The organism is Homoserinibacter sp. YIM 151385 (genome assembly GCF_027912415.1).
Classification (GTDB): domain Bacteria; phylum Actinomycetota; class Actinomycetes; order Actinomycetales; family Microbacteriaceae; genus Schumannella.
This window is the reverse complement of record NZ_CP115175.1, coordinates 447,994-905,198: the sequence shown is the minus strand read 5'-3', so window position 1 is coordinate 905,198 and position 457,205 is coordinate 447,994. Positions and strand designations below refer to the sequence as shown.

Sequence of the window (457,205 nt, the reverse complement as noted above, 5' to 3'; positions counted from 1 at the left end):
GTCGCCAACGGTGGTAGATCGGCCCACACAAACGCCCCGGGACATGCCGCGCTTGTCCAGACCCAATGCCGGTCGTCAAGGGGAGCGGCTGACGCCGCAGTTCGGTGAGCTGAGCGCAGCGTTCGATGCCGAGCGGGCGCGTCTTTCCGCTGACACACCCGACGAGGTCGACCCAGCGCTGGTGGTCGTCTTCGACCTCGCCGGCAGCATCAAGGACTTCCGCAACGCGATCGACCAGATCGACGGACTGGAGTTCCTGTCCGAGCTGATCGGAGACCAGTCCGACCCAGACGACGACTTCCACATGACCGAGTCCGAGAGCGGCCGCACGGACAAGCCCGTCCAGCATTCCCTGTACTTGATGATGTCGAACGCCAAAGCGATTGACGAACTCCTGCGCCTGTTCACCGCCTGGCAAGCAGACCCGTCAGCATCGTTCGCCTACGGCTTGGGCAAGTTCAAGACCGCGTTCCAGCAGCTCACCGCGATCCGACGGTGGGGACCAGAGGATCGCATCCGAGAGACCGGCCTGCGCGAGCAGTGGCAGGAGAACCTCGACGTGGTCGGCCAGTCCGTCAGCACCGTGATGGTTGAAGTCGAGCTGTGGTACCGCCGCGACGCCACACAGCGCGCCACAGCACAGGCGCACGTCGAGCAGGTCATCTCCGACAGTGGCGGCCGTGTGCTTGACCGCTCCCAGATCGGCGAGATCAGCTACCACGCCCTGCTCGCGGAGCTGCCGATCCAACAGGTTCACTCGTTGCTGGCCGACGGGGCCGCGTCGATCCGGCTACTGACCACCGACGAAGTCATGTTCGTCAACCCGTTCACTCCCATGAGCGTCGCACCGCCGACCACAGAACCGGTCAGCGAGGTCCGCCTGCCTCCCGGAGAACGCACCGACGGCCTGCCCAGGGTCGCCCTGCTGGACGGGCTGCCGTTTCCCAACCACGACGCCCTTGCCGGCCGGCTGGTGGTCGACGATCCCGATGGGCTCGGCGAGAACTACCCGCTGGCCGCGCGCCACCACGGCACCGCGATGGCCTCGCTGATCATCCACGGTGACCTCTCGGCCGACGGCGAACCGCTCGACCGGCCACTGTATGTCCGGCCCATCATGCGACCCCATGAGTTCATGGCAGGACACGAGCAGATCCTCCCGGACCGGTTGCTTACGGATCTGCTGCACCGCGCGGTCAAACGAATCGTCGAAGGAGAAGCTGGTCGGGGTCCGGTCGCGCCGAGCGTGCGCATCATCAACCTCTCCATCGGTGCGCAAGCCCGAGCGCTCGTGCGCCGGATGAGCCCTGTCGGACGGCTACTCGACTGGCTCGCCCATTCCTACAACCTGCTGTTCATCGTCAGCGCCGGCAACCATCTTGGCCCGCTCACGATCCCAGCCGATGCCACCAATAACGCCGACTCGGCACGATCTGCTACGCTTCGGTCCGTCTACGACGCCGCGCTACTGCGAGGCATCCTCCCTCCAGGCGACGCCCTCAACGCGTTGACCATCGGGGCCACCCACGGCGATGGGCTCGGCGACATTGAGGTGCCGGACACCGCCTGGGACATCACCCACCAGGACGGCCCAGCCCACTACGGCGCGACCGGCCCCGGCGTCGACCGCTCCGTCAAGCCCGACCTGCATCACATCGGAGGCAGGGCGCTCTACGCCCGCCCTGTCACACCTTCCGGTGGGCAGGAATCCGTCGCGGTGGAACTGGCTTCGACCGCAGCGACCGGGCCAGGCCTGCAAGTGGCCGCGCCCGGGCGAGCGGGCGCAACGAACAACACCGTCTTCACCATCGGCACGAGCAACGCAACCGCGTTGGTGGCCCGTGAAGCCAGCCGCCTGTACGACATCCTCGAAGCCGGCTCCGACGATCCCGATGACGCGCCGCTCCCGGACCCGCAGTACCACCCGCTGCTCGTGAGAGCCCTCCTCGCCCACGCCAGTAGTTGGGGCGAATGGGAGGCGCGACTGCGCCGCGAACTCGGCCTCACCAACCAGCGAGCCCGCCGCCACTTGACTGCGCTCCTGGGGTACGGCCGGCTCGACACCGACCGGCTCGGAACCGCAGCCACGAACAGAGCGGTGCTGGTCGGCGGGGGACTGATCGCACGCGACCAACGCCACACCTACGAGTTGCCGCTGCCGCTTTCGCTTCGTGCGCGTGCAGAGTGGCACCGCTTCACCATCACCCTCGCCTACATGGTCCCCACCGTCGGCCAGCTCAACCGCTACCGGGGCGCCAAGGTCTACTTCGCCACGCCAGACATGCAACTCGCCGGCGGGGAGCGGATCGATGCCGAGCATAACTCGGTCAGACGGGGAAGCCTCCAGCACGAGATTGTGCAGGGTACCCGCACGATGGTGTTCGGCGACGATGGCACCTTCCCGATCCACGTCGAGTGCATGGACGACGCTCAACGGCTACGCGCCGGCAAGACCGTGCGATACGCGCTCGTGGTGTCCGTGGAGACTGCGGAGCAGACATCGACCACCATCCATGACGAGGTACGGGCGAGACTGCGCCAGCAGGTTCGCGATCGCGCACGCGGCCGGGTGCAGAGCTGATGCCCACGACGACAGGCCGCTCAACGCCCGCACCACGCAGAATCGAGGCCGTATGAGCGCGAACGAAGACCAGGCCGCCGCCATCGACCTCACTCGGGCGCCGCGCGGCGAGCTGGCTGCCGCCCAGCTCGTTGCTGCCGTCGCAGACACCGGCGATCTCGCAGAACGTCACTACCTCGAACTGAAGGGGCCGCCCGACCTCGCGACGAAAGTGGACAAGGCCAAGGTGGCGAAGTTCATCCTCGGCGCCGCGAACCGGTTGCCCGATCGCGCCGCTGAGGCCTTCGAGGGCTACGGCGTGATGATCGTCGGCATTGCCAAGCAGGGCATCGAAGGCATACCGCCGATCGAGATGCTCGCACTGTCCCAGGTGATTCAGCCGTTCCTCGGCGCGGCCGGCCCTCACTGGGACGTCGTGCGCGTCCCGGTGGAAGGCTCGACGAACCAGGTCTTGGTCATCCTTGTCGACCCACCGCAGGTAGGTCAGCCACCGTTCATCTGCCGATCCAACGGCGAAGGACTCCAAAGCGGGCGCATCTACTACCGGGGCGACGGTGAGACCCGCGAGGCAAACGCCGATGAACTCGATCTGCTGATGGCACGCGGAGCCTCACGCCCGCCAGCCCCCGTCGAACTCGATGTCGCGGTCGTTGGCACCGTCGTTCCCCTCATCATCGACGAGCAGACCGTCGACGACCTCATCACCAACGCGCGCCAACGCCTCCTCGCTGCGCTCCCGAAACCGGAACCCAAGCAGTCGCCAGCCACAGGATTCGCGATGGGGTCATCCGACGGCTTTCGCGCGGCCATGGGAGCCTCGTCAGCTCTCTCGCGCCTCCTCGCCGACCAGACGTCGGCCGCGAGCCGCTTTGCTGCCTTCACCGCCACGGAAGAGCCGGAGAAGCGCTCGGAGGATGAGTACCGCGCCGAGATCGATGCCTGGGAGGAACAGTTCCGCGCCGCATGGGCAGAAGCTGTCGAACTGTTCGCCGTCCACGCCCTGCCCGCGAACGAGGTAACCGTCGTCAACAAGACCCAGACGTTCCTGCACGACGTAGAAGTGAAGCTGCACCTCGACGGCGCCGTTGAAGCCGAAGAACGCCAAGGCTACGGAGACGGACCCGACTGGCAAGACCTCAAGTTGCCCCCTCCACCTCGCAAATGGGGGCCTTGGAAACGAGACCTCGGTCTCCACGCCGGCTATTCCGCCAGCCTCGCGACGTCGATCGCATCCCAGCCCTACGCGCCCCGTCCATACGTGCCACCCGACGCTTCCTGGAAGACGACCGGCTCGGTCGATGTTGAAGTTGTCGTCGGAGACCTCCGCCCGGAGGCAACCTTCCAAACAGAGGACGGTGAGGCGGTTCTTCTCATCCGCGGTGAGGCGCCCGAGCAGATACAAGGCACCTGGACAGCGACCGCCCGAGGCTACAACCAACTGTTCACCGGCGCCGTCCAGGTGACGATCGCCGAGCCGACTCATCTTACGAACCTGATCCGCGACTTCTTCAATCTCGACTGAGACGACCCATTCCCGCACCTTGGGTCGTGGTTCGCTCTGCCGCCGCAGTCATGATGTCGGTGCCCGCGGCTAGCCTCATCACAAGCCTGGAGTCGGGCCCGACGAACTCCGGCGGAGAGGCAGCACATGTACCAGTCTGAGGGGCTTCCAGCCCGTGGTGTGGTGTTCTGGCCGGTTGGGACCGGCGACAGCACGACTGTAGTCATCGACGATCTTGTCGTGCTGCAGGTCGATCTGCACGACATGGCGAAGGCAAATGACGAGGCCACGCCGGAGGTTGCGGTGGTTGACCGGCTCGTTGACGCGTTGCCGGTGGTGGACGGTCTGCCGTACTTGGCGACCTTCGCGCTGACGCACGTTGATAAAGACCATTGCCTGGGCTTCGCGGACTTGCTGGAGCGCGTCAGGATCGGCGAGTTGTGGTCGACCCCTCGGCTGTGGCGTGAGTACAACGATCCGGACGCGCCGGAACTGTGCAACGACGCGATTGCGTTCCGGGAGGAGTCAGAGCGGCGCATCGCGGCAACGATGGATGCCGTGAACGCTGGAGGTGTCCCTGCAAGTGGTGATCATATCCGTGTTATCGGCTACGACGACGAACACAGCTCCCACGCCTATGACGAGCTGCCGGATGCGTACCTGGCGTGGCCGGGCCAGTCGTTGACCGTGCTTGACGGGCACGAGCGTGCGGGCGTGTTTGAGGCATTCATCCATGCGCCGTTCAAGGACGATGCGGCGGCGGCGCGGAACGAGACATCCTTGTCCATGCAGGTCACCTTGACGGACGAGACGGGTATTGACGGCAAAGTGCTGCTGTTCGGCGACTTGGCTCACGACACGATCATGAAGATCTTCAACTACAGCGAGTACTACAACCGTGAGCAGTATCTTTCTTGGGATCTGCTTCTGGCACCTCACCACTGCTCCAAGCGCGTGATGTACAAGAAGGATCTTGACGGCAACGAACAGCTCCAGATGGATGTGCTCAACGCGTTCGAGCGCAACGCCCGCCCGAACGGAGCCGTCGTCTGCAGCAGCGCCGTGTTTCCCGACGTGGACGTGGACGGACACAACCCGCCGCATAGGATGGCGGCAGACCGGTACGCAGAGATCGCGGACGAGGTCATCTGCACTATGTCGTGGGTCGATGAGGCAGCGCCGTCTCCGGTCGTGTTCGGTGTCGACGCGGCTGGCGCACGGGTCATTCGGGGCGACCTCGTCAGCCGCGCGGCGACCGAGGCCAAGGTCGAGCTCGCAGCTTCTGCGACTGGTCGCAGGTTCGCTGCCATCACAGCAGCCGCTGTCGCTGTCGGGAACGCAATTCCAGCCGCTACAGCCAGCGCTGCGCCTTCGGGTGCCGGCCCGGAGCGTGTTGACGCGGCGGTTGCTGCCGACCGAGGTGGCAACAGCGCCCCGGAGACGCCGGTCGGGTTCGGTCGTTGAGCGAGCTGGCCCACCGGCAACTTTCCGACCTCGCCGAAGTCAGCGGTGGTGCGATTCAGTTACTGGAGGTCGAGAATGATGAGAAGGGCCTAACCACCTTCACTATCTCGCTCGATACGTCCGGGATCGTGACGAGTGAGCCGGGCATCCGCGTGCGCGCCCGCGAACGATTCGAGATCGTGGTCGGCTCGTCCTTTCCGTATCTGCACCCGGACGTCTATGTCACGCACCGCCGCTGGGCGGGGACGCCACATGTGCAGTGGGGGCGCGTCCTGTGTCTGTATGCGGCTCCTTCCGTCGAGTGGAATCCTGCGGACGGGATGCGCGGTCTGATCGCGCGACTCAACCTGTGGCTGCAGCGTGCCGCGGCCGGCGAACTCGATCCGGCCGGCCAGCCGCTGCATCCGCCGGTCGCGTACAGCTCGTACAAGAACGGCTGGGTAGTCGTTCGCCCCGACTTGGGCGACCTGGTTCCTTGGGCGGAAGCGGAACCCGACTCTGCGCGAGTGCGCCTTCTGTACGCCTGGTGCGCACAGTACGGCGAACGGATCGATGTCCTGGAGTGGCTGACTGGCCAGCAAATATACGAACGGTTCGTGGCTGACGAACTGCCAGCGCGCGACGACCGCGGCACTGCGCTCTTCGTCGCTCCGCTGGTCTTGATTAGCGACACCCTCGACATGGAGTACCCCGGCACAGCGGAAGCCCTCGCCGCGGCTCTCGACACTTACGGGTACAGCCGCGATGAACTGCTCAGGGCCCTCGTGAGCGCTCGCACCATCAACAAAGCAGTTGGTGTCGCACTCGACGGAGACGGCGCCGCACCCGCCATGATGTTGCTCGGCACTCCCGCGCGCAGGCTCGAACCCGGGCAGCCACTGGCCCACATCACGGCCTGGCACCTGGACGACCTTGGTGAGCAGATCACCGATCTGCTCCAAGACGTCAGCCCGGAACACGTCGAACTCACCCAACGGGTGCGAGACCTGGCAGACACCTGGCTAGGTCTCGCCAAGATTCAGTGGATGGTCATTCACGAGGCCCGATCGGAGGTGACACGTCGCCGCGACTCCGGATCGCCCGCCCAGTGGCTCGCTGGGCGCAAGGTGTTGATCTTGGGCTGCGGAGCACTCGGGGCACCGATCGCTGAACACTGCGTACGCGCCGGAGCGGCGCAACTGCACGTCGTCGACAAGGGCGTTGTCACACCCGGAATCCTGGTCAGGCAGCCGTACGACGACGCGGACATCGGCTACAACAAGGCCGAACGATTGGCGCAGAGGCTGGCTCGTATCCGCCGGGACCTCTCGGTCACGAGCGCGCGGGACAATATCGTGACTGGCACGCTCTCGACCCCTGAAACTCTGCTCCAGTACGATCTCATCATCGACGCGACGGCCGACGTGGGAGTGCGGGTCGGGATCGAACGAGCACGTGCAGCTACACGCGGACAATGGCCACCGACGATCAGCGCGCTGTTCGGACACACCGCGCAGCGCGGCGTCGCCACGGTATCGATGCCGGGCGCCACCGGAAGTGGCCACGACATTCTGCGGCGCGTTGCCATCGACACCGTCACTAACCCGCCCGCGGGCTGGAGCGCCATCGCAGAAGACCTGTTCCCGAACCCGCCGCGCACTGATCGGTTCTTCCCAGAGCCAGGCTGCTCAGCACCAACCTTCACCGGCGCAGCAAGCGAAGTCACGTCGCTTGCATCCGCGCTGTTCTCCGCCGCCCTCGCCGCCGTTGCCGACGCGAACACAGCACCGATGTCCGCGATCGGCTCTGATCTTGCACCCACAGCATCAGGCATCTGCCCCGTGCCGCTGATCTGGCAGAACGACATCACACTCACGGACCACACCGGCGATTATGAAGTCCGCATCAGCGAACGGGCGCTTGCCGAGATGCGCACCGAGGCACGGCGAGGACTACGAGTACGAGGGACGCGAGTCGAGACCGGTGGGATGATCCTGGGCAGCCTCGACGAAGCCACCCAGACCGTCTACATCGATGCCGCTACCGGCCCATCGCCCGACAGCCACCTTTCAGCCGCGTACTTCGACCACGGCATCGAGGGCACCCAGGACATCGTCACGAGCATCCGCACCGCGACCGTCGATCGGATCGGATTCGTCGGGATGTGGCACACCCATCCGCACGGACTCGCCGCCCCGAGCCCCACCGACGAGGACGGTATGGCCGACATCGTGTCGCCCGACGGCACTGGGCGCAGAGCCGTCATGCTGATTCTTGGTGGCAGGGGAAGCACCTGGCGGAGCTGGTTGGAGACAGGAACACCGCCGGATCTCTACGTGCGCGTGGTGAGCCGCGCGACCACAACCCGACCTGAGACGCCGACGGCACTTCATCTCATCTCGCCGGGTGCGTGGTTCCCCGGCGGCTACGCCTACCCGAGCCAGAGAACTTCTGACGAAGAGGAGCAAGAAGCTCCAGGTGGTGACCGATGACTACGAAGATCGGTCTTGCCCTCTCCGGGGGAGGGTTCCGCGCCACAGCATTCGGCCTCGGTGCTCTCCGAGCCCTCCATGACCGCGACGTGCTCGACAAGGTCAATGTCGTGTCAGGCATCAGCGGCGGCAGCCTCCTGACCGCAATGTGGGCGTACGGACCTCAGCGATTCGATGAGTTCGACGACACCGTCACCGCTCTGCTCCGAAGGGGCCTACAAGCCGAACTGGCGCGCCGCGCTTTTACTCCACGCGCCGCCTGTCGAGCAACACTGAGCACAATGCGTGCTCTCGGCACTCGGCAAGGTCGCTCGTACTCCCGTACGGACGCGCTGGTTGAGGCACTGGCCTCGCGCCCCTTCGGCGCCCAGAAGATGACCGAGGTCAGGCACGCCGGCCTGGACACTGTCATCTCTGCGACCGACATGAGAACCGGTAACGCCGTCAGGTTCGGCAGCGCCCTCAGCGCCTCTTCCCCCTACGGGCGGATCGTTGATGAGGTGCCCGTGGCCGATGCCGTCGCAGCCTCAGCAGCCTTCCCCGTCCTGCTACCCGTCTTGCATCGGCGATACGTGTTTCAACGAACCGATGGCACGCGCCACCACGAAGAGCTGGCGATGACCGACGGCGGTGTTTACGACAACCTGGGCCTCGCGCCCCTGCTGCCCGGTCGGTCTACCCGCTACAGCCCTCATGTCTACGACCTCGACTACATCATCGCAGTCGATGCTGGTCGAGGTCGCGGTGAACAAACCCCAGCTCGCTTCCTTACTGGACGACTCGCGCAGAGCTTCGACATCACTCACACGAAGTCGCAGGACGCTGCGCGAAGCCGAATTCACTCGATTGGAGAGGCAGCGGAGATCAAGGGATTTCTTCATGTCTACCTCGGCATGCATGACGACCGGCTCCCAACCCCTATGGCCGACCTGATCCCACGAGGCACGGTGCACGCTTATCCCACGAACTTCGCGGCGATGACCAAGAGCGATCTGGATGCGATCGTCATTCGCGGTGAGCAACTGACACGCTCACTGATCAACGCCTACACACCCGCCCTCGGCGCATGATGCACGTGCAGACTCCTCGCGGTGGCGATCCCGCCAGAAGCGGAATGGAGGGTGACTGGCCGAAGTGGACCAATCAAGTGACCAACAGCCTGCAAACGCTGCAAAACGAGATGCCGAGAGCAACCGGATGAAGCACAAAACCCGAGGTCAGAGGCGGTAGAGCCGTCGATTCCGGCACCTGGGGGTCAAGGGGGCGCAGGTTCAAGTCCTGTCAGCCCGACGGAAACGTCCTGATGAGATGCTGTCTCCCGTCCGGCGCTCGTGATAGCGATCAGCGGTGCGGTGAGGGCCAGCTCGCGCCGGAGATCCGCGATCGAATCGGCAGCTGCCGAGCACGCGAACGAGCGGTGCGATGGTCTTCTCGCTCGTCGAGGCCGAGCGCCACGTACGTCCACCGATCTCCGATGGTGACCGAGTCGTCCGCGAGGGTGATGCGGCGGTCGAGGCCGATGTTCAGTAGGTCGCTGCAGCGCCTCGACGGCTCCCTGCGCCGGCTAAGACGAGCCCGCGCGCCGGTCGATCCGCGGGTCGATCCAGCATGCTCGTGCCCTGATTCCGGAGTGACGGCGATTCGCGGCTGGGGCGTGTTGCGGAACTCATTGGCAGGTCGACCGGGGGTCCTGGCATTCGGGCTGTCCCTCACACGGATCGTTTGCGAGTACGAGGTGTCTTCGATCTGGCATCCGCGACACGCTCGTCCTGCGACGGACTGCCGCGATCCGAAGGCGAGAGCCGAGGCGGGACGGCACACGGATCCTCCGTAGGATGAGTCCTGAGCATCAGACAGGAAAGCCAAGGGAGCGTCGATGAGTCACGGCCGCACACGGATTCTCACCGCGGTCGGCGGGCGTCGAGGGGTTCGTGCCCTCCTGACGGCGACGGTGGCCACGGCCCTGGTGGTCGCGCCGTCGCTCGCGCACGCCGAGCCGTCCCTGGGCTCGGACGACGACGAGCTGTGGTACTTCGAGGACACGGGCATCTCCGAGCTCCACGAGACGGCCACCGGCGAGGGCGTGAGCATCGCGCTGCTCGACTCGGGTGTGAACCCGGACGCTCCTGCGCTGCGCGGCGCCGACATCGTGGGGACCGAGTTCTCCTGCCCGGACGGCGAGGGGACGGTGAGCGGTCTGCACGACGACGTGGAGGCGACGCATGGGACCCAGCTGGCCGCGGTGCTGGTGGGCAACGGCGAACCGGTCGACGGTCAGCCCGGTGTGCCCGGGATCGTTCCGGACGCGACGATCGTCTCCTACGACGTGGCGTCGGAGGACCCGATGACCCCCACGGTCGAAGAGGACTTCACGTGCGAGAAGAGCACCGAGCTGCTCCGGGACTCGATCCTCGACGCCATCGATCGTGACGTCGACCTCATCGTCACCGGCATCTCACGCTCCTACGGTTCGCAGGCCGTGACGGCCCTGATCCAGGCGATGAACTCGGGCATCGTCGTGGTGGCGGGGAACAGCAACATCAGCGAGCTGGCGCTCGAATCGAGTTCCAGCAGTATCCGGATCGATCAGTTCAACGGTGTCGTCTCGGTCGAGAACGCGACACAGGACGGTCAGCGTGACGATCCCGTCATCGCTCCGTGGATCACGGTGATCGCTCCGGGAACCGGCTACGTCACGTATGAGCGGGGCACCGGAGCGTGGAGCGAGCGATTCTACTGGGCGGCCTCCAACTCGCCTGCGACGGCCTACACCGGCGGCCTGCTCGCGCTGCTCAAATCGGCCTACCCCGAGGCGACCGGCGACCAGCTGATCCAGGCGCTCGTGCGGGGAGCAGACGGCGGCAACCCTGATCTCGTCCGGACGGATGAGAACGGGTACGGATTCGTCAGCCCCCGCACCATGATGGCGACCGATCCGACGACCTTCGTCGACGAGAACCCGCTGCTGCGCGACGAACCGGGGACCTGGCCGCTCCTGCAGGACTTCGAGGACGGCATCTTCACCGACGGCACCTGGGACTATCCCCTCGACGGCGACGGATCGGCCCAGGCGACGCAGGAGGGGGCGGGCGAGGAGAGCCCCCTCCCGGCGGGCATCTTCGTGATCCTCGGCCTGCTCGCGGCAGCGGCCGTCCTCGGGGTGGTCGTCGTCGTCATCCTCCTGGCACGGCGTCGCCGGAGGTAGCGCGAGGCCTCCCACCTCGAACACCGGCCGGGCGACGCGTCCTGACGCTCCTGCTCGGATCGTCGCAGGCCCCCACTCGGGCAGCTGCGCGGGAGCGCGCGCTCGTCACGGGGTAGCGTGGAGGCATAACCACGTGACACGGGGTGCCCCGCGGGGCTGAGATCACACCCGTCGAACCTGATCTAGTTCGTACTAGCGAAGGGATGTCGCGCATGACGCGCACGCCAGAAGACCTGCTCGATTTCACCTGCTCCGCACTGGACGGGGTGCGCGCCGGCGCGCCACTCGTCCAATGCATCACCAACAGCGTGGTGGTGAACGTCACCGCCAACGCGCTCCTCGCCCTCGGCGCATCGGCCGCGATGGTCGACATCCCGGCGGAGGCCGGCCCGTTCGCCCGGGTCGCGTCCGGTCTCCTCCTGAACCTCGGGACGCCGACGGCGGAGCAGCGGGAGGCGATGCTCGAGGCGGTGGCGGCCGCGAACGACGCGGGAACGCCGTGGGTGCTCGACCCGGTCGCGGTCGGCTCCCTCCCGGTGCGGACGCCGCTGGGTCATACCCTGCGGGATCTGCGCCCGACCGTCGTGCGAGGGAACGCGTCGGAGATCATCGCCGTGGCCGGCTCCGGCGCCGGGGGACGCGGCGTGGACGCCTCCGACGGCGTGGACGCCGCCGTACCGGCCGCGCGGTCGCTGGCCGAGCGCACCGGGGGAGTCGTCGCGGTCTCCGGCCCGGTGGATGTCGTCACCGACGGACGGGATCTGGTCAGGATCGCCAACGGCGACGCGCTGCTGACGCGGATCACCGGAGGCGGGTGCGCGCTCGGCGCGGTGATGGCCGCGTTCGCCGCGGTGGACGCCGACCGGTTCGCCACGACGGTCGCCGCGATCACCGTCTACACGGTCGCGGCGGAGCTCGCCGCCGAGCGCGCCTCCGGGCCGGGGAGCTTCCAGGCGGCGTTCCTCGACGCGCTCGCCGCCGTCGACGCCGGCACCGTGCGCAGCAGGGCGGCGCTGTCGTGAGCATCGATCTGTCGCTGTACCTCGTGACGGACTCGCGCCGTGCGGCTGCGGCCGGCCACGATCTGCTCGGTCTCGTCCGCGAGGCGGCGGAGGGCGGCGTGACGGTCGTGCAGCTGCGGGAGAAGGACGCCCCAGCGTGTGTGTTCCTGGAGACGGTGCTGCGCATCGCCGACGCCCTCCCGTCGGAGGTCGCACTGCTGGTGAACGACCGGGTGGACGTGTTCCTCGCCGCGCGCGCCGCCGGGGCCCGGGTCGCGGGCGTTCACGTCGGCCAGTCCGATCTGCCGGTCGAGGCGGTGCGCGAGCTGGTCGGCCCGCATGCGGTCCTCGGGCTGAGCGCGTCGACGCCGGAGCAGCTCCGTCTCGCCGCAGCGAGCCCCGCCCGGGTCGATTACGTCGGCATCGGGGCCGTGCACGCCACGACGACGAAGGAGGATGCGCCCGAGCCGCTCGGCCTCGACCGGTTCGCCCGGCGGGTGGCGGCGAGCGCGCTGCCCGCGGTCGGGATCGGGGGCGTCACGAGGGCCGATCTGCCGGCGATGCGCGCGGCCGGCGCGGCCGGTGCCGCGGTCGTCTCCGCGATCTGCTCCGCCCCCGATCCACGGGGCGCCGCGCGCGGCCTGCGCGAGGCCTGGGAGACGGCATCGTGACCGTGGCTCGGCAGGTGCCGCGCGTGCTGAGCATCGCGGGCACCGACCCGACGGGCGGCGCCGGCATCCAGGCGGATCTGAAGAGCATCGCCGCGAACGGCGGCTACGGCATGGCGGTGATCACGGCCCTGGTCGCGCAGAACACGCACGGCGTCCGCTCCGTGCACGTGCCGCCGGTCGAGTTCCTGACCGAGCAGCTCGATGCGGTCTCGGATGACGTGGAGATCGACGCGGTCAAGATCGGCATGCTCGCCACCGTCGGCGTGATCGACGCTGTGGGGGACTGGCTCGACCGTGTCCGCCCGCCGGTGGTCGTGCTCGATCCGGTGATGGTCGCGACCAGCCGCGACCGCCTCCTTGATCGGGATGCGGAACAGGCGCTGCGCGAGCTGGTCTCCCGCACCGACCTGCTCACCCCGAACATCCCGGAACTGGGCATCCTCGCGGGCGAGCCCACCGCGACCGACTGGGCGGCGGTCGTGGCGCAGGCGGGACGGGTCTCCGCACGGTACGAGGTGCGCGTCCTCGCGAAAGGCGGCCACCTCGACGGGACGGCGCTGCCCGACGCCCTCGTCGACGCGCGCGGCGACACCGTCGAGATCATCGAGTTCCCCGGTGTCCGCATCGACACGAGCAGCACGCACGGCACCGGGTGCTCGCTGTCCTCCGCCCTCGCCACCCGCTTCGCACGCACGGCCGACTGGGCCGGCGCGGTGGTGGAGTCCAAGCGGTGGCTCACGGAGAGCATCCGCCACGGCGCGGACCTGCAGGTCGGTTCAGGCCACGGGCCGATCAGTCACTTCGCGGGGCTGTGGGAACGTGGCGGCACCGAGACCCGCCCCACGCCCGCAGAGGTCGAAGCCGAATGGTGGGAGCACATCCGCGAGATCCGGGACGGGATCGACGAGCTGCCGTTCGTGACGGGGCTGGGCGACGGCACCCTCGACCGGGACTCGTTCCTCTGGTATCTCGCGCAGGACGCGCTCTACCTCCGCGACTACTCGCGCGTGCTCGCCGAGGCCAGCCGTCTCGCGCCCACGACCGACGAGCAGGCGTTCTGGGCCGGATCCGCGCAGGGCGCCATCGCGGCCGAGCTGCAGCTGCACGAGAGCTGGCTCGCCGCCGACGCGATCGAGGCGGCGCGGCCGAGCGAGACCACGACCGCCTACCTGAACCATCTGCTCGCGTGCGCCGCCCGCGGCGACTACCCGGTGCTGATCGCCGCGGTGCTGCCGTGCTTCTGGCTCTACCAGGACGTCGGAACCCGCCTCCACCCGCGCGCTCACTCCCGGCATCCCTACCGGTCCTGGCTCGACACCTACGCCGACCCGGCATTCGAGGCCTCCACTCGGCGCGCGGTCGACGTCGTCGCGCGTCTCGCCGCGACCGTGGACGAGGCGAGACGAGCCGAGATGCGCGAGGCGTTCCGCGCCTCGGCCGCTCACGAGCACGCCTTCTTCGCCGTCCCGACCTCCCCGCGACCCGCGCCGAGCGAGGAAGGACCGATGTCGCCGTAGGCGGTGCTCGCGAGGTGCTCGAGGAGACGGGCATCGTCGTGTGCGCTGGCGAGCGATCGTGGTCGCTCGCCTGATCTCGCTGCTGGTCGCCGACGGAAACCCGGTCGTCGGCGTGACGAGGCGATCTGCTCGGACCGCGGGCGCCGGACCATGGATCACACTGCGGGTCGGTCAGATCGCGCCGCGCGCCCAGGCCCTGGCCGTGGAGTCTGCGAGGTCGGCGATCTGCGTGTCGGGGAGCATGTGCTGCACATTGCCGCCGATGGCCAGGGCGGCGATGCCGTGTGCGAGCGACCAGAGCTCGGCGGCGCGTCGCGTCGTCTCCGCCGATGGCAGGTGCGCGCTCAACGCGGCCTCGAACTGCTCCTGCACTCGGAGGGTCTGTTGCAGGAGATCCTGATGCCGGGTCTTCTCGATCCCGTGGGCGAACATCACCTCGAACCGCGCGGGGTCCTCACGGGCGAAACCGAGATACTCCGTGGCGATCAGCGAGGCCGCGTCGGCGAACGTCGGAGGCATGGCGAGGCTGCCGAAGCGGTCCTCCAGTTGTCTGAACGCGGTCAGTGCGGCCGCAGCGAGCATGGCGTCACGGTCGGCGAAGTGCCGATAGGGGGCGGAGGTCGATACGCCGACGCGTCGGGCGGCCTCCGACACGCTGAATCCGCGGGCCCCGCGCTCGCGCACGAGCTCCGCGGTCGCCGCAAGCAGGGCGTTGCGCAGATCGCCATGGTGGTAACCACGCTCAGACATGGGTGAGGTGCCTCCTTCAGCGCCCGATGTTGCAGTCTCTCACATCGGCCGTCTACGCTCATGTGTGAACCTCTCACATGAGGGGCGTGCGGCTGTCTGTCGATGGCCGCCCTGACGAGTGAGGGGACGGGATGCGGTACGAGGCGACGACGGCGCTGGTGACAGGGGCGAGCTCGGGGATCGGCGCGGAGTTCGCCGGGCGTCTCGCTCGGCGCGGGGCGGATATCGTCGCCGTGGCCCGCAGGCTCGAGGAGCTGGACTCACTCGCGGAGCGCATCAGAGCGGAGACCGGGCGGCGGGTGCACGTCGTCCCCTTCGACCTGTCCCAGGAGCGTGCCGGCTACCGGCTGGCCGAACAGCTTGCCGGGGTGGGGTTGCGGGTCGACACAGTGGTCAACTGCGCGGGCGTCGGCGTGACGCGCGTCTTCGGCGATTCCACCGAGGAGCAGCTCCGGCGGCAGCTGCGGGTCAACATCGATGCGACCGTCGAGATCTCGCACGCGTTCCTTCCCCAGCTCATCGCATCCGGTGTGGGCGCGCTGATCAACGTGGGGAGCATGACGGGATACATGCCGGTTCCGGGCATGGCGGTCTATGCGGCCGCGAAATCATTCGTCGTGCACTTCACCGAAGCGCTGGCCCACGAGGTTCGTGCCTCGGGTGTGACCGTCATGGCCGTTTCCCCGGGGCCGACGGCCACAGCGTTCTACAGCACCTCGGGGACCACAGAGAAGGGGGTGCGGTTCCAGACGCCGGATCAGGTCGTCACCACCGCGCTGGATGCGCTCCAGCGCAAGAATCCGCCGGTCAGCGTCATCTCCGGCACTCGGAACCGCTGGACGAAGCGACTGGTCGGTGTGCTGCCCGTGCGCACGGTGCTGCGTGCTGCGGAGATCCGACCCGCCGATTCCTGAGCCCGCGGTCGGCGGATGCCGCCGCAGATCCGCGAGGCGTTCGGTCGTGATCTCGAGGGCCGGTGCGAAGTCGGCGATTCTCCGCCGCTCTATCTGACGATTCGTCGCGGCAGCGCACTCGTGCTCGCGGTGACGACGTCGTGCGGCGACGTACGGGCGACGGCGCTCATGTCGAGGCCATGCCGGCGATGGAACTCGGTCGCCACGACCCCGGGCCCGACCGTGCGCACGTCGCGCGCTCTCTTGCGTGTCCTTCGCGTAGGCTGGCGCGCGGCGCGTCGGGAAGTCTGGTCGACATCGACGCCGGCCTGCCTGGTCGGCGAGACGATCAGAGGAGTCTCGATGCGTGATCTCACGGCCGGCACACGATCGAGCCAGAAGATCGCGGCTGTCGGCGGGGCGATCGATGGCTGACGGCTCGGCGTCCCCTCGGCGGGTCCTGCTGGCGACGGCGGGAAGCCGCGGCGACGTGGAGCCGTTCCTGTCGCTGGCGGCTGCGCTCCGTGACGCGGGGCATGCCGTCCTCGTCGCGGCACCGGACGATCAGGACGACGCCGGCGACGACGTCGACGTCGTGACCCTGGGGGTCAGCTTCGCCGGCCTTGCGGAGGCCCTTGCCGGCGGGGGGATGCGGGCGTTCCGCGAGCACATCCGACCGGCGATGAGCACGGTCCTCGCGCGCGTCGTGGACGAGGCGATGCGGTGGCAGCCGGACGTGATCGTCGCGCATCCCAAGCTGCTGACGGTTCCGGTCGTGGCGGAGCATCTCGGCATCCCGTACCTGTCGGTCGAGCTCACTCCGGTAGTCACGCCGACGGGCGAGTTCCCTGCCGCGGGAGTAGTGAATCGCTCGCTCGGTCCCTGGGTCAATCGGCTCACCTATCGCGCGGCGGATCTGGGCGCGCGCATGTTCGCATCCGACATTCGAGCCGCGCGGCGACGCCTGGGACGCTCCGGCGAGGGGCACCTGCCCTCACCGTCCGGCTCGCTGGTCGCGGTGAGTCCGACGCTGTTGCCGCGACCGGCGGACTGGCCGTCGACCACCCATCTCACCGGTGACTGGCCGCGCCGTCCTCGACCTGACGCGGGGACGGACGGCGCCATCCGCGAGTTCCTCGCCGACGACGCTCCCTTCGTGTATGCGGGATTCGGGTCGATGAGGGGCGGGGATGCCGCCGGCCGGGCTGAGGCGATCATCGAAGGCGTCCGACGGGCGGGTCTGAGAACTCTCGTGGCGACCGGCTGGGGCGGCCTGCAACCTCCGGACCGGTGTCTGGGGACGGACGTGCTGGTCGTCACCTCCGTGCCGCACGCCACCGTCCTCCCGCACGCGGCAGCCGCGATCCACCACGGGGGAGCGGGGACCGTCCATGCCGCCGCGCGCGCGGGAACCCCGTCGGTGCTGGTCCCGTTTCTCGCGGACCAGCCGTTCTGGGCACGACTCCTGCGCCGGTCCGGGCTCGCCGGGCCGGCACTGCACCGCGACCGTTTGTCCGTGGACGGTGTTCACGCGGCGATCTCCGATGCGCTCGACCGCGCACCGGCCGTCCATCATGTCGCGGGTGAGATACGCGCGGAGGACGGGCCGGCCGCGGCATCCGCCATCGTCGCCGCAGTCGCCGCCGGCGAGAGCGCGTCGTGATCGGGAGCCCGCTGAAGGTTCCGGTCACGTCTGACCCGTGCTGACGCAGGTCGTGGCCTGGGTCAGTCCGCGAGCCCGCGGGCGATCATGCTGCGGCCGGCGGCGACGATCGCCTCGCGCGCGGGACGCGGGGTGATGCCGAGGACGCTGCGCGTCTTGGCGTCGGAGACCCGCTTGATGTAGCCGAGGTCCGCGGCGACGGACTTGTACTCGTCCCGGAACAGCGCGGTCAGCCGGACGACGAGGTTCGGGATCGACCGGGACGGGACCTTCGACGCCCTCGCGCCGAGCTCGTGCTTGAGGATCGCGCCGATCTCCTTCATCGCGATCGCCGGCTCCCCGGTGCCGACCAGGAACCGCTGTCCTGCCGCGCCGGGGGCGGTCATCGCCGCGACGTGGGCCGCCGCGACGTCGCGGACGTCGACGATGGGGACGAACATGTTCGGGACGCCGGGCATCTCACCCCGGAGCATGTTCTGGACGATGTGGTTGGCACCGGAGACGTCGGCGCCCATCACCGGTCCCATGACGGCGACGGGCAGGATCGTGGTCAGCTCGAGGCTCGAGCCGGGCTGGTCGACGAGATCCCATGCCGCCTTCTCCGCGAGGATCTTGCTGCGCCCGTACGCGTCCACGCCGGGCCCGTCGAGCGGCGACCAGTCGTCCTCGGTGAAGACGTGGTCGATGTGACCGTGGCCGAACCCGACGGCGTGGAACGCGGAGGTGAGCACCACGCGTCCGACTCCGGCGTCGCGGGCGGCGCGGAGGACGCGGAGCGCGCCATCGCGGGCGGGGGCGATGACGTCGTCCTCGTTCTCGACCTTGCCGGTGTGGATCGGGGAGGCGAGGTGGATGACGTGGTCAACGCCGGCGACCGCGTCCGCCCAGCCGGCGTCCTGCATCAGGTCCGCTTCGACGAAGGTCAGCGCCTCGTCGCGAGTGACCCCGGCGTCGCGGAGCACCATCCGGACGGCGGCCTCCTTGTGCAGCGAGCGGATGGTGGAGCGGACGGTGTGGCCCTGCTCCAGGAGCTGGACGATGACGTGTCCGGCGATGAAGCCGGACCCGCCGGTGACGAGAACGTGGGACATGAGTGGCCTTTCGGGGGCGTGAACGTCGAGCGATGACCCGATCCTCGGCGCCGGCGAGGCCGCGACCCAGACCCCTGCTGACACTGGGAGTGACAGGGAGTACCTTCCGTCCTTCGCCGGTCGATAGCGTGAGGCGCATGAGCGATGAGCCGAACACGCTGGGGGAGTACCTCCGAGCCCGGCGCGAGCTCGTCACCCCCGAGCAGGTCGGGATCCCGGTGCTCGGTGTGCGTCGTGTTCCCGGTCTGCGTCGAGAGGAGGTCGCGATGCTGTCCGGTATCAGCGCCGAGTACTATCTCCGCCTCGAGCAGGGGCGCGACCGCCGTCCCTCCGCCCAGGTCCTCCAGGCGATCGCGCGCGTCCTCCAGCTCGACGACGACGCGTATCTGCTCAGCCTCGCCGCCGAACGTCCTCGCGGCAGACGGCCCAGGCCCCGCCGCGAGGTGCTCCCCGCCAGCACCGCCCGCCTCATCGACGAGCTCCCGTTTCCGGCCTTCGCCGAGGGCCGCCATCTCGATGTCCTCGCGGCGAATCCGTTGGCTGCAGCCGTCTCTCCGCGACTGACCGCCGGCGGCAACCGGCTTCGAGACGTGTTCCTGGATGCGGCCGAGCAGAGTCTCTTCGAGGACTGGGAACGCGCTGCTGCGGCGCTGCTCGCCGGGTTCCGCAGGACCGTCGGCCAGAGCATCGACGACCCTCGCGTGGTCGAGCTGGTCGGCGAGCTGTCCTTGGCCAGCCCCGAGTTCCGACGGCTGTGGGCCCGCCACGACGTCGCCGAGCGCGCGGGTGCCCAGGTCACCTTCGACCATCCGGCCGTCGGGCGACTCCGCCTCGACCGCGAGAAGCTCGCCGTCGCCGGCACCGACGGCATCATGCTCGTGGTCTACCACGCCGAACCCGGCAGCGAGTCGGCGGAGCGTCTCGGCCTCCTCGGCTCGATGGCAGCCCCCGACGCTCCTGGCACCCGGACGGCACCGACACGTCTGTCCGAGCGGTAGGGCCCCCGCAGCATGGAATCGTCCCTCGTCGCCTTCTCGCTCGTCGCGGTCGTCCTCGTCCTCACGCCGGGGCCCGACTTCGCCGTCGTCGTCCCGAACGCCATGCGCGGGCGGGGAATCGCCACCACCCTCGGCACCGTCTCGGGCCTCACCGTTCACGCGGCGATCGCGGCCGCGGGTCTGTCGGTCGTCATCCTCGCCTCCGACGTCGCGTTCTCTGTCGTGAAGTATCTGGGAGCCGCGTTCCTCCTCTTCCTCGGACTGCGCACGCTGTGGCAGTCGCGCGGAGCGAAGGCCGATCGACCCCGGGTCGCTCCGCGAGGGAGCGAAGCGCTGCCCAGATGGCGAGCATTCCGTCAGGGATTGCTCGTGAACGTGCTGAACCCCAAAGCGCCGCTGATCTACCTCAGCGTGATGCCGCAGTTCCTCGCGCCGGGTGTCCCCGCGCAACCGCAGCTCGTCGCCATGAGCGTCCTGCTGGTGGCCATCGCCGCGGCCTGGTACCTCACCCTCACCGCACTCGTGCACCGGCTGCGGCCGATCCTCCGCCGGTTCAGCACCTGGATCGACCGCGCGACCGGCGCGGTCCTCGTCCTCCTCGGCGTCGGGACCGCGCTGCAGGTCCGATCGCCGTGACGAGCCCGCGTCGAGGGCTCTACGGCGTGACGTCCTCCTGGCGCGGCCGTGGCTCCAGCACTGCGCTCTCGATCTCGCGGAGCACGTCACATCGGAGCAGGTCCGCGTTTCGCCGAAGGTGAGCGCTGAGCGGCAGTGAGCCGTCGTTCCGCCAGTCCTCCAGGGACATGCGGAGCGTCCCCGCGGCCATCATCGCCGCGAAGCGGATCTCGATGAGGCGCGACTCGGCAGGCCAGAGCTCGGTCATCGCGGCGGCCAGATCGCGTTCGATGCCGAGCTCGACGGCGTCCTTGCGGGCGCGAAGCGTGGGAGAGCTCTGCATGAGCGCGTCCACCGCGCGGGATTGCTCGGTCTCGTACTGCGATGCGAGTTCCGTCAGGCAGTCCAGGGCCGTCGCGAGGGGGGAGGCGTCCGCGCGTCGGCCGTGCAGCGCGGCGGTGATGCGGGTCGACACGGCGCCCGCGCCGTGCCACGCCAAGAGCGCGTCATCCTTCGACGAGAAGTAGTAGAAGAAGGTTCGCCGCGAGATGCCGGAGGCCGCGGCGATGCCGTCGATGGTGGTCGCCTCGTAGCCGAGCTCGAGGAACAGCTCCAGCCCCGCCGCCGCGATCCGCTCGCGCGTCGCCACGCGCTTGCGCTCTCGCGCTCCCGGCATCCTGGCCTCCTCTGCCCGCTTGCCCGAATGTCGCACTGAGTGTAACATCCGGAGAGTTTCGCACTGAGTGCAATATTTCGTCGAGAGGGAAGTCGTGGCATCGAAGATCTGGTTCATCACCGGCGCGTCCAGCGGTCTGGGGCGCATCTGGGCAGAGGCCGCACTCGAACGGGGTGACTCGGTGGTCGCGACCGCCCGCGACGTCGGCGCCCTGTCCGGGTTGACCGAGAGGTTCGGGGCGCGTGTCCTCGTGCGATCTCTGGACGTGACGGATCGCGAGGCCGTGTTCGCGGTCGTCAGGGAAGCGCACGGGCGCTTCGGGCGACTCGACGTCGTCGTCGGCAACGCCGGCTACAGCTACACCGGCGCGGTCGAAGAGCTGGACATCGATGAGGCGAAGGCGAACTTCGACACCAACGTGTTCGGCACGCTGTCGCTGATCCAGGCCGTGCTGCCGATCCTGCGTGCGCAGGGTGGCGGCCACATCCTCACCGTCTCGAGCATCGGCGGCATCGCCAGCTTCCCCACCGGGGGTGCGTACGTGGCATCCAAGTTCGCGGTCGAGGCCATGAGCGAGGCCCTCGCCGTCGAGGTCGCCGCGCAGCGCATCAAGGTCACCATCGTCGAGCCCGGCAGCTACAGCACCGGATTCCGCTCCGCGACCCGATCGGCTCCCGCCATGGAGGTCTACAACCCGATTCGCGAGGCGATCCGCGGGTCCTTCGACCCGGCCAGGACCGGCGATGCGGCGGCGACGGCGCCGGCGATCCTCTCCGTCGTCGACGCCGAGAACCCGCCCCTGCGACTCCTGCTCGGCGACTGGCTCCTCGACCAGATGACCGACGTCTACGCCGCGCGCATCACGACCTGGAAGGACTGGGCCGAGGTCTCGAACGCCGCGCAGCGATGAGGCCGCGAGACGATATCGCGCCGACCCGGCGCGGCGCGTGATGCGTGTCGATCCGGGGCGCTGCCGTTCCGGTCAGCATCGGCCGGCGGAGGCCTGCACCTCGTCGAGCGCGTGTCGTGCGACGGGGCCGAACTCGACGTCCGCGTCGGATCGGATCCAGCGCTCGAGTGCGATGGTCGACGCGAGTGCGCCGAGCTCGGCCGCCACGCGCGCGGTGAGTTCGGGGAATCCTCGTCGTCTGAGCGCGTCGACCAGGGAGGCGGTCAGTCGAAGGCTCTTGAGCGCGTCGCGTTCCTGGAGCTCGGGGTTGGCGGCGATCACGGCCTGTCGTCGCACGATGAACGGCCGACGCGAAGGGGTGAAGACCGCGGCGCCCGCCGCGTCGAGTGCGCGTGCGATGGCGTCGAGCGGGGTGCTCCCCTCCGGCGCTTCGGCGATCGGGTCGACGAGCCAGTCATCGGTCTCGCCTCCGTGGAACAGCACCTCCCGCTTGTCCTGGAAGTGCCGGAAGAAGGTGGTCTTGCCCAAGCCGGCTCGTTGCGCGATGTCGATCACACTCGTCTGCTCGTAGCCTCGCTCGGCGAAGAGCTCGAGGGCGGCCTGAGACAGGCGTTCCGCAGCGTTCGGTTCCCAACGGGCCATGACGCAACTCTACGGGACTCGGTCCCGTCACGTGGTAGCGTGACGGAACCAAGTACCGTCACTGGCGTCGGCGCGGTCGGATGACGAGGCCGCGAGCGGCGCGTCGAACCAAGGAGAGTCGGATATGAAGCGCATCCAGTACAGCGAGTACGGGGGCCCGGACGTGATGACGCTCGAGCAGTTCGAGCCGGCACCCCTCCGAGCCGCCGAGGTGCTGGTCCGAGTCCGTGCCGCCGCGGCCAACCCGATGGACTTCGGGATCCGATCCGGGGCCATGAAGATGGTGACCGGGCGTCGGTTCCCTCGTGCGATGGGCTACGACTTCGCCGGCGTCGTCGAGGCGATCGGCGGCGGCGTCACCCGGTTCCGCGTCGGCGACGAGGTCTTCGGCGGCACGCCGATCGCGTCGGCAGGCGCATTCGCCGACGTGGTCGTCGCCCAGGAGCGGGGCATCGTCCACAAGCCTGCTGAGCTCTCCTTCGAGGACGCTTCTGCCCTCCCGACACCCGCCATCACCGCGCTGCAAGCGCTGTGCAAGGCGGGAAGGATGCGAGCCGGGGACCGCGTCTTCGTGCATGGCTGCCTCGGCGCGGTCGGCCGTGCCGCCGTGCAGCTCGCCGCGGCGCGCGGCGCCACGGTCGCAGGAAGCTGTCGCGCCGGTTCCGGGGACGAGGCTCGCGAGCTGGGCGTCGACCCGATCGTCGCGTTCGACGTCGACCCTGCTCCGCTGCGCAGGAGGTTCGACATCGTGTTCGACACGGCAGGCACGCTTCCTCACCATGCCGCGCGAGCCATGCTCAGACGAGGCGGCCGCATCGTCAGCACGCAGCCCACTCCGGCCAACCTGATCAAGAGCCTTCTGCCCGGTCCGTACCGCGCCGTCATCGCTCAGCCCGTCACGGCCGACCTCGAGCAGATCGCACAGGACGCACGGTCGGGAATGCTCAGGCTTCCCGTCGCCCGCACCGTCGTGCTCTCGGAGGCGATCCCCGCCCTGATCGATCTCGAACAGGGCAGGCTGGGCAAGCGCGGCAAGCTCGTCATCCTCCCGGACTGAGCAGGCGATCGCCGCAGCCGGTCAGCGCGGCGCACATCGGTTATCGGACAGACCCGTGCGCTGCCGCGGGGCGGTTCGCGACGAGGGTGCCGAGCAGATGGAGTGCGTCCTCGGAACCCGGCCGGGCAGTGATGACGATCATCGAGGCGTCGGCGGTGCGGGGGACGGGGTAGGCATCCCGTTCGATGTCGATCTCGCCGATCCGCGGGTGGCGGAGGGTCTTGCCGCCGTTGATGCGGTCGCGGACGTCGTGGCGAGCCCAGATCTTGCGGAACTCTGCGCTGCGCACGCTCAAGGCTCCGACGACGGTGATGGCGCGGGGGTGCTCGGGATCGCGCGAGATGGCCGTGCGGAGCATTCCGACGTAGTCCCTCGCCATGGCCTCGCACGACGGGTAGCGCAGTCCGGCGTCCTCGTGGAACAGCATCATCAGCACGTTTCGCTCCTCGGCCGGAATGCGGGTCGGATCGCCCAGCAGTTCCGCGGCGAGCGGGTTCCAGGCGAGGACGTCCAGATGCTGGCTGACGATGAACGCCGGGAGGTCGGTCGCCTCGAGCAGGATCCGCGAGCCCCGGGGGAGCTTGTCGGAGGTTCGCCGGGGCCGCGGGGCGGGTCGCCTCGCGGTGCGGGCGAGGCGACCGATGTGCTCTCGTTCGGTCGCGTCCAGATCGAGGGCGTCGCTGATGGAGTCGAGCGCCGCATCAGAGGGTCGAGCGCTGCGGCCCTGCTCGAGACGCTGGTAGTAGTCGGTGCTGAGGCCGGCGAGCACCGCCACCTCCTCTCGCCGCAGTCCGTCCACGCGCCTGCGAGTGCCGGGTTCGAGGCCGAGGTCCTCAGGACGGGTCTGCTCCCGGCGAGCTCGGAGGAAGGCCCCGAGCTCGCGCGCCGCCGCCACGGTCCCCTTCTCCACACCGGTCATTCTGCCCGGTGCGCGTCGACCAGAGGTGGTCCTCGCAGACCGGGGATACGGAGCACTCCCGAGGTCCCGGCCGTCCTGCGTAGCGTCACGGGAATGGCTCCATGGACTGCTTCTGATATCCCCGACCTCTCCGGCAGAACCGCGATCGTGACCGGTGCGAATGCCGGCCTGGGGTTCGTGACCGCCTCCGAGCTCGCTGCGCACGGCGCGGAGGTGATCCTCGCCGTCCGCAGTCTGACCAACGGCGATGCCGCCGCTGAGCGCATCCGCTCCGCCCATCCGGGCGCGAAGCTGTCTGTCCAGGTGGTGGACGTCGCATCCCAGGCCTCGGTGCGGCACTTCGCGGCCACCGTGACCGGTGAGCGGGACCGGCTGGATCTCTTGGTGAACAACGCCGGAGCGGAGAATCTCGGTGCCCGCCGCACGACGGTCGATGGATTCGAGTTCCATCTCGGCACCAACACCCTCGGCCACGTCACCCTCACCGGCCTGCTGCTCCCGGTGCTCGAGAAGGGCATCGATGCCCGGGTGGTCTCGCTGAGCTCCATCACCCACAAGAACGCGCATCTGGACTTCGACGACCTGCAGTCCGAGCGGCGCTTCGATCCGAACCGGGCATACGGGATGGCCAAGCTGGCCACCACCGTGTTCGGGCTCGAGCTGGACCGTCGGCTCCGACGCGCGGGATCGCCGGTGATCAGCGTGCTGGCTCACCCCGGCCTGTCTCGGTCCGACTTCATCGACAGCGCGTGGCGGGATCGGGGCGCGCTCGGTCGAGCTGCAGGCCGCCTCTTCTCGGCGATCGCGACGCAGCCCACCGAGCAGGGGGCGCTCCCGCAGCTGCATGCGGCCGCCTCACCCGGCGTGCGGGGTGGCAGCTTCTTCGGCCCGGACGGCCGGGGTGAACGTCGGGGCGAGGTCGCGTCCGTCCGTCCGTCCGCCGAGGCGGCCGACCCCGCGACGGGGACGCGGTTCTGGAACGCCGCGCAGGAGCTCACCGGCTGCGAATACCTCTGACTCGGTTGCGTTTTGATAGCTACCTTGCAATACTTGTCAGGTGCCAAACAAACAAGCGGATCCGAATCACGAGTCAGCCGGCGCCTGGGCGAAGAAGTACCACCTCGCCACCCGTCAGGTCATGGAGTCGGTGCTCCGACCTCATGACCTCGGTCCGACGCAGTGGTATGTCCTCTACCAGCTCGCCCTCGTCGGCGCGACCCCGCAGCGAGAGCTCGTGCGGATCCTCGAGGTGGAGCGGGCGACGCTGTCCGGTGTCGTCGCCGCGCTGACCAGAAAGGGACTCGTCGAGCAGCGGCCCGACCCATCCGACGCACGGCAGAGAGTCCTCCACCTCACGTCGCAGGGGCGCGTCCTGTGGGGGGAGCTGCCGGACCCGATCGAGCTGATCCTCCGGACGGCGTTCGCGGAGGTCTCCGACGCCGACCTCGCGACGACGACCCGAGTGCTGCGAACCGGAACGGCACGACTCCACGAGCTCCTCACGAAGGGAACACCTGCATGACCATCCTCGTCACCGGAGCCACCGGGCTCGTCGGCACCCGTCTCATCCCGCGTCTCGTCGACGCCGGCCACGACGTGCGCGCCCTCGTCCGCGCCGGGAAGACGGTATCGGGCGTCGACACCGTCGAGGGGGACCTGCTCGACCCGACCACGCTGCCCGGGGCCGTCGACGGCGTCGATCAGGTCGTTCATCTCGCCGCGGTGCTCCGCACCTCGGACCCCGCGGACGTGACCCGTGCGAACGTCGACGGCACGAGCAATCTGATCGCGGCCGTCGCCGAGCACGCACCGGCCGCCCGGACGATCATGGCCAGCACCGGACTCGTGTACGCAGCCGACCTGCCTCGTCCGGCCCGGGAGGGTGACCCCACGACGGCGCCGATGCCGTATCCGGCGAGCAAGGTCGTCGCCGAGCAGGCGCTTCGCGACAGCGGCCTGACGTGGAGCATCCTCCGATTCGGATTCGTCTACGGCGACGGCGACGGTCACCTGCAAGCGGCCCCGGGATTGCTCGGTTCCTGGGGCTGGCACCCGGCTGCGACCCTCAGCCTGGTCCATCACCGCGACATCGCGACCGCGATGCTGCTCGCGCTCGACGGTGGACTCGACTGCGAGACCGTCAACGTGGCCGACGACGCCCCCGCCACCGTCGCCGACATCGCCCGCCTGGTCGGCGCGGCGTATCCCGAGTCCAACGCCCCGCTGGAGAACCCGTTCAACGGGCACGTCGACAGCACCCGCCTCCGCGAGCTCGGCTTCACCCCGGCCGTGCGGAGCATGTATCAGGCTGCCGCAGAGCGATCGCTCTGACGTCGCCCGGGGCGACGTGAGAACGGGCCGGCTCCTCTTCGTCCCTGGTCGCCGTCGTCTCGGCAGGGAGGTACAGGTCGAGCGAGCGCATCATCGTGGTGAGCAGCTCGCGGAGTGTCTCCTGCTGCTCCGGGGTGAGGCCGGCGTCGTAGCGGTCGCTGTCGCGCGTGGTCTGCTGCACCTGTCGAAGGATGTCGGCACCGGCGGCGGTGATCCGGCACTCCATGATCCTGCCGTGCACCGGGTGCGGGGAGCGGGCGATGAGGCCCCGTTCCGCGAGACCGGCGAGGGCGGTGGACATCGACTGCGGTGTCACGCCCGACCGTGCGCTGAGCGTCGCACCGGACAGGCCGTCAGGGTGCGCGACGTCCAGGATCGCCAGGGCCGAGAGTTGCGACGGCGTGAGTCGGAACTCGCGCAGATCCTCGTCCAGGCGCTGGGACAGCGCGCCGTTCACCCGTCGAAGGAGGTAGGGCAGGCGCTGCCCGAAGTCCTCGGCCATCGTTCCTCCCTGCACTCGGAGCTCTGATAATATCAGTTGCCTTACATTATCTCTCGCCACGATTCCACTCCGTGGCCGAACGATCGGATCCCCATGAAGCTCGCGTCCGTACGCCTCATCACCAGCCGCCTCGACGAACTCGTCGAGTTCTACGAACTCGTCACCGGCGCATCGTTCGAGCGCCCCGCCCCGGTCTTCGCAGAACTCGTCACCGACGGCGGAACCCTCGCCATCGGCAGCGACGCGACCCTGCCGCTCTTCGCCGGCACGGGGATCACGACCGCATCGAATGCGAGCGCGATCCTCGAGTTCCAGGTCGACGACGTCGACCGGGAACGTCGGCGACTCGGCGACCGCGTGCAGGTTCTGCAGGAGCCGACCACCATGCCGTGGGGAAACCGCGCCATGATGCTCGCCGACCCTGACGGCAACCGCGTCAACCTCTACACGCCGCAGACCGATGACGCGAAGGCGCGCTTCGCCGGACGCTGAGACCCGCGCTCCCGGGAGCCGATCGCGACATCGCGGATACCCGACGAGATGACCCGTCGCCGGAGCATCGCGGTGAGACCGCTCATGGGCGGGCCCGCGGCGCGACTCCCCAGGCGGCGATGATCCCGCGCAGGGCCCGCGGCAGAGGATCCTCTCCGGAAGCCGGGGGTGCGGTGGTGGCCGTGGCGAGCTGGGGGAAGGCGCGGGCGATGGCGAGGACATCGTCCATGGACTGGCCGCCCGCCGAGGGGGCGGCCTCGGCGAGCGCTCGGCCGATGGTGAGCGCGGCGAGGGTGTTGATGAGCTGGAGCGCGTCGGCGGGCGAGAGCGAGCTCGTCCGGCTCAGCAGCTCGAGCCCTCGTTCAGCGAGCGCGAGCGCCTGCGGCGTCGCGACCGAGCGGGTGGCGACGAGAGGGAGCAGGTTGGGGTGCGCGACGAGCTGCGTGTAGACGCTGCAGAAGGCCTCGACGAGCTGCTCGGTCGCGTCGCCGTCGACGTCGATCCCGTCGATGGCGACCGTCGACCACGCTCGTTCCACGAGTCCGTCGAAGAGCGCCGCCTTGTTGGGCACGTAGTGATAGGGAGCCATCGGGTCGACGCCGAGGGTGGTCGCGAGCGTCCGCATGGTGAGCTTCTCGTGCCCGTGCTCGTCGACGAGGGCGAGGGCGGCGTCCAGCACCCGGTCACGCGTGAGCTGTCCCGTGCCCCTGGGCGGTCCCGAGTCGCGCATCGGCGCCATCAGTACCCCTTCTCACGCAGCCAATCCCGGACCGTGTTCTCCCGTGACGACGCCTCGCCCTCGGTCCATCTCCCGAGGGTCAGGGTATCGGTGAGCGTGCCGTCCGCGATGTAGAGGATGCGGTCCGCGCGCGTGGCGAGCGCCGGTGAGTGCGTCACCATCACGATGGTCGTTCCGGCGCGGTGCGCCTCGGTGAGCGCGCTCATCACCTCGAGGCTCATGCTGTGGTTGAGCGCGCCGGTCGGCTCATCGGCGAAGAGCACGCTCGGCCGGGTCGCGAGGGCGCGGCACAGGGCCGCCCGCTGCAGCTGGCCCCCCGAGACGGCGCTGATGGCATGCGCGCCCGTGGCGGTGATGCCGAAGCGCTCCATCAGGGCGTCGACGCGCTCGGCGACGTCGCGTTCCTCCGCTCGCGACGGTGCGGCTTTGAGCGCCGGGAGGAGGATGTTGTCGCGGATGCTCAGGCTGTCGAGGAAGTACGGCTGCTGGAAGACGAAGCCCATCCGTGTGAGCCGCAGTCGCGCCATGCTCTCGTCGTCCAGGGACGTGAGCAGCGTGCCCTCGAGGGCGACGGCGCCCTCGGTGGGCCTGTCGAGTCCGCTCAGGCAGTACAGCAGCGTCGACTTCCCCGACCCGCTCGGCCCCATGACGGTGAGGAACTCGCCGGGGGCGACGTCGACGTCGATGCCGTGCAGCACCGTCGTCGCCGAGGTCCCCGTCGCGTACGTCTTCGTGAGACCGGATGCCCGCAGCAGACCCGCTGCCGCAGTCCTCGTCGATGGTCGCGGGTTCGAGGCGTCGTTCATCGGAGTGCCCGTCCTTTCGTGGTGATCGTGGGCGGGGATCAGCGCAGCCATGACGCCCCGGTGATGCCGGGCAGCCGTCGTGTCGCCGCGATTGTGCTGAGCGCCCCGGCCGTCCCCAGGGCCAGGGGGTACGCCACCCACGCCAGCCAGGGGTCGGGCGTGAGCGTGAGGTGCGCGATCCCGAGTCCGAGGCCGGAGAGCACGGTGGTGATCGCGGTGTCGCCGAGTGCGGCGGAGACGGCCATGCCGACGAGCACCCCGACCCCGATCACGACGGCCGTCTTGCCCCGGATTCCGCGCGTGATCTCGGCGGTCGAGAACCCCAGGGTATGGAGGATGCCGAGGGGCTTCCGCTCGCGAGCGAGGAACAGCGTCAGGAACAGCGCGGTGATGAGCGCGACCACCACGGTGCCGAAACCGAAGGCGACGACGGATGCTCCGCGCAGCGACGTGGTCGCGAACGAGAGGGTCTGCTGCACGTATTCGCGCATCGGCACGGTGGTGGCCTCCGGAAGTCGCCGGTTGTAGTCGGCGGCGAGGGCGACCGGATCCGCGTCCCCGGTCACATCCGCGTAGACGACGAACGCGCTCGCGCCCGACGCCGCCGCGAGCGCGTGTCCGGGATCGTGGAGCTTCGCGGTGCGCCCGCCGCTCGTCACGTCCTGATAGATGCCGCTGACCTCCACCGTGCGCCGTTCGGTGCCGCTCGTCGAGACGCGACGCAGGTCGAGACGGTCTCCCGTGCTGACGCCGTGCTCGTCTGCCGCCAGGGCTGAGAGCGCGATCTGGCCCTGGTCGGGGCGCGTGCCGGTGAGGAACTCGAGTGGCGTGTCGGCGTAATCGCCGACCTCGACGGGCAGCGATCGCCATGCCTCCACGTCCGCGGTCGCGCCCGCGACCCGCACGTCGGCCAGGATGCGGGTGAAGGAGCGGACCGCGGTGAGCCGGGAGTCGTCCTCCATCGTCGAGATCAGCTGCCGGTGGGCGGTGTCGAGGTCGTCTCCGAACTGCAGGTCCGATCGCAGGTCGCTGTCGGGCGCACCCATGTAGGTGACGAATCGGGGATCCTCCAGCGTGGTCAGCAGGTTCGTCGGCACGGTGACGAGCACGGTGGCGAGGGCGAACACGAAGGGGAGCAGCGCCCAGCGGCGCCATTCGGCGCGAAGCTCGCGCAGCGACAGCCGGGTCGTGACCGGCAGCGCGCCGGAATCGAGTCGCGACCTGCGCGCACGCCGAGCCTCGCGTCGGGCTCGGCGCGCGACGCCTCGCTCCGTCAGGGTGCTCCCGTGCACGAGAGCGCGCACGGTGTCGATGCGACCGATCCGGCGCAGGATGCCGTGGCAGAGCGCCGTGATCACCAGGTAGACGAGGCCCAGGGCCGCGAGCGGGACGATCACCGACGCGAGCCCAGCGGGTGAGGACCCGTAGTTGGCCTGGATCCCGGAGAGGAGCAGCTCTGCGGTGAAGGGGGCGACCGCGCCGCCGATGAGGCAGGAGACGACGGCGATGAGGCGGTACTTCGCGAGATAGAGGCCGGCGATGCTCCGGCGACTCAGCCCGATCGCCTTGAGCGTCCCGATCTCGCGCACCTCGTCCTCGAGGGCGCCGCGGATCACGAAGCGGAGATTGACGAACGCGATCACCATGATGAGCAGACTCGCGAACACGAGCGCGACCGCCACCAGCCCGTCGCTGATCGCGTTCAGCATCCGGATCACGGCGAACGTGACCGCCTGGCCGTTGCGGGGAAGCTCCGGCGTCGCCTCGTACCGCGCTTGGAAGGCCGTCGCGGTGTCGGGATCCTCGAGCCGGTACTCGATGATCGCCTCGGGCTCGCCCCCCAGCCCCTCCAGCCGTGCGAAGTCGCCGGCGGACACCAGGAAGCGCGAGGACGAGGCGAACGACGACGCCATCTGCGCGTCTCGGACGAACCCGGTCACGCGAAGGGGGAGCGCGCTGTCGCCGATGCCGATGTGCAGTTCGTCTCCCCGCTGCAGGTCGTAGCGCTGCTGCTCGCTAACCGGCACATACACCTCGCCCGACGACGGACGGGGAGCGGCGCCGGTCTCGTCGAGGAGGAGGTCGAATTCGCGGTTCTGCGTGACGAACAGATGATCGACCAGGCTGTCGGCGAGGTTCCCCGCCGGGGGCGTGGTGTCCGTCTCCGGCGATGCCCGCCGCCACTCGATCGCCCCGCCGTCGAACCCGAGCATGCGCTCGACGAGCCAGGCGTCGATCTCGGGATGCTCCGCGGCGAACCGTGTGAGCGCGTCGACATCGACCGGTCCGCGATGCATCTGCAGGAAGTGCGGAGGCTTCGCCTCGTCGAACAGGCGGTCGACGGAGCCGAGGAGACGTTCCACGACGATGCCGCCCGACGCCATCAGCAGAGCGCTGATGACCAGCAGGACGGTCAGTGCCGCGGTCGCCGCGGGTCGTCGCCGGAGGTCTCGGGCGAGGAACCGTCGACGCACGTGCCGGATCACCTCAGGCCCGCCTTGCGCTGTGCTGGTCGGAAGCGCAGCGCGGCCACGAGGGCGAAGGCCGTCGTGAATCCGGCGAGGGCGCCGAGGGCCGGGGCCACGTCGGCCAGCCCGGCGGGCTCGAGGCTCAGCGTCCGCATGGCATCCAGGGCCCAATAGGCGGGGGAGGCGTGCGCCACGGCCTGCGCCCACCCGGGGAACGACGACACGGGCGCCAGCGCACCGCCGACGCCCGCCATGACCATTCCGCCCAGGCTGGCCGCGACGAGCGCATGCTCGGACGACGGGAAGACGGCGACCAGCATGACGCCGAACGCGACGAGCATCACGGCGAGGGCGAGCAGCACGAGTGCGATGGCGGCCGGCGAGCCCTGGGGGCGATAGCCGAAGACGAGTGCGCCGACGGCGATCACGAAGGTCAGCTGCGCGAGCTGCACGAGCAGGCACGCCGTGCTCCGACCGAGGACGAGGGCTCCCGCCGACACCGGTGCGGCGCGCAGCCTCTCCCAGGTGCCCCACTGATGCTCCCGGCCGAAGCCGGTCACGATCTGCTGCACCGCGAGGAACCCGAACAGCGCCGCGAAGCCCGGCACGACCTGTTCGGCCCCCGTCGCGGAGGGATACCCGGAGGCCTGCAGCTGGGCCTGTGCGCCGGGAAGCAGGAACGGCGTGAGGATGAGCGGGAGCGCCGCCATCACGACGGGTGTGGCCAGGTCGCCGCGCTGGATCCGCAGACTGACGCGGAGCATCGTCGCGAACCCGGTCATGCGTGTGCCCCTGCGCTGGTCGTGGCCGAGCCCGCCGCCGGGTCGGCGGACGCTCCGTCTGCAGACGTGGTCCATCCGATCCCCGTGAGGGAGCGGAACACGTCATCGAGGTCGGGTCGACGCAGCGACACATCGACGAGATCGTCCACGCTCCCCGGCTGCGCCGCGAGCGCGCCGATCGCGTCCGTCAGGTCTGCTCCCGGCGAGGCGCCGCCGGAGCGGACCAGCGCCGACCGATCGAGGCGGCGCCAGCCCCGGAGCGTCGGCGCGTCGTGTCGGAACCGCAGCTCGACGCTCGTCTCGGCGTGATCGCGCACGAGCTGCGGGATGGAACCCCGCGCCGAGATCCGACCGCCGTGCAGCACGGCGATCTCGGCGCGGAGCTCCTCGAACTCGCTCAGGACATGGCTGGTGTAGAGCACGGCGGTGCCGTCGTCGGCGAGGGAGCGGACCGCACGAAGGATGCGCCGTCGGGATTCGACATCGGCCCCGACGGTGGGCTCGTCCAAGAACAGCAGCCGGGGTCGGGACACCAGGGCCATCCCGGTGTGCACGCGGCGCTGCTGGCCCCCGCTCAGCTCGCCGACGACGAGCTCGGACTGCGCGTCCAGGTCGAGCGTCGCGAGCACCTCGTCGACCCGACGGCGCGCGGCCCGTCCGCGCAGACGTGCCAGCTCGGCGAAGATCATCAGGTTCTGCCGGGCCGACAGGGTGGGGTACACCCCCAGTCGCTGCGGCGCGAGCCCGATGCGGCTGGCGGCTGACAATCGCTTCCGCGAGATGTCGAGTCCCTCGACGAGCACGTGTCCGCTGTGCGGCTGCAGCAGGCCCGCGGCGACCGAGATGAGGGTGGACTTCCCGGCGCCGTTGAGGCCCAGGAGGCCCAGCACTGTGCCCCGGTGGATGGTCAGGTCGAGGTGGTCCAGCACGCGACGGGAGCCGTAGCTCACCGACACTCCGGTCATCTCCAGGGTGGGTCGGGAGGTCATACACTGATTCTACAACGTAGAATCTCATCGACACCTCCCTCATGGCGCGGGAAGATCGCAGCGTCGGCGAGACGTCCGCGACGTTCGGCGCCTCCAGCGCGGTCGTCTCCGGCGCTGTCGCCGCCCGGTGCTAGCGTCGCCAGGGACCCGAGGAGACGCGAGTGCACGAGATCAGCTGCCCGCATTGCGGCAAGGCCTTCACGATCGACGAGGCCGGCTACGCCGACATCGTGAAGCAGGTGCGCGACCGCGAGTTCGACGCGGCGCTGCACGAGCGGCTCGAGCAGGCGGCGCGCGAGCGCGAGAGCGCGGTCGAGCTCGCCGAGTCGCGGTTGCGGGAGTCGCTCGCGGCCGACGCCGCGAAGCAGCAGGCCGAGATCGAGCGGCTCAAGAGCTCGCTCGAGTCGACCGAGCTGGCGCAGCGGCTCGCGATCCAGGAGGCCGTCCAGGCCGTCGAGCAGGAGCGCGACGCCGAGACGGCGCGGCTCGAGCGGGAGGCCGCCGAGCGCGCCGAGGAGCTCGCCCGGCTGCGTGCCGAGGCGAAGGCGGCGGGCGTCGAGCAGCAGCTCGCCGTGCAGAGGGCCGTGGATGCGGTCGAGCGCGAGCGGGACGGCCTGAAGGGCGAGCTCGAGAAGGCCGAGCTCGCGCGGCAGATCGAGGAGACCGCGCTCAAGGAGCGCTACGAGGTCCAGCTCCGCGACCGCGACGACTCGATCGAGCGGCTCCGCGACATGAAGGCGAAGCTCTCGACGAAGATGGTCGGCGAGACGCTCGAGCAGCACTGCGAGATCGAGTTCGAGCGGCTGCGGGCGACCGCGTTCCCGCTCGCCGAGTTCGGTAAGGACAACGACGCCTCGACCGGCAGCAAGGGCGACTACGTCTACCGCGACCGCGACGCCGCGGGCACCGAGTACGTCTCGATCATGTTCGAGATGAAGAACGAGGCCGACCAGACCGCGACGAAGAAGCGCAACGAGGACTTCTACCGCGAGCTCGACAAGGACCGCACCGAGAAGGGCTGCGAGTACGCCGTGCTCGTCTCACTCCTCGAGCCCGAGAGCGAGCTCTTCAACGCCGGCATCGTCGACGTCTCGCACCGCTACCCGAAGATGTACGTCGTCCGACCGCAGTTCTTCATCCCCATCATCACGCTGCTCCGCAACGCCGCCCAGAGCACCGTCCAGGTGCGCACCGAGCTCGCCCGCATCCGCGAGCAGAACCTCGACATCACCGACTTCGAGACGAAGCTCAACGCCTTCAAGGACGGCTTCGCCCGCAACTACGGGCTCGCGTCGAACCAGTTCGGCGAGGCGATCAAGCGGATCGACGAGGCGATCAAGGATCTCGAGAAGACGAAGGAGATGCTCCTCAAGTCCGACAACAACCTCCGGCTCGCGAACGACAAGGCCGACCGGCTCACGATCAAGGCGCTCACCCGCGGCAACCCCACGATGGCCGCGAAGTTCGCCGAGCTCGAGCGCGCCGAGGACGGCGGCGGAGCCGAGTAGCCGGGGCGGCGGCGCTCAGCGCCGCCGCACCAGCACGATCCCGTCGAGGATCGTGCCCGCCTGCCCGTCCGGGCCCGTGAGCTCGCGCTCGCGGCGCTCCACGAGCTCCACCTCCCATGCCGACCGGTCGAGTTCGAGCGCCGCGAGGTCCTCCTCCGGCGACGCGAACGGGTGATCCGCCACCGTCTCGGGATCGACCCACGACGGCGGCGCGACGTGCGCCGTCACGAGCAGCCCCCCGCCGGCCGCGACGAAGCCGGTCGCGCGACGGAGGATCGCCGCACGCGGGATCTCGACCGGCCATGACTGCAGGAAGGATGCCGTGACGAGGTCCGCCGCCGAGACCGGCATCCAGTCCGCGAGGTCCGCCGCGATGAGCTCCAGCCGACCCGGCGGGATGCCGGCGGCGTCGGCGGCCGCGCGGCCGCGCGCGATCGCCGTGGGGGAGAGGTCGACGCCGGTCGTCTGCCAGCCCTGCGCGGCCAGCCAGACGGCGTCGCCGCCCTCGCCGCAGCCGAGGTCGATCGCGGTGCCCGGGTCCAGGCGCCCCGCCTCCGCCTCGAGGACGCGGTTGACGCGTCCGGACCAGGCGTGCTCCGTGCCGGCGTAGCGCGCCTCCCAGAACTCGGCGGCGCTCGTGCGGTCGTCCATGCCGGGATCCTCGCGCCCGCGGTGGCATCCCGGCAAGCCGTCGTGCCGAAATGGCAAGACGGCCCGGCGCGGCCGGCCACGCCGCGGCTAGGCTCGCGCTCGCGGGCGCGACCTCGGCGCCCGGCACCACCGGAAGGATCCCGTGACCCCTGACGCTCCGCGCGCGCCGCGCCCGCCCCGCCCCCAGATCACGCTCGAGGTGCTCCGCCGCGAGCAGCTCGCACCGCACCTCGTGCGCGTCCACCTGGGCGGCGAGGAGCTCGCGGGCTTCGCCGACAACGGCTTCGCCGACCGCTACGTGAAGCTCTGGTTCGCGAAGCCCGGGCTCGGACTCGAGCCGCCCTACGACCCGGTCGCGCTCCGCGAGCGCCTCGCGCCGGAGGACCTGCCGGTGACGCGCACCTACACGGTGCGCGAGCTCGACCTCGACGCCGGCCGCCTCGCGATCGACTTCGTCGTGCACGGCGACGAGGGGCTCGCGGGCCCATGGGCGGACCGCGCCGCACCCGGGCAGCGGCTCACGATGTCGGGACCGGGCGGCGCCTACTCGCCCGATCCGGAGGCCGACTGGCACCTCCTCGCCGGCGACGAGTCGGCGCTCCCCGCGATCGCGGCCGCCCTCGAGGCGATGGACCCGGCGGCCCGGGGGCTCGCCTTCGTCGAGGTCGACGGCGCGGCCGACGAGATCCCGCTGCGGCGCCCGGAGGGCGTCGAGCTCCGCTGGCTGCATCGTGCGCCGGAGCGGCCCGGCGCGTCGGCCGTGCTCGTGGATGCCGTGGCCGACGCCGACTGGCTCGAGGGGCGCGTCCACGCCTTCGTCCACGGCGAGCGGGAGACCATGAAGCGGCTGCGCGACGTGCTCTTCGCGCAGCGCGGGCTCGAGCGCACGCAGGTGTCGCTCTCGGGCTACTGGGCGATGGGCCGCACCGAGGATCGCTTCCAGGCGGAGAAGCGCGAGCCGATCGGCCGGATCCTCAGCTGATCGGGGTGCCGGGCTCGCGGCTCGCGAGGCCGGCGACGAGCAGCTCGACGCCGAAGCCGAGCTCGGCCTCGGCGTCCTTCGCGGGCGCGGGCGCGCCGGCGACGATCCCGAGGCGGTCGTACTGCTGCCGCTGCTGCTCGCGCCCCACCTGGCCGAGCACGAAGTGGAGCACGGCGCGGGCCGCGCGCCGCCGCGTCGCCTCGTCGTGGCCGCTGCCGGCGAGCGCGGCCTCGAGATGCTCGAGCGGCGCGGTGGCGCCGAGGTCGAGCGCGAGGGTGCTCTGCACGACCTCGGCCCCGTCGCGCGACGCGAGGAGCGCCCGGCGGAGGGATGCCGCGACGGCGTGGGTGCGGCCGCGCCAGTCCGCCGCGTCGCGCCGGTCCGTCCCGTGCGCCGCGCCGGCCGAGCCGACCCCGGCATCCAGTCGCGCGACGATCCGGTCGGCGACGGCCGCGAGCAGCGCCTGCTTGCTCTCGACGTGCCAGTAGAGCGCGCTCGGCTGCACCTCGAGCGCGGTCGCGAGCCGGCGCATGGTGAGCTCGGCGAGGCCGTGCTCGTCGAGGATGCCGAGGGCCGCGTCGACGACGTCGTCTCGGGTGCGGCGTCGCCCCGCGTCGCTCGTGCCGGCCATGTGGCGAGTATAGTGAACGGCGTTCAGGTGAACACCGTTCAGGAAACGTCCCACTCCGCGCACCCAGGAGGCAGCATGGCCCGCTCCACCCGTCTCGAGGTCGGCGACCTCGCCCGCATCGCCGTCATGGCGGCCGTGATCGGCCTGCTCGGCCTCCCCGGCAGCATCGGCGTCATCCCGGGCGTCCCGATCACGGCGCAGACGCTCGGCGTCATGCTCGCGGGGGCCATCCTCGGGCCCTGGCTCGGCGCGCTCTCCGTCACGGTGCTCCTCGCGGTCGTCGCGATCGGCGTGCCGCTGCTCGCGGGCGGTCGCGGCGGGGTCGGCGTCTTCGCCGCCCCCAGCACGGGCTACCTCCTCGGCTGGCTGCTCGGCGCGATCGTCGTCGGCCTCATCGCGCGCGCCGGCGGCCGCATCGTCTGGTGGCGCACGGCCCTCGCGATGCTCCTCGGCGGCATCGGCGCGATCTACCTCGTCGGCATCCCCGTGCAGAGCGCCGTCACCCGGCTCCCGCTCGCCGAGACCGCCCTCCAGAGCCTCGTGTTCGTGCCGGGCGACCTCGTCAAGGCGGTGCTCGCGACCGCGATCGTCGTCTCGCTCGCCCGGGCGTACCCCCGTGCGCTCCGTCTCGCGCCGCGTGCGGCCTCGGCGCGGGGCGCCGCGCGGGAGCCCGCGGCCGCCGGATCGTGAGCGTGCGGGTGAGCGCGAGCGCGCCTGCTCGCTCCGGCGCGCACCGCATCGCACCCGTCGAGCTCGCGGACCCGCTCGCGGCGCTGCCCGAGCTCCGGCGGCTCCGTGCCACGGGGGCGGTGCCGCTCGTGCTCGACCCGCGGCTGGCACCCCCGCATCGCGCCGAGGTCGTGGCCGCGGCGCGCGCCGCCGTGCCCGGCCCGGACGTCGCGTGGGCGGCCCTCACCTCCGGGTCGAGCGGGCGCATCCGCCTCGTGCTCCGCAGCGAGGCGAGCTGGTCGGCCTCCTTCCCGACCATCGAGGCGCTCCTCGGCGCGCGCCCGGGCGACGGCATCCACCTGCCGCTGCCGCCGGCCTCCTCGCTCACGCTCTTCTCGCTCGCCCACGCCCTCGCCGGCGGGCCGCAGCCCGCACCGGCCGGCGATGCCCGCCTCCTCCACGGCACGCCGGAGTCGCTGCGGGCCGTGCTCGAGGACGGCCGCATGCCGCGGCTCGAGGCGGCGCTCGTCGGCGGATCCCGCCTCGATCCGGAGCTGCGCCGCCGGGCCGAGGCACGAGGCATCCGCGTCGTGCACTACTACGGCGCCGCCGAGCTCTCCTTCGTCGCCGCCGATGAGGGCGGGGGGATGCGGGCCCTCCCCGGCGTGGAGCTCGCGGTCCGCGACGGCGTGCTCCGCGTGCGCTCCGCGACGATCGCGGAGTCCGTGCTCGGCCGCGGCGGCGCGCTCCGCATCGAGGACGACTGGGCGGACGTCGGCGACCGCGCCGAGCTGCACGACGGCGTCCTCCGACTGCTCGGGAGGGCGGACGAGGCGCTGCAGAGCGCGTCGGCGACCGTGATCCCCGAGGAGGTCGAGGCGGTGCTGCGCACCCTGCCCGGTGTCCGCGACGCGGCGCTCGTCGGCATCCCGCACCCGCGGCTCGGCGATCACCTCGCGGCGGTCCTCGAGCTCGAGGCGGGCGCCGTGCCGCCCGCCGCCTCGGCGCTCCGCGAGGCCGTGCGCGGCCGGCTCTCCCGGAGCCACCTGCCGCGACGCTGGCATCACGGCGAGATCCCGCGGACGCTCGCCGGCAAGCCCGCGCGCGCCGAGCTCGTGCGCCGCATCGTCGCGGGGGAGGTGGCCCGCTGTGCATGAGGCGGTCGTCGTCGCCGCGCGGCGCACCCCGATCGCGACGCGGGGGCGCGCCCTCGCGTCCGTCTCCGTCGAGCAGCTCGCGGCGGCGGCCGCCCGCGCGGCGCTCGACGATGCGCGCGCGGCCGGGACCGTGCGCGAGCCGATCGCCGATCTCGTGCTCGGCAACTGCATGGGCCCGGGCGGCAACCCGGCCCGCCTCGCCGCGCTCGCGGCAGGGCTCGGCGTCGAGGTCCCGGGCGCCACGGTCGATCGGCAATGCGGCAGCGGGCTCGCGGCCATCATCGACGCCGCGACCGCGATCCGGGCGGGCGATGCGCGGCCCCGGATCGCGGGCGGCGCGGAGAGCGCCTCGACGGCGCCTGTGCGCTCGCGCGACGGCGAGGCCTACGAGCGCGCCCCCTTCGCGCCCGAGGGCTTCCCGGATCCCGAGATGACCCGCGCCGCCGAGGACCTGGCCGCGCACGACGGCATCCCGCGCGGGCGCCAGGACGCCCACGCCCGCCGCAGTCACGAGCGTGCCCGCGACGCGCGCGACGCCGGACGGCACCGCGCGGAGATCGTGGAGCTCGCGGGCGCCCGCGAGGACGACGCGATCGGCGCGGGGGAGCGCACGATCGGCCGGATGCCGGCGCTCTTCCCCGGCGGCACGCTCACGGCCGCGACCTCGACCCGCATCTCGGATGGCGCCGCCGCGGTCGTGCTCGTGCCGCGGACGCCGGGCGTCGAGGGGCTCGCGGTGCGGGCGCACGCCGTCGTGGGCTGCGATCCGGCGCTCCCGGGCATCGGGGCCGCGCTCGCGATCGGCGCGCTGCTCGCGCGCGAGGGGCTCTGGCCCGGGGACCTCGCCGCCCTCGAGATCGTCGAGGCCTTCGCCGCGCAGCACCTCGCGGTCCTCGACCGACTCGGCATCGAGGAGGACGACCCGCGCGTCGGCGCCGACGGCGGTGCCCTCGCGTTCGGCCACCCCTGGGGTGCGAGCGGGGCGATCGCGGTCGTACGGCTCCACAGCCGCCTGATCCGGGCAGGGGCGCCGACGGGCGCGCTCGGCGTGGCCGCGGCCTCCGTCGGCGGCGGCCTCGGGATCGCGTGCCTCCTCGAGGTGGTCCGGTGAGCGCGATCGAGCTGGATGCGGCCGAGGTGCACCTCGGCGAGGTCGTCGCACTCCACGCGACGGATCTGCACCTCGACGCCGAGCGCACCGCCGTGATCGGCGCCAACGGCTCGGGGAAGTCGAGCCTCGCGCGGCTCGTCGGCGGGCTCGTGCCGGCGTCGGGCGGCGCGACGCGCGTGCTCGGCCTCGACCCCCGGCGGGATGCGAGGGAGCTGCGCCACCGGGTCGCGTTCGTCTTCTCGAACCCGGACGCGCAGATCATCATGCCGACGGTCGCGGAGGATGTCGCCTTCTCGCTCCGCACCGAGCGACTCCCGAACGGGGAGCGGGACGCGCGAGTCGCCGCCGCGCTCGAGCGCTTCGGCCTCGCCGAGCTCGCGACGCGCGCCGCGCACGAGCTCTCGGGCGGCCAGAAGCAGCTCCTCGCGCTCGCGGGCGCCTTCGTCCGCGAGCCGGAGCTCGTCATCGCCGACGAGCCGACGGCATTTCTCGACGCGCGCAACGCCCGCCTCGTCGCGGAGCATCTGCTGCGCCCGAGCGGCCACCGCCTCCTCCTGCTCACGCACGACCTGGAGCTCGCCGCCCGCTGCGAGGAGGCCGTGCTCGTGGATGCGGGCCGCGTCGTCGCCGTCGGCCCGTCGAGCGAGGTGGTCGGCCGCTACCGCGACGCCCTCGAGGAGCCCGCATGCTGAGCCTCTTCCGCCCCGGCACCGGGCCGCTGCACCGGGCGCCGGCCGGGGTGAAGCTGCTCCTCACGGCGCTCGTCGTGCTCGCGCTGTCGCTGCTCCCCGCGACATGGTGGGCGATCGCCGTGTGCGCCGCGGCGGTGCTCCTCGCCTTCGGCCTCGGGCGCCTCGGCTGGCGGACGCTCGGTGAGCGGCTGTGGTCGACCCGCTGGGTCGCGGCCATCACCGCGGTCGGACAGCTCGTGTTCCTCGGCCCCGCGCCTGCCGCCGCGAACACGGCGCGTGTCGTCGCGATCCTCGTGCTCGCCTCCCTGCTCGCGCTCACGACGCCCGCGCAGGAGCTGCTCGCGACGCTCGAGCGCGGGCTCGCGCCGCTGCGACGGCTCGGCGCGGACCCCGCGCGGGCCTCGCTCCTCGTCATGACGACGATCCACACGGTGGCCGTCCTCGGGCGCCTCGCAGCCTCGGTCCGCGAGGCGCAGCGGGCGCGCGGCGCGCGGGCCGGCATCCGCACCTTCGCGGTGCCGTTCCTCGTCCTCGCCTTCCGGCACGCGGACGAGCTCGGCGACGCCCTCGCGGCGCGCGGCGTCGACTAGGCGCGCGGCCACCACGCGGGGAGGAAGGCGTCCGAGAGCTCGAGGAGCCGCTCGCGGTCGCGGGGGGCGGGCGTCTGCAGCCAGGCGTCGATCGCGCCCACCCATCCGTCGGCGAGGAAGCGGGCCACGACATCCCGCTCGCCCTCGGGGACGGGCGGCACGACCGCGCCGTGCTCGAAGAGCTGGAGGGTCGACTCGCGGAAGTGGGCGCTGAGCATCGCGTGGAGCGCGGCCTCGTCGTGCGAGCCGAGCGCTCGACGGTAGACCTCGTCGTGCCGCTCGACGTGCTCGAGCACCGCGAGGGTGACCCCGCGGATCGCGGCCGCGGCGCCCGAGGGCTCGATCTCCGCCAGGTGGGTGCGGCGCGCCTCGTCGAGCTCGCCGCGCAGGACGAGGCGGAGCAGGCCGGCGGGGGACTCCGCGTGCTCGTAGACGGTGGAGCGGTGGACGCCGGCCTCGCGGGCGAGCTCGGCGACCGGGATGCGGCCGACCTCCCGGGTGGGCGCGAGGCGCAGGATGGCCTCGGCCAGTCGATCGCGGCTGCGCTGCATGCGTGCATCCATGGCTGCGATTGTAGGAGCCGCTAGCGTGTCGGAGATGGTTGTCCACAGCCCCTGCCCGTGCGGTTCCGGCGACCCCTCGGCGTCCTGCTGCGGCCCGATCCTCGAGGGCGCGCCCGCGCCGACGGCGGAGCGGCTCATGCGCTCGCGCTTCACGGCCTTCGCGCTCGGCGACCGGGCGCATCTGCTGCGCTCCTGGCATCCCGCGACGCGTCCCGCGGAGCTCGAGCTCGACGCGGCGACGCGGTGGCGCCGGCTCCAGATCGTCGACGCCGTCGGTGGCGGCGAGGGGGATGCCGAGGGGGTCGTCGAGTTCCGCGCCTCCTATCGCGACGGGGAGGGCGCGGGTCTCCTCCACGAGCGCAGCCGCTTCGCCCGCCACGAGGGGCGCTGGGTGTATCTCGACGGGGAGCAGCCCGGCTGAGCCGCGCCCCGCAGACGGGGAAGGGCCCCGGCCGCCACCAGGTGGCGGGCGGGGCCCTCCGTCATCGCGGCCGACACGGGATCAGCGCGGCGGCGCGATCAGCAGCCACTCGCGTGCGGCGTGCCGCTCGCGCGCCTCGCGGAGCACGAGCTGCTCATGGCGCCGGATCCGGCGCTCGCGCGAGGGGTGGTCGCGCAGCGTCCTGCGGCCGTACGCGATGAGCGCGAGACCGAGGTGCAGGGCGATGCGGTCGAGCAGCGGCACGGTGCGCGGCGCGTGGGGCGCCGTTCTCGCGCTCGCGGCGTGGGGCGGATGCTGGGTCGGGCGGGTGTCGACCGACAGGCGGGTGCTCATGATGGGTTCCTCGTGGGATCGTGGCGACGGCGCGCGGGCGCGCGGCGTCGGACGCCGCGGGAGGCGGCGCGGCGCGGCCACGCATCGGCTCAGGCCGATGGGGTCGCGGACGGGACGATCGATCCGCTGCGCGGCGGCGCCGGCGCTCGGGTCGTGAGCGCGCGGCGGTGCCGGTGGATCGGGGCTGCTCCAGCTGTCGTCACCGCATCGGGCGACGGCGAGTCGGCCCGATCAGGCGGTGAGGACGCCGGAGAAGCCGGCGCGGGACGGGAAGCCTGCTGCTCCCGTGATTCGGATGCTCATTGCCATGTCGCCAACTCCTCTCTCTGCTCGGCGTCCGCTCAGGCTAGCGGGACGGGTCGCGCGCGCACAAGGGCGACACGCCCGGGATTCACGATCGCTCGGACGCGTCGCCGTCGACGATCGAGATGCCGCGACCGCGGATGCGGCGGCGCTCCTCGGCGAGCGCGGTCAGGAGGCGGTCACGGGTGCCGCGGATGTGCGCGGCGGCGAGCGCCTCGGCAGCCGCGCCGTCACGGCGGCGGAGCGCCGCGACGAGCTCGCGGTGCTCGTCGCGGGCGTGGGCGCGGGATGCCGCGCTCCGCACCTCGAGCCAGCGGGTCCGCATGAGGCGGGTGAGGTCGCCGGCCACGCCGTCGACGAGGAAGCGGTTGCCCGAGAGCCCTGCGAGCGCGAGGTGGAAGTCGGCGCCGTCGCGGAGGTCCAGCTCCTCCTCGTCGCGGTCGCGATGCGCGTCGGCGATGGCCTCGAGCGCGTCGAGCGCGGCGTCCTCGGCCCGCTCGGCCGCGAGGCGGGCGGTGGCCCGCTCGAGCGCCTCGCGGTGCTCGAGCACGGCTCGCAGCTCGGCGAGGTCGATGGGCGTGACCTCCCAGCTGCGTCCGGCCCGGCGCGTGAGGCCCTCGCCCTCGAGGCGCATGAGGGCGGCGCGGATGGGGGTGCGCGAGGCGCCGAGCCGCGTCTCGAGGCCCCGTTCGCTGAGGCGCTCGCCCGGAGCGAGCTCGAGCCCGAGGATCGCGCGCCGCAGCGTCTCGGTCGCACCCTGTTCCGCCGGCACCGGCATCCCGACCTCCCTCGAGTCTGGTATACCAGCATGGTACGCCACGAGAGGAGCACGGGATGTCGACACACCGGGAGCAGGAACGTGAGCGCACGGCGGCCCCGCCCGCCGCCTGGCGGATGCTCGCGCTCGGCGTCGCCGCCCAGGCGATCGGCACGCTCCTCGTCTCGACCCCCGCCTACCTCATCCCGCACCTGCACCTCGAGCGCGGCATGCCGCTCGCGGAGGCCGGTCTCCTCGCCGCCGCACCCACCTTCGGCATGGTGCTGACGCTCGTCGCCTGGGGCGCCCTCGCGGACCGGGTGGGGGAGCGCTGGGTCATCGCCGGCGGGCTCGCGCTCACGGGGCTCTTCGCGCTCGCCGCCGCGCCCGCGGGCGAGCTCGGCGTCCTCGCCGTCCTGCTCGGGCTCGGCGGCGCGGCCTCCGCGAGCGCGAACGCCGCGAGCGGACGCGTCGTGGTCGGCTGGTTCCCGCGCGAGCGGCGCGGCCTCGCCATGGGCATCCGGCAGATGAGCCAGCCGCTCGGCGTGGCGCTCGCGGCGCTCGTCGTGCCGCCGCTCGCGGACGCCGCCGGCACCGCGGGGCCGCTGCTCCTGGCGGCCGTGCTCGCCCTCCTCGTCGCGGTCGCCTGCGCGATCGGGATCCAGGATCCGCCGCGCCCCGCGCCGCGGGAGTCCGCGGCGCCGTCGCCGACCCCGCGCCGTCTCGGCCCGTACCGCCGCGATGCCTTCCTCCTGCGCATCCACCTCGTGTCCGCGCTGCTCGTCGTCCCGCAGTTCACGCTCGCGACCTTCGGCCTCGTCTGGCTCATCGCCGAGCTCGGCTGGCATCCGGCGGCCGCGGGCGTCGTCGTCGCGCTCTCGCAGTTCGTCGGCGCCCTCGGGCGGATCGGGGTCGGGTGGCTGAGCGATCGGGTCGGCTCCCGGATCCGGGTGCTCCGCTGGGTCGCGCTCGCCGGGATCGCGGCGATGCTCGCCCTCGCGGCGGCCGGGGCGCTCGCGTGGAGCGCGGCCGCCGCGATCCTGCTCGTCGCCGCCGTCACGGTGAGCGTCGCCGACAACGGCCTCGCCTTCACCTCCGTCGCGGAGGCGGCGGGCCGGGACTGGTCGGGCCGGGCGCTCGGCGTGCAGAACACGGGGCAGTTCCTCGCCGCGTCCGCCGTCGGCCCGGGGATGGGCGCCGCGATCGCGGTGCTCGGCTACCCGCTCGCCTTCGCGCTCGTCGCGCTCGCGCCGCTCCTCGCGCTGCCGCTCATCCCCGCGGCCGACCGGCACGCCGACTGAGCGCCGCCGCGGGACCGGGATGCCGCGGCCACCCCGCCAGCGGCACGACGCGCGTGCGGCGCAATAGGCTGGTGGCGACCATCCCTCGACCGACGAAGGCGGAAGCCATGGCCCGAATCCACGACTCCATCACCGGCACCTTCGGCGGCACGCCGCTCGTGCGACTCAACCGCGTGACCGACGGCGCCGGCGCGACCGTGCTCGCGAAGCTCGAGTTCTTCAACCCGAGCTCGAGCGTCAAGGACCGCCTCGGCATCGCCGTCGTCGACGCCGCCGAGAAGTCGGGGCAGCTGCAGCCGGGCGGCACGATCGTCGAGGGCACGAGCGGCAACACCGGCATCGCGCTCGCGATGGTCGGCGCGGCGCGCGGCTACAAGGTGATCCTCACGATGCCGGAGTCGATGAGCCTCGAGCGCCGCAAGCTGCTCCGCGCCTACGGCGCCGAGCTCGTGCTCACGCCCGCGAGCGAGGGCATGAAGGGCGCCGTCTCGAAGGCGGCCGAGATCGCCGAGACGACCGGCGCCGTCCTCGCGCGCCAGTTCGAGAACGAGGCGAACCCCGCCATCCACCACGCCACCACGGGCCCCGAGATCTGGAGCGACACCGACGGCGCCGTCGACATCTTCGTCTCCGGCGTCGGCACCGGCGGCACCGTGACGGGCGCCGGCCGCTACCTCAAGGAGCAGAAGGCCGGACTCCAGGTCGTCGCCGTCGAGCCCGAGGAGTCGGCGATCCTCAACGGCGGTGCGCCCGGCCCCCACAAGATCCAGGGCATCGGCGCGAACTTCGTCCCCGAGGTGCTCGACCGCGAGGTCTACGACGAGGTGCTCGATGTGAACATCGAGCAGGCGGTCGCGATGGCCCGCCGCCTCGGCGCCGAGGAGGGCATCCTCGGCGGCATCTCCTCCGGCGCGACCGTGCACGCGGCCGTCGAGCTCGCGAAGCGCCCCGAGAACGCGGGGAAGACGATCGTCGTCATCGTCGCGAGCTACGGGGAGCGCTACCTCTCGACGGTGCTCTACGAGCACCTCGAGGGCTGACCCGCCCGCGATGGGGGTCCGGGAGGACATCCGCGCCGCGCAGGCGCAGGATCCTGCCGCGCGCGGCGCGTTCGAGGTGTGGCTGACCTACTCGGGGCTGCACGCCGTGTGGGCGCACCGGGTCGCGAGCCGGCTCTGGCGCGCGCGCCTGCGGCTGCTCGCGCGCGTCGTCTCGCAGGCGACCCGCTCGGTCACGGGGGTCGAGATCCATCCGGCGGCGGTCATCGGCCGACGGCTGTTCATCGACCACGGCATGGGGGTCGTGATCGGGGAGACGGCCGTGGTCGGGGACGACGTGCACCTGTACCACGGCGTCACGCTCGGCGGCACCTCCACCGAGCACGTGAAGCGCCACCCGACGATCGGCGACCGCGTCGTGATCGGGGCGGGTGCGACGCTCCTCGGCCCCATCGAGATCGGCGAGGACTCGGCGGTCGGCGCCGGCGCCGTCGTGCTCGTCTCGGCGCCGCCGCGCTCGCTGCTCGTCGGCGTCCCCGCCACGCCCCGCCCGCGGCGCTGAGGCGGCATCCCGGGCCGTGCGGGCGGGCGGGATGCGAGGATGGCGGCATGGACGCAGACCTCCACATCACGGGCGACGACGACGCCGACCGGCTGCTCTCGACCGACCCGCTCGCGCTGCTCGTCGGGATGCTGCTCGACCAGCAGGTCGCGATGGAGACGGCCTTCGCAGGGCCCGCGAAGATCCGCGACCGGCTCGGCGCCTTCGACGCGGCCGCCCTCGCCGGGCACGACCCCGAGGCGCTCGAGGCGGTCTTCCGGCAGACGCCGGCGGTGCACCGCTACCCGGGCTCGATGGCCGGGCGCGTGCAGACGCTCGCGCGGACGATCGTCGACGAGTACGCGGGGGATGCCGCCGCGATCTGGGAGCGCGATGCGCCCGACGGCGGCGAGGTGCTGAGGCGGCTGAAGGCCCTGCCCGGCTTCGGCGAGCAGAAGGCGCGCATCTTCCTCGCGCTCCTCGGCAAGCAGACGGGCTTCGACGGCGCCGGATGGCGGGATGCGGCGGGCGCCTACGGCGAGGCCGGCAGCTTCCGCTCGGTCGCCGACATCGTGGATGCCGAATCGCTCGGGAAGGTCCGCGCGACGAAGCAGGCGGCGAAGGCGGCCGCGAAGGCGAAGGGTTGACGGGGGCCGCACGCCTCCTCGTCCTCCTCGCTCAGTCGGGCAGCTCGAGCCCCGGTGCGACGCCCTCGAGCGCGGGACCGAGACCGATGTCGACGAGCACGAGCTCGCCCGCGAGGCGCGGCCCCTCGCCGAGCAGCAGTCCGGTCTTGAGCGCACCGAAGACCGCCGTCGCATCCGCGGGGAGGACGTTGCCGTCGGGCGCCTCGCCGGTGTCGGGGTGCAGGCCGCTCGGGAGGTCGACCGCGATCACGAGCGGCCGGTCCGGCTCCTCGAGCAGCGAGCGGAGCGTGCCGATCGCGGAGGCGGCCGGATCCCGCAGCGCGGGGGAGGGCGTGCTCCCGGTGCCGAGGACGCCGTCGACGAGCGCGCCCGCCTCGAGCGCCTCGTCGAGGAGCGCGCGCAGCTCCAGCTGCCGTGCGCCGGCGGCGACCGCCGCCGAGCGCGCCGCCTCGTGGATGCGGCCTCCCAGCGCGACGAAGGCGACGGGCCGCCCCGCCGCGGCGAGCTCGGCGCCGGCGTAGAGCGCATCCGCCCCGTTGTCGCCGGAGCCCGCGAGCACGAGCACCAGCCGGTCGGCCGGCACCCGCTCGCGCAGCAGCGCGGCGAGCCCCGCCGCGGCACGGGCCATGAGCGGCACGCCGGCCTCGACGAGCGGCCGCTCGGCCGCGCGGATCTCCGCCGCCGACCAGGCCCGCCGCATCCTCAGGACCCCGCGAGGAGGCCCGCGCGCTCCGGGTGCCGATCGAACCACTCCGCGACGAACCAGCACGTCGGGGTGATGCGGCCGTCACGCGAGGCGACGTCGTCGACCGCGTGCTCGACGAGCTTCGCCGCGAAGCCGCGCCCGCGATGGCGCGGCACGGTCACCGTGTGGTGCATCACGACGCTCGCGCCGTGGTCGCGGTACTCGAGCACGCTCACGAGCTCGCCCCCGACGTGCATGGAGTAGCGCTTCAGCTCGGGATCGTGGCGGAACTCGGTGCTCATGCCGCCACGCTACGCCCGACCGCCGTCGTCACGCCGGGCGATCGCCGCGCTCACGGCATCCGCCGCCTTCACGAGGGCGAGATGCGAGAGCGCCTGCGGGGTGTTGCCCATCGCGCGGCCGGTCGCCGGATCCAGCTCCTCCGCGAGGAGGCCGACGTCGTTCGCGGACGCGACGAGCCGGTCGAGGAGCGCCGAGGCGTCCCCGACGCGATCCGATTCGGCGTACTGCCGCACGAGCCAGAAGGAGCAGGCGAGGAAGGGGTGCTCGTCGCCCTCGAGCCCGTCCACGCCGGACTCGGTGCGGTAGCGGCGCACGAGGCCGTCCCGCATGAGCTCGGACTCGATCCGCTCGACGGTCCGCCGCATCCGCTCGTCGCCCGCCTCGACGAAGCCCGTCTGGGGGATCGCGAGCAGGGCGGCATCCACCTCGTCCGCGTCGTAGTGCTGGCGGAAGGCTCCCGTCGCCGGGTCGACGCCGCGTGTCTCGATCTCCTCGCGGAGCCGAGCGCGCACATCGCGCCACCGCTCGAGCGGGCCGCGCAGCCCGAGCTCCTCGATGGCGCGGACGCCGCAGTCGAAGGCCGCCCAGATCATCACGCGCGAGTGGGTGAACCAGCGCTCCGGCCCGCGGATCTCCCAGATGCCGTGATCGGGGCGGTCGAGCACGGTCTCGAGGTACTCCAGCAGCGCCACCTGGAGCGACCAGGAGAAGCGGTCCTCCGCGACCCCGATCCGCCGGGCGCGCTCGAGCGCGAGCATGACCTCGCCGAAGATGTCGCCCTGGAACTGCTCCGCCGCCTGGTTGCCGATGCGGACGGGGGCCGCGCCGCGGTGACCCGGGAGGTGCGCGAGGACCTCCTCGGGGAGCCGGCGCTCGCCGCCGACGCCGTACATGATCTGCAGGTCCGCGGGGTCGCCCGCGATCGCGCGGAGCAGCCAGGCGCGCCACTCGCTCGCCTCCTCGGCGTAGCCGTGGAGCATGAGAGCCTCGAGCGTGAGGGAGGCGTCGCGGAGCCACACGAAGCGGTAGTCCCAGTTCCGTTCCCCGCCGTCCTCCTCGGGGAGGCTCGTCGTCGCGGCGGCGACGACGCCGCCCGTCTCCTCGAGGGTCAGCGCGCGGAGCACGAGGAGGGATCGTCGCACCGCCTCCGGGTGGACGGCCGGCGCATCGCAGCTCGCGATCCAGTCGGACCACCAGGCCCGCGTCGCCTCGATCGCCGCGTCGACGTCGACGGGCGGCGGCGGCGCATCCCAGGAGCGGTGCCAGCCGAGCACCGTGTCGACGACCTCGCCTTCCGCCACCTCGAGCTCGGCGCGGTGCTCGTGATCCAGCGCCCGGAAGCGCGGCCCGCGGATCAGCGCCGCATCGGGTCCTGCGACCGCGAGGAGGGCGTGCTCGCCCGATCCCGCATGCTCGGGCATCTGCCGCATCCACGGCACGGCCCCGGCGTAGTCGAAGCGGATGCGGAGCGACTGCGTCATGCGCACCCGGCCGCGGACGCCTCGGATGCGCCGGATGACGACCGCGCGGTGCGCGCCGCGCGGCATGAGGTCGAGCACCTCGACCTCGCCGGACCCCGAGGTCTCGTCGTCGACGATCCAGCGCGTGCTGAGCACGAAGTCCTCGCCCTCGTAGCGGCGGGAGGTCGCCGGCTCCTCCGGGCCCGCGCCCGCGGGGGCGATGCGCCAGCGGCCCTGCTCCTCGTCGCCGAGGATCGCGGCGAACATGCTGGGGGAGTCGAAGCGCGGCGCGCAGAACCAGTCCAGGCTGCCGTCCCGGCCGACCAGCGCGGCCGTGTGGAGGTCGCCGATGAGCGCGTAGTCGCCGATGTCGCCGGGCATGCCGCCATCCTCGCGCACCCGCCTCCCAGCATGCCGGACGCGGGCGGGCCTAGGCTTCCGGCATGAGCCTCCGCGACATCCCCCTCACGACCATCGACGGCGAGGAGACCACGCTCGCGGCCTACGCGGACCGCGCGGTCATCGTCGTGAACGTCGCCTCGAAGTGCGGGCTCACGCCCCAGTACGAGAAGCTCGAGCGGCTGCAGCGCGAGTACGGCGAGCGCGGTCTCACGGTGCTCGGGTTCCCCTGCAACCAGTTCCTCGGACAGGAGCCCGGCTCCGCCGAGCAGATCCAGGAGTTCTGCTCCACCACCTACGGCGTGACCTTCCCCATGTTCGAGAAGACGAAGGTCAACGGCCGCCACCAGCACCCGCTCTACGCGGAGCTCACGCAGGTGCGGGATGCGGACGGCAAGGCCGGCAAGGTGAAGTGGAACTTCGAGAAGTTCGTGATCGCGCCGGATGACACCGTGACGCGCTTCCGTCCGGCGACCGAGCCGGATGCGCCCGAGGTCATCGCGGCCGTCGAGGCGGCGCTGCCCGCCGCCTGAGGTCAGCGACCCGGCCGGTGCTCCCGGGTCCGGTCAGCGCCCCTGCAGCCGGTCGAGCTCGCGCCGGTCGCGCTTCGTCGGCCGGCCCGCCCCGCGCTCGCGCACGCCGACGAGCACGCGCTCCTCGCGCGGCGGGGGCGGCGGCGTCCGATCCTCGAGGCACTCGGCCGCGATCGCGGCGCCCACCCGCTTGTGGATGAGGCGGCGCGCCACGACGATGCGGGTGCCGCCCTCCGTGAGGGCGCGCACCTCGGCGCCGAGGCGGACCGCCTGCGAGGGCTTCGCGCGCTCGCCGTCGATGCGGACGTGGCCCGCCTTGCATGCGGCGGTCGCCGCGCTCCGCGTCTTGTAGAGGCGTACCGCCCAGACCCAGGCGTCGACGCGCACGGCGGCCGGCTCAGCCACGGCCGCCCTCCGCTCGCACGCGCTCGACGAGCTCCCGCCAGGGGCCTTCGAGCTCGGGCTCCGGCACGCTCGCGCGGTGCTCGACGGTCGTCGTCCGGGCGACGATCGCCCAGACGAAGCGGTCGACGACGACGCGTGCGGCTCCACTCGACTCGGCGGGCGCCGCATCCCACGGACAGGCCTCGACGAGACTCGCCCAGGCGCTCCGCTCGGCGGGCTCGGGGTCGACCGCCCAGCGACGGGTCAGACCCGCGACGCCGCCCGCGCGCGCGACCTCGATCCGGAGGACCTCGTCACCCGGCGCTGCCGTCATCGATCTCGACTCCCACCCCGGCCCAGCCCGCGCGCACCGCGGCGGTCTCGGCCGATGCCTCACCGTATCGCGCGGTCGCGGCGGCCGCCGTCGCGGCCGCGAAGCCGGCGAAGTCGGTGGTCGGCGAGAGGCCGCCGGCCGTGAGGGCGTCGTACCAGATGCGCCCCGCGCGCTCCCAGGCCTCGCCGCCCAGCTCGACCGCCGCGAGATGGAAGGCGCGGTTCGGGATGCCCGAGTTGAGGTGGACCCCGCCGTCGTCCTCGCTCGTCTCGATGTAGTCGTCCATGTGGCCCGGCTGCGGGTCCTTGCCGAGCACGTCGTCGTCGTACGCGGTGCCCGGCGCCTTCATCGAGCGCAGCGCCGAGCCCTCCACCTCGGGTGTGAACAGCCCCTCGCCGATCAGCCAGCTCGCCTCGTCCGCCGTCTGCCCCGCGACCCGCTGCTCGACGAGGGCGCCGAACACATCCGACACGGACTCGTTGAGCGCGCCCGACTGCCCCCGGTAGACGAGCCCCGCCGTGTGCTCGGTGACGCCGTGGGCGAGCTCGTGCCCGATGACCGAGAGGGATGCCGTGAAGCGCCCGAAGACCTCGCCGTCGCCGTCGCCGAAGACCATGCGCTCGCCGTTCCAGAAGGCGTTGTCGTAGTCCTCGCCGTAGTGCACGCTCGCCTCGAGCGGCATGCCGTCGCCGTCGATCGAGTTGCGGCCGTAGACCTCGGAGAAGAGGGCGAAGGTGGCGCCGAGACCCTCGTAGGCCTCGTCGGCCGCGGCATCGCCCGTCGCGGGCTCGCCCTCGCGCCGCACGACGCGACCCGGCAGCGTCTCGGCCCCGCCGGCATCCGCCACCGTCCGGTTCGGCGCGTCGCTGAGCTCGGCGACGAGGCGGCCGCCCTCGTCGATGCTCAGCGTGATGCGCGCCGCGCGGAGCGGCTCGTCGGCGAGGAGGGTGCGGCGGGCCGCGACCGCCGCGCGCTCGAAGCGGGCGTCGCCCGCCTCGGCGAGCCGGGCGAGGAGGTACGGGGGGACGATTCCGGGGGTCATGACAGGAAGCCTAGGAGGGGCTCCCGACATGGTGGAGCGCCCGGTCCACCCGGACGCCTCGCGTCTAGGCTGTGGACATGTCCCGAGCGAGCCACGACCCGAGCGCGCGGCGCCCGCTGGGCTCGGGGGACGAATGGGTCGAGGGTGCGCGGGGCCGCTTCTGGGGCCGCTACGGCGCGGCCGGCCTGCTGATCCTCGAGGACGGCGACGCGCTCCTGCAGCTCCGCGTGGGCTGGAGCCATTTCGGCGGCACCTGGGGGCTCCCGGGCGGGGCGCGGAAGTCGGGGGAGTCCGCCGCCTCGGCCGCGATCCGCGAGGCGGACGAGGAGGCCGGCGTGCCGCCCGAGCTCGTCGAGGTGCTCGGCGAGCACGTCCTCGATCTCGGCTACTGGTCGTACACGACCGTCATCGCGCGGGCGCGCGAGCGCTTCGAGCCCTTCCTCGGCGATGCCGAGTCGGTCGCCCTCGAGTGGGTGCCGTGCGCTCAGGTGCCCGCGCGCGAGCTGCACCCGGGGCTCGCGGCGGCGTGGCCGGAGCTCGAGCTACGCGCGGGCGAGCTCGGCGGTCTCGGCCTCGGCCTCGGCGGCGAGTGACGCCTTCCAGGCGACGAGGCTCCGCACGACCCGGCTGTCGTCTCCGGCCAGCTCGTCCATGACGTCCGCGGGGACGAAGTAGTTCACCGCGACCCAGCCGCGGACCGCATCCGACTCGTCGTGCGCGAGGTCGCGGAGGAGATCGCAGGGCGTCGCCTCGTTGCGGGCGACGCAGGCGCGCACGCCCTGGTCGGCATCCTTCGCGAGCGTCGCGAAGAGGTCCGCGGGGGTGTGGGAGCTCGAGGCCACCGACTCCCGGATCTTGGGGTTCGCGTGCGTCGCGAGGAGGCGGAGGCGGCGGATCTTGCTCGCGGTCACGGGCGGCGCGGGGTGCAGCCGGGCGGCCTCCTCGGCGCTCAGCATCGCGGGGGCGGCGGCGCGCATCTGCGCGCGCTGCGCGGGGGTGTTGAAGCGGATGCACGACATGCGCACCAGGCTACGTCCGGCTCGCGCCCTCGCGCCGGGCAACACGCGGCGGCCGGGGGAGCAGCATGGGCGTCCGCCGGGCGTAGTCCGCGTAGCCGGGATGCCGCGACCGAGAGATCGACTCCGTGAACCGGGTCGATGCGTGGACGAGGAGCGTGAGCAGCAGCGCCCCGAGCGCCGTCCACTGGAGGAGGGTGCCGCTCGCGGCGGCCCCCAGCACGAAGAAGGCCCACCACTGCAACTGCTCGAAGAGGTGGTTGGGATGCCGCGACCAGGCCCACAGGCCCGTCGTCGGGAATCCCGGCCCCATCGCCCGGCCCTGCGCGACGGCCTCCCGCCGCGCCGCACGGAAGTCCCACTGCTGCTGATCGGCGATCGTCTCACCGGCGAGCGCGAGGAGGAAGAGGGCGGACGCGGCCGCATCGAGCGCGCCGAAGCGCTCGCCGCGGTGCTGGTACGCGGTGAGCGCCGGGAGGGCGATGAGGACGAGGATCGCGTGCCGGCCCAGCTGGATGACGAGCGCGTCGAAGGCGATCCACCGCCGCCGAGACATCCGCGCGCGCAGGATCGCCCAGCGATGGTCCTCGACGCCGCGGTAGCCGCCGCGCCGGGCGAGGTTCACGGTGAGCCGGGCGCCCCAGAGCGCCGCGAGGAGCGCCATGATGTCGAGCCGGGGATCGAGGAACCCGGCGAAGGCCGCGAAGACGGCGACGTAGACGGGCGGCGCGAGCGACCAGATCCGGTCGACCCACGAGGCGTCGCCCGTGACGCGGCCCGCGGTCCAGGTGCCGAGCGCGAGCGTCGCGGCGATCGCGAGCACGACGGCGAGCGGCTCCATGCGCGGATTCTAGCGAGCCCGCACTCTAGACTCGACAGCGGAGGTCGGTGGATGACGATGGTCAGCTCGAGGGTCGTGACGATCCCCAATCTGCTGAGCCTGCTCCGGCTCCTCCTGATCCCGGTCTTCATCGTGCTCATGGTGACCGAGCAGTACGGCTACGCGGTCCTCACCCTCGCCGTCTCGAGCATCACCGACTTCGCCGACGGCTACATCGCGCGCCGCTTCGGCCAGGTCACGCGCCTCGGCCAGCTGCTGGATCCCGCCGCCGACCGGCTCTACATCCTCACGACCCTGCTCGGCATCACGATCGCCGGCATCGTGCCGTGGTGGTTCCCGCTCGTCATCATCGCCCGCGAGGCCCTGCTGATCGGCCTCGGCCTCGTGCTCGCACGGCACGGCTACGGACCCCTCCCGGTGCACAGCCTCGGCAAGATGGGCACCTTCTGCCTCCTCCTCGGGTTCCCGGTCGTCCTGCTCGCGGCGGCCTTCCCGGCGGCGGCGCCGATCGCGGCGCCGATCGGCTGGGCCGCCCTCATCTGGGGCGCGTACCTGTACTGGTGGGCGGGCTTCGCCTACGCGCGGGAGACCGTCCGGGTGGTGCGTCTCGCGAGGGTTCCGCAGGAGGCGGGATCGGATACGCTGGACAGCTGAAGGAGGTCACGATGGTCGACCACGAAGCTTCCGGTCAGGGTGGACAGCACCCGCAGCCGGCATCCAGCCCCAGCGCCGACACGACGGCCCACTTCACCGACGAGTTCGTCCAGCAGCTCGCGGCGATGGAGGCCGGCGTCTCCATGGAGGAGCAGGAGGCCATCGGCGCCCTGCCCTCGGCCTCGGCGCTCCTCGTGGTGCGGCGCGGCCCGAACGTCGGTGCGCGGTTCCTCCTCGACGCCGACGTCACGACGGTGGGCCGCCACCCCGACGCCGAGATCTTCCTCGACGACGTGACCGTCTCGCGGCGCCACGCGGAGTTCATCCGCATGGGCACGGCGTTCCAGGTCCGCGACCTCGGCTCCCTCAACGGCACCTACTTCGACGGCGTCCGGATCGAGTCCGCGCTGCTCACGGACGGCGCCGAGGTCCAGGTCGGCAAGTTCCGCCTGACCTTCTACGCCTCCCGCCTGGATCTCGCGGCCGCGGCGGGCCGGTAGTGCCGGCCGGCGCCTCCCAGGCCAGGGTGCCCGGGGCCCCGTCGAGCCAGCTCCTCAGCATCGGGCAGGTGCTCGCGCGGCTGAACCCGGAGTTCCCGGATCTCACGCCGTCGAAGCTGCGCTTCCTCGAGGAGCGCCAGCTCATCTCGCCCGCGCGCACGGAGTCCGGGTACCGCAAGTTCTCCGGCGCCGATCTCGAGCGGCTTCGGCTCATCCTCTCGATGCAGCGCGACCACTACCTCCCGCTCAAGGTCATCCGCGGCTACCTCGACGACCTGGATGCCGGGCGCGAGCCGGTCCTGCCGGGCGGCCGGCAGGTCGCCTCGCCGTCGATGCTGCCGAGCGAGCGGCGGCTGTCGCGCGAGGAGCTGGTCCGGGAGGCGGGCGCGAACGCGATGCTCCTCTCGGATGCCGTGTCGGCCTCCCTCATCGTCCCCGCCGACCACTACGGCGAGGAGGCGCTCTCGGTGCTGAGAGCGCTCGTGGAGCTGCAGCGCTCGGGCATCGAGCCGCGCCACCTGCGCGGCTTCCGCGCGGCGGCGGAGCGCGAGCTGGGGCTCATCGAGAGCGCGCTCATCCCGGTCGCGCGTCGCAAGGACGCGTCGAGCCGGGCGAAGGCCGCCGAGATGGCGCGCGAGATCGCGGGCCAGCTCGAGGTCGTGCGCTCGAGCCTCATCCGCTCGGCGCTGAGCCGGCTCTAGGTGCGGGCCGGATCGATTTCGCGCGACACGCCGCGAGTTCGCACGGATGTCGTTGCCCGGGGGCGGTCGCGTGGGTAGCGTGAGGGACCACGGGAGCTTGCACCTCAAGCTCAAGTTGAGGGTTAGGAATCGTCATGAGTGAAGCGGGCCGGAGCGACGACTCCCGCTACGACCTCGGTCTGCTGTTCACCGACGGCCTCCCGGATCTGGACGCCGACGCGGGCTACCGCGGCGCCGTGGCGGCGCGGGCGGCCGGCATCTCCTACCGTCAGCTCGACTACTGGGCACGCACCCAGCTCGTCGAGCCGACCGTGCGCGGCGCGGCCGGCTCCGGGTCGCAGCGCCTCTACGGCTTCCGCGACATCCTCGTGCTCAAGCTCGTGAAGCGGCTCCTCGACACCGGCATCTCGCTCCAGCAGATCCGCACCGCGATCGGCCAGCTCCGTGAGTCCGGCGTCGACGACCTCGCGCAGACGACCCTCATGTCGGACGGCGCGAGCGTCTACCTCTGCACCTCCGACGACGAGGTCATCGACCTCGTCCGCCAGGGGCAGGGCGTCTTCGGCATCGCCGTGGGCAAGGTCCTCCGCGAGGTCGAGTCGAGCCTCGTCGAGCTCGACGCGCCCGAGCCCGCCGAGGACCCGGCGGACGAGCTCGCGGCTCGCCGTCAGCGCAAGGCCGAGGCCTCCTAGGCCTCCTCGCCGCGTCGACCGCTCCGCTGCTCTGCCGCCGCGGCGGCCGGTCGACTGCTCCGCCTCGCGTCAGCCCTGCGGCGGCGCCGCGGCGGCGCCCGCGGGGATCCCGATCCGCGCCGTGCGCAGCACCCGGTCGAGCAACACGTCGAAGTGGTGCGCCATCTCCTGCGCGCTCTCGCCGGGCCAGACGTGGAGCGGCTTCGCGGCGCCCTGCGCCTGCTGCAGCGAGGTGCGCTCCGGCAGCTGCGGCGAGAGCACGAGCGGGCCGAACATGTCGCGCAGCTCCTTGATGCGGAACTGGTGCTCGAGCGACTGCACCCGCGCGCGGTTCACGATGATGCCGAGCGGCTGGAGGCGGGGGGAGAGACCGCGGCGGATCTCCTCGATCGCGCGGAGCGCGCGGTCGGCGGCGGCGACCGAGAAGAGGCCCGGCTCCGTCACGACGGCGACGCGGTCGCTCGCGGCCCAGGCGGTGCGGGTGAGCGCGTTGAGCGAGGGCGCGCAGTCGATGAGGACCAGCTCGTACTCGCTCTCGACGTGCGCGAGCGCCTCCTCGAGCTTCCAGATGTCGCGGATCGAGGGGTGCGGCCCGTCGAAGTTGATGGCGGAGGGGGAGCCGATGAGGACGTCGATCGTCCCGCTGCGACCACGGGTCCAGCCGCTCGGGGCGATCGCCGAGCGGACGATCTTCTCCTTCGGCGAGGCGAGGACGTCGGCGACGTTGAGGTGGCCGGCGACCGCGATGTCCATGCCGGTCGAGACATCCGACTGCGGGTCCAGATCCACGACGAGCGTCTTGAGGCCCTTCGCGAAGGCCGCCGAGGCGAGCCCGAGCGTCACGGTGGTCTTTCCCACGCCCCCCTTCAGGGAGCTGACGCTGAGTACGTGCACGAAGAAAGACACTACCGCGGCCTGCCTGAAAGAACACAAGTTGATAACGACGGGGGATGGCGTGGAGACCCGGTCGCGCGCCCCTAGGCTTGGGGGGTCGAGAGGAATCGATGTTCGAGAAGATCCTGGTTGCCAATCGCGGTGAGATCGCGATCCGCGCCTTCCGCGCCGCCTATGAGCTCGGGGCCAAGACGGTCGCCGTCTATCCGTACGAGGACCGCAACTCGATGCACCGCCTGAAGGCGGACGAGGCGTACCTCATCGGGGAGAAGGGCCACCCCGTCCGCGCCTACCTCGACGTCTCGGAGATCATCCGGGTCGCGAGGGAGTCGGGTGCCGACGCCATCTACCCCGGCTACGGCTTCCTCTCCGAGAATCCGGACCTCGCCCACGCGGCGGCCGAGGCGGGCATCACCTTCATCGGCCCGCCCGAGCACGTGCTCGAGATGGCGGGCAACAAGGTCACCGCGAAGCAGCACGCGATCGACGCGGGCGTGCCGGTGCTCGACTCGAGCCCCGCGACGACCGATATCGAGCTTCTCCTCAGCGAGGCGGACCGCATCGGCTTCCCCGTCTTCGCGAAGGCGGTCGCGGGCGGCGGCGGGCGCGGCATGCGCCGTGTCGAGCGCCGCGAGGACCTCCGCGAGGCGCTCGAGGCCGCCATGCGCGAGGCCGACAGCGCCTTCGGCGACGCGACCATGTTCCTCGAGCAGGCGGTCATCCGCCCCCGGCACATCGAGGTCCAGATCCTCGCCGACGCCTCGGGGCACACGATGCACCTCTTCGAGCGCGACTGCTCGGTGCAGCGCCGCAACCAGAAGGTCATCGAGATCGCGCCCGCGCCGAACCTCGACCAGGCGACCCGCGACGCGCTGTACCGCGACGCGATCGCCTTCGCCGAGTCGATCGGCTACGTCAACGCGGGCACCGTCGAGTTCCTGCTCGACACGGCGGGCGATCGCAAGGGCGAGCACGTCTTCATCGAGATGAACCCGCGCATCCAGGTCGAGCACACCGTGACCGAGGAGGTCACGGACGTCGACCTCGTGCAGTCGCAGATGCGCATCGCCGCGGGCGCGACGCTCGCCGAGCTCGGGCTCGGCCCCGAGACCGTGCACCTGCGCGGGGCGGCGATCCAGGCCCGCATCACGACGGAGGACCCGGCCGACGGCTTCCGTCCCGACACCGGCAAGATCACGACCTACCGCTCGCCGGGCGGCGCCGGCATCCGCCTCGACGGCGGCACGGTGCAGACGGGCGCCCAGATCAGCCCGCACTTCGACTCCATGCTCGCGAAGATGACGGTGCGCGGCCGCGACTTCCCGGCCGCCGTCGCGCGCGCTCGGCGCGGTCTCGACGAGTTCCGCATCCGCGGCGTCTCCACGAACATCCCCTTCGTGCGGGCCGTGCTCGACGACCCGGCCTTCATCCGCGGCGACCTCTCGACGCTCTTCATCGAGGAGCGTCCCGAGCTCCTCCGCGGTCGCGAGTCGCGCGACCGCGGCACGAAGGTGCTCAACTGGCTGGCCGACGTCACGGTCAACCAGCCGAACGGCGCCCTCGGCCACGCGATCGACCCCGCGCTCAAGCTCCCCGCGCTCGATCTCGAGCAGCCGGCGCCGGCGGGATCCCGCCAGCGCCTCCAGGAGCTCGGTCCCGCCGGCTTCGCCGCGGCGCTCCGCCAGCAGACCGCCCTCGCCGTCACCGACACGACCTTCCGCGACGCGCACCAGTCGCTCCTCGCGACGCGCGTGCGCACCCGCGACCTCGTCGCGGTGATGCCGCACGTCGCGCGGATGACCCCGCAGCTGCTCTCGGTCGAGGCCTGGGGCGGCGCGACCTACGACGTCGCCCTCCGCTTCCTCGGCGAGGACCCCTGGGAGCGGCTCGGCGCCATGCGCGAGGCGCTCCCGAACGTCGCGATCCAGATGCTGCTGCGCGGCCGCAACACGGTCGGCTACACCCCGTACCCGACCGAGGTGACCTCCTCCTTCGTGCGCGAGGCGACCGCGACGGGCGTCGACGTCTTCCGCATCTTCGACGCCCTCAACGACGTCGACCAGATGCGCCCCGCGATCGACGCCGTGCTCGAGACGGGCACGAGCGTCGCCGAGGTCGCGCTCTGCTACACGGGCGACCTGCTCGACCCGGCCGAGGACCTCTACACGCTCGACTACTACCTCCGCCTCGCGGAGCAGATCGTCGATGCGGGCGCCCACGTCCTCGCGATCAAGGACATGGCGGGTCTGCTGCGCGCCGGCGCCGCCGAGCAGCTCGTCACGGCCCTCCGCGACCGGTTCGAGCTGCCCGTGCACCTGCACACCCACGACACGGCGGGCGGCCAGCTCGCGACGCTCCTCGCGGCCAGCCGGGTCGGCGTGGACGCGGTGGATGTCGCGAGCGCGCCGATGGCCGGCACGACGAGCCAGCCCTCGGCCTCCGCGCTCATCGCCGCGACCGCGCACACCGAGCGCGACACCGGCATCCCGCTGCAGGCCGTGAGCGACCTCGAGCCCTACTGGGAGGCCGTGCGCGGCGCCTACAAGCCCTTCGAGTCCGGGCTCCCGGGCCCGACCGGCCGGGTCTACAAGCACGAGATCCCGGGCGGGCAGCTCTCGAACCTGCGCCAGCAGGCGATCGCGCTCGGCCTGGCCGACCACTTCGAGAAGATCGAGGACTACTACGCGGCGGCCTCCGAGATGCTCGGCCGCCCGCCGAAGGTGACGCCGTCCTCCAAGGTCGTCGGCGACCTCGCCCTCGCGCTCGTCGCGGCGGACGCGGACCCGGCCGACTTCGAGCGGAACCCGCAGAAGTACGACATCCCCGACTCGGTGATCGGCTTCATGGCCGGCGAGCTCGGCGACCTGCCCGGCGGCTGGCCGGAGCCCTTCCGCTCGAAGGTGCTCGAGGGGCGCGACGTGAAGGCCGGCGTCGAGGCGGTCTCCGAGACCGACCTCGCCGCCCTCGCGGGGGAGCCGGCGGAGCGCCGCACGACGCTCAACCGCCTCCTCTTCGCCGAGCCGACGAAGCAGTTCGAGCAGATGCGGGAGCTCTTCGGGGACCTCTCGGTCGTCGACACCCTCGACTACCTCTACGGGCTGCGCCCGGGGGTCGAGCACGTCGTCGAGATCTCGCGCGGCGTCCAGCTCTTCGTCGGGCTCGAGGCGATCGGCGAGGCGGACGAGAAGGGCATGCGGACCGTCATGACGACGCTCAACGGCCAGCTCCGCCCCGTCTTCGTCCGCGACCGCTCGATCGAGGTCGAGGTCACGAGCGCCGAGAAGGCCGACGCCTCGAAGCCCGGGCAGGTGGCGGCCCCGTTCTCGGGCGTCGTGACCCTCAAGGTCGCCGAGGGGGATGTCGTGGAGGCCGGAGCGCCGGTCGCCTCGATCGAGGCCATGAAGATGGAGGCCGCGATCACGAGCCCGGTCGGCGGCACCGTCCGCCGGCTCGCGATCCCGACCACCCAGCAGGTCGACGCGGGAGACCTGCTCGTCGTCGTCGAGTGAGCCCCGGGCCGCGCGGGCGGCCGGGTCTAGACTGGGTCGGCTCCGCAGGAGGTGAGGTCGACCGTGTCCGATGACCGTCCGCCGCGCCCCGGCGCGGACTCCGACGGAGACCTCGCGGAGCCCTCGGGCGACGCGGGCATCTCGATCGCGATCCCCGAGAGCCTCACGATCGCCGTCGAGCTGCCCGCGGAGGTCCATGAGACGCCGGAGGACGAGCGCCATCTCGTGATCGCCGACGTGGCCGTGACCCCGAGCGCTCCCGCACCCGGCGGCACGAGCTCGATCACGATCCCGCCGCCGCGTCCCCGGAGCGAGGCGCCCGCGCCCGCGCCCTCCCGCATCCCGCCGCTTCCGGACGATGTGCGGCCGGACCGCGACGCGGCGCCGCGCACCCGCGCGCGCAGGCCCGCCGCGCCGACGAGGCCAGGCCGGCCTCCCGCGCCCGAGGGCTTCTGGCGGCACCTGGTCTACGCAGCCACGCTGCGCCTCGTGAACCTCGGCGACTCGGCGCCCGTCCGCGCCCGCAAGGCGCTCGACGCGCGCATCGCGAAGCCCTTCGCCGACGGCACCCGCTACGTGCCGATCCTGACGCGCAAGGGCGGCGTCGGCAAGACGACCATCACGACGCTGCTCGGGATGGCGCTCTCCGACGTGCGCGAGGACCGGGTCATCGCGATCGACGCGAACCCCGACCGCGGCACGCTCGCGGAGCGCGTCGCGCGACAGACGCGATCGACCGTGCGGCAGCTCATCGAGCTCGCCCCGAGCCTCACGAGCCCCGAGGCCCTCTCCGCGCACGTCTCGCGCGACGAGACCGGGCTCGAGGTCGTGGCGAGCGACGCCGATCCGCTGCTCGGCGAGGCCTTCGACGAGGACGGCTACAACGTCGTCGCGGATGTCGCCGCGCGTGTCGCGGGCGTCGTGCTCACCGACTGCGGCACCGGCATCGTGCACTCGGTCATGCGGCCGACCCTGCAGCGCGCGGACGCGATCGTCGTGGTCTCGGGCGGCAGCATCGACGAGGCGCGTCTCGCCTCCGAGACGCTCACCTGGCTCGAGGCCAACGGCGCGGGGCAGCTCGTCCGCGGCGCGGTCGTCGCGCTCAACACCGCCACCCCCGGCACGAAGCTCGCCCGGCTCGACGAGATCGAGGCCCACTTCCGCTCCCGCGTGCGCGAGGTCGTCCGCATCCCCTACGACCCCGAGCTCGCCGCGGGCTCCGTGATCCGGTATCACCTGCTCCGCCCGTTCACCCGCGAGTCGGCGAGGCACCTCGCCGCCGTCGTGATGGACGGGATCCCGACCGAGAGAGACTGACCCTCCACATGGCCGTGCGCCCCATCCGCCTCTTCGGCGACCCCGTCCTCCGCTCCGTCACCGACCCGGTGCGCATCGGCGCACCCGGCAACGCGGGACTCGTCGAGGATCTCGTCGACAGCGTCGCCCTCGAGGGCCGCGCGGGCGTCGCGGCGAATCAGATCGGCGTGGGGCTCCGCGCCTTCACGGTCAACGTCGACGGCCGCATCGACTACGTGCTCAACCCCGAGATCGTCGAGCTCGGCGGCGAGCCGGCGCTCGTCGACGAGGGCTGCCTCTCGGTGCCGGGCTTCTACTTCCCGCGGATGCGCCACCCCTACGCGAAGGTGCGCGGGCTCGATCTCGCGGGCGAGGAGATCGTCCTCGAGGGGGCGGGGCTCATGGCTCAGGCGCTCCAGCACGAGACCGACCACCTCGACGGGAAGCTCTACATCGAGGGTCTCGAGCCGGAGACGAAGCGGGAGGCGATGCGCGCCGTCCGTCAGGCGGAGTGGTTCGGGCGCTCCGTCGAGTAGCGGCCGGAACGGCGGGCGGGCGCCCTGCGCCCCGCCTCGGCGGGAGCGCACGACGCCGTCGCGACGGCGGGGCCGAGCCGCCTAGTGCACGAGCGACTGACCGCGGGTCTCCGCGTCGTTCGCGTACATCGACTCGATGACCGGCGCGAAGTCCTTGAGGATGACGCCCCGCTTGATGCTCATCTTGGGCGTCAGGTGACCGCTCGCCTCGGTGAACTCGGTCGGGAGGATCACGAACTTGCGGATCGACTCCGCCCGCGAGACGCGCCCGTTCGCGACGTCGACCGCCTTCTGGACCTCGGCGATCACCTTCGGATGCGTCGCCGCCTCCTCGAGCGCCATGTCGGCCGCCTCGCCGTTGTTGTTGAGCCAGACCGGCAGCATCTCGGGGTCGAGGGTCACGAGCGCCGAGATGAAGGGCTTCTGGTCGCCCACCGCGACGACCTGGCCGATGAGCGGGTTCGCGCGGATCGGGTCCTCGAGCCCGGCGGGGGCGACGTTCTTGCCGCCCGCCGTGACGATGATCTCCTTCTTGCGGCCGGTGATGGTGAGGTAGCCGTCCTCATCGAGCGCACCCAGGTCGCCCGTCTTGAACCAGTCGCCGTCGAAGACCTCGGCCGTCGCCTCCGCGTTGTTCCAGTAGCCGCCGAAGACGTTGATGCCCTTGACGAGCACCTCGCCGTCCTCCGCGATCCTGAGGCCGACGCCCGGGAGCGCCGGGCCGACGGTGCCGATCTTGAACCGCTCGACGAGGTTGACCGTCGCGGGGGCCGTCGTCTCGGTGAGGCCGTAGCCCTCGAGCACGCGGATGCCCATGCTGCGGAAGAAGTGGCCGAGGCGGGTGCCGAGCGGCGCCGAGCCCGAGACGGCGTAGACCACCCGACCGCCCATCGCCGCCTTGAGCTTCGAGTACACGAGCTTGTCGAAGAGCGCGAACCGCAGGCGCAGTCCCAGCGGGACGGCACCGGCGTCGAGCGCCTTGGAGTGCGCGATCGCGGTCTCGGCCGCGGCGTGGAAGATCCTCCCCTTCCCGCCGGCCTCGGCCTTCTGCTCGGAGGAGTTGTAGACCTTCTCGAAGACGCGCGGGACCGCGAGCAGGAAGCTCGGCTTGAAGCTGCCGAGCGCGGGCAGCAGCTGCTTCGTGTCGGCCTGGTGGCCGACCTTGACGCCGCCGTAGACGCAGAGCACGGAGATGAATCGCGCGAAGACGTGCGCGGTCGTGATGAAGAGCAGGGTCGAGGAGCCCGGCGCGAGGATCTCCTTCATCGCGACCTCGGCGTTGCGCGTCAGCTCGACGAAGTTCGCGTGGGTGATGATGCAGCCCTTCGGGCGGCCCGTGGAGCCGGAGGTGTAGATGAGCGTCGCGAGGTCGGAGCCGACGGCGGCCGAGCGGCGCTGCTCGACCTCCTCGTCGGCGATGCCGGCGCCGCCCGCGCGGAGCTTGTCGAGATCCCCGAGCTCGACCTGCCACACCTTGGCCACCTCGGGGAGCTCTGCGCGCACCTCGTCGAAGCGCGTGAAGTGCTCCGCCGTCTCGAGGATGAGCGCGGTGGCGCCGGAGTCGGCGAGGTTGAACTGGATCTGCGCGGGGGAGGAGGTCTCGTAGACGGGGACGAGCACGGCCCCCGCGAACCAGGTCGCGAAGTCGACGAGCGTCCACTCGTACCGCGTGCGGCACATGAAGCCGATCTTCTCGCCGGGCTGGATGCCGGCGGCGATGAGTCCCTTCGCGAGCTCGACCACCTGGTCGTGGAACTCGCGCACGCTGACGTCGCTCCAGCCGCCCTCGGCGGTCGGGAGCGAGAAGAGCGCGCTGTCGGGGCTCGCCCGGAGACGGTCGAGCAGGAGATCGGTCGCGTTCGCCTCGGGATCGGGCTGGACGAGGGCGGTGGTCTCGGATTCGTGCACGGCAGCTCCTTCGGTACCGGACGGCGTTCGGATGCTCCATCGTACCGGGGAGGTCGCATCCGGGCCCGCGCGCCCTAGACTCGTGATCCGTGCACGCAATCGGAATCGACATCGGCGGGACGAAGATCGCCGGAGCCGTCGTCACGGAGCTCGGCGAGATCCTCGCGGAGGACCGCCGGCCGACGCCCGCGGGGGACCCCGACGCGATCGTGGATGCCGTCGTCGACATGATCCGCGGCCTCGAGGCGCGGCATCCCGTGCGGGCGGCCGGCGTCGCGGCGCCCGGCTTCATCGACGCCGCGCAGTCGACCGTGTACTACACCCCCAACATCGCGTGGCGGAACGAGCCCGTGCAGCGCCGTCTCGCGGCGCTGCTCCCGCACCTCGACATCACGATCGACAACGACGCCAACGCGGCCGGCTGGGCGGAGTTCCGCTTCGGGGCCGGGCGCATGTCGAGCGACATGACGATGCTCACGATCGGCACGGGCGTCGGCGGCGCGGTCGTCGTCGGCGACCGGCTGCTGCGCGGCGGCTTCGGCTCGGCGGGCGAGATCGGCCACCTCCGGGTCGTCCCGAACGGCCTCCCGTGCGGGTGCGGCGCGCGCGGCTGCATCGAGCAGTACGGCTCGGGCCGGGCTCTGCTGCGCATGGCGGGCGAGATCGCGGATGCGGGCGGCATCGGGCAGGCGCTGGCCGCGGCCCGCGAGGAGCGGGGCGGGCGGCTCGACGGGGATGCCGTCGGCGGCCTCATCGTGCAGGAGGACCCCGGCGCGCTCGCGGCGCTGCGCGAGCTCGGCGGCTGGCTCGGACAGGCCTGCGCCTCGCTGAGCGCCGTCCTCGACCCGCAGATCTTCGTCTTCGGCGGCGGCGTCGCGGCGGCGGGGGAGCGGCTCCTCCACCCGGTGCGGGAGTCCTATCTCGCGCACCTCCCGGCCCGCGGCTACCATCCGGAGCCGGTCTTCCTGGTCGCGGAGCTCGTCAACGACGCGGGCGTCGTCGGCGCGGCCGATCTCGCGCGCATCCACTCGGGCGACCGGTAGGGAGAGCGATGTTCTACTGGCTGCTCAAGAACCTCATCGTGGGGCCCTTCGCGCTCACGGTGTTCCGTCCCCGCCTCCGCGGCGTCGAGAACGTCCCGCGATCGGGCGCCGTCATCTACGCCTCGAACCACCTCTCCTTCATCGACTCCGTGTTCCTGCCGCTCGTCGTGGACCGCCCGATCCGCTTCCTCGCGAAGAGCGAGTACTTCACGGGCCGCGGCCTCAAGGGCTGGCTCGTGAAGCAGTTCTTCCTCGGCATCGGCCAGCTACCGATCGACCGCTCGGGCGGCAAGGCGAGCGAGGCCTCCCTCAGCACGGGGCTCGAGGTGCTCTCGGCGGGCGGGCAGCTCGGCATCTACCCCGAGGGCACCCGCAGCCCCGACGGCCGGCTCTACCGCGGGCGCACGGGCGTCGCGCGCATGATCCTCGAGTCGGGCGCGCAGGTGGTGCCGGTCGCGATGATCGACACCGAGAAGGCGATGCCGACCGGCACGAAGCTGCCGAAGGTGCGCCGCATCGGGATCGTCTTCGGCGAGCCGCTCGACTTCTCCCGCTTCGAGGGGCTCGAGGGCGACCGCTTCGTGCTCCGCTCGATCACCGACGAGATCATGTACGAGCTCTCGCGCATCTCCGGGCAGGAGTACGCCGACGTGTATGCGACGAGCGTCAAGGCGCGTCGGCCCGCCAAGCGCCGCTGAGGGAGGCGGGTGCCGCGAGGGCGCGTCAGCGGGGCCCTGCCCGCTCCACTAGGCTCGGTCTCCTGGCGCCCGCGCCCGCATCCCGCATCACCCGCCCCTCCGGAGGACCCCCGTGTCAGACCCGTCCGAGCCCGTCGTCGTCGCCGATCCCGCGATCGTCGAGGGGCTCGACTACTGGCGCGGTCTCCCGATCAAGCAGCAGCCCGCGTGGCCCGATCGGGCCGCCGCGGCGGCCGTCTCCGCCGAGCTCGCGACGCTGCCGCCGCTCGTGTTCGCCGGCGAGGTCGACCTGCTCCGCGACCGCCTCGCGAAGGCGGCCCGCGGCGAGGCCTTCCTGCTGCAGGGCGGCGACTGCGCCGAGACCTTCGCGGGCGCGACCGCCGAGCAGATCCGCAACCGCGTGAAGACCCTGCTCCAGATGGCCGTCGTGCTGACCTACGGCGCCTCCATGCCGGTCGTGAAGATGGGCCGCATGGCGGGGCAGTTCGCGAAGCCGCGCTCGAGCGACAGCGAGACCCGGGGCGAGCTGACGCTGCCCGCCTACCGCGGCGACATCGTCAACGGCTACGACTTCACGCCGGAGAGCCGCGCGGCGGACCCGCAGCGGCTGCTGCAGGGGTACCACATGGCCGCCTCCACGCTGAATCTCATCCGCGCCTTCACGCAGGGCGGCTTCGCCGACCTGCGCCAGGTCCACAGCTGGAACCGGGGCTTCGCCGCGAACCCCGCGAACCAGCGCTACGAGGGCCTCGCGCGCGAGATCGACCGCGCGGTGAAGTTCATGGAGGCCGCCGGCGCCGACTTCGACGAGCTCAAGCGCGTCGAGTTCTACACCGGCCACGAGGGGCTGCTCATGGACTACGAGCGCCCCATGACCCGCATCGACTCCCGCAACGGGACCCCCGTCAACACGAGCGCGCACTTCCTCTGGATCGGGGAGCGCACGCGCGAGCTCGACGGCGCGCACGTCGACTACTTCAGCCGCATCCGCAATCCCATCGGCGTGAAGCTCGGGCCCTCGACGACGCCCGAGGTGATGGAGCAGCTGATCGACAAGCTCGATCCCGAGCGCGAGCCGGGTCGACTCACCTTCATCACGCGGATGGGCGCCGGCAAGGTGCGCGACGCGCTCCCACCGCTCCTCGAGGCGATCACGCGCATGGATGCGACCCCGCTCTGGGTGACGGATCCGATGCACGGCAACGGGCTCACGACCCCGAACGGCTACAAGACGCGCAACTTCGACGACGTCGTGGACGAGGTCCAGGGCTTCTTCGCGGCGCACCGCGCGGCGGGGACGCACCCGGGCGGCATCCACGTCGAGCTCACGGGCGACGACGTGACGGAGTGCCTGGGCGGCTCGGAGCACATCGACGAGGCGACCCTCGCGACCCGCTACGAGTCGCTGTGCGACCCGCGTCTGAACCACATGCAGTCGCTCGAGCTCGCCTTCCTCGTCGCCGAGGAGCTCGGGCGGAGCGCGGGCCGGTAGCCGCCGCGGGCGCGTCCGGAGACGCCTAGAAGTTCGCGCGGATCGTGATGGTCGCCCCGCGCTCGGCGCGCTCGTCCTGACTCGGCACGACCTCCTGCACGGTCGCGATGCCCCACAGCCCCTCGGGCGCGTTGGTCTCGATCTGCACCTCGAAGTCGGCCTCGCGGAGCGCGGCGGCGGCATCGTTGATCGAGCTGCCGACGACATCGGGGATGTCGACGAGGTCGGGTCCGCGCGAGATGACGAGCGTGATCCGGTCGCCCTCGCGGAACACGATCTGGGTGCCGCCCGTCGTCGTGACGATCGCCGAGACCTGCCCCTCCTCGTAGTCGCTCGAGAAGCGGCGCTCGCCCTCGACCGCCGTGAGACCGGCCTGCCGGAGCCGCTGGGCGGCCTCCTCGAAGCTGAGCCCGCGCACGTCCGGCACCGGTCCGAGCGAGACGACGAGCTGCACCGGGAGCCCCTCGCCGTACTCCTCCGTCTCGAGGAGGCTGTCGCCCTCGCCGTCGAGCACGTCGATGACCTGGCCCTCGGGCACCTTGTTCGCGAAGCGCCGATCCGGCTCCTCGGCCGTCCAGTTCGCCTCGTCGACGATCGCCTGCGCCTCGGGCTCCGGCATCCCGCGCTCGATCGTCATCGCCTTCGGCTCGGGCCCCTTGGAGAGGTGGAGCACGATCGGCGCGTCCTTCGCGGCGGGGATGCCGAAGCTCGGGTCGGACTGCGCGACGAGCTCGGGCTCGATCTCGATGTCGAAGACGGCGTCGCCGGGCTCCTCCTGGACCGTGAGGCCGCGCTGCTCGAGCTCGGCCTTCGCGTCCTCGAAGGTCATCCCGCGGATCTCCTGCGGCACGACGACGAGCGCGCCGGGCCCCGCGCTGAACCACCAGCCGGCGACGCCGCCCGCGATCGCGAGCAGCAGCACGATGAGGATGATGATCGGCCCGCGGCGGCGGCGCTTGCGCGACTGCACCGCCAGCGCCGAGGTGCTGTCGCCGATCTCGTCGGTGCGGTGCTGCTGCGGCACGAGCGCGCCGGCGCCCCCGAGCACCTGGGTGGCCTGATCGGAGGGCGCGGGCATCGCGGGCGCGGAGGGCAGGACCATGGTGCGCTGCACCTGGGTCGCGCTCGTGGGGAGCGCCGTCTGGAGGAGCGACTCGGTCTCGTGCAGCTGCTCGAGCAGTGCGCGGGCGTCGACGGGGCGCTCCTCCGGGTCGCGGGCGGTCGCCCAGAGCACGAGCTCGTCGAGCTCCGCGGGGACCTTCGGGTTGCGGCGGCTGGGCGGGGGCACGGAGTCGTTCGCGTGCTGGTAGGCGATCTGCATCGGCTGCTCGCCCTTGAAGGGCTGCTCGCCCGTGAGCATCTCGAACAGCATGATCCCGACGGCGTAGATGTCGCTGCGGGTGTCGGCGACGCCGCGGGTGACGAGCTCGGGGGAGAGGTAGGCGATCGTGCCGAGCAGGGCCTGGCCGGTCGCGGTGTTCGCGCTCGCGGCGCGCGCGAGGCCGAAGTCGCCGATCTTGATGCGGCCGTCGTCGGCGAGGAGCACGTTCTCGGGCTTGAGGTCGCGGTGGACGATGCCGGCCTTGTGCGCCGCGGAGAGGCCCGACAGCACGGCCTCGGCGATGTCGATCGCCTGCTCGGAGGTGAGCGCGCCGTAGTCGTGGAGGAGCTCGCGGAGGGTGATGCCCGGCAGGTACTCCATGACGAGGTAGGCGGAGTCGTGGTCCTGACCCTGGTCGAAGACGTTGACGACGTTGGGGTGCGCGAGCCGGGCGGCCGAGCGCGCCTCCTGGATGAACCGCTGCTTGAACTGCGTGTCGTCGGCCAGATGGCCGTGCATGATCTTGATCGCGACGCGCCGCTCGAGGCGGAGGTCGGTCGCGAGGTAGACGGTCGCCATCCCGCCGCGCGCGATGCGGGAGCGCACCTGATACCGGCCGTCGATGAGACGGCCGATCATCGGGTCGGAGGTGTTGACGCTCACGGGGTCGAGTCTAGGCGCGGAGCCTGGCGAGTCCTCGGGGCGACACGGGGCGCGCCGGTGCGGCGCGGACGGCTCAGCCGAGCTGGGCGAGCCAGGCGGCGGCGCTCTTCTCCCACTTGGCGTACGCGGTCGGGTGCGCCGAGATCTGGACGGCCTGCGCGGCCTTCGTGAGCGACATCGACTCCCAGCCGCGGATGTCGAGCAGGCCGCGCGTCTTGCCCTTGTTCGGGTTCGACGGGCCGCCGTAGAACAGGCGGGCCGCGTGGGCGGGGTTGAGGAGCTGCGACCTCGTGCCCCATCCGGTGCTCGGGCGCTGCTGGAAGAGGCCGAGCGAGTCGCGGTCGCCGTGGTCGATGTTGCGCAGGCTGGACTCCTGCATCGCGGCCGCGAGCGCGATGACGATCCCGCGGTCGCTCACGCCGAGCTGGCGGCCGACCGCGACGATGACGCGGGCGTTCGAGGCCATCTCGGCGGAGAGCGGCGTGACGGTGCTGCCGACGTCCGTGCCGCTGGTCGTCCCGGTCGTCGTGGTGCCGCCCTTGGCGGGGATGCGGAGGGTGCGGCCCGCGTAGATGATGCTCGAGGACTTCAGCCCGTTGGCGGCGAGGAGCGCCTCGACGCGCACGCCGAAGCGCTTCGCGATGGAGGTCACGGTGTCGCCCGAGCGGATCGTGTAGCTCGTGGCCGAGGTGCCGGTCGAGCCGCTGCCGCCCGTCGCACCGGTGGTGGCGGTCGCGCCGCCGCTCGCGGGGATGCGGATCCGCTGGCCGGGGTAGATGATGCTCGTCGCCTTGAGGCCGTTCGCGTCGAGCACGGCCTTCGTCGTGGTGCCGAAGCGCGCGGCGATCCTCGACACGGTGTCGCCGGAGCGGATCGTGTAGCTGCCGCCGGCCGTCGTGACGGCGGCGGTCGCCGGCTTGGTCGCGGCGGTGCCCGACCCGGCGCCCGCGGCCTGGCCGCCGAGCTTGAGCACCTGGCCGGGGAAGATGAGCGACTTCCAGCCGAGGCCGTTCATGGCGAGGACGGAGGCGGTCGAGAGGCCGTAGCGGCCCGCGATGCTCGAGACGGTGTCGCCGGCGGTGACGCGGTGGCTCGCGGGCAGCGCGGGACGGGCGGCCTCGCGGACCTCGCTCGGCGCGACCGCCGGCGCGGGGGCCGCGGCGGGGCGGATCTGGCCGCGCGGGCGCTCGGGCTTCTTCGGGGATGCGGCGGCGGGCTCGAGCGGGCCGGTGAGGCCCGTGACGGTCATGGCCCCGGCGATGACGAGCGGCATGGTGGTCATGAGGCCGCGGTTCCAGCGGCTGCGCGCGAAGGCGGCGGAGCCGCTCGTCGTCGCGATCTCGTCGGTGTTGCGCATGTCTGCCCCTCGCTCCCCGCCCCCGGGACGTCGATCGTCGATTCAGCCCCCAACGCTGTCACAGTTGTTTAACAGTGTCAATCCACGTGATTTGCGTGATTGATGTTACTGACGTGACTGATGTGACCTCGTCAGTCGCCCCCCGCGCCCCGAGCGCGTCGCCGCGTGGCAGGCTGGTCGCGTGACCACCCTCGAACCCAGCGCCTGGCTCGGCATGGCCGAGCTCGTCGAGCTCCTCGGCATCTCCCCGGGCCGCGTGCACCGGCTCATCGAGGAGCGCCGCCTCGTCGCGACGCGCGTCGACGGCGCGCTCCGCGTCCCCGCCGCCTTCCTCCGGGATGGCGAGCCGCTCCCCGAGCTCCGCGGCACCGTCCTGGTCCTCGGGGATGCGGGCTTCGACGACGACGAGATCGTCCGCTGGCTCACCTCGCCCGAGGGCAGCCTCGGCGACGTGCCGCCCATCGAGGCGCTGCTCGCCGGCCGCAAGGCCGAGGTGCGCCGGGTCGCGCAGGCGCTCGGCTTCTGAGCCGCACCCGCCTCAGCTCGAGCGGCGGGTCACCGCGTCGGCGAGCCGTGAGAGCTCCTCGCGAGCGGCGCGGCTGAGCGGCGCCTGGCCGAGCGCCGCGCGTGCCGTGCGCACCGAGTGGCCGATGATGCGGTCCACCTTGGCGACGGCGCCCGAGTCGCGGACGGTCGACTGCAGCATGGAGATCTGACCGGCATCCAGCTCCGGGTCCCCGAGCAGCTCGTCGAGCAGGCGGGCCGCCGAGGGCGGCAGGGCCTGCCGTGCGAGGGCGATGAGCACGGTCCGCTTGCCCTCGCGGAGATCGTCGCCCGCGGGCTTCCCCGTCTCGGCCGGATCGCCGTAGACCCCGAGCAGGTCGTCCTGCAGCTGGAAGGCGACGCCGACGGGGAGGCCGTAGGCCCGCAGCGCCTCGAGCTGCGGGAGCGAGGCCCCCGCGAGCGAGGCGCCGATCGCGAGCGGAGCCTCGACGCTGTACTTGGCGGCCTTGAAGAGGATGACGCGGTGCGCCCGGCGGATGAGGTCCTCGTCGTCGCGACCCCGCCAGGAGCCCTCCTCGAGGATGTCGAGGTGCTGCCCGAGCGTGACCTCCGTGCGCATGCGCGTGAACTCCAGGCGCGCCGCGATCCTGGCCCCGTCGTCGAGCCGGCGCAGCCCCTCGTCGAGGAGCTCGTCGCTCCAGCCGAGGAGGAGGTCGCCGAGCAGGAGGGCGCCGTTGCGCCCGAAGGCCGCCCGGTCGCCCGCGAGTCCGAGCTCGTGCGCGATCGCCTCGAAGCGCCGGTGCGCGGAGGGGCGCCCGCGTCGCAGGTCGGAGTTGTCCATGATGTCGTCGTGCACGAGGGCGGCCGCGTGGAAGATCTCGAGCGCGGCGGCGACCTCGACGACGGCGGGGAGGTGCTCGGCGGAGCGGCCGCTGTCGAGCGGGCCCTCCTCGTCCTCGAGCCCCGCGACGGCCTGCCACCCCCAGTAGCAGAACAGTGCGCGGAAGCGCTTGCCGCCCTGGAGAAGGTCGCCCGCGATGCGGGTGATGTCGGCGAGCTCCGGAGCGATCTCGGCCAGGTGCGATGCGTGCGCCTCGAGCGCCCGGTCGATGCGCTCCTGCACGAGATCGGTGAAGCGCAAACTCTCAGCCACGTGCCTAGCCTACTCAGGCGGGGAAGCCTAGAATGGTGGCCCGAACACGCCGCCACGATCGGAGCCCGAGATGCCACTGTCGGAGCAGGAGCAGCGTCTCCTCGATGAGATGGAGCGCAGCCTCTACCACAACGACGCGGACTACGTCGCGACGGTGGGCGCGAAGGGCCGGGCGAACTACACGGCGATCGCGATCGGCATCCTCATCGGCCTGGCTGGGGTCGTGACGCTCCTGGTGGGCGTCGGGCTCAAGCTCCCGGTCGTCGGCATCCTCGGCTTCGTGCTCATGTTCGGCGGCGCTCTCTTCGCGATCGCCCCGCCGCGCCGCATCCGCCGCGCGGCCGAGGCGCGTGACGCCCGCCGTCAGGCGAGCGGCTTCGCGGACTCCTTCGAGCGGGGCGGCCGCGAGGGCTAGCCCCCTCCGACCCCCACCGGGCTCGCGCGGCGCGAGCTCGAATTCGGCAGCCGGCCTTCGGGCCGGCTTTTTTCGTGCCCGGAATCTTCCACGGTACGGAATTCTCCTCCACCTTCCTCCACCGCCAACTCGCCTGCATTTGCAGGCGAGTTCTCGCGACACGGCCCCAGTTCGGGGCGTCTGCACTGTTTTTGTGGTTGAGAGTGGAGTAAAGTGGAGCAGACCTGGGTTCTGGCCGGAGGAGAGGGGGCCCGCATGCTGCTCGGCACGTTCGCGCCCAAGCTCGACGACAAGGGCCGCATCGTCCTCCCCGCCAAGTTCTGGGACGAGTTCTCGGGCGGTCTCGTCATGACCCGCGGCCAGGAGCACTGCGTCTACCTCTTCAGCCAGCGCGAGTTCGAGAACGTCCACGACCGCATCCGGCAGGCCTCCCTCACGAGCAAGGCGAGCCGCAACTTCCTGCGCCTGTTCCTCTCCGGGGCGACGCAGGAGATCCCCGACAAGCAGCGGCGCGTCACGGTGCCGACGATGCTCCGCGACTACGCGGGCCTCGACCGGGAGCTCACGGTCATCGGCACGGGCACGCGCGCCGAGATCTGGGACACCGCCGCCTGGAACGCCTACTACGCCGAGACCGAGGCGGAGTTCGCTGACACCGACGAGGAGGTGATCGCGGGCCTCTTCTGACCCTGGGATGCGACCTCCAGCCGCTCGCCCTGACGCACCTTCCCCGGTGTCAGGCCGAGAGGATGGGGATCGGATCCGAGGGCCGGCACCGCAGGACATGACCGAGCCCCGCCACATCCCCGTCGCCCTCGAGCGCAGCATCGAGCTGCTCTCGCCCGCCATCGAGCGACCCGGGGCCGTCCTCGTCGACGCGACCCTCGGCCTCGGCGGGCACGCCGAGGCGCTCCTCGAGCGCTTCCCCGAGCTCGTGCTCGTCGGCCTCGACCGCGACCCGCACGCCCAGCGCCTCGCGGGGGAGCGGCTCGAGCGCTTCGGCGACCGCGTCCACCTCGTCCACACGGTGTACGACCAGCTGCCGGAGGCGCTCGAGAGGCTCGGCATCCCCGCGATCTCTGGCATCCTCTTCGACCTCGGCGTCTCGTCGATGCAGCTCGACGAGGTCGAGCGCGGCTTCTCCTACTCGCAGGACGCCCCGCTCGACATGCGCATGGACGCCTCGAGCGCGCTCACCGCGGAGCGGGTCCTCGCGGAGTACGACGAGGCCGAGCTCCGTCGGATCATGCACGTCTACGGCGAGGAGAAGCTCGCCGGGCGCTTCGCGAAGAAGATCGTCGAGCGACGGAGGACGGCGCCCTTCGTGCGCTCGGGCGACCTCGTCGACGTCATCGCCGCCGCGACGCCCGCCGCCGTCCGACGCGCGGGCCACCCTGCGAAGCGCGTCTTCCAGGCGCTGCGCATCGAGGTCAACCAGGAGCTCTCGGTGCTCGAGCGCGCCATCCCCGCCGCGGTCGACTCGCTCGAGCTCGGCGGTCGGATCGTCGTGCTCGCGTACCACTCGCTCGAGGACCGCATCGTGAAGCGCGAGCTCCAGCGCCGCTCGACCTCGACGGCGCCCCGGGGGCTCCCCGTGGAGCTGCCGGAGCACCGGCCCGAGCTGAAGCTCCTCGTCCGCGGCTCCGAGCAGGCGGGCGAGACCGAGCGAGCCGACAACCCCCGCGCGGCATCCGTCCGCATCCGCGCGGCCGAGCGGATCCGGGAGGCCGCATGAGCACGAACCTCGCCCACGCGCTGCCCGCGCCGGCACCCGAGCGCGAGCTCGAGCCGCGCCGGCATCTCGAGGTCGCCCCGAGCCGCGCCCAGCGGCGCGCGCGACCCCGCATCGTCTACGCCCTCGTCACGGTCGGCGGCATCGGCGTCATCCTGCTCGCGCAGCTGCTCCTCAGCATCGTCGCCGCGGAGGGCGCCTACGAGATCTCGGCGCTCCAGGCTGAGCAGCGCGACCTCGTGCGCACGCAGCAGGACCTCGCCGAGTCGGCCGAGACGTGGAGCTCGACGCAGAACCTCATCCGGAACGCCGAGAAGCTCGGCATGGTCGCAAGCGGGAACCCCGTGTTCCTCGACCTCGCGACCGGCAAGGTCTCCGGCACGCCGACACCCGCGGGCGGGAGCCTCACCGACGGCCGCAACCGCATCGGCAACAGCCTCATCGACGCGAGCATGGTCGTCGACCCGAAGGCGCTCGAGCGCGCCGAGTCGCGCGAGTCGGGCGCCTCGACGAGCGAGGGCGAGTCGGCGCGCTCCGAGCAGCGCGAGAACGTATCGTCGGGATCGAGCCGGGAGGGCGGCGACACCACGCTCCCGTCCCCGACCACCCGATAGCACCGAGAAGGGGAGCCCAGCACCCGTGAGCCACGCCCGGAGCACCCGCCGCCGTCTCGCCGCCTCCGTCATCGCCGTCTTCGCGATCGTCGCGCTGTTCTCGGTCCGCCTCGCCGAACTCCAGTTCGTGCGGGCGGAGGACCTCAACGAGGCCTCCGACCAGAAGCGCGTGTTCTCGCTCGTCGACTACGGCATCCGCGGCGACATCGTCGACACGAACGGCGTCGTGCTCGCCGACAGCGTCGAGCGCTACAACATCACGGCGAGCCCGAAGAACATCGACGCCGAGGGCTACGACTACTTCCGCGACGGCGAGAAGGTCCACGTCCCGCTCGAGCAGTGGCTCGCGGAGCTCGGGGAGATCACGGGGCAGAAGCCGCAGCAGATCTACGACATCATCGCCGCGGCGCTCGCGAAGGACCCGGAGTCCGACTTCGTCTACATCAAGAAGAACGTGAAGCTCGGTGTGCTCAAGGCGGTCCGCGAGCTGAAGCTGCCCGGCATCTACGACGAGTACGTGCCCTCTCGCACCTACCCCAACGGCCAGGTCGCCGGCAACCTCGTCGGCTTCATCGGGACCGACGGGCCGCAGGCGGGACTCGAGATCGCGCAGGACGACTGCCTGCGCTCGCGCAACGGCACGTCGACGGTCGAGCTCAGCGCGGACTCCGTGCAGCTCCCCGGCACCGAGGTCGTCACGCGCAAGGCGCGCGACGGCGGCGACATCCGCCTCACGATCGACTCCAACCTCGAGTGGTACGCGCAGCAGGCGCTCGCGGAGCAGGGCGAGTCGCTCGGCGCCGAATGGGGGACCGCGATGGTCGTCGAGGTGAAGACGGGCAAGATCCGCGCGGCCGCCGACTGGCCGACGGTCGACCCCAACGACCCCGGCGGCGCCGACCGCTCGGCGCTCGGCGCGCGGCTGTTCTCCTCGCCCTACGAGCCCGGATCGACCGTCAAGGCCGCGACGATCGCCTCCTACATCGACGCGGGCGTCATCACCCCGACGACGAAGGTCACGGCCGTCGGCCGCTACACGAAGGGGCTGCCGGCCGGCAGCTACATCTCGGACGCCTGGGCGCACGACGACCTCCACTACACGACCGCGGGCGTCCTCATGAACTCCTCGAACACGGGCATCGCCGCGCTCACCGAGAAGCTCCCCTCGAAGACGGCGCGCCACGACTACCTCAAGGCCTTCGGCATGGGCGAGCCCACCGGCGTCGACTTCTACGGCGAGTCGAGCGGCTCGCTCATCCCGGCCGATCAGCTCGACTCGATCACGAACATCACCCAGCAGTTCGGGCAGGGCATGACCGCGACCTCGGCGCAGGTCGCCGGCATCTTCCAGACCCTCGGCAACGGCGGCGTCAAGATCCCGCTGTCGCTCGTGGAGGGATGCGAGAACGCCGACGGGACGACGACGCAGGTCCCGAGCGGGAAGGGCACGCGCGTCGTCTCCGAGTACGCGGCCGACTCGACCGTGCAGATGATGGAGACGGTCGTCAGCACGGGCTTCCTCGGCCCGATCCTCCAGGTGCCGGGCTACCGCATCGGCGCGAAGACGGGGACCGCGGAGGTCGCCGAGAACGGGCGCTACGGCGCCGAGCGCATCGTCTCGGTCGCGGGCCTGGTCCCGGCCGAGGACCCCGAGTACGCGATTGTCGTGACCTTCGCGAAGCCCGATACCATCAAGACGTCCGCCGCGGCGGCGCCCACCTTCAACCAGATCATGAAGCAGGTCATCAAGACCTTCCGGATCACCCCCTCCACGAAGCCGGCGCCGGATCTCCAGCTGGAGTGGTGAGCGGACCGCGGACCGGGTCGCCCCGGATCGCGGCAGGCTGTCAATGAACCGCTCGTCGAGCAGAAGCGAGGAAGCGTGGGCTCTCGGATCCCGCCCGTACTGCGACCGGAGCACCCCTCTCCGCGATCGCTGGCCCGACTCGTCCAGGAGTTCGAGCTCGAGCATCGCGGCGCCGTCGACGGCATCGAGATCTCGGGCATCACGCTGAGCACGGGCGATCTGCACCCCGGCGACCTCTACGTGGGGGTCCAGGGCGCGAACAGCCACGGCGCGAGCTACGCGACGGCCGCCGCGGAGGGCGGCGCGGTCGCGATCGCGACGGATGCCGCGGGCGCCGAGCTCGCCGCCGGAAGCGGGCTCCCCATCCTCCTCGTCGAGGAGCCGCGCGAGGCGCTCGGCGAGCTCGCCGCCTGGGTCTACCGCACGCGCGAGGACGCCCCGCTCCTCTTCGGCACGACCGGGACGAACGGCAAGACGTCCACCTCCTATCTCCTCGAGGGGATCCTCCGGCAGCTCGGCCTCGTGACGGGCCTCAGCTCCACCTCCGAGCGCCACATCGGCGACCTCACGGTCGTGAGCCGCCTCACGACACCCGAGGCGAGCGAGATGCACGCCCTCCTCGCCCGGATGCGGGAGGCCGGCGTCCGCGCCGTCGCGATCGAGGTGAGCGCGCAGGCGCTCTCGCGCAACCGCGTCGACGGGATCTGCTTCGACGTCGTCGGCTTCACGAACCTCAGCCACGACCACCTCGACGACTACGCCGACATGGAGGAGTACTTCCAGGCGAAGCTGCCGCTCTTCACGCCTGAGTTCGGGCGCCGCGGCGTCGTCTCCCTCGACACCGCGTACGGGCGGCGCGTCGTCGAGGCCTCGCACATCCCCGTGACGACGATCTCGGCGACACCGGGCGTCGAGGCGGAGTGGACCCTCGAGCTCCTCGAGGAGCAGCCGGCCTTCAGTGAGTTCCGGCTCACGGGCCCCGACGGGCGCGCGCTCACGACGCGGGTCCCGCTCATCGGCTGGCACATGGCGGCGAATGCGGGACTCGCGATCGTCATGCTCGTCGAGGCGGGCTTCGAGCTCGAGGCGATCGGCCAGGCGCTCGACGCCGACGGCGGCATCCGCGCCTACCTGCCCGGGCGCACCGAGCGGGTCTCGGGCGACCGCGGGCCGAGCGTCTTCGTCGACTTCGGCCACAGCCCCGACGCCTTCGAGAACACGCTCGGCGCGGTCCGCGCCTTCACCCCCGGCCGCACGATCATGGTCTTCGGCGCGGACGGCGACCGGGATGCCACGAAGCGCCACGAGATGGGGCGCGTCGCGGCCGAGGGCTGCGACATCCTCGTCATCACCGACCACCACCCGCGCTTCGAGGACCCGGCCTCCATCCGCCGCACCCTCCTCGAGGGCGCCGCGCTCGCGGAGCATCAGCCGGAGCGGACCCTCGAGGTGAGCCCGCCGGAGGCCGCCATCCGCGCCGCCGTCGAGCTCGCGCGCGAAGGCGACTCGATCCTCTGGGCGGGCCCCGGGCACCAGGACTACCGCGACATCCGCGGCGTCCGCACGCCGTACTCGGCGCGCGACGAGGCCCGCGCGGCGCTGCGAGAGGCGGGCTGGGCGTGATCGCGCTGCGCCTGGGCGAGCTCGCGCGCGTCGTCGGCGGCGAGCTCTCCGCCGGGGCCGACCCCGAGCTCCTCGTGGACGGCTCCGTCGAGACGGACTCGCGGGAGGTCGGGCCGGGCTCCATCTTCGTCGCCTACCGCGGCGAGGCCCTCGACGGCGCCGACTACGCGGCGGAGGCCGCCCGGGCGGGCGCCGCGCTCGTCGTGGCGGAGCGTCCGCTCGAGCTGCCCGTGCCGGTCGTCGTCGTCGACTCGGGCGTCGCGGCGCTCCAGGCGCTCGCGCGCCACGTCGTCGCCGAGGTGCGCGCGCTCGGCGGGCTGCGGGTCGTCGGCATCACGGGCTCGAACGGCAAGACGACGACGAAGAACCTGCTCCGCGAGATCCTCGGGGCCGAAGGCCCCACCATCGCCCCGCGCGGCTCCTTCAACAACCACGTCGGCGCCCCGATCTCGATGCTGCGGATCGACCGCGAGACGCGCTTCCTCGTCGTCGAGATGGGCGCGAGCTCCGAGGGCGACATCGCCCGGCTCGTCGACATCGCGACGCCCGACGTGTCGGTCGTGCTCAAGGTCGGACTCGCCCACGCGGGCGAGTTCGGCGGCATCGAGGTCACCCAGCGGGCGAAGTCGGAGATCGTGCGGACCCTCCCGGCGGCCGCCGCCGCGATCCTCAACCTCGACGACCCGCGGGTCGCCGCGATGCGCGAGCTCACCGCCGCGCGCGTCATCGGCTTCGGACTCGGCCCGGACGCGGAGGTGCGCGCGGAGGACGTGCGCGCGAGCGCCGAGGGCACGGCCTTCTGCCTCCGCATCGGCGAGGCGTCGCACGAGGTCCGCCTGCGCATCCTCGGCGAGCACCACGTCTACAACGCCCTCGCGGCCCTCGCGGTCGCCCGCGAGCTCGGGGTGCCGCTGGCGCGCGCCATCCCGGCGCTCGAGGGCGTCGCGCGTGCCGAGCGGTGGCGCATGGAGGTCCTCGAGCGCGCGGACGGCGTCACGATCATCAACGACGCCTACAACGCGAGCCCGGATTCGACGGCCGCGGCCGTCAAGGCGCTCGCGCAGGTCGCGGGGGAGCGGCGCACGGTCGCCGTCCTCGGCGAGATGACGGAGCTCGGGGAGGTCGCGGATGAGGAGCACGATCGGATCGGCCGGCTCGCGGTGCGGCTCGACATCCGCCAGCTCGTCGTCGTCGGGCACGGCGCCCGCCACATCCACAACGCCGCGGGCCTCGAGGGCTCGTGGGACGGGGAGTCGATCCTCGTCGAGGACGCGGATGCCGCCTACGATGTCCTGCGTGGTCTGCTCCGCTCCGGTGATGTCGTGCTCGTGAAGTCCTCCAACTCCGCGGGCCTGCGCTTCCTCGGCGACCGCCTCGGGGAGGCCTCCGCATGATCGCGCTCCTCATCGCCGGCGCCTTCGCCCTGTTCTTCACGCTGTTCATGACGCCCGTCTTCATCCGGGTCTTCAACCGGATCGGCTGGGGCCAGTTCATCCGCGACGACGGGCCGCAGACCCACCACGCGAAGAAGGGCACGCCCACCATGGGCGGCATCGTCTTCATCCTGGGCGCCTGCCTCGGCTACGTCGTCGGGCACCTCGTCGCGGACGAGCCGATGACGCGTGTCGGGGTGCTCGTCCTGGGCCTCATGGTGGGCCTCGGGATCGTGGGCTTCGTCGACGACTTCCTCAAGACGCGCAAGCAGCGCAGCCTCGGCCTCGGCGGCTGGGCGAAGATCGCCGGGCAGGTGATCGTCGGCACCGTGTTCGCCGTCCTCGCCCTCACGGCGCCGGACGAGAACGACCTGACCGCCGCCGGCTACGGGCCGGACCACCCGAACGGCTTCACGGTCTTCCTCTCGGCCGTGCGCGAGATCGAGTGGCTCAACCTCGCGATCTTCGGCACCGCGGGGATGGTCATCGTCTTCGTGCTCTGGACGAACATCATCGTGGTGAGCGCCTCGAACGGCGTCAACGTCGCGGACGGCCTCGACGGCCTCGCCTCGGGCGCCTCGATCTTCGCGATCTCGGCCTACATCTTCATCGGCTTCTGGCAGTTCAACCAGGCGTGCGGCGGTGTGAACCTGCTGCCCGAGAACGTCGAGAACTGCTACGTCGTGCGCGATCCGCTCGACCTCGCGGTCGCGGCGGCGGCGATCGCCGGCAGCCTCATCGGGTTCCTCTGGTGGAACACGAGCCCCGCGCAGATCTTCATGGGCGACACCGGCTCCCTCGGGCTCGGCGGCGCCCTCGCGGCGCTCGCGATCCTCAGCCGGACCGAGCTCCTCCTCGTCCTCATCGGCGGCCTGTTCCTCATCGTGACGGGCTCGGTCATCGTGCAGCGCGCCTACTTCAAGATCACGAGGGGGAAGCGCATCTTCCTGATGAGCCCGCTGCACCACCACTTCGAGCTCAAGGGCTGGGCGGAGGTGACGGTCGTCGTCCGCTTCTGGCTCATCGCCGGCCTCTTCGTCGCCTCGGGCGTCGGCCTGTTCTATCTCGAGTGGATCAGCGGCTGAGCATGCGGGATCTCTCCGCCCTGACGAGCTGGCACGCGGACTGGCGCGGGCTCCGCGTCGTCGTCCTCGGCCTGGGCGTCTCCGGCTTCGCCGCCGCCGACACCCTCGTGGAGCTCGGTGCCGAGGTGCTCGTGACGGCGCACCGCTCGCGCGGGCAGCACCGCGAGCTGCTCGAGGTCATCGGCGCGCGGTTCGCCGAGCAGCCCGACGAGGCCCTCGTCCCCGCCGAGCTCGACGCTTTCGAGCCGGAGCTCGTCATCGTGTCGCCCGGCTACCCGCCGAGCCACGCCCTCCCGAGCTGGGCCGCCTCCCGGGGTCTGCCCGTCTGGGGCGATGTCGAGCTCGCCTGGCGCCTGCGCGACAAGGTGGGCGCGCCCGCCGACTGGATCTGCGTGACCGGCACGAACGGCAAGACGACGACGACGCAGCTCACCGCGAGCATGCTCGTCGCGGGCGGGCTGCGCGCGGCCCCCGCCGGCAACATCGGCATCCCCGTCCTCGACGCGATCCGCGACCCGCAGGGCTTCGACGCCCTCGTCGTCGAGCTCTCGAGCCACCAGCTGCACTGGATCAACCGCCCCGGCGCCGCGGCGGACGGCGGGGCGGTGCGCGCGCTCGCGAGCGTCGTCCTCAACATCGACGACGACCACCTCGCCTGGCACGGGGGCCGCGAGGCCTACCGCGCCGCGAAGGGCCGCGTCTACGAGCACACCCGCGTCGCCTGCGTCTACAACCGCGCGGACGAGGCGACCATGCATCTCGTCGAGGAGGCGGAGGTCGAGGAGGGCTGCCGCGCGATCGGCTTCGGGCTCGACATCCCCGGCCCGAGCGATCTCGGGCTCGTCGAGGACCTGCTCGCCGACCGCGCCTTCCTCGACGCGCGCCGCACGAGCGCCCTCGAGCTGGCGACGCTCGACGACCTCCGCGAGTCGGGCCTCGGCGCGCCGCACTCGGTGCAGAACGTGCTCGCCGCCGCCGCGCTCGCGCGCGCCGCGGGCGTCGAGCCGGCCGCGATCCGGGCGGCGATCCGCGCCTTCCGCATGGACGGCCACCGGACCGAGACGATCGCGGAGGTCGGCGGCGTCCGCTGGGTCGACGACTCGAAGGCGACGAACCCGCACGCCGCCCACGCCGCCCTGCAGTCCTACGAGCGCGTCGTCTGGATCGTCGGCGGCCTGCTCAAGGGCGTCGACGTCGCGCCGCTCGTCGGCCGGCACGCGGAGCGCCTGCGCGGCGCCGTCGTGATCGGCGCCGATCGCACCGCGGTGCTCGCCGCGTTCGCGCGACACGCGCCCGGCGTGACGGTCGTGGAGGTGGATGCGACGGAGACTGAGCAGGTGATGCCCGCGGTCGTGCGGGCGGCAGCCGAGATGGCCCGCGAGGGGGATGTCGTGCTGCTCGCGCCCTCGGCGGCATCCATGGACCAGTTCGAGGACTACGCAGACCGCGGCCGGCGCTTCGCCGAGGCCGTCCGGGCGCAGGCGGGAGGAGCATCGCATGACGACGACGCGACCCCCCAGGACGGCGGATCGGCCGGCTGAGCCGCCGCGCGGCCGCGGCGCGGTCGTCGTCGTCAAGCGCCTCTTCGGGGCCGAGACCCCCGAGTACTTCTGGCTCCTCGGCACGACGCTGTTCCTCGTCGCCTTCGGCCTCGTCATGGTGCTCTCCTCCTCCTCGGTGACCTCGAGCCTCAACAACGAGGGCGACTTCTTCGGCGACTTCGCCCGACAGGCGCTCTTCGCCGCGATCGGCATCCCGATCATGCTCATCGCGGCGCGGATGCCCGCGACCTTCTGGCGGCGCTGGGGCTGGCGGCTCCTCATCGGCGCGGTCGGCCTCCAGCTCCTCGTCTTCGTCCCGGGCATCGGGTGGGGCACGGGCGGCAACAACAACTGGATCCGCATCGCGGGCTTCTCGCTGCAGCCCTCCGAGTTCGTGAAGCTCGCGCTCGTGATCTGGATGGCGGCCGTCATCACCTCGAAGAGCGCGCTGCTGCACCAGTGGAAGCACGTGCTCATCCCGATCGGCCCCGTCGCGGGTGCCGCGATCGGCTTCGTCCTCGTCGGCGGCGACCTCGGCACCGCCTCGATCATGCTGCTCATGGTGCTCGGCGCGCTCTTCTTCGGCGCGGTCCGCCTCCGCATCATCGCCGCGGGCACGGCGATCATCGGCGTCGTCGGCTTCCTCTTCGTCGCGGTCAGCGAGGGCAACCGGCGCGAGCGCATCGAGGCCTGGCTCTCCGGCTGCGTGAACGACGCCGACTACGACCGCTACTGCTGGCAGACGCTCCACGGCTGGTGGGCGCTCGCCTCGGGCGGCCCCTTCGGCGTCGGCCTCGGCAACTCGACCTCGAAGTGGTCGTGGCTGCCCGCCGCCGACAACGACTTCATCTTCGCCGTCATCGGCGAGGAGCTCGGCTTCGTGGGGGCCGTCGTCGTGCTCGTGCTCTTCGGCATCATGGCGGTCTCCTTCGTCCGCATCGCGCGGATGTCGCACGACCGCTTCGCGAAGATCGCGACCGGCACGGCCATGGTCTGGATCGTCGGGCAGGCCTTCGTGAACATCGCGGTGGTGCTCGGCCTCCTCCCCGTGCTCGGCGTCCCGCTCCCGCTCATCTCCTCGGGCGGCTCGGCGCTCGTGACGACCCTCGCGGCCGTCGGCGTCGTCCTCTCCTTCGCCCGACGCCGCACCGACCCGGAGCCCGCCGCCTCGTGACGACCTACCTCTTCGCCGGCGGCGGCACCGCCGGTCACGTGAACCCGCTCCTCGCGACGGCCGACCGCCTCCGCGAGCGCGAGCGCGACGCCCGCGTGCTCGTGCTCGGCACCGCCGAGGGTCTCGAGGCCCGCCTCGTCCCGGCGCGCGGCTACGAGCTGCTCACGATCCCGCGGCTGCCCTTCCCGCGGCGTCCCGGTGCCGCGGCCCTGCGCTTCCCGGGCGCCATCCGCGCCTCGATCGACCGCACGGCCTCCCTCATGGAGGAGCACGCGGTGGATGCCGTGGTGGGCTTCGGCGGCTACGCCTCGGCCCCGGCGTACCTTGCCGCGCGCCGCCTCGGCACGCCGATCGCGATCCATGAGCAGAACGCGAGGCCGGGGCTCGCGAACCGCCTCGGCGCGCGCCTGACGGACCATGTCGGCGTCGCCTTCGCGGGCACCCGCCTCCGCGGCGCGCGGGTCGTGGGGATGCCGCTGCGGCGTGAGATCGAGCGCCTCGACCTCGCGGCGGCCCGCGCCGCGGCCTTCGACATCTTCGAGCTCGACCCGCTCAAGCCGACCCTGCTCGTCACGGGTGGCTCGACGGGCGCGCGCAGCATCAACCGCACGCTCGCGGCCGCGATCCCCGCGCTCCTCGGCACGGGCTGGCAGGTGCTCCACATCGCCGGGGAGCGGGACGCGCTCGCCGATCCCGGACTCGCCGGCTACCGCCTCCTCGCGTACTGCGACCGCATGGAGCTCGCCCTCTCGATCGCCGACCTCGCGGTCTCGCGCGCGGGGGCGACGACCGCGAGCGAGCTCGCGGCGCTCGGCATCCCCGCCGTCTACATCCCGTACCCGGTCGGCAACGGCGAGCAGCGCGTGAACGCCCGGGAGGCGGTCCACGCGGGCGGCGCCATCCTCGTCTCCGACGCGGAGTTCACGCCGGAGTGGGCGCAGACCTCCCTCGTGGCCCTGCTCGAGGACCGCGCCTCGGTCGCGGAGATGGCCGCGCGCATGGTCGGCGTCGGCCGCCGCGACGGCGCCGACCGCATGGTCGACCTGCTCCTCGAGGCGGTCGGCGGCGCGGGCGCCGGGACCGTAGGGTAGGGGCGATGATCAAGCCGGACCTCTCGCTCCAGCTCCCCGAGGAGCTCGGCCGCCTCCACTTCGTCGGCATCGGCGGCTCCGGCATGAGCGGCATCGCGCGCCAGTTCCTGGAGTCCGGCCACACGGTCACGGGCTCCGATCTCCGCGAGACGGACGCCGTCCGCGAGCTGCGCGCGCTCGGCGCCCGGATCGCGATCGGCCACGCGGCCGAGAACGTCGGCGTCGCCGACACGCTCGTCGTGACCGGCGCCCTCTGGCAGGACAACCCCGAGTACCAGCTCGCGCTCGAGCGCGGCCTCCCGGTCCTCCACCGCTCGCAGGCGCTCGCCTGGCTCATCTCCCGGCGCCGGCTCGTCTCGGTCGCGGGCGCGCACGGCAAGTCGACCTCGACGGGGATGCTCGTGACGGCGCTGCGCGCGCTCGACGCGGACCCGAGCTTCGTCAACGGCGGCGTCATCCAGAACCTGGGCGTCTCGAGCGCCCACGGTGCGGGCGAGCTGTTCGTCGTCGAGGCGGACGAGTCGGACGGCAGCTTCCTCCTCTACGACACCGCGGTGGCGCTCGTGACGAACGTCGACGCCGACCACCTCGACCACTACGGCTCGCGCGAGGCCTTCCAGCAGGCCTTCATCGACTTCGCGGGCCGCGCCTCCGAGCTCGTCGCGATCTCGGCCGACGACCCGGGCGCCGCCGCCGTCGCCGACGCGCTCACGGGCCCCCGGATCATCCGCTTCGGCCGCGCCGAGCACGCCGAGCTCCGCATCCTCGCGATCGAGGCCGGCGACACGATCCGGCTGACCCTCGGCTGGCAGGGCGAGGAGCACCGCACCGTGCTCGGCGTCCCGGGCGAGCACAACGGCGTCAACGCGACGGGCGTCGTCGCGGTGCTCCTGGGCCTCGGCTACGGGCTCGCGGAGTCGATGGATGCGCTCGCCGGCTTCGGCGGGACGGGGCGCCGCTTCGAGCTCCACGACGCCGTGCGCGGGGTCCGCGTCTACGACGACTACGCCCACCACCCCACCGAGGTGGAGGCGGCGCTCCGCACGGCGCGCTCGGTGGTCGGCGCGGGCCGCGTCATCGCGGTGCACCAGCCGCACCTGTACAGCCGCACCCGCGACATGGCGGGCGAGTTCGCCGCCGTCTACGAGGAGCTCGCCGACCACACGGTCGTGCTCGACGTCTTCGGCGCGCGTGAGGACCCCATCGAGGGCGTCACGGGCGCGCTCGTCGTCGAGCGCTTCGCGGACGCCGACCGCGTCTCCTACCGGCCGGACTGGCAGGAGGCGGCCGATCGCGTCGCCGAGCTGGCGCGCGAGGGCGACCTCGTCATGACGCTGAGCTGCGGCGACGTGTACCGGATCATCCCGCAGATCCTGGACGCCCTGGGCGACGAGCCGCGGGGCTGAGCGTGAAGCGGCCCGAGGGGTTCGACCGGCCGGCGCCGGCACCGCCCGAGAAGCCGGCGCGGCCCGCGCTGGGACGGGGGAGCGGGCTCCGCGAGCAGGCGGAGCGCGTCTGGCGCTCCCGCTCGCAGCGGGATCGGGATGCGGGCGCGGCGGAGGCGGCCGGGAGCGCGGAGGCCGGGGAGCCGACGACGGAGCCGATCGCGATCGTCGGACCCGGGACCGCGGGGCCGTCGGACCAGGCGGGGTCGTCGGACGAGGCGGGTCCGTCCGCGACGGCCGGGGCGACTCCGGCGCGGGAGTCCGCGGAGCCCGCGACACGGTCGGCCCCGGCTTCCGCCCGCGAGGCGCGCGCCGAGCTCCGTCGAGCCGTGCGCGCCCGACGCCGCGCCGAGCGCTCCGAGCTGCGCCGCTTCACCCGGCGGGCGCGGACGAGGCGGATCGCCTGGATCACGGCGGCCGGGATCCTCGTGGTCTTCGGCGGGCTGATCGCGGTCGCCGTCTTCTCGCCGCTGCTGGCGCTGCGCACGATCACGGTCGAGGGCGCCTCGCGGCTGGATGCCGGCGAGCTCGAGCGCGCCGTCTCCGATCAGCTCGGCACGCCGCTGGCGCTGCTCGACGAGAGCCGCATCCGCGCGGCGCTGGGCGAGTACCGGCTGATCGAGAGCTACGCGACGGAGCTCGTGCCGCCGGGGACGATGATCATCCACGTCGTCGAGCGGACGCCCATCGGCGCGGTGCGGATCGACGGCGGCGTCGAGCTCATCGACCCGGCGGGTGTCGTGGTCGACACGCTCGAGCGCCGGCCCGCCGGCATCCCGGTCGTCCGGGTGCCGGACGACGGGACCGACTCGCCCGCGTTCCGGGCGATCGCCGAGGTGCTCCTCGCGATGCCGCCCGAGCGGCGCGAGAACGTGCGGACCGTGACGGCGACGACGCCGGACGACGTGAGCTTCACGATGACGGGCGGTCGCACCGTCGTGTGGGGGAGTGCGGAGCGCTCCTCGCACAAGTCGGAGGTGCTCGTGCGCCTCATCCGCGCGAACGCCTCGCGCCCCGGCGAGTACGACGTCTCGGCGCCCGGGAGCGCGGTCTTCCGGGCTCGGCGCTGAGCTGACGGATCGTTATTTCCCGCGACACGCGGGCTCGGTCCGGGGGGCGCCCGACCGCGCGACGTACCGTGAAGCCACATTCAGAGTATTGAGGAAAACTTCAAACCTCAAGTAGAGGTTGAAGGTTGAACTCGAAGGGGCCGGACGTGACTTCGAACCAGAACTACCTCGCCGTGATCAAGGTCGTCGGCGTGGGCGGCGGCGGCGTCAACGCCGTCAACCGCATGATCGAGCTCGGCCTCCGCGGTGTCGAGTTCATCGCGATCAACACCGACGCCCAGGCGCTGCTCATGAGCGACGCCGACGTCAAGCTCGACGTCGGCCGCGAGCTGACCCGCGGCCTCGGCGCCGGCGCCGACCCCGAGGTCGGCCGACGCGCCGCCGAGGACCACGCCGAGGAGATCGAGGAGGCGCTCGCGGGCGCCGACATGGTCTTCGTCACGGCGGGCGAGGGCGGCGGCACCGGCACGGGCGGCGCGCCCGTCGTCGCGCGCGTCGCGAAGTCCATCGGCGCCCTCACGATCGGCGTCGTCACGAAGCCCTTCGGCTTCGAGGGCAAGCGCCGCCAGCAGCAGGCCGAGCAGGGCGTCGCCGCGCTCAAGGACGAGGTCGACACCCTCATCGTCGTCCCCAACGACCGCCTCCTCGAGATCAGCGACCGCGGCATCTCCATGATCGAGGCCTTCGAGACGGCCGACCAGGTGCTCCTCGCGGGCGTCCAGGGCATCACCGACCTCATCACGACCCCCGGCCTCATCAACCTCGACTTCGCGGACGTCAAGTCCGTCATGCAGGGCGCGGGCTCCGCGCTCATGGGCATCGGCTCGAGCCGCGGCGCCGACCGGGCCATCAAGGCCGCCGAGCTCGCCGTCGCGAGCCCGCTGCTCGAGGCCTCCATCGACGGCGCGCACGGCGTGCTCCTCTCGATCCAGGGCGGCTCCAACCTCGGCATCTTCGAGATCAACGACGCCGCGCGCCTCGTGCAGGAGGCCGTCCACCCCGAGGCGAACATCATCTTCGGCGCGGTCATCGACGACACCCTCGGCGACGAGGTCCGGGTGACGGTCATCGCGGCCGGCTTCGACGGCGGCGAGCCGATCGCGAAGCCCGCGGCCGTGCAGGAGCGCCGCGCGAGCTACGTCGACGCGGGCGTCCCCGCGGCGGTCGGCGCGGGCGGCCTCGCCGCGGGCGCCGGCCTGCCCGGCAGCGTCGGCTCGGCCCCCTCGCCCGTCGACGCCGCGCCCGCCGCCTGGAACGCCCCCGCCTCGGAGGCCCCGGCCGCGGCGCCCATCGACCGCGAGTTCGATGACGACGACGACCTCGACATCCCCGACTTCCTGAAGTGAGCGAGCCGGGTCTCGCCGAGCGCCTGGCCTCGGTGGATGCCGGGATCGCGGAGGCCGCGCGCCTCGCCGGGCGGGACCCCGCGGAGGTCACCCGCATCGTCGTGACGAAGTTCCACCCCGCCTCGCTCGTCCGCGAGCTCGCCGCCCTCGGCGTGCACGAGGTGGGGGAGAACCGGCATCAGGAGGCGCAGGCGAAGGCGCGCGAGCTCGAGGACCTCGACCTCGAGTGGCATTTCGTCGGCCAGCTCCAGAGCAAGAAGGCGCGGCAGGTGCGCGAGTACGCGGCCGTGCTCCACTCGCTCGACCGCGACTCGGTCGTCGATGCGCTCGCCGGGGGCGAGCCGATCGTCGACGGCTTCGTGCAGCTCAACCTGACGGACGATCCGGGGCGCGGCGGCACCGGCGATGCCGACGCGCTGCTGCGCATCGCGGAGCGCGTCCTCACGGGGGGCGGCATCCGCCTCCTCGGCGTCATGGCGGTCGCGCCCCTCGACGTCGAGCCCGCCCGCGCCTTCGCCGAGGTGCGCCGCCAGTCCGAGCGCCTGCGCGAGCTCGCACCCGAGGCCGACCGGATCTCCGCGGGGATGTCGCACGACTACCGCGAGGCGGTCGCCGCGGGCGCGACACACCTTCGCATCGGGACGGCAATCACGGGAAAGCGCCCCGAGCGCGGTTAATCTCGACAGCGAACCGACGACGGAGGACGAAGATGGCGAACCCGCTGCGCAAGACCATGGTGTATCTCGGTCTGGCCGACGAGGAGTACGACGAGCCCCAGGACGCGCGCGAGGAGCGGCCCCGCGCGACCCAGCTCGCCGCGGCCCCGGCGCCGAAGGCCGCCGACCGCGCCCCGGTCACCCCGCTCCGCCGCCCCGCCCCCGTGCGCGTCACGGCCCCCGGGGACATGAACGAGATCCTCACGGTCCACCCGCGCCACTACAAGGACGCGCAGTCGATCGCGGAGAGCTTCCGCGAGGGGATCCCGGTCATCATCAACCTCTCGCAGATGTCGGAGCCCGACGCGCGCCGGCTCATCGACTTCGCGAGCGGTCTCTCGCAGGGCCTCTACGGCAAGATCGAGCGGGTCACGAGCAAGGTCTTCCTGCTCTCCCCGCAGCACGTCGCGGTGAGCGGGGACCAGGCCGAGCCGGACTCCGACGTCGACGCGCAGTTCTTCGCCCAGTAGGCCGCGCGCCGACGCCTCGCTCCCGGTCCTTGTCCGTGTCGTGGATGTGACTGGAGTGGTTGGTGTTGCTCAGGGCCGGGGCTGTAGGGTAGACGAGTCCGCCGCCCACGGCGTCGGACTCCTGACGTCGCGTCGTCCATGACGCGGAGCATCGAGATCGAGAGGTGATGACCATGGCGCTGACGCCGGAGGACGTGGTCAACAAGCGGTTCAACCCGACGAAGTTCCGCGAGGGCTACGACCAGGACGAGGTCGACGACTTCCTCGACGAGGTCGTCGTCGAGCTGCGTCGACTGACGCAGGAGAACGAGGAGCTGCGCCAGCGCCTCGTCCAGAGCGAGTCGCGCATCAACGAGCTGCAGCGCGGCGGCGGCGACGCGGCACCCGCGCCGGCGGCCGCCGAGCCCGTGCCCGCCGTGGTCCCGGAGCCGGTCGCGGCGCCCGTCCCCGCAGCGGCCCCCGTGGCCGACGACTCGGCCGGCGTCACGGAGAGCACGAACAACCTCCTCCAGCTCGCGCGCCGCCTCCACGAGGAGCACGTCCGCGAGGGCATCGAGAAGCGCGACGCGCTCATCGCCGAGGGGCACGCGACCGCCGCCCGCCTCGTCAGCGAGGCCGAGACCAGCTCGCGCGAGCAGGTCGAGCGCCTCGAGACCACCAAGGCCCGCCTCGAGGGCTCGATCTCCGAGCTCCAGAGCTTCGAGTCCGAGTACCGCGGCAAGCTCAAGGGCTACATCGAGGACCAGCTCCGCGAGCTCGAGCAGAGCGCGAGCTTCGGCGAGGGCGCGCCCGAGGTCGCGACCGCGCCGCAGGCTCCCGCCTCGCCCGCCGCCGCCTCGATCGCGCCGCCGCCCAGCAGCGCCGCGGCGGCGCCCTCGGCCGGATTCCCGGGCTCCGCCCCGGCCCCGGTGCAGGCGGCGCCCGGCTCGGCGTCCGCGCCGGCCTCGGCCGCCGCGCCCGGCTCGGCGTCCGCGCCCGCCTCCGCCGCCGTGCCGCCGTCGGCTCCGGCCCCGGTGCAGAGCTTCGGCTCGGCCCCGGCGCCGCAGTTCCCGACGCCGTCCTCGCCGTTCGGGACGCCGCTGCAGCCCTCGAGCGCCCAGCAGGCGCCGTCGGCACCCGACCAGTCCGGTCTTGGCGGCCGCTGAGCCCACGACACCCGCTGCCCCGTCCTCGCGGACGGGGCAGTGGAGTGTCCGGGTGCTGATCCTCCTCGCGCTCGTCGCGGTCGTCGTCTACGGCCTCGACCAGCTCGTGAAGGCGTGGGTCGTCGCCGAGATGGAGCTGTACGAGACCATCCCGCTCCTCGGCGAGGTCCTCCAGCTCCACTACGTCACGAACCCGGGCGCCGCCTTCTCGCTCGCGAGCGGCTTCACCTGGATCCTCTCCGCCATCGCCCTCGGCGTCGTCGCGTTCGTCGTCTGGTTCTCGCGCCGGATCCGCTCCATCGGGTGGGGCGTCATGTTCGGCCTCGTGCTCGGCGGCGCGCTCGGCAACCTCACCGATCGGCTCACGCGCCCCCCGGGCTTCCCCGAGGGGCATGTCGTCGACTACATCCAGGTCATCTACTTCCCCGCGATCTTCAACATCGCCGACATCGCGATCGTGTCGAGCATGGGGCTCTTCATCCTGCTCACGATCCGCGGGGTCCGGCTCGACGGGACCCGGCTCGGCCGGGACCCCGAGCCCGCCGGCGGCGGCGCCGCGGCCGAGGCGCCGGAGCCCGGCGCGGACGAGCGCTGACCGTGGAGCGCCGCAGCCTCCCGGTGCCCGACGGCCTCGCGGGCGAGCGCGCGGACGCCGCCATCGCGAAGCTCCTCGGCTTCTCGCGGACCGCCGCCGCCGAGATCCTCGAGGCGGGCGGGGCGAGTCTCGACGGCGCGGTCCTCGCCAAGTCCGACCGCCTCCACGCGGACGGCTGGCTCGAGGTCGAATGGCAGCCGAAGCAGGATCCCATCGTCGTGCCGGTGCTCGTGCCCGGCTTCGAGATCGTGCACGACGACGACGACCTCGTCGTGATCGACAAGCCCGTGGGCGTCGCCGCCCACCCGGCGGTCGGCTGGGACGGACCGACCGTGCTCGGCGCGCTCGCGGGCGCCGGGTTCCGCATCAGCACCTCGGGTGCGGCGGAGCGCGCGGGGATCGTGCACCGGCTCGACGTCGGCACGAGCGGCCTCATGGTCGTCGCGAAGAGCGAGCGCGCCTACACGGAGCTCAAGCGGCAGTTCCACGACCGCGAGGTCGACAAGATCTACCACGCGGTCGTGCAGGGCCATCCCGACCCCTTCTCGGGCACGATCGACGCGCCCATCGGCCGGCATCCCGGCTCCAGCTGGAAGTTCGCGGTCACGGCGGGCGGCAAGCCGAGCGTCACGCACTACGACACGCTCGAGGCGATGCGCTCCGCGACCCTCCTCGAGATCCACCTCGAGACGGGACGCACCCACCAGATCCGCGTCCACATGGCGGCGCAGCGGCATCCCTGCGCCGGCGACCTGCTCTACGGCGCCGACCCCTCGCTCGCCGCCCGCCTCGGACTCGAGCGGCAGTGGCTGCACGCCATGCGCCTCGGCTTCCGGCATCCGGGCAGCGGCGAGCGCGTCGAGTTCTCGACGCGGTACCCGGAGGACCTCGCGCACGCACTCGATGTCCTCCGCGCGGATTAGGCTGGAGGGGTACCACCCCCCCCTCGACCTTGACCGGAGCGAGCGTGCCCTCGAGCGATTCCTTCGTGCACCTGCACGTCCACACCGAGTACTCGATGCTGGACGGCGCCGCCCGGGTCGGCGAGCTCGTGACGACGGCCGCCGGGCAGGGCATGCCGGCGATCGCGATGACCGATCACGGCAACGTGTTCGGCGCCTACGACTTCTGGAAGAAGGCGACCGACGCGGGCATCAAGCCGATCATCGGCACGGAGGCGTACCTCACGCCCGGCACGCACCGCAGCGACAAGACGCGGGTGCGCTGGGGCAACGGCGGCGGCGACGACGTCTCGGGTGCCGGCGCGTACACGCACATGACGCTGCTCGCCGAGAACACGACCGGCATGCACAACCTCTTCCGCATGTCCTCGCTCGCCTCGCTCGAGGGCTACTATTTCAAGCCGCGCATGGACCGCGAGCTCCTCTCCACCTACGCGGAGGGGCTCATCGCGACCACGGGCTGCCCCTCGGGTGAGATCCAGACCCGCCTCCGCCTCGGCCAGTACGAGGCCGCGAAGCAGGCGGCGAGCGACTACCGCGACATCTTCGGCAAGGAGAACTTCTACGCCGAGATCATGGATCACGGGCTCGGCATCGAGCGCCGGATCATGTCGGACCTGCTCCGCCTCGCGAAGGAGCTCGACCTCCCGCTCGTCGGCACCAACGACCTCCACTACACGCACGCGCACGACGCGAAGGCGCACGAGGTGCTCCTGTGCGTGCAGTCGGGCTCGACCCTCGACGACCCGAACCGCTTCAAGTTCGACTCGCAGGACTTCTACCTCAAGTCGGCGGCCGAGATGCGCCAGCTCTTCAAGGACCACCCCGAGGCCTGCGACAACACGCTCGCGATCGCCGAGCGCTGCGAGGTGCAGTTCGACACCACGGCGAACTACATGCCGCGCTACCCCGTCCCGGAGGGCGAGAACGAGGAGAGCTGGTTCATCAAGGAGGTCGAGACGGGCCTCCACCGCCGCTACCCCGAGGGCATCCCGGACGAGGTCCGCAAGCAGGCCGAGTACGAGACCCGGGTCATCACGCAGATGGGCTTCCCGGGCTACTTCCTCGTCGTCGCCGACTTCATCAACTGGTCCAAGGACAACGGCATCCGCGTCGGCCCCGGCCGCGGCTCCGGCGCGGGCTCCATGGCCGCCTACGCCATGAACATCACCGACCTCGACCCGCTGCGCCACGGCCTCATCTTCGAGCGCTTCCTCAACCCCGACCGCGTCTCGATGCCCGACTTCGACGTCGACTTCGACGAGCGCCGGCGCGGCGAGGTCATCCGCTACGTGACCGAGAAGTACGGCTCGGAGCGCGTCGCGCAGATCGTCACCTACGGCACCATCAAGTCGAAGCAGGCGCTCAAGGACTCGAGCCGCGTGCTCGGCTTCCCCTTCGGCATGGGCGAGAAGCTCACGAAGGCGATGCCCGCGCCGATCATGGCGAAGGACATCCCGCTCGCCGGGATCGTCGACCCCACGCACGAGCGCTACAAGGAGGCGGGCGACTTCCGCGGGGTGCTCGAGGCCGACCCGGATGCCAAGCGCGTCTTCGAGACCGCGCTCGGCCTCGAGGGCCTCAAGCGCCAGTGGGGCGTCCACGCGGCGGGCGTCATCATGTCGAGCGAGCCCCTCATCGACATCATCCCGATCATGCGCCGCGAGCAGGACGGCCAGATCGTCACGCAGTTCGACTACCCGACCTGCGAGTCCCTCGGGCTCATCAAGATGGACTTCCTGGGGCTGCGCAACCTCACGATCATCGACGACGCGCTCGACAACATCGAGTCGAACCGCGGCCACCGCCCCGTGCTCGAGGATCTCGACTACGACGACCGGCAGGCCTACGAGCTGCTGGCGCGCGGCGACTCGCTCGGCGTGTTCCAGCTCGACGGCGGGCCCATGCGAAGCCTCATGCGCCTCATGAAGCCCGACAACTTCGAGGACATCTCCGCGCTCATCGCCCTCTACCGCCCCGGCCCCATGGGCGCGAACTCGCACATCAACTACGCGCTCCGCAAGAACGGCCAGCAGGAGATCACGCCCATCCACCCCGAGTTCGCGGAGTCGCTCAAGGACATCCTCGACACCAGCTACGGCCTGATCATCTATCAGGAGCAGGTCATGGCGATCGCGCAGAAGGTGGCGGGCTTCTCGCTCGGCGAGGCCGACATCCTGCGCCGCGCGATGGGCAAGAAGAAGAAGGCGGAGCTCGACAAGCAGTACGCGGGCTTCAAGCAGGGCATGAACGACAACGGCTACTCGGATGCCGCCGTCGAGAAGCTCTGGGAGATCCTGCTGCCCTTCTCCGACTACGCCTTCAACAAGGCGCACTCGGCGGCCTACGGCGTGCTGAGCTACTGGACCGCCTACCTCAAGGCGCACTACCCGGCCGAGTACATGGCGGCGCTGCTCACGAGCGTCGGCGACTCGCGGGACAAGCTCGCGCTGTACCTCAACGAGTGCCGCCGCATGGGCATCACCGTGCTCGCACCCGACGTCAACGAGTCGATCGGATTCTTCTCCGCGGTCGGCGAGGACATCCGCTTCGGCCTGGGTGCGGTCCGCAACGTCGGCTTCAACGTCGTCGAGCAGATCCGGCAGGCCCGCGAGGCGCAGGGCGCGTTCACGTCCTTCCACGACTACCTCGCGAAGGTGCCGATCGTCGCCGTCAACAAGCGCACGGTCGAGTCGCTCATCAAGGCGGGCGCGTTCGACACCATGGGGCCGACGCGCCGGGCGATGATCGAGATCCACGAGAGCGCGGTCGAGTCGGCCGTGAAGATCAAGCGCGACGAGGCGAACGGCAACGTCGGCTTCGACTTCGACAGCCTCTTCGACGAGCCGCAGCTCTCGAGCGCGCACGTGCCGGAGCGACCGGAGTGGGGCAAGCGCGAGAAGCTCGCCTTCGAGCGCGACATGCTCGGGCTCTACGTCTCGGACCACCCGCTCGCGGGGCTCGAGCTCCAGCTCGCGAAGCTCGCCAGCCACTCCATCGCGGATCTGCTCGCGAGCGAGTCGATCCAGGATGGCGACATCGTCACGGTCGCGGGACTCATGACGAGCGTGCAGCACCGCACCGCCCGCAACTCGGGCAACCAGTACGGCATCGTCGAGGTCGAGGACTTCGGCGGCACCGTCTCGGTCATGTTCCTCGGCAAGACGTACCAGGAGTTCTCGCCCGCGCTGACGGCGGACGCGATCGCGGTCGTCCGCGGCCGCGTGAGCATGCGCGACGACGGGCTGAACCTGCACGCCCAGAGCATGTTCACGCCCGACACCGGGCAGAGCCTCGGCGCCGGCCCGCTCGTCATCCAGCTCCAGGAGCAGCGGGCGACGACCGATGTCGTCTCCCGCCTCAGCGACGTGCTCATCCGCCATTCGGGCGACAACGAGGTCCGGCTCCGGCTCGTGCGCGGCGACACCGCCCGCATGTTCGAGATCCCGTACCCCGTGACCGTCACGGCCGACCTCTACGGCGAGCTCAAGAGCCTCCTCGGCCCGAACTGCGTGGTCTGAGCGCGACCAGCGCGCCGGCTCCGCGCAACCAGCTCGCCGCCGAGGCATCCGCGGCGCGTCGCCGCCTCAGCGGTCACCGTCGACCTGGCGCCCCGCATCCCGGCTCAGACCGCGGTCCTCGGCGTCCAGCGCCGCGGATCCGCGCCTGAGCCGGTCGGCCGCACGCGCGTCACGCGGACAGACGGGTCATCAGCTCGGCTGCGTCGCGGATCGCCCCCTCGGCCTCCGACAGAGAACGGCCTCCGCCGGATCCGGACATCTCGAGCTGATCCGCGAGCTCCGCGACGTCGACGGGGAGGAAGTCGGTGGCCCGCTCATGTCCGATCCGGTCGTGCCACCGCGAGGCGAGATCCGCGGCGCTCATCGATCCCGCGAGAAAGGGCTCGGCGAGCAGCGCCGCCGCCGCGAGCCAGGCGTCCGCCTCGCCTGCCCGGTCGAGGCCCAGCGCCACCAGCGACCGCTCCACGAGGGCGTCGACCTGGAACGCGTTCGCGGGACGTCGGAGAGAACCGAGCTCGACGATGGCCGGCTCGTCGATGCCGATCGCCAGGAGCGCGACGGCGGCATCGATCACCTGCTGCTCATCCGCCCGCCGCACGCTCCGGGCGTGCGCGACGCGCCGAAATCGGCGCACCGCGTCCATCAGACGAGCGTGCCCTGGTGGTACTCCGCGACCCAGCCGCCGCCCTCGCGGCGCCAGATCGTCGACCGGCGGGAGAGACGGCCCGCATCTTGCTCCAGGGCGTAGGTCGCGAGCCAGAGCCCGGGCGAGAGCTCGCGGGCGGCGAAGTCGGAGACCGTCCAGCCCGCGTCCTGCGGGGTGTCGCCGCGGTGCGCGAGGGCGTCGAGGACGTGCTCGCGGGCGTAGACCGCGCCCGAGGCGCCGACCTCCCAGAAGGCGGGCGAGACGAGCTCGCCGACGCGGCTCGGCTCGAGGTCCTCGGGGAGGCGGTGCAGCAGCGGCTCGAGGGCCTCCAGCTCGGCGGCGTGCGCGACGTGCGCGGCGTGGTCGGTCATCCGGTCCTCCAGGGTCCTCGGGCGGCTCAGTCGAGCATCAGCGGCCGGTGGTAGCCGCGCTCATGGTAGACGAGGGCCTCGTCGGGCTCGCCGAGGCCGCCGTCCTCGATCTGGACGACGACGACGGCGTTGTCGGCGATGTGCACGCGCTCGACGATGCGGCCGAGCATCCAGCTGGGGACGTCGCGCAGCAGCGGGAGACCGTGGGGGCCGGGCGCCCAGTGGTCGCCGTCGAAGCGGTGGTCGTGGTCGCCCGCCATGATCGCGGCGACGTCGCGGTTGCGGGCGCCGAGCAGGTGGATCACGACCCGCTCGCCCTGCTCGATCGCCGGCCACGCGGTCGACACGCGCGCCATGTTGAAGGTGGCGAGCGGCGGGACGGCGGCGAGCGAGGCGACGGAGGTCGCGGTGAAGCCGCGCGGGGTCCCGTGCGCGTCGAGGGCGGTCACGACGGCGACGCCCGCCGCGAGGCGGCGGAACGCGAGCTTGAAGGCGGAGAGGTCGTCGACGATGCGGGGCTCGTCGGGCGCGGTGCGGGTGTCGTCCATGGTCGACTCCAATCCTGCCCCTCCGGACGCCCGGTCCGCTGGCCGCCGATACGATTGCCCCGATGATCTCGACGCTCGACCTCCGCGGCCGCCCCCTCACGCGGGCTGAGCTGATCGGCATCCTGCCCCGACCCGAGCAGGATGCGACGCGCGCCGCCGACGGCGCCCGCGCCCTCGTGGAGGAGGTGCGGCACGGCGGCGGGGCGGCCCTGCTCGATCAGGCGGAGCGCTTCGACGGCGTGCGCCCCGAGCAGGTGCGCGTGCCCGCCGAGGAGCTCGCGGCGGCGCTGGAGGCGCTCGACCCGGCCGTGCGCGCGGCGCTCGAGCGCGCCATCGAGCGGGTCCGGCTCGCGAGCGCCGCACAGGTGCCGCCGCCGGCCGTCACCGAGATCGGGCCGGGCGCCCGCATCCGCCAGCGCTGGCAGCCGATCGGGCGCGTCGGCCTCTACGTCCCCGGCGGCAAGGCCGTCTACCCCTCGAGCGTCGTCATGAACGTGGTGCCCGCGCAGGTCGCCGGCGTCGCCTCCATCGCCCTCGCCTCCCCGCCGCAGCGCGAGCACGGCGGCCGGGTGCACCCGGTGATCCTGGGCGCCGCGGCGCTCCTCGGCGTCGAGGAAGTCTACGCGATGGGCGGCGCGGGGGCGATCGGCGCCTTCGCCTACGGCGCCGCCGACCTCGGCCTCGAGCCCGTCGATCTCGTCACGGGTCCGGGCAACGTGTGGGTCGCGGCCGCGAAGCGCGTCGTGCAGGGCGTCGTCGGCATCGACTCCGAGGCGGGACCGACCGAGATCCTCGTGATCGCCGACGACTCGGCCGACCCGGCCTATGTCGCGGCCGACCTCGTGAGCCAGGCGGAGCACGACGAGCTCGCCTCCGCCGTCCTCGTCACCGACTCTGCCGAGCTCGGGGATGCCGTGCGCGCCGAGCTGGAGCGTCAGGTCGCGGCGACCTCGGCCCAGGCCCGCGTGCGCGCGTCCCTCGGCGCCGTGCAGTCGGCGATCGTGCTCGTCGACGACCTCGACGCGGCCGTGCGCGTCAGCAACGCCTACGGGCCGGAGCACCTCGAGGTCCAGACGCGCGACCCCGAGGCGACGCTCGCCGGCATCGTCGACGCGGGCGCGATCTTCCTCGGCGCCCACGCGCCCGTGAGCCTGGGCGACTACCTCGCCGGCAGCAACCACGTCCTCCCCACGGGCGGCGTCGCCCGCTTCGCCTCGGGGCTGGGGGCCGCGACCTTCCTCCGCTCGCAGCAGGTCGTCGACTACGACCGCCCGGGCCTCGAGGCCGTCGCGGCGGACGTCCGCGCGCTGAGCGACGCCGAGGCGCTGCCCGCGCACGGCGATGCGGTGGCGATCCGCCTCGCCGCCCCCGGGGCGCGCCCCGCGGCCGAACCCGGCGACGCCGTCTAGCCTGTTCGCACCATGTACTGCCCCTTCTGCCGCCACCCCGACAGCCGCGTCATCGATTCGCGCACGAGCGATGACGGCACCGCGATCCGCCGCCGACGCCAGTGCCCCGAGTGCGGGCGCCGCTTCTCGACGACCGAGACCGCGAGCCTCACGGTCATCAAGCGCAACGGCGTGGTCGAGCCCTTCAGCCGCGAGAAGATCGTCTCCGGCGTCCGCAAGGCGTGCCAGGGACGGCCCGTGACCGACACCGATCTGGCGCTCCTCGCGCAGCGCGTCGAGGAGTCGATCCGGGCGACGGGCGCCTCGCAGATCGAGGCGAACGACATCGGCCTCGCGATCCTGCCGCCGCTGCGCGAGCTCGACGAGGTCGCCTACCTCCGCTTCGCGAGCGTCTACCAGGCCTTCGAGTCCCTGGACGACTTCGAGTCGGCGATCGGGCAGCTCCGCACCGAGCACGCCGACGGGGATGCCGGCGCCGCCGACCAGGCGGGGGAGCGCGGCCGGTCCTGAGCCCCGTCCGGCGCTCGCTATCCTGAGGCGGACATGTACCCGCTGCTGTTCCGCCTCATCCTCACCCGCATCGATCCGGAGCAGGCGCACCACCTCGCCTTCGCGGTGATCCGGGCACTCGGCCTGCCGGTCCTCTCGGCGCTCGCCCGCGTGGCCACGCGTCCGGCTCCCGGACTCGGCGTCGAGGCCCTCGGCCTCCGCTTCGACTCGCCCTTCGGGGTCGCGGCGGGCTTCGACAAGGAGGCGCGCGGGGTGGCCGGGCTCGGGGCGCTCGGCTTCGGGCACGTCGAGATCGGCACCATCACGGCGCACGCGCAGCCGGGCAACGAGCGCCCGCGCCTCTTCCGCCTCGTGCCGGACCGCGCCGTCGTGAACCGGATGGGCTTCAACAACGCGGGAGCCGAGGCCGTCGCGCCGCGGCTCGAGCGCATCCGGCGCCGCCGGAACCGCCCCGTCCTGGGCGTCAACATCGGCAAGAGCCGGGTCGTCGACGTCGCGGACGCGACCGAGGACTACCTCCGCAGCACCCGCCTCCTCGCGCCGCTCGCCGACTACCTCGTCGTCAATGTGAGCTCGCCGAACACGCCGGGGCTCCGCGGCCTCCAGGAGCTCGAGCTGCTCGCGCCCCTCCTCGAGGCGGTGCGGGATGCGGCCGGCGCCACGCCCGTCCTGGTCAAGATCGCCCCCGACGTCACCGACGAGCAGGCGGTGCGGATCGCGGGGCTCGTGACCGAGCTCGGCCTGCCCGGCATCGTCGCGACGAACACGACGCTCTCCCGCGAGGGGCTCCACACGGCCGGCGCCGTCGTCGAGGCGGCGGGCGCCGGCGGCCTCTCGGGGGCGCCGCTGCGGTCGCGCTCACTCGAGCTGCTCCGCATCCTGCGCGAGGCGCTGCCGGACGGCGTCTGCATCGTGTCGGTCGGCGGCGTCGAGACGGCCGCCGACGTCCAGGAGCGGCTGGAGGCGGGCGCGACGCTCGTGCAGGGCTACACGGGATTCCTCTACCGCGGCCCGCTCTGGGCGCGGCAGATCAACCGGGGGCTCGCGCGCCTCGCGCGCCGCTGAGCCGTCGCGCCCGGGACGGGGTCGCGCCGCCGCTACAGCGTCGGGTGCTGCCCGCGCTTGACCTGCGGCTTCGGCAGGCGGAGCGGCCGCAGCTGCAGCGCGCGCATCGCGGCGTACCAGCGGACCTTCTCGGCCTTGTCGCCGTACTTGTCGCGCAGCTGCTTCGTGAGCCGCTGCCCGAGGATCACGCAGTCGAGCACCGCGAGCAGGATGAACGCCCACACGCCGAGCAGGGCGTAGGTCGCGACGCGCTGGTCGGGCAGGAAGGTCGCGAAGATCACGAGGAACATGAGCGGCAGCAGGATCTCGCCGATCGAGAAGCGTGCGTCGACCGTGTCGCGCACGAAGCGCTTCTGCGGCCCCTTGTCGCGCGGCGGGAGGTAGCGCTCCTCGCCGTTCGCCATGCCGACGCGCTGGCGGTCGCGCTCGGCGTTCATCCGCGAGCGCGCCTCCTTGCGGTCGTTCGCGACGAGCGGCCGCCGGTTCGCGGCCTCCCGCTCGGCGCGGGTCGGCGTCGGGCGCCCCTTGCGCGCGCCGGCGTCGTCGCCGGTCTCGGCAGGGGCAGGGGTCTCGTTCTTGGGCTTCGCCACGTCAGGTCCTCGTCGTCTCGCTCTCCCTAAGATTACCCGCATGGCCGACACCGCCCCCACGCCCGCGAGTCCGAACGCCGAGCAGATCGCGGAGGCCGTCCACGCGGCCCTCCCGGCATCCATCGCGGAGCTCTCCCGACTGGTCCGCATCCCCTCCGTCTCCTGGGACGGCTTCGACCCGGCGCACGTGCGCGAGAGCGCCGAGGCGATCGCCCAGCTCGTGCGCGAGCTCGAGCTCTTCGACTCGGTCGAGATCGCGCAGTCGCGCATCGGCGACGGCGAGCAGCTCGGTCAGCCGGCGGTGCTCGCGACCCGAGCCGCGCGCAACGGCGCGCCCACCGTGCTGCTCTACGCCCACCACGACGTCCAGCCTCCCGGCAGGGACGAGGACTGGGCATCGGCGCCCTTCGAGCCGGCCCTGCGCGGCCAGCGCCTCTACGGGCGCGGCGCGGCCGACGACAAGGCGGGCGTGGTCGCGCATCTCGCCGCCATCCGCGCGCTCGTCGCGGCGCGCGGGGCCGACCTCGACCTCGGCATCGTGCTCTTCTTCGAGGGCGAGGAGGAGTTCGGCTCGCGCTCCTTCGCCAACTTCCTCGCCGATCACGAGGCGCAGCTCCGCGCCGACGCGATCGTCGTCGCCGACTCGGGCAACTGGTCGACGAGCGTGCCCGCCCTCACCGTCGGCCTCCGCGGCAACGTGACCTTCCGCCTCACGGTCTCGACGCTCGAGCACGCCTCGCACTCCGGCATGTTCGGCGGCGCCGTCCCCGACGCGATGCTCGCCGCGATCCGCCTCCTCGACACCTTCTGGGATGCGGACGGCTCGGTCGCGGTCGAGGGGATGACGGTGCGGGAGGCCGAGACCCCGGAGTACGACGAGGCGCAGCTCCGCGCCGAGACGGGCCTGCTCGAGGGCGTCTCGCCGATCGGCGACGGCACCATCCTCAGCCGGCTCTGGAACAAGCCGACCGTGACCGTCACGGGCATCGACGCGCCGAGCGTCGTGAACGCCTCGAACACGCTCATCCCCTCCGTCACGGTCAAGGTGAGCGCGCGCGTCGCGCCCGGGCAGCGCTCGGCCGACGCCCACGCGGCGCTCGAGCGCCACATCCGCGCGCACACGCCCTTCGGCGCGCACGTCGAGATCGGCGATGGCGACCAGGGCGACGCCTTCCTCGTCGACACGAGCGGCTGGGCCGTGGGGGAGACCCTCGCGGCGCTCGAGGAGGCCTGGGGAACGGCCCCGGTCGAGATGGGCGTCGGCGGCAGCATCCCGTTCATCTCGGACCTCGTCGCGCGCTTCCCCGAGGCGCAGATCCTCGTGACCGGCGTCGAGGACCCGGACTCCCGCGCGCACAGCCCCAACGAGTCCCTCGACCTCGGGAGCTTCCACCGATCGATCCTCGCGGAGGCGCTGCTGCTCAGCCGCCTCGACGCGCGCCGGCCGTGACCCGGCGTCCCGCGCCCGGGCGAGGTAGAATCGCGCCATGACCGACGCGACCATCGACACCGCGACGCACGGCGTGACCCTCACCGAGGCGGCGAGCACCAAGGTGCGCACGCTCCTCGACCAGGAGGGGCGCGACGACCTGCGACTCCGCATCGCCGTGCAGCCCGGCGGCTGCTCCGGCCTCATCTACCAGCTCTACTTCGACGAGCGCTCGCTCGACGGGGATGTCGTGAAGGACTTCGAGGGCGTCGAGCTCGTCGTCGACCAGATGAGCGTCCCGTACCTCGACGGCGCCTCGATCGACTTCGAGGACACCATCCAGAAGCAGGGCTTCTCGATCGACAACCCCAACGCGCAGGGCAGCTGCGCCTGCGGCGACTCCTTCCACTGAGTCCCGCACCGCGTCCGACGGGCGCCCGGCCATCACGGCCGGGCGCCCGTCCGCGTCTGCGGGGGCGCGCCCGGCGAGTCGACAGCCGTGGCGCGCCGGATTCGGGGCGTCGTCGGAGGCGCGTCTCAGGGTTATAGACTCGGGGGGTACAGCAACCCCCGCATGAGAGGTCTCTGGTGCGTCCGAAACACCGCAGTCGTCTGGCCCGCTGGGCCGTGATCCCGATCGGCGTCGCCGCCGCGATCGCCCTGGCGGGGTGCACCGAGGCGCAGTTGCGCGGGTACCTCCCCGGCGAGCCCGGCGTCACCGACCACACGGACGGCATCACCGCCCTCTGGGTCAACTCCTGGATCGTCCTCCTCGTGGTCGGTCTGGTCACCTGGGGCCTCGTCATCTGGGCCGCGATCGCGTACCGCCGTCGCAAGGGCCAGTCGGGCCTCCCGGTGCAGCTGCGCTACAACATGCCGATCGAGATCTTCTACACGATCGTGCCGCTCATCCTCGTGATCGGCTTCTTCGCCTTCACGGCGCGCGAGCAGACGAAGATCGAGGCCGACAACGACCCCGAAGTCCAGATCGAGGTCTACGGCAAGCGCTGGGCCTGGGACTTCAACTACGTCACCGACGACGTGTACTTCCAGGGCATCCAGGCGCAGACCGACGGCGAGGACGGCCGCGGCGACATCGTCGACGAGACCATCCCCACGCTCTACCTCCCCGTGAACAAGCGCGTCGAGATCAAGATCGAGTCTCGCGACGTCATCCACTCCTTCTGGATCATCGACTTCCTCTACAAGAAGGACATGATCCCGGCGAAGTCCAACTACATGTACTTCGAGCCGCTCAAGGAGGGCACCTACCAGGGCAAGTGCGCCGAGCTCTGCGGCGAGTACCACTCGCTCATGCTGTTCCAGGTGGAGGTCGTCTCGCAGGCCGAGTACGACGCCTACATCGAGGAGCGCCGCGCGGACGGCTTCGAGGGTCAGGTCCCGGCCGAGTACAACACGAACACCAACCTCCCCGGCAACGGCGCGAGCACGACCGAGATCGACTCGCCGCAGCAGACCGGAAGTCAGGACTGAGCATGAGCACGGCAGCCATCACGCCGGCGCGCGAGCGCAAGGGCAACATCATCGTCAAGTGGCTCACCACCACCGACCACAAGACGATCGCATACCTGTACCTGATCACCTCCTTCATCTACTTCTGCATCGGCGGCGTCATGGCGCTCGTCATCCGCGCCGAGCTGTTCACGCCCGGTCTCGACCTCCTCCAGACCCGCGAGCAGTACAACCAGCTCTTCACGATGCACGGCACGATCATGCTGCTCATGTTCGCGACGCCGCTCTTCGCGGGCTTCGCGAACGCGCTCATGCCGCTGCAGATCGGCGCGCCCGATGTCGCCTTCCCGCGGCTCAACGCCTTCGCGTACTGGCTCTACAGCTTCGGATCCCTCATCGCGGTCGCCGGCTTCTTCACGCCGCAGGGCGCCGCGTCCTTCGGCTGGTTCGCCTACGCGCCGCTGTCGAACCAGACCTTCTCGCCCGGACTCGGCGGCAACCTCTGGGTCTTCGGTCTCGCGCTCTCGGGCTTCGGCACGATCCTCGGCGCGGTCAACTTCATCACGACGATCATCACGATGCGCGCGCCCGGCATGACGATGTTCCGCATGCCGATCTTCACGTGGAACATCCTCGTGACCTCGATCCTCGTGCTCCTCGCCTTCCCCGTGCTCGCCGCGGGCCTCTTCGCGCTCGGCGCGGATCGGGTGTTCGGCGCACATCTGCTCGATCCAGCCAACGGCGGCACCATCCTGTGGCAGCACCTGTTCTGGTTCTTCGGGCATCCCGAGGTGTACATCATCGCCCTGCCGTTCTTCGGCATCATCTCCGAGGTGCTCCCGGTCTTCAGCCGGAAGCCGATCTTCGGCTACAAGACCCTCATCTACGCGACGATCGCGATCGCGGCGCTCTCGGTCACGGTGTGGGCGCACCACATGTACGTCACGGGCTCCGTCCTGCTGCCGTTCTTCGCGCTCATGACGATGCTCATCGCGGTCCCGACGGGTGTGAAGATCTTCAACTGGATCGGCACCATGTGGCGAGGATCGGTGACCTTCGAGACGCCGATGCTCTGGGCGATCGGCTTCCTCATCACCTTCACCTTCGGCGGGCTCACGGGCGTCATCCTCGCCTCGCCGCCCCTCGACTTCCACGTCTCCGACACCTACTTCGTCGTCGCGCACTTCCACTACGTGGTCTTCGGCACCGTCGTCTTCGCCATGTTCTCGGGCTTCTACTTCTGGTGGCCCAAGTGGACCGGCAAGATGCTCGATGAGCGTCTCGGGAAGATCCACTTCTGGACGCTGTTCATCGGCTTCCACACGACCTTCCTCGTGCAGCACTGGCTGGGCGTCATCGGGATGCCGCGCCGCTACGCGCAGTACCGCATCGGCGACGACTTCACCTGGATGAACGAGCTCTCGACGGTCGGCGCCATGATCCTCGGGGTCTCGCTGCTGCCCTTCTTCTACAACGTGTGGATCACCGCGCGCCGCGGCGAGAAGGTCACCGTCAACGATCCGTGGGGCTACTCCCGCTCGCTCGAGTGGGCGACCAGCTGCCCGCCGCCGCGCCACAACTTCACGTCGATCCCGCGCATCCGCTCGGAGTCGCCGGCGTTCGACCTCAACCACCCCGAGGCCGGGCCGCAGGTCGGGATCGGACCCGCGAAGGATGCGCCCGAACGACCTGTGCGCGATCTCGAGACCGGAGAGGTGAAGTAGTCCGATGCGCGTCAACATCAACCTCTTCTGGCTCCTCGCGGTGTTCTTCGCGCTCGCGGACGTCGCGTACATCGTCTGGTCGCTCATCGACCACGGCAGCGTCGAGTGGGTCGGCGCGGTGGCCATCGGCCTCTCGGCCGTCCTCTCGGTGTTCCTCGCCTTCTATCTGCGTCTGGTCCGCCGCTCGCAGGGCGGCGAGCTCCCCGAGGACCGCGTCGACGCCGACATCGACGACGGCGACCCCGAGCTCGGGCACTTCAGCCCCTGGAGCTGGTGGCCGATGGTGCTCGCGGGCGCGCTCGCGCTCGTGTTCCTCGGCATGGCCGTCGGCGTGTGGATCGCCCTCATCGGCGCCCCGCTCGTGCTGATCGGCATCGTCGGCTGGAACTACGAGTACTACCGCCGGAACTTCGTCCGCTGATGATCCGCCAGGCGACTGCGGCCGACGCCGACCAGCTCTTCGCACTCGTCGAGCAGCTCGGTCATGCGCTGGAGCCCGATCGCACCGGCTTCGAGCGGGTGCTCGCAGGCTATCTGGCGGGCGAGGAGCCGAGTGTCGTGCTGCTCGTCGCGGAGGAGGGCGATCGCGTCGTCGGCTACGCCATCGTGACGATCGCACCGCTGCTGTCCACGAGCGGCCCCGCGGCGCAGCTGCAGGAGATCGTGGTCGACCGCGGCATCCGCGGCTCCGATCTCGGCACCCAGCTCGTGCGCGCGGTCGAGGAGGAGTGCGTCCGTCGCGGCGTCCGCCAGCTCACCGTCGCCAGCCGGCGCGCCGGCGGGTTCTACGACCGGCTCGGCTATCACGAGAACGCCGAGTACATGCGGCGCTTCTTCGACTGACACGGCACCGCTTGCTGGTGCCGTCGTTCGCGACGACCTGGCGCCCGGCACCTGCACGCCGGGGCTTGCGGCGCGCATCGTGCGTCGACGTCTGGCGGTGTGCGCGTGCACCCCGGATCCGATCGACACCGTCGGGTCCCGCCGGCTGACGCCGATCCGCGTGCCGACCGTGCCTCGAACGCATCGACCGAGGCGCAACCTACGCCTCGGTCGACGCGACGCCGCCTCGGTCGATGCGGACGGCGGGCTGTGCATCGCCGGCTATGTGGCCGAGTGTGCCTGAACAGTCCCGACCGCGAGGGAACGAGCAGGCACGCTCGACGCTGTTCGCGCACGCTCGACCTTGTCGCGGCCGCTCTCGATGTGTGGCACCGCTCGAAGCTGTCTCATGCACACTCGAGGCTCCGGACGCACGCACGCACGCACGCACGCACGCACGCCAGCTCGCGGTGCCGCGGGGGATCGGCGTGTGCTGGTCCGCGACGACGTCCGGCATAGACGACGAGGCCGCCGCGCTCCTAGGGAGTGCGGCGGCCTCGTCGGTCGTGCTGCGGGCTTCGGCCTAGTGGTGGCCGTGCTCGTGCGCCTGCTCGATCTCCGCCTTCGTGACGGGAGCGATGCGGTCCTCGAAGAACCAGCCCGAGAGCGAGGCGCGGAGCCGCTGGCGCACCGTGATGCGACCGCGGGCATCGGGCCGCAGCATGAGCGGCTCGTAGTCGCTGTAGCTCACGAGCTTCCAGCGCTCGTACTCGTCGAGCTCCTTGTGCACCTCGACGAACTCGCCGCCGGGGAGCCGCACAATGCGGCCCGACTCGAAGCCGTGGAGGGCGATCTCGCGATCCTTCTTCTGGAGCGCGATGCAGATGCGCTTCGTCACGATGAAGGCGATGATCGGCCCCACGATGAGGATCGCCTGGATGAGGTGCGTGACCGCCTCGATCGACATCTTGAAGTGGGTCGCGATGAGGTCGGAGCTCGCCGCCGCCCAGAGCGCCGCGTAGAAGGTGACGCCGGCGGCGCCGATGCCCGTGCGAGTCGGGGCGTTGCGCGGACGGTCGGCGATGTGGTGCTCGCGCTTGTCGCCGGTGATCCACGCCTCGATGAAGGGGTAGACGGCGACGGCGCCGAGGAGGCCGATGAGGACCACCATCGGGACGAGCACGTTCATCGACCACACGTAGCCGAAGGTCTCGAACTCCCAGCCCGGCGGCACGAGGCGCAGCGCGCCGTCGGCGAAGCCGATGTACCAGTCGGGCTGTGTTCCCGCGGAGACGGGGGAGGGGTCGTAGGGGCCGTAGTTCCAGATCGGGTTGATCGTGACGGTCGCGGCGATCACCATGATGACGCCGAAGACGATGAAGAAGAACCCGCCGGCCTTCGCGGCGAACACCGGCATGATCGGCGAGCCGACCACGTTGTCGTTCGTGCGGCCGGGGCCGGCGAACTGGGTGTGCTTGTTGACGATGAGCAGCACCATGTGGATGCCGATCATCGCGATGACGATCGCCGGCAGCAGCATGATGTGGAGCACGTAGAGGCGGCCGACGATGTCGACGCCGGGGAACTCGCCGCCGAAGAGGAGGTAGGAGATCCAGGCGCCGATCACGGGCACGCCCTTGATCATGCCGTCGATGATGCGGAGGCCGTTGCCCGAGAGCAGGTCGTCGGGGAGCGAGTAGCCCGTGAAGCCCTCGGCCATCGCGAGGACGAAGAGCACGAAGCCGATCACCCAGTTGATCTCGCGCGGCTTGCGGAAGGCGCCCGTGAAGAACACGCGCAGCATGTGCAGGCCGATGGAGGCGACGAAGAGCAGCGCCGCCCAGTGGTGGACCTGGCGCATCAGCAGGCCGCCGCGGATGTCGAAGCTGATGTCGAGCGTCGACGCCATCGCCGCCGACATCTCGATGCCGCGCAGCGGCGCGTAGGAGCCCTCGTACTCGACCTCGACCATGGAGGCCTGGAAGAAGAAGGTCAGGAAAGTGCCCGAGAGCAGGATGACGACGAAGCTGTAGAGCGCCACCTCGCCGAGCATGAACGACCAGTGGTCGGGGAAGATCTTCCGGCCGAGCTCCTTGACGGCGCCCGAGATGCTCGTGCGCTCATCGATGTAGTTCGCCGCCCAGTTCGTGAAGCGGGTGCCGTTGGAGGCCTGCTGCGGCGCGCTCGCGGGGCCGGCGGCGGCAGGGGCGGCGGCGGGTGCCGCCTTCGTGGTGGTCTGGCCGCTCACTTGTTGCGCTCCCAGAAGCTCGGGCCGACGGGCTCGTGGAAGTCGCTGGTGGCGACCAGGTAGCCCTCCTCGTCGACGGTGATGGGCAGCTGCGGCAGCGGGCGCTTCGCCGGGCCGAAGATGACGGCGGCCTCGCGCTTGATGTCGAACTGCGACTGGTGGCAGGGGCACAGCAGGTGGTGCGTCTGCTGCTCGTAGAGGGCGACCGGGCAGCCGACGTGCGTGCAGATCTTCGAGTACGCGACGATGCCCTGGTAGTTCCAGTCCTCGCGGCCCGCGGAGACCTCGAGGTCCTCGGGCTTGAGGCGCATGAGGAGCACGGCCGCCTTGGCCTTGTCCTCGAGCGGGTGGTGCGACTCCTCGAGGTTCTCGGGGATCACGTGGTAGACCGAGCCGAGCATGACCTCGGAGGCCTTGATGGGCGTCGCGTCGGGGTCGCGGGCGAGGCGCGTGCCCTTCTCCCACATGGTGTGGCGGAGGAGGACGTGCGGGTCGGTCGCGGGGGCGAGGTCGCGGAAGATGACGATGCCGGGCAGCGGGAAGAGCGCGAGCGCGCCGATCAGCGTGTTGCGGATCATCTTCCGGCGCGAGAAGCCGGACTCCTCGTTGCCGAGCTTGAAGATCTCGACCGCGCGGGCGCGCGTCTCCTCGGAGCCGCGGGTGCCGTGGCGCATCTCAACGAGGTCGTGGCCGTCCATGAGGGACTTCGCCCAGTGGACGGCGCCGAAGCCGATGCCGAGGAGGCCGAGCGCGATCCCGAGGCCGAGGAGCAGCGTCATGTTGCGGACCGTCGACGGGTCCTCGCCGTCGAAGGGGATGACGACGTACGCGACGATCGCGGCGACGCTGCCGAGCATCGAGACCCAGAACCAGGCCACGATGCGGCGGCTCGCCGAGCGGTCGTTCTTCGGGTCGAGCTCGGTGACGCGCGGACGGTGCGGCGGGAACCCGGGGTTCTCGATCCGGTCGGAGGCGACGACGGCGGTGCCGGGGGACGCCTCGGGAGGCGTGCTCGTCTCGACGGCGGTGCCGGTGTCGGCGCTGCCCTTGTTCGCCATGCTGTGGTTCCCTCCGTGGGTGTTTCTGCTCGAGCCCTGGGGCCTAGTTCGACTTCGCGGTCAGCCACACGGTGATCGCCACGATGGCGCCGAGGGCGAAGATCCAGACGAAGAGGCCCTCCGACACCGGACCGAGACCGCCGAGGTCCAGACCGCCCGGCGAGGGGTTCGCGTCGAGGTACTTGAGGTACGAGATGATGTCGGCCTTGTTCTCCGGCGTGATGTTCAGGTCGTTGAACACCGGCATGTTCTGGGGGCCGGTCGCCATCGCCTCGTAGATGTGGGCGGGGTCGATGTCCTTGAGGTCCGGGGCGTACTTGCCCTCGGTGAGCGCGCCGCCGGCGCCGGCGACGTTGTGGCACATGGCGCAGTTGATGCGGAACAGCTCGGCGCCGTTCGCGACGTCGCCCTCGCCCGTGAGGTACTCGTCGGCGGGGATCTCCGGGCCGGGGCCGAGCTCGGCGACCCATGCGGCCATGGCGGCCGTCTGCTCCTCGGTGAACTGCACGGGCTTGACCTCGGCCTGCGGGCCCTGGAAGGCCATGGGCATGCGGCCGGTGCCGACCTGGAAGTCGACGGAGGCGGCGCCGACGCCGATGAGGCTGGGGGCGGCGCCCGTGCCCTCGCCCTCGAGGCCGTGGCAGCTGGCGCAGTTCGCGGCGAAGAGCTTGCCGCCCTCGTCGACGAGCTCGGCGGAGGCCGCGCTCGTCTCGGCCGACGCGCTCGCGGTGAAGGTCGCGTACGCGCCGCCGGTGGCGAGCAGCCCGATCACGAGGAGTGCGACGGAGGCCAGCGGCGAGCGGCGCCCTCGGGCGCGGCGCTTCTTGGGGGTCTCGGCGTTCTTCATGCGGTGCGGGTCGATCCGATCTGTGCGGTGCGGTCTGCGGCGGTCGGCGTGGGGCTACTTGAGCACGTAGATGACGAGGAAGAGGCCGATCCAGACCACGTCGACGAAGTGCCAGTAGTAGGAGACGACGATCGCGGTGGTCGCCTCCTTGTGCGTGAAGTGCTTGACGGCGTAGATGCGGCCGATGACGAGCAGGAAGGCGATGAGGCCGCCGGTCACGTGGAGGCCGTGGAAGCCGGTCGTGAGGTAGAAGGCCGAGGCGTAGGCGTCGGACTGCAGGCCGACGTGCTCGGTGACGAGGAGGGCGTACTCGTAGATCTGGCCGGTGACGAAGATCGCGCCCATCGCGAAGGTGAGGTAGAACCACTCGACGGTGCCCCACCGCCAGAACTGGAGCGGACCGCCGGTGCGGCGCGGACGCATCTTCTCGGCGGCGAAGACGCCCATCTGGCAGGTGACCGACGACAGCACCAGGATCGTGGTGTTGGCGAAGGAGTACCAGAAGTTGAGCTTGCCGGTCTGCTCCGCCCACAGCTCGGGGCTCACGGAGCGGAGCGTGAAGTAGATCGCGAACAGCCCCGCGAAGAACATCACCTCGCTGCCGAGCCAGACGATCGTGCCGACGGAGACGGTGTTCGGTCGGTTGATCACGACGTTGCGGGAGGTCACGGCGGCGGTGGTCACCATCCCATTATGCCCCCTGTGAAACGGCCCCCAGTTCCATTCGGCGGGTGTCATGGCTCGACGTCGATACGATTTCGGGCATGGCGACCGATCCGACCTGGCCCGCACTGCTCACCCGGCTCCTGGAGGGCGAGGATCTCGCGATCTCGGAGGCGTCCTGGGCGATGGAGCAGGTCATGCGCGGCGAGGCCTCGGCCGCGCAGCTGGGCGCGTTCCTCGTGGCGCTGCGGGCGAAGGGCGAGACGGTCGACGAGATCGTGGGCTTCCGCGACGCGATCCTCGCGCATGCGCGGCCGCTCGCCGTCGACCCGATGGCGGTCGACATCGTGGGGACGGGCGGCGACCGCTTCGGCACCGTCAACGTCTCGACGATGGCGTCGATCGTGGTGGCCGCGACGGGCGTGCCGGTCGTGAAGCACGGCAACCGGGCCGCATCCAGCTCTTCAGGCTCCTCCGACGTGCTCGGCGCGCTGGGGCTCGACCTGTCGATGGAGCCGGGTCGCGTCGCGGAGGTGCTCCGCGAGGTGGGCATCACCTTCGCGTTCGCCTCGGCCTTCCACCCCGGGTTCCAGCACGCCGGGGCGGTGCGCCGGGAGCTCGGCATCCCCACGGTCTTCAACTTCCTCGGGCCCCTCTGCAACCCGGCGCGTCCGGAGGCGAGCGCGGTGGGCGTCGCCTCGCTCGAGAAGGTGCCGCTCATCGTCGGCGTGTTCCAGACGCGCGGCGCGACCGCGCTCGTCTTCCGCGGCGACGACGGGCTCGACGAGCTCACGACGACGGGTCACAGCCACGTCTGGGAGGTCTCGCGCGGCTCGGTGACGGAGCACGACCTCGACCCGGCGGATCTCGGCATCCCGCGCGCCCGCATCGAGGAGCTGCGCGGCGGCGACGCGGCGCACAACGCGGAGATCGTGCACCGCGTGCTCGCGGGGGAGCCCGGCCCGGTGCGCGACATCGTGCTGCTCAACGCGGCGGCGGGGCTCGTCGCCTACCGGCTCGCCGAGGACCACGAGACGGGCGAGCAGGACATCCGCGCGCGGTTCCGGGCGGGGATCGCGGACGCGGCGCGCGCGATCGACTCGGGGGAGGCGGCGGCGAAGCTCGCGACCTGGGTCGGCGCGACGGGCGCCTGAGCCCGCCCGCATCCCCGCCCACCGGTGCCCCGGCCCTCGGCGCCCCGCACATGGCACGGCGCCCCGGACATGTCCGGGGCGCCGTGTCCGGCGCTGGAGCGCCGGGGTGATGCGAGCTACTGCACGTCGTCGTCGACCCAGTCGAAGGTCTTCGTGACGGCCTTCTTCCAGAGGCGCAGCTGGCGGTCGCGCTCGTCCGCGTCGAGCTCGGGCTTCCAGCGCTTGTCCTCCTGCCAGTTCTTCGCCAGGTCCTCGAGCCCGGACCAGAAGCCGACCGCGAGGCCGGCCGCGTAGGCCGCGCCGAGCGCCGTCGTCTCCGCGACGACGGGGCGCACGACCTCGACCCCCAGGATGTCGGCCTGGAACTGCATGAGCGCGTCGTTCGCGACCATGCCGCCGTCGACCTTGAGCTCCGCGAGCTCGACCCCGGAGTCCGCGTTGACGGCCTCCACGATCTCGGCCGTCTGGAATGCGGTCGCCTCGAGCGCGGCACGGGCGATGTGCCCCTTGTTCACGAAGCGCGTGAGGCCCACGATGGCGCCGCGCGCATCCGCCCGCCAGTAGGGCGCGAAGAGCCCGGAGAACGCGGGCACGATGTAGACCCCGCCGTTGTCCTCGACCGTCTCGGCGAGCTTCTCGACCTCCGGGGCGGAGGAGATGAGGCCGATGTTGTCGCGCAGCCACTGGATGAGGGAGCCCGTGACCGCGATGGAGCCCTCGAGCGCGTAGTGCGTCGGCTGGTCGCCGAGCTTGTAGCCCACGGTGGTCAGGAGGCCGTTCTTCGAGTGGACGATCTCGGTGTCCGTGTTGAAGATGAGGAAGTTGCCGGTGCCGTAGGTGTTCTTCGACTCGCCCTGCTCGAAGGCGGCCTGGCCGAAGGTCGCCGCCTGCTGGTCGCCGAGGATGCCGGCCACGGGGACCTCGCGCAGCAGCGAGGAGGCCTCCACGGTGCCGTAGACCTCGGAGGAGGAGCGGATCTCGGGCATCATCGACCGCGGCACCCCGAAGTCGGCGAGGATGTCGTCCCGCCATTCGAGGCTCTCGAGGTCCATGAAGAGGGTGCGCGAGGCGTTCGTGACGTCGGTCGCGTGGACGCCGCCGTCGGTGCCGCCCGTCAGGTTCCAGAGCACCCAGCAGTCGGTGGTGCCGAAGAGCAGGTCGCCCGCCTCGGCCTTCTCGCGTGCGCCGTCGACGTTGTCGAGGATCCACTTGATCTTCGTGCCCGAGAAGTAGGTCGCGAGCGGGAGGCCCACGATCTTCTTGTACTTCTCGACGTCGCCGCCCGCGAGCTCGTCGACGATCGACTGCGTGCGGGTGTCCTGCCAGACGATCGCGTTGTAGACGGGCTCGCCGGTCGTCTTGTCCCAGACGACCGCGGTCTCGCGCTGGTTCGTGATGCCGACGGCCTTCACGTCGTGGCGCGTGATGTCGGCCTTCGAGAGGGCCTGGCCGATGACCTCCCGCGTGTTGTCCCAGATCTGCTTCGGGTCGTGCTCGACCCAGCCCGGCTTCGGGAAGATCTGGTCGTGCTCGAGCTGGCCGGTCGAGATGATCGACCCGCTGTGGTCGAAGACGATCGCGCGGGTGCTCGTGGTGCCCTGGTCGATCGCGACGATGTACTCAGCCATGTCGGCTTCGCTCCTTTGCGTGGTGGGGGTGGGGGTGGGGATGCCGGGCGGCGTCCCGCTCAGAGGCCGGTCGGCAGGAGGAGCCCGACGTCGGCGGTGCCGGCGAGGAGGCCGGCGATGACGCCGCCGATGATGGGGCCGACGACGGGGATCCAGCTGTAGCCCCAGTCGCTCGAGCCCTTGCCCTTGATGGGGAGGATCGCGTGGGCGATGCGGGGTCCGAGGTCGCGCGCGGGGTTGATGGCGTAGCCCGTCGGGCCGCCGAGGGACGCGCCGATGCCGACGACGAGGAGGGCGACGGGCAGCGCGCCGAGCGCGGCGAGGCCGGCGGGGGACCCGCCCTCGGCGATGTTGAGCTGGCGGCCGAATCCGATGACGACGAAGACGAGCACGAAGGTCGCGATGATCTCGGTCACGAGGTTCCAGCCGGAGGAGCGGATGCCGGGGCCGGTCGAGAAGACGCCGAGCTTCGCGGCGGGCTCGGGCTCGTCGTCGAAGTGCTGCTTGTAGGCGAGCCAGCAGAGGACGGCGCCGATGATCGCGCCGAGCAGCTGGGCGAGGATGTAGACGAGGACGCCGCCGATGCCGCCCGAGATGGCGGCGCCGCTGGCGAGGAGGCCGAGGGTGACCGCCGGGTTGAGGTGCGCGCCCGAGGCGTACGAGACGGTGACGCCCGCGAAGACCGCGAGGCCCCAGCCGAAGTTGACGAGCAGGAACCCGCCCCCGTTGCCCTTCGTCTTCGCGAGGGCGACGTTCGCGACGACGCCGCAGCCGAGCAGCACGAGCATCGCGGTCCCCACGAGCTCCGAGAGGAAGATCACTCCCAGGTTGACGTCCACACTGACCTCCTGTGCGAGGGGGCGTCCTGACGAGGGTCGGGATCCTCGCCCGCTCTTCCTCACACCATAGACCGGACCTCCGCCCAGGGGACAGAGCCGATCGCGCCGCCGGACGGACGCCGGAGCCGGGCCCGGGCCGCACCTTCCCCAGGGCGCTCCGGCGGGGCTAGGTTGATTCCGAGAGCGGTTCCGGATCAGCGCGGATCGACCCTCCAGCGCACCCCCGCCGCGGAGAGGACAGCAGTGAAGAAGCTCATCAACGACCCGAAGGACGTCGTCGCCGAGGCCCTCCATGGCATCGCGCTCGCGCATCCCGACCTCCTCTCGGTCGTCCACGATCCGGCGTTCATCCACCGCGCGGACGCCCCGGTGCGGGGCAAGGTCGGCATCGTCTCCGGCGGCGGCAGCGGCCACGAGCCGCTCCACGGCGGCTTCGTCGGCCACGGCATGCTCGACGCGGCGGTCCCGGGCCCCGTCTTCACCTCGCCCACGCCCGATCCGATCGTCGCGGCGACGAAGGCCGTCGACGGCGGGAAGGGCGTCCTCCACATCGTGAAGAACTACACGGGCGACGTGCTCAACTTCGAGACCGCCGCCGATCTCGCCGCCGCTGACGGCGTCGAGGTGCGCAGCGTCGTCATCGACGACGACGTCGCCGTGAAGGACTCGCTCTACACGGCGGGCCGGCGCGGTGTCGCGGGCACCGTGCTCGTCGAGAAGATCGCGGGGGCGGCCGCGGAGCGCGGCGACGAGCTGGACGCCGTCGCCGGCATCGCCGAGAAGGTCAACGCGGGCGTGCGGACGATGGGCATGGCGCTCGCGCCCTGCACCGTCCCGCACGCGGGGGAGCCGAGCTTCACGCTCGCCGAGGACGAGATCGAGATCGGCATCGGCATCCACGGCGAGCCCGGGCGCGAGCGGATCAGGCTCGAGCCGGCCGACGCGATCGTGGACCGCCTGCTGGGGCCGATCCTCGAGGACCTGTCCTTCGCATCCGGCGACCGCGTCCTGCTCTTCGTGAACGGGATGGGCGGCACGCCGCTCGTCGAGCTCTACATCGCGTTCCGCCGCGCCGCCGAGGTGCTCGCGGAGCGCGGGATGCAGGTGGAGCGCTCGCTCGTCGGCAGCTACACGACCAGCCTCGAGATGCAGGGCTTCTCGATCTCGGTGCTCCGGCTCGACGACGAGCTCGTGGAGCTGTGGGATGCGCCGGTCGAGACGGCGGCGCTGCGCTGGGGTCGCTGAACGGATTCGATGACGGGCGGCCAGACCGCCCGGGAGGGAGCACGGCATGGGACTGGCACGCGACTGGGCGGTCGACTGGATCCGACGGAGTGCGGCGGTCGTCGCCGAGCACCGCGGCGAGCTGGTGACGCTCGACCGCGAGATCGGCGACGGCGACCACGGCGAGAACATGGACCGCGGCTTCCAGGCCGTCGTGCAGAAGCTCGAGACGACAGAGGACGCGGGCACCCCCGGCGAGGTCCTCAAGCTCGCCGCGACGACGCTCATCTCGACGGTCGGCGGCGCCTCGGGGCCGCTCTACGGCACCGCCTTCCTCAAGGGCGCGGGCGCGGTCGGCGATGTCGAGGAGCTCGACGCCTCGGCGCTCGCCGCGATGCTCGAGGCCGCACGCGACGGGATCGTGCTCCGCGGGAAGGCGGAGGTCGGCGACAAGACGATGGTCGACGCCTGGACGCCGGCCGTGGATGCGGCGGCGGCGGCCGCCTCGAGCGGACTCGCCCCGGCGGCGGTGCTGCGCGCCGCGGCCGACGCCGCGCAGACCGGCTCCGAGTCGACCGACCCGCTCGTGGCGCGCAAGGGCCGGGCGAGCTACCTCGGCGAGCGGGCCGTCGGGCACCGCGACCCGGGCTCGGTGTCGACGGCGCTCATCCTGGCGGCGGCGGCGGACGCGGCCGAGGCGCTCGCGTGAGCGTCGGCCTCCTCGTCGTCTCGCACAGCGCCGCGATCGCCGCGGGCGTCGTCGAGCTCGCCGGGCAGATGGCGGAGGGCGTGGTGATCGCGGCGGCCGGGGGCACGGACGAGGGCGGGATCGGCACGAGCTTCGATCTCGTCTCGGCGGGGCTCGCGGCGGCGGACTCGGGCGAGGGGGTCGTCGTCCTCTGCGATCTCGGCTCCGCGGTCCTCACGGCGGAGACCGCGCTCGACTTCCTCGACGAGGAGGCGCGCGAGCGCGTCCGGATCGCGGACGCGCCGATCGTCGAGGGCGCGGTCGCGGCGGCGGTCGCGTCGCGCACGGGCGCGGGGCTCGAGGGCGTCCTCGCGGCGGCCGAGTCGGCGCGGGCGGTCGAGGTGGACGGCCCTCCGGCGGCGTCGGCTGCGGGTTCCGCGCCCGGGCCTGCGGAGGTCCTCGAGCGGCGCGCGACGCTCGTCAACCGCTCCGGCCTCCACGCGCGTCCGGCCGCCGAGTTCGTCAAGACGGCGGCGTCGTTCGATGCGCGCATCACGGTGCAGGGGGTGGATGCGACGAGCCTGCTCCGCATCATGTCGCTCGGCCTGGGCGCGGGCACCGAGCTCGAGCTCACGGCCCAGGGCTCCGATGCGGCGCCGGCGCTCGACGCGCTCGTGGCGCTCGTCGACTCCGGCTTCGGCGAGGACTGACCCACCCCGAGGTGGGTTTCTCCGCATCCGCCGCGAGGATCCTCGCGGCGGATGCGGAGAAACCCACCTCGGGGAGGTCAGGGGCGCTCCGCGCCGCCCTCGACGTGGATGCGACGGCCCTCGTGGTCGAAGATGCTGAGCAGCTCGACGGGCTCGGGACCGGCGCTGCCGAGCCAGTGCGGCGTCGCGGTGTCGAACTCGGCGGCCTCCCCGGGCCCGAGCTCCGTCGACTCGCCCGCGAGGTGCAGCTCGAGGCGCCCCGAGATGACGTAGCACCACTCCCAGCCGCGGTGGGTGCGCGGCCGGACGCGCTCGTCGGCGCGCCGCGGCGGGATCACGACCTTGCAGGCCTCGACGCCGAGGCTGCGGCCCCCGAGCGGCAGGTAGATGCGCCCACCGCGGCGGACCGGGCGAGGGTGGATGCGGGGGTCGCCCGAGCCGGGCGCCCCGACGAGCTCGTCGAGCGGCACCCGGTAGAGCCGGGCGAGGGGGAGCAGCAGCTCGAGGCTCGCGCGCCGACCCCCGGATTCCAGCCGGGACAGCGTCGAGGAGGAGATGCCGGTCGCGGCGGAGACCTCGGCGAGGGTGAGTCCGCGGCGTCCCCGGATCTCGCGCAGCCTCGGGCCGACATGATCCAGGGCGGTCTCGAGCTCGGCGTCCACGGCGTCCTCCTCGTTTGCGGTTCCGGCAAGCAAGCTTGCCACGGCGGCGAGGCGGCTCGCAGGCTGGAGCCATGGAGAATCTGTTCGACGTCATCGTGATCGGCGGCGGCAGCGCCGGCCTCAGCGCGGCCCTCGGTCTGGGCCGCGCCCGCCGACGGGTGCTCGTCCTCGACGGCGGCTCGCCCCGCAACGGGGTCGCCGCCCACATGCACAACGTGCTCGGCCACGACGGACGCCCGCCCGCCGAGCTGCTGGAGTCGGGCCGCGCCGAGCTCGCGCGCTACGGCATCGAGGTGCGTCGGGCGGAGGTCGACGCCGTCGAGCCGATCCCCGCGGAGGAGCCCCGCTTCGCGGTCCTCGCCGCGGGGACCCGCCTCGAGGCGCGCCGCCTCGTCGTCGCCACCGGCATCCGCGATCGTCTTCCGGAGACGCCGGGCCTCGCGGAGGCCTGGGGTCGCGGCGTGGTCGTCTGCCCGTACTGCGACGGCTGGGAGGTGCGCGACCAGCCGATCGCGGTGCTCGCCTCCTCGCCGCAGAGCGCCCACCAGATCCAGATGCTCCGGCAGTGGTCGGCCGACCTCGTCTACCTGCTCGACGGGCAGCCGGAGCCGGACGCGGAGCTCGCCCGAGCGCTCGCGGCGCGCGGCGTCAGGGTCGAGCGTGAGCGGATCGCTCAGGTCGATGGGGACGACTGGAGCGACGACGCGCCCGCGATCTCGGCGCACCTCGCCGACGGGCGCGTGCTCGAGCTCGCGCGCATCTTCACCATGCCGGCGTCCGAGCCGCGCGACGCCATCCTCCGGGGCCTCGGGGCGGAGCCCGGCGAGGACTTCGGTCCCGCCTTCGTCCGGGTCGATGCCACCGGCCGCACCAGCGTGCCCGGCGTCTGGGCGGCGGGGAACGTCATCAACCCGGGTGCGAGCGTCGCGATCGCGATCGGCCAGGGAGCGATGGCGGGCGGCATGGTGAACGCCGACCTCATCGCCGAGGACACGCGGGCGGCGCTCGCGGCGACTGAGGCCGGCTGAGCGGCGCGGGCTCGTCGCCCATCGCCGCGCATGCGCGGCTCAGCCGATCGACGACACGCGCTCAGAGCGACGGCACCGCCTGCCCCGCGAGGAGCAGCGTCGGCACGAGCAGCAGCCCGGCGGCGAGGGCGCCGACCGCGATCCGGGCCGCGAGGGGGAGCGGGGCGGCGCCGATCCGCTCGATGCGGATGCGGGCGGTGGCCGCCGATTCGCGGCCGGGCGCGGCGACGAGCGCGATCGCGCGGCGGAGGGCGCCGGCGGAGGCGGTCCGGAGCGCCCGGTCGTCGGCGAGGAGCTCGACGAGGAGGGCGACCTCCCGGCGGGCGACCGAGGCGATCGGGAACCAGGGCAGCGAGAGCGACCAGGCCTGGAAGGAGGTCGTGAGCAGGTGGTGCCGCTGCTCGAGGTGCGCGCGCTCGTGGGCGATGACGGCCTCGAGCTCGCCCTCGTCGAGGAGGTCGACGAGCCCGGCCGAGACGACCGTGAGGGAGTCGGCCCCGTCGCCCGGGACGCAGTACGCGACGGGCGCGGGGTCGTCGATGACACGGGCGTCCGCCCGCAGCGGCGAGCTGAGGAGCTGCGCGAGCGCGCGGTGTCGGGCCCGCTCCCGGTACCCGGCGGCGGTCGTCAGCACGAGGGTGAGGAGGAGGTGCGCGAGCAGGAGGGCCGCGGAGCCGAGCGCGACGGTCGGCACGACGGCCGCGCCGGAGCCGGACCGGACCGCCTCGGCGAGGCCGGCCGCGGCATCCAGCAGGTCGTCGCCGAAGGGGGAGAGGCCGAGCACGGCGAGCGAGCCGATCATGGAGAGCCCGCCGGAGAGGGCGATGGCCTGCCAGAGCAGGGTCGCGCTGGCGGGCGCGCGGCGCGTCCAGGCGGCGCGCGAGAGCGCCACCGGCACGGGCACGGCGAGCGCGATCGCGAGGGCGGCGAGCGCGGCGGCGGCGAGGATCACGTCAGGTGCGCGGGGCGCCGAGTGCCCGGCGGAGCTGCTCGGCCTCGTCGGCGGGGATGGAGCCGATGAAGCGGGCGAGGGCGGCGACGCGGTCGGGTGCGGCGTCGAGGACCTCGTTCATGAGCTCGGCGACGTGCGCCTCGCGCGCGGCGACCGCCGTGTAGCGGTGCGGCCTCGCCGTGCGCTCGCGGACGACGAGCCCCTTCTTCTCGAGCCGCGAGAGCACCGTGAGGATGGTCGTCGGGGCGAGCTGCCGGCTCTCGCCGCCGGGGAGGCGCTCGAGCAGCTCGTACGCGGAGAGCGCCGCGCCGCTGTCCCAGAGCTGGTCCATGAGGGCGCGCTCGAGGTCTCCGAGGACTGCCATGCCGATGATCCTACGCGATCGAGGCAGTTCTTCTACACCGTGTAGAAGTTGCGCTACATTGGCCGCGATGGAGTTCTACGCAGCGTAGAAATCACGCGGCGCGACTCCCCGAGAGAACGGAATCCGGATGGACCCGCTCGAGATCGCACGGTGGCAGTTCGGCATCACGACCGTCTACCACTTCCTCATGGTGCCGCTCACGCTCGGCCTCGGCATCCTCGTCGCCACCATGCAGACGCGCTGGGTGCGCACCGGCGACGAGCGCTGGCTCCGGATGACCCGGTTCTGGGGGAAGCTCTACCTCATCAACTTCATCCTCGGCGTCGCCACCGGCCTCGTCCAGGAGTTCCAGTTCGGCATGGCGTGGAGCGAGTACTCCCGCTTCGTCGGCGACGTCTTCGGCGCCCCGCTCGCGATGGAGGGGCTGCTCGCCTTCTTCTTCGAGTCCGTGTTCCTCGGGCTCTGGATCTTCGGCTGGGACCGCCTCTCCAAGCGGCTCCACCTGGCGACCCTCTGGATCGCCGTCGTCGGCAGCGTCCTCTCCGCCTTCTTCATCATCGTCGCGAACTCGTGGATGCAGCATCCCGTCGGCGTCGAGTTCGTCGACGGCCGCCCCGTCATGACCGACATCTGGGCGGTGCTGACGAACAACACGGCGATCGCCGCCTACACGCACACCCTCTTCGGCGCGATCGCGGTCGGGGGCGGCTTCCTGCTCGGCATCGGCTGGTATCACCTGTGGCGTCGCCGGAAGGACGGCATCGACACCGTGGATGCGACGGGCCGCGTCGTCGTCGGCGAGGCCCCCGAGATCCCCGGCCGCGACCGCGCCGACCACGGGGTCTGGATCCGCTCGCTGCGCCTCGGAGCCGCCGTCGCGATCATCGGCTTCCTGGGCGTCTCGCTCACCGGCGACCTCCAGGCGAAGCTCATGTTCGACCAGCAGCCCATGAAGATGGCCGCCGCCGAGGCGGCCTGCGAGAACGGGACGAGCTTCTCCATCCTCGCGATCGGGGACTTCGCCGGCGACTGCGACGACGTCGTGGGCATCATCGAGGTCCCGGGCGTCCTCTCCTTCCTCGCCCACGGCGACTTCGACACCGAGATCCAGGGGGTCCGCGAGCTCGAGCCGCAGTACCAGGAGCAGTACGGCACGCACCTCCCCGACGACCCGATCTACGGGGAGCGCGCCGGGCAGGAGATCGACTACGTGCCGCTCATGGAGGTCACCTACTGGGGCTTCCGCCTCATGATCGGCTTCGGGGCGCTCGCCGCCTTCGCCGCCGCGGTCGCGCTCTGGCTGACCCGGAAGGGCACCGTGCCGCGCTCCGTCTGGATCATGCGGCTCGCGATCCTCGGCATCCTGGCCCCCTTCGCGGCGAACGTCGCCGGCTGGGTCTTCACGGAGATGGGCCGCCAGCCCTTCGTGGTCGTGCCGAACCCGAACCCGAGCGGCGTCGACGGCGTCTTCATGTTCACGGCCGCGGCCGTCTCGCCCGGGGTCACCTTCGGCGAGATCGTCTTCTCGCTCGTGAGCCTCGGCCTCGTCTACGGCGTGCTGCTCGTCGTCGAGGTGACGCTGCTCGCGAAGTACATCCGCGGCGGGGTCGCCTCCGCGATGCCCGAGCTCGACCCCCGGCACGACGACGACGCCGACGACGAGCACGACCGCCGCGACGACGTCCTCGCCTTCGCGTACTGAGAGGAATCGAGATCATGGACGTCCTCCCCACCGTCTGGTTCGCCGCCGTCGCGTTCCTCTGGATCGGCTACCTCCTCCTCGAGGGCTTCGACCTGGGCGTCGGCATGCACATGGTGCTCAGCGCGCGCACCGAGCGCCGCCGCCGGCTCATGCTCAACACCATCGGACCCGTCTGGGACGGCAACGAGGTGTGGCTCATCACGGCGGGCGCCGCGACCTTCGCGGCCTTCCCGCTCTGGTACGCGAGCCTGTTCTCGACCCTCTACGTGCCGCTCACGGTCGTCGTGCTCGCGCTCATCTTCCGCGCCGTCGGCATCGAGTACCGCGGCAAGGGGAAGACGGGGCGCTGGACGAGGGCCTGGGACCGGGCCATCGCGGGCGGCTCGCTCGTCGCCGCCTTCGGCGTCGGGGCCCTCCTCGCGCTGACGACCCTCGGCCTCCCCATCGACGGGAACGGGGATCGCGTCGGCGGCCCCCTCGCCTGGCTCGGCTGGGAGGCGGTGCTCGGCGGCCTCGCCGTCGTCGGCTACTGCCTCGTGCACGGCGCCGTCTTCCTCGCGCTGAAGACCGAGGGCGAGGTGCGCGAGCGCGCCGGGCGCTTCACGGCGCGCTGGCTCCCGCTCGCGCTGCTCCCGATGGCGCTCTGGGCGGCGATCCTCGCGTTCCAGGCGGGGCGCGTCGCGGGCTGGGTGCTCATCGCGGTCGCGGCGGCGGGGGCCGTCTGGGCCTGGGATTCCGCGCGGCGCGGGCGGGAGGGGCGCGCCTTCCTCGGCATGGCCGCCTTCGCGATCGCCGGGGCCGCGGCCGTCTTCAGCTCGGCGTACCCGGTCGTCATCCCCTCGACCATCGACCCCGCCTTCGACCTCACCGTCTCGAACGCCTCGAGCGGCGACTACACGCTCGGCGTCATGACCTGGGTCGCGGCCTTCGGGCTGCCGGTCATCCTCGTGTACCAGACCTGGACCTACTGGGTGTTCCGGCGCCGCCTCGCCGAGCACCACATCCCGGAGCCGCACCTCGCGGCGCCCGCCGTCCGCCGATGAGGCGCGGCGGGATCCCGCTCGGGCCGACCGCCCGGCGCACTGTCGCGGGCACGGCCGTCGTGTCGCTGCTGCGCGCCGTCGCGATCGTCGCCTTCGCGGACGCGCTCGCGCGGCTCGTCGTCGGGGCGGTCGAGGGGCGGCTCGACGAGAACGCGCTCGCCTGGGCCGCGGGGGCGCTCGTCGCGCGCGCGCTCGGCGAGTGGCTGGTGCGCGTCGTCGCGGCGCGCGGCGCCCTCGAGCTCGCGGGCGAGCTGCGGCTCGGGGTCGTGCGGGCCGCGATCGCGCGCGGCGACGACGCGGCCGCCACCGCGCTCCTCGCGGGGCGCCGCGTCGACGAGGTGCGCGAGCTGTTCTCGGGCGTCCTCCCGGCGCTCACGGCGACGGCGGTCGTCCCGCTCGTGGTGGGCCTGCGCATCCTCTCCCTCGATCTCGTGAGCGCGGTCGTCGTCGCGCTGACGCTGCCGCTCGTGCCGATCTTCATGATCCTCGTCGGGCGGCACACGCAGGATCGCGTCGACCGCGCCTCGGGCGCCCTCGACCGGCTCGCCGAGCATCTCGTCGAGCTCGCGCGCGGCCTCCCGGTGCTCGTCGGGCTCGGCCGTCTCGAGGATCAGATCCGGGCGCTCGACGGCGTCGGCCGAGCGCACCGGCGCGCGACCATGGGGGCGCTGCGCACCGCTTTCCTCTCGGCGCTCGTCCTCGAGCTCATCGCGACCATCTCGGTCGCGGTCGTCGCCGTCTTCATCGGGGTGCGGCTCGTCGCGGGGGAGCTGCCGCTCGAGGTGGGGCTGCTGGTGCTGATCCTCGCGCCCGAGTGCTACACGCCGCTCCGCGAGGTCGGCGCCGCCTTCCACGCCTCCCGCGCGGGGCAGGGCGCGCTGCGGGATGCGGAGGCGGCGATCGCGCGCCCCCGCGCGGCCGGCGTCGTGCGGCGGGGGCGGCCGTCGGGTCTCCGCGTCCGCGACCTCGTCGTCCGCTACGAGGGGCGCGCGCGTCCCGCCCTCGCGCTCGAGCGGCTGGATGCGCGGCAGGGCGAGCTGCTCGCGATCGCCGCGCCCTCGGGCGGCGGGAAGTCGACGCTGCTCGCCGCGATCCTCGATCGGCTCCCCGCCTCGGCCGAGGCGCGCGGCCGCGTCGAGCGGCCGGAGCGGCTCGCCTGGGCGCCGCAGTCGCCGACCTTCTCGCGCGATCGCGTCGACGCCGAGCTCCGGCTCCACGGCGGGCCCGGCGAGGAGCTCGCGGACGCCGAGCTCGAGGCGGTCCTCCGCTCGGCGGCGCTCGGCCGGCTCGCGCTCGATGCCGATCCGGCGCTGCTGAGCCCGGGGGAGCGGCGGCGGCTCGCGATCGCGCGGGTGCTGCTCCGCGTCCGCCGGGGCGCCGCGCTCGTCGTCCTCGACGAGCCCACCGCGCACCTCGACGACGAGGCCGCGGAGGCGGTCATCGACGAGCTGTGGCTGCTCCGCGGCACGGCGACCGTCGTCGTCGCGACCCACGACCCCCGGCTGCTCGCGCTCGCCGACCGGGTCGTCCGGCTGCCGGAGCCCGCCCGGGCGGACGGGCTCGCCGACGCGGCGGCGGATGCGACGCAGCCGGATGCGGCGGCGCCGCGGACCGCCGCGGCGATCGAGCCGACAGCACCCGAGGTCGCGCGCCCCGCGAGCATCGCGACGGAGACCGCCGCCCGCCCGCTCGGCCTCCGCGACATCCTGCGCCCCGTGCGCTGGCGGCTCGCCCTCGGCATGCTCCTCGCGGCCGGGTCGAGCGCCGCGGCGGCCGCGCTCACGGCCCTCTCGGGCTGGCTCATCGTGACCGCCGCCGAGCAGCCGCCGATCCTCACGCTCATGGTCGCGATCGTCGGCGTCCGCTTCTTCGGCATCGCGCGCTCGGCGCTGCGCTACGCCGAGCGGCTCGCGGTGCACGATGCCGTCCTCCGGCTCGCGGAGCGCCTGCGCCTGCGTCTCTGGCGGGTGCTCGCGGCGGCCGGCCCCGCGCACCGGCGGCTCCTCCGCGGCGGGACGGTCGTGGGCTCGCTCGTCGTCGCGCCCGACGAGGTGCGGGATCTCGCGCCGCGCGTGCTCGTGCCGCCCGCCGCGGCCCTCATGACCGTCGCGGGCGGCATCGCGGCGATCGCGATCCTCGCCCCGGCCGCCCTGCTCGCCCCCGCGATCGTGCTCGCGGCGACACTGCTCGCGGCGCCGGCGGCGGCGCTCCTCGCCGACCGGCGGGCCGCCGCGGGCGAGCTCGCCGCCTCGCGCCGCAGCGCGGGCGAGGTCGTCGAGCTGCTCGCCGCGGCGGCGGAGCTCGGGGCGCACGACGTCCTCGACGCCCCGCTCGCGGAGCTCGCCGCGCGCGACGCGCGCCGCACCGCGCTCGCGCGCCGCGCGGCGCTCGCCCGCGGCCTCGCGGCGGGGATCGCGACCGCGGGAGCGCTCCTCGCCTCCCTCGTGCTCGCGGCCGCGCTGCCGCCGCTCGTCGCGGCCGGTGCCCTCGCCCCCGCCGGCATGGCGGCGCTCGTCCTGCTCCCGCTCGGCCTGGTCGAGCCGATCCTGCTCGCCGCCGACGCCGTGCGCTCGCGGCCCGCGCTCCGCGAGGCCGTCTCGCGCCTGCTGCGCCCGGCGCCCGCGGCGGACGTCTCCGCATCCGGTCTCCCCGATCGCGCGGGGGATGCCGCCCTCGCGCTCGAGGAGGTCGACGCGCGCTGGCCGGGCGCTCGCCCCGTGCTCGAGGAGCTCTCGCTCCGGCTCGAGCCGGGCGAGGGGCTCCTCGTGCAGGGCCCGTCGGGCTCGGGCAAGTCGACGCTGCTCGCCGTCCTCCTCGGGCACCTCGCGCCCGAGCGCGGCCGCATCGCGGTCGCCGGTCGCGCGCCCGCGGAGGCCGCACGAGACCGCCGCGTCGCCTGGACGCCGCAGGAGTCGCTCGTCTTCGCAGCGTCGCTCCGCGCCAACCTCCGCCTCGCCCGCCCCTCGGGCGCCGAGCCCTCGGACGCGGAGCTCGAGGCCGCGCTAGAGGCGGTCGGGCTCGCCCCGCTCCTCGCCGCCATGCCCGAGGGCCTCGACACGCCCGTCGGCCGCGGCGGGGCGGCGCTCTCGGGCGGCGAGCGTCAGCGGCTCGCCGTCGCGCGCGCCCTCCTCAGCCGCGCCGAGGTCCTGCTCCTCGACGAGCCGACCGCCCACCTCGACGAGCCGACCGCCGAGGCGCTGCGCCGCGACCTGCCCGCCGCGGTCGGCGGTCGCACGCTCGTGGTCGTGTCGCACCTCGCCGCGGATGCCGCCCTCGCAGATCACGTGGTCGAGCTCGGACGTGATCCCCAGGGCCTGGACGGCGACTCCACCGCTCCCCGAAACACGATGTTTACCTCCGAGCGGCCCGCGTAACCGGCTCGAAACACGGCGACAGCGCCCGCGAAACCTCATCTCGCGACACTGGGCGGCGTACCCGAGCAGTCCCTCTCCGCGAGATCCAGCGACGGTGCGATCCCTGCCACAGTCAGAGAGGTTTGACATGGACCAAGGCAACACCGCCTTCCTGCTGTTCGCCGCGGCGCTCGTGCTGCTCATGACCCCGGGTCTGGCGTTCTTCTACGGAGGACTCGTCAAGGCGAAGAGCGTCATCAGCATGATGATGATGAGCTTCGGCGCGATCGGGCTCATCGGCGTCCTCTGGGTGCTGTACGGCTACGCCATCGCCTTCGCCTCGGCAGACGGCGTCGGCGCCCCCTTCGGCATCGACACCGCCGCGCTCGGGCTCAACAGCCTCCTCGAGGTCCCCGAGGACGCCGCATTCCCGCCGATCGCCTTCGCCGCCTTCCAGGCGACCTTCGCGATCATCACCGTCGCCCTCGTCTCCGGCGCCATCGCCGACCGCGCCAAGTTCGGCGCGTGGATGATCTTCGCCGGCATCTGGGCGACCGTCGTCTACTTCCCGGTCGCCTCGTGGGTCTTCAACTTCGGCCTCGCGGAGGACGGCAGCTTCTCCTACGGCGGCTGGATCACCTACGGCATGCAGGAGGCCTTCGGGGTCGGCGCGATCGACTTCGCAGGCGGCACCGCCGTCCACATCAACGCAGGCGCCGCGGCGCTCGCGCTGGCGATCGTCCTCGGCAAGCGCGTCGGCTTCGCCAAGGGCGCCCACGTGCCCCACAACCCGCCCTTCGTGCTCCTCGGCGCCGGCCTGCTCTGGTTCGGCTGGTTCGGCTTCAACGCGGGCTCCGAGCTCGCCGCCGACGGCACCGCCGCGCTCGCCTTCATCAACACGATCGCCGCCCCGGCCGCCGCGCTCCTCGCATGGCTCATCGTGGAGAAGATCAAGGACGGCAAGGCCACCTCCGTCGGCGCCGCCTCGGGCGCCGTCGCGGGCCTGGTCGCGATCACCCCGGCCTGCGCCTCGCTGCACCCGATCTGGGCGATCCTGCTCGGCGTCATCGCCGGTGCCGTCTGCGCCCTCGCGATCGACCTGAAGTTCAAGTTCGGCTTCGACGACTCGCTCGACGTCGTGGGCATCCACCTCGTCGGCGGCCTCATCGGCACGCTGTACCTGGGCTTCTTCGCCAACGGCACCGGCCTCTTCACCGGCGGCGACGGAACGCAGCTGCTCGTGCAGGCGATCGCCGCGATCGCGGTCCTCGTCTACTCCTTCGTGCTCGCGCTCGTCATCGGCTTCGCGATCGAGAAGACGATCGGCTTCCGCGTGAAGAACGAGGACGAGGTCGCCGGCATCGACTCGATCGTGCACGGCGAGGAGGGCTACGTCCTCACCGAGGTCAAGTAGTCCCGACATCCGACGCCGACGGGGTGCCGCTCCTCACCGGGACGGCACCCCGTAGCGTTGTGCGGGGCGCCCCCGGCGCCGGAAAGCGAGGGATGCGGTGGCGCTGATCCCGATCTCGCTCGCCGCGGCCGCGCTCATGGCCGTCGCGGTCGTCCTCGGCTCGCGCCCGTCGATCGAGCCGCCGCGCGTCTGGCAGCTGCTCCTCGGCGCGGGCGGATCGGTGCTCGCGACCCTCGCGCTCTCGCTCGCGGCGGGTGTCGGCCAGCTGCCGTTCCTGCTGGGCGCCGCGGCGGCCTCCGCGGCCGTCCTCGTGCCGCTGCTCGGCATCCTCTCGGCCTCGGGGCTCGGAGTGCGCGCCGCGACCGCCGCGGGCGCGCTGTGGAGCGTCGTCGTGCTCCCCGCCGCGCTCGTCGTGCCGCTCGCGCTCGAGGAGACGCAGCCGGAGGCGGGGCGGATCGCCGACTTCGGCGGCGCGCTCGGGCTCGTGATCTCGGCGGGCGCGTTCGCGCTCGCGATCCCGGCACCTGCCGCCGAAGGCCCCGTCGACGCGCCGCACGTGACCCGCCGCGTCCGCATCGCCGCCGCCGGCCTCCTCGCGATCGGCTTCACGGTCTGGCTCGCGAGCCTCGAGGGCGCCCTCGACGAGTACGTGTCCGGCGTCCTCCTCGCGGCGCTGCTCGCGCCGCCCGCGGGCGCACTCGGCTGGCTGCTCGTCGACCGCCTGACCGGCGCGCGCGCCCCGATCCGCCGCTCGATCCGCATGGGCCTCGCGGCGGGCGGCGCGGCCGTCATGTCGTGCGCGGTCGCCGTGCCGCTGCCGCTCGCCGTGCTCGCGGGCGGCGTGGCGGGGGCCGCGGCGGCCGGCATGCACGAATCGCGCCGGGGCCGTCGCATGAGCGTCGCGCGGCGCACGGGCCTCAGCGCCCTCACGGCCGGCGCCGTGGGGCTGCTCGCGAGCGGCATCGTGGGGGAGCGCTCGAGCTTCGCCGCGGATGCCGATCTCAGCACGCTCGGCGCACAGCTCGCCGCGATGCTCGCGGTCGCGGCGTGGGGCGCCGGCGTCGGCGCGCTCGGGCTGGCGCTGATCCGGCGCGCGAGCCGGGACCGGAGGGGGAGACGGTGGGCGATACCGGACTCGAACCGATGACCTCTTCCGTGTGAAGGAAGCGCGCTACCAACTGCGCCAATCGCCCGTCGGGGACATCATCCCACAGATCGGGGCGCCGCCAGGACACCCGCCGGACCCCCGGCCGACACGCTGGCGTCACCGGTTTTGACCTCGCCCGCCGATCGGGTACAGTCGAATCCGCACCCGGAAACGGGCGCGACATGCGGATGTGGCGCAGTGGTAGCGCATCACCTTGCCAAGGTGAGGGTCGCGAGTTCGAATCTCGTCATCCGCTCGAGTGGAGTCTTCTGGGTCTTCGGGCCCAGGGCCGCACACGTGGTGGCGTGGCCGAGAGGCGAGGCACCGGCCTGCAAAGCCGTTTACACGGGTTCGAATCCCGTCGCCACCTCACTCGCAAGTGAAGAAGTGCCTGTACTTCAGCACCACCGAACAGGCGCGATTGGCGCAGCGGTAGCGCGCTTCCCTGACACGGAAGAGGTCACTGGTTCGATCCCAGTATCGCGCACAGCAAGAGCCCCGGATCTCCGGGGCTCTTCGTGTCTCCGGGCCGGCGTCGACGTGCGGCGCCCGGGCCCCGCGCGAGGCCCCCGCCCGCCGCGACTACAGTTGACCGGGTGAGTGACCAGACCGGATTCGACCTCTTCTCCGACCGCTCCGTCGTCGCCATGCGCGTCGACGGCGAGCTCAAGGATCTGGCCGCGACGACGACCGCGGGCCAGCAGGTCGAGCCGGTGACGATCGATTCCGCCGACGGCCTCGCGATCCTCCGCCACTCCGCTGCGCACGTGCTCGCGCAGGCCGTGCAGAAGGTGAACCCCGACGCGAAGCTCGGCATCGGGCCGCCCGTGCAGGACGGCTTCTACTACGACTTCGACGTCGCCGAGGCCTTCACCCCCGAGGACCTCAAGGCGCTCGAGAAGGAGATGGACCGCATCGTCCGCGCCGGCCAGCGGTTCATGCGCCGCGTCGTCACGGAGGACGAGGCGCGCGCCGAGCTCGCCGGCGAGCCCTTCAAGCTCGAGCTCATCGGCCTCAAGGGCTCGGCCTCCTCCGGCAAGGACGGGGAGTCGGTCGAGGTCGGGGCGGGCGAGCTCACGATCTACGACAACGTCGACCCGAAGACCGGCGACGTGATCTGGAAGGACCTCTGCCGCGGCCCGCACCTGCCGTCGACCCGCATGATCGGCAACGGCGCGAAGCTCATGCGCGTCGCCGCCGCCTACTGGCGGGGGAGCGAGAAGAACCCGCAGCTGCAGCGCATCTACGGCACCGCCTGGCCGACGAAGGACGAGCTGCGCGCCTATCTCGGCCGCCTCGAGGAGGCCGCGAAGCGCGACCACCGCAAGCTCGGCAAGGAGCTCGACCTCTTCTCCTTCCCCGACGAGATCGGCTCCGGGCTCTCCGTCTGGCATCCGAAGGGCGGCATCGTCCGCCAGACGATGGAGCAGCACGCGCTCAAGCGCCACCGCGAGGCCGGCTACACCTACGTCTACACGCCGCACATCGCGAAGTCCGACCTCTTCCTCCAGTCGAACCACCTGGTGACGTACCGGGAGGGCATGTTCCCGCCGATCCGGATGGACGAGGAGGTGGATGCCGACGGCCACGTCACAAAGCAGGGCGCGGACTACTACCTCAAGCCCATGAACTGCCCCATGCACATCCTCATCTACAAGGAGCGCGGGCGCAGCTACCGTGAGCTCCCGCTCCGCTTCGCCGAGAACGGCACCGTCTACCGCAACGAGCTCTCGGGCGCGCTGCACGGCCTCACGCGCGTGCGCGGCTTCACCCAGGACGACTCGCACCTCTTCGTCACCCCCGAGCAGCTCGAGGGCGAGGTCGCGAAGGTCCTCGAGTTCGTGATCTCGATGCTCCGCGACTTCGGGCTCGACGACTTCGAGCTCGAGCTCTCGATGCGCGACGACGAGAAGGCGAAGTGGATCGGCTCGGACGAGTTCTGGGAGACCTCGACGCAGGCGCTCCGCAACGTCGCCGTCGCGTCCGGCCTGAAGCTCACCGAGGTGCCGGGGGAGGCCGCGTTCTACGGCCCCAAGATCGACCTCAAGACCCGGGATGCGATCGGCCGCGTCTGGCAGCTCTCGACTGTCCAGGTCGACCCCAACCTGCCGGAGCGCTTCGATCTCGAGTACACCGCGAGCGACGGCACCAAGCAGCGCCCGATCATGATCCACCGCGCGCTCTTCGGCTCCATCGAGCGCTTCTTCGCGATCCTGCTCGAGCACTACGCGGGCGCCTTCCCGGCGTGGCTCGCGCCCGTGCAGGTCGTCGGCATCCCGATCTCGGACGAGCACGTCGACTATCTGGGCGATGTCGTCGACCGGCTCCGGGCGGCGGGCATCCGCGCCGAGCTCGACGCCTCCGACGACCGCATGCAGAAGAAGATCCGCACGCACACGCAGCTCAAGGTCCCGTTCCAGCTCATCGCGGGGGCGACGGATCGCGACGCGGGCACCGTGAGCTTCCGCTTCCGCGACGGCACCCAGGACAACGGGGTGCCTGTCGAGGACGCGGTCCGCCGGATCGTCGAGGCCGTCGAGTCGCACGCGCAGGTCTGAGCATGCGGGACTACGACGGCACGGAGTACGAGTCGGTCGAGTCCTCGGCCGGGCTCGCGGGCGTGCCGGACGGTTTCCAGCGGCTCTGGAATCCGCACCGCATCGCCTACATCGAGCAGGGCGCGGCCTCGCCCGGCGACGCGTGCGTGTTCTGCACCGCACCCTCGCTGCCGGACGAGCAGGCGCTCATCGTGCACCGGGGCGAGCGCGCCTTCGTGCTCCTCAACCTGTTCCCGTACAACAGCGGGCATCTGCTGGTCTGCCCGTATCGGCACATCGCGACCTACGATCAGGCGGATGCGGAGGAGGTCGCCGAGATCGGCGCGCTCTCGCAGACCGCGATGCGCGTGATCCGGCAGACCAGCCGCGCGGATGGCTTCAACCTGGGCATGAACCAGGGCGCGATCGCGGGGGCCGGGATCGCGGCGCACCTGCACCAGCACGTCGTCCCGCGGTGGGCCTCGGATGCGAACTTCTTCCCGATCATCGCGCAGACGAAATCGCTGCCGAGACTGCTCGGCGAGGTCCGCGAGGAGCTCGCGGCGGCATGGCCGAGCGCGGACTGAGCGCCCTGCCGGGAGGGGATGGGGAGCACTCCCCATTTCGCCTCCGGACGCCCCCGAGTACCGGAAGATTCCTTAGTATGGAGGGCGGCACCGCGATCCGTGGCGGCGCCGCGGAGAGAGAGGCGTGACCGTGGCCGCAGAGTTCAGCATCGACCCGGATCTGGTCGAGCAGCAGGTGCTCGACCTGAAGAAGCTGGGCGAGCAGATGACGACGGCGCAGTCGCAGCTCGATCAGATCGCGGGCCGCCAGGACGCGAGCGCGTGGAGCGCCGGCGGAGGTCCCGGCTCCTTCGCGAAGGAGCTCACGGCGCAGACGACCGCGATCTCGCAGAACATCGGCAGCGTCGCGCTCTTCGCGGAGCAGCTCGCGGCCAATCTCCGCCTCGTCCTCGACGAGGTCGACACCATGGACTCGGAGCGACGCACCGCGCTCCTCAGCCTCGTCGCCGAGACCGAGGGCGTGATCGCGGGCGCGAAGGCGGGCGCGGCGGCCGGTGCCGCGGCAGGCGCCGGCAAGGAGAAGTCCGACGGCTCCGTCTTCGGCGGCGCGACCGCCTCGGGCTCCGCCTCGACCTCCGACTCCTCGGACAGCCCGTGGTGAGCCGTCTCGTCCGCATCCCGCTCGTCGCACTCACGGCGGGCGCGCTGCTCGCGCCCGGCCTCGCGGTGTCCGCGGCGGCCGACTCCGACGAGCTGTGGTGGGTCGAGGCCTCCGGGCTGCGAGCGGCGCAGGAGGTCGCGCGTGGCGAGGGCGTCACGGTCGCGGTGCTCGACTTCCCGATGGATCCGTCCGCTCCGGGCCTCGAGGATGCCGACATCCAGCCCGGGCTCGACACCTGCCCGAACGGCGATCCGCGCACGCTCGTCTCGAACTCGGCGAAGGCCGAGCACGGCACCATGATCGCAAGCTACATCCTCGGCAACGGCGAGCCGGTCGACGGCAATCCCGGCGTTCCCGGCATCGCGCCAGACGCGACGATCATCAACTACGGCGGCTGGGTCGGGGACTGCGATGACACCGAGGGCGAGTACGTCGCGGAGGCGATCGCGGATGCGCATGAGCGCGGCGCCGACATCTTCATCACCGCGTCGTCACTGGCCCTCTCGCCGGACCGTCCGGGCGGCGTCGCGATGCTCGACGCGATGCGAGACGGCATGATCGTCGTCGCCGCCGTCGCGAACGATCCGAACGAGTACGACACCGGGCGCACAGACGGCATCGAGCAGTTCAACGGCGTGGTGGCGGTCGAGAACGCCGACTCGGAGGGCGGACGCGACACCCCCGTCGAGGAGGACTTCGTCGCGATCGTGGCGCCCGGCGACGACATGCTCGTGTACCTCTGGAACCACGACGAGACCGACGGCGCGATGGACCTGCCGACGCTGCAGCTGCACTCGAACTCGCTCGCCGCGGCCTTCACGGCCGGGACGCTGGCGCTCGCGAAGTCGGCGCATCCCGACGCCACCGGCAACCAGATCCTGCAGTCGATGGTCCGCAACACGGGCGGCCAGGAGCACGAGCCGGAGCGGACGCCGGAGGCGGGCTTCGGCTTCCTCAACCTCGAGCGGCTCGTCTCGGTCGACCCGACGGGGTATCCGGACGAGAACCCCCTGCTGCGCGACGACGCGCTGCCGGCTCCCGCCGCGTTCTCCGCGCCCGCCGGCGAGTCGCCGGGCGCTCCCGGGGCCCCGGTCGGGATCCCCGGGTGGCTGATGGCGGTCGTCGTCGTCCTCGGGCTGCTGCTGCTCGCCGCGATCGTCGTCATCATCATCGTCGTCTCGCGGCGCGGCCGAACCGCCGCACCGCCACACCACCCCACGTCGCCGACCGAGCCGAGGAGCTGAGCATGGGCGCGAACATCGAACGACTCGAGCAAATCATCGCCACCGTCGAAAGCGGGGCGAACGGGCGCGCGAGTGTCGTCGGCGGCAGCAGCACGCTCGCCGAGACGCTGCGTGACATGGCCGATCTGCTCGTCAAGATCCGTCGCGACAGCGGCATCGAGGGCGAGACCGACAAGGCCTATGCGCAGAGCGTCGGCAAGGCGATCACGGCGCTCGACACCCAGGCGAGCCACCTCGACACGATCGGCAAGCGGTCGTCCGAGATGGAGTCCCACCTCGCGAAGGCGGCGGCGCGCTCGGCAGAGCTCCCGGGCTTCGATCTCAGCCCCGAGCAGCAGTCGATCATCGAGGGGGCCGCCGAGACCGGCGGCACCATCGTCGGCGGGCCGCTCGCGGGCTGGGCGGCCGGGAAGGCCGCTGACTTCTTCCTCGGCCTCAACGAGGACGAGCGCGAGAAGAAGGCCGGCGAGATCCTCGCGGACCTCGATTCGCAGAGCCTCGACGAGCGCGACGGCATTCCCAGGGTCGCCCGCTTCGACGAGCAGCTCCAGGAGACGGCGCCGCCGGAGTCGCCGACGGAGTCCACGCCCGGCACGGTCGGCGGCAGCACGCTCATCAGCAGCTCGGCCGGCAGCTCGGCCGGCGACTCCGGCTCGAAGTCCGGCGTCGGGAAGCAGCAGAACTCCGGTGAGTTCGTGGGACGGCCCCCGCAGATCGTCATCGACGACGGGGGGACCGAGCAGCCCGTGCGCCCGACGCGTCCGGAGGAGCCGATCACGGGGGGCCCCGGCCCCCGCCCGATCAACATCGACGGCGACGTGGGCGGCAACACCGGCGGCAACGGCGGACCCGGCGGCATCGGCGGCGGCATCGGCGGTGGCGGTGGGGCCGGCGGGATCGGCGGCAGCGCCGGCATGGCCGGCGCGGGCGTCGGCGCGGGTGCCCTCGGCGCATTCGCGGCGAGCCGTCTCGGCGGCGGCGCGGCGGGCGGCCTCGGTGCCGGCGGTCTCGGTGCCGGCCGTCTCGGCGGCGTCTCGGCCGGCGGGGGCGCCGGAGGCGTCCCCGGTGCCGCGGGTGTCGCCGGCCAGGGCGGCGCGGCCGGCGGAGCCGGTGGTGCGCGCGGCGGCATGATGGGCGGCGGTGCCGCGGGTGCCGGCGGCGGGTCCCAGGGCAAGAAGAAGCGCCGCAACGGCCAGGACCTCCTCGCGATGCAGCTCGACGACGAGGCGGCGGCGCCCGAGCTCGGCGCCGCCGGGCGCGCGGGAGGCCGGGGCGGCTCGGCCGATGTGGACGACTCGCCCGACTGGTAGGCCCACACGACACGAGGACGGGCCCGGTGCAGCGATGCACCGGGCCCGTCCTCGTGTCCGGCCGGCGCGGACCGCGACCGTCGTCCAGCGCGGCGACGGATTGCCGGGAGCGGGGCGCTCCCCGCTTCGGACCCGGACCCGGCGCTTCGGGCTGTCGGGTCCCGAGCCGATCGCGGAGCGGCGCCCTCGTCCTGAGCGCGCGCCGCGCATCCCGCTCCGCCCGCGAACGCGGAACGGGCCCGATCGCAGATGCGATCGGGCCCGTCCGAGGGTGCTCAGAACGAGGAGCCGGGACCGGGAGGCCAGTTGCCTCCGACGAAGGCCGCGCCGTTCGTGATGCTCGCGGTGACCTCGGACATCATCGCCGCCGCCGCGTTGTTCGCGTCGATGAAGGGGGTGATCATGTCGATGACCGCGGTGATGAATCCGATGATCGCCATGACGACCTCGAGGACGCCGGGAGGGGAGGTGTAGATGCCGGCGATCATCGCGATGCCCGCGATGATCTCGCCGATGAGCGCGAGCGCCGCGATCGCGAACGCGATCCAGAAGGCCTCGATCGCCGCCGCGAAGGTGTTGAGCTGGTTCTCGATCATCACCGTGCGCGCGTGGACCTCCTGCGCGGCCGGCTGCTGGGGGGCGGCCTTCGCGACGTAGGCGTCGTAGGGGTCGCCGCGCCAGGCGCCCGCGGTCGGCATGTTCTCGAGCTTGATGCCGGTCGTCGCATCGAGCGACGGCTCGCCGACGCCCGTGACCCAGAAGAGGCCCATCTCGCGGAGCCCCGAGGGGTCCCCGACGAAGGCGAAGACCTCCGCGACCTTGTCGGCCATCTTCTGCGCCTGCGCGAACATCTCCTGCACGCGCTCGCGGATCAGGTCGACGATGCCGCCGAGACCGGGGAACCACGAGATGACGTCGAGGATGCCGTTGATGATGTTCACGACGTTGTCGACGTGGTTGGGGACCTCGCTCGTGCAGCGGCGGCCGGTCTCGACGTCGCGCTGGAACGCGCCGCCGTCGCTCAGTCCGCCGGTGCCGGCCGGGTGACGGCCGGGGCCGTCGGTGTCGCCGCGGTTCGGGCTCGGGCTGGGGCTGGGGCTGGGGGTGGGGCGGGGTCGACCGCCGCCGGGGATTCTCGCCATGATCTGACCTCTCTCAGTTCCCGGTCCTGAACCGGCTCAGCAGTGATTCGCGTCGCTCGCCGTTCTGCGCGGCGGCACCGCCCGCGACCGCGGCGCCCTGTCCGCCGTCGGCGGGCTGCGCCTCGCCGTTCGCGTCGAGCTCGGGCACGAGCGTGTCCTCGAGGTCCCAGTAGCCGTCCTCGGTCGTGCCCTCGACGGTCGCCGGGTCGACGGCGTCGGCCGCCGGGGCGTCCGCGCCGGCTCCGGCGGATCCGCCGGCGCTTCCGCCCGGCGCGCCCGTCCCGCCCGCACCCGTCTCGGCGCCGGGGGTCTGCCCGCCGGTCTCGCCGTCGGCGACGGGGGCGTCACCGCCGTCGGTCGCGGGCGTGTCGTCCGTCGCGGGAGTCTCCGTCGCCGGGGTCTCCTCGGCCACGGGGGCATCGGGCTCCGGCGCGGGCTCAGGCTCGGGCTCGCCGACGAACTCGCCGTCGTCGCGCGGATCGCGCACGACGCCGGCCTCCTCGCCGCCCTCGGCGTTCGCCTCCTGCTCGACGAGCTCGGCGGCGCGGGCGCGCAGCTCGGCGGCCTCGGCACGGTGGTTCGCGGCCTCGGCACGCGCGTCGGCGGCGTCGGAGCGCACCGTCGCGGCCTGCCCGCGGACGTCGGCGGCCTGCTGGCGGAGCTCCTGCGCGTCGGCGCGGAGATCGGCAGCCTGCGTGCGCGAGGCGGCGGCGTCGGCGCGAGCCGCAGCCGCGCCGTCCACGTCGCCCGAGGCCTGCAGCTCGGCGGCGCGGCGCTCGGACGCGACGGCCTCCTGCTCCGCGGCGTCAGCCTGCGCCTCGAGCTCCTCCGCCTCGGCTTCGAGCGCATCGGCACGCTCATCGAGCTGGGCCGCCTCGTCGTCGAGCGCCGCGGCACGGGCATCCGCCGCCGCCGCGCGGTCGTCGAGCTCGTCGGCGTCGGCCTCGAGCTCCTCGGGGGTGCGGTCCTCGAGCTGGGGGTCCTCTCCGACCACGCCGCCGCCGCCCTGCACCTCGCCGTCGACGTTGACGTCGGCGTCCTGCTGGAGGTCGCCGCTCGGCGCGACCGAGCCGCCTCCGCCGCCTCCGCCGCTGCCCTGGCCGCTCGACTGCCCGCCGTCAGCGGTCCCCGGGCCGTTGCCGCCGGGGACGTCCGTGCCCTCGTGGGCCTCGCGAGAGGCCTGGTCGACGGCATCGATCTCGTCGGCGGTGGCGCGGAGCGCGGTCGCGAAGGCGTCGTGCTGCCCCTGCGCACCCGAGAGGAGGCCCGTCATCGCCAGCTGGAACTGCAGATAGGCGTTGTACGCCTCGCCGCCGACGAAGGAGAAGGCGGAGGCCGGGAGGGTCAGGCCCTCGGCCGTGCTCGCGATCGTCGAGTAGGACTCGCCGGCCGCCGTCCACCGGTCCGCGTCGCCGCGGATGAGGCCGGTGTCCTCGATATAGGTCTCAGCACCCATGATCTGCTCCTATCGGATGACGCCGAGGCGGCGCATGAGGTCTTCGGGATTGTGGGCGAGCTCGCGCACGGCGGCGAGCTCGGGGAAGCCGGACCAGGCCTGCTCCCTCGCATCCGCGGGGTTCCGCTCGGGGGAGGCGCTGCGCAGCGCGTCCGCGATGGTCCGCTCGATGAGGCCGTCGGAGGCGTTCTCCGCCCAGCGGCGATCGATCTCGACCTTCGACACGATGTTCGCGCTGATGACGACGCGCACCGAGCGATCGGGGGAGGAGCCGGCCGTCTCGGTGTTCTGGGCCGCCTTGATCGCGGCGGCGAATCCCTCCAGCTGCGACTCGGCGGTCGCGGCGAGCTCTCGCAGCTGATCGAGCGAGGCGCGCGCCTCGGTCGAGGTGGGGTCGCCGAGTCGGAAGCTCATGGGCGCGGGCTGCGGCGCCGCATCCTCGCCCTCGGGGCGCTCGATGCTCTCGTCCGACCACTGCTGCATGCGCGCGGTCGCGGCCTGCTGGCTCGCCTGGGCCACGGCCGGTCCGAGCCCGTCGACGCCGACGTCCTCGCGCCAGTCCTCGCCGAGCGAGACCCGGTCGAAGCCGCCCTCCGCGTCGAGGTGCACCGTGACGGCGCCCTCGGGGTCCTGTCCGCTCGCCGGCTGCATCGCCGCGGCGCGTCGGCGCAGCTCGCCGGCGAGACCGCTGAGCTCGCGCTGCGTCTCCGCCAGATCCGCCGCGATCCCCTGCAGGGATTCCGCTCCACCCGTGTTCATGCACCCTCCTCATCAGACGGGCTCCGGCGTCGCCGTGAGCCCCACTCACCATCGAAGTCTAGGGGCGGTGTCCGCTCAGGCGGATGGGGAGGAGTCCCCAATGCCCGCGCGCCCCCGTCGGCCCCGGCGGGCGCCGAGCCGGCCGAGCAGGAGCGCGATCGCGGAGATCGCCACGCCCGCCATGAGCGTGCCGAGCACGACCGCCCGCGTCGTCGCCATGGGGTCCGCGTCGCCGCCGATCGCGATGGGCGCGACGGGCGCCGCGCTGCGCTCCGGCGCCTCGTGGACGGGGGAGGCGGGGCCGGGCGCCGTGCCGTCGTCGATGAAGGCGATCGCCTCGGCGGGCCGGACCTCGCCCCAGCCGGTCTCGTCCGTGCGCGACCACGGATCGGCCCGCAGGGCCGTCGCCTGGAGCCGGTACGCCCAGTCGTCCGGGGTCTCCTCCGGATGCGCCGCGGCCACGAGCGCGGCGGCACCCGAGACGTAGCCGGTCGCCCAGCTCGAGGAGGGCGAGTCGCCGAGGATGCAGTCGCCGGCGGAGAGGTAGGCCGTCTGCACCTGGGAGCCGGGCGCGACGACATCCACCCAGTCGCCGGCGAAGGAGGCGTCCGCCTGCCAGATCCCCTCGATGTCGACCGCGGCGACGCCGAGCACGCCCGGGTACTCGGCGGGGAAGAATCGCGTCGGCGGGTCGTCCTGGTCGGCCGTGTTGCGGTTGCCGGCGCTCGCCACGACGAGCGCGCCGGCCGCCTGCGCCTTCTGGACGGCGCCGCGGAGGCGGGCGTCGTCGGCGCCGACCGAGAGCGAGACGTTGATGACGTCGGCCCCGTGCTCGGCCGCCCAGGAGATGCCCGCGGCGATCCGCTCGATGGAGGGCGCGATCCGCTCGTCGTTCGAGCCCTCCAGCACCTCGAAGGCCCGCACCGCGAGCAGCTCGGCGTCGGGCGCGACGCCGACGACGCCGGATCCCTCGACCTCGCGCGCCGCGATGATGCCGCCGATGGCCGTGCCGTGTCCGACGAGGTCGTTCTCGGGGGAGCCGGAGGCGCCGGTCGAGACGCCGTCCGCGACCGCGCCCCGCAGGTGCGCATTGCGGGTGTCGACGCCGGAGTCGACGATGGCGACTCGGACCCCCTCGCCCGTCGACTGCTGCCACGCGGTGCGCGCGCCGAGCCGCTGGAGGCCCGGCGGCTCGCCGGCGATGCTCGTCGGCCGGTCCGCGGAGCAGGAGGTGTCCTCCGCGGCGACGGCAGGCGCGGCGCCCAGGGTGCTGGCGGAGGCCGTGCCGAGCAGCAGCGCGAGCGCCGTGCCGAGGGCGGCCGCGCGGCGTCGGGCGATCACGGGCTCTCCATTGCCGCTTCCCGGCTGAGCTGCGGGCCCTCGCCGAGCAGGGCGGCCCAGGCCGACGGCACGTCGACCGCGTCCCGGGCCGTGTAGCCGAGGAGCGCGAGGTCGTCGGCGGTCGGGATCGGGTAGAGCGAGCCGTCCTCGCCCACGAAGCCGTAGGCGCGACCGCTGCCCGCGCCGCCGAATGCCGCGATGACGCCGCGCCCGGGCTCGACCTCGACACCCTCCGGCGTCTCCTCGGGCGCGCTGCTCAGCGACAGCCGGGTGCCGTCGGCGGTCGACTCGACGCGGACGCAGGGCTCGCCGTCGACCGCGGGTGCGACCGCGGACGGCCAGTCCTCGGGGGCGATCTCGCGCTCGTCGTCGACGAGGGCGCCCGCATCGGCGGCGCCCAGCGTCGCCGGGTCGGAGATGAGCGTGCGGTCCTCGAGGTAGGCCTGGTAGATCTCGAGCGCGAAGTCGTCGACCGGGACGAGCCGGGAGCGCTCCGAGACGAGGTACTGGCCGGTGACCCGCTGACTCGAGTCGACCGTGCGCACGAGCTGCCCGATGCGGAGGTCGAGCGTGCCGGCGGCGCCCGAGGCGTCCTCGCCCGCGCCCTCGATCTCGAGCGGCGCGAGCTCGGAGCCGGGGGAGAGCAGGTTGAGCCAGCGCCCGTCGACCCGGATCGGATCGGCCGGATGCTGGACCGCGACCGACATCGCCGGCACGTCGATGCGGGCGAGCTCGTGGCGTCGGGCGCCCGAGACGTAGTACGTCCGGCCGTCCTCGGTCTCGACCACGGCCGCGAGCTCGGCGGCGGGCGGCACGCCCTCCGAGCGGATCCGCGTCGAGATGCCGCCCTCCTCGCGGACGCACGCCGTCCAGGGGCCGTCGAGCAGACGCTCGGCGCGCGGCAGCGAGTCGGGCGCGCCGGGGATGCCGCGGAGCGTCCCGTCGCGGGGGACACCGTCGAGCTGGTCGGCATCCACCTCGAGCACCTCCGAGGTGCCCGTGATGAGGCGCGCGCTGGCGAGGTTCGCGACCGGGTAGAGCGTGCCCTCGACGGCGACGTAGCGGGTGCCCTCGCCCTTGACGACGACGATCGAGCCCTGCTCCCAGTCGGCGGGGAGGGTGCCGGTGAAGCTGCCCGCGATGAGCCCGCCGACGGCCACGAGCACGGCGATGATGATGCCGACCACGACGCCGCGGAAGGGGCGCGCGGGCTCGAGCTCGCGTCCGCCCGGCGCGCCGCTGACGAAGGCGGTCAGCAGACGCCCTCGGTTGAAGCGGTGGGCGTGGATGAGCTCCTTCTTGGAGGCCATGGCTCAGGCGAGCCCGCCCGCGAGGAGGGCGAGCGGCAGCAGCAGTGCGACCGCGACGATCTCGGCGGGGTCGGCGAGGCGGTTGAGGCCGAGCCGGTGGCGGGGCGCGACGAGCGCGAGGCCGATGACGAGCGCAGCCGCGGCGGCGAGGCCGATGATGATGCCGGCGCCCCAGGAGGGGTGCGCGAGGACCGCGGCGACGACCGCGATGACGATGCCGCCGAGGCTCGTCGAGGCGACCACGACGATGTCGACGCGCGCGTGGATCTGCCGGATGCCGAGGAGCATGCCGAGGTAGGTCGCGAGCGCGAGGCCGAGGCCGAAGCCGCCCGAGGCCGCGACCGGGACCGTCACGATGAGCGCGACCGCGCCGACGACGATGCGCAGCGCGACCTGCATGCGCAGCCCCCTCGCGTAGCGCTCGGCGACGAGCTCGCGCGAGATCGGCTCGGGCGCGGCGAGGATCTCGCTGTCGTCGCGCGCCTCCGGGATGCGGAGCGGCACGGCGGCGAGCGCGAGCCACGGCACGCCCAGCCCGGCGATGCCCGCGAGGGCGAGCGCCATCGCGAGGACCGAGGGGAGGGGGAGTCCCGCGACGCCGATGAGGCCGCCCGCGATCGCGAACACGAGCCCCGCGACGAGCGGGATGAGCGCGTACTCGCGGCCTCGGCGGACCAGCCCGAGGGAGACGGCGCCGACGACGGCCGCGGCGAGGCCCGCGAGCGCGGCCGGCACGCCCCAGCCCGCGGGCTGCCCGGTCGCGGTGAAGCCGGCGACGGCGGCGTGGATGGCGGCGACCTGGACGATCGCGACGGGCGCCTGCGCGGGCACCCCCAGGCGGTCGAGGACGGCGGCGGCGGTGAGGAGCACGATCGCGGAGAGCCCCCCGCCGATCGGGGCGAGCGGGCCCGGGGCGTCGAGCCCGGACAGGACGACGGGGATCGCGGCGAGCACGAGGAGCAGGGAGGCCGCCACGGTCGCGGTCGTCACGGTGTCGTCGGGCCGCCACGGCGCGGCCGCGTCGTCCACGACATCCGCCACCGCCTCGACGATGTCGTCGTAGGTCTTCTCGCCGCGCTCGGCGGCGCCCGCCTGCACGACGAGGAGGTCGCCGTCGCCGACACCCTGCGCGAGCAGCGAGCGGTCGAGGTCGAGCACGGAGCCGTCGGGCCGGTGGAGGCCGTAGCCGGCGTGCGCCTCGGCCGCGTCGAGGAGGCGGAGCCGGCGCATGAGCGAGGGCAGCACCTCCGCGAGGGGGACGGCGCCCGGGATCCCGATGTCGGTCCGGCGCTCGCCGGCCCGCACGGAGACCCGCAGGAGCGGTCCGGCGGCGACCGCCGCCTCGGTCCGCTCGACCATGTGCCTCCCCCGATCGGTTTCTGAGCCGTCAGCCAGTATATGGATGCGAGCGTTCGTCATCCGACGCGCCTCGGCGCAACACGCGGGCGATCGTGGCGGCTCCGGGCCCGCCGCCGCGCCGCGAGAAGGGCTCGGGGAGGCCCAGGGGAGCAGATGGGGAGTTCTCCCCCTTGGTCCTCGCAGGCAGACCTCTTAGAGTGAGTTTGCCTCCGGAAAGCCGGGGGCCGGGAACGGCACCAGCCGTCCCGCCCACGGGGCGCGAACGAGCCCATTACTCCAGGAGGTGACCGTGGCGAACGAAGTCTCCGCTGCGGATGGTGCTATCGAGCGCGGCGCGAAGATCGTCGCAGAGTCGAAGCAGACGCTGAAGAGCGAGATCTCGGCCCTCGAGGGCAAGCTCGCATCGATCGGATCGTCGTGGACGGGTGGGTCGGCGACGGCCTTCACCTCGCTCATGACGAACTGGAAGGCCCAGGCCAACAAGATCACGGACAACCTCGACGCGTTCGAGCAGAACCTCCGTGCATCGCAGTCCAACTACAGCTCGGCCGACGACTCGTCGTCGTCTGCCATGAACCGGCTCCAGGGCCGTCTCGGCTGATCGGAAAGGGAGACACGATGACGTTCAAGGCGAACTTCGGCGGGATCGCGGCGGCTTCGGCCGACATCGCGGGCGGCGCCTCGAAGATCGAGACCGCGCTCAACGACATGGACCGCCAGCTGGCGCCGCTCCAGTCCGACTGGACGGGTGCCGCGGCCGAGTCCTACCAGGCCGCCAAGGCCCAGTGGACCCAGGCGCTCAGCGACATGAAGATCCTCCTCCAGGAGATCGGCCAGCAGGTCGGTCGCGACGGCGAGGACTTCCAGGCGGCGGACAACCGCAACGCCCAGCGCTTCAGCTGATCCGCTGACGCAGGCAGAAGGCCCCGGACCTCAGGTCCGGGGCCTTCTCGCGTCTCCGGGCGCCGTCGCCGGGCGAGGAGCGGATGGCTCAGGAGCGGATGCCTCAGGCGCGGATGATGCGGATCTCGAGCTCCGCGAGCAGCACGCCGGCGCCCTCGGGGATCGCGATCCGCTGCTCCGGCGTGAGACGCCAGTTGCGACCGTCCTGGCGGCGCAGCGAGGTGCCGTTGCCGGAGCCCAGATCCTCGACCCACAGCGTCTCGCCCGCGAGCCCGAAGCGGGCGTGGGTGCGCGAGAGCTGCCGCTGCGGGTCGGCGAGCGTCACGAGCCGTGCGCCCGGATCCTGCGGCGCGGTCGGGGCTCGGCCCAGGTAGACGTCCGCGTCCACGGGCACGACCTGGCCGTCGGGCAGCACGAGCCGGACCGCGGGGCCGACGACGGGCGCGACGGGCGCCCCCGGCTGCGGCGCGGCGGGCGCGGCCGCGGCGGGCTGCGCGAGCGCGGGGCGCGCGGGCGCAGCGGCGACGGGCTGCGGGGCGGGGGCAGCGGGAGCCGGCGCCGGCGCGACGGGGGTCGCGGTGTATGCGGCCGCCGGCCGCGGTGCCGGGGGAGGCGGCGGCACGGCGAGTCGGCGGCGGACGTCGAGCACCTGCACGTCCGCGATGAGGTCGTGCGGCGCGCGGCGTCGGCCGCGGCGGTCGCGGCTGCCGGCGGCCGAGAGGATCACGGGCGCGATCACGACGAGGTGCGCCGCGCCCATCACGAGCGCCCGGAGCACCGCCCGGCCGAGCGCGGGCGACTCGTCGGTGCCCACCCGCACGGTGCGCAGCCGCATGGCGCGCTGCCCGACGGTCGCGCCCGTGCGCGCCTCGAGGGCGACCTGGACGACGAGCAGCTCCGCGACGGCGACGCCCCCGAGGAGCGGCGAGCCGCTGAGCAGCGTCCCGCCCGCCCCGATCGCGCCCGTGAGCGCGAGGTCGAGCAGATAGGCGACGAGGCGGCGGCCCCCCGAGGCGTCGGGGAACCCGGCCTCGTGCACGGGGGCGGCGCCCGGGGCGGGCGCGGCGGCGACGGCGGTCATGCGGTGAGCCTCCCGATGGCGTCGATGAGTCCCGAGCCGAGCAGCATGAGCCCGGGCGCGAAGACGAGGCAGAGCCCCTCGAGGATGTCGCCCGCGCGCGACCATCCGAGCGAGCGCCAGCCGCGCGCGATCGGGCCGATCGCGGCGATCGCGAGCACCCCGGAGCCGGCGAGCGCGAGCGCGCCCCAGGCCGGGTCCACGGGGAGCGCGGGGATGCCGAGCAGTGCGAGCGCGGCGAGCATGACCCCGGCGGCGGCGCGGGGCATGACCTTGGCGAGCCCGTGGTGGGCGCTCCGCGAGGAGAGCACGAGGCCCAGCGCGACGAGGCCGATCCCGGCGAGCGAGGCCCAGCTCGCGAGGGTGCCCTCCGGCGTCCCCGCGAGGACGACGAACGCCGCGACGGCCCCGGTCGCGCAGACCATGACGGCGCCGGCGTCGGTTCGCCGCGTGCCCGAGCGGATCGCGTCGCGCACCCGGTCCCGGTCGACGCGGCGGGGCGGGGGCGGGGTCGCATCCCGGACGGAGGGCGCCTCGCGGATGAGGTGCGGCAGGTCGAGCAGGTCGGTCTCGGGGATGTCGATCGCGGTCGCGGGGATGATGCGGAGCAGGAGCGGCACGGCGCCGACGAGCAGGGCGGCCGCGGTCGTCCCGGGGGTGCCGAGCATGAGGGACCCGACCGCGACGACCGAGGCGAGCGCCCACAGCAGGGCGGAGATGCCGGTCAGCGGCCGCAGCGGCTCGATCCGCCGCAGCGCGATCCCGTGGCGCACGCTGGCGACGGTCGCGCCGACGACGATGCCCGCGACGATCGCGCCGACCCGCTCGACGCCGACCGGCATCGCGGCGGCCGCGGCGCCGAGCGCGAGGGGCGGCGCGAGGAGCGAGAGGACCGCGGAGCGGCGGGAGGCGGGATGCGCGAGGAGCGCGACGGCCGCGGCCGCGAGCGGGACGGCGGCGATCGCCGTCCACCAGGCGCCCTCGCCCAGGAGGCTCGCGACGAGGAGGGCGCCGACGAGGACGAGGACGAGGACGACGGCGAGGGGCGCCGGCTCCACGCGGGCGCCGGCGGCGGCCCGCGCCGCGATCTCCTCCCGGCTGCGTCGCGGGTGCGCGCCGGCGTGCACGCTGAGGAGGAACCCGTCGCGCGCGTCCTCGCCGAGGACGGCATCCGGCTCGACGAGCTCGCCCGAGGAGCCGACGACCTCGACGGCGTCGGCGTCGATCCCGGAGGCGGCGAGCAGCTCGCGGAGGGTCACGCCGACCGGCACGGCGAGGTCGGCTCGGCCGTCGGCGCCCGCGAGGACGACGCGAACCGTCGCTGTCGCCATGCTCGTCCCGTCCTGCCGGTGCTGCTCCGGATCCGCTGTCCGCCGTGGTCGTCATACTATGACAGCACCTCGCCTATCGAGACTGGAGACGTCCGAGCCGCATGAGCCTTGACCAGCTGAACCGCCTGGCACCGCAGCACCCGCCGACCGGGCAGCTCGTCCTCCAGCAGCCCCCCGAGCTGCCGAAGCCCGAGGGCGCGACGAACACGATCATGATGGCCGTGCCCATGCTCGGCAGCATGGGCTCGATCGCGGTGATCGCCCTCGCGGGCGAGCCGACCGTGCGCACCTACCTCATGGGCGGCATGTTCCTCTTCATCGCGCTCGCGATGGTCGGCGGCAACATGTGGCGCCAGCGCTCCACGCACGAGACCGCCGTGCGCGAGACGCGCCGCGAGTACCTCGCCTACCTCTCGGAGACCCGCGAGACCGTCCGCGAGACGGCCCGTCGGCAGCGCGCTCACGGCGAGTGGATCATGCCCGCGCCGGAGTCCCTGCCGTTCATCGCGGAGGAGGGCACGCGCGTCTGGGAGCGCCGCGGCGACCAGGCGGACCGCCTCATCGCGCGGGTCGGCACCTCGACGCAGCCGCTCGCGCTCGAGCTCGAGGAGGCGCCGACCCCGGCCCTCGCCCAGCTCGACCCGGTCAGCGTCTCCGCCGCGCACCGCTTCGTGCTCACGCACGAGCTCCAGCCGGGCATGCCGCACGGCATCGACCTGGGATCCATCGCGCGCCTCGAGATCGCCGGGCCCGCGAACGCCGCCCGCGGCCTCGCCCGCTCCATCGCGACGCAGCTCGCGACCTTCGCCTCGCCGGATCTCGTGCAGATCGCGGTCCTCGCATCCCCCGAGTCCATCGCCCGCTGGGAGTGGGTGAAGTGGCTGCCGCACGCGCACTCGACGCGATCGAGGGATGCGGTCGGCTCGGCCCGCATGGTGGGGGAGACCTGGGCGGACATCGAGGGGCTCGCGGCGCCCGACATCGCCTCGCGCGCGCGCTTCCAGCTCGGCGCCCCCGCCTCCGGCCCGCACCTCGTGCTCATCGTCGACGGCGGCCGCATCCCGGCCGGCCACCCGCTGTCGGGCGGCGAGGGCGTGCAGGGCGTCACCGTGATCGACCTCCCCGCCACGTGGGACGAGCTCCAGGATCGCGACACGATCCGGCTGCTCCTCGGCGAGGGCGACGCGATGCACATCGTCCGTCGCGGCCTCGCGCCGCACCCGGCGCGCGCCGACCGGCTCGGCGTGCCCGTCGCGGAGGCGACCGCGCGCCGGCTCATGCCGCGCCTCGAGGACGCCGAGAGCGAGGAGTCGGGCGGCCCCGCGCGGGCGATCTCGGCCGAGCTCACCGACCTCCTCGGGCTCCCCAACGTCACCGAGTTCGATCCCGCCGTCGCCTGGCGCCCGCGGCTGCCGCGCGACCGGCTCCGGGTCCCGATCGGGCTCACGGCGACCGGCCAGCCGATGATCCTCGACATCAAGGAGTCCGCGCAGCAGGGCATGGGGCCGCACGGCCTCCTCATCGGCGCGACCGGCTCGGGCAAGTCGGAGGTGCTCCGCACGCTCGTGCTCTCGCTGGCCCTGACGCACTCCTCCGAGGACCTCAACTTCGTCCTCGTCGACTTCAAGGGCGGCGCGACCTTCGCCGGCATGGCCGACATGCCGCACGTCTCGGCGATCATCACCAACCTCGGCGACGACCTGACGCTCGTGGACCGCATGCAGGATGCGATCACGGGCGAGATGGTCCGCCGTCAGGAGCTGCTGCGCGACGCCGGCAACTTCGCGAACGTCGCCGACTACGAGACGGCCCGCAAGGGCGGCCGCGACGATCTCGATCCGCTGCCGGCGCTCTTCATCGTCGCCGACGAGTTCTCCGAGCTGCTCTCCGCGAAGCCCGAGTTCGCCGACCTCTTCGTCGCGATCGGCCGACTCGGCCGCTCGCTCCAGATGCACCTGCTCCTCTCGACGCAGCGCCTGGAGGAGGGCAAGCTCCGCGGGCTCGAGTCGCACCTGTCGTACCGGGTCGGCCTCAAGACCTTCTCGGCCTCCGACTCGCGCACCGTCATCGGCGTGCCCGACGCCTTCTCGCTGCCGGGCGGCGGCGGGCACGGCATCCTCAAGTCGGACTCGGGCGCGCTCACGCAGTTCCGGGCCGCCTACGTCTCGGCGCCGCCGAAGGCCACCCGGCGCAAGGCGCAGGCCGGCGCGCCGGTGCGCGAGGTCCGCGTCGAGCACTTCTCGGCCGCGCCCGTCATCTCGCGGACACCCGCCATCGAGCGCCCCGAGCCCGAGGTGCAGGCGGAGCCGACCGACAAGCGGGCGACCTTCGACATCGCGGTGAGCCGCATGGCCGGCAAGGGCCGCCCCGCGCACCAGGTCTGGCTGCCGCCGTTCGACCTCCCGCCGACCATGGACGAGCTGATGCCCGATCTCGCGGTCGACCCCTCGCTCGGACTGCTCTCGCCCGCGTGGCGCAGCTCGGGGACGCTCCGGCTCCCGATCGGCATGGTCGACCGGCCGCTCGAGCAGCGGCGCGACACCTTCGAGCTCGACCTCGGCGGCGCGGGCGGCCACCTCGCGATCGTCGGCGGCGCGCGCAGCGGCAAGAGCACGCTCGCCCGCACCGTCGTCGCCGGCCTCGCCCTCACGAACACGCCCGCCGAGGTGCAGGTCTACGTCATGGACTTCGGCGGCGGCGCCTTCACGCCCATGCAGCGCCTCGAGCACGTCGCGGGCGTCGCGACCCGCACCGAGCCGGATGTGCTCCGCCGGATGTACGCCGAGATCCTCGGCATCGTGAACACCCGCGAGGAGTACTTCCGCCACCACGGCATCGACTCCATCGAGACCTACCGTCGGATGCGGCGCGAGGGCACGGCGGACGACGGCTACGGCGACCTGTTCCTCGTCGTCGACGGCTGGCCGACGCTCCGCGCCGAGTTCGACCAGATGGAGATCGACCTCCAGACGCTCGCCGGCCGGGGACTCACCTTCGGGCTCCACCTCATCGCGACGACGAGCCGCTGGATGGACTTCCGCACCGCGATCCGCGACGTCTTCGGCTCGAAGATCGAGCTCCGACTCGGCGACCCGATGGACTCCGAGATCGACCGCAAGATCGCGAAGGGGGTGCCCGTCGAGCGGCCGGGCCGCGGCCTCACCATGTCGGGGCACCACTTCCTCGCCGCGCTCCCGCGGATCGACGGCGACCCCGAGGACGACACCCTCACGCAGGGCGTCGACGACCTGATGCAGCGGATCAGCCAGTCGTGGACGGGGCCGTCGGGGCCGAAGCTCCGCCTGCTGCCCGACCAGCTGCCGCTCGCGGCCCTCCGCTCCCAGGTGCAGGGCTCGAAGATGTCCGAGCGGATCCTGCTCGGCATCGACGAGGCGGCGTTCGCGCCGGTCGGGCTCGACCCGCGCCGCGACTCGCACCTGTACCTGCTCGGCGACATCGGCTCCGGCAAGTCCTCGTTCCTGCGCGGCATCTCGCGCGAGATCCAGCGGCTCGCGACGCCGAAGGAGGCGCAGATCTTCGTCGTCGACTACCGGCGTGCGCTGCTCTCCGAGATCTCCGAGGAGTACCTGGCGGGCTACTTCACGACCGCCGAGCAGGCGACGGGGGAGCTGCGGGACATCGCGGCCTACCTCCAGACGCGCCTCCCCGGGCCGGATGTGACGCCGAAGCAGCTGCGCGAGCGCTCGTGGTGGACGGGCGCCGACGTGTACGTCCTCGTCGATGACTACGACCTCGTCGCGAGCGCCTCCGGCAACCCGATCTCGGCACTCCAGCCGCTGCTCGCGCAGGCGGGCGACGTCGGCCTGCACCTCATCATGACGCGCCGGTCCGGCGGCGCCTCGCGTGCGCTCTACGAGCCCGTGCTGCAGTCCCTGCGCGACCTCGCGGTGCCGGGCATCCTGCTCTCGGGCAGCCCGGACGAGGGGCCGCTGCTCGGCTCGGTGAAGCCGCGGCCCGCGGTGCCGGGGCGCGCGCAGCTCGTCACCCGCGAGCGGGGGCTGCAGACGCTGCAGCTCGCCTACGCGCCGCCGAGCGTGTAGCGCGGCCCGGCGCGCCGGGCGACGAGGGCGCCGGGCGGGTCTAGCGCAGCTGCTCGACCTGGAACTGCATCCGCGGGTGCGCGTAGGCCTCCTGCGACTCGACGAGCTGCAGCTCGCGCTCGCCCGAGCGGTGGGTCGCCTCGAGGAGGTCGAAGACGCTCGACGTCGCGCGCGCCAGCGCGAGCGCGGGGTCGCCCGTGCTGCGGTAGTGGGCCGTGAAGAGCGCGGCCGTGACGTCCCCCGAGCCGTTCGCCTTGAACGGCAGCAGCGGCGTCCGCACGATCCACGCGCCCGCGTCGTCGACGACGAGCATCTCGATGGTGCCCTCGGGGCGGTCCGGGCGCTCGACGCTCGTGACGAGCACCGTGCGGGGCCCCATGGCCCTGGCGGCGTCCGCCGAGGCGAGGGTCGACTCGATCGTGTCCGGCTCGGTGCCGGTGAGGAAGCCGAGCTCGAACTGGTTCGGGGTGATGATGTCGGCGACCGGGACGACCCGCTCGCGGAGCAGCACCGGGATGGCGGGGGCGACGAAGCATCCCGACTTCGCGTTCCCCATGACGGGGTCGCACGCGTAGACCGCCGAGGGGTTCGCGGCCTTGACCCGCGCGGCGGCGTCGATCACGACGTCCGCGATGCCCTCGCCGCCCTGGTAGCCGGAGAGCACGACGTCGACGCCGGCGAGCGCGCCGCGCTCCTCGATGCCGGTGATGACCTCGCGCACGTCCTCGGGCGAGATGAGGGGCCCGCGCCAGGCGCCGTAGCCGGTGTGGTTCGAGAAGTTGACCGTGTAGACGGGCATCACCTCGACCCCGATGCGCTGGAGCGGGAACACGGCGGCCGAGTTGCCGACGTGCCCGTAGGCGACGGCGGACTGGATCGAGAGGACCTTCACCCGCACGATCATGCCACTCAGGCGTCTTTGGCACGGGCTCGAGCGGGGTGCGCGGGCGCGCGGCTCCCTACACTCGGCGATCATGAGCGAGCAGAGCACCCCCGAGATCGCCGGCACCCGCGTGAAGCGCGGGCTCGCCGAGATGCTCAAGGGCGGGGTCATCATGGACGTCGTCACGGCCGAGCAGGCGCGGATCGCGGAGGAGGCGGGCGCGACCGCCGTCATGGCCCTCGAGCGCGTGCCCGCCGACATCCGCGCGCAGGGCGGCGTCGCCCGCATGTCGGACCCCGACCTCATCGACGAGATCATCGCGAGCGTCTCGATCCCCGTCATGGCGAAGGCCCGCATCGGGCACTTCGTCGAGGCGCAGGTCCTGCAGGCGCTCGGCGTCGACTACATCGACGAGTCCGAGGTGCTGAGCCCGGCCGACTACGTCAACCACATCGACAAGTGGGACTTCACGACCCCCTTCGTCTGCGGCGCGACGAACCTGGGGGAGGCGCTGCGCCGCATCACCGAGGGCGCGGCGATGATCCGCTCGAAGGGCGAAGCCGGCACGGGCGACGTCTCGGAGGCGACGAAGCACATCCGCACGATCCGCGGCGAGATCGCCGCGCTCCACGGCCGCTCGAGGGACGAGCTCTATGTCGCGGCGAAGGAGCTCCAGGCGCCCTACGAGCTCGTCGCCGAGGTGGCGGAGGCCGGCCGCCTCCCGGTCGTGCTCTTCACCGCGGGCGGCGTCGCGACGCCCGCGGACGCCGCGCTCATGATGCAGCTCGGGGCGGACGGCGTGTTCGTCGGCTCCGGCATCTTCAAGTCGGGGAACCCGGCGGCGCGCGCCGCCGCGATCGTGAAGGCGACGACGTTCCACGACGACCCGGCGATCGTCGCGGACGCCTCGCGAGGGCTGGGGGAGGCGATGGTCGGCATCAACGTCGGCGACCTGCCCGCGCCGCACCGTCTCGCCGAGCGCGGCTGGTGACGGCGCTCCGCGTCGGCGTCCTCGCCCTCCAGGGCGGCGTGCGCGAGCATCTCGCGGCGCTGGGGTCGCTCGGCGCGGAGGCGGTGCCGGTCCGGCGCCCGGAGGAGCTCGCCGAGGTGGCGGGCCTCGTGATCCCGGGCGGCGAGTCGAGCGTCATGGACAAGCTGTGCCGCGCCTTCGGGATGCGGGAGCCGCTCCGCGCGCGGATCGCCGCCGGGATGCCGGTGTACGGCACCTGCGCCGGGCTCATCCTGCTGGCCGAGCGGCTCGAGGACGGGATCGCGGGCCAGCAGACCCTCGGCGGACTCGACGCGACGGTGCGGCGCAACGCCTTCGGGAACCAGAACGACTCCTTCGAGGCCGACCTCGACATCCCGGAGCTCGGCGCGCCGCCCGTGCGCGCGGTCTTCATCCGCGCGCCCGCCGTCGAGCGGACGGGCGAGGGCGTGCACGTGCTCGCGTCGCTCCCGGACGGCCGGGCGGTCGCCGTGGAGCAGGGGGCGATCCTGGCGACGGCCTTCCACCCGGAGGTCTCGGGCGAGCTGCGCTTCCACGCGCGCTTCCTCGACCGGGTGCGCGCCGTCATGCTGGAGGCATGAAGCTCTACGCCGAGATCCCCGCCCGCCGTGCCGCGCAGATCGCGGCGGACGTCGTCGCCCTCCTCGCGATCGGCCTCGCCGTGTGGCTCGGCGTCGCGGTGCACGGCCTCGTGGTCGCGCTCGCGGATCTGGGCCGCCAGCTGGAGGAGGCCGGGAGCGGCTTCCGCGGGACGATGACGGAGATCGGGGACGCGCTCGGCGGCGTCCCGCTCATCGGGGGCGGCATCCGCGCCCCCTTCGACGCCGCGAGCGGCGCCGGCTCGACCCTCGCGGACGCGGGCCGGACCCAGCAGGAGGTCGTCGAGACCGCGGCGGTGCTGCTCGGCATCGGGATCGCGGTGACGCCGATCGCCCTCGTGCTGCTCGTCTGGCTGCTCCCGCGCCTGCGCTTCGCGCGGCGCGCCGCGGAGGCGACGGCGATGCGCGCCCTGCCGGAGGGCACGGAGCTGCTCGCGCTGCGCGCGCTCGGCCGCGCGAGCGCGAGGGAGCTGCGAGCGGTGGGACCGGCGCCCCTCGCGAGCTGGCGACAGGGCGACCGCCAGGTGCAGCGCCGGCTCGCGCAGCTGGAGCTGACGCGCGCCGGACTGCGACTCGGCTGAGCCCGGTCCGCGGCGCAGGTAGGATCGTCGGGTCCCCCCACCCGACGAAGGAGCGCAGTGAGCGGCCATTCCAAGTGGGCGACGACGAAGCACAAGAAGGCGGTCATCGACCAGCGCCGTGCGAAGTCGTTCGCGAAGCTGATCAAGAACATCGAGGTCGCCGCCAAGATCGGCGGCGCCGACCTCAGCGGCAACCCGACCCTCGTCGACGCGGTGCAGAAGGCGAAGAAGACCTCCGTCCCGAACGACAACATCGACCGGGCGATCAAGCGCGGCGCGGGGCTCACGGGCGAGTCGATCGACTACGCGACGATCATGTACGAGGGCTACGGCCCCAACGGCGTCGCCCTCTACATCGAGTGCCTCACGGACAACAAGAACCGCGCCGCCGCGGAGGTCCGCACCGCGATGTCGCGCAACGGCGGCACGCTCGCCGACCCGGGCAGCGTCGCCTACAACTTCCACCGCAAGGGCGTCATCTCGATCACGAAGGCCGAGGGCGTCACCGAGGACGGCATCCTCGAGGCGGTCCTGGATGCCGGGGCCGAGGAGGTCAAGGACCAGGGCGGCGGCTTCGAGGTCGTGACCGATCCCTCGCAGCTCGTGGCCGCGCGCACGGCGCTCCAGGAGGCGGGCATCGACTACGACTCCGCCGAGGCCGAGTTCGTGCCGACCCTGCAGGTCGAGGTGGATGCGGACACGGCCCGCAAGGTCTTCCGGCTCATCGACGCCCTCGAGGACAGCGACGACGTGCAGAACGTCTTCTCGAACTTCGAGGTGCCGGACGAGGTGCAGGCGCAGCTCGACGCCGAGGACTGACATCCCCGCCGTCGCGAGGCGACGCGCCGCGCGGCTCGAACATGTGTACGAACCGTTCGGCTAGCCTTGCCGCATGCGCGTGCTCGGCATCGATCCCGGTCTCACCCGCTGCGGGTTCGGCCTCGTCGACGTCCGCCGCGACCGCCGCGCGAGCCTCGTCGCGGTCGGCGTGATCCGCACGGCGCCCGAGGCGCCCCTCGAGCGGCGACTCGCCGAGGTCTCGCGGGGGATCCGCGAGCTCATCGGCGAGCACGCCCCCGGAGCGATGGCCGTCGAGCGGGTGTTCGCCCAGCACAACCTCAGCACCGTGATGGGCACGGCGCAGGCGAGCGGCATCGCCCTCCTCGCGGCGGCCGAGCACGGCGTCCCGGTCGCGCTCCACACGCCGAGCGAGGTGAAGGCGGCCGTCACGGGCTCGGGGACCGCGGGGAAGCGGCAGGTCGCGACGATGGTCGCCCGCATCCTCGGCCTCGCCGAGCTGCCGCAGCCCGCCGACGCCTCGGACGCGCTCGCACTCGCCATATGCCACGCCTGGCGCGGCGGCGCATCGCCCGCGTCGGCGGGCGACGGACTCGGCGACGGCGCGGATGCGGCGGCCTCCCTCACGCCCGCCCAGCGCGCGTGGCGCGATGCGGAGCGCGGCTCGCGCGCCCGTAGGGTGGCGACGTGATCTCGAGCGTCCGCGGCACCGTCCTCTCCTCGCTCGGGTCCTCGGTGGTCGTGGAGGTCGGCGGGGTCGGGCTCCGGATCGCGGTCACGCCGCAGCACGCCCTCGGGCTCCGTCAGGGCGCCGAGGCGGTCCTGCACACGGCGCTCATCGTCCGCGAGGACGACCTCTCGCTCTTCGGCTTCGCGACCCCCGAGGAGCTCGCGGTCTTCGACCTCCTGCGCGGCGTCACGGGCGTCGGCCCGAAGTCGGCGCTCGGGGTCCTGGCCGAGCTCAGTCCGGAGGCCGTCGCGGCCGCCGTCGCGGGCGAGGACGACGCGGCGTTCCGCCGGGTCTCCGGCATCGGCCCGAAGACCGCCAAGCTCATCACCGTCTCGCTCGCCGGCAAGCTCGTCGTCAGCCGGTCCGCCGCGGCCGCGGGCGGCGCGGGCGCCGCACCGGTCGCCGACGAGGCCGTCGTCGAGGCGCTCATCGGGCTCGGCTGGGCGGAGAAGCCCGCGCGCGCGGCCGTCGGCGAGGTCGTCGAGCGCGCCGGGGACGCCGACCGGGTGAGCGTCCCCGCCCTCCTCCGACTCGCGCTCGCCGAGCTCGGCCCCGCCCCCCGGAGCGCGCGATGACGGGCATCGAGCCGGGGGAGCGCGAGGCGCCCGAGTCGGAGGCGGAGCTCGCCTTCGAGGGGGCGCTGCGGCCGCGGAGCCTGGCCGAGTTCGTCGGCCAGTCGAAGGTGCGCGGCCAGCTGCAGCTGCTCCTCCGCGCCGCGGCGATGCAGCAGCGCACGCCCGACCACATCCTGCTCGCCGGACCGCCCGGGCTCGGCAAGACGACGCTCGCGATGATCGTCGCCCACGAGAGCGGCCGGCCGCTGCGCATGTCGAGCGGCCCCGCCATCCAGCACGCCGGCGACCTCGCCGCCCTGCTCTCGAGCCTCGTGCCGGGGGAGGTCCTGTTCATCGACGAGATCCACCGCATGGCGCGGTCGGCCGAGGAGATGCTCTACCTCGCGATGGAGGACTTCCGGATCGACATCATGGTCGGGAAGGGCGCCGGCGCGACGAGCATCCCGCTCGACCTCGCGCCCTTCACCCTGGTCGGCGCGACGACCCGCTCGGGGCTGCTCCCCAACCCGCTCCGGGACCGCTTCGGCTTCACGGCGCACCTCGAGTTCTACGACGACGCCGAGCTCCACGAGGTCATCGCGCGCGCCGCGGTCAAGCTCGGCCTCGAGGTGCCGGACACCGCCCTCCGCGAGATCGCGGGGCGCAGCCGGGGCACCCCCCGCATCGCGAACCGGCTGCTGCGCCGGGTGCGCGACTACGCGCTCGTGCACGGCGGCGAGGCCGACCTCGCCTCGGTGCACGCCGCCCTCGAGCTCTACGACGTCGACGAGCTCGGCCTCGACCGGCTCGACCGCGCCGTGCTCGACGCGGTGCTCCGCCGCTTCGAGGGCGGTCCCGTCGGCCTCGGCACCCTCTCCGTCTCGGTGGGGGAGGAGGCCGACACGATCGAGAGCGTCGTCGAGCCCTTCCTCGTGCGGATCGGCCTGCTCACCCGCACCCCGCGCGGCCGGGTCGCGACGGCGGCCGCCTGGCGCCATCTCGGCGTCGAGCGCGCACCGAGCGGGGCGCTCTTCGACGATGACGTATGATTCAGCAGTGCCCTGAGGGTCGCGCAGTCCGCGCGCCCGGGGCGAGACCGCAGACCCCCGGAAGGCGTCGAGCTCCATGCCCATTGACCCGTTGACCATCGGCCTGTTCGCCGTCCTCGCGATCATGATCTTCTTCATGTTCCGCAACTCGAAGAAGCGGCAGCGCGAGGCGGAGGATCTGCGCACCCGCATGGTCCCGGGCGTCGAGGTCATGACGCAGCACGGCATCTACGGCACGCTGGTCTCGCTCGACGCGGAGACCAACGAGGCGATCGTCGAGACCACTCCCGGCACCCTGATCCGCCTCCACAGCCAGACGCTCGCGAAGGTCGTCGAGGAGGAGGCCCCCCTCGAGGACGAGGCGGACGACGCCCTCGGCGCCGACGCCGCGCTGGACGGGGACCCGGCGCTCCGCCGCGACGAGCCGGAGTTCGGCGAGCGGACCGACGACCCGACGCGCGCCCCCAAGAAGGACTCCGAGTAATCCGCCTGAGCCGGTGAGTCCGGCCCGGATCCCGGGCCGGCGGCGCCTCGCCTGCGATCCCGCGGGCCGGTCGAGAGAAAGCAGAACGACGTCGTGGCAACGAGAACGACCCCGGTCCGGAAGGCCTGGCGCGCACTGACCTGGCTCCTGGTCATCATCGTGGCCCTCACGGGTCTCCAGACCGCCGGCGTCCTGTTCTGGAAGTGGGACTGGACCCCCAAGCTCGCGCTCGACCTCGAGGGCGGCACCCAGATCATCCTCGCCCCGCAGCTGGAGTCCGGGCAGCAGGTCACGCAGGACCAGCTCACCCAGGCCGTCGCCATCATCCGCGATCGCGTGGACGCCGCGGGCGTCTCCGAGTCCGAGATCAGCACGCAGGGCAACGAGAACATCGTCGTCGCGATGCCCGGCACGATCGACGACGCGACGCGCGACCGCATCCAGGCCTCCGCCAAGCTCGAGTTCCGGCCCGTGCTCCTCGCGGACGTCCCCTCGGGCGACTCCATGGCGGATCCGAGCGCCTCGCCCTCGCCGAGCGGCGACGCCGAGGAGGCCGACCCCGCGCCGAGCGCGTCGCTCGAGTCGACGCCGTCCGTGAGCCCCACCGACGGCAGCGACACGAACTGGATCACGCCGGCGCTCCAGCAGCAGTTCGACGACTTCGACTGCGCCGACGTCGAGGACTCCGGCGCGAACGTCGCGCCCGCGGCCGAGCCGCTCGTCACCTGCGAGGCCGACGGCTCGGTCAAGTACCTCCTCGGGCCGACCGAGGTCGCCGGCTCCACGATCTCGGACGCCACGAACGGCATCCGCACGAACCAGCAGGGCGTCTCGACCGGGCAGTGGGCGGTCAACATCGTGTTCGACGACGAGGGCACGAAGCAGTTCGCGGACGTCACGACCCGTCTCAACGCGCTCGAGGGCGTGCGGAACCAGTTCGCGATCGTGCTCGACGGCGCCGTCATCTCGGCCCCCACGACGAACGCGGTCATCACGAACGGCAAGCCGGAGATCTCCGGCAACTTCACGCAGGAGTCGTCGAAGGTGCTCGCCGACCAGCTGAAGTTCGGCGCCCTGCCGATCGGCTTCCAGGTGCAGAGCGAGGACACGATCTCGGCGACGCTCGGCACGAGCCAGCTCCAGTCGGGCCTCATCGCCGGGCTCATCGGCATGATCCTGGTCATCATCTACTCGCTGTTCCAGTACCGGATGCTCGGCCTCGTGACGGTCGCCTCGCTCCTCGTGGCGGGCATCATCACCTACCTCGTCATCTCGATCCTGTCCTGGCGCGAGGGCTACCGCCTCTCGCTCGCGGGCGTCGCCGGCCTCATCGTCGCGATCGGGTTCACGGCGGACTCGTTCATCGTCTACTTCGAGCGGATCCGCGACGAGCTCCGCGACGGCCGCGGGCTCGTCGGCGCGGTCGAGGCGGGCTGGAAGCGCGCGCTGCGCACGATCTACGCGGCGAAGGGCGTCAACATGCTCTCCGCGATCGTGCTCTTCATCGTCGCGGTCGGCTCCGTCCGCGGCTTCGCGCTGACGCTCGGCATCACGGTCATCATCGACATCATCATCGTCGTGCTCTTCACGCACCCGGTGCTGCAGCTGCTCGCGACGACGCGCTTCTTCTCGAGCGGGCATCCGGCGTCCGGCCTCGATCCGAACGCGCTCGGCGCCGTCTACCGCGGCCGCGCGCAGTTCCGCACCTCGGTCGAGGAGCGCCGCCAGGGCGCCAGCCGCGAGGCGCAGCGCCGCCAGACGATCGCCGAGCGCAAGGCCGCGGGCACGAGCCCGCAGGGCGACGCCGACGATGCCGGCACCGGACGGAAGGACAGCTGATGGCCGGCGCATTCGCCAAGCTCGGCAACGACCTCTACACCGGCGCGCGCTCGGTGCCCTTCGTGGGCGCCCGCCGCATCTGGTACTCGATCGCGATCGCGCTCATGCTCCTCGCGGTCGCGACGCCCTTCATCCGCGGCGGCGGCGACTTCGGCGCCGGCTTCAACTTCGGCATCGAGTTCCGCGGCGGCTCGCAGTTCCAGGTGCTCGAGATCGACACGCAGGGCGCCGACTCGACCGAGCTCCAGGACCGCGCCGAGGAGGCCGTGCAGTCGGTCGTCCCGAACGCGGTCGTGCGCTCCTCGACGCTCGGCGACGACGCGGTCCGCGCGCAGACCGACCAGCTCGAGGAGGCGGAGCAGCGCGAGGTGCGCCAGGCCCTCGCCGACGAGTTCTCGGTCGACATCGACGACGTCTCGGCCTCGTTCATCGGCGCGACCTGGGGGGCCGACGTCACCGGCCAGGCGCTGTGGGGCCTCGCGATCTTCCTCGGCCTCGCCGCGATCGTCCTCGGGATCTACTTCCGCACCTGGAAGATGTCGCTCGCGGCGCTCATCGCGCTCGCACACGATCTCGTCATCACGGTCGGCGTCTACGCGGCGACCGGCTTCGAGATCACGCCGGCCGCGGTCATCGGCTTCCTCACGATCCTCGGCTTCTCGCTGTACGACACGGTCGTCGTGTTCGACAAGATCCGCGAGAACACGAGCGAGATGGGCTCGGAGTCGACGCGCACCTTCGGCGAGACGGTGAACTGGGCGGCGAACCAGACCCTCGTCCGCTCGATCAACACGGGCGTCGTGGCGGCGCTGCCGGTCGCGGCGATCCTCTTCATCGGCTCCTTCCTGCTCGGCGCCGACACGCTCCGCGACATCTCACTCGCGCTGCTCGTCGGGACGATCATCGGCACCTACTCGACGCCGTTCATCGCGGCGCCGCTCTACGCCGACCTCCGCCACGGCGAGGAGGAGATCAAGCGCGGCGACAAGCGCACGCTGGCGCTCCGCGAGAAGGCCGTCGCGGCCTGACGCCGCGTCCGGTGAGACCGCCCGCCCGCGCCTAGAATCCATGCAGGGAGGCGCCGCATGACCGAGACCCAGGCGAACGCGAGCAGCACCGCGACGCTGCGCACGATCCTGCCGCGCCTGTTCTCCAGGGCGCAGCCGACGGGCGCGGTCGACCGGCTCCTCCGGACCGTCCGCTCGCACCACCCGAAAGCGGACCTCGCGCTCATCGAGCGCGCCTACGCCGCGGCGGAGCGCGCGCACGACGGGCAGCAGCGCAAGAGCGGCGAGCCGTACATCACCCACCCGATCGCGGTCGCGCAGATCCTCGCGGATCTCGGCATCGGCGCGCGCACGATCGCGGCGGCCCTCCTCCACGACACCGTCGAGGACACCGAGTACACGCTCGACATGGTCCGCGCCGACTTCGGCGACGAGATCGCGATGCTCGTCGACGGGGTCACGAAGCTCGACAAGCTCAAGTACGGCGACAGCGCGCAGGCCGAGACGGTCCGCAAGATGGTCGTCGCGATGTCGAAGGACATCCGCGTCCTCATCATCAAGCTCGCCGACCGCCTCCACAACGCGCGCACCTGGGGCTTCGTGCCCGCCGCCTCCGCGAGCCGGAAGGCGCAGGAGACCCTCGAGATCTACGCGCCGCTCGCGCACCGGCTCGGCATCCAGGCGATCAAGTGGGAGCTCGAGGACCTCTCCTTCGCGGTGCTCTACCCGAAGCTCTACGTCGAGATCGAGAGCCTCGTGCGCGATCGCACGCCGCAGCGCGAGGAGTTCGTGCAGCAGGTGATCGAGGCCGTGCGCGACGACATGAAGACCTCGCGCATCAAGGGCCAGGTCGTCGGGCGCCCGAAGCAGTACTACTCGATCTACCAGAAGATGGTCGTCCGCGGTCGCGAGTTCGACGAGATCTACGACCTCGTCGGCCTCCGCGTGCTCGTCAACAACATCCGCGACTGCTACGCCGTGCTCGGCTCGATCCACGCGCGGTGGAACCCGATCCCGGGCCGCTTCAAGGACTACATCGCGACGCCGAAGTTCAACCTCTACCAGTCGCTGCACACGACCGTCATCGGGCCGAAGGGCCGGCCGGTCGAGATCCAGATCCGCACGCACGAGATGCACCAGCGCGCGGAGTTCGGCGTCGCGGCGCACTGGAAGTACAAGGAGCGCATGGCCTCCGGCGGCGTCGGGCCCGATCGCGGGCAGTCCGACACGGAGATGGCGTGGCTTGCGCACATCAGCGACTGGCAGGCCGAGACGGCCGACCCGGGCGAGTTCCTCGACAACCTCCGCTTCGAGATCGGGGCGAAGGAAGTCTACGTCTTCACGCCGCAGGGCAAGGTCATCGGCCTGCCCGCGAGCGCGACACCCGTCGACTTCGCCTACGCCGTCCACACCGAGGTCGGCCACCGCACGATGGGCGCGAAGGTCAACGGCCGGCTCGTCCCGCTCGAGAGCGCGCTCAACTCGGGCGACGTCGTCGAGGTCTTCACCTCGAAGAACCCCGACGCGGGCCCCAGCCAGGACTGGCTCGCCTTCGTCCGCAGCCCCCGCGCACGCAACAAGATCCGCGGCTGGTTCACGAAGGAGCGCCGTGAGGAGGCCGTCGAGCAGGGCAAGGACGCGATCGCCCGGGCGATGCGCAAGCAGAACCTGCCGCTCCAGCGCCTCCTCAGCCAGGATGCGCTGACCGAGGTCGCGACGCAGCTGAAGTACGAGGGCGTCGAGGCGCTCTACGCGGCGGTCGGCGAGGGGCACGTCTCGACGCAGTCGGTCATCGAGAAGGTCGTCGCGTTCATCCACCAGGAGGACGCGGAGGACACGGAGTTCTCCTTCACGCCGAAGCGCTCGAAGCCGCTGCGGACGAGCGACTCCGGCATCCTCGTGCGCGGTGCGCCCGACATCCTCGTGAAGCTCGCGAAGTGCTGCACGCCCGTCCCCGGCGACGAGATCGTCGGCTTCGTGACGCGCGGCGCCGGCGTCTCCGTCCACCGCGGCAGCTGCGTCAACGTGAAGTCGCTCCTCGAGGAGCCCGACCGCATGATCGACGTGGAGTGGGCCCCGACCTCGGCGAGCGTCTTCCTCGTGCAGATCCAGGTGGAGGCGCTCGACCGTTCGGGCCTCCTCTCGGATGTGACGCGGGTCCTCTCGGAGAATCACGTCAACATCCTCTCGGCGTCCGTGTCGACCTCGAACGACCGCCTCGCGATCAGCCGGTTCCTCTTCGAGATGGGTGACAAGGTCCACCTCGACCGCCTCCTCAACGCGGTCCGCCGCATCGACGCCGTCTACGACGTCTACCGCGTCAGCGCCTCCTGAGCCGCGATCTCGCGCAATCGGGAGGCGGCCCGGCGCCGATGCGGGCTGGGGAGCGAGTCGAGGATCTCGAGCACGCCCTCGGCGCCGCCCGCCGCATCGGCGAGCAGGAGCGCGATCGCGCGGCGGTCGACGTCGGCGAGCACCGCCCGGTCGCGGGCGAGGTCGATCGCGGTGAGCGCGCGACCCGTCACGCGGACGCCGTCGAGCTCGCGCACCTGCGCGGCCGGCAGGGTGCGCTCGCGCAGCCGGATCGCGCCGTCGAGCGGGCGCACGACCCGGCTCCGCAGCTCGACGCAGAGCTCGGGCGGCTCGGGCGGCGCGTCGCGTGCGCCCCAGATCCAGGCGGCCGTGCCGAGCTCGGCGACGAGGCGCGCATCCCGACGGGGGAGTGCGACGCCGGCCCGGAGCGCGGGCGAGTCGATCGCGTCCAACGGCACGTCGCCGAGCGCGAGCCGGGCGATCTCGCCGTCGAGGCGCATGGCGCTCCGCTCCGCCTCGGGGATGCCGTCGAGCAGCTGGGCGGGCGTGAATCGCATCGCATCATCCTGGCAGGAGGCCTCGGCGGCGCGGGCCGCCGAGGCGGCATCTGTGGAGAAGCGGTGCGGGATCAGCCGAGCGCGTCGAGCCAGACGCGGCGAGCCGCGAGCGCCTCCTCGGCGTCCTTGATCTTCCGCGTGTCGCCCGAGGCCCTCGCGGCCTCCAGCTCCGCCTCGAGCTTCGCGATGGCGCTCGTGAGCTGGCTCGCGAGGCCGGTCGAGCGGGCCTGCTTCTCCGGGTCGCTCTTCTCCCAGTGCTCCTGGTCGAGCCGGCGGACGTGGTCCTCGACCTTGCGCAGCCGGTCCTCGACGCCGCGGATCGCGTTCCGCGGGACCTTGCCGACGGCATCCCAGCGGCGCTGGATCCCGATGAGCTGGTCCTTGGCCTTCTGGCGGTCCTTCACGCCGAGCAGCTGCTCGGCCTCGACGAGGAGCGCCTCCTTCTCGACGAGATTCCCGCGGAACTCCTCGTCGTCGCGCGCGTCGACCTCGGCCTTCGCCTGGTAGAGCGCGTCGCCCGCGGCCTTGAACCGCGCCCAGAGCGCGTCGTCGACCTTCTTGCCGGCGCGGCCCGCGCGCTTCCAATCGTCGAGGAGGCGGCGGTAGTCGGGGATGCCGTCGGTGCCCTTGGGGATGAGGGCCTCGGCGCGCTCGGCGAGCGCCTGCTTGCGGGCGCGCGCCTCCTTGTGGGTGGCGTCGAGCTCGGCGAAGAAGGCCTTGCGGTGGCCGTCGAGGCTCGAGCGTGCGGCGCGGAACCGCTTCCAGAGCTCGTTGCCCTCGTGCTTGGGCAGACGCGGGCCGTCCTGCTGGTGGGCCTGCCAGCGTGCGAACAGCGCATCGAGCGCGGCGGTCGTCTGCTTCCACTGGATCGAGCCCGGGTCCTGGGCGGCGAGGCGCTCGGCCTCGACGACGATGGCCTCGCGCTCGGCGACCGCGGCCTCGAGGGCCGCGCGGCTCTCGGCGCTCTGCTTCTCGGTCAGCTCGCCGAGCGAGCCGCTGAGCTTCTCGAGCCGCTCGCGGAGCGAGGCGAGGTCGCCGACGGCGTTCGCGCTCTCGACGGCCGAGCGCAGGTGGGCGGCGGCCTTCGCGACGTCCGCCGCGGGCGCGCCCTTGATGATCCGCTGCTCGAGGAGGTGGACCTGGCCCTCGAGCTCGACGTACTTGCGCTCGTAGTAGGCGAGCGCCTCCTCCGGGGTCGCGTCGGGGTACTGCCCGACCGCCCGCTCGGCGTCGCCGTCGCGGACGTAGACCGTCCCGTCATCGTCGACACGGCCCCACGGGGTCTTGTCGTCTGTCGCCACTGGATCCACCTCGAGCTCGTCGCACGCGGCGCTCCGCCGCGTCGGTCCAGCCTATTGCACGCGCGGCGCCGCGAGACGAACGGCTATTCGACGGCCGCCGCGGTGAGGGTCGTCTCGACGACGGGGGCGCCGTCGCTCGACTCGGCGCCGTCCTCGCCGGGCTGGATGCCGGCATCGGCGATCCCGGAGACGAGCGCGTCGAGGCCGCTCGTGACGGTGCCGAAGACCGTGTAGCCGCCGGCCTCGTCCGCGGGGAGGGTGGTGTCCTCGAAGACGATGAAGAACTGCCGGCCGTTGCCGTAGGCGTCGCCGCCCGTGCGGGCCATGGCGATCGTCCCGGCGGGGTAGACGCCGTCCTCGGGCGCGTTCTCGATGGGACCGAAGGCGAACCCGGGGTCGCTCGCGGTCGTGCCGTCGGTCGAGCCGCACTGGAGGAGGCCGGCGCTCTCGGAGCGGACCATGCGCGCGCAGGTCGTGCCGACGAGGAACTCGGTCTCGATCTCGTCGAGGAACACGGCCGTCGCCTGGGGCGCCGCCTGCCCGTCGAGCTCGATCCCGAGCTCGATGTCGTCGTTGAAGGCGAGCGTGCCCGTCCAGCTGCGGTCCTCGGCGATCGAGGGATCGGGCACCTCGCCGACGTTCTCGCCCGCGGGCGCGGACGGCGAGGCGGAGGGCTCGGGGGCCGGGGCGCCGGGGCCCGCCGTGAAGAACCCGACCTGCGCCGTCGTGGCGAGGCCGACGACCACGACGAGGGCGACCACGCCGATGACGCTGTCGCGCACGCGGCGACGGCGCTGCTGCGCGTGGATCTCCTGTCGCGCGCTGTAGGCGCGGTAGCGGTCGCGCGCGAGGCGCGCCTCGCGGTCCTGTCTCCTCGATGCCACGGTGCTCCGGATCGGGTCGGGGCGCGACGAGTGCGCCGGATCAGCTGCCGGGGTGAACTCTAGCCAGCGCGCCCGGGCCGCGGCAAAGGCGTGTCGCCGGTGCGACCTACGATGGCAGGGTGAACGGCCAGCAGGGACTCCGCACGGGGTCGACGCCCCTCGCGGTGCGGATGCGCCCCACCTCGCTCGACGAGGTCGCGGGCCAGCGTCACCTGCTGCGCCCGGGCTCGCCGCTCGTGAACCTCGCGGCCGACCGCACGGGGGAGTCGGGCTCGGTGTCCGTCATCCTCTGGGGGCCGCCCGGCACGGGCAAGACGACGCTCGCGCAGGCGATCGCGCACTCCTCGGGCCGCCGCTTCGTCGAGCTCTCCGCGGTGACGGCGGGCGTCAAGGACGTCCGGCAGGTCATGGAGGAGGCGCAGACGCAGCGCGATCTCTACGGCACCGCGACCGTGCTCTTCCTGGACGAGATCCACCGCTTCACGAAGGCGCAGCAGGATGCGCTCCTGCCCGGCGTCGAGAACGGCTGGGTCATCCTCGTCGCCGCGACGACCGAGAACCCGTCCTTCTCGGTCGTGGCGCCGCTGCTCTCGCGCTCGCTCCTCCTCACCCTCGAGCAGCTCGGCGACGAGGACCTCGAGCTCCTGCTCGACCGCGCCGTCGCCGACCCGCGCGGGCTCCAGGGCGCCGTCGAGCTCGCGGAGGACGCGCGGGCGATGATCGTCCGGCTCGCCTCGGGCGACGCCCGTCGCGCCCTCACCGCGCTCGAGGCGAGCGCGATCGCGGCCGCCGCGGCCCACGACGAGGACGCCGCGGGCCCGCCCGTCGTCACGGCCGAGCTCGTCGCGGAGTCCGTCGACCGCGCGCTCCTGCGCTACGACCGCCAGGGCGACGAGCACTACGACGTCATCAGCGCCTTCATCAAGTCGGTGCGCGGCTCGGATGTCGACGCGGCCCTCCACTACCTCGCCCGCATGATCGAGGCGGGAGAGGACCCGCGCTTCATCGCACGGCGCATCATCATCTCGGCCTCGGAGGACATCGGGATGGCCGACCCGCAGGCGCTGCCGATCGCGGTCGCGGCGGCGCAGGCGGTCCAGCTCATCGGCATGCCGGAGGGCCGCATCCCCCTCGCGGAGGCGACGGTCTACCTCGCGACGGCGCCGAAGTCGAACGCCGCCTACGCCGCGATCGGCGAGGCGATCGGGGATGTCAAGGCCGGCCGCATGGGCCGGGTCCCCAAGCCGCTCCGCGACGCCCACTACCCGGGCGCGAAGCGCCTCGGCCACGGCACGGGCTATCGCTACGCGCACGACGCCCCCTTCGGCGTGGCCGAGCAGCAGCACCTCCCGGACGAGCTCCGCGGGCGCGAGTACTACCGCCCGAGCGGCAACGGGCTCGAGCGCGAGATCGGCCCGCGACTCGAGCGGCTCCGTGCGATCCTGCGCGGCGAGCCGATGCCGAAGCGGGAGGCCGCCGGCGGCCCCGACGCCGAGTCCGCCGAGGCGGGCGACGCGGACTGACCCGTCTGCTAGCATCTCCAGTGGCCTGAAACCGGTCTGCTCGCGTGCGGCTGCGTCGAGCGATCGGGGAAGGCGCCAGGATCTGTAGCCGATCCGGTGCCGCGGCCGACATCCCTCTCACCTGCACGGGAATCATCGTCGTGCGCTCCCGCGGGAGCGCGGTCGCCCGTGATCCGTTCGTCCAGACCAGCAGAAGGAAGCCAGACACCCGTGTCGACCACCTCGCGCACCCGCGCCAAGACCCGCCTCTCCCGCGCTCTCGGCGTCGCCCTCACCCCGAAGGCGGCCCGGATCATGGAGAAGCGCCCCTACGCCCCCGGCCAGCACGGCCGCACCAAGCGCCGCCAGGACAGCGACTACGCCGTCCGCCTCCGCGAGAAGCAGCGCCTGCGCGCCCAGTACGGCATCCGCGAGGCGCAGCTCAAGATCGTCTTCGCCGAGGCCCGCAAGTCGAAGGGCCTGACGGGTGAGAACCTCGTCGAGCTCCTCGAGATGCGCCTCGACGCGCTCGTGCTCCGCGCCGGCTTCGCCCGCACCACGGCGCAGGCCCGCCAGGCCGTCGTGCACCGCCACATCCTCGTCGACGGCAAGCTCGTCGACCGCCCCTCCTTCCGCGTGAAGCCGGGCCAGGTCATCCACGTCAAGGAGCGCTCCGAGTCGATGGAGCCCTTCCAGGTGGCGGCCGCCGGCGGCCACGCCGAGGTCCTCCCGCCCGTCCCGGGCTACCTCGAGGTCGAGCTCGACAAGCTGCAGGCGCGCCTCGTGCGCCGCCCGAAGCGCGCCGAGGTCCCCGTGACCGCCGAGGTCCAGCTCGTCGTCGAGTACTACGCGGCGCGCTGACGCACGTCGTCCACGACGGCCCCCGGCATCGCGCCGGGGGCCGTCGTCGTCTCCGCGGTGGCGAGGGCGGGCCGCGGCGACGGGGGGCGGCCTCGAGCCGCCCGACCCCGTAGTGTTGGAGCCTCGGGGCAACGGCCCCGGAACTCCTGAGGAGAGGGAAGCAGCATGTCGAGAGCGCTCTGGCTCATCGCCGGCGTCGTCGTCGGATTCGTCGCCGCCCACCAGGTCTCGCGCAGCCCCGAGGGGCGCGCATTCCTCGACGAGGTCGACCACAAGGCCCGGGAGTTCGGGGAGTCGGTCGTCGACGGCTACAAGGCTCGCGAGGCCGAGCTCCGCGCGGCGGTCGAGACCGCCGAGCAGAAGATCGCCGACCTCTCCAAGTAGCGCCGCGCGGCGCCGCGCCGCACCGCCCCCGCACCGACAGGAACCGCAGGACCCGTGCAGACCGCCGACATCCAGCGCCGCTGGCTCGCCTACTTCGGCGACCGCGGCCACACCGTCGTCCCCTCCGCCTCGCTCGTGAGCGACGACCCCTCGCTGCTGTTCACGGTGGCGGGGATGGTGCCGTTCATCCCGTACCTGACCGGCGTCGTGCCGGCTCCGTACGACCGCGCCACGAGCGTGCAGAAGTGCATCCGGACGAACGACATCGAGGAGGTCGGCAAGACCCCCCGTCACGGCACGTTCTTCCAGATGAACGGCAACTTCTCCTTCGGCGACTACTTCAAGGAGGGGGCGATCTCCTACGCGTGGGAGCTGCTCACCTCCTCGGAGGCGGACGGCGGCCTCGGCTTCCAGGAGAAGGACCTCTGGGTCACGGTCTACGAGGAGGACGAGGAGGCGCGCGCGCTCTGGAAGAAGATCGCCGGGCTCCCCGACGAGCGGATCCAGAACCTCGGCAAGGACTCGAACTACTGGTCGACCGGGCAGCCCGGCCCCGCGGGCCCCTGCTCGGAGATCTTCTTCGACCGCGGTCCCGCCTACGGTGCCGACGGCGGCCCCGCGACCGACGACGACCGCTACGTCGAGATCTGGAATCTCGTCTTCATGCAGTACGCGATCGAGAACGTCCGCTCGAAGATCGACTTCGACATCATCGGCGAGCTGCCGCGCAAGAACATCGACACCGGCATGGGCATGGAGCGCGTCGCCTTCCTCAAGCAGGGCGTCGACAACATGTACGAGATCGACCAGGTCCGCCCCGTGCTCGACCGCGCCGCGGAGCTCGCGGGGCGCCGCTACGGCGCCGACCACGAGGACGACGTGCGGATGCGCGTCATCGCCGATCACGTGCGCTCCTCGCTCATGCTCATGACGGACGGCGTCGCGCCGTCGAACGAGGGCCGCGGCTACATCCTGCGCCGCCTGCTGCGCCGCTCGATCCGCGCCATGCGCCTCCTCGGCGTCGACGCGCCGAGCTTCCACGAGCTCTTCACGGCGAGCCGGGACGCGATGGCGCCCGCCTACTCGGACGTGCTCGAGCAGTGGGACCGCACCTCGCGCCTCGCCCTCGCGGAGGAGGAGACCTTCCTGCGCACCCTCGCGAGCGGCACGACGATCCTCGACACGGCGGTGGCCAGGACGAAGTCCTCGGGCGCCGCCTCGCTCCCCGGTGCGACGGCCTTCCAGCTGCACGACACATTCGGGTTCCCGATCGACCTCACCCTCGAGATGGCGGAGGAGGCCGGGCTCTCGGTGGACCGCGTCGCCTTCGACGAGCTCATGACCGAGCAGCGCACGCGCGCGAAGGCCGACGCGAAGTCGAAGAAGGGCCGCATCGCGGATCTCGCCGCCTACTCGCCGTTCCGCGCACAGGGCGAGACCGTCTTCACCGGCTACGAGGAGCTCACGACGCCCTCCACGGTGCTCGGCATCCTCGTCGACGGCGTCTCGGCCCCCGTCATCTCGACGGGCGACATCGCGGAGGTCATCCTCGCGGAGACCTCGCTCTACCCGGAGTCCGGCGGGCAGTCGGCCGACGCGGGCAGCATCGTGGGCAACGGCTTCGACCTCGAGGTGCTCGACGTGCAGCGCCCGGTGAAGGGGCTCATCAGCCACACCGTGCAGGTCCGCTCCGGCGAGGTCGCGGCGGGGGATGCGGCGACCGCGGTCGTCGACCCGGTCGCCCGCCACGCGGCGGCGCAGGCGCACTCCGCGACGCACCTCGTCCACGCGGCCCTCCGCCAGACGCTCGGCCAGGACGCGCACCAGTCCGGCTCCTTCAACAAGGCCGGCTACATGCGCCTCGACTTCAGCTGGAGCCAGGCGCTCTCGCCCGACACCCGCAGCGAGATCGAGGAGGTCGCGAACGCGGCCGTGCGCGACAACCTCGAGGTCGTGACGCGCGTCATGCCGATCGACGAGGCCAAGGCGGCGGGCGCGATGGCGCTCTTCGGCGAGAAGTACGGCGACACGGTCCGCATGGTCGACATCGGCGGCCCCTGGTCGCGCGAGCTCTGCGCGGGCACGCACGTCGGCCGATCGGCCGAGGTCGGCGTCGTGAGCCTCGTCAGCGAGGCCTCCGTCGGATCGTCGAACCGCCGCGTCGAGGCGCTCGTGGGGCTCGACGCCTTCCGCGAGCTCGCGGCGGAGCGCGCCATCGTGCAGACGCTGACCTCCTCGCTCAAGACGCCGCGCGAGCAGCTGCCGCAGCGCATCGAGGAGCTCGTGCAGAGCCTCCGGGCGGCCGAGAAGAAGATCCAGGCCTTCGAGTCGAGCCAGCTGTCCGGGCGCGTCCCGGCGCTCGCCGGCACCGCGGGCCGCGCGGGCTCCGTCGTGCTGGTCGCGGAGGACCTCGGCGAGCTCGGCTCCGCCGACGACCTCCGCCGGCTCGCCCAGGGCGTGCGCGAACGGCTCGGCTCCGAGCCGTCCGTCGTCGCGCTCGCGGCGCGGATCGGCGAGAAGCCGGCCGTCGTCGTCGCGACGAGCGAGGCGGCGCGCGGGGTCGGCGCACGCGCGGGCGCGCTCGCGAAGCTCGCGGCCGGCGTGCTCGGCGGCGGCGGCGGCGGCAAGGACGACCTCGCGCAGGGCGGCGGCACGGACGCGGGCCGCATCGGCGACGCGCTGACGGCCATCCGCGCCGAGCTGGAAGGCTGATGCGGCCGGGAGTCCGGCTGGGGATCGACGTCGGCCGCGCCCGCGTCGGCGTCGCGAGCTGCGACCGCGACGGCCTCCTCGCGACCCCCGTCGAGACGGTCGCGCGCGGCGAGCACGAGCGGCGCATCCCCGAGCTCCTCGCCGAGTACGCGCCGATCGAGCTCGTCGTCGGGCTGCCGGTCTCCCTCCGCGGCGGCGACACGCCCTCGACCGAGGACGCGCGGGCCTTCGCCGAGTGGCTGGCCGGCCTCGGCATCCCCGTCCGCCTCGTCGACGAGCGGATGAGCACGAACGTCGCCCAGCGGGCGCTGCGGGCCTCGGGCCGCTCGGCGAAGCGCTCGCGCTCCGTCGTCGATCAGGTCGCCGCCGTTATCATCTTGCAGGATGCGCTCGACGCCGAACGGTCGTCGGGGCGCGAGCCCGGGATCCGGGTGGAATCGGGAGGACGGGCAGAGCGTGGCGACTGAGCCGAGCTGGGACGACATCTTCCAGGCGCAGCCGGAGGAGCCGCGGGCCCGCCGCTCCGAGGCGGGCCGGCCGGCCCCGGGGCCGGTGACGGGCGTCGCGGCGGCCGCCGCCGCCGCGAGCGCCTCGAGGCCGCTCCCGAGCCGCCGCGCGGCGCGCGAGGAGCAGGACGCCCGCGCGGCGACCCGCCCGCCGAAGCCGCCGCGGAAGCGCCGCTGGGGCTGGATCGTCGTGCTCGTCCTCGTCCTCGGCGCCCTCGGCGGCGCCGGGGTCGCCGCCTGGTCGCTGTTCGAGCCGCAGATCCGCGAGGTGCTCGGCATCCAGCTCCCGAACGACTACGAGGGATCGGGCAACGGCGAGGAGGTCGACGTCACGATCGTCGACGGCGACATCGGCGGCACGATCGCGCAGACCCTCGTCGACCTCGACGTCACGATGACCTACCAGGCCTTCTACGACCTCCTCCTCGAGAAGGAGGCCGCGGGCGAGGCCCCGAACTTCATCCCCGGCACGTACACCCTCCAGCGGGAGATGAGCGCCGAGTCCGCGCTCGCGGCGCTGCTCGACGAGTCGAACCGCAGGACCGCGACGGTGCAGATCCCCGAGGGCGTCGTGCTCGCGCGCGAGCTGGAGCTCATCAGCGCCGGCACCGGCCTCCCGCTCGAGGAGCTGCAGGCCGCGGCCGAGGACCCCGCCGACTACGGTGTCGACAACCCCGCCGGCACGCTCGAGGGCTACCTCTTCCCGGCGACCTGGACCTTCGACCCCGGGGTCACGCCCGAGCAGGTCATCCAGCAGCTCGTCGACCGCACCGTCCAGGAGCTCGACGAGGCCGGGGTGCCGGAGAAGGAGCGCCACCGCGTCCTCACGATCGCGTCGCTCGTGCAGCGCGAGGCGCGTCTGCCGGACGACTTCTACAAGGTCTCCCGCGTCATCCAGAATCGCCTGAAGGCGGACATGATGCTCCAGTTCGACTCGACCTCGCACTACGGGGCCGACTCGACCTCGGGCTCGGTCTTCACGACCGACGAGGAGCGCGCCGCGAAGAACGACTACAACACGTACCAGATGACGGGGCTGCCGATCGGCCCGATCGCGGCGCCCGGCGCGACCGCGATCGACGCGGCGATGAACCCGGTGGACGGCTCGTGGCTGTACTTCGTCGCGGTGAACCTGGAATCCGGCGAGACGGAGTTCACGAACACCATCGCGGAGCACGAGCAGGCCGTCGCGAAGCTGCACGCCTGGTGCCGGAGCAACCCCGACTACTGTGGCTGAGCGCCGCCTCGCGGTCCTCGGCTCGCCGATCGCGCACTCGCGGTCGCCGCAGCTCCATCTCGCCGCGTACCGCGTGCTCGGCCTCGACTGGTCGTACGAGCGGATCGAGGTCGCCTCGGGCGGGCTCGCCGCCTTCCTCGACGGCCTCGACGACCGCTGGCGCGGGCTCTCGCTCACGATGCCGCTCAAGCGCGAGGTCGTGCCGATGCTCGCGGAGCGCGAGGCGCTCGTCGAGACGGCGGGCGGCGCGAACACGGTCCTGCTGGACGGCGGCCGGCTCTCCGGCTTCAACACGGATGTCGACGGCCTCGTCGCCGCCTATGCGGAGCACGGCATCCGGCGGGTCGACCGCGCGCTCGTGCTCGGCGGCGGCGCGACGGCCGCATCCGTGCTCGTCGCCCTCCGGCGCCTCGACGCCGAGGAGGCCGTCATCGCGGTCCGGGAGCCCGCTCGCGCCGCGGAGCTCGCGTCGCTCGCCGAGGGGATCGGGCTCCGCCTCGAGCTCCGCCGGCTCGACGAGGCGCTGCCGCAGGATGTCGACGCCGTCGTGCGCTCGCTCCCGGGCGATGCGCGCGTCGATCCGGCGCGCCTGCTCGCGGCGCGGGATGCGGGCGCGAGCCTCCTCGACGTCGCCTACGAGCCGTGGCCGGGGGAGCTCGGGGAAGCCTGGCTCGCGGCGGGCCTCCCCGTGGTCCGCGGTCTCGAGATGCTCCTGCACCAGGCGCTCCTCCAGGTGAGGATCTTCGCCGGGGGCGCGCCCGGCGCCGCGCTCGAGCGGGAGGCCGAGGTGCTCGCGGCCATGCGCGACGCGGTCGGCCTGGGGTCGGCCGGCATGGGAGGATGATGCCCATGCTTCGCTGGTTGACCGCGGGTGAGTCCCATGGCCCCGAGCTCGTCGCGATCCTCGAGGGGCTGCCGGCGGGCGTCCCCGTCTCGCCCGAGCAGATCCAGGCCGACCTCCAGCGCCGCAAGCTCGGCTACGGGCGCGGCGCCCGCATGAAGTTCGAGCAGGACGAGCTCTCGATCTCGGGCGGCATCCGCTTCGGGGCGACCATGGGCTCGCCCGTGGCGCTGCGCATCGGCAACACCGAGTGGCCGCGCTGGGTCGACGTCATGAGCGCGACCCCGGTCGACCCCGAGACCCTGCCGAAGGGCCGCGGGGCGGCGCTCACGCGCCCCCGCCCCGGCCACGCCGACCTCGTCGGCATGCAGAAGTACGACTTCCCGGAGGCGCGCAACGTGCTCGAGCGGGCCTCCGCGCGCGAGACCGCGGCACGCGTGGCCCTCGGCGCCGTCGCGCGTGCCTTCCTCGGCGAGCTCGGCATCCGCCTCGTCGCGCACACGCTCTCGATCGAGACGGTGCGCGTGCCCGAGGGCTCGCCGCTGCCCGGCCCCGAGGACGTCGCGCGCCTCGACGGCGACCCGCTGCGCTGCTTCGACCAGGCGACGAGCGAGGCGATGGTCGCGCGCATCGACCGCGCGCACGACGAGGGCGACACGCTCGGCGGCGTCGTCGAGGTGCTCGCCTACGGGGTCCCGCCGGGGCTCGGCAGCTACACCCACTGGGACCGCCGGCTCGACGCGAGGCTCGCGGCCGCGCTCATGGGGATCCAGGCGATCAAGGGCGTCGAGGTCGGCGACGGCTTCGAGACGACCCGCCGCCCGGGCTCCCGCGCGCACGACGAGATCGTGCCGGGCGAGAGCCGGATCGAGCGGCTCAGCGACAGGGCGGGCGGCACCGAGGGCGGCATGTCGACCGGCACCGTGCTCCGCGTGCGCGCCGGCATGAAGCCCATCGCGACCGTGCCGCACGCGCTGCGCACCGTGGACGTCGCGACGGGCGAGGAGGCACAGGCCCACCACCAGCGCAGCGACGTCTGCGCGGTCCCCGCCGCGGGCGTCGTCGCGGAGGCGATGGTCGCGCTCGTGCTCGCGGAGGCGGTGCTCGACAAGTTCGGCGGCGACTCCGTCGGCGAGACGCGCCGCAACCTCGAGGGCTACCTCGCGGCGATCCCCGAGGCGCTCCGCACCGCGGGCGCCGAGGGATGACGCGGCAGGCCGAGCTCGTCCTCATCGGTCCCATGGGCTCCGGCAAGACGAAGCTGGGGCGCCGGCTCGGGCGGCTCCTCGACCTCCCCTTCGCCGACTCGGACAAGCTCGTCGTCGCGGGGCACGGGCCGATCGCCGACATCTTCGCGGAGCACGGCGAGTCCCGCTTCCGCGAGCTCGAGCGCGAGGCCGTGACGCGCGCGCTCGCCGGCGGCGGCGTCGTCTCCCTCGGGGGCGGGGCCGTGCTCGCGCCGGAGACGCGGGAGCTCCTCGCCGAGGAGCGCGTCGTGCTGCTCACCGTGACCCCCGAGGCGGTCGAGCCCCGCCTGGCGGGCGGCAAGCGACCCCTCGTGGCCGAGGGCGGCATCGCGGCGTGGATCCGCATCGCCGAGGCCCGGCGCCCGCTGTACGAGTCCCTCGCGGACACCGTCGTCGACACCTCGACGAGACCCTACGACCAGCTCGCGACGGAGATCGCCGACTGGGTGAGGAGCGCACCGTGACCGACCGCACCGCCATCCGCGTCGAGGGCGAGCCCGGCTACGACGTCGTCGTCGGCCGCGGGCTCGACGACGCGATCGCCGAGGCCCTCGGGCCGCGCGCCGCGAAGGTCCTCGTCGTGCACGCCCCGACGCTCGGCGCCCGCGCCGCCGCCCTCCGCGACGCGCTGCAGGGCCGCCTCGAGGTGCTCCTCGCGGAGGTCCCGGACGCCGAGGCCGCGAAGCGCGTCGAGGTCGCCGCCTTCTGCTGGCAGATCATGGGGCAGACGGACTTCACCCGCACCGACGCCGTCATCGGCCTCGGCGGCGGGGCGACCACCGATCTCGCGGGCTTCGTCGCCGCGACCTGGCTCCGGGGCGTGCGGCTCGTGCAGGTGCCGACGACCGTCCTCGGGATGGTGGATGCGGCCGTCGGCGGCAAGACCGGCATCAACACGGCGGAGGGCAAGAACCTCGTCGGCGCGTTCCACGCGCCCGCCGCCGTCGTCTGCGACCTCGACCACCTCGATGCGCTCCCGCGCAACGAGATCCTCGCGGGCTCCGCCGAGATCGTGAAGGCGGGCTTCATCGCGGAGCCGGAGATCCTCGACGTCATCGAAGCGGACCCGGAGCGCGCGATGGACCCGGCGACGCCGGAGTTCCGGCGCATCGTCGAGCTCGCGATCCGGGTCAAGGCGCGGGTCGTGGGGGAGGACTTCACCGAGCAGGGGCTCCGCGAGATCCTCAACTACGGGCACACCCTCGGGCATGCGATCGAGCACGCCGAGCGCTACCAGTGGCGTCACGGCGCGGCCGTCGCGATCGGGATGGTCTTCGCCGCGGAGCTCTCGCGGCTCACCCGCTCGCTGAGCGACGAGGCCGTCGACCGCCACCGCCGCATCCTCGACGCGCTGAGCCTGCCGACGACCTACCCGCTCGGCCGCTGGAAGACCCTCCTCGCGACCATGCAGCGTGACAAGAAGGCGCGCGCGGGGATGCTGCGCTTCATCGTGCTCGACGAGGTCGGCCGGCCGACCGTGCTCAACGGCGCCGACGAGTCGCTGCTCTTCGCCGCCTACCAGGAGATCGCCGACTGAGGCCGGGCGGCCGGATGCACCCGCGGCGCTAGGCTCGGGGCATGACCCGCGTGCTCGTCCTCAACGGCCCGAACCTCGGCCGGCTCGGCAGTCGCGAGCCCGACGTCTACGGCTCCCAGGACCCGGGCGCGCTGCGCGACCTGCTCGCCGCCGAGGCCGCGGACGGCACCGAGATCGACCTGCGGCAGACCGACGACGAGGGCGAGCTCATCGGCTGGCTCCACGAGGCGGTCGACGCCGGGATCCCCGTGATCCTCAACCCCGCCGCCTTCACCCACTACAGCTACGGGCTGCGCGACGCGGCCGCGCTGGTGACGAAGGCCGGCCTCCCGCTCGTCGAGGTCCACATCTCGAACCCGCACGCGCGCGAGGCCTTCCGCCACCGCAGCGTCATCTCGGGCATCGCGACGGGCGTCATCGCGGGCTTCGGCTTCGACTCCTACGCGCTCGCCCTGCGGGCCGTCGGCGCGGGCCGATAGCGCGCTCGACTAGACTCGACCGGGCTCCGGCCGCCAGACGGCGCGCGGGCCGCAGACGACCAGGCAACGGAGACCCCACTTGGCCACCACCAACGACATCAAGAACGGCAGCGTGCTCTCGATCGACGGGCAGCTGTGGAACGTCATCGAGTTCCAGCACGTGAAGCCCGGCAAGGGCGGCGCGTTCGTCCGCACGAAGCTCAAGAACGTGCTCAGCGGCAAGACCGTCGACCGCACCTTCAACGCGGGCACGAAGATCGACTTCGCGACGGTCGACCGCCGCGACTTCCAGTACCTGTACAAGGACGGCGAGGACTTCGTGTTCATGAACACGAGCGACTACGACCAGGTCACGATCCCGGCCGCGATCGTCGGGGACGCCGCGAACTTCATGCTCGAGCAGCAGGTCGCGACGATCGCGACGCACGAGGGCGACCCGCTCTACGTCGAGCTCCCCGCCTCCGTGATCCTCGAGGTCACCTACACGGAGCCCGGGCTCCAGGGCGACCGCTCGAGCGCCGGCACGAAGCCCGCGACCGTCGAGACGGGCTACGAGATCCAGGTGCCGCTGTTCCTGGAGACCGGCACGAAGGTCAAGGTGGACACCCGCACGGGCGCCTACCTCGGCCGCATCAACGACTAGGGGCCGGCGTTGAGCGCACGCACGAAGGCGCGCAAGCGCGCCCTCGACCTGCTCTACGGCGCGGACGTCCGCGGCGTCCCGGCCGCCGAGCTCCTCGTCGAGGAGGGCCGCCGGGCCGCCGGCGAGCCCGCTCGCGAGTCGTCCTGGCGCTACGCGCGCGAGATCGTCCAGGGCGTCATCGACCACCGGGACGAGCTCGACCGGGCGATCCTCGACCACGCCCACGGCTGGTCGCTCTCGCGGATGCCCCACATCGACCGCGCGATCATCCGCATCGGCGCCTGGGAGATCCTCCACAACGAGGAGGTCCCGGATGCGGTCGCCATCGCGGAGGCGGTCGAGTCGGCGACGGTCCTCTCGACCGACGACTCCGCGGGCTTCGTGAACGGCGTGCTCGCGGCGATCGCGCGCGAGCACGGCACCCCCGCCTCCTGAGGCGCGGAGGCCGCGAAGGTTTCCGAATGTGACAGCCGGTTTCGCCGGATGTCGCGGGCTTCCGTAGATTCGCGGACGTGAACCTCGCCGCCCCCGCGCCCTCGAGCGCCGCCGCGCTCCAGGTGAGCCTGCGCGGCGTCGGCCGTCGCTTCGCGGCGCCGGGCGGCGGGACGCGCACGGTCCTCGCGGGCGTCGACCTCGACATCCGCGAGGGCGAGATCGTCGCCCTCCTCGGCCCCTCCGGCTGCGGCAAGTCGACGCTGCTGCGCCTCGTCGGCGGGCTCGACGCCCCCGACGAGGGCTCCGTGGCGCTCGGGCGGCGTCCCGTCGCGGCCGTGGACCAGCGCTGCGCGGTCGCCTTCCAGGAGCCGCGCCTGCTGCCCTGGCGCACGATCGAGCGCAACGTGCGCCTCGGCCTCCCGCACGGGACCGAGCGCGAGGCGGGTCGTGCGCGCGTGGCGGAGCTGCTCCGTCTCGTGCAGCTCGACGCGGCGGCGGGCCTCCGCCCCCGCCAGGTCTCCGGGGGCATGGCGCAGCGCGCCTCGCTCGCCCGGGCGCTCGCGCGGAATCCCGGCGTCCTCCTCCTCGACGAGCCCTTCGGCGCCCTCGACGCGCTGACGCGCCTCACGATGCAGGACCTCCTCCTCGACATCCACCGCGCGGAGCCGGCGACCGTGCTCCTCGTGACCCACGACGTCGACGAGGCGCTCGCGCTCGCCGACCGCGTCGTGCTCCTCGGCGCCGACCCCGCGCGCCCGGATGCCGGGGCCGGCATCCGCGCCCTCGTCGAGATCCCGGGCGAGCGCCCCCGCGACCGCGCCGACAGCCGACTCGCCGACCTCCGCGCCGAGCTCCTCGAGGGGCTCGGCGTGCCCTCCCACCACCGCGTCGCCGTCTGAGCGCGCACCACCCGTAAGGAACGTCCACGACATGAGCCGCACCCGCATCGCGACCGCCGTCGCCCTCGTCACCGCGAGCGCCCTCGCCCTGACCGGCTGCGTCGCCGGCGAGGGCCAGCCGCAGGCCGACGCCTCGGGGGAGTGGAGCGCCTCGACGCTCACCCTCGACTACGCGACCTACAACCCGCTCAGCCTCGTCATCAAGGAGGAGGGCTGGATCGAGGCCGCCCTCGGCGACGACGTGACGGTCGAGTGGGTGCAGTCCGCCGGCTCGAACAAGGCGAACGAGGCGCTCCGCGCGGGCGCGATCGACGTCGGCTCGACGGCGGGCTCCGCCGCGCTCCTCGCCCGCTCGAACGGCTCGCCGATCAAGACGATCGACGTGTACAGCCAGCCGAACTGGGCGGCGCTCCTGGTCCCCGCCGGCTCCGACATCCAGTCGGTCGAGGACCTCCGCGGCAAGAACGTCGCCGCGACGAAGGGCACCGACCCGTACTTCTTCCTCCTGCAGGCCCTCGAGCAGGCGGGGGTGGGCATCGACGAGCTGTCGATCCAGAACCTCCAGCACGCGGACGGCAAGACGGCCCTCGAGTCGGGCGCCGTCGACGCGTGGTCGGGTCTCGACCCCCTGCTCTCGACGAGCGTCGCGGAGGCCGGCAGCGAGATCATCTTCGACGACATCGACCTCAACAGCTACGGCTTCCTCAACGCGACCGAGGAGTTCCTGGAGCAGAGCCCGGACCTCGCGCAGGTCGTCGTGGACGCCTACGAGAAGGCGCGCGCCTGGGCGCAGGACAACCCCGAGGACACCGCCGCGATCCTCGCGGAGGTCGCCGGCATCGACGGCGAGATCGCGACCGCCGTGCTCGTCGACCGCACGGAGCTCGACATCGACCCGGCCCCGGGCGAGGCGCAGCGCGCCGTGCTCGAGGTCATCGGGCCGATCTTCGTCGACTCGGGCGACGTCGCGTCCCAGGACCAGATCGACGAGGCGCTCGACACGCTCTTCGAACCGGCCTATGCCGACGAGGCCGACCCGGACTCGCTCTGATCGAGGGAACGGGATGACGGACCGGCTGACGACGGAGCTCGAGGCGCGACGCGCCGTGGGCGACGGGGCCACGCGCCCGCTGCGCTCTGCCGCGCCGCGTCGCTGGTGGACGATCCTCGGCGGCCTGCTCGTCCCGATCCTCATCCTCGCGGTGTGGTGGACGGCGTCCGCGACCGGGCTCGTCCCGGCGCACCGGCTGCCCTCGCCGCCGTCGGTCGTCGAGGCCGCGATCGACCTCGCGCAGCGCGGGCTCCTGTTCCGCGACATCGCGATCTCGACCCAGCGCGTGCTCCTCGGCTTCGCGATCGGCTCGGCCGTCGGCCTCGTGCTCGGCGCGCTCGTGGGGCTCTCGCGGACCGCGAGCGTCCTGCTCGCGCCGACGATCGGGGCGCTGCGGGCCGTGCCGTCGCTCGCCTGGGTGCCGCTGCTCGTGCTCTACCTCGGCATCTACGAGCCGCAGAAGGTCGTGCTCATCGCCATCGGCGCCGCGTTCCCGGTCTTCACGACGCTCGCGAGCGCGCTGCGGCACGTCGACCCGCTCCTCGTCGAGGCCGGGCGCGCCTACGGGCTCCGCGGGCTGCCGCTCCTCGCGACCGTGCAGCTGCCGGCCGTCATCCCCGCGATCGTGAGCGGCCTCCGCCTCGCGCTCGCGCAGTCCTGGCTGTTCCTCGTCGCGGCGGAGCTCCTCAACTCCTCGATGGGCCTCGGCTTCCTCCTCATCGACTCCGGCAACAACGGCCGCGTCGACCGGATCTTCCTCGCGATCATCCTGCTCGCGGTGCTCGGCAAGACGACGGATGCGCTCATCGGCGTGCTCGAGCGCCGGCTCCTCAAGCGCTGGGGGTGAGCCGGTCCGCCGTGGGCTAGACTGATCGGCGGTACACCGACCACCTTTAAATCCGTCCCGAGAGGCGGGGAAGGAGGTCAGACATGGCAGCGCGAACCGTGCTCCAGCAGGCTGACATCGCACGCGCGCTCACGCGCATCTCGCACGAGATCCTCGAGTCGAACCACGGTCCCTCGGATCTCGTCCTCCTCGGCATCCCCACCCGCGGCGCTCGTCTCGCGGAGCGGCTCGGCGGCATCCTCGCCCGCCTCGAGCCGGGCTTCGACGCCTCGCGCGTCGGCACGCTCGACGTGACGATGTACCGCGACGACCTCGACCGCCAGCCGACGCGCACGCCCGCGCCGACGCGCATGCCCGCGGCGGGCGTCGACGGGCAGACGGTCGTCCTCGTCGACGACGTGCTCTACTCGGGCCGCACCATCCGCGCCGCGCTCGACGCGATCGGCGATCTCGGCCGGCCGCGCGCGGTGCGGCTCGCGGTGCTCGTCGACCGCGGCCACCGCGAGCTCCCCATCCGCGCCGACTTCGTCGGCAAGAACCTCCCCAGCTCCGTCCACGAGCGCATCAACGTGCGCCTCGAGGAGACGGACGGCGAGGACCTCGTGGAGATCTCCGAATGAGGCACCTGCTCTCCGTGCGCGACCTCTCACGCGAGGAGGCGGTCGGCATCCTCGACATCGCGGAGGACATGGCCGAGGTCGCGACCCGCGCCGTCCCGAAGCTGCCCACGCTCCGCGGCCGCACGGTCGCGAACCTCTTCTTCGAGGACTCGACGCGCACCCGACTCAGCTTCGAGGCCGCGGCGAAGCGCCTGAGCGCCGACGTCATCACCTTCAGCGCGAAGGGCTCGAGCGTCTCGAAGGGCGAGAGCCTCAAGGACACGGCGCAGACGATCGCCGCGATGGGCGTGGATGCGGTGGTGCTCCGGCACGGCGCGTCCGGCGCCGCCGCGACCCTCGCGACGAGCGGCTGGATCGACGCCGCCGTCGTCAACGCGGGAGACGGGACCCACGAGCACCCGACGCAGGCCCTGCTCGACGCCTTCTCGATCCGGAGGCGCCTCCACGGCGGGGCATCCCGGGGGCGCGACCTCGACGGCATCCGCGTCGCGATCGTCGGCGACATCCTGCACTCGCGCGTCGCCCGCTCGAACGTCTGGCTGCTGCGCGCGCTCGGCGCCGAGGTCCAGCTCGTGGCGCCCGCGACGCTCCTGCCGGTCGGCGTCGGCTCGTGGCCGGCGAGCGTCGAGCACGAGCTCGACCGCGCGATCGCGGCCCGCCCCGACGCCCTCATGATGCTCCGCGTCCAGTCCGAGCGGATGCGGGCGGCCTACTTCCCGAACGAGCGCGAGTACGCGCGCTGGTGGGGCCTCGACGATGCGCGGCTCGCCGCCCTCCCGGCGGATACGATGGTCCTGCACCCCGGCCCCATGAACCGCGGCTTCGAGATCTCCGCGGCGGCCGCCGACTCCGCGCGCTCCGTCGTGCTCGAGCAGGTGGCGAACGGGGTCTCGATACGGATGGCGGTGCTCTACCTGGTGCTCTCGGGAACGACGGAGGCCTCCGCATGACGATCCTCATCCAGCACGCGACCCTCCCGGACGGGAGCCGCGCCGACCTCCTCGTCCGCGACGGCGTCGTGGCGGAGCGCGGCTCGGGCCTCTCGGCCGCGGGCGCCCGCGTGATCGACGCCGACGGCCTGCAGGCGCTGCCGGGGCTCGTCGACCTCCACACGCACCTCCGCGAGCCCGGCTTCGAGGCCTCCGAGACGGTGCTCACGGGCACGCGCGCGGCGGCGGCGGGCGGCTTCACGGCGGTCTTCGCGATGGCGAACACCTCGCCCGTGCAGGACACCGCGGGCGTCGTCGAGCAGGTCGCCTCGCTCGGCGAGCAGCACGGCTACGCGACGGTGCGGCCCATCGGCGCCGTCACGGTCGGCCTCGCGGGGGAGCGGCTCAGCGAGATCGGCGCGATGGCGCACTCGCGCGCCGGGGTCCGGGTGTTCAGCGACGACGGGAAGTGCGTCCACGATGCCCTGCTCATGCGCCGCGCGCTCGAGTACGTCCGGACCTTCGACGGCGTCATCGCGCAGCATGCGCAGGAGCCCCGGCTGACCGAGGGCGCCCAGATGAACGAGGGCGAGCTCTCGGGCGAGCTGGGCCTCGCCGGCTGGCCGGCCGTCGCGGAGGAGTCGATCATCGCCCGCGACGTGCTCCTCGCGCAGCACGTCGGCGCCCGGCTCCACATCTGCCATCTCTCCACGGCCGGGTCGGTCGAGGTCGTGCGCTGGGCGAAGGCGCGCGGCATCCGGGTGACCGCCGAGGTCACGCCGCACCACCTGCTCCTCACGGAGCAGCTCGTCGCGCGCGCGGAGCCGCCCTACGCGCCCGGCTACGACCCGCGCTTCAAGGTGAACCCGCCGCTGCGCCGCGACGAGGACGTGCAGGCGCTGCGCGCCGCGCTGGCGGACGGCACGATCGACATCGTCGCGACCGACCACGCCCCGCACCCCGTCGAGTCGAAGGAGTGCGCCTGGCAGGAGGCCTCCTTCGGCATGGTGGGCCTCGAGTCGGCGCTGTCGGTCGTGCAGGCCTCGGTCGTCGAGACCGGCCAGCTCGACTGGGCGGATGTCGCGCGCGTCCTCTCGCGGACGCCCGCCGAGATCGGGCGGCTCGACGGCTACGCGGCGCCCTTCGAGCCCGGCTCGCCCGCGCACCTGACGCTCGTCGACCCGGCGGCCCGCCGCGGCTTCGGCACCGCGCAGCTCGTCGGCAAGGGCGTCAACACGCCTTACCTCGGCCGCGAGCTGCCGGGCCGCGTCGTGGCGACCCTCCACGGCGGCACGCCGACCGTCCTCGACGGCCGCGTCCTCGACCCGGCGGAGCTCGGCGCATGAGCCGCGAGGTGGCGGCCGTGATCGTCATCGCGGTCATCGCGCTCGCGCTCGGCCTCATGGCGCTCGGCTGGCGGCGGCGGCGCGCCCGCCAGGCCGACCTCCCCGAGCTCGCCGCGGCGCCCGCGGACGCCGAGCTCGGCGACGTGCACTTCGCCGCCTCCGCGCTGCACGTCGCGACGACCCGCTCGGGCGACGCCTACGACCGCATCGCGGTGCGCGGGCTGGGCTTCCGCTCGGCGGCGGACCTCACGGTCGCGGATGCCGGGCTCGTCCTCGCCCTGACCGGCCAGCCGGTCCGCCTGATCCCCGTCGCGGCGCTCGAGGGCGTCGCGCGCGCCACCTGGACGATCGACCGCGCCGTCGAGCGCGACGGGCTCGTCCGCGTCACCTGGCGTCTCGGCGACGCCCGGCTCGACTCCGACTTCCGAACCGAGGACCCGGCCGCGCTCGTCCGCGCGCTGGGCCGCATCCTCCCCGCCACCGAAAGCGAGGCCGCATGACCGCCCCCGCCCCCGCCGTGCTCGTCCTCGAGGACGGCACCCGCTACACCGGCCGCGCCTACGGCGCCGAGGGCCGCGCGCTCGGCGAGGCCGTCTTCGCGACCGGCATGACCGGCTACCAGGAGACCCTCACCGACCCGAGCTACGCGGGCCAGATCGTCGTGCAGACCGCGCCGCACATCGGCAACACCGGCATGAACGACGAGGACATGGAGTCCCGCCGCGTCTGGGTCGCCGGCTACGTCGTGCGCGATCCCAGCCGCGTGGTCTCGAGCTTCCGCTCACTCCGCAGCCTCGACGACGAGCTCGCGCAGGACGGGATCGTCGGGATCTCCGGCATCGACACCCGCGCGCTCACCCGCCGGCTCCGCTCGGCCGGCTCCATGCGCTCGGGCATCTTCTCGGGCGCGGAGGCCGCGCTCCCGGATGAGGAGCAGCTCGCCGCCGTGCGCGCGGGCCGCGACATGCGCGGGCTCAACCTCTCCGCCGAGGTCTCGGTGCTGGAGACGCGCGTCGTCCCCGCCGCCGAGGGCTCGGAGCCGCTCGGCCGCCTCGCGGTGCTCGACCTCGGCGTCAAGGAGTCGACCATCCGGAAGCTCGCCCTCCGCGGCTTCGAGGTGCACGTCGTGCCCCAGACGATCACCGTCGAGCAGCTGCGCGAGCTCGGGCCCGCCGCGGTCTTCTACTCGAACGGCCCCGGCGATCCCGCCGCGAGCGACGCCCATGTCGAGCTGCTGCAGGGGGTGCTCCGCGACGGGCTGCCCTTCTTCGGCATCTGCTTCGGCAACCAGCTCCTCGGGCGCGCCCTCGGCTTCGGCACCTACAAGCTCGCCTTCGGCCACCGCGGCATCAACCAGCCGGTGCTCGACAAGGCGACCGGCCGCATCGAGATCACGGCGCACAACCACGGCTTCGCGGTCGACGCGCCCATCGAGGGCGAGATCGAGAGCCCCGCCGGCTTCGGGCGCGTCGAGGTCAGCCACGTCGGCCTCAACGACCGGGTCGTCGAGGGCCTCCGCGCGCTCGACATCCCCGCGTTCAGCGTCCAGTACCACCCGGAGGCGGCCGCCGGCCCGCACGACTCCGACTACCTCTTCGACCGCTTCCGCGACCTCGTCGCCGAGCACCGGTCCACCAAGGGAGCCGCCCAGTAATGCCCAAGCGCGACGACATCCAGTCCGTCCTCGTCATCGGCTCCGGCCCGATCGTCATCGGCCAGGCGGCCGAGTTCGACTACTCGGGCACGCAGGCCTGCCGCGTCCTCCGCGCCGAGGGGGTGCGCGTCATCCTCGTCAACCCGAACCCGGCGACGATCATGACCGACCCCGACTTCGCGGACGCGACCTACATCGAGCCGATCACGACCGAGGCGCTCGAGGCGATCATCGTGCAGGAGCGCCCCGACGCGGTCCTGCCGACGCTCGGCGGGCAGACCGCGCTCAACGCGGCGATCGCGCTCGACGAGGCCGGCATCCTCGCCAAGCACGGCGTCGAGCTCATCGGCGCGAAGGTCGAGGCGATCAAGAAGGGCGAGGACCGCCAGCTCTTCAAGGAGCTCGTGCTCGAGGCGGGCGCGGATGTCGCGCGCAGCCGCATCGTGCACACGGTCGACGAGGCGATCGCCGGCGCGGACGACCTCGGCTACCCGCTCGTCGTCCGCCCCTCCTTCACGATGGGCGGCCTCGGCTCGGGCTTCGCGTACGACGAGCCCGAGCTCGTGCGCATGGTGACCGACGGCCTCCACCAGTCGCCGACGACCGAGGTGCTCCTCGAGGAGTCGATCCTCGGCTGGAAGGAGTACGAGCTCGAGCTCATGCGCGACACGGCCGACAACACGGTCGTCGTCTGCTCGATCGAGAACGTCGACCCGGTCGGCGTCCACACGGGCGACTCGATCACGGTCGCGCCGGCGCTCACGCTCACCGACCGCGAGTACCAGAACCTCCGCGACATCGGCATCGAGATCATCCGGCGCGTCGGGGTCGACACGGGCGGCTGCAACATCCAGTTCGCGATCGACCCGGTCGACGGCCGCGTCATCGTCATCGAGATGAACCCGCGCGTCTCGCGCTCCTCGGCGCTCGCCTCGAAGGCGACCGGCTTCCCGATCGCGAAGATCGCGGCGAAGCTCGCGATCGGCTACCGCCTCGACGAGATCCCGAACGACATCACGAAGGTGACCCCGGCCTCCTTCGAGCCGACGCTCGACTACATCGTCGTCAAGGTGCCGCGCTTCGCCTTCGAGAAGTTCCCCTCGGCGGATGCGACCCTCACGACCACCATGAAGAGCGTCGGCGAGGCGATGGCGATCGGCCGCAACTACTCGACGGCGCTGCAGAAGGCGCTCCGCAGCCTCGAGAAGCGCGGCTCGAGCTTCCACTGGCGCGGTGAGCCCGGTTCGAAGGCGCAGCTGCTCGAGACCTCCCGCATCCCCACGGACGGCCGCATCATCACGGTGCAGCAGGCGCTCCGCGCGGGCGCGAGCGTCGAGGAGGTCTTCGAGGCCACCGCGATCGACCCCTGGTTCATCGACCAGATCGTGCTCATCAACGAGGTCGCCGACGAGCTCGCCGGCGCGGGGGAGCTCGACCGGGCGGCCTTCGAGCTCGCCAAGGACCACGGCTTCTCCGACGCGCAGATCGCGGAGCTCCGCGGGCTCGAGGAGGCGGAGGTGCGCGAGGCCCGCTGGCAGCTCGGCGTGCGCCCCGTCTTCAAGACGGTCGACACCTGCGCCGGCGAGTTCCCGGCGCTCACGCCGTACCACTACTCGAGCTACGACCTCGAGACGGAGGTCGCCCCGAGCGACGCGCGCAAGGTCGTCATCCTCGGCTCCGGCCCGAACCGCATCGGCCAGGGCGTCGAGTTCGACTACTCCTGCGTCCACGCCTCCTTCGCCCTCCACGACGCGGGCTTCGAGACGATCATGATCAACTGCAACCCCGAGACGGTCTCGACCGACTACGACACGAGCGACCGGCTCTACTTCGAGCCGCTCACCCTCGAGGACGTGCTCGAGGTCATCCACGCGGAGTCCGCCTCCGGCGAGCTCGTCGGCGTCGTCGTGCAGCTCGGCGGCCAGACCGCCCTCGGCCTCGCGAAGGGGCTGGAGGCCGCGGGCGTCCCGATCCTCGGCACGAGCCCCGCCGCGATCGACCTCGCGGAGGAGCGCGGCCTCTTCGCCGGCATCCTCCACGACGCGGGACTCGTCGCGCCCCGCAACGGGACCGCGACGGACGCCGTGAGCGCCGTGCGGGTCGCGGAGGAGATCGGCTACCCGGTCCTCGTCCGCCCCAGCTACGTGCTCGGCGGCCGGGGCATGGAGATCGTCTACGACACCCCGGCGCTCGTCGACTACTTCGAGCGGGTCGCCGACCAGGCGATCATCGGCCCTGGCCAGCCGCTGCTCGTGGACCGCTTCCTCGACGACGCGGTGGAGATCGACGTCGACGCCCTCTACGACGGCCAGCGGCTCTACGTCGGCGGCATCATGGAGCACATCGAGGAGGCGGGCGTGCACTCGGGCGACTCCGCCTGCACGCTCCCGCCCGTGACGCTGGGCCGCGACGTCATCGACCGCGTGGCCGAGGCGACCCGCCTCATCGCGGAGGGCATCGGCGTGCGCGGCCTCCTCAACGTCCAGTTCGCGATCGGCGCGGGGGTGCTCTACGTCCTCGAGGCGAACCCGCGCGCCTCGCGCACGGTGCCCTTCGTCTCGAAGGCGCTCGGCATCCCGCTCGCGAAGGCGGCGTCCCTCGTCATGACGGGCTCCACGATCGACGAGCTCGTCGCCTCGGGGATGCTGCCGGTGCGCGATGGCGCGGACGTCCCGCTCGACTCGCCCGTGTCGGTCAAGGAGGCCGTGCTGCCCTTCAAGCGCTTCCGGACGCACGAGGGCCACGTCGTCGACTCCGTGCTCGGCCCGGAGATGCGCTCGACGGGCGAGGTCATGGGCATCGACGTCGACTTCCCGCGCGCGTTCTCGAAGAGCCAGGATGCCGCCTACGGCGGACTGCCCGACACGGGCACCGTCTTCGTCTCGGTCGCCGACCGCGACAAGCGGGCCATCATCCTGCCGGTGCTGCGCCTCGAGCAGCTCGGCTTCGAGATCGTCGCGACGGCGGGCACGGCGGAGATCCTCGCCCGCAACGGCATCCAGGCGACGACCGTGCGGAAGTACTTCATGGGCCAGGAGGCGGTGGCGGGGGAGCCCTCGATCGTCGAGCTCATCAACGCCGGCCGCATCGACGTCGTCATCAACACGCCCTCGGGCCGCAGCGCCCGCGCGGACGGCTTCGAGATCCGCACGGCGACGGTCGCCGCCGACAAGCCGCTGTTCACGACGATCGCGCAGCTCTCCGCGGCGGTCGCGGCCTTCGACGAGGCGCACACGCCGATCCGGGTCCGCAGCCTCCAGGACTACGCGCGGGACCGCGCCGCATCGCTCGCGTGATGGGCTTCGGCGAGCGGCTGCGCACCGCCCTCGACGAGCGGGGGCAGGTGTGCGTGGGGATCGACCCCCACGCGCACCTGCTCGCCGCCTGGGGGCTGGAGGACTCGGCGGCGGGCGCGCGCGAGCTCGCGCTCCGCGTGATCGACGCGGCGGCCGACGGGGCGGGCGTCGTGAAGCCGCAGGTCGCGTTCTTCGAGCGCCACGCGGCGGCGGGCTTCGCGGTCCTGGAGGAGGTGCTCCGCACCGCGCGGGAGGCCGGCCTCCTCGTGATCGCGGACGTCAAGCGCGGCGAGATCGGCACCTCCATGGAGGGCTACGCCGACGCCTGGCTGCGCCCCGGCTCCCCGCTCGAGGCCGATGCCATGACCCTCAACCCCTACCTCGGCACGGGCTCGCTCGCCGCGACCCTCGGCCGCGCGGAGGACGCCGGCAAGGGCGCCTTCGTGCTCGCCGCGACCTCGAACCCGGAGGCCGCCGGGCTGCAGCGCGCGGTCGCGGCGGGGGAGTCGGTCGCCGCCTCGGTCGTGCGGGAGATCGCGGCGCGGAACGCCGGGGCGGCGCTCGGCGCGACCCGCCTCGGCGCGGCGGGCGTCGTGATCGGCGCGACCGTCGCGATGCCGGATTCGGGGATCGACCCGGCGGCCCTCGCCGCCACCCCGATCCTCGCCCCCGGATTCGGCGCGCAGGGCGCCCGCGGTGCGGACCTGGTCCGGCTGTTCGGCCGGGTGTCGCAGAATGTCCTGGTGAGCGCATCCAGGAGTCTCGTCGAGGGGGGCGCGTCGGAGGTCCGCTCGCGCATCGCCGCGCTCGACCGCGAGATCCGGAGCGCCTCGTGAAGCCCCCCGAGGTCGACCGCCGGGCCGCCGCGCTCGCGGCCGTCGCCGCCCGCCGTGCCCGTGCCGCCGTGAAGCGCGAGGTCGCGGAGCGCCGTCGCACCGCCCTCTCGGTCGCCGAGGAGTCCTGGCGCGGGGGCGACGCGACCGCCCCGGAGAGCTCGATGCGCGTGCGCGAGCTGCTCACGAGCATCCCGAGCATGGGCCCGACCCGCGCCGATCGCGTCATGGAGCGCCTCGGCATCGCGAGCTCGAAGAAGGTCGGCGGTCTGGGCGTCCGTCAGCGGACGAAGCTGCGCGAGTACCTCCAGCAGCGCGAGCGCGTGCCGCGCGCGAGCCGCCTCGTCGTGCTCGCCGGCCCGACGGCGGTCGGCAAGGGCACCGTGTCGCAGCACATCCGCGACCACCACCCCGACGTGCTCCTCAGCGTGTCGGCGACGACCCGGCCGCCGCGCCCCGGCGAGGTCGACGGGAAGCACTACTACTTCGTCTCCGACGAGGAGTTCGACCGCATGATCCGGGACGGCGAGTTCCTCGAGTGGGCGACCGTCCACAACTCGTCCCGCTACGGCACGCCGCGCCCGCCCATCGACGAGGCGATCGCGGCCGGCCGGAGCGTCCTCCTCGAGATCGACCTCCAGGGCGCGCGCTCGGTGCGCGAGGCGATGCCGGAGGCGCTGCTGCTCTTCCTGCTCCCGCCGAGCTGGGGGGAGCTGGTGCGCCGGCTGATCGGCCGCGGCACCGAGTCGAGCGAGGAGCAGGCCCGCCGGCTCGAGACGGCGAAGGTCGAGCTGAGCGCCCAGGACGAGTTCGACGTCAAGATCGTGAACCGGGATGTCGGTCAAGCGGCCGCCGAGGTCGTAGAATTGCTCGATGTGCCCGGCGCCTGACGCCGACCATCCGACTTCCGCGGGCCCGACCGGCCCGCGATCCGTCCCCGAATCGAGGAGCTGACATGGCCGACAAGAACGCCGGGATCATCGACCCGCCCATCGACGAGCTGCTGTCGAAGGTCGAGTCGAAGTACCAGCTCGTGATCTTCGCCTCGAAGCGCGCGCGCCAGATCAACGACTACTACGCCGACCTCCACGAGGGCTCGCTCTTCGACAACGTCGGCCCGCTCGTCGACTCGACGATCGACGACAAGCCCCTCTCGGTCGCGCTCCACGAGATCAACGAGGACAAGCTCAAGCTCACGCAGATCGCGGAGTAGTCGGCACCCGCCGCATCCGCGCATGAACGTCGTCGTCGGCATCACGGGCGGCATCGCCGCCTACAAGGCCGTCGGGGTCGTCCGCGGCCTCGTGCTCGCGGGCCACGACGTCCACGTCGTCGCGACGGAGGCGGCGCTCCGCTTCGTCGGCCGCCCGACGCTCGAGGCGATCAGCCGCAATCCGGTCCACACCGAGCTCTACGAGGGCGTCGCCGAGGTGCGGCATGTCGCGCTCGGCCAGCGGGCCGACCTCGTCGTGATCGCCCCCGCGACCGCGAACACGGTGGCGAAGCTCGCGGCGGGCATCGCCGACGACCTCCTCGGCAACACGGTGCTCGCGAGCCGGGCGCCGCTGCTCATCGCCCCCGCGATGCACACGGAGATGTGGGAGCACCCCGCGACCCGCGCGAACACGGCGCTGCTGCGCGAGCGCGGCGTGCATCTCGTGGGCCCCGTCGCCGGCCAGCTCACCGGGCAGGACTCGGGTGTCGGCCGCATGGCGGAACCGGACGCGATCGTCGCCGCGGCGACCGGGCTGCTGGCGCCCCGCGACCTCGAGGGGCGGCGCCTGCTCGTGACGGCGGGCGGGACCCGGGAGCCGATCGACCCGGTCCGCTTCGTCGGCAACCGGTCGAGCGGGCGCCAGGGCGCGGCGATCGCGCTCCGGGCGGCCGCGCGCGGCGCCGAGGTCGTGCTCGTCGCCGCGAACCTCGACATCGACCCGCCGCAGGGCGTCGAGCTCGTCCAGGTCGGCACGGCCGCCGAGCTCGAGCGGGCGGCGCGGGAGGCCGCCGGTCGCGCGGACGCGATCGTCATGGCCGCCGCGGTCGCGGACTACCGCCCCGTCGAGGTCGCGGAGGACAAGATCAAAAAGGACGAGACGGGCGACGAGCTCGAGCTGCGGCTCGTGCGCAACCCCGACATCCTCCGCGGTCTCGCGGATGCGCGCGCCGAGGGGCAGATCGTCGTCGGCTTCGCGGCCGAGACGGAGCGGGATCGTGAGCGCCAGCTCGAGCTCGGCCGCGCGAAGGCGGCGCGCAAGGGCGTCGACCTGCTCGTCCTCAACAGGGTCGGATGGCACGAGGGCTTCGCAACGGAGCGCAACGCGATCACGGTCCTGTCCGGGGTCGGCACTATCATGGCGGAGGCCGAGGGCACCAAGGCGGAGGTCGCCGATCGCATCCTCGATCTCGTGGCGGCCGCGCTCCCGCCCTCGGCGTCCCGCGGCTGACGACGGCCGCATCCACGCCCTCGCCGGCCCCGCGCCGGCGCCGATCCAGCCCCGGAGCCTGCATCCCGTGAGCACCCTGCGCCTCTTCACCTCCGAGTCCGTCACCGAGGGCCACCCCGACAAGATCTGCGATCAGATCAGCGACTCGATCCTGGACGCCCTGCTCCAGGTCGATCCCGCCGCCCGGGTCGCGGTCGAGACCCTCGTCACGACGGGCCTCGTGCACGTCGCCGGCGAGGTCACGACGAGCGGCTACGTCGACATCCCCGGCATCGTGCGCAAGCGCATCACCGACATCGGCTACACGAGCTCGGACGTCTGGTTCGACGGCCGCTCGTGCGGCGTCTCGGTCTCGATCGGCGAGCAGTCGCCCGACATCGCGGCGGGGGTCGACCACGCCGTCGAGTCGCGCGAGGGCTCCAGCGCCGATGCGCTCGACCGCCAGGGCGCGGGCGACCAGGGCATCATGTTCGGCTTCGCGACGCGCGAGACCCCGCAGCTCATGCCGCTCCCGATCTGGCTCGCGCACCGGCTCTCCGAGCGCCTCGCGGCCGTCCGCCACGAGGGGCTCGTCGACTGGCTGCGGCCCGACGGCAAGACGCAGGTGACGATCGGCTACGAGGGCCTCTCGCCGAAGAGCGTCGAGACGGTCGTGCTCTCGACGCAGCACGCCCCGAGCATCCGCCTCGACGAGCTCCGCGAGGAGATCTGGCGGCTCGTCGTCGCGCCCGTGCTCGACACGGTCGAGCTCGACACGGGCGACGTGACGCGCCTCATCAACCCGACCGGCGTGTTCGAGATCGGCGGCCCGCAGGGCGATGCCGGTCTCACGGGCCGCAAGATCATCGTCGACACCTACGGCGGCGCGGCTCGCCACGGCGGCGGCGCCTTCAGCGGCAAGGACCCCTCGAAGGTCGACCGCTCGGCGGCGTACGCGATGCGCTGGGTCGCGAAGAACGCGGTCGCGGCGGGGCTCGCCGACCGGCTCGAGGTGCAGGTCGCCTACGCGATCGGCGCGGCCGCCCCGGTCGGCCTCTACGTGGAGACCTTCGGCACCGCCCACCTGCCCGAGGAGCGGATCACCCGGGCGATCCGCGAGGTCTTCGACCTCCGCCCCGCCGCGATCATCCGCGACCTCCAGCTCCTGCGCCCCATCTATGCGCAGACGGCCGCCTACGGTCATTTCGGCCGCGAGCTGCCCGACTTCACCTGGGAGCGGCTCGACCGCGTCGACGCGCTCCGCGAGGCCGCGGGCCTCTGAGCGCCGACGACGCGGCGGGCGACATGGCGGGCGTGACGGCGGCGACGATCGCGAGGGTGCTCGTCGTCTCGCCCCTGCCGCAGCTCGATCGGCTCTTCGACTACCGCGTCCCGGAGGCGATGGGGGATGTCGCGCCGGGTGTCCGGGTGAAGGTCCCGCTGCGCTCGGCGGGGCGCATCGCGGACGGCTACGTCGTCGAGCTCGCCCACCAGGTCGACTACCCGGGGCCGCTGAGCGACGTCGAGGAGCTCGTCTCGCCCGTCCCGGTGCTGCGGCCGGAGGTCTGGGCGCTCGCGCGCGCCGTGTCGACCCGCGCGGCGGGCTCGGCGAGCGACATCCTCCGCCTCGCGATCCCGCCGCGGCAGGTGCGCGTCGAGAAGTCGCATCTCGCGGCCTCGGCCGCGCCCGTCGACTCGGCGCGCGAGACGACGCCGGTGCCGCCCGCGAGCGAGGATCTGCCGCCGGGGGCGCTCGAGGCGCTGCTGGAAGCTCGCGGGCGCGCCGCGCTGCAGCCGCGGCCGGGGGTCGTGGAGCTCGCGGCCGGCCCCGAGGCGGGGCGCTGGGTCGGGCGCTGGGCGAGGCTCCTCGCGACGGCGGCCGCCGCCTCCCTCGCGCGAGGCGGCTCGGCGATCCTCGTCGTCCCGGACTACCGGGATCAGGAGCAGCTCGTGCACGCGCTCTCGGATCTCGTCGACCCCGGGGATGTGGTGCGCTGGGATGCCCGGCAGCCGAACCCGGACCGCGCCCGCGGGCTCCTCCGGGCGGCGGGGGAGCGGCCCGCGGTCGTCGTCGGCACCCGCTCCGCGATCTACGCGCCCGCCGCCTCCCTCGGGCTCATCGCCGTCTGGGACGACGGCGACCCGCTCCACCAGGAGCCGCTCGCGCCCTACGTGCACGCGCGGGACGCCGCCCTCGTCCGGCAGGAGCAGCAGGGCGCCGCCCTCCTCCTCGCCTCGCACACCCGCTCCACCGAGACGCAGCGGCTCGTGGAGCTGGGCTGGCTCGAGGAGCTGCGTCCCGCCCGCGCGCCGCACCCGCGGGTCATCCCGACCGCCGACGTGCTCGGGCGCGAGCGCCTCGCGGAGCAGGCTCGCATCCCCTCGACGGCCTGGCGGCACGCCGCCGAGGCGGTCGCGAGGGGGCCCGTGCTCGTGCAGGTCGGCCGGCCGGGGTTCGCGCCGGGCCTCGTCTGCGGCGACTGCTCGGCGCCGGCGCGCTGCCGGCGCTGCGGCGGTCCGCTCCGGCTGCCGAGGCGGAACGCGCCGCCGACCTGCCTGTGGTGCGGCGTCGCCGACCCGAACTGGCGCTGCGCCGAGTGCCGGGGCGGTCGCCTCCGATCACGCGGCAGCGGCTCGCAGCGCACCGCCGAGGAGCTGGGCCGCGCCTTCCCGCGCGCCCGGGTCATCGTCGCGGACGGCGAGCGGACGGTGACCGAGGTGCCCGACAAGCCGGCGCTCGTCATCGCGACCCGCGGCGCCGAGCCGATCGCGGCGGGCGGCTACCGCGCCGTGCTCCTGCTCGACGGCGAGCGGATGGTCGCGCGCGAGAGCCTCCGCGTCGCGGAGGACTGCCTGCGCTGGTGGTCCTCGGCCGCGGCCCTCGCGGCCGACGGCGCCCCGATCGTGCTGGTCGGGGTCGGCGGCGGGCTCGCACAGGCCCTCGCGACCTGGACGCAGCCGGCCTTCGCGCGTGCCGAGCTCGAGGACCGCCGGGTGCTGCGCTTCCCGCCCGCCGTCCGCGTCGCGACGCTCACCGGGCACCAGGCGGCGGTCGAGTCGGCACTCGCGCGCGTCGCGGGCGAGGGCGTCGACGTCCTCGGCCCGACGGGCGAGGGCGAGGAGGTGCGCGCGATCGTGCGCTTCGACTATGCGGCGGGGGCCCGTGTCGCGGGCGAGCTCCGCGCCGAGGTCGTGCGCCTCGCGGGAGCGCGCCGCAAGCCGCCGCCGGGCGGCGCGCGCCGCGGCCGGCAGCCGGTGCCGCTTCGCGTCCGCATCGACGACCCCGAGCCGTTCGAGGAGTAGCGGGCGTCACCGCGTGCCACCGGGTGCGGCAGAATCGTCGGGTGCCTCCGCTCCGCCTGATCTTCGCCGGCAGCCCTGCCGCGGCCGTCCCGAGCCTCCGCCGGCTCGCCGCCTCCGAGCACGAGGTGGCCGCGGTCGTGACCCGCGCCGACACCCCGCAGGGACGCAAGCGCGTCCTCACGGCGACGCCCGTCGCGGATGCCGCGGAGGAGCTGGGCCTGCCCGTCGTCAAGACCCTGCGGCTCGGCCCCGTCGCGGAGGAGCTCCAGGCGCTCGACGCGGATCTCGGCGTCATCGTCGCCTTCGGCGGCCTGGTCCGCGAGCCGCTGCTCTCGGCGCCCCGCCTCGGCTGGATCAACCTGCACTTCTCCCTCCTGCCGAGCTGGCGCGGGGCGGCGCCCGTGCAGCGCGCGATCATGGCGGGCGAGGAGGAGACGGGCGCCGCCGTGTTCCAGCTCGTGGAGGAGCTGGATGCGGGTCCCGTCTTCGCCTCGCAGCGCACGCCCATCGGCCGCCGCCAGACGGCCGGTGCGCTCCTCGGGCAGCTCGCGGTCTCCGGCGCGGAGCTCCTCGCGGGCGTCGTCGCCGGGCTCGCCGACGGCACGGCCGCCGCGGTGCCGCAGACGGGCGAGCCGAGTCTCGCGCCGAAGCTCGAGCTCGCCGACGGCCGACTCGACCTGACGCGCACCGCGGCGCAGCTCGACGCCCAGATCCGCGGGACCACGCCCGAGCCCGGCGCCTTCGCCGAGCTCGATGGCGCGCGACTCAAGATCCTGGACGCGGGCCTCGCGCACGACGTCGCGGGCCTGCCGCCCGGCCGGGTCGAGTCGCGCGGCCGCGTGGTCGTCCTCGGCACGGGGGACGGCGCGCTCGAGCTCCGCACGGTCCTCCCCGCCGGGCGGCGGGCGATGCCCGCGGCCGACTGGATGCGCGGCCTCGGCGGCTCGGCGGTGCTGTCGTGACCGCCGGCGAGCGGGTGCAGCCGAGCCGCCGGGTCGCCTTCGCGGTGCTCGAGGCGGTCCGCGAGGACGACGCCTACGCGAACCTGATCCTGCCGAGGTACATCGTCGAGGCCGAGCTCGACGCGAAGGACGCGGCCTTCGCGACCGAGCTCGCCTACGGGACGCTCCGCCGCCTCGGGACCTACGACCGCATCCTCGCGATCGTGACCGCCCGCCCCGTCGTCGACATCGACCCGGCCGTGCTCGATGTGCTGCGACTCGGCGCGCATCAGCTGCTCGGGATGCGGGTGGCCTCGCACGCGGCCGTCGGCGAGAGCGTCGAGCTCGTCCGCGAGGCCGGGCACCCGCGGGCCGCGGGATTCGTGAACGGCACCCTGCGCACGCTCTCGAGGCGGAGCGCCGAGGAGTGGATGGCGCAGGCGCTCGAGAAGCTCAAGGGCGCCCGCCGCCTCGCGATCGAGCACGCCCACCCCCGTTGGATCGTCGACGCCCTGCAGGCGGCGCTGGATGCGGAGGGTCGCGGCGAGGAGATCGCGGCGCTGCTCGAGGCCGACAACGTCTCGCCCCGCGTCGCGCTGGCGGCCCTCCCCGGGCTGAGCGTTCCGGCCTCCCTCGTCGAGGAGCTCGGCGAGCGCGCCGAGGCGGGCGGCGTCTCGCCCGTCGGGGTCGTGCTCTCGGGCGGCGACCCCGGGCGGATCCCCGAGGTGCGGCGCGGCCGGGCGCGCGTCCAGGACGAGGGGTCGCAGCTCGCGGCCCTCGCGCTCAGCCGCGCTCGCGAGGTGCAGCCGGGGGAGCGCTGGCTCGACATGTGCGCGGGCCCCGGCGGGAAGGCCGCGCTGCTCGCCGCGGAGGCGGCCGAGCACGGGGCGGTGCTCATGGCGAACGAGGTCGCGCCGACCCGCGCGGAGCTCGTCCGGAAGGCGCTCGCGGCGCTCGACCCCGCGCCCGAGGTGCTCGTGGGCGACGGCCGCCGATTCGGCCGGGAGCTCCCCGGGCGCTTCGATCGCATCCTGCTCGATGCGCCGTGCACGGGCCTCGGGGCCCTGCGCCGCCGCCCCGAGGCGCGCTGGCGCAAGTCGCCCGAGGATGTCGCCGAGCTCGCCGCCCTCCAGGCCGAGCTCCTCGACTCGGCGGTCGCCGCGCTCAGGCCGGGCGGCCTGCTCGCCTATGTGACCTGCTCGCCGCACCTCGAGGAGACGCGCGGGATCGTGGTTGCCGCCCTCGAGCGCCACGCGGGCCTCACGGCGCTCGACACGCCCGCGGTCCTCGAGTCGGTCGCCGTCCGCCCGCTCGGGCTCGGCTCCGGTCCGGCGGCGCAGCTCTGGCCGCACCGGCACGGGACGGACGCGATGTTCGTCCAGCTGCTCACGACCGAGCCCTAGGCTGGCGGCGTGACTGTGCGCATCGAGCCGAGCATCCTGTCCGCCGACTTCGCGAACATGGAGTCGGAGCTGCAGCGGATCGCCTCGGCCGATCTCGTCCACGTCGACGTCATGGACAACCACTTCGTCCCGAACCTCACCTTCGGGCCTGCCATGGTGGAGCGCGTGCAGGCGACCTCGCCCGTGCCGCTCGACGTGCACCTCATGATCGAGGACCCGGACCGCTGGGCTCCCGACTACGCGGAGCTCGGCGCGCACTCGGTGACCTTCCACGCGGAGGCGGCCGCCGACCCGGTGTCGCTCGCGCGGCGCCTGCGCTCGATCGGCGCGCGCGCCGGCCTCGGCATCAAGCCGGGCACGGACGTCGCCCCCTATCTGGAGCTCCTCGAGGAGTTCGACCAGATCCTCGTCATGACGGTCGAGCCCGGCTTCGGCGGGCAGTCGTTCATGGCCGACATGATGCCGAAGGTCTCGGCCGTGCGGGATGCGGTGCGCGGCGCGGGGCTCGACGTCTGGCTCCAGGTGGACGGCGGCATCACCGTCGAGACGATCGCGGCCGCCTCGGCGGCCGGCGCCGACACCTTCGTCGCGGGCTCGAGCGTCTACGCGACGCCCGATCCCGGCGCCGCGATCGCGGAGCTGCGCGCCGCCGCGGCCGCGCACAGCCACTGAGTCGAGGCGAATGCCGTTGATGCGGTCGCCGGCGCCGCACGCCGCCGCGGAGCCCCGGCGCGGGTTGTCCACAGGCCGTGACGAGAGATCAGCGCCACGCGGTAGCCTCGCCTGCCATGTCGATGCTCACCGCCCCGCCGCACATCCGAACGTCCGGAGCCCTCGGCTGGCCGGCAGATCACGGCATCAAGTCGACGGCCGATTTCGAGGTGGAGAATCCCAAGCTCGCTGCGCGTCTCGTGCAGATGTCCGTGAGCGCGCGCTTGGCGTTCGCGATCGGTGCAGCGGAGTGGACCATGTGGCGGTTCGAGGGGATGAGCGATTTCGACGCTCCGCTCCAGATGGTCACGGCCGCGTGGGCGGGCTCAGTCGACATACGCTACGTCGCGATGCCGCCTGAAGCCGAGTTCGAGGAGCGGCGTGGGCCTGTCGACGGTGTGTTGCTGGCCGCGATGGAGCTCGTGGAAGACGCGCTGCGCTCCTACGACACGCCGCGGGCGCAGCATCTCTTCCACGTGGCGGTCTATTCCTACCAACTTGCCAAGCTGGTCTCGCCGGACCGGAAGCCGTTCGATGCGTGGGTGCGGATGGTCGTCGCGAGGCTCGTCGAGCTCTACCCGGCCGATGAGGCGGACATCAAGGGCGAGCCGGTGCCACGCGAGGTGCTCGACACGACCACGGAGTTCGAGCGCGGCAGCGAGCGCGAGCACCTGGCCAGATTCCTGGGGGAGCTGGTGCCCTCCGAGAACCGCTACCTGCGGACGCCGGACGAGCTGATCGCGGCGGGCTTCGAGGGCACTCCCTACCGGCTCCCGTGATCTCCGCCGCTCGCGGGTCAGGTGCGCACGGGCCTGCTGTCCACTCATCCAGGCCGCGCCGGCACGGCGCACGAACAAAGGACGCCCATGACGCTGTATCGCCCCGCACATGTCCGCCCCATCGCCGCCGGATCGCCGGTGTCGTGGCACTGGGAGGATCGAGACCCCGTTGCGGCCTACGAGCCCGGTGACGAGGTCGTGGCGTCGCGCCTCGGCCCCCTGGCGCGTCGGGCTCAGCTCGCGCTGGGGGTCGCGATCGGCGAATGGATCGTGTTCACCCTGGACGAGCTCGACTCCGACACCTGGCTGAGGGACTACCTCGAGGCGGCCTGGCTCGGGACCGTGCACTTCTCGTGCTGCCCCTACATGGAGTTCGCCGATGAGGAGTGGACGGGCCCCGTGCGCGGGCCGCTGCACTTGACCATGATGTTGCTCAACGACGCCCTGCATTTCGAGGGCGCGGAGCCGGCCGAGAACGCCGCATGGCTTTCGACGCTGGCGCAGCTCATCGTTCCGCGGGACGCCGGATACCTCGCGTGGCGCGATGCGGTGCTCGACCGTCTCGAGCGCTCGTTCCCCGCCGTCCCGGAGGACGAGGAGGACGTCGAGTTCGACTGGCAGGCGGCCGAGCCGCTGGTGCCGCGCGAATGCTTCGACCTCTCGACCCCGTTCGACGCCGCGGACAGCGCGGAGCTCGTCCGGCGGAGGTTCGCCGAGGTCGACTGGGAGGCGAACGCCTTCATGTCGACGCCGGAGGAGCGCCAGGAGGCCGGAGTCGTCGTGCCGGTGCTCGAGACTCCGTCAGCGGAATGACCTCTGCCTCCCAGCCGGAGCGACGGCCCGTGTCGGCGCGGTCTGCTTGACTGGTCGCATGACTGACAAGACCAAGCCCGAGATCGAGTTCATCGAGGGGCCCGCCCCCGAGGAGCTCGTCATCACCGACCTCGAGATCGGCGACGGCCCCGAGGCCGCCCCCGGCGCGACCGTCGACGTGCACTACCTCGGCGTCGACTTCGAGTCGGGCGAGGAGTTCGACTCGAGCTGGAGCCGCGGCCAGTCGATCCAGTTCCCGCTGCGCGGGCTCATCAAGGGCTGGCAGGACGGCATCCCGGGCATGAAGGTCGGCGGACGGCGCCAGCTGGTCTGCCCGCCGCACCTCGCCTACGGCCCCGCGGGCGGCGGCCACCGGCTCTCGGGCCGCACGCTCGTCTTCGTGATCGACCTGCTCGGCGTCCAGTAGGACCGCTCCGCTCTCCGCCGCACGAGGAGCGCCGCCCGCGGGCGGCGCTCCTCGTGCGTCCGGGCGCGATACCCTTGGGGATCGTGAAGACCTTCGACGCCCTCTTCGAGGCGCTGACCGAGAAGGCCCGCACCCGCCCCGCGGGCTCGGGCACGGTCGCCGAGCTCGACGCCGGCGTCCACGCGATCGGCAAGAAGATCGTGGAGGAGGCCGCCGAGGTGTGGATGGCGGCCGAGTACCAGAGCGACGACGAGGCGGCCGAGGAGATCTCGCAGCTGCTCTACCACCTGCAGGTGCTCATGCTCGCGAAGGGCCTGACGCCGGCGGACGTGTACCGACATCTCTGATCGGCCCGTCCCCTCCGTCCACCCCATTCCAGAAAGCAGCGTCATGCTCCGCATCGCCGTGCCGAACAAGGGCACGCTCTCCGAGACCGCCGTCCAGATGCTCCACGAGGCCGGCTACGCGACCCGCCGGGACTCGAAGGAGCTCATCGTCTCCGACCCGCGCAACGGCGTCGAGTTCTTCTACCTCCGCCCCCGCGACATCGCGACCTACGTCGGCTCCGGCGCGCTGGACGTCGGCATCACGGGTCGCGACCTCCTCCTCGACTCGCACTCCGCGGCCACCGAGATCGAGGCGCTCGACTTCGGCGCCTCGACCTTCCGCTTCGCGGGGCCCATCGGCGCGTTCGCGGAGCTCGGCGACCTGGCCGGGCGCCGGGTCGCGACCAGCTACGACGGGCTCGTCGCCGACTTCCTCGCCCGCGAGGGCGTGGATGCGACGGTCGTGCGCCTCGACGGCGCGGTCGAGTCGGCCGTGCGCCTGGGGGTCGCGGATGCGGTCGCCGACGTCGTCGAGACGGGGACGACCCTCCGCAAGCAGGGCCTCGACATCTTCGGTCCCGTCATCCTCGAGTCGAGCGCCGTGCTCATCGCGGCCGACGCCGAGCTCGCCGGGCTGCGCACCTTCCGCCGCCGCATCCAGGGCGTCATGGTCGCGCACCAGTACGTGATGATGGACTACGACCTCCCCGCCGAGCTGGTCGAGCCCGCCTCGGCGATCGCGCCAGGACTGGAGTCGCCGACGGTCTCGCCGCTCCGCGAGAGCGGCTGGGTGGCCGTGCGGGTCATGGTGTCGCGCGCCGACACGAACCAGATCATGGACGAGCTCTACGAGCTGGGGGCGCGCGCGATTCTCGTGAGCCCCATCACCGCCGCCAGGATCTGACATGGCGATCGTCACCCGGGTGATCCCGTGCCTCGACGTCGCGGACGGCCGCGTCGTCAAGGGGATCAACTTCAAGGGCCTCCGCGATGCGGGGGATCCGGTCCAGCTCGCTCGACGCTACGCCGAGCAGGGGGCCGATGAGCTGACCTTCCTCGACGTGACGGCGACGGTGGATGCGCGCGAGACCACCTACGAGATGGTGGCCCGCACGGCCGAGCAGGTCTTCATCCCGCTCACGGTCGGCGGCGGCGTCCGCTCGCCGGAGGACGTGGCGCGGCTCCTCGCCTCGGGCGCCGACAAGATCGGCGTCAACAGCGCGGCGATCGCGCGCCCCGCCCTGCTCGGCGAGATCGCCGACCGCTTCGGCGCGCAGGTGCTGGTGCTGAGCCTCGACGTGCAGCGGAGCGAGCGGATGCCGAGCGGCTTCGTCGTGACGACCCACGGCGGTCGGACGGAGACGGATCTGGACGCGCTCGACTGGGCCCGCGAGGCGATCGAGCGCGGTGCGGGAGAGCTGCTCGTCAACTCGATCGACGCCGACGGCACGAAGGACGGCTTCGACCTGGAGCTCACGGCCGCGATGCGCGAGCTGAGCACGGTCCCCGTCATCGCGAGCGGCGGCGCGGGCGCCCTCGAGCACTTCGCCCCCGCGATCCGGGCGGGCGCGGACGCCGTGCTCGCCGCATCCGTGTTCCACGACGGCGAGCTCACGATCGGGCAGGTGAAGGCGGCGATCGCCGCGGAGGGGATCGAGGTGCGATGAGCTGGACGCACGACAGCGACACCGACGACGCGCCCGAGGCCGTCATCGCCCGAGTCGCCTGGAATCCGGACGGCCTGCTGCCCGCGATCGTGCAGGAGGAGTCGAGCCGCGACGTGCTCATGCTCGGCTACATGGACGCCGAGGCGCTGCGCCGCACGCTCACGGAGGGCCGCGTGACCTTCTGGTCGCGGAGCCGGCAGGAGTACTGGCGCAAGGGCGACACGAGCGGCCACCGGCAGTACGTGCGGGGCGCGGCCCTCGACTGCGACGGCGACGCGCTGCTCCTCACGGTGCACCAGCTCGGCCCCGCCTGCCACACCGGATCGCACGCCTGCTTCGACGAGGACCCGCTGCGCCCGGTGCTCGGCTCGCCCGAGGGGGATGCGGCGTCGTGACGCCGGGTCGGCTGAAGGGCCTGAGCCTGCTCGTCCTGCTGGCGCTGAGCGGGTCGGTGATGCTCGCGTGGTCGCAGCCGTGGTTCCTGCTGCGGCTCGCCGGTCAGGAGGTCGACGTCGACGGGCAGACGGCGGCGGGTGCGCTCGCCCCCCTGGCGCTGTCGGGCCTGCTCGTGGTGCCGGCGCTCGCGATCGCCGGGCCCGCGTTCCGCGTCGTGCTCGGGGTGCTGCAGGCGCTGCTCGGCGTCTGCATCGCGATCCAGGCGCAGGTGTCGCTGGGCGATCCTGTCGCCGCCTCCGCGGGACTCGTCGCGGAGCTGACGGGCGACGGCGGCGCGGACGCGGCCCGCCGCCTGACCGAGTCGGCCGCGCCCACACCATGGCCGCTCGTGGCCCTCGCCGCCGGGATCGCACTCGTGGCGGCGGGGTTCGCGGTCGCCGCGACCTCGCGCGCCTGGCCGAGCTCGGCGCGCCGCTACCAGCCGGTCCGCTTCGCGCCCGTCGACGGCGAGGCGCCCGAGGGCGTGCCCGTCGCGGAGGACGGGCCCGCTGCGCGCGCCGATCGCGCCTCCGAGGGCGTCCGCGACCGCCGGGAGAGCCGCGCGGTCGAGGACTGGGACGCGCTGAGCGGCGGCGACGATCCGACCGATCGCGACCGCTAGACTCGGTGGCGATGCCGCGCAAGCGGCACCGTCTTGAGAAGGAGCCCCAGTGTCCGAAGAGAACGACCCCGGCCACGGCCACTCGCCGGCGGCCTGGACGGCCGTGATCATCATGCTCGTCGCCTTCACGATCGGCACCTTCGCCTTCTGGTTCGCGATCGTCTGGCTCGTCTGGGCCTCCGTCGCGCTCATGGTGGCCGGCCTCCTCGCGGGCGTCGTGCTCGCGCGTCTGGGCTACGGGGTCCGCGGGCCGAAGTACACGCCGAAGGCGCACGCCTAGGTGACCGCCGACCTGCTCGCCGAGCTCGTCACGGGAGCGGTCGCGGATGCGGCGGAGCGCCGTGCCGCGCGTCCCCTCGCCGAGGTCGAGGCCGCCGCCGCCGCGCAGGCCCCCGCCCTCGACGCGCTCCAGGCGCTCGCGCCGGCCGATCGCGTCAAGCTCATCGCCGAGGTGAAGCGCGCGAGCCCCTCGCGCGGCGCCCTCGCCGAGATCCCCGAGCCCGCGAGCCTCGCGCTCTCGTACGAGGCGGGCGGCGCGAGCGCCATCAGCGTGCTCACGGAGCAGCGGCGCTTCCTCGGCTCGCTCGAGGATCTGGCGTCGGTCCGCTCGGCGGTCGGCATCCCGGTGCTCCGCAAGGACTTCATCGTCGAGCCCTACCAGGTGCTCGAGGCGCGCGCCGCGGGCGCCGACCTCGTCCTGCTCATCGTGTCGGCGCTCGAGCAGCCCCGTCTCGCCGAGCTGCACGAGCTCGTGCTCCAGCTCGGGATGACGCCGCTCGTGGAGGCGCACGACGCCGAGGAGGTGGCCCGCGCGGTCGACCTGGGGGCACAGCTCGTCGGCGTGAACGCCCGCGACCTCTCGACCTTCGAGCTCGACCGGGACCTGTTCGGCCGGCTCGCGGACCGCATCCCCTCGGGCGTCGTCCGGGTCGCGGAGTCGGCCGTGCTCTCGCCGGCGGACGTGCGCCACTATCGCGACGCGGGTGCCGACGTGGTGCTGGTGGGCGAGGCCCTCGTGACGGGCGAGGACCCGATCGCGACCATCGAGTCCTTCCTGGCGGCGTGATCATGGCCCTGCGCGACAACCCCGGTCCTTACTTCGGCGAGTTCGGCGGGCGCTTCATGCCCGAGTCGCTCATCGCCGCGATCGAGGAGCTCTCCGAGGCCTGGGAGGCGGCGAAGTCCGACCCGGCGTTCCAGTCGGAGCTCGCCGAGCTGCACCGCAGCTACACCGGCCGTCCCTCGATCATCACCGAGGTCCCGCGCTTCGCGGAGCACGCGGGCGGCGCCCGCATCATCCTCAAGCGCGAGGACCTCAACCACACCGGCAGCCACAAGATCAACAACGTGCTCGGGCAGGCGCTCCTCACGCGCCGCATCGGGAAGACGCGCGTCATCGCCGAGACGGGCGCAGGCCAGCACGGTGTCGCGACCGCGACGGCGGCGGCGCTCTTCGGGCTCGAGTGCACGATCTTCATGGGGGAGGTCGACACGCAGCGCCAGGCGCTCAACGTCGCCCGCATGCGGCTGCTCGGCGCCGAGGTCATCTCGGTGGCGACCGGCTCGCGCACGCTGAAGGACGCGATCAACGAGGCCTACCGCGAGTGGGTGACGAGCGTCGAGACGACGAACTACGTCTTCGGCACCGCGGCGGGCCCCCACCCGTTCCCCGCGATGGTCCGCGACCTGCAGAAGATCATCGGCGAGGAGGCTCGCGCGCAGGTGCTCGAGCTGACCGGTCGGCTCCCGGATGCGGTCATGGCCTGCGTGGGCGGCGGCAGCAACGCGATCGGCATCTTCCACGCCTTCCTCGACGACGCGGACGTGCGCCTCATCGGCCTCGAGGCGGCGGGCGACGGCGTCGACACGGAGCGGCACGCGGCATCGATCGAGCGCGGGCGTCCCGGGGTGCTCCACGGGGCCCGCAGCTACCTGCTGCAGGACGAGGACGGGCAGACCATCGAGTCGCACTCGATCTCGGCCGGGCTCGACTACCCCGGCGTCGGCCCGGAGCACGCGCATCTCGCCGACATCGGCCGGGCCGAGTACCTCCCCGCGACGGACGCCGAGGCGATGGAGGCCCTCCGCCTCCTCAGCCGCACCGAGGGCATCATCCCGGCGATCGAGTCGGCGCACGCCCTCGCGGGCGCCCTGCGCCTCGGCCGCGAGCTGGGCCCCGAGGCGACGATCCTCGTGAACCTCTCGGGTCGCGGGGACAAGGACATGGCGACGGCGGGCCGCTGGTTCGAGCTGCTCGACGAGGGGGCGGTGCAGGAGTGAGCGTCGCGCAGCGCATCGCCGAGCGGAAGGCGTCAGGGTCCGGTGCCCTCATCGGCTACCTCCCCGTCGGGTTCCCGGATCTCGACACGAGCGTCGACGCCGCGGTCGCCCTCGTGGAGAACGGGGTCGACGTCCTCGAGCTCGGCCTCCCGTACTCCGACCCGGTCATGGACGGCCTCGCGATCCAGCAGGCGACGCAGCATGCGCTCGCCGGCGGCTTCCGCACGCGCGACGTGTTCGCGGCGGTCGAGCGGATCCGCGCGCGCGTCGACGTGCCGGTCCTCGTCATGACGTACTGGAACCCGGTCGTGCAGTTCGGCGCGGAGCGCTTCGCCGCCTCGCTGCGGGATGCCGGCGGCGCGGGCCTCATCACGCCGGACATCACGCCCGACTCGGCGGGGGAGTGGCTCGCGGTGAGCGAGGCGCACGGCCTCGACCGGGTCTTCCTCGCGGCGCCGACCTCCTCCGACGCCCGCCTCGGCGAGGTCGTGTCGTCGAGCCGCGGCTTCGTCTACACCGTCTCGACCATGGGGATCACGGGCGCGCGGAGCGACGTCGACCGCGCGGCGCGCACGCTCGTCGAGCGGCTCCGCGCGGCCGGCGCGACCGGTCCCGACCGGATCGCCGCCTGCGTCGGCATCGGCATCTCGACGGGCGAGCAGGTCCGCGAGGTGCTCGGCTACGCCGACGGCGCGATCGTCGGCTCGGCGCTCGTCACCTCGCTCGCCGCCGACGGCGTCGCCGGCCTCGCGCGCACCGCCGCCGCCCTCGCGGCGGGGGCCGCCCCCGCCGCGCAGTAGACTCGCTCCGTCCCTCCCGCCTCCCCGAGGCGCAGAACGCCGAAAGGTTCTCCGTGGTCCTTCCGCTCAGCATCCCGAGCCCCGACCCCGCCTGGCAGGTCTTCAACCTCGGCCAGTGGCTCCGCGACATCGGCCTGACCTGGTTCGGCTTCGACCTCAACATCCACGCCTACGCCATCTGCATCCTGGCGGGCATCGTGGCGGCGATCCTCGTGGCGAACCACCGGCTGAGCTCGCGCGGTGCGGAGCCCTGGGTCATCCTCGACGTCGCGATCTGGGCGGTCGTGCTCGGCATCATCGGGGCGCGGGCGTACCACGTGCTGACGCACCCCGGCGACTTCTTCGGCGCCGGCATCGACCCCTGGAAGGTCGTGCGCATCTGGGAGGGCGGCAACGCCATCTTCGGCTCGCTCATCGGCGGCGCCGTCGGCGTCTGGATCGGCTGCCGGATGTCGGGGCTGCGCTTCTGGAGCGTCGCCGACGCGATCGCGCCCGGCCTCCTCCTCGCGCAGGCCATGGGCCGCCTCGGCAACTGGTTCAACCACGAGCTCTACGGCCTCCCCACCGACCTGCCGTGGGGCCTCGAGATCGAGTCGTCCAACGGCGCCTACCCCTCGGGCCTGCCGGAGGGCACGCTGTTCCACCCGACCTTCCTCTACGAGATGATCTGGAACCTCGTCGGCTTCGCGATCCTCATGGCCGCGACGTACCGCCTGCGGCTGCAGTGGGGCAAGGTCCTCGGCCTCTACCTCGTCTGGTACGGCCTCGGCCGCAGCTGGTTCGAGTCGATCCGCATCGATCCCAGCGAGCTCTACCTCGGGATCCGCTCGAATGTCTGGGCCGCCGTCATCGCGCTCGTGCTCGGCATCGTGATCCTCATCGTGCAGTCCCGCCGCCACCCGGGCCTCGAGCCGAGCCCGTACGTGCCGGGGCGCGAGTGGACGCCCGATGCTGGGGTAGACTCCGACGACACCTACTCGGACGACGAGGACGACGATTCCGTCGACGAGGGCGATGACGCCGCCGCCGAGTCCGAGGAGCCCGCCACAAGCGGCGCATCCACCACCCGCTAGTCCGCGCACCACCGCGGTCGCGCGAAACCCGCGGGATTCCGGCCCGCCCACCTGCGTGGGAGAATCGGGCTCATCCCTCCCTGTCTGTTGGGCCGCCGACGTCCCATCACCTGCACCATCGTGAGGACGGTTCCCATGGCTGCCAGCACGCCCCAGCACGGCCCCTTCCAGCGCTTCAGCGCGATCCCGGCGGCGGCGGGTCTCTACGACCCCGCCAACGAGAAGGACGCCTGCGGCCTGGCCATGGTCGCGACCCTGCGCGGCACGGCCGGCCACGACATCATCGACGCGGCGCTCGACGCGCTCCGCCACCTCGAGCACCGCGGCGCGGTCGGCTCGGATGCGGGCACGGGCGACGGCGCGGGCATCGTCACCCAGATGCCGGACGAGTTCCTCCGCGCCGTCGTGCCCTTCGAGCTCCCCGGCCCCGGCGAGTACGCGGCCGGCATGGCCTTCCTCCCGACCGAGGAGGCCGAGCGCACGGAGCTCAAGGCCGGGATCGAGGGGATCGCGCGCGAGCACGGCCTCGAGGTCCTCGGCTGGCGCGAGGTGCCGACCGACCCTGAGCACCTCGGCACGCTCGCCCGCAAGGCGGCGCCCGTGTTCGAGCAGCTGTTCCTCGCGGGCGCCCACCCCGGCGAGCACGGTCGCGCCCTGAGCGGCATCGAGCTCGACCGCCGCACCTTCTTCGTGCGCAAGCGCGCCGAGCGCGAGCTCGGCGCCTACCTGCCCTCCCTCTCGGCGCGCACCATCGTCTACAAGGGCATGGTCACGACGCTCCAGCTCGAGCCCTTCTACCCGGACCTCAGCGACGAGCGCTTCGCCTCGAAGCTCGCGCTCGTCCACTCGCGCTACTCGACGAACACCTTCCCGTCCTGGCCGCTCGCGCAGCCGTTCCGGATGATGGCCCACAACGGCGAGATCAACACCGTGAAGGGCAACCGCAACTGGATGCGCGCCCGCCAGAGCCAGCTCGAGTCCGAGCTGCTGGGCGACCTCCAGCCGGTGCTCCCCATCGTCACGCCCGGCGCGAGCGACTCGGCCTCCTTCGACGAGACCCTCGAGCTGCTGACGCTCGCGGGCCGCTCGCTCCCGCACGCGATGCTCATGATGGTGCCCGAGGCCTGGGAGAACCAGGCCGACATGGACCCGACGCGCCGCGCCTTCTACGAGTTCCACTCCATGCTCATGGAGCCCTGGGACGGCCCGGCGGCGCTCGTCTTCACGGACGGCACGCACGTCGGCGCGACGCTCGACCGGAACGGCCTCCGCCCCGGCCGGTTCATCGTCACCGACGACGGCCTCATCGTCCTCGCGAGCGAGATCGGGGTCCTCGACTTCCCGGCCGACCGGATCGTCCGCAAGGGGCGCCTGCGTCCCGGCAAGATGCTGCTCGTCGACACCGCCGAGGGCCGCATCATCGAGGACGACGAGCTGAAGTCGGAGCTCGCCCACCAGGAGCCGTGGCAGGAGTGGCTCGACGAGGGCCGCATCCACCTCAAGGACCTCCCCGAGCGCGAGCACGTCGTGCACACGCCCGCCTCGGTCGTGCGCCGCCAGCGCGCCTTCGGATACACCGAGGAGGAGGTGCGGATCCTCATCCACCCCATGGCGCAGAAGGGCGCCGAGCCCCTCGGCGCGATGGGCTCCGACACCCCGATCGCGGTGCTCAGCGAGCGCCCGCGCCTGCTCTTCGACTACTTCACGCAGCAGTTCGCGCAGGTCACGAACCCGCCGCTCGACTCGATCCGCGAGGAGGTCGTCACCTCGATGTCCTCCGGGCTGGGACCGGAGCGCAACCTCCTCGCCGCCGGCCCCGAGCACGCGAAGCAGATCGTGCTCGACTTCCCGGTGATCGACAACGACCAGCTCGCGAAGGTGCACCACTTCGAGACCCGCTCGGGCCGGCGCCCGACGCGCGTGATCCGCGGGCTGTACCGCGTGGGCGACGGCCAGAAGGCGATGGAGCGGCGGCTCGCGGCGATGTGCCGGGAGGCCGACGAGGCGATCGAGGCGGGGGCGCAGTTTCTCGTGCTCAGCGACCGCGACGGCAACGCCGACCTCGCGCCGATCCCCTCGCTCCTCATGCTCGCGGCGGTGCACCACCACCTCATCCGCCAGGAGACCCGCATGAAGGTGGGGCTCATCGTGGAGGCGGGCGATGTCCGCGAGGTGCACCACGTGGCGCTCCTCATCGGCTACGGCGCGAGCGCGATCAACCCGTACCTCGCGATGGAGACCGCCGAGCAGCTGGTCCGCAGCGGCATGCTCTCGAGCGTCAGCCCCGAGCAGGCGGTCAAGAACCTCATCAAGGCGCTCGGCAAGGGCGTCCTGAAGATCATGTCCAAGATGGGCATCTCGGTCGTGAGCTCCTACGCGGGCGCGCAGACCTTCGAGGCGGTTGGCCTCTCCCAGGAGTTCGTCGACCAGTACTTCACAGGCACGGCGAGCCTCCTCGGCGGGGTCGGCATCGACGTGATCGCGGCCGAGAACGCGGCTCGCCACGCCTCCGCCTACCCGGAGGACGGCGCCGTCGTCGCGCACGAGCGCCTCCAGACGGGCGGCGAGTACCAGTGGCGCCGCGAGGGGCCGCCGCACCTCTTCAACCCCGACACGGTGTTCCGCCTCCAGCACGCGACGCGCGCCCGCCGCTACGACATCTTCCGCGACTACACGAAGCGCATCGACGACCAGGCGGAGGCGCTCATGACGCTCCGCGGGCTCTTCGCCTTCAAGACGGAGGGGCGGGAGGCGGTCCCGATCGACGAGGTGGAGTCCGTCGCCGACATCGTGAAGCGCTTCAACACCGGCGCGATGAGCTACGGCTCGATCTCGAAGGAGGCGCACGAGACCCTCGCGATCGCGATGAACCGGCTCGGCGCCCGCTCGAACACGGGCGAGGGCGGCGAGGACGTCGAGCGCCTGCTCGACCCCGAGCGGCGCAGCGCGATCAAGCAGGTCGCCTCCGGCCGCTTCGGCGTCACGAGCATGTACCTGACGCACGCGACCGACATCCAGATCAAGATGGCGCAGGGCGCGAAGCCCGGCGAGGGCGGCCAGCTCATGGCCCAGAAGGTGTACCCGTGGGTCGCCCGCACGCGCCACTCGACGGCGGGCGTCGGCCTCATCTCGCCGCCGCCGCACCACGACATCTACTCCATCGAGGACCTCAAGCAGCTCATCTTCGACGTCAAGCGGGCGAACCCGGCCGCGCGCGTCCACGTGAAGCTCGTGTCCCAGTCGGGCATCGGCGCGGTCGCCGCCGGCGTGACGAAGGCCCTCGCGGATGTCGTGCTCGTCTCCGGCCACGACGGCGGCACGGGCGCGAGCCCGCTCAACTCGCTCAAGCACGCGGGCACCCCGTGGGAGATCGGCCTGGCCGAGACCCAGCAGACGCTCATGCTCAACGGGATGCGGGACCGCGTCGTCGTGCAGGTCGACGGCCAGATGAAGACGGGTCGCGACGTCGTGATCGCGGCGCTGCTCGGCGCCGAGGAGTACGGCTTCGCGACGGCGCCGCTCGTCGTCGAGGGCTGCATCCTCATGCGCGTCTGCCACCTCGACACCTGCCCCGTCGGCGTCGCGACGCAGAACCCGGAGCTCCGCGCCCGCTTCACGGGCAAGCCCGAGTTCGTCGTCAACTTCTTCGAGTTCCTCGCCCAGGAGGTGCGCGAGTACCTCGCGGCGCTCGGCTTCCGCTCCCTCGACGAGGCGATCGGGCGCAGCGAGCTGCTCGACGTGGACCGCGCGATCGAGCACTGGAAGGCCGACGGCCTCGACCTCACCCCGGTGCTGGTCGGCCCGGAGTTCGCCGAGGACGAGCCGCGCATCAACCGCCGCGAGCAGGACCACGAGCTCGACGAGCACTTCGACCGCGAGCTCATCGCCCGCAGCGCCCCGGCGCTCGCGAGCCGGGAGCACGTCGCGATCGAGCTGCCCGTGCAGAACACGGAGCGCGCGGTCGGCACGATGCTCGGGCACGAGGTCACGAAGCGCCACGGCGAGCACGGCCTCCCCGACGGCACGATCGAGATCTCGCTGCACGGCTCGGCGGGGCAGTCGCTCGGCGCGTTCCTGCCGAACGGCATCACGATCCGTCTCGAGGGCGACAGCAACGACTACGTCGGCAAGGGCCTCTCGGGAGGCACGATCGTCGTGCGCCCGCCGCAGGGGTCCGTCTTCCCGGCGGAGCGGAACGTGATCGCCGGCAACGTCATCGGCTACGGCGCGACGCAGGGCTCCATGTTCCTGCGCGGCTGGGTCGGCGAGCGCTTCCTCGTCCGCAACTCGGGGGCCACGGCGGTCGTCGAGGGCGTGGGCGACCATGCGCTCGAGTACATGACGGGCGGCCTCGCGGTCATCCTCGGCGGCACGGGCCGGAACCTCGGCGCCGGCATGTCGGGCGGCACGGCCTACGTGCACGACCTCAAGCCGGAGCGCGTCAACCGCGACGCGATCGCCTCGGGCGATCTGCAGCTCCTCCCGCTCGAGAGCGCCGACGCGGAGATCCTCGTCGACCTCCTCGAGCGCCACCTCGCCGAGACCGGCTCCGCGCTCGCGGAGCGGATGCTCGCCGACATCGACCAGACGGTCGCGACGTTCGTGAAGGTCCTGCCTCGCGACTACGCCGCCGTGCTCAAGACCCGTCAGGATGCGCTCGACGCGGGGGAGGACCCCGACGGCGACGCCACCTGGCGCAAGATCCTGGAGGTGACGGTCAAGAATGGCTGACCCCAAGGGCTTCCTCACGACGCAGGAGCGCGAGCTCCCCGCCCGTCGTCCCGTCGCGCTCCGGCTCATGGACTGGAAAGAGGTCTACGAGCAGGGGGATGCGACCCAGCTGCGCCGGCAGGCGGGGCGCTGCATGGACTGCGGTGTGCCGTTCTGCCACCAGGGCTGCCCGCTCGGGAACCTCATCCCCGAGTGGAACGACCTCATGTGGCGCGGCGAGGGCCGGCAGGCGATCGAGCGCCTCCACGCGACGAACAACTTCCCGGAGTTCACCGGGCGGCTGTGCCCCGCGCCCTGCGAGTCCAGCTGCGTGCTCGGCATCAACCAGCCGCCCGTGACGATCAAGCAGGTCGAGGTCTCGATCATCGACCAGGCCTTCTCGAACGGCTGGGTGACCCCGCAGCCGCCGGAGCGCCTCACCGGCAAGACGGTCGCCGTCGTCGGCTCGGGCCCCGCCGGCCTCGCGGCGGCGCAGCAGCTCACGCGCGCCGGCCACACGGTCGCCGTCTACGAGCGCGACGACCGCATCGGCGGACTGCTGCGCTACGGCATCCCCGACTTCAAGATGGAGAAGCGTCAGATCGAGATGCGCCTCCAGCAGATGCAGGCGGAGGGCACCCGGTTCCGGGCGGGCGTCGAGATCGGCCGCGATCTCAGCTGGGACGAGCTGCGCCGCCGCTTCGACGCGGTCGTCGTCGCGACCGGCTCGACCGTGCCGCGCGAGCTGTCGATCCCGGGCCGCGACCTCCTCGGCGTCCATGTCGCGATGGACTACCTCGTGCAGCAGAACAAGGTCGTCGCGGGGGATGTCGTGCCCGAGCAGATCGAGGCCGAGGGCAAGCACGTCGTCGTCATCGGCGGCGGCGACACGGGCGCCGACTGCATCGGCACGGCGCACCGTCAGGGCGCGCTGAGCGTCACGAACCTCGCGATCGGCAAGCAGCCGCCGCTCGAGCGCCCCGACGCCCAGCCCTGGCCGATGATGCCGACCGTCTTCGAGGTGTCGAGCGCGCACGAGGAGGGCGGCGAGCGCATGTTCCTCGCCTCCACCGTCGAGTTCCTCGCGAACGAGGCCGGCGAGGTCCGCGCCCTCCGCGTCGCGGAGACCGAGTTCGTCGACGGCCGCCGCGTGCCGAAGTCGGGCACCGAGCGCGAGATCCCCGCGGACCTCGTGCTCATCGCGATGGGCTTCACCGGCCCCGAGACGGACACGATCGTGCCGCAGCTCGGCGTCCCGCTCGACGAGCGCGCGAACGTCGCCCGCGGGCAGGACTACCAGACCAGCGAGCCGGGCGTCTTCGTCGCGGGCGACGCGGGCCGCGGCCAGTCCCTCATCGTCTGGGCGATCGCGGAGGGTCGGGCGGCCGCCGCCGAGGTCGACCGCTTCCTCCAGGGCGATACCCTCCTCCCGGCGCCCGTGCGCCCCACCGACCGACCGATCGCCGTCTGAGCGAGCCGGCCGACGCTGCGGGCGCCGTATCCGCCCGGAGCACACCACCACCACCACGAAGGAAGTCATGAGACGAGCGAAGATCGTCGCGACCCTCGGACCCGCCACCTCCAGCTATGAGAGCCTCCGGGCGATCATCGAGGCGGGCGTCGATGTCGCGCGCATGAACCTCAGCCACGGCAGCCACGCCGTGCACGACGAGGTCTACGCGAACGTCCGGAAGGCCGCGGCCGACCTCGAGAAGCCCGTCGCGGTCCTCGTCGACCTGCAGGGCCCCAAGATCCGCCTCGGCACGTTCGCCGACGGCCCCCACGAGCTCGCCGAGGGCGACATCTTCACGATCACGACCGAGGATGTCGCGGGCACGAAGGAGCTCGTCGGCACGACCTTCAAGGGCCTGCCGCAGGATGTCGCCCCCGGCGACTTTCTGCTGATCGACGACGGCAAGGTCAAGGTCGAGGTCCTCGACACGGACGGCGTGCAGGTCCGCACCCGCGTCGTCGTGGCCGGGAAGGTCTCGAACAACAAGGGCATCAACCTGCCCGGCGTCGCGGTCAACGTCCCCGCGCTGAGCGAGAAGGACGAGGTCGACCTCCGATGGGGCCTCGCCCTCGGCGCCGACTACATCGCGCTCTCCTTCGTGCGCGACGCGCAGGATGTGACGCGCGTCCACGAGATCATGGCCGAGGAGGGGCGCCGCGTCCCCGTCATCGCGAAGATCGAGAAGCCGCAGGCGGTCGACGCGCTCGAGGAGATCGTCGACGCCTTCGACGGCATCATGGTCGCCCGCGGCGACCTCGCCGTCGAGCTCCCGCTCGAGGCGGTCCCGATCGTGCAGAAGCGCGCGGTCGAGCTCGCCCGCCGCATGGCGAAGCCCGTCATCGTCGCGACGCAGATGCTCGAGTCGATGACGAACAGCCCCGTCCCCACCCGCGCCGAGACCTCGGATGTCGCGAACGCCGTCCTCGACGGCGCGGACGCGGTCATGCTCTCGGGCGAGACGAGCGTCGGCGAGTACCCCGTCATCACGGTGCAGACCATGGCCCGCATCGTCGAGTCGACGGAGGAGCACGGCCTCGAGCGCATCCCGCCGCTCGGCACGAAGCCCCGCACGCTGGGCGGGGCGATCACGCTCGCCGCCGCCGAGGTCGCGGACTTCGTCGAGGCGCGGTACGTCTGCGTCTTCACCGAGTCGGGCGACTCGGCGCGCCGCATGTCGCGTCTGCGCTTCCGGATCCCGATGAAGGCCTTCACGCCGGACGCGTCGATCCAGCGCCGCATGTCGCTCACCTACGGCATCGAGTCGTTCCTCGTCGACCGTGTGAAGCACACCGACGCGATGTACGAGCAGGTCGACCGCATCCTCCTCGAGAAGGGCCTGGCCGCCGAGGGCGACAAGGTCGTCGTGATCTCCGGGAGCCCTCCCGGCATCGCGGGCTCGACGAACGACCTGCGCGTGCACACGATCGGCGATGCGGTCAACAAGAGCGCGCCCGTGTGGGAGAGCGGCGAGCACGCCGACTAGTCCGCGCGACGCGTCGAGGGGCGGTCGGGATCCTCGATCCCGGCCGCCCCTCGGCGTGCGCTCGACGCCGCGCTCAGCCGTGCGGCACCGGCGCGATGCGCTGCGAGACCGCGACCGCGACGCCCGCGACGACGAGGTGCATCGCCATGAGGGCGAGCACGGCGACGACGCCGGTGCCGGGGATGACGGGGGCGAGCAGCAGGATCGCGTTCGGCACGAGCGACGCGACGACGAGCACGGGCACGAGCCGGGCGAGCACCCGCCCGGGGCGTCGTGCTCGGCGGCGCACGATCCGCCAGCCCAGGTGCGCGAGGAGCAGACCGCCGATCGTGAAGCTCAGCCAGGCGGCCGGCTGGAACGGCGGGAAGCCGGCGTCGGCGCCGAGCGCGATCGCGAGCTGCACGAGCCCGAGATCGATCGCGGCGGCGACGACGGCGCCGAGGGCGAGCCACCCGGCGGTGCCGACGGCGGTGGCGGTGCGGGGCTGGGCGACGGCGGTCATGGATCCTCCTCTGGTCGGCGGCGGGTGCCGCTGCCGCCGACGCTAGGGGCGCACGGGGGAGCCGGCGCGGGATGTCGTCCCCGCGGAGTATCCCGGGCGCGCGGATGCCGCCCGGGGGAGCATCGGCCCTGCAGCTCCGGGCGACGCCGGACGGCACCTCGGGGTCTCCTCCGTGCCGCGTGGGAGTCGCACCCCGCCCGGTCGGGGGCGGCGAGGCTCGAGGCATGGACTTCTCTCCGCGCACCGCCATCGTGACCGCCTCCGATTCCGGGATCGGGGCTGCGACCGCGATCGCGCTCGCCCGCGCCGGCATGGACGTCGGCGTCACCTGGCGCAGCGACGAGGAGGGCGCGCGCGGCACCGCGCGCGAGATCGAGTCGCTCGGCCGCCGCGCCGTCGTGCGACGCCTCGACGTCGCCGACGCACCGGCGTGCGGGGATGTCGTGGACGAGATGGCCCAGGAGCTGGGCGGCGTCGACGTCCTCGTCAACAACGCGGGCACCGGCGGCGGCGTCCCCTTCTTCGAGCTCGACTGGGAGACCTGGCGGACCACGGTCGCGACGGACCTCGACGGGGCCTTCGTCGTGCTCCAGCGCGCCGCCCGCCGGATGGTGGAGGCCGGGCGGGGCGGCCGGCTCATCGCGGTCACGAGCGTCCACGAGCACCAGCCGCGCGTCGGCTCGGCGGCCTACGACGCGGCCAAGCACGGGCTGGGCGGGCTCATGAAGACCCTCGCCCTCGAGCTCGGCGAGCACGGCATCACCGCGAACGCGGTCGCACCGGGCGAGATCGCGACGGACATGAGCGAGTCGGGCGGCGAGGATCCGTACCGGGTCGCGCGCGCCGGCATCCCGCTCGGGCGCCCCGGCCACGTCGACGAGGTCGCGGCGGTCATCGCCTTCCTCGCCTCGCCCGCGGCCTCGTACGTCACCGGCGCCTCGTGGGCGGTCGACGGGGGGATGCTGCAGATGGGCCCGCAGGCGGGCTCCCACCTGACGGGCGGCGAGTGGCGACGCGTCTGACGCCGCGTGGTGCGGGTGCCGGATGCGGGGGTCGAACCCGCACGCCCTTCCGGGCAGACGATTTTGAGTCGCCCGCGTCTGCCATTCCGCCAATCCGGCTCGGCACGCGCCTCGGCGCGGCCGGGACCGACGATACCGTAGGCTCTCCCTGTGAGTGACAGCCAGACCACCCCCGCTCCGCGCCGCGTCGTCGTCGCGGAGGACGAGTCCCTCATCCGTCTCGACATCGTGGAGATCCTCCGCGACAACGGCTACGAGGTGGTCGGCGAGGCCGGCGACGGGGAGACCGCGGTCGCCCTTGCGACCGAGCTGCGCCCCGATCTCGTCGTCATGGACGTCAAGATGCCGCAGCTCGACGGCATCTCCGCCGCCGAGCGCCTCACCAAGAACCACATCGCGCCCGTGGTCCTCCTCACCGCGTTCAGCCAGAAGGAGCTCGTGGAGCGCGCGAGCGAGGCCGGCGCGCTCGCGTACGTCGTGAAGCCCTTCACGCCCAACGACCTCCTGCCGGCGATCGAGATCGCGCTGAGCCGCTACCAGCAGATCGTGACGCTCGAGGCGGAGGTCGCCGACCTCGTCGAGCGCTTCGAGACGCGCAAGCTCGTGGACCGCGCGAAGGGCCTCCTCAACGAGAAGATGGGCCTGTCCGAGCCGGAGGCCTTCCGCTGGATCCAGAAGGCCTCCATGGATCGCCGCCTCACGATGCACGACGTGGCGCAGGCGATCATCGACCAGCTCGCGGCCAAGAAGTAGCCTGCGCCCCGACCCCGACGGGTCGGCCGGGAATCCGCGTCCGCGCTGCCGGACGGTTCCGGAGCCGGCTCAGCGGTCCCGGAGGATGTTCGTCATGCGCACGGTCGAGAGGCGCCGACCCTGCTCGTCCTCGATCGCGATCTCGTGCGTGCAGAGCGTCCGGCCGAGGGTGATCGCGCGGCAGGTGGCCGTGACCCAGCCCTCCGTGACGGAGCGGCTGTGGGTCGCGTTGATCTCGATGCCGACGGCGTAGCGGCCGGCGCCCGCGTGGAGCGCGGAGGAGATCGAGCCGAGCGACTCGCCGAGCACGACGTGCGCGCCGCCGTGGAGGAGCCCGACGACCTGGCGGTTGCCCTCGACCGGCATCCGCGCGATGGAGAGCTCGGGGGAGAGCTCGAGGAACTCGATCCCCATCCTCTTCGCGAGCTCGCCGCCGCCCGTCCCGAGTCGATCGAGGAGCTCCTGAGGGGTGTCGGCCGGCAGCTTCGTCACGGGGCGAGCCTAGCCGCATCCGGGTCGCCTGGATCCGCGGACGCCGTGTCGGCGGCGGTGGCTAGGCTGGCCGGGTGCAGGACGACGACAAGCCCACGCTGCTCATCATCGACGGCCACTCGCTGGCCTTCCGGGCGTTCTACGCCCTCCCGGTCGACAGCTTCGTGACCCGCGACGGGCAGCACACGAACGCCATCCACGGCTTCATCTCGATGCTGCTGAACCTGCTGCAGAACGAGCGGCCGACCCACCTCGCCGTCGCCTTCGACATCTCCCGCTACTCGTTCCGCACGCGGGAGTACCCCGAGTACAAGGGCACGCGCGGCGAGACGCCGCCCGAGTTCATCGGCCAGATCCCCCTGCTGGAGGAGGCGCTCAAGGCGATGCGCATCCGCACGTTGAGCAAAGAGGACTACGAGGCCGACGACATCCTCGCCACCCTCGCCACGCGCGGCGCCGCGGACGGCTTCCGGGTCCTCGTCGTCTCGGGCGACCGCGACACGATCCAGCTCGTCGACGACGACGTGACGCTCCTCTACCCGAACGTGCGCGGCGTCTCGGAGCTCAAGCGCTACGACCGCGACGCGGTGCTCGAGCGCTACGGGATCGAGCCGCACCAGTATCCCGAGATCGCGGCGCTCGTCGGCGAGACGAGCGACAACCTCATCGGCATCGACAAGGTCGGCGAGAAGACCGCGGTCAAGTGGGTGCAGAAGTACGGCTCGGTCGACGAGATCCTCGCGCACGCGGACGAGATCACCGGCGTCGTCGGCAGCAACCTCCGCGAGCAGCAGGAGCGCGCCGTCCGGAACCGACGGCTCAACCGCCTCGTGCGCGACGTCGAGCTCGAGGTCGCCCCGGCCGATCTCGCACGCGGCCCGATCGACGCCGAGGCGGTGCGCGAGATCTTCGCGCGCCTGCAGTTCCGCACCCTGCTCGACCGCGTCATCAAGCTCGAGGGCACGGACGAGGATCTCGCGGCCGGCTCCGGCGGCCCGGTCGCCCCGGGCGCCCCCGCCGTGCGCCGGATGGTCGACGAGGAGCTCGCGGCCTGGCTGCGGAGCGCGACGACGGCGGGCACGCCGCTCGGCCTCCGCGTCGTCTCGCACGGCGGGGAGCTCGAGGGCGTGGGCATCGCGAGCGCGACGGAGTCGGCGTGGGTGCCCTGGGGCGCCCACCGGCCCGACTACGAGGCGCTCGAGGCGTGGCTCGCGGACCCGCGGCATCCCAAGGTCCTCCACGATGCGAAGCGGCAGCTCAAGGTCCTCGCGCACCACGGCATCGCGCTCGAGGGACTCGCCTTCGACACGGCCCTCGCCGCGTGGCTCCTGCGGCCCGGCACGAAGACGGAGGCGCTGTCGAAGCTGGTCGACTACCACCTGGGGGAGACGCTCCCCGAGCCCGACCCGAACCAGCTCGTGCCGGAGACGGATGCCGTGAGTCCCGCGACCGAGGCGTGGTACCTGCTTCGACTCGCGGACGAGCTCCGCGGCCGGCTCGACGAGGGCTCCCTCGGCGTGCTCGAGGACCTGGAGATCCCGCTCGTGCCGGTGCTCGCCCGCATGGAGATGCAGGGCGTCACGGTGGCGGCCGACTCCCTCGCCGAGCTCAACGCGCGCCTCTCGGGGCAGATCTCCGAGACGGCGGCCTCCGCCTTCGCCGAGATCGGCCGCGAGATCAACCTCGGCTCGCCCAAGCAGCTGCAGGAGGTGCTCTTCGAGCAGCTGGAGATGCCGAAGACGCGCGCGAACAAGACCGGCTACTCGACCGACGCCGCGGCCCTCGCCGATCTGCAGGAGCAGAATCCGCATCCGTTCCTCGGACTCCTGCTCCAGCATCGCGACGCGACGAAGCTCAAGCAGATGGTCGAGACGCTCGAGAAGGCGATCGGGCAGGACGGCCGCGTCCACACGACCTACGAGCAGACGGGCTCGTCCACGGGACGGATGTCGTCGAACGACCCCAACCTGCAGAACATCCCGATCAAGACCGAGACGGGGCGAGAGATCCGCGCCGCCTTCCGCCGCGGCGAGGGCTTCGAGACGCTCCTCACGGCCGATTACTCGCAGATCGAGATGCGGATCATGGCGCACCTCTCGGAGGATGCGGGGCTCATCGAGGCCTTCCACTCGGGCGAGGACCTGCACCGCTTCGTCGGGGCCCGGATCTTCCACGTGGATCCCGCCGAGGTGACGCCGACCATGCGCACCAAGGTCAAGGCCATGTCCTACGGACTCGCCTACGGGCTCAGCGCCTTCGGGCTCTCGAAGCAGCTCCGCATCGAGACCAAGGAGGCGAAGGAGCTCATGGCCGACTACTTCGCCCGCTTCGGCGCGGTGCGCGACTACCTGCGCGGCGTCGTCGAGCAGGCCAGGGTCGACGGCTACACGACGACCATCTTCGGCCGCCGCCGGCCCTTCGCCGACCTCACGAGCACGAATCGCGTGCTGCGCGACAACGCGGAGCGGCAGGCGCTCAACTCGCCCATCCAGGGCTCGGCGGCCGACATCATCAAGCGGGCGATGCTCGCGATCGATGCCGACATCCGCGAGCGCGGGCTCGACTCGCGCATGCTGCTCCAGGTGCACGACGAGCTCGTGTTCGAGGTCGCCTCCGGCGAGCTCGAGGAGATGAGCTCGATCGTCGAGACCCGGATGTCGGGTGCCGCGGAGCTGGCCGTGCCGCTCGAGGTGCAGGTCGGCACGGGCCGCGACTGGGACGCCGCGGCGCACTGATCGCGGTACGCGGCCGGCATGCCTGTCTTCCCAGGGATCCCCCAGAACGGGGGTGGGCGGGCAGAGATCAACATCGAGACGACACGCCAGGGTGCCCGTCACGTTGACAAGCGGACACAAACGGACTTACATAAGCCCAGAACCACAACGGTTCGCCTGCCACCACGGACGACGAGGTCGGATTGTACGCACCGGAGCGACACCAGCAGATCCTGGACACGGCACGCTCGCGCGGTCGCGTCGAGGTCGCCGGCCTCGCACGCGAGCTCTCCGTCACCCCGGAGACCGTCCGCCGCGACCTGACGGCCCTCGAGCGCCGCGGCGTCCTCCGCCGGGTCCACGGCGGCGCCATCCCGGTGGAGCGTCTCGGCATCGAGCCGGCGGTCGCCGATCGCGAGGCGCACGCCACGGGGGAGAAGGACCGGATCGCGCGCGCCGCCCTCGAGGAGCTGCCCGACGGCGGCTCGCTCATCCTCGACGCCGGCACGACGACCGTCCGCGTCGCCGAGCTCCTGCCGACCGACCGCGAGCTCACGGTCGTGACCCACTCGATCCCCGTCGCGAGCGCGCTCGTCGGGCGCGCGAACATCAACCTCCACCTCCTCGGCGGCATCGTCCGCGGTCGCACGCTCGCCGCGGTCGGCGAGTGGACGCGCAGCCAGATCTCCGAGGTCTTCGCCGACGTCGCCTTCATGGGCACGAACGGCCTCAGCGTCGAGCGGGGCCTCACGACGCCCGACATGGCGGAGGCGATCGTCAAGCGGGCCCTCATCGACGCGGCGCGGCGCATCGTCGTGCTCGCCGACCACTCGAAGTTCGGCCGCGAGGACTTCGCGCGCGTCGCGCCCCTCGCCGGCATCGACACCGTCATCACCGACTCGGGCGTCGACGCGGACTTCGCGGAGGAGCTCGAGAACGCGGGCCCCCGGGTGGTGATCGTGTGATCGTCACCCTCACGCTCAACCCGAGCCTCGATCGCACGGTCCTCGTCGACGAGCTGGAGCCGGGCGCGGTGCTGCGCACCTCCGAGCCGGTGCTCGAGCCGGGCGGCAAGGGCGTCAACGTCACGCGCGCACTCACGGCGAACGGCCACGAGTCGATCGCGGTCGTCGGCGTCGCCGGTCCCGAGGGGGCCGAGCTGACGCGCCTGCTGAAGTCCGCCTCCGTGCCGTGCCGCTTCGTTCCGGTCTCGGGCCGCACCCGCTCGAATCTCACGATCTGCGAGGCCGACGGCGCCGTCACGAAGCTCAACGAGCCCGGCTCTCCGCTCGGCGAGGCCGATCTCCGCGCCGTCGCGACCGCCGTGCGCTCCGCGGTCCGCGAGGGCGACTGGCTGGTCGTCTCCGGCAGCACGCCGCCGTCGATCGAGGGCAGCGACATCCGGAGCCTCCTCCGGGATGCCGTCCAGGCGGGCGCGTGCCTCGCGATCGACTCCTCCGGCTACGCCCTGGCGGCCTCCGTCGAGGTGAGCCCGCGCATCGTGAAGCCGAACCGGCAGGAGCTCTCCGAGCTCGTCGGCCGGGAGCTCGGCTCCATCGCCGCGGTCGTCGAGGGCGCGCAGGAGATCCGCGCCCGCGGCGTCGAGCTCGTCCTCGTCAGCCTCGGCGCCGAGGGCGCCGTGCTCGTCGGGCCCGACGTGGTCCTCGTGGGCGAGTCGCGCGTGCCGCGGCCCGTCTCGACCGTCGGCGCGGGGGACAGCTTCCTCGCCGGCTTCCTCTCCCGCTTCTCCGCCGACGAGAGCGATCTCGCCGGCGCGCTCGTCGAGGCCCTCGCCTGGGGCGCCGCCGCGACCGGTCTCCCCGGCAGCGCGGTCCCGGGCCCCGAGGACCTCGACCGCTCGATCGTCCAGCTGGTGTGGCAGCCAGATCTGGATCGGCCACTCGTGGCCACCTGACGCCGCAATCCATCCACCACCCTTCTCCGATCCGTACGAAGGAGTACCACCTGATGTCCGACTACACACCCGCCGCCTCCGGCACCGGTGCCCGAGCGAAGGTCCAGCGCTTCGGCGCGTTCCTCGCGGGCATGGTGATGCCGAACCTGGGCGCCTTCATCGCGTTCGGTCTCATCACCGCGCTCTTCATCCCCGACGGCTGGATCAACTCCCTCGCCGGCACGACCGATGACCCGCTGCCCATCACGGTGCAGCTCTCGACCCTCGTCGGCCCGCTGATCAACATCCTGCTCCCGCTGCTCATCGGCTACACGGGCGGCAAGATGGTGCACGGCACCCGCGGCGCGGTCGTCGGCGCCGTGGCGACGCTCGGCGCGATGCTCGCCCCGGTCGCGCTGCAGCTCACCGGCCTCAGCATCAACGGCGTCGAGCCGCTGCCCGCCCCGGAGAACATCGCCGGCATCGGGGCGAACTTCATCGGCGCGTTCATCCTCGGCCCGCTCACGGCGCTCCTGCTCAAGCTGTGGGACAACGCGATCTCGGGCAAGGTCCAGGGCGGCTTCGAGATGCTCGTCGACAACTTCTCGGCCGGCATCCTCGGCGGTCTCATGGCGGCCTTCGGCATCTACGTGGTCGGCCCGGCGACGTTCTACCTCGGCCAGGCGCTCGGCGCCGCGACGAGCTGGCTCGTCGAGCTCAAGCTCCTCCCGCTCGTCTCGATCATCGTCGAGCCCGCGAAGGTGCTGTTCCTCAACAACGCGCTCAACCACGGCGTCTTCACGCCGCTCGGCGCGCAGCAGGCCGATGAGCTCGGTCGCTCGGTGTTCTACATGATCGAGTCGAACCCCGGCCCGGGGCTCGGCATCCTCACCGCGATGCTGCTCTTCGGGCCGCGCGCGATCCGCCCGACGGTGCCGGCCGCGATGGTCGTCCACTTCCTCGGCGGCATCCACGAGATCTACTTCCCCTACGTCCTCATGAAGCCGATCCTCGTCCTCGCGGCGATCGTCGGCGGCGCCACGGGCGTGCTCTGGGCCGTCATCTGGGACCTCGGCCTCGCAGGCCCGGCATCGCCCGGATCGATCATCGCGTGGGCGCTCGTCTCGCCGCCGGACAAGATCCTGCTCAACCTGCTCGGCATCATCCTCTCGGCCGCCGTCTCGGCGATCATCGGCGCGCTGCTCCTCGGCTTCGGTCGCAAGGAGCAGGTCGACCCGGTCGACCTCGAGGCCGCGAAGGAGCAGTCCGCCGCGAACAAGGCCGCGTCCAAGGGCGCGACCGCGTAGCCTCTCAAGCAGGCTCAGACACGACAAGGAGAACCACATGGCAACCATCGACGGATCCAGCGTCAAGAAGCTCATCGTCGCCTGCGACGCGGGGATGGGGTCGAGCGTCATGCTCGCCTCGACCCTCAAGAAGCAGCTCGCGAAGAGCGGCGTCACGGTCGAGCACTCGCCGGTCGCGAACATCCCCAGCGATGCGGATGTCGTCGTGACGCAGTCGGCGCTCGCCGAGCGCGCACGCGGCGTCGTGCCGGAGGTGCCGGTCATCCCCTTCCAGCTGTTCATGGGCGACCCGGCGGTCACGAAGATCGTCAAGGCCATCCAGAACGGCGAGACGGTGGAGGTCTGATCCGTGTCGGATGAGGCTGCGACTCCGCTGACCGAGCTCCTGTCGGAGTCCTCGATCCGGCTGGATGCCACGGCATCCAGCCGGGACGAGGCGATCCGCCAGGCCGGTCAGGCCCTGCTCGAGGCGGGGGCGATCGATGACTCGTACATCGACGCCATGCTCGAGCGGGAGAACACGGTGTCCACCTACGTCGGCGAGGGTGTGGCGATCCCGCACGGCACCCTCGCCGGCAAGGACTCCGTGAAGCAGGACGCGCTGAGCGTCCTCCGCTTCCCGGAGGGCGTGGACTGGGACGGCAACGACGTGCGCGTCGCCGTCGGCATCGCCGCCAAGGGCAACGGGCACATCGCCCTGCTCTCCCAGCTCGCCACCGTGCTGCTCGACCCCGACAAGGCCGAGGCGCTCCGCAACGCCACCACCTCCGACGAGGTGTACGAGCTGCTGGCCGCCGAGGACGACGAGGACGAGTAGCCGTCCCGTGAGAGTCGCGAGGTACTACGCCCCGGGCGACATCCGCCTCGACGACGACCCGTCACCTGTCGTCGGCGAGGGGGAGCTGCTCGTCCGGGTGCGTGCGTGCTCGATGTGCGGCACCGACGTCAAGATCTCCCGATCCGGGCACCCCAACATGACCCCGCCACAGGTCATGGGGCACGAGATCGCGGGGGAGATCCACGAGGTCGGAGCCGGAGTCGACGGATGGACCGTCGGGGATCGCGTGCAGATCATCGCCGCGATCCCCGACGGGTCCTGCGCCGAGTGCCGTCGCGGCCATCTCGCCGTGTGCGAGAACCAGCGCTCCATGGGCTATCAGTTCCCGGGAGGCTTCGCCGAGCACGTCATCGTGCCGCGCGAGGTCCTCGCGGTGGACGGCGTGAACCGCATCCCCGAGGCGCTCTCGTACGTCGAGGCCTCGGTCGCGGAGCCGCTCGCCTGCGTCCTCAACGGCCAGGAGCTGGCGCGAGTCGGCGAGGGCGACACGGTCGTCGTGATCGGCTCCGGGCCGATCGGCTGCCTCCATGTCCGGCTCGCCCGGGCGCGCGGCGCCGCCCGGGTCATGCTGCTCGACGTCAACGCCGAGCGGCTCGCCCGCGCGGCCGAGCTGGTCGAGCCGGATGACGTCGTCTCCCCGGCGGACGACGCCTCCGCCGTCCAGGCGGTGCTGGATGCGACGGGCGGCCGCGGCGCCGACGTCGTCATCACCGCCGCCGCGTCCGGCCCCGCACAGGAGGCCGGGCTCCGGATGCTCGCACGTCGCGGCCGGCTCAGCCTCTTCGGCGGCCTCGCGAAGGACGCGCCCATGATCACGGTCGACGCGAACCTCGTGCACTACCGCGAGCTCACCCTCGTCGGCGTCAACGGCTCGAGTCCCGCGCACAACCGCGAGGCGCTCGAGCTCATCGCCTCGGGCCGCGTGCCCGTCGCGGATCTCGTGACCCACCGCCTCCCGCTCGATCGCGTGCTCGAGGCCTTCGACCTCGTCGCGAGCGGCGACGCCATCAAGGTCACGATCGAGCCCTGAGCGGCTCGCGCCCGAACCCCACCCCCAAGACCACCGCCCCCCGATCAAGGAGGAACCCCCAATGTCCGAACGCAAGGTCGTCGTCGCATCGTCGGTCGGGCTGCACGCCCGCCCCGCCTCGCTCTTCAGCCAGGCCGCCGCCAAGACCGGCGTCGCCGTGACGCTCACCTCGGCCGCCGGCAAGAGCGTCAACGCGGCGAGCATCCTCGGGGTGCTCTCGCTCGGCATCGGCCACGGCGAGGAGGTCACGATCGCCTCCGACGCGGAGGGTGCCGAGGCCGCGCTCGACGAGCTGCAGACGCTGCTCGAGACGGACCTCGACAAGGAGTAGTCCGCACCGTCCGCGAGGACGCTCCCGACGGCCCCGGGCCGCCCCGATGGGGGTGCGCTCGGGGCCGTCGCGTGTCCGTCGGGACCGGTCGTAGGGTGGAGCCATGACGGATGCGACGCAGCCCGCGCGGCCAGCCACCCCCATCGACGACATCGCGGAGCGGTGGGTCGACACCGAGCTCGAGCTCCACCCCGAGATGCACGTGTGGCTCGGACGGCCGGGACGCGAGGGCGAGTACTCCGACCTCTCGCCCGCCGGGCACGAGGCCTCGCTCGCGGCCGCGACGGCGACGCTCGCCGAGCTCCGCGGCGCGACGCCGCAGGATGCGGTCGACGAGGTCACGAAGATGGATCTGTCGCGCGAGCTTGAGCTGCAGATCGAGAAGCACGAGGCGGGCATGCACCGCCGCGAGCTCAACGTGATCGCCTCGGAGCCGCAGGGACTCCGCGACATCTTCGACCTGCTCCCCACGTCGACGGAGCAGGACTGGGCGCACATCGCGACGCGGCTGCACAACCTGCCCGGCGCGATGCGCGGCTACATCGAGACGCTCCGCGAGGGCATCCGCACGGGGCAGACGCCGGCGGTGCGCCAGGTCCGCGAGGTCATCGCGCAGGCGGAGAAGCAGATCGCGCCGACGGGCTTCTTCTTCGAGCTCGCGGGCGGTGCCTCGGCGGAGGACGGCAGCGCGCTCCCCGACTCGCTCCGCGCGGAGCTCCGCTCGGGCGCCGAGGCCTCGGCTGTCGCGTACGGCGAGCTGGCGGCCTTCCTCCGCGACGAGCTCGCGCCCGTCGCGCCCGAGAAAGACGCGGTCGGCCGCGAGCTCTATGCGCTCGCCTCGCGCGACTTCCTCGGCGCCGAGGTCGACCTCGACGAGACCTACGAGTGGGGGATCGAGGAGCTCGCGCGCATGGTCGCCGAGCAGGAGTCGATCGCGCGCGAGATCGTCGAGGGCGGCGGCGTCGAGGCGGCGGTCGCCTTCCTCGACGCGGACGAGTCGCGCAAGCTGCACGGCACCGAGGCGCTCCAGCGCTGGATGCAGGAGACGAGCGACCGCGCGGTCGAGGAGCTCGGCCGGACCCACTTCGACATCCCCTCGGAGATCCGCGCGCTCGAGTGCATGATCGCCCCCACGCAGGAGGGCGGCATCTACTACACGGGCCCCGCCGACGACTTCTCCCGGCCCGGGCGGATGTGGTGGAGCGTCCCCGAGGGCGTCACCGAGTTCGACACGTGGCGCGAGCTGACGACCGTCTATCACGAGGGCGTGCCGGGCCATCACCTCCAGATCGGGCAGGCGACGTACAACCGGGCGCAGCTCAACTCGTGGCGGCGCTTCGCGGGCACGTCCGGCCACGCCGAGGGCTGGGCGCTCTACGCCGAGCGGCTCATGGAGGAGCTCGGCTACCTCGACGACCCGGCCGACCGCTTCGGGATGCTCGACGGGCAGCGCATGCGCGCCGCGCGCGTCGTGCTCGACATCGGCGTGCACCTCGAGAAGCCGCTGCCGGACGGCTCGGGCACCTGGTCGGGCGATGACGCCTTCGGCTTCCTCGGCCGCAACGTGAACATGAACGAGGGCTTCGTGCGCTTCGAGGTGAACCGCTACCTCGGGTGGCCGGGCCAGGCGCCCTCGTACAAGGTGGGCCAGCGGATCTGGGAGCAGCTCCGCGACGACGCGAAGGCGCGGGAGGGCGCCGCCTTCGACATCAAGGCCTTCCACAAGCGGGCGCTGGACATCGGCGGGGTCGGGCTCGACACGCTGCGCGCGGCCCTCGGCGGCTAGGGGGCGGCCGCCCGGGCGGGGCGGACCGGGCGGTCCGCCCTTGCCGCCGTGTGCCCTCCGGGTGTAGACCAGGCGCTGGGGGACCGAGCAGACACCGGAGTCGCCGATGACCAGCCCCGCCCGCGCCCGCCGATCGACGGCCCGCGCCGCCGCATCCCTCCTGCTCGCGCTGCCGATCGCAGCCGGCGTCCTCCTGCCGCCGGAGCCCGCCGCGGCTGCCCCCGAGGGCTCCTTCACGATCGCGATCATCCCCGACACGCAGGGCTACACGGCCTCGGCGGCGCTCGCGCCCACCTTCACGGCGCAGACGGAGTGGATCGCCGCCCAGCGCGAGGAGCTCGGGATCGCGTTCGCGATCCACCTCGGGGACCTCGTGGAGTCCTGGCCGGTCGCGGCCCAGTGGGAGCGCGCGAGCGCCTCGATGGCGGTGCTCGACCGGGCGGGCATCCCGAGCTCGGTCCTGCCCGGCAACCACGATCTCGACTTCTCGACCGGCGGCTCGCCGCACTACGACCGGCTCTTCCCGCCGAGCCGCTACGCGGAGGCGAGCTGGAACTCGCCCGCCGTGAGCTACGGCGGCTACCTCGGCGACGGGCGGCTGGGCCGCGAGCCGGTCGACCGCGGCAACAAGGACAGCTACAGCCTGCTGAGCGCCGAGGGCCTCGACCTCCTGATCCTCAACCTCGAGTTCGAGAGCCCCGAGTACACGATCGGCTGGGCGCAGCGCGTCATCGACGCCCATCCGGACCGGCAGGTGATCCTCGCGACGCACGGCTTCATCCACACGGGCGGGGCGCGCTCGAACACGGTGGTCCGTCCCGACACGACCGTGCTCACGGCGAATCAGCTGTGGCAGCGGCTCGTGTACCCGAACTGCCGCGTCTTCATGGTCGTCAACGGGCACTGGCACGACGGCGAGAACGGGGAGGCGCGTCGCAGCGACCCGAACGCCTGCGGGCGGCCCGTGCACCAGATCCTCACCGATTATCAGAGCCGCGCGAACGGCGGCGACGGCTGGCTGCGCACCTACACCTTCACGCCGGCCGAGGACCGGATCGACGCCGCGACCTACTCGCCGACCCTCGGCCGGTACGAGGAGGATGCGAGCAGCCGCTTCTCGCTGAGCGCCGACCTGTCCGGGCGGACGCCCGAGGTGCTCCTCGCGGGCGGCGCGACGTGGCGCTGGCGCAACGACGCGGGAGCCTGGCCCGCGGGGTGGACGGGCGCGGGCTTCGCCGACGGCGGCTGGGGCTCCGCGCGGGCGCCGCTCGGCTTCGGCTCCGGCGTCGCGACCAGCATCGACGTGCCCCCGCCGAGCTCGAACCGCCCGCGCACGATGCTCTTCCGCCAGTCCTTCGACGTCGCTGACGCCGCCGGCCTGAGCGGGGCGACGATCACCACGCGCGCCGACGACGGCGTCGCGGTGTGGGTCAACGGCACGGAGGTCGGGCGGGCGGGGCTGCCGGCGGGCACGCTCTCGACGAGCACCTACGCGAGCGCCGCGCCCTCGACCTCCGCGGCGACGGCCGCGCCGCGCACCTTCGCGATCCCGGCGGGCCTCCTGCGCGACGGCGCCAACGTCGTCGCCGCCTCGACGCACCTCAACTACCGGGCGACGCCGGACGCGAGCTTCGACCTCTCCATCACGGCGCAGCGCGCCGGCGCTCCGACCGCGCCCGCGGCGCCCGTGCTGAGCGCCGCCGCCAGCGGGCCGGATGCCGTGACCCTGAGCTGGACGAGCGCCGGCCCCGGCGTCACCGGCTTCGAGCTGCGCCGCGACGGCGCGCTCGTCGCCACGCCCCCGGCATCCGCGCGGAGCTTCGCGGATGCCGGGCTCAGTCCCTCGACGCGCTACGAGTACGAGCTCGTCGCACGGGCGGGCGCCCTCGCCTCCGCCCCCGGGCGCGCCTCGGCGACGACGCCCGCGGCGCCCGTCGAGCAGCCGGCGACGCTCGTCGCCTCGGGCTCGAGCTGGCGGTGGCTGCGGACCCCGGCGGCGTGGCCGGCCGGCTGGACGGGGGCGGGCTTCGCCGACGGAGCGTGGGCGCAGGGGCGCGCCCCGCTCGGCTTCGGCTCGAGCTCGATCGCGACGAGCACCGACGTGCCGCCGCCGAGCTCCGACCGGCCGCGCAGCACGGTCATGCGCCACCGCTTCACGGTCGACGATCCGAGCCGCTGGCGCGAGCTCGTGCTGCGCACCCGTGCCGACGACGGCCTGGTCGTCTTCCTCAACGGCGTCGAGCTGGGCCGCGCCGGGATGCCGACCGGCGCGCTGAGCGCGCAGAGCTATGCGACGGCGGCGCCCCGGACGAGCACGGCGGTCGCCGCGGGCACGAGCTTCGCGGTCCCCGCCTCGGCGCTCCGGGCGGGGGAGAACGTGCTCGCCGTCTCGGTGCACCTCAACTACCGGGCGACGCCGGATTCGAGCTTCGACCTCCAGCTCGCGGGGCTGCGGCGCGGCTGAGGGGCGCGGTTGCCGGGCCTGTCCGGGCGGGGTAGGCTTGAGCGTCGCAATCGCGACTTCTATCCGCCTGCCCGGCATCACATCCCAAGCTCTCCGATGCCCGGGCCCGAGAGACGCCCATTACGGAGCAACAACTACATGACAACCGCAACGACCGCCACGGCCGCCAAGCAGGTCGCGATCAACGACATCGGATCTGCTGAGGACTTCCTGGCCGCGGTCGAGAAGACCCTCAAGTTCTTCAACGACGGCGACCTCATCGAGGGCACCGTCGTCAAGATCGACCGCGACGAGGTCCTCCTCGACGTCGGCTACAAGACCGAGGGCGTCATCCCCTCGCGCGAGCTCTCCATCAAGCACGACGTCGACCCCAACGAGGTCGTCGAGGTCGGCGACAGCGTCGAGGCGCTCGTCCTCCAGAAGGAGGACAAGGAAGGCCGCCTCATCCTGTCCAAGAAGCGCGCGCAGTACGAGCGCGCCTGGGGCGACGTGGAGAAGATCAAGGAGGCGGACGGCGTCGTCACCGGCACCGTCATCGAGGTCGTCAAGGGCGGCCTCATCGTCGACATCGGCCTCCGCGGCTTCCTCCCGGCCTCGCTCATCGAGCTGCGCCGCGTCCGCGACCTCACGCCGTACCTCGGTCAGGAGCTCGAGGCGAAGATCCTCGAGCTCGACAAGAACCGCAACAACGTCGTCCTCTCGCGCCGCGCGCTCCTCGAGCAGACGCAGTCCGAGTCGCGCTCGACCTTCCTCAACAACCTCCAGAAGGGCCAGGTCCGCAAGGGCGTCGTGTCCTCGATCGTCAACTTCGGCGCCTTCGTCGACCTCGGCGGCGTCGACGGCCTCGTGCACGTCTCGGAGCTCTCGTGGAAGCACATCGAGCACGCCTCCGAGGTCGTCGAGGTCGGCCAGGAGGTCACCGTCGAGATCCTCGAGGTCGACCTCGAGCGCGAGCGCGTGTCGCTCTCGCTCAAGGCGACCCAGGAGGACCCGTGGCAGATCTTCGCCCGCACCCACGCGATCGGCCAGATCGCACCGGGCAAGGTCACGAAGCTCGTCCCCTTCGGCGCCTTCGTCCGCGTCGCGGACGGCATCGAGGGCCTCGTGCACATCTCGGAGCTCTCCGCGAAGCACGTCGAGCTCGCCGAGCAGGTCGTGTCGGTCGGCGAGGAGGTCTTCGTCAAGGTCATCGACATCGACCTGGACCGCCGCCGCATCTCGCTCTCGCTCAAGCAGGCGAACGAGGGCGTCGACCCGAACAACGCCGAGTTCGACTCCGGCCTCGCCGCGCTGTACGGCATGGTCACCGAGTACGACGAGCAGGGGAACTACAAGTACCCCGAGGGCTTCGACGCGGAGACCGGCGAGTGGATGGAGGGCTTCGACGCCCAGCGCGAGGCGTGGGAGGCCGAGTACGCGGCCGCTCAGACCCGCTGGGAGGCCCACAAGGCGCAGGTCCTCAAGGCCGAGGAGGAGGGCGAGAAGGATCTGCTCCCCTCGTCGAGCTCCTACGGCGGCGGCGAGGGCGCGTCGTCCTCGGCGTCCTCCACGGGCGGCACGCTCGCGGACGACGAGTCGCTCGCGGCGCTCCGGGAGAAGCTCTCGAGCAACTCCTAATCACGCACCGACGGAGGGCCGATCGCGCATGGCGCGGTCGGCCCTCCGCCGTTCGCGGGCGAGGCGACGGCGGCGGGCGAGCACGATGAAGCCCGCGAGGAGGCCGCCGAGGCCGAGCAGGACGAGCACGGGCGCGACGAGCGCCGCGATCGAGAAGCCGATGCTGCCGGCATCCTCGATCGTCGAGAGCACCGGGGCTGCGACGCCGGCCGTCATCGCGTTCGCGGCGGGCCGGACGAGCGCCTTGCCGCCGTGCACGAGGAGCGCGATGAGGATGCCGATGACGATCGGCACCCATTCGCCGCGCTCGACGAACGCGGCCGGGTCCTCCACCACGGCGGTCTGCGCCCCGGCGCCCGAGCCGAACACGATGCCGCCCGCGGCCGGTCGGACGATCGTCTGGAGCCAGTCGTTGATCGAGTCGACCGCGGGAACCTTGTCGGCGACGACCTCGATGACGAGGAGCACGCCGAGCACGAGCTGCACCCAGCCGTTCTCGAGCCAGAGCCAGCCCGCCGGGAGGTTCACGACCTCCGTGAACCGGCTCGCGAGCCCGAGGATCAGCATCGGCACGTAGGCGTTGAGTCCGGCCGCCGCCGCGAGGCCCGTCCCGGTCAGCAGCTCCAGCATGCGGCGAGGCTAGCAGTCGAGCTGAGTAGGCTTCGGGGATGCGACTCATCGGCCTCACGGGCGGCATCGCCTCCGGCAAGTCGGCGGTCGCCGCCCGGCTGCGCGAGCACGGCGCGATCGTGATCGACGCCGATCAGGTGGCCCGGGAGGTCGTCGAGCCGGGGGAGCCCGCGCTGCTCGAGATCCAGGAGCGCTTCGGCGACGCCGTGATCGATGCCGGCGGGCGGCTCGACCGCCCGGCGCTCGGGGCGATCGTCTTCGGCGATCCGGAGGCGCGTCGGGCGCTCGAGGCGATCACGCATCCCGCGATCGGCCGCCGCACGCGCGAGCGCATCGCGCGCGCCCAGGCCGCGGATCCGGAGGCGATCGTGGTGTACGACGTGCCGCTGCTCGTCGAGAGCGCGCCCGAGGGACGCCTCCGCTTCGACCACGTGGTGGTCGTGCAGGCGGCGGTCGAGGAGCGGATCCGCCGCATGGTGGAGCTGCGCGGGATGCGCCGCGAGGAGGCGGAGCGCCGGATCGCCTCCCAGGCGGATGACGCCGCGCGCCTCGCGATCGCGGACACCGTGATCGATGCCGACGGCACGCTCGAGGAGACGCTCGCCCGGGTCGATGCGGCCTGGCCGGTCATCTCAGCACTCCCGTAGACACGTCTCTCGCGCCCCGGACGGCAAACCGATGTGGTCCGGGGCTGAGTTCGGGTGTCCATCGACGCTGGGCGGCTCAGCCGCGCGGATCGGCTTCGGGGACGCCCGGATCCGAGGCGGGGCCGCCGCCGCGCGCCCCGAGCAGCACCGCGAGGACGTTGCCGGCACTGACGAGCAGGAGTCCGGCCCACTGGAGCGGCGTCAGCAGCTGCTGCAGCACCAGGAGGCCCGCGAGCGCGGCGGCGGCGGGGTGGATGCTCTGCAGGATCCCGAACACCTCGCGCCGGAGGTGCCGGAGGACCACGAGGTCGATCGAGTACGGCACGACCGAGGCGAGCAGGCCGGCCGCGAGGAAGACGAGCAGCACCCGGGGCAGCTCGCCCTCCGGGACGTGGAGGACGGCGACCACGAGCAGCGGGAGGGTCGTGATGGTCGCGACGAGGCTGCCGATCGCGGTGCCCTGGAGCCCCGGAAGGCTGCGGCCGGCGACCTGATTGCACAGGATGTACCCGGCCCACGAGGCGGCGGCGAGCAGCGCGAAGGCGATCCCGAGCGGGTCGAGCCCCGACACGGTCCCGGTGAGGAGCACGACGCCGAGGCCCGCGAGCGCGGCGATGCCGAGATCCCGGCGCCGCCGCGAGGAGATGAGCGCGAGCGCGAGCGGCCCGAGGAACTCGAGCGTCACCGCGAGACCCAGCCCGATGCGCTCGATCGCGAAGTAGATGGAGACGTTCATCGAGACGAGCGCCGCGCCGAGGAGGAGCGCGGGCCGCAACTGCCGCCAGGTGAGCCGGTGCAGCCGCGGCCGGCTGATGCCGAGCAGGACGATCGCGGAGACGAACTGGCGCGCCGCGACGACGCCGACGGGTCCGACGAGGGGGAAGATCGTGGCGCCGATCGCCGCGCCGAGCTGGTTCGAGACGGCGCCCGTCATGGAGGCGGCCGCGGCGGCGCGCTCGGAGCGGATGAGGGGCATGGGTCAACGCTAGAGCCCCGGCGGACCATCCCCCGTCGCGGCGCGAGAAGGTTCGCCCGGCGCCGTGTCGGGGGCCCCGCCTAGGCTGGATGCCATGGAGATCACCCGCGCCGTCAGGCCGTTCGAGGTCATCAGCGAGTACTCCCCGAGCGGCGACCAGCCTCAGGCGATCCGCGAGCTCGCGGGGCGCATCAACGCGGGCGAGACGGATGTCGTGCTGCTCGGCGCGACCGGCACGGGCAAGTCGGCGACGACCGCCTGGCTCATCGAGCAGGTGCAGCGGCCGACGCTGGTGCTCGCGCACAACAAGACCCTCGCGGCGCAGCTCGCGAACGAGTTCCGCGAGCTCATGCCGAAGAACGCGGTCGAGTACTTCGTGAGCTACTACGACTACTACCAGCCGGAGGCCTACGTCCCGCAGACGGACACCTTCATCGAGAAGGACAGCTCCGTCAACGCGGAGGTCGAGCGGCTCCGCCACTCGACGACGAACTCGCTGCTCTCCCGGCGCGACGTCGTCGTCGTCTCGACCGTCTCCTGCATCTACGGACTGGGCGCGGCGGAGGAGTACCTGGGCGCCATGGTCGCGCTGCAGGTGGGCGACCGCATCTCGCGCGACGCCCTCATCCGCAGCTTCGTCGACATGCAGTACGACCGCAACGACGTCGACTTCTCCCGCGGCAAGTTCCGGGTCCGCGGCGACACCCTCGAGATCATCCCGATGTACGAGGAGCACGCGATCCGCATCGAGATGTTCGGCGACGAGGTCGAGGCGCTCTACGAGCTGCACCCGCTGACGGGCGACGTGATCCGGAGGATGGACTCGGTCTCGGTGTTCCCGGCGACGCACTACGCCGCGAGCCCGGCGACGATGCACCGCGCGATCGACCGCATCAAGGAGGAGCTCGCGGAGCGGCTGCCCGAGCTCGAGCGGCAGGGCAAGCTGCTCGAGGCGCAGCGCCTGCGCATGCGCACGACCTTCGACCTCGAGATGATGGAGCAGATCGGATTCTGCAACGGCATCGAGAACTACTCCCGCCACATGGACGGCCGGGCCCCCGGGGAGCCGCCGCACACGCTCCTCGACTACTTCCCGGACGACTTCCTCATCGTCATCGACGAGTCGCACGTCACGGTGCCGCAGATCGGCGCCATGTACGAGGGCGACGCGAGCCGCAAGCGCACGCTCGTCGAGCACGGCTTCCGCCTCCCGAGCGCGCTCGACAACCGGCCGCTGCGCTGGGAGGAGTTCCTGGACCGCGCGGGCCAGAAGGTGTACCTCTCGGCGACGCCGGGCCGCTACGAGCTCGGCATCACCGACAGCGTCGTCGAGCAGATCATCCGCCCGACGGGCCTCGTCGACCCGGAGATCGTGGTGAAGCCCTCGAAGGGGCAGATCGACGACCTCCTGGAGGAGATCCGCGCGCGCGTCGAGCGCGATGAGCGCGTGCTCGTCACGACGCTCACGAAGAAGATGGCGGAGGAGCTCACGGACTTCCTCGGGGAGGCGGGCGTCCAGGTGCGCTACCTGCACTCGGACGTCGACACGCTCCGACGCGTCGAGCTGCTCACCGAGCTCCGCGCCGGGGTCTACGACGTGCTCGTCGGCATCAACCTGCTCCGCGAGGGACTCGACCTGCCGGAGGTGTCGCTCGTCGCGATCCTCGACGCCGACAAGGAGGGCTTCCTGCGCTCCGGCACGTCCCTCATCCAGACGATCGGCCGCGCCGCGCGCAACGTCTCGGGCCAGGTGCACATGTACGCCGACAACATGACCGACTCGATGCGGAAGGCGATCGACGAGACCGACCGCCGCCGCGAGAAGCAGATCGCCTACAACGCGGAGCACGGCATCGAGCCGCAGGCGCTGCGCAAGCGCATCGCCGACATCACGGACGTGCTCGCGCGCGAGGGCGCCGACACGGCGAAGCTCCTCGAGGGCCGCGGGGACGGGCGCAAGCGCGCCGCGACCCCGAACCTCCGACGCGAGGGCCTCGCCGCGAGCGGGGCGAACGAGCTCGAGACGATCATCGCCGACCTCAACCAGCAGATGCTGGCGGCGGCGGCGGAGCTGAAGTTCGAGCTCGCGGCGCGGCTCCGCGACGAGCTCGGCGACCTCAAGAAGGAGCTGCGCCAGATGGAGGCCGCCGGCCACGTCCGCTAGCTGTGACCTCGGGTCGGCGATCCCGGCGTGACGGGCGCGGTCCGGACCCCCGGTCGACCTGAGAGCGAGACGCGTCGGACAGCCGAATGTCGGTGGTCTTCGTAGAATGGTGAGAGTGTCGATCACCCCTGTCTCCGGAACCCAGAAGCTCAGCGTCCGAGGCGCCCGCGTCCACAATCTGAAGGACGTCGATCTCGAGATCCCACGGGATTCGCTCGTCGTCTTCACGGGCCTCTCCGGCTCGGGCAAGTCCTCGATGGCCTTCGACACGATCTTCGCGGAAGGGCAGCGGCGCTATGTGGAGTCGCTCTCCGCCTACGCCCGCCAGTTCCTCGGCCAGGTGGACCGCCCCGACGTCGACTTCATCGAGGGGCTGAGCCCGGCGGTGTCGATCGATCAGAAGTCGACGAACCGGAACCCGCGCTCGACGGTCGGCACGATCACCGAGATCTACGACTACATGCGCCTCCTGTGGGCGCGCATCGGCGAGCCGCACTGCCCGGTGTGCGGCGAGCGGATCCAGCGTCAGACGGTGCAGCAGATCGCGGACCAGCTCATGGAGCTGGAGGCGGGCACCCGCTACCAGGTGATCGCCCCGGTCGTGAAGCAGAAGAAGGGCGAGTTCGTCGACCTCTTCAAGGAGCTCGCGGCCTCCGGCTACGCGCGCGCGGTCGTCGACGGCGAGGTGGTGCAGCTGACGGATCCGCCGAAGCTGAAGAAGTCGTACAAGCACGACATCGCGGTCGTGGTCGACCGTCTCGTGGCCGGCCCCGACATCCTCACGCGCCTCACCGACTCGGTGGAGACGGCGCTGGGCCTCGCCGACGGGGTCGTGCAGGTGGACTTCGTCGACCTCGCGCTCGACGGCCCGGACGCCGCCGCGAAGTTCCGCACCTTCAGCGAGAAGCTGAGCTGCCCGAACAGCCACCCCCTGCAGCTCACCGAGATCGAGCCGCGCACCTTCTCCTTCAACGCCCCGTTCGGCGCGTGCCCGGAGTGCTCGGGCCTCGGCACGAAGATGGCCGTCGACACCGACCTGCTCATCGGCGACCCGGAGCTGAGTCTCAACGAGGGCGTCATCCTGCCCTGGAACCAGGGTGGCAAGGGGCTCTACAACTACTTCCAGCGCCTCCTCGAGGGGCTCGCCCGGGATCTCGGATTCTCGCTCGACACGCCCTGGCAGGACCTCTCCGACGAGGTCCGCACGGCGATCCTCCGCGGCAACGACTTCGAGGTCGTGGTGCAGTGGCGCAACCGCTACGGCCGGCAGATGAAGTACTCGACGGGCTTCGAGGGCGTCATGCCCTACATCGAGCGGAAGTTCCAGGAGGCGGAGAGCGACTGGTCGCAGCAGCGCTACGGCGAGTACCTCCGCGAGGTGCCGTGCCCCGTCTGCGATGGCGCGCGCCTGAAGCCGGAGGTGCTCGCGGTGCTCGTCGCGGGGGAGAGCATCACGCGCGTCGCGGAGCTGAGCCTCCAGGACTCCTACGACTTCATGCAGCGGCTCGAGCTCACAGAGCGCCAGGCGCGGATCGCGGCGCAGGTGCTGCGCGAGATCCGCGTGCGCCTCGAGTTCCTGCTGGAGGTCGGGCTCGGCTATCTCACGATGGCGCGGGCGGCGGCGACCCTCTCCGGCGGCGAGGCGCAGCGCATCCGCCTCGCGACGCAGATCGGCTCGGGGCTCACCGGCGTGCTCTACGTGCTCGACGAGCCGTCCATCGGCCTGCACCAGCGCGACAACCGCCGCCTCATCGACACGCTGGTGAAGCTCAAGAGCCTCGGCAACACGCTCATCGTCGTCGAGCACGACGAGGACACGATCCGCACGGCCGACTGGATCGTCGACATCGGGCCCGGCGCGGGGGAGCACGGCGGCAACGTCGTCCACTCGGGCGACTACGCCTCGCTGCTCGAGAACCGCGAGTCGATGACGGGCGACTACCTGGCCGGCCGTCGCGAGATCGAGATCCCGACGTCCCGCCGCAAGATCGACCGGAAGCGGCAGCTGACGGTCGAGGGCGCGAAGGCGAACAACCTGCGCGATGTGACGGTGAGCTTCCCGCTCGGCACCTTCGTCGCGGTGACCGGCGTCTCGGGCTCGGGCAAGTCGAGTCTCGTCAACGACATCCTGTACAAGGTCCTCGCGAACCAGCTCAACGGGGCGCGCCAGGTGCCGGGCAAGCACAAGCGGGTCACGGGGCTCGATCACCTCGACAAGGTCGTGCACGTCGACCAGGCGCCCATCGGCCGCACGCCCCGCTCGAACCCCGCGACCTACACGGGCGTCTTCGACAAGATCCGGACGCTGTTCAGCGAGACCGCCGAGGCGAAGGCGCGCGGCTACCTGCCCGGCCGCTTCAGCTTCAACGTCAAGGGCGGCCGCTGCGAGAACTGCTCCGGCGACGGCACGATCAAGATCGAGATGAACTTCCTCCCCGACGTCTACGTCGCCTGCGAGGTGTGCCAGGGGGCGCGCTACAACCGCGACACGCTCCAGGTGCACTACAAGGGCAAGAGCATCGCGGAGGTCCTCGACATGCCGATCGAGGAGGCGGCCGGCTTCTTCGAGCCGATCTCCTCGATCCACCGCTACCTGAAGACCCTCGTGGATGTCGGCCTCGGCTACGTGCGCCTCGGCCAGTCCGCGACGACGCTCTCGGGCGGCGAGGCGCAGCGCGTGAAGCTCGCGACCGAGCTCCAGAAGCGCTCGAACGGCCGGAGCATCTACGTGCTCGACGAGCCGACGACGGGCCTGCACTTCGAGGATGTGCGCAAGCTCCTCCTCGTGCTCGGCGGGCTCGTCGACAAGGGCAACTCGGTCATCGTCATCGAGCACAACCTCGACGTCATCAAGAGCGCCGACTGGCTCATCGACATGGGTCCGGAGGGCGGCTCGGGCGGCGGGCTCGTGCTCGCGACGGGCACGCCGGAGCAGCTCGCGGAGCACCCGGAGAGCCGCACCGGCGAGTTCCTCCGCGAGATCCTGGAGCCGGCCGCGACGGCGCGGAGCCGGCGCAAGGCGAGCTGAGGTGGCGCGCGTCGAGCGGGCCGACGCGATCCCGTGGCGGCCGAAGGCGGGGGAGATCCCGACGAGCCCCGGCGTGTACCGGTTCTCGGACGCGCAGGGGCGCGTGCTCTACGTCGGCAAGGCGAAGAACCTGCGCCAGCGCCTCGCGAACTACTTCCAGCCGCTGCGGAGCCTCCACGAGCGCACCCGCGCCATGGTGCTGCGCGCCTCGGGCGTGGAGTGGACGATCGTCGGCACCGACATCGAGTCGCTCCAGCTCGAGTACACCTGGATCAAGGAGTTCGACCCGCCGTTCAACGTGAAGTTCCGGGACGACAAGACCTACCCGTTCCTCGCCCTCACCATGGCCGATGAGGCCCCCCGCGTCATCGTGACGCGCAACCGCCGCATCCCGGGTGCGCGCTACTTCGGGCCCTACCCGAAGATCTGGGCGGTGCGCGAGACCGTCGACCTCATGGTGAAGGCGTTCCCGATCCGCACCTGCTCGGATTCGAGCTACAAGCGGGCGATGCAGACCGGGAGGCCGTGCTTCCCCGGGCAGATCGGCCGCTGCGGCGGCCCGTGCTCCATGACGGTCTCGATCGAGGAGCACCGCGCCGTCGTCGAGCAGTTCGCGCACTTCATGGCGAGCCACGATCAGAGCGCCGTGGCGGCGCTGCGGCGCTCGATGGTCCGCGCCGCCGAGGAGCAGCGCTACGAGGAGGCGGGGCGGCTGCGCGACCGCATCCAGGCGCTCGAGAACGTGCTCGAGAAGAGCGCCGTCGTCCTCCGCGACGGCGTCGACACGGACCTCTTCGCGATCGAGCACGACGAGCTCGCGGCCGCGGTCCAGCAGTTCGTGGTGCGCGGCGGCCGCATCCGGGGCACCCGCAGCTGGGTGGTCGACAAGGAGCTCGACGTGCCCGTCGGCGAGCTCGTCGACTCGGTGCTCGAGAGCGCCTACGAGTCGGAGCCGCCCCCGCGCGAGATCCTCGTGCCCGAGCTCCCGGAGGACTCGAGCGCGATGGAGACCTGGCTCGCCGCCCGCCGCCCGCGCGGCGGCCAGGTGAGCCTCCGGACGGCGCAGCGCGGCGAGAAGGCCGCGCTCATGCAGACGGCGACGCTCAACGCGAAGCAGGCGCTCATGCTCTACAAGACGCGCCGAACGGCCGACTACGTGGCCCGCACCCAGGCCCTCACCGACATCCAGGACGCGCTCGGTCTCCCCGACGCCCCCCTCCGCATCGAGTGCTACGACGTGTCCCACCTCGGCGGCACCAACATCGTCGCCTCGATGGTCGTGTTCGAGGACGGCCTGCCGCGCAAGAACCAGTACCGGAAGTTCTCGATCGCCGAGTACGCGGACGACACCGCGGCGCTCTACCAGGTGCTCATGCGGCGACTGGCGCGCCTCGACGAGGAGACGGAGGCGGGCGTCGACGAGGAGGGCGCGCGGAAGCGCTTCGCCTACCGGCCGAGCCTGCTCATCGTCGACGGCGGCCAGCCGCAGGTCGAGGCGGCCGCGCGGGCGCTCCGCGACAGCGGCGCCGCCGACATCCCGGTCGTCGGGATCGCAAAGCGGCTCGAGGAGATCTGGATGCCGGACGACGCGTTCCCGGTCATCCTGCCCCGCAACAGCGAGGCGCTCTTCCTCGTGCAGCGGATCCGCGACGAGGCGCACCGCTTCGCGATCACCTTCCAGCGGCAGAAGCGCAAGGGCGACATCCAGACGGTGCTCGCCGAGGTCCCGGGGCTCGGCCCGTCGCGGATCACGGCGCTGCTCAAGCACTTCGGCTCGGTCGCCCGCCTGCGGGCCGCGAGCCCCGAGCAGATCGCCGAGGTCAAGGGTGTCGGGCCCGCGACGGCCGCCGCGATCGCGGCTAGGCTGGGCTCGTCGCCCACGCCCGCCGCCGACCCGCAGACGGAGCCATGACCGAGAACGACACCGCACGCGAGATGCTGCTCGTCACCGGCATGTCGGGCGCCGGCCGCTCGACCGTCGCGAAGGCGCTCGAGGACGTCGGCTGGTACGTCGTCGACAACCTGCCGACGCAGATGCTGCGCCCGCTCGTCGACCTCGCGAGCGCCTCCGCCGAGGCCATGCCCCGCATCGCCGCCGTCATGGACGTCCGCGGCGGCGCCCTGTTCCGGGACGTCGAGGCGACGCTCGAGTCGCTCCGCCGCGACGCGACGGTCCGCATCCTGTTCCTCGATGCCACCGACGCGGCCCTCGTGCGGCGCTTCGAGCAGGTCCGGCGCCCGCACCCGCTCCAGGGCGACGGCACGCTCCTCGACGGCATCACGACGGAGCGGTCGATGCTCCGCGAGCTGCGCAGCGAGAGCGACCTCATCATCGACACCTCCGAGCTCAACATCCACCAGCTCGCGAACCGCATCGTCGAGCGCTTCAGCGAGGCCGACGACGACGCGCTCCGGCTCACGGTGCAGAGCTTCGGCTTCAAGTACGGCATGCCCACGGACGCCGATCTCGTGGCCGACGCGCGCTTCCTGCCGAACCCGTTCTGGGTGCCGGAGCTGCGCCCGGGGACGGGCCGCGACCTCGAGGTGAGCGAGTACGTGCTCGCGCAGGAGGGCGCCGAGGCCTTCCTCGACGGCTACCTGCAGGCGCTGGTCCCGGTCTTCGCGGGGTACCGTCGTGAGAACAAGCGGCACGCTACGATCGCTATCGGATGCACGGGCGGCAAGCACCGTTCCGTCGCGCTCGCCGAGGAGCTGGCCCGCAGATTCCGTGAGATCCCCGGAGTCGCCGCCAGCGTCAAGCATCGCGACCTCGGCCGCGAATGACAGGAGAGGATCGCGTGGCACTGACCGCCGACGTCAAGCAGGAGCTGACCGCAATCGAGGTCGGCAAGACGACGGTGAGGGCGGCGGAGCTCGCGACGATCCTGCGCTTCTCCGGCGGCCTCCACATCATCTCGGGGCGGATCGCGGTCGAGTCGGAGGTCGACTCGCCGCAGATCGCGCGCCGGGTCCGCAAGGATCTCGCCGAGCTCTACGGCGTCCGCAGCGAGGCGACCATGATCTCCGCGGGCGGCGCCCGGAAGGGGCCCGCGTACCTGGTGCGCGTCGTCGAGGGGGGCGAGACCCTGGCCCGTCAGACGGGGCTCCTCGACGCCCGCCGCCGGCCGATCCGCGGCCTCCCGAACCGCCTCACGACCGGCAACCGCGAGGATCTCGCCGCCGTCTGGCGCGGGGCCTTCCTCGCGGCAGGCAGCCTCACGGACCCCGGCCGCTCCGCGGCGCTCGAGATCGTCTGCCCCGGCAACGAGGCCGCGATGGCGCTCGTCGGCGCGGCGGGCCGCCTCCGCATCCCCGCGAAGGCGCGCGAGGTGCGCGGCGTGCACCGCGTCGTCGTCCGCGAGGGCGAGGCGATCGGCGCGATCCTCCGGCTCATGGGCGCGGATGCGACGGTCGCCGCGTGGGAGGAGCTGCGGCAGCGCCGCGAGGTGCGCGCGACCGCGAACCGGCTCGTGAACTTCGACGACGCGAACCTGCGCCGCAGCGCGCAGGCCGCCGTCGCCGCGTGCGCCCGCGTCGAGCGCGCGCTCGAGATCCTCGGCGACGAGGTGCCCGAGCACCTGAAGTACGCGGGCGACCTGCGGCTCGCGCATCGCGATGCGAGCCTCGACGAGCTCGGCCACCACGCCGATCCGCCCATGACGAAGGATGCCGTCGCCGGCCGCATCCGGCGCCTCCTCGCGATGGCCGACAAGAAGGCCTCCGACGAGGGGATCCCCGGCACGGATGCGGGACTCCCGCCCGAGCTGGCGGAGTGAGCCTCCGCATCCGCTGACACGCGGCGTCATCCCGGACCCCGGCCCGGCGCCGCCGCCCCCGTCCTCGATAGGCTCGGAGCGTCGCCCGGCGTGGCGGATGCCATGCGGGGATCAACCTCTAGGAGAGATGAACGATGGCTGTCTACACGCTTCCCGACCTGCCCTACGACTACTCGGCGCTCGAGCCGCACATCAGCGGCAAGATCATGGAGCTGCACCACTCGAAGCACCACGCGACCTACGTCGCGGGCGCCAACACGACCCTCGAGAAGCTCGAGGAGGCGCGCGAGTCGGGCGACTTCGCGAACATCAACCGCCTCTCGAAGGATCTCGCCTTCCACCTCGGCGGTCATGTCAACCACTCGATCTTCTGGACCAACCTCTCGCCGAACGGCGGCGGGCAGCCCGAGGGGGAGCTCGCGGCGGCGATCGCCGACCAGTTCGGCTCCTTCGAGAAGTTCCAGGCGCACTTCGCGGCCGCGGCCGCCGGCATCCAGGGCTCCGGCTGGGCGGTCCTGGGCTGGGACCCGATCGGGCAGAAGCTCGTGATCGAGCAGCTCTTCGACCAGCAGGGCAACACGAACCTCGGCCTCACGCCGATCTTCCAGCTCGACATGTGGGAGCACGCCTTCTACCTCGACTACCTCAACGTCAAGGCGGAGTACATCAAGGCGGTCTGGAACATCGCGAACTGGGAGAACGTCGCACAGCGCCTCGCGGTCGCGCGCGAGAAGACCGACGGCCTGCTGGTACTGTCGTAACGGCTCTGCGACCGGGGCTCCGGCCCCGGTCGCGCGGCCTCACCACCACCACCCATCCCGCATCCGCGGACCTTCAGATCGCGTGCAAGCGCATCGAACAAGGAGTGCAATGAGCGTCAAGATCGGCATCAACGGCTTCGGCCGGATCGGTCGCAACTACTTCCGCGCCGCCCTCGCCCAGGGCAGCGACCTCGAGATCGTCGCCGTCAACGACCTGACCGACAACAAGACCCTCGCGACCCTCCTCAAGTACGACTCGATCACGGGCCGCCTCGACGCGACCGTCGAGTACGACGACGAGAAGATCACGGTGAACGGCAAGGCCATCACGGTGTTCGCGGAGCGCGACCCGGCCGCCCTCAAGTGGGCCGACCACGGCGTCGACATCGTCATCGAGTCGACCGGCCGCTTCACGAAGGCCGAGGACGCCCGCAAGCACATCGACGGCGGGGGCGCGAAGAAGGTCATCATCTCGGCGCCGGCGACCGGCGACGACGCGACCTTCGTCATGGGCGTCAACCACGAGTCCTACGACCCGGCGAACCACCACATCATCTCGAACGCCTCGTGCACCACGAACTCCCTCGCGCCGCTCGCGAAGGTCTTCAACGACACCTTCGGCATCGAGCGCGGCCTCATGACGACGATCCACGCGTACACCGCCGACCAGAACCTGCAGGACGGCCCGCACAGCGACCCGCGCCGTGCGCGCGCCGCCGCGATCAACATCGTCCCGACCTCGACGGGCGCGGCGAAGGCCATCGGCCTCGTGCTCCCCGAGCTCAACGGCAAGCTCGACGGCTACTCGCTGCGCGTGCCCGTCCCCACCGGCTCCATCACCGACCTCACCATCCAGGCCTCGCGCCCGGTCACGAAGGACGAGATCGACGTCGCGTACAAGGAGGCCAGCGAGGGCTCGCTCAAGGGCATCCTCAAGTACTCGGAGGACCCGCTGGTGTCGAGCGACATCACGACCGACCCGCACTCCTCGATCTTCGACGCCCCGCTGACGAAGATCATCGGCGACCAGGTCAAGCTCTACGCCTGGTACGACAACGAGTGGGGCTACTCGAACCGTCTCGTCGACCTCACCGAGTACGTCGCCGAGCGCCTCTAGGCGCCGGAACGCACCCCGGGATCCGACAGCATGACGCTGCGCACCATCGAGAGCCTCGGCGAGCTCTCGGGCACGACGGTCCTCCTGCGCTGCGACCTCAACGTCCCGCTGAAGGAGGGCGTCATCACGGATGACGGGCGCGTGCGCGCGTCCGTCCCGACGATCGACGCCCTCCTGACGGCGGGTGCGCGGGTCGTGGCCATGTCCCACCTCGGGCGGCCCGACGGCGCGCCCGACGCGCGGTACAGCCTCGCGCCGGTCGCGCAGCGGCTCAGCGAGCTCCTCGGCAAGCCCGTGTCCTTCTCCTCGACCACGGTCGGGGAGGAGGCTCGGGATGCCGTCGCCGGCCTCCCGGCGGACGGCGTCCTGCTCCTCGAGAACCTGCGCTTCGACGCGCGGGAGACCTCGAAGGACGCGGGCGAGCGCGAGGCCTTCGCACGCGAGCTCGCGGAGCTCGGCGACGTCCTCGTGTCCGACGGCTTCGGCGTCGTGCACCGCAAGCAGGCGAGCGTGTTCGAGCTCGCCGAGGCCCTGCCGAGTGCGGCAGGTCTCCTCATCGCCCGCGAGCTCGAGGTCCTCGATCGGCTCACCGAGAGCCCGGAGCGCCCCTACGCGGTCGTGCTCGGCGGCTCCAAGGTCTCCGACAAGCTCGGGGTCATCGAGCATCTGCTCCCGCGGGTCGACTCGCTGCTCATCGGCGGCGGCATGCTCTTCACCTTCCTCGCGGCGCAGGGCCACAAGGTGGGATCCAGCCTGCTCGAGGCGGATCAGATCGACACCGTGCGCGGCTACCTGGCCGAGGCCGAGCGCCGCGGCGTGGAGATCGTGCTGCCGACGGATGTCGTGGTCGCGTCGAGGTTCGGCGCCGACACGGAGCACATGGTGCGTCCCGCCGACGGCATCGAGGAGACCCCCTTCGGCGCCTCCGGACTCGGTCTCGACATCGGGCCCGAGACCGCCGCGCGGTTCGCGGAGATCGTCGCGGCGTCCTCGACCGTCTTCTGGAACGGCCCCATGGGCGTCTTCGAGCTCGCGCCCTTCGCGGCGGGCACGAAGGCGGTCGCCCAGGCGCTCACCGAGGTCTCCGGCCTCGGCGTCGTCGGCGGCGGCGACTCCGCCGCCGCCGTGCGCGCGCTCGGATTCGAGGACGCGCAGTTCGGTCACATCTCCACGGGCGGAGGCGCCAGCCTCGAGTTCCTGGAGGGCAAGCAGCTTCCCGGCCTGGAGGTCCTCGGATGGCAGTCAGCATGAACACCACGACCCGTCGCCCGCTCATCGCGGGCAACTGGAAGATGAACCTCGACCACCTGCAGTCGATCGCGTTCCTCCAGAAGCTCGAGTGGGCGCTCAAGGACGCGAACCACGACTACGGTGCGGTCGAGGTGGCGGTCTTCCCGCCGTTCACCGACCTGCGCAGCGTGCAGACGCTCGTCAGCGCCGACAAGTACGAGATCGCCTTCGGCGGCCAGGATCTCTCGGCGCACGACTCGGGCGCCTACACGGGCGAGATCTCGGGCGCGTTCCTCTCCGCGCTCGGAGCCGGCTACGTCATCATCGGCCACTCGGAGCGACGCCAGTACCACGGCGAGACCGACGAGCTCGTGGCGGCGAAGGTGGCTGCGGCGCACAAGCACGGGCTCGTCCCCGTGATCTGCGTCGGCGAGACCGCGGAGGACCTCGAGGAGCACGGTCCGAGTGCCGTGCCGGTCGCCCAGCTCCGGACCGCACTCGGCGGTGCCGAGCAGGGCAAGGAGGTCGTGGTCGCCTACGAGCCCGTCTGGGCCATCGGCTCCGGCCAGGCGGCGACCGCGGAGCAGGCCGAGCAGGTCTGCGCGGCGCTGCGTCCCGTGGTCGCCGAGCTGCTCGGCGAGGAGGCGGGCGAGTCGACCCGCGTGCTCTACGGCGGCTCGGTGAAGTCGGGCAACATCGCGGGCTTCATGCGGCAGCCGAACGTCGACGGCGCGCTCGTCGGCGGCGCGAGCCTCCAGCTGGAGGAGTTCTCCGCGATCGTGCGCTATCAGAAGCACGTGGTCTGACGCGCCGGGAGTCCTCCCAGCGGTTATGATGTACCCCGGCCGTTCGGCCGATGCGAAAGGTTCTCCGTGGAAATCCTCCAGGTCGTCATCCAGGTGCTGCTCGGCGTCACGAGCCTCCTGCTGACGCTGCTCATCCTCCTGCACAAGGGTCGCGGCGGCGGTCTCTCCGACATGTTCGGCGGCGGCGTCACCTCGAACCTCGGCGCATCGGGTGTCGCGGAGCGTAACCTGAACCGCATCACGGTCATCCTCGGCATCGTGTGGGTCTCGTGCATCGTCGTGCTCGGGCTCATCACGAAGTTCGACGGCGGCGGCGCCGTCTGAGCGCCGTGCGGCACGTAGCGCGCCGAATCACGTAGCACCCCACAGCACCGCCGCGACTCGCGCGGCACCCGAGGAAGGACACCACCGTGGCATCTGGTGGCAGCGCGATCCGTGGATCGCGGGTTGGCTCCGGCCCGATGGGCGAGCAGGATCGCGGTTTCCACGCGGAGCGGATCGCCGTCTCCTACTGGGACGCGTCCGGCAACGAGACCGTCCGCTACTTCGCGGCGAATCTCCCGGACGAGGAGATCCCCGACGTGATCGACAGCCCGACGACCGGCCTCCCGGCCGGCCGTGACAAGGCGAACCCGCCGCAGTCGCAGAAGTCGGAGCCCTACAAGACGCACCTCGCGTACGTGAAGGAACGCCGCAGCGAGGAGGAGGCCGCGCAGCTCCTCGAGGAGGCGCTCGTGCAGCTGCGCGCCCGCCGCTCGGGCGAGACCGCGAAGGCCTGACGCCCCGCAGCTCCTCACGTCGACGAGGAAGGCCCCGGCTCGCGAGAGCCGGGGCCTTCCTCGTCGGTCCCGAGGGCCGCCGCGCCGGCGCTCAGGACGGGATGTCGTGCGCGGCCGTCCAGTACTGGTTCGGCGCGATGAGCGCCTCCGGCACCTCCGCGGCGGCCGCCGCATCGACGAAGAACACCGTCCGCTTCCGTCCCTGGACCCCGGCAGCCGGCACCTCGCCGATGCTCGCGCCCGCGAGCGCGAGGCCGAGGGCGCCGGCCTTGTCGGCGCCGGCGAGCACGAGCCAGATCCGCTCGGCGGCGTTGATCACCGGGAGGGTCAGGGACAGTCGCGCCGCGGGCGGCTTGGGGGAGTCGGGCTCGGCGACGACGACCCGCGCCGTCTCGTGCACCTGCGCGTGCTCGGGGAAGAGGGAGGCGATGTGGCCATCCGGACCGACGCCGAGGAACATGACGTCGAAGCGCGGAGCCGGCGCCCCCTCCGGTGCGGCCTCCGCGAGCATCCGCTCGGCGGCCAGCGCGGCCTCCTCGATCGTGCGGTGCTCGCCCGGCGCCGGGAGGGTCTTGACCTGGTCCGGCTCGAGGCCGAGCGCGTCGAGCAGCGCCGCCTTCGACTGGGTGTCGTTGCGCTCGGGGTCGCCGTGCGGGAGGTAGCGCTCGTCGCTCCACCAGAAGGTGATCTTCGACCAGTCGACGCTCTCGCGCGCCGGGCTCGCGGCGATCGCCTCGAGCACGGCCGAGCCCATGGTGCCGCCCGTGAGCGAGACGTGCGCGTGGCCCTGCTCCTCGATCACGTCGATGATCTTCGTGATGAACCGTGCAGCGACGCTCCCGGCGAGCGATTCCTTGTCCGGATGGACGAGAACCCGTCTCTCGTTCGTCACGCGTGCTCCTCTGCTCGGGTCAGGACTCGGACGCCGCGGCGATGCCCAGGCGGTCGAGCCCCTTCTGCACGACCTCGCCGAAGAGGTCGTCGGGATCGAGCCTACGCAATTCCTCGGCCAGGCAGTCGCGGAGGCTGCGGCGCGGCAGGGAGATGTCGTGACGGGGCTGCTCGGGCTGCTCGAGGCGGGCCACCTTCGGCTGGATCCGCTCGAGGACGATGGGCCCCGCGGCGCGATGGAGGACCACGCGGTGGATGCCGCTCGAGCCCTCCTCGTGGTCGACGAGCTGCAGCTCCACGTCGACGTCGAGCTGCAGCTGCAGCCAGGCGGCGAGGAGCTCGGTCGAGGGCGAGTCGTCCGAGCCGCGGACCTCGATGCGCTCGACCGGCTGGTACGGCGGCTGATCGAGGACGGCGGCGAGCTGCGCGCGCCAGAGCGTGAGCCGGGTCCAGGCGAAGTCGGTGTCGCCGGGACGATAGCTGCGGGCGATCGCGGCGAGGGACTCGAGCGGCCGGGCGGTCGCGGCGGCGTCCGTGATGCGCCGTGTCGCGATCGCGCCGAGCGCGGAGTCGCCGGGATCGAGGGGATGCGCGCCCGGCCACCAGACGACGACGGGGGCGTCGGGGAGGAGCAGCCCCGTCACGAGGCCCTCCTCATCGCTCGCGACCTCGCCGTGGGCGCGGAGAACGATGACCTCGCTCGCGCCGGCGTCGCCGCCGACCCGGATCTGGGCGTCGAGCCGCGAGTCGCCCGCATCCCGGTCCGCCGAGAGCACGATGACGCGCATCGGGTGCTCGCGGGAGGCGTCGTTGGCGGCCTCGATGGCCTCCTCCTCCTCGCCGAGCGCCGTCGAGATGACGAGGGTGAGCACGCGGCCGAGGGCGACGGCGCCTCCCTCCTCGCGGATCTTGACGAGGGCCTTCGAGACCTTGCTCGTCGTGGTCTCGGGCAGTTCGACGATCACGGGCGCCTCCAGACGCGGCCGTCGCGGGCGAGGAGCTCGTCCGCGGAGGCGGGACCCCAGGTCCCGGGACGGTACTGCTCGGGCTGCTCGTCGAGCGAGGCCCAGTGCTCCTCGATGGGGTCGAGGATCTTCCAGCTGAGCTCGACCTCCTCGTGGCGCGGGAAGAGGGGCGGGTCGCCGAGCAGCACGTCGAGGATGAGCCGCTCGTAGGCCTCGGGGCTCGCCTCGGTGAACGCATGGCCGTAGCCGAAGTCCATGGTGACGTCGCGCACCTGCATGGTGGCACCCGGGACCTTCGAGCCGAAGCGGATCGTGACGCCCTCGTCGGGCTGCACGCGGATCACGAGCGCGTTCTCGCCGAGCGCCGAGGTCTGGCTGTCGGCGAAGAGATATTGCGGCGCGCGCTTGAACACGACCGCGATCTCGGTCACGCGGCGGCCCAGACGCTTGCCGGCCCGGAGGTAGAACGGCACGCCCGCCCACCGCCGGGTGCCGATGTCGAGTCGCATCGCGGCGTAGGTCTCGGACTGGGAGTCCGGGTTCATGCCGTCCTCCTCGAGGAAGCCGAGGACCTTCTCGCCGCCCTGCCACCCGCCGGAGTACTGTCCTCGGGCCGTCGCCGCCGAGAGGTCCGCGGGGAGGCGCACCGCCGAGAGCACCTTCTCCTTCTCGGCCCGCAGGTCGGCCGCGTCGAAGGAGACCGGCTCCTCCATGGCGGTCAGCGCGAGGAGCTGGAGGAGGTGGTTCTGGATGACGTCGCGTGCCGCCCCGATCCCGTCGTAGTAGCCGCCGCGCCCGCCGACGCCGATGTCCTCGGCCATCGTGATCTGCACGTGGTCCACGTGGTTCGCGTTCCAGAGGGGCTCGTAGAGCTGGTTCGCGAAGCGGAGCGCCAGGATGTTCTGGACGGTCTCCTTGCCGAGGTAGTGGTCGATCCGGAACACCGAGTCGGCGGGGAACACCGACTCGACGACGGCGTTGAGCTCGCGTGCGGTCTCGAGGTCCGAGCCGAAGGGCTTCTCGATGACCACGCGGCTCCAGGTGCCGTCGCGCTGCTCCGCGAGCCCGGAGCGCCGGAGCTGCTCGGTGACCTCGGGGAAGGACTTCGGCGGGATCGAGAGGTAGAAGGCGTGGTTGCCCATCGTGCCGCGATCCCGGTCGAGTCCCTCGAGCGTCGACTTGAGCTGCTCGAAGGCGGCCGCGTCGTCGAAGGTCCCCTGCACGAAGCGGATGCCCTGCGCGAGCTGGCGCCAGACCTCCTCGTCGAAGGGGGTCCGCGCGTACTGCTTGACCGCGTCGTGCACGACCTGCTCGAAGTCCTCGTCCGCCCAGTCTCGGCGCGCGAAGCCGACGAGGGCGAAGCCCGGGGGCAGCAGCCCGCGGTTCGCGAGGTCGTAGACGGCGGGCATGAGCTTCTTGCGCGAGAGGTCGCCCGTCACCCCGAAGATCACGAGGGCGCTGGGCCCCGCGATCCGGTTGAGGCGGCGGTCGCTCGGCAGCCGGAGCGGGTTGAACTCCGGGGTGATCTCGACGGGCATGCGTCTGCTTCCGTGCGGTGCGGGCGTCAGGCGATCGCGGACCGGATGGCGGCGGTCGCCGCGGCCGGATCCGTGACGGTCAGCGTCAGCACGGGGCGTCCGTGGTCGGCGAGGACGCTCGCGTCGCCCGCCGCCTGGGCCTGGATGAGCTGGCCGAAGGTGAAGGGCCGCTCCGGGATCTCGAGATCCTCGGACGCCGTGCCCACGACCTGCAGGAACACGCCCTGCGCGGGGCCGCCCTTGTGGTACTGGCCGGTGGAGTGGAGGAAGCGCGGGCCCCAGCCGAAGGTGACGGGCCGGCCGGTGCGGGCCGCCACGGCATCCCGCAGCCCGGTGAGCTCGGGGTTCGCCGGGCGGTCCAGGTAGGCCTGGATCGCCACGTAGCCGTCGGCGCCGAGCTGCGCGAGGAGCGCCGACACCGCGCCCGCGAGGGTGCGGTCGGCGATCTCGAGCCCGCCTGCGGTGCGCACCTCGATCCCGGCGTCGACGAAGACGGGCTCCGTCGGCTCGGGACGCTGGTCGAGCAGGCCGCGCGCGGCGATCTTCGCCGACTCCACGTCGGGCTGGTCGTAGGGGTTGATCCCGAGGAGGCGGCCGGCGACCGCCGTCGCGACCTCCCAGAGCAGCAGCTGCGCGCCGAGCGAGCCGGAGACCTCGATCTCGCCCTCCGCGACCTCCTCGGTGGCCTTGGCGTCGGCGACGAGCCGCACGATCTGGAGGTCGTCGATCACGACGTCGAGCTCGGGGGAGCCGGTCGTGAGCACGACGGGGAGCACGCCGCGGCCGTCCTTGCCGGTCGACTCCGCGATGAGCTGCTCGGCCCAGTCGCCGAGGCCCACGATGTGGGTGCCGTCGGGGACGATGCCGAGCTTGTCCTTGAGCGGCTCGGTGCCGGCGATCGCCGCGCCGAGCACGAGGCCCGGGTTCTCGGGCGAGTCGAGCGCGAGCTCGAGCTCCGCGGCCTTGGCCTCGTCGAGGAGCTGCTGGATGTCGACGCCGGCCAGTCCCGTCGGGACGAGCCCGAAGGCGGTCAGTGCCGAGTAGCGGCCGCCGACCGTCGGGTCGGCGTTGAAGACGCGGTAGCCGTCGGCGCGCGCGGCCTCGTCGAGCGGCGAGCCCGGGTCGGTCACGATCACGATGCGGCTCGTCGGGTCGATCCCCGCGGCGCGGAAGGCGCCCTCGTAGACGCGCTTCTGGCTGTCGGTCTCGACGGTGGAGCCGGACTTCGAGGAGATGACGACCGCCGTCTGCTCGAGACGGTCCTCGAGGGCGGAGCGCACCTGACCGGGGTCGGTCGCATCCAGGACGGTGAGCTCGTGGCCGTAGGTGCCCGCGATGACCTCGGGCGCGAGCGAGGAGCCGCCCATGCCGCCGAGGACGATGTGGGACACGCCCGCGGCACGGAGCTCATCGCGGAGGGCGAGGATCTCGGGCACGAGCGCGCTCGAGACCTCGGCGGCCTCGGTCCAGCCGAGGCGCTTCGCGCTCTCGGGCTCGGCCGCCTCGCCCCACAGGGTGGCGTCCTTCGCGAAGAGCCGGCTCGCGAACTCGTCCTCGACGAGTTGCGGCACGACACGGGCGACGGCCTCGGCCGCCGCACCGCTCGCGACGACCGTGGCGGTCACTTGGCCGCCTCCAGCGCCGCGGTGACGGTGTCGAGGAGCTCGTTCCACGAGACGACGAACTTCTCGACGCCCTCGCGCTCGAGGAGCGCGGTGACCTCGTCGTAGTCCACGCCGATCGCGGCGAGCTGGTCGAGGACGGCCTTCGCGTCGGCGTAGGAGCCGGTGACCCGGTCGCCCTCGATGCTCGCGTGGTCGAAGGTCGCCTCGAGCGTCTTCTCCGGCATCGTGTTCACGACGCCGGCGACCGCGAGCTCCGTCACGTAGAGCGTGTCGGGGAGCGAGGGGTCCTTGACGCCGGTCGAGGCCCAGAGCGGGCGCTGCGCGTTCGCGCCGAGCGCGAGGAGCTCGCGGGCGCGGTCGCTCGAGAACTCCTGCTCGTAGAGCTCGTAGGCGAGCTGGGCGTTCGCGACGCCCGCCTTGCTCTTGAGCGCTGTCGCCTCCTCGGTGCCGATCGCATCCAGGCGCTTGTCGATCTCGCTGTCGACGCGGGACACGAAGAAGGACGCGACCGAGTGGATCGTCGACAGGTCGCGGCCGTTCGCCTTCGCCTGCTCGAGACCCGCGAGGTAGGCGTCGATGACCGCGCGGTGGCGCTCGAGCGAGAAGATCAGGGTCACGTTGACGCTGATGCCCTCGGCGATGACGGCCGTGATGGCCTCGAGGCCCTCGATCGTCGCGGGGATCTTGATCATCGCGTTCGGACGGTCGACCTTCGCCCAGAGGCGCTTGGCCTCCGCGATGGTGCCGGCCGCGTCGTGCGCGAGACCCGGCTCGACCTCGATCGAGACGCGTCCGTCGATGCCCGCGGTGCGGTCGTAGACCGGGCGGAACACGTCGGAGGCGTCGCGGACGTCGTCCGTGGTGATCTCGAAGACCGCGTCGGTGACGCCGGTGCCCGCCTTCGCGAGCTCGGCGACCTGGGTGTCGTAGGCCTCGCCCTTCGCGAGCGCGGCCGCGAAGATCGTGGGGTTCGTCGTCACGCCGACGACGTCGCGCTCGGCGATGAGCTTCTCGAGTCCGCCCGACTGGATCCGCTCGCGCGAGAGGTCGTCGAGCCAGATGCTCACGCCGACGGCGGAGAGGGCTGCGGTGGGGGTGGTGGTCATGTCGTTGCCTGTGCTTCCTGGAGAGACGGCGTCGGTGCGTGCGTCGCTCAGCCGCGGGCTGCGGCGAGCGAGTCCTTCGCGGCGGCGACGGCCGACTCGGTCGTCATGCCGAACTCGCGGTAGAGGGTCTTGTAGTCCGCCGAGGCGCCGAAGTGCTCGATCGAGACGGAGCGGCCGTGGGCGCCGAGGTAGGGCGCCCAGGTGAGCGCGAGACCGGCCTCGATGGAGACGCGGGCGGTCACCGCGGCGGGGAGGACGGACTCCTTGTAGGCGTCGTCCTGCTCCTCGAACCACTCCTGCGAGGGGACCGAGACGACGCGCGCCCGGATGCCCTCGCCCTCGAGCTGCTCGCGGGCCTCGACGGCGATCTGCACCTCCGAGCCCGAGGCGAGCAGGATCACGTCCGGCGTGCCGTCGGCGTCCGCGAGGACGTAGGCGCCCTTCGCGGTCCCGGCGGCGGAGGCGAAGCCGCCCTCGCCGCGCTCGAAGACCGGGAGGTTCTGGCGGCTCAGCGCGATGCCGGCCGGGCCCTCGCGGCGCTCGAGGATCGTCTTCCACGCCCACGAGACCTCGTTGGCGTCGGCGGGGCGCACGACGTCGAGACCCGGGATCGCGCGGAGCGTCGTGAGCTGCTCGATCGGCTGGTGCGTCGGCCCGTCCTCGCCGAGGGCGACGGAGTCGTGCGTCCAGACGAAGATCGACGGCGCCTTCATGAGCGCCGCGAGGCGGACCGCGGGGCGCATGTAGTCGCTGAAGATGAGGAAGGTGCCGCCGTAGGGGCGCGTGTTGCCGTGCAGCACGATGCCGTTGAGGATCGCGGCCATGGCGTGCTCGCGGATGCCGAAGTGCAGCGTGCGGCCGTAGGGGTTGCCGGTCCACTCGTGCGTCGAGTGCTCCTCGGGGACGAAGGACGCGACATCGGGGATGGTCGTGTTGTTCGACTCGGCGAGGTCGGCCGAGCCGCCCCACAGCTCGGGGATGACCGGGCCGAGCGCCGCGAGGACCTTGCCGCTCGCCGCGCGGGTGGAGACGTCCTTGCCGGCCTCGAAGACCGGGAGCACCTCGTCCACGCCCTCGGGCAGCTCGCCCGTGAGCACGCGGTCGAGGAGCGTCTTGCGCTCGGGGTTCGCGGCGGCCCAGGCGTCGAAGCCCCGCTGCCACTCGGCGTGCGCCGCGGCGCCGCGCTCGAGCGCCTTCCGGGTGTGCTCGATGACCTCGGGCGCGACCTGGAAGGTCTGCTCCGGGTCGAAGCCGAGCACCTCCTTGAGCGCCGCGAGCTCGTCGCCGCCGAGAGCGGAGCCGTGGATCTTGCCCGTGTTCTGCTTCTTCGGGCTCGGCCACCCGATGATCGTCTTGAGGATGATGAGCGAGGGCTTCGAGGTCTCGCCCTGGGCGGCCTCGATGGCGCGGTGCAGCTCGGCGACGTCCTCGACGTACTCGCCGGTCTTCTTCCAGTCGACGACCTGGACCTGCCAGCCGTAGGCCTCGTAGCGGGCCTGCACGTCCTCCGTGAAGGCGATCTGCGTGTCGTCCTCGATGGAGATCTGGTTGCTGTCGTAGAAGGCGATGAGGTTGCCGAGCTGCTGGTGGCCGGCGAGCGAGCCGGCCTCGCTCGTGACGCCCTCCTGGATGTCGCCGTCGCCCGCGATCACATAGGTGAAGTGGTCGAAGGGGCTCTCGCCGGCGGGCGTCTCGGGGTCGAAGAGCCCGCGCTCGTAGCGCTGGGCGTAGGCGAAGCCGACCGCCGAGGCCAGACCCTGGCCGAGCGGGCCCGTCGTGATCTCGACGCCGTCGGTGTGGCCGTACTCGGGGTGGCCGGGGGTCTTCGAGCCCCAGGTGCGCAGCGCCTCGAGATCCTCGATCTCGAGGCCGTAGCCGCCGAAGTAGAGCTGCACGTACTGGGTGAGCGAGCTGTGGCCGGCCGAGAGGATGAAGCGGTCGCGGCCGATCCACTCGTTGTCGGACGGGTCGCGGCGCATCACCTTCTGGAAGAGGAGGTAGGCGAGGGGCGCGAGGCTCATGGCCGTCCCGGGGTGGCCGTTGCCGACCTTCTCGACCGCGTCGGCGGCGAGCACCCTCGCCGTATCCACTGCCTTGTCGTCGATGGGGTCCCACTGCAGAGCTGGCACGGTGATGCTGACCTTCCGATTCGATGCGGGGCGTCGGCCAACGTCCCCGCGGGATCCGCTCGCCGTCCGGGATCGGGCGCCGCCGCATCCGCGCGCCATCACGGCGTGGGGGAGGGCTCGGCGCTGGCGAGCACTCAAGATCATAGTCAGGTGAGGCACGCGCCGCAGACGCGCGTGCGGACGTGGGACGTCCGGCGTCGGCCCGCGGATCGCCTAGACTCTTCCTGCACAACCGTCCCGCGATCACGAGGTCCCATGCAGCTGACAGTCGACGGCCGCGTCGATCGGCCCCGCGTCGGCGTCCTCCGCAAGGCGAAGGCCTATGTCGCGCTGACGAAGCCGCGGGTGATCGAGCTGCTGCTCATCACGACCGCGCCCGTCATGGTCCTCGCCGCGCGCGGCATCCCCGACCTGTGGCTCGTGCTCGCGACGCTCCTCGGCGGCGCCCTCTCGGCGGGCTCCGCGAACGCCTTCAACTGCTACATCGACCGCGACATCGACCGCGTCATGAAGCGGACCCAGAAGCGCCCGCTCGTGACCGGCGAGCTGAGCGACCGGGAGGCGCTCGTCTTCGCGTGGGTGCTCGGCATCGGCTCGACCGCCTGGCTCGCCTGGACGACGACGCCGCTCGCGGCGGCGCTCTCGGTCTTCGCGATCCTCTTCTACGTCTTCGTCTACACCCTCTGGCTCAAGCGCCGCACGCCGCAGAACATCGTGTGGGGCGGCATCGCCGGCTGCATGCCGGTGCTCATCGGCTGGGCCGCCGTGACGGGCTCGCTGAGCCTCGAGGCGCTCATCCTCTTCGGCATCGTGTTCCTGTGGACGCCGCCGCACTACTGGCCGCTCTCGATGCGCTACCGGGAGGACTACGCCTCCGTGAGCGTGCCGATGCTCGGCGTCGTCCGCGGCGAGACCGCGGTCGGGCTGCAGGTCATCCTCTACGCCTGGGCGACGGTCGCCTGCTCGCTCCTCCTCATCCCGGTCGGGCAGATGGGGCTCGTCTACGCGATCGCGGCGGCCGGCTCGGGCGTCTGGTTCGTCGTCGAGTCGCACCGCCTTTACGCGCGGGCGATCCGCGGCGACGAGGAGGTCAAGCCGATGCGGGTCTTCCACGCCAGCATCACGTATCTCACGCTCGTCTTCATCTCGGTCGGCATCGACCCGCTGGTGCATCTGCCGATCCCGTTCTGATCGGGCGAGCCGAGCGGCGTCGCGGACCGGACGCCGCCTCTTATCCCCCGGGAGGGGATCGGGGCGACGCGCCGGCCCGGATGCGCTGACACGCCGCCGCGCGACGGGAACCCCTCCCGGAGGTGCCGGGAGCGCCGGCGATCAGCGCTTGAGCGAGAGCACCGAGGCGGTCGTGAGCGAGGCGAGCACGCAGGCGAGCACCATGTGCACGCCGACGAGGAAGGGCGGGAGGCCGAGTCGCGCCTGGATGAGCCCGACCGCGACCTGGACGAGCTGCGCCGCCAGCAGCGCCACGAGGAAGCGGCGAGGGGCCGTGATCCCGCGGAGCACGGCGATCCCGACGAGCACGACCGTCAGCGCGAGCATCGCGTAGGCGGGCCAGCTGTGGATGTGCTGCAGCAGCTCGGGGTCGAGGCCGTTGCGCGCGGCGCCGTGGTCGCCCGCGTGCGGGCCGGACCCGGTCGTGAGGATGCCGACGAGGATCGTGACGAGCACGATGCCGGACAGCGCGTGGACCGCGCCGGCGAAGGGCCGCGGCACGGCGAGCGCGCGCGGCACGGCCGGGTCGACGAGGTGCACGCGGTACACGAGGACGGTCGCGAGGCAGACCAGCCCGATCGAGAGCACGAAGTGCAGGCCGACGACGTAGGGGTTGAGGTTCGTGAGGACCGTGATGCCGCCGATGACGCCCTGCCCCGGGATGCCGAGGCCGAGCGCGAGGGTCAGCGCGAAGAGGTCGCGCCGCTCCCGGCGGAATCGCAGGATCGAGATGAAGGCCGCGAGCGCGATGAGGATGAGCGCGAAGGTGAGCAGGCGGTTCCCGAACTCGATGATCCCGTGGATGCCCATCTCGGGCGTCGACACGTAGCTCTCCTCGGTGCAGCGCGGCCAGGTCGGGCAGCCGAGGCCCGAGGCGGTGAGCCGCACGAGTCCGCCCGTGCCGACGATCACCGTCTGGGAGACGAGCGAGGCCCAGGCGAGGGCGCGGACGCGGCGGTCGGCGACGCCGGCGGGCAGCGCTGCGAGGAGAGCGCCGGCAGCGGGCGCAGAGGTTCCGGGCACCGGCGTGCTCCTGCTTCCTGGATGGGGCTCCCGCGATCGGCGGGCACCGCCATTCTACGAGCGTGTTCCTGTGCATCAGGACGGGGAGGACGCGCCGATGCCGGCACCCGGTGTGCCCGGCCAGGACGCGCGCGGCCCTGTAGACTCGTCGGGTTGAGGAGCGACGTCGCCCGCGGCGCGCCCGCCCCGGCGTGCGCCCGCAGCCGGGAACGAGAGCCCGGCGCCCGGAGACGACGGCGACCATCCCGACGGATGCCGATACGAGCAGGACAGCTCGACTCGGCAGGAGAAGAGGCAACGCATGTCAGATGTGCTCATCGACCGACCCGAGCTCGAGGGCCTCGGCCAGTACGAGTTCGGCTGGGCCGACTCGGATTCCGCCGGCGCCTCCGCCCGGCGCGGCATCAGCGAGGAGGTCGTCGCCGACATCTCGCAGAAGAAGGGCGAGCCGGAGTGGATGCTCCAGCGCCGCCTCAAGGCGTACAAGCTCTTCGGCATGAAGCCCATGCCGACCTGGGGCGCCGATCTGTCGGGCATCGACTTCGACAACATCAAGTACTTCGTCCGCTCGACGGAGAAGCAGGCGCAGTCGTGGGAGGACCTCCCGGAGGACATCCGGAACACCTACGACCGGCTCGGCATCCCCGAGGCGGAGCGCGCGCGACTGGTCGCGGGCGTCGCCGCGCAGTACGAGTCCGAGGTCGTCTACCACCAGATCCAGGAGGAGCTGGAGGCGCAGGGCGTCATCTTCATGGACACCGACACGGCGCTCAAGGAGCACCCCGAGTTCTTCGAGGAGTACTTCGGCACCGTCATCCCCTCGGGCGACAACAAGTTCGCGGCGCTCAACACGGCCGTGTGGTCGGGCGGCTCCTTCGTCTACGTCCCGAAGGGCGTGCACGTCGAGATCCCGCTGCAGGCCTACTTCCGCATCAACACGGAGAACATGGGCCAGTTCGAGCGGACCCTGATCATCGCCGACGAGGACAGCTACGTCCACTACATCGAGGGCTGCACGGCCCCGATCTACAAGTCGGACTCGCTGCACTCGGCCGTCGTCGAGATCGTCGTGAAGAAGGGCGCCCGCGTCCGCTACACGACCATCCAGAACTGGTCGAACAACGTCTACAACCTCGTCACGAAGCGCGCGGTCGCGCACGAGGGCGCCACCATGGAGTGGATCGACGGCAACATCGGCTCCAAGGTGACGATGAAGTACCCCTCGATCTTCCTCATGGGCGAGCACGCGAAGGGGGAGACCCTGTCGGTGGCCTTCGCGGGCCCCGGCCAGCACCAGGACGCCGGCGCGAAGATGATCCACATGGCGCCGCACACGACGTCCTCGATCGTCTCGAAGTCGATCGCGCGCGGCGGCGGCCGTGCGGGCTACCGCGGCGAGGTCCGCGTGGATGCGAACGCGCACCACGCGGCGAACACGGTGCGCTGCGACGCGCTCCTCGTCGACACGATCTCCCGCTCCGACACGTACCCCGCGATCGACATCCGGGTGGACGACGTCCAGCTCGGCCACGAGGCGACCGTCTCCCGCGTGAGCGAGGAGCAGCTCTTCTACCTCATGTCGCGCGGCATGGAGGAGGACGAGGCGATGGCGATGATCGTCCGCGGCTTCATCGAGCCGATCGCCCGCGAGCTCCCCATGGAGTACGCACTCGAGCTCAACAAGCTCATCGAGATGAGCATGGAAGGATCCGTCGGCTAGTCATGACGCTCGTCACTCCCGAACAGCACGGCGCGAAGGCGCACAGCGACGGAGGATGGGATGGCGCGGCGCGCCGTGTGCCCGTCCAGACGCGCTCGGAGCGCTTCCGCTCCGCCGTCCACGCCGAGTTCCCCGCGGTCACCGGCCGCGAGGTCGACTGGAAGCTCTCGCCCGTCGACCGCCTGCGCGACCTCATCGACGGCGAGCTCGACGGCTCCGCCTACGCGTTCGAGGCCCCCGAGGTCGAGGGCGTGTCGATCGAGTGGGTCGCGCGCGACGCCGAGGGGATCGGCGCCGCCGGCCTCCCGGAGGACCGCGCGAGCGCGAACGCCTGGTCGAGCTTCGAGCGGGCGCTCCGCATCCGCGTCGAGGGCGAGACGCAGCCCGTCTCGATCAGCCGCGCCGCACTCGATGCGCGCGCGCGCGGCGCGCACGTCCTCGTCGAGGCGGCGCCGCACAGCTCCGGCCTCGTCGTCCTCGACAGCCGCGGCCCCGCGAAGCTCGTCGAGAACGTGGAGATCGTGGTCGGCGAGGGCGCGCAGCTCACCCTCGTGAGCGTCCAGGGCTGGGATGACGACGCGATCCACCTCGCGAGCCACTTCGCCCGCATCGGCCGGGACGCGCGCCTCAAGCACATCGTCGTCTCCCTCGGCGGCTCGGTGGTCCGCGTGAACCCCTCGGCGCACCTCGCCGAGGACGGCGCGGATGCCGAGATGCTCGGCCTGTACTTCTCGGACGCCGGCCAGCACCTCGAGCAGCAGGTCTACGTCTTCCACGACGCGCCGCACTCGAAGAGCCGCGTGACGTACAAGGGGGCGCTCAACGGCGCGGGCGCGCGCAGCGTCTGGATCGGCGACGTGCTCATCGGCCGCGAGGCGACCGGCACCGACAGCTACGAGCAGAACCGCAACCTCGTCCTCTCGGACGGGACGCGCGCCGACAGCATCCCGAACCTCGAGATCGAGACGGGCGACATCGCGGGCGCCGGGCACGCGAGCGCGACCGGCCGCTTCGACGACGAGCAGCTCTTCTACCTGCAGGCCCGCGGGATCGAGGAGGCGGAGGCGCGTCGCCTCGTCGTGCTCGGCTTCCTCAGCGAGGTCGTGCAGCAGATCGGCGAGCCCGAGCTCGAGACGCGCCTCCAGGCGGCCCTCGTCGCCGAGCTCGAGGCGGCGCGATGACGGCGCAGCGCGCCTGCGCCGTCGCGGAGCTCGGTGTGGGCACCGCGCAGCGCGTCGTGCTCGACGGCGTCGCGATCGCGGTCGTCATCGACTCGGCGGGCGCCGTCCACGCGATCGGCGACGTCTGCACGCACGGCGACATCTCGCTGAGCGAGGGCTTCGTCGAGGACGACACGCTCGAGTGCTGGGCGCACGGCTCGAAGTTCGAGCTGACGACCGGCAAGCCCCTCACCCTCCCGGCCTACGAGCCGGTCCCCGTCTTCGCGGTCGAGATCCGCGACGGCGACGTGTACATCGACCCCAGCACCAAGCTCGCCGTCTGACGGCGCAGGAGAGAAGAACGAACATGGCGACACTCGAAGTCCGCGACCTCCAGGTCTCGATCGAGACCGACCAGGGCACGAAGCCGATCCTCAAGGGGGTCGACCTCACGATCAAGCAGGGCGAGATCCACGCGGTCATGGGCCCGAACGGCTCCGGCAAGTCGACCCTCGCGTACACGATCGCGGGGCACCCGCGCTACAACGTCGACGGCGGCACGATCACGCTCGACGGCGAGGACGTCCTCGAGATGAGCGTCGACGAGCGCGCTCGCGCGGGGCTCTTCCTCGCGATGCAGTACCCGGTCGAGATCCCCGGCGTCACGGTCGCGAACTTCCTCCGCACCGCGAAGACCGCCGTCGACGGCGAGGCGCCGGCGATCCGCGGCTGGGCGAAGACCGTCAACGAGTCGATGGAGAAGCTCCGCATGGACTCCTCCTTCTCGGCGCGCAACGTCAACGAGGGCTTCTCGGGCGGCGAGAAGAAGCGCCACGAGATCCTCCAGCTCGAGCTGCTGAAGCCCAAGTTCGCGGTGCTCGACGAGACCGACTCCGGCCTCGACGTCGACGCGCTGAAGATCGTCTCGGAGGGCGTCAACCGCGCGCACGCGGAGTCCGACATGGGCATCCTGCTCATCACCCACTACACGCGCATCCTCCGCTACATCAAGCCGGACTTCGTCCACGTCTTCGTCGACGGCAAGGTCGCGGAGGAGGGCGGCGCCGAGCTCGCCGACCGCCTCGAGGACGAGGGCTACGACCGCTACCTCGCCGCGCGAGCCTGAGCCGAGCCGCCTAAGCTGGCCGCAAGGAGGCCTCCATGCCCACCGCACTCGAGCCCGCGCTCTTCGACAAGGTCGAGGAGGGGCTGAAGGATGTCATCGACCCCGAGCTCGGGGTCAACATCGTCGATCTCGGACTCGTCTACGACCTGGCCTGGGACGAGGAGAACGATGCGCTCATCATCTCGATGACGCTCACCTCCGCCGGCTGCCCGCTGACGGATGTCATCGAGGAGCAGATCGGGCAGGCGCTCGACGGCATCGTCGAGCGCTTCCGCATCAACTGGGTGTGGATGCCGCCGTGGGGCCCCGAGCGGATCACCGACGACGGTCGCGACATGATGCGCGCGATCGGCTTCTCGATCTGACCCCCGCTCGGAGTCCCGGATGCCCCGCGCGCTGACCGACGGCTCGGCGGAGGACTCGGTGCGGGTCGGCGGGCACGAGGTCCACGGCCTCCCGGTCGACCTGGAGACGCGCTGCGTCCACTGGCATCAGCCGTGGGATGTCGTGGCGCTCGCCCTGCCATGCTGCGAGCGGCTGCATCCGTGTCGGGAATGCCATGACGCTGTCGCCGGGCACGAGGCGCAGCTGTGGCCGCCCGATCGGTTCGACGCGGAGGCGATCCTCTGCGGCGCCTGCGGATCCCCGATGTCGATCGAGCGCTATCTGGCGGCGGACGCCTGCCCCTGCTGCGCCGCGGTCTTCAACCCGGGGTGCCGTCTCCACCGTCACCGGTACTTCGCCGAGCAGCCTGCGTCGGCCGGGGCCGCGCGGGCGGGCTAGACTCGACGGCTGGCCCGCATTCCCGGGCCGACCACCTTCCCCTGAGAGAAAGCGACGTCCGCCGTGCTCGCCGTCACCGGCCTCGAGATCCGCGTCGGAGCCCGCGTGCTCATGGAGGACGTGGCTTTCCGCGTCGACAAGGGCGACAAGATCGGGCTGGTCGGGCGCAACGGGGCGGGCAAGACGACGCTCACGAAGACGCTCGCGGGGGAGGGGCAGCCGAGCGCCGGCGAGATCACCCGCACCGGCGAGATCGGCTACCTCCCGCAGGACCCGCGCACGGGCGACCCGGAGCAGACGGCCCGCACCCGCATCCTCGACGCCCGCGGGCTCGGATCGATCGTGCTGCGCATGCGGCAGGCGACCGAGGACATGGCGAGCGAGGATGCGCGCACCAGCGAGGCGGGCATGGACGCCTATGCGAAGGCCGAGGATCGCTTCCTCGCGCTCGGCGGCTACGCGGCGGAGGCCGAGGCGGCGTCGATCGCCTCGAACCTCGCCCTGCCGGATCGCATCCTCGATCAGCAGCTGAAGACCCTCTCGGGCGGTCAGCGGCGCCGCATCGAGCTCGCCAGGATCCTGTTCTCAGGCGCCGACACGATGATCCTCGACGAGCCGACCAACCACCTCGATGCCGACTCGGTCGTCTGGCTGCGCGAGTTCCTCAAGCAGTATCAGGGCGGCGTCATCGTGATCAGCCACGACGTCGACCTCGTCGACGAGGTCGTCAACAAGGTCTTCTACCTCGACGCGAACCGCCAGGTCATCGACGTCTACAACATGGGCTGGAAGCACTACCTGCGCCAGCGCGCCGCCGACGAGGAGCGCCGCCGCAAGGAGCGCTCCAACGTCGAGAAGAAGGCGACGCAGCTGCAGCAGCAGGCGGCGCGCTTCGGCGCGAAGGCCTCGAAGGCGGCTGCGGCGCACCAGATGGTCGCGCGGGCGGAGAAGATGCTCTCGGGCCTCGAGGAGGTCCGCCAGGTGGACCGCGTCGCGAAGCTCCGCTTCCCGGAGCCCGCCGCCTGCGGGCGCACGCCGCTCACGGCATCCGACCTCTCGAAGTCCTACGGCTCGCTCGAGATCTTCACCGCCGTGGATCTCGCGATCGACCGCGGCTCGAAGGTCGTCGTGCTCGGCTTCAACGGCGCCGGCAAGACGACGCTGCTCCGCATCCTGGCGGGCGTCGACCGCCCCGACACCGGCCAGGTGGAGCCCGGCCACGGCCTCCGCATCGGGTACTACGCGCAGGAGCACGAGACGATCGACGTCAAGCGCTCGGTGCTCGAGAACATGCTCTCCTCCTCGCCGCAGCTCAACGCGACCGAGGCCAGGCGCGTGCTCGGCTCCTTCCTGTTCACGGGGGATGACGCCGACAAGCCCGCGGGCGTCCTCTCGGGCGGCGAGAAGACCCGCCTCGCGCTCGCGATGATCGTCGTCTCGGGGGCGAACGTGCTGCTGCTCGATGAGCCCACGAACAACCTCGACCCTGCGAGCCGCGAGGAGATCCTCGGCGCCCTCGCCGGCTACTCGGGCGCCGTCGTGCTCGTCTCGCACGACGAGGGCGCGGTCGAGGCGCTCAACCCGGAGCGCGTGCTCATCCTCCCCGACGGGGTCGAGGACCACTGGAACAAGGACTACGCCGAGCTCATCACCCTCGCCTAGGTGCGCCCGCTGCCGGAGCGCTCAGCGTCCGGCGGCATCGAGCAGCGCGTCCTCCGCGTCGGCGTCCTCGCCGCCGCGTCCGCGGCGTCGCTCGGGGGCGGGCTCGCCGCCGGCGGCGACGCGCTCCTCCTCGAGCCGCGCGCGGCGCTCGTGGCGGATGCCCCAGAAGAGCGCGACGAAGGCGAGCACGCCGAAGGCGATCCACTGGAAGGCGTAGGAGAGGTGGGGGCCCTCGTCGGCGGGCGGGCGGACGACCGGCAGCGGGCGGCTGTCGGCGGCCGGATCCTCGGACTCGAGGAGGCCGTAGGCGCCCGTCCAGGTCTCGCCCGCGACGAGGTCCGCGACCTGGGGGAGGTGGATGGTCGAGATCTGGCCCTCGGGCGCCGAGCGGCCGGGGAGCGTCGGCTCGCCGGCCTTGAGGCGCGCGACCACCGTGACCACCCCTTCGGGCGGGGCCGGCACGACATCCGGCACATCGTCGACGCTGCCGAGCGGGAGCCAGCCCCGATCGACGACGAAGACCCGCCCGTCGTCGAGGCGGAGCGGCGTGAGCACCTCCCAGCCCGGCCCGCCGTTGCGGGGGCGGTTGCGCACGAGCAGCTGATCCTCCACGAGGTAGGTGCCGGTCATCACGACCGGCTGCCACTCCTGCGAGGGCGACCAGTCGTCGAGCACCGGCAGCTCCGCCTCGAGCGGCACGGGCGCCGCGTCGAAGTTCTGCTCGACGAGCTCGATCGCCTCGACGGCCTCGGCTCGACGGGACCACTGCCACCAGGAGAGGAGCCCGCAGGCGAGCGCGAAGACGACCGTGAGCGCGACGTACCCGATCCACCGCCTGGTGCCGTTCACGGCACCGCCCCGTCCGGCACGAGCTCCACCGTCTCGCCGAGCGGCGCGACGACGACCGGGAACCCGCGGCTCGAGAGATAGCCGGCGAGGTGCTCGCGGTGCGCGTCGCAGGCGAGCCACACCTTGACGCGCTCGGGGCCGTGGATGCGGGGGTTGCGCCAGTTGATCCCCCACGCCGCCTCCGACTCGCAGGCGGACGCCGAGCAGCGGATGCGGGTCTCGCCGAAGCCGATCACCGCGGCCCCTCGCGGCGGACCGAGGGGGCGACCGGCACGATCGCGCCGGGGCGCTCGACGACGGCCGCCGGCTTCGCGATGTGCGCGTTCGCGATGAGGACCGCGAAGTACGGGAGGACGATCGCGCCGACCGCCGGGATGACGAGCCACCAGCCGTGCACGAACACGCAGGCGACGATGCACAGCATGCGCACGCCCATCGCGATGCTGTAGCGCAGGACGCGCCCCCGCTGCTCCTCCTCGGGGGAGGCCGGCAGCTCCGTGATGCTGGAGGCGGGTGGACGGCGCATGACCGCTCCAGCCTACGCTCGTGCGCCGCCGTGCGCCGTGCGCGCGCCCCGCGTCGCTACGCTGGAGCGCATGACCCAGCGCACTGTCCTCATCACCGGCGGCAACCGCGGCATCGGCCGCGCCATCGCGGAGGCCTTCATCGCGGCGGGCCACCGCGTCGCCGTGACGGCGCGCTCGGGCGAGGGCCCCGAGGGCGCCCTCACCGTCCGCGCGGAGATGACGGACGCGGCCTCGATCGATGCGGCGTTCACGCAGGTCGAGGAGCAGCTCGGCGCGGTCGAGGTCGTCGTCGCGAACGCGGGCATCACGCGCGACACCCTCCTGCTCCGCATGTCGGAGGAGGACTTCTCGGCGGTCGTCGACACGAACCTGGGCGGCTCGTTCCGCGTCGTGAAGCGCGCCTCGAAGGGCATGCTCAAGGCCCGCTTCGGCCGCGTCGTGCTCATCTCGAGCGTCGTGGGCCTCTTCGGCGGGCCGGGCCAGATCAACTACTCGTCCTCGAAGGCCGGTCTCGTCGGCATGGCCCGCTCGATCACGCGCGAGCTCGGCGCACGCGGCATCACGGCGAACGTCGTCGCACCCGGCTTCATCGAGACCGACATGACGGCCGAGCTGCCGGAGGCGACGCAGGCCGAGTACCGGAAGTCCATCCCCGCCGGGCGGTACGGCAGCGCGGAGGAGGTCGCCAAGGCCGTGCTGTGGCTCGCGGGCGACGACGCGGCCTACATCTCGGGCGCCGTCATCCCCGTCGACGGCGGACTCGGGATGGGGCACTAGGCCGCTCTCGCCGCGGCGCGCTCAGACGCGGGGCAGCTGGAGCACGGCGAGCACGGCCGACAGGTCGCGCTCGTCGAGGAGCAGATCGGCGGCCTGCCGGACGGGGGCCTTCGCGTCGAAGCCGATCGAGAGCCCGCAGATCGCCATCATCTCGAGGTCGTTCGCGCCGTCGCCGATCGCGAGCGTGCGCGCGAGCGGCAGGTCGAGGGCCGCCGCCCATTCGCGCAGCGCGTCCGCCTTCGCGGCCGCGTCGACGACGGGCGGCACGACCTCGCCGGTCAGCGCGCCGTCGCGGACCTCGAGACGGTTGGCTCGCCAGAAGTCGAGTCGCAGCGCCTCGGCGACGGGGTCGATGATCTCGTGGAAGCCGCCCGACACGACCGCGACGGCGCCGCCCGCCGCCCGGATGCCGGCCGCCATCTCCGGGACGCCGCGCGTGAGCGTCACGCGCTCGCGCACCCGCTCGAAGACCCCGGCGCCGAGCCCCGTGAGGGTCGCGGCGCGCTCGCGGAGCGAGGCCTCGAAGTCGAGCTCGCCGTTCATGGCGCGGAGCGTGACCTCGCGGACCTCGTCGACGACGCCCGCCTCCTCGGCGAGGAGCTCGATCGCCTCCTCCTCGATCAGCGTGGAGTCGACATCGAGCACGACGAGGAAGGAGGGCACGGGCCCCGAGCCTAGCGGCCCCGCTCAGCCCGCCGCGACGCGCTCGCCCTTGCCGACCACGGTGATCCCCGAGTCGGTGACGGTGAAGCCGCGCGAGCGGTCGAGCGCGGCGTCCACGCCGACGGTCGCGCCGGACTCGACCACGACCTCCTTGTCGAGGATCGCGCGCTGCACCGTCGCGTCGTGCTCGATGTGGACCCGCTCGAAGACGACCGAGTCCACGACCGTGGCGCCCGAGTCGACCGTCACCCAGGGCCCGAGCACGCTGCGCTCGAGGTGGCCGCCCGAGACGACGCAGCCGAGCGACACGATCGAGTCGATCGCGGTGCCGACGCGGTCGCGGCCGTCGCGCACGAACTTCGCGGGCGGCGAGTTGAGCTGCTGGCTGAAGATCGGCCAGTCCTGGTTGTAGAGGTTGAAGACCGGGAGCGCCGAGATGAGGTCCTGGTGCGCTTCGAAGAACGAGTCGATCGTCCCCACGTCGCGCCAGTAGAAGCGGTCGCGGTCGGTGGATCCCGGCACCTCGTTGCGCTGGAGGTCGTAGACGGCCGCGTCGCCGCGGTCCACGAAGTCGGGCACGATGTCGCCGCCCATGTCGTGATTCGACTCGGCTCGCTCGCCGTCGCGGATCACGGCGTCGATGAGGACGTCGGCGTCGAAGACGTAGTTGCCCATCGAGGCGAGCACCTCGTCGGGCGAGTCGGCGAGGCCGACCGGGTCGGAGGGCTTCTCGCGGAAGGCCGCGATCCGGGTCGGGTCGTCCGCCTCCGTCTCGATGACGCCGAACTGGTTCGCGAGCGAGATCGGCTGGCGGATCGCGGCGACCGTGCAGCCGGCGCCGGAGGCGATGTGCGCCTCGATCATCTGCGAGAAGTCCATGCGGTAGACGTGATCGGCGCCGACGACGACGACGATGTCCGGCTTCTCGTCGCGGAGCAGGTTGAGGCTCTGCAGGATCGCGTCGGCGGAGCCCGAGAACCAGCGCTTGCCGAGCCGCTGCTGCGCCGGGACCGAGGCGACGTAGGCGCCGAGCATCCCCGAGAGTCGCCAGGTCTGCGAGACGTGGCGGTCGAGCGAATGGGACTTGTACTGCGTGAGGACCACGAGCTGGCGCAGGCCCGAGTTCACCAGATTGGAGAGCGCGAAGTCGATGAGGCGGTAGCCGCCGGCGAAGGGGACCGCGGGCTTGGCCCGATCCGCCGTGAGGGGCATCAGCCGCTTGCCTTCTCCGCCGGCGAGCACGATGCCGAAGATCTTCTTCGATGCCATGTCCTCAATCTAGGCCAGCCGCGCGGCCTGTACTACCGTCGGGTTCCATGAGAGTCGACGTGCTGAGCCGCGAGTATCCCCCCGAGGTCTACGGCGGAGCGGGCGTCCACGTCGCCGAGCTCGTGGCCGCGCTGCGTGCCGGCACCGACACGGAGGTCCTCGTCCGGGCCTTCGGGATGCCGCGCGAGGAGCCCGGCGTGCACAGCTACCTCGTCCCCGCCCCGCTCGGCGAGGCGAACCCCGCGCTCGCGACGCTCGGCGTCGACCTCCAGATCGCGCAGGACATCGCGGGCGCCGATCTCGTGCACTCGCACACCTGGTACGCGAACGGCGCCGGCCACCTCGCCAAGCTGCTCCACGGCATCCCGCACGTCGTCACCGCCCACAGCCTCGAGCCGCTGCGACCGTGGAAGGCCGAGCAGCTCGGAGGCGGCTACCGCGTCTCCAGCTGGATCGAGCAGACCGCCTTCGAGGCCGCGGATGCCGTGATCGCGGTGAGCGCCGGCATGGCCGCCGACATCCTCCGCTCCTACCCGGCGATCGACTCCTCCCGCGTGCACGTCGTGCACAACGGCATCGACCTCGAGCGCTGGCACCGCGTCGACGAGCCCGAGCTCGTCCGCTCGCTCGGCGTCGACCCGGACCGGCCGAGCGTCGTGTTCGTCGGGCGCATCACCCGTCAGAAGGGCCTGCCGTACCTCCTCGAGGCGGCGCGCCGACTGCCCGCCGACGTGCAGCTCGTGCTCTGCGCCGGCGCCCCCGACACGCCCGAGATCCTCGCCGAGGTGCAGGCGGGCGTCGCGGCCCTCCAGGCGGAGCGCTCCGGCGTGGTGTGGCTCGACCGCCTCCTCAGCCAGCCCGAGCTGGCGGCGCTGCTCTCCGCCGCGACCACCTTCGTCTGCCCCTCGGTCTACGAGCCGCTCGGCATCGTCAACCTCGAGGCCATGGCGTGCGGCGCCGCGGTCGTGGGAACGGCCACGGGCGGCATCCCCGAGGTCGTCGCCGACGGCGAGACGGGCCGCCTCGTGCCCATCGAGCAGGTGCAGGACGGCACCGGCACGCCGGTCGACCCCGAGCGCTTCGTCGCCGACCTCGCGGCGACCCTCACCGAGGTGACGCGCGATCCGGATGCCGCGACGCGCATGGGCGAGGCGGGTCGCCGCCGCGCGGAGCAGCACTTCAGCTGGGGCGCGATCGCGACGCGCACACGCGAGATCTACGACTCCCTGAGCTGAGGGCGACTAGGCTGTCACGCATCATGGGAAGCGTTCTCCAGCTCGCCGACGTCGCGGTGGTCCGCGACGGCAACCGCATCCTCGACTCCGTCTCCTGGACGGTCGAGCCCGAAGAGCGCTGGGTGGTCCTCGGCCCCAACGGCGCCGGCAAGACGACGCTGCTGCAGGTGAGCTCCGCGACCTTCCACCCCACCGAGGGCGAGGCCGTGCTGCTGGGGGAGCGCATGGGCCACAGCGACGTCTTCGAGCTCCGCCCCCGCATCGGCTTCGCCTCGACCTCGCTCGCGCGTCGCATCCCGGGCGATGAGACCGTGCTCAACGCGGTCCTCACGGCCGCCTACTCGGTCACCGGCCGATGGAACGAGACCTACGAGGACGTCGACGTGCGCCGCGCCCGCCGCGTCCTCGCCGAGTGGAAGCTCGACCACTACGCGGACCGCGCCTTCGGCACGCTGAGCGACGGCGAGCAGAAGCGCGTCCAGATCGCCCGGGCCGTCATGACGGACCCGGAGCTGCTGCTGCTCGACGAGCCGGCCGCCTCCCTCGACCTGGGCGCGCGCGAGGAGCTGCTGCAGCTCCTCGGCAACTACGCCTCCTCGCCCGAGTCGCCCGCGATGGTCATGGTGACGCACCACGTCGAGGAGATCCCGGCCGGCTTCACGCACGCGCTCCTGCTGGTCGACGGCTCGATCCGCGCCTCGGGCCCGATCGACGAGATCGTCACGGCCGAGCACCTCGGCGGCGCCTTCGGCATGGAGCTCGCGGTGAGCCGCACCGACGACGGCCGCTTCGCCGCCCGCGCCATCTGATAGCATCGACTTTTGGCCGTCTCGGCCACTTCTGACTTTCCCATCCGTTCGACTCACGAGGTTCCGCCATGAAGACCGACATCCACCCCGAGTACGCGCCCATCGTGTTCCGCGACCTCGCGAGCGGTGCCACCTTCCTCACCCGTTCCACCGCGACGAGCGAGAAGACGATCGAGCTCGACGGCGAGACCTACCCCGTCATCGACGTCGAGATCTCCTCGGCCTCGCACCCGTTCTACACGGGCAAGCAGCGCATCCTCGACAGCGCCGGCCGCGTCGAGAAGTTCAACACGCGCTTCAAGAACTTCGGCAAGTAACGCGTTCCTCACGAGTGGGCATCGGCTTCGGCCGGTGCCCATTTCGCGTTCCCGGGCGGGCGAGCCGATCGGCGCCGCCGCGCCTCAGCTGCGCCGGCGGGCGAGGATCAGCGGCACGAGGATGTCGCGGCTGAGCGGTGCGACATCGATCCCCTCGAGGGCGGTCGGCTCCACCCAGGCGAGCTCCTCGATCTCGGCCGCGACCGCGGGGCGTCCCGTCAGCGGGGCGTCGTAGACCTCGGCGTCGACCTCGAGGCCCGGCTCGTTCGCGGCGGGAGCCGAGAAGCGCCCGACGTAGCGCAGCTGGGCGGGGGAGACGTCGAGACCGAGCTCCTCCTCGAGCTCGCGCGCGAGCGTCTCGTCGGCCGTCTCCTCCGGCTCGAGCTTGCCGCCCGGCTGCATGAAGGCGGTCGTGCCGCGCTTGCGCACGAAGAGCAGCCGGCCGTCCTCGCCCTCGATGATGGCGGCGGCGATCCGCAGCGGCGCGGGCGCGTCGTCGCGGGACTCAGCCACGGACGGGCCAGGCGCCGTCGGACACGAAGGCGGGGTCCTTGACGCGGCGCATGTACTCCTGGAAGCTCGCCGACTGCTCCGAGCACCAGCCGACCTGCAGCTCGTGCAGCTCCGCTGCGGTGATGCCGAGCTCGGCGGGGTAGGCGCGCGCGATGGCCTGGGCCACCCGCCCGGCGGCCACGGCATCCGCCATCGCGTCGTGCGCGCCCTCGAGCTCGACCTCGTAGTGCTCGGCGGCGAGCACGAGGGTCCGCTTGCCCTTCCGGTAGCGGTCGACGCACTTGTCGATCACGAGCGGATCGATGATGGGCGAGGGCTGCTCGAGCGGGGCGAGCCCGTAGCGGCGCGCCTCGTGCGCGAGGAGGCTGAGGTCGTAGGGGGCGTTGTAGATGACGACGGGGGTGCCGCGGTCGAGGTAGCCGCGCAGGCTCGTCAGGATCTCGGCGACGACCTCCGGGGCCGGGCGGCCCTCGGTGCGGGCGCGCTCGGTCGTCACCCCGTGGACGGCGGTCGCCTGCTCGGGGATCTCGACGCCGGGATCCGCGAGCCAGTCGCGATGGGCGACGAGCGTGCCGCTCGCGTCGATGAGGCCGACGTGCGCCGTGACGATGCGCGCCGTGCGGACGTCCACCCCCGTCGTCTCGAGATCGAACACGGCGAGTGACTCTGCCCAGCTGCTCATGCATCCCAGGCTATGGGGTGCCTGGGACACTCGCCGACGCGCGGCTCAGTGGTGGTGCGTCGCCTGGTACCGCGCCTCGCCGACGTGGAGCCAGTAGAAGCTCTGCGTGCCGAGCGAGAGGTGCACCGAGCCGTCCGCGTCGACCTCCGGGAACTCGCCGCCGCCGAAGAGGTCGTAGAGCGGCTCCCCGGCGTCGTCCGGCAGCTGGATCCGGGCGGAGACGGCGTTGTGCGCGAAGCTGAACACGCACAGGATGCGCTCCGGCGCGTCCCCGAACTGGGTCCCCGAGCCCGGGTAGTCGCGGATGAAGGCGAGCACGGACTCGTGATCGGTCTCGAGCACCTGGATGGAGCCGAGGCCGAAGGTGGGATGCGCCTTCCGCACGTGGATCACGTTGCGCACCCAGTGCAGGAGCGAGCGCGACTGCGCGAGCTGCGCCTCGACGTTGATCTGGTTGAAGTGGTAGACGAGGGACTGCACGACCGGCAGGTAGAGCTTGCCCGGGTCGGCGGTCGAAAAGCCCGCGTTGCGGTCGGGCGTCCACTGCATGGGCGTGCGCGAGGAGTCGCGGTCGGGCAGCCAGATGTTGTCGCCCATCCCGATCTCGTCGCCGTAGTAGAGGAAGGGGGAGCCGGGGAGCGAGAACAGGAGCGCGTGCGCGAGCTCCAGCTCGGCGCGCGAGTTGTCGAGGAGCGGCGCGAGGCGGCGGCGGATGCCGATGTTGGAGCGCATGCGGGGGTCGTAGGCGTACCAGCCGTACATCGCCTGCCGGTACTCCTCGCTCACCATCTCGAGCGTCAGCTCGTCGTGGTTGCGCAGGAACACGCCCCAGGCGGCGCCCTCGGGCACGTCCTGGGTCTCCGCGAGGACGCGCTTGAGCTCCGCCGCCGACTGCGAGCGGAGCGAGTAGAAGATGCGCGGCATGACGGGGAAGTCGAAGGCCATGTGGCACTCCGGGTCCTCCTCGGTGCCGAAGAACTTCGCGACCTCGGCGGGCCACTGGTTCGCCTCGGCGATGAGCACGCGCCCCGGGTACTCGGTGTCGACCATCTCGCGCAGGTCGCGGATGAACTGGTGGGTCGGCGGCTCCGACTCGCCGTTGCCCTCCTCGGACTCGTACAGGTACGGGATCGCGTCGAGGCGGAGGCCGTCGACGCCCATGTCGAGCCAGTAGCGGACGACGTCGAACATCGCCTCCCGCACGGCCGGGTTCTCGAAGTTGAGGTCGGGCTGGTGCGAGAAGAAGCGGTGCCAGAAGAACTGCCGGCGCTCCGAGTCGAAGGTCCAGTTGGAGTCCTCGGTGTCGACGAAGATGATGCGCACGTTCTCGTACTTCTCGTCGGTGTCGCTCCACACGTAGAAGTCGCCGTACGGCCCGTCGGGGTCGCTGCGGGACTGCTGGAACCACTCGTGCTGATCCGAGGTGTGGTTCATGACGAGGTCGATGACGATGCGCATGTTGCGCTCGTGCGCCTTCGTCACGAGCTCGCGGAAGTCGTCGAGCGTGCCGAACTCGGGGAGGATCCCCTTGTAGTCCTGCACGTCGTAGCCGCCGTCGCGCAACGGCGAGGTGTAGATCGGCGGGATCCAGAGGCCGTCGATCCCGAGCCACTGGAGGTAGTCCAGCTTCGAGATGAGGCCCTGGAGGTCGCCCGTGCCGTCGCCGTTGGAGTCGACGAAGGAGCGGACCATGACCTCGTAGAACACGCTCCGCCGATACCACTGGGGGTTCAGGGCGAGGCCGGGCAGGGTGATCGGCGCAGTGAACGTCACCCGCCCCACTCTACGAACAGGCGACCGGATGTCGGGAGGGGCTCTCAGCATCCGCCCACCTAGACTCGACAGCGATGCCCGTCCCGTCGCCGTATGCCGAGAAGCTCGCCGCCATCCCCGTGAGGGAGGGCGAGCTGGAGGTGCTCGGCTCCCGGACCCGGTACTGGGACTACGGCCCGGCGGATGCCGAGACGGCCCTGGTGCTCGTGCACGGCTATCGCGGCGACCACCACGGACTCGAGCCGGTCGTCGCGCAGCTGCCGGAGCTGCGCATCCTCGCTCCCGACCTCCCGGGCTTCGGGCGCTCGACGCCGATGACCGCCGCGCCGCACTCGATCGAGGGCTACGGGCGCTGGCTGGCGGGGCTCCTGGAGGGGCTCGGGCTCGAGGGCCGCACGCCGCTGCTCGGCCACTCCTTCGGCTCGATCGTCGTCGCGCACGCGATCGCGGGCGGGCTCGAGAGCCCTCGCACGATCCTCGTGAACCCCATCTCGACCGACCCGATGGCGGGCGTCAACGGGGTGCTCGCCCGGCTCACGCGCCTCTACTACGCGATCGGGCGCCGGCTGCCCGCCGGGCTCGGCGCGGCGTGGCTGGGCAACCGGCTCATCGTGCGCTTCATGTCGGTGACGCTCGCGAAGACCGACGACGGCCGGCTCAAGCGCTGGATCCACGAGGAGCACGACCGCTACTTCTCGGCGTTCAGCGATCGCGACACGCTCGCGGAGGGCTTCGACGCCTCCCTCTCGACCGACGTGCTCCGCGCGGCAGGGTCGCTGACGATGCCGACGCTCCTCATCGCGGGCGACGACGACCTCGTCGCGCCGCTCGCGGGCCAGCGCGAGCTGGCTGCGCGGGCGCCGGGCGCGCGGCTCGAGGTCCTCGAGGGGGTCGGCCACCTCGTCCACTACGAGCGGCCCGAGGATGCGGCTCGCCTCATCCGGGCGTTCCTCGCGGAGGGCGCGGCATGAGGATCCTCGTCGACTGCCGCTACACCCGCCTCGAGCACCACGACGGCATCAGCCGCTACACGGCGCGCATCGTCGAGGCGCTCGCGCCGCGGGCGGGGGAGGCGGGGCACGAGCTCACGATGCTCGTGAGCGACGAGCGCCAGCTCGCGATGCTGCCGGAGCTGCCGTGGGAGCTCGCCAGCTCGCCGACGAGCCCGCGCGAGCCGCTCGTGGCCCGGCAGGTGAACCGCCTCGCGCCGGATGTCGTGTTCACCCCCATGCAGACCATGGGCTCCGCGGGGCGGAGCTACGGGCTCGTGCTGACGATCCACGACCTCATCTACTACTCGAACCCGACGCCGCCGCGCGACCTGCCGTGGCCCGTCCGCGCGCTCTGGCGGCTCTACCACCTCGCCTGGTGGCCGCAGCGGCTGCTGCTGCGCCGCGCCGACGAGGTCGTCACGGTCTCGCAGACGACGCGCGAGCTCATGGAGCGGCACCGTCTCACCCGGCACCGCATCACGGTCGTGCGCAACGCCCCCGATCCGGTCGGCGGCGGGATGGCGGGGCGGAGCGCGCCGGACGGCCGGGAGCTCGTCTACATGGGCTCCTTCATGCCGTACAAGAACGTCGAGACGCTCGCGCGCGCCATGCACGAGCTGCCCGGCTACCGCCTGCACCTGCTCAGCCGCATCCGGCCGGCCGATCGCGATCGCCTCGCGGCGCTCGCGCCGCAGGGCTCGCTCGAGTTCCACGACGGGATCTCCGAGGCGGAGTACACGGCGCTGCTCGGACGGGCGACCGCACTCGTCCACGCCTCACTGGAGGAGGGCTTCGGCATCCCGCTCGTCGAGGCCATGGCGCTCGGCACGCCCGTCGTCGTCAGCGACATCCCGATCTTCCGGGAGATCGGCGCGGAGGCCGCGGCCTACTTCCCGGCCACCGACCCGGCCTCGCTTGCGGCGCGCGTGCGCGAGCTCGAGGATCCGGCGCTGTGGGCCGCGCACTCGCGTGCGGGCTTCCAGCAGGCGGCGGTGTTCGACTGGGGTGCCTCGGCGCAGACGCTGCTCGAGGTGCTCGAGCGGGTGCACGCGACACGGACCGCGCGCGGCGTCTGAGGGGTGCGCTCAGCGCGAGATCGAGACCGGCTCCGCCTCGGCGAGCCGCATGAGGAGCGCCGGCGCGATCGGGAACAGCGATCGGTCGCTGCCGGCCGCCGCCCAGAGCTCCTCGAGCCCGAGCAGCTCGCGGTCGACGACCGTGCGGATGCGCTCGTCGTGCGCGAAGGGCGGCACCCCGCCGATGCTGTAGCCGCTCGCGCGCTTCACGAGCGCGGCATCGGCCTTCGAGATCGTCGTGCCGAGCTGCTCGCCGAGCCACGCCGTGTCGACCCGCGTCGGTCCGCTCGCGAGCACGAGGAGCGCGGCGCCGTCCGCCTCGAAGACGAGGCTCTTCACGATCTGCTCGACCCGGCATCCCAGCGCCTCGGCGGCCTCCTGGGCCGTGTGGGTGCGCTCGGTCATGACCCGGATGTCGAGCTCGACCCCGAGCGCCGCGACGCGCTCCCGGAAGCGCTCGACGCCGGCGCTCACGCGCGCACCTCGGACTCGCGGCCCTCGACGGCGTTCTGCTCGTCGAGGTCGCCAGCGCGCGCGCCGGCCGTCGCCGTCTCGATGGGATCGTCGAAGGCGAGGAGGCGGAGGGTCCCGTCGACGACCCGGAAGCTGTGGACCGAGCCGTTCCCGATCCGCCCGTGCTGGATGCCGGGCTCGACCTCGGTGAGCGCCGAGCGGATCGCGCCGCCGTGGCTCACGACGACGAGCGAGGCGCCCGGTCGCGCCTGCGCGAGGCGCACGAGCTCGGGGACGACCCGGGCGGCGACCTGCTCGCGCGTCTCGCGCCCCGGGACCCGCGCGCCCTCGGGGAATCGGCGGTCGATCTCCGTGTAGTCGAGGCCCTCGGCCGCGCCGTAGTCGCGCTCGACGAGCGGCTCGCTCACCGCCGGCTCGCCGAGCCCGAGCTCCGCCGCGATGATCGCCGCGGTCTCGGCGGCGCGTGCGAGCGGACTCGTGACGACGCCGTCCCAGCTGCGCCGAGCGAGGAGCCGGCCGGTGGCCCGCGCCTGCGCGCGGCCGGTGTCGTTGAGCGGGATGTCGGTGCGACCCTGGATGCGGCGGGCCGCGTTCCAGTCCGTCTCGCCGTGGCGCACGAGGAACAGCTCGGTCATGGGGGAGGAGCCTCCGTGGGGTGATCTGCGACGCGGGCGCCGCGCGGGTTCAGGCGAGCAGGCGGTCGCGCAGGGCGCCGAGCAACGTCGAGGTGCCGGCGTCGATCTTGAGGGTCGCGCGCGCGTCGCCGCGGGTCTCGCCTCGGTTGACGATGACGATCGGCACGCGGCGCTTCACCGCGATGTCGAGGAGGCGGATGCCGGAGTTCACGACGAGCGAGGATCCGGCGACGATGAGCGCGTCGGCCCGACGCACGATCGCGGCCGCCTCGCGGAAGGTCTCGGTGGGGACGAACTCCCCGAAGAAGACGACCTCGGGCTTGAGCCGTCCGGCGCAGACGGTGCAGCTCGGGAGCACCATGCGCTCGACCGACTCGACGGTGACATCTCCGTCGGGGTTGAGCTGTACGCCCTCGGGCGCGTCCAGCCAGGGGTTGTCGGCGGCCATGCGGTCCGCGATGTCCTCGCGGGCGAAGGCCTGCCCGCAGACCAGGCAGCGCACCCGGTCGACGGAGCCGTGGATCTCGACGACGCGCCGGGAGCCGGCGCGCAGGTGCAGGCCGTCGACGTTCTGCGTCGCGATGCCGCCGACGACGCCGCCCCGCTCGAGCTCGGCGAGCGCCGCGTGCCCCGCGTTGGGCTGCGCTGCCGAGAAGTGCTTCCAGCCGAGGTGGGATCCCGCCCAGTAGCGCTGCTGGGCCCGCTCGTCGGCGAGGAACTGCTGGATCGTCATGGGACTGCGGACGGGGGCGCCCGCGCCGCGGTAGTCGGGGATGCCGGAGTCAGTGCTCACGCCCGCCCCGGTCAGCACGGCGATCCCGCGTCCGCGCAGCAGCTCCTCGGCGCGGTCGACCGCCGCCTCGAGCCCGGTGCCGGCGTGGCCCGCCGTGTCCGTCGCGGTCATGCGATCGCTTCCGCCCTCCTGGTCGACCTCAGGATACGGCGTCTCGGATTCGGGTAAGTTGCCGTTCGCCGTGCGCGTGCGTCCTGTGCCCCGGCGGAAGGGCCCTCTCGTGCACATCGTCCCGGTCTCCGATCCCGCCGACGAGCGGCTCGCCGACTACCTCCGCCTCACCGATGTGGTCCTGCGGCGCCTGCAGGAGCCCGTCGACGGGCTCTACATCGCGGAGTCGACGCGCGTCGTGGAGCGGGCGATCCGAGCGGGCCACGTGCCCCGCTCCGTGCTGACGCAGGAGAAGTGGCTCGAGGAGCTGACCCCGCTGGTGGAGCCCTTCGACGTGCCGGTCTACGTGGGGGAGTCGGCGGTGCTCGAGCAGGTGACCGGCTACACGATGCACCGCGGCGCGCTCGCCTCGATGCACCGTCCGCCGCTGCGGCCCGTCGAGGAGGTCCTCCGCGACGCCAGCCGGGTGGTCGTCATCGAGGATGTCGTCGACCACACGAACGTGGGGGCGATCTTCCGGGCCGCCGCCGGTCTCGGCGCGGATGCCGTGCTCATCACCCCGCGCTGCGCCGACCCGCTCTATCGCCGCGCGGTCCGCGTGAGCATGGGCACGGTCCTGCAGGTGCCGTGGACGCGGCTCGCCGACTGGCCGGAGGGCGCGGAGCAGCTGCACGCCGCCGGCTTCGAGATCGCCGCTCTCGCCCTCGCGGACGGTGCGGTGGACCTCCGCGACTACGCCGCCTCGGCTCCCGATCGGGTCGCCCTCCTCCTCGGCACGGAGGGCGACGGCCTGAGCCGGGAGGCCCTCGCGGGCGCCGACCGGGTCGTCACCATCCCCATGTCGCACGGCGTCGACTCCCTCAACGTCGCCGCGGCGAGCGCCGTCGCCCTCTGGTCCCTCGCCCCCTGACCCCGCCCCGTCGCGTCCCACGTGACCACAGCGCACCCCCAGGAGTAGAGTCCGCCCATGTCGGACGCATCCGCAGGCAAGGGCCTCGCCACCGGCCAGCTCGGCCTCCTCGGCTCCACCATCATGGGCCTCGCCTCCACGGCCCCCGTCTACTCCCTGGTGGCGACCCTCGGCTTCACGATCACGGCGGTCGGCGCGCAGTCCCCGATCGCGTTCGTCCTGGCGTTCATCCCGATGTTCTTCATCGCGTTCGCCTACCGGGAGCTGAACCGCGCGATCCCGGACTGCGGGACGACGTTCACCTGGGCGACGAAGGCCTTCGGGCCGTGGGCGGGCTGGATGGGCGGCTGGGGCGTCGCGGTGGCGGGCATCATCGTGCTCGCGAATCTGGCGCAGATCGCGGGGATCTACCTCTGGATCCTGCTGGCGCCGCTGATCGGCGCGGATCTCTCGGGCGAGCTGTGGGTGACGACGGCGACGGGCGTGGGCTTCATCGCGGCGATGGTGGCGGTCAGCTACCGGGGCGTGGAGATCGGCGAGCGCCTGCAGAACGTGCTGCTCGGCATCCAGTATCTGGCGCTGGCGCTGTTCGTGGTGCTCGCCCTGTCGAGCGCACTGGGCGCCGAGCCGCCGGCGGACAGCCTGCCGCCGCAGCTGAGCTGGTTCGATCCCTTCGCCTTCGAGAGCTTCGACGGCTTCACGGAGGCGGTGCTGCTGGCGCTCTTCATCTACTGGGGCTGGGACACCTGTCTGGCGCTCAACGAGGAGACGAAGGACCCGAAGACGATCCCGGGGCGCGCGGCGCTGCTGTCGACGCTGATCCTCATGGTCACCTACGTGCTCGTGACGGTCGCCGCCATCAGCTATGCGGGGCTCGCGGCGCTCGACGGGCAGGACGACGTGTTCCTGGTGGTGAAGGATGCGCTGTTCGGGCCGTGGGCGTGGCTGCTGGTGCTCGCGGTGCTGATCTCGGCGGTCTCGTCGACGCAGACGACGATCCTCCCGACGGCGCGCGGCACGCTCTCGATGGCGGTGTACGGGGCGCTGCCTCGGCGCTTCGGCCAGGTGCATCCGCGGTTCCGCACGCCCGGCTTCTCGACGCTGACGATGGGCCTGGTGGCGATCCTGTTCTACGTGGGGATGACCTTCGTGAGCGAGAACTTCCTGGCGGACTCGATCTACTCGCTGGGGCTGGCGATCGCGTTCTACTACGGGATCACGGGCTACGCCTGCGTGTGGTACTTCCGCCGGGAGCTCTTCGCCTCGGCCTCGAACGTGATCTTCAAGCTGGTGTTCCCGCTGCTGGGGGCGCTGCTGCTCACGGCGGCCTTCGTGAAGTCGGCGATCGACATGCTGAATCCGGACTACGGCGCCACGGTCCTGTTCGGGGTGGGCGGCGTCTTCGTGATCGGGATCGGCTCGCTGCTGGTGGGCGTGGTCCTCATGGTCGCCTGGTCGCTCGTCGCGGCATCCCGGCCCTTCTTCCGCGGCGAGTCGCTGAACCGGGAGACGCCGGTGCTCGTGCCGGACGAGGAGGTCGCCTACGGCCGCTCGGTCGACGGCGGGCGGGTCTGAGCGGCGGGGCGACGCCCGGCGCATACGATTCCGTGGTGCCCCTCACCCGACGACAGATCTACCGCCGTCGCCGCGCCGCCGTCTTCGGCACGCTCGCCGCCGTGCTCGCGACGGCGATCTACCTGCCGCTGACGCTCCTCGCCCCGCTGGATGCGGCCACCGCGGTGGTCGCGGAGCAGCCGTCGGCGACGCAGGCGGCCGCGGAGCTCGACTTCCCCGGCTACGGCGCCTCGGCGATCGGCGCGCTCGACATCCCGGGCGTGCTCGCACAGGACGGGCAGGAGAAGGCGCTGCCGATCGCGAGCATCACGAAGGTGGTGACGGCGCTCGTCGCGCTCGACGCGAAGCCGCTCGGCGTCGACGAGGCGGGTCCGTCGATCGAGATGACGGCGGCGGACGCGGCGCTCTACGACCGGTACCTGGCGCAGAACGGCAGCGTGGTGCCGGTCGCGGCGGGACTCGCCTTCACGCAGCGGGAGCTGCTGGAGCTGACCCTCGTCAAGTCGGCGAACAACTACGCGGGGTCGCTGGCGATCTGGTCGACCGGCTCGCTCGAGGCCTTCCGCTCGGCGGCCGCGGCGTGGCTCGCGGAGCACGGGCTGGAGAACACGGTGGTCGTCGAGCCGACCGGCCTCTCGGCGGACAACCGAGCCCGAGCCTCGGATCTCGTCGAGCTGGGCCGCATCGCGCTGCGGGATCCGGTCGTGCGCGAGATCGTCGGCACGTCGCGTCTCGAGATGCACGATCTGGGACAGCTGCGCAACACGAACGCCCTCCTCGGCGATCTCGGCGTGGACGGCATCAAGACGGGCACCCTCGGCACGGCCGCGAATCTGCTGTTCTCGTCGACCTTCGCGGTCGGGGAGGAGGAGGTGACGGTCGTCGGGGTCGTCCTCGGGGGCCCGGGGCCCGATCACGGCGAGCTCAACCGCGGCATCCTCGCGCTCCTGAAGACGGCGCAGGCGGGGTTCCGCGAGGTCGTGGTGGCGGAGCCCGGCCAGGTCTTCGCGAGCTACCGCACGGAGTGGGGACAGCGCGCGGATGCGGTGGCCGCCGAGGAGGCGCGGATCGTCACCTGGTCCGACTCGCCGGTGACGACGCTCGTCGACGCGTCGCCCCTGGCGGTGACCGCCCGGGGCGCGGAGGTCGGCTCGGTGATCGCGACGGCGGGGGATCGGCAGGTGGAGGTCGCCCTGGAGCTCTCGCGCGCCATCACCGATCCGGGTGCCTCCTGGCGGCTGACGAATCCGGTCGCGCTGCTGGACTGACCCGCCCGTCCGGCGCGCTCAGCTGCCGGCGCCCTCGCCCCGGCGGACGACGCCGGGCTCGGGCCGCTTCGGGAGGATGCCGTCTCCGGAGGACTGGTGGCGCACGCGGCGCAGCACCCACGGCACGAGGTACTCGCGCGCCCAGCCGATGTCCTCGGAGCGCGCCTCGCGCCAGGGCCGCGGCGGGAGCGGCTCCGCCTCGAAGGCCTCGAGGTCGTTGGGCACGTTGAGCGCCGCGAGCACCATTCTGGCGATCGCCTGGTGACCGACGGGCGAGAAGTGGAGCCGGTCGGGCGCCCACATCCGGGAGTCGGCGAGCTCGCGGAGCGCCCACATGTCGGCGACGACGGCATCGTGGCGGGCGGCGACGGCGCGGACGTTCTCGTTGTAGATCGCGACCTTGCCGCGGATCCGCCCGAGGACGGGGGTGCCGCCGATGTCCGGTCCGTTGAAGACGACGACGGTCGCGCCGTCGCGGCCGAGCCGGGCGAGCCCCCGTCCGAGCCGCTCGGCGACCTCGTCGGGGTCGGTGCCGGGGCGGATGATGTCGTTGCCGCCGGCCGAGATGGTGATGAGGTCCGGCCGGAGCTCGAGCGCGGCGTCGACCTGCTCGTCGAGGATCTGCTGGAGGAGGCGGCCGCGGATCGCGAGGTTGGCGTAGGCGAAGTCCTCGGTGCCGCTGCCGAGCACCTCGGCGACGCGGTCCGCCCAGCCGCGGTGGCCTCCCGGGCTGCGGGGCTCGGGGTCCCCGATGCCCTCGGTGAAGGAGTCGCCGATGGCGACGTAGCGCGACCAGGGGTGGGACTGCTGCATGCGTCCAGGATGCCTCGTCTCCGGCGTCCCGCATCGGCATCCGCGCGCGTTTCGCCGGGTACCACTCGTCCGGGCGTTCTTTTCGCGACACTCAGCTGGGCGCCAGGTCACGCCCAGGCGACTCCTGATTGCCCTCCGGTTCCGGCAGGTGTTGGCTTGATGCGTCCCCACACGACGGGGATGCGGACGACACTGGGAGGTCGAAAAGACATGGGCATTCTCGCCTGGATCGTGCTCGGACTCATCGCGGGCGCCATCGCCAAGCTCATCCTGCCGGGCAAGCAGCCCGGCGGCATCATCGTGACGATCATCATCGGCATCGTCGGCGGGCTCCTCGGCGGATGGCTGGGCTCGCTGCTCTTCAACGAGCCGGTGGACGGCCTCAACCTCGGCAGCATCCTGCTCGCCGTCGGCGGGGCGATCATCGTCCTGCTCGTCTACGGCGCCATCACGGGTCGCCGGGGCAGCCGCGCCTAGCCGCGGACACCGGACCCGGAGGGGCGTCGGCCGATCGGCCGGCGCCCCTCCTCCGTGTTCCGGGCGCGCCCGCGGAACGTCGGTGCCGGGTGCGAGGATGTGGGCATGAGCAAGCAGGACGGCCGCGGCCGCCAGGTGAGCGTCACGGCGCCGCATGGCGAGGCCGGCGCGACGATCCTGCACGTCGACATGGACGCGTTCTACGCCTCCGTCGAGCTGCTCGAGCGGCCCGAGCTGCGCGGTCGGCCGGTCATCGTCGGCCACCGGTCGAGCCGCTCGGTCGTCACCGCGGCGACCTACGAGGCGCGTCGCTTCGGCGTGAACTCGGCGATGCCCATGGCGCTCGCGCTGCGCCGCTGCCCTCAGGCCGTCGTCCTCGAGCCGCACTTCGACCGCTACCAGGCGGCGAGTCGCCGGGTCATGGAGCTCCTCGGCGAGGTGACCCCGGCGCTCGAGCCGCTCAGCATCGATGAGGCCTTCCTCGACGTCGCCGGCGCGCGCCGCCTGCTCGGCGGGCCCTTCGCGATCGGCACCCGCATCCGCGAGCGCGTCCACGCCGAGACGGGGCTCGACTGCTCGGTCGGCGCCGCGGCGACGAAGTTCGTCGCCAAGCTCGCCTCGAGCCGCTCGAAGCCGGACGGCCTGCTCGTCGTCCCGCCGGCCGACACGGTCGCGTTCCTGCACCCCCTGCCGGTCTCCGCGCTCTGGGGCGTCGGCGGGCGGACGGAGGAGCAGCTCTCGCGCCTCGGCCTCCGGACGATCGGGGATCTCGCCGAGACCCCGGTCGAGACGCTCCGCTCCGTGATCGGGGACGCGGGTGCGGCCCGGCTCCACGAGCTCGCCTGGGGGCGCGATCCCCGCTCCGTCGAGACGAGCCGCGAGGAGAAGAGCATCGGCCACGAGACGACCTTCGAGCACGACGTCGTCGACCGCGAGCAGCTGCACCGCGAGCTCCTCCGTCTCGCCGACGGCGTCGGGGCCCGGCTCCGCCGTGCGGGCGTGACGGCCCGCACCGTCGTGCTCAAGCTCCGCTTCGAGGACTTCACCACCGTGACCCGCAGCCGCACGCTCGCCGAGCCGACCGATCTCGGCCGTCGCCTCGCCGAGGAGGCGCGCTCGCTCTACGATCAGGCCGCCCAGGGCGGCCGGCCGGTGCGCCTCATCGGCGTGCGGGCCGAGCAGCTCGGCGGCGAGGTCGCCGCGCTCGGCCTCTGGGACGAGGACGAGCAGTGGCGCGAGAGCGAGCAGCTCGTCGACCAGGTCGCGGCGCGCTTCGGCGCGGCGGCGGTGCAGCCGGCGAGCCTCATCGGGCGCGGGTCGCGTCGGCGGATGCCGATCCAGTGACGGTATCGTCTCATCGGGTGAGCAGCCCCGACCCGACCGCGCATCCGCACGGGTCCGCGGCTGCCGAGCAGCTCTCGCCGAGCTTCCCGGATCGCGCCGCCTGGGGCACCGTCTCGAAGCTCCGCGCGTGGCAGGAGGAGGCCATCGAGGCCTACTTCCGCGAGCAGCCGCGCGACTTCCTCGTCTCGGCGACGCCGGGGGCGGGCAAGACGACCTTCGCGCTCCGGCTCGCCTCGATCCTGCTCCAGAACGACATCGTCGACCGCGTCACGGTCGTGGCCCCCACCGAGCACCTCAAGGTGCAGTGGGCGGACGCGGCGCATCGCGCCGGCATCCGCCTCGACCCTCGCTTCACGAACCGCCACGGGCAGGAGGCGCGGCACTATCAGGGCGTCGTCGTGACCTACGCGCAGGTGGCGGTCCGGGCCTCGGTGCACCGTCGGCTCACCGAGTCGGCGCGCAGCCTCGTCATCCTCGACGAGGTCCACCACGGCGGCGACGCGCTCTCCTGGGGCGACGCCGTGCGGGAGGCCTTCGAGCCCGCCGTCCGCCGCCTCTCGCTCTCGGGCACGCCGTTCCGCAGCGACACGGCGCCGATCCCCTTCGTCCGCTACGAGCGCGACCGCCGCGGCATCCGCCTCTCGCAGGCCGACTACAGCTACGGCTACGGGCACGCCCTCAAGGACGGCGTCGTCCGGCCGGTCATGTTCCTGTCGTACGCGGGCTCGATGCGCTGGCGCACGCGACAGGGCGAGGAGATGGAGGCGACCCTCGGCCAGGGCGACACGAAGGACGTGACCTCGCAGGCCTGGCGCGCCGCGCTCGACCCCGAGGGCGAGTGGGTCTCGGCCGTGCTGCGGGCCGCGGACCGCCGGCTCAGCGAGGTGCGGCAGTCGATCCCGGACGCGGGCGGGCTCGTCATCGCGACCGATCAGACGGTGGCGCGGGCCTACGCCGACATCCTCGCCCAGATCACGGGACGACGTCCCGTCGTCGTCCTCAGCGACGAGGCGGAGGCGAGCGCGCGCATCGACGCGTTCTCGACGAGCGACGAACGGTGGATGGTCGCGGTGCGGATGGTGTCGGAGGGTGTCGACGTGCCGCGGCTCTGCGTCGGCGTGTACGCCACGAGCGCGTCGACGCCGCTGTTCTTCGCGCAGGCGATCGGCCGCTTCGTGCGGGCTCGTCGCCGCGGCGAGACCGCATCGGTCTTCCTCCCGAGCGTTCCGGTGCTGCTCGGGCTGGCGGCCGAGCTCGAGCGCGAGCGCGACCACGCCCTCGACCGCGAGTCGAGCGGGGAGGACGGCCTCCTCGACGACTCGATGCTGGATGCGGCGAACCGCGAGGAGCAGGCCTCCGACGCCCTGGTCGACGAGTTCGAGTGGAAGGCGCTCGGCTCGGTCGCGACCTTCGAGAAGGTCGTCTACGACGGTCACGAGTTCGGTCAGCTCGCCGAGCCCGGCACCGACGAGGAGTGGGACTTCATCGGGCTGCCGGGGATCCTCGAGCCGGAGCAGGTGAGCGATCTGCTGCGCCAGCGGCAGTCGAGGCAGTCGCGGCGAGCCGAGGAGCGGCGGCGCCGGGATCCGGGCGCGGTCGACGTGGCCGAGCAGTCCTCGCCCGCGGCGCTGCACCGCACCCTCTCCGAGCAGCGGAAGCTCCTCAACAGCCTCGTCTCGATCGAGGCGCGCGGCTCGGGGCGCACCCACGGCCAGGTCCATGCCGAGGTCCGTCGGGTCTGCGGCGGGCCGGAGGTCGCGCGGGCGACCGTCACGCAGCTGCAGGCGCGCATCGACCACCTCCGCCGCGGCCTCCACGGTCACTGAGCAGCATGCGGACGCGGCGCGCCGCCGCCTAGCGTCGGAGGGTGCAGACCTTCCTCCCGTACCCGTCCTTCGCCCAGAGCGCGGCGGTGCTCGATCCGCGCCGCCTCGGCAAGCAGCGGGTCGAGGCGCTCCAGCTGCTCCGCGCGAACACGGTGCCCGGCTACGGCTGGCGCCATCACCCCGCGGCGCGCATGTGGTCGGGCTTCCTCCCGGCGCTCACCGCCTACGGTCTCGCGATGACGGACGCCTGGACGGCACTGGGTCACGCGGATTCGACACGGTCGACGATCCTCGAGTTCGCCCCCGAGGTCGACGGCGCGCCGCAGGACTCGCTCGAGCTGCCGCCGTGGCTGGGCGACGAGGCGCTGCATCGCTCCCACCGCTCGAACCTCGTGCGGAAGGATCCCGAGTTCTACCGGCCGCGCTTCGGCGAGGTGCCCGACGACCTGCCCTACGTCTGGCCGGTCACTGGAAGTCCCGGGAGCGGTGGCTGACGCCCACCCCCAGCGCCTCCACGCGGTCGGCGACGAGGTTCACGACGCCTTCGCTGCTGCGCTCCAGGATGCCGCGGACGATGAGCGCGGGCGAGTCGCGCACGACGCGACGGTAGCGGCCCCACACCCCGACCGAGATGATGACGTTCGTGAGACCCGTCTCGTCCTCGAGGTTGAGGAAGGTGATGCCGCTCGCGGTCGCCGGCCGCTGCCGGTGGGTGACGACGCCCGCGACCTCGATGCGGCGTCCCGATTCGGTGTCTCGCAGCACGCCGTGGGCCAGCACGCCGCGCTCGTCCAGCCCGGCGCGGAAGTGCGCCATGGGGTGGTCCTCCGTCGAGATGCCCGTCGTCCAGAGGTCGGCCGCGAGGGTCTCGTAGGCGCTCGGGTCGGGGAAGAGCGGCGGCTGGATGCTCGTCACGCTCCCCGCGAGGAACTCGACCCGGTCGAGCGCGGCGCTCCCGGCCCGCCACATGGCCTCCCGCCGCCCGAGGCCCATGCCGTCGAAGGCGCCCGCCGCCGCCAGCGCCTCGAGCTGCGGGGTGGTGAGCCCCGTGCGCCGCACGAGGTCCTCCATGCTCTGCCAGGGGCCGCGCTCGGTGCGCTCGGCGACGAGGCGCTCCGCGAGGGCCGCGCCGATCGTGCGCACCCCGGCCAGCCCCAGCCGGACCGCGTGCTCGCCGTCCCGCCGGTGCTCGGCATCCCGCACCGGGGCGTCGGGGTCGTAGCCCGGATCCTCGGGCTGGCGGGGCTCGACGCAGGCGGTGAGCCCCGACGGCGGCCGGGCGCCCGGCGGGGCCGCGAGGTCGAGCGGCTCGAGCCCCGCCTCGGCACCCGAGCGGAGGAGGTCGGGGCGGCGCACGACGACCCCGTGCCGTCGCGCGTCGGCGGTGAGCGTCGAGGGCGAGTAGAAGCCCATCGGCTGCGAGCGGAGCAGCCCCGCGAGGAACACCGCGGGGTAGTGGAGCTTGAGCCAGGAGGAGGCGTAGACGAGGAGCGCGAAGCTCAGCGAGTGGCTCTCCGCGAAGCCGAAGTTCGCGAAGGCCTGGATCTTCTGGTAGATCTCGTCGGCCACCTCGCCCGTCAGCCCGTTCGCCGCCATCCCCGTGTAGAGCGTCTCGCGGAGCCGCTCGATCTTCTCGAGTCCGCGCTTGGAGCCCATCGCCCGGCGCAGCTGATCGGCGTCCTCGCCGGAGCAGTTGCCGATCGCGACCGCCATCTGCATGAGCTGCTCCTGGAAGACCGGCACCCCGAGGGTGCGCTCGAGCGGCTCGACGAGCTTGGGGTGGAGGTAGGTCACGGGCTCCTGCCCGAGCTTGCGCCGCACGAAGGGATGCACGGCGCCGCCCTGGATGGGGCCGGGGCGCACGAGCGCGATCTGCACGACGAGGTCGTAGAAGCGCCGCGGCTGGAGTCTCGGGAGCAGGCCCATCTGGGCGCGGCTCTCGACCTGGAAGACCCCGATCGAGTCGGCGCGGCAGAGCATGTCGTAGACGGCCGGCTCCTCCTTGGGCATGCTCTGGAGGGTCCAGTGCTCGCCCGTGTGCTCCTCCACGAGGTCGAAGCAGTGCTGGAGGGCGGCGAGCATCCCGAGCCCCAGGAGGTCGAACTTCACGAGGCCCATCCAGGCGGCGTCGTCCTTATCCCATTGGATGACGGTGCGCCGCTCCATGCGGGCGTGCTCGATCGGCACGACCTCGCCCACCGGCCGGTCGGTGAGCACCATGCCGCCCGAGTGGATGCCGAGGTGCCGGGGCAGCCCGAGCATCTCCTGCGCGAGCTCGGTCACGGGGGCGGGGATGTCGTGGTCGCCCGCGCTCGTGAGCGAGGCGCCCCAGCGCTCGACCTGCTTCGACCAGGCGTCCTGCTGCCCCGGCGGGTGGCCGAGCGCCTTCGCGGTGTCGCGGATGGCGTTCTTGGGGCGGTACTGGATGACGTTGGCGACCTGGGCGGCGTTCTCGCGCCCGTAGGTCTCGTAGACGTGCTGGATGACCTCCTCGCGCCGGTCGGAGTCGAAGTCGACGTCGATGTCGGGCTCCTCGTCGCGGAGGCTCGAGAGGAAGCGCTCGAAGGGCAGCCGGTAGAAGATGGCGTCGATCGCGGTGATGCCGAGGAGGTAGCAGACGGCGGAGTTCGCGGCCGATCCGCGGCCCTGGCAGAGGATGCCGCGGCCGCGCGCGTAGTCGACGATGCCGTGGACGATGAGGAAGTAGCCGGGGAAGTCCTTCTGCTCGATGACGGCGAGCTCGCGCTCGATGCGGGCGCGATCCTCCTCCCGGAGCTCCGGGTAGCGCTCGGGCACGGCCTCCCAGACGAGCTGCCGCAGCCAGGACATGGGCGTGTGCCCCTCGGGGACCCGCTGGCGGGGGAGCGCGGGCTTCGCGCGCCGGAGCGGGAAGGCGAGCTCGTCGGCGAGCTCGACCGTCCGCGCGACGGCACCGGGGTAGCGGGCGAAGCGGGCCTGCATCTCGTGCCCGCTGCGCAGGTGGGCGGCGCCGGCGGCCGGCAGCCAGCCCTCGAGCTCGTCGAGGCTGCGCTGCGCGCGCACCGCGGCGAGCGCGTCGGCGAGCCGCCGCCGGTCCGGGCTCGCGTAGTGGACGTTGCCGGTCGCGACGACCGGCAGCCCGCGCTCGGCCGCGAGGGCGGCGAGCGCGTCGTTGTGCTCGCTGTCGAGCGGGAGGCCGTGATCGTGGAGCTCGACGACGACCGAGTCCCGGCCGAAGCGGGCCGTCAGCCGGTCGAGCGCCGCGCCCGCGGCCGCGGCCCCGCCGCTCCGCAGCGCCTGCCGGACGGCGCCCTTGCGGCATCCCGTCAGGATGCGCCAGGTGCTCGTCCCGGTGTCGTCGCGCGCGCGCTCGGCGAGCTCGTCGAGGTCGTAGACGGGGCGCCCCTTCTCGCCGCCCGCGAGCTGCGCCGCCGTGATGGCGCCCGAGAGGCGGTGGTAGCCCTCCTCGCCGCGGGCGAGGACGAGCAGGTGGGCGCCCTCGGGATCGGGCTCGCCGTTCTGCGGGCCGCTCAGGCCGAGCGAGAGCTCGGCGCCGAAGACCGTGTGCAGCGCGGCGGGCTCGGCCGCCTCCGCGAAGCGCACGAGACCGTAGAAGCCGTCGTGGTCGACGAGCGCGAGCGCGTGGAGGCCGAGCCGCTCCGCCTCCTCGACGAGCTCCTCGGGGCTGCTCGCGCCGTCGAGGAAGCTGTAGCTGGAGTGCGCGTGGAGCTCCGCGTAGGGCGGCGCCGTCTCGTCGCGCACGATGTCCTCGGGCTGCCGGTAGCGCGGCCGCTTGAGGCTCCAGGCGGGGCTGTCGCCGCCGTCGACGTCGGGCGGGCGGTCGTTCGGGCGTCGGCGATCCGAGAGCGCGCGCTCGAACTCGCTCCAGCTGACCGGGGGGTTGCTCCAGCCCATCAGGCCGACCCCGCTCCGGGCTCAGTCATAGCGGCCCTCCGCCCACCAGCCGGAGTCGTCGAGCACGAGCAGCCAGGCCGCGCCCTCCGCGTCGACGAGCTGGAAGCGGTGGGCGCGCCGGCTCGCGACGGGATCCCACCAGCGCTCCTCGATCGGCCAGGGGCCGGCCCACGAGGTGACGTCGCGCCGCGCCCCGGTGCCTGAGACGAGCACGGCGGGCGCGCCGCTGATCCGCCCGCGCTCGTCGACCGCGACGGGGCGGCCCCGCCGGTCGTCGACGCGCAGCGGCCGCGGCACCTCGTAGACGGTCGCGGGCGCGGGCGGCGGGAGCGCGCCCGGCCAGGGCTGCCCGGGATCGCGGGCGACGATCGGGCGGTCGCCCCACGGCACGAGCGCCTGCCGGTCGACGGGGCGCCGTCCGCCCGAGGGCGCCGGCGTGAGGACCCCGCGATGGCCCACCATGCCCTGGATGCGGGAGAGGCCCGAGTGCACGCCCTCATCCGGGCCGGTGCCCCAGAGCCCGCGCTCGTGGCCCGAGAGCGGCTCGACGGTCTCGGGGGAGACGCGGACGGCGGCGACGGGGGAGCGGAGCGCCGCGGCCCCGCCATCGCGCTCGAGCGCACCCTGCAGCTGCCAGCGCACCCGGTCGACGACCTCGGCGGCCGTGAAGGAGCGCGGGTGCAGCCAGACCCGCTCGCTCGTCTCGCCCTCCTCGCCCGTGAGGACGACGCGGAGCGCGGTCGCGACGAGCCGCTCCTCGAGGAGGCCGTCGACGAGCGCCGCGGCGGGGGCGCGGAGGGCGAAGGCGACCTGGTCGACGCGCTCGAGCGGCGGCTCGAAGCGCGCCTCGGCATCGAGGTCGCGCGGCGGGATGCGGGGCGTCGCGGCGCGCAGGTCGCGCCCGCCCGCGAGGGCGTGGAGCCGCGCGCCGCCGGGCCCGAAGCGCTCGGCGACCTCCGCCTCGCCGAGGGCGGCGAACTCGCCGAGGGTGCGGATGCCGAGCCGCGGCAGGAGCTGCACGAGCTCCGGCTGCTCGAGGAGGCGCACGGGGAGCGGTGCGAGGAAGGCGGCGGCATCGCCCGCGGGCACGATCGTGACGGGCGCGTCCTCCCGCGGCGCGCGGGCGGCGCGCTCCGCCGCGAAGAGCCCCTCTGCGACGCCGGCGCGCGCCCGCCGTACGCCGAGCTCGCCGACCGCCGCGAGGATCGCGAGCGCCGCCGCCTGCTCGCCGCCGTAGTACCGGGCGGGACCCCGCGCCGCGACCGCGAGCGTGCCCGGTCGCACGGGGTGCACGCCCGGCAGCACGGCCTCGAGGCCCGCGATGACGGGCTCGAAGGCGCGGGCGTCGAGCGCGGCGTCGTAGGCGAGCACCCGGAGTCCCGGGCAGCGGGCCTGCGCCTCGCGAACGCGCAGCCCGCGGCGGACGCCCTCGTGCCGCGCCGCGGCCGAGCAGGCGTGCACCTCGCCCTTGAGCACGAGGGCGACGGGCGCCCCCTCGGGGATGCGCTCCGCGGCCATGTGCGCCGCGACCGGCCAGTCGGGCGCCCAGATCGCGAGCAGCCGGGGCGCGGCGACGCCCTCGGCGACGGCGGCGCGGCTGCGGCGCCGGCCTCCTGCCGCCCTGCCCCGCGATCGTTCTTCGAACATGTGTTCGAGTATGACGCACGCCGCCGACACGCGCTGGCCGACGGCGGGCGGACGCGGAGCGGCCCCGCACGCGGATCGCGTGCGGGGCCGTCCGGGGCCGTTCGGGGACTTAGCGCGTCACCGTGAGGCGCGCGGAGGCCGTGGCCCCCGACTGCACGCCCTCCAGCACGACCGTGTAGCGGCCGGGGGCGTCGGGCGCCTCGAAGCGGATCTGCGCCGAGCCGCGGATGAGGTCGGCGCGTCCGACGACCTCGCCGCCCTTCAGGATCGTCGCGGTCACCTGGCGGTCTCCGCCGAAGCGGCTCGCGGAGGCGGTCACCGCCTTCCCGGGCGCGACCGAGCTGCGCGAGAGCGAGACGCGGGCGCGGTCGCTCAGCGAGTCGAGGTCGCGCTCCAGGCCGAGCGTGCGCGCCATGGTGAAGAAGGTGTCCGTCTGGTCCGTGAGGCCGACGACGTTCGCCGCCCCCGGACCGTAGGCCGCCACGCGGAGCTGCGAGCCCGTGTGCTGCTGCGAGCCGCCCGCGGCGGCCGTGCCGTACGCGACCTTCATCGTCGTGCCGTCGGCTGTCGTGAGCGCCGTCGACAGCGTCGCCGGCGGGGTCGAGTCGACGATCTGCGAGGTGTGCGCGTGGTCGGCCGTCACGATGACGAGCGTGTTCCCGTCCTTCTTCGCGAAGGCGAGCGCCGCCTGGACCGCCTCGTCGAGGTCGACCGTCTCGCCGATCTGCCCGCATGCGTCGGCCGAGTGGTCGCGCTTGTCGATCGACGCGCCCTCGACCTGCAGGAAGAAGCCCTTGTCGCTCGAGCCCTTGAGGAGCGAGATCGCCTTCTTCGTCATGGACGAGAGCGAGAGCGCCGCCGGGAGCCGCTTCGGGTTCTCCGTGCAGGTCGTCGGGTCGAGGTCCGCGCCGCCGACGGTCGCCGTCGTCGCGCTGTAGCGGGTCGGCAGGTTGCCGGAGGCGAAGAGGCCGAGGACCGGCGCCTTCTGGCTCGCGCGCGTCACGCCCGCGAGGCCCGCCGCGTCCGAGACCAGCTGGTAGCCGCGCTGCGAGGCCTGCTCGGCGAGCGTCTCGCCCTCCCACGGTCCGGCCTTCGCGACCTGCTGGAAGCTCGCGGCCCCGCCGCCGAGGGTCACGTCCGGGCGGGTGTCGAGGAGCTGCTCGGAGATCGACCCGGGGCCGCCCTCCGCGAGCGCGTCGTCGCCGCAGCTCGTGCTGTCGGGGCCGTAGCAGGAGCGCGCGGCGACGTTCGCGACCTGGACGGCCGGGGTCGCATCCTGGATCTCGGCGGTCGAGACGTTGCCGGTCGCGAGCCCGTTCGCCTTCGCGATCTGGAGGATCGAGTCGTGCGGCCGGCCGTCGATGTCGACCGAGACGGCGTTGTCATAGGTCTTCCAGCCGGTCGCCCAGGCGGTCCCGGTCGCGGCGGAGTCCGGCACGTAGTCCGGCTTGCCCTTGTTCTCGCCCGAGTTGTAGAGCGAGTACGTCGTGTACTGGCCCGTCAGGGGGAGCGCGTCGATGCCGGGCAGCTCGCCCGCCGCGCCGTAGGCGTAGTTGCGGGCGATCGTGATCTCGGAGTCGCCCATGCCGTCGCCGATGAGGAGGATGACGTTCTTCGCCTTCCCTCCCTTGACGGCGGACTTCACGGCGCTCGTCTGGTCGCCCGCGTTGCGGGTCCACTGGCCGTCGGCGCGCTGGGGCGCGCTCGCGGTCGCGGCGAGCGGGACGGCGAGAAGGCCTCCCGCGAGGAAGGCCGCGCTCGCGATCGCGAGGGTGCGGCGGGTCGTTCGATTCATGCCATCGCTCCTGATGAGTGGGGGATGCGTCGGTGCGGCGCGCGCCCAGGCAAGTCCCGCCACCCGAACGGGGGGTCGCCGCGGGGGTGAACGACCGTCGTCCGCCAGATGAACCCGCGTCGTCAGCGCACGCGGATGCGGTAGCGCGCGCTCGCGCCGGGCTCGAGGCCCTCCGCCCGGCGCACGGCGGCCTTCACGGGCAGCACGTAGCTGCCCCGCGCGGCGTCGGGGAAGACCGAGGTGCGCCAGCTCGTCGTGCCGGTCGAGACCTCGACGGGGACGGCCCCGAAGCCCGCGGGCGGGCGGGCGCCGGCCGCGTCCCGCACCGCCTCGCCGAGCTCGGGCGGCAGCGTCACGAAGGTCCAGGCCTCCCGGCGCGCCTCCCAGAGCCACAGCTCGGCGTCGAACTCGCCCTCGGGGTGCCGCGGATCGCCCATGCCCTCATCCTGCCGCAGGGGCGGCATCCCATGCCGTGACGGGCGCGATGCGCTGATCGGCGCCCGGCAGCCAGAGGCGGCGCGAGCGCCCGCGGCCCGACCAGGCGCGGGAGGCGGAGGCGACCGTGACCTGCCGGGCCTGGAGGCGGCCGAAGCCCTGGCCGATGCCCGACCAGCTGCTCTCGGCGATGCTGAGCCGCGCCTCGCTCCGCGGCCAGTCGCCGAGGGCGACGAGCGCGGCCTCCCGCTGGCGCAGCCGGGAGGCGAGGCGCCCCGCCGCCGCCTCCGAGACGGGAGGGCGCCCGGGACGGCTCGGGGCGGGCGGCCGCACGAGCACGACCGAGACGACCTCGACGAGCGCCGCGAGCACGGAGAGCCACTGCTCGCCCGGGTGCGGCACGAGCACGAGCCGCTCGAGATCGATCCCGAGCCCCGCCGCCGCCTCGACGCCGAGATCCGGCAGGCCGACGACGGCGCACCAGGATCCGGCGCGGCTCGGCCCGAGCAGCAGCCCGAGTGCGAGGAGGGTGGAGCTCTCGACCGCGACGGCGGTGCCGGCCGCGAGCGCGCCCCCGGGCAGGAGCTCGGCGAGTGCCGGGTCGGTCGGCAGCGCGCGCGTGTCGAGCGTGCGCCGCTGCATGCCGCGGATGCGCTCCTGCAGCTCGCGCACGGTCTCGCCGCGGGGGTCGGCGGGGGCGACGAGGGCGGCGCCGGTCGAGCTGCTCATCCCTCCATGATCGAACAGATGTTCGAATGCGTCAATGCGGGAGGCCGGTCTCGATCGAGCGCGCTCAGAGCCCCTGGAGGATCGTCCGGAGTGCGGCCGCCGCGAGCGGCGAGGCGAGCAGCACGAGGGCGGTGACGTTGAGCACGACGCCGCCCCAGAGCGAGATGATGAAGCTCGTCTTCCGCGTCTTGTGCCGCAGGATCCGCTGCCCGAGCAGCGCGCCCGGCCATCCGCCGACGATGCCGAGCGCGATGAGCGAGCTCTCGGGGATGCGCCACCCGCCCGACGCGGCGGCGCGCTTGTCGGCCGCGTAGGCGAGGAAGCAGACGACGCTCATGCCGCCGTAGAGCAGCGGCACGAAGATCGGCAGCGGCCCCCAGGCCAGGTGGACGGCGATCAACAGGACGGGGAGCGCGACGACCGCGAGGATGCCGACGACGTCGCCCGCGGAGGCGGGGCGCCGCAGCGGCGAGGGCACCGCGACGGGCACCGCCCGGATCACCTCGACACGGCTCGCGCTGAGCCGGCCGCGCGCATCCTGACGCAGCTCGAAGCCCAGCCCGTCGCCGATCGCAGGCCGTCGCGGCATCTCCGGGAACGCGGAGATGTGCACGAACACGGGACCTCCGCCGCGGTCCGGCGTGATGAAGCCGTAGCCGCGATCGTCGTGCCACACCGTGATCGTGCCGGTGAGGCGAGCGGGACCGGGGAGCATGTGGGCTCATCGTAACCCGCACCGCGGGATGCGGCGGCCCGGTCCACGCGATCGCGACGGCATCCTTCGCGGCCGGTCCCCGCAACGGAGGAAGGCCCCGGATCATCGATCCGGGGCCTTCGCACTCGCGTGCGCGAGGGGGGACTTGAACCCCCACGCCCTATACGGGCACTAGCACCTCAAGCTAGCGCGTCTGCCATTTCCGCCACCCGCGCGAGTGTCCTGCTGCGATCCTCCATCAGGAGGGCCGAGAAGAGACACTAGCACGCTCCGGACCCGTGCCATGACCGCCGGGTAGCGTTGTGGGCATGACCACCTCCGCCGCAGCCGACGCCCCGCTCGAGGCGACCGCCGAGATCGCGCGCGATCTCATCCGCATCGACACCACCAACCACGGCGGGGGGAGCTCGGCGGGGGAGCGGGAGGCGGCCGAGTACGTCGAGGCGCGCCTGCGCGGGCTCGGGCTCGAGCCGCAGCTCTTCGAGTCGGCGCCGCGCCGCACGAGCGTCGTCGCGCGCGTGGAGGGCCGCGACCGCTCGCGTCCCGCGCTCGTCGTCCACGGCCACCTCGACGTGGTGCCCGCCGACCCCGCGAACTGGAGCGTCGACCCCTTCGGCGGCGAGATCCGCGACGGGATGCTGTGGGGCCGCGGCGCGGTCGACATGAAGGACATGGACGCCATGATGCTCACGGCGCTCGGCGACGTCCTCGACGGCGGCGGGCAGCCGGCGCGCGATCTCGTCATCGCCTACTTCGCCGACGAGGAGGCGGGCGGCCTCTACGGTGCGAGCTGGATGGTCGACCACCACCCTGAGGTCTTCGCGGGCGCGAGCGAGGCCATCAGCGAGGTCGGCGGCTACTCGATCGACCTCCAGGGCACGCGCGCGTACCTGCTGCAGACGGGTGAGAAGTCCCTCGTCTGGATCAAGCTCATCGCGCGCGGGACGGCCGCGCACGGCTCGCGCGTGATGCGCGACAACGCGATCACGAAGCTCGCGGAGGGGGTCGCGGCGCTCGGCCGGCGCGAGTGGCCGATCCAGCTCACGACGACGACGGACGCGCTCCTCGACGAGATCGCGCGCATCACGGGGGCGGATCGCACGCGGATCGGACCGGACCAGCTCGTCATGTCGACCGGCAGCGCCTCCGGCTTCCTCCTCGCGACGCTCCGGGCGACGAGCAACCCGACGCTCCTCCAGGCCGGGTACAAGCACAACGTGATCCCGGACCGCGCGGAGGCGCTGATCGACATCCGCACCATCCCCGGCGACGAGGCGCGGATCCTCGCGGAGGTGCAGGAGCTCGTCGGGCCGGAGATCGAGATCGAGATCGTGCATCAGGACGTCGGCCTCGAGAACCCGCTCGGCGGCGAGCTGGTCGATCGGATGACGGCGGCGCTCGGCCGTCACGACCCGGGCGCGCCGGTGCTCCCGTACCTGCTGAGCGGCGGCACCGACAACAAGTCGCTCTCCCGCCTGGGCATCGCCGGCTACGGCTTCGCCCCGCTGCGGCTCGGCCCCGGCCTCGACTTCCCGGCGATGTTCCACGGGGTCGACGAGCGGGTGCCGCTCGACGCGCTCGCCTTCGGTCGGCGCGTTCTCGGCGATCTCCTGCGCGACTGCTGATTGACTTCTCGGCCGTGAGTCTCCTCGAAGCGATCATCCTCGGCCTCGTCCAGGGCCTGACCGAGTTCCTGCCGATCTCCTCCAGCGCGCACCTGCGCATCGTGGGCGAGTTCCTGCCCTCGGCGCAGGACCCGGGCGCGACCTTCACCGCGATCACGCAGCTCGGCACCGAGCTCGCGGTCCTCATCTACTTCTGGAAGGACATCACCCGGATCATCGGCCGGTGGTTCCGCCACTTCAGCCCCTCGTCCGGCATCCCGAAGGGCGACTCGGACGTCCGCCTCGGCTGGCTCGTCATCATCGGCACGGTCCCGATCGTGCTGCTCGGCTACGTCGCGCAGGAGCACATCCGCACGGCCTTCCGCTCGCTCTGGCTCGTCGCGATCGTGCTCATCGTGTTCGGCATCCTGCTCTGGATCGCGGACCGGCTGGGCCGCCGCACGCGCGAGATGGAGGAGATGACCTACCCCTCCGGCATCCTGATCGGGCTCGCGCAGATGCTCGCGCTCGTCCCCGGCGTGAGCCGCTCGGGCGCGACGACGAGCGCGGGCCTCGCGCTCGGCTACACGCGCCCCGCGGCGGCGCGCTTCGCGTTCCTCCTCGCGGTGCCCGCGGTGTTCGGCTCGGGCCTCTACGAGCTCGTGCAGAGCATCCGGGAGCCGGGGGAGGCCGTGTTCGGGCCGCTCGAGACGGCCGTCGCGACGGCGGTCGCGTTCGGCGTCGGGCTCGCGGTCATCGCCTACCTCATGCGGTACCTGCAGAAGGGCTCGTTCCTGCCCTTCGTGCTGTACCGCCTCCTGCTCGGCGGCGTCCTCATCGTGCTGCTCGCGACGGGCGTCCTGCAGGCGTACTGAGGCTCGAGTCCGCTCGGGTGCTAGGGGCCGCCCGGGCGGTCCTCGCCCGGGCGGTCGCGGCGCCGGAGGTAGCGCTCGAACTCCTCGGCGATGGCATCGCCGCTCGCCTCGGGGGAGTCGACCGTGTCGCGCGCCTGCTCGAGCTGCGTGATGTAGGCGGCCATGTCCTCGTCGTCGCCCGCGAGGGCGTCGATGCCGCTCTCCCAGGCCGCCGACTCGTCGACGAGGTCGCCGCGCTCAAGCGGCCGGGGCAGGAAGTCGTCGAGGCGCTCCATCATCGCGAGGACCGCCTTCGGCGAGGGCGCGTTGTGCACGTAGTGCGGCACGGAGGCCCAGATCGAGAGGGTCGGGATGCCGCCCCGCTCGGCCGCGTCGGCGAGCACCGAGAGGATCCCGACGGGGCCCTCGTAGCTGGAGCGCTCGAGCTCGAGCTCGCGGCGGACCTCCGCGTTCTCGCTCGAGGTGAAGACCGAGATGGGCCGCGTGTGCGGCACATCGGCGAGCATCGCGCCGAGGAACACGACGGCGCGCGCCTCGACCGCGAGGAGCTGGTCGACGATCTCGGCCGAGAAGGTCTTCCAGCCGCGCGAGGGCTCGGTGCCGAGCAGCACCCGCACGCCCTCGTCGGGGGCGTCCGGCGCCGGTCCCCAGAGGACGACCTCGGGCCAGGTGAGGACCCGCTCCCCGTGCTCGTCGATCGCGACGCTCGGGCGGTTGAACTGGTAGTCGAAGTAGTCCTCGGGCTCGATCCGGCTGGTCGGCACGAGGTCGAGCTGGTCGCGCGCGGCGCGGGCGACGCCGGAGGCCGCCTCGCCCGCGTCGTTCCAGCCCTCGAAGGCGACGACGACGACGGGGCCGTCGCCGAATCCCGAGCCCTGGGTCACGCCTCGCCGTCCTTCCCGGCGCCGACCGTCCCGGCGCCGATCCTCCACCCTAGGCCCCTCAGGAGCGTCGGCGTCGGCACCCGTAGAATCGTGCCCCGTGACCAGCACCCTCCCCGCCGCAGTCCTCTGGGACATGGACGGCACGATCGTCGACACCGAGCCCTACTGGATCCGCGCGGAGGGCGAGCTCGTGCGCGAGTGGGGCGGCACGTGGAGCGCCGAGGAGGGCCTCCAGCTCGTCGGCTCCGGGCTGCGCGACGCGGCGGCCGTCTTCCAGTCGCGCGGGGTCGGGCTCTCGATCGACGAGATCGTCGACACCCTGACCGACCGCGTGCACGCGCAGGTCGTCGAGGTCGTCCCGTGGCGGCCGGGCGCCCGCGAGCTCCTCGCCTCGGTGCGCGCCGTCGGCATCCCGACGGCGCTCGTCACGATGTCGCTGCGCCGCATGGCGCTCGAGGTCGCGGAGGCGGTCGGCCCGGACGCCCAGGGCGACCCCTCCTTCGACCTCGTGGTCGCGGGCGACGACGTCGAGCGGCCCAAGCCCGATCCCGCCCCCTACCTGCTCGCCGCCGAGCGGCTCGGGATCGACCCGCGGGATGCCGTCGCGATCGAGGACTCGAAGCCCGGGATCGCCTCGGCGGTCGCCTCGGGCGCGGTCGCCCTCGCGGTGCCGCTCCATGTCGCGCTGCCCGAGAGCCCCGCGTACACCCGCTGGGACGGCCTCGAGGGGCGCACGGTCGAGGATCTCGCCGAGATCTTCGCGGCGAGCCGGGTCGCCCGATGAGCGGCACGCGGCGCGGCCCCTTCCAGCTCGGCGACCGGGTCCAGCTCACGGGCCCGAAGGGGCGGATGAACACCATCACGCTCCAGACCGGGCAGGCCTTCCACACGCATCGCGGCGTCCTCCAGCACGAGGCGCTCATCGGCCTCGACGACGGCAGCGTCGTGGAGAGCTCGAACGGCGACCGCTATCTCGCGCTCCGCCCGCTCCTCTCCGACTTCGTCATGTCGATGCCGCGCGGCGCCGCGATCGTGTACCCGAAGGACGCGGCGCAGATCGTCGCGCAGGCGGACATCTTCCCGGGCGCCTCGGTCGTCGAGGCGGGCGTCGGCTCGGGGGCGCTCTCGCTGTGGCTGCTCCGCGCGATCGGCTCGGAGGGGCGGCTGCGCTCCTTCGAGCGCCGCGAGGAGTTCGCGACGATCGCCCGTGCGAACGTCGAGAGCTTCCTCGGCGAGGAGCCCGCGAACTGGTCGGTCGAGGTCGGCGACCTCGCCGACACCCTCCCGCAGTCGGCCGAGCCCGGCACGGTCGACCGGGTCGTGCTCGACATGCTCGCGCCCTGGGAGTGCATCGACGCCGTCTCGGAGGCCCTCGCGCCCGGCGGCCTCCTCATCTGCTACGTCGCGACCGTGACCCAGCTCTCGCGCGTCACGGAGGCGATCCGCCGGACGGGCGGCTACACGCATCCGGACCCCTTCGAGACGCTCGTCCGCGGCTGGCACGTCGAGGGGCTCGCGGTGCGGCCCGATCACCGCATGGTCGGCCACACGGGCTTCCTCGTGACGGCCCGACGCCTCGCGCCCGGAGCGGAGCTCCCCGAGCTCAAGCGGCGCGCCTCGAAGAGCGAGTACGAGGACGCCGACGTCGAGGTGTGGACGCCGGGGGCGCTGGGCGAGCGGACCCGCAGCGACAAGCGGCTCCGCCGCGTCGTGCGGGATGCCGAGGGCATGGCCGAGCGGACCGCGCGTCGACCGGGCGGGGACGGCCCGCTCCCGCCGAGCCAGTAGCATTGTTCCGCTCCCCACCGAAAGTGAGACGCTCCGTGCGCAGAATCCCCGCGCTGCTGACCGCCGCCATCGTGCTGACCTCGCTGGCCGCGTGCGCGCCCTCCGGTCCCGGCGCCTCGGCCGGCTGCGATGCGCCGCTGCAGCCGGGCGCGGCCTCGGAGACCGTCACCGCCGAGGGCGGCATCGGCTCGGACCCGGAGACCGACTTCCCGAGCCCGCTCGTGACCGAGGGCTCGCAGCGCTCGGTGCTCGTCGAGGGCGACGGCGACACGCTGCGCGATGGCGACTCGGCCTCGGTCGTCTACAGCGTCTACGCCGCCGACGGCACCCCGCTCGGCTCGACCGGGTACGAGGGTGACACGCTCTCGTTCCGAGACGCGGGCGACAGCAACTCGATCGACGAGTCGATCGTCTGCTCGGCCGAGGGCTCGCGCATCGCGCTCACGACGACCGCGGCCGAGGCCTTCGGCGAGGGCGTGCTCTCCCAGAGCGGGGTCCAGGACGACGCCACCATCGTCTTCGTGATCGACGTGGTGGACCGCTACCTCGGCAAGGCCGACGGCCTCAACCAGCTGCCCGAGGCCGGCCTCCCCTCGGTCGTCACGGCGCCCGACGGCCAGCCCGGCATCACCTTGCCGACCCCGACCCCGCCGGACGGCGAGCTCCACGCGGCCGTCATCAAGGCGGGCGGCGGCCAGGCGGTCGCCGAGGGCGACCAGATCGTCGTCAAGTACACCGGCTGGGTCTGGGAGCAGGACCCGACGTCCTTCGACTCGGCCTGGGAGCGCGGCGTCCCGACCGCCTTCGACCTCGTGGCCTCCGACGGCGAGACCCAGGGGGGCCTCATCTCGGGTTTCGTGAAGGGCCTCGACGGCCAGAAGGTCGGCTCCCAGGTGCTGCTCGTGGTGCCGCCGGAGGAGGGCTACGGCGACAGCCAGGCCGGGTCGATCGCACCCGGCTCCACGCTCGTGTTCGTCGTCGACATCCTCGGCGTCGTCCGCTGATCCCGGCCCCCGCGGCCTAGGATCGAGAGCGTGCCGAAGGACGAGCAGGGAGCGGTGAGGAAGCCGCCGCGCGTGCCCGTCGAGGAGCGCCTGTTCAGCCTCGTGCTCGCGCTGCTCGCGACCGAGTCGGGGCTCACCAAGCACGACATCCTCTCGACCGTCCAGGGGTACCGCCAGAAGTACCGGGCGTCGGGCGACAACGCGAACCTCGAGCGCCAGTTCGAGCGCGACAAGGACGACATCCGGGATCTCGGGGTGCCGCTCGAGACGATCGAGACCCCCGGCGACGCGGGCAACAACCAGACGCTGCGCTACCGGATCCCGCGCGGCGAGTACGAGCTGCCGGCGGATGTGCGCTTCTCGGCCGAGGAGACGGCGCTGCTCGGCCTCGCGGGCATGGTGTGGCGCGAGGGCTCGATCTCCTCCGAGTCGCGGCGCGCGCTCCTCAAGCTCCGCGGCCTGGGCGCCGGGGTCGAGACGCCGCTTCTCGGCTACGCGCCGCGGCTCCGCCTGCGCGACGCCGCCTTCGAGCCGCTGAGCCAGGCGCTCGAGCGTCATCTCGTCACGCGCTTCCCGTACCTCAAGCCGGGGGAGGAGCGGGCCCGCGACCGCGAGGTCGTCCCGCTCGCGCTCGTGCAGTACCAGGGGCGCTGGCACTTCTTCGCCGAGGAGACCGGCACGGGCGCCGAGAAGATGTTCCTCCTGCGCCGGATCGTGGGACCGGTCGCGCTCGGCCGGGCCGCGCCGCCTCGGCCGGGCGACCACGGCGCCCGCGCGCTCGAGAGCCTCGAGCGGGTCTGGGATGCCGGCATCGCCGAGGTCCGCGTCGTGCCCGAGACGGATTCCGCCCGCCGCCTCGCGAAGCGCCGCGGCGCCTCCTCGCTCGGCGAGGACACGCTGCGCCTCCACTTCGTGGATCTCAACATCCTCGCCGACGAGCTCGCCTCCTTCGGCCCCGAGGTGCGGGTGATGTCGCCGCCCGCGCTCGTCGAGGCGGTCGTCGCGCGGCTCGAGCGATCGGCGGCCGATCATGGCTGAACGGCAGCAGCACCTCCAGGCGCGCGACAAGCTCGCGTTCCTGCTCGCCCTCGTCCCGTGGCTGGTCGACCAGCACCGCGTGAGCGTCGCCGACGCCGCGGCGCACTTCGGGATGACCGAGAAGGCCATCCGCGAGGCCGTCGAGCTCATCGCGGTGAGCGGCGTGCCCGGTGACACCTCGTCCTACCAGCACGCCGACCTCTTCGACATCGCGTGGGACGCCTTCGAGGACGATGACGAGATCGTCATCACGAACCTCGTCGCGATCGACGACGCGCCCCGCTTCTCGGCGCGGGAGGCGGCGGCGCTGCTCGCCGGCCTCCAGTACCTCTCCTCGCTGCCGGAGTACGCGGACCGGGCAGCGGTCGACTCGCTCATGGCGAAGCTCTCGCGCGGTGCGAGCGGACTCCCGAGCCAGGTCGCGGTCGAGGAGGCCGCGGCGGACGCCTCGCTCGCGCCCGTCCGCGACGCGATCGCGCGCGGGGTGCAGCTCGAGTTCGACTACCTCGGCGCCCGCGGCGGCCGAGAGCGACGCCGGGTCGATCCGCTCCGCCTCGAGAGCGTGGACGCGGACTGGTACCTGCGCGGCTGGTGCCACCTGCGCACGGCCCTGCGCACCTTCCGGATCGACCGCATCTCGGAGCTCGTCGTCGTCGAGGAGCCCATCCGGCACCAGCCCTCCGAGCTCGCCCTGCCCGAGACGCTGTTCACGGGCGCGCCCGAGGACATCCCCGTGACGCTCGAGCTCAGCGCCGCCGCCCTCCCGCTCATCGAGGACTACCTCCCCGACGGCGCGGCCGCGACGCCTCTGGGGGAGCGCGCGCGGGTCGACTTCCCGATCTCGCATCTCGGCGCGCTGACGCGCCTCGTCGCCGGGATGCCGGGCTCGGCCAGGGTCGTCGAGCCCGCGGACGCGCGGACCGCCGTCCGCGACTGGGCCGAGCGGGCGCTCGCCCAGTACCGCTGACTCCCCGCCGGCTCCGGGCCCGCGCCGAGGTGCTGGGGTAGACTGCGGGAACCGCTCGACGACAGGAACGGAACCATGGGAATCTTCGGCAACACCTTCACCGGATGGCATCTGGTCGTCGTCCTGCTCGTGATCCTGCTCCTGTTCGGCGCGACCCGGCTGCCGGCCCTCGCGCGGAGCCTCGGGCAGTCGACCCGGATCTTCCGCAGCGAGATCAAGAGCATGAAGGACGACAAGGGCGAGGAGACGGCCGAGGGCACGGCCGACGGGGTCACGCGGAACGAGGCCGGCACCACCGCCGCCGCGCGCGATTCCGCCGCGCGGGACACCGGGGCCTCGAGCCCGGGCACCGACCGAAGCTGAGCTCGATGGCCACGCGCTTCCAGCGGAGGGCGCGGAACCCGGAAGGCCGGATGTCGCTCGGCGCGCACCTCGTCGAGCTCCGGAAGCGGCTGTTCCGCTCTGCCATCGCGGTCGTCGTCGGCACGGTCGCCGGCTTCCTCCTCTTCGATCTCGTGTGGGCGTACCTGTCGACGCCCATCAGCGTGATCGAGGACGCGAAGACCGGCCAGGTCTCGGTCAACTACGCCGGCATCGCGACGGCCTTCGACATCCGCTTCCAGATCGCGCTCACGGTCGGCATCGTCATCTCGAGCCCGTTCTGGCTCTACCAGATCTTCGCGTTCCTCGTGCCGGGGCTCAGCCGCCGCGAGAAGCGCTTCACCTTCGGCTTCTTCTTCTCCGCCGTCCCGCTGTTCCTCAGCGGCTGCGCCGCCGGGTTCCTCGTCATGCCCCACATCGTCGAGCTCATGAACACCTTCGTCCCGGAGGGCGGCACGAGCTACTACGACGCGAAGTACTTCATCGACTTCATCCTCAAGCTCGTGCTCGCGACGGGCGTCGCCTTCGTGCTCCCCGTCTTCCTCGTGCTGCTCAACTTCATGGGCGTGCTCTCGGCGGCCGGGATCATCAAGGGCTGGCGCTGGGCGATCCTGACGATCACGCTCTTCACCGCCACCGCGACCCCCGCGGCCGACATCGTGTCGATGTTCATGCTCGCCATCCCGATGGTGGCGCTCTACTTCGCGGCCTACTTCGTGGCTTACTTCCACGACAAGGCGGTCGCCCGCCGCGCCGAGCGCATCGACGCCTCGCTGGCGGCGGAGGCGTGAGCGCGCGCGAGGCCGCGCGACCCTCGCCCTCGGAGCGCTACGCGGCATCCCGGGCTCGACGGGGGTCGCCGCGTCTCGAGGCCTTCCGGGTGGGGCTCGCCTACGACCTCGACCCGTACCAGCTCGCGGCCTGCCAGACCCTCGAGGAGGGGCGGAGCGTCCTCGTCGCGGCGCCGACGGGCGCCGGCAAGACGGTCGTCGCCGAGTTCGCGGTGTACCTCGCGATGTTCGCGCCGCGCGACAAGGTCTTCTACACGACGCCGATGAAGGCGCTCTCGAACCAGAAGTTCCAGGAGCTGCAGCGCGAGTACGGGGCCGATGAGGTCGGCCTCCTCACGGGCGACAGCAACATCAACAGCTCGGCGCGCATCGTCGTCATGACCACCGAGGTGCTCCGCAACATGCTCTACGCGGACTCGCCGCTGCTGCGCGACCTGCGCTACGTCGTGCTCGACGAGGTCCACTTCCTGGCCGACCGCTTCCGCGGCGCCGTCTGGGAGGAGGTCATCATCCACCTCCCGCAGCAGGTGCGCATGGTGTCGCTCTCTGCGACGGTGTCGAACGCGGAGGAGTTCGGCGACTGGCTGCAGGCCGTCCGCGGCGACACGGACGTCATCGTGAGCGAGGAGCGGCCGGTGCCGCTCGACCAGCACGTGCTCGTGCGCTCGAAGATGCTCGACCTCTTCGACTCCTCGGGCCAGGCGGCGACGAACCGCGTGAACCCGGAGCTCGCGCGGCTGGCCGCGGCGGGCGGACGCCAGATCCGGGGGCGCGCGGGCGGCGACCTCCGCCGCATCCACCACAAGGACACCGGCCGGCGCGACTTCCGCAACGCCGACCGGATGGACCGCGCCGAGGTCGTGCGCATGCTCGACGACCGGAACCTGCTGCCCGCGATCTTCTTCGTCTTCAGCCGGATCGGCTGCGAGTCGGCCGTGACGCAGGTGCTGCGCTCCGGCGTGGTGCTGACGCAGGCCTGGGAGCGCGAGGAGATCCGCGAGATCGCGGAGGAGCGCTGCCGCGCGATCCGCGACGAGGATCTCGGCGTCCTCGGCTACTGGGACTGGCTCGAGGGCCTCGAGCGCGGCGTCGCCTCGCACCACGCGGGCCTCCTCCCCGCCTTCAAGGAGGTCGTCGAGGAGCTCTTCCAGCGCAAGCTGCTCAAGGTCGTGTTCGCGACCGAGACGCTCGCACTCGGGATCAACATGCCGGCTCGCACCGTCGTGCTCGAGAAGCTCGAGAAGTTCAACGGCGAGGCCCGCGTCCCCATCACACCGGGGGAGTACACGCAGCTCACCGGCCGCGCGGGCCGTCGCGGCATCGACGTCGAAGGCCACTCCGTCATCCAGTGGTCGACCGGCCTCGACCCGCAGGCGGTCGCCTCCCTCGCGAGCCGCCGGAGCTACCCGCTCAACTCGAGCTTCCGGCCGACCTACAACATGGCGGTCAACCTGATCGAGCAGTTCGGCCGCGATCGCACGCGCGAGATCCTCGAGTCCTCCTTCGCGCAGTTCCAGGCGGACCGTGCGGTCGTCGACCTCGCGCGGAAGGTCCGGAGCCAGCAGGAGTCGCTCGACGGCTACGCGGAGGCGATGCGCTGCCACCTGGGCGACTTCGCCGAGTATGCCGGCATCCGACGAGAGCTGACCGATCTCGAGCGCAAGACCGGCAAGCAGGATCAGGCGGGCCGGGGGGAGCGGGATCGCCGCCAGCGCCACATGACGGAGCTGCGCAAGCGCATGCGGCAGCACCCCTGCCACTCGTGCAGCGACCGGGAGGCGCACGCGCGCTGGGCGGAGCGCTGGTGGCGGCTCAAGCGCGAGACCGACCAGATCTCGCGGCAGATCCGGGGGCGCACGGGCGTCATCGCGAAGGTCTTCGACCGCGTGTCGGAGGTGCTGCTCGAGCTCGGCTATCTCGCCTCAGGCGAGCACGGCCTCGAGGTCGCGGCCCCGGGACGCACGCTGCGCCGCATCTACGGCGAGCGCGACCTCCTCGTCGCCGAGTGCCTCCGGCGCGGCGCGTGGACCGGCCTGGACGCGCCCGCACTCGCCGCGATCGCGGTGTCGCTCGTCTTCGAGCCGCGTCGGGAGGATCGCGGCGCGGGGGAGGGCGGGCTCCCGAAGGGGCGCTTCCGGCCCGCCTTCGAGCAGACCGAGCTCATCTGGGCGGAGCTCAGCGACCTCGAGGAGGAGCACCGCCTCCAGGGCCGCGACCAGCCCGCCGCCGGTCTCGCCCTCGCGACCTTCCGCTGGGCGGGCGGCGCCCGACTCGACAGCGTGCTCCGGGATGCGGACCTCGCGGCCGGCGACTTCGTGCGCTGGATGAAGCAGGCCGTCGACCTGCTCGATCAGGTCTCGATCGTCGCCGACGGCGAGCTCGGCCGGACCGCGCGGCTCGCGATCGACTCGATCCGTCGCGGCATTGTCGCGGATTCGACGGTCGCATGACCCCGCGCACGGCGCCGCAGCACTCGCTGCCGCTCTGGGCGGCGTGCCTGGCGGCCGTGGCGGGCGGCATCCTGCTGGATGCGGCCTTCCCCGACCGCGACGTCTGGGCTCTCGCCGTGCCTTCTATCCTCGTGGCCCTCGTGATCGCGAAGGGCCGCCGCCTCGGCGGCGCGATGCTCGTCGGCTCGCTCTTCGGCTGGTCTTTCTACGGGGTGCACATCCACTGGGCGACCGAGTTCCTCGGCGTCGTGCCGTGGATGGCGCTCACGACGCTCATGTCGCTCTGGTGGGGTGGCGGAACGGTCCTCATCGCGCTCGCGTACCGCTGGATCCCGCGGGTCTGGCCCGGCATCCTCGCGCGCCTGCTCTTCCTGCCCGCGGTCGTCGCAGGGCTCTGGACGCTGCGGGAGGGCGTGGCGAGCGTGTGGCCGTACGGCGGCTTCGCCTGGGGGCGAGTCGCGCTGTCGCAGTCGGAGAGCCCGATCGCCGGCCTGTTCTCGCTCGTGGGCGTCGCGGGGGTCTCGTTCCTGCTCGTCTGGCTCGCGGCGGTCGCGCTCGAGGCCATCGAGGAGGTGCGGGTGTCGCGACTGGTCCGGGCGACGCTCGTCGCCGCGGTGGCGACGGGTCTCGTGGCGGCGCCGGCCTGGCCGATCGCGATCGAGGGGGGCCTGCGCGTCGCGGCGGTCCAGGGGAACGCGAAGGCGGGCTACTTCGATCCGCCCGAGCGCACGGGCGACAACCTGGGCGACCAGGTCGAGGCGAGCATCCCCGTGCTCGACGACGACGTCGATGTCGTCATCTGGCCGGAGGGCGGCAGCGACCTCGATCCCCTCCGGGTGCCGGCTGCGGCACGCGTGTTCGATGAGGTGTCGCGGGCCGCGGGGGCTCCGCTCGTCGCCGGCACCGTGACGATGCGCGGCGAGCAGTACTTCAACACCTCGCTCGTCTGGCGGGACGGCGAGGGCGCGGTCGACTTCTACGACAAGAAGCATCCGGTGCCCTTCGGCGAGTACATCCCGGATCGGGCCTTCTGGCGGCCCTTCGCGCCGGACCTCATCGATCTCGTGCAGCGCGAGTACACCCCGGGCACGACCGATACGGTCGCCCGGATCGGGGAGGTGCTCGTCGGGCTCGACATCTGCTTCGACATCGTCGACGACCGGATCATGCGGCGATCGGTCGCCGAGGGCGCGCAGGTGCTCGTCGCGCAGACGAACAACGCCGACTTCGGGCAGACCGACGAGAGCCGTCAGCAGCTCGCGATCGCCCGCATCCGGGCGATGGAGCTCGGGCGCTCGCTCGTGAGCGTGTCGACGGTGGCGTCGACGGCCGTCATCCGGGCGGACGGCTCCACCCAGGCGGCGCTGCCCGATTTCGAGCCGGGCGCGCTCGTCGAGGACGTGCCCCTCTCGACGACGACCACGCCGGCGGCGCTGCTCGGCGGTCAGCTCGAGTGGCTGCTCGCCCTCGGCGGCCTCGGGGCGCTCGCGGTCGCGGGCGTCGTCCTCCGCGGGCGTCGCCGCGCGGGCTGATCGCCCCCGGACACAGGTGAGGCGCGCCGGCCGTACCCGACGCGCCTGGTCCTGTGGGGGATCCGAGCCTAGGCGGAGCGCTTCGCTCCGCCTCGGCGGGCCCGGAGCAGCTCGAGCCGCTCCTGGAGGAGCTCCTCGAGCTCGTCGCGGGTGCGGCGCTCGAGCAGCATGTCCCAGTGGGTGCGGGGGGTCTTCGTCTCGACCTCCTCGACCTCGACGAGCGCGCCGTCGTCGCCGACGAGACGCCCCTCCTCACCCGTCTTGGGCGAGGGCCAGACATCCGGGATGTCGGCCTCCGCGGCGAACGTGACCTCGAAGGTCAGCCCCTCGGCCGTGCGATATGTGGACTTCTTGCGCGGCGAGAACTCGACCCCGATTTCGCTCTGTAGGCTCTGGGATCCGAGTCGCATGCCGCGCAGACTGCGATCTGCCATCGTGTGGCCTCCTCTGCGCTGTACCCAGGTCTAACGCAAGGGTCCTCCTCGGGATGCCCGATCCACGGCCGATCCAGACCATTCACAGGGCATTGCCCGGCGGCGGTCATGCGCGGGCGGCGAGCACCTCGACCGCGAGATCGGCCCGGTCGGTGACGAGTCCGTCGACGCCCAGATCCAGGAGGCGGTGCATCTCGGCCGGGTCGTTGACCGTCCAGATGTGGAGCTCGACCCCGGCGGCGCGGATCGCCTCGACGGCGCCTCGGGGAACGAGGTCGATGCCTTTCGCGCGCGGCGGGATCTGCACGGCGTCGATCCCGCGGACCAGGCGCCGCACGGCGGCCCGGGCGCCGAGCCGAGCCGCGAGGAGGAGCGGCGCGACCTCGGAGGCCGAGAGGGAGGTCGCGACGCCGGGGAGGCCCTCGACGACCGCGCGTCGGCGCGACCTGCTGAAGGACGAGATCAGCACGCGGTCGATCGCCCGCGCCTCGCGGATCGCCGCGATCGTCGGCGCGATCGCGTCCTCGGACTTGATGTCGATGTTGAAGCGCGCGTCCGGGAATGCGTCGAGCGCCTCCGCGAGGGAGCTGTAGCCCTGCGCCTCGCCGAGCGGGATCCGACGGAGCTCCGCCATCGTCAGCTGCGCGACCCGCACATCCCGCCCCGCGACGCGAACCAGATCGGGGTCGTGGCTCACGACCGAGACCCCGTCGGCCGAGCCGTGCACGTCGGTCTCGAGGTGCGTGACCCCGATCGCGAGCGCCTTGGCGAAGGCGAGCAGGGAGTTCTCCGGGGCCTCGAGCGCGAGGCCCCGGTGCGCGAGGATGCGCGGGGGAGCCGGGGAGAGGAAGCCCTCGCCCCCGCTACTGGCCGGGCGGCGTGCCACGGGGCGCGAAGAAGCCCTCGCCGATGCCCTTGAGGGCCTCGGTGAGCTCGGAGGGGATGATCCACATCTTGTTGGAGTCGCCCTCGGCGAGCTTCGGCAGGGTCTGCAGGTACTGGTACGCGAGCAGCTTCGAGTCCGGGTTGCCGGCGTGGATCGCGGTGAAGACGGTCTGGATGGCCTCGGCCTCGCCCTGCGCGCGCAGCACCGCGGCCTTCGCCTCGCCCTCGGCGCGGAGGATGTCCGACTGCCGGCGCCCCTCCGCCTCGAGGATCTGCGACTGCTTCGTGCCCTCGGCCGTGAGGATCGCGGCGCGGCGGTCGCGCTCGGCGCGCATCTGCTTCTCCATGGAGTCCTGGATCGAGACGGGCGGGTCGATCGCCTTGAGCTCGACGCGGCCCACGCGGATGCCCCACTTTCCGGTCGCCTCGTCGAGGACGATGCGGAGCTGGCCGTTGATGTTGTCGCGGCTGGTCAGCGCCTCCTCGAGGTTGAGCCCGCCGACGACGTTGCGGAGCGTCGTCGTGGTGAGCTGCTCGACGGCGCCCAGGTAGTTCGCGATCTCATAGGTCGCGGCGCGCGCGTCCGTGACCTGGAAGTACACGACCGTGTCGATCGAGACGACGAGGTTGTCCTCGGTGATGACCGGCTGCGGCGGGAACGAGACGACCTGCTCGCGCATGTCGACGAGCGGACGGAGCCGGTCGATGAAGGGCACGAGCAGGTTGAGGCCCGGCTGGAGGGTCTTGTGGTACTTCCCGAGGCGCTCGACGACGCCGGCGTAGGCCTGCGGGATGATCCGGATCGAGCGGAAGAGCATCACGATCACGAAGATCGCGACGACGACGAGCAGCGCGATGATGAAGAACTGGCCGATGAAGGCCCCGGAGTCAAGCATCCTCGCTCCTTTCTGCGGTGGGACTGGCGGTGGGAGCGGGCGCGACCTCGGCGGTCGCGCCGTGGATGCGGGTGACGACGATCCGGGCGCCCTGATCGAGCGGGATGTCGGTCGCGCCCGCGGGGGAGCGGCGCGCGGTCCAGGTCTCGCCGTTGTCGAGCTTGACCGTGCCGGCGCCGTCGGCGAAGGCGACCGTGACGCGCCCGCCGAGGCCGTGGAGCGCATCCACGTTGCTCGGGGTCGGATCGGCGCCCTTCTTGAGGGTCCTGAGCAGGAGCGGCCGGATGGTGAAGAGCAGCAGCGCCGAGACGACCGCCGCCGTGCCGATCTGGGCCCACCACGGCGCGCCGATGAGGTTCATGCCGAGCCCGCCGACGAGCGAGCCCGCCGCGAGCATGAGGAAGGTGAACTCGAGGGTCACGAGCTCGACGATCACGAACAGCACCACGAACACGAGCCAGACGATCCAGAGGTACTGGGTGAGGTCGGGGAACATCGGCACCCTCTCGTCGCGCGGGATGTCATGGCGACGCTATCACCGTGAGGACGACTCAGACGGCGGCGCGCAGTAGGGTCGGAGGGTGGATTCGACTGACACCCCCAACGTCCTCCCCGCAGGCGCCCTCGCGGGCAAGCGCGCCCTCGTGACGGGCTCCTCGCGCGGCATCGGCGCCGACACGGCGCAGTTCCTCGCGGCGGCCGGTGCGAAGGTCGTCATCAACTACCGCAACAAGGCCGCCCGCGCCGACAAGGTCGTGGGCCGGATCGAGGCGGCCGGGGGCGAGGCGATGGCCATCGGCGCCGACCTCACCGACCCGGCCTCGCGTCGAGCGCTGTTCGAGACGATCCGCACCGAGTGGGCGGGGCTCGACATCCTCGTCCTCAACGCCTCCGGCGGCATGGAGCAGGGCATGGCCGAGGACTACGCCATGCAGCTCAACCGCGACGCGCAGGTCGCGCTCCTCGAGGCGGCGATCCCGCTGCTCGCGGAGGGCAGCCGGGTCGTCTTCGTGACGAGCCACCAGGCGCACTTCATCAACACGGTCGAGACGATGGACGAGTACGACGTCGTCGCCCGCTCGAAGCGCGCGGGCGAGGATGGGCTGCGCGCCCGGATCCTCGAGCTCGAGTCCGCCGGGATCTCCTTCGTGGTCGTCTCGGGCGACATGATCGAGGGCACCATCACCGCGACGCTCCTCGAGCGCGCGAACCCGGGTGCGATCCAGTCGCGCCGCGAGGACGCGGGCCGTCTCTACAACGTCTCGGAGTTCGCGGCGGAGGTCGCGAAGGCGGCGGTCGAGCCCATCCCCGAGAACCACACCCGCTACGTCGGCGACGTCTCGGGCTTCCAGGGCGCCTGATGCGGGCCGCCGACCTCGAGCTCCTCACGACCGTCGGCCTTCCCTCGCTCCACCCCGACGGGTCCTGGGCGGTCGTGGCGACCTCGCGGCCGGACCTCGACGCCGACGCGAACGTCGGGCAGCTCTGGAGCGTGGCCCTCGAGGGCGGCGCACCGCGGCGCCTGACCCGAGGCCGCGCCGACCGCTCGCCGGCGTTCTCGCCCGACGGCTCCGCGATCGCCTTCCTGCGCCCGGTCGACGGCCGTCCCCAGCTGCACCTCCTCGACGCCCGCGGCGGCGAGCCGCTGGCGATCACGGCGCAGCCGCTCGGCGTGAGCGGCTTCACGTGGTCGCCCGACGGCGCGCGGATCGTGTTCGCGGCCCGCGTGCCGGAGCCGGGCCGCTACGGCACGGTCGAGGGGCTCGCGGCGGAGGCGGAGCCCGCGCGGCGCTTCACGGCGCTCGGCACGAAGTCGAACGGGCTCGGCTGGTCGCGTGATCGCCGCACGCAGCTCTTCGTGCTCGAGGTGCCGTCGCTCGACGCGGAGCCGCACTACGACCCGGCACCCCGCCCGGGCGACGAGCCCTCGGGGGATGCTGCCTCGCGCCTGCCCGAGGCGCGGCAGCTCACCTTCGCCGACGCCGATCACGCCAGCCCGGCGCTCAGCCCCGACGGCTCGCGCGTCGCCTTCATCGCATCCCTCCACGATTCCCGCGAGGACGACCTCCGCTCGGACGTGTGGGAGCTCCCGATCGACGCCGACGAGTCGTCGGAGCCGCGTCGGCGCACGGACGAGCACCCGCTCTCGATCGTCGACCTGCTCTGGGGCCCGGACGACCGCCTCTGGTTCATCGCCCAGGACCTCGGCCCCACGGCCCTCGACTTCGTCGCGCGCAATGCGGCCCTCCATCTCGTGGACGGGGAGCGGGTGACCCGGCTGACCGACCCCGATGCGCACGACCTGGCGGAGATCGGCGCGCACCTCTCGCAGGCCGGGCCGGGTGCGGTGCTCGCGCAGGACCGCGTCCGCGGCCGCGTGCCCCTGCTGCGCATCGACGACGCGGGGCGCGTCGAGGTGCTCGCAGCGGGTGACATCGAGGTCTCCGGGCACGCGAGCGCGGGGGAGGCCGTGGTCGTCGCGCTCGCGGCTCCGGACTCGCTCGGCGAGCTCGCGCGCGTCGAGCCGGACGGTCGCCTCACCCGGCTCACGGACTTCGGCGCGGCCGCGCGCTCGACCGGACTCGTCGCACCCGTCGAGCTCGAGGTCGTGGGACGATCCGGCCATCCCGTGCACGGCTGGGTCGCGATCCCGCCGGGGGAGGGGCCGCATCCCGTGCTCCTCAACATCCACGGCGGGCCCTTCGCGAGCTACGGCGTGCACCTCTTCGACGAGACGCAGGTGTACGTGGATGCGGGCTACGCGGTCGTCTACGGCAACCCGCGCGGCTCGGCGGGCTACGGACAGGCGCACGGGCGAGCCATCAAGGAGGCGATGGGCACGGTCGACCTCGACGACGTGCTCGACCTCCTCGACGGCGCCGTCGCGGCCCACCCCGAGCTCGACGGCGAGCGCACGGCCGTCCTCGGCGGCTCCTACGGCGGCTACCTCACGGCCTGGACGATCGCGCACGACCATCGGTTCCGCGCGGCGGTCGTGGAGCGGGGGTTCCTCGACCCGGAGGTCTTCATCGGCACGAGCGACATCGGCGGGTTCTTCGCGGACGAGTACACCGGCAGGGAGGCGGCGCACCGCGCGACGCAGAGCCCGCAGGCGGTCGTCGACCAGGTGACGACGCCGACGCTCGTCCTGCATTCCGAGCTCGACCTCCGTTGCCCGCTGTCGCAGGCGGAGCGCTACTACTCGGCGCTCAAGCGCAACGGCGTCGAGACCGAGCTCGTCGTCTTCCCGGGGGAGGACCACGAGCTGAGCCGGGCGGGCCGACCGCGCCACCGGCTCGAGCGCTTCGAGATCATCCTCGAGTGGCTCGCGCGGTATATCCCGGCGTCGACATGAACGCGGCGCCGCGATTCCGCGCCACCTCGCGGGTGATCCTCGTGGACGACGCGGGTCGGGCGCTGCTGTTCCTCAATCACGGCAAGACGCACGCCGTCGCGCCGCGCTGGATCACGCCGGGCGGCGGCGTCGACCCGGGGGAGACGCACGACGAGGCCGCGATCCGCGAGGTGCGCGAAGAGACCGGGCTCCGGATCGAGATCCTGCCGGCCCCCTTCCGCGAGGAGGACTTCGAGCCCGACCAGCGCTGGCATCCCTACACGGAGGGTCACCGGGCCTGGTACGGCATCACGGTCGAGCGCTTCGAGCCCGTGCGCGACGGCTGGACGGAGGAGGAGCTGCGCGATGTCGTGCGCTGGGCCTGGTTGAGCCCGGAGGAGCTCGCCGCCGATGGCCACGAGTGCGAGCCGCGTGAGCTGCCGGAGCTCATCCGCGCCGTCTCCGCGGCGGCCGGCTAGGCCGCGCCCCGCTCAGCGCGAGCCGTCGAAGGCGACCGAGCTCGGCCCGCCGGCGTGCGCGTCCTCCTCCGCGAGCCGGCGCTCCTCGCCGAGGTCGAGCGAGCGGGCGAGCAGGAGGTAGACGAGGGCGGAGACGCCGAGCCCCACGAAGAGTGCCACGTCGATCCCGCCCATGGCCGTCGCGACCGGCCCCGTGAAGAAGGAGGTCACGACGAAGGGCACCATCGCGAGGATGCCGAGCCCGTAGGCGAGCAGCCCGCGCCAGCCCCAGTTGCCGTACACGCCGCCGGGGACGAAGATCTCGCGCACCGCGTAGCGTCCGCGCCGCACGAAGTAGTAGTCGACGAGGTTGACGGAGGTCCACGGCACGAGCACGTAGAGCAGGACGACGAGGAAGCTGCTGAAGTTGTCGAGGAACTCGCCCGTGCTGAGGACGGCGCCGAGGAGGCCGGCGACGCCGACGACCGTGCAGGCGAGGATGCGAACGCGCCGGCTCGGCGTGATGGGGCGGAAGGAGTCGACGATCGTCACGAGCTCCAGCGCGGCAGCGTAGATGTTGACGGTGATGACGCTGATGAGCCCGGGGATGCCGGCGATGAGCAGCCAGAACCCGGAGCCGGGCAGGACCGCGTCGGCCGCGTCCCGGACGCCCTCGAGCGGCGAGACCCCGGCGTAGAGCGCGGCGACGAAAGCGCCGAGGACCATGAGCCAGGCGCCGCCGAGGAACACGCCGCCGAAGGTGTGGACGAGCGCGGCCCGCGAGCTCGTCTGCGGGGGCAGGTAGCGGGAGTAGTCGGAGACGTAGGGCGCCCAGCCGAGGCCGTAGGCGGCGGCACCGCCGAACTGGACGAGGAACGGTCCCCAGGCGAAGCCCTCGAGGCTGAGCTGCGCGGCGTCGAGGGGCAGGACGATCGCGGCGGCGACGGTGAAGACGCCGAAGGTCACGAGGAAGAGCGCCGTCAGCCACTTCTGGGTCGCATGGATCCAGTGGTAGCCCCAGATCGCGAGCAGGAGCGCGAGGGCCGTGATGACGACGTACCAGAGATCCGGCGCGTCGATGCCGGTCGTCATGACGACGACGTCGGCGGCGAGCATCTGATTGAAGATGTTGAAGCCGACGATGCTGAAGACGACGACGGCGCAGATCAGCACGACGCCGCGGTAGCCGAACTGCGCACGCGACTGGATCATCTGGGGGAGGCCGAGCTGGGGCCCCTGGGCCGAGTGGAACGCGGTGAACACCGTGCCGACGGCCATGCCGAGCACGATTGCGATCACGGAGCTCAGGAAGCTCGCGCCGAGCGCGGCGCCGAGCATGCCCGTCGCGAGCGTCGTGAGCTGCGCGTTCGACATGAACCAGAGGGGGAACAGCGTGCGCGGGCGCCCGCGGCGCTCGCCGATGGGCACCCAGTCGATCGACTTGCTCTCGATCGCGCGAACGGGCGCGGGGGCGGTGGTGGAGCCGTCGGCGGTCATCTCTCAGCCTTCTTCTCGGGTGGTCGGGGCGGTCGTCAGCGGTAGTGCTCGGGGCGGCGGTCGGCGAGCGCGTCGTTGCGGGGGCCGAGGCGCCGGTCGCCGGGGATCTCGACCTCGGCGTGCAGGGGACCGGCGGGTGAGGCCGCGACGACCCAGCCCTCGGCGGAGACGATGCAGCTGCCCCCGGTCCACTCGACGCCGCGCTCGCTCCCGTGCCGGTCGGCGACGACGACGGGGAGGCGGGAGGACCGGGCCGCCGCCATCGCCTGGACGACCTCGGGCGCCCGCTCGCCGGCGGGCCTCGGCACGAGCGGCCAGTTCGAGGGGAGCGCAAGCACCTCGGCGCCTTGCAGCGCGAGCGCGCGCGGCACCTCGGGGAACTCGTTGTCATAGCAGATCGCGACGCCGAGGCGGCCGACCGGGGTCTCGAGCACGGGCGCGGCGGCCGCACCCGGCATCCAGAGGTCCGGCTCGTCGCCCCACAGGTGCACCTTTCGGTACACGCCGAGCACGCCGTCCGCCGTGAGCACGGCGGCGCTGTTCGCGAGCGAGTCCTCCGCGAGCTCTGCAAAGCCGATCACCGCGACGGCGCCATCGGGGAGGTCTCGCCCGAGTGCGGCGAGGCGCTCGTCCTCGCCGTGCAGCGCGGCGGCTCGTGCCTCGTCCGGGCTCGCGAGGCTGTAGCCGCTCGTCGCGAGCTCGGGCAGCACGATGAGCGCCGCGCCCGCCGCCGCGGCATCCATGACGGCGCGCTCGATCGTGGCGAGGTTCGCGTCGAGCGCACCCGTGCGGATGGGCGGCGACACCGCGGCGACCCGGAGCGTGCGGCTCATGAGGAGGCGGCCTCGATCCGGATGAGGGCCGTGTCACGGTGGGCCGCCATCCCCTCGGACTGCGAGATCGTGACGACCGCCGGCGCGAGCTCCGCCGTCGCCGCCCGCTCGACCCGCTGCCAGGTGAGCGGCTTGAGGAAGCGCGAGACGGAGAGCCCGGCCGAGTGGCGCGCCACCCCGGCGGTCGGGAGCACGTGGTTCGTCCCCGCCATGCCCTTGTCCGAGTAGGCGACCGTGCTCCACGGGCCGAGGAAGATCGAGCCGTAGTTGCGGAGGCGGTCGTGATACCAGGCATCGTCGGAGGTCATGAGCTCGAGGTGCTCCGGCGCGAGGTCGTCCATGAGCCGTGCCGCGCTCTCGCGGTCGGCGGCGACCGTGACCGAGCCGTGGTCGCGCCACGCCGGCCCGGCGATCTCGGCCGTCTCGAGGCTCGCGAGTCGCGAGTCGACCGCCGCCACGACGCGCTCGGCGAGCTCGGGGGAGGTCGTGATGAGGGCGGCGGGGGAGTTCGTGCCGTGCTCGGCCTGGCCCAGCAGGTCGGCCGCGACCCAATCCGGGTCAGCCGTCTCGTCGGCGATGACCGCGACCTCCGACGGACCGGCGGGCAGGTCGATCGCGACGCGCCCGTAGAGCTGGCGCTTCGCCTCCGCCACGAAGGCGTTGCCGGCGCCGACCAGCATGTCGACCGGCTCCTCGCCGAGCAGGCCGAAGGCCATGGCGGCGAGCGCCTGCACACCGCCGAGCACGAAGACGCGGTCGGCGCCGGCGAGGTGCGCCGCGTAGACGACTGCGTCGTTGGCCCCGCCGTCTGGCTGCGGCGGCGTGCAGGCGAGCACGGTGGGGACTCCCGCCTCCTTCGCGACGCCGACGGTCATGAAGGCGGATGCCGTGAGCGGGAAGCGCCCAGCCGGCAGATAGGCGCCGACCCGGGCGAGCGGCACGTAGCGCACGCCCGTGCGGAGGCCGGGGACGGGCTCCTCCTCGAAGTCGGCGAGGTGCGCGCGGGTCGCGGCGGCGAAGGCCCGGGTCCTCGCGGAGCCCAACTCGATCGCCTCGCGCAGTGCCGGGTCGAGGCGGTCACCGCTCGAGGCCACCTGGTCGGGGGAGAGCTCGACCTCCGGCGAGCTCCAGCCGTCGAGGCGCTCGGCGTGCCGGAGCACGGCGTCCATCCCCTGGCGCTCGATCTCGAGCAGCATGGCGGAGACGGTGTCGCGGACCCGCGGGTCGAGCTGGGCGGCGGGCCCGGGCGCGGCCGGCACCTTGACGAGGCGCAGACGGTCCGAGAGGGATTCGAGGACGCGGTGGCTGAAGTGCATGAGGCGACGCTAGCGAGCCGGTGTCGCATAGGACAACGACGACATGTTCGAGGCCTGCCATAGGCTTCACCTATGCAGATCGCGCAGCTCCGGGCCTTCCTCGCGGCCGTCGACACCGGCACCTTCACGGCGGCCGCCGCGCGCCTCGGGGTCGCGCAGCCGACCGTGTCGGAACTGATCCGGCGGCTCGAATCCGACGCCGGCCTGCAGTTCTTCGTGCGCGGGGGGCGGCGTCTCGTCCTCACGGCCGCGGGGCGCGAGCTGCTGCCGTGGGCCCGCCGGGTCGTCGACGGCGTCGACGGCGCCGACGAGACGCTCCGGGCCGTGCGCGGGGTGACGGCGGGGGAGGCGAGCTTCGGAGTGCTCCGCAATGCCGAGCACTACGTGCTCTCCGGTCTCGCCGAGCGCTTCCATCGGGCGCATCCCGGGGTCCGCGTCCGGCTCGTCGGCCAGAACTCGGTCGAGGTCGCGCACGCCGTCAGGGACGGCGGGCTCGAGGCTGGGCTCGTCGTGCTCCCGATCGACGACGCGGGCCTCGCCGTGACGCCGCTGCTGCGCGACGAGGTCGTGTGGGTGACCTCCGAGCGCGGGCGCTCCCGCCGCCACATGACGATCGAGCGGATCGCCCAGCGGCCGCTCATCCTCTACGACGCGCACTACGGCGAGCAGGATCCCACGCGGCGCCAGCTCGCGGAGCGCGCCCAATCGGCTGGCATCCGCCTCGAGCCGGCCATCGAGGTCGAGAACGCCGCAACCGCGCTGGATCTCGTCGCACGCGGCCTCGGCGAGACCATGGTCGCGACCGCCGTGACCCGCAGCCCGGCCTTCGGCCCGGAGCTCCACGCCGTCGGCTTCGCGGAGCCGCTCTTCGACGTCATCGCGCTCGTGACCCGCGAGCACGCGACGCTGTCGCCCATGACGGAGCGGCTCGTGGCCGTCGCGACCGACATGCTGCTCGCCGCGGCGGGACGCGGCGCGACTGTCGCACCGACGCCGCGCTGACCGGGAGGTGCGGTGGCGTGGATCGTATAGCGCCGATAATGCACATTGCGCGGATGCTTCGGGGGAAGCAGCGGGCCGAGAAGTACGTGCGAAAGACGGCGGTCTGGCGCTCGAGCACCGATGCGCGGACCGGTGAGGTTCGCAAGCGTCGCCGGAAGGTGAATCGCCGGGTGAAGTACATGCGGGGTCACCGCGGATTCGTGAGCGTGAACGACGGTGTTGCGGCGGCGGCGGATATCGCTCGTCTCGTGAAGTGGTGGCGCGAGGACCGCGCGCTGATGTACGGCGAGGTGACGGAGGCCCCGGCGGGCATGGCTCCGATGGGCGCGGTCGAGCTGCTGAGCCTGCTGACGCTCGATCGCGGCGTCCTGGACGACGACGCCGGCTTCCACTTCGCGGACTGCGTGTGTCGCGCGGACTGGTCGTGCTCGAAGGAGCTGCGGGCGGGCGACTCTGAGGTTCACCAGGCGTTCGCCGCCGCTGAGGCGGTCGCTTCGACGGTGCCGGGCGCGCGGTCAGATGCGCCTAGCTTCGCGGATCGGCTCGTCTCAGGCGATCCGGAGACGCGTGAGCGTCTTGCGTCCCTCTATCGCTTCTGAGCGATCGCGGATCAACTGCGGTTGATTCTGAGCTCGCGGATCAACTACCGTTGATCCATGACGGAGCTCCGTGCGCAGCTTGAGCAGGTGGCCGCGTCGATGGCCGCTCTTCCTAGGGCGGACGGCGGTGACCTTGGGAATCTCGCGGCTATGCGCGCCGAGCTGGACGCGATCATTGAGCGCCGGGTGATTCAGCTTCGCCAGCGCGGTTGGCGATCGGGCGGCGCCGTCCACTGGTCGGTGATCGGAGACGCGCTCGGCATGACGCCCCAGGGAGCGCAGCAGCGATACCGTGATGCCCTGAAGAAGCAGGAGCGGTACCCCGGCTCCACGCTCTAGATCGCCTCGCCGCAGTGTGGGCAGACGGTCGGCCAGGGGCTGCGCTCGATCGCGATCGCGTCGAAGGTCTCGACGTCGTGAGCTTCGACGCGGATCGGTAGCCGGCTCTTCCATCGGCGGAACTCTGCGTCGGCTATCTCGCGCATCCGGTGTGCCAAGAAGGCGCTGCCGAGGGGCTCGGGGCTGATCTGCGACCAGGTGGGCCGGCTGCTGACCGTGATCCGCGATCGCACCTTCGATCCCAGCCCTGGTGTCTCTCTCGGCGGCTCGAATGTCTCCCGATCGGTGATTGCGCGCAGGCGGGCACGGTCGTCGTGGCGTGCCGGCGTGAGCGTGCTCGGCTCGGCTGCTGTTCGCCCCTCGTGCTGGATCGTCATCCCCTCCTCGATGGCAAGGGAATGCGTGGGCCGAGGCCCGGAGCGGAGCGGAGGGTGTCGGCGCGCGCGTTCCCGCGGCAGCCCTCGACGCGGTGCCGGCCGCCTCCTCGACGCTCCGACGGCAGCCTGGACGCCAGGTGTCGGACGCCCGTAGCGAGCCGCCCGCTCGGACGGATCGCCCGGGTCGATCGGCAGCGCCGCGGGCGGCTGCCGGCGTGCGCTGAGGGTCGGTCCGTCCGGAGCGTCAGCGGAGGGCGGATCGGACCGACTGGGGTCCGGGGGACGAGTCCCCCGGCTGGGGCCGGGCCAGCGGCCCGCGGCCACCTGAGCATCGTTCGTTGACCCCATTTCGGGAGGGTTCCGGGGGGCATTCCGGCCGGGCCCGTGGCGCTGGGCTTGTTATATGCGCCACAGTCTCCAACAACGCCCTAGGCAACCTGATGAGAGGCACGAGCATGGCGAACGAGACGACCCTGACGCTGGTCGGGAACCTGACCGCCGATCCGGAGCTGCGGCACACGCAGGCCGGTCTTCCGGTCGCGAACTTCGGGGTCGCGTGCACGGCGCGCAACCTGAACCGCGACTCGGGGGAGTGGGACGACCAGCCGACGGTCTTCTGGCGGGTGACGGTCTGGCGCGATCAGGCGAAGCACGTCGCTGAGTCGCTGCGCAAGGGCGTCCAGGTGATCGTCGTCGGCCACGCGGTGCAGACCTCGTGGCCGGACAAGGACACCGGCAAGCAGCGTTCCTCGATCGAGGTCGTGGCCTCGCACGTCGGGCCGGCGTTGCAGTTCGCGACGGCCACGGTCTCGCGTACCGGTCGCTCCGGCGACGGGCTCCCGGGTGACCCCGCCGCGCGCAAGCAGCCGGTCGCGGCGGGAGCGCCGTTCTGATGGGCGGCGTCGTGCACGAGGTCCCGGAGGCGACGGCGTTTGACCGGATCGTCGGCTACGACGTGCCGGTGGACCCGGCGTCGCTGATCGATTGCGAGTCCTGCCAGTGAGCCGCCGATCCGAGGAGCGCGCGTACCGCGACGGATACGACGATGGCCGTCTCATCGGTCGGATCGTCGCGGAGCCGCGCTCGATCGTCGGACCGCTGCTTGGCGGTCTCTGGCTCGGGTTCGTGCTCTTCCTGCTCGTGCCGGTCCTCGTCGTGGCGGCGCGCTCGTGAGCGGCGAGCTCGTCCCGGACGTGGATCTCTGGCCGGCGGTGACGATCGCGGCGACGCTCGCCGCTGTCCTCTGGATGGGCGCGGCGGTGCTCATGGCGTCGCCTCGGCTTCGTCACCGGCTCCGCAGGATCGGGGCGGACTCGTGATCTGCCCGTCCTGCCGTGGTGTGATGCGGCCGCTCTCCGTGGGCGGGCGGTTCGTGTCGTGCAACGTCTGCGCAATCGTCGGAGAGCTGCTGGTCTCGAACCGACCTGTCCTGGCGGTCGCGTCGTGACCCCGGCGGAGGAGCTGGTGCAGTTCGCGCTGGGCCTGCGAGAGCCGATCCGTCTCGTGCTCGGTCTGCTCGCCTTCGTCCTCGGTGGCGCGTCCGTGGCGGTGTTCAAGTGAGCGCCGCGCTCGTCATCCTCGTGCCGGCGTACGGCCTCGTCGTCGCCGTGCTGCTCGTCCGCGACGCCTTCATGGAGGCGTCGTCGTGACGATGACCACTGAACTCGCTCAGCTGTTCATGCTGGGTGCCGTGATGGTGCTGACGCACCGGCTAGCAATCGGAAGGAGGTGAACAGTATGGGTGCAACGAACTCCGTCGGCTCCGCCTTCGTGGCCGCGCTCGGCGACATCCAGGGCGAGCTCTGGATCGCGATCCCCGTGGGCCTCACGATCTTCGGCATCATCTACGGCCTCGGCCTCGTCAAGAAGGCCGGCAAGAAGGCCGCGAGCTGACCCGTCAGCTCACTTCAGCGCCGCTCACCGACCCCCCTCGGTGGGCGGCGCTGTCCGCATCCCGCTCGTCTCAGGAAGGCTCGTCATGCGCCGCACGGTACTCCGCTCGATCGCTGCCGCGTCCGCGGTCGCGGCGATCGTTCTCGGCTCGATCCTCGTCGGAGTGATCGCCCCGCCGGGAGCCGTCGCCGCGAGTCGCGGCCCGCTCGACCCGGGCTCGGCGTGGGACTACATGCTCACGATCAAGGGCGCCCAGCTCTACGACACGAACACGGACGCTGCGAAAGCGGCGTGGACGGATCAGTACAAGCGGCAGTCGGCCTCGAGCGCCACGGCGTACTCGATCGGCTCGCAGTACGGGCACTTCGAGCGCGACGAGCTCGCCGGGGTGATCCCGATCAACAAGATCAACGAGCCGATCAGCAAGTCTCGGTACAACTTCGGCAGCCGAATTCCGGCGTTCAAGGCGAAGGAGTTCTTCAAGCCGACCGCGGCGGGTGTCGGGGCGCTCGGCATGGCCGCGACGGGGTTCGCGTTCCGGGCTGACATGGCCAACGGCGCGTTGAGCTGGTTCGGCCTCGACGGTCAGGGGATGGTGTGCGCGGACCCGTTCTTCTCTGGCGGGTTCGCGAACTTCATCACCGGCCAAGACTGCGACATGTGGGCGCAGGCCGCCGAGTACGAGGCGTTCGTGAACTCGGATGTGGAGGCCGGCGTGAACCTCACGCTGTGCGGTCTCCCGATCCGCAAGAGCAACGCTGACACGGTCCTCGTCCAGGACGGCTGTCTGACTCGTCTCGGTCCGGCGACGCAGGGCAGCGCCCGCATCTGGTGCTTCGCGTCGAACTACGGCGGCCCGGACGCGACTGCGGTCATGCACGCGATCCAGATTCGGTGGGCGAGCCCCGGCGGCACGACCAAGCTGACCACCGCGACCCCCTCGCTCGGCTACCCGCAGACCGCCGACACGTCGTGTCGCGCTGCGCACGCGACCGCGAAGACGCAGTTCTACATCGGCACCGCGAGTGAGTCGCAGCAGTTCGACCCGGTCGCTATGCGCCCGTGGGTGAACGGCACGACGGGTCCGTGGACCGAGGTGACGGACCAGGAAGCTGATCCCGAGCGCACGCTGACGTGCACGATCACGCTGAACAACGGGTCGAAGATCAAGGACACGACGGCCCCGTACAAGGAGTCCTCCGGCTCGTTCCCCGAGCCGCGCTGCCCCCAGGTGCCGCCCGAGTTCTACCCGGTGCGCACGACGCTGACGGACTCCGAGGGCAACGTGCTCTGGGACGAGGAGACCAGCGACGACTTCCAGGAGTACATGGCGGAGGACCACCAGCGCTGCACGAAGGACCGCGATTGCGTGCTCGACCTCGTCTACAAGCCGACCGGGCTCTCGTGCTTCGGGATGGGCGACAAGTGCGACGGCTGGATGCTCAACAAGGCCGACTATCAGTGCCAGTACGGCGGGCGGAATGTGTCGATCGGGGAGTGCCACATCTACGCGCAGATCTTCAACTACCAGCGCCGCGTCGAGGGCCGGCCCTACGCCGACCCTCGCGACGGTGACGAGATCACGGGCACGACCGGCAGCCGATTCGATCAGCAGCTGTTCGCGCGCCCGTGGCAGGACCCGACGAAGGCCCGCTCCTGCGGCGGCGGCTCGAACTTCTCGGTGAACCCGCTCGACTTCGTCTTCCGCCCGGTCCAGTGCGCGCTTGAGTGGGCCTTCGCGCCGAGGCTCTCTGTAGTGCAGGGCACGAACGCGAACATCGGGCAGGCGTGGCGGAGCACGCCGCCGGGCAAGCTGATCGCGATCGTGCAGGGCTGGAATCTGAGCTTCAACGTGAACGGCTGCGGCGGCTTCCCGGCGCGGTTCGACTACGGCGACGCGACGGTGAACATCGGCATCCCGTCCGCGTGCCCGGGGACACCGCTTGCGGATGCCGCGAGCAAGGTCCGGCTGTTCAGCAGCATCGCGACGGTCTTCGGCGCTGCGTTCGCGATCCTCCGGATGGCCGGCGCCGCGATCGGTTTCAACGCGTCACCGGGGGAGGGGAAGTCCTGATGATCTTCGAGTACATCCTGACCGTCGCGCAGAACCTGATCGTCGCGTTCCTCAAGCTGTTCCCGGAGTGGACGCCGCCGGCGTGGCTGACGGACCTCGGCGGCAATCTCAACTCGGCCCTGAACATGCTGACTGGGCTCGCCGCGTGGTTCGACTGGGCGCTGCTCACGGCGTGCACGGGAGCCGTGTTCCTCGCGTGGGCGGTGTTCTTCGGCATCAAGCTCGCTCGGGTCGGCGTCTCGCATGTCCCGGGTGTCGGGGGCAGCGGATGAGCGGGCGCACGGCGTCCGAAACAGGCGCGTCAGCGCCGCTCGGATGCCGCGCGAACGCGCACCCGACCACCCACAACCAGGAGAACCGATCGTGATCTACGGCATGAAGCTCATCGGCATCCGCCTCGTCGTCCAGGTCCTCGTCGCGCTCGGCGCGGACCGCCTGCTTCGACGCATGTTCGCCCCGCGCTCAGATGCCGAGGCGATGCGAGCGCGGTACGGCATCCACGCCTTCGTCGGCGCGAACGGGTCCGGCAAGACGAACCTGATGGTCCGCCAGGCGGCTCGCGCGCTCGAGCGCGGGACGACCGTCTACAGCAACATCCCGATCTTCGCGGACCGCGCCACGGGCGAGCTTCACCCGAAGTACGTCGCGCTGACCAGCTTCGAGCAGCTCATGACGATCCGCGACGGCATCCTGCTCCTGGACGAGATGACCGGGATCGCGAACGCCCGAGACAACGCCCCGCTGCCCGGCCCGATCCAGCTCGTGCTCAACCAGCTCCGCAAACGCAAGCTGGTCTGCTACCACTCCTCGCCGGCATGGGAGGACACCACGGCGCAGATTCGCCGCGTCACCCGCGCGGTGACGTTCTGCGAAGGATCGTTCCCGGATCGCCGGGCGGTCGCCGCCGCGTCGAGCTCGTCGGACTTCGATGAGGCGTGGGTGCCGAATCGGTTCTTCCGCGCTCGCACGTTCCCGAAGGACAACCGCGCCGACTGGGGCCTGAGCGCCGCGGTCAAGCTCGGGCAGCCGCTGGTCGAGGAGTTCTACTGGGGTCCCGGCTGCCGATCGTTTCAGATGTACGACACGAACGCCGAGACCTTCGTCTTCGGCAGCTCGAACGACTACGGCACCTGCGTCGTGTGCGAGGGCTCGCGCCGACGGCTGGAGTGCACCTGCAACGACTATCAGGAGATGAAGGCCGCCCAGACCGCTAGACGCCCGTCGCGGCGCTCTGCGGCCCTCTCAGCGCCCCAGGAGCCCTCCGGCGCCTTCCACGACCACGATCACGACCACGGGACGCAGGAGGCCGCTCAGGACGCGCCCGCGCCGGCTCCCGAGGAGCAGCCGCTTGCGGTGTAGGGTCAGCTCAGAAAAGAGAACAGCCCCGCCTGGTCGGACGGGGCTGTTCGAGAATCGAGATTGGGCCTCGATATGCGTCAGCGTACACCCGTAGCACCGGCAGAGCCGGGAGCCGCGTTCGCTGTCGATCGCCGCATCCGCTCGGCCGAGGAAGTCCACGCGGCCGCAGCGCTGATCCCGAAGACGGTCGATCGCTGGCGCGGAGAGGCCGGCCCCCGGTGGCAGATCACGATCATGCCCGGGGGAGTGCGCCTCGGCTCGAAGGACTACGGGCGTCTGAATGCGTCCGAGAATGCGCGGATCGAGCGTGCTTTAAGAGAAGATCCCAGGGTGACCCTGGAACTGGCGCAGGAGCCCCGTAGCGGCTCGAGGCGGTCCATCGTGGCCTGGTCGGCGAAGTCGCGCGCAAACCTCGTCAGCGCGCTCTGTGCGCTCGACTATGAGCCGATCGCGGGGGACGGCACGGACCCGGCGATGCTGACGCTGACGCTGCCGGGCTCGTGGGAGGCGCTCGCGCCGACGCCGCAGGACTTCAAGGCGCAGGTGAACCGGCTCCGGTCGCGCTTCCTCGCGTCTTGGGGCAAGACGCTCGCGGGCGTCTGGAAGCTCGAATTCCAGCGCCGCGGAGCCCCGCATCTGCACATCTTGACGAGCGTGCCGACAGGGACCGCTGCGCGGCCGCTCGCGCCGGCGGAGGCCGCGCATCTTCGTGGGTGCAAGAGCCCCGCGACGTGCGGGAACACGGCTCATGTTCGCCCGCAGCTCGACTTCACGCTCTGGGTCTCGCACGCATGGGCGCTCTCGGTCGCGCCTCGCGGCATCGCGGAGTTCGAGGCCTACGCGCACTCCGGCGAGTTCGCCCGCCACCTCGCCGCCGGTACGGCGGTCGATCGCGATGCGACGCTGCGCTACGCCGATGCGAAGCGGATCGCGGCGTACTTCACGAAGCACGGGCTGTTCACCGCGAAGGAGTATCAGAACGAGCTGCCCGAGCTGTGGCTCGACGCGATCAAGTCCGGCGAGATGGGATCGCGCTTCTGGGGCTACTGGGTTGTTCGGCCCGTGCGCGCTATTCAGGAAACTGACCCAGCGCTGATAATGCACATTATGTCAGATTGCGTGAGCGAGACCGTGCCGCGACTCCACCTCCCGAAGAGCCTCGCCGTGCCTGATCGCCGACTGCCTCCGCCTTCTCGACGCGCGTCGCGTCCCGCCGGCGCGCACGCGCTCGGCTGCGGAGTTCGAGAAGATCGAATCGCCAGTCGGCGTCGCCCTCAGCGCGCCTCGAGCGCGACGCGCAGGGCGGCGACGTCCACCTCGTGCGGTCGGGTGAAGAGGAACTGCCGGGCACTTCCGTCCTCGAGCAGGAATCGCACGCCGTCCTCGTCGACCCTCGCCGAGCCGATCGGGGCGTTGTCGACCGTGAGCGCCGAGAGGGACGTCATGCTGAGCAGCCGGGTCCTCTCCCCCGCGTGGATGACGATGGCCTCCTCGACCTCGTCGGCGATGCGCACCTGGTGCTCGCTCGCGAAGCACCGGGTGGTGATGCCGGCGTCCGCGGCGGCCTTCTGTGGATCGAGCACACGCCGAGCGTAGAACGCCTCGTCCGCCCGCGGTCGCCCCAGAAATGGGGCCGGGCGGCTCCTGGATGCGTGCCCGGCCCGGGCTATCGTGAGCGGATGTCCGAGATCGAGCCGAGCCCCGCGCGCCGTCCCCGTCCGCGTCGGCTCGTGGCCGGCATCCTGCTCGGCGTGCTCGTCCTCGGCGCCGGCGCTCTGCTCGTGAAGGAGCAGCTCCGTCCGAGCTATACCCCGCCTGTCGCAGCGGCCGAGCCGCTCTCCGCGGACGTCGCCGCGCAGATGGCCTACCTCGACGAGCACTGGGAGGAGGCGAACGTCGACGAGTTCGGCACCCTCGGCGGCACCGACTGCGTCAACTTCACGAGCCAGACGCTCCTCGCACGCGGCTGGGGCATGGATGACGACTGGGGGCATTCCCGCTCGCTCGTCGGCGCCCACGCCTACACCCGCGCCTGGATCAGCTCGACCGCCTTCCGCGACTACCTCGCCGCGCGTCCCGAGCGTGCGACCGCGCTCGACGACACCCAGCGCGCCGAGCTCGCCGTCGGCGACGTCGCCCAGTTCGACTGGGACGCCTCCGGCGACCGGGACCACACCGCCGTCGTGACCGCGGTGATCCCCCGGGACGACGGGACGGTCGACGTCCGTCTCGGCGGCCACTCCCCCTCGTACCGCGAGATGCCCGTGGACCGGCTCCTCGCCGAGCACGAGGGCGCGGTCGTCCACTACTGGCACCTCGCCGACTGACGTCGTCGGGATCCCCAGGATCGCCGCCTAGCGTGGTGGGGTCGAGAGGAGACGACATGACCGAGCGCCCGACGCCCGCCCCGCAGTACGGGGTCTGGTACTTCATCTGCGCGACCTTCGCGTTCGCGGCCCCCGTGATCGCCTTCCAGGCCGCGGCCCAGCTCTGGGTGACGATCATGAGCCTCATGGTGGGCCTCCTGCTCGTCGTCGCGGGCGCGCGGCAGGCCGCTCGGGATCTGCGCTCCCGGCGCGAGGCGGACAGCGGCCGCTGAGCTCACGGCGCCGGGTCCGCGGATCGAGCAGGATCCGAGAAGCGCACCGGAACGGGCAGGGAGGATGATGGCGGCATGACCGAGAAGACGACCTCCACGAAGTCCGGCTTCAGCGCCGCCGAGCGCGCCGCCATGAAGGAGCGCGCGAAGGAGCTGAAGGCCTCCCAGAAGAAGGCGGACCTCCTGGAGGCGCAGCTGGCGGCGATCGCCGACATGCCCGACGAGGACCGCGTGCTCGCGGAGCGCGTGCACGCCATCGTCAGCGAGCAGGCGCCGCACCTCTTCGCGAAGCTCTGGTACGGGATGCCGTCCTACGCCGACGAGGACGGCAAGTCGGTCGTCTTCTTCAAGGGCGCCGCCAAGTTCGACGGGCGCTTCGCGACGCTCGGCTTCAACGACCCCGCGCAGCTCGACGAGGGGAAGATGTGGGCCACCTCCTACGCGCTCGTCGGGCTCGACGACGAGGTCGAGGCGGAGATCGCCCGGCTCGTGCGCAAGTCGGTCGGCGCCGCCTGATCCACTGCCGGCCGACTACTCCCGCGCGCCCGAGGTGAGCGCGACGAGCCGCGAGATCGCCCGGAGGTACTTCTTCCGGTAGCCGCCGCCGAGCATGTCGGCGCCGAAGACCTCGTCGAGCGGCGTGCCGCTCGCGGCGATCGGGACGCGCTCGTCGTAGAGGCGGTCGACGAAGGCGACGAAGCGCAGGGCGTCGGTCTGGTCGTGCAGGGTCGCGACCTCGCGGAGCCCGATCGCCGCGAGGCCGTCGACGAGCTTCACGTAGCGCGAGGGGTGCACGGTCGCGAGATGGTGCAGGAGCTCGCCGAAGTCGTCGTCCACGACCGGGCCGGAGGCCGCATCCAGCACGCGGTCGATGCCGGCGTCGTCGAGGACGACGGCCGAGCCCGAGACCTCGCGGCGGCGGTAGTCCTCGCCGTCGATGCGGAGGATGTCGAAGCGCGCCGCGAGCGCGTGGATCTCGCGGAGGAAGTCGACCGCCGCGAAGCGGCCCTCGCCGAGCGCGTTGGGGGGCGTGTTCGAGGTCGCGGCGATGCGGGTGCCCGACTCGGCGAGCTCGCCGAGGAGCCGGGTCATCATCATGGTGTCGCCCGGGTCGTCGAGCTCGAACTCGTCGATCGCGACGAGCGCCGCGCCCTTGAGCAGCTGCACCGTCGGCTGGAAGCCGAGCGCGCCGACGAGCGCCGTGTACTCGATGAAGGTGCCGAAGTAGCGCCGGCCCTTCGTCATGCCGTACAGGGCGGCGAGGAGGTGGGTCTTGCCGACGCCGAAGCCGCCGTCGAGGTAGAGCCCCGCTTTCGCGGCCGGCGCCTTGCGCCGCGAGAAGAGCCCGCCCCCTCCCCCGCCGCGGCTGCCCGCGAAGGCGCGCACGGCCTCCACGGCCTCCGCCTGCGAGGGATGGTCCGGATCCGGACGGTAGCTCTCGAGCGTCGCGCCGTCGAACTGCCGCGGCGGGACGAGGGATGCCGCGATCTCCTGGCCCGTCATGGCGGGCGAGCGGTCGCGGATCGAGGGGTGCGTCGCGCTGCTCGGGGTCTCGGGAGCCATGCCTGCCTTCATGTGTCGAACTCTGACGGCACGGCGGCGGGCCACGGGACGACTTCGTAGTCTGGACGGGGTCGATGATATCGACCCCGCACCCGACCCGCCGCACCCGAGGAGCTCCCATGACCGTCCCCGCCGACCCCTCCCCCCGCTTCGCGGACTACGCGCACCCCGAGCGGCTCGTGAGCACCGCGTGGCTCGCGGACCACCTCGGCGAGCCGGGTCTCGTCGTCGTCGAGTCCGACGAGGACGTCCTGCTCTACGAGACCGGCCACATCCCCGGCGCCGTGAAGCTCGACTGGCACACCGAGCTCAATCACCCGGTGACCCGGGACTACCTCGACGGCGCCGGCCTCGCCGAGCTGCTCTCCGCGAAGGGCGTGGCGCGCGACGACACGATCGTCGTCTACGGCGACAAGAGCAACTGGTGGGCGGCCTACGCGCTGTGGGTCCTGACGCTCTTCGGGCACGAGGACGTGCGCCTCCTCGACGGCGGACGGGCCCTGTGGGAGGCCGAGGGCCGCGAGCTCACGACGGCGCCCGCCGAGCGCGCGCGGACCGCCTACCCGGTCGTCGAGCGGGACGACCGCACCGTGCGCGCCTTCCGCGACGACGTGCTCGCGCACCTCGGCAGCCCGCTCATCGACGTCCGCTCCCCCGAGGAGTACTCGGGCCAGCGCACGACCGCCCCCGCCTACCCGGAGGAGGGCGCCCTCCGCGCCGGCCACATCCCGAGCGCCGCGAGCGTCCCGTGGGGCCGCGCCGCGAACGAGGACGGCACCTTCCGCACCGCCCGGGAGCTGGACGCGATCTACCGCGGCGAGGCCGGCCTCCGCGACGGCGACGACGTCATCGCCTACTGCCGCATCGGGGAGCGCTCGAGCCACACCTGGTTCGTGCTCGCGCACCTGCTCGGCTTCGAGGGCGTCCGCAACTACGACGGCTCCTGGACCGAGTGGGGCAGCCTCGTCGGCGCCCCCATCGTCACCGGCGCCGAGCCCGGCCCGGTCCCCGCACGGTAGCCCGCCGCGCGCGGGACGCGACGGGCGGGTACGGTGGCGGCATGCCCGATCCCGTCCCGCCGACGCTGCGCGGCATCCAGGAGGACTTCCTCGCGCTCGAGCAGCGCGAGCGCCTCCAGCTGCTGCTCGAGTTCTCGCAGGGCCTCCCCGAGCTCCCCGAGCGCTACCGCGACCATCCCGACCTCCTCGAGCGGGTCGAGGAGTGCCAGTCGCCGGTGTACATCTTCACCGAGCTCGACGAGGCGGGGCTCGTGCACCTGCATGCCACGGCACCGGAGCAGGCGCCGACGACCCGCGGCTTCGCCTCCATCCTCGCGCAGGGGCTCGAGGGGCTCACGGCGGAGCAGGCGCTCGCGATCCCCGAGGACTTCCCGCTCGAGCTCGGGCTCACGGAGGCGGTGAGCCCGCTGCGCATCCGCGGCATGATGGCGCTGCTCGGCCGGGCGAAGCGCCAGCTCCGGGAGCGGCTGGCCGCATGAGGCTCTCGCGGCTGCTCGCCGAGGGTGCCGTGCTCCCGGCCCCCGAGCACCTCGAGCTCGACGCCGCGGGCTCGCGCGACGCGCTGCGCGAGTGGTACCGGGGCGAGGCGGCGGGTGTCCGGATCGACCTCGTGCAGAGTCTCGACGGCAGCGCGCAGGGGCTCGACGGCACCTCCGAGACCCTGAGCTCGGGCGCCGACCGCGCGGTGCTCGGCGCGATCCGTGCCGAGTCGGATGTCGTCCTCATCGGGGCGCGCAGCTTCCGCGCCGAGGGGCCCCTGCTCCCCCGCCGTGCGCGCCTCGCGGTGCTGACGCGGTCCGGGGAGCTCGGCGGGGCGGCGATCCCGCCCGGCGGTCCGGCCTCGAGCGCCGTCGTGACGGTGCTCGCCCCGGCCACGGCCGAGGCGAGGGTGCGGGCGACGCTCGAGGGGGTCGAGCTCGACTTCGCGCCGCTCCCCGAGGCAGGCGCCGCGGGCGTCGACCTCGGGGCGGCGCTCGACGCGCTGCGCGACCGAGGGCTTCCCCGCATCGTCTGCGAGGGCGGCCCGTCGCTCGCGGCGGCCCTCATCGATGCGGGGCGCGTCGACGAGCTCTGCCTGTCGACCGCGGCGGCGATCACCGGCACGGGCGTGCCCGCCCTCGGCGCGCCGGGACCGCGCGGCGCGCGGCTCCGTCAGCTCGCCGCCGACGAGCTCGGCAACCTCTACACCCGCTGGGCGCTCTGAGGCAGCCCGCGCAGCCAGTCCCGGATCGCGCCGCTCCAGCGCTCCGGGTCGTAGTTCCAGAGCCGGGTGTGCCTCGCGGTGTCGAAGGCCTCGTAGCGGACGAGGTCGGGGCGGCGCGCGGCAAGGCGCCGCGAGGCGCTCGGCGGCACGAAGTCGTCGCCGTCGCTGTGCAGGATGAGCACCGGCACCGCGAGCTCGTCCGCCCGCGCGACCCAGTCGAGCGCGTCGAGGTCGATCGGCCGGTCGAGGCCGACGACGCGCGAGGCGAGCCGGGAGCCGAGCACGCCCTGCACGATCCGGCTGAGCGCCCGCGGGAGCCCGCGGAGCGCGACGATCTGCTGGTCGATGACCGTCCGCCAGTCGACGGCCGGGGAGTCGAGCACGGCACCGCGCACGAGCTCGGCGTGCGGCGAACGCGCGAGCGTCTGGAGCACCGTCGCGCCGCCCATCGACCAGCCCATGAGGACGAGGTCGCGGGCTCCGAGGCCGCGGAGCATGTCGAGGGCCGCATCCACGTCCCGCCACTCCTCGAGCCCGAGCGCATAGCGACCGTCCGGGCTCGCGGGCGCGTCGGGATCGTTGCGGTAGGACACCATGAGGACGCTGCGGCCGTCGGCGAGCATGGGCTCGATCGCGCGGAGGGTCTCGGCGCGCGTGACGGCGCGGCCGTGCACGAGGACGGCCCAGCGGGTGCCGTCGCCCTCGGCCGGGACCACCCAGGCGGGTGCGGGGCCGTGCGGCGTCGGGATCTCGATCGCCTCCCAGGCGTGCGAGAGCGTCGCGGGGCTGCGGTGCAGCCAGCCGCTCCAGCGACCGGATCGGGCCTCGCCGAGCTCCCCGGCCTCGACCTCGAGGATGCGCCGCACCACGCGGTCGGGCTCGCGCCGGAGCACCTCGCCGATCCGCGCGTAGCCCTGGTCGTGTGAGAACCACAGCCCGTAGCGCCCCGGCACGAGGGTCTCGGGACCGGCCTCGAGCGTGATCTCACCGCGATCGACGTCGACCTCGAGGATGCGGATGTCGTCCGGACGGCGCCGGGGAGGCGTGACGATGGTGCGCGCGATCGCGAGCGAGAGCCCGGCGACGCCGAGCGCTGCGGCGCCGCCGACTCCGGCGAGGACCGCCCCCGCGAGACACCAGCTGCGAGCGGACACCTGCCACCTCCGCTCGCGACATGTCATGGGACCGGCGGCGTGCCTGACGGCCGCGCGCCCAGGAGAACCCTAATCTGCCAACGTGGCCGATACGACGAGCGACGCCGGGGTCCCGGCAGCCTTCGGTGCCGCCGTGGCCGCCGTGCGGGCCGCCGCGGTGCGCCCCGAGCTGCAGATCGCGGAGATCACCGCCCCCGCGAACCTCGCGCCCTTCGCCGTGGCCCTCGCGGCGGATGTCCGCCCCACTCGGCACGCGAGCGACTCGGTGCTCGGCACGGGCCGCTTCGTGCTCCTCTACGACCCCGAAGAGCCGGACGCCTGGGGCGGGGCCTTCCGCATCGTCTGCTTCGCGCAGGCGCCCCTCGAGACCGACATCGGCGTCGACCCCTTCGTCGCGGACGTCGCCTGGTCCTGGCTGGTGGACGCGCTCGACGCGCGCGGCGCCGAGTACCTGGCCGCCTCCGGCACCGCCACGAAGATCCTCTCGACCGGGTACGGCGAGCTCGCCGGCCAGGACGGCGCGCAGCTCGAGCTCCGGGCATCATGGAGTCCTGTGGACCCCGCAAGCTCCGCGCACGTCGAGGGCTGGGCCGACCTCCTCGCGATGCTGGCCGGCCTGCCGCCCGCGACCGAGGACGGCGTCGCCCTGCTCTCCGCGAGACGGAGCACGCGTGGCTGAGCCGACCGCCGCCGCCGACGCGGCGCACGAGCACATCGACGTGATCGAGGACCGCGAGGGCTACCTGGCCGCGCTCGAGGTGCTGCGCGCCGGCCACGGCCCGATCGCGATCGACGCGGAGCGCGCCTCCGGCTTCCGCTACTCCCAGCGCGCCTACCTCATCCAGGTGTACCGCCGCGGGGCCGAGGTCTTCCTGTTCGACCCGATCGCGATCGGCGACATGTCGGAGCTCGGCGAGCTGGGGCGCGAGGAGGAGTGGGTGCTCCACGCCGCGAGTCAGGACCTCGCCTGCCTCCGCGAGGTCGGCATCCACCCGGTCCGGCTCTTCGACACGGAGCTCGGGGCGCGCCTCGCGGGCCTGCCGCGCGTCGGCCTCGGCACCGTCGTGCAGGAGCTCCTCGGCATCCACCTGGCGAAGGAGCACTCGGCGGCCGACTGGTCGACGCGCCCGCTCCCCCAGGCCTGGCTGGTCTATGCGGCGCTCGACGTCGAGCTGCTCGTCGACGTGCGGGATGCCGTCGCGGGCCTCCTCGAGGAGCAGGGCAAGGTCGAGGCCGCGGCGCAGGAGTTCCAGGCGGTGCTGGACCGCGAGACCCCCGTGCGCCAGGACCCGTGGCGTCGTCTCTCCGGCATCCACGGCATCCGCAGCCAGCGCATCCTCGCCGTCGCGAAGTCGCTGTGGGAGACGCGCGACGCCTACGCGCGCGAGATCGACACGGCGCCCGGCCGGCTCGTCCCCGACGCCTCGCTCGTCAACGCCGCGAAGGCCAACCCCGCCTCCAAGCGGGAGCTCGCGGCGCTCCGCGAGTTCACCGGCCGTGCGAGCCGCTCGCAGATCGACCGCTGGTGGGGCGCGATCGAGGCCGGCCGCGCGATGGAGGACCTGCCGGCGATCCGCGTGCCCGGCGACGGGCCGCCCCCGCCGCGCGCCTGGGCCGACAAGAACCCCGAGGCGGATGCCCGCCTGAAGGCCGCGCGCCCCGCCGTGCAGGCCGTCGCCGAGGAGCTCGGCCTGCCCGTGGAGAACCTCCTCACACCGGACCTGCTGCGCCGTCTGGCCTGGACGCCGCCCGAGGTCCACGACCGCGAGTCGATCGCCGCGGCCCTCGCCGCGCTCGGTGCGCGCCCCTGGCAGATCGACGCGACCGCACAAGCGATCGCGCAGTCCTTTGTGGATGGCCCCCAAGAGCCGCCGGAGCCCGTCGAGCCCGCTTCGTAGGAAGCGTCACAGGATTCCGCGCGCACCCAGGGCAGCTCCATAGGATCGGGGCGACCCTCCCGGAGCGCCGTGGACCGCCGCGCGCCCCGGGTCGACGAGATCTCACTTGGAGGCACCGTGGCCCACTCCCCCCGCTCCGGATCAGGAGCCGACGTCGTGTTCGTGGACGGGGTGAGGACCCCGTTCGGACGTGCCGGCGAGAAGGGCCAGTACTGGGGCACCCGCGCCGACGACCTCATCGTGAAGGCGATGATCGGCCTCCTCGAGCGCAACCCCGCCGTCCCGAAGGAGGCGATCGACGACGTCGCGATCGCCGCCACCACGCAGACCGGCGACCAGGGCCTGACGCTCGGCCGCACGGCCGCGATCCTCGCGGGGCTCCCGCTCAGCGTCCCCGGCTACGCGATCGACCGGATGTGCGCGGGCGCCATGACGAGCGTCACGACCGTCGCCGGCGCCATCGCCTTCGGCGCATACGACTTCGCGATCGCCGGCGGGGTCGAGCACATGGGGCGCCACCCCATGGGCTTCGACGCCGACCCGAACCCGCGCTTCCTCGCTGAGAAGCTCGTGAGCCCCGACTCGCTCAACATGGGCAACACGGCCGAGCGCCTCCACGACCGCTTCCCGCAGCTGACGAAGGAGCGCAGCGACCGCTTCGGCCTCCGCAGCCAGCAGAAGGTCGCGGCCGCCTACGAGGCCGGGAGGATCCAGCCCGATCTGGTGCCCGTCGCGATCCGCTCCGCCGAGGGCTGGGGTCTCGCGACGCGGGACGAGGGGATGCGGCCCGAGACCACCATGGAGGGCCTCGCGGGGCTCAAGACCCCGTTCCGGCCGCACGGGCGCGTCACGGCCGGCAACGCCTCGCCGCTCACCGACGGCGCCACCGTCTCGCTGCTCGCGAGCGCCGACGCCGCGAAGGAGCACGGGCTCCAGCCCAAGATGCGGCTCGTGAGCTTCGCCTACGCCGGCGTCGCCCCGGAGGTCATGGGCATCGGCCCGATCCCCTCGACCGAGAAGGCGCTCCGCAAGGCGGGTCTCTCGATCGACGACATCGGCCTCTTCGAGCTCAACGAGGCCTTTGCCGTGCAGGTGCTCTCGCTGCTCGACCACTTCGGGATCGACGACGACGACCCGCGCGTGAATTCCTGGGGCGGCGCGATCGCCATCGGCCACCCGCTCGCCTCGAGCGGCGTCCGCCTCATGATCCAGCTCGCCCGCCAGTTCGAGGAGCACCCCGAGGTCCGCTACGGCATGACCGCGATGTGCGTCGGCCTCGGCCAGGGCGGCACCGTCATCTGGGAGAACCCCCACTACACCGGGAAGCGGAAGTGACCGACATGACCGACGACACCAGCCGCTTCGACGCCCTCGTCGCCCTCGACGCCGACGAGGTCGTCACGCACTCCCACGTCCGCGACGTGCCGCTCCCCTCCGGCCGGACGCTCGCGCTCGTCACCCTCGACAACGGCCGCGACCACACGCGCCCCTCGACGCTGGGACCGGCGACCCTGCTCGAGCTCGGCCGGGTGCTCGAGGAGCAGCGCGCCCGCGGCGCGCGGGGTGAGATCCAGGGACTCGCGATCACGGGCAAGCCCTTCATCCTCGCCGCCGGCGCCGATCTCACGAAGGTGGGCGAGATCCCCGACCGCGAGACCGGCAGGCTCATGGCGCAGCTCGGGCATCACGTGCTCGGCAAGCTCCACGGCCTCGGCGTGCCGACCTTCGTCTTCATCAACGGCCTCGCGCTCGGCGGCGGGCTCGAGATCGGCCTCAACGCCGACTACCGCACGGTGGACGCCTCGGCGCCGGCGATCGCGCTGCCGGAGGTCTTCCTCGGCATCATCCCCGGCTGGGGCGGCGCCTGGCTGCTGCCGAACCTCATCGGCATCGAGAACGCGCTCGAGGTCGTCATCTCGAACCCGCTCAAGAACAACCGGATGCTGAAGCCCGCCCAGGTGAGAGAGCTCGGCATCGCCGACGCCATCTTCCCGCCCGCGAACTTCCTCGAGGACTCGCTGCGCTGGGCCGACGGCGTCATCGGCGGCGACACCCAGGTGAAGCGCCCGAACCAGCCGGGCAAGCTCGAGCGCGCCATGAAGTGGGATATCGCGATCGGCGTCGCGGAGAAGACCCTCAAGAGCCGGATCGGCGAGGTCGCGAAGAGCCCGTACCGAGCGCTCGAGCTCCTCAAGGCGGCGAAGAACACGGATCGCGCGACCGGCTTCGCGGCCGAGGACGAGGCACTTGCGGACCTCATCTCGGGCGACCAGTTCCGGGCGTCCATCTACGCCTTCAACCTCGTGCAGAAGCGCGCGAAGCGTCCGGCCGGCGCCCCCGACAAGGAGCTCGCCCGCCGGATCGGCAAGGTGGGCATCCTCGGGGCCGGGCTCATGGCCTCGCAGTTCGCGCTGCTCTTCGTCCGCCGTCTGCAGGTGCCGGTGCTCATCACCGACCTCGACCAGGCGCGGGTCGACAAGGGCATCGCGTACATCCACGAGGAGATCGACAAGCTCGCCGCCAAGGGCCGCATCGACGGCGACGAGACGAACCGCCTCAAGGCGCTCGTCACGGGCACGACCGACAAGGCCGACTTCGCGGACTGCGACTGGGTCATCGAGGCCGTGTTCGAGGAGCTCGGCGTGAAGCAGCAGGTCTTCGCCGAGGTCGAGCAGCACGTCTCCCCCGAGGCGATCCTCGCGACGAACACCTCGTCCCTGTCGGTCGACGACATCGGCGCGAAGCTCGCCCACCCGGAGCGGCTCGTCGGCTTCCACTTCTTCAACCCGGTCGCGGTCATGCCGCTCATCGAGGTCGTGAAGGCCTCGAAGACGGATGACGCGGCGCTGTCGACCGCCATGGTCACGGCCGCGAAGCTGCGCAAGAACGCCGTCATCACGGCCGACACGCCCGGTTTCGTCGTCAACCGCATCCTCGCGAAGCTGCTCGGCGAGGCGATGCACGCCGTCGAGAACGGGACGAGCCTCGAGACGGTCGTCGAGGCGCAGCGTCCGCTGGGGCTGCCGATGGACCCCTTCGTGCTGCTCGAGCTCGTGGGCCTCAAGGTGGGCGCGCACGTCCTCGACACGCACCATGGCGCCTTCCCGGAGCGATTCTTCGCCTCGCCCGCGCTCCACGAGCTCGCCGAGCACGGGAAGCTGCTCGAGAAGGACGCGAAGGACAAGGTGAAGGGCTACGACAAGGACGCCCTCAAGATCATCCGGAAGCACGTGCCGAAGGGCGCGAGCGGGTACACCGCCGAGGAGCTGCGCATCCGCATCGAGGACGGCCTGGCTGACGAGGTGCACCGGATGCTCGAGGACGGCGTCGTGAGCGCCGCCGAGGACATCGACCTCTGCCTCATCCTCGGTGCCGGCTTCCCGTTCCAGATGGGCGGCGTGACGCCCTACCTCGACCGCGTCGGCGCCTCCGAGCGCGCCTTCGGGGACACCTTCCACCACCCGCCGATCCGCGGGGTCGCATAGCGCCCTCGCCGCCGCGGCGCGGACGTGACGCGGGCGCCGGGGATCGCTCCCCGGCGCCCGCGTCGCCGTCTCGTGCCGAGGTCGCGGTCAGTGACCCAGGGGCGTCGAGCCCTCGCCGGGCGCGGTCGCCGGCTTCCGGACGAAGAACGAGAGCACGACGACGACGACCGAGATGGCCGCGCCGACCATGAACGCCTGGTGGACGCCGGCCGCGATCTCGGCGGCGCTGGCCGTCTCGACCGACTCGGCGCCCGATCCCAGCATCCCGATCGCGAAGAGCGCCACGAAGAGCGCCGTCCCGGCCGCGGCGGCGACCTGCTGGAGCGTGGAGACCGTCGCCGAGCCGTGCGAGTACAGGTGCGGCTGCAGCGAGCCGAGGCCCGTGCTGAAGAGCGGGGTGAACAGGAACGCGAGCCCGAGGCTGAGCAGGATGTGCGATGCCGCGACCATCCAGAGCGGGGTCTCCGGCCCGAAGGTCATGGCCATCACCCAGAACGCGGCGCTGAGGACGATCGAGCCCGGCACGAGGAGCGGCGTCGGGCCGAAGCGGTCGTAGAGCCGGCCGACGATCGGGCCGAGCACGCCCATGAGCAGGCCGCCGGGCAGCAGCAGCGCGCCGACGACGACCGGCTCCTGGCCGAGCGCGTTCTGGACGAACTGCGGGATGAGGATGACCGTCCCGAACAGCGACAGCATCGCGACCGCGAGCATGATGAGCGACATCGTGAACTGCCGTGAGCGGAAGGTGCGGAGGTCGAGCAGTGCGGCGTCGCGCTTCTGCAGCCCGATCTGGCGGACGACGAAGCCCGCGAGCACGGCGAGGCCGACCGCGACCGGGAGGATCGGCGGCACGAGGGTCGCCTCCCCCGCGGACTCGCCCAGCGAGGAGAGCCCGTAGACGAGCGAGCTGAAGCCGACCGCCGAGAGGATGACGGAGGGGACGTCGAGCGGGATCGACCGCAGCTCGGAGACGTTCGGCACGCGTGCGATGCCGACGACGAGCATGAGGACGCCGATCGGGAGCATGACGAAGAAGAGCCCGCGCCACGGCAGGACCGTGAGCAGGAGCCCGGAGACCGCCGGCCCGATCGCGGGGGCGACGGACATGACGATGGAGACGCGCCCCATGATGCGCCCGCGGTCCTGCGGCGGCACGATCGTGAGCATCGTCGTCATCATGAGCGGCATCATGATCGCGGTGCCCGAGGCTTGCACGACGCGGCCCACGACGAGCAGGCCGAAGACGGGCGCGACGGCCGCGAGGAGCGTCCCCGCGCTGAACAGGGTCATCGCGACGATGAAGAGCGTGCGCGTGCTGTAGCGCTGGAGCAGCCAGCCCGTGATGGGGATGACGACGGCCATGGTGAGCGCGAAGGCGGTCGTGAGCCACTGGCCCGTGCTCGCCGAGATCCCGAGGTCCTCCTGGATGTTCGGGATCGCGACGCTCATCACGGTCTCGTTGAGGAACACGGTGAAGGTCGCGGCGAGCAGGAGCACGAGCGCGGTGCGGTTGCGCTTCGCGGTCGCGGCATCGAGGGCCGGGGCGGGCTGCGGGCGGTGCGCGGGCGAGCTCTGCTCGTCGCGCGGGCCGAGGTCGTCGAGGGCGTCGCGGGTGGCGTTCTCGGACACGTGTCTCCAGATCGATGGAAGGCGGGATTCGCGCGTCAGCGCACGACGGATCGGTGCAACGGCGGCGGATCGGGATCGCATTCCCGAGCCCGCGATGTTCACACCGTCCACAAATGATAGGGCACGGCACCGACATCGCGGTGCTCGATTCGAGGCGGGAACAGGTGTGCTCGCCGAATCCCGGCGCGCTTGGCGCCGAGCCCGCCTAGTCCCGCTCGCTCCCCGAGTCGATCGGGCCCGTCTCGAGCGCGCCGGCCTCGAGCGCGATGTCGAGGTGCTCCTGGTCGAGGCGCCGGGCGACCGGGATGCGGGTGCCGAGCACCTGCGCGACGATGTCGCGCGCGATGTGCTGCTCGGTCAGCCCGACCTCTGCGAGCAGCTCGCTGCGCGAGCCGTGCTCGAGGAACTCGTCGGGGAGGCCGAGCTCGTCGACCGCCGTGTCGACCCCCGCCGCGCGGAGGTCCTGGCGGATGCGCGTACCGATGCCGGCGACCCGGACGCCGTCCTCGATCGTGACGACGAGGCGGTGCTCCCGCGCGAGCTCGATGACGCTGCCGGGGACGGGCACGACCCATCGCGGATCGACGACGGTCGCGCCGATCCCCTGCTGGGCGAGGCGGTCGGCGACCTTGAGGCCGAGCTCCGCCATGGGGCCGACGGTGACGACGAGCACGTCGCGGTGGGGCGCCTCGTGGAGCACGTCGACGCCGTCCGTCGTCCGCCGCTGCGCCTCGAACTCGGTGCCGACGACGCCCTTCGAGAAGCGCAGCACCGTGGGGCCGTCGTCGACCGCGACGGCCTCGCGCAGCTCCTCGCGGAGCCGGGACGCGTCGCGCGGCGCTGCGAGCCGGATGCCGGGGACGACCTGCAGGATCGCGAGATCCCACATGCCGTGGTGGCTCGGTCCATCCGGCCCGGTCACGCCCGCGCGGTCGAGGACGAAGGTGACGCCCGCCTTGTGGAGGGCGACGTCCATGAGGATCTGGTCGAAGGCGCGGTTGACGAAGGTGGCGTACAGCGCGACGACCGGGTGGAGCCCGCCGAAGGCGAGGCCCGCGGCGCTCGTGACGGCGTGCTGCTCGGCGATGCCGACGTCGAACACGCGCTCCGGATGCCGCTCCGCGAAGCGGTGCAGGCCGACCGGTCGCAGCATCGCCGCCGTGATGCCCACGAGCCGCTCGTCCTCGTCCGCGAGCTCGAGGATCTCGTCGGCGAAGACGGAGGTCCAGGAGGGGCGGCTCGGCGCCTCGATCGGCTCGCCCGTCTCGGGGTCGATCTGCCCGACGGCGTGGAACTGGTCCGCGACATCCGCGAGGGCGGGCTCGTAGCCGTGGCCCTTCTGCGTGATGACGTGGACGATGACGGGCGCCGCGTAGTCCTTCGCCTGCTGCAGGACCTCCTCGAGCGCCGCCTGGTCGTGGCCGTGGACGGGGCCGAGGTACTTGATGTCGAGGTTCGAGTAGAGGCCCTCGTGGTTCGCGAAGCGGCTGAGGAAGCCGTGCGTGCCGCCTCGGATGCCGCGGTAGATCGCGCGCCCCGGGGCGCCGAGCCGGTCGAACACGCGACGGCTGGAGGCGTGGAGGTCGCGATACGCGCGCCGGGTGCGGACCTGGTTGAGGAAGCGGGCCATGCCGCCGATCGTCGGCGCGTAGGAGCGGCCGTTGTCGTTCACGACGATGACGAGCCGGCGGGCGTTGTCGTCGCTGATGTTGTTGAGCGCCTCCCAGGTCATGCCGCCGGTCAGGGCGCCGTCGCCGACGACCGCGACCACGTGGCGGTCGTCCTGCCCCGTCATGGCGAAGGAGCGCGAGATGCCGTCCGCCCAGCTCAGCGAGCTCGAGGCGTGCGAGGACTCGACGATGTCGTGCTCGGACTCGGCGCGCTGCGGGTAGCCCGCGAGGCCGCCGCGCTCGCGCAGGCGGCTGAAGTCCTGGCGTCCGGTGAGGAGCTTGTGCACGTACGACTGGTGTCCGGTGTCGAAGACGAGGGCGTCCTTCGGCGACTCGAAGACACGGTGGATCGCCATCGTGAGCTCGACGACGCCGAGGTTCGGGCCGAGGTGCCCGCCCGTCTTCGAGACCTCCGTCACGAGGAAGCGCCGGATCTCCTCCGCGAGCTGGGTGAGCTCCTCGCGGCTGAGGCGGTCGAGGTCGCGCGGGCCGCGGATCGTGGCGAGCAGGGACATGCTCACGAGCCTACGGCGTCGGCTGCTCGTCCGCGGTGAGGCGGCGCTCAGGCGCGTGGAGTCTCAGCAGACGCCGATGCGCTCCGGAAGGCGGCCCCCGCTGATCGAGCCGCGAGACGATGACGGCGACGGCGGTCGCGAGCGGTACCGTCCACAGCGCCGGCTGCTCGAGGAGCACCAGGTCGCCGAGGAGCCCGCTCGCGTCCAGCGCGACCGCGCCGATGCTCGAGGCGGCGCCGACGAGCATCGCGGCGATCGCACCGCGCGCGGTGAGCCGCCGCCACCACACCCCCAGGAGCAGCACGGGCGACATGCTCGAGGCGGCGACCAGGAAGACGAGCCCCACGCTCGAGGTGAGCCCGCCCGGCACCGAGACGAGGGCGAAGCCGACCGGCACGATCGCGCAGCCGAGCGCCGCGATCCGGAACGCGCGCACGCCGCCCCCGAGGAGGTCCTCGCTCACCGAGCCCGCGAGCGAGACCACCAGCCCGGAGGAGGTCGAGATGAAGGCCGCGAAGGCGCCCGCGATGATGATCGCGGTGACGACCTCCCCCGCGGGGCCCGGCAGCAGGCGGGCGGGGAGGAGCAGCAGGGCGGAGTCGGCGACCCCGGGCTCGGCGAGATCCGGCGCCACCATCCTCGCGAGCAGCCCCATCGTGCTCGAGAGCATGTAGAAGACGCTGATGAGGGCGATGACGACCAGCGTCGTCCGCCGTGCGGAGCCGCCGTCGGGGTTCGTGTAGAAGCGGACGAGCACGTGCGGGAGGCCCATCGTGCCCAGCAGCAGGGCGAGCATGAGCGAGGCCGTGCGCAGCGGGTCCTGCCCGGACGGGCCCGCATTCACGGGGAAGAGCTCGGCGCCGGCGCCCGCGCTCTCGTGCCCGCCCGCGGCGATGAGCAGCAGCACCACGGGCACGCCCATCGCGGTGAGCTTGAGCCAGTAGTGGAAGGCCTGCACGAAGGTGATCGACCGCATGCCGCCCGCGGCCACGATGACGCCGACCACGAGCGCGACCCCGGCGGCGCCGAGCCAGGGCGGGAGCCCGGTCACGACGTTGACCGTGATCGCGGCGCCGTGCAGCTGCGGCACGATGTACAGCCAGCCGATCACGACCACGAGCAGGGTGGTCACGCGCCGAGCCGCCGGCGAGTCGAGGCGGGCGGCGAGGAAGGCGGGGATCGTCCGCGCCCCGCTTCGACGCAGCGGCGCCGCGACGAAGACCAACAGGAGCAGATAGCCGCCGCAGTAGCCGATCGGGAACCAGAAGGCGTCGGTGCCGTCGAGGAGCACGAGGCCGGTGAGCCCGAGGAAGGTCGCCGCCGAGAGGTACTCGCCGCTGATCGCCGAGGCGTTCCACCAGGTGCGCACCGTGCGGGAGGCGACGAGGAAGTCGTCGGTGGTCCGCGAGATGCGGAGACCGTGGACCCCGACGACGACGGTCGCCAGCACGACGAGCCCGATCGCGCCGAGCGAGAGCCCCGCGCTCACGCGCGCACCGAGAGCGCGCGCCAGCGCCGCTCGTTCCGTTCCGCGCCGACCGCGAAGGCGACGCCCCAGGCGAGCACGACCGGGTAGAGGCCGTAGGCCTGCAGGAGCCAGTCGAGGGGCACGCCCCCGGGGCGGATCTCGTGGATGCCGGGCCAGAGCGCGATGAAGAGGGATGCGGAGATGCCGGTCGCGAGGAATCCCAGCGCGACGGAGATGCCGAGCCGCAGCTGCGCGCGCCGGAGCGAGGCGGTGTAGACCGCGTCGTCATCGTGCGCCGGCAGCCCCGAGTCCGCCGTCCGCTCGCCGTCGGGCGCGGTGACCCGAGTGCGGCCGGGTGCGGGATCGCCGGTCATCGTCCCTCGCCGAGCCGCTCGCGCACCGCGGGCAGCAGACGCCGGCTCACCGGCAGCTCCAGGCCGTCGACGAGCACCGCCGGCTGACGTCCGAGCCGCAGCTCCGCGACCGCCGAGCGCGCCACGAGGAAGCCGCGGTGGATGCGCACGAAGCCCGCCGCCTCCCACCGCTCCGCGAGCTCGCCGATCGTCGCCCGCAGCAGGTGGCTGCCGTCCGCGGTGTGGAGGCGTGCGTAGTCGCCCTGCGCCTGGACGAAGCGGATGTCGCGCCGCCGCACCCGCCGGACGGCGCCGGAGGCGAGCACGGCGACCACCTCGTCCTCCGCCGGCTCGGAACCGGCGACGGCGAGGATGCGGTCGATCGTCGTGCGCAGCCGCGCCTCGCGCACCGGCTTCAGGAGGTAGTCGGTCGCGGCGAGCTCGAAGGCGTCGATCGCGCGATCCTCATCCGCGGTGACGAAGACGAGCGCCGGCGAGCGGCCGGCCTGACGGAGCGCCCGCGCGAGCTCGAGGCCGGAGGCGCCCGGCATGTGGATGTCGAGGAAGGCCGCGTCGACGGGTGCGGCCCGGAGCGCCGCGGCCGCCTCCCCCGCCGTCGCGGCGCGGCGGATCCGACCGACGCGCGCGTCGCGGCGCAGCAGGAACTCGAGCTCGTCGAGCGCCGGGCGCTCGTCGTCGACGATGAGCACCGAGAGCGTCATGCGAGGGCCTCGTGTCCGGGCTGCGACCGCGGGACCTCGAGTCGCACGAGGGTGCCCGCGCCGGGACCCGTGTCGACGACGAGCCCGTGCCGGGCGCCGTAGCTGCGCCGCAGCCGGCGGTCGACGTTGCGGAGCCCGACGTGCTCGCCGTCGCCCTCCCCCGCCCCGGCGAGCACGCGCTCGAGGACCGCGGGGTCGGAGCCGGCGCCGTCGTCCTCGACCGCGATGCGCACGAGCGACCCGGCCTCCTCCGCCGTGACGGTGATGCGGCCGCCGCGCTCCTGCGCCTCGAGCCCGTGGCGGACGGCGTTCTCGACGAGCGGCTGGAGGCTGAGGAACGGGATCACGGTCGAGAGCGTCTCGGGTGCGATGCGCAGGGTCACCTGCAGGCGGTCGCCGAAGCGGGCGCGCTCCAGCTGAAGGTAGGCGTGGATGCTGCGCAGCTCCTCGGCGAGCGTCGTGTACTCCCCCTGCCGCCGGAACGAGTAGCGGGTGAAGTCGGCGAACTCGAGCACGAGCTCGCGGGCGGCCGCCGGGTCGCGGGTGATGGTCGAGGCGATCGCGTTGAGCGCGTTGTAGATGAAGTGCGGGCTGATCTGCGCGCGCAGCGCTCGGAGCTCCGACTCCGCGAGGGCCGCGCGCGAGTGCTCGAGCTCGGCGAGGCCGAGCTGCGCGGAGACCCACGCCGCGACCTCGCCGGAGGCGCGCACGAGCGGCGCGCGCGCCTCCTGCGCGACCGCGACCAGGGCTCCGGCAGCCTGCGTGCCCGCCGAGAGCGGCACGGCGACGAGCTGCGGCGAGCGGCCGTCGCCGAGCGCGCGGATCACGGTCCGGCCGGTCTCGGAGGCGTCACGCGCGACGGCGCGGAGCGCCTCCTGCTCGGCGGGGCGCCCGCCGGCCGCATCCTGGACGATCTCGCCCGAGTGGTCGACGAGCGCCAGCGCCTCGCAGCCCAGCAGCGCGCGGAGCTCCCGGGCGGCACGGGGCGCACCCGCGCCGGCGAGCCCGTCGCGGAGGTGGCCGGCGGCGCTTGCCGCGAGGTGCAGCGTGCGGTGGCGCGCGTGCTCGGCGTCCGTCCCGAGCTGGCGCGAGCCGCGCGCGTAGCTGCGCAACAGCACGCCGAGCAGCGCGAGGGCGGCGCCGACGAGCGCCCCGAGGAGCGCGGCGACGACGGTCGGCTCGGCCATGCGCCGAGCCTATCGGCGGCTCAGCAGCACCGGCCGCCGGGCGCGAGCTCCTGGGCGCGATGCCGCTCCGCCCAGAACTCGCGCTCGCTCGGCGGCGCCTGCCCGGGATGCGCGGAGGCCAGGTGCGCGACGTAGTCGCGATAGGCGGTCTCGCCCATCACGCCGGCGACGTACCAGCGGATCGCGCGCAGCGCGCGGCGCACCGCACCCGGCCCCGGCATCCCTCAGTGCCCCCTCGTCGCGGGCCGCCGCTCGGCCGGCAGCGCATCCCACTCCGCCTGGATCCGCCGCTCCTCCGACGTCGGCAGGAAGCCCGCCGGGGCGAACACGCGGGACGGCGTGGGCGCGTCCTCGTGCTCCTCGCCGGCCGTGCCGCGGAGGGCGCGGACCGTGACGACGAGGGAGGCCGCGATGACGACGATCGCGAGGGTGACGAAGATGATCGAGAGGGTGCCCTGCACGGCGGTGTTGCGCACGACCGCCTCCATCGCCTCGACGCTCGTCGCGGTCCCGAAGCTCGTCTCGCCCGCCGCGAGCGCGTCGCGGAAGGCCGCGTGGTTGGCCCAGTAGCCGACCGCGGGCACGGGCGAGAAGATCTTGTGCATCGAGGCGGTGATCGTCACGACGGCCGCGAAGCCGAGCGGGAGCGCGACGATCCAGATCCAGCGGAAGGTGCGGCGCTTCGCGACGATCGCGAGGCACACCGCGAGCGCGATCGCCGCGAGCAGCTGGTTCGCGATCCCGAACAGCGGGAACAGGGTGTTGATGCCGCCGAGGGGATCGGTCACGCCCATGATGAGGATCGCGCCCCAGCCCGCGACCATGATCGCGGTCGTGATGAGGACGCCGGGGCGCCAGCTCGTGTCCTTGAAGCGCGGGACGACGTTCCCGATCGAGTCCTGGAGCATGAAGCGCGCGACCCGGGTCCCGGCGTCCACCGCCGTGAGGATGAAGAGCGCCTCGAACATGATCGCGAAGTGGTACCAGAAGCCCATCATCCCGGTGCCGCCGATGAGCTGCTGCATGATGTGCGCGAGGCCGAGCGCGAGCGTCGGCGCCCCGCCCGTCCGCGAGACGATGCTCTCCTCCCCGACCTGCTGCGCGGTCTGCGTGAGCATGTCGGGCGTGAGGTCGACGCCCGCGAGGCCGAGCGAGTTCACGAAGGCGACCGCGCCCTCCACCGTCCCCTGCGTGACGGCCGGCGAGGAGTTCATCGCGAAGTAGATGCCCCGGTCGAGCGAGATCGCGGCGACGAGCGCCATGATCGCGACGAACGACTCCATGAGCATGCCGCCGTAGCCGATGAAGCGGGTCTGGCGTTCCTTCTCGATGAGCTTCGGCGTCGTCCCGGACGCGATGAGCGCATGGAAGCCGGAGAGCGCGCCGCAGGCGATCGTGACGAAGAGGAACGGGAAGATCGCGCCCGAGAAGACGGGACCGGTCTCGCCCCCGGCGAATTCGCTGAAGGCGGGGACCGCGATCTCCGGGCGCACGAGCACGATGGCCCCCGCGAGCATGACGATCACGCCGATCTTCATGAAGGTCGAGAGGTAGTCCCGCGGCGCGAGGAGGAGCCAGACGGGGAGCACCGCGGCGATGAAGCCGTAGACGATGATGCCCCAGGCGATCGTGGTGCGGTCGAGGTGGAAGAGCGCCTCGCCCCACTCGGTGCCGGCGACCCAGCCGCCCGCGACGATCGCGACCATGAGCAGGACGAAGCCGATGATGGAGACCTCGGTGATGCGGCCGGGCCGCAGGAACCGGAGGTAGAGCCCCATGAAGATGGCGATCGGGATCGTCATCGAGACGCTGAAGACGCCCCAGGGGCTCTCGCCGAGCGCGTTGACGACGACGAGCGCGAGGATCGCGACGATGATGATCATGATGAGCAGCGCCGCGACGATGGCCGCGGTGCCGCCGATGCGCCCGAGCTCGTCGCGCGCCATCTGGCCGATCGAGCGGCCGCCGCGGCGCATCGAGAAGAACATCACGAGGTAGTCCTGCACGGCACCCGCGAGGACGACGCCGACGATGATCCAGACGGTGCCCGGCAGGTAGCCCATCTGGGCCGCGAGCACGGGGCCGACGAGCGGACCGGCCCCGGCGATCGCCGCGAAGTGGTGGCCGAAGAGCACGCGCCGGTCGGTGCGGACGAAGTCCTTGCCGTCGGCCTTCGCCTCTGCGGGCGTCGCGCGCCGGTCGTCGGGCTTCGCGAGGTACCGCTCGATGACCTTCGAGTAGAAGCGGTACCCGATGAGGTAGGTGCAGACGGAGGCGAAGACGAACCAGATCGCGTTGATCGTCTCGCCGCGCACGAGGGCGAGCATCGTCCAGGCCACGCCGCCGAGGAGCGCGATCGCGACCCAGAGGAGGATCTTGGGCAGCGTCCAGCGCTTCCGGGCTGCGGGCGAGTCGTCGATCGAGACGGGCGGCATCTCGGGATCTGGGGCGAGCGAGGCGCCGCCGCCAGCTCGATCATCCGGTCGGGGGCTCGTGTCGTGCATCGCGCACTCCTGTTCGCTCGCGTCGTTGCGGGGTCCCTCGAAGCGTAGGAAGCGGCCCCGCACGCACGGAAGCGCCGTGCGCCGAGCGGCATCAGCCGCGCGACGAACGGCGCTTCGCGAGCGCGCGCCCGATCAGACCAGGCTGCGGAGGACGTACTGGAGGATGCCGCCGTTGCGGTAGTAGTCCGCCTCGCCCGGGGTGTCGATGCGGACGACCGCGTCGAACTCGACCACGGACTTCCCGGCCGGCGAGTGCTCGCTCGGCTCGGCCGTGACGTGGACGGTCTTGGGCGTGCGGCCCTCGTTGAGCTCCTCGATGCCGGTGATCGAGAAGACCTCCGTGCCGTCGAGCCCGAGGCTGTCGGCCGACTCCCCCGCGGGGAACTGCAGCGGGACCACGCCCATGCCGATGAGGTTGGAGCGGTGGATGCGCTCGAAGCTCTCGGTGATGACCGCCTTGACCCCGAGGAGGCTGGTGCCCTTCGCGGCCCAGTCGCGGCTCGAGCCCGAGCCGTACTCCTTGCCGCCGAGCACGACGAGCGGGGTGCCCGCCGCCTGGTAGTTGGAGCTCGCGTCGTAGATGAAGCTCTGCTCGCCCTCGGCCGTCGTGAAGTCGCGCGTGTAGCTGCCCTCGACGTTGTCGAGGAGCTGGTTGCGGAGGCGGATGTTGCCGAAGGTCCCGCGGATCATGACCTCGTGGTTGCCGCGACGCGAGCCGTAGGAGTTGAAGTCCTTGCGCTCGACGCCGTGCTCCGTGAGGTAGCGGCCGGCCGGGGTGTCCGCCTTGATGGACCCCGCGGGGCTGATGTGGTCGGTCGTGACCGAGTCGCCGAGCTTCGCGAGGACGCGCGCGCCCTGGATGTCGGTCACGGGCGTCAGCTCGAGCGTGAGGCCCTCGAAGTACGGGGGCTTGCGGACGTAGGTCGAGGCCTCGCTCCACTCGAAGGTCGAGCCCTCGGGCGTCGGGAGCGTGCGCCAGCGCTCGTCGCCCTCGAAGACGCTCGCGTACTGCGTGTCGAACATGTCGGAGTCGATCGAGGAGTCGATCGTCGCCTGGACCTCGGCGGAGTCCGGCCAGATGTCCTTGAGGTAGACATCGTTGCCCTCGTCGTCGGTGCCGAGCGCATCGGTCTCGAAGTCGAAGTTCATGGAGCCCGCGAGCGCGTAGGCGATGACGAGCGGCGGCGACGCGAGGTAGTTCATCTTCACGTCGGGGTTGATGCGGCCCTCGAAGTTGCGGTTGCCGGACAGAACGGCCGTCACGGCGAGGTCGCTGTCGTTGACGGCGGTCGAGATCTCGTCGAGCAGCGGGCCCGAGTTGCCGATGCAAGTCGTGCAGCCGTAGCCGACGGTGTAGAAGCCGAGCGCCTCGAGGTCCGCCGTGAGGCCCGCCTTCTCGTAGTAGTCGGTGACGACCTTGGACCCGGGCGCGAGCGTGGTCTTGACCCAGGGCTTGGCCTTGAGGCCCTTCTTCGCGGCGTTGCGCGCGAGGAGGCCGGCCGCGAGCATGACGCTCGGGTTCGAGGTGTTCGTGCACGAGGTGATCGCCGCGATCGCGACCGCGCCGTGGTCGATCGTGAACTCGGTGCCGTCGCCGAGCGCGACCTTCGTCGGCTTCGTGACGCGGGCGGGCGCGTGGCTGGTGTGGCTGTGCGAGTGGGCGTGCGCCGAGTCCTCGTCCTCGGCCGTGAAGCCGACCGGGTCGGAGGCCGGGAAGGTGGCCTCGACGGCGGCGTCCACCATCGTGTGGTCGGTGTCGGTGTAGTTCGCGAGGTCGACCTCGAACTGGCCCTTCGCGGCGCTCAGCTCGATGCGGTCCTGCGGGCGCTTCGGCCCGGCGATCGACGGGACGACGGTCGCGAGGTCGAGCTCGAGGTACTCCGAGTAGCTCGCCTCGTTCGAGGGGTCGTGCCACAGCGTCTGGAGCTTCGAGTACTCCTCGACCAGCGCGACCTGCTCGGCGCTCCGGCCGGTGAGGCGCAGGTAGTCGAGGGTGACGTCGTCGATCGGGAACATCGCCGCGGTGGAGCCGAACTCGGGGCTCATGTTGCCGATCGTGGCGCGGTTCGCGAGGGGCACCTGCCCGACGCCCTCGCCGTAGAACTCGACGAACTTGCCGACGACGCCGTGCCCCCGCAGCATCTCGGTGATCGTGAGGACGACGTCGGTCGCGGTGACGCCCGTCGGGATCGCGCCGGTGAGCTTGAAGCCGACGACCTTCGGGATGAGCATCGAGACGGGCTGGCCGAGCATGGCCGCCTCCGCCTCGATGCCGCCGACGCCCCAGCCGAGCACGCCGAGCCCGTTGACCATCGTCGTGTGCGAGTCGGTGCCGACGCAGGTGTCGGGGTAGGCGCGGAGGACGCCGTCGACGCTGCGCGAGTAGGTCACCTTGGCGAGGTGCTCGATGTTCACCTGGTGCACGATGCCCGTGCCCGGCGGGACGACCTTGAAGTCGTCGAAGGCCGTCTGGCCCCAGCGGAGGAACTGGTACCGCTCGCCGTTGCGCTCGTACTCGAGCTCGACGTTGCGCTCGAGGGCGTTCTCGCTGCCGAAGAGGTCGGCGATGACGGAGTGGTCGATGACCATCTCGGCCGGCGAGAGCGGGTTGATCCTCGTCGGGTCGCCGCCGAGCTCCGCCATGGCCTCGCGCATCGTCGCGAGGTCGACGATGCAGGGCACGCCGGTGAAGTCCTGCATGACGACGCGGGCCGGGGAGAACTGGATCTCGGTGTCGGGGTCCGCCTCGGGGACCCAGCTTCCGAGCGCCTCGATCTGCGCCTTCGTGACGTTCGCGCCGTCCTCGGTGCGGAGCAGGTTCTCGAGGAGGACCTTGAGGCTGAACGGCAGCTTCTCGAAGCCGGGGACCTGGTCGATCCGGTACACCTCGTACTCGGTGCCCGTCACGCTGAGCGTGGACTTGGACTGGAAGCTGTTGATCTGCGACACGGTGCCGTCTCCCTCGTGCTCTTGGGGACCATCCTGTCCACGCGCCCTCGCGCTCGTCCAGCAAGGCAAGCCTAAGCCTCGCGGAGGATGGTCCGCCCGCCGCGGAGCGGCGGAGTTATCTCGACATCGAGATAGTTTACACGCCGGAGGCGGGCTCGCCGTCGTTCCGAGGCGTCCAGGCCGTGCGGACGAGGAGCCAGGTCACCCAGAGCAGGCCCGCGTAGAGCGGCACGCCCATCACGAGCTTCGTCGCGGCGAGGGCCTGCGTCTGCTCGAGCGCCCAGAGCGGGAGCTGCACCGCGAGCCGGAGGGCGGACAGCGCGGCCCAGAGCGAGGTCGCGATGACGGCGACCCGGAGCTTCGCGCGGTCCTCCCGCCACTCGGTCGGCTGGCCCGTGAGATAGCCGACGATGAGCCCGACGAGCGGCCAGCGCACGGCGATGCTCACGACCATGACGCTCGCCGTCCCGGCGTTGATGAAGAAGCCAGGCACGAAGTTGTTCTCGGCGCGGCCGCTGATGAGCGCGAGCGCCGCCGAGATGCCGACGCCGAGCACGCCCGCGAGGGCCGTCGTGACCGGCTGGCGCTGCACGAGCCGGGCGACCACGAAGACCACGGCGACCGCGAGCGGCGCGAGCACGGAAGGCAGGAGCTCCTGCGTCGCCGTGAAGACCACGAGGAACCCCAGGCCCGGGAGGATCGACTCCACGAGACCGCGCACGCCGCCCATCGCGCCGAGCAGGGCACGGGCGCTCGGCGCCTCCCCCGGGGTCACGCTGCCGAGGCCGGAGCGCCGTGCCGCGACCGCCAGCGCCTCCGAGAAGGTCTCCGGCTCGCGATCGGGGGCGCCCTCCCCCTCGGCGGGCCGCGCCGCCCGATCCGCGTCGTCCGCCATCAGACGCTCTGCGCGCCGCTCTGGCCCTGCTGCCCCTGGACGCCCTGCGGCACCTGGAGCGGGATGAGATCGCGCGGGGGCATCGGGGTCCCGCCGCGCACGACGACGATGCTCCGGAAGAGCTCCTCGACCTGCGCGGCCGCCGACGCATCCACGGCCGCCTTGCCGCTGATGACGCCGCGGAGGAACCAGCGCGGGCCGTCGACGCCGATGAAGCGGGCGATGCGGACGCCGCCGGGCTCGGAGCCGGCCGGCGCCGGGATCTCGGCGCGCAGCTCGGGGCCGAGCGGGCCGTCGAGGTGCTGGACCCGCCCGCCCTGCTTCGCGATCTGATCGCCGATCTGCGAGCGGATCTCGTGCCACAGCCCGCTCGTGCGCGGCGCCGCGAAGGGCTGCACCTGGAGCGTCGACTCGGCGAAGTCGAGCGCGACCGCGACGACGCGCTTCGAGCCCTCCTCGACCTCGAGGCGCAGGCCGAGCTCGGGGCGCGGGACGATCTTCACGCCGCCGAGGTCGACGTAGGGCCGGACCGGGTTCGCCTCGGACTCGTCGAGCGGTCCTGCCGTGTCCCGGTCCTCCGGGGCCGACTTCTCGGGGTCGAGGGGCTGGTCCTCCGAGCCGGTCGGCTCGATCGATGTGTCGCTCACTGCACTCCTGACGTGTCGGCGTACCCGGTGGAGCCGAAGCCGCCCTCGCCGCGATGGCTGCCGGGGAGGCGCTCGACGGGCACGAATCGGGCGCGGCTCACCGGCATGACGATGAGCTGCGCGATGCGGTCGCCGACCCCGATCGAGTAGGACTCGTCGGGATCGGTGTTGAGCAGGGTGACCTTGATCTCGCCGCGGTAGCCGGCATCCACCGTCCCCGGGCTGTTCACGATCGTGATGCCGTGCTTCGCGGCGAGGCCGCTGCGCGGGACGACGAAGGCGACATGGCCGTCGGGCAGGGCGATCGAGACGCCGGTGCCGACGAGCGCGCGCCGCCCGGGTTCGAGCACGAGCGCCTCGGTCGAGGTCAGGTCGGCGCCCGCGTCGCCCGGATGGGCGTACTCGGGGATGCTCGGCGCAAGGATGAGCACCTCGACGGGGTCGGTCACGACGTCGAGGCTACCGGTTCGTGATCGAATGGGTGCCATGCCTGCATTCCGCGAGCGGCTCCGGCCCGCCGTCTGGGTCTTCCTCGCCACCGCGCTCGTGATCCCGGCGAGCCTGCTCGTCTTCCTCGTGATCCAGCCGCTCGTCGGCGTCGTCGTCGCGATCGGCCTCTACACCGCGATCGTCGTGCTGCTGATCGCGGGCACGCCCCGGATCGAGGTCGCGGACGGCGTGCTGCGCGCCGGCCGCGCGAGCATCCCCCTCGAGCTCGTCTCGGACGCGACCGCCTTCGAGGGGCGCGAGGCGGTGCTCGAGCGGGGGCAGCGACTCGATGCGCGCGCCTGGCTGCTCATCCGCGGCTGGATCGGCCCGGTCGTCCGCATCGGCATCGACGATCCCGGCGATCCGACGCCGTACTGGCTCGTCTCCACGCGGCGGCCCGAGGAGCTCGTCGCCGCGATCGAGGCCGCGACGGCCGAGGCGACGAGCCGGGGATGACCGCTCCGGTCGCCCACTGTGCGCGTCACCCCTTCGACGCGGCGACCGGCGCCTGCGGCCGCTGCGGCCGCCCCATGTGCGCGCGCTGCCTCCGCGAGACGCCGGAGGGATGGCGCTGCCCCGAATGCGCGGCGATGCAGGGCGCCGATCCGCGGCCCGCGTCCGAGCGGCTCGGCGCCGCGGGCGACGGCGGGCGCGGCGTCGTGACGTTCTCGCTCATCGGCGCGAACACGGTCGTCGCGGTCCTCGCCGCCGCGAGCGGCCTGGCGGCGGGGCTCGACCTTCGCTCGGTGCTGCTCGGCGGGGTGACCCCGCTCCACCTGTGGGGTGCGCTCGACGCCGCCTCGGTCGCCGAGGGCGGCTGGTGGCGCCCCCTCACCAGCATGTTCCTGCACTACGGCGCGATCCACCTCGGCATGAACATGCTCGCCCTCTCGTTCGCCGGCCGCCCGCTCGAGGCGGCGCTCGGTCGCACGCGCTTCCTGCTGCTGTATCTGCTCGGCGGCCTCGGCGGCAGCATCGCGGTCGTGCTGAGCGGCACGACCGCACTCACCGCGGGTGCCTCCGGCGCCATCTTCGGGCTCTTCGCGGCGCTCGTCGTCGTGCTGCGGCGGCTCGGCCGCTCGGCGGGCGCCGTCCTGCCCGTCATCGTCGCCAACCTCGTGCTCACCTTCGCGGTGCCCGGGATCTCGATCGCGGGACACCTCGGCGGGCTCGTCGCCGGCGCGGTGGCGGCACTCCTGCTCACGCCGCGCGCGAGGCGCCGCGGCTCACGTTAGGCGCCGGCGCTCAGGCCGCGCACTCGTGGCAGATCGGACCGAGCTTGGACTCGTGGTCGATCTGCGAGCGGTGCTTCACGAGGAAGCAGTTCATGCAGGTGAACTCGTCCGCCTGGGGCGGGAGGACGACGACGTCGAGATCGACGTCGGCGAGGTCCTGGCCGGCGAGCTCGTAGCTCCCCGGGTTGTCGGCGTCCTCGACGTCGACCACACCGGACATCTTGTCCGGGACGCGCTCCTGCAGGGCCTGGATCGACTCCGTGTCCTCGTCGGTCTTGCGCGGTGCGTCGTAGTCGGTTGCCATGCCCATCCATTCACGAGGAACGCCGTCCAGCCTGAGACGGCGGCGACAGTCTGCACGATCGTGGAACGATTCGCAAACCGTTTCCGACAGGTGCAGTGCGCCCGATCTGGAACTCGCGGCGCGCCCGTGTTATTCCCCGGTTCCGGCGACGGATCGTGGCATCCTGACCGCGGGATTCCGCAATCTCTGGAGGTCGAGTCGACATGCAGGAGCTCAAGGTCATCGGGATCGAGGACGGCTCGCTCGTGCTCGGGTCGAGCGACGGCGCGCGATACCGCGTCGCGGTCGACGAGACGCTGCAGAACCGGGTGCGCCAGGCGCTCCCGAGCGCAGCCGGCGAGAAGCGCATCGCGCCGCGCGAGGTGCAGGCGCACATCCGCGCGGGCATGTCGGCGGAGGAGGTCGCCAAGGTGACCGGCGCCTCGCTGGAGTACGTGCAGCGGTTCGAGGGCCCCGTCGTGGCCGAGCGCGAGTACGTCATCGAGTCCGCGCTCAACGTGCGCGTGCACACCGCGGGCGACACGGATCCCGCCGCCGACGGCGCGAGCTTCGGCTCGGTCATCCGTCAGCGCCTGGCCGACGCCGGCGCGAGCGAGGAGTCATGGTCGGCCTGGAAGGAGGCCGCGGGCGGCTGGGTCGTCGCGCTCGGCTTCACCGCCGAGACGGTCGAGCGCTCCGCCCGCTGGAGCTTCGAGCCGCGCAAGCGAGCGCTGTCGCCGCTCGACCAGGAGGCGGTCCAGCTCTCGCAGCAGGGCGACATGCCGCAGAGCCTCATCCCCCGGCTCCGCGCCGTGCCGAGCTCGGAGTCGGAGGCGTCGCGCCGCTTCGACAGCGGCGCCTTCGCGGTCGACGACACCCCGGAGACGGGTCCGCTCCTCGAGCCGGTCCCCTTCGGCCGCCAGACCGAGGCGGACATGAACCAGACCGCGGACCTGCTCGAGGCGCTTCGACGCCGCCGTGGCGAGCGCGAGGTCGCCACCCCCGAGGAGTTCGCGGATCACGACCCTCGCGCAGAGCACCCCTCCGGGGCGATCCGACTCGTCGACGTCCCGCTCGACGGCCTCGGCGACCCGCGCGACGAGGAGCCGGCGGCCCCGCCCGCGGGCGATGCGGCTCCCGGCAGCCCGGTCACGAGCATGAGCGGCCGCAGCCGCAAGGGGCGCGCGTCGATGCCGAGCTGGGACGAGATCGTCTTCGGGGCGCGCTCGGACGAGGACTGACGCGCCGCTACGCGAAGGCCCCGAACCGCAGCAGCGGCACCGCGGTCTCCTCGGGGCTCAGCGCGCCGTGCTGGCCGATCATGCCCCGGCCCCGCGACTCGGGGTCGACGTAGAGCGCGATCCGGGTCCTGGCGATCACGAGCACCTCGCCGAGCCGCGGCAGGAGCGCCCGGTCGATCTCGCCGAGTGCGCCCGAGGCGACGAGCTCCTCGCGGCTCGCGACCCACGCGCGCTTCCCGAGGCGGGCCGCGAGCCGGGCCATGAGCGACGCCGCATCCGCGCCGGCCTCGAGGTGCAGCTGCAGCGCCCGCGGCTCCCCCGCGACGTGCCGTACCCCCTCCAACAGCGCGGGCTCGAGCACGATCTGCGCCTCGGCCGGGATGTCGAGGATGCCGTGATCGGCCGTCACGAGGAGACCGCGACCCGGCCCGTAGGCGTGGAGCCCCTGCCGCACCTCGCCGTCGAGCGCCTCGAGGGCGGCCACCCACTCGGCGGAGTCGACGCCCGCGCGATGCGCGATGACGTCGAGCTCCGGGACGTAGACGTAGACGAGAGAGCGGCCCGGCCGCCGGATCGCCGCGGCCGCCCTGGCCAGGCGGTCGGCGATCGAGGCGGCCGGCAGGTACTCGGCGCCTCGGAGCACGGCCCTTGTGAACCCCGAGTCGGCGTAGCGCGCCGGTCCGATCGCGAGCGCCCGGATGCCGTGCGCCGTCGCCCGCTCGAAGACGGTCGCGACCGGCTGCCAGCGCTCGGGCGCCATCCCGGCATCCCACCCGCTGAGCTGGTTGACGACGCGGTCGCGCGCCGGATCGAGCACCTCGTAGCCGAAGAGGCCGTGACGGCCGGGGCGCTCGCCGGTCGTCAGCGTCGCGATCGCCGAGGCGGTCGTCGTGGGGAAGCCCGAGCCGATCGCGGAGCGCGGCCCGAGGGCGCCGGCGAGCGTCCTCGCGTGCGCCGAGCGCTCCCGGAGCTGCCGCTCGCCGAGGCCGTCGACGAGCAGGACGACGGCGTGCTCGACCGGCGGGAGGCCGAGCGGCCCCGCCTCGCCGGAGAGCGCCGAGAGGCAATTCGGCATGACGTCCGCGAGGCTGAACCGGTGCGTGGAGGTCGCCGGTAGCATGGCGTCGATCTTATGACTCCCCCACGAAAGCCGTCCGGCTCGGACACCGCGAACCTGCCCGCTGGCGAGCGCATCGAGGAGGTCGACGTCTCGGCCGAGATGCAGGGCTCCTTCCTCGAGTACGCCTACTCCGTCATCTACTCGCGCGCCCTCCCGGACGCCCGCGACGGCCTCAAGCCCGTCCAGCGACGCATCCTGTTCCAGATGAGCGAGATGGGCCTGCGACCCGACCGCGGCCACGTGAAGTCGGCCAGAGTCGTCGGCGACGTGATGGGCCGGCTGCACCCGCACAGCGACACCGCGATCTACGACGCGCTCGTCCGTCTCGCCCAGGACTTCACGATGCGCGTGCCGCTGGTCGACGGCCACGGCAACTTCGGCTCGCTCGACGACGGCCCCGCGGCGCCCCGCTACACGGAGGCGCGGCTCGACGCCTCGGCCCTGGCGATGTGCGAGGGGCTGGATGAGGACGTCGTCGACTTCGTCCCCAACTACGACAACCAGTTCACGCAGCCGGCCGTGCTGCCCGCCGCCTACCCGAACCTGCTCGTCAACGGGGCGAGCGGCATCGCGGTCGGCATGGCGACGAACATGGCCCCGCACAATCTCATCGAGGTCGTCGGGGCGGCGCGTCACCTCCTCGAGCACCCCGAGGCGAGCGTCGCCGAGCTCATGGAGTTCGTCCCCGGGCCCGATCTGCCCTCGGGCGGCACGATCGTCGGCCTCGACGGCATCCGCGACGCCTACGAGACCGGGCGCGGCACCTTCAAGACGCGCGCCAAGGTCGCGGTCGAGCAGATCACGCCCCGCAAGTCGGGGCTCGTCGTCACCGAGCTGCCCTACCTCGTCGGTCCCGAGCGCGTCATCGAGAAGATCAAGGACGGCGTCCAGTCGAAGAAGATCAACGGGATCTCGGACGTCACCGATCTCACCGACCGCAAGAACGGCCTCCGGCTCGTCATCGGCATCAAGACGGGCTTCAGCCCGGATGCCGTGCTCGAGCAGCTCTACCGGCTCACGCCGCTCGAGGACGGCTTCGGCATCAACAACGTCGCGCTCGTCGAGGGGCGCCCGCAGACGCTCGGCCTGCGCGAGATGCTCCGGGTCTACCTCGATCACCGGATCCAGGTCGTCACCCGCCGTTCGCAGTACCGCCTCGACCGGCGGCGCGAGCGCCTGCACCTCGTCGAGGGCCTGCTCATCGCGATCCTCGACATCGACGAGGTCATCCAGGTCATCCGGTCCTCGGACGACACCGCGCAGGCGCGCACGCGCCTCATCGACGTCTTCGACCTCAGCCAGGTGCAGGCCGAGTACATCCTCGACCTCCAGCTGCGCCGGCTCACGCGCTTCAGCCGCATCGAGCTCGAGACGGAGCGCGACCGGCTGCGCGCCGAGATCGAGGCGCTGCTCGAGCTCCTCGGCGATCCCGCGAAGCTGCGCGCGCTCGTCTCGGAGGAGCTGGAGGAGGTCGCGGAGCGGTTCGGGACGCCGCGGCGCACGCTCCTCACGAATGCGAAGCCCTCGATCGCCGCGGCCGGCTCCCGGAAGGCGGCGGCCGCCATGTCGCTCGAGATCGCCGACCAGCCGTGCATCGTCCTCCTCTCGACGACCGGCCGCGCAGTCCGGGTGGATCTGCCGGAGGGCGCCGAGCGTCCCGGCGCGCCCGCACGACGGAGCCGGCACGACGCCATCCTCGCGAGCGTCGACACGACGACCCGCGGCGAGCTCGGCGCCGTCACGAACCGCGGCCGCCTCATCCGCTTCTCGCCCGTCGATCTGCCGGCCGTGCCGACCAACTCGGTCCAGCTCGGCGCGGGCGCGCGGATCCGCGACTACCTCGGCCTCGCCGACCGGAAGGAGCGGGTGCTCGCGCTCGTCTCGCTCGCCTCGGAGGTGCCGATCGCGCTCGGCACGCGCCAGGGCGTCGTCAAGCGGGTGGCCCCCGGCGCCTGGCCGAACCGCCCCGAGTTCGAGGTGATCGCGCTGAAGCCCGGCGACGAGCTCGTCGGCGCCGCACCCGGCCCGGACGGCCAGGAGCTCGTCTTCGCCACCTCCAATGCGCAGCTGCTGCGCTTCCCCGCGGCGTCCGTGCGCCCCCAGGGGGTCTCCGCCGGCGGCATGGCCGGCATCTCGCTCGCGAAGGACGCCGCCGTCGTCTTCTTTGGCAGCCTGTCGGCGGAGGGGGCGGTCGTCGTGACCATCTCGACCTCGGGCGAGACGCTCATGGGCGTCGATCCCGGGCGCGCGAAGGTCTCGGACTTCGCGGAGTTCCCCGCGAAGGGCCGGGCGACCGGCGGGGTCCGGGCGCACGCGCTCCTCAAGGGCGAGGTGGGGCTCTCCCTCGCGTGGGCTGGTCCCGGTCCCGCGCTCGCGGTCGGCTCCGACGGGTCGCAGCGCGCGCTCCCCGAGTCCGGTGCGAAGCGCGACGGCTCGGGCTCGAACCTGGACGCCGCCGTCGGCAGCATCGGCCGCAGCCGCTAGGAGTCGCGGGAGCCCGGCGTCGGGCGGTGCCGGGGCTCGCTCGGCCCGCACCAGCACAGGGTGGGTTTCTCCGCATTCGCCGCGCGGATCCGCGCGGCGAATGCGGAGAAACTCACCCTGCGGCGGGGATCAGACGTCGACGCGGATGTCGTCGAGCCCCTGGCCCTGGATGATGAACTCCTTGCGGGGCGCGACCTCGTTGCCCATGAGGAGCTCGAAGACGCGGGCGGCGTTCTCGGCGTCGTCGATGCGGACGCGGCGCAGGGTGCGGTGCTCGCGGCTCATCGTCGTCTCCGCGAGCTGGTCCGCATCCATCTCGCCGAGTCCCTTGTAGCGCTGGATGGGGTCCTGATACTTGCGCCCCGACTTCCGGAGGGAGGCGAGCACGCCGTGGAGCTCCTGCTCGGAATAGGTGTAGACGATCTCGTTCGGCTTCGAGCCCGGATTCTGGATGACGACCCGGTGCAGCGGCGGGACGGCCGCGAAGACGCGCCCCTCCTCGATCATCGGGCGCATGTAGCGGAAGAAGAGCGTGAGGAGCAGCGTGCGGATGTGCGCGCCGTCGACGTCGGCGTCGCTCATGATGATGACCTTGCCGTAGCGGGCCTGCGCGATCTCGAAGGAGCGCCCCGAGCCCGCACCGACGACCTGGATGATCGAGCCGCACTCGGCGTTCGAGAGCATGTCGGCGATCGAGGCCTTCTGCACGTTGAGGATCTTGCCGCGGATCGGCAGCAGCGCCTGGAACTCGCTGTCGCGCGCGAGCTTCGCGGTCCCGAGCGCGGAATCGCCCTCGACGATGAAGAGCTCGGTGTCGGCGACGTCGTTCGAGCGGCAGTCGACGAGCTTCGCGGGCAGCGAGGAGGACTCGAGCGCGTTCTTGCGGCGCTGCGTGTCCTTGTGGGCGCGAGCCGAGAGCCGGCTCTTCATCTCGGCGACGATCTTCTCGAGCACGAGCCCCGTCTGCGCCTTGTCGTCGCGCTTGGTGCTCGCGAAGCGCTCGGACATGGCCTTCGCGACGACCGAGGAGACGATCTGGCGGATCGCGGGCGTGCCGAGGATCTCCTTCGTCTGACCCTCGAACTGCGGCTCGGGGATGCGGACCGTCAGCACCGCGGTCATGCCGGCGAGGACGTCGTCCTTCTCGATCTTGTCGCCGCCGAGCTTGAGGCGCCGGGCGTTCTTCTCGGCCTCCGCGCGCATGAAGCGGAGCAGGCCCGCCTCGAAGCCGGCCTGGTGGGTGCCGCCCTTCGGGGTCGCGATGATGTTCACGAAGGAGCGGAAGACCGTCTCGTAGCCGGTGCCCCAGCGCAGCGCCAGGTCGACCTCGGCCTCGCGCTGCACCTCGGTCGAGACCATGTGGCCGTTCGCCTGGAGTACGGGCACGGTCTCGGTGTAGGTCCCCGTGCCCTGGATGCGCCAGGTGTCGGTGACCGCGGCATCCGGCGCGAGGTACTCGGCGAACTCGGCGATGCCGCCGTCGTAGCGGAAGCGCTCGCGCTGCGGCTCCTCGGCCCGCTCGTCGACGAGGTCGATCGCGAGGCCCGGCACGAGGAAGGCGGTCTGGCGTGCGCGGCCGAGGAGCTCCTCGAACTGGAACTCGGCGCCTCTGGTGAAGATCTGACGATCGGCCCAGTACCGGATGCGCGTGCCGGTCCGGCCCTTCGCGACCTTCCCGACGACGCGCAGCTCGCTCCCCGAGACGAAGGGCGTGAAGGGCGCGTCGGGTGTCGGCGCGCCCTCGTCCGCGAAGGTGCCCGGCTCGCCGCGGTGGAACGACATCGCCCAGGTCTTCCCGTCGCGGTCGACCTCGACGTCAAGCCGCTCCGAGAGGGCGTTCACGACGGAGGCGCCGACGCCGTGCAGGCCGCCCGAGGCCGCGTAGGAGCCGGAGCCGAACTTGCCGCCGGCGTGGAGCTTCGTGAAGACGACCTCGACACCCGTGAGCCCCGTCTTGGGCTCGACGTCGACCGGGATGCCGCGCGCGCGGTCCCGCACCTCGACGCTCTGGTCCGGGTGAAGGACGACCTCGATCTCGGCACCGTGGCCGGCGAGGGCCTCATCGACGGAGTTGTCGATGATCTCCCATAGGCAGTGCATGAGGCCGCGCGAGTCGGTCGAGCCGATGTACATCCCGGGGCGCTTCCGGACGGCCTCGAGCCCCTCGAGGACGGAGAGGTGCCGTGCGGAGTAGTCGTTCGCCACGTGTTCGGTGCTCCTGGGGTTCGGATCTGCATGCGGCCGGTCGGGAATGCCCCCGCCGAGGCCGCCGTTGAGTCTAGTGATCGACAGGGTCCCCATCCGGCCGACACCCGGGTGCCGAATCACATCCGAGCACGACCGGGGCGAGCAGGCTACGCGTTGAGCGAAATGCACCGCGCGCGTCCGGCGAGCCGGACCGGCTCGTGCTTACATGGAGCACGTACGAGGACCACTTCGAGCGAGAAGGAGCACCGAATGTCGCAGATCACCTCAGCCCCGGTCGACGAGCTCGACTCGCCCGCCCTCACCGCCTTCGACCGCTGCGACAGCTGCGGCGCCCAGGCCTACGTCCGGGTGACGCTGTCGTCGGGTGAGCTCCTCTTCTGCGCCCACCACGGCGCGAAGTTCAAGGAGAAGCTGTCGCCGACCGCGCTCAGCTGGCACGACGAGTCGAGCCGTCTCCACGACACGCGCACCGTCGTCGAGGACTAGGCGAGGGCCGCAGAGCCAGAGCGTGAAGGAGCCGCCCGCGATCATCGCGGGCGGCTCCACTGCTGTGGTCCGGACCGCGCCGCCCGGTCGGGTGGCCCGGCTCAGCCGCGGAGGCCGACGGCGGCGAGGATGCGGTCGCGGGCTCCCTGCGCGAGCGCGTCGGCGGCCTCGATCCGCGGCGAAGCGGCATCCACGGCGATCCCGGCCGCCGCGAGCAGCTCGTCCGCCAGCCCCGGGTTCTTCGCGAGGACCGGGCCGTGGAGCCGCGTCCCGATCGCGGAGCCGGAACGGGCGCCCTCCCGGCCTCCGCCGTCGCCCGTGCCGTGCACGACCCGGCCGAGCGGCGCGTCCTCGGAGCCGACGATGCCGCGCGCGTGGTTCTCGAAGCCCGCGAGCCGGAATCCAGCGGCATCGACCACGAGGTCGTCGGTCGCACGCGACGGCAGGGGTCGCGCGATGCCGCCGAACAGGCCGAATCCCCGAATGCGGCTCCCGGGCGCCGGCTCGATCGCCTCGGCGAGGAGCTCGAAGCCGGTTCCGACCGCGAGGATCGGCACGCCGTCCGACACCCAGCCGCGGAGCGCATCCCCGATCCCGGCGAGGGAGGCGGCGAGGGCCGGCAGCGCGGCGTCGACGGAGGATCCGACCACGAGCACGGCGGGCGCGGCCGGAGCCGGCTCGCCGAGCGCGAGCGGCTGGACGACCGCGTCGACGCCCGACCAGCGGGCGCGCTGAGCGAGGACGAGGGCGTTCTGCGCATCGCCGTTCACGTCGAGGAGCTCGGGGTAGAGGCTGAGGATCCGGTGCGTCACGAGGCCAGCCCCAGGTGGCTGCGGATGCGGCGCATCGAGTCGGCGGTGAAGATGATCGTCTTTACGCCGCGCTCGGGTGCCGGCAGGGCGAGGAAGTCGTCGACCGCGCGTGCGAGATCGAGCTCGACGCGATCCACCTCGACGCCGTGATAGGCGAGGTGCAGCGCGAACTCGTGCGCCTTGACGCCCGTCGCGATCCGCGCACGGCCGATCCGCGCGGGGTCGACGGGCCAGAAGTAGCCGGGATCGCGGACGTCGGAGCCCATGGCGACGAGCACCTGATCGAGCCCCTCGTCGAGCGCGTCGACGTTGAGCTGGTAGCTCGCGGGGTTCTGCACGAGCACGAACTCGACCTGCTGGCCGCGGACCGTCGTGATCTCGCCCCGCGCGAAGACGGCGGTCATGCCCGAGATCGCCGCGGCCGCCGTGCCCGCGTCGAAGTCGGCGCCGAGGATGCCGCGGGCGCTCGCGAGCGCCGCCGCGGCATCGAGGGCGTAGTGGAGGCCCTTCGCCGGCAGCGCGAGCTCGACCCGCGAGCCGTCGAGGGAGACGACCGCGGAGCGTCCCGTGCTCGACTCGACGACGACGCCGGATGCGAGGCGCTCCGCCGTCTCGCGCGCGAGCCCGAGCCCGCGCGGGGAGGCGTCGCGGACCTCGGCGGAGACCCCGAAGCGGTCGACGGCGACGCCGCCCGGCAACTCGAGCTCGGCGAGCATCGCGTCGTCCCCGTTGAGCACGACCCGCTCGCTCGCTCGTGCGGCGATGCGCCCCAGCATCCCCTGGACCCGCTCCGAGTCGAAGAAGCGATCGATCTGGTCGGTCATGACGTTCGTGAGCACCACGACACGCGGGCGGAGCCGCGGCGCGATCGCCGCGCCGTGCCCCTCGTCCATCTCGAGCACCGCGAGGTCGGCGTCGATGCGCCCCGAGAGCGACACCCGCTCGAGCAGCGCCGAGGTGAGCCCCTGCGCGATGTTCGCGGTCGAGGGGTTCGTGAAGACCCGGCGGCCGTGCGCCTCGAGGATCGTCACGAGCATCTTCGTCGTCGTCGACTTGCCGCTCGAGCCGCTCACCACCACGAGGCCGTCGCGGAATCCGGAGAGCGTCTCGGGCAGGAAGCCGGGCGCCACGCGGTTGACGACGAGCCCCGGGACGGCCGAGCCGCCCCCGGGCTTGCGCAGGCGCGCTACGAACCGCGCGAGCCTGCCGAGCAGGATCGCGGGGGCGAAGCGCAGGCCCACCGGCCTACTCGAGGTAGTCGCGCAGCGACTGCGAGCGCGAGGGATGCCGCAGCTTCGCCATCGTCTTCGACTCGATCTGGCGGATGCGCTCGCGCGTCACGCCGAAGGTGTCGCCGATCTGGTCGAGCGTCTTCGGCATCCCGTCGCCGAGGCCGAAGCGCATGCGGATCACGCCCGCCTCGCGCTCCGAGAGCGAGTCGAGGAGCGACTCGAGCTGCTTCTGCAGCATCGTGAAGCCGACCGCGTCAGCCGGGACGACCGCCTCGGTGTCCTCGATGAGGTCGCCGAACTCCGAATCGCCGTCCTCGCCGAGCGGCGTGTGGAGGGAGATGGGCTCGCGACCGTACTTCTGGACCTCGATGACCTTCTCGGGCGTCATGTCGAGCTCGCGGCTGAGCTCCTCGGGCGTGGGCTCGCGGCCCAGGTCCTGGAGCATCTGGCGCTGGACGCGCGCGAGCTTGTTGATGACCTCGACCATGTGGACCGGGATGCGGATCGTGCGCGCCTGGTCGGCCATGGCGCGGGTGATCGCCTGGCGGATCCACCACGTCGCGTAGGTGGAGAACTTGAAGCCCTTGGTGTAGTCGAACTTCTCCACGGCGCGGATGAGTCCGAGGTTGCCCTCCTGGATGAGGTCCAGGAACTGCATGCCGCGACCCGTGTAGCGCTTCGCCAGCGAGACGACGAGACGGAGGTTCGCGCCGAGCAGGTGGCTCTTCGCGCGCTGTCCGTCGCGGGCGACCCAGTTGAGCTCGCGGCCGAGCTGGCTGCGCTTCTCGCTCTCGCTCATCGAGGAGAGCTTCTCCTCCGCGAAGAGACCGGCCTCGATGCGCATCGCGAGCTCGACCTCCTCCGCGGCGTTGAGGAGCGCGACCTTGCCGATCTGCTTGAGGTAGTCCTTGACCGGGTCCGCGGTCGCGCCGGTGATGGCGGCCGAGTAGATGGGGACCTCGTCCTCGTCGTCGCCCATCGTGAGGCGGAGCGCGCCGGTCGGGAGGGGCTCGTCGCCCGCGGCCTCCGGCTTCGCGGCGCCGTCCTCGGAGTCGCCGTTCTCGGCGCCCTCGTCGTCGCCGGAGTCGGTGTCGTCGCCCGGGGTGTCGTCGCCCTCGTCCTCGACGACGTCCTCCTCCTCGTCCTCGCCGTCCTTCGACGCCTTGGCGGACTTCGAGCCGCGCGGGGAGGCGGACGCCGACGGCTTCTTCGCCGCGGTGGCCTTCTTCGACGCGGTCGCCTTCTTCGCGGCCGGGGTGTCGGCCGTCTTCTTCGCGGCGGTCTTCGCGCTGCTCGTCTTCGCGGCGGCGGACTTGGACGCCGGCGCGGACTTCGTGGTGGATGCGGCGGCGGCGGCGCTCGTCGCCGTGCCGCGCGCGTCCTCCTGTGCGGCCGTCTTTCGCGTAGCCATGAGACCCCTTCCCGGGTGCTTCTGGGCAGTACGTAGACCCGTGTCAAGGCCCCTGCCGTTCCGCGGCGCTGCTGGTGGGCAGTGCCGGATGCGGCGTTCCGGTGCGGGCGAACCGCGCCGGAGGGGTCAAGACCGGGTCTCGATCCTCAATTGTCGCACACGTCGAGACTCGCTCGCGTCATGCGGCCGGTCCGCCGCGACGGCGGAACCGGACATACAGTGCAACCCAGAGGGGGGCGATCGCTATTCCCTGCTCGTCGCGCATGCGCCGTCGGGTGCGGCGCCGGGCGACCAGCATCCCGAGGAGCGCGAGCCCCGCGATGCCCACCGGCACGAGCATCGCGACGCGGAAGGACTCGAGCGCGTAGAGGTCCGCGGGGAGCCCCGCCGCGCGCCGCTGCGCGTCGAGGACGTCGAGCACGAGCCCGATCCCCAGCATGCCGGCGAATCCCGCGATGAATCCCCCGGAGTTGACGATGCCGGAGGCCGAGCCGAGCGCGTGCGACGGGTTGAAGGTGCGGGCCACGTCGAAGCCGACGAGCGATCCCGGGCCGCCGGCGCCCGCGGTGACGAACATGGCCGCCACGAGCCACAGGGGCGGCTGGCCGGGCCAGAGCATCACCGCGAGCCACACGGCGAAGAGGATCGACATCACGGCGAGGACCAGGTTCGAGCGGCGGTTCGGGAACCGCGCCGCGAGGTAGCCGATGGGGGGTCCCGCGATGAGTCCGCCGAGCACGAGCAGCGAGAGGACGGACGCCGCCTGCGGCAGCGGGTAGCCGAGGCCCGCGGTGAGGAAGGGCGCGCCCCACATGATGGCGAGCACGGTCGCGGGAGCACCCGCGAGCATGTGCACCCAGAAGCCCAGCTGCGTTCCCGGCCTCGCCAGGCTCGCCCGCAGGCGGGCCACGACGCCGGTCGTCGGCACGGGACCCGTGAGCGGGGGCGCCTCGCCGCGCCGCACGAGCAGCGCGACGACCACGACCGCGAGGATCGAGACGGAGCTCGCCACGAGGAACGCGGGGCGCCAGCCCGCGCTGTGGAGGAGCAGGGCGAAGGGGAAGGCCGCCAGCAGCTGCCCGAGCTGCCCGAGCACGCCCACCCATTGGGAGAGCTGCGGCAGGATCCGCCCGCGGAACCAGGTCGGCAGCAGTCGGATGACCGACACGAAGGTGAGCGCGTCGCCGATGCCGACGAGGACGCGCGCCGCGAGCGCGAGGGCGAGGTGCTCGGAGAACGCGAGCAGCACCTGGCCCGCGGCCATGATGGCGGCGCCCGCCATGATGAGGGTCTTCGGCCCGAGCCGGTCGACGAGCATCCCGACCGGGATCTGCAGGCCGGCGTAGACGACGATCTGGACGACCGCGACCGTCGAGAGGGCCGCCGCCGTCACGCCGAAGCGCTCCGTCGCATCCACGCCCGCGACGCCGAAGGAGGTGCGCTGGGTGACGCCGATGAGGTAGGCGAGCACCGCGGCCGAGAAGACCACCCAGGAGCGCGCGCTGTTCACTCCCCCGAGGCTACCCGGCGCCTGTCGGATCAGGCTCGCCCCGACTCGCGGCTCGGTGGCCCTCGCCGCTCAGCGGTCCTCGTCGCGCGGCCGGTTCGCGAGGAAGCGCTCGAGCTCGGCCGCGATCGCATCCGCCGAGGGCAGCTCGCCGTCGACGTCCGCGAGCGGGGACGGCAGCGGGTTGTCCTCCATGTAGGTGTCGTGTCGCTCCTCGAGCGTGCCGACGAGCCGCTGCAGCTCCTGATTCGACTGCACCTGGTCGTCGACCTTCGCGAGGAACTCGCGGTTCTCCTCGCGGAGCGACTCGGTCGGGAAGATGAGCCCGGTCGCCGCCGTGATCGACTCGAGGGCCGCGACGGCGGCCATGGGGTACTCCGTGTCGGCGAGGTAGTGCGGGATCAGCAGCACGAAGCCCGCGATGGGGTGCCCGATCTCCTGCAGCCGGTACTCGACGAGGTGCAGCGCGTTCGAGGGCACCTGCGTCTGCGGCTTCCACACCGACATGCTCTCGATGAGCTCGGCGCGGTTGCCGCTCACCGTCACGCCGATGGGCCGCGTGTGCGGCGTCGGCATGGGGATGGCGTGGACCCAGGTCGTGGAGCGGACGCGGTACCGCGCGACGAGCTGGAGCACCGCCGCCGTGAACCGCTCCCACTGGAAGTCGGGCTCGAATCCCGTCAGCAGCAGGAAGGGCTGGCCGAGGTCGTCCTTCATGAGCCGGAGGGACAGCGTCGCGGGCCGGTACTCCGAGAGGTGGTCCTGATCGAAGTACATCGTCGGGCGCCGGGCGCGGTAGTCGAGGAGCGCGTCGGCGTCGAAGACGGCGACCTCGCTCGACTCGAGGCGCTCGAGGAGGAAGTCGCTCACGCGGCTCACGGCGGAGCCCGCGTCCGCGAAGCCCGTGAGCCCCGCGACGAGCGGGAGGCCCTCGGGCACGAGATCGACCATCGTGCTGAGGTCGTACAGGCCGTCGGGATCGCGCATCCTCGAATTCTAGATCCGGCCCCGGACGCGATGCCGGGTCCGGAGGGCCGCGGGGGCTCGCCCTGAGCGAACGGCGCCTCCGTAGGATCGGAGCATGACCGTCCCCGTGCTCCGCCTCTCCGCCGACTCGCCCACGACCACGGATGCGGAGGTGCTCGTCCTCGGCGTCCGCGCCGGCGCCGATGGGCCGGAGCTCCTCTCCGACGACCCGCTGCTCGCCGAGCTCGGTGCGGGACTCGGCCGCCTCGGCGTCCGCGGCGGCCAGGACGAGCTCCTGCGCGTGCTCGTCCCCGGCGTCCGCGCGGCGGTCGCGCTCATCGGCGTCGGCGCCGCGGTCACCGCCGACTCGCTCCGCGACGCCGCCGGCAGCGCGGCCCGCCAGCTCACCGGCGCCGCCTCCCTCGCGATCGCGCTTCCCGCGGAGTCGGCGGAGCACACCGCCGCCGTCCTCGAGGGCGCCGCGGTCGGCGCCTACGCCTTCACGGCCTACCGCTCGGCGACGCTCGAGCGGACGAAGCTGCCCGCCGGCGAGATCACCGTGCACGGACCGGGCGAGGACGCGGCGATCCGTCGCGCCGAGGCGGCGGCGACCGCGGTCCACACCGTGCGCGACCTCGTGGCGACCCCGGCATCCGATCTCTATCCGGAGAGCTTCGCGAGCCGCGTCGTCGAGCTGGCCGAGGGGCTGCCGGTCGAGATCGAGGTGCTCGACGAGGCCGCGCTCGAGGCGGGCGGCTACGGCGGTCTCCTCGGCGTCGGGCAGGGCTCGGCCCGCGGCCCGCGACTCGTCGTCGTACGCTACGCGCCCGCCGAGGCGACCGAGCACATCGCCCTGGTCGGCAAGGGCATCACCTTCGACACGGGCGGGCTCTCGCTCAAGCCCGCCGCCTCGATGGTCGGGATGAAGTACGACATGACAGGCGCCGCGAGCGTCCTCGGCGTCGTGCTCGCCGCGGCCCGGCTCGGGCTGCCGACCCGCGTCACCGCTTGGCTGTGCCTGGCCGAGAACATGCCGTCCGGGACGGCCACCCGGCCGAACGACGTCCTCCGCATCCGAGGGGGCCGCACGGTCGAGGTGCTCAACACGGATGCAGAGGGCCGGCTCGTGCTCGCCGACGGCATCGTCGCGGCGAGCGAGGAGCACCCCGACGCCATCGTCGACGTCGCGACCCTGACGGGCGCCGCGAAGCTCGCGATGGGCGAGCGCGTCGTGCCGATCATGGGCGACGCCGCGCTCGCCCAGGACATCGTCGAGGCCGGCGCCGCCGCGGGCGAGCCCATGTGGCGGATGCCCCTCCCCCCGGAGCTGCGCCGCATCCTCGACTCCGACCTCGCCGACATCGCGAACGCGAAGCCCGGCAGCCCCGCCGGCGGCATGCTCGTCGCGGGCCACTTCCTGCAGACCTTCGTCGGCACGCAGGAGGGCTCCGACGCGAGGATCCCGTGGGCCCATCTCGACATCGCGGGGGCCGCGAACAACGGCGGTCGCGGCTGGGGCTCGACGCCCCGGGGATCGACCGGCGTCGCCGTCCGGAGCCTGCTCGAGTGGCTCGAGCGGCGTCCGGATCGCACCGCGGATGCCGTGTAGGGTTTCAGAGGCAAGGAACCCCTTGCCGAAGCCGAGCGCCCGGCCTCACCCCATCTCGGGCGCTCGAACCGCGAGACGCACGAGGGAGACACTGAGTGTCCGAGCAGAACTTTGACCTTGTCGTGCTGGGCGCAGGAAGCGGCGGCTACGCCGCGGCCCTCCGCGCCAGCCAGCTTGGCCTGACGGTCGGGCTGATCGAGAAGGGCAAGGTCGGCGGCACCTGCCTCCACGTCGGCTGCATCCCGACGAAGGCGCTGCTCCACGCCGCCGAGGTCGCCGACGTCACCCGCGAGGCCGCGAAGTACGGCGTCTCGGCCCAGTTCGGCGGCGTCGACGTGCCGGCCGTCTCCGCCTACCGCGAGGGCATCGTCGCCTCGAAGTGGAAGGGCCTGCAGGGCCTCATCAAGGCGCGCGGCATCACGACCATCGAGGGCGAGGGCCGCCTCACCGGGCCGAACACCGTCCAGGTCGGCGAGACGACCGTCACGGGCAAGAACATCGTCCTCGCGACCGGCTCCTACTCCCGTTCGCTCCCGGGCCTCGAGATCGGCGGCCGCGTCCTCACCTCCGAGCAGGCGCTGCAGCTCGACTTCGTCCCGAAGAAGGTCGCCGTGCTCGGCGGCGGCGTCATCGGCGTCGAGTTCTCCAGCGTATGGAAGAGCTGGGGCGCGGACGTCACGATCATCGAGGCGCTCCCCCACCTGGTCCCGAACGAGGACGAGGCGATCTCGAAGCAGTTCGAGCGCGCGTTCCGCAAGCGCGGAATCGACTTCAAGCTCGGCACGCGCTTCCAGAGCGTGACGCAGCACGAGCACGGCGTGGTCGTGACGCTCGAGGACGGCTCGACCGTCGAGGCCGAGATCCTGCTCGTCGCCGTCGGCCGCGGCCCCTCGACCGCGAACCTCGGCTTCGAGGAGGCGGGCATCACGATGGACCGCGGCTTCGTCATCACCGACGAGCGCCTGCGCACGAGCGTCCCGGGCGTCTACGCGGTCGGCGACATCGTCCCGGGCCTGCAGCTCGCGCACCGCGGCTTCCAGCAGGGCATCTTCGTCGCCGAGGAGATCGCGGGGCTGGAGCCGATCGTGGTCGCCGACTCGAACATCCCGAAGGTCACCTACTCGGATCCCGAGGTCGCCTCCGTCGGGCTCACCGAGGCGAAGGCGGTCGAGCAGTACGGTCAGGATGCCGTGCAGTCCTACGACTACAACCTCGCCGGCAACGGCAAGAGCCACATCATCGGCACCGCCGGCTCCGTCAAGGTCGTCCGCGTCAAGGAGGGCCCCGTCGTCGGCGTGCACATGATCGGGGCGCGCGTCGGCGAGCTCATCGGCGAGGCGCAGCTGGCGGTCAACTGGGAGGCCTACCCGGAGGACATCGCGCCGCTCGTCCACGCCCACCCGACGCAGAACGAGGCGCTCGGCGAGGCGTTCCTCGCGCTCGCCGGCAAGCCGCTGCACGCGATCTGACCATTCGGCGACGCCGAACCCTAAACTAGACATTCACGGTTGTAAGGAGCATCACACGATGAGCGAATCCGTCAGCCTCCCGGCGCTCGGCGAGAGCGTCACCGAGGGCACGGTCACACGCTGGCTGAAGCAGGTCGGCGATCGTGTGGAGGTCGACGAGCCCCTGCTCGAGGTCTCCACCGACAAGGTCGACACCGAGATCCCCTCGCCCGTCGCGGGCGTGCTCGAGGAGATCCTGGTTCCCGAGGACGAGACGGTCGAGGTCGGCACCGCCCTCGCCCGCATCGGCGACGGCTCGGGCGGCGGCGACGCGCCCAGCGAGGCACCCGCCGCCGAGCAGCCCGCGCAGGAGCAGCCCGCGCAGGAGCAGCCCGCGCAGGAGCAGCCCGCGCAGGAGCAGCCCGCGCAGGAGCAGCCCGCGCAGGAGCAGCCCGCGCAGGAGCAGCCCGCGCAGGAGCAGCCGACGCAGGAGCAGGCCGAGCAGGAGCAGCCCGCGCAGGAGCAGCCGACGCAGGAGCAGCCGACGCAGCCGACCGCCGAGCCGGCACCTGCCGCGGAGCAGCCGAGCCAGTGGGCCCCGGCTCCGACGAGCGCGCCGGCCGCCGAGCCCGCGCCGTCGACCGAGCAGCCCGCCGGCGCCGAGGCTCCGGCCGCGCCTGAGCAGGTCGCCGAGGCGAGCGCCCCTCAGGGCGCCGGTGCGCCCGAGCAGCCCGCTGCTGAGGCCCCCGCCCAGTCCGAGGCGCCCGCACAGGAGGCGCCCGCCCAGTCCGAGGCGCCCGCCCAGTCCGAGGCGCCCGCCCAGTCCGAGGCGCCCGCCCAGGAGGCTCCGTCGCAGCCGGTGGCCTCGGCCCCTGCCGCGAGCGGTGCCGCCGTGCCGTCCGCGTCCGCGGCGCCGGTGGCCGGAGCCCACGCGGGCTACGTGACCCCGATCGTCCGCAAGCTCGCGAACGAGAAGGGCGTCGATCTCTCCGGACTCACCGGCTCCGGGGTCGGCGGTCGCATCCGCAAGCAGGATGTCCTCGCCGCCGCCGAGCAGGCGCCGGCCGAGGCTCCCGCGGCCGCCTCCGAGGCCCCGGCCGCCCCCGCGGCGGCGCCGCTCGAGGTGTCGCCGCTGCGCGGCACGAGCGTGCCGATGTCGCGACTGCGCAAGGTCATCGCGGAGCGCGCCGTCGTCTCGATGCAGTCGAGCGCGCAGCTCACCTCGGTCGTCGAGGTGGACGTCACGAAGGTCGCGGCCTTCCGCGACCAGCACAAGGCGGCGTTCCACGAGAAGACCGGCGCGAAGCTCTCCTTCCTGCCGTTCTTCACGCTCGCCGCGGCCGAGGCGCTCCGCGCCTTCCCGATCATCAACGCGACGATCGACGGCGACAGCATCGTCTACCCGGATCACGAGAACATCAGCATGGCGGTCGACACCGAGCGCGGGCTGCTGACCCCGGTCGTGAAGAACGCGGGCGACCTCGACCTCGCCGGCATCGCGACGCAGATCGCGGACCTCGCCGAGCGCACGCGCGAGAACAAGCTCAAGCCGGACGAGCTCGCGGGCGGCACCTTCACGGTGACGAACACGGGGTCACGGGGCGCGCTCTTCGACACCCCGGTGGTGTTCCTCCCGCAGGTCGCGATCCTCGGCACGGGCATCGTCACGAAGAAGCCGGTCGTGCAGTCGGTCGACGGCTCGGATGTCATCGCGATCCGCTCGATGGTCTACCTCGCGCTCTCCTACGATCACCGCATCGTGGATGGCGCGGACGCCGCCCGCTTCCTCACGGCCGTCAAGACGCGCCTCGAGGGCGGCGACTTCGCGGGGGTCCTCGGCCTCTAGCCCGGGTCCGCCCCCGCGCCCGGGACGATCTCCCGGATCCGCCAGCCGGCCTCGCTCCTCATCACGAGGAGCGAGGCCGTCGGCGTCTCCGGCCCCGTCGCGAGCAGCGCGAGGTCGCCGACGCGGTCGACGGCCCGCGCCGTGCTCGGGTCCCACGGCGTCGAGACCGACGCGTCGTCGACGCCACCACCGCGGTCGATCGCCTCGAGGAGCTCGCGGTCGCGGTGCCACTGCACGGAGCCCGGCTGCAGCACGGCCTCCAAGCACGCGATCGACCGATCCCGGAGGCAGCGCTCGCGGGTCGCCAGCAGCACCGGGGCCGCGGCGAGCGGGTCATCGCCCTCGACCGCGGCCGTCTCGCCGCCGGCCGGCGCCGGGCTCGCGGACGGCCGGGCACCGCCCGGCGCGGCGCCACCCGACGACTCGAGGCTCGATTCAGTCGGCCGCGATGCCTCCGAGGTGCTCGGGGGCGGCTCAGCCGGGATGAGGAGCACCGCGAGGATCGCCGCGGCCGCTCCGGCTGCCGCGGCGACCGCGATCCGCCGTCGACGCGGATCGAGCGCGGACCAGCGGGCGCGGACCGCGCCCCGGAGCGACGCGCCACTCGGCACCGCCTCGGCGAGCATGACCAGCATCGGGTCGACGGCGCCCGCCAGCCCCGCGCGCGCCGCGGGAGCGACGGGCGCGTTCCGCGTCACGTCCGCGCGACCTCGCGGGCCCAGCGGCTCGGGCGCGGAGCCGGCCGGGTCCTCGTCGAGGTGCACGGGCGATCCCGGCGCGAGCGCGAACAGCCGGGCGGCGAGATCGGCGAGCTGCTTGTGGGCCGGGACCCCCGCGCTCGACTCGACCGCGACGCGCACGAGCGCCGCCTCCCGCACCGGGAGGCGGTCGGCGAGCCGCTCGACGAGCTGCATCGCCTCAGCGCGATCGGCGACGACCTCGCTGCGCGCGTCGATCGCCGCGGGCGTGAGCCCCGCCGGGAGCGCGAGGATGCCCGGCAGCGGATCGAGGAGCGGCGTTCCGCGTGCATCGAAGCGGATCCGCTCGGCGGTGACGCCGCGCGCCACGACGCCCGCGGCGTGCATGGTGCCGAGCGCGTCGAGGATGGGGGCGCAGATGGTCACGAGCTCCCCCGCGTCGAGCCCGGCCCGGCGCTCGAGCAGCTCGGCGACGCTCCAGCCGGGAGCCGCTCGGGTGACGACGGCGACGCCGCCCTCGCCAGCATCCGCCAGATCATGGAGCGCGGGGAGGTGCGGGTGCGACACCCGGGTCGCCGCCCGCGCCCAGTCGCCGACGGCGTCGCGATCGGTCACCCGACGGACCTCGACGAGCTGCGGCGGCGAGCTCGCCGCCGCGTCGACGAGCCAGCGCTCGTCGCCCGACAGCCGGCGCACCGGACGACACCCCGCGGTCTCCGGCCCCGGCCGCATCGGGGTCTGCTGCATGCTCATGACGCGATCCTCTCCCCTGTCGGGCGCGGGCGATCCCGTCGACCGCCCGACTGTGGACGACCGGGCCGCGCCGCGCCCTGTTGAGGACGGCGCGCGGCCCGCACCATGCGTAGACTCGACGCGTGGTCGACTACGTCGTCACGGGGCTAAGCGCCAACTCCGTGCCGTACTTGACGGCCCTCGCCGACCAGCGTGCTCTGCACGCCGAGGTGGCGAGCGGCCGGGCGCCAGATACCGTCATCCTCCTCGAGCACCCCTCGGTCTACACCGCGGGCAAGCGCACCGAGGCCCATGAGCGGCCCGACGACGGCGCCCCCGTCGTCGACGTCGACCGGGGCGGCAAGATCACCTGGCATGGGCCGGGCCAGCTCGTCGGATACCCGATCCTCCGCCTCCCCGATCCGATCGACGTCGTCGCCTACGTGCGGCGCCTCGAGGAGCTGCTCCTGGCCGTGCTCGGCGAGCTGGGCATCCGAGGCGAGCAGGTGGAGGGCCGGAGCGGCGTGTGGCTGCGTGGCCGCGACAAGATCGCCGCGATCGGGATCCGCGTCGCCGAGAGCACGACGATGCACGGCTTCGCGCTCAACTGCAGCAACGACGACGCCCCCTATCGGCACATCGTCGCCTGCGGGCTCGCCGATGCGGGCACGACGAGCATCAGCCGTGAGCTCGGCCGCACCGTGACGCCCGAGGAGGTCGCGCCGATCGTCCAGCGGCTCTTCGAGCCGATCGTCGTGGCCCCGACGCGGACGGCGGTGATCGCGTGAGCGCCGAGCCCTCCGGACGCAAGCTCCTCCGCCTCGAGGTCCGCAACGCGCAGACGCCGATCGAGCGGAAGCCGGAGTGGATCAAGACCCGGGCGAAGATGGGGCCGGAGTACACGAGCCTCCAGCAGCTGGTGAAGAGCGAGGACCTGCACACGGTGTGCCAGGAGGCCGGCTGCCCGAACATCTTCGAGTGCTGGGAGGACCGCGAGGCGACCTTCCTCATCGGCGGCAGCCAGTGCACGCGCCGCTGCGACTTCTGCCAGATCGACACCGGCAAGCCCGCCGACTACGACACGGACGAGCCGCGTCGCGTCGCCGAGTCGGTCACGTCGATGGGCCTGCGCTACGCGACCGTCACCGGCGTCGCGCGGGACGACCTCCCCGACGAGGGGGCCTGGCTCCATGCCGAGACGGTGCGCGCGATCCACGCGGCGAACCCGGGCACGGGGGTGGAGATCCTCGCGACCGACTTCTCCGGCAACCCGGACCACCTCGCCGAGGTGTTCTCGAGCCGCCCCGAGGTCTTCGCGCACAACGTCGAGACCGTGCCGCGGATCTTCAAGCGCATTCGGCCGGCCTTCCGCTACGAGCGCTCGCTCGGCGTGATCACCGCGGGCCGGGATGCCGGGCTCATCACGAAGTCGAACCTCATCCTCGGCATGGGCGAGGAGCGGCGCGAGATCAGCGAGGCGCTCGTCGACCTGCGGGAGGCGGGCACCGACATCATCACGGTCACGCAGTACCTGCGGCCGAGCCCCCGCCATCTGCCGGTGGCCCGCTGGGTGCGCCCCGAGGAGTTCGTCGAGATCAAGGAGGAGGCCGAGTCGCTCGGATTCCTCGGCGTGCTCGCGGGGCCCCTCGTGCGCTCGAGCTATCGCGCCGGCCGGCTCTGGGCGCGCTCGATGATGGCGAAGGGACGCGACATCCCCGAGGAGCTGCAGCACCTCGCGGACGCCGAGCTCGGCTTCGCGCAGGCGGTGTCCTGAGGAGCGCCCGGCGGAGCCGGCCGCGTCTCGACGGGCGGTGTCCTGAGGCGTCCGGCTGACGGGTATCCTCGACACCATGGCCCGCACCACCGCCCCCGCCGCCAAGGAGCCCGGTCGCATCAAGCAGATGTGGCAGGTCTTCAAGATGACCCAGCGATACGACTCGCTGACCATCTGGTACCTGCTCGCCGCGTTCCTCGTCCCCCTCGGGGTGGGCCTCGCGCTCGCGTTCCTGCTCTCGGCGGGCAACGTGATCGGGATCATCCTCTACGTCCTCGTGGGCCTGCTCGGCGGCGTGCTCGTGCTGCTCATCGTGCTCGGCCGCCGCGCCGAGCGGGCCGCCTTCTCGCAGATCGAGGGCCAGCCGGGGGCCGTCGGCTCGGTCATCAAGACCTCCCTGCGCCGCAGCTGGGTCGGCAGCGAGATGCCGGTGAACGTGAGTCCGCGCACGCAGGACGCGGTGTACCGCGCGGTGGGCAAGGGCGGCGTCGTGCTCATCGGCGAGGGACCGCGCTCGCGCACCGAGCCGATGCTCAAGAAGGAGAAGGCGAACGTCGCGCGCATCGTCCCCAATGTGACGGTGCACGTCATCCACGTCGGCCCGGATGCCGACTCCGTTCCGCTGTACAAGATCGTCCCGACGCTGTCGCGCTTCAAGCGCAGCCTCAACCGCGCCGAGATCCACGCGGTCTCGAGCCGTCTCAGCTCGCTCTCGCGGACGCCGGGCAACATCGGCATCCCGAAGGGCATCGACCCGACGAAGGTCCGCGCACCCCGGCCACGCTGATCCCGCCCGCTCAGATGCGGACGAGCAGGGTCCCGGCGATGATGTCGTGGCCGCCGCGCTGATCGCGGTTCCAGATCACCGCCGGGATCACGAGGCAGAGCAGCAGGGTCCGAACGAGCGGCTGCCAGATCCGGAGCCGCCCGCCCGCGAGCGGGACGACCCGCATCCCGAGCACCAGGTGCCCGATGCTGCCGCCCATGAGCGTCACGGCCACGATCTGCAGCGCCGCGAACACGGCGAGGGTCGCGAGCGCCTCGTACTGGAAGAACGCCACCGAGATCACGATCGCCGGCACGTAGTCGATGATGAGCCCGAGGATGCGGCGGCCGGGCCGGGCGATCGAGCGGGGCCCCGACTCGGGAAGGCCGAGGCGGCGCCCCGGCCAGTCGGAGGGCTGCGGTTCGGGTCTCGCGGGGCTCACCCGACGACCCTACCGGCGGGGGCGCTGCGTAACATCCCGGAAACATCGGCGTCACGGTCGGGAAACTCCTCGCCCCTATCGTGCGCAATAGGCTGGTCTCGCAGTCCGATCCGATCCATGGCCATTGGAGTTATCACCGTATGTCCACCCCCCTGTTCAGCGACTCGTCCGAGGTCCTCAAGTTCATCAAGGACACCGACGTCAAGTTCGTCGACATCCGCTTCACCGATCTGCCCGGCATCCAGCAGCACTTCAACATCCCGGCCTCGACGGTCGACGAGGACTTCTTCGCGGTGGGCCAGCTCTTCGACGGCTCGTCGATCCGCGGCTTCCAGTCGATCCACGAGTCCGACCTGCAGCTCATCCCGGACGTCTCGACGGCCTACGTGGACCCCTTCCGGACCGAGCGCACGCTCGTGATCATCTTCGACATCTACAACCCGCGCAACGGCGAGATCTACGGCCGCGACCCGCGCCAGGTCGCCAAGAAGGCCGAGAAGTACCTCGCCTCGACCGGCATCGCCGACACCGCGTTCTTCGCCTCCGAGGCCGAGTTCTACATCTTCGACGACGTCCGCTACGAGGTGAAGCAGAACAAGTCGTACTACGAGGTCGACTCCTCCGAGGCCGCCTGGAACACGGGCCGCGAGGAGGAGGGCGGCAACCTCGCCAACAAGACGGCGTACAAGGGCGGCTACTTCCCCGTCTCCCCCGTCGACCAGCACGCGGACCTCCGCGACGACATCGTCCTGAAGCTCATCGAGGTCGGCCTCGAGGTCGAGCGCTCGCACCACGAGGTCGGCACCGCCGGCCAGGGCGAGATCAACTACAAGTTCGACACCCTCGTGCACGCGGGCGACGACATCCTCAAGTTCAAGTACATCGTCAAGAACACCGCGCTCGAGTGGGGCAAGACGGCGACCTTCATGCCGAAGCCGCTCATGGGCGACAACGGCTCGGGCATGCACACGCACCAGTCGCTGTGGAACGACGGCGCGCCGCTGTTCTACGACGAGCAGGGCTACGGCGGCCTCTCGGACACGGCTCGCTGGTACATCGGCGGCATCCTCCACCACGCCTCCGCGGTCGCGGCGTTCACGAACCCGACGGTGAACTCGTACCACCGCCTCATCCCGGGCTTCGAGGCGCCCGTCAACCTCGTGTACTCGGCGGGCAACCGCTCGGCCGCGATCCGCATCCCGATCACGGGCACCAACCCGAAGGCGAAGCGCATCGAGTTCCGCGCGCCCGACGCCTCCGGCAACCCCTACCTCGCCTTCGCGGCGCAGCTCATGGCGGGCCTCGACGGCATCAAGAACAAGATCGAGCCGCACGAGCCCGTCGACAAGGACCTCTACGAGCTCCCGCCCGAGGAGGCCAAGTCGATCCCGCAGCTGCCCGGCTCGCTCGACGCGGCGCTCCTGGCGCTCGAGGCCGACCACGACTTCCTCCTCGAGGGCGGCGTGTTCACGAAGGACCTCATCGAGACCTGGATCGACTACAAGCGCGAGAACGAGCTCCTGCCGTTCGCGCAGCGTCCGCACCCCTTCGAGTACGAGCTGTACTTCGGGGTCTGATCCGCTCCAGTACGAGCCCGAGGGCCGCATCCGCATCGCGCGGGTGCGGCCCTCGCGGCGTTCCGGGGCGGCTCAGCGCGCGGTGCGGAGGTGGACGAAGTGCCGGCGGCGCAGGAGCCGCAGGATGATCGCCGTCCGGCCGAAGGCGCGGAGGCCGTCCGAGGCCGGGTACGGCGTGATGCGGTCGATGTGCGTCACGACGTCGCCGCGCACGACCTCGCAGCCGCCCGCCGCCACGATGTCGCGATACCACTGCACCTCGGGCCCGGAGGTGAGCTCGGCGATGAAGCCGTCGGGCGCCTCCGAGGGGGCGTATCGAGGAGTTCATCGGGGCAGCCGCACGCTCGGGGCTCCTCACCTCGCGCGGGTCACGCGCCCCCGCGCGGGTTCCAGCGCTCGCGGTTTGCGCCGGTCTCGTAGCTCAGCGGGATCCGCTCGGCGCTGAGGTCGTAGTAGGCGTCGAAGCCGACCCCCTGGGCCTCCGCCGCCTCGTAGCCGACGAACAGCAGGAGCTCACCGTATCCGAGCAGGTCGTCGTCGGGCCACGGAAGCGTCCGATCCCGGAGGGCGGCCGTCCAGGCCTCCCGTCCGGCGAGCAGCGTATCCGCGCGGATGTACAGCGCCAGGTCGTCGGCCGGCGGGCCGAACCCCATCGGATCGCGCTCGGCATACCAGTCGTAGGCGACCGGGTCGTCGATCGCGTGCAGGGCAAGCGTCATCCGGGCATCGAAGGCGATGACGGCGTCGATGGGGCAGGCGGCGAGCTGGGAGCTGAGATGGCGGAACCCGGATTCGGGGTCGTCCAGCGTGGCGAGCTCGCCGATCGAGTCGACGAGCGGCCAGAAGACGTCCTCGTCCAGGGCGACGGCCTCGGCCTGCGCGGCGAGCCCGGCCCCGGGACCCGGATCACTCGCGACGGCCGCCGCGGCCGGGATCGGGCAGGGCCCTGCGATCTCGACGGTCGGCGCCTCATCCGCGCCGTCGGAGCCGATGAGCTCGTCGATCAGCGTCGGGACCGGGAATGCGACGCATCCGGCGAGGCCGAGCGCGACGACGAGCGCGAGCGACGAGAGCGCGACCGGGGTCCAGCGGGATGGCATGGCGCGAATCTAGCGGACCGGGGGCGCCGGCCCGCGAGCCGGACGCCTCCCAGTCCGGGGGGCTTCTCAGGCGAGCGGCGCCAGCACGCGGACCTCGCGGAGCCCCGGCGCCGGCGCGAGCCCCAGACCCCGCACGGTCCACCCCGCCGCGCGCCAGGCGGCCGAGTCGAGGCAGCCGCGTGCGTCGACCACGTGCCGCGCGCGCACGAGCGCGCCGAGCGCCACGGGATCGGCCCCCGCGAACTCCGGCCACTCGGTGAGGACGAGCACCACGTCCGCGTGCTCGACCGCCGTCGCGAGGTCGTCGGCGAAGCCGAGCGTCGGGAAGGTTCGCCGCCCGGTCTCCCCCGCCGCCGGATCCATGACGGTCACCTGCGCGCCGCGGAGGTGGAGCGCGGCCGCGACATTGAGCGCGGGCGAATCGCGCACATCGTCCGTATCGGGCTTGAAGGCGGCGCCGAGCACGGCGACGCGGCGGTTGAGGACCGAGCCGCCGCAGGCCTCGTGCGCGAGCTCGACGACCTTCTGGCGCTGCCCCATGTTGATCTCGTCGACCTGCTGCATGAGCCCCACCGCCTGCGTCGCCCCGAGCTCCCCCGCCCGGTGCATGAGCGCGCGGATGTCCTTCGGCAGGCAGCCGCCCCCGAAGCCGAGGCCGGCGTTCAGGAACTGCCGCCCGATCCGCGCGTCATGCCCGATCGCATCCGCGAGGACGCCGACGTCCGCGCCGGCGGCCTGGCAGACCTCGGCGATCGCGTTGATGAATGAGATCTTCGTGGCCAGGAACGCGTTGGCGCTGACCTTCACGAGCTCAGCCGTCTCGAGGTCGCACTCCACGACGGGTGCGCCCTCCGCGATCGGGGCGGCGTAGAGCTCGTGCATGAGCGCGCTCGCCCAGGACGAGGCGCCGCCGAGCACGATCCGGTCGGGGTGCAGCGTGTCGGCGACCGCGCGTCCCTCGCGCAGGAACTCGGGATTCCAGATGAGCTCCGCGCGGATGCCCTCCGGCGCGAGGGCGGCGACGAGCTCTCGCAGCCGGGCCGCGGTGCCGACCGGCACCGTCGACTTGCCGACGATGAGCGCGTCGTGCGTGAGGTTCCGCGCGAGCTCCGAGACCGCCGCCTCGACGTAGTCCAGGTTCGCGGCGTGGCTCGTGAGCCGCTGCGGCGTCCCCACGCAGATGAAGTGCACGTCGGCGAGCCCCGCCGCCTCCGCGGTCGAGCTCGTGAAGCGGAGGCGCCCCGAGTCGAGCTGCCGAGCCGCGAGCTCCTCGAGCCCCGGCTCGTGGAACGGGATACGGCCGGCCTGGAAGGCGGCGACCTTCCGCTCGTCGGGATCGGCCCCGACGACCTCGAAGCCGAGCTCGGCCATCGCGGCCGCGTGCGTGGCCCCGAGATAGCCCGTGCCGATGACGCTGACGCGCGGGGCGCCCTCCGTGCGATCCATGTCCCGCTCCTCCCTGCTCGTCGTGCCGTTCGCCGTGCCGGTCATCGGGGTGCCCGCCGCTCGAAGCCCGAGCCGCTCGCGAGCAGCCCCTCCTTGAACGCCGCGAGCGAGTCCGCCCGCGAGGTGATGCGCCAGTCGTTGGTCGCGAGCGAGCCCTGCACCGAGCTCGTCACGGTGAGGTTGAACCAGCTGAACCCGATCACGTCCTGGTTCTCCGGCAGCGCGAGGTTCTTGAAGAGCGAGCGGATCCAGTGCGGCTTGCCGCCGCCGATCTCGGAGGCGCCGATCTCCGCCAGGAACACCGGCTTCCGCGCGACCTGCCGCAGCTGGGCGAGGGTCTTCGAGAAGGTCTCCTCGAAGGTGAACTGCGTGCCCTCCGCGTAGGGCGGCCGGAGGTAGCCCGACATCCCGACCCAGTCGACGTACTCGTCGCCCGGGTAGAGGCTGCGCAGATACTCGAGCGACCGCGCCGAGGCGGCGAGCTTGTCGATGCGGTTCGGCGCCCACACCCAGATGACGTAGTCGTTCGCGCCGGCCTTCTCGAAGATGTCGTGGACGTGCCGCCACATCTCGGCGTACTCGCCGGGCGAGTTGCCGTTGACCTGCTCCGACCAGGGGTACCAGTCGCCGTTCATCTCGTGGTTGAGCCGGATGGCGAGCGGGAGGCCGGTCTTCCGGATCGCCTTGGCGTAGCGCGTCAAGTAGGCGTCGAAGTCGCCGTCGATGATCTTCTGCAGACGGTAGGCGGGCTCGTCGACGACGTCGTTCGCCGCCTCGAGGGGCCGAGACTCCCAGGTGAGCAGGGGCAGCATCCCGCGCTGCCAGCTGCGCGTGACCGCATCCGCCCGGAAGTCGCCGTCCCAGCCGCCGAAGTACCCCGCGATGCCCGGCTCCGAGCCGATGCGCCTGGCGGTCGCGTCGAGCTCGGCCCAGTTGTACGGCGACTGCTGGGTGTACATGCCGAACAGGTCCTTCGAGGGCGCGACGAGCGCCGACCGCGGTGGGGCGCTGATGGTCGCGGTGCCGTCGCCGCTCGCGCCGCCTCCCCCGGAACCGCCCTCGCCGCCCGAACCGGATCCGCCCGACCCGGATCCGCCCGCGCCGAGCGCCGCCTCCCGATCCGCGTCGCCCTTCGCGTCCGCCTCGATCCGCCCCTCGAGGCTCCAGATCTGCTGCTGGAGGTCGTCGATGAGGGATTCGGCGCGAACCGAGTCGGCGCCCGAGGCGTCGAGATCGAGCCGCGCGGCCTCGAGCTGCGCCGTGAGCTCGCCCACCTGCGCCTGCAGCTGCTGCTCGCGCGTGTCCTGGCCGGTGACGGCCTGATAGAGCTCGCCGGCCCGCGTGACCGGCGAGATCTCGGGCGAGACCCAGACGGCGGCGCAGGCGACCGCGAGGCCCGTGGTCAGCGCGATCGCACCGATGGCGGTGGCGCGCGCGTTCCGGGTGCTGGACGCCCACCACGCGCGTCCCGAGCTGAAGCTAGACAATGACGATCGCCTCCAATGCGAAGATGCCGATGCCGATGAGGTACGGGATGGCGGCGAGCGGATTGAGCCGACGGCGCCGGGTGCGGCGCCCCACCGGAGCGGCCGGGGCCCGGCGGGCGGTCGGCGCCTCGACCCGCGTCGGGGCCAGACCGGTCAGCACGCCGCCGTGCTCGAGGTCCCCGCGCGGCGAGCGGTCGATGCCGGGGGCGTCCACCGGGGAGACGGGGATGCCGGCGGCATCCGTCGGGAGGGCGACCCGTCCGCCCTGCGTCATGATCACCTGCGCGCCCTGCGCCGCCGCGGCCTCGAGCTCCGCATCCTGGCTGCCGCCGGCGTAGGCGCCCGCCCGGGTCCCCCACCCGCTCGCATGGGCGAGGCGGAAGAAGCCGATCAGTCGCACCGGCATGAGGAAGAGCGTCGAGACGATGATGAACACGGGGAGCCGGAAGAAGTCGCTCGGCTTCTCGGCGAGGTGCCGGAGCTGGCGGATCGCCATGCTCAGCACGGACGACACGACCATGAGCCCGAGCACCCAGACGATGCCGGAGCCGACCCCGTACTCGCGCAGGATCCCCTCGTAGAGATTGATCCCCTGACCCGTGACCGTGCGGTACAGCCAGCCGAGGATGACCCCGTAGAGCAGGAAGGGCAGGACGATGTCCATGATGAAGAACACCGCGAGCACGGGGGCGTGACCCAGCATCCACGGCAGCATCCGAAGCGTGTTGTACTGGCTGCCGCGTGCCCAGCGCAGCTGCTGCTTGAAGAGCTTGCGGACCTGGAGCGGCGCATCCGTGTAGACGAGGCTCGTGTGCTGGTAGACCGTGCGGTAGCCGGCCTTCAGCGTGAGATTCGTGAGGGTCCGATCGTCGGAGACCTCGAGGAACACGCCGAGGAAGCGGGCCGTCATGAAGTCGTGCATGACCCGCATGAGGATCGAGCGACGGAAGGCGATCGTCCTGCCGGGCAGGCAGCCGACCTGCCCCAGGACGCTCTGCGCGGGCATCGAGTAGAGCGAGCGCGTGTTCTCCAGCCAGTCCGCCCAGCGCGTGATCCAGCTCCGTTCCGGCTCCAGGATGCGCTGGCGGGTCGTCACGCCGCCGATGCTCGGGTCGGCGAAGGGCCGCACGAGCTCCGGGAGCGTGCCCTCCGTCCAGACGGTGTCCGAGTCGACGAGCACCGTGATCTCGCCGCGCGAGAGCTCCGTCCCGATCTTCACGGCGTTGCGCTTGCCGGGGATGGGCGTGTGCACCCAGCGGACCAGCGGCGCGTACTCCTCGCAGACCGCGACGAGTCCCGGGTTCGGCGCCCCGTTGATGACGACGATGATCTCGTCGGGACGCTGCTCGACCATCCGGCCGATCACGTCGCGGAAGAGGTCGAGCGGCTCGTCGACCACCGGGACGACGACGCTCGTGGATCCGGAGAACTCGCCCGTGAAGGGCCGGTAGCGGCTCGACAGCAGCACCTTGAGCAGCCAGAGGCCCCAGATGAGGGCCGAGTACACGGCGAAGAGGTAGAGCTCCGGATGCCCCTCGAGCATGTGCCGGAGCTGAAGCAGGAAGATGAACACGCCGTGCCCCCCTGGTCGTCGGTCGTGGTGCTTCCGCGTCCTCGGGGAAACCTGTGGGTGATGCGTCCTGATCATGGAGGGTGATCGGCGGGTGACACAAGACCGGTCGGTCTCCCCCCGCTCGGGTGCCGGTCGGGGGACAGCGTGGCGAGGTCCGCGAAAGGGCGGACCGCGGCATCCGCCCCTCGAGGCCCGTCCAGACGGGGCGAGCGCGCGATGCGGGAGCCGGTCGACGACGACGGGGTACGCCGCGAGACGGGCCGCGGATCTCATCAGGATGAGAGCATCCTCAGACGGCGTCCCGGGCGTGTCGCGCCCCGCTAAGGGGTCTCGCGCGGCCCGTAGAAGCGCCGCTCGAAGACCTTCCGCGCCTGCCGGGTGACGCGGAGGTAGTCCTCCTCGAGCCGGCTCGCGGAGCCCGGCGGGTACTCCATGAGCCGTGCCGCGGCCTCGAGCGCCTGCCGCTCGACGGGCAGCGAGTCGGCCGTCTTCGCGGTCGCGAGCGTCACCGCCGAGCGCGCCCGGCTCGCGATGATCCAGGCGTCGCGGAGCCGGGAGGCCTCGGACGCCGGGAGCAGGCCCGCCTCGACGACCGCCTCGAGCGCCTCGAGCGTCGAGGTGGTGCGAAGCGCGGGAATGTCGGCGGCGTGCTGGAGCTGCAGCAGCTGGACGAGCCACTCCACGTCGCTGAGGGACCCGCGGCCGAGCTTGAGGTGGCGCGCGGGATCGGCGCCGCGCGGCAGCCGCTCCGACTCCACCCGCGCCTTGATGCGCTTCACCTCGCGGACCGCCTCCGGCGACGCCGACGCCGGGTAGCGGATCCCGTCGGCCATCTGCAGGAACGCCTCGGTCAGCGCCTCCTCCCCCGCGACGCCGGAGGCCCGGAGCAGCGCCTGCGCCTCCCAGGTCAGCGACCAGCGCGCGTAGTAGGCGCGGTAGGACTCGAGCGAGCGGACCACGGGCCCGTTCTTGCCCTCGGGGCGCAGATCGACGTCGAGGTCGAGCGGCAGCCGCAGGTCCTCGGTGAGCCGCACGAGCTGCTTCACGATGCGCTCGGCCGCGCGCTGGGCGTCCTCCGGCTCCGCACCGCTCGGGCGGTAGACGTAGAGGATGTCGGCGTCGCTCCCGAAGCCGAGCTCGCGGCCGCCGAAGCGGCCCATCGCGATGATGCCGAACTCGAGACCCTCCTCGCCGCGTCGGGCGAGGTCGAGCATGCCGCGGAGCAGGGCGGTCGAGATCGCGCTGAGCCCGTGCCCGATCGCCTCGATGCCGGTGAGCCCGAGGATGCCGCCCAGCGCGACCCGGAGCGTCTCGCGTCGGCGTGCGGTCCGCAGCGCCGCCGCCGCGGACTCCACATCGTCGCCGTGCCGCTGCAGGATCGCGCGGCCCTCCTGCTCGAGCACCTCGAGCGGCCGCGGCGCGAGCTCGGCGTCGTTCTCGAGCCACCCGGCCGCCTCCGGGATCCGCTCGAGGAGCGCGCCGACGAAGCGCGAGCTCGACAGCACCTGGGTGAGGCGCTCGGCCGCGCCCGAGCTGTCCCGGAGCATCCGGAGGAACCAGTGCGTCTCCCCGAGGTCGTCGCTGAGCCGTCGGAAGGCGAGGAGGCCCGCGTCCGGGTCGGCGCCCTCCGAGAGCCACCGGAGCATGACGGGCAGCAGCGTCCGCTGGATGGCGGCGCGACGTGAGACGCCGCCCGTGAGCGCGGCGATGTGACGCAGCGCCCCGGCCGGATCGCGGTAGCCGATCGCCTGGAGCCGCGCCTGGGCCTGGGCGCTCGTGAGGACGGCGCCCTCGTCCGGGAGCGCCGCGACCGCCGTGAGGAGCGGGCGGTAGAACAGCCGTTCGTGGAGGCTGCGCACCGCCGAGCGGACGCGCTGCCAGGCGGCCGTGAGCTCGTCGGCCGTCGCCGCGAGGCCGCTCGCCCGCGCGAGCGCGCGGCGGGCGTATTCCTCGCGCGGCATGAGGTGCGTCCGGCGCAGCCGGGAGAGCTGGATGCGGTGCTCGAGCACGCGGAGGAAGCGGTAGTCGGCGGTGAACTCCGCGGCCTCCGCGCGGCCGATGTAGCCCTGCTCCGCGAGCGCCGTGAGCGCCGCGAGCGAGGAGCGCTGGCGCACGAGCGGATCCGACTGGCCGTGCACGAGCTGCAGGAGCTGCACCGTGAACTCGATGTCGCGCAGCCCGCCGGGACCGAGCTTCAGCTGGACGTCGACCTCCTCAGCCGGGATGTGGGCCGTGACGCGCTCCCGCATCCGCTGCACCGACTCCACGAACTGCGCGCGCGAGGCGACCGACCAGACGGAGGTCGACACGCCCTGCACATAGCGCTCGCCCAGCTCGAGGTCGCCCGCCATGGCGCGGGCCTTGAGCAGGGCCTGGAACTCCCACTCCTTCGCCCAGCGCTCGTAATAGGCGAGGTGGGAGTCGAGGGTGCGCACGAGCGCGCCGTCCTTGCCCTCGGGGCGCAGGTTCGCATCCACCTCCCACAGCCCGGGCTCGACGGCGAGCTCGTCGACCGCCTTCGCCGCGTCGATCGCGAGCCGCGTGCCGATCTGCACGGCGCGGTCGTCATCGATGCCGTCGCCCTCGACCACGTAGATCACGTCGACGTCGCTCAGGTAGTTGAGCTCGCGGGCACCGGCCTTGCCCATGCCGATGACCGCGAGGCGCACCCGCGCGACATCCGCGGCCGGGAACGCGCTGGCGCGGCGGGCGATGCCGATCGCGGCATCCAGTGCGGCCCCGGCGAGATCCGCGAGGCCGGCGGCGACGCGGTCGAGCACGGCCGCGGCGTCGCGGGCCTCGAGATCCCAGGCGGCGAGCCGGAGCAGCTGGCGCCGGTAGGCGACGCGCATCGCGACCCAGGCGGCCTCGCCGCGCAGCTCGCCGACCGCCTCCTCGAGGAGCGCGAGCGACTCGGCCTGATCGAGCGGACGCACGAGCGGCGCCTCGAGCGCATCCAGCGCGCCCGGTCGGCGCAGCAGGAAGTCGGCGAGCCCCTCGGAGGCGCCGAGGATGCGGATCAGCCGGTCGCCGGTGCGCTCGTCGTCGAGCAGCCGTCTCGTGACGGGGCCCGCCTCCGCGTGCTCGAGGAGGCGGAGCAGCAGCCGGAGCGCCTGATCGGGGTCGGCGGCCGCGGCGAAGCGGGGCGCGATCCCCTCGGGCGCCTCGGCGAGCCGTGCCGAGGCGCGCTCCAGGTCGGAGAACCCGAGCCTCGCGAGCTCGGTCAGGGTCGAGCTCGACCGCGACATCCTCGTCCCCGCCGCGCGGCGCTAGAGCGCCTCGAGGCTGGACTCCAGCTCGAAGGCCGTGACCTGCGAGCGGTAGGCCGACCACTCCTGGCGCTTGTTGCGCAGCACGTAGTTGAAGACGTGCTCGCCGAGCGTCTCGGCGACGAGCTCGCTCTCCTCCATGAGCCGGAGGGCGCGGTCGAGGCCGGCGGGCAGCGGCTCGTAGCCGAGCGCGCGGCGCTCGGCGTCGGACATGTTCCAGACGTCGCCGTCGGCCTCGGCGGGGAGCTCGTAGCCCTCCTGGATGCCCTTGAGACCCGCGGAGAGCATGAGCGCGAACGCGAGGTAGGGATTCGCGGCCGAGTCGATCGCGCGGTACTCGACGCGCGCGCTCTGCCCCTTGTTCGGCTTGTAGAGCGGCACGCGCACGAGCGCAGAGCGGTTGTTGTGACCCCAGGTGACGTAGCTCGGCGCCTCGTCGCCGCCCCAGAGCCGCTTGTAGGAGTTCACGAACTGGTTCGTGACGGCCGTGATCTCGGGCGCGTGGCGGAGGAGGCCGGCGACGAACTGCCGCCCGATCTTCGAGAGCTGGTACTGCCCGGCCGCGTCGTAGAAGGCGTTCGCGTCGCCCTCGAAGAGCGACATGTGCGTGTGCATCCCCGAGCCCGGCTGCCCCGAGATCGGCTTCGGCATGAACGTCGCGTAGACGCCCTGCTCGATCGCGACCTCCTTGACGACCGTGCGGAAGGTCATGATGTTGTCGGCCATCGTGAGCGCGTCCGCATAGCGGAGGTCGATCTCGTTCTGACCCGGGCCCGCCTCGTGGTGGCTGAACTCGACCGAGATGCCGAGATCCTCGAGCATCCGCACGCTGCGCCGACGGAAGTCGTGCGCCGTGCCGCCGGGCACGTTGTCGAAGTACCCGGCCGAGTCGACCGGCACCGGCCGGCCGTCCTCGAGCTTCGAGGACTTGAGCAGGTAGAACTCGATCTCGGGATGCGTGTAGAAGGTGAAGCCGTGCTCGGCCGCCTTCGCGAGCGAGCGCTTGAGGACGTTGCGCGGATCGGCCACGGAGGGCTGCCCGTCCGGCGTCGTGATGTCGCAGAACATCCGCGCCGTCGGGTCGATCTCGCCGCGCCACGGCAGGATCTGGAAGGTCGAGGGGTCGGGCTGCGCGAGCACGTCCGCCTCGTAGGAGCGGGTGAGGCCCTCGATCGCCGAGCCGTCGAAGCCGAGGCCCTCCGCGAACGCGCCCTCCACCTCCGCGGGGGCGATGGCGACGCTCTTGAGCGTGCCCACGACATCGGTGAACCAGAGGCGGATGAACTTGACTCCGCGCTCCTCGATCGTGCGGAGGACGAAGTCCCGCTGCTTGTCCATCTGACCCCTCTCGGCTCGGTCACTAGGCTAGCGGCATGGCCCGACTCCGACCGGCACCGGCACCCCGCGGTCGCCTCTGGACGGTCCTCTCGGTGGCGCCCTTCGCGGTCGTCGCCGCCCTCCACCTCGCCTCGAAGCTCACCGAGGCGACCGGGCTCGACCTCCTCACGAAGCCCCTGCTCATGCCGACGCTCGCGCTCGCCTTCCTGCTGCTCGGGCGGGGGCTCGCGCGGCAGACGCAGGCGCTCATGCTCGGCGGGCTGCTCTTCTCCTGGATCGGCGACATCACCGTCGAGAGCATCGTCGTCGGGCTCTCGTTCTTCCTCCTCGCGCACCTCTGCTACATCTGGCTCTTCCTGGCGACCTTCGACCGGCCGTACTCGTGGTGGAGCCTCATCGCCGTCCCCTGGTTCGCGGCACTCGTCCTGGCGCTCGCCCCCGCGCTCGGATCGTTCTTCGCGCCGGTGCTCGTCTACGGCCTCGTGCTCGGCTTCATGGCGGCGGCCTCCACCCGCGCCAACCTCGTGACGGCGCTCGGCGGCGCGCTCTTCCTCGCGAGCGACAGCCTCCTCGCCTTCCGGCTGTTCACGCCGGCGCTCCAGTCGAGCGGCGAGGACTTCCTCATCATGCTCCTCTACATCGCCTCCCAGCTGCTGCTCGTCGTCGGCGTCCTGAACCGGGATGCGGCCGGAATCCCCGGCAACGGCCGGGGTGCGAGCCGCCTGGCGAGGGAGCACGCGGCGCGCGGCTAGGCTGACGGCATGTCAGACGGAGTGGTCAAGCGCGTCCGAACCCGGCACTTCCAGAACGCGAAGCGCGACGGCATCAAGATCACGGGGCTCACGAGCTACGACCAGCTCACCGCCGCGATCTTCGACCAGGCCGGGATCGACTTCCTGCTCGTCGGCGACTCCGCCGGCAACAACGTCTTCGGCTACGACACGACGCTCCCGGTCACGATCGACGAGCTCATCCCGCTCACGCGATCGGTCGCGAACGCGGTCAAGCGCGCCTTCGTCGTCGCCGACATGCCGTTCGGCTCGTACGAGACCGGGCCGGACGAGGCGCTGCACACGGCCTTCCGCTTCATGAAGGAGACGCGCGCCCACGCGGTCAAGCTCGAGGGGGGCGTCCGCAGCGCCGAGCAGATCCGGCGCATCGTCTCGGCCGGCATCCCCGTCATGGCCCACATCGGCTTCACCCCGCAGAGCGAGCACGGCCTCGGCGGGCACGTCATCCAGGGCCGCGGCGACCGGGTCGAGCAGCTCATCGCCGATGCGCGCGCGGTGGAGGACGCGGGCGCCTTCGCGGTCGTGCTCGAGATGGTGCCCGCGGAGGCGGCCGCGAAGGTCACCGAGCTGCTCGAGATCCCGACGATCAGCGTCGGCGCCGGGCCGCACTGCGACGGCCAGCTCCTCGTCTGGACCGACTGGGCGGGCCTCACGACGGGCCGCATCCCGAAGTTCGTGAAGCAGTACGCCGATCTCGCCGGGATCCTCGGGGAGGCCGCGCGCACCTGGACGGCGGACGTCGCCTCGGGTGCGTACCCCGGCCCCGAGCACAGCTACGACGACTGACCCGAGTCCTCGACGCTCAGCGCTCGTCGCCCTCCTCGGCGGCCCACTGGCGGGCCCGCTCCTTCGCGATCTCGGGCGCCCTCGCGGCCGCCTCGCGCGAGTCGAAGGGGCCGTCGCGATCCGATCCGAGCGACTGCGCGCCCTCCTCGACCTCGCCGGTCCTGTGGTTGTACCACCACTGCGTCGTCATAGGCTTGACCCTATGCCTCGGGACCAGCACGGACACCTCGCTCCCGGCCTCCTCACACCGCGGCGCGAGGTCCCGACGCGAATCCCGCGGCCCGAGTACGTCGGCCGGCCGGGGCCGGCGCGCTACACCGGCGACGACCGCTACACACCGGACGAGGTCGAGCGGATCCGCGCCTCGGGCCGCATCGCCGCGACCGCCCTGGACGCCGCCGCCGAGGCCATCCGGCCCGGCGTCACGACGGACGAGCTCGACCGCATCGTCCACGAGGTCGTCGTCGCCCACGACGCCTACCCCTCGACGCTCGGCTACCGCGGCTACCCGAAGTCGAGCTGCACCTCGATCAACGAGGTCATCTGCCACGGGATCCCCGATGACACCGTGCTCGAGGAGGGCGACCTCATCAACCTCGACGTCACCGCCTTCAAGGACGGCATGCACGGCGACCTCAACGCGACCTTCGTCGTCGGGGACGCAGCGCGCGAGACGGTCGATCTCGTCGAGCGGACCCGGGAGGCGCTGAACCGCGGCATCAAGGCGGTCGCGCCCGGTCGGCAGGTCAATGTGATCGGCCGCGCGATCGAGAGCTACGCGAAGCGCTTCGGCTACGGCGTCGTGCGCGACTACACGGGGCACGGGGTCGGCACCGCCTTCCACTCGGGGCTCGTGATCCCCCACTACGACGCCGCGCCGGCGCACGACCAGATCATGGAGCCCGGCATGGTGTTCACGATCGAGCCGATGCTGACGCTCGGCGGGACCGAGTGGGACCTCTGGGACGACGACTGGACGGTCACGACCCGCGACCGCAGCCTGACCGCGCAGTTCGAGCACACGCTCGTCGTCACGGAGCGCGGCGCCGAGATCCTCACGCTGCGCTGAGGGCGCACGGCGGGCGGATCGCCGGAGTAAGGGAGACTGGAGCACATGACGGACCTCGCGATCGGCATCGACATCGGCGGCACGGGCATCAAGGGGGCGGTCGTCGACCTCGCGACGGGCGAGCTCGCGACCGACCGCATCAAGCGCTCGACGCCCGAGGGCGGGAAGCCCGACGACATCGTGGAGGTGGTGGTGGAGCTCGTCGACGCGCTCGCCGGCGAGCACCGCGACGCGCCGGTCGGCGTCTGCTTCCCCGCGATCGTGCTCGACGGCCGGACCATGTCGGCGGCGAACGTCGACGACGCCTGGATCGGGCTCGAGGCGGAGGCGCTCTTCGAGAAGGCGCTCGGCCGCGACATCCACTTCGTCAACGACGCGGATGCCGCCGGCGTCGCGGAGCTGCGCTACGGCGCCGCGAAGGGGCGCGAGGGGCTCGTGCTCATGACGACGCTCGGCACCGGTATCGGCTCCGCCCTCATCAACCGGGGCGTCCTGGTGCCGAACACCGAGCTCGGCCACCTCGAGGTCGACGGCAAGGACGCCGAGAAGCGCGCCGCGTACATCCAGAAGGAGCGGCACGAGTGGAGCTGGGAGCAGTGGGCGAAGCGCCTCCAGCGGTACTACTCCCACCTCGAGCTCCTCTTCTCCCCCGACCTCTTCGTCGTCGGGGGCGGTGTGTCGAAGCATCATGAGGAGTTCCTGCCGCTGCTCGACCTGCGGACGCCCATCATCCCGGCGACCCTGCGCAACAACGCCGGCATCCTCGGCGCCGCCGCGCTGGCGGTGAAACCGGCCCCCGTCGCGTGAACTCCCCGTGAAACACGGGACATGCGACCGCCGCTCGTGTTAGCGTGACCACGTTGTTGTGTTGCGCAAGTGCATGTGAGGCGCCGAGGCCGTCGGTCGAGGCGCCCGAGTGAGTCTGCGGTATCAAGGCACCTCGACACGCGTCCTCGATGGCCGGGGATGCACAGCATGTGAAGGAAAGACAACATGGCGACTGGCGTCGTGAAGTGGTTCAACGCGGAGAAGGGCTTCGGCTTCATCTCCCCCGACGAGGGCGGCAAGGACGTGTTCGCGCACTACTCCGCCATCGAGTCGAGCGGCTACCGCTCGCTCGAGGAGGCGCAGCGCGTCGAGTTCGACGTGGCGCAGGGCCCCAAGGGCCTCCAGGCGGAGAACATCCGCCCGCTCTGATCCGCGAGTGATCGCGAGGGGGCCCGCAGCCGATCGGCTGCGGGCCCCCTTTCGCGTGTGCGGGAACGCCTCGACGCCCGGCTCACGCCCTCCGATAGCGGTTCACGAGCGGGCAGTCGAAGGGGTCGCGCGCCGAGAGGCCGACCCGATTGAGGTAGGCGATGACGGCCCGGTAGGACTCGAGCAGCGTGGCCTCGGTGTACGGGATCCCCTGCACGGCGCAGTGCTCGCGCACGATCTCCCGCGCCCTGGCGAGGGCGGGCCGGGGCATGCTCGGGAACAGGTGGTGCTCGACCTGGTGGTTGAGCCCGCCGAAGGCGAGCGTCATGCCCCAGCCGCCGCGGATGTTGCGGGAGGTGAGCACCTGCTTGCGGAGGAAGTCCATGCGCGTGCCGGCCGGGATGATCGCCATCCCCTTGTGGTTGGGGGCGAAGGACGCGCCCATGTAGATCCCGAACACCGCCAGCTGCACGCCGAGGAAGGCGAAGGCCATGCCGACCGGGAGCGTGAGGAACAGCACCGCGAGGTACGCGAGGATCCGCGTCGCGACGAGCGAGATCTCGAGCGCCCGGCCGTCGATCCGCTCCCGTCCGAACAGCGTGCCCATCGACCGGACGTGGAGGTTGATCCCCTCGAAGGCGAGCAGCGGGAAGAACAGGTAACCCTGCCTGCGCGTCAGGAGCGCGCGGAGACGCCCTGCGGACGCCGCATCCTCTTCGAGGAACGAGATCGTGTCGAGCTCGATGTCCGGGTCGCGGCCGACCATGTTCGGGTTGGCGTGATGCCGCGTGTGCTTCGTCATCCACCACGAGTAGCTGATCCCGACGACGCCGGCGGCGAGGATGCGGCCCGCGCGGTCGTTCGCGCGGCCCGACTCGAAGACCTGGCGGTGCGAGGCCTCGTGCGCGAGGAACGCGAACTGCGTGAAGACGATGCCGAGCGCCCCCGCGATGAGCAGCTGGAACCAGGAGTGCCCGAGGAGCACGTAGCCCGCGACGCAGCCGCCGAGCGCGAGGACGAGGACGCCGAGCACGATCGCGTAGAAGCCGCGCCGGCGGCGCAGCAGCCCGGCCTCGCGGACGGTCGCGAGCAGCGCCGAGAAGGTGCTCACCGGGTTTCCCTCGCCTGCCCTGCGAGGAGCGGTGGTGCGGATGGGGCCGAGCGCGGTGGGGTTGGTCACATGAGCCTTCGGGTGTCGGGATCGACTTCCCAGCCGGCGTGGTCGAGCGGACGCTCGCAGATGCCTTGAGCGTACCTCCCGCACCTGAGTGCGGCGGGTGTGAACGGGCCGGCCGATACGCCGGGTTCTGTACGGCTCGCGCCGTGACGGTCATCTCTCTCGGCGACACGTTGCCGTGCCGCTCCAGCGGCCTACCCGACACCTCGGCGAGCAGCCTCGGCGGCGTCTGTCTGGCCTTGCTCCGGGCGAGGTTTACCCAGCGAGCCCGATCACTCGGGCCCCTGGTGGTCTCTTACACCACCGTTTCACCCTTACCCCGCCCTCCGAGGAGGACGTGGCGGTCTGCTCTCTGTTGCACTTGCTCGCGGATTGCTCCGGGTGGGTGTTGCCCACCGCCCTGCTCTGCGGAGCCCGGACGTTCCTCGGCGCCGCCGCACGAGGCGACGACGACGCGACCGTCTGGCCGACCCGTTCGGGAACAGGATAGCGCCGCGCTCAGCGGTCGAAGGAATCCCGCCGGTCCATGGCCTCGTTCGCGAGCTTGTCGGCACGCGAGTTCTCGAGCCGCGGGATCCATTCGAAGCGCACGTCGACGCCCGTGAGGAGGTCGCGGGCCTCGCTCGCGAGCACCTTCATGTCCGCGTGCTTGATCTTCCACCGGCCGCTCATCTGCTCGACGACGAGCTTGGAGTCCATGCGGATGCGGAGGCTGGCACCCGGCACGATCTCGAGCGCGCGCGCGATGCCGGCGATCATGCCCCGGTACTCGGCGACGTTGTTCGTCGCCACGCCGACGTAGCGGCCGATCTCGGCGAGCACCTCGCCCGTCGCCGCCTCGACGACGATCGCCCCGCTCCCGGCCTGGCCGGGGTTGCCGCGGGAGCCGCCGTCGGCCTCGATGATGAGCTCGGTCACAGGCCCGACTCCGCGGTGCGGATGAGGACGGCGTTGGAGTCGGGGCACAGGATGACGTCGTCCGGTGCGGCGCGTCGCACGCTCGCGAGGTCGGAGGCCGTGAGGCTCACGCCGCTCGCGCTCGTGACGCCGCCCCGGAGGTGCGAGGCGCCGAGCCCGTAGCGCGCCCGCTGCTTCTCGTACAGCGCCAGGAGCTCGGCGGGCACGCGTCCGGCGATCGTCTCGCGGTCGCGCTCGGCGGCCGTGCGGTCCTCGCCGATCGTGCCGAGGGCCGCATCCCGCGAGGTGCGGGCGGCGACGACCTCGTCCTCGAGCGAACGCAGCCCGACCCGGGTCTCCTCGAGCGCGGCCTCGCGCAGCTCGGCCACCTCCATGACCTGCAGCTCGATGTCCTCGAGGTCCGAGCGCCGGCGCGCGAGCGCCTGCAGCTCCTGCTCGAGCGCCTGGATGTCCTTCACGGAGGAGCTCTGCTCCAGACGCCGCCGGTCGCGTGCGATGCGCGCCTCGACGACCGCGACATCCCCCTCGACCCGTCCGAGCTCCGCCTTGGCGTCCTCCCACTCCCCCGTGCGCTCGGCGAGGGTGCGGGTCAGCTCGTCGCGGCGGGTCGAGAGCTGCTCCAGCGCCGCGGTCTCGGGCAGCCGGGCGGCGCGGTTGGCGAGCTGCTGGAGTCGCGTGTCGAGCTCCTGCACCTCGAGGAGGAGCGCCTGATCGGCCGGGTCGGCCTTGAGGAGGGGCATGGTCAAATCCTTTCGGGTGGTGCGGCGCTACTGCGTGACCGCGAAGTCCCACGGGTCGGTGCGGAGCTCGCTGACCGTGACGTCGAGCTCGGGGAGCTCGGCTCGCAGCTCGGCCGCCGCGACCTCGAGCCAGAGCCATTCGGCGGCCCAGTGCGAGGTGTCGAGGAGCATCAGGCGCTCGGCGATGCGGCCGAGCTCGCGCGCCTCCGAGGCCGGGTGGTGGCGGAGGTCGCTGGTGATGTACACGTCGGCACCCTGCACGAGCGGGTGGCCGAGGAGCGAGTCGCCCGCGCCCGCGCAGACCGCGACACGACGCACGGGCGCATCCCACTCGCCGGCGCCGCGGATCCCGGTCGCCGTGGGCGGCAGGATCTCGGCGAGGCGCTGTGCGAGGTGGCCGAGCGTGGTGGCCTCGGCCAGCTCGCCGACCCGGCCGATGCCGAGGCCGCCGTCGCGCGCGATCGGCTCGATCGGCTCGGCATCCCGGAGGCCGATGCGCTCGGCGAGGATCGCGGAGGTGCCCGAGGCGACGACGTCGGCGTTCGTGTGCGCCGCGATGAGCGCCACGCCGCCGCGGATCAGCCGCGCGATCGCGGCGCCCTTCGCGGTCGACTCGGGCAGCGCGGTCACGCCCCGGAGCAGGAGCGGGTGGTGGACGAGCAGCGCCTGCGCCCCCGCCCCGACCGCCTCGTCGACGGTCTCGACGACCGCGTCGACCGCGAGATGGATGTGGCGGACGATCGCGTGCGGATCGCCCGAGAGCAGGCCGGGGGCATCCCAGGAGGCGGTGCCGTCGGGCGGCCAGAGCCGCTCGACGACGGCGTTGAGCTCAGCGACGGTCGTAGGCACGAGTCGAGTCTAGGAGGGGGCGCCGCGATCAGGCGTGCGCCGCCTCCTGCTTCCGGATGACGGGGATCGCGACGACGAGCGGGATCAGCAGGCCGAGGACGAAGGCCGCGAGCACGCCGACGTCGCTCGCACCGAGCGCCGAGTCGAGCGGGATGCCGACCGCGGAGAGCAGGTAGCCCTGCCAGCCGAGCCCCGTGACGGTCGACGTCGTGAGCCCGAAGCCGACGCCGGCCGCGAGGAGGAGGCCGAGGAGGTTGCCGATCCGGATGGCCGGGTACACCCCGCCGCGTGCCGCGAGGGAGGGCGCGTGCAGGCGCCGGCGGATCGCGAGCTCCGAGCCGAGGATGCCGATCCACGCCGCCACCGGGACGGCGGTCGTCGTCGCCGCATCCCGCACGATGAGGACCGCGTCGAGCTGCAGGAGGAGGAGGGCCCCGGCGACCGCGGCCGCGAGCAGACCCGCGATCGCCGTCGTCACGGCCCGGTGGGCGCCGAGTCCGAGCGCCTGGAGCGCGAAGCCGCCCGAGTACACGGAGAGGATGGCGGCGGCGAGGAGGCCGAGGATCGCGGCCGCGAGGAGCGGGACGGGGTACCAGGAGGGCAGCAGTCCGGCGAGTGCCGTCAGCGGCGCGCTCGCGAGTCCCGCGGCCAGCTGCGCGTCGGAGGCGGCGAGGAGGGCGCCCCAGACGATCAGCGCGAGCGAGGGGATCGCGACGCCGAGACCGGTGAAGGCCGAGGTGCCGCCCGAGCCGGTGGCGGGCCGCTGGTACCGGGCCACGTCGCCCCCCGTGTGCGCCCAGGCGATGCCGAGCACGCTGAAGACGAGGACCGCGCCGCCGAGCACCAGGGTCCAGTCCCCGTAGGGCGTGCGGACCGCTGCGGCGAGGTCGATGCGGCCGGCGGTCAGGGCGATGATCCCGGCGACGAGCACGAGGCTCAGCACGCTGAGCACGAGCTGCACCTTCGAGAGGAGGCCGAAGCCCATGACGGCGACGAGGATCACGACGAGCGCGGCGCCGCCGAGCGCGGCATAGCCCCACAGCACGGCCTCGGTCGTCGAGACGAGCCCGGCCGTCTCGAGCACCTCGGGCACCGAGGAGGCCGCGAGCCAGAGGAGCGCACCGCCCCAGAAGGCGCGGGCGAGCACGGCGACGAGGGCGGGGACGGCGTTGCCGACGATGCCGAAGCTCGCGCGCGACACGACGAGGGTCGGCTGCCCGGTCGCGCGGCCCGCGACGGTGCTGAGGATGAGCGGGATCGTCGAGAGGGCGACGCCCGCGAGGATCGCGATGATCGCCTGGCTGATGCTGAGCCCGAGGCCGAGCACGACCGCACCGAGCGCGAGGCTCACGACGGAGGCGTTCGCCGCGAACCAGATCCAGAGCATCCGCACGGATCGGCCGGCGCGCTGCTCGAGTGCGGTCGGCTGGACTCCCGTCGACTCGACGCGGTGCGCCGGCGGATTCGAGGGCTCCACCAGGGGCGAGCGGTGCTCTCCCGTGGGCGTCGTCGCGACGGGGACCGGGAGGAGGGGCGGCTCCATCGGCGCCGTCGGCGGCGGGGCGGCCGCGGCCGCGGCGGCGGCCGCGACGCCGTCGACCGGCACGGCCGCGCGATCGGAGGGGTCGACGCTGTCGTCGTCCTCGTCGCGGTAGTCCGAGTCGGTGGCGCGCGAGGCGATGTCGGCGTCGGCGCCCGGTCCCGCATCCGAGGTGGGGACGGGAGGCGGCATCTCGGCCAGGCGGGACGCCGTCGCCGACGGCGGGGGCATGTCGGGGGCCGCGGGGCCGACGGGCGCGGGCAGCTCGCGCGGGTCCGCGAGCGCGGCAGCCGAGGACGAGACGGCGGCGGCACTCGGCGGAGCTGCCGCGGGCTCTGCGGCGGCGGCAGCCGCCGACGGGGGCTCGGCCTGCGCGAGCAGGGCCGAGAAGTCGAATGATCCGGTCGTCGGCGCCAGGGGGCGCGGCTCGTCGAGGATCTCGTCGCCGGAGATCGTCGCGCCGGCGGGGGCGCTCTGCGGCAGCGCCGGCTCCTCGGGCTCGACGAGGGGCGGCGGAGGCGGCGGTGCACCGCTCCAGGGCGCGGCCTCGACGGGCGGCGCCGCCGGCGTGCCGTAGGGACCGGGCTCGACGAGCGGCGGCGGCGGTGCTGATGCCGCGGTCGCCGCGTCGGCGGAGGTGACGTCCTGCCGGATGGTGAACGGCGCGGAGGCGAGCGCCTCGCGGAGCTCCTCGTCCGTCGGCTGCGCGACGGGCGCCGTGATCTCGACCGGCTCGATCACGAGGGCCGGCTGGGCCAGCGGGCTGCCGCCGACCGGCTCCGTCGCAGACGGCGTCCCCGGCGCGGCCTCGGGCGTGCTGTCGGCGAGCGCGGGATGCGGCGGCGTCGACGCGGCGTCCGGCGCCTCGGAGACCGCCTCGGTCTCGAAGCCGGGCGGGGGCGGGGCATCGGCGCCGCCGGCCGCCATCGACGGATCGGGGGGCGGCGCGAACGCGAGCTCGGGCGGCAGCCCGAGACGCGGCTCGACCTGGAGCGGCGGGGTCTCGGGGGCGGCGGCCTCGGGAGCCACGGCCTCCGGCGCGACGGCCTCCGGGGTCACGGCCTCGGACGCCTCCGCCGGGGTGCTGCGGAACCACGGCTCCCCCGCGACCTGCCCGCTGCCGTCGGGCGCCGAGGCGTGCGAGGCGTCGTCGACGCGCGGGACGGGCTGCTCCGCATCGTCGAGGGGCCTCTGCGCCGCCTCGCCGAGGTCCGGAGCCGGCTCGGCCGGCGCCGCCTCGCGCTCCGTCGAGATCGGCACCGCCGCCGCCTCGACGGGCGGCGCGGGCGGGACGGCCCAGGTGCTCGGAGCCGCCTCCGCGGCGTCGAGATCCCAGAACGCCGCGAGCGGGGATGCCGGGGGCGCGGTCGCCTCCTCGGGCGGGTCCGCGGCCGACGCCGCCTCGCTCGCCTCCCCCGCTGCGACGGCCGGCTCGCTCGCCCAGCTCGGCCACGAGACACCCGAGCGCCCGTCGGATGCCGGTGCGGGGTCGGGCGTCTCGGACGCCACCTCGGGCTGGGCGGGCTCGTCGACGGGAGCCGTCGCCGGCACGACATCGGGGGCGGCCGGAGAGCCGACCGCAGCGGCGAAGTCCTCGCCGCGCGCGTAGGCGGCCGCGACCTCGGGTGTGATCACCGGGATGAGGCCGGACGGCAGGTAGGACGCGGCGATGGCGTCCGCGAGCGCGTCGTCGTCGAGGTAGCCTCCGTCGTCGCCCGACGGCACCGCCTGCCCGGCGGGCATGCCGGCATCCCGATCGTCGTCGCTCACGGCGCGAGTCTATGAGGATGCCGGGAGTTTCCCGGCGCGACGTGCCGAGGCGAGGACGAGGAGCCCCGCGAGGACGAGCGCCATGCCGACCCAGCCGGGCGCCGTCAGCCGCTCCCCCACCACGAGGACGGCGAGCAGCGTCGCGACGACCGGCTCGAGCAGCGTCACGGTCGTCGCCGTGCTGCTGCGCACGGTGCGCAGCCCGATGCCGAACAGGACGTACGCGGCCGCCATCGGGCCGAGGACGAGGTAGGCGGTGATCCCGACGCTCTGCACCGACCCGAGGAGCGGCGCGCCGAGCGCCAGCAGCACGGGCAGCAGCACCAGCGCACCCGAGCCGAACATCGCGCCCATCACACCGCGGCTCGGCAGGCCGACGGCGATCGCGCGCGAGGACGCGTACGTGTAGAGGGCGTAGGAGGCGCCCGCCACCAGGCCGAGGCCGACCCCGAGCGGCACGGAGCCCGCACGCGCGCCGTCGACGTGCGCATGCCCGAAGACGGCGAGCAGCGCGACGCCGGCGAGCGCGAGCCCGGTCGAGAGCGCCCAGCGCACCGAGAGCCGGCGCCCCTCGAGCACCCGCTCGAGGACGGCCGCGAAGACGGGTCCCGAGCCCAGCGACACCACGTTGCCGATCGCGACCCCCGCCTCTGCCATCGAGGTGTAGAAGGCGAGCGGATACACGACGACGCCGATCGCGCCGATGAGCACCCAGCGGCGGGCGGGGCGCGAGGCCAGCACGTGCCGGACGAGCCGCGGCGCGGTCGCCGCGAGCAGGAGGCCCCCGAGCCCCATCGTCGCCGCACCCGTCGCGAGCGGGCTCACGCCGTCCGGCAGGAAGCTCGCGGCGGTCCCCGTCGTCCCCCAAAGCACGGCGGCCGCCGCGAGCGCGAGCATGCCGGCACGCTGCACGGCTCCTCCTCGCCTCGCTCCCCGCGGCGGGGAGGCGTCGAGTGGGCCCTGAGGGACTCGAACCCCCGGCATCCTCGGTGTAAACGAGGCGCTCTACCAGCTGAGCTAAGAGCCCGTCGCGCGTCGGCGCGGTCCGATCGTATCGGGCCCGGGCTCAGGCGACGGGAGCCGGCAGCACCTCGTCGAGCGCCGCGCGGTAGTCGGCGATCGAGCGCGGCTCGCCGGGCGCCGTGATGAAGGAGGCGCGGATGATGCCGTGCGCGTCGATCACGAAGGTCGCGCGGTTCGCGAAGCCCTTGTGCTCGAGGAAGACGCCGTACTCCTTGGCGACCTGCCCGTGCGGCCAGAAGTCGGCCAGAAGCGTGAAGTCGTAGCCCTCCTGCTCGGCCCAGGAGCGGAGCGAGGCCTTCGAGTCGACCGAGATGCCCAGGAGCTCGACCCCGTGCTGCTTGAAGAGCGCGAGGTTGTCGCGGAGTGCGCACAGCTCGCCCGTGCAGTTGCTCGAGAACGCCAGCGGGAAGAACACGAGCGCGACGGGGCGCTTCCCCCGGAAGTCGCTGAGCCGGACGTGCTCCCCGTACTGGTTGGGGAGGTCGAAGTCGGGTGCCTGGGTGTCGTTCTCCAGCGCCATGGTCCTGTGCGTTCCTTCCGCCTCCGGCGTTCCCGGCGGCACAGCGAGCGATGATACGCCTGGAGGCGGCGTTCTGCCGGTGGCGCTCCGCCATGTGCCGTGCGCGCCCGCGTGAGAACTAGAGTGGGAGCGGCGTGCGCCACACCCCCCGCGACTCCACCACGATGCACCGGGGCGCGCACGCGCCGAATCTGACTTTCGAACAGGAAGAGGTCAAGGGTGACGGTGCACGACCAGGATCCGTACTCGGTGAACCACATCGACCAGGATCCGGAGGAGACCTCCGAGTGGCGCGAATCGCTCGACGCGCTCGTCGAGCAGCACGGCCGCGGTCGCGGCCGCGAGATCATGCTCAGCCTGCTGAAGCGCTCGAAGGAGCTGCAGCTCGGCGTCCCGATGGTCCCGACGACGGACTACATCAACACGATCGCCTCCGAGAACGAGCCCGCCTTCCCGGGCGATGAGGACCTCGAGCGCCGCTACCGCGCCTGGATCCGGTGGAACGCGGCGATCACCGTGCACCGCGCGCAGCGCCCCGGCATCGCGGTCGGCGGCCACATCTCCACCTATGCCTCCTCCGCCGCCCTCTACGAGGTCGGCCACAACTGGTTCTTCCGCGGCAAGGACCACGCCTCGGGCGGCGACCAGATCTTCTACCAGGGTCACGCCTCCCCCGGCATGTACGCCCGCGCCTACCTCGAGGGGCGCCTCGGCGAGGCCGACCTCGACGGCTTCCGCCAGGAGAAGAGCCGCGCGCCGCACGCGCTCAGCTCCTACCCGCACCCGCGGCTCATGCCCGGGTTCTGGGAGTTCCCGACCGTCTCGATGGGTCTGGGCCCGATCAACGCGATCTACCAGGCGCAGTCCAACAAGTACCTCGCGAATCGCGGGATCCGGGATGCCGGCGAGCAGCAGGTGTGGGCCTTCCTCGGCGACGGCGAGATGGACGAGGTCGAGAGCCGCGGCGCCCTCCAGTGGGCGGCGAACGAGAAGCTCGACAACCTCAACTTCGTCATCAACTGCAACCTCCAGCGCCTCGACGGCCCGGTCCGCGGCAACGGCAAGATCATCCAGGAGCTCGAGAGCTTCTTCCGCGGCGCGGGCTGGAACGTCATCAAGGTGGTCTGGGGCCGTGAGTGGGACTCGCTCCTCGAGCGGGACGTCGACGGCGCGCTCGTGGACCTCATGAACCAGACGCCCGACGGCGACTACCAGACATACAAGGCCGAGAGCGGCGCGTACGTCCGCGAGAACTTCTTCGGCCGCGACGAGCGCACCCGCAAGCTCGTCGAGGACCTCAGCGACGAGCAGATCTGGAACCTCAAGCGCGGCGGCCACGACTACCGCAAGGTCTACGCCGCGTTCAAGGCGGCGACCGAGCACACGGGCCAGCCGACCGTCATCCTCGCGAAGACCGTCAAGGGCTACGGTCTCGGCCCCAGCTTCGAGGGCCGCAACGCGACCCACCAGATGAAGAAGCTCACGCTCGACAACCTCAAGCAGTTCCGCGACGAGATGCGCATCCCGATCACGGACGCGCAGCTCGAGGCGGACCCGTACCAGCCGCCCTACTACCACCCCGGTCCCGAGGACCCGGCGATCCAGTACCTGCAGGAGCGGCGCTACGAGCTCGGCGGCTACGTCCCCGAGCGCCGGACGAAGTACACGCAGTTCGAGCTCCCCGAGGCGAAGTCCTACGAGATCGTCAAGAAGGGCTCCGGCAAGCAGGAGATCGCGACGACGATGGCGTTCGCGCGCCTGCTCAAGGATCTGCTCCGCGCCCCCGGGCTCGGCCAGCGGATCGTGCCGATCATCCCCGACGAGGCGCGCACCTTCGGCATGGACGCCTACTTCCCGACGGCGAAGATCTACAACCCGAACGGCCAGCACTACACCTCGGTCGACCGCGAGCTGCTCCTCGCCTACAAGGAGAGCCCGCAGGGTCAGATCGTCCACGTCGGCATCAACGAGGCGGGGGCCTTCGCGGCCTTCACCGCGGCGGGCACGAGCTACGCGACGAACGGCGAGCCGCTCATCCCGGTCTACGTCTTCTACTCGATGTTCGGCTTCCAGCGCACGGGCGACGCCATGTGGGCGGCGGGAGACCAGATGGCGCGCGGCTTCATCATCGGCGCGACGGCCGGCCGCACGACGCTCACGGGCGAGGGCCTCCAGCACGCCGACGGCCACTCGCACGTGATCGCGGCGACGAACCCGGCGGTCGTGTCCTACGACCCGGCCTACGGCTACGAGATCGGCCACATCATGCGCGACGGCCTGGAGCGCATGTACGGCGGCAGCCACCCCGACCCGAACGTCATGTACTACCTCACGGTGTACAACGAGCCGATCGTGCAGCCGGCCGAGCCCGAGGACCTGGATGTCGACGGCGTCCTCCGCGGGATCTACCAGCTGAAGCGCTCCGAGCACCCGGGCCAGAAGGCGCAGCTGCTCGCCTCGGGCGTCGCGGTGCCGTGGGCGCTCGAGGCGCAGGAGCTCCTCGCGAGCGACTGGAACATCTCGGCGGATGTCTGGAGCGTCACCTCGTGGACGGAGCTGCGCCGCGACGGCCTCGCCGCCGACGAGCACAACCTCCTCAACCCGACGGCCGTGCCGCGCGTGCCGTACGTCACGCAGAAGCTCGCCGCCTCCGAGGGACCCGTCGTCGCGGTCAGCGACTACATGCACGCGCTGCCCGACCAGATCCGGCCGTTCGTGCCGGGCGACTACGCCACGCTCGGCGCCGACGGCTTCGGCTTCAGCGACACGCGCGCGGCGGCGCGCCGCTACTTCACGATCGACGGCCCGTCGATCGTGGTGCGGACGCTGCAGTCGCTCGCGCGTCGCGGCCAGATCGACGCCGGCCTCGTGGCCCAGGCGATCGAGAAGTACCGCCTGCACGACGTGACGGCCGGCACGACCGGCACGGCGGGCGGCGAGAGCTAGCCCGACGTGCCTGCGCGCTCCAAGGAGCAGACCCTCGCGCGGCTCCGGAACCTCTCCGGAGAGCTCGCGACGGCGACGCTCAAGCGGCTCGACGACACGCTGCCGTGGTACCGGGACATGCCCCCGGGCCGCCGCAGCGCCGTCGGGCTGGTCGCCCAGGCCGGCATTACCTCCTTCATCTCCTGGTTCGACGACCCGAAGGCGACGCCGTGGATCGCGGCGGACGTCTTCGGGGCGGCGCCGCGCGAGCTGCTCCGCTCGGTCAGCCTGCAGCAGACCCTGCAGCTGATCCGCGTCACGGTGGAGGTCGTCGAGCAGCGCGTCGGCCAGGACGAGACCCTGCGCGAGGCCATCCTGCTCTACTCGCGCGAGATCGCCTTCGCGGCGGCGGACGTGTACGCGCGCGCCGCGGAGGCACGCGGCCTCTGGGACGCGCGGCTGGAGGCGCTCGTCGTCGACTCGATCCTCACAGGAGAGTACGACAGCGAGCTCCCGAGCCGGATCGCGGCGCTCGGCTGGAACGGCCACGGCTCGGTGAGCGTGCTCGTCGGCACGGCGCCGCGCATGCTCGACGTCGATCAGCTGCGCCGGACGGCGCGCCACCTGGATGCGGATGTCCTCATCGGCGTGCAGGGCAGCCGGCTCGTGCTCGTGGTGGGCCGGGTGGATCCGCCCGAGGACGAGGAGGCGCGCGAGCCGCACAGCTTCCTCGCGATCGCGCAGCAGCTCGAGCCCGGCTTCGGGCCCGGTCATCTGGTGCTGGGCCATGAGGTCCCCTCGCTCGTGGATGCGGCGAAGAGCGCCCGCGGCGCACTCGCGGGATTCGCCGTGGCGCGGGCGTGGCGCAACGCCCCGCGGCCGACGCTCGCCGACGACCTCCTCCCGGAGCGCGCCCTCGCCGGGGACCCGCTCGCGCGCGCGACGCTCATCACCCGCATCTACTCGCCCTTGCAGGCGCACTCGAAGGAGCTCCTCACGACGCTGTGGTGCTACCTCGACAACGGCCGCTCGCTCGAGGCCACGGCGCGCGAGCTGTTCGTGCACCCGAACACCGTGCGCTACCGCCTGAAGCGCATCAGCGAGGTGATCGGCTGGGATGCGACGGGCGCGCGGGAGGCCCTGATCCTGCAGGCCGCGCTCATCGTGGGCTCGATCGCGGACACCGCGCCGCCGTCCGGCCGCTGAGTCCGAGCGGGCGCGTTCCCGCATCCGCGCACTATCGCCGGAAACGATTCCGGCGTATCCTCGCACCAACCCGAAGATGTACGGACTCCTTACAGAATCGGAAGGTGCACCATGTCCCACCACACCCGCTCACGAGGCGCGCTCGGCGTGCTCGCGGCGCTCGCGCTCGCGACCGGCGCCGTCGTCCTGGCGTCGCCGGGATCCCCGGCCGCCGCCGAGGTGCGCGAGCACACGATCACCGGCTTCTGGCAGAACTTCGACAACGGCGCCGAGGTCCTCCGCCTCGCCGACATCCCCGACGCCTACGGCATCGTCGCCGTCGCCTTCGCCGAGTCCGTGCCCTCGACACCCGGCGCGATCGACTTCGCCCTCGACCCCGACGTCTCGGCGCAGCTCGACTACGACGAGGCGGACTTCACCGCCGATGTCGCACGGCTGCAGGCTGAGGGCCGTCGGGTGGTCATCTCCGTCGGCGGCGAGAAGGGCTCCATCACTCTCCCCGACCAGTCCGCGGCCGACGCCTTCGCGAGCTCGACGCTCGCGCTCATGGACGAGTACGGCTTCGACGGCGTCGACATCGATCTCGAGAACGCGCCGAACCTGCAGTACATGACCAGCGCCCTGCGCCAGATCAGCGCGGCGGCGGGCGACGACCTCGTGCTCACGATGGCCCCCGAGACGATCTACGTGCAGCCCGGCGGCAGCTACCTGCAGCTCATCGACGAGGTGAGCGACATCATCACGGTCGTGAACACCCAGTACTACAACTCGGGCAGCATGCTCGGGCGGGACGGCAAGGCGTACTCCGCGGGCACGGTCGACTTCCAGACCGCGCTCGCCGACATCCTGCTCGACGGCCACCTCCGGCCCGATCAGGTCGGGCTCGGGCTCCCGGCCACCAGCCGCGCCGCCGGAAGCGGCTACGTCGACCCCGAGGTCGTCGGCGACGCGCTCGACTGCCTCGCGGCGGGCGTGAGATGCGGCAGCTACACGCCCGCGAGCACCTACCCCGCCATCCGCGGCGCCATGACGTGGTCGGTCAACTGGGACGCGACGAACGGGTACGACTTCGCCGAGACGGTCGGGGCGCGCCTCCAGACCCTCGGCGAGGGCGGATCTCCCGATCCCGACCCCACCGAGGACCCCGACCCCGCGGGATGCGAGGGCACGAGCGCCTGGAGCTCCGGCGCCGTCTACACGGGCGGCAGCGAGGCGAGCCACGACGGGGCGCTGTGGCGCGCCAGGTGGTGGACGCAGGGCGAGACGCCGGGCGGCGCCGACGTCTGGGAGCGCCTCGGCGACTGCTGACGCGGGCGCGCGGGGCGGCGCCGTTGTGGACTTCCGCCAATGTCCCGGCCGGATCTTCGTGGTCCCGGTTGCGCCGCCCGGCCTCCGTGTTGGCAGACTGGTGTCGTGAGCGTCGTCATCGTCGCGCCCGGACAGGGCTCGCAGACCCCCGGATTCCTGACCCCCTGGCTCGAGGACCCCGCCTTCGCGGACCACCTCGGCGAGCTGTCGGAGGCCGCCGGCCTCGACCTCGCGGCCCACGGCACGACGTCGGACGCCGACACGATCCGCGACACCGCCATCGCGCAGCCGCTCATCGTCGCCGCCGGCCTCGCGACCCTCCGCGCGCTGCTCGGGGATGCGGCCGAGGCGAGGCGGGCCGGCCTCGCGGGCATCGCGGGCCACTCGGTCGGCGAGCTGACCGCCGCCGCCGGCGCCGGCATCCTCGCCGAGGGCGACGCCATGCGGCTCGTGCGCGAGCGCGGCACGGCCATGGCCGCCGCCGCCGCGGAGGTCGCGACCGGGATGAGCGCCGTGATCGGCGCCGACGAGGCCGAGCTCCTCAACGCGCTCGCGCAGCTCGGCCTCGAGCCCGCGAACTTCAACGGCGGCGGCCAGATCGTCGTCGCCGGCGAGCTGCCCGCCCTGGAGGCGCTCAGAGAGCGACCGCCGGCGGGTGCGCGCGTCATCCCGCTCCAGGTCGCGGGCGCCTTCCACACGCGCTTCATGCGCGGCGCCGTCGAGCACCTCCGCCGCGTCGCGGCCGAGCTCCCGGCGGCCGACCCGACGGTCTGCATCTGGACCAACCGCGACGGCTCGACGGTCGCCGGCGGCGCCGACTTCGTCGAGCTGCTCGTCGGCCAGGTCGCCTCGCCCGTCCGCTGGGACCGCACCATGGCCTCCTTCGCCGAGGCCGGGGTCACCGGCATCATCGAGCTCGCCCCCGCCGGGGCGCTCACCGGCCTCGCCAAGCGCGGCCTCAAGGGCGTGCCGACCGCCGCCGTCAAGACCCCGGACGACCTCGCGGCCGCCCGCGACCTCCTGGATGGAGCCGCATGACCGCCCTCAAGCAGGCCACCGGCCCGCAGTACACCCGCATCCTCGCCCTCGGCGCCGCCCGCGGCGACCTCGTCGTGACGAACGACGAGCTCGTCGAGGCGATCGACTCGAGCGACGAGTGGATCCGCCAGCGCACCGGCATCGTCACGCGCCGACGCGCGAGCAAGGGCCTCGACGCGATCGATCTCGCCGAGACCGCCTCGCGGGAGGCGATCGAGCGGGCCGGGATCGATCCCGGCGAGATCGGCGCCGTGCTCGTCTCCACGATCAGCAACGTCGCCGTCACGCCGTCCATGTCGGCCCTCCTCGCCGATCGCGTCGGCGCGAACCCGGCCGCCGCCTACGACATCGGCGCCGCGTGCGCCGGCTACACCTACGCCATCGCGCAGGCCGACGCCCTGATCCGCGCGGGCGCCGCCCGCTACGTGCTCGTCGTCGGCGCCGAGAAGCTCTCGCAGTACGTGCACCCCGAGGACCGATCCATCTCCTTCCTCCTCGGCGACGGCGCGGGCGCGGCGATCGTCGGCCCCGCGGAGGAGGCCGGCATCTCCGGCAGCGTCTGGGGCTCGGACGGCTCCAAGTGGGATGCGGTCGGCATGAACGCGACGTTCGAGGAGTACCTCGACAAGATCAAGCCCTGGCCGACCATGCGCCAGGACGGCCAGACCGTCTTCCGCTGGGCCGTCTGGGAGATGGCGAAGGTCGCGAAGCAGGCGCTCGAGGTCGCGGGCATCGAGCCCGGGGACCTCGCCGCCTTCGTCCCGCACCAGGCCAACATGCGCATCATCGACCAGCTCGCGAAGGAGCTGGGCCTCCCCGAGCACGTCGCGATCGGCCGCGACATCGAGACCACCGGCAACACCTCGGCCGCCTCGATCCCCCTCGCCACGCACCGCCTCCTCGAGGAGCACCCCGAGCTCTCCGGCGGCCTCGCCCTCCAGATCGGCTTCGGCGCGGGCCTCGTCTTCGGGGCCCAGGTCGTGCGCCTGCCCTAAGCTTGTCCCCGGTCATCCGACACCCCAAGGAGTAAACACAATGGCACTGTCCAACGACGAGGTCCTCGCCGGCCTCGCTGAGCTCGTCAACGACGAGACCGGCATCGCGACCGACACCGTCCAGCTCGACAAGTCCTTCACGGACGACCTCGACATCGACTCCATCTCGATGATGACCATCGTCGTCAACGCCGAGGAGAAGTTCGACGTCAAGATCCCCGACGAGGAGGTCAAGAACCTCAAGACCGTCGGCGACGCGGTGACCTACATCACCAACGCCCAGGCGTAGTCCTGACCGGGCGGGGGCCGACGCCCCCGCCCGTCTTCATCCCCAGGGAGTCCTGCACATGACCAAAAAGATCGTCGTCACCGGCATCGGCGCCTCCTCGCCCCTCGGCGGCACGGCCCCCGAGAGCTGGGCCGGGCTGCTCGCCGGAGAATCCGGCACGAGCACCATCGAGCAGGACTGGGTCGCCCAGCACGAGCTCCCCGTCACCTTCGCCGCGCAGGCGCGGGTGCGCCCCGAGGAGGTGCTCGCCCGCCCCGAGGTGAAGCGCCTCGACCCCTCGGCGCAGTTCGCCCTCGTCTCCGCCCGCGAGGCCTGGGAGGACGCGGGCGCCCCCGACGTGGACCCGATCCGGCTCGGCGTCGACTACGCGACCGGCATCGGCGGCCTCTGGACGCTGCTGGACGCCTGGGACACCCTGCGCGAGAAGGGTCCGCGACGGGTCCTCCCCATGACGGTCCCGATGCTCATGCCCAACGCCGCAGCGGCCGCCGTGAGCATGAACCTCAACGCGCGGGCCTTCGCGCGCACCGACGTCTCGGCCTGCGCCTCGAGCACCGAGTCGATCTCGAACGCCTACGATCACCTGCAGCAGGGGCTCGCCGACATCGTCGTCGCGGGCGGCGCGGAGTCGTGCATCCACCCGCTCCCCCTCGCCGCCTTCGCCTCCATGCAGGCGCTCTCGAAGCGCAACGACGAGCCGGCCACGGCATCCCGTCCCTACGACGTGACCCGCGACGGCTTCGTGATGGGCGAGGGCGCGGCATCGATCGTCATGGAGACCGAGGAGCACGCGCTCGCCCGCGGCGCCCGCATCTACGCCGAGATCGCCGGCGGCGGCGTGACGAGCGACTCGTACCACATCACCGCCCCCGACCCCGAGGGGCTCGGCGCCTCGCGGGCGGTCGTCGCCGCCCTCGAGCAGGCGGGCGCCCGCGCCGAGGACGTCACCCACATCAACGCGCACGCGACGAGCACGCCGGTCGGCGACATCGCCGAGTACAAGGCGCTGCTCTCGGTGCTCGGCGATCGGGTCCGCGACATCCCCGTCTCCGCGACGAAGGCGGCCACCGGCCACCTCCTCGGCGGCACGGGGGCGCTCGAGGCGATCTTCTCGATCCTCGCGATCCGCGACCGCGTCGCCCCGCCGACGATCAACGTCACCGAGCAGGACCCCGAGATCCCGCTCCGCATCTCGGGCGAGGCGCAGCCGCTCGGCGACGGACCGCAGCTCGTGCTCAGCAACTCCTTCGGCTTCGGCGGCCACAACGCCGTCGTCGCGATCCGCAGCTACGAGGGCTGAGCGCCCCGAGCCATGCGCTGTGGGCGCGCGCGGCACCGGGCGGCGCGCGCACCGAGCGATCAGGCGCGCGGCCGCTCCGAGCGGCGACTCAGCTCCGGCCCGCGATCGCGCGGTTGCGGAGCTCGCGCTGGAGGAGCCAGGCGCCCGCGCTGGCTCGACGGCGCGACCAGCGGCCGAAGGGCAGGCGCCTCAGGATCGTCGTCATCGCTCAGCCCACCTTGTGCAGCCAGACGACCGGGGAGTCCTCGGTCGCGTACCGGAACGGCTCGAGCTCGTCGTCCCACGCCTGGCCGAGCGCGAGGCGGAGCTCGCGATGCAGCTCGAACGCGTCCGAGCCGGCGAGCTCCATCGCCGAGCGGACCCGATCCTCCGGGATCACCGTGTTGCCCGCGGTGTCCGTCTGGGCGTGGAAGATCCCGAGATCGGGGGTGTGCATCCAGCGGCCGCCGTCGGTGCCGAGCCCGGCATCCTCCGTGACCTCGTAGCGGAGGTGCTCCCAGCCGCGGAGCGCCGACGCGATGACCGCACCGAGGCCGCGCTCGCCCTGCCAGAAGAAGGCCGCCCGCTGGGCGCCGTCGAGCACGGGCTGCTCTCGCCAGTCGAAGCTGACGGCATGCCCGAGAGCGCGACCCGCCGCCCATTCGACATGGGGGCAGAGCGCGCGAGGTGCGGAGTGAATCAGGATCACTCCGCGCGCAACCGTTGCAACCACTTTCCACTCCGTTCCTCAGATGCGACTTCCCCATCGATCTGCGGTGCGGAGAACCAGTGGCTCCGGGACCAGTATGCCCCGTGATCCCGCGGAATCACAACACTGTCATTCCTGGGAGTTCCGGGCGTGTCGCCTTACTTCGCGTCGGCGTAGCGGTCGACGACCGCCACCTGGACCGGGAATTCGACGCCCGCGGCCGGGAAGAGCATGCGGCCCGCCTGCGCCGCCGAGACGCGCATCGCCTCCGCGACCTCCTCGGCGAGCTCCTCGGGCGCGTGCACGATGAGCTCGTCGTGGAGGAAGAAGACCAGGTGCGGGCGCCGCGCGAAGGGCTCGACCGCACCGGCCGGCGCCTCCCGCTCCCCCATCGACCACAGCCGCGAGCGCAACGCGCCCATCCAGCACATCGCCCACTCCGCGGCCGTGCCCTGGACGACGAAGTTGCGGGTGAAGCGACCCCAGGAGCGGGCGTCCTGCTGCGCGCGACGGCGCTCCGCATCCGTCCGCGTCTCGTCGTAGGCGGCCGGGCCGTCGGCCGCGCCCTCGCCGCGGCGGGGCGAGGTCCGCCCGAGCCAGGTCCGCACGCGGCGGTCCTGCTCGCCGTCGCGCGCCGCCCGTTCGACGAGCCCCATCGCCGCGGGGAAGGCGCGCGTGAGGCGCGGGAGCACGCGCGCACTCGCTCCCGTCGTACCGCCGTAGATCGCGCCGAGCATGCCGTACTTCGCCTCCTGCCGATCGGCGACGGCGCCGCTGCGCACGATGCCCTCGTACATGTCCACCGCCTGACCCGCCCGAGCCATCGCGGCATCCCCCGACATCGCCGCGAGCACGCGCGGCTCCAGCTGCGCGGCATCGGCGACCACGAGCTTCCAGCCGGGATCGGGCACGACCGCGCCGCGGATGCTGTGCGGCAGCTGCAGCGCGCCGCCGCCGTCGCTCGCCCAGCGACCCGTCACGACGCCGCCGACGACGTAGACCGGGCGGAAGCGGCCGTCATGGACCCACTCGTCGAGCCAGTGCCAGCCGTTCGCAGTGAGCATGCGGTGCAGCTTCTTGTATTCGAGCAGCGGCGCGACGACGGGATGGCGCTGCTCCTGCAGCTCCCAGCGGCTCGTGCTCTGCACGCCCAGGCCGGCGACCTGCAGCGCCTTGAGCAGCGCGGGTGCCGAGTCCGGGTTCAGCCCGGGCGCGCCGAGCTCGTCGCGGATCCGCTGCGCGAGCGCCTCCATGCGGTCAGGCCGACTGCCCCCATCACGGCTGCCGAGGAGGTCCTCGAGGATCGCGCGGTGGCGCTCCGCGCTCCAGGGCAGGCCGGCATGCGACATCTCGGCCGCGACGAGCGAGCCGACGCTCTCCGCTGCGAGGAGGAGGGCGAGCACGCCCGGCTCGCGGCTCGCCGCGACCGCGGCGCGCTGCCGAGCCAGCTCGGCGACCGCATCCCCCGGCGGCGCCCCGCGCTCGAGCTCGAACAGCCCGCCGCCCTGAGCGGCGGGCGGCGGCGGGGCATCCCAGGCATCGCGCGGGAGCGTCGCGATCGGCGTCCCGGCCGCCCCCTCCGCGAGTCGGAGGATGCGGCGGCAGAGCCGCAGGTCGAGCGCGCGGTCCACGCGGACGCCGGCCGCGAGCAGCGGCGGATACCAGCCGGCCGTGTCGCTCCACACCCACCGAGGGGACTCCTCGGCCTCCGTCTCGGCGACGAGCTCGGGGAGCTCGTCCCGGTCGAGCTCGAGCTCCTCCGCGGGAGTGCCCGCGTCGTCGCACCACACCGCGCGGACGGCGCCGGCATCGAGCGACTCGAGGACCACATGCACGTCTCCATCCTCGCGTGCGCCGCCGACACCGCGCGACGCCGCCGCATCCCGTGCGGAGGACGGCCGCCTGCCGCCCCGCCCCGCCCCGACGCGGTCAGCCGCGTCAGCCGTGCGAGCACGTCGGCCGCACCAGTCGCGTCACCCGCGTCGGAAACTCAGGAGTCGACGCCGCATCCCGCGTCGCCTCCGGACCGCCCGACTCCCAGTCGCCGGACTCTCCTGAGTTTCCGACGCATCCACACCGGCCGCTCGATTCCGGCATCCGTCACGCCGCCGCGAGTCGCGTCGGAAACGCAGGAGTCGTCGCCGGCTCTCGCGCCGCTGCGGAACCGCGGCGCGTCATGCGCCCGGACTCTCCTGAGTTTCCGACGGACGCGCCGTGGGAGAGCGGCACGGGGATGCGTGCGGCGAGGCGCTCGCGAGGGATCCCGGCCGCCGGGCCGGCCCGCCCGATCGAGCGGGCCTCGAGCAGCCGGCGCTAGTGCAGGAGCGCGCCCTCGCGGTCGAGCACGTTCTTCTCGCCCGCGCGGATCGGCACGCCGAAGCGGTTCTGCTTGGGCGGCATCGGGCAGTTGAAGGCGTAGCTGAAGGCGCAGGGCGGGAGCACCGCCGTGTTGAAGTCGAGCACGACCTTGCCGTCGGCGCGCGGGGCGACGAAGAGGAAGCGGCCGACGCTGTAGGTCTCCTCGCCGCTCGTCGCGTCAGCGAAGACGATCTGGATCGCGCGGCCCGACTTGAAGCCCGCGAGGTCGTAGTCGACGCCGTCCTTCGTGAACGTGATGGAGCCGGGGATGACCTCCTCGCGCTCGGCGCCCTCGTCCTTGATGTGCTGGAAGCCGAGGGTCGTGCCCTCGGGATTCGGGGCGAAGTCCGCCACGACGACCCAGGAGGCGTCGTAGTCGTAGGCGTCGATGCCGCCGAAGCGCTGAATGGCCTCCGACTGGCTGTCCCAGACGCGGAGCGCGTAGCTTCCGCCCTCCTGCGCGATGACGGTGCCGATCGTGTGCTCGTCGAAGACGATCGACGAGGGCGATGCGTCGTCCTTGCCGCGCACCGTCACGGTGCCGTCGACGAGCTCGCCGTCGACGCGGAGGCCATCCGCTGCGGTGGCGGTCACAGTGAGGCCGGACCCGCCGTCCTCCCTCGGAGCCCAGGTGCCCGCCACCCCCCAGACCGGCTGGGCGGAGTCGACCCACTGCGTGTTGACGAGCGCGAGCGAGCCCATGGGCTGCACGACCGACTCGGCGCGGCGGGAGCGGAAGGTCGCGAGCCGCTCCTCCGGGGTGGGAGCGGGCGCGGGGGCGTCGGCGTCGGTCATGGCATCCATCCTGTCGCGGGCCACCGACGCAACCACGACGACACGGCGGCTATTCCCGCCCCGTCCCTCCTCAACAGGGGCCGGCGTCGGAGGCCGTCCACCATCACGGAGTTTCGATCGGGTTCGACGGGATGGCGTCCCTAGACTCCGACCATGACCCGAGCCCCGAGGGATTGGAGCGAGGGCGTCGCCGACGCGCTCCTCGCCACAGCCACCTGCCCCAGATGCGCCGCGATGCTCGTGACGACGGGCCCGTGCGGGCGATGCGGCGCCGTCCTCGGCGGCCCCGAGGGCGTCGCGGTGTGGGAGGCGTCGCAGCGCGCGGCCGCAGCGGTGCTGGAGCGGCGGCGGCTGATCGGCGAGCTTCCGACGGCTCCGCTCGCACCGCCGACGACCGTGCCGCGGGCACCCGCCGCCGCGAGCGCGGCCCCGGCACCCGGCGCCGGCATCCCGGCGGCGGTCCCGGCTCCGAACGCACTCCCGCAGCGCGAATCGCAGATCAGCGTGCAGTCCGTCCTCGCGGTCGCGGGCGCCGGGCTCTTCGCCGTCGCCGCCTTCGTCTTCACCTTCCTCAACCCCGACCTCACCGACATCGCGGTGCGGACGACGATCATCGGCGCCATCTCGGTGCTGTTCCTCCTCGGCGCCTGGCAGCTCCACCGTCGCGGGCTGACGTTCTCCGCCGAGGCCATCGGGGCGCTGGGGCTCGTCTTCGTGGCCCTCGACATCCGCGCCTTCGCCGACCTCGGCTCGACGGCGGAGCTCGGCTGCCTCTATGCCGCGATCGGCACCGCCTTCGCCGGCACCGCGATGCTCGCGATCACCTGGCTCGTCCGACTCCGCACCTGGCTCTGGCTCTCGCTGCTGGGGCTCGCATCCGTGCCGGCCATGCTCGGCTATGCGAGCGGCGAGACCTTCGGCGCGGTCGTCGGCCACCTCGGCGCCATCGCCGCGGCACTCGCGGCGCAGCGCGCGCTGCCCGTCCTCGAGGCGCGGTTCGAGCGCTCCCTCCGCGCCGACACCGTGACCCTGACGGTCGTGCACGCGGTGCTCGTGGTGGTCGTCGTCATCCAGCTCGTCGCCCTCGACACGACCCCGGCCTGGGTCCGGGTGCTCGGCGCCGCGGCCGTCCTCACCGCACTCGCGGCCTCCGCCGTCCTCGCCACGGCCCACCGCATCCCCGCCGTCTGGAGCGCGGCCGCCGGCGTGCTCGCCACCGCGGCACTCGCGATCCTGCCGGTCTCGCTCCCCGACCCGAGGCCGGAGCTGCTCGCGCTGCTCATGCCCTGCGCCGCCGCCCTCGCGGTGCTCCTGCTGGGCCTCGCGCCTCGGGCGATGCGGGTGCGAGCCGCCGCGCTCGACGGCGGCGCGCTGGCCGTGGCCGGGCTCGTGGCGATCCCCTCGGCGACGATCGCGCTCGGCTGCCTCCTGCTCCCCCTCGGCGACCTCCTCTCCGCGGGATCCGGACACGATCCGCTCCTCGACCCCGCGTGGGTCCCGCGTGACGACGTGCTGCTGCCGCTCCTCGGCGCCCTCGGCGCCATCGCAGCGCTCGCGGGATCCTCCTGGGCCGCCTGGCGCCGCGAGCGGCGCGACCCCTCCCTGCGCATCGGCGCAGCCATCGTGCTCGCGGTCGTCCTCCTCCACGCCCTCCTCGCCTGGCTGCCGCTGCCGCGCATCGTGGTCATCCCCCTCGTCCTCCTACTCGCCGCCGGCTCCGCGGCGACCGCGATCCGCCTGACGACGAACGGGCGCCCGCTGCGGATCCGGGTCGCGCTCGCGACCACCGCGCAGACGCTGCTCGTCCTCGCGGCCATCCAGAGCTGGATCGACCGCTGGCTCGGCGTCGCGACCGCGGCGGGCATCCTGCTCGTGCTCGTCCTCGCGACCCGCGCGCTGCCGCGGGTCATGCGCCCGACCTGGCTCGCGCTGGGCTACGCCTACGGGCTCGCGGCACTCGGCGTCGCGCTCGACCTGCTGGGCCTCGACCCCGAGGTCGTGCTCGCCCTCGTGACCGCGGCGGGCGCCGTCGTCGCGCTCGTCGCGACCGCGATCCCCGCCGTCCGCGCACGCTCCTGGTGGGCGATCCTGCTCGTGACCGGGATCCCCTTCCTGCTCGGCATCGTGTCCGTGCTCATCGAGCGCAGCGGATGGACGGCCCTCTCGACCGGCCTCGTCTTCCTGCTGGCGCTGACCCTGCTCCTCACGCGGAGGTCCGGGCTGACGGTCGTCGTGCGCGCCCTCGCGGCATCGATCCTCGTGCCCTCGCTCGCCGTCGTCGTCATCAGCCTCGGCGCCCAGCTCCTCGCGACGAGCGCGTCGCCGGTCACGCTGCCGGTCATCGGCGTGCTCGTCGCGGCCGCGCTCCCCTCGACCCGGGCGCTCGGCGCGCTGCTCGCGAGACGCGGCCACGGCTCCCGGAGCTCGCGCGCCGCCGCACTCGCGGTCGAGCTGAGCACGCTCCTCACGGCGGGGCTCGCGCTCGTCCTCGCGCTCGCCCGCGAGGCGGCCGGGCTCACCACGGCTTGCATCGTCCTCATCCTCATCGGGATCGGCGCGGCGGCCGCACGGCTGTCCGCCGGGAGACGGTACGGATGGTGGCTCGCCACCGCCGCCTGGACGGGTGCGCTGTGGTGCGTCTGGGCGCTCGCCGGGGTCGACATCCTCGAGCCGTACATCCTCCCGCCCGCGCTCGCGGCCGCGACGATCGGCGCCATCGCCGTCGCGCGCCGCGGTGTCGGCGTCGCCCTCGCGACGAGCGGGCTCGCCTCGGCGATCCTGCCGAGCCTCGTCGTGCACGCCGTCGTCGGCAGCGGCACAGGCTCGGTGCTGCCGTGGCGGGCGATCGGACTGGGAGCGGCCGCCGTCCTGCTGCTGGCGGCCGCGCTCGCGATCCGCGGCGAGGGCGCCGGTCGGCGTCTCGTCGCGATGCGGGTGCCGCTCCTCGCCTTCGCCGGCCTCACGGCGGGGTCCGCGCCGCTCCTCGGGATCCGCTGGGGTCTCGGGCTCGACACGATCGCCGGGGTCGCGCCCGCGCTCGTTATCCTGCCGGTTCTCGGGACCTCGCTCGCCGCCGCGCTCCTCGGACTCGTCGTCGCGCACCACCTCGTGCGGTCGGTGCGCCGCCATGAGCCGGGGGCCGCCCGACTTCGCCCGGTGCTCGAGGCCCGACTGCTCTGGCTGCCCGTCGCGCTCTACGCCGTAGTCGCGCCATGGACGGCGATCCGTCGCGACTGGACCCCGATCTGGCTCACGTGGGCGCTCATGGTGATGCTGCTCGTCGGCATGGTCGCCATCGCGATCCGCGACCGCCGGAGCCCCACCAGCCTCCCCGCTGCGGCGTGGATCTACCCGCTCGCCTGGATCACGGGCGTCGTCGGCTGGAGCCAACGCGACCTGCGCGTCGAATGGTTCTCGCTCCCGCTCGGACTCGCGGTGCTGGCACTCGGGATCGTCGCACTGACGAGACGCGACCGCATCCGGGAGGTCGCTCGGCCGCGCCTGCTCGACTGGCCATTCGGCTACCGCGGGTCGTGGCGTGTGCTCGGACCCGGCATCGTCCTCACGATGCTCCCCTCGGTGCTCGCGACCGGGACCGATCCGCAGACCTGGCGCGCGGTCCTCGTCATCGCGCTCGCCCTGCTGGCGATCCTCGTCGGGTCGAGCCGACGCCTGGCCGCCCCCTTCGTGCTCGGCCTCGTCGTGCTCCCGATCGAGAACGTCATCGTCTTCGCGGTGCAGATCGGCCGGAGCATCGGCGCGCTCCCCTGGTGGATCACGCTCGCGACGGCCGGCGCCGTGCTCCTCGCGATCGCGGTCGGCTCGGAGCGGCGGACCGCGAGCGGCACGGGCGTCGCGGCACGACTCCGGGAGCTGGAGTAGCCCCCTCCGGGCTCGACCGGCGGCCGCTCGCGCTCAGTGCGAGGCGTCGAACTCGTCGATGACCGACTGCTTGATGCGACCCCGCGACGGCAGCTCGATGCCGCGTCCGGCAGCCCAGACGCGGATCGCCGCGAGCTTCTCCGGCGAGGTGCGACCCGACCCGCCTCCCGAGGACCCCGACTTGCGGCCGCCCGAGGACGCGCCCGTCCGGACCGCCACCTCGATGAACGGCTCGAGCGCCTTCTCGAGCGCCGCGCGGTTCGCCGAGCCGAGGTCGATCCGGTACTGCGCGCCGTCGAGGGAGAACGTCGTCGGCGAGGTGCCCGCGGGGAGCTCCTCCCCGTCGAGATCGTCGATGAGGATGACCGTGGTCTTCGTCGCCATGAGGCGAGACTATCGCGATCTCGGAATAGACGGAGACCATTTCGAAAATGAGACCGGGAAATCGGGAAATCGATATCGGGAAAACAATGCAGAGAATGCAATCGGTAGGGCGGACGGGACTTGAACCCGCGACCGATGGATTATGAGTCACACCCGAACCCTCAGTCGCGGACGCGGGAGTCAATGAATTGCTGGCCTCATCTGGCCTTCGCCCGAAGTCGCCTCCTCGTACGACCTCGTCCGACGTCGTGGCGTTGGATGCACAATAGGATGCACAAGCGGCCGCGCGGCAGAGTCGCGGAGCATCCTCCGTTCACCCGACTCTGGTGGTTTCCTCAGCGCGCGATTGCGGCCGACGTCTTCGGTTCGGATGCACCACACGGTCAGTCGCGATCGGTCCTCGCGACAGAATCTCACGTAACCGTGAGCCGGCAATCGGCTAGATTCGACTCACCTGGGGCGATAGCTCAGCTGGTTAGAGCAAGGCACTCATAATGCTTCGGTCGCGGGTTCAAGTCCCGCTCGCCCCACCACGAGGAGATGCAATCCGTGAGCTTCAAGATCATCTCGGTGTTCAACCACAAGGGCGGCGTGTCGAAGACCACGACCACGTTCAACCTGGCATGGATGCTAGCCAGGCAGGGCAAGCGGGTGGTGATGGTCGACGCCGATCCGCAGTGCAATCTGACCGGAGTTGTTCTTGGGCTGAATCCCGAGTGGCCGGAGGACGATCTTGCCCTCGATCTGCCGGATGACGAAGAGTCGAGCGAGTTCGCGGCAACTCAAGACCGCGCTGCGAACTTCTGGGAAGAGAACTTCGAGCGAACCCTGTTCGGCGCTCTCAAACCAGCATTCGACTCCGAACCGCGGCTCCTCGAAGCCGTCGATTGTGTTGAGGTCGAGGGGCGCCCCGGGCTGTACCTGCTCCCCGGGCATCTGCGCCTTGGAGAGTACGAAGTCTCCCTAGGAATCGCACAGGAGCTCGCGGGGTCGATCTCTTCGCTGCGAAACCTTCCTGGGGCCGTTCACTATCTACTCACTCAAACCGCCGAGGAGCTCCAGGCGGACTACGTGATCATCGACATGAGTCCTAGCCTGGGCGCACTCAATCAGAATCTCGTCTCCATCAGCGACCTACTGATTGTTCCGACGTCTCCCGACTTCTTCTCCATCATGGCGTTGCAGTCTCTGTCGCAGGTGTTGCCGCGATGGGCGCGCTGGGCCGCGGCCGCGAGTGAGAACGAAATCTTGCGTGACGCGTCCTATCCGTTCCCTCCGCTCCGGCTAAAGCTTGGCGGGATTGTCATTCAGCGATACCGCCTCTACCGGTCTGCGACTGACGACAACCCCTACGGGACGCCGACGAGCCCGTTCCGTGCCTGGATCGACCGGGTCCGAGACGCGGCACATACGCAGTTCATCCCAGCCTTGAGAGACGCCGGCCTCACGCTTGCGCCCGAGACTTACGGTGAAGCCGGAATGGACGAGGGCCTAGTGCTGGCTCAGGTCCAAGAGTTCAACAGCCTCCTGCCCAAGTCACAAGATCATCACGTGCCGGTCTTCGAGCTCACCGCCGAGCAGCTTGATCAGGTGGGAGTCGTGCTCGAAGGTTCACAGGCTCAGATCGAAAGCCTCGATCGGATCTTCGACTCGATGGCGACCCGAGTTACGAGCCTCCTGGACTAGTCGTGCCCACGACGCTGGCGATGGACATCTTTCGTCGACTGATGACCCAAGTGGATGAAGTCGAGAGTGCCGCAGCTGAGGCCGATCTCCGAGGCGCCATTGCAGGACCCATTCTTCGCAGAAGTGGCTACGTCTTGACGGTCGCGGCACTGGACTCGTACTTCCACGAGCGTGGAATCGAGATGCTGGCCACTTACGCCCGCAGCGGGACGACCCCCTCAGTGACCGTGGCGAACTACGTTGGCAGCGTGGCAGCAACCGTGTTGGCTGGCCCGACGGCCGAGTCACACGTGCGACTGCGGCTTTCCTTCAAGACTCTGGTAGCACCGGACAAGATCGACAGCATGATCATTGCGTCCGGACGCGATCCAGGTCCGGTATGGATGAACGTCGCGATGGACGTGGCAAGCCGTCCCGATCGCCTCCGACGGTTGAGCGAGCTGGTCTTTGATCGCAGGAATCAGATCGCGCACGAGGCGGATTGGGACGTCGGGCGGCTCGACTTCCGCCCCATGTACAAGTCAACACTGGACGAGTGCCGCGAGCACGTGACAACCATCGTTGAGGGATTCGAAACTCACCTTTGAATTGACCGAGCCTCGCATGACGTGCCCGACTCGGCCAGCTGAAAGGCGGCAGATCGGCCTCTCCTTCACGCGAAAAAACCATCGGTTACGGAGGCGAAATCCTTGGATGCACCATTGGATGCACTACCCGCTGCAAGAGCCCCAAATTCTGGGCGAGCAAGGCAACACGCGACGGATTATGAGTCCACTGCTCTGACCAGCTGAGCTACCGCCCCGCGCGCCGGAGCGCGGCAGCACCACGATATCCCGCCGCCTGAGACGACCGCGGAACGATCACTCGCCGGGCGGCGTGTCCCCGCGGTAGAGCGCCTCGAAGGTGTCGAGGGTGCGGTTGATGTCGTGCGCCGTCACGAGCTCGAGGCTCGCGCGCTGCATCCGCTCGCGCTCCTCCGGCGCCGCACGCATGACCTGCGTCAGGCGCGCCGCGAAGCCCTCGATGTCGCCCGGCTGGAAGAGGTAGCCGTTCTCGCCGTCGTGCACCAGGTGCGGGAGCGCCATCGCGTCGGCCGCGACCACGGGGAGGCCCGAGGCCATGGCCTCCATGGTGGCGATGCTCTGCAGCTCGGCACGGGAGGGCATCGCGAACACGGTCGCCGCCGTCAGCGTCGCGCGGAGCTCCTCGTCGCTCACCTTGCCGGCGAGGCGCACGCGGTCCTCGACGCCGAGCTGCTTCGCGAGCGCCGCGATCTTGTGGCGCTGGTCGCCGTCGCCGATGAGCGTCACCTGCGCGTCGAGCTCGGGGTCGAGCAGCGCGATCGCCCGGACGAGGTCGTCGAGGTGCTTCTCCTCGTCGAGGCGCCCGACGAACACGATCCGGTTCGCGGAGCGCGGCGTGAGGTCGGGCGTGTAGTTGCGCATGTCGATGCCGCAGGAGATCGCCCGCACCCCGCGCAGACCCGTGTTCTTCTCGAAGTAGTCGGCGGCCCGCCGCGTCGGGGTCGTGACGGCATCCGCCTGACGGAAGACCCGCTCGGCGGCGCGCCACTGGATGCGGATGAGCCCGCGGAGCATCGGCTTGGGCATGATCTGCACGTGCTGCACGATGTTCTCGGGCATGGTGTGGTTCGTCCCGACGAGCCGGATGCCGCGGCGGCGCGCACCCCAGGCGAGGCCGATCCCCGTCACGATGTGGGACTGGAAGTGCACCGCATCCGGCTTCACCTCGTCGATGACGCGCGCGGCGTTCGCCTTGATGCGCCACGGGAGCGCGAAGCGAAGCCACTCGTGGAAGAGCCACTTCCAGCTGTAGAGGCGGTGCACCGTCATGGGCTCGCCCTGGTGCTCCTCCACGCGCGCCCCGACGAAGCCGTCGGCGGCGCCGGGCGCGAGGACGTGCACCTCGTGCCCGCGCTCGACGAGCCCGGCCGCGAGGCGGGCCGTGAAGACGGCCGCGCCGTTCATGTCGGGCGGGAAGGTGTCGCATCCGATGAGGATGCGCAGCGGTCGGGAGGCGGGGGTCGACCCGTCGGTCACAGCTCTCGTGCCCCTTGGATTCGGCGGAACAGAACGTGCCAACGCTACCTCAGCCCTCGCGCGGGCCGGGGAGCTCAGCGGTGCGTCTGCGGATGGTGCCGCGCCAGCTGGAAGACGCCGTAGACCGCGATGCTCGCGGAGACGAGCCAGATCGGCAGCACCCAGACCGGGACATGGGCGGCCTCGCCGAGCACGACGATGCCGATCGCGACCGCGATGAGCGGGTCCACGACGGTCAGCCCGGCGATGACGAGATCGGGCGACCCGACCGAGTAGGCGGTCTGCACGAAGTAGGCGCCGAGCGACGCCGCCGCGATGAGCGCGGCGATGCAGACGAGGGTCAGCCACTCGAAGCTGCCGTTGCCGATGCGGTTGATCACGACCTTCGCCAGCGAGGCGACGAAGCCGTAGAGGACGCCGGCGGCCGTGATGTAGAAGATCGCGCCGAGCCGAGCCCGGAAGAAGGCGAAGACGAGCGCGAGGGAGGCGATCGCGAAGCCGAGGATCGCGAGGATGACGAGCAGCTGGTCGCCCTGGATCGCGCGCTCCTGGGCGAAGATCGCGGCGAACACGACGAAGATCCCGACCCCGCCCACGCAGAAGGCGATCGCGCGGATCGAGAGCCGGTCGAGGCTCACCTTCGAGACCCGGGCGTTGACGATGGCGGTGATCACGAGGGCGACGACACCGAGCGGCTGCACGACCGTGATGGGTGCGAACACGAGGCTCGTGAGCTGGAACACGATCGCCAGGCCCAGCATGATCGTGCCGAACAGCCAGGAGGGGCGTCCCAGGAGGCGGAGGAGCTGCCGCAGGCTGAGCCCCTGCTTGTCGCCGCTGCCGTGGCTCGCCTCCACCTTGCCGACACCGCGATGCTGGAGCTGGGCGCCCAGCGACAGGAACACCGCGCCGATGAGGGCGATGACGATGCCGACGACCGGGATCGAGCCCACGAAGCTCCGGGCGGCATCCTCGATGTCTAGCACCCGGTGAATCTACCCCGTGCGCGCTGGATAGTCTTGGCGAATGGCCGTACTGCCGATCAGAATCACGGGCGACACCGCGCTCCACACCCCCGCGAGGCCCGTCGAGCGCATCGACGACGAGGTGCGCCAGCTCGTGAGCGACCTGTACGACACCATGCGCGAGGCGCCCGGGGTGGGGCTCGCGGCCCCGCAGGTCGGCGTGCCGCTGCGCCTTTTCGTCTACGAGTGGGCCGATGAGGACGGTCAGCTCTTCCGCGGCACCGCCATCAACCCGACCCTCCTCATCTCGCCGCCGCCCGTCGGCGAGCCGGACGAGGACGTGGACGCCGAGGGCTGCCTCTCCGTGCCGGGCGAGCGGTTCCCGCTGCTCCGGAGCGAGCGGGCGCTGCTGCGCGCGACCGACATCGGCGGCAACGACGTCGAGATCGAGGCGGAGGGCTGGCTCGCCCGGATCTTCCAGCACGAGTACGACCACCTCGACGGCCTCCTCTACATCGACCGACTCGCGCACCCGCACGGCAAGGCCGCCCAGAAGGCGATCCGCAAGCAGGGCTGGGGCTCCCCCGGGCGCAGCTGGATGCCGGGCGTCGACCGGCTCGAGGGCTAGGCGGCCCAGCCGAGCGCGCGGAGCAGCGCCGCGACCGCGGCCGCGGCGACGACGACGAGCGCGAACGGCGCCCGCAGCGCGAAGAGCACGGCCGCGACCGCCAGCGCCGGGACGCGCGCGTCGAGCTGGATGCCGCCCTCCCGCTCGAGGGTCTGGACCGCGACGAGCGCCGCGAGCAGCGCGACCGTCAGCAGGTCGGCGATGCGCGCGGGGCGGGGGCGCTCGAGAACGGATGCCGGGACGAGCGAGCCGAGCAGCTTGAGCCCCAGCACCGCGATCGAGGCCGCGATGACCACCTGCCAGATCGTCACGACGCCGCCCCCTCTCCCGCCGGGCCGCTCGCCGCATCCCGCCCCGGACGCCCGCCGAGCAGATCGGTCGCGCCGACGACGACGGCGACGACGGCCGCCGCGAGCACCGGGAGGCCGGGGCTGAGCACCGGGGTGAGGACGGTGGCGACGACGGCCGCGGCGATCGCGACCGCGACCGGCTGCAGTCGGCGCAGACGCGGCCAGAGCAGCCCGAGGAAGGCGGCGGCCGCCGCGGCGTCGAGCCCCACCGCCCGCACGTCGCCCAGCAGGTCGCCGAGGAGCGCGCCGAGGAGCGTCATGAGGTTCCAGCCGAGGTAGATCGTGATCCCCGTCGCCCAGAACCCCGCCCGCTGGGCCCGGCGGTCCGGCTGCGCGGTCGCGACGGCTGTGGTCTCGTCGATCGTCCAGTGCCCGGCGAGGAGCCGACGCCACACGCCGAGCCCGGCGAGGATCGGCGTGAGGCGCATCGCATAGAGGCCGTTGCGCACCCCGAGCAGACCGGCGCCGGCGATCGCGGGCAGCGCCGCCGACGCGCCGCCGCTCGCGAGCACCCCGATGAGCGCGAACTGCGAGCCCCCGGAGAACATGAGCAGGCTGAGCACGCAGGTCTGCCAGATGTCGAGCCCGGCGGCGACGGCGAGCGCGCCGAAGGACACGCCGTAGGCGGCCACGGGGATGCCGACCGACAGCGCGGCGCGGATGGCGCGGGCGACCTCGGGATCCCTCGGCGCCCCCTCGCGGACGCTCACGCTCCGCCCGCCGCGCCCGCACGGCGGACCGGCAGCCAGGCCGTGACGGTGAACCCGACGCCCGGCAGCCGCGCGGCCTGGAGCGAGCCGCCGTAGACCTCGGCGCGCTGGCGCATCTCGGTGATGCCGGGCCCGGCCGGCACCTCGACGAGCGCATCGAGGTCGGCGTGCTGATCGACCGCCGTCGGGAGCGCCGCCGCGGCACGCGGTGCGTCCTCACCCTCCGGAGCGCTCGCCCCCGGCCCGCCCGCGTGCTCGTCGCCTGCCGCGGCCGCGCGCGCGGCGGCCTGCTCGCCGTCGTCCTCGATGAGGATCTGCAGCCTCGTCGGCGCCCAGCGCAGCGACACGCGGGTCCGCGTGCCCTCGCCGGCATGCGCCCGCACGTTCTCGAGCGCCCGCTGCACGATCCGCACGGCCGCGATCTCGGCACCGTCCGTGAGCTCGCCGGCCTCGCCGATCGTGCTCAGCTCGACCGCGAGCCCGGACTCCCGTTCGAGCGCGAGCAGCTCCTCGAGCGAGCCGAGCCCCGGCATCACCTCGAGCACGCCGGCCGCCTCCCCCTCGAGCGCGAGGGCGGCACTCCGACGCAGCTCGGCGAGGGCGCGACGGGCTCGCTCCTCGACGACCGCGACGGCGCGCAGTGCGGCCTCGGCATCCGCGGCCTGGTAGCGGGCGACCTCCGCCTGGGCGGCGACCGCGCGGATCTCCGCCGCCGCGATCTCGTGCAGCTCGCGCACGGTGCGCAGCCGCCCCGTCTGCTCGGTGAGCTCGATCTCGAGATCGAGCCGGTCGCGCTCGAGACCCACGCGCGCGGCCTCCGCGACCGCGGCCCGCCGCCGCGTCCGGGCGAGCAGCACGAGGAGGACCGCGACGACCAAGGCCGCGCCCCCGAGCACGACGAGGATCGCGACGGCGGCGGGCCCCGCGAGCAGCGGCTGATCCACGTTCACCTCCCGCGCATCGGGGACGCCGGATGCGCGGGACGAGACTATCGCGGCCGCCGGAGGTCAGCGGCCGGGAGGAACCGGCGCGTTCGCGCGGAGGACCTCGAGCCGCGCTCGGTACTCCTGCTCCTCGATGTCGCCGTTCGCGAAGCGCTGCGCCAGCGTCGACTCCGCGCTCCGGGCCCCGTGTGCGGCCTGCGCCCACGGGACGCCCGGCCCCCAGACGCCACGGCGTCGGCGGGGGACGAGGGCGAGCGCGAGCGCCGCGATGCCGAGCCAGAGCAGCGGCACCACCACGAGCGCGAGGAGGATGCCGGGGCCGCCGGCGGCGGGTCCGCCCCCGTGGGCGGCGATGGGTGCGAGCTCCGTGAGCATGGGGTGTCCTTCCGATCCGCGGGGCTCGGATGCCCCGACGGTCCCAGACTCGCGCGGGAGGACGTCCCGCGGATCCGCCGCCGGGATGCTCCGCGGCTACTCCCGGGAGCGCAGACCGTGCCGGGCGGTGCTCCCCCGGTCGGCGCTCCCCGCACGGACGAGCCCCGACTCGTAGGCGATGACCACGAGCTGCACGCGATCGCGCGCGAGGAGCTTCGACATGATGCGCGAGACGTGGGTCTTCGCGGTCAGCGGGCTGAGGAAGAGCGCCCGCCCGATCTCCTCGTTCGTGAGCCCCTGCCCGACCAGCGCGAGCACCTCCCGCTCGCGCTCGGTGACGCCCTGGAGCCGGGCCGCGTCGGGCGGGTCCTGCAGCGCCCCGGCGACCCGCTCGAGCAGCCGGCGCGTCACGCGCGGACTCAGCAGCGCATCCCCCTCCGCCACGACGTGCACGGCCCGGATCAGCTCCACCGGCTCGGTGTCCTTGACGAGGAAGCCGCTCGCGCCGGCCCGGATCGCCTCCGCGACGTACTCGTCGAGCTCGAAGGTCGTGACGACGACGATCCGCGTCCCCGAGAGCGCGGGGTCGGCCGCGATCTGACGCGTCGCCCACAGCCCGTCGCCGTCCGGCATGCGGATGTCCATGAGGATCACGTCGGGCCGCTCGCGGCGCGCGAGCGACACGGCCTCCCGCCCGGTGGCCGCCTCGCCGACCACCTCGAGGTCGGGCTCGGCGTCGAGGAGGCTGCGGAAGCCCGCCCGGATGAGGTGCTGATCGTCGGCCAGCGCGACGCGGATCATCGTCATGGGGTGTCCTCCGTCATCTCGCGGCGCGGGACGGGCAGGCGCGCCTCGACCCGGAACCCGCCCTCGGGGCGTGCCCCCGCCTCCAGCTCGCCGCCCAGGAGCTCGGCGCGCTCGCGCATCCCCCGGATCCCGCGTCCCCCACCCGGTGATCGCTCGCCGCCCTGGACGCCGCGGCCGTCGTCCTCGACGACGATGCGCAGCGAGTCGCCCTCGCGCAGCAGGCGCACCGTGACCCGTCCGGCTCCGGCGTGCCGGCCGACGTTCGTCAGCGACTCCTGCACGATCCGGTAGGCCGCCGACTGGATCGGTCCGGGCGGGGCCGGCGAGCCGGATCGGTCGTCGAGCTCGGCGGCGATCCCGTGCGCGGAGGCGCCCTCGAGCAGCTCGGGGATGCGGGCGAGATCGGGCTCGGGTGCACGAGGCGGCTGGGCGCCGTCCTCGTCGCGGAGCACGCCGAGCACGCTCCGCACCTCCTCGAGCGCCTGGCGGCTCGTGTCCTTGATGCTCGCGAGCGCCTCCGCGGCGAGCTCCGGCTGGCGCTCCAGGAGGTGGAGGCCGACGCCGGCCTGCACGTTGATCTGGCTCAGCGAATGCGCGAGCACGTCGTGGAGCTCCCGCGCGATCCGCACCCGCTCGGCCTGGATCTCCTCGCGCCGCTGGTCCGCCATCCGGCGGCGGATGTCGCGGTAGCGCTCGCGGCGCGTCCGGACGAACTCGCCGATCCCCATCACGATGAGGATCGAGAGGGTCAGGACGGTCACGCGCGCGGGCTGCCAGGCGGCGCCCGAGGCGATGACGAGGGCGAGGCTCCCCACCCAGCACACGGCGACCGAGGCGAAGGCCCAGACGCGGGCGCCGCGGGCGATCGCGCCGATGATCGCGAAGGCGAGCGCGATCGAGGGCGGTCCGCCCGGGTCGCTCAGGAAGAGGTCGACGGCGGCGACGAGCGCGACACCCGCGACGACGGGGCCCGGGAGGCGGCGCGCGGCGATGAGCAGGAGCGGGCCGAGGAGCGCGAGCGCGATCGTCACGGCCCCGCGCCACCCGGGGACCTCCTCGGTGCGGACGACGAAGACGGCGTGCGGCACCTGCACCAGGAACGAGATCGCGACGGGCACCCAGAGCCGCACGGCCGCAGGCGGCTGCCAGGGTTCCGCGATCTCGCGACGGCCGAGGCCGGGCACCTCGCGGCGCACCCAGGGCGCGCGCCCGCGCTCTCGGGGCGCTGCCGGGCCGACCATGGCTCGATGCTACGCGGGCACCCGGGTGCCGGGATCCGCCCGCCGGCGCCATGGCGTGCTCCCGGCTACTCCCGCGGGAGTACGGCGCCGCCGGCGCGGCCGGCGCCACCGGTGCCCGCCCGTGCCCGCGTCGGAAACTCAGGAGTCGGGCGCGCACGACGGCGCACGCCCACCGGAGCCGCGCCGGCCTCCCGACTCGACTCCTGAGTTTCCGACGTGCGGTCAGCCGTGGGCGAGGATCGCGCGGATCCGGGCGGCGAAGTCCGCCGCGGCATCGACGGCGGCCCCGTCGAGTGCGCCCTCCGCGAGCTCCGCGGCCAGGTGCTCGCCGATGACGCGGTCGTCGTGCGCGAGCGCGTTGTGCACGACCGCGAGGATGAGCGCGTCGTACTCGTCCGGCACCTGCCCGCGGAGCGAGCCGAGCGACCGCGGGTCCCAGGCCCACGCCTCGTCGCGGCAGCGCTCGAGCTCCTCGGGCAGCAGCAGCCCCGTCTCCTCCTCCTCACGGTCGAAGTCGAGCACGTGGCTCGCGGCCGAGGCGAGCTGCGAGAGCTCCTCCGCGACGAGGCGCACGGCGCCCGGACGGTCCGGGTCGTAGACCTCCGCCTGGAGCGAGAGCAGCGCTCCGTCCGCCTCGAGCACGAACTCGATGACGGGATCCGTGCGGCGCTCGTGCTCGACCTCGTAGGAGCGGATGCCGTGCAGCCGCTCGACGGGCAGGTGGAGATGCCGCAGCGGGTTCCGTGGCGGGCCGCCCCAGAGCGCGATGCCGTCGCCGCGGACGACGAGCGTCGCGGTCCGCGGCGGCTGCTCGCCGTTCGCGAAGCCGAGGACGACGAGCCGGCGCCAGACCTCGCCGCCGTACGGGGCGGCCGTCGCGATCACCGCATCCGGGTAGACGGCGCGGAGCGAGGAGGCCCGCTGGTCGTCGGTGCCCGCGAGGGCGGGGATCACCCAGAGCGGCATCGCGAGGGCGAGGGCGCCGATGACGCCCAGGGCGAGCAGGGCTCCGGTCGGCACCTCCCACGCGCTGCCGCGCACCTCGGGGAGCACGACGGCGGTCACCAGCGCGAGCACCGCCGAGGTGCCGAAGAGCGCCGCGAGGACGCCCGAGCGCGGCCGGCCCGTGCCTGACTCCGCCATGCCGCGACTCCCCTCAGCCTGTCGTCCCGCCGAGTGCCGGCACAATGGCGAAGCCCCGGCAACCAAGGGCTGACCGGGGCTTTCTGCTCCCCCACTTGGACTCGAACCAAGAACCTACCGGTTAACAGCCGGTTACTCTGCCAATTGAGCTATGGGGGATCACGCGGAATGCGACTCCGAAACTCTAGCAAACTCCGCGAGGTGCTCCCAACCGCGGCCGGCCACCGGCACGAGGTGCGTGGGGCTCGGCGCGGGCGTCGGCTCGCCGAGCACCTCGGGGAGGCCGTCGCCGGTGATCCGGAAGCTCGAGATCGTGCTCGAGCGCTCGTTCGCGACGTGCAGCTCGCCGCCCACGACCGCGAGGTGACGCGGCCAGCGGCCGCCGCAGTCGACGTCCCCGATCCCCGAGAGCCCGTCGCCGCGACGCTCCAGGACGGCGACGCGGTCGACGCCCCGGATGCCGACATGGATGCGGTCCGTCGCCGCGTCGAGCGCGATGCCGGCCGCGTGGCTGCCGGGCTCGAAGCCGGGAAGCGCGACGCTCGCCTCGAGCGCGGGCACGTCCTCCCCGGTGTCGAGGAGATGCAGGGTCCCGTCGATCTGGCCGAGGAGCAGCACCCGGCCGTCGGCGAGCAGCTCGAGATCGCGCGGCCCGGTGCCGGACGGGAGCCGGAGCGCGCCGAGCCGCTCCCAGCGGCCTCCGACGCCACGCGTCCAGCTGCTGAGCTCGTCGGCGCCGAGGTCCGCGACGAGCAGGCGCCCGTCCTCCAGCTCGAGGCTCGCGTGCGCCCGGGCGTGCGCCTGGTCCGCGTGCGGCCCCGAGCCCTCGAGCCTCAGCACCTGCGCGGGCCCGGCGAGCGCGCCGAGCGGCCCCTCGGCCGCGAAGCCGTGCACCGACACCGTCCCGTCGCCGTAGTCGGCGGCCGCGATGCCGTCGGAGAGGGCGCCGAGGTGACACGGACCGGCCCCGCCGACCGGCACCGCGCCGAGCGGCTCGAGCCGACCCGCGCGAAGGTGCAGGGCGAGGATCTCGTCCGAGCCCTCGAGGGCCGCGTAGACGTGCTCGGCGATGACGAGCAGCCACGACGGGGATGCCGCCTCGGCGACCGCGCCGAGGTACCGGAGGCGGCCGTCCGCCTCCCGCCGCGCGATGCCGATGCCCCCGGCCGTCCCGCCATCCGCCGGCCCGTAGCCGCCGACGAGGACGAGGGTCACGCGCGCACCCGCGTCGGCAGGGTGCCCTGCGTCCGGGCGAGCTGCGCGACATAGGGGTGGAGCGGCGTCGCGAGCACCTCGTCGACGTCGCCGTAGCCCACGAGCATGCCGGCGTGCATGACCGCGATCTGCTGCGTCATGCTCCGGAGCTCGCGGAGGTCGTGCCCGATGACGAGCGCGGAGAAGCCGAGCTCGCGCTGCAGATCCGCGATGACGGTGAGGATGCGGCCGCGGACGAGGACGTCGACGCCCATGGTCGGGTCGTCCGCGACGAGCAGCTTCGGGTCGAGCACGAGCGCCTTCGCGAGCGCCACGCGCTGCCGCTGCCCTCGGCTCAGCTCGTGCGGGAAGCTCGTCATGACCGAGAGCGGCAGCCGGACCGCATCGAGCAGACGCGCCACCATGCCGCCCGCCTCGAGTCGGTCGAAGCGGCGATCCCGCGCGTAGATCGGGTCGGCGACGTTCTCGCCGACCGTCAGCTGCGGCAGGAGCGAGGAGCCGCCGTCCTGCGGGAGGTAGCCGACCTCGAGCGTCAGCGCGTCGCGCCCGCGACGGGAGATGTCGCGCACCGGCCTCCCGAGCACCTCGAGCGCGCCGCCGACGATCCGCGGCGCACCGCGCTGATCGTCCCGCGCACCCCCCGCGACCGCGCGCGCGAGCGTCGACTTGCCGGAGCCGGCCTCGCCGAGCACCCCGAGGGTGTGCCCGAGCGGGATCTCGAAGCTCACGCCGTCCACCGCGCTCGGGGCTCCCGGGCGCCGGTCGTAGGCGATCGACAGGTCCTCGGCGCGCACCGCGAGCACGGCGCCGCCGTCCTGCTCGGTGCTGGTGCCCGCGATCTCCACCCTCGGCCTCCCCGGTCGGTCGTCAGTCAACCGTACCGGCGAGACGCGCCTCCCGTCGCGCCGCCTGCTCCGCCGGATCCGGGACCGGGAGGGAGGCGAGAAGGCGTCGCGTGTAGGCGTCCTGCGGGGAGCCGAGCACCCGCGCCGTCGGCCCCTGCTCCGCGATCCGCCCGCGATGCAGGACGACGATCTCGTGCGCGAGCTGGTCGACCACGGCCAGGTCGTGCGTGATGAACAGCGAGGCGAAGCCGAACTCCGCCTGGAGCTCCGCGAAGAGCTCCAGCACCCGCGCCTGGACGGAGACGTCGAGGGCGCTCGTCGGCTCGTCGGCGATCAGCAGCTTCGGCTCCAGCGCGATCGCCCGCGCGAGGGAGGCGCGCTGGCGCTGGCCGCCCGACAGCTCGTGCGGGTAGCGGTCGCCGAAGGCCTTCGGCAGCTGCACCGCCTCCAGGAGCTCGTCGACCCGCCCGCGGGCCGCGCGCGCATCCCCCGCCGCGCCGTGCACGACGAGCGGCTCGGCGACGCACTCCGCGATCGTGAGCAGCGGGTTGAAGCTCGTCGCCGGATCCTGGAACACGAATCCCAGGTCGCGTCGGCTCGGCTTGAGGTCACGCGGCCGCGCGCCCGCCATCTCGACGCCGAGCACCCGCAGCGAGCCGCCCGTGACGCGCGTGAGACCCGCCATGGCGCGCCCGATCGTCGTCTTGCCCGAGCCGGACTCGCCGACGAGCCCGAGCACCTGCCCCGGCGCGATCGTGAAGGAGACATCGTCGACGGCGTGGAAGCCGCTGCGGCCGAGACGGCCGGGGTAGACGATGTCGAGGTGCTCGGCCACGACCACCGGCGCCGGATCCGCATCGGGAGCCGGCTCGAAGCGCCGGTCGGCGATCTCGAGCCGCGGCACCGCCGCGAGCAGCGTGCGCGTGTACTCGGCCCGCGGCGAGGCGAACAGCTCGGCCGCCCCCGCCTCCTCGACGAGCTCGCCCTGGTACATGACCGCGACCCGGTCGGCGAGATCCGCCACGACGCCCATGTTGTGCGTGATGAGGACGATCGCCGCCCCGAACTCGTCGCGACAGCGCCGGAGCAGGTCGAGGATCTCGGCCTGCACGGTGACGTCCAGCGCCGTCGTCGGCTCGTCGGCGACGATCACGGACGGCTCGAGCACGAGCGCCATCGCGATCACGACGCGCTGCTTCTGACCGCCGGAGAACTGGTGCGGATAGTGATCGACGCGCACCTCCGGGTCCGGGATGCCGACCCGGCCCAGGATGTCGATCGCCTTCGCGCGCGCCTCCTTCCGGCTCATCCGGCCGTGCGCGCGCAGGCCCTCGGCGATCTGCCAGCCGACCGTGAAGACCGGGTTGAGGGCCGTCGAGGGCTCCTGGAACACCATCGCGACCTCGGTGCCGCGCAGCTCGCGCAGCCGCGAGCGCGGGATGCGGACGACGTCCTCGCCGCCCAGCACGACCGCGCCGCGCGTCGTCGCGGTCTCCGGCAGGAGCCCCAGGATCGACTTCGCGGTCACCGTCTTGCCCGAGCCCGACTCGCCGACGATCGCGAGCACCTCCCCCGGGCGGACGTCGAGGTCGATGCCGCGGACCGCCGCGACCTCCCCCGCATCCGTCGCGAACGCGATCTCGAGATCGCGGATCCGCACCGCCTCGCGCTGCTCGGCCATCACGGCACCTCTCCCAGGTCATTGCGGGCGATCGGCGTCGACGCCGCGACCGCATCCGCGGGCGTCGCCGCCGCGCCGCGACGGCGCGTGCGCAGACGCGGATCGGCGAGGTCGTTGAGGCTCTCGCCGATGAGGGTGATCCCGAGCACCACGAGCACGATCGCCGCGCCCGGGAAGATCGAGGTCCACCAGATGCCGCTCGTGACATCCGAGAGCGACTTGTTGAGGTCGTAGCCCCACTCCGCCGCGCTCGTCGGCTCGATGCCGAAGCCGAGGAAGCCGAGCCCCGCGAGCGTGAGGATCGCCTCCGAGCTGTTGAGCGTGAAGATGAGCGGCAGCGTGCGCGTCGAGTTCCGGAGGACGTGCCGGAACATGATCCGCGGTGTCGAGGCGCCGGTCACGCGAGCGCTCTCGACGAAGGCCTCCGACTTGATCCGGACCGTCTCCGCGCGGATCACCCGGAAGTACTGCGGGATGAAGACCACCGTGATCGAGATCGCCGCCGCGAACACGCCGCCCAGCAGGCTCGACTGGCCCCCCGAGATGATGATCGCCGACACGATCGCGAGGAGCAGGCTCGGGAAGGCGTACACCGCATCCGCCACGACCACGAGGACGCGGTCGAGCCAGCCGCCGATGTAGCCCGACACGAGGCCGAGCAGCACGCCGAGGAAGATCGAGAGCAGGACCGCCACGACGATCACCATGGCCGCCGTCTGGGCGCCCCAGATGACGCGGGAGAGCACGTCGTAGCCGCCGACCGTCGTGCCGAGCAGGTGCTCGGCGCTCGGCGCCTGCTGTGCGCCGAAGGTGCCGTCGTCGTCGCGGAGCTGCGAGTAGCCGTACGGCGCGAGCACCGGCGCCAGGAGCGCCGTCAGCAGGAAGACGCCGGTGATCACGAGGCCCGTGACGAGCATCCCGCGCTGGAGCCCGACCGACTGGCGGAGCTGGTGGACGACGGGCAGCCGTCCGAGGAGCGAGCGCCTCGCCATCTCAGTACCTCACCCTCGGGTCGATGAGCGCCGCGATGATGTCGACGACGAAGTTCGTGACGGCGACGATCACCGCGAGGAGCGCCACGAAGCCCTGCACCGCGACGAAGTCCCGGGCCGTCAGGTAGCGGGCCAGCTCGAAGCCGAGACCCTGCCACTCGAAGGTGGTCTCCGTGAGGACCGCGCCGCCCAGCAGCATCGCGACCTGCAGGCCGATGACCGTGATGATCGGGATGAGGGCCGGCTTGTAGGCGTGCCGGCGCACCAGCCGGAACTCGCTCACGCCGCGCGAGCGGGCCGCATCCACGTAGTCCTGGCTCAGCGTGCCGATGACGTTCGTGCGCACGAGCCGCAGGAAGACCCCGGCCGTGAGGAGGCCGAGGGCGATCGCCGGCAGGACCGCATGAGAGAGGAGGTCGCTGTAGACGGCGCCCGGGTTCGAGGTGCGCGCCGCGTCGATGAGGTAGATGCCCGTCGCGCCGTCGACCCGGTTCAGCTCGAGCGTCGTGCGCACGCTCGCGCGACCCGCGACCGGGAGCCAGCCCAGCGCGACCGAGAAGATGAGCTTGAGCACGAGGCCCGCGAAGAAGACGGGCGTCGCGTAGCAGAGGATCGCGAAGATGCGCAGGACCGCATCCGGCCACCGGTCCCGCGCCCAGGCGGCCAGCATCCCGAGCGGGATCCCCACCACGAAGGCGACGATGAGCGCGTAGAAGGCGAGCTCGAGCGTCGCGCCGCCGTAGCGGGTCAGGACGTCGACGACCGGCTGGTTGTCGCTCAGCGTCGTGCCGAAGTCGCCCGTCGCGATCTTGCCGAGGTACTCGACGTACTGCACGATCAGCGGGCGGTCGTAGCCGGCCGCCTCGATGCGCTCCTGCAGCTGCGCGGCGCTCAGCCGGCCGCCCAGCGCCGCCGTGATCGGGTCGCCGATCGTGCGCATGAAGATGAAGACCATCGTCACGAGGATGAAGACGGTCGGGAAGATGAGGAGGAAGCGGATCAGGATGTAGCGGCCGAGTGAGCCGCCCGATCGCGATCGTCGGGGCGCCCGTGCCGGCGCGCCCGGAGCCTCCGCGGTGTCAGCGGTGGTGGTCATCGTCGTCCTGGATTCGGGTGGAGCAGGAGCGAGGGCGGCCCGGCGTGCGGGCCGCCCTCCTGAGTGTCCTCGCGGACCGGTCAGCCGCGCGCGATCGGCGCGAAGCGGAACTTGAACGAGGCGTCGAGCGTGACGCCGTCGATGTCGGTCCCCGCGACCGCCAGCTGCGCGCCCTGGAGCAGCGGCACCGTCGACAGGTCGGCGGCCTCCAGCTCCTGGATCTGCTCGATGATGGCGGTGCGCTCGGCCGGGTCGGTCGTGATCGCCTGCTGCAGGATGAGGTCGTTGACCTCCTGGTTCTCGTAGTGGTTCCCGAGGAAGTTCTCCGTGAGGAAGAACGGCGTCAGGTAGTTGTCCGCGTCCGAGTAGTCGGGGAACCAGCCCAGCTGGTACGCCGGGTAGACATCCGCCGTGCGGTCCTTCGAGTACTGGACCCACTCGGTCGACTGCAGGTTGACCTCGAAGAGGCCCGACTCGTCGAGCTGGCTCTTCACCAGCGCGTACTCGTCGGCCGAGGAGGGGCCGTAGTGGTCGTCCGAGTTGTACTGGAGGTCGAGCGCGACGGGCGTCTCGACGCCGGCGTCCTCCAGGATCTGCGCGGCCTGGGCCTCATCCGGGGCGCCGTCCTGGCCGTAGAGCTCCTTGAGCGGCTCGATCGCGCCGGTGAAGCCCTCCGGCACGAAGGAGTACAGCGGGGTGTACGTGCCCTTGTAGACCTGCTCGGCGATCGCGTCGCGGTCGACGAGGGCCGCGACAGCCTGGCGGACCGCGGTCGCCTTCTCGGCATCAGCCTCATCCGTCTCCGCGCCGTAGGGCTGCGTGTCGAAGTTGAAGACGATATAGCGGATCTCGCCGCCGGGCCCGTCGAGGACCTGCACCGAGTCCTGGCCGCGGAGGTCCTCGATGTCGGTCGAGGAAAGGCTGCGCGTCGCGACGTCGATCTGGCCCTCCTGCACGTCGAGCTTCAGGTTCGAGGAGTCCGCGTACACCTTGAGGACGACGCCGCCGTTCTCCGCCGGGCCGAGGAGGCCCTGGTAGCCGTCGTAGGGCTCGAACTGGACCGTGTTGTTGAAGTCGTAGTCGGTGATGACGTACTGGCCGGCGAAGGCGTTCGCCTCGACGATGTCCTCATCCGGCGTGATCTCGGTGGCGGAGAGGCTCTCCTCGTCGACGATCGCGCCCGGGAAGCTCGAGAGGATCTGCGGGAAGACCTGGTCGTTCTCGGTCTTGAGGTGGAAGACGACGGTCGTGTCGTCGACCGCCTCCGTCTCCTCGAGGTTGTAGAGCAGGCTCGAGGGACCGTTGTCGGCGGCGATCTCGATGATGCGGTCGAAGCTGAACTTCACGTCGCTCGAGGTGAGGTCGTTGCCGTTGGCCCACGTGAGGCCCTCCTTGAGCACGACGGTGTACTCGCTGGGGCTCGTGAACTCTGCGGACTCGGCGATGTCGGGCTCGACATCCGGGCTGCCGTAGGGCGAGTTGAGCAGGTACGGGAAGACCTGCGTCTGGATCATGAGCGAGCCGTTGTCGTACGAGCCGGCCGGGTCGAGCGTCGTCACCTTGTCGGTGGTGCCGACCAGGATCAGGTCGTCGCCGGCCTGGTCGTCGCCGCCGCCGGCGCAGCCGGCGAGCACGAGGGCGAAGGCGGTGGCGCCCGCGGCGATCGCGCCGCGGCGTGCGGCGCTCCGGGAACGGAATGCGGATGGCATCTCGTGTTCCTGCTTCCTGTCATGTGCGAGGGATGCTCGCCCCCTCGTCGGGGGGTCCGCAGAATGTACACAGTCCTAACACACAGGTGGGAGCGCTCTCCACCTGAGGGCGATCTCGCGCCGGAATCGTAACCGGGCCGAAACGCTGTCCCCACCGTCGGAAACTCAGGAGACGATCGCATCTCCGGTCGCGCGTGCGGCGCGGCCGGAGCCGCCAGCGGCGGGGACTCCTGAGTTTCCGACGCGACGACGTGATGCCGCGCAGCCGCATGGTCGAGGCACGACTCGGGCGCCGGGTCGGGCCCGGCGCGTGCGCGCCCTACTCCGCTCGGAGGCGGCGGCGCTCCTGCTCCACGACGGCGGACCGCGCGTAGAGCTCCCGCGCCCGCTCCGCATCCCCGTCGGACTGCGCGCGCTGCGCGGAGCCGAGCAGCTCGGCCTTGCGTCGGAGCAGATCGCGGTCCAGCAGATCCGTCACGAGGCTCCGGGCGTACGCGGCGATCCGCTCGCCCCGCTCCGGAACCGGCGCGACGCCGAGCTGCGTCACCAGCGCCTGGTACGAGCGCGGCACCTCGTCGGCGATGGCCTGCACCCAGTCGACGCGCTCGATCTCCGTCGCGTGCGCGGCGATCGCATCGCGCACCACCGAGAGCGCGTGATTGCCGAAGCCCGCCCGCGACGCCGCCGCGACCAGCTCGGCTCCCACCGCGACGGGATGCTGCAGAAGCACCATGAGCGAGTCCCGCTCGAGCCGCGTCGAGGGATCGGTCGGCAGATCCATGAGCGACGGACCGGCGGACGGCGGCGCGCCCTCGGGCGGCTCCAGCCCCGACTCCGGCCGGACGTCGACCCTCGGATCCACCGTCTTCGCCGTGCGGGCGCGCGCCGACTGCACGGCCCGACCGACCTCCCCCGGGTCCATGCCGAGCCAGCCCGCGAGGCTCCGGACGTAGCCGACGCCGAGCGCCTGATCGCGGATGCCGGCGACGATCGGCGCCGCCGCCCGCAGTGCCGCGACGCGCCCCTCGACCGTCTCGAGGTCGTGGGTCTGCAGCTGGCGCCGGATCATGAACTCGAACATCGGCTTGCGCCCCGATACGAGCCGCCGGACGGCGTCGTCGCCGCGCTTCAGCCGCAGGTCGCAGGGATCCAGACCCTCGGGCGCCACGGCGACGAAGGTCTGCGCGGCGAAGCGCTGCTCCTCCGCGAAGGCGCGGCTCGCCGCCTTCTGACCGGCCTCATCCGGATCGAAGGTGAAGATCACCTCGCCTGTCGCACTGGTGTCCCGATTGTCCGTGTCGCCGAGGACGCGGCGCACCACCTTGATGTGATCGACGCCGAAGGACGTGCCGCACGTCGCGACCGCCGTCGTGATGCCCGCCAGATGACAGGCCATGACATCCGTGTAGCCCTCGACGACCACGACCTGCTTGCCGCGCGCGATATCGCGGCGGGCGAGGTCGAGGCCGTACAGCACCTGGCTCTTGTGGTAGATCGCGGTCTCGGGGGTGTTGAGGTACTTCGGGCCGCGGTCCTCGTCGTCCGAGAGCAGCTTCCGGGCGCCGAAGCCGATGGTCGCGCCCGTCACGTCGCGGATCGGCCAGATCAGGCGACCCCGGAAACGGTCGTAGGCGTTCCCGCGCTCGTTCGTCGAGAGGAGCCCCGCCGCGATGAGCTCCTCCTGGGTGAAGCCCTGGGCCTTCAGCGCGGAGCCGAGCGCGTCGAAGCTCTTCGGGGCGAAGCCGACGCCGAACCGTGCCGCGGCCTGGGGATCGAAGCCGCGCTGCCCCAGGAACTCCCGGCCCGGCTGCGCGTCCGGTGCGGCGAGACGCTCGCGGAAGAAGGTCTCCGCTGCGGCGTTCGCCGCGAGCAGGCGCGCGCGCACGCCGTGATCCGAGTTCGCCTGCCCGCCGTCCTCGTAGTGGAGCTCGAGGCCGATCCGCCCCGCCAGACGCTCCACCGCCTCCTGGAAGCTCACGTGATCCATGCGCTGCAGGAAGGTGTAGACGTCGCCGCCCTCGCCGCAGCCGAAGCAGTGGTAGAAGCCGACCTGCGGACGCACGTGGAAGCTGGGGCTGCGCTCATCGTGGAACGGGCAGAGCCCCTTGAGCGAGCCCACGCCGGCGCTCTTGAGCGTGACGTAGTCGCCCACGATGTCGGCGATGTTCGTGCGCGACCGGACCTCGTCGATGTCGCTACGTCGGATGAGGCCGGGCATGCTCAGAATCCTAGGTGCGCGGGGCGCCGCGCCGCCGCGTCGGGCCCGATCCCGTGGCCGTCGATGTCGGAAACTCAGGACTCGGGCGAAAGGGAGAGCGCCCGCCGGCGGGCCGCGCCCCGCGATGAGGGGCGGAGTCCTGAGTTTCCGACGGCGGGCGTGCGTGCGGGCGCGCCGCCTCGACTAGGAGACGAGCCGCTCGTGCCAGGACATCGCGGACTGGTCGGTGAGCGAGGCGACCTGGTCGACGACCACCCGGCGGCGGGCCGCATCGTCCGCCGCATCCGCCCAGTCCGCCGCGAAGCCCGCGTCCATCAGCGTCGGCCCGCCCGAATAGAGGGCGTCCGCGAGCTCCGTGAGGATCCCGCGCTGTCGGGCGTAGATGGGCTTTCGCGCGTTCGTCGACATGACGTTCGCGGCGACGATGCCCTTGAGCACCGCGATCTCGGCTCGGGTGCCGGCCGGCACCACGACATCCGCGCCGAACCGGGCGAGCGGTCCGCCCGGGGCGGCATGCCGCGTCGCGTGCACCGCCTCGTGCGCGAAGCGCCCGATGAGCTGCGAGGTGAGGTTCTTGAGCCGGGCGAGATCGGCGCGGCTGCCCGACCAGCTGTCCACCCAGGACGGGAGGCTGTCGAGCCGGTCGAAGGCGGCGATCAGCTCGGCATGGCCGATCTCGCCGCCGATCCACTCGAACATCTGGTCGACGAGCCCGTCGTGGTCGACGCGGGCGCTCAGCGCCCGGACGTCGAGGTAGCCGCTCACGATCGCGTCCTCGAAGTCGTGCACGGAGTACGCGATGTCGTCGCTGAGGTCCATGACCTGGGCCTCGATGCAGCGCGTCCGATCCGGGGCTCCGGCCCGCAGCCACTCGAACACCGGGGTGTCGTCGGCGTAGAAGCCGAACTTGCTCCGCCCCGAGGGATCGGGGATGCCCTGCGCCTCGGGCCACGGGTACTTGCAGCTCGCATCGAGGCTGGCCCGGGTCAGGTTCAGCCCGTAGCTGCGACCGTCTCGGCCGATGACCTTCGGCTCGATGCGGGTAAGGAGACGGAGGGTCTGCGCATTGCCCTCGAAGCCGCCGATGTCGCGCGACCAGTCGTTGAGGGCGCGCTCGCCGTTGTGGCCGAACGGCGGATGCCCGAGGTCGTGCGCAAGGCATGCCGTGTCGACGACATCCGGGTCGAGCCCCAGGTTGATGGCGAGCTCGCGGCCCACCTGCGCCACCTCGAGCGAGTGCGTCAGGCGGTTGCGCGCGAAGTCGAGGCCCGCCGTCGGACTCAGGACCTGCGTCTTCGCCGCGAGACGTCGGAGGGCGCTCGAGTGGAGGAGTCGCGCCCGGTCGCGCGCGAAGTCGCTCCGCCGCGTCGAGTGGTGCTCGGGGAGCCAGCGCTCCGCATCGGCCTCGCTGTAGCCGGCGGGCAGGACGCCCGCCTCCTCCCGATCAGCCGCCACTCGTGTCGCCTTCGCCCTCGGTCAGCGTCGCACGGTGCGCCGCCGGCAGCTCGCGGCTGTCCAGCCAGCGCTCGGGCAGAGCCGGCACACGCGGACTGCCGGCGCGGCCTCGCGGTCCCTCCGCCTCGACACCCGGGTACGGCTGGTCCCAGTCCATGCGGCCGAGCAGCTCGTCGATCTCGTCGAGGCCCGAGTTCGACGCGAGCGAGGCGCGCAGCTCGCCGCCGACCGCGTAGCCCTTGAAGTACCAGGCCACGTGCTTGCGGATGTCGCGGCAGGCCCGCTCCTCGTCGCCCTCGTAGAACTCGACGAGCAGCTCCGCGTGGCGCTTGAAGGCCCGCGCGACCTCGCCGAGGCTCGGCTGGGCGGTGAGCTCCTCCCCGCGGAAGGCCGCCGCGAGGTCGCCGAAGAGCCACGGTCGGCCGAGGCAGCCCCGGCCGACGACGACGCCGTCGCATCCGCTCTGCTCGACCATCCGCAGCGCATCGGCGGCGCTCCAGATGTCGCCGTTGCCGAGCACCGGGACGCTGGTGATCGTCTCCTTGAGGGTGCCGATCGCATCCCAGTCCGCGGTCCCGGAGTAGAACTGCGCCGCGGTGCGGGCGTGGAGCGCGATGCTCGCGACGCCGGCGCCCTCGGCGGCGCGGCCGGCCTCGAGGTAGGTGAGGTGGTCCTCGTCGATGCCCTTGCGCATCTTCACGGTGAGCGGGATGCTGCCCGCCGCCGCCGCGGCGCGTTCCACGATCTCGCGGAACAGCTCGAGCTTCCACGGCAGCGCCGCACCGCCGCCCTTGCGGGTCACCTTCGGCACCGGGCAGCCGAAGTTGAGGTCGATGTGGTCGGCACGGTCCTCGGCGACGAGCATCGTGACGGCCTCGCCCACCGTCTTCGGGTCGACCCCGTAGAGCTGGATGCTGCGCGGCGTCTCCGACTCGTGATGGGAGATGAGGCGCATGCTCTCGGGCGTGCGCTCCACGAGCGCGCGACTCGTGATCATCTCGCTCACGTACAGCCCGGCGCCGTACTCGCGGCAGAGCCGGCGGAACGCCGTGTTCGTGATCCCCGCCATCGGCGCGAGCACCACCGGGACCTCGAGCTCGAGCCGCCCGATCCGGAGCGGCGGCGCGGCCCGGCGCGCGGTTATCGTGGACATCTCATCGATTGTCCCAGATCAGGGAGGCCACGACATGACGGCTGAGGGAGAGCCCCTCGGCAGCGGACGCGCTGCGGCCGATGCGGCCCGGCGCGGCATCCCGGTCGAGATCGTCGAGCAGCCTCCGGCGCGCTCCCTGGAGGAGGCGGCAGCCGCCCTCGGCATCACCCCGGCCGACATCGTGAAGTCGCTCGTCGTGAAGCGCGCGGACGGCACGTTCCTGCTCGCGCTGGTGCCCGGCGACCGGCAGATCTCCTGGCCGAAGCTGCGCGCGCTCGTCGGCGTCAACCGGCTCCAGCTGCCGGACGCCGCCGTCGCGCTCGAGGCGACCGGCTACGAGCGGGGCACGATCACCCCGTTCGGCTCGAGGACCGCCTGGCCCGTCTACCTCGACGAGCGCGCCGCCGGCCGACGCATCTCGATGGGCGCCGGCGAGCGAGGTCGGAGCCTGTGGGTCGACGCCGACGAGCTGGCCCGCGGCTTCGCGGCGGTCGTCGCCGACCTCAGCGAACCGCTCGCCGCGCGCTAGGAAGCGGCCTGCGACTCGGCGCCGCCCGCCGCCGGGTCGCCCGACGAGGAGGGGCCGGGAACGACGCAGCTGTCCCCCTCGCAGGCCATGGCATCCGCATCCCCCACCATCGTGAGGGGCGGGCGCGGCGCGCTCACGGCGGCGCTCACGCCTCCACCCGATCGTCCCGGACCTTGGCGAGCACGTCGGCGAAGGTCGCGGTCTCCTGGGCCCCCGAGACGCCGAGGCGTCCGTCGAACACGAAGAACGGCACGCCCTGGATGCCGTACGCGGTCGCCTGCGCGACATCGGCCTTCACATCGGCGAGGTGGCGGTGGTCGCCGAGCGCCGCGAGCAGCTCATCGCGATCGAGACCGACGTCGGCGCCCAGGTCCGCGAGCTCCTCCGCGCGGCCGAGGTGACGACCCTCCGTGAAGTAGGCGAGGAGCAGGCGCTCCTTCAGCTCGACCTGGAGGCCGTGCGCCTTCGCGAAGTGCAGAGCCTCATGCGCGAGCACCGTGTTCGTCTGGTGCACGTCGTCGAAACGGTAGTCGAGGCCGACCTGCGCGGCGATCCCGGTCACGCGGTCCAGCATCGTCTGCACCTGATCCGCCGGGAGGCCCTTGCGCTGGCTGAGGTAGTCGGCCGCCGTGCCCTCGAAGTCGACCGGGGTGTCGGGGGCGAGCTCGAAGGAGCGGTACTCGACGTCGACGTCGCCGTCGAAGGCCTCGACGGCCGCCTCGAACTTCCGCTTGCCGATGTAGCACCAGGGGCACTGCACATCCGACCAGATCTCGACCTTGATGGGGGCGCTGGATGTCGTCACGCGGGAGTGCAACCGGCTCCGCGTCGAGCTATTCCCGCTGGGACGCGTTCCCGTCCCCCGCCGTTCCCGGTCCGCTCCCGGTTCGCCGGTCGGAAACTCAGGAGGGTCGAGCGCGTCGGCCCCTCCGGGGAGCGCGGATGCGGCGACGATCCCGCGGGAGGCCTGAGTTTCCGACGTCGGCAGCGCGGAGGGCCGCGACCTGCTCGGGACCGAGCCGCGCGGTGAGGGCCGCGGTGACGGCGCGGAGCACGGACGGCCAGTCCTCCCTGACCTGGCGGGACGTGGCCCGGATCGCGTGATGCCCCGCGGCGGTGAGCACGAGGTCCTTGCGGCGATCCTCCTCGAACCGGCCGAGGTGCGACTCGACGCCGTCCGTCTCGAGAGCGACGATGCCCGCCACCATCAGATCGACGGGTGAGGCGAGCCCGTCGACCTGGACCTGCGGACGCGCGGCGTATCCGGCTCGGCGCAGCCTGAGCCGAGATGCGGACTCGAGGATGCTGTCGGAGCGATGGTCGGCGAGATCCCCCAGCATCCGCAGCTCGAGCGGCAGCTCGAGGAGGACCCGCTCGAGATCGATCCGGTCGATCCGGCCGGATCGGAGCGCCCAGTCGAAGGCGATGACGGCATCCTCGAGCGGTTCGTCGAGCGCGACGCGGACGAGGGCGTCGGGGATCGAGACCGCCCACGCGGTGCCGGGTGCGATGTCATCGCGTCCGCTCCAGTGGACGCGCAGGCCGGCGTCCGCTCGAGGGCGCAGCCGTCGGCGGCGATCACGCTGCCGACGCAGTCGTGCGGCGTTCGCGCGGACCGCGACATGCAGACGGCGCGGCCGCCGCCATGCCCACGCACCGTGCTCGACGAGCGCCGAGATCCCGGTCAGCCGTCCGCCGACGCGGATCGCGCGGACGGCCGGGTCCGCCTCCGGACGGATCGTGTACCAGCCGTTGCGGACGCGCACCAGCTCGTCGGACCGCACCGCCCAGGTGAGCATGCGGTCGGTCGCGCCGACCGCGACGAGCTGGCGCTTCGTCGCGAAGCCGCCGTTCGCGGCCGCGACCTCCGAGAGCATGGACACCCGGAGAGGGTGCCGCACTCGAGCCGGCCGAGGTGCCGCGCCGCCGCGGTCTGTGCCCTCCAGCGCCGCATCCGCCCCTGTGGACGAGGGGCCGATGCTCCGAGCGGCGGGGCGGCCGTCGGAAACTCAGGAGTCCGGAGCGGGATCACTCGGCACAGCCCGGTAGCTGCTCGCCGACAACGCCAGGAGTCCTGAGTTTCCGACGGGGCGCGGGGCACGGGGCACGGCGGAGCGGGACGGGCGGGGCCGGCGCGGCGCGGGGTGCGGAGCGCGGGATCCGCGGCGCGGCGGGTCAGGCGCCGACGAGGCGCTCCGCCAGGTAGCCCTCGAGGCGGTCGAGGGAGACGCGCTCCTGCGACATGGTGTCGCGCTCGCGGACCGTCACCGCCTTGTCGTCGAGCGTGTCGAAGTCGACCGTCACCGCGAAGGGGGTGCCGATCTCGTCCTGACGACGGTAGCGGCGGCCGATCGCGCCCGCGTCGTCGAACTCGATCGACCACGACTGGCGCAGCCGCGCGGCGAGCTCCTTCGCGACCGGCGAGAGCTGCTCGTTGCGCGACAGCGGCAGCACGGCCGCCTTGACGGGCGCGAGCCGACGGTCGAGCCGCAGCACCGTGCGCTTGTCGACGCCGCCCTTCGTGTTCGGCGCCTCGTCCTCGTGGTAGGCGTCGATGAGGAAGGCCATGAGGGCCCGCGTCAGGCCGAAGGCCGGCTCGATGACGTACGGGATCCACCGCTCGTTCTTCGTCTGGTCGAAGTAGGAGAGGTCGACGCCGGAGCCCTCGGAATGGGTCTTCAGGTCGAAGTCGGTGCGGTTCGCGACGCCCATGAGCTCGCCCCACTCGCCACCCGAGAACCCGAAGCGGTACTCGAGGTCGACGGTGCGCTTCGAGTAGTGCGAGAGCTTCTCCTGCGCGTGCTCGTACTGGCGCAGGTTCTCGGGCGTGATGCCGAGGCCGAGGAACCAGGCCTCCGACTGGTCGATCCAGTACTGGTGCCAGGTCTCGTCGGTGCCGGGCTCGACGAAGAACTCCATCTCCATCTGCTCGAACTCGCGCGTGCGGAAGATGAAGTTGCCGGGCGTGATCTCGTTGCGGAAGCTCTTGCCGATCTGCGCGATGCCGAACGGCGGCTTCATGCGCGCACTGGCGGAGACGTTCGCGAAGTTCACGAAGATGCCCTGCGCGGTCTCGGGGCGGAGGTAGTGCATGCCCGCCTCGTCGTCGACGGGACCGAGGTAGGTCTTGAGGAGGCCGGAGAAGGCGCGCGGCTCGGTCCACCTGCCGCGGGTGCCGCAGCTGGCGCACACGATGTCGGCCATGCCGTTCTCAGGCGCGCGCCCCTTCTTCGCCTCGAACTCCTCGAGGAGGTGGTCCTCGCGGTAGCGCTTGTGGCACTGGAGGCACTCGACGAGCGGGTCGGAGAAGACCTTGACGTGCCCCGATTCCTCCCACACCTTCTTCGGGAGGATCACGGCCGAGTCGAGGCCGACGATATCCTCGCGGCTCTGCACCATGAAGCGCCACCACTGGCGCTTGATGTTCTCCTTGAGCTCCGTCCCGAGGGGGCCGTAGTCCCAGGCGCTGCGGCTGCCGCCGTAGATCTCGCCGGACTGATAGACGAAGCCGCGGCGCTTCGCGAGGGAGATGATCGAGTCGAGCGGGTTGGGCGAGGCCACGTGTGTAACTCCAGAGGTCAGCCGCGCCGGCTTGCGCGGTCGAGGGTGCGAAGTGCCCAGCCTAGCGGCGCTTCAGTGCTCCAACCGCAGGCGGGTCAGCAGCTCGGGTGCCCGCGCATCGAGGATGCGGCCGCCGAGCCGGATCCCGAGCACCAGGACGACGGCGCCGAGCACGAGGCCCACGAGGAGCGAGATCCAGCCGAGCACGACGCTGCCCGTCGCGAAGCCGACGATCGCGAGGACGACCTCGGGCAGCGTCGCGAGCGCGACCGAGGCCCAGGTGCCGAAGGTCGAGAGCATGAGCGAGAACCCGGCGCCCGGCTTCGAGCGGAAGGGGCTCTCCCCCGGTGCGGGCACCGAGAACACCCACGTGGCGGAGACGATGGACGAGATGCCGAAGCCGGAGAGCAGGATGCCGGTGACGATCCCGAGGAGCCCCGGCAGCATCCACCAGGAGCCGGAGAGGGCGACGCTGCCGACCGCGAGGAGGAGCGTCACGGGGACCGCGAAGGCCGCGAGGGCGAGCACGCGGCCGAGACGGTCGTCGACGCCGCGGAGCCCGGTCTGGAGGTGCAGCGCGAAGGCGCTGCTGTCGTAGGAGACGTCGGTGTAGATCGACATGGCCAGCAGCACCGCGACGATCGGCGAGACCCAGACGAGCGGCGTGAGGTCGTCGCCGAAGCCGCTGTAGACGAACACGAAGATCGGCACGAGCGGCACCGAGACGAGCGACTGGGCGTAGCGCGGGTCGCGGATCCAGTAGATGAGCGCGCGGGCCGCGACGGCGCCGGCCGGGGTCCCCGGCAGGCGGCCGAGCAGTCCCAACCCTTCGCGCCCCGCGCCCGAGCGGGCCTCCTGCGGCGGCTGCTCGAGCGCGCGGGCGAGCCCCCACCGCCAGAGCACGATGACGAGCGCGAGCCAGGCGAGCCCGATCGCGAGCCCGGCCGCCGCGCGCCCGGGCTGCCCCGCGGCGAGGTCCGAGGGGATCGCCCAGAGCGCGCCGAACGGCGTCCACGCGAGCACCTCCGCGATGCGCGGCAGCACGTCCTCGATCTCGCGGATCCAGCCGGTGAGGACCACGATGATCGGTCCGAGGAGCACCAGCGGGATGAGGACGAGCGTCGAGCGCGCCTCCCTCCCGCGCCGGCCGATCGCGATGCGCGAGGCGAGCGCGACGAGCATCCGCGATCCGAGGACCGCGGTGACCGTGGCGAGCGCGCCGCAGAGCAGCGCGACGACCGCGATGCCCGGCTGCCGCCACCAGGTGAGCGCCGTCGCGGCCGAGGCGAGGAGGGTGACGGCGCCCGGGATCCCGAGGATGCCGCTCACGGCGAGCGCGAGCAGCAGCCGGTCGAGCGGCACCGGGAAGGGCGCGAGGCGGGCGGGGTCGACGGTCTGGTCGATGCCGGAGGTGAGCGCCGGCAGGACCGTCCAGCCGAGCACGACCGCGCTGCCGCCGAGGACGGCGACGGTGCGCGCGAGCTCGATTGGCGCCGCCGACAGCCCGATGAGGATCGCCACGACCCCCGCGAGGACGCCGAGCCCGTAGAGCCCGCCGAGCACGACGGCGACGATCTGCCACGGGTGCTTTGCGAGCTGGTTGCGCAGCAGCAGGAAGCGGAGCCTCAGGAGTGTCGCAACCACGCGGGACCCTCTCCGTGGCGACGTCCGCCGACGAGCTCGACGAAGCGCTCCTCGAGGGTGCTGCCGGCTCGCACCTCCTCCGTGGTCCCGGCCGCGAGCACCCGGCCCTGCGCGATGACGGCGACGTGATCGCACATCCGCTGCACGAGGTCCATGGAGTGGCTCGAGACGATCACGGTGCCGCCGGAGCCGGCGAAGCCCTCGAGGATGTCGCGGATGTTCGCCGCCGAGACCGGGTCGACGGACTCGAAGGGCTCGTCGAGCACGAGCAGCCGGGGCGCGTGCACGAGCGCGGCCGCGAGGGCGATCTTCTTCGTCATGCCGGCGGAGTAGTCGATGACGAGGGTGCCGCCCGCGCCCTGGAGGTCGAGGAGCTCGATGAGCTCGTGCGCCCGTGCCGTCGCGACCTCGCGGTCCATCCCGCAGAGGAGCCCCGAGTAGACGATCAGCTGGAGCCCGGTGAGCCGGTCGAACAGCCGCACGCCGTCGGCGAGCACGCCGACGAGCCGCTTGGCGGCGACCGGGTCGCGCCAGACGTCGACGCCGTGGATGCGGATCTCGCCCGCGTCGGGTCGCGCGAGCCCGGTCGCCATGGAGAGCGTCGTGGTCTTGCCCGCGCCGTTGGGCCCGACGAGCCCGGTGAAGCTCCCCGCCTCGACGCGCAGGTCGATCCCGTCGACCGCGACGGTCTGCCCGAAGACCTTGCGGAGTCCGCGGATCTCGAGGGCGGTCTCGGGTGCGCTCACGCTGGCTCCGCTCGGGTCGGGATCGGGGACCCTCCCGAGCCTAGACCGCGGGGCGGCGAAGGGCGCTGAGCACCTGCTCGACGTCGCGCTCGTCGTTCCAGAGGTGGAAGGAGGCCCGCAGGCGCCCGGCGCGCCCGGATGCCCGGACCCCCGCGGCGACGAGCGCGCGGAGGTCGTCGCCGTCCGCGTCCGGCCAGGTCACGATCGGCTGGTGCTGCTCGGGGATGCCGAGACCGCGGCAGAGGGCGTCGCCGAGCGCGGTCGTACGGCCCTGGACCTCGGCCATGTCGAGTCCGGCGAGGAGCCGGATCGCCGGCTCGGCGCCGACCCACGCCTGCCAGGCCGGCGAGACGTCGAAGCGGCGCGCATCCGCCGAGAGGTGCTGGCGGGGGCCGTAGCAGCTCTGCCAGACCTCGTCGCCCGCGTACCAGCCGGCCTGCACGGGTCGCAGCTCGGCGAGCATCCGCTCGGATCCGGTGAGGAACGCGACCCCGCGGGGCGAGCACAGCCACTTGTAGGCGTGGCAGACGGTCACGTCGAAGCGGTCGGCGTCGACGGGGAGGACGCCCGCGGCCTGCGTCGTGTCGCAGAAGGTGCGGACGTCGTGACGCCCCGCGGCCTCGAGGATCGCGTCGACGTCGGCGATCTCGCCGGTCGCGGACTGCACGAGCGAGAAGACGACGAGGTCGGTGCGGTCGTCGAGATCGTCGGCGAGCCGCTCGAGGCTCGTCTCGCGGAGGCGGATGCCGTGCCCGGGCGCCAGCGCACGCTGCTGGAACGGGAAGACGATCGAGGAGAAGTCGCTGCCGACGACGAGGACCTCGGCGCCGTCGGGCAGGGAGGTCGCCACGAGCGAGGCGAGCACGGAGGTCTGCGAGCCGATCGCGATGCGCTCGACGGGCACGCCGACGAGCCGGCCGTAGTGCTCCCGGGTGCGCGCGATGACCGGGTCGTAGCCCTGCGGATCGCGGTCGGCGCGCGCCCAGGCGGCGAGATCGGCGGTCATGGCCTCGACGGCGCTCGCGGGCGGCAGCCCGATGGAGGCGACGGCGAGGTAGCCGCGCGGGTCGCCGAACTCGCCGATCGCGGCGGCGAGGGACGGCGTCGGGGCGGGGAGCTGGGTCGTCGTCGTCATGCGGACCAGGGTCCTCCCCCACGACCCATCGAACAAGGGCATAGGAGTGATCCTGGCGATAACATGCGCTTATGGATCCGCTGCCCGAGCTCGATCTGCACTCCATCCGCATCGTGCGGGCGATCGCCGAGCACGGCTCCATCAGCGCCGCCGCCCGCGCGCTCGGCTACAGCCAGCCGGCCATCAGCCAGCACCTCCGCCGCGCCGAGACGCGCCTCGGCACGCCCCTCGTCCTCCGCTCCGGCCGGGGCGTCCGCCTCACGGAGCCGGGCCTCGTCCTCGCGCGCCACGCCCACGCGATCGGATCCGCGCTCGACGCGGCGGGCGGCGAGCTCGCCGAGCTCGTCGGCCTCCGCGCCGGCTCCGTGCGCATCGCCGCGTTCCCGACGGCCTCCTCGACCCTCGTCCCGCGGCTCCTCCGCGAGCTCCGGGCGCGGCATCCGCGACTCCGCGTCGGCTACGTCGAGGCGGAGCCGCCCGAGGCGCTCGGGATGCTGCGCGACGCCGCCGTCGACCTCGCGATCACCTTCGCCTACCCGGGTGACCGCGCCGACCCGCACCGCGAGGCGGAGTCCATGCTCACCACGACCCGGCTCTCGGCCGAGCCGGTCGTCCTCGCGCTGCCGGCCTCGCATCCCCTCGCCCGGGACGGCGGTCCCGTCTCGCTCACCCGACTCGGCGACGAGCGCTGGATCGCGGGGTGCCCGCTGTGCCGCGGTCACCTCCTCGCCGCCTGCGAGGCGGTCGGCGTGGAGCCCGACATCCACCTCGAGACCGACAACGCGATCGCGGTCCTCAACCTCGTCGCGGCCGGTCTCGGCGTCGCGCTCCTCCCCCGGCTCGCGCTCGCGACGGCGCCCGTGCCCGAGGGCGCGGCGATCCGCGCGACGAGCCCCTCGAGCGATCGGAGCATCCGCGTCGTGACGCAGACGGGTGCAGACCGGGTCCCCAGCATCCAGGCCGCCCTCGCCGCGATCCGGGCGCTCGACACCCGGGAGCTCGGGCTCGAGAGCGCGAGCGTCAGCGCGGGCTGACCCGCGCGACCGCCTCGGCGAGCTCGCGCGCGAGCCGGACGCCGAGGGCGGCATCCGCGGCGCGTCCGAGCGTCAGGCGGATCGACGATCTCGCCTCGTCGTCGTCGAGGCCGATCGCGAGGAGCGCCGGCGAGGGCTCGTCGCGCCCCGCGGCGCAGGCGGATCCGCTCGAGGCCACGACGCCGGCGCGCTCCAGCTCGAGCAGCACCGCCTCGCCCGAGACCCCGGGGACCACGAACGAGGCGTGGTCGGGCAGGCGCCGCTCGGGATGACCGGTGAGCCGCGCCGCCGGGAGCGCCACGCGGACCCCGCCGACGAGCGCGTCGCGTGCCGCGCGCACCGAGGGCTCGCGGGACGCGCGCTCCCGCCCCGCGAGCTGCAGCGCCGCCGCCATCGCCACCGCACCCGCGACCGACTCGGTGCCGGATCGGCGCCCCCGCTCCTGACCGCCCCCGTGGACGAGCGGCTCGAGCGGCACCGCCTGGCGGATCGCGAGCACGCCCACGCCCGCGGGCGCGCCCAGCTTGTGCCCCGACACGCTCAGCGCATCGGCGCCGAGCGCGCCCGGATCGCGCAGCCGCGGGCCGAGCCAGCCCGCCGACTGCACGGCATCCGAGTGGAGGGGCACGCCCGCCGCGCGCGCCGCCCGCGCGATCTCCGCCATCGGCTGCACCGTGCCGAGCTCGTTGCTGGCGTGGTGCACGCTCACGAGCGCCGTGTCGGGACGCAGCGCCGCCGCGAGCTCGCCCGCGTCCACGAGGCCGTCCGAGTCGAGCCCGAGGACCGTGACCTCGGCGCCATGGTGCCGGACCAGGTAGTCGGCGGAGGCCAGCACCGCCTCGTGCTCCCCCGCCGTCGTCACGACATGCCGACCGCGAGACGAGGCCAGGACGATGCCCTTCACGGCGAGGTTGTCGGCCTCGGTTCCGCCCGACGTCAGCACGATCTCGGCGGCTCGGGCGCCCAGCTCCACGGCGATCGCCGCGCGCGCCTCCTCGAGGAGCGCCGCCGCCGCGAGGCCCGGCTCGTGCACGCTCGACGGGTTCGCGGCCAGCTGCGCCAGCACGGGCCACATCGCCTCCAGCACCTCGCGTCGCGGCGGCGAGGTGGCCGCGTGGTCGGCGTAGATCACGCGACGCGGATGTCGAGGCCGAGGTCGAGGGCGGGCGCGCTGTGCGTGAGCGCGCCGACCGAGATGACGTCGACGCCCGTCGCCGCGATCTCGGCGACCGTGTCGAGCGAGACCCCGCCGCTCGCCTCCACGAGCGCGCGGCCCGCCACGAGACGGACGCCCTCGCGCAGGGCGTCCGGCGCGAGGTTGTCGAGCATGATCGAGTCGACCCCCGCCGCGACGACCGGCTCGATCTGCTCGAGGCGGTCCACCTCGACCTCGAGATGCGTCGTGTGCCCGATCGCGGCGCGCGCGGCGCGGATCGCGTCGCCGACCGCGACCCCGGCGGCCTCGAGCACCGCGAGATGGTTGTCCTTCGCCATCACCGCATCCGAGAGCGTGGCGCGATGATTGCCGCCCCCGCCGTCCCGCACCGCCTGCCGCTCGAGGACGCGGAGCCCGGGCGTCGTCTTCCGCGTGTCCACGATGCGCGCCCCCGTCCCCTCGACGGCCGCGACATAGCGCGCCGTCAGCGTCGCCACGCCCGACATCCGCTGCGCGAGATTGAGCGCCACCCGCTCGGCGCGCAGCACGGCGCGCGCGGGGCCCTCGACGCGCGCCAGCACCGCGCCCGTCTCGAACCGCGCGCCGTCCGCGACGAGCTGCTCGCCGGCGATCCCGGCATCCACGAGCTCGAACACCCGCAGCGCCACCGCGATGCCGCTCGCCGTGCCCGGCACGCGCGCCCGCAGCTCGGCCGTCGCCCACGCCGCGTCCGGCACGAGCACCTCGCTCGTGAGGTCGCCCCACGGCGCGTCCTCGAGGAGGGCCGCGCGGATGATCGCGTCCACCTGCTCCCGCGGCGCCGGCCTCACGACGCGGGCCTCGCGGCGAGCATGCGGTCGAGCGCGACCCGGGCGCCCGCCGCCACCTCGTCCGGCACCCGCACCACGTTCGGCGCGCGACCCGCGACCAGCTCCTCGAGCACCCACGCCAGATAGCCGGGATGGATGCGGTACATGGTCGAGCAGGGGCAGATCACGGGGTCGAGGCAGAAGATCGTGTGCCGCGGGTGCTGCGCCTGCAGCCGGTTCACCATGTTCACCTCGGTGCCGATCGCGAAGGTCGTCGGCTCCGTCGCCTCCTCAACCATCCGCCGGATCAGGTCGGTCGAGCCGGCCGCATCCGCCGCATCCACGACCGCCTCGGGGCACTCCGGGTGCACCACGACGCGCACCCCGGGATGCTCTGCCCGGGCGCGCTCGATCTGCTCGACCGTGAAGCGGCGGTGCACGCTGCAGAATCCGTGCCACAGGATCACACGGGACTCGCGCAGTGTCGTCGCGTCGCTGCCGCCGAGCGGCTTCCGCGGATCCCACAGCGGCATCCGGGAGGTCGGGACGCCCATGGCCTTCGCGGTGTTGCGGCCCAGGTGCTGATCCGGGAAGAACAGCACCCGGCGGCCGCGCTGGAAGGCCTCCTCGAGCACCGTGCGCGCATTCGACGAGGTGCAGACGACCCCGCCGTGGCGACCGCAGAAGTCCTTCAGGTCGGCGGCCGAGTTCATGTAGGTGACCGGGACCACCGGGGCCAGGCCGTCATCCCCGGGCTCCTCGCCGAGCGCGTCCAGCAGCTGCTCCCAGCAGGCCTCGACCGAATCGATGTCCGCCATGTCCGCCATCGAGCAGCCCGCCGCGAGATTCGGCAGGATCACGCGCTGCTCCGGGCGGGCCAGGATGTCGGCCGTCTCCGCCATGAAATGCACGCCGCAGAACACGATCGTCTCCGCGTCCGGCACCGTCTGCGCCGCGTTCGCGAGCTGGAAGGAGTCGCCCACGAAGTCCGCGTGGCGCACCACCTCGTCGCGCTGGTAGAAGTGGCCCAGCACGACGACACGGGAGCCGAGCTCGGCCTTCGCGGCGCGGATGCGCGCGTCGAGCTCCTCGTCCGACGCCGTGCGGTACGCCTCCGGCAGGGCGCCCTGCCGAGGCGCACCCACCGGGATGACGTCGCCCATCGAGGAGCCGGGCCCGTAGCCGGCCACCCGGTCGAACTCCCAGGGGCCGCGCGCGAGGTCCGGCGCGCAGCTCTCGCCGCCGGACTCGGGCAGGCGCTGGATCAGGGCGTCGATGCTCGTCATCGGCTCTCCTCCGTGTCGTCGAGGGGGCCGTTGTCGGCGAGCCGCACCTCCGTGTCGTAGCGGTACAGGCGCGGCGGGCGGTGCGCGCCGCCCGTCAGCCGCTCGCCCGTCGGGACGAGGGCCGGCGAGGACTCGACGTGCCGCCGGAAGTTCGCCGGATCCAGGACGACCCCGCGCACCGCCTCGTGCACTCGGCGCAGCTCGCTGATCGTGAAGGTCTCGCCGAGCAGCGCGTGGGCGATGCGGCTGTACTCCATCTTCGTCCGGAGCCGCCAGAGCGCGTACTCGACGATGCGGGCATGGTCGAAGGCCAGCTGCGGCAGCTCCTCGGCCGGGAACCACGCGACGTTCTCCCCCTCGGGCACCGCCTCCGCCTCCTCGGCGCGCACGAGCGCCCAGTAGACGACGCTCACCACGCGCCCCGTCGGCGAGCGGTCGACCGCGCCGAGCGTGTAGAGCTGCTCGAGATAGGCGGGCTCGAGGCCCGTCGTCTCGGCGAGGGTGCGGCGCGCGGAGGCCGCGAGTCCCTCCCGGGCATCGGCCCAGCCGCCGGGGAGCGCCCAACCGCCCTCGAACGGCGCGCGGGTGCGGCGCACGAGCGGCACGCGGATGCTGGGCCGGCCCGTCCCGGCCTCCGGCTGCAGCGCGAAGATCACGGTCGAGACCGCGAGCTCGATCGCCCCTTCGCCCATCCGCACTCCTCAGCGCTCACGACTTCGGGTCATCCCGACCCGAACGGATTCTAGCAGTTCGGGTCACCCCCACTCGAACCTCCCGGCGCCCCGCGCCGTCCGCCCCGCCCCACCCCGCCCGTCGGAAATTCAGGACTCGAGACCGCGGCCGCCGAAGCCCTCGCAACGGCGCGGCGAGACGCCGCCTCGAGTCCTGAGTTTCCGACGCCGGGCACGCCACCCGGTCGCCGCGGTCGGAAACTCAGGAGTCCGCGCCGGCGGTCAGGGGCGGCGTCGCGCCGCCACGGCGAGACCGCAGGGAGAGTCCTGAGTTTCCGACCGGGGGCGGCCGAGTGGGACGCGCCGCGGATGGGCGCCGACCTCGGTCGGTCGCGCGCTCAGCGCTCCTCGTCGCGGAGCTCCCAGGGCAGGTCGTCGGCGTCGGCCGCGCCCTCGACCCACGGCTCGCCGCCGTCCGGCGCATCGACCGGCGTCGGGGTCGCCGGATCCCAGAGCGGCAGCGTCGGCCCGCGGCGGCCGCCGGGGCCGTTCACACGCGAGCGGATGCGGCGGAAGATGCCGCCGCCCGCCCCGTCCTCCGGGTCCGGCGTCGCGGTGCCCGCAGCAGAGCCGCTCACGACACCGCCCCCGGCGCGTCGATCGCGCCGCCGAAGCGACGACTGCGCGAGGCGTAGATGCGGATCGCCTCCCAGAGCTGCTCGCGCGTGAAGTCCGGCCAGAGGGTGTCGAGGAAGACCATCTCGGCGTACGCGGACTGCCAGAGGAGGAAGTTGCTCGTGCGCTGCTCGCCCGAGCTCC

Annotated in this window: 427 protein-coding genes, 9 tRNA genes, 1 other RNA gene and 1 riboswitch (2 of these 438 only partly in view); of the genes, 265 read left to right on the top strand and 172 right to left on the bottom strand. The window is 72.5% G+C overall.

What is annotated here, in order from left to right:
- From OF852_RS04350 to OF852_RS04310, 9 genes are all read left to right on the top strand, one after another.
- Positions 1-2,581 carry the 3' portion of a S8 family peptidase gene (locus OF852_RS04350; RefSeq protein WP_271120583.1) on the top strand. 35 nt of this gene lie to the left of the window's left edge, so the window shows 2,581 of its 2,616 coding nt (coding positions 36-2,616); the start codon falls outside the window, past its left edge; the stop codon is at positions 2,579-2,581.
- Positions 2,582-2,633: 52 nt separating this feature from the next.
- Positions 2,634-4,103 (top strand): hypothetical protein, encoded by a 1,470-nt coding sequence (locus OF852_RS04345; protein ID WP_271120582.1) that lies wholly within the window; start codon positions 2,634-2,636, stop codon positions 4,101-4,103.
- A gap of 126 nt (positions 4,104-4,229) precedes the next feature.
- A complete protein-coding gene (locus OF852_RS04340; RefSeq protein ID WP_271120581.1) occupies positions 4,230-5,546 on the top strand; it encodes a hypothetical protein in 1,317 nt (438 codons plus the stop codon).
- Complete coding sequence (locus tag OF852_RS04335; protein WP_271120580.1) at positions 5,543-8,017, top strand: ThiF family adenylyltransferase; 2,475 nt, start codon at positions 5,543-5,545, stop codon at positions 8,015-8,017. The genes OF852_RS04340 and OF852_RS04335 overlap by 4 nt, the downstream gene beginning before the upstream one ends.
- Entirely contained in the window at positions 8,014-9,087 is a 1,074-nt protein-coding gene (locus OF852_RS04330; protein WP_271120579.1) for a patatin-like phospholipase family protein, read from the top strand. The genes OF852_RS04335 and OF852_RS04330 overlap by 4 nt, the downstream gene beginning before the upstream one ends.
- Positions 9,088-9,893: 806 nt before the next feature.
- Positions 9,894-11,222 carry a S8 family peptidase gene (locus OF852_RS04325; RefSeq protein ID WP_271120578.1) on the top strand — a complete coding sequence of 443 codons (1,329 nt, stop codon included), beginning with the start codon at positions 9,894-9,896 and terminating at the stop codon, positions 11,220-11,222.
- A gap of 129 nt (positions 11,223-11,351) precedes the next feature.
- Positions 11,352-11,443: riboswitch (TPP riboswitch) on the top strand.
- A complete protein-coding gene (gene thiM, locus OF852_RS04320) occupies positions 11,435-12,244 on the top strand; it encodes a hydroxyethylthiazole kinase (RefSeq protein ID WP_271120577.1) in 810 nt (269 codons plus the stop codon). It overlaps the preceding riboswitch by 9 nt.
- Positions 12,241-12,894: a thiamine phosphate synthase gene (gene thiE / locus OF852_RS04315; protein ID WP_271120576.1), complete on the top strand. Its 654-nt coding sequence runs from the start codon at positions 12,241-12,243 to the stop codon at positions 12,892-12,894. The genes thiM and thiE overlap by 4 nt, the downstream gene beginning before the upstream one ends.
- Positions 12,891-14,411, top strand: coding sequence for a bifunctional hydroxymethylpyrimidine kinase/phosphomethylpyrimidine kinase (locus OF852_RS04310; protein WP_271120575.1), 1,521 nt, complete (start codon positions 12,891-12,893; stop codon positions 14,409-14,411). The genes thiE and OF852_RS04310 overlap by 4 nt, the downstream gene beginning before the upstream one ends.
- A 171-nt stretch (positions 14,412-14,582) precedes the next feature.
- Here OF852_RS04310 and OF852_RS04305 read toward each other — a convergent pair whose 3' ends face one another.
- Positions 14,583-15,161: a TetR/AcrR family transcriptional regulator gene (locus tag OF852_RS04305; RefSeq protein WP_271120574.1), complete on the bottom strand. Its 579-nt coding sequence runs from the start codon at positions 15,159-15,161 to the stop codon at positions 14,583-14,585.
- A 131-nt stretch (positions 15,162-15,292) separates the two neighbouring features.
- Between OF852_RS04305 and OF852_RS04300 the strand changes: the two genes are divergently transcribed.
- Genes OF852_RS04300 through OF852_RS04290 form a run of 3 tightly spaced genes read left to right on the top strand, consistent with a single transcriptional unit; the run spans position 15,293 to position 17,717 of the window.
- Positions 15,293-16,075 (top strand): SDR family NAD(P)-dependent oxidoreductase, encoded by a 783-nt coding sequence (locus OF852_RS04300; RefSeq protein ID WP_271120573.1) that lies wholly within the window; start codon positions 15,293-15,295, stop codon positions 16,073-16,075.
- 15 nt (positions 16,076-16,090) lie between these two features.
- On the top strand, positions 16,091-16,489 hold the full coding sequence (locus OF852_RS04295) for a hypothetical protein (protein WP_271120572.1): 399 nt from the start codon (positions 16,091-16,093) through the stop codon (positions 16,487-16,489).
- Positions 16,482-17,717 (top strand): glycosyltransferase, encoded by a 1,236-nt coding sequence (locus OF852_RS04290; RefSeq protein ID WP_271120571.1) that lies wholly within the window; start codon positions 16,482-16,484, stop codon positions 17,715-17,717. Before OF852_RS04295 ends, OF852_RS04290 begins: the two co-directional genes overlap by 8 nt.
- A 62-nt stretch (positions 17,718-17,779) precedes the next feature.
- Here the strand turns inward: OF852_RS04290 and OF852_RS04285 are convergent, their stop codons facing one another.
- On the bottom strand, positions 17,780-18,808 hold the full coding sequence (locus tag OF852_RS04285; protein WP_271120570.1) for an NAD-dependent epimerase/dehydratase family protein: 1,029 nt from the start codon (positions 18,806-18,808) through the stop codon (positions 17,780-17,782).
- A 137-nt stretch (positions 18,809-18,945) separates the two neighbouring features.
- Here OF852_RS04285 and OF852_RS04280 point away from each other — a divergent pair, with 137 nt between their 5' ends.
- Both OF852_RS04280 and OF852_RS04275 read left to right on the top strand, forming a co-directional pair.
- On the top strand, positions 18,946-19,806 hold the full coding sequence (locus OF852_RS04280; RefSeq protein ID WP_271120569.1) for a helix-turn-helix domain-containing protein: 861 nt from the start codon (positions 18,946-18,948) through the stop codon (positions 19,804-19,806).
- Positions 19,807-19,818: 12 nt separating this feature from the next.
- Entirely contained in the window at positions 19,819-20,442 is a 624-nt protein-coding gene (locus OF852_RS04275) for a LysE family translocator (protein WP_271120568.1), read from the top strand.
- Positions 20,443-20,461: 19 nt separating this feature from the next.
- Here OF852_RS04275 and OF852_RS04270 read toward each other — a convergent pair whose 3' ends face one another.
- Entirely contained in the window at positions 20,462-21,214 is a 753-nt protein-coding gene (locus OF852_RS04270) for a TetR/AcrR family transcriptional regulator (protein WP_271120567.1), read from the bottom strand.
- Between OF852_RS04270 and OF852_RS04265 the strand changes: the two genes are divergently transcribed.
- A complete protein-coding gene (locus OF852_RS04265) occupies positions 21,165-22,007 on the top strand; it encodes an SDR family NAD(P)-dependent oxidoreductase (protein WP_333781468.1) in 843 nt (280 codons plus the stop codon). The two genes, OF852_RS04270 and OF852_RS04265, sit on opposite strands and share 50 nt — an antisense overlap.
- Positions 22,008-22,079: 72 nt before the next feature.
- Here the strand turns inward: OF852_RS04265 and OF852_RS04260 are convergent, their stop codons facing one another.
- Positions 22,080-22,562, bottom strand: a complete 483-nt coding sequence (locus tag OF852_RS04260; RefSeq protein WP_271120565.1) for a TetR/AcrR family transcriptional regulator — start codon at positions 22,560-22,562, stop codon at positions 22,080-22,082.
- Between the two features lie 211 nt (positions 22,563-22,773).
- Here OF852_RS04260 and OF852_RS04255 point away from each other — a divergent pair, with 211 nt between their 5' ends.
- A complete protein-coding gene (locus OF852_RS04255; RefSeq protein ID WP_271120564.1) occupies positions 22,774-23,706 on the top strand; it encodes an NADP-dependent oxidoreductase in 933 nt (310 codons plus the stop codon).
- 40 nt (positions 23,707-23,746) lie between these two features.
- Here the strand turns inward: OF852_RS04255 and OF852_RS04250 are convergent, their stop codons facing one another.
- Complete coding sequence (locus tag OF852_RS04250) at positions 23,747-24,601, bottom strand: helix-turn-helix transcriptional regulator (RefSeq protein WP_271120563.1); 855 nt, start codon at positions 24,599-24,601, stop codon at positions 23,747-23,749.
- A 117-nt stretch (positions 24,602-24,718) separates the two neighbouring features.
- Here OF852_RS04250 and OF852_RS04245 point away from each other — a divergent pair, with 117 nt between their 5' ends.
- The 3 genes from OF852_RS04245 to OF852_RS04235 are packed head-to-tail and all read left to right on the top strand — an operon-like array spanning position 24,719 to position 26,956.
- On the top strand, positions 24,719-25,642 hold the full coding sequence (locus tag OF852_RS04245; protein WP_271120562.1) for an oxidoreductase: 924 nt from the start codon (positions 24,719-24,721) through the stop codon (positions 25,640-25,642).
- A gap of 40 nt (positions 25,643-25,682) precedes the next feature.
- Positions 25,683-26,147: a MarR family winged helix-turn-helix transcriptional regulator gene (locus tag OF852_RS04240; RefSeq protein ID WP_271120561.1), complete on the top strand. Its 465-nt coding sequence runs from the start codon at positions 25,683-25,685 to the stop codon at positions 26,145-26,147.
- Complete coding sequence (locus tag OF852_RS04235; RefSeq protein WP_271120560.1) at positions 26,144-26,956, top strand: NAD-dependent epimerase/dehydratase family protein; 813 nt, start codon at positions 26,144-26,146, stop codon at positions 26,954-26,956. Before OF852_RS04240 ends, OF852_RS04235 begins: the two co-directional genes overlap by 4 nt.
- Here the strand turns inward: OF852_RS04235 and OF852_RS04230 are convergent.
- Positions 26,904-27,458 (bottom strand): MarR family winged helix-turn-helix transcriptional regulator, encoded by a 555-nt coding sequence (locus OF852_RS04230; protein WP_271120559.1) that lies wholly within the window; start codon positions 27,456-27,458, stop codon positions 26,904-26,906. The genes OF852_RS04235 and OF852_RS04230 overlap by 53 nt on opposite strands.
- Positions 27,459-27,551: 93 nt before the next feature.
- Between OF852_RS04230 and OF852_RS04225 the strand changes: the two genes are divergently transcribed.
- Positions 27,552-27,950: a VOC family protein gene (locus OF852_RS04225; RefSeq protein WP_271120558.1), complete on the top strand. Its 399-nt coding sequence runs from the start codon at positions 27,552-27,554 to the stop codon at positions 27,948-27,950.
- 82 nt (positions 27,951-28,032) lie between these two features.
- On the opposite strand, the gene OF852_RS04220 is transcribed toward OF852_RS04225, so the two are convergent.
- The 5 genes from OF852_RS04220 to OF852_RS04200 form a co-directional block, all read right to left on the bottom strand.
- Complete coding sequence (locus OF852_RS04220; RefSeq protein ID WP_271120557.1) at positions 28,033-28,629, bottom strand: TetR/AcrR family transcriptional regulator; 597 nt, start codon at positions 28,627-28,629, stop codon at positions 28,033-28,035.
- A gap of 59 nt (positions 28,630-28,688) precedes the next feature.
- Positions 28,689-29,495, bottom strand: coding sequence for an ABC transporter ATP-binding protein (locus OF852_RS04215; protein ID WP_271120556.1), 807 nt, complete (start codon positions 29,493-29,495; stop codon positions 28,689-28,691).
- A gap of 38 nt (positions 29,496-29,533) precedes the next feature.
- A complete protein-coding gene (locus OF852_RS04210; protein ID WP_271121112.1) occupies positions 29,534-31,141 on the bottom strand; it encodes an FtsX-like permease family protein in 1,608 nt (535 codons plus the stop codon).
- Between the two features lie 836 nt (positions 31,142-31,977).
- Positions 31,978-32,745, bottom strand: coding sequence for an ABC transporter permease (locus OF852_RS04205; RefSeq protein ID WP_271120555.1), 768 nt, complete (start codon positions 32,743-32,745; stop codon positions 31,978-31,980).
- Positions 32,742-33,734 carry an ABC transporter ATP-binding protein gene (locus tag OF852_RS04200; protein ID WP_271120554.1) on the bottom strand — a complete coding sequence of 331 codons (993 nt, stop codon included), beginning with the start codon at positions 33,732-33,734 and terminating at the stop codon, positions 32,742-32,744. Before OF852_RS04200 ends, OF852_RS04205 begins: the two co-directional genes overlap by 4 nt.
- 161 nt (positions 33,735-33,895) lie before the next feature.
- On the opposite strand from OF852_RS04200, the gene OF852_RS04195 reads away from it, so the two are divergent.
- Complete coding sequence (locus tag OF852_RS04195; RefSeq protein ID WP_271120553.1) at positions 33,896-35,242, top strand: DUF2130 domain-containing protein; 1,347 nt, start codon at positions 33,896-33,898, stop codon at positions 35,240-35,242.
- A 15-nt stretch (positions 35,243-35,257) separates the two neighbouring features.
- Here the strand turns inward: OF852_RS04195 and OF852_RS04190 are convergent, their stop codons facing one another.
- Positions 35,258-35,893: a class I SAM-dependent methyltransferase gene (locus OF852_RS04190; protein WP_271120552.1), complete on the bottom strand. Its 636-nt coding sequence runs from the start codon at positions 35,891-35,893 to the stop codon at positions 35,258-35,260.
- 142 nt (positions 35,894-36,035) lie between these two features.
- Here OF852_RS04190 and OF852_RS04185 point away from each other — a divergent pair, with 142 nt between their 5' ends.
- Complete coding sequence (locus tag OF852_RS04185; RefSeq protein WP_271120551.1) at positions 36,036-36,875, top strand: siderophore-interacting protein; 840 nt, start codon at positions 36,036-36,038, stop codon at positions 36,873-36,875.
- Here the strand turns inward: OF852_RS04185 and OF852_RS04180 are convergent.
- Positions 36,868-37,506 carry a TetR family transcriptional regulator gene (locus OF852_RS04180; RefSeq protein WP_271120550.1) on the bottom strand — a complete coding sequence of 213 codons (639 nt, stop codon included), beginning with the start codon at positions 37,504-37,506 and terminating at the stop codon, positions 36,868-36,870. The two genes, OF852_RS04185 and OF852_RS04180, sit on opposite strands and share 8 nt — an antisense overlap.
- Positions 37,507-37,581: 75 nt before the next feature.
- On the opposite strand from OF852_RS04180, the gene OF852_RS04175 reads away from it, so the two are divergent.
- From OF852_RS04175 to OF852_RS04155, 5 genes are read left to right on the top strand one after another with little or no spacing between them, the layout of a single operon-like run.
- The gene (locus OF852_RS04175) at positions 37,582-38,196 is read left to right on the top strand and encodes a biotin transporter BioY (protein ID WP_271120549.1); all 615 of its coding nucleotides are present in this window, start codon (positions 37,582-37,584) and stop codon (positions 38,194-38,196) included.
- A gap of 8 nt (positions 38,197-38,204) precedes the next feature.
- A complete protein-coding gene (locus OF852_RS04170) occupies positions 38,205-39,332 on the top strand; it encodes a class I adenylate-forming enzyme family protein (protein WP_271120548.1) in 1,128 nt (375 codons plus the stop codon).
- Entirely contained in the window at positions 39,325-40,443 is a 1,119-nt protein-coding gene (locus OF852_RS04165; protein WP_271120547.1) for an acetyl-CoA C-acyltransferase, read from the top strand. The genes OF852_RS04170 and OF852_RS04165 overlap by 8 nt, the downstream gene beginning before the upstream one ends.
- The gene (locus OF852_RS04160) at positions 40,440-41,135 is read left to right on the top strand and encodes an energy-coupling factor ABC transporter ATP-binding protein (RefSeq protein ID WP_271120546.1); all 696 of its coding nucleotides are present in this window, start codon (positions 40,440-40,442) and stop codon (positions 41,133-41,135) included. Before OF852_RS04165 ends, OF852_RS04160 begins: the two co-directional genes overlap by 4 nt.
- Positions 41,129-41,725: an energy-coupling factor transporter transmembrane component T family protein gene (locus tag OF852_RS04155; RefSeq protein ID WP_271120545.1), complete on the top strand. Its 597-nt coding sequence runs from the start codon at positions 41,129-41,131 to the stop codon at positions 41,723-41,725. The genes OF852_RS04160 and OF852_RS04155 overlap by 7 nt, the downstream gene beginning before the upstream one ends.
- Here OF852_RS04155 and OF852_RS04150 read toward each other — a convergent pair.
- Complete coding sequence (locus tag OF852_RS04150) at positions 41,722-42,288, bottom strand: TetR/AcrR family transcriptional regulator (protein ID WP_271120544.1); 567 nt, start codon at positions 42,286-42,288, stop codon at positions 41,722-41,724. The two genes, OF852_RS04155 and OF852_RS04150, sit on opposite strands and share 4 nt — an antisense overlap.
- Before the next feature lie 34 nt (positions 42,289-42,322).
- On the opposite strand from OF852_RS04150, the gene OF852_RS04145 reads away from it, so the two are divergent.
- Entirely contained in the window at positions 42,323-42,709 is a 387-nt protein-coding gene (locus tag OF852_RS04145; RefSeq protein WP_271120543.1) for a YchJ family protein, read from the top strand.
- An 81-nt stretch (positions 42,710-42,790) separates the two neighbouring features.
- On the opposite strand, the gene OF852_RS04140 is transcribed toward OF852_RS04145, so the two are convergent.
- Both OF852_RS04140 and OF852_RS04135 read right to left on the bottom strand, forming a co-directional pair.
- Positions 42,791-43,063, bottom strand: a complete 273-nt coding sequence (locus OF852_RS04140) for a hypothetical protein (protein WP_271120542.1) — start codon at positions 43,061-43,063, stop codon at positions 42,791-42,793.
- A gap of 391 nt (positions 43,064-43,454) precedes the next feature.
- Positions 43,455-44,144: a GntR family transcriptional regulator gene (locus tag OF852_RS04135; protein WP_271120541.1), complete on the bottom strand. Its 690-nt coding sequence runs from the start codon at positions 44,142-44,144 to the stop codon at positions 43,455-43,457.
- Between the two features lie 56 nt (positions 44,145-44,200).
- Between OF852_RS04135 and OF852_RS04130 the strand changes: the two genes are divergently transcribed.
- The 4 genes from OF852_RS04130 (at position 44,201) to OF852_RS04115 (ending at position 47,610) form a co-directional block, all read left to right on the top strand.
- Positions 44,201-45,424: an MFS transporter gene (locus OF852_RS04130; RefSeq protein WP_271120540.1), complete on the top strand. Its 1,224-nt coding sequence runs from the start codon at positions 44,201-44,203 to the stop codon at positions 45,422-45,424.
- Positions 45,425-45,531: 107 nt separating this feature from the next.
- Complete coding sequence (cysK, locus tag OF852_RS04125; RefSeq protein WP_271120539.1) at positions 45,532-46,464, top strand: cysteine synthase A; 933 nt, start codon at positions 45,532-45,534, stop codon at positions 46,462-46,464.
- Positions 46,465-46,474: 10 nt separating this feature from the next.
- On the top strand, positions 46,475-46,984 hold the full coding sequence (gene epsC, locus OF852_RS04120) for a serine O-acetyltransferase EpsC (RefSeq protein ID WP_271120538.1): 510 nt from the start codon (positions 46,475-46,477) through the stop codon (positions 46,982-46,984).
- A gap of 47 nt (positions 46,985-47,031) precedes the next feature.
- The gene (locus OF852_RS04115; RefSeq protein WP_271120537.1) at positions 47,032-47,610 is read left to right on the top strand and encodes an HhH-GPD-type base excision DNA repair protein; all 579 of its coding nucleotides are present in this window, start codon (positions 47,032-47,034) and stop codon (positions 47,608-47,610) included.
- 31 nt (positions 47,611-47,641) lie between these two features.
- On the opposite strand, the gene OF852_RS04110 is transcribed toward OF852_RS04115, so the two are convergent.
- From OF852_RS04110 to OF852_RS04100, 3 genes are read right to left on the bottom strand one after another with little or no spacing between them, the layout of a single operon-like run.
- Positions 47,642-48,310, bottom strand: a complete 669-nt coding sequence (locus OF852_RS04110; protein WP_271120536.1) for an NAD(P)H-hydrate epimerase — start codon at positions 48,308-48,310, stop codon at positions 47,642-47,644.
- 2 nt (positions 48,311-48,312) lie between these two features.
- On the bottom strand, positions 48,313-48,597 hold the full coding sequence (locus OF852_RS04105) for a GNAT family N-acetyltransferase (protein WP_271120535.1): 285 nt from the start codon (positions 48,595-48,597) through the stop codon (positions 48,313-48,315).
- Between the two features lie 9 nt (positions 48,598-48,606).
- The gene (locus tag OF852_RS04100; protein ID WP_271120534.1) at positions 48,607-50,439 is read right to left on the bottom strand and encodes a glycoside hydrolase family 15 protein; all 1,833 of its coding nucleotides are present in this window, start codon (positions 50,437-50,439) and stop codon (positions 48,607-48,609) included.
- A gap of 62 nt (positions 50,440-50,501) precedes the next feature.
- On the opposite strand from OF852_RS04100, the gene OF852_RS04095 reads away from it, so the two are divergent.
- Entirely contained in the window at positions 50,502-50,990 is a 489-nt protein-coding gene (locus tag OF852_RS04095; protein ID WP_271120533.1) for a glutathione peroxidase, read from the top strand.
- 33 nt (positions 50,991-51,023) lie between these two features.
- Here OF852_RS04095 and OF852_RS04090 read toward each other — a convergent pair whose 3' ends face one another.
- From OF852_RS04090 to OF852_RS04080, 3 genes are read right to left on the bottom strand one after another with little or no spacing between them, the layout of a single operon-like run.
- Positions 51,024-51,395, bottom strand: a complete 372-nt coding sequence (locus tag OF852_RS04090; protein ID WP_271120532.1) for an RNA-binding S4 domain-containing protein — start codon at positions 51,393-51,395, stop codon at positions 51,024-51,026.
- Positions 51,388-51,708, bottom strand: coding sequence for a protealysin inhibitor emfourin (locus tag OF852_RS04085; RefSeq protein WP_271120531.1), 321 nt, complete (start codon positions 51,706-51,708; stop codon positions 51,388-51,390). Before OF852_RS04085 ends, OF852_RS04090 begins: the two co-directional genes overlap by 8 nt.
- A complete protein-coding gene (locus OF852_RS04080) occupies positions 51,689-52,750 on the bottom strand; it encodes a M4 family metallopeptidase (protein ID WP_271120530.1) in 1,062 nt (353 codons plus the stop codon). The genes OF852_RS04085 and OF852_RS04080 overlap by 20 nt, the downstream gene beginning before the upstream one ends.
- 77 nt (positions 52,751-52,827) lie before the next feature.
- Here OF852_RS04080 and OF852_RS04075 point away from each other — a divergent pair, with 77 nt between their 5' ends.
- Positions 52,828-53,343 (top strand): NUDIX domain-containing protein, encoded by a 516-nt coding sequence (locus OF852_RS04075; RefSeq protein WP_271120529.1) that lies wholly within the window; start codon positions 52,828-52,830, stop codon positions 53,341-53,343.
- Here the strand turns inward: OF852_RS04075 and OF852_RS04070 are convergent.
- Both OF852_RS04070 and OF852_RS04065 read right to left on the bottom strand, forming a co-directional pair.
- Positions 53,293-53,769, bottom strand: coding sequence for a hypothetical protein (locus OF852_RS04070; RefSeq protein ID WP_271120528.1), 477 nt, complete (start codon positions 53,767-53,769; stop codon positions 53,293-53,295). The genes OF852_RS04075 and OF852_RS04070 overlap by 51 nt on opposite strands.
- Before the next feature lie 10 nt (positions 53,770-53,779).
- The gene (locus OF852_RS04065; protein WP_271120527.1) at positions 53,780-54,607 is read right to left on the bottom strand and encodes a DUF1295 domain-containing protein; all 828 of its coding nucleotides are present in this window, start codon (positions 54,605-54,607) and stop codon (positions 53,780-53,782) included.
- Positions 54,608-54,658: 51 nt separating this feature from the next.
- Between OF852_RS04065 and OF852_RS04060 the strand changes: the two genes are divergently transcribed.
- The 4 genes from OF852_RS04060 (at position 54,659) to OF852_RS04045 (ending at position 57,154) form a co-directional block, all read left to right on the top strand.
- The gene (locus tag OF852_RS04060; protein ID WP_271120526.1) at positions 54,659-55,261 is read left to right on the top strand and encodes a CDP-alcohol phosphatidyltransferase family protein; all 603 of its coding nucleotides are present in this window, start codon (positions 54,659-54,661) and stop codon (positions 55,259-55,261) included.
- 11 nt (positions 55,262-55,272) lie between these two features.
- Positions 55,273-55,761 (top strand): FHA domain-containing protein, encoded by a 489-nt coding sequence (locus OF852_RS04055; protein WP_271120525.1) that lies wholly within the window; start codon positions 55,273-55,275, stop codon positions 55,759-55,761.
- Between the two features lie 26 nt (positions 55,762-55,787).
- A complete protein-coding gene (gene ftsR / locus OF852_RS04050; protein WP_271120524.1) occupies positions 55,788-56,462 on the top strand; it encodes a transcriptional regulator FtsR in 675 nt (224 codons plus the stop codon).
- Between the two features lie 134 nt (positions 56,463-56,596).
- On the top strand, positions 56,597-57,154 hold the full coding sequence (locus OF852_RS04045) for a MerR family transcriptional regulator (protein ID WP_271120523.1): 558 nt from the start codon (positions 56,597-56,599) through the stop codon (positions 57,152-57,154).
- Positions 57,155-57,223: 69 nt separating this feature from the next.
- On the opposite strand, the gene OF852_RS04040 is transcribed toward OF852_RS04045, so the two are convergent.
- On the bottom strand, positions 57,224-58,048 hold the full coding sequence (locus tag OF852_RS04040) for a ParA family protein (RefSeq protein ID WP_271120522.1): 825 nt from the start codon (positions 58,046-58,048) through the stop codon (positions 57,224-57,226).
- Positions 58,049-58,158: 110 nt separating this feature from the next.
- Here OF852_RS04040 and OF852_RS04035 point away from each other — a divergent pair, with 110 nt between their 5' ends.
- The 3 genes from OF852_RS04035 (at position 58,159) to OF852_RS04025 (ending at position 63,389) form a co-directional block, all read left to right on the top strand.
- Entirely contained in the window at positions 58,159-61,557 is a 3,399-nt protein-coding gene (locus OF852_RS04035) for a pyruvate carboxylase (protein WP_271120521.1), read from the top strand.
- Positions 61,558-61,620: 63 nt separating this feature from the next.
- A complete protein-coding gene (locus OF852_RS04030) occupies positions 61,621-62,874 on the top strand; it encodes a MinD/ParA family ATP-binding protein (protein ID WP_271120520.1) in 1,254 nt (417 codons plus the stop codon).
- A gap of 8 nt (positions 62,875-62,882) precedes the next feature.
- The gene (locus OF852_RS04025) at positions 62,883-63,389 is read left to right on the top strand and encodes a peptide deformylase (RefSeq protein ID WP_271120519.1); all 507 of its coding nucleotides are present in this window, start codon (positions 62,883-62,885) and stop codon (positions 63,387-63,389) included.
- 81 nt (positions 63,390-63,470) lie between these two features.
- Here the strand turns inward: OF852_RS04025 and OF852_RS04020 are convergent, their stop codons facing one another.
- Complete coding sequence (locus tag OF852_RS04020) at positions 63,471-65,297, bottom strand: AMP-dependent synthetase/ligase (protein WP_271120518.1); 1,827 nt, start codon at positions 65,295-65,297, stop codon at positions 63,471-63,473.
- Between the two features lie 89 nt (positions 65,298-65,386).
- Between OF852_RS04020 and OF852_RS04015 the strand changes: the two genes are divergently transcribed.
- The 3 genes from OF852_RS04015 (at position 65,387) to OF852_RS04005 (ending at position 68,530) form a co-directional block, all read left to right on the top strand.
- Positions 65,387-66,340: an ROK family protein gene (locus OF852_RS04015; protein WP_271120517.1), complete on the top strand. Its 954-nt coding sequence runs from the start codon at positions 65,387-65,389 to the stop codon at positions 66,338-66,340.
- 8 nt (positions 66,341-66,348) lie between these two features.
- On the top strand, positions 66,349-67,038 hold the full coding sequence (locus tag OF852_RS04010) for a lysophospholipid acyltransferase family protein (RefSeq protein ID WP_271120516.1): 690 nt from the start codon (positions 66,349-66,351) through the stop codon (positions 67,036-67,038).
- Between the two features lie 112 nt (positions 67,039-67,150).
- Positions 67,151-68,530 (top strand): class II 3-deoxy-7-phosphoheptulonate synthase, encoded by a 1,380-nt coding sequence (locus OF852_RS04005; RefSeq protein ID WP_442908645.1) that lies wholly within the window; start codon positions 67,151-67,153, stop codon positions 68,528-68,530.
- A 25-nt stretch (positions 68,531-68,555) separates the two neighbouring features.
- Here the strand turns inward: OF852_RS04005 and pknB are convergent, their stop codons facing one another.
- Together pknB and OF852_RS03995 are read right to left on the bottom strand one after the other, a co-directional pair.
- Positions 68,556-70,490 (bottom strand): Stk1 family PASTA domain-containing Ser/Thr kinase, encoded by a 1,935-nt coding sequence (gene pknB / locus OF852_RS04000; RefSeq protein WP_442908657.1) that lies wholly within the window; start codon positions 70,488-70,490, stop codon positions 68,556-68,558.
- Between the two features lie 97 nt (positions 70,491-70,587).
- Entirely contained in the window at positions 70,588-71,871 is a 1,284-nt protein-coding gene (locus OF852_RS03995; protein WP_271120514.1) for a LysM peptidoglycan-binding domain-containing protein, read from the bottom strand.
- Between the two features lie 214 nt (positions 71,872-72,085).
- Between OF852_RS03995 and OF852_RS03990 the strand changes: the two genes are divergently transcribed.
- Positions 72,086-72,397, top strand: coding sequence for an Rv2175c family DNA-binding protein (locus OF852_RS03990; RefSeq protein WP_271121110.1), 312 nt, complete (start codon positions 72,086-72,088; stop codon positions 72,395-72,397).
- Between the two features lie 12 nt (positions 72,398-72,409).
- Here OF852_RS03990 and OF852_RS03985 read toward each other — a convergent pair whose 3' ends face one another.
- Complete coding sequence (locus OF852_RS03985; RefSeq protein ID WP_271120513.1) at positions 72,410-73,528, bottom strand: polyprenyl synthetase family protein; 1,119 nt, start codon at positions 73,526-73,528, stop codon at positions 72,410-72,412.
- Positions 73,529-73,598: 70 nt separating this feature from the next.
- Between OF852_RS03985 and OF852_RS03980 the strand changes: the two genes are divergently transcribed.
- The 20 genes from OF852_RS03980 to dnaE all read left to right on the top strand — a co-directional run bounded on the left by OF852_RS03980 (position 73,599) and on the right by dnaE (position 97,313).
- Positions 73,599-73,943, top strand: a complete 345-nt coding sequence (locus tag OF852_RS03980) for a DUF3040 domain-containing protein (protein ID WP_271120512.1) — start codon at positions 73,599-73,601, stop codon at positions 73,941-73,943.
- Positions 73,944-74,198: 255 nt separating this feature from the next.
- Complete coding sequence (mraZ, locus tag OF852_RS03975) at positions 74,199-74,630, top strand: division/cell wall cluster transcriptional repressor MraZ (protein WP_271120511.1); 432 nt, start codon at positions 74,199-74,201, stop codon at positions 74,628-74,630.
- Between the two features lie 97 nt (positions 74,631-74,727).
- Positions 74,728-75,678: a 16S rRNA (cytosine(1402)-N(4))-methyltransferase RsmH gene (gene rsmH / locus OF852_RS03970; RefSeq protein ID WP_271120510.1), complete on the top strand. Its 951-nt coding sequence runs from the start codon at positions 74,728-74,730 to the stop codon at positions 75,676-75,678.
- Positions 75,675-76,289: a hypothetical protein gene (locus OF852_RS03965; protein ID WP_271120509.1), complete on the top strand. Its 615-nt coding sequence runs from the start codon at positions 75,675-75,677 to the stop codon at positions 76,287-76,289. The genes rsmH and OF852_RS03965 overlap by 4 nt, the downstream gene beginning before the upstream one ends.
- A gap of 25 nt (positions 76,290-76,314) precedes the next feature.
- Positions 76,315-78,096 (top strand): peptidoglycan D,D-transpeptidase FtsI family protein, encoded by a 1,782-nt coding sequence (locus tag OF852_RS03960; protein ID WP_271120508.1) that lies wholly within the window; start codon positions 76,315-76,317, stop codon positions 78,094-78,096.
- 75 nt (positions 78,097-78,171) lie between these two features.
- On the top strand, positions 78,172-79,719 hold the full coding sequence (locus OF852_RS03955; RefSeq protein WP_271120507.1) for a Mur ligase family protein: 1,548 nt from the start codon (positions 78,172-78,174) through the stop codon (positions 79,717-79,719).
- Positions 79,716-81,113 (top strand): UDP-N-acetylmuramoyl-tripeptide--D-alanyl-D-alanine ligase, encoded by a 1,398-nt coding sequence (locus tag OF852_RS03950; RefSeq protein WP_271120506.1) that lies wholly within the window; start codon positions 79,716-79,718, stop codon positions 81,111-81,113. Before OF852_RS03955 ends, OF852_RS03950 begins: the two co-directional genes overlap by 4 nt.
- Positions 81,110-82,237: a phospho-N-acetylmuramoyl-pentapeptide-transferase gene (gene mraY / locus OF852_RS03945; protein ID WP_271120505.1), complete on the top strand. Its 1,128-nt coding sequence runs from the start codon at positions 81,110-81,112 to the stop codon at positions 82,235-82,237. Before OF852_RS03950 ends, mraY begins: the two co-directional genes overlap by 4 nt.
- A 2-nt stretch (positions 82,238-82,239) precedes the next feature.
- Positions 82,240-83,778, top strand: coding sequence for a UDP-N-acetylmuramoyl-L-alanine--D-glutamate ligase (gene murD / locus OF852_RS03940; RefSeq protein ID WP_271120504.1), 1,539 nt, complete (start codon positions 82,240-82,242; stop codon positions 83,776-83,778).
- Entirely contained in the window at positions 83,735-84,952 is a 1,218-nt protein-coding gene (gene ftsW, locus OF852_RS03935; protein WP_271120503.1) for a putative lipid II flippase FtsW, read from the top strand. The genes murD and ftsW overlap by 44 nt, the downstream gene beginning before the upstream one ends.
- Complete coding sequence (locus OF852_RS03930) at positions 84,949-86,043, top strand: UDP-N-acetylglucosamine--N-acetylmuramyl-(pentapeptide) pyrophosphoryl-undecaprenol N-acetylglucosamine transferase (protein ID WP_271120502.1); 1,095 nt, start codon at positions 84,949-84,951, stop codon at positions 86,041-86,043. The genes ftsW and OF852_RS03930 overlap by 4 nt, the downstream gene beginning before the upstream one ends.
- A 5-nt stretch (positions 86,044-86,048) precedes the next feature.
- The gene (gene murC, locus OF852_RS03925) at positions 86,049-87,449 is read left to right on the top strand and encodes a UDP-N-acetylmuramate--L-alanine ligase (protein ID WP_271120501.1); all 1,401 of its coding nucleotides are present in this window, start codon (positions 86,049-86,051) and stop codon (positions 87,447-87,449) included.
- A 2-nt stretch (positions 87,450-87,451) separates the two neighbouring features.
- Complete coding sequence (locus OF852_RS03920) at positions 87,452-88,558, top strand: FtsQ-type POTRA domain-containing protein (RefSeq protein WP_271120500.1); 1,107 nt, start codon at positions 87,452-87,454, stop codon at positions 88,556-88,558.
- Positions 88,559-88,704: 146 nt separating this feature from the next.
- Positions 88,705-89,904: a cell division protein FtsZ gene (ftsZ, locus tag OF852_RS03915; protein ID WP_271120499.1), complete on the top strand. Its 1,200-nt coding sequence runs from the start codon at positions 88,705-88,707 to the stop codon at positions 89,902-89,904.
- Entirely contained in the window at positions 89,901-90,581 is a 681-nt protein-coding gene (locus OF852_RS03910; RefSeq protein ID WP_271120498.1) for a YggS family pyridoxal phosphate-dependent enzyme, read from the top strand. Before ftsZ ends, OF852_RS03910 begins: the two co-directional genes overlap by 4 nt.
- Before the next feature lie 32 nt (positions 90,582-90,613).
- Positions 90,614-91,090 (top strand): cell division protein SepF, encoded by a 477-nt coding sequence (locus OF852_RS03905; protein ID WP_271120497.1) that lies wholly within the window; start codon positions 90,614-90,616, stop codon positions 91,088-91,090.
- Between the two features lie 173 nt (positions 91,091-91,263).
- Positions 91,264-92,235, top strand: a complete 972-nt coding sequence (locus OF852_RS13995) for a DivIVA domain-containing protein (RefSeq protein ID WP_333781467.1) — start codon at positions 91,264-91,266, stop codon at positions 92,233-92,235.
- Positions 92,236-92,287: 52 nt separating this feature from the next.
- Positions 92,288-92,830, top strand: a complete 543-nt coding sequence (lspA, locus tag OF852_RS03895; RefSeq protein ID WP_271120496.1) for a signal peptidase II — start codon at positions 92,288-92,290, stop codon at positions 92,828-92,830.
- 2 nt (positions 92,831-92,832) lie between these two features.
- Positions 92,833-93,753 carry an RluA family pseudouridine synthase gene (locus tag OF852_RS03890; RefSeq protein WP_271120495.1) on the top strand — a complete coding sequence of 307 codons (921 nt, stop codon included), beginning with the start codon at positions 92,833-92,835 and terminating at the stop codon, positions 93,751-93,753.
- Between the two features lie 95 nt (positions 93,754-93,848).
- A complete protein-coding gene (dnaE, locus tag OF852_RS03885) occupies positions 93,849-97,313 on the top strand; it encodes a DNA polymerase III subunit alpha (protein ID WP_271121109.1) in 3,465 nt (1,154 codons plus the stop codon).
- A gap of 169 nt (positions 97,314-97,482) precedes the next feature.
- On the opposite strand, the gene OF852_RS03880 is transcribed toward dnaE, so the two are convergent.
- From OF852_RS03880 to OF852_RS03870, 3 genes are all read right to left on the bottom strand, one after another.
- Complete coding sequence (locus tag OF852_RS03880; RefSeq protein ID WP_271120494.1) at positions 97,483-97,887, bottom strand: hypothetical protein; 405 nt, start codon at positions 97,885-97,887, stop codon at positions 97,483-97,485.
- A gap of 68 nt (positions 97,888-97,955) precedes the next feature.
- Positions 97,956-98,330, bottom strand: coding sequence for a nuclear transport factor 2 family protein (locus OF852_RS03875; protein ID WP_271120493.1), 375 nt, complete (start codon positions 98,328-98,330; stop codon positions 97,956-97,958).
- A gap of 26 nt (positions 98,331-98,356) precedes the next feature.
- On the bottom strand, positions 98,357-98,878 hold the full coding sequence (locus OF852_RS03870; protein WP_271120492.1) for a flavin reductase family protein: 522 nt from the start codon (positions 98,876-98,878) through the stop codon (positions 98,357-98,359).
- A 62-nt stretch (positions 98,879-98,940) separates the two neighbouring features.
- On the opposite strand from OF852_RS03870, the gene hisD (OF852_RS03865) reads away from it, so the two are divergent.
- The 3 genes from hisD (OF852_RS03865) to OF852_RS03855 are packed head-to-tail and all read left to right on the top strand — an operon-like array spanning position 98,941 to position 101,862.
- On the top strand, positions 98,941-100,287 hold the full coding sequence (hisD, locus tag OF852_RS03865; RefSeq protein ID WP_271120491.1) for a histidinol dehydrogenase: 1,347 nt from the start codon (positions 98,941-98,943) through the stop codon (positions 100,285-100,287).
- 12 nt (positions 100,288-100,299) lie between these two features.
- Complete coding sequence (gene nrdR, locus OF852_RS03860) at positions 100,300-100,797, top strand: transcriptional regulator NrdR (protein WP_271120490.1); 498 nt, start codon at positions 100,300-100,302, stop codon at positions 100,795-100,797.
- 33 nt (positions 100,798-100,830) lie between these two features.
- A complete protein-coding gene (locus OF852_RS03855) occupies positions 100,831-101,862 on the top strand; it encodes a quinone-dependent dihydroorotate dehydrogenase (RefSeq protein ID WP_271120489.1) in 1,032 nt (343 codons plus the stop codon).
- A gap of 32 nt (positions 101,863-101,894) precedes the next feature.
- On the opposite strand, the gene OF852_RS03850 is transcribed toward OF852_RS03855, so the two are convergent.
- Positions 101,895-102,452, bottom strand: coding sequence for a DUF3043 domain-containing protein (locus OF852_RS03850; protein WP_271120488.1), 558 nt, complete (start codon positions 102,450-102,452; stop codon positions 101,895-101,897).
- A 40-nt stretch (positions 102,453-102,492) separates the two neighbouring features.
- Here OF852_RS03850 and OF852_RS03845 point away from each other — a divergent pair, with 40 nt between their 5' ends.
- The 6 genes from OF852_RS03845 (at position 102,493) to OF852_RS03820 (ending at position 107,921) form a co-directional block, all read left to right on the top strand.
- Positions 102,493-103,902 carry a dipeptidase gene (locus OF852_RS03845; protein ID WP_271120487.1) on the top strand — a complete coding sequence of 470 codons (1,410 nt, stop codon included), beginning with the start codon at positions 102,493-102,495 and terminating at the stop codon, positions 103,900-103,902.
- Positions 103,903-103,939: 37 nt separating this feature from the next.
- On the top strand, positions 103,940-104,293 hold the full coding sequence (locus OF852_RS03840) for a HesB/IscA family protein (RefSeq protein WP_271120486.1): 354 nt from the start codon (positions 103,940-103,942) through the stop codon (positions 104,291-104,293).
- 176 nt (positions 104,294-104,469) lie between these two features.
- Positions 104,470-105,375, top strand: a complete 906-nt coding sequence (ctaC, locus tag OF852_RS03835; protein WP_271120485.1) for an aa3-type cytochrome oxidase subunit II — start codon at positions 104,470-104,472, stop codon at positions 105,373-105,375.
- 2 nt (positions 105,376-105,377) lie between these two features.
- On the top strand, positions 105,378-107,078 hold the full coding sequence (gene ctaD, locus OF852_RS03830; protein ID WP_271120484.1) for an aa3-type cytochrome oxidase subunit I: 1,701 nt from the start codon (positions 105,378-105,380) through the stop codon (positions 107,076-107,078).
- Positions 107,079-107,082: 4 nt separating this feature from the next.
- Positions 107,083-107,499: a cytochrome c oxidase subunit 4 gene (locus OF852_RS03825; protein WP_271120483.1), complete on the top strand. Its 417-nt coding sequence runs from the start codon at positions 107,083-107,085 to the stop codon at positions 107,497-107,499.
- Complete coding sequence (locus OF852_RS03820; protein WP_271120482.1) at positions 107,499-107,921, top strand: GNAT family N-acetyltransferase; 423 nt, start codon at positions 107,499-107,501, stop codon at positions 107,919-107,921. Before OF852_RS03825 ends, OF852_RS03820 begins: the two co-directional genes overlap by 1 nt.
- Positions 107,922-108,483: 562 nt before the next feature.
- On the opposite strand, the gene qcrB is transcribed toward OF852_RS03820, so the two are convergent.
- From qcrB to ctaE, 4 genes are read right to left on the bottom strand one after another with little or no spacing between them, the layout of a single operon-like run.
- The gene (qcrB, locus tag OF852_RS03815; protein WP_271120481.1) at positions 108,484-110,148 is read right to left on the bottom strand and encodes a cytochrome bc1 complex cytochrome b subunit; all 1,665 of its coding nucleotides are present in this window, start codon (positions 110,146-110,148) and stop codon (positions 108,484-108,486) included.
- Positions 110,145-111,206: a cytochrome bc1 complex Rieske iron-sulfur subunit gene (gene qcrA / locus OF852_RS03810; RefSeq protein ID WP_271120480.1), complete on the bottom strand. Its 1,062-nt coding sequence runs from the start codon at positions 111,204-111,206 to the stop codon at positions 110,145-110,147. Before qcrA ends, qcrB begins: the two co-directional genes overlap by 4 nt.
- 43 nt (positions 111,207-111,249) lie before the next feature.
- Positions 111,250-112,053: a cytochrome bc1 complex diheme cytochrome c subunit gene (qcrC, locus tag OF852_RS03805; RefSeq protein ID WP_271120479.1), complete on the bottom strand. Its 804-nt coding sequence runs from the start codon at positions 112,051-112,053 to the stop codon at positions 111,250-111,252.
- A 54-nt stretch (positions 112,054-112,107) separates the two neighbouring features.
- Entirely contained in the window at positions 112,108-112,740 is a 633-nt protein-coding gene (gene ctaE, locus OF852_RS03800; protein WP_271120478.1) for an aa3-type cytochrome oxidase subunit III, read from the bottom strand.
- Positions 112,741-112,817: 77 nt separating this feature from the next.
- Here ctaE and trpD point away from each other — a divergent pair, with 77 nt between their 5' ends.
- Positions 112,818-113,870, top strand: coding sequence for an anthranilate phosphoribosyltransferase (trpD, locus tag OF852_RS03795; protein WP_271120477.1), 1,053 nt, complete (start codon positions 112,818-112,820; stop codon positions 113,868-113,870).
- Between the two features lie 116 nt (positions 113,871-113,986).
- Here the strand turns inward: trpD and glpK are convergent, their stop codons facing one another.
- Both glpK and OF852_RS03785 read right to left on the bottom strand, forming a co-directional pair.
- On the bottom strand, positions 113,987-115,498 hold the full coding sequence (gene glpK, locus OF852_RS03790) for a glycerol kinase GlpK (RefSeq protein WP_271120476.1): 1,512 nt from the start codon (positions 115,496-115,498) through the stop codon (positions 113,987-113,989).
- Positions 115,499-115,557: 59 nt separating this feature from the next.
- Positions 115,558-116,286 (bottom strand): MIP/aquaporin family protein, encoded by a 729-nt coding sequence (locus OF852_RS03785; RefSeq protein ID WP_271121108.1) that lies wholly within the window; start codon positions 116,284-116,286, stop codon positions 115,558-115,560.
- Between the two features lie 294 nt (positions 116,287-116,580).
- Here OF852_RS03785 and dhaK point away from each other — a divergent pair, with 294 nt between their 5' ends.
- Genes dhaK through dhaM form a run of 3 tightly spaced genes read left to right on the top strand, consistent with a single transcriptional unit; the run spans position 116,581 to position 118,959 of the window.
- A complete protein-coding gene (gene dhaK, locus OF852_RS03780) occupies positions 116,581-117,582 on the top strand; it encodes a dihydroxyacetone kinase subunit DhaK (RefSeq protein ID WP_271120475.1) in 1,002 nt (333 codons plus the stop codon).
- A 46-nt stretch (positions 117,583-117,628) separates the two neighbouring features.
- Entirely contained in the window at positions 117,629-118,270 is a 642-nt protein-coding gene (gene dhaL / locus OF852_RS03775) for a dihydroxyacetone kinase subunit DhaL (RefSeq protein ID WP_271120474.1), read from the top strand.
- Positions 118,267-118,959, top strand: a complete 693-nt coding sequence (gene dhaM / locus OF852_RS03770) for a dihydroxyacetone kinase phosphoryl donor subunit DhaM (protein WP_271120473.1) — start codon at positions 118,267-118,269, stop codon at positions 118,957-118,959. Before dhaL ends, dhaM begins: the two co-directional genes overlap by 4 nt.
- A 77-nt stretch (positions 118,960-119,036) precedes the next feature.
- On the opposite strand, the gene OF852_RS03765 is transcribed toward dhaM, so the two are convergent.
- Entirely contained in the window at positions 119,037-119,621 is a 585-nt protein-coding gene (locus tag OF852_RS03765) for a helix-turn-helix domain-containing protein (protein ID WP_271120472.1), read from the bottom strand.
- 71 nt (positions 119,622-119,692) lie between these two features.
- Between OF852_RS03765 and OF852_RS03760 the strand changes: the two genes are divergently transcribed.
- Positions 119,693-120,649: an NAD(P)/FAD-dependent oxidoreductase gene (locus OF852_RS03760; RefSeq protein WP_271120471.1), complete on the top strand. Its 957-nt coding sequence runs from the start codon at positions 119,693-119,695 to the stop codon at positions 120,647-120,649.
- A 61-nt stretch (positions 120,650-120,710) separates the two neighbouring features.
- Here the strand turns inward: OF852_RS03760 and OF852_RS03755 are convergent, their stop codons facing one another.
- Both OF852_RS03755 and OF852_RS03750 read right to left on the bottom strand, forming a co-directional pair.
- Positions 120,711-121,601, bottom strand: a complete 891-nt coding sequence (locus OF852_RS03755) for a M56 family metallopeptidase (protein ID WP_271120470.1) — start codon at positions 121,599-121,601, stop codon at positions 120,711-120,713.
- Between the two features lies 1 nt (position 121,602).
- Positions 121,603-121,965, bottom strand: a complete 363-nt coding sequence (locus tag OF852_RS03750; protein ID WP_271120469.1) for a BlaI/MecI/CopY family transcriptional regulator — start codon at positions 121,963-121,965, stop codon at positions 121,603-121,605.
- A 127-nt stretch (positions 121,966-122,092) separates the two neighbouring features.
- Here OF852_RS03750 and OF852_RS03745 point away from each other — a divergent pair, with 127 nt between their 5' ends.
- The 5 genes from OF852_RS03745 (at position 122,093) to OF852_RS03725 (ending at position 130,624) form a co-directional block, all read left to right on the top strand.
- Complete coding sequence (locus OF852_RS03745) at positions 122,093-123,667, top strand: cytochrome ubiquinol oxidase subunit I (RefSeq protein ID WP_271120468.1); 1,575 nt, start codon at positions 122,093-122,095, stop codon at positions 123,665-123,667.
- Between the two features lie 14 nt (positions 123,668-123,681).
- Positions 123,682-124,710, top strand: a complete 1,029-nt coding sequence (gene cydB, locus OF852_RS03740; RefSeq protein ID WP_271120467.1) for a cytochrome d ubiquinol oxidase subunit II — start codon at positions 123,682-123,684, stop codon at positions 124,708-124,710.
- The gene (gene cydC, locus OF852_RS03735; protein WP_271120466.1) at positions 124,707-128,084 is read left to right on the top strand and encodes a thiol reductant ABC exporter subunit CydC; all 3,378 of its coding nucleotides are present in this window, start codon (positions 124,707-124,709) and stop codon (positions 128,082-128,084) included. The genes cydB and cydC overlap by 4 nt, the downstream gene beginning before the upstream one ends.
- Before the next feature lie 127 nt (positions 128,085-128,211).
- Positions 128,212-129,477 (top strand): ammonium transporter, encoded by a 1,266-nt coding sequence (locus tag OF852_RS03730; RefSeq protein ID WP_271120465.1) that lies wholly within the window; start codon positions 128,212-128,214, stop codon positions 129,475-129,477.
- 97 nt (positions 129,478-129,574) lie between these two features.
- Positions 129,575-130,624 carry a hypothetical protein gene (locus OF852_RS03725; protein ID WP_271120464.1) on the top strand — a complete coding sequence of 350 codons (1,050 nt, stop codon included), beginning with the start codon at positions 129,575-129,577 and terminating at the stop codon, positions 130,622-130,624.
- On the opposite strand, the gene OF852_RS03720 is transcribed toward OF852_RS03725, so the two are convergent.
- Positions 130,598-130,670, bottom strand: a tRNA-Val gene (locus OF852_RS03720). The two genes, OF852_RS03725 and OF852_RS03720, sit on opposite strands and share 27 nt — an antisense overlap.
- 138 nt (positions 130,671-130,808) lie before the next feature.
- Between OF852_RS03720 and OF852_RS03715 the strand changes: the two genes are divergently transcribed.
- From OF852_RS03715 to OF852_RS03680, 8 genes are all read left to right on the top strand, one after another.
- Positions 130,809-130,880: transfer RNA gene (locus OF852_RS03715), tRNA-Gly, on the top strand.
- A 43-nt stretch (positions 130,881-130,923) separates the two neighbouring features.
- Positions 130,924-130,994 (top strand) — tRNA-Cys (locus OF852_RS03710).
- A 45-nt stretch (positions 130,995-131,039) separates the two neighbouring features.
- Positions 131,040-131,111: transfer RNA gene (locus OF852_RS03705), tRNA-Val, on the top strand.
- A 160-nt stretch (positions 131,112-131,271) separates the two neighbouring features.
- Positions 131,272-133,182: a threonine--tRNA ligase gene (thrS, locus tag OF852_RS03700; RefSeq protein WP_271121107.1), complete on the top strand. Its 1,911-nt coding sequence runs from the start codon at positions 131,272-131,274 to the stop codon at positions 133,180-133,182.
- Between the two features lie 2 nt (positions 133,183-133,184).
- Positions 133,185-133,748, top strand: a complete 564-nt coding sequence (locus OF852_RS03695) for an HIT family protein (RefSeq protein WP_271120463.1) — start codon at positions 133,185-133,187, stop codon at positions 133,746-133,748.
- A gap of 124 nt (positions 133,749-133,872) precedes the next feature.
- On the top strand, positions 133,873-134,349 hold the full coding sequence (locus OF852_RS03690) for a hypothetical protein (protein WP_271120462.1): 477 nt from the start codon (positions 133,873-133,875) through the stop codon (positions 134,347-134,349).
- Positions 134,346-135,593 (top strand): S8/S53 family peptidase, encoded by a 1,248-nt coding sequence (locus OF852_RS03685; RefSeq protein ID WP_271120461.1) that lies wholly within the window; start codon positions 134,346-134,348, stop codon positions 135,591-135,593. Before OF852_RS03690 ends, OF852_RS03685 begins: the two co-directional genes overlap by 4 nt.
- Before the next feature lie 2 nt (positions 135,594-135,595).
- Complete coding sequence (locus OF852_RS03680) at positions 135,596-136,903, top strand: hypothetical protein (protein ID WP_271120460.1); 1,308 nt, start codon at positions 135,596-135,598, stop codon at positions 136,901-136,903.
- A gap of 275 nt (positions 136,904-137,178) precedes the next feature.
- Here the strand turns inward: OF852_RS03680 and OF852_RS03675 are convergent, their stop codons facing one another.
- The 6 genes from OF852_RS03675 to eccD all read right to left on the bottom strand — a co-directional run bounded on the left by OF852_RS03675 (position 137,179) and on the right by eccD (position 144,270).
- Positions 137,179-138,045 (bottom strand): hypothetical protein, encoded by an 867-nt coding sequence (locus OF852_RS03675; RefSeq protein ID WP_271120459.1) that lies wholly within the window; start codon positions 138,043-138,045, stop codon positions 137,179-137,181.
- Between the two features lie 13 nt (positions 138,046-138,058).
- A complete protein-coding gene (locus OF852_RS03670; RefSeq protein WP_271120458.1) occupies positions 138,059-139,501 on the bottom strand; it encodes a hypothetical protein in 1,443 nt (480 codons plus the stop codon).
- 9 nt (positions 139,502-139,510) lie between these two features.
- Positions 139,511-140,260 carry a hypothetical protein gene (locus OF852_RS03665; RefSeq protein WP_271120457.1) on the bottom strand — a complete coding sequence of 250 codons (750 nt, stop codon included), beginning with the start codon at positions 140,258-140,260 and terminating at the stop codon, positions 139,511-139,513.
- A 75-nt stretch (positions 140,261-140,335) separates the two neighbouring features.
- Entirely contained in the window at positions 140,336-141,601 is a 1,266-nt protein-coding gene (locus OF852_RS03660; RefSeq protein ID WP_271120456.1) for a S8 family serine peptidase, read from the bottom strand.
- Complete coding sequence (eccB, locus tag OF852_RS03655; protein WP_271120455.1) at positions 141,598-142,911, bottom strand: type VII secretion protein EccB; 1,314 nt, start codon at positions 142,909-142,911, stop codon at positions 141,598-141,600. Before eccB ends, OF852_RS03660 begins: the two co-directional genes overlap by 4 nt.
- 3 nt (positions 142,912-142,914) lie before the next feature.
- Positions 142,915-144,270 (bottom strand): type VII secretion integral membrane protein EccD, encoded by a 1,356-nt coding sequence (gene eccD / locus OF852_RS03650; RefSeq protein ID WP_271120454.1) that lies wholly within the window; start codon positions 144,268-144,270, stop codon positions 142,915-142,917.
- A 283-nt stretch (positions 144,271-144,553) separates the two neighbouring features.
- Between eccD and OF852_RS03645 the strand changes: the two genes are divergently transcribed.
- Together OF852_RS03645 and OF852_RS03640 are read left to right on the top strand one after the other, a co-directional pair.
- Entirely contained in the window at positions 144,554-144,871 is a 318-nt protein-coding gene (locus tag OF852_RS03645) for a WXG100 family type VII secretion target (RefSeq protein WP_271120453.1), read from the top strand.
- A 17-nt stretch (positions 144,872-144,888) separates the two neighbouring features.
- Positions 144,889-145,173 (top strand): WXG100 family type VII secretion target, encoded by a 285-nt coding sequence (locus OF852_RS03640; RefSeq protein WP_271120452.1) that lies wholly within the window; start codon positions 144,889-144,891, stop codon positions 145,171-145,173.
- A 103-nt stretch (positions 145,174-145,276) separates the two neighbouring features.
- On the opposite strand, the gene OF852_RS03635 is transcribed toward OF852_RS03640, so the two are convergent.
- Together OF852_RS03635 and OF852_RS03630 are read right to left on the bottom strand one after the other, a co-directional pair.
- A complete protein-coding gene (locus tag OF852_RS03635) occupies positions 145,277-146,254 on the bottom strand; it encodes an RDD family protein (protein ID WP_271120451.1) in 978 nt (325 codons plus the stop codon).
- Positions 146,251-147,582 (bottom strand): hypothetical protein, encoded by a 1,332-nt coding sequence (locus tag OF852_RS03630; RefSeq protein WP_271120450.1) that lies wholly within the window; start codon positions 147,580-147,582, stop codon positions 146,251-146,253. The genes OF852_RS03635 and OF852_RS03630 overlap by 4 nt, the downstream gene beginning before the upstream one ends.
- A 101-nt stretch (positions 147,583-147,683) precedes the next feature.
- Here OF852_RS03630 and eccCa point away from each other — a divergent pair, with 101 nt between their 5' ends.
- Positions 147,684-151,643 carry a type VII secretion protein EccCa gene (gene eccCa, locus OF852_RS03625; protein ID WP_271120449.1) on the top strand — a complete coding sequence of 1,320 codons (3,960 nt, stop codon included), beginning with the start codon at positions 147,684-147,686 and terminating at the stop codon, positions 151,641-151,643.
- A gap of 40 nt (positions 151,644-151,683) precedes the next feature.
- On the opposite strand, the gene pdxY is transcribed toward eccCa, so the two are convergent.
- The gene (gene pdxY / locus OF852_RS03620) at positions 151,684-152,535 is read right to left on the bottom strand and encodes a pyridoxal kinase PdxY (RefSeq protein WP_271121106.1); all 852 of its coding nucleotides are present in this window, start codon (positions 152,533-152,535) and stop codon (positions 151,684-151,686) included.
- An 82-nt stretch (positions 152,536-152,617) separates the two neighbouring features.
- Here pdxY and pdxS point away from each other — a divergent pair, with 82 nt between their 5' ends.
- The 11 genes from pdxS to OF852_RS03565 all read left to right on the top strand — a co-directional run bounded on the left by pdxS (position 152,618) and on the right by OF852_RS03565 (position 163,510).
- Complete coding sequence (gene pdxS, locus OF852_RS03615; RefSeq protein ID WP_271120448.1) at positions 152,618-153,517, top strand: pyridoxal 5'-phosphate synthase lyase subunit PdxS; 900 nt, start codon at positions 152,618-152,620, stop codon at positions 153,515-153,517.
- Positions 153,514-154,116, top strand: coding sequence for a pyridoxal 5'-phosphate synthase glutaminase subunit PdxT (pdxT, locus tag OF852_RS03610; RefSeq protein ID WP_442908644.1), 603 nt, complete (start codon positions 153,514-153,516; stop codon positions 154,114-154,116). Before pdxS ends, pdxT begins: the two co-directional genes overlap by 4 nt.
- On the top strand, positions 154,113-154,715 hold the full coding sequence (locus OF852_RS03605) for a hypothetical protein (RefSeq protein ID WP_271120447.1): 603 nt from the start codon (positions 154,113-154,115) through the stop codon (positions 154,713-154,715). Before pdxT ends, OF852_RS03605 begins: the two co-directional genes overlap by 4 nt.
- Positions 154,716-154,772: 57 nt before the next feature.
- On the top strand, positions 154,773-155,534 hold the full coding sequence (locus OF852_RS03600; protein WP_271120446.1) for a YebC/PmpR family DNA-binding transcriptional regulator: 762 nt from the start codon (positions 154,773-154,775) through the stop codon (positions 155,532-155,534).
- Positions 155,535-155,607: 73 nt separating this feature from the next.
- The gene (gene ruvC / locus OF852_RS03595; protein WP_271120445.1) at positions 155,608-156,204 is read left to right on the top strand and encodes a crossover junction endodeoxyribonuclease RuvC; all 597 of its coding nucleotides are present in this window, start codon (positions 155,608-155,610) and stop codon (positions 156,202-156,204) included.
- Entirely contained in the window at positions 156,201-156,818 is a 618-nt protein-coding gene (gene ruvA, locus OF852_RS03590; RefSeq protein ID WP_271120444.1) for a Holliday junction branch migration protein RuvA, read from the top strand. The genes ruvC and ruvA overlap by 4 nt, the downstream gene beginning before the upstream one ends.
- Entirely contained in the window at positions 156,815-157,846 is a 1,032-nt protein-coding gene (gene ruvB, locus OF852_RS03585; RefSeq protein ID WP_271120443.1) for a Holliday junction branch migration DNA helicase RuvB, read from the top strand. Before ruvA ends, ruvB begins: the two co-directional genes overlap by 4 nt.
- A gap of 76 nt (positions 157,847-157,922) precedes the next feature.
- Positions 157,923-158,330 carry a preprotein translocase subunit YajC gene (locus tag OF852_RS03580; RefSeq protein WP_271120442.1) on the top strand — a complete coding sequence of 136 codons (408 nt, stop codon included), beginning with the start codon at positions 157,923-157,925 and terminating at the stop codon, positions 158,328-158,330.
- A gap of 93 nt (positions 158,331-158,423) precedes the next feature.
- A complete protein-coding gene (gene secD, locus OF852_RS03575) occupies positions 158,424-160,169 on the top strand; it encodes a protein translocase subunit SecD (protein ID WP_271120441.1) in 1,746 nt (581 codons plus the stop codon).
- Positions 160,169-161,197 carry a protein translocase subunit SecF gene (secF, locus tag OF852_RS03570; protein WP_271120440.1) on the top strand — a complete coding sequence of 343 codons (1,029 nt, stop codon included), beginning with the start codon at positions 160,169-160,171 and terminating at the stop codon, positions 161,195-161,197. The genes secD and secF overlap by 1 nt, the downstream gene beginning before the upstream one ends.
- A gap of 57 nt (positions 161,198-161,254) precedes the next feature.
- The gene (locus tag OF852_RS03565) at positions 161,255-163,510 is read left to right on the top strand and encodes a RelA/SpoT family protein (RefSeq protein ID WP_271120439.1); all 2,256 of its coding nucleotides are present in this window, start codon (positions 161,255-161,257) and stop codon (positions 163,508-163,510) included.
- On the opposite strand, the gene OF852_RS03560 is transcribed toward OF852_RS03565, so the two are convergent.
- The 3 genes from OF852_RS03560 to OF852_RS03550 form a co-directional block, all read right to left on the bottom strand.
- Positions 163,489-164,046: a hypothetical protein gene (locus tag OF852_RS03560; protein WP_271120438.1), complete on the bottom strand. Its 558-nt coding sequence runs from the start codon at positions 164,044-164,046 to the stop codon at positions 163,489-163,491. The two genes, OF852_RS03565 and OF852_RS03560, sit on opposite strands and share 22 nt — an antisense overlap.
- A gap of 71 nt (positions 164,047-164,117) precedes the next feature.
- A complete protein-coding gene (locus tag OF852_RS03555) occupies positions 164,118-165,347 on the bottom strand; it encodes a DUF349 domain-containing protein (RefSeq protein WP_271120437.1) in 1,230 nt (409 codons plus the stop codon).
- 83 nt (positions 165,348-165,430) lie between these two features.
- Positions 165,431-166,231 carry a peptidylprolyl isomerase gene (locus tag OF852_RS03550; protein WP_271120436.1) on the bottom strand — a complete coding sequence of 267 codons (801 nt, stop codon included), beginning with the start codon at positions 166,229-166,231 and terminating at the stop codon, positions 165,431-165,433.
- Positions 166,232-166,401: 170 nt separating this feature from the next.
- On the opposite strand from OF852_RS03550, the gene OF852_RS03545 reads away from it, so the two are divergent.
- From OF852_RS03545 to pyk, 47 genes are all read left to right on the top strand, one after another.
- Complete coding sequence (locus OF852_RS03545) at positions 166,402-167,754, top strand: replication-associated recombination protein A (protein ID WP_271121104.1); 1,353 nt, start codon at positions 166,402-166,404, stop codon at positions 167,752-167,754.
- Between the two features lie 210 nt (positions 167,755-167,964).
- A complete protein-coding gene (rpsD, locus tag OF852_RS03540; RefSeq protein WP_271120435.1) occupies positions 167,965-168,594 on the top strand; it encodes a 30S ribosomal protein S4 in 630 nt (209 codons plus the stop codon).
- 165 nt (positions 168,595-168,759) lie between these two features.
- Entirely contained in the window at positions 168,760-168,978 is a 219-nt protein-coding gene (locus OF852_RS03535; protein WP_271120434.1) for a hypothetical protein, read from the top strand.
- A 54-nt stretch (positions 168,979-169,032) separates the two neighbouring features.
- On the top strand, positions 169,033-171,690 hold the full coding sequence (gene alaS, locus OF852_RS03530; protein WP_271120433.1) for an alanine--tRNA ligase: 2,658 nt from the start codon (positions 169,033-169,035) through the stop codon (positions 171,688-171,690).
- Positions 171,690-172,157 carry a Holliday junction resolvase RuvX gene (gene ruvX / locus OF852_RS03525; RefSeq protein ID WP_271120432.1) on the top strand — a complete coding sequence of 156 codons (468 nt, stop codon included), beginning with the start codon at positions 171,690-171,692 and terminating at the stop codon, positions 172,155-172,157. The genes alaS and ruvX overlap by 1 nt, the downstream gene beginning before the upstream one ends.
- On the top strand, positions 172,147-173,433 hold the full coding sequence (mltG, locus tag OF852_RS03520) for an endolytic transglycosylase MltG (protein ID WP_271120431.1): 1,287 nt from the start codon (positions 172,147-172,149) through the stop codon (positions 173,431-173,433). The genes ruvX and mltG overlap by 11 nt, the downstream gene beginning before the upstream one ends.
- Entirely contained in the window at positions 173,426-174,277 is an 852-nt protein-coding gene (locus tag OF852_RS03515) for a shikimate dehydrogenase (protein ID WP_271120430.1), read from the top strand. Before mltG ends, OF852_RS03515 begins: the two co-directional genes overlap by 8 nt.
- 5 nt (positions 174,278-174,282) lie before the next feature.
- On the top strand, positions 174,283-175,482 hold the full coding sequence (aroC, locus tag OF852_RS03510) for a chorismate synthase (protein ID WP_271120429.1): 1,200 nt from the start codon (positions 174,283-174,285) through the stop codon (positions 175,480-175,482).
- Positions 175,479-175,985: a shikimate kinase gene (locus tag OF852_RS03505; RefSeq protein ID WP_271120428.1), complete on the top strand. Its 507-nt coding sequence runs from the start codon at positions 175,479-175,481 to the stop codon at positions 175,983-175,985. Before aroC ends, OF852_RS03505 begins: the two co-directional genes overlap by 4 nt.
- Positions 175,982-177,058, top strand: a complete 1,077-nt coding sequence (aroB, locus tag OF852_RS03500; RefSeq protein WP_271120427.1) for a 3-dehydroquinate synthase — start codon at positions 175,982-175,984, stop codon at positions 177,056-177,058. Before OF852_RS03505 ends, aroB begins: the two co-directional genes overlap by 4 nt.
- 41 nt (positions 177,059-177,099) lie before the next feature.
- Positions 177,100-177,537, top strand: coding sequence for a type II 3-dehydroquinate dehydratase (locus tag OF852_RS03495; RefSeq protein ID WP_271120426.1), 438 nt, complete (start codon positions 177,100-177,102; stop codon positions 177,535-177,537).
- Positions 177,538-177,616: 79 nt separating this feature from the next.
- Positions 177,617-178,180, top strand: a complete 564-nt coding sequence (gene efp / locus OF852_RS03490) for an elongation factor P (protein ID WP_271120425.1) — start codon at positions 177,617-177,619, stop codon at positions 178,178-178,180.
- Positions 178,181-178,189: 9 nt separating this feature from the next.
- Positions 178,190-178,615: a transcription antitermination factor NusB gene (nusB, locus tag OF852_RS03485; RefSeq protein ID WP_271120424.1), complete on the top strand. Its 426-nt coding sequence runs from the start codon at positions 178,190-178,192 to the stop codon at positions 178,613-178,615.
- A gap of 77 nt (positions 178,616-178,692) precedes the next feature.
- Positions 178,693-179,514 carry an ABC transporter ATP-binding protein gene (locus OF852_RS03480; RefSeq protein WP_442908643.1) on the top strand — a complete coding sequence of 274 codons (822 nt, stop codon included), beginning with the start codon at positions 178,693-178,695 and terminating at the stop codon, positions 179,512-179,514.
- 31 nt (positions 179,515-179,545) lie between these two features.
- A complete protein-coding gene (locus OF852_RS03475) occupies positions 179,546-180,565 on the top strand; it encodes an aliphatic sulfonate ABC transporter substrate-binding protein (protein WP_271120423.1) in 1,020 nt (339 codons plus the stop codon).
- 13 nt (positions 180,566-180,578) lie between these two features.
- Entirely contained in the window at positions 180,579-181,412 is an 834-nt protein-coding gene (locus tag OF852_RS03470) for an ABC transporter permease (protein WP_271120422.1), read from the top strand.
- 83 nt (positions 181,413-181,495) lie between these two features.
- Complete coding sequence (gene pyrR / locus OF852_RS03465) at positions 181,496-182,032, top strand: bifunctional pyr operon transcriptional regulator/uracil phosphoribosyltransferase PyrR (RefSeq protein WP_271120421.1); 537 nt, start codon at positions 181,496-181,498, stop codon at positions 182,030-182,032.
- Positions 182,029-182,982 (top strand): aspartate carbamoyltransferase catalytic subunit, encoded by a 954-nt coding sequence (locus OF852_RS03460; RefSeq protein WP_271120420.1) that lies wholly within the window; start codon positions 182,029-182,031, stop codon positions 182,980-182,982. Before pyrR ends, OF852_RS03460 begins: the two co-directional genes overlap by 4 nt.
- Positions 182,979-184,307, top strand: a complete 1,329-nt coding sequence (locus OF852_RS03455; protein ID WP_271120419.1) for a dihydroorotase — start codon at positions 182,979-182,981, stop codon at positions 184,305-184,307. The genes OF852_RS03460 and OF852_RS03455 overlap by 4 nt, the downstream gene beginning before the upstream one ends.
- Entirely contained in the window at positions 184,304-184,807 is a 504-nt protein-coding gene (locus OF852_RS03450; protein ID WP_271120418.1) for a PH-like domain-containing protein, read from the top strand. The genes OF852_RS03455 and OF852_RS03450 overlap by 4 nt, the downstream gene beginning before the upstream one ends.
- Positions 184,804-185,961 (top strand): glutamine-hydrolyzing carbamoyl-phosphate synthase small subunit, encoded by a 1,158-nt coding sequence (gene carA / locus OF852_RS03445; protein WP_271120417.1) that lies wholly within the window; start codon positions 184,804-184,806, stop codon positions 185,959-185,961. Before OF852_RS03450 ends, carA begins: the two co-directional genes overlap by 4 nt.
- Positions 185,961-189,257: a carbamoyl-phosphate synthase large subunit gene (carB, locus tag OF852_RS03440; RefSeq protein WP_271120416.1), complete on the top strand. Its 3,297-nt coding sequence runs from the start codon at positions 185,961-185,963 to the stop codon at positions 189,255-189,257. The genes carA and carB overlap by 1 nt, the downstream gene beginning before the upstream one ends.
- Entirely contained in the window at positions 189,257-190,093 is an 837-nt protein-coding gene (gene pyrF, locus OF852_RS03435) for an orotidine-5'-phosphate decarboxylase (protein ID WP_271121102.1), read from the top strand. Before carB ends, pyrF begins: the two co-directional genes overlap by 1 nt.
- Positions 190,090-190,980, top strand: coding sequence for a guanylate kinase (gene gmk, locus OF852_RS03430; protein WP_271120415.1), 891 nt, complete (start codon positions 190,090-190,092; stop codon positions 190,978-190,980). The genes pyrF and gmk overlap by 4 nt, the downstream gene beginning before the upstream one ends.
- 65 nt (positions 190,981-191,045) lie before the next feature.
- On the top strand, positions 191,046-191,303 hold the full coding sequence (gene rpoZ, locus OF852_RS03425; RefSeq protein WP_271120414.1) for a DNA-directed RNA polymerase subunit omega: 258 nt from the start codon (positions 191,046-191,048) through the stop codon (positions 191,301-191,303).
- Between the two features lie 22 nt (positions 191,304-191,325).
- Positions 191,326-192,534, top strand: a complete 1,209-nt coding sequence (gene coaBC, locus OF852_RS03420) for a bifunctional phosphopantothenoylcysteine decarboxylase/phosphopantothenate--cysteine ligase CoaBC (RefSeq protein ID WP_271120413.1) — start codon at positions 191,326-191,328, stop codon at positions 192,532-192,534.
- Positions 192,535-192,601: 67 nt separating this feature from the next.
- Positions 192,602-193,795, top strand: a complete 1,194-nt coding sequence (gene metK, locus OF852_RS03415; protein ID WP_271120412.1) for a methionine adenosyltransferase — start codon at positions 192,602-192,604, stop codon at positions 193,793-193,795.
- A gap of 23 nt (positions 193,796-193,818) precedes the next feature.
- Complete coding sequence (locus OF852_RS03410) at positions 193,819-195,816, top strand: primosomal protein N' (protein ID WP_271120411.1); 1,998 nt, start codon at positions 193,819-193,821, stop codon at positions 195,814-195,816.
- Positions 195,817-195,857: 41 nt separating this feature from the next.
- Positions 195,858-196,778, top strand: coding sequence for a methionyl-tRNA formyltransferase (gene fmt / locus OF852_RS03405; protein ID WP_271120410.1), 921 nt, complete (start codon positions 195,858-195,860; stop codon positions 196,776-196,778).
- On the top strand, positions 196,775-198,160 hold the full coding sequence (locus tag OF852_RS03400) for an RsmB/NOP family class I SAM-dependent RNA methyltransferase (RefSeq protein WP_271120409.1): 1,386 nt from the start codon (positions 196,775-196,777) through the stop codon (positions 198,158-198,160). The genes fmt and OF852_RS03400 overlap by 4 nt, the downstream gene beginning before the upstream one ends.
- 9 nt (positions 198,161-198,169) lie before the next feature.
- Positions 198,170-198,832: a ribulose-phosphate 3-epimerase gene (gene rpe / locus OF852_RS03395; RefSeq protein ID WP_271120408.1), complete on the top strand. Its 663-nt coding sequence runs from the start codon at positions 198,170-198,172 to the stop codon at positions 198,830-198,832.
- A 116-nt stretch (positions 198,833-198,948) separates the two neighbouring features.
- Complete coding sequence (locus tag OF852_RS03390) at positions 198,949-199,650, top strand: hypothetical protein (RefSeq protein WP_271120407.1); 702 nt, start codon at positions 198,949-198,951, stop codon at positions 199,648-199,650.
- Between the two features lie 87 nt (positions 199,651-199,737).
- Complete coding sequence (locus tag OF852_RS03385; protein ID WP_271120406.1) at positions 199,738-200,463, top strand: hypothetical protein; 726 nt, start codon at positions 199,738-199,740, stop codon at positions 200,461-200,463.
- A gap of 58 nt (positions 200,464-200,521) precedes the next feature.
- On the top strand, positions 200,522-200,890 hold the full coding sequence (locus tag OF852_RS03380; RefSeq protein WP_271120405.1) for an FKBP-type peptidyl-prolyl cis-trans isomerase: 369 nt from the start codon (positions 200,522-200,524) through the stop codon (positions 200,888-200,890).
- Between the two features lie 83 nt (positions 200,891-200,973).
- Positions 200,974-201,237 (top strand): phosphoribosyl-ATP diphosphatase, encoded by a 264-nt coding sequence (locus tag OF852_RS03375; protein WP_271120404.1) that lies wholly within the window; start codon positions 200,974-200,976, stop codon positions 201,235-201,237.
- A gap of 43 nt (positions 201,238-201,280) precedes the next feature.
- Positions 201,281-202,120, top strand: coding sequence for an ATP phosphoribosyltransferase (hisG, locus tag OF852_RS03370; protein WP_271120403.1), 840 nt, complete (start codon positions 201,281-201,283; stop codon positions 202,118-202,120).
- Position 202,121: 1 nt separating this feature from the next.
- Positions 202,122-202,883: an imidazole glycerol phosphate synthase subunit HisF gene (gene hisF / locus OF852_RS03365; protein WP_271120402.1), complete on the top strand. Its 762-nt coding sequence runs from the start codon at positions 202,122-202,124 to the stop codon at positions 202,881-202,883.
- Positions 202,880-203,278, top strand: a complete 399-nt coding sequence (hisI, locus tag OF852_RS03360; protein ID WP_271120401.1) for a phosphoribosyl-AMP cyclohydrolase — start codon at positions 202,880-202,882, stop codon at positions 203,276-203,278. Before hisF ends, hisI begins: the two co-directional genes overlap by 4 nt.
- Positions 203,275-203,940, top strand: a complete 666-nt coding sequence (locus tag OF852_RS03355) for a Trp biosynthesis-associated membrane protein (RefSeq protein WP_271120400.1) — start codon at positions 203,275-203,277, stop codon at positions 203,938-203,940. Before hisI ends, OF852_RS03355 begins: the two co-directional genes overlap by 4 nt.
- Before the next feature lie 49 nt (positions 203,941-203,989).
- Positions 203,990-204,220 (top strand): DUF6704 family protein, encoded by a 231-nt coding sequence (locus tag OF852_RS03350; RefSeq protein ID WP_271120399.1) that lies wholly within the window; start codon positions 203,990-203,992, stop codon positions 204,218-204,220.
- A gap of 12 nt (positions 204,221-204,232) precedes the next feature.
- A complete protein-coding gene (trpC, locus tag OF852_RS03345; RefSeq protein ID WP_271121101.1) occupies positions 204,233-205,006 on the top strand; it encodes an indole-3-glycerol phosphate synthase TrpC in 774 nt (257 codons plus the stop codon).
- Between the two features lie 2 nt (positions 205,007-205,008).
- Positions 205,009-206,220: a tryptophan synthase subunit beta gene (gene trpB, locus OF852_RS03340; protein ID WP_271121100.1), complete on the top strand. Its 1,212-nt coding sequence runs from the start codon at positions 205,009-205,011 to the stop codon at positions 206,218-206,220.
- On the top strand, positions 206,217-207,020 hold the full coding sequence (gene trpA / locus OF852_RS03335) for a tryptophan synthase subunit alpha (protein WP_271120398.1): 804 nt from the start codon (positions 206,217-206,219) through the stop codon (positions 207,018-207,020). The genes trpB and trpA overlap by 4 nt, the downstream gene beginning before the upstream one ends.
- A 53-nt stretch (positions 207,021-207,073) precedes the next feature.
- The gene (gene lgt / locus OF852_RS03330) at positions 207,074-208,093 is read left to right on the top strand and encodes a prolipoprotein diacylglyceryl transferase (RefSeq protein ID WP_271120397.1); all 1,020 of its coding nucleotides are present in this window, start codon (positions 207,074-207,076) and stop codon (positions 208,091-208,093) included.
- Between the two features lie 135 nt (positions 208,094-208,228).
- A complete protein-coding gene (gene gltB / locus OF852_RS03325; protein WP_442908642.1) occupies positions 208,229-212,824 on the top strand; it encodes a glutamate synthase large subunit in 4,596 nt (1,531 codons plus the stop codon).
- A complete protein-coding gene (locus OF852_RS03320) occupies positions 212,817-214,274 on the top strand; it encodes a glutamate synthase subunit beta (RefSeq protein ID WP_271120396.1) in 1,458 nt (485 codons plus the stop codon). The genes gltB and OF852_RS03320 overlap by 8 nt, the downstream gene beginning before the upstream one ends.
- A gap of 67 nt (positions 214,275-214,341) precedes the next feature.
- Entirely contained in the window at positions 214,342-215,799 is a 1,458-nt protein-coding gene (gene pyk / locus OF852_RS03315; RefSeq protein ID WP_271120395.1) for a pyruvate kinase, read from the top strand.
- A 73-nt stretch (positions 215,800-215,872) separates the two neighbouring features.
- On the opposite strand, the gene OF852_RS03310 is transcribed toward pyk, so the two are convergent.
- Complete coding sequence (locus OF852_RS03310; protein WP_271120394.1) at positions 215,873-216,301, bottom strand: hypothetical protein; 429 nt, start codon at positions 216,299-216,301, stop codon at positions 215,873-215,875.
- 224 nt (positions 216,302-216,525) lie between these two features.
- Here OF852_RS03310 and OF852_RS03305 point away from each other — a divergent pair, with 224 nt between their 5' ends.
- Entirely contained in the window at positions 216,526-217,323 is a 798-nt protein-coding gene (locus OF852_RS03305; RefSeq protein WP_271120393.1) for an SDR family oxidoreductase, read from the top strand.
- Between the two features lie 16 nt (positions 217,324-217,339).
- Here OF852_RS03305 and OF852_RS03300 read toward each other — a convergent pair.
- Positions 217,340-217,422, bottom strand: a tRNA-Leu gene (locus OF852_RS03300).
- Between the two features lie 51 nt (positions 217,423-217,473).
- Between OF852_RS03300 and OF852_RS03295 the strand changes: the two genes are divergently transcribed.
- The gene (locus OF852_RS03295; protein ID WP_271120392.1) at positions 217,474-218,076 is read left to right on the top strand and encodes an ANTAR domain-containing response regulator; all 603 of its coding nucleotides are present in this window, start codon (positions 217,474-217,476) and stop codon (positions 218,074-218,076) included.
- A gap of 69 nt (positions 218,077-218,145) precedes the next feature.
- Here the strand turns inward: OF852_RS03295 and OF852_RS03290 are convergent, their stop codons facing one another.
- Positions 218,146-218,568, bottom strand: coding sequence for a PaaI family thioesterase (locus OF852_RS03290; RefSeq protein ID WP_271120391.1), 423 nt, complete (start codon positions 218,566-218,568; stop codon positions 218,146-218,148).
- 74 nt (positions 218,569-218,642) lie between these two features.
- Between OF852_RS03290 and polA the strand changes: the two genes are divergently transcribed.
- The 11 genes from polA to rpsA all read left to right on the top strand — a co-directional run bounded on the left by polA (position 218,643) and on the right by rpsA (position 232,549).
- Complete coding sequence (polA, locus tag OF852_RS03285) at positions 218,643-221,303, top strand: DNA polymerase I (protein WP_271120390.1); 2,661 nt, start codon at positions 218,643-218,645, stop codon at positions 221,301-221,303.
- 182 nt (positions 221,304-221,485) lie between these two features.
- Positions 221,486-222,247, top strand: coding sequence for a DeoR/GlpR family DNA-binding transcription regulator (locus OF852_RS03280; RefSeq protein WP_271120389.1), 762 nt, complete (start codon positions 221,486-221,488; stop codon positions 222,245-222,247).
- The gene (locus OF852_RS03275; protein WP_271120388.1) at positions 222,244-223,197 is read left to right on the top strand and encodes a 1-phosphofructokinase family hexose kinase; all 954 of its coding nucleotides are present in this window, start codon (positions 222,244-222,246) and stop codon (positions 223,195-223,197) included. Before OF852_RS03280 ends, OF852_RS03275 begins: the two co-directional genes overlap by 4 nt.
- A 53-nt stretch (positions 223,198-223,250) precedes the next feature.
- Positions 223,251-224,483, top strand: a complete 1,233-nt coding sequence (locus OF852_RS03270) for a PTS transporter subunit EIIC (protein WP_271120387.1) — start codon at positions 223,251-223,253, stop codon at positions 224,481-224,483.
- Positions 224,484-224,520: 37 nt separating this feature from the next.
- Positions 224,521-224,829: a PTS lactose transporter subunit IIB gene (locus OF852_RS03265; protein WP_271120386.1), complete on the top strand. Its 309-nt coding sequence runs from the start codon at positions 224,521-224,523 to the stop codon at positions 224,827-224,829.
- Positions 224,830-224,832: 3 nt separating this feature from the next.
- Positions 224,833-225,300, top strand: a complete 468-nt coding sequence (locus tag OF852_RS03260; RefSeq protein ID WP_271120385.1) for a PTS sugar transporter subunit IIA — start codon at positions 224,833-224,835, stop codon at positions 225,298-225,300.
- Positions 225,301-225,307: 7 nt separating this feature from the next.
- Complete coding sequence (locus OF852_RS03255) at positions 225,308-226,351, top strand: zinc-dependent dehydrogenase (protein ID WP_271120384.1); 1,044 nt, start codon at positions 225,308-225,310, stop codon at positions 226,349-226,351.
- Positions 226,352-226,412: 61 nt separating this feature from the next.
- Entirely contained in the window at positions 226,413-226,682 is a 270-nt protein-coding gene (locus tag OF852_RS03250; RefSeq protein ID WP_271120383.1) for an HPr family phosphocarrier protein, read from the top strand.
- A 103-nt stretch (positions 226,683-226,785) separates the two neighbouring features.
- On the top strand, positions 226,786-228,468 hold the full coding sequence (locus OF852_RS03245; protein ID WP_271120382.1) for a DUF885 domain-containing protein: 1,683 nt from the start codon (positions 226,786-226,788) through the stop codon (positions 228,466-228,468).
- Between the two features lie 106 nt (positions 228,469-228,574).
- Entirely contained in the window at positions 228,575-230,932 is a 2,358-nt protein-coding gene (locus OF852_RS03240) for a metallophosphoesterase (RefSeq protein ID WP_271120381.1), read from the top strand.
- Between the two features lie 138 nt (positions 230,933-231,070).
- Positions 231,071-232,549, top strand: a complete 1,479-nt coding sequence (gene rpsA, locus OF852_RS03235) for a 30S ribosomal protein S1 (protein WP_271120380.1) — start codon at positions 231,071-231,073, stop codon at positions 232,547-232,549.
- On the opposite strand, the gene OF852_RS03230 is transcribed toward rpsA, so the two are convergent.
- Positions 232,550-233,179, bottom strand: coding sequence for a DUF4126 domain-containing protein (locus tag OF852_RS03230; protein ID WP_271120379.1), 630 nt, complete (start codon positions 233,177-233,179; stop codon positions 232,550-232,552).
- A 38-nt stretch (positions 233,180-233,217) separates the two neighbouring features.
- Between OF852_RS03230 and coaE the strand changes: the two genes are divergently transcribed.
- Positions 233,218-233,826, top strand: a complete 609-nt coding sequence (gene coaE / locus OF852_RS03225; protein WP_271120378.1) for a dephospho-CoA kinase — start codon at positions 233,218-233,220, stop codon at positions 233,824-233,826.
- 76 nt (positions 233,827-233,902) lie between these two features.
- Here the strand turns inward: coaE and OF852_RS03220 are convergent, their stop codons facing one another.
- Entirely contained in the window at positions 233,903-234,802 is a 900-nt protein-coding gene (locus tag OF852_RS03220; protein ID WP_271120377.1) for an EamA family transporter, read from the bottom strand.
- 94 nt (positions 234,803-234,896) lie between these two features.
- Between OF852_RS03220 and uvrB the strand changes: the two genes are divergently transcribed.
- From uvrB to OF852_RS03165, 11 genes are all read left to right on the top strand, one after another.
- Positions 234,897-236,966 carry an excinuclease ABC subunit UvrB gene (gene uvrB / locus OF852_RS03215; RefSeq protein ID WP_271120376.1) on the top strand — a complete coding sequence of 690 codons (2,070 nt, stop codon included), beginning with the start codon at positions 234,897-234,899 and terminating at the stop codon, positions 236,964-236,966.
- 106 nt (positions 236,967-237,072) lie between these two features.
- Positions 237,073-239,994, top strand: coding sequence for an excinuclease ABC subunit UvrA (gene uvrA / locus OF852_RS03210; RefSeq protein ID WP_271120375.1), 2,922 nt, complete (start codon positions 237,073-237,075; stop codon positions 239,992-239,994).
- 1 nt (position 239,995) lies between these two features.
- The gene (gene uvrC / locus OF852_RS03205) at positions 239,996-241,906 is read left to right on the top strand and encodes an excinuclease ABC subunit UvrC (RefSeq protein ID WP_271120374.1); all 1,911 of its coding nucleotides are present in this window, start codon (positions 239,996-239,998) and stop codon (positions 241,904-241,906) included.
- Entirely contained in the window at positions 241,903-242,778 is an 876-nt protein-coding gene (gene rapZ / locus OF852_RS03200) for an RNase adapter RapZ (protein ID WP_271120373.1), read from the top strand. Before uvrC ends, rapZ begins: the two co-directional genes overlap by 4 nt.
- Before the next feature lie 14 nt (positions 242,779-242,792).
- Positions 242,793-243,770: a DNA-binding protein WhiA gene (whiA, locus tag OF852_RS03195; protein WP_271120372.1), complete on the top strand. Its 978-nt coding sequence runs from the start codon at positions 242,793-242,795 to the stop codon at positions 243,768-243,770.
- A gap of 134 nt (positions 243,771-243,904) precedes the next feature.
- Positions 243,905-244,531, top strand: a complete 627-nt coding sequence (locus OF852_RS03190) for a superoxide dismutase (RefSeq protein WP_271120371.1) — start codon at positions 243,905-243,907, stop codon at positions 244,529-244,531.
- A 109-nt stretch (positions 244,532-244,640) separates the two neighbouring features.
- On the top strand, positions 244,641-245,648 hold the full coding sequence (gap, locus tag OF852_RS03185) for a type I glyceraldehyde-3-phosphate dehydrogenase (RefSeq protein WP_271120370.1): 1,008 nt from the start codon (positions 244,641-244,643) through the stop codon (positions 245,646-245,648).
- A gap of 30 nt (positions 245,649-245,678) precedes the next feature.
- On the top strand, positions 245,679-246,899 hold the full coding sequence (locus OF852_RS03180; protein WP_271120369.1) for a phosphoglycerate kinase: 1,221 nt from the start codon (positions 245,679-245,681) through the stop codon (positions 246,897-246,899).
- On the top strand, positions 246,896-247,684 hold the full coding sequence (gene tpiA / locus OF852_RS03175) for a triose-phosphate isomerase (RefSeq protein WP_271120368.1): 789 nt from the start codon (positions 246,896-246,898) through the stop codon (positions 247,682-247,684). Before OF852_RS03180 ends, tpiA begins: the two co-directional genes overlap by 4 nt.
- Positions 247,685-247,750: 66 nt before the next feature.
- The gene (secG, locus tag OF852_RS03170; protein WP_271120367.1) at positions 247,751-248,008 is read left to right on the top strand and encodes a preprotein translocase subunit SecG; all 258 of its coding nucleotides are present in this window, start codon (positions 247,751-247,753) and stop codon (positions 248,006-248,008) included.
- Between the two features lie 86 nt (positions 248,009-248,094).
- Complete coding sequence (locus tag OF852_RS03165) at positions 248,095-248,463, top strand: RNA polymerase-binding protein RbpA (protein WP_271120366.1); 369 nt, start codon at positions 248,095-248,097, stop codon at positions 248,461-248,463.
- A 91-nt stretch (positions 248,464-248,554) separates the two neighbouring features.
- Here OF852_RS03165 and pgl read toward each other — a convergent pair whose 3' ends face one another.
- From pgl to tkt, 6 genes are read right to left on the bottom strand one after another with little or no spacing between them, the layout of a single operon-like run.
- Positions 248,555-249,355 (bottom strand): 6-phosphogluconolactonase, encoded by an 801-nt coding sequence (pgl, locus tag OF852_RS03160; protein WP_271120365.1) that lies wholly within the window; start codon positions 249,353-249,355, stop codon positions 248,555-248,557.
- Positions 249,356-249,374: 19 nt separating this feature from the next.
- Positions 249,375-250,319, bottom strand: a complete 945-nt coding sequence (locus OF852_RS03155; protein ID WP_271120364.1) for a glucose-6-phosphate dehydrogenase assembly protein OpcA — start codon at positions 250,317-250,319, stop codon at positions 249,375-249,377.
- A complete protein-coding gene (gene zwf, locus OF852_RS03150) occupies positions 250,316-251,857 on the bottom strand; it encodes a glucose-6-phosphate dehydrogenase (RefSeq protein WP_271120363.1) in 1,542 nt (513 codons plus the stop codon). Before zwf ends, OF852_RS03155 begins: the two co-directional genes overlap by 4 nt.
- Before the next feature lie 26 nt (positions 251,858-251,883).
- Entirely contained in the window at positions 251,884-253,482 is a 1,599-nt protein-coding gene (locus OF852_RS03145) for a glucose-6-phosphate isomerase (RefSeq protein WP_271120362.1), read from the bottom strand.
- A complete protein-coding gene (gene tal, locus OF852_RS03140) occupies positions 253,479-254,588 on the bottom strand; it encodes a transaldolase (RefSeq protein WP_271120361.1) in 1,110 nt (369 codons plus the stop codon). The genes OF852_RS03145 and tal overlap by 4 nt, the downstream gene beginning before the upstream one ends.
- Positions 254,589-254,635: 47 nt before the next feature.
- Positions 254,636-256,717, bottom strand: coding sequence for a transketolase (gene tkt / locus OF852_RS03135; RefSeq protein WP_271120360.1), 2,082 nt, complete (start codon positions 256,715-256,717; stop codon positions 254,636-254,638).
- Positions 256,718-256,972: 255 nt separating this feature from the next.
- On the opposite strand from tkt, the gene OF852_RS03130 reads away from it, so the two are divergent.
- On the top strand, positions 256,973-257,908 hold the full coding sequence (locus OF852_RS03130) for a heme o synthase (protein ID WP_271120359.1): 936 nt from the start codon (positions 256,973-256,975) through the stop codon (positions 257,906-257,908).
- 141 nt (positions 257,909-258,049) lie between these two features.
- Here OF852_RS03130 and OF852_RS03125 read toward each other — a convergent pair whose 3' ends face one another.
- The gene (locus OF852_RS03125) at positions 258,050-258,970 is read right to left on the bottom strand and encodes a COX15/CtaA family protein (protein WP_271120358.1); all 921 of its coding nucleotides are present in this window, start codon (positions 258,968-258,970) and stop codon (positions 258,050-258,052) included.
- 301 nt (positions 258,971-259,271) lie between these two features.
- Here OF852_RS03125 and sufB point away from each other — a divergent pair, with 301 nt between their 5' ends.
- The 7 genes from sufB to OF852_RS03090 all read left to right on the top strand — a co-directional run bounded on the left by sufB (position 259,272) and on the right by OF852_RS03090 (position 265,421).
- Positions 259,272-260,690 (top strand): Fe-S cluster assembly protein SufB, encoded by a 1,419-nt coding sequence (sufB, locus tag OF852_RS03120; RefSeq protein WP_271120357.1) that lies wholly within the window; start codon positions 259,272-259,274, stop codon positions 260,688-260,690.
- Between the two features lie 2 nt (positions 260,691-260,692).
- Positions 260,693-261,871: a Fe-S cluster assembly protein SufD gene (gene sufD / locus OF852_RS03115; protein ID WP_271120356.1), complete on the top strand. Its 1,179-nt coding sequence runs from the start codon at positions 260,693-260,695 to the stop codon at positions 261,869-261,871.
- Complete coding sequence (locus OF852_RS03110; RefSeq protein WP_271120355.1) at positions 261,868-262,194, top strand: non-heme iron oxygenase ferredoxin subunit; 327 nt, start codon at positions 261,868-261,870, stop codon at positions 262,192-262,194. Before sufD ends, OF852_RS03110 begins: the two co-directional genes overlap by 4 nt.
- Positions 262,195-262,217: 23 nt before the next feature.
- Complete coding sequence (gene sufC, locus OF852_RS03105; protein WP_271120354.1) at positions 262,218-262,976, top strand: Fe-S cluster assembly ATPase SufC; 759 nt, start codon at positions 262,218-262,220, stop codon at positions 262,974-262,976.
- Positions 262,977-263,011: 35 nt separating this feature from the next.
- Complete coding sequence (locus tag OF852_RS03100) at positions 263,012-263,341, top strand: metal-sulfur cluster assembly factor (protein WP_271120353.1); 330 nt, start codon at positions 263,012-263,014, stop codon at positions 263,339-263,341.
- A 19-nt stretch (positions 263,342-263,360) separates the two neighbouring features.
- Positions 263,361-263,759, top strand: coding sequence for a CHY zinc finger protein (locus OF852_RS03095; RefSeq protein ID WP_271120352.1), 399 nt, complete (start codon positions 263,361-263,363; stop codon positions 263,757-263,759).
- Between the two features lie 63 nt (positions 263,760-263,822).
- Positions 263,823-265,421 (top strand): ABC-F family ATP-binding cassette domain-containing protein, encoded by a 1,599-nt coding sequence (locus OF852_RS03090; protein ID WP_271120351.1) that lies wholly within the window; start codon positions 263,823-263,825, stop codon positions 265,419-265,421.
- 21 nt (positions 265,422-265,442) lie between these two features.
- Here the strand turns inward: OF852_RS03090 and OF852_RS03085 are convergent, their stop codons facing one another.
- The 3 genes from OF852_RS03085 to OF852_RS03075 are packed head-to-tail and all read right to left on the bottom strand — an operon-like array spanning position 265,443 to position 266,796.
- Positions 265,443-266,270, bottom strand: coding sequence for an SURF1 family cytochrome oxidase biogenesis protein (locus OF852_RS03085; protein WP_271120350.1), 828 nt, complete (start codon positions 266,268-266,270; stop codon positions 265,443-265,445).
- Positions 266,267-266,506: a hypothetical protein gene (locus OF852_RS03080; protein ID WP_271120349.1), complete on the bottom strand. Its 240-nt coding sequence runs from the start codon at positions 266,504-266,506 to the stop codon at positions 266,267-266,269. The genes OF852_RS03085 and OF852_RS03080 overlap by 4 nt, the downstream gene beginning before the upstream one ends.
- Positions 266,503-266,796: a DUF3099 domain-containing protein gene (locus tag OF852_RS03075; protein ID WP_271120348.1), complete on the bottom strand. Its 294-nt coding sequence runs from the start codon at positions 266,794-266,796 to the stop codon at positions 266,503-266,505. Before OF852_RS03075 ends, OF852_RS03080 begins: the two co-directional genes overlap by 4 nt.
- Before the next feature lie 70 nt (positions 266,797-266,866).
- Between OF852_RS03075 and fabG the strand changes: the two genes are divergently transcribed.
- Positions 266,867-267,574, top strand: coding sequence for a 3-oxoacyl-ACP reductase FabG (gene fabG, locus OF852_RS03070; protein ID WP_271120347.1), 708 nt, complete (start codon positions 266,867-266,869; stop codon positions 267,572-267,574).
- A 21-nt stretch (positions 267,575-267,595) separates the two neighbouring features.
- Here the strand turns inward: fabG and serB are convergent, their stop codons facing one another.
- Both serB and OF852_RS03060 read right to left on the bottom strand, forming a co-directional pair.
- Entirely contained in the window at positions 267,596-268,237 is a 642-nt protein-coding gene (serB, locus tag OF852_RS03065) for a phosphoserine phosphatase SerB (RefSeq protein ID WP_271120346.1), read from the bottom strand.
- 24 nt (positions 268,238-268,261) lie between these two features.
- Positions 268,262-269,506 carry a glucose-1-phosphate adenylyltransferase gene (locus tag OF852_RS03060; RefSeq protein ID WP_271120345.1) on the bottom strand — a complete coding sequence of 415 codons (1,245 nt, stop codon included), beginning with the start codon at positions 269,504-269,506 and terminating at the stop codon, positions 268,262-268,264.
- A 47-nt stretch (positions 269,507-269,553) separates the two neighbouring features.
- Here OF852_RS03060 and glgA point away from each other — a divergent pair, with 47 nt between their 5' ends.
- From glgA to OF852_RS03045, 3 genes are all read left to right on the top strand, one after another.
- Entirely contained in the window at positions 269,554-270,741 is a 1,188-nt protein-coding gene (gene glgA / locus OF852_RS03055; protein WP_271120344.1) for a glycogen synthase, read from the top strand.
- A 23-nt stretch (positions 270,742-270,764) separates the two neighbouring features.
- A complete protein-coding gene (locus OF852_RS03050) occupies positions 270,765-271,550 on the top strand; it encodes an ABC transporter ATP-binding protein (protein ID WP_271120343.1) in 786 nt (261 codons plus the stop codon).
- A gap of 68 nt (positions 271,551-271,618) precedes the next feature.
- Complete coding sequence (locus OF852_RS03045; RefSeq protein ID WP_271120342.1) at positions 271,619-271,867, top strand: type B 50S ribosomal protein L31; 249 nt, start codon at positions 271,619-271,621, stop codon at positions 271,865-271,867.
- Positions 271,868-271,951: 84 nt separating this feature from the next.
- Here the strand turns inward: OF852_RS03045 and OF852_RS03040 are convergent, their stop codons facing one another.
- The 3 genes from OF852_RS03040 to treS are packed head-to-tail and all read right to left on the bottom strand — an operon-like array spanning position 271,952 to position 274,835.
- Complete coding sequence (locus OF852_RS03040; RefSeq protein WP_271120341.1) at positions 271,952-272,380, bottom strand: NUDIX hydrolase; 429 nt, start codon at positions 272,378-272,380, stop codon at positions 271,952-271,954.
- The gene (locus OF852_RS03035; RefSeq protein WP_271120340.1) at positions 272,373-273,062 is read right to left on the bottom strand and encodes a 3'-5' exonuclease; all 690 of its coding nucleotides are present in this window, start codon (positions 273,060-273,062) and stop codon (positions 272,373-272,375) included. Before OF852_RS03035 ends, OF852_RS03040 begins: the two co-directional genes overlap by 8 nt.
- Before the next feature lie 45 nt (positions 273,063-273,107).
- Positions 273,108-274,835, bottom strand: a complete 1,728-nt coding sequence (gene treS, locus OF852_RS03030; RefSeq protein WP_271120339.1) for a maltose alpha-D-glucosyltransferase — start codon at positions 274,833-274,835, stop codon at positions 273,108-273,110.
- 74 nt (positions 274,836-274,909) lie between these two features.
- On the opposite strand from treS, the gene OF852_RS03025 reads away from it, so the two are divergent.
- Positions 274,910-275,806 (top strand): alpha/beta fold hydrolase, encoded by an 897-nt coding sequence (locus OF852_RS03025; protein ID WP_271120338.1) that lies wholly within the window; start codon positions 274,910-274,912, stop codon positions 275,804-275,806.
- Complete coding sequence (locus OF852_RS03020; protein WP_271120337.1) at positions 275,803-276,903, top strand: glycosyltransferase family 4 protein; 1,101 nt, start codon at positions 275,803-275,805, stop codon at positions 276,901-276,903. Before OF852_RS03025 ends, OF852_RS03020 begins: the two co-directional genes overlap by 4 nt.
- 9 nt (positions 276,904-276,912) lie before the next feature.
- Here the strand turns inward: OF852_RS03020 and OF852_RS03015 are convergent, their stop codons facing one another.
- Genes OF852_RS03015 through OF852_RS03005 form a run of 3 tightly spaced genes read right to left on the bottom strand, consistent with a single transcriptional unit; the run spans position 276,913 to position 278,916 of the window.
- Positions 276,913-277,377 (bottom strand): YbaK/EbsC family protein, encoded by a 465-nt coding sequence (locus OF852_RS03015; protein WP_271120336.1) that lies wholly within the window; start codon positions 277,375-277,377, stop codon positions 276,913-276,915.
- Complete coding sequence (locus tag OF852_RS03010; protein WP_271120335.1) at positions 277,374-278,012, bottom strand: histidine phosphatase family protein; 639 nt, start codon at positions 278,010-278,012, stop codon at positions 277,374-277,376. The genes OF852_RS03015 and OF852_RS03010 overlap by 4 nt, the downstream gene beginning before the upstream one ends.
- Positions 278,013-278,061: 49 nt before the next feature.
- A complete protein-coding gene (locus tag OF852_RS03005; RefSeq protein WP_271120334.1) occupies positions 278,062-278,916 on the bottom strand; it encodes a Sir2 family NAD-dependent protein deacetylase in 855 nt (284 codons plus the stop codon).
- A gap of 109 nt (positions 278,917-279,025) precedes the next feature.
- Here OF852_RS03005 and OF852_RS03000 point away from each other — a divergent pair, with 109 nt between their 5' ends.
- Genes OF852_RS03000 through OF852_RS02990 form a run of 3 tightly spaced genes read left to right on the top strand, consistent with a single transcriptional unit; the run spans position 279,026 to position 282,669 of the window.
- Positions 279,026-279,826 carry a TrmH family RNA methyltransferase gene (locus OF852_RS03000; RefSeq protein WP_271120333.1) on the top strand — a complete coding sequence of 267 codons (801 nt, stop codon included), beginning with the start codon at positions 279,026-279,028 and terminating at the stop codon, positions 279,824-279,826.
- A gap of 57 nt (positions 279,827-279,883) precedes the next feature.
- Positions 279,884-281,401, top strand: coding sequence for an APC family permease (locus tag OF852_RS02995; RefSeq protein WP_271120332.1), 1,518 nt, complete (start codon positions 279,884-279,886; stop codon positions 281,399-281,401).
- 35 nt (positions 281,402-281,436) lie between these two features.
- Complete coding sequence (locus OF852_RS02990) at positions 281,437-282,669, top strand: D-alanyl-D-alanine carboxypeptidase family protein (protein WP_271120331.1); 1,233 nt, start codon at positions 281,437-281,439, stop codon at positions 282,667-282,669.
- A gap of 18 nt (positions 282,670-282,687) precedes the next feature.
- On the opposite strand, the gene OF852_RS02985 is transcribed toward OF852_RS02990, so the two are convergent.
- Positions 282,688-283,482 (bottom strand): SGNH/GDSL hydrolase family protein, encoded by a 795-nt coding sequence (locus tag OF852_RS02985; protein WP_271120330.1) that lies wholly within the window; start codon positions 283,480-283,482, stop codon positions 282,688-282,690.
- Between the two features lie 210 nt (positions 283,483-283,692).
- Between OF852_RS02985 and OF852_RS02980 the strand changes: the two genes are divergently transcribed.
- The 4 genes from OF852_RS02980 to OF852_RS02965 all read left to right on the top strand — a co-directional run bounded on the left by OF852_RS02980 (position 283,693) and on the right by OF852_RS02965 (position 287,623).
- A complete protein-coding gene (locus tag OF852_RS02980) occupies positions 283,693-283,959 on the top strand; it encodes a GlsB/YeaQ/YmgE family stress response membrane protein (protein WP_271120329.1) in 267 nt (88 codons plus the stop codon).
- 105 nt (positions 283,960-284,064) lie between these two features.
- Positions 284,065-285,303, top strand: coding sequence for a DNA polymerase IV (locus OF852_RS02975; RefSeq protein WP_271120328.1), 1,239 nt, complete (start codon positions 284,065-284,067; stop codon positions 285,301-285,303).
- Between the two features lie 17 nt (positions 285,304-285,320).
- Positions 285,321-287,129 carry a DEAD/DEAH box helicase gene (locus tag OF852_RS02970; RefSeq protein WP_271120327.1) on the top strand — a complete coding sequence of 603 codons (1,809 nt, stop codon included), beginning with the start codon at positions 285,321-285,323 and terminating at the stop codon, positions 287,127-287,129.
- A 41-nt stretch (positions 287,130-287,170) separates the two neighbouring features.
- Entirely contained in the window at positions 287,171-287,623 is a 453-nt protein-coding gene (locus tag OF852_RS02965) for an MSMEG_6728 family protein (protein WP_333781466.1), read from the top strand.
- Here the strand turns inward: OF852_RS02965 and OF852_RS02960 are convergent.
- From OF852_RS02960 to OF852_RS02930, 7 genes are all read right to left on the bottom strand, one after another.
- Positions 287,595-291,023 carry an error-prone DNA polymerase gene (locus OF852_RS02960; RefSeq protein WP_271120326.1) on the bottom strand — a complete coding sequence of 1,143 codons (3,429 nt, stop codon included), beginning with the start codon at positions 291,021-291,023 and terminating at the stop codon, positions 287,595-287,597. The two genes, OF852_RS02965 and OF852_RS02960, sit on opposite strands and share 29 nt — an antisense overlap.
- A gap of 21 nt (positions 291,024-291,044) precedes the next feature.
- The gene (locus OF852_RS02955; RefSeq protein WP_271120325.1) at positions 291,045-292,670 is read right to left on the bottom strand and encodes a DNA polymerase Y family protein; all 1,626 of its coding nucleotides are present in this window, start codon (positions 292,668-292,670) and stop codon (positions 291,045-291,047) included.
- Positions 292,671-292,779: 109 nt separating this feature from the next.
- Positions 292,780-294,465, bottom strand: coding sequence for an alkaline phosphatase (gene phoA / locus OF852_RS02950; protein WP_271120324.1), 1,686 nt, complete (start codon positions 294,463-294,465; stop codon positions 292,780-292,782).
- Between the two features lie 122 nt (positions 294,466-294,587).
- Positions 294,588-294,902: a DUF1905 domain-containing protein gene (locus OF852_RS02945; protein ID WP_271120323.1), complete on the bottom strand. Its 315-nt coding sequence runs from the start codon at positions 294,900-294,902 to the stop codon at positions 294,588-294,590.
- 4 nt (positions 294,903-294,906) lie between these two features.
- The gene (locus tag OF852_RS02940; protein WP_271120322.1) at positions 294,907-295,629 is read right to left on the bottom strand and encodes a hypothetical protein; all 723 of its coding nucleotides are present in this window, start codon (positions 295,627-295,629) and stop codon (positions 294,907-294,909) included.
- 64 nt (positions 295,630-295,693) lie between these two features.
- Positions 295,694-296,344, bottom strand: a complete 651-nt coding sequence (locus tag OF852_RS02935) for a cold shock and DUF1294 domain-containing protein (protein ID WP_271120321.1) — start codon at positions 296,342-296,344, stop codon at positions 295,694-295,696.
- Positions 296,345-296,474: 130 nt separating this feature from the next.
- Positions 296,475-296,559: transfer RNA gene (locus tag OF852_RS02930), tRNA-Leu, on the bottom strand.
- 93 nt (positions 296,560-296,652) lie between these two features.
- Here OF852_RS02930 and OF852_RS02925 point away from each other — a divergent pair.
- Together OF852_RS02925 and OF852_RS02920 are read left to right on the top strand one after the other, a co-directional pair.
- A complete protein-coding gene (locus OF852_RS02925; RefSeq protein ID WP_271120320.1) occupies positions 296,653-297,969 on the top strand; it encodes a M20/M25/M40 family metallo-hydrolase in 1,317 nt (438 codons plus the stop codon).
- Between the two features lie 14 nt (positions 297,970-297,983).
- On the top strand, positions 297,984-298,823 hold the full coding sequence (locus OF852_RS02920) for an undecaprenyl-diphosphate phosphatase (RefSeq protein ID WP_271120319.1): 840 nt from the start codon (positions 297,984-297,986) through the stop codon (positions 298,821-298,823).
- A 20-nt stretch (positions 298,824-298,843) separates the two neighbouring features.
- On the opposite strand, the gene OF852_RS02915 is transcribed toward OF852_RS02920, so the two are convergent.
- A complete protein-coding gene (locus OF852_RS02915) occupies positions 298,844-299,707 on the bottom strand; it encodes a proteasome assembly chaperone family protein (RefSeq protein ID WP_271120318.1) in 864 nt (287 codons plus the stop codon).
- A gap of 97 nt (positions 299,708-299,804) precedes the next feature.
- Here OF852_RS02915 and OF852_RS02910 point away from each other — a divergent pair, with 97 nt between their 5' ends.
- The 9 genes from OF852_RS02910 to lnt all read left to right on the top strand — a co-directional run bounded on the left by OF852_RS02910 (position 299,805) and on the right by lnt (position 309,658).
- Positions 299,805-300,491 (top strand): HAD family hydrolase, encoded by a 687-nt coding sequence (locus OF852_RS02910; protein WP_271120317.1) that lies wholly within the window; start codon positions 299,805-299,807, stop codon positions 300,489-300,491.
- Positions 300,488-301,495 carry a tRNA (adenine-N1)-methyltransferase gene (locus OF852_RS02905; RefSeq protein ID WP_271120316.1) on the top strand — a complete coding sequence of 336 codons (1,008 nt, stop codon included), beginning with the start codon at positions 300,488-300,490 and terminating at the stop codon, positions 301,493-301,495. The genes OF852_RS02910 and OF852_RS02905 overlap by 4 nt, the downstream gene beginning before the upstream one ends.
- 35 nt (positions 301,496-301,530) lie before the next feature.
- Positions 301,531-302,499 carry an FKBP-type peptidyl-prolyl cis-trans isomerase gene (locus OF852_RS02900; RefSeq protein WP_271120315.1) on the top strand — a complete coding sequence of 323 codons (969 nt, stop codon included), beginning with the start codon at positions 301,531-301,533 and terminating at the stop codon, positions 302,497-302,499.
- 30 nt (positions 302,500-302,529) lie between these two features.
- Positions 302,530-303,537 carry a helix-turn-helix transcriptional regulator gene (locus OF852_RS02895; RefSeq protein ID WP_271120314.1) on the top strand — a complete coding sequence of 336 codons (1,008 nt, stop codon included), beginning with the start codon at positions 302,530-302,532 and terminating at the stop codon, positions 303,535-303,537.
- Positions 303,530-304,504: a helix-turn-helix transcriptional regulator gene (locus OF852_RS02890; protein ID WP_271120313.1), complete on the top strand. Its 975-nt coding sequence runs from the start codon at positions 303,530-303,532 to the stop codon at positions 304,502-304,504. The genes OF852_RS02895 and OF852_RS02890 overlap by 8 nt, the downstream gene beginning before the upstream one ends.
- Before the next feature lie 75 nt (positions 304,505-304,579).
- Entirely contained in the window at positions 304,580-304,867 is a 288-nt protein-coding gene (gene tatA, locus OF852_RS02885) for a Sec-independent protein translocase subunit TatA (protein ID WP_271120312.1), read from the top strand.
- A 5-nt stretch (positions 304,868-304,872) separates the two neighbouring features.
- A complete protein-coding gene (gene tatC / locus OF852_RS02880; protein ID WP_271120311.1) occupies positions 304,873-305,676 on the top strand; it encodes a twin-arginine translocase subunit TatC in 804 nt (267 codons plus the stop codon).
- On the top strand, positions 305,673-308,126 hold the full coding sequence (locus OF852_RS02875; RefSeq protein ID WP_271120310.1) for a DEAD/DEAH box helicase: 2,454 nt from the start codon (positions 305,673-305,675) through the stop codon (positions 308,124-308,126). The genes tatC and OF852_RS02875 overlap by 4 nt, the downstream gene beginning before the upstream one ends.
- A complete protein-coding gene (gene lnt / locus OF852_RS02870; protein ID WP_271120309.1) occupies positions 308,123-309,658 on the top strand; it encodes an apolipoprotein N-acyltransferase in 1,536 nt (511 codons plus the stop codon). Before OF852_RS02875 ends, lnt begins: the two co-directional genes overlap by 4 nt.
- 68 nt (positions 309,659-309,726) lie before the next feature.
- Here the strand turns inward: lnt and OF852_RS02865 are convergent, their stop codons facing one another.
- The 4 genes from OF852_RS02865 to OF852_RS02850 form a co-directional block, all read right to left on the bottom strand.
- Positions 309,727-310,092, bottom strand: a complete 366-nt coding sequence (locus OF852_RS02865) for an RNA polymerase-binding protein RbpA (protein ID WP_271120308.1) — start codon at positions 310,090-310,092, stop codon at positions 309,727-309,729.
- A gap of 106 nt (positions 310,093-310,198) precedes the next feature.
- A complete protein-coding gene (locus OF852_RS02860) occupies positions 310,199-310,978 on the bottom strand; it encodes a glycerophosphodiester phosphodiesterase family protein (RefSeq protein WP_271120307.1) in 780 nt (259 codons plus the stop codon).
- Complete coding sequence (locus OF852_RS02855; protein ID WP_271120306.1) at positions 310,956-311,873, bottom strand: SPFH domain-containing protein; 918 nt, start codon at positions 311,871-311,873, stop codon at positions 310,956-310,958. The genes OF852_RS02860 and OF852_RS02855 overlap by 23 nt, the downstream gene beginning before the upstream one ends.
- Positions 311,866-312,369 (bottom strand): NfeD family protein, encoded by a 504-nt coding sequence (locus OF852_RS02850; RefSeq protein ID WP_271120305.1) that lies wholly within the window; start codon positions 312,367-312,369, stop codon positions 311,866-311,868. The genes OF852_RS02855 and OF852_RS02850 overlap by 8 nt, the downstream gene beginning before the upstream one ends.
- Positions 312,370-312,454: 85 nt before the next feature.
- Here OF852_RS02850 and OF852_RS02845 point away from each other — a divergent pair, with 85 nt between their 5' ends.
- From OF852_RS02845 to OF852_RS02835, 3 genes are read left to right on the top strand one after another with little or no spacing between them, the layout of a single operon-like run.
- Positions 312,455-313,234, top strand: coding sequence for an SDR family oxidoreductase (locus OF852_RS02845; protein WP_271120304.1), 780 nt, complete (start codon positions 312,455-312,457; stop codon positions 313,232-313,234).
- Entirely contained in the window at positions 313,234-315,228 is a 1,995-nt protein-coding gene (locus OF852_RS02840; protein ID WP_271120303.1) for a S9 family peptidase, read from the top strand. The genes OF852_RS02845 and OF852_RS02840 overlap by 1 nt, the downstream gene beginning before the upstream one ends.
- Positions 315,195-315,686, top strand: coding sequence for an NUDIX hydrolase (locus tag OF852_RS02835; protein ID WP_271120302.1), 492 nt, complete (start codon positions 315,195-315,197; stop codon positions 315,684-315,686). Before OF852_RS02840 ends, OF852_RS02835 begins: the two co-directional genes overlap by 34 nt.
- A 12-nt stretch (positions 315,687-315,698) precedes the next feature.
- Here the strand turns inward: OF852_RS02835 and OF852_RS02830 are convergent, their stop codons facing one another.
- The 3 genes from OF852_RS02830 to hisD (OF852_RS02820) are packed head-to-tail and all read right to left on the bottom strand — an operon-like array spanning position 315,699 to position 319,311.
- On the bottom strand, positions 315,699-317,162 hold the full coding sequence (locus OF852_RS02830) for a purine-cytosine permease family protein (RefSeq protein ID WP_271120301.1): 1,464 nt from the start codon (positions 317,160-317,162) through the stop codon (positions 315,699-315,701).
- Positions 317,163-317,197: 35 nt separating this feature from the next.
- Complete coding sequence (locus tag OF852_RS02825; RefSeq protein WP_271120300.1) at positions 317,198-317,995, bottom strand: nitrilase-related carbon-nitrogen hydrolase; 798 nt, start codon at positions 317,993-317,995, stop codon at positions 317,198-317,200.
- The gene (gene hisD / locus OF852_RS02820) at positions 317,992-319,311 is read right to left on the bottom strand and encodes a histidinol dehydrogenase (RefSeq protein WP_271120299.1); all 1,320 of its coding nucleotides are present in this window, start codon (positions 319,309-319,311) and stop codon (positions 317,992-317,994) included. The genes OF852_RS02825 and hisD (OF852_RS02820) overlap by 4 nt, the downstream gene beginning before the upstream one ends.
- A 72-nt stretch (positions 319,312-319,383) precedes the next feature.
- On the opposite strand from hisD (OF852_RS02820), the gene OF852_RS02815 reads away from it, so the two are divergent.
- Genes OF852_RS02815 through OF852_RS02805 form a run of 3 tightly spaced genes read left to right on the top strand, consistent with a single transcriptional unit; the run spans position 319,384 to position 321,251 of the window.
- On the top strand, positions 319,384-320,313 hold the full coding sequence (locus tag OF852_RS02815) for a LysR family transcriptional regulator (RefSeq protein WP_271120298.1): 930 nt from the start codon (positions 319,384-319,386) through the stop codon (positions 320,311-320,313).
- Positions 320,314-320,366: 53 nt separating this feature from the next.
- Complete coding sequence (locus OF852_RS02810; protein ID WP_271120297.1) at positions 320,367-320,912, top strand: hypothetical protein; 546 nt, start codon at positions 320,367-320,369, stop codon at positions 320,910-320,912.
- Positions 320,913-320,969: 57 nt separating this feature from the next.
- Positions 320,970-321,251 (top strand): hypothetical protein, encoded by a 282-nt coding sequence (locus OF852_RS02805; RefSeq protein WP_271120296.1) that lies wholly within the window; start codon positions 320,970-320,972, stop codon positions 321,249-321,251.
- Here the strand turns inward: OF852_RS02805 and OF852_RS02800 are convergent.
- A complete protein-coding gene (locus tag OF852_RS02800) occupies positions 321,248-321,628 on the bottom strand; it encodes a hypothetical protein (RefSeq protein ID WP_271120295.1) in 381 nt (126 codons plus the stop codon). The two genes, OF852_RS02805 and OF852_RS02800, sit on opposite strands and share 4 nt — an antisense overlap.
- 440 nt (positions 321,629-322,068) lie before the next feature.
- Between OF852_RS02800 and ssb the strand changes: the two genes are divergently transcribed.
- From ssb to OF852_RS02745, 11 genes are all read left to right on the top strand, one after another.
- Entirely contained in the window at positions 322,069-322,521 is a 453-nt protein-coding gene (gene ssb, locus OF852_RS02795; protein WP_271120294.1) for a single-stranded DNA-binding protein, read from the top strand.
- 106 nt (positions 322,522-322,627) lie between these two features.
- Positions 322,628-322,801: a hypothetical protein gene (locus OF852_RS02790; protein ID WP_271120293.1), complete on the top strand. Its 174-nt coding sequence runs from the start codon at positions 322,628-322,630 to the stop codon at positions 322,799-322,801.
- Entirely contained in the window at positions 322,798-322,947 is a 150-nt protein-coding gene (locus OF852_RS02785; RefSeq protein ID WP_271120292.1) for a hypothetical protein, read from the top strand. Before OF852_RS02790 ends, OF852_RS02785 begins: the two co-directional genes overlap by 4 nt.
- A gap of 418 nt (positions 322,948-323,365) precedes the next feature.
- A complete protein-coding gene (locus tag OF852_RS02780) occupies positions 323,366-323,521 on the top strand; it encodes a hypothetical protein (protein ID WP_271120291.1) in 156 nt (51 codons plus the stop codon).
- A gap of 85 nt (positions 323,522-323,606) precedes the next feature.
- Positions 323,607-325,595, top strand: coding sequence for a hypothetical protein (locus tag OF852_RS02775; protein ID WP_271120290.1), 1,989 nt, complete (start codon positions 323,607-323,609; stop codon positions 325,593-325,595).
- Entirely contained in the window at positions 325,595-325,867 is a 273-nt protein-coding gene (locus OF852_RS02770; protein WP_271120289.1) for a hypothetical protein, read from the top strand. The genes OF852_RS02775 and OF852_RS02770 overlap by 1 nt, the downstream gene beginning before the upstream one ends.
- 91 nt (positions 325,868-325,958) lie before the next feature.
- Positions 325,959-326,954, top strand: a complete 996-nt coding sequence (locus tag OF852_RS02765; RefSeq protein ID WP_271120288.1) for a hypothetical protein — start codon at positions 325,959-325,961, stop codon at positions 326,952-326,954.
- Between the two features lie 60 nt (positions 326,955-327,014).
- Positions 327,015-328,550, top strand: a complete 1,536-nt coding sequence (locus OF852_RS02760) for a rolling circle replication-associated protein (RefSeq protein WP_271120287.1) — start codon at positions 327,015-327,017, stop codon at positions 328,548-328,550.
- A gap of 83 nt (positions 328,551-328,633) precedes the next feature.
- Positions 328,634-329,281: an amidase domain-containing protein gene (locus tag OF852_RS02755; RefSeq protein WP_271120286.1), complete on the top strand. Its 648-nt coding sequence runs from the start codon at positions 328,634-328,636 to the stop codon at positions 329,279-329,281.
- Positions 329,282-329,337: 56 nt separating this feature from the next.
- Positions 329,338-329,553, top strand: coding sequence for a hypothetical protein (locus OF852_RS02750; RefSeq protein ID WP_271120285.1), 216 nt, complete (start codon positions 329,338-329,340; stop codon positions 329,551-329,553).
- 75 nt (positions 329,554-329,628) lie between these two features.
- On the top strand, positions 329,629-330,069 hold the full coding sequence (locus OF852_RS02745; RefSeq protein WP_271120284.1) for a DUF1801 domain-containing protein: 441 nt from the start codon (positions 329,629-329,631) through the stop codon (positions 330,067-330,069).
- Positions 330,070-330,084: 15 nt separating this feature from the next.
- On the opposite strand, the gene zapE is transcribed toward OF852_RS02745, so the two are convergent.
- Entirely contained in the window at positions 330,085-331,128 is a 1,044-nt protein-coding gene (gene zapE, locus OF852_RS02740; RefSeq protein WP_271120283.1) for a cell division protein ZapE, read from the bottom strand.
- Positions 331,129-331,235: 107 nt separating this feature from the next.
- Between zapE and OF852_RS02735 the strand changes: the two genes are divergently transcribed.
- From OF852_RS02735 to OF852_RS02725, 3 genes are read left to right on the top strand one after another with little or no spacing between them, the layout of a single operon-like run.
- Positions 331,236-332,135 carry a sulfurtransferase gene (locus tag OF852_RS02735; protein ID WP_271120282.1) on the top strand — a complete coding sequence of 300 codons (900 nt, stop codon included), beginning with the start codon at positions 331,236-331,238 and terminating at the stop codon, positions 332,133-332,135.
- A gap of 41 nt (positions 332,136-332,176) precedes the next feature.
- A complete protein-coding gene (locus OF852_RS02730) occupies positions 332,177-332,614 on the top strand; it encodes a SufE family protein (RefSeq protein ID WP_271120281.1) in 438 nt (145 codons plus the stop codon).
- Positions 332,611-333,339: a dihydrofolate reductase family protein gene (locus OF852_RS02725; RefSeq protein ID WP_271120280.1), complete on the top strand. Its 729-nt coding sequence runs from the start codon at positions 332,611-332,613 to the stop codon at positions 333,337-333,339. Before OF852_RS02730 ends, OF852_RS02725 begins: the two co-directional genes overlap by 4 nt.
- Here the strand turns inward: OF852_RS02725 and OF852_RS02720 are convergent.
- Entirely contained in the window at positions 333,318-334,493 is a 1,176-nt protein-coding gene (locus OF852_RS02720) for an alpha/beta hydrolase family protein (protein ID WP_271120279.1), read from the bottom strand. The two genes, OF852_RS02725 and OF852_RS02720, sit on opposite strands and share 22 nt — an antisense overlap.
- An 82-nt stretch (positions 334,494-334,575) precedes the next feature.
- Here OF852_RS02720 and OF852_RS02715 point away from each other — a divergent pair, with 82 nt between their 5' ends.
- The 4 genes from OF852_RS02715 to OF852_RS02700 all read left to right on the top strand — a co-directional run bounded on the left by OF852_RS02715 (position 334,576) and on the right by OF852_RS02700 (position 339,876).
- On the top strand, positions 334,576-335,172 hold the full coding sequence (locus OF852_RS02715) for a DUF3000 domain-containing protein (RefSeq protein WP_271120278.1): 597 nt from the start codon (positions 334,576-334,578) through the stop codon (positions 335,170-335,172).
- Positions 335,165-336,391, top strand: coding sequence for an HRDC domain-containing protein (locus tag OF852_RS02710; protein ID WP_271120277.1), 1,227 nt, complete (start codon positions 335,165-335,167; stop codon positions 336,389-336,391). Before OF852_RS02715 ends, OF852_RS02710 begins: the two co-directional genes overlap by 8 nt.
- Positions 336,392-336,508: 117 nt before the next feature.
- Entirely contained in the window at positions 336,509-337,726 is a 1,218-nt protein-coding gene (locus OF852_RS02705) for a thiolase family protein (RefSeq protein ID WP_442908641.1), read from the top strand.
- A gap of 5 nt (positions 337,727-337,731) precedes the next feature.
- On the top strand, positions 337,732-339,876 hold the full coding sequence (locus OF852_RS02700) for a 3-hydroxyacyl-CoA dehydrogenase NAD-binding domain-containing protein (RefSeq protein WP_271120276.1): 2,145 nt from the start codon (positions 337,732-337,734) through the stop codon (positions 339,874-339,876).
- Between the two features lie 87 nt (positions 339,877-339,963).
- Here the strand turns inward: OF852_RS02700 and OF852_RS02695 are convergent, their stop codons facing one another.
- The 12 genes from OF852_RS02695 to dut form a co-directional block, all read right to left on the bottom strand.
- Positions 339,964-341,505, bottom strand: coding sequence for a DHA2 family efflux MFS transporter permease subunit (locus OF852_RS02695; RefSeq protein WP_271120275.1), 1,542 nt, complete (start codon positions 341,503-341,505; stop codon positions 339,964-339,966).
- 205 nt (positions 341,506-341,710) lie between these two features.
- Positions 341,711-343,690, bottom strand: a complete 1,980-nt coding sequence (gene dxs / locus OF852_RS02690) for a 1-deoxy-D-xylulose-5-phosphate synthase (RefSeq protein ID WP_271120274.1) — start codon at positions 343,688-343,690, stop codon at positions 341,711-341,713.
- A 10-nt stretch (positions 343,691-343,700) separates the two neighbouring features.
- Complete coding sequence (locus tag OF852_RS02685) at positions 343,701-345,179, bottom strand: sodium/solute symporter (protein ID WP_271120273.1); 1,479 nt, start codon at positions 345,177-345,179, stop codon at positions 343,701-343,703.
- The gene (locus OF852_RS02680) at positions 345,176-345,532 is read right to left on the bottom strand and encodes a heavy metal transporter (protein WP_271120272.1); all 357 of its coding nucleotides are present in this window, start codon (positions 345,530-345,532) and stop codon (positions 345,176-345,178) included. Before OF852_RS02680 ends, OF852_RS02685 begins: the two co-directional genes overlap by 4 nt.
- Positions 345,529-346,233, bottom strand: coding sequence for a LytR/AlgR family response regulator transcription factor (locus tag OF852_RS02675; RefSeq protein ID WP_271120271.1), 705 nt, complete (start codon positions 346,231-346,233; stop codon positions 345,529-345,531). The genes OF852_RS02680 and OF852_RS02675 overlap by 4 nt, the downstream gene beginning before the upstream one ends.
- The gene (locus tag OF852_RS02670; RefSeq protein WP_271120270.1) at positions 346,230-347,420 is read right to left on the bottom strand and encodes a sensor histidine kinase; all 1,191 of its coding nucleotides are present in this window, start codon (positions 347,418-347,420) and stop codon (positions 346,230-346,232) included. Before OF852_RS02670 ends, OF852_RS02675 begins: the two co-directional genes overlap by 4 nt.
- A gap of 20 nt (positions 347,421-347,440) precedes the next feature.
- On the bottom strand, positions 347,441-347,641 hold the full coding sequence (locus OF852_RS02665) for a YbdD/YjiX family protein (protein ID WP_271120269.1): 201 nt from the start codon (positions 347,639-347,641) through the stop codon (positions 347,441-347,443).
- Positions 347,642-347,644: 3 nt separating this feature from the next.
- Entirely contained in the window at positions 347,645-349,855 is a 2,211-nt protein-coding gene (locus OF852_RS02660; RefSeq protein WP_442908656.1) for a carbon starvation CstA family protein, read from the bottom strand.
- A gap of 201 nt (positions 349,856-350,056) precedes the next feature.
- Positions 350,057-352,873: an aconitate hydratase AcnA gene (gene acnA, locus OF852_RS02655; RefSeq protein ID WP_271120267.1), complete on the bottom strand. Its 2,817-nt coding sequence runs from the start codon at positions 352,871-352,873 to the stop codon at positions 350,057-350,059.
- Between the two features lie 136 nt (positions 352,874-353,009).
- The gene (locus tag OF852_RS02650; RefSeq protein WP_271120266.1) at positions 353,010-353,768 is read right to left on the bottom strand and encodes a DUF3159 domain-containing protein; all 759 of its coding nucleotides are present in this window, start codon (positions 353,766-353,768) and stop codon (positions 353,010-353,012) included.
- Positions 353,768-354,415: a DUF3710 domain-containing protein gene (locus OF852_RS02645; RefSeq protein ID WP_271120265.1), complete on the bottom strand. Its 648-nt coding sequence runs from the start codon at positions 354,413-354,415 to the stop codon at positions 353,768-353,770. The genes OF852_RS02650 and OF852_RS02645 overlap by 1 nt, the downstream gene beginning before the upstream one ends.
- Positions 354,412-354,864, bottom strand: coding sequence for a dUTP diphosphatase (gene dut / locus OF852_RS02640; RefSeq protein ID WP_271120264.1), 453 nt, complete (start codon positions 354,862-354,864; stop codon positions 354,412-354,414). The genes OF852_RS02645 and dut overlap by 4 nt, the downstream gene beginning before the upstream one ends.
- Before the next feature lie 37 nt (positions 354,865-354,901).
- Between dut and OF852_RS02635 the strand changes: the two genes are divergently transcribed.
- Together OF852_RS02635 and OF852_RS02630 are read left to right on the top strand one after the other, a co-directional pair.
- Entirely contained in the window at positions 354,902-355,360 is a 459-nt protein-coding gene (locus tag OF852_RS02635; RefSeq protein WP_271120263.1) for a DUF3093 domain-containing protein, read from the top strand.
- Positions 355,357-356,139 (top strand): rhomboid family intramembrane serine protease, encoded by a 783-nt coding sequence (locus tag OF852_RS02630; protein WP_271120262.1) that lies wholly within the window; start codon positions 355,357-355,359, stop codon positions 356,137-356,139. Before OF852_RS02635 ends, OF852_RS02630 begins: the two co-directional genes overlap by 4 nt.
- 10 nt (positions 356,140-356,149) lie before the next feature.
- Here OF852_RS02630 and OF852_RS02625 read toward each other — a convergent pair whose 3' ends face one another.
- On the bottom strand, positions 356,150-356,443 hold the full coding sequence (locus OF852_RS02625; RefSeq protein ID WP_271120261.1) for a DUF4193 domain-containing protein: 294 nt from the start codon (positions 356,441-356,443) through the stop codon (positions 356,150-356,152).
- 203 nt (positions 356,444-356,646) lie between these two features.
- Between OF852_RS02625 and sepH the strand changes: the two genes are divergently transcribed.
- Positions 356,647-357,663, top strand: a complete 1,017-nt coding sequence (sepH, locus tag OF852_RS02620) for a septation protein SepH (protein WP_271120260.1) — start codon at positions 356,647-356,649, stop codon at positions 357,661-357,663.
- A 7-nt stretch (positions 357,664-357,670) separates the two neighbouring features.
- Here sepH and OF852_RS02615 read toward each other — a convergent pair whose 3' ends face one another.
- Positions 357,671-358,783 carry an alkaline phosphatase family protein gene (locus OF852_RS02615; RefSeq protein WP_271120259.1) on the bottom strand — a complete coding sequence of 371 codons (1,113 nt, stop codon included), beginning with the start codon at positions 358,781-358,783 and terminating at the stop codon, positions 357,671-357,673.
- A gap of 12 nt (positions 358,784-358,795) precedes the next feature.
- Between OF852_RS02615 and OF852_RS02610 the strand changes: the two genes are divergently transcribed.
- Entirely contained in the window at positions 358,796-361,267 is a 2,472-nt protein-coding gene (locus OF852_RS02610) for a DNA gyrase/topoisomerase IV subunit A (protein ID WP_271120258.1), read from the top strand.
- 129 nt (positions 361,268-361,396) lie between these two features.
- Here OF852_RS02610 and OF852_RS02605 read toward each other — a convergent pair whose 3' ends face one another.
- Positions 361,397-363,472, bottom strand: a complete 2,076-nt coding sequence (locus OF852_RS02605; protein ID WP_271120257.1) for a DNA gyrase/topoisomerase IV subunit B — start codon at positions 363,470-363,472, stop codon at positions 361,397-361,399.
- Between the two features lie 252 nt (positions 363,473-363,724).
- On the opposite strand from OF852_RS02605, the gene OF852_RS02600 reads away from it, so the two are divergent.
- A complete protein-coding gene (locus OF852_RS02600; protein WP_271120256.1) occupies positions 363,725-363,961 on the top strand; it encodes a DUF7455 domain-containing protein in 237 nt (78 codons plus the stop codon).
- Positions 363,962-364,062: 101 nt separating this feature from the next.
- Here the strand turns inward: OF852_RS02600 and OF852_RS02595 are convergent, their stop codons facing one another.
- From OF852_RS02595 to OF852_RS02575, 5 genes are all read right to left on the bottom strand, one after another.
- On the bottom strand, positions 364,063-364,773 hold the full coding sequence (locus OF852_RS02595; RefSeq protein WP_271120255.1) for a cobyric acid synthase: 711 nt from the start codon (positions 364,771-364,773) through the stop codon (positions 364,063-364,065).
- Positions 364,770-366,014 carry a Mur ligase family protein gene (locus OF852_RS02590; protein WP_271120254.1) on the bottom strand — a complete coding sequence of 415 codons (1,245 nt, stop codon included), beginning with the start codon at positions 366,012-366,014 and terminating at the stop codon, positions 364,770-364,772. Before OF852_RS02590 ends, OF852_RS02595 begins: the two co-directional genes overlap by 4 nt.
- Positions 366,015-366,018: 4 nt before the next feature.
- Positions 366,019-367,416: an RNA polymerase sigma factor gene (locus tag OF852_RS02585; protein ID WP_271120253.1), complete on the bottom strand. Its 1,398-nt coding sequence runs from the start codon at positions 367,414-367,416 to the stop codon at positions 366,019-366,021.
- Positions 367,417-367,594: 178 nt separating this feature from the next.
- The gene (locus tag OF852_RS02580; RefSeq protein WP_271120252.1) at positions 367,595-368,926 is read right to left on the bottom strand and encodes an MFS transporter; all 1,332 of its coding nucleotides are present in this window, start codon (positions 368,924-368,926) and stop codon (positions 367,595-367,597) included.
- A 69-nt stretch (positions 368,927-368,995) separates the two neighbouring features.
- Positions 368,996-369,910: a proteasome assembly chaperone family protein gene (locus OF852_RS02575; protein ID WP_271120251.1), complete on the bottom strand. Its 915-nt coding sequence runs from the start codon at positions 369,908-369,910 to the stop codon at positions 368,996-368,998.
- Between the two features lie 94 nt (positions 369,911-370,004).
- Here OF852_RS02575 and OF852_RS02570 point away from each other — a divergent pair, with 94 nt between their 5' ends.
- The 3 genes from OF852_RS02570 to sucB all read left to right on the top strand — a co-directional run bounded on the left by OF852_RS02570 (position 370,005) and on the right by sucB (position 374,792).
- On the top strand, positions 370,005-371,498 hold the full coding sequence (locus OF852_RS02570) for a leucyl aminopeptidase (RefSeq protein ID WP_271120250.1): 1,494 nt from the start codon (positions 370,005-370,007) through the stop codon (positions 371,496-371,498).
- A 95-nt stretch (positions 371,499-371,593) separates the two neighbouring features.
- Positions 371,594-372,967 carry a dihydrolipoyl dehydrogenase gene (gene lpdA, locus OF852_RS02565; RefSeq protein WP_271120249.1) on the top strand — a complete coding sequence of 458 codons (1,374 nt, stop codon included), beginning with the start codon at positions 371,594-371,596 and terminating at the stop codon, positions 372,965-372,967.
- Positions 372,968-373,025: 58 nt separating this feature from the next.
- A complete protein-coding gene (sucB, locus tag OF852_RS02560; RefSeq protein ID WP_271120248.1) occupies positions 373,026-374,792 on the top strand; it encodes a 2-oxoglutarate dehydrogenase, E2 component, dihydrolipoamide succinyltransferase in 1,767 nt (588 codons plus the stop codon).
- Here sucB and OF852_RS02555 read toward each other — a convergent pair.
- Complete coding sequence (locus tag OF852_RS02555; RefSeq protein WP_271120247.1) at positions 374,789-376,243, bottom strand: hypothetical protein; 1,455 nt, start codon at positions 376,241-376,243, stop codon at positions 374,789-374,791. The two genes, sucB and OF852_RS02555, sit on opposite strands and share 4 nt — an antisense overlap.
- Positions 376,244-376,365: 122 nt before the next feature.
- On the opposite strand from OF852_RS02555, the gene lipB reads away from it, so the two are divergent.
- The 3 genes from lipB to OF852_RS02540 all read left to right on the top strand — a co-directional run bounded on the left by lipB (position 376,366) and on the right by OF852_RS02540 (position 378,783).
- Positions 376,366-377,010 carry a lipoyl(octanoyl) transferase LipB gene (gene lipB / locus OF852_RS02550; RefSeq protein ID WP_271120246.1) on the top strand — a complete coding sequence of 215 codons (645 nt, stop codon included), beginning with the start codon at positions 376,366-376,368 and terminating at the stop codon, positions 377,008-377,010.
- The gene (gene lipA / locus OF852_RS02545) at positions 377,007-377,996 is read left to right on the top strand and encodes a lipoyl synthase (protein WP_271120245.1); all 990 of its coding nucleotides are present in this window, start codon (positions 377,007-377,009) and stop codon (positions 377,994-377,996) included. The genes lipB and lipA overlap by 4 nt, the downstream gene beginning before the upstream one ends.
- Positions 377,997-378,072: 76 nt before the next feature.
- On the top strand, positions 378,073-378,783 hold the full coding sequence (locus OF852_RS02540) for a DUF4191 domain-containing protein (RefSeq protein ID WP_271120244.1): 711 nt from the start codon (positions 378,073-378,075) through the stop codon (positions 378,781-378,783).
- A gap of 10 nt (positions 378,784-378,793) precedes the next feature.
- Here OF852_RS02540 and OF852_RS02535 read toward each other — a convergent pair whose 3' ends face one another.
- Positions 378,794-379,204, bottom strand: a complete 411-nt coding sequence (locus tag OF852_RS02535; RefSeq protein WP_271120243.1) for an RDD family protein — start codon at positions 379,202-379,204, stop codon at positions 378,794-378,796.
- 152 nt (positions 379,205-379,356) lie between these two features.
- Between OF852_RS02535 and glnA (OF852_RS02530) the strand changes: the two genes are divergently transcribed.
- Positions 379,357-380,781, top strand: a complete 1,425-nt coding sequence (gene glnA / locus OF852_RS02530) for a type I glutamate--ammonia ligase (RefSeq protein ID WP_271121097.1) — start codon at positions 379,357-379,359, stop codon at positions 380,779-380,781.
- A 72-nt stretch (positions 380,782-380,853) separates the two neighbouring features.
- On the opposite strand, the gene OF852_RS02525 is transcribed toward glnA (OF852_RS02530), so the two are convergent.
- The 7 genes from OF852_RS02525 to glnA (OF852_RS02495) all read right to left on the bottom strand — a co-directional run bounded on the left by OF852_RS02525 (position 380,854) and on the right by glnA (OF852_RS02495) (position 390,994).
- Positions 380,854-381,039 (bottom strand): hypothetical protein, encoded by a 186-nt coding sequence (locus tag OF852_RS02525; protein WP_271120242.1) that lies wholly within the window; start codon positions 381,037-381,039, stop codon positions 380,854-380,856.
- Between the two features lie 110 nt (positions 381,040-381,149).
- The gene (locus OF852_RS02520) at positions 381,150-381,881 is read right to left on the bottom strand and encodes a DUF4240 domain-containing protein (protein WP_271120241.1); all 732 of its coding nucleotides are present in this window, start codon (positions 381,879-381,881) and stop codon (positions 381,150-381,152) included.
- A 66-nt stretch (positions 381,882-381,947) separates the two neighbouring features.
- Positions 381,948-383,327, bottom strand: a complete 1,380-nt coding sequence (locus OF852_RS02515) for a UDP-glucose dehydrogenase family protein (RefSeq protein WP_271120240.1) — start codon at positions 383,325-383,327, stop codon at positions 381,948-381,950.
- A gap of 41 nt (positions 383,328-383,368) precedes the next feature.
- Complete coding sequence (locus OF852_RS02510; protein ID WP_271120239.1) at positions 383,369-384,814, bottom strand: glycosyl hydrolase; 1,446 nt, start codon at positions 384,812-384,814, stop codon at positions 383,369-383,371.
- Complete coding sequence (locus OF852_RS02505; protein ID WP_271120238.1) at positions 384,807-386,387, bottom strand: glycosyltransferase family 2 protein; 1,581 nt, start codon at positions 386,385-386,387, stop codon at positions 384,807-384,809. The genes OF852_RS02510 and OF852_RS02505 overlap by 8 nt, the downstream gene beginning before the upstream one ends.
- Before the next feature lie 320 nt (positions 386,388-386,707).
- Entirely contained in the window at positions 386,708-389,635 is a 2,928-nt protein-coding gene (locus OF852_RS02500) for a bifunctional [glutamine synthetase] adenylyltransferase/[glutamine synthetase]-adenylyl-L-tyrosine phosphorylase (RefSeq protein WP_271120237.1), read from the bottom strand.
- Positions 389,636-389,656: 21 nt separating this feature from the next.
- Complete coding sequence (gene glnA / locus OF852_RS02495) at positions 389,657-390,994, bottom strand: type I glutamate--ammonia ligase (protein WP_271120236.1); 1,338 nt, start codon at positions 390,992-390,994, stop codon at positions 389,657-389,659.
- 35 nt (positions 390,995-391,029) lie between these two features.
- Between glnA (OF852_RS02495) and OF852_RS02490 the strand changes: the two genes are divergently transcribed.
- Together OF852_RS02490 and panB are read left to right on the top strand one after the other, a co-directional pair.
- Positions 391,030-391,746, top strand: coding sequence for a lysoplasmalogenase (locus tag OF852_RS02490; RefSeq protein WP_271120235.1), 717 nt, complete (start codon positions 391,030-391,032; stop codon positions 391,744-391,746).
- Between the two features lie 9 nt (positions 391,747-391,755).
- Positions 391,756-392,571 (top strand): 3-methyl-2-oxobutanoate hydroxymethyltransferase, encoded by an 816-nt coding sequence (panB, locus tag OF852_RS02485; protein WP_271120234.1) that lies wholly within the window; start codon positions 391,756-391,758, stop codon positions 392,569-392,571.
- 16 nt (positions 392,572-392,587) lie between these two features.
- Here the strand turns inward: panB and OF852_RS02480 are convergent, their stop codons facing one another.
- Complete coding sequence (locus OF852_RS02480) at positions 392,588-392,761, bottom strand: methionine aminopeptidase (RefSeq protein ID WP_271120233.1); 174 nt, start codon at positions 392,759-392,761, stop codon at positions 392,588-392,590.
- 12 nt (positions 392,762-392,773) lie between these two features.
- Here OF852_RS02480 and map point away from each other — a divergent pair, with 12 nt between their 5' ends.
- The 3 genes from map to OF852_RS02465 all read left to right on the top strand — a co-directional run bounded on the left by map (position 392,774) and on the right by OF852_RS02465 (position 394,837).
- Positions 392,774-393,640: a type I methionyl aminopeptidase gene (map, locus tag OF852_RS02475; RefSeq protein ID WP_271120232.1), complete on the top strand. Its 867-nt coding sequence runs from the start codon at positions 392,774-392,776 to the stop codon at positions 393,638-393,640.
- A gap of 45 nt (positions 393,641-393,685) precedes the next feature.
- Positions 393,686-394,447 (top strand): polyphosphate--glucose phosphotransferase, encoded by a 762-nt coding sequence (gene ppgK / locus OF852_RS02470; protein ID WP_271120231.1) that lies wholly within the window; start codon positions 393,686-393,688, stop codon positions 394,445-394,447.
- A 186-nt stretch (positions 394,448-394,633) separates the two neighbouring features.
- Positions 394,634-394,837, top strand: coding sequence for a cold-shock protein (locus OF852_RS02465; protein ID WP_271120230.1), 204 nt, complete (start codon positions 394,634-394,636; stop codon positions 394,835-394,837).
- An 82-nt stretch (positions 394,838-394,919) separates the two neighbouring features.
- Here the strand turns inward: OF852_RS02465 and OF852_RS02460 are convergent, their stop codons facing one another.
- The 9 genes from OF852_RS02460 to OF852_RS02420 all read right to left on the bottom strand — a co-directional run bounded on the left by OF852_RS02460 (position 394,920) and on the right by OF852_RS02420 (position 403,374).
- On the bottom strand, positions 394,920-396,017 hold the full coding sequence (locus OF852_RS02460; RefSeq protein WP_442908640.1) for a fatty acid desaturase family protein: 1,098 nt from the start codon (positions 396,015-396,017) through the stop codon (positions 394,920-394,922).
- Between the two features lie 100 nt (positions 396,018-396,117).
- Positions 396,118-396,488: RNase P RNA component class A (rnpB, locus tag OF852_RS02455), an RNA gene on the bottom strand.
- A 24-nt stretch (positions 396,489-396,512) separates the two neighbouring features.
- Positions 396,513-396,932, bottom strand: coding sequence for a reverse transcriptase-like protein (locus OF852_RS02450; RefSeq protein WP_271120228.1), 420 nt, complete (start codon positions 396,930-396,932; stop codon positions 396,513-396,515).
- Positions 396,929-397,672, bottom strand: coding sequence for a zinc ribbon domain-containing protein (locus OF852_RS02445; RefSeq protein ID WP_271120227.1), 744 nt, complete (start codon positions 397,670-397,672; stop codon positions 396,929-396,931). The genes OF852_RS02450 and OF852_RS02445 overlap by 4 nt, the downstream gene beginning before the upstream one ends.
- 27 nt (positions 397,673-397,699) lie before the next feature.
- On the bottom strand, positions 397,700-398,521 hold the full coding sequence (locus tag OF852_RS02440; protein ID WP_271120226.1) for a Nif3-like dinuclear metal center hexameric protein: 822 nt from the start codon (positions 398,519-398,521) through the stop codon (positions 397,700-397,702).
- Between the two features lie 28 nt (positions 398,522-398,549).
- Positions 398,550-401,831 carry a cytosine permease gene (locus tag OF852_RS02435; protein WP_271120225.1) on the bottom strand — a complete coding sequence of 1,094 codons (3,282 nt, stop codon included), beginning with the start codon at positions 401,829-401,831 and terminating at the stop codon, positions 398,550-398,552.
- A 9-nt stretch (positions 401,832-401,840) separates the two neighbouring features.
- Positions 401,841-402,743 carry a DMT family transporter gene (locus OF852_RS02430; protein ID WP_271120224.1) on the bottom strand — a complete coding sequence of 301 codons (903 nt, stop codon included), beginning with the start codon at positions 402,741-402,743 and terminating at the stop codon, positions 401,841-401,843.
- Positions 402,744-402,785: 42 nt separating this feature from the next.
- Positions 402,786-402,858 (bottom strand) — tRNA-Val (locus tag OF852_RS02425).
- Between the two features lie 39 nt (positions 402,859-402,897).
- Positions 402,898-403,374: a peroxiredoxin gene (locus OF852_RS02420; protein ID WP_271120223.1), complete on the bottom strand. Its 477-nt coding sequence runs from the start codon at positions 403,372-403,374 to the stop codon at positions 402,898-402,900.
- Between the two features lie 219 nt (positions 403,375-403,593).
- Here OF852_RS02420 and aceE point away from each other — a divergent pair, with 219 nt between their 5' ends.
- The 7 genes from aceE (at position 403,594) to OF852_RS02385 (ending at position 412,435) form a co-directional block, all read left to right on the top strand.
- Positions 403,594-406,320, top strand: coding sequence for a pyruvate dehydrogenase (acetyl-transferring), homodimeric type (aceE, locus tag OF852_RS02415; RefSeq protein ID WP_271120222.1), 2,727 nt, complete (start codon positions 403,594-403,596; stop codon positions 406,318-406,320).
- 6 nt (positions 406,321-406,326) lie between these two features.
- On the top strand, positions 406,327-407,505 hold the full coding sequence (locus OF852_RS02410; RefSeq protein ID WP_271120221.1) for a PucR family transcriptional regulator: 1,179 nt from the start codon (positions 406,327-406,329) through the stop codon (positions 407,503-407,505).
- A gap of 111 nt (positions 407,506-407,616) precedes the next feature.
- The gene (locus tag OF852_RS02405) at positions 407,617-408,813 is read left to right on the top strand and encodes a glycosyl hydrolase family 18 protein (RefSeq protein ID WP_271120220.1); all 1,197 of its coding nucleotides are present in this window, start codon (positions 407,617-407,619) and stop codon (positions 408,811-408,813) included.
- 105 nt (positions 408,814-408,918) lie between these two features.
- Positions 408,919-409,851, top strand: a complete 933-nt coding sequence (locus OF852_RS02400; protein WP_271120219.1) for an ACP S-malonyltransferase — start codon at positions 408,919-408,921, stop codon at positions 409,849-409,851.
- Positions 409,848-410,846, top strand: a complete 999-nt coding sequence (locus OF852_RS02395; RefSeq protein WP_271120218.1) for a beta-ketoacyl-ACP synthase III — start codon at positions 409,848-409,850, stop codon at positions 410,844-410,846. Before OF852_RS02400 ends, OF852_RS02395 begins: the two co-directional genes overlap by 4 nt.
- 40 nt (positions 410,847-410,886) lie before the next feature.
- Entirely contained in the window at positions 410,887-411,135 is a 249-nt protein-coding gene (locus tag OF852_RS02390) for an acyl carrier protein (protein WP_271120217.1), read from the top strand.
- 58 nt (positions 411,136-411,193) lie between these two features.
- Positions 411,194-412,435 (top strand): beta-ketoacyl-[acyl-carrier-protein] synthase family protein, encoded by a 1,242-nt coding sequence (locus OF852_RS02385; protein WP_271120216.1) that lies wholly within the window; start codon positions 411,194-411,196, stop codon positions 412,433-412,435.
- A gap of 208 nt (positions 412,436-412,643) precedes the next feature.
- Here OF852_RS02385 and OF852_RS02380 read toward each other — a convergent pair whose 3' ends face one another.
- The 3 genes from OF852_RS02380 to OF852_RS02370 form a co-directional block, all read right to left on the bottom strand.
- Complete coding sequence (locus tag OF852_RS02380) at positions 412,644-413,147, bottom strand: DUF3145 domain-containing protein (protein WP_271120215.1); 504 nt, start codon at positions 413,145-413,147, stop codon at positions 412,644-412,646.
- 134 nt (positions 413,148-413,281) lie between these two features.
- Positions 413,282-414,958 (bottom strand): bifunctional 3'-5' exonuclease/DNA polymerase, encoded by a 1,677-nt coding sequence (locus OF852_RS02375; protein WP_271120214.1) that lies wholly within the window; start codon positions 414,956-414,958, stop codon positions 413,282-413,284.
- 478 nt (positions 414,959-415,436) lie between these two features.
- Entirely contained in the window at positions 415,437-416,276 is an 840-nt protein-coding gene (locus OF852_RS02370; protein WP_271120213.1) for a DUF1684 domain-containing protein, read from the bottom strand.
- Between the two features lie 153 nt (positions 416,277-416,429).
- Between OF852_RS02370 and OF852_RS02365 the strand changes: the two genes are divergently transcribed.
- Positions 416,430-420,158 (top strand): SCO7613 C-terminal domain-containing membrane protein, encoded by a 3,729-nt coding sequence (locus OF852_RS02365; protein WP_271120212.1) that lies wholly within the window; start codon positions 416,430-416,432, stop codon positions 420,156-420,158.
- A 33-nt stretch (positions 420,159-420,191) separates the two neighbouring features.
- Here the strand turns inward: OF852_RS02365 and OF852_RS02360 are convergent, their stop codons facing one another.
- A complete protein-coding gene (locus OF852_RS02360) occupies positions 420,192-420,542 on the bottom strand; it encodes a histone-like nucleoid-structuring protein Lsr2 (RefSeq protein ID WP_271120211.1) in 351 nt (116 codons plus the stop codon).
- 456 nt (positions 420,543-420,998) lie between these two features.
- Here OF852_RS02360 and OF852_RS02355 point away from each other — a divergent pair.
- From OF852_RS02355 to OF852_RS02345, 3 genes are all read left to right on the top strand, one after another.
- Positions 420,999-421,075 (top strand) — tRNA-Ile (locus OF852_RS02355).
- Positions 421,076-421,091: 16 nt separating this feature from the next.
- Positions 421,092-422,228, top strand: coding sequence for a ParA family protein (locus OF852_RS02350; RefSeq protein ID WP_271120210.1), 1,137 nt, complete (start codon positions 421,092-421,094; stop codon positions 422,226-422,228).
- 2 nt (positions 422,229-422,230) lie between these two features.
- Entirely contained in the window at positions 422,231-422,815 is a 585-nt protein-coding gene (locus tag OF852_RS02345) for a hypothetical protein (RefSeq protein WP_271120209.1), read from the top strand.
- A 273-nt stretch (positions 422,816-423,088) separates the two neighbouring features.
- On the opposite strand, the gene OF852_RS02340 is transcribed toward OF852_RS02345, so the two are convergent.
- Together OF852_RS02340 and OF852_RS02335 are read right to left on the bottom strand one after the other, a co-directional pair.
- Entirely contained in the window at positions 423,089-424,288 is a 1,200-nt protein-coding gene (locus OF852_RS02340; protein WP_271120208.1) for a glycosyltransferase, read from the bottom strand.
- Between the two features lie 74 nt (positions 424,289-424,362).
- Positions 424,363-425,274, bottom strand: coding sequence for a DMT family transporter (locus OF852_RS02335; RefSeq protein ID WP_271120207.1), 912 nt, complete (start codon positions 425,272-425,274; stop codon positions 424,363-424,365).
- A 40-nt stretch (positions 425,275-425,314) separates the two neighbouring features.
- Between OF852_RS02335 and def the strand changes: the two genes are divergently transcribed.
- Complete coding sequence (def, locus tag OF852_RS02330) at positions 425,315-425,881, top strand: peptide deformylase (RefSeq protein ID WP_271120206.1); 567 nt, start codon at positions 425,315-425,317, stop codon at positions 425,879-425,881.
- On the opposite strand, the gene OF852_RS02325 is transcribed toward def, so the two are convergent.
- The 17 genes from OF852_RS02325 to dusB all read right to left on the bottom strand — a co-directional run bounded on the left by OF852_RS02325 (position 425,878) and on the right by dusB (position 443,815).
- Positions 425,878-426,192 carry an AzlD domain-containing protein gene (locus OF852_RS02325; RefSeq protein ID WP_271120205.1) on the bottom strand — a complete coding sequence of 105 codons (315 nt, stop codon included), beginning with the start codon at positions 426,190-426,192 and terminating at the stop codon, positions 425,878-425,880. The genes def and OF852_RS02325 overlap by 4 nt on opposite strands.
- Entirely contained in the window at positions 426,189-426,941 is a 753-nt protein-coding gene (locus OF852_RS02320; protein WP_271120204.1) for an AzlC family ABC transporter permease, read from the bottom strand. The genes OF852_RS02325 and OF852_RS02320 overlap by 4 nt, the downstream gene beginning before the upstream one ends.
- Positions 426,938-427,891, bottom strand: coding sequence for a sensor histidine kinase (locus OF852_RS02315; RefSeq protein WP_271120203.1), 954 nt, complete (start codon positions 427,889-427,891; stop codon positions 426,938-426,940). Before OF852_RS02315 ends, OF852_RS02320 begins: the two co-directional genes overlap by 4 nt.
- Positions 427,892-427,948: 57 nt before the next feature.
- Entirely contained in the window at positions 427,949-428,260 is a 312-nt protein-coding gene (locus tag OF852_RS02310) for a hypothetical protein (protein WP_271120202.1), read from the bottom strand.
- Positions 428,261-428,356: 96 nt separating this feature from the next.
- Positions 428,357-429,061: a response regulator gene (locus OF852_RS02305; RefSeq protein WP_271121096.1), complete on the bottom strand. Its 705-nt coding sequence runs from the start codon at positions 429,059-429,061 to the stop codon at positions 428,357-428,359.
- Between the two features lie 2 nt (positions 429,062-429,063).
- Positions 429,064-430,308: a sensor histidine kinase gene (locus OF852_RS02300; RefSeq protein WP_271120201.1), complete on the bottom strand. Its 1,245-nt coding sequence runs from the start codon at positions 430,306-430,308 to the stop codon at positions 429,064-429,066.
- A gap of 222 nt (positions 430,309-430,530) precedes the next feature.
- On the bottom strand, positions 430,531-431,451 hold the full coding sequence (locus OF852_RS02295; protein WP_271120200.1) for a hypothetical protein: 921 nt from the start codon (positions 431,449-431,451) through the stop codon (positions 430,531-430,533).
- 86 nt (positions 431,452-431,537) lie between these two features.
- A tRNA-Asn gene (locus OF852_RS02290) sits at positions 431,538-431,610 on the bottom strand.
- Positions 431,611-432,666 (bottom strand): lactonase family protein, encoded by a 1,056-nt coding sequence (locus OF852_RS02285; RefSeq protein ID WP_271120199.1) that lies wholly within the window; start codon positions 432,664-432,666, stop codon positions 431,611-431,613. It abuts the tRNA gene before it with no gap.
- Positions 432,663-433,511 carry an ATP-binding cassette domain-containing protein gene (locus OF852_RS02280; protein WP_271120198.1) on the bottom strand — a complete coding sequence of 283 codons (849 nt, stop codon included), beginning with the start codon at positions 433,509-433,511 and terminating at the stop codon, positions 432,663-432,665. The genes OF852_RS02285 and OF852_RS02280 overlap by 4 nt, the downstream gene beginning before the upstream one ends.
- Positions 433,512-433,533: 22 nt before the next feature.
- On the bottom strand, positions 433,534-435,192 hold the full coding sequence (locus tag OF852_RS02275) for a dipeptide ABC transporter ATP-binding protein (RefSeq protein WP_271120197.1): 1,659 nt from the start codon (positions 435,190-435,192) through the stop codon (positions 433,534-433,536).
- Positions 435,192-436,184, bottom strand: a complete 993-nt coding sequence (locus OF852_RS02270; protein WP_271120196.1) for an ABC transporter permease — start codon at positions 436,182-436,184, stop codon at positions 435,192-435,194. Before OF852_RS02270 ends, OF852_RS02275 begins: the two co-directional genes overlap by 1 nt.
- A gap of 1 nt (position 436,185) precedes the next feature.
- A complete protein-coding gene (locus OF852_RS02265; protein WP_271120195.1) occupies positions 436,186-437,280 on the bottom strand; it encodes an ABC transporter permease in 1,095 nt (364 codons plus the stop codon).
- An 80-nt stretch (positions 437,281-437,360) separates the two neighbouring features.
- Positions 437,361-438,989 carry an ABC transporter substrate-binding protein gene (locus OF852_RS02260; protein ID WP_271120194.1) on the bottom strand — a complete coding sequence of 543 codons (1,629 nt, stop codon included), beginning with the start codon at positions 438,987-438,989 and terminating at the stop codon, positions 437,361-437,363.
- Positions 438,990-439,308: 319 nt separating this feature from the next.
- Positions 439,309-441,207, bottom strand: a complete 1,899-nt coding sequence (gene dnaG / locus OF852_RS02255) for a DNA primase (RefSeq protein ID WP_271120193.1) — start codon at positions 441,205-441,207, stop codon at positions 439,309-439,311.
- Between the two features lie 183 nt (positions 441,208-441,390).
- Positions 441,391-442,662, bottom strand: a complete 1,272-nt coding sequence (locus tag OF852_RS02250) for a deoxyguanosinetriphosphate triphosphohydrolase (protein WP_271120192.1) — start codon at positions 442,660-442,662, stop codon at positions 441,391-441,393.
- Entirely contained in the window at positions 442,652-443,815 is a 1,164-nt protein-coding gene (gene dusB / locus OF852_RS02245; RefSeq protein ID WP_271120191.1) for a tRNA dihydrouridine synthase DusB, read from the bottom strand. The genes OF852_RS02250 and dusB overlap by 11 nt, the downstream gene beginning before the upstream one ends.
- A gap of 34 nt (positions 443,816-443,849) precedes the next feature.
- On the opposite strand from dusB, the gene OF852_RS02240 reads away from it, so the two are divergent.
- Positions 443,850-444,344, top strand: coding sequence for an aminoacyl-tRNA deacylase (locus tag OF852_RS02240; RefSeq protein ID WP_271120190.1), 495 nt, complete (start codon positions 443,850-443,852; stop codon positions 444,342-444,344).
- Here OF852_RS02240 and OF852_RS02235 read toward each other — a convergent pair.
- The 7 genes from OF852_RS02235 to OF852_RS02205 form a co-directional block, all read right to left on the bottom strand.
- Positions 444,341-444,493, bottom strand: coding sequence for a hypothetical protein (locus OF852_RS02235; RefSeq protein ID WP_271120189.1), 153 nt, complete (start codon positions 444,491-444,493; stop codon positions 444,341-444,343). The genes OF852_RS02240 and OF852_RS02235 overlap by 4 nt on opposite strands.
- Positions 444,490-445,149 carry a DsbA family oxidoreductase gene (locus tag OF852_RS02230; RefSeq protein ID WP_271120188.1) on the bottom strand — a complete coding sequence of 220 codons (660 nt, stop codon included), beginning with the start codon at positions 445,147-445,149 and terminating at the stop codon, positions 444,490-444,492. The genes OF852_RS02235 and OF852_RS02230 overlap by 4 nt, the downstream gene beginning before the upstream one ends.
- A 97-nt stretch (positions 445,150-445,246) precedes the next feature.
- Complete coding sequence (locus OF852_RS02225) at positions 445,247-446,227, bottom strand: type IV toxin-antitoxin system AbiEi family antitoxin domain-containing protein (RefSeq protein ID WP_271120187.1); 981 nt, start codon at positions 446,225-446,227, stop codon at positions 445,247-445,249.
- Between the two features lie 292 nt (positions 446,228-446,519).
- Entirely contained in the window at positions 446,520-447,905 is a 1,386-nt protein-coding gene (locus OF852_RS02220) for a glycine--tRNA ligase (RefSeq protein ID WP_271120186.1), read from the bottom strand.
- A 72-nt stretch (positions 447,906-447,977) separates the two neighbouring features.
- On the bottom strand, positions 447,978-449,549 hold the full coding sequence (locus OF852_RS02215; protein WP_271120185.1) for a transporter: 1,572 nt from the start codon (positions 449,547-449,549) through the stop codon (positions 447,978-447,980).
- Positions 449,531-450,295 (bottom strand): ABC transporter ATP-binding protein, encoded by a 765-nt coding sequence (locus tag OF852_RS02210; protein ID WP_271120184.1) that lies wholly within the window; start codon positions 450,293-450,295, stop codon positions 449,531-449,533. The genes OF852_RS02215 and OF852_RS02210 overlap by 19 nt, the downstream gene beginning before the upstream one ends.
- Before the next feature lie 40 nt (positions 450,296-450,335).
- Complete coding sequence (locus OF852_RS02205; RefSeq protein ID WP_271120183.1) at positions 450,336-451,430, bottom strand: aminotransferase class V-fold PLP-dependent enzyme; 1,095 nt, start codon at positions 451,428-451,430, stop codon at positions 450,336-450,338.
- A gap of 71 nt (positions 451,431-451,501) precedes the next feature.
- Here OF852_RS02205 and OF852_RS02200 point away from each other — a divergent pair, with 71 nt between their 5' ends.
- Positions 451,502-452,464: a LysR family transcriptional regulator gene (locus OF852_RS02200; protein WP_271120182.1), complete on the top strand. Its 963-nt coding sequence runs from the start codon at positions 451,502-451,504 to the stop codon at positions 452,462-452,464.
- Here OF852_RS02200 and OF852_RS02195 read toward each other — a convergent pair.
- The 6 genes from OF852_RS02195 to OF852_RS02170 form a co-directional block, all read right to left on the bottom strand.
- Entirely contained in the window at positions 452,451-453,596 is a 1,146-nt protein-coding gene (locus tag OF852_RS02195; RefSeq protein ID WP_271120181.1) for a cysteine desulfurase family protein, read from the bottom strand. The two genes, OF852_RS02200 and OF852_RS02195, sit on opposite strands and share 14 nt — an antisense overlap.
- A complete protein-coding gene (gene nadC / locus OF852_RS02190) occupies positions 453,593-454,450 on the bottom strand; it encodes a carboxylating nicotinate-nucleotide diphosphorylase (protein ID WP_271120180.1) in 858 nt (285 codons plus the stop codon). Before nadC ends, OF852_RS02195 begins: the two co-directional genes overlap by 4 nt.
- Complete coding sequence (nadA, locus tag OF852_RS02185) at positions 454,447-455,715, bottom strand: quinolinate synthase NadA (protein ID WP_271120179.1); 1,269 nt, start codon at positions 455,713-455,715, stop codon at positions 454,447-454,449. The genes nadC and nadA overlap by 4 nt, the downstream gene beginning before the upstream one ends.
- Positions 455,712-456,407, bottom strand: coding sequence for an NUDIX hydrolase (locus tag OF852_RS02180; protein WP_271120178.1), 696 nt, complete (start codon positions 456,405-456,407; stop codon positions 455,712-455,714). The genes nadA and OF852_RS02180 overlap by 4 nt, the downstream gene beginning before the upstream one ends.
- Before the next feature lie 377 nt (positions 456,408-456,784).
- On the bottom strand, positions 456,785-457,024 hold the full coding sequence (locus OF852_RS02175) for a hypothetical protein (RefSeq protein ID WP_271120177.1): 240 nt from the start codon (positions 457,022-457,024) through the stop codon (positions 456,785-456,787).
- On the bottom strand, positions 457,021-457,205 hold the end of the coding sequence (locus OF852_RS02170) for an isoprenyl transferase (RefSeq protein ID WP_271120176.1). The gene runs 625 nt beyond the window's last position; only the last 185 of its 810 coding nucleotides appear in the window; the start codon falls outside the window, past its right edge; the stop codon is at positions 457,021-457,023. The genes OF852_RS02175 and OF852_RS02170 overlap by 4 nt, the downstream gene beginning before the upstream one ends.

Excerpts from the sequence above, each read along its gene's own strand:
- OF852_RS04060 (WP_271120526.1), top strand. The coding sequence starts at position 54,659 with ATGACGATGGTCAGCTCGAGGGTCGTGACGATCCCCAATCTGCTGAGC.
- OF852_RS04280 (WP_271120569.1), top strand. The coding sequence starts at position 18,946 with ATGAGCGATGAGCCGAACACGCTGGGGGAGTACCTCCGAGCCCGGCGC.
- OF852_RS02800 (WP_271120295.1), bottom strand. The coding sequence starts at position 321,628 with ATGACGATCCAGCACGAGGGGCGAACAGCAGCCGAGCCGAGCACGCTC.
- ppgK (WP_271120231.1), top strand. The coding sequence starts at position 393,686 with ATGACGGACCTCGCGATCGGCATCGACATCGGCGGCACGGGCATCAAG.
- OF852_RS02540 (WP_271120244.1), top strand. The coding sequence starts at position 378,073 with ATGGCCCGCACCACCGCCCCCGCCGCCAAGGAGCCCGGTCGCATCAAG.
- OF852_RS04010 (WP_271120516.1), top strand. The coding sequence starts at position 66,349 with ATGTTCTACTGGCTGCTCAAGAACCTCATCGTGGGGCCCTTCGCGCTC.
- OF852_RS03045 (WP_271120342.1), top strand. The coding sequence starts at position 271,619 with ATGAAGACCGACATCCACCCCGAGTACGCGCCCATCGTGTTCCGCGAC.
- OF852_RS02575 (WP_271120251.1), bottom strand. The coding sequence starts at position 369,910 with ATGCGCGATCCCGACGGCCTGTACGACCTCAGCACGATGGTCGATCTC.
- OF852_RS03855 (WP_271120489.1), top strand. The coding sequence starts at position 100,831 with ATGTACCCGCTGCTGTTCCGCCTCATCCTCACCCGCATCGATCCGGAG.
- OF852_RS02770 (WP_271120289.1), top strand. The coding sequence starts at position 325,595 with ATGATCTTCGAGTACATCCTGACCGTCGCGCAGAACCTGATCGTCGCG.
- glgA (WP_271120344.1), top strand. The coding sequence starts at position 269,554 with ATGAGAGTCGACGTGCTGAGCCGCGAGTATCCCCCCGAGGTCTACGGC.
- OF852_RS04295 (WP_271120572.1), top strand. The coding sequence starts at position 16,091 with ATGCCGCCGCAGATCCGCGAGGCGTTCGGTCGTGATCTCGAGGGCCGG.
- rpsA (WP_271120380.1), top strand. The coding sequence starts at position 231,071 with ATGACAACCGCAACGACCGCCACGGCCGCCAAGCAGGTCGCGATCAAC.
- OF852_RS04105 (WP_271120535.1), bottom strand. The coding sequence starts at position 48,597 with ATGAGCACCGAGTTCCGCCACGATCCCGAGCTGAAGCGCTACTCCATG.
- OF852_RS02265 (WP_271120195.1), bottom strand. The coding sequence starts at position 437,280 with ATGACCACCACCGCTGACACCGCGGAGGCTCCGGGCGCGCCGGCACGG.
- ssb (WP_271120294.1), top strand. The coding sequence starts at position 322,069 with ATGAGAGGCACGAGCATGGCGAACGAGACGACCCTGACGCTGGTCGGG.
- OF852_RS02610 (WP_271120258.1), top strand. The coding sequence starts at position 358,796 with ATGACTCCCCCACGAAAGCCGTCCGGCTCGGACACCGCGAACCTGCCC.
- OF852_RS04215 (WP_271120556.1), bottom strand. The coding sequence starts at position 29,495 with ATGAACGACGCCTCGAACCCGCGACCATCGACGAGGACTGCGGCAGCG.
- OF852_RS04225 (WP_271120558.1), top strand. The coding sequence starts at position 27,552 with ATGAAGCTCGCGTCCGTACGCCTCATCACCAGCCGCCTCGACGAACTC.
- tal (WP_271120361.1), bottom strand. The coding sequence starts at position 254,588 with ATGACCACCACCCCCACCGCAGCCCTCTCCGCCGTCGGCGTGAGCATC.
- OF852_RS04275 (WP_271120568.1), top strand. The coding sequence starts at position 19,819 with ATGGAATCGTCCCTCGTCGCCTTCTCGCTCGTCGCGGTCGTCCTCGTC.
- eccB (WP_271120455.1), bottom strand. The coding sequence starts at position 142,911 with ATGGCCTCCAAGAAGGAGCTCATCCACGCCCACCGCTTCAACCGAGGG.
- OF852_RS04325 (WP_271120578.1), top strand. The coding sequence starts at position 9,894 with ATGAGTCACGGCCGCACACGGATTCTCACCGCGGTCGGCGGGCGTCGA.
- cydB (WP_271120467.1), top strand. The coding sequence starts at position 123,682 with ATGGACGTCCTCCCCACCGTCTGGTTCGCCGCCGTCGCGTTCCTCTGG.
- OF852_RS04330 (WP_271120579.1), top strand. The coding sequence starts at position 8,014 with ATGACTACGAAGATCGGTCTTGCCCTCTCCGGGGGAGGGTTCCGCGCC.
- OF852_RS03635 (WP_271120451.1), bottom strand. The coding sequence starts at position 146,254 with ATGACCGCCGTCGCCGCCGCGCCCGCCCCGGGCGCCGCCCCCGTGCAC.
- OF852_RS04140 (WP_271120542.1), bottom strand. The coding sequence starts at position 43,063 with ATGAGCACCCGCCTGTCGGTCGACACCCGCCCGACCCAGCATCCGCCC.
- OF852_RS04210 (WP_271121112.1), bottom strand. The coding sequence starts at position 31,141 with ATGGTGATCGCGTTCGTCAATCTCCGCTTCGTGATCCGCGGCGCCCTC.
- uvrA (WP_271120375.1), top strand. The coding sequence starts at position 237,073 with ATGGTGAGAGTGTCGATCACCCCTGTCTCCGGAACCCAGAAGCTCAGC.
- thrS (WP_271121107.1), top strand. The coding sequence starts at position 131,272 with ATGCGCGTCGACGGCGAGCTCAAGGATCTGGCCGCGACGACGACCGCG.
- pyrR (WP_271120421.1), top strand. The coding sequence starts at position 181,496 with ATGGCAGCGCGAACCGTGCTCCAGCAGGCTGACATCGCACGCGCGCTC.
- OF852_RS03110 (WP_271120355.1), top strand. The coding sequence starts at position 261,868 with ATGACGGCGCAGCGCGCCTGCGCCGTCGCGGAGCTCGGTGTGGGCACC.
- OF852_RS02980 (WP_271120329.1), top strand. The coding sequence starts at position 283,693 with ATGGGCATTCTCGCCTGGATCGTGCTCGGACTCATCGCGGGCGCCATC.
- OF852_RS02180 (WP_271120178.1), bottom strand. The coding sequence starts at position 456,407 with ATGGGCGAAGGGGCGATCGAGCTCGCGGTCTCGACCGTGATCTTCGCG.
- OF852_RS03310 (WP_271120394.1), bottom strand. The coding sequence starts at position 216,301 with ATGACCGCCGTCGCCCAGCCCCGCACCGCCACCGCCGTCGGCACCGCC.
- OF852_RS02585 (WP_271120253.1), bottom strand. The coding sequence starts at position 367,416 with ATGGCTACGCGAAAGACGGCCGCACAGGAGGACGCGCGCGGCACGGCG.
- OF852_RS02390 (WP_271120217.1), top strand. The coding sequence starts at position 410,887 with ATGGCACTGTCCAACGACGAGGTCCTCGCCGGCCTCGCTGAGCTCGTC.
- OF852_RS02660 (WP_442908656.1), bottom strand. The coding sequence starts at position 349,855 with ATGCCGCCCGTCTCGATCGACGACTCGCCCGCAGCCCGGAAGCGCTGG.
- OF852_RS03905 (WP_271120497.1), top strand. The coding sequence starts at position 90,614 with ATGGCGAACCCGCTGCGCAAGACCATGGTGTATCTCGGTCTGGCCGAC.
- OF852_RS03075 (WP_271120348.1), bottom strand. The coding sequence starts at position 266,796 with ATGCGCCGTCCACCCGCCTCCAGCATCACGGAGCTGCCGGCCTCCCCC.
- OF852_RS03010 (WP_271120335.1), bottom strand. The coding sequence starts at position 278,012 with ATGACCGAGCTGTTCCTCGTGCGCCACGGCGAGACGGACTGGAACGCG.
- OF852_RS02555 (WP_271120247.1), bottom strand. The coding sequence starts at position 376,243 with ATGAGCATGCAGCAGACCCCGATGCGGCCGGGGCCGGAGACCGCGGGG.
- OF852_RS02665 (WP_271120269.1), bottom strand. The coding sequence starts at position 347,641 with ATGCCGGGGCCGGGTGCGGTGCGCCGCGCGCTGCGCGCGATCCGCTGG.
- zapE (WP_271120283.1), bottom strand. The coding sequence starts at position 331,128 with ATGAAGGCAGGCATGGCTCCCGAGACCCCGAGCAGCGCGACGCACCCC.
- OF852_RS02635 (WP_271120263.1), top strand. The coding sequence starts at position 354,902 with ATGCCTGCATTCCGCGAGCGGCTCCGGCCCGCCGTCTGGGTCTTCCTC.
- pdxS (WP_271120448.1), top strand. The coding sequence starts at position 152,618 with ATGAGCGAGCAGAGCACCCCCGAGATCGCCGGCACCCGCGTGAAGCGC.
- OF852_RS02890 (WP_271120313.1), top strand. The coding sequence starts at position 303,530 with ATGGCTGAACGGCAGCAGCACCTCCAGGCGCGCGACAAGCTCGCGTTC.
- OF852_RS04095 (WP_271120533.1), top strand. The coding sequence starts at position 50,502 with ATGAGCCTCCGCGACATCCCCCTCACGACCATCGACGGCGAGGAGACC.
- OF852_RS04100 (WP_271120534.1), bottom strand. The coding sequence starts at position 50,439 with ATGCCCGGCGACATCGGCGACTACGCGCTCATCGGCGACCTCCACACG.
- OF852_RS04155 (WP_271120545.1), top strand. The coding sequence starts at position 41,129 with ATGCTGAGCCTCTTCCGCCCCGGCACCGGGCCGCTGCACCGGGCGCCG.
- OF852_RS03745 (WP_271120468.1), top strand. The coding sequence starts at position 122,093 with ATGGACCCGCTCGAGATCGCACGGTGGCAGTTCGGCATCACGACCGTC.
- OF852_RS02305 (WP_271121096.1), bottom strand. The coding sequence starts at position 429,061 with ATGATCCGCGTCGCGCTGGCCGACGATCAGCACCTCATCCGGGCGGGC.
- OF852_RS03305 (WP_271120393.1), top strand. The coding sequence starts at position 216,526 with ATGGACTTCTCTCCGCGCACCGCCATCGTGACCGCCTCCGATTCCGGG.
- hisD (WP_271120299.1), bottom strand. The coding sequence starts at position 319,311 with ATGCACTTCAGCCACCGCGTCCTCGAATCCCTCTCGGACCGTCTGCGC.
- eccD (WP_271120454.1), bottom strand. The coding sequence starts at position 144,270 with ATGGTCGAGCGGACCGAGGCGGCGGTCGCCGCCGGACCGCTCCTGCGG.
- trpB (WP_271121100.1), top strand. The coding sequence starts at position 205,009 with ATGGCCCTGCGCGACAACCCCGGTCCTTACTTCGGCGAGTTCGGCGGG.
- OF852_RS04230 (WP_271120559.1), bottom strand. The coding sequence starts at position 27,458 with ATGGCCGAGGACTTCGGGCAGCGCCTGCCCTACCTCCTTCGACGGGTG.
- OF852_RS02825 (WP_271120300.1), bottom strand. The coding sequence starts at position 317,995 with ATGAGCCGCACGCTCCGGGTCGCCGCGGTGTCGCCGCCCATCCGCACG.
- dnaE (WP_271121109.1), top strand. The coding sequence starts at position 93,849 with ATGCTGGACGGCGCCGCCCGGGTCGGCGAGCTCGTGACGACGGCCGCC.
- OF852_RS03385 (WP_271120406.1), top strand. The coding sequence starts at position 199,738 with ATGACGCTGTATCGCCCCGCACATGTCCGCCCCATCGCCGCCGGATCG.
- OF852_RS02615 (WP_271120259.1), bottom strand. The coding sequence starts at position 358,783 with ATGCTACCGGCGACCTCCACGCACCGGTTCAGCCTCGCGGACGTCATG.
- OF852_RS03455 (WP_271120419.1), top strand. The coding sequence starts at position 182,979 with ATGACGATCCTCATCCAGCACGCGACCCTCCCGGACGGGAGCCGCGCC.
- OF852_RS03025 (WP_271120338.1), top strand. The coding sequence starts at position 274,910 with ATGCCCGTCCCGTCGCCGTATGCCGAGAAGCTCGCCGCCATCCCCGTG.
- glpK (WP_271120476.1), bottom strand. The coding sequence starts at position 115,498 with ATGGCTGAGTACATCGTCGCGATCGACCAGGGCACCACGAGCACCCGC.
- OF852_RS02480 (WP_271120233.1), bottom strand. The coding sequence starts at position 392,761 with ATGACGACGCAGTGGTGGTACAACCACAGGACCGGCGAGGTCGAGGAG.
- OF852_RS04145 (WP_271120543.1), top strand. The coding sequence starts at position 42,323 with ATGGTTGTCCACAGCCCCTGCCCGTGCGGTTCCGGCGACCCCTCGGCG.
- fabG (WP_271120347.1), top strand. The coding sequence starts at position 266,867 with ATGACCCAGCGCACTGTCCTCATCACCGGCGGCAACCGCGGCATCGGC.
- OF852_RS02925 (WP_271120320.1), top strand. The coding sequence starts at position 296,653 with ATGACCACCTCCGCCGCAGCCGACGCCCCGCTCGAGGCGACCGCCGAG.
- OF852_RS03820 (WP_271120482.1), top strand. The coding sequence starts at position 107,499 with ATGATCCGCCAGGCGACTGCGGCCGACGCCGACCAGCTCTTCGCACTC.
- OF852_RS03190 (WP_271120371.1), top strand. The coding sequence starts at position 243,905 with ATGGCTGTCTACACGCTTCCCGACCTGCCCTACGACTACTCGGCGCTC.
- OF852_RS02295 (WP_271120200.1), bottom strand. The coding sequence starts at position 431,451 with ATGGCGGAGTCAGGCACGGGCCGGCCGCGCTCGGGCGTCCTCGCGGCG.
- cydC (WP_271120466.1), top strand. The coding sequence starts at position 124,707 with ATGAGGCGCGGCGGGATCCCGCTCGGGCCGACCGCCCGGCGCACTGTC.
- OF852_RS02975 (WP_271120328.1), top strand. The coding sequence starts at position 284,065 with ATGAGCAAGCAGGACGGCCGCGGCCGCCAGGTGAGCGTCACGGCGCCG.
- OF852_RS03450 (WP_271120418.1), top strand. The coding sequence starts at position 184,304 with ATGAGCCGCGAGGTGGCGGCCGTGATCGTCATCGCGGTCATCGCGCTC.
- pknB (WP_442908657.1), bottom strand. The coding sequence starts at position 70,490 with ATGATCGGCCGTCTCATCGACGGCCGGTATCAGGTGCGCTCCCGCATC.
- OF852_RS04255 (WP_271120564.1), top strand. The coding sequence starts at position 22,774 with ATGAAGCGCATCCAGTACAGCGAGTACGGGGGCCCGGACGTGATGACG.
- OF852_RS03665 (WP_271120457.1), bottom strand. The coding sequence starts at position 140,260 with ATGAACACGGGTGGAGCGGAATCCCTGCAGGGGATCGCGGCGGATCTG.
- OF852_RS03980 (WP_271120512.1), top strand. The coding sequence starts at position 73,599 with ATGCCACTGTCGGAGCAGGAGCAGCGTCTCCTCGATGAGATGGAGCGC.
- murD (WP_271120504.1), top strand. The coding sequence starts at position 82,240 with ATGCGGGATCTCTCCGCCCTGACGAGCTGGCACGCGGACTGGCGCGGG.
- hisI (WP_271120401.1), top strand. The coding sequence starts at position 202,880 with ATGAGCTGGACGCACGACAGCGACACCGACGACGCGCCCGAGGCCGTC.
- OF852_RS04205 (WP_271120555.1), bottom strand. The coding sequence starts at position 32,745 with ATGACCGGGTTCGCGACGATGCTCCGCGTCAGTCTGCGGATCCAGCGC.
- OF852_RS03380 (WP_271120405.1), top strand. The coding sequence starts at position 200,522 with ATGACTGACAAGACCAAGCCCGAGATCGAGTTCATCGAGGGGCCCGCC.
- dusB (WP_271120191.1), bottom strand. The coding sequence starts at position 443,815 with ATGTCCACGATAACCGCGCGCCGGGCCGCGCCGCCGCTCCGGATCGGG.
- OF852_RS04290 (WP_271120571.1), top strand. The coding sequence starts at position 16,482 with ATGGCTGACGGCTCGGCGTCCCCTCGGCGGGTCCTGCTGGCGACGGCG.
- OF852_RS04055 (WP_271120525.1), top strand. The coding sequence starts at position 55,273 with ATGGTCGACCACGAAGCTTCCGGTCAGGGTGGACAGCACCCGCAGCCG.
- OF852_RS02395 (WP_271120218.1), top strand. The coding sequence starts at position 409,848 with ATGACCGCCCTCAAGCAGGCCACCGGCCCGCAGTACACCCGCATCCTC.
- OF852_RS02935 (WP_271120321.1), bottom strand. The coding sequence starts at position 296,344 with ATGCTCCCCGGTCCCGCTCGCCTCACCGGCACGATCACGGTGTGGCAC.
- OF852_RS04045 (WP_271120523.1), top strand. The coding sequence starts at position 56,597 with ATGAGTGAAGCGGGCCGGAGCGACGACTCCCGCTACGACCTCGGTCTG.
- OF852_RS02465 (WP_271120230.1), top strand. The coding sequence starts at position 394,634 with ATGGCGACTGGCGTCGTGAAGTGGTTCAACGCGGAGAAGGGCTTCGGC.
- OF852_RS02310 (WP_271120202.1), bottom strand. The coding sequence starts at position 428,260 with ATGCTCACGGAGCTCGCACCCATCGCCGCCCACGGGGGCGGACCCGCC.
- OF852_RS03250 (WP_271120383.1), top strand. The coding sequence starts at position 226,413 with ATGTCCGAACGCAAGGTCGTCGTCGCATCGTCGGTCGGGCTGCACGCC.
- OF852_RS04245 (WP_271120562.1), top strand. The coding sequence starts at position 24,719 with ATGGCTCCATGGACTGCTTCTGATATCCCCGACCTCTCCGGCAGAACC.
- OF852_RS03180 (WP_271120369.1), top strand. The coding sequence starts at position 245,679 with ATGACGCTGCGCACCATCGAGAGCCTCGGCGAGCTCTCGGGCACGACG.
- OF852_RS02995 (WP_271120332.1), top strand. The coding sequence starts at position 279,884 with ATGTCGGACGCATCCGCAGGCAAGGGCCTCGCCACCGGCCAGCTCGGC.
- OF852_RS03845 (WP_271120487.1), top strand. The coding sequence starts at position 102,493 with ATGGCCGACACCGCCCCCACGCCCGCGAGTCCGAACGCCGAGCAGATC.
- hisG (WP_271120403.1), top strand. The coding sequence starts at position 201,281 with ATGCTCCGCATCGCCGTGCCGAACAAGGGCACGCTCTCCGAGACCGCC.
- OF852_RS02650 (WP_271120266.1), bottom strand. The coding sequence starts at position 353,768 with ATGGCGGACGACGCGGATCGGGCGGCGCGGCCCGCCGAGGGGGAGGGC.
- tatC (WP_271120311.1), top strand. The coding sequence starts at position 304,873 with ATGGCCACGCGCTTCCAGCGGAGGGCGCGGAACCCGGAAGGCCGGATG.
- OF852_RS03695 (WP_271120463.1), top strand. The coding sequence starts at position 133,185 with ATGCGGGACTACGACGGCACGGAGTACGAGTCGGTCGAGTCCTCGGCC.
- OF852_RS03220 (WP_271120377.1), bottom strand. The coding sequence starts at position 234,802 with ATGCCCCTCATCCGCTCCGAGCGCGCCGCCGCGGCCGCCTCCATGACG.
- OF852_RS02200 (WP_271120182.1), top strand. The coding sequence starts at position 451,502 with ATGGATCCGCTGCCCGAGCTCGATCTGCACTCCATCCGCATCGTGCGG.
- phoA (WP_271120324.1), bottom strand. The coding sequence starts at position 294,465 with ATGAATCGAACGACCCGCCGCACCCTCGCGATCGCGAGCGCGGCCTTC.
- thiM (WP_271120577.1), top strand. The coding sequence starts at position 11,435 with ATGACGCGCACGCCAGAAGACCTGCTCGATTTCACCTGCTCCGCACTG.
- OF852_RS02240 (WP_271120190.1), top strand. The coding sequence starts at position 443,850 with ATGACGGCTGAGGGAGAGCCCCTCGGCAGCGGACGCGCTGCGGCCGAT.
- OF852_RS03995 (WP_271120514.1), bottom strand. The coding sequence starts at position 71,871 with ATGCGCAACACCGACGAGATCGCGACGACGAGCGGCTCCGCCGCCTTC.
- OF852_RS03060 (WP_271120345.1), bottom strand. The coding sequence starts at position 269,506 with ATGGCATCGAAGAAGATCTTCGGCATCGTGCTCGCCGGCGGAGAAGGC.
- OF852_RS03730 (WP_271120465.1), top strand. The coding sequence starts at position 128,212 with ATGGACCAAGGCAACACCGCCTTCCTGCTGTTCGCCGCGGCGCTCGTG.
- trpD (WP_271120477.1), top strand. The coding sequence starts at position 112,818 with ATGGCGACCGATCCGACCTGGCCCGCACTGCTCACCCGGCTCCTGGAG.
- OF852_RS03130 (WP_271120359.1), top strand. The coding sequence starts at position 256,973 with ATGCAGCTGACAGTCGACGGCCGCGTCGATCGGCCCCGCGTCGGCGTC.
- OF852_RS03760 (WP_271120471.1), top strand. The coding sequence starts at position 119,693 with ATGGAGAATCTGTTCGACGTCATCGTGATCGGCGGCGGCAGCGCCGGC.
- OF852_RS02830 (WP_271120301.1), bottom strand. The coding sequence starts at position 317,162 with ATGACCGCCGACGGCTCCACCACCGCCCCCGCGCCCGTTCGCGCGATC.
- pyrF (WP_271121102.1), top strand. The coding sequence starts at position 189,257 with ATGGGCTTCGGCGAGCGGCTGCGCACCGCCCTCGACGAGCGGGGGCAG.
- OF852_RS03475 (WP_271120423.1), top strand. The coding sequence starts at position 179,546 with ATGAGCCGCACCCGCATCGCGACCGCCGTCGCCCTCGTCACCGCGAGC.
- rapZ (WP_271120373.1), top strand. The coding sequence starts at position 241,903 with ATGACCGAGAACGACACCGCACGCGAGATGCTGCTCGTCACCGGCATG.
- OF852_RS02385 (WP_271120216.1), top strand. The coding sequence starts at position 411,194 with ATGACCAAAAAGATCGTCGTCACCGGCATCGGCGCCTCCTCGCCCCTC.
- OF852_RS02945 (WP_271120323.1), bottom strand. The coding sequence starts at position 294,902 with ATGGGCGATCCGCGGCACCCCGAGGGCGAGTTCGACGCCGAGCTGTGG.
- OF852_RS02300 (WP_271120201.1), bottom strand. The coding sequence starts at position 430,308 with ATGGTCGGCCCGGCAGCGCCCCGAGAGCGCGGGCGCGCGCCCTGGGTG.
- OF852_RS03265 (WP_271120386.1), top strand. The coding sequence starts at position 224,521 with ATGGCAACCATCGACGGATCCAGCGTCAAGAAGCTCATCGTCGCCTGC.
- OF852_RS03505 (WP_271120428.1), top strand. The coding sequence starts at position 175,479 with ATGACGCGGCAGGCCGAGCTCGTCCTCATCGGTCCCATGGGCTCCGGC.
- OF852_RS02625 (WP_271120261.1), bottom strand. The coding sequence starts at position 356,443 with ATGGCAACCGACTACGACGCACCGCGCAAGACCGACGAGGACACGGAG.
- OF852_RS03870 (WP_271120492.1), bottom strand. The coding sequence starts at position 98,878 with ATGGACGACACCCGCACCGCGCCCGACGAGCCCCGCATCGTCGACGAC.
- OF852_RS03565 (WP_271120439.1), top strand. The coding sequence starts at position 161,255 with ATGACCGAGACCCAGGCGAACGCGAGCAGCACCGCGACGCTGCGCACG.
- OF852_RS04180 (WP_271120550.1), bottom strand. The coding sequence starts at position 37,506 with ATGGCCGGCACGAGCGACGCGGGGCGACGCCGCACCCGAGACGACGTC.
- OF852_RS02840 (WP_271120303.1), top strand. The coding sequence starts at position 313,234 with ATGCGGGCCGCCGACCTCGAGCTCCTCACGACCGTCGGCCTTCCCTCG.
- murC (WP_271120501.1), top strand. The coding sequence starts at position 86,049 with ATGATCAAGCCGGACCTCTCGCTCCAGCTCCCCGAGGAGCTCGGCCGC.
- OF852_RS03005 (WP_271120334.1), bottom strand. The coding sequence starts at position 278,916 with ATGACCGCGACGGACACGGCGGGCCACGCCGGCACCGGGCTCGAGGCG.
- OF852_RS04135 (WP_271120541.1), bottom strand. The coding sequence starts at position 44,144 with ATGCCGGTGCCGGCGGAACAGGGTGCGACCGAGACGCTGCGGCGCGCG.
- secF (WP_271120440.1), top strand. The coding sequence starts at position 160,169 with ATGGCCGGCGCATTCGCCAAGCTCGGCAACGACCTCTACACCGGCGCG.
- OF852_RS04285 (WP_271120570.1), bottom strand. The coding sequence starts at position 18,808 with ATGTCCCACGTTCTCGTCACCGGCGGGTCCGGCTTCATCGCCGGACAC.
- OF852_RS02270 (WP_271120196.1), bottom strand. The coding sequence starts at position 436,184 with ATGGCGAGGCGCTCGCTCCTCGGACGGCTGCCCGTCGTCCACCAGCTC.
- sucB (WP_271120248.1), top strand. The coding sequence starts at position 373,026 with ATGAGCGAATCCGTCAGCCTCCCGGCGCTCGGCGAGAGCGTCACCGAG.
- OF852_RS02775 (WP_271120290.1), top strand. The coding sequence starts at position 323,607 with ATGCGCCGCACGGTACTCCGCTCGATCGCTGCCGCGTCCGCGGTCGCG.
- hisF (WP_271120402.1), top strand. The coding sequence starts at position 202,122 with ATGGCGATCGTCACCCGGGTGATCCCGTGCCTCGACGTCGCGGACGGC.
- OF852_RS02955 (WP_271120325.1), bottom strand. The coding sequence starts at position 292,670 with ATGTTCGAAGAACGATCGCGGGGCAGGGCGGCAGGAGGCCGGCGCCGC.
- OF852_RS04340 (WP_271120581.1), top strand. The coding sequence starts at position 4,230 with ATGTACCAGTCTGAGGGGCTTCCAGCCCGTGGTGTGGTGTTCTGGCCG.
- def (WP_271120206.1), top strand. The coding sequence starts at position 425,315 with ATGGCCGTACTGCCGATCAGAATCACGGGCGACACCGCGCTCCACACC.
- OF852_RS02420 (WP_271120223.1), bottom strand. The coding sequence starts at position 403,374 with ATGGCGCTGGAGAACGACACCCAGGCACCCGACTTCGACCTCCCCAAC.
- qcrC (WP_271120479.1), bottom strand. The coding sequence starts at position 112,053 with ATGAAGAACGCCGAGACCCCCAAGAAGCGCCGCGCCCGAGGGCGCCGC.
- mraY (WP_271120505.1), top strand. The coding sequence starts at position 81,110 with ATGATCGCGCTCCTCATCGCCGGCGCCTTCGCCCTGTTCTTCACGCTG.
- sufB (WP_271120357.1), top strand. The coding sequence starts at position 259,272 with ATGTCAGATGTGCTCATCGACCGACCCGAGCTCGAGGGCCTCGGCCAG.
- OF852_RS03560 (WP_271120438.1), bottom strand. The coding sequence starts at position 164,046 with ATGCGATTCACGCCCGCCCAGCTGCTCGACGGCATCCCCGAGGCGGAG.
- panB (WP_271120234.1), top strand. The coding sequence starts at position 391,756 with ATGTCAGACGGAGTGGTCAAGCGCGTCCGAACCCGGCACTTCCAGAAC.
- OF852_RS04345 (WP_271120582.1), top strand. The coding sequence starts at position 2,634 with ATGAGCGCGAACGAAGACCAGGCCGCCGCCATCGACCTCACTCGGGCG.
- OF852_RS02260 (WP_271120194.1), bottom strand. The coding sequence starts at position 438,989 with ATGCCATCCGCATTCCGTTCCCGGAGCGCCGCACGCCGCGGCGCGATC.
- ruvC (WP_271120445.1), top strand. The coding sequence starts at position 155,608 with ATGCGCGTGCTCGGCATCGATCCCGGTCTCACCCGCTGCGGGTTCGGC.
- OF852_RS04110 (WP_271120536.1), bottom strand. The coding sequence starts at position 48,310 with ATGCGGCGGGCCTGGTCGGCGGCGGAGATCCGCGCGGCCGAGCGGCCG.
- uvrB (WP_271120376.1), top strand. The coding sequence starts at position 234,897 with ATGGAGATCACCCGCGCCGTCAGGCCGTTCGAGGTCATCAGCGAGTAC.
- OF852_RS02985 (WP_271120330.1), bottom strand. The coding sequence starts at position 283,482 with ATGCAGCAGTCCCACCCCTGGTCGCGCTACGTCGCCATCGGCGACTCC.
- OF852_RS03245 (WP_271120382.1), top strand. The coding sequence starts at position 226,786 with ATGACGGATGCGACGCAGCCCGCGCGGCCAGCCACCCCCATCGACGAC.
- sufD (WP_271120356.1), top strand. The coding sequence starts at position 260,693 with ATGACGCTCGTCACTCCCGAACAGCACGGCGCGAAGGCGCACAGCGAC.
- OF852_RS03095 (WP_271120352.1), top strand. The coding sequence starts at position 263,361 with ATGCCCCGCGCGCTGACCGACGGCTCGGCGGAGGACTCGGTGCGGGTC.
- OF852_RS03020 (WP_271120337.1), top strand. The coding sequence starts at position 275,803 with ATGAGGATCCTCGTCGACTGCCGCTACACCCGCCTCGAGCACCACGAC.
- cysK (WP_271120539.1), top strand. The coding sequence starts at position 45,532 with ATGGCCCGAATCCACGACTCCATCACCGGCACCTTCGGCGGCACGCCG.
- ctaD (WP_271120484.1), top strand. The coding sequence starts at position 105,378 with ATGAGCACGGCAGCCATCACGCCGGCGCGCGAGCGCAAGGGCAACATC.
- nrdR (WP_271120490.1), top strand. The coding sequence starts at position 100,300 with ATGTACTGCCCCTTCTGCCGCCACCCCGACAGCCGCGTCATCGATTCG.
- OF852_RS02670 (WP_271120270.1), bottom strand. The coding sequence starts at position 347,420 with ATGGCCGAGCCGACCGTCGTCGCCGCGCTCCTCGGGGCGCTCGTCGGC.
- rsmH (WP_271120510.1), top strand. The coding sequence starts at position 74,728 with ATGACCGAGCCCCGCCACATCCCCGTCGCCCTCGAGCGCAGCATCGAG.
- OF852_RS03750 (WP_271120469.1), bottom strand. The coding sequence starts at position 121,965 with ATGGCAGTCCTCGGAGACCTCGAGCGCGCCCTCATGGACCAGCTCTGG.
- ruvX (WP_271120432.1), top strand. The coding sequence starts at position 171,690 with ATGCGGCCGGGAGTCCGGCTGGGGATCGACGTCGGCCGCGCCCGCGTC.
- OF852_RS13995 (WP_333781467.1), top strand. The coding sequence starts at position 91,264 with ATGGCGCTGACGCCGGAGGACGTGGTCAACAAGCGGTTCAACCCGACG.
- OF852_RS02865 (WP_271120308.1), bottom strand. The coding sequence starts at position 310,092 with ATGGCAGATCGCAGTCTGCGCGGCATGCGACTCGGATCCCAGAGCCTA.
- OF852_RS03460 (WP_271120420.1), top strand. The coding sequence starts at position 182,029 with ATGAGGCACCTGCTCTCCGTGCGCGACCTCTCACGCGAGGAGGCGGTC.
- OF852_RS03670 (WP_271120458.1), bottom strand. The coding sequence starts at position 139,501 with ATGGGTGCTGAGACCTATATCGAGGACACCGGCCTCATCCGCGGCGAC.
- eccCa (WP_271120449.1), top strand. The coding sequence starts at position 147,684 with ATGAGCCTTGACCAGCTGAACCGCCTGGCACCGCAGCACCCGCCGACC.
- OF852_RS02680 (WP_271120272.1), bottom strand. The coding sequence starts at position 345,532 with ATGACCGGCGATCCCGCACCCGGCCGCACTCGGGTCACCGCGCCCGAC.
- OF852_RS03545 (WP_271121104.1), top strand. The coding sequence starts at position 166,402 with ATGCGCCCCACCTCGCTCGACGAGGTCGCGGGCCAGCGTCACCTGCTG.
- OF852_RS03535 (WP_271120434.1), top strand. The coding sequence starts at position 168,760 with ATGTCGAGAGCGCTCTGGCTCATCGCCGGCGTCGTCGTCGGATTCGTC.
- OF852_RS02490 (WP_271120235.1), top strand. The coding sequence starts at position 391,030 with ATGGCCCGACTCCGACCGGCACCGGCACCCCGCGGTCGCCTCTGGACG.
- OF852_RS04235 (WP_271120560.1), top strand. The coding sequence starts at position 26,144 with ATGACCATCCTCGTCACCGGAGCCACCGGGCTCGTCGGCACCCGTCTC.
- hisD (WP_271120491.1), top strand. The coding sequence starts at position 98,941 with ATGATCTCGACGCTCGACCTCCGCGGCCGCCCCCTCACGCGGGCTGAG.
- OF852_RS02520 (WP_271120241.1), bottom strand. The coding sequence starts at position 381,881 with ATGCCATCCCGCTGGACCCCGGTCGCGCTCTCGTCGCTCGCGCTCGTC.
- OF852_RS02850 (WP_271120305.1), bottom strand. The coding sequence starts at position 312,369 with ATGTTCCCCGACCTCACCCAGTACCTCTGGATCGTCTGGCTCGTGTTC.
- glnA (WP_271120236.1), bottom strand. The coding sequence starts at position 390,994 with ATGGACAAGCAGCGGGACTTCGTCCTCCGCACGATCGAGGAGCGCGGA.
- mraZ (WP_271120511.1), top strand. The coding sequence starts at position 74,199 with ATGCTGCTCGGCACGTTCGCGCCCAAGCTCGACGACAAGGGCCGCATC.
- OF852_RS02205 (WP_271120183.1), bottom strand. The coding sequence starts at position 451,430 with ATGACGACGACGACCCAGCTCCCCGCCCCGACGCCGTCCCTCGCCGCC.
- OF852_RS04075 (WP_271120529.1), top strand. The coding sequence starts at position 52,828 with ATGTCCCGAGCGAGCCACGACCCGAGCGCGCGGCGCCCGCTGGGCTCG.
- OF852_RS03825 (WP_271120483.1), top strand. The coding sequence starts at position 107,083 with ATGCGCGTCAACATCAACCTCTTCTGGCTCCTCGCGGTGTTCTTCGCG.
- OF852_RS03580 (WP_271120442.1), top strand. The coding sequence starts at position 157,923 with ATGCCCATTGACCCGTTGACCATCGGCCTGTTCGCCGTCCTCGCGATC.
- tatA (WP_271120312.1), top strand. The coding sequence starts at position 304,580 with ATGGGAATCTTCGGCAACACCTTCACCGGATGGCATCTGGTCGTCGTC.
- OF852_RS03680 (WP_271120460.1), top strand. The coding sequence starts at position 135,596 with ATGGGCGCGAACATCGAACGACTCGAGCAAATCATCGCCACCGTCGAA.
- OF852_RS03050 (WP_271120343.1), top strand. The coding sequence starts at position 270,765 with ATGGGAAGCGTTCTCCAGCTCGCCGACGTCGCGGTGGTCCGCGACGGC.
- OF852_RS04085 (WP_271120531.1), bottom strand. The coding sequence starts at position 51,708 with ATGACGGCAGCGCCGGGTGACGAGGTCCTCCGGATCGAGGTCGCGCGC.
- OF852_RS04150 (WP_271120544.1), bottom strand. The coding sequence starts at position 42,288 with ATGGATGCACGCATGCAGCGCAGCCGCGATCGACTGGCCGAGGCCATC.
- gap (WP_271120370.1), top strand. The coding sequence starts at position 244,641 with ATGAGCGTCAAGATCGGCATCAACGGCTTCGGCCGGATCGGTCGCAAC.
- OF852_RS04080 (WP_271120530.1), bottom strand. The coding sequence starts at position 52,750 with ATGACCCCCGGAATCGTCCCCCCGTACCTCCTCGCCCGGCTCGCCGAG.
- OF852_RS03495 (WP_271120426.1), top strand. The coding sequence starts at position 177,100 with ATGACCCGCGTGCTCGTCCTCAACGGCCCGAACCTCGGCCGGCTCGGC.
- OF852_RS02725 (WP_271120280.1), top strand. The coding sequence starts at position 332,611 with ATGAGGCTCTCGCGGCTGCTCGCCGAGGGTGCCGTGCTCCCGGCCCCC.
- sufC (WP_271120354.1), top strand. The coding sequence starts at position 262,218 with ATGGCGACACTCGAAGTCCGCGACCTCCAGGTCTCGATCGAGACCGAC.
- rpoZ (WP_271120414.1), top strand. The coding sequence starts at position 191,046 with ATGGCCGACAAGAACGCCGGGATCATCGACCCGCCCATCGACGAGCTG.
- OF852_RS02750 (WP_271120285.1), top strand. The coding sequence starts at position 329,338 with ATGACCGAGCGCCCGACGCCCGCCCCGCAGTACGGGGTCTGGTACTTC.
- aroC (WP_271120429.1), top strand. The coding sequence starts at position 174,283 with ATGCTTCGCTGGTTGACCGCGGGTGAGTCCCATGGCCCCGAGCTCGTC.
- OF852_RS04070 (WP_271120528.1), bottom strand. The coding sequence starts at position 53,769 with ATGTCGTGCATCCGCTTCAACACCCCCGCGCAGCGCGCGCAGATGCGC.
- OF852_RS03240 (WP_271120381.1), top strand. The coding sequence starts at position 228,575 with ATGACCAGCCCCGCCCGCGCCCGCCGATCGACGGCCCGCGCCGCCGCA.
- OF852_RS03410 (WP_271120411.1), top strand. The coding sequence starts at position 193,819 with ATGGCGGGCGTGACGGCGGCGACGATCGCGAGGGTGCTCGTCGTCTCG.
- gltB (WP_442908642.1), top strand. The coding sequence starts at position 208,229 with ATGGCTGCCAGCACGCCCCAGCACGGCCCCTTCCAGCGCTTCAGCGCG.
- OF852_RS03100 (WP_271120353.1), top strand. The coding sequence starts at position 263,012 with ATGCCCACCGCACTCGAGCCCGCGCTCTTCGACAAGGTCGAGGAGGGG.
- OF852_RS04305 (WP_271120574.1), bottom strand. The coding sequence starts at position 15,161 with ATGTCTGAGCGTGGTTACCACCATGGCGATCTGCGCAACGCCCTGCTT.
- OF852_RS03875 (WP_271120493.1), bottom strand. The coding sequence starts at position 98,330 with ATGACCGACCACGCCGCGCACGTCGCGCACGCCGCCGAGCTGGAGGCC.
- zwf (WP_271120363.1), bottom strand. The coding sequence starts at position 251,857 with ATGCCCGTCGAGATCACCCCGGAGTTCAACCCGCTCCGGCTGCCGAGC.
- OF852_RS02810 (WP_271120297.1), top strand. The coding sequence starts at position 320,367 with ATGCTTCGGGGGAAGCAGCGGGCCGAGAAGTACGTGCGAAAGACGGCG.
- OF852_RS03270 (WP_271120387.1), top strand. The coding sequence starts at position 223,251 with ATGTCCGACTACACACCCGCCGCCTCCGGCACCGGTGCCCGAGCGAAG.
- OF852_RS04130 (WP_271120540.1), top strand. The coding sequence starts at position 44,201 with ATGTCGACACACCGGGAGCAGGAACGTGAGCGCACGGCGGCCCCGCCC.
- OF852_RS03320 (WP_271120396.1), top strand. The coding sequence starts at position 212,817 with ATGGCTGACCCCAAGGGCTTCCTCACGACGCAGGAGCGCGAGCTCCCC.
- OF852_RS02730 (WP_271120281.1), top strand. The coding sequence starts at position 332,177 with ATGCCCGATCCCGTCCCGCCGACGCTGCGCGGCATCCAGGAGGACTTC.
- ftsW (WP_271120503.1), top strand. The coding sequence starts at position 83,735 with ATGACGACGACGCGACCCCCCAGGACGGCGGATCGGCCGGCTGAGCCG.
- OF852_RS03965 (WP_271120509.1), top strand. The coding sequence starts at position 75,675 with ATGAGCACGAACCTCGCCCACGCGCTGCCCGCGCCGGCACCCGAGCGC.
- OF852_RS02370 (WP_271120213.1), bottom strand. The coding sequence starts at position 416,276 with ATGACCGACGCCGACGCCCCCGCGCCCGCTCCCACCCCGGAGGAGCGG.
- OF852_RS02445 (WP_271120227.1), bottom strand. The coding sequence starts at position 397,672 with ATGCCCCTCCTCAAGGCCGACCCGGCCGATCAGGCGCTCCTCCTCGAG.
- OF852_RS03230 (WP_271120379.1), bottom strand. The coding sequence starts at position 233,179 with ATGCTGGAGCTGCTGACCGGGACGGGCCTCGCGGCGGCGGCCGGACTC.
- map (WP_271120232.1), top strand. The coding sequence starts at position 392,774 with ATGCCTCGGGACCAGCACGGACACCTCGCTCCCGGCCTCCTCACACCG.
- epsC (WP_271120538.1), top strand. The coding sequence starts at position 46,475 with ATGGGGGTCCGGGAGGACATCCGCGCCGCGCAGGCGCAGGATCCTGCC.
- OF852_RS03390 (WP_271120407.1), top strand. The coding sequence starts at position 198,949 with ATGTCGATGCTCACCGCCCCGCCGCACATCCGAACGTCCGGAGCCCTC.
- OF852_RS02735 (WP_271120282.1), top strand. The coding sequence starts at position 331,236 with ATGACCGTCCCCGCCGACCCCTCCCCCCGCTTCGCGGACTACGCGCAC.
- OF852_RS02405 (WP_271120220.1), top strand. The coding sequence starts at position 407,617 with ATGTCCCACCACACCCGCTCACGAGGCGCGCTCGGCGTGCTCGCGGCG.
- OF852_RS02675 (WP_271120271.1), bottom strand. The coding sequence starts at position 346,233 with ATGACGCTCTCGGTGCTCATCGTCGACGACGAGCGCCCGGCGCTCGAC.
- nadA (WP_271120179.1), bottom strand. The coding sequence starts at position 455,715 with ATGACGAGCATCGACGCCCTGATCCAGCGCCTGCCCGAGTCCGGCGGC.
- OF852_RS03840 (WP_271120486.1), top strand. The coding sequence starts at position 103,940 with ATGACCGACGCGACCATCGACACCGCGACGCACGGCGTGACCCTCACC.
- OF852_RS02515 (WP_271120240.1), bottom strand. The coding sequence starts at position 383,327 with ATGGATCGCACGGAGGGCGCCCCGCGCGTCAGCGTCATCGGCACGGGC.
- OF852_RS02600 (WP_271120256.1), top strand. The coding sequence starts at position 363,725 with ATGTCGCAGATCACCTCAGCCCCGGTCGACGAGCTCGACTCGCCCGCC.
- OF852_RS02630 (WP_271120262.1), top strand. The coding sequence starts at position 355,357 with ATGACCGCTCCGGTCGCCCACTGTGCGCGTCACCCCTTCGACGCGGCG.
- OF852_RS03640 (WP_271120452.1), top strand. The coding sequence starts at position 144,889 with ATGACGTTCAAGGCGAACTTCGGCGGGATCGCGGCGGCTTCGGCCGAC.
- OF852_RS04200 (WP_271120554.1), bottom strand. The coding sequence starts at position 33,734 with ATGACCTCCCGACCCACCCTGGAGATGACCGGAGTGTCGGTGAGCTAC.
- lnt (WP_271120309.1), top strand. The coding sequence starts at position 308,123 with ATGACCCCGCGCACGGCGCCGCAGCACTCGCTGCCGCTCTGGGCGGCG.
- dhaL (WP_271120474.1), top strand. The coding sequence starts at position 117,629 with ATGGGACTGGCACGCGACTGGGCGGTCGACTGGATCCGACGGAGTGCG.
- OF852_RS02365 (WP_271120212.1), top strand. The coding sequence starts at position 416,430 with ATGACCCGAGCCCCGAGGGATTGGAGCGAGGGCGTCGCCGACGCGCTC.
- OF852_RS04270 (WP_271120567.1), bottom strand. The coding sequence starts at position 21,214 with ATGAACCAGATCTTCGATGCCACGACTTCCCTCTCGACGAAATATTGC.
- OF852_RS02745 (WP_271120284.1), top strand. The coding sequence starts at position 329,629 with ATGACCGAGAAGACGACCTCCACGAAGTCCGGCTTCAGCGCCGCCGAG.
- OF852_RS04190 (WP_271120552.1), bottom strand. The coding sequence starts at position 35,893 with ATGGACGACCGCACGAGCGCCGCCGAGTTCTGGGAGGCGCGCTACGCC.
- OF852_RS02815 (WP_271120298.1), top strand. The coding sequence starts at position 319,384 with ATGCAGATCGCGCAGCTCCGGGCCTTCCTCGCGGCCGTCGACACCGGC.
- dnaG (WP_271120193.1), bottom strand. The coding sequence starts at position 441,207 with ATGCCCGGCCTCATCCGACGTAGCGACATCGACGAGGTCCGGTCGCGC.
- coaBC (WP_271120413.1), top strand. The coding sequence starts at position 191,326 with ATGAACGTCGTCGTCGGCATCACGGGCGGCATCGCCGCCTACAAGGCC.
- OF852_RS03470 (WP_271120422.1), top strand. The coding sequence starts at position 180,579 with ATGACGGACCGGCTGACGACGGAGCTCGAGGCGCGACGCGCCGTGGGC.
- ruvB (WP_271120443.1), top strand. The coding sequence starts at position 156,815 with ATGACGGGCATCGAGCCGGGGGAGCGCGAGGCGCCCGAGTCGGAGGCG.
- dxs (WP_271120274.1), bottom strand. The coding sequence starts at position 343,690 with ATGTCCCTGCTCGCCACGATCCGCGGCCCGCGCGACCTCGACCGCCTC.
- OF852_RS04035 (WP_271120521.1), top strand. The coding sequence starts at position 58,159 with ATGTTCGAGAAGATCCTGGTTGCCAATCGCGGTGAGATCGCGATCCGC.
- ctaE (WP_271120478.1), bottom strand. The coding sequence starts at position 112,740 with ATGGTGACCACCGCCGCCGTGACCTCCCGCAACGTCGTGATCAACCGA.
- OF852_RS02855 (WP_271120306.1), bottom strand. The coding sequence starts at position 311,873 with ATGCTTGACTCCGGGGCCTTCATCGGCCAGTTCTTCATCATCGCGCTG.
- OF852_RS04300 (WP_271120573.1), top strand. The coding sequence starts at position 15,293 with ATGCGGTACGAGGCGACGACGGCGCTGGTGACAGGGGCGAGCTCGGGG.
- OF852_RS02755 (WP_271120286.1), top strand. The coding sequence starts at position 328,634 with ATGTCCGAGATCGAGCCGAGCCCCGCGCGCCGTCCCCGTCCGCGTCGG.
- OF852_RS02940 (WP_271120322.1), bottom strand. The coding sequence starts at position 295,629 with ATGAGCAGCTCGACCGGCGCCGCCCTCGTCGCCCCCGCCGACCCCCGC.
- OF852_RS02700 (WP_271120276.1), top strand. The coding sequence starts at position 337,732 with ATGACCGACGACACCAGCCGCTTCGACGCCCTCGTCGCCCTCGACGCC.
- tpiA (WP_271120368.1), top strand. The coding sequence starts at position 246,896 with ATGAACACCACGACCCGTCGCCCGCTCATCGCGGGCAACTGGAAGATG.
- OF852_RS04065 (WP_271120527.1), bottom strand. The coding sequence starts at position 54,607 with ATGGAGCCGCTCGCCGTCGTGCTCGCGATCGCCGCGACGCTCGCGCTC.
- OF852_RS04115 (WP_271120537.1), top strand. The coding sequence starts at position 47,032 with ATGGACGCAGACCTCCACATCACGGGCGACGACGACGCCGACCGGCTG.
- OF852_RS03785 (WP_271121108.1), bottom strand. The coding sequence starts at position 116,286 with ATGCTCGTGCTGCTCGGCTGCGGCGTCGTCGCGAACGTCGCCCTCGCG.
- coaE (WP_271120378.1), top strand. The coding sequence starts at position 233,218 with ATGCGACTCATCGGCCTCACGGGCGGCATCGCCTCCGGCAAGTCGGCG.
- OF852_RS02500 (WP_271120237.1), bottom strand. The coding sequence starts at position 389,635 with ATGTCGCGGTCGAGCTCGACCCTGACCGAGCTCGCGAGGCTCGGGTTC.
- OF852_RS02275 (WP_271120197.1), bottom strand. The coding sequence starts at position 435,192 with ATGGCCGAGCAGCGCGAGGCGGTGCGGATCCGCGATCTCGAGATCGCG.
- OF852_RS02960 (WP_271120326.1), bottom strand. The coding sequence starts at position 291,023 with ATGGGCTGGAGCAACCCCCCGGTCAGCTGGAGCGAGTTCGAGCGCGCG.
- OF852_RS03605 (WP_271120447.1), top strand. The coding sequence starts at position 154,113 with ATGAAGCTCTACGCCGAGATCCCCGCCCGCCGTGCCGCGCAGATCGCG.
- OF852_RS03035 (WP_271120340.1), bottom strand. The coding sequence starts at position 273,062 with ATGAGCAGCTGGGCAGAGTCACTCGCCGTGTTCGATCTCGAGACGACG.
- OF852_RS03630 (WP_271120450.1), bottom strand. The coding sequence starts at position 147,582 with ATGGCGACAGCGACGGTTCGCGTCGTCCTCGCGGGCGCCGACGGCCGA.
- carA (WP_271120417.1), top strand. The coding sequence starts at position 184,804 with ATGACCGCCCCCGCCCCCGCCGTGCTCGTCCTCGAGGACGGCACCCGC.
- OF852_RS04175 (WP_271120549.1), top strand. The coding sequence starts at position 37,582 with ATGGCCCGCTCCACCCGTCTCGAGGTCGGCGACCTCGCCCGCATCGCC.
- OF852_RS02905 (WP_271120316.1), top strand. The coding sequence starts at position 300,488 with ATGAGCGGCACGCGGCGCGGCCCCTTCCAGCTCGGCGACCGGGTCCAG.
- OF852_RS02805 (WP_271120296.1), top strand. The coding sequence starts at position 320,970 with ATGACGGAGCTCCGTGCGCAGCTTGAGCAGGTGGCCGCGTCGATGGCC.
- OF852_RS02360 (WP_271120211.1), bottom strand. The coding sequence starts at position 420,542 with ATGGCGACGAAGACCACGGTCATCCTCATCGACGATCTCGACGGGGAG.
- OF852_RS03675 (WP_271120459.1), bottom strand. The coding sequence starts at position 138,045 with ATGGCGAGAATCCCCGGCGGCGGTCGACCCCGCCCCACCCCCAGCCCC.
- pyk (WP_271120395.1), top strand. The coding sequence starts at position 214,342 with ATGAGACGAGCGAAGATCGTCGCGACCCTCGGACCCGCCACCTCCAGC.
- qcrA (WP_271120480.1), bottom strand. The coding sequence starts at position 111,206 with ATGGCGAACAAGGGCAGCGCCGACACCGGCACCGCCGTCGAGACGAGC.
- OF852_RS02570 (WP_271120250.1), top strand. The coding sequence starts at position 370,005 with ATGACCGTCCCCGTGCTCCGCCTCTCCGCCGACTCGCCCACGACCACG.
- OF852_RS02780 (WP_271120291.1), top strand. The coding sequence starts at position 323,366 with ATGGGTGCAACGAACTCCGTCGGCTCCGCCTTCGTGGCCGCGCTCGGC.
- OF852_RS04025 (WP_271120519.1), top strand. The coding sequence starts at position 62,883 with ATGGCCGTGCGCCCCATCCGCCTCTTCGGCGACCCCGTCCTCCGCTCC.
- carB (WP_271120416.1), top strand. The coding sequence starts at position 185,961 with ATGCCCAAGCGCGACGACATCCAGTCCGTCCTCGTCATCGGCTCCGGC.
- sepH (WP_271120260.1), top strand. The coding sequence starts at position 356,647 with ATGCAGGAGCTCAAGGTCATCGGGATCGAGGACGGCTCGCTCGTGCTC.
- OF852_RS03990 (WP_271121110.1), top strand. The coding sequence starts at position 72,086 with ATGGCCGAGCTCGTCGAGCTCCTCGGCATCTCCCCGGGCCGCGTGCAC.